Source organism: Streptomyces sp. NPDC028305 (assembly GCF_055569495.1).
Genome location: NZ_JBVHTN010000001.1, coordinates 167,246 through 616,941, shown reverse-complemented (window position 1 = coordinate 616,941; position 449,696 = coordinate 167,246). Strand labels below are relative to the sequence as shown.

At 71.6% G+C, this 449,696-nt stretch carries 399 protein-coding genes, 2 tRNA genes, 5 pseudogenes and 2 riboswitches (2 of these 408 running past the window's edge); of the genes and pseudogenes, 234 read left to right on the top strand and 172 right to left on the bottom strand.

Translation table 11 applies throughout. The annotated features are described in order from the left end of the window. The 6 genes in view from ACZ4WQ_RS02800 to ACZ4WQ_RS02775 are tightly spaced (at most 41 nt apart) and all read left to right on the top strand, a layout consistent with a single transcriptional unit that may run on beyond the window. Window positions 1-1,086: the 3' portion of an AMP-binding protein gene (locus ACZ4WQ_RS02800; RefSeq protein WP_468021951.1), read on the top strand. 642 nt of this gene lie to the left of the window's left edge; only the last 1,086 of its 1,728 coding nucleotides appear in the window; the start codon falls outside the window, past its left edge; its stop codon occupies window positions 1,084-1,086. Beyond that, window positions 1,083-2,150, top strand: coding sequence for a methyltransferase (locus tag ACZ4WQ_RS02795; protein ID WP_468021950.1), 1,068 nt, complete (start codon window positions 1,083-1,085; stop codon window positions 2,148-2,150). Before ACZ4WQ_RS02800 ends, ACZ4WQ_RS02795 begins: the two co-directional genes overlap by 4 nt. A 4-nt stretch (window positions 2,151-2,154) precedes the next feature. Next, window positions 2,155-3,333 (top strand): acyl-CoA dehydrogenase, encoded by a 1,179-nt coding sequence (locus ACZ4WQ_RS02790; RefSeq protein ID WP_468021949.1) that lies wholly within the window; start codon window positions 2,155-2,157, stop codon window positions 3,331-3,333. A gap of 41 nt (window positions 3,334-3,374) precedes the next feature. After that, window positions 3,375-5,735: an MMPL family transporter gene (locus tag ACZ4WQ_RS02785; protein ID WP_398369937.1), complete on the top strand. Its 2,361-nt coding sequence runs from the start codon at window positions 3,375-3,377 to the stop codon at window positions 5,733-5,735. Continuing rightward, window positions 5,668-7,014, top strand: coding sequence for a hypothetical protein (locus tag ACZ4WQ_RS02780; protein WP_311722905.1), 1,347 nt, complete (start codon window positions 5,668-5,670; stop codon window positions 7,012-7,014). Before ACZ4WQ_RS02785 ends, ACZ4WQ_RS02780 begins: the two co-directional genes overlap by 68 nt. Window positions 7,015-7,029: 15 nt before the next feature. Then, window positions 7,030-7,479, top strand: coding sequence for an SRPBCC family protein (locus ACZ4WQ_RS02775; RefSeq protein ID WP_468021948.1), 450 nt, complete (start codon window positions 7,030-7,032; stop codon window positions 7,477-7,479). Window positions 7,480-7,636: 157 nt separating this feature from the next. Here ACZ4WQ_RS02775 and ACZ4WQ_RS02770 read toward each other — a convergent pair whose 3' ends face one another. The 3 genes from ACZ4WQ_RS02770 to ACZ4WQ_RS02760 all read right to left on the bottom strand — a co-directional run bounded on the left by ACZ4WQ_RS02770 (window position 7,637) and on the right by ACZ4WQ_RS02760 (window position 10,214). Beyond that, a complete protein-coding gene (locus tag ACZ4WQ_RS02770) occupies window positions 7,637-8,341 on the bottom strand; it encodes a LuxR C-terminal-related transcriptional regulator (protein ID WP_468021947.1) in 705 nt (234 codons plus the stop codon). 175 nt (window positions 8,342-8,516) lie between these two features. Beyond that, on the bottom strand, window positions 8,517-9,209 hold the full coding sequence (locus ACZ4WQ_RS02765) for a hypothetical protein (RefSeq protein WP_468021946.1): 693 nt from the start codon (window positions 9,207-9,209) through the stop codon (window positions 8,517-8,519). Window positions 9,210-9,419: 210 nt separating this feature from the next. Further along, window positions 9,420-10,214: an SDR family oxidoreductase gene (locus tag ACZ4WQ_RS02760; RefSeq protein WP_468021945.1), complete on the bottom strand. Its 795-nt coding sequence runs from the start codon at window positions 10,212-10,214 to the stop codon at window positions 9,420-9,422. Window positions 10,215-10,473: 259 nt separating this feature from the next. Here ACZ4WQ_RS02760 and ACZ4WQ_RS02755 point away from each other — a divergent pair, with 259 nt between their 5' ends. Then, entirely contained in the window at window positions 10,474-12,096 is a 1,623-nt protein-coding gene (locus ACZ4WQ_RS02755; protein WP_468021944.1) for an alkaline phosphatase D family protein, read from the top strand. Between the two features lie 91 nt (window positions 12,097-12,187). Here ACZ4WQ_RS02755 and ACZ4WQ_RS02750 read toward each other — a convergent pair whose 3' ends face one another. After that, a complete protein-coding gene (locus ACZ4WQ_RS02750) occupies window positions 12,188-13,174 on the bottom strand; it encodes a Gfo/Idh/MocA family protein (RefSeq protein WP_398369948.1) in 987 nt (328 codons plus the stop codon). 99 nt (window positions 13,175-13,273) lie between these two features. On the opposite strand from ACZ4WQ_RS02750, the gene ACZ4WQ_RS02745 reads away from it, so the two are divergent. Then, a complete protein-coding gene (locus tag ACZ4WQ_RS02745) occupies window positions 13,274-14,584 on the top strand; it encodes a multidrug effflux MFS transporter (protein WP_385341589.1) in 1,311 nt (436 codons plus the stop codon). Further along, window positions 14,551-15,666 carry a serine hydrolase domain-containing protein gene (locus ACZ4WQ_RS02740; RefSeq protein ID WP_398369951.1) on the top strand — a complete coding sequence of 372 codons (1,116 nt, stop codon included), beginning with the start codon at window positions 14,551-14,553 and terminating at the stop codon, window positions 15,664-15,666. Before ACZ4WQ_RS02745 ends, ACZ4WQ_RS02740 begins: the two co-directional genes overlap by 34 nt. A gap of 7 nt (window positions 15,667-15,673) precedes the next feature. Here ACZ4WQ_RS02740 and ACZ4WQ_RS02735 read toward each other — a convergent pair whose 3' ends face one another. Both ACZ4WQ_RS02735 and ddaH read right to left on the bottom strand, forming a co-directional pair. Next, window positions 15,674-16,702 carry a small ribosomal subunit Rsm22 family protein gene (locus ACZ4WQ_RS02735; protein WP_385341585.1) on the bottom strand — a complete coding sequence of 343 codons (1,029 nt, stop codon included), beginning with the start codon at window positions 16,700-16,702 and terminating at the stop codon, window positions 15,674-15,676. A gap of 465 nt (window positions 16,703-17,167) precedes the next feature. Next, a complete protein-coding gene (gene ddaH / locus ACZ4WQ_RS02730) occupies window positions 17,168-17,965 on the bottom strand; it encodes a dimethylargininase (RefSeq protein ID WP_352131775.1) in 798 nt (265 codons plus the stop codon). Window positions 17,966-18,142: 177 nt separating this feature from the next. Here ddaH and ACZ4WQ_RS02725 point away from each other — a divergent pair, with 177 nt between their 5' ends. Further along, window positions 18,143-18,745 carry a TetR/AcrR family transcriptional regulator gene (locus tag ACZ4WQ_RS02725; RefSeq protein ID WP_311730086.1) on the top strand — a complete coding sequence of 201 codons (603 nt, stop codon included), beginning with the start codon at window positions 18,143-18,145 and terminating at the stop codon, window positions 18,743-18,745. Window positions 18,746-18,774: 29 nt separating this feature from the next. Here ACZ4WQ_RS02725 and ACZ4WQ_RS02720 read toward each other — a convergent pair whose 3' ends face one another. Continuing rightward, the gene (locus ACZ4WQ_RS02720) at window positions 18,775-19,593 is read right to left on the bottom strand and encodes a glycerophosphodiester phosphodiesterase (RefSeq protein ID WP_361193494.1); all 819 of its coding nucleotides are present in this window, start codon (window positions 19,591-19,593) and stop codon (window positions 18,775-18,777) included. Window positions 19,594-19,760: 167 nt separating this feature from the next. On the opposite strand from ACZ4WQ_RS02720, the gene ACZ4WQ_RS02715 reads away from it, so the two are divergent. Continuing rightward, window positions 19,761-20,498 carry a bifunctional DNA primase/polymerase gene (locus ACZ4WQ_RS02715; RefSeq protein WP_311730083.1) on the top strand — a complete coding sequence of 246 codons (738 nt, stop codon included), beginning with the start codon at window positions 19,761-19,763 and terminating at the stop codon, window positions 20,496-20,498. Window positions 20,499-20,559: 61 nt separating this feature from the next. On the opposite strand, the gene ACZ4WQ_RS02710 is transcribed toward ACZ4WQ_RS02715, so the two are convergent. The 5 genes from ACZ4WQ_RS02710 to map form a co-directional block, all read right to left on the bottom strand. Beyond that, window positions 20,560-21,483 (bottom strand): SCO2278 family lipoprotein, encoded by a 924-nt coding sequence (locus tag ACZ4WQ_RS02710; protein ID WP_311730082.1) that lies wholly within the window; start codon window positions 21,481-21,483, stop codon window positions 20,560-20,562. After that, window positions 21,416-22,402 (bottom strand): iron uptake transporter permease EfeU, encoded by a 987-nt coding sequence (efeU, locus tag ACZ4WQ_RS02705; protein ID WP_311730081.1) that lies wholly within the window; start codon window positions 22,400-22,402, stop codon window positions 21,416-21,418. The genes ACZ4WQ_RS02710 and efeU overlap by 68 nt, the downstream gene beginning before the upstream one ends. Window positions 22,403-22,419: 17 nt before the next feature. Beyond that, window positions 22,420-23,697 (bottom strand): iron uptake transporter deferrochelatase/peroxidase subunit, encoded by a 1,278-nt coding sequence (gene efeB / locus ACZ4WQ_RS02700; protein ID WP_398369955.1) that lies wholly within the window; start codon window positions 23,695-23,697, stop codon window positions 22,420-22,422. Between the two features lie 13 nt (window positions 23,698-23,710). Beyond that, window positions 23,711-24,838, bottom strand: a complete 1,128-nt coding sequence (gene efeO / locus ACZ4WQ_RS02695; protein WP_398369956.1) for an iron uptake system protein EfeO — start codon at window positions 24,836-24,838, stop codon at window positions 23,711-23,713. A gap of 157 nt (window positions 24,839-24,995) precedes the next feature. Then, complete coding sequence (map, locus tag ACZ4WQ_RS02690; RefSeq protein WP_311730078.1) at window positions 24,996-25,853, bottom strand: type I methionyl aminopeptidase; 858 nt, start codon at window positions 25,851-25,853, stop codon at window positions 24,996-24,998. Between the two features lie 70 nt (window positions 25,854-25,923). On the opposite strand from map, the gene ACZ4WQ_RS02685 reads away from it, so the two are divergent. Further along, on the top strand, window positions 25,924-26,193 hold the full coding sequence (locus ACZ4WQ_RS02685; RefSeq protein ID WP_311730077.1) for a hypothetical protein: 270 nt from the start codon (window positions 25,924-25,926) through the stop codon (window positions 26,191-26,193). Window positions 26,194-26,206: 13 nt separating this feature from the next. On the opposite strand, the gene ACZ4WQ_RS02680 is transcribed toward ACZ4WQ_RS02685, so the two are convergent. The 3 genes from ACZ4WQ_RS02680 to ACZ4WQ_RS02670 are packed head-to-tail and all read right to left on the bottom strand — an operon-like array spanning window position 26,207 to window position 28,435. Then, window positions 26,207-27,517, bottom strand: coding sequence for an MFS transporter (locus tag ACZ4WQ_RS02680; RefSeq protein ID WP_398369959.1), 1,311 nt, complete (start codon window positions 27,515-27,517; stop codon window positions 26,207-26,209). 60 nt (window positions 27,518-27,577) lie between these two features. Continuing rightward, a complete protein-coding gene (locus ACZ4WQ_RS02675) occupies window positions 27,578-28,183 on the bottom strand; it encodes a hypothetical protein (RefSeq protein ID WP_385351288.1) in 606 nt (201 codons plus the stop codon). A gap of 54 nt (window positions 28,184-28,237) precedes the next feature. Next, the gene (locus ACZ4WQ_RS02670) at window positions 28,238-28,435 is read right to left on the bottom strand and encodes a DUF5708 family protein (protein WP_311730074.1); all 198 of its coding nucleotides are present in this window, start codon (window positions 28,433-28,435) and stop codon (window positions 28,238-28,240) included. Window positions 28,436-28,774: 339 nt separating this feature from the next. Between ACZ4WQ_RS02670 and ACZ4WQ_RS02665 the strand changes: the two genes are divergently transcribed. From ACZ4WQ_RS02665 to ACZ4WQ_RS02640, 6 genes are all read left to right on the top strand, one after another. Further along, entirely contained in the window at window positions 28,775-29,887 is a 1,113-nt protein-coding gene (locus tag ACZ4WQ_RS02665; protein ID WP_398369962.1) for an exo-alpha-sialidase, read from the top strand. Continuing rightward, complete coding sequence (locus ACZ4WQ_RS02660; protein ID WP_311730072.1) at window positions 29,884-31,239, top strand: ABC transporter substrate-binding protein; 1,356 nt, start codon at window positions 29,884-29,886, stop codon at window positions 31,237-31,239. The genes ACZ4WQ_RS02665 and ACZ4WQ_RS02660 overlap by 4 nt, the downstream gene beginning before the upstream one ends. After that, window positions 31,236-32,174 (top strand): carbohydrate ABC transporter permease, encoded by a 939-nt coding sequence (locus tag ACZ4WQ_RS02655; protein ID WP_398369965.1) that lies wholly within the window; start codon window positions 31,236-31,238, stop codon window positions 32,172-32,174. Before ACZ4WQ_RS02660 ends, ACZ4WQ_RS02655 begins: the two co-directional genes overlap by 4 nt. Then, window positions 32,171-33,112 (top strand): carbohydrate ABC transporter permease, encoded by a 942-nt coding sequence (locus ACZ4WQ_RS02650; RefSeq protein WP_398369967.1) that lies wholly within the window; start codon window positions 32,171-32,173, stop codon window positions 33,110-33,112. Before ACZ4WQ_RS02655 ends, ACZ4WQ_RS02650 begins: the two co-directional genes overlap by 4 nt. 52 nt (window positions 33,113-33,164) lie before the next feature. Further along, window positions 33,165-33,905 (top strand): NADPH-dependent F420 reductase, encoded by a 741-nt coding sequence (npdG, locus tag ACZ4WQ_RS02645; RefSeq protein WP_311730070.1) that lies wholly within the window; start codon window positions 33,165-33,167, stop codon window positions 33,903-33,905. A 102-nt stretch (window positions 33,906-34,007) separates the two neighbouring features. Beyond that, window positions 34,008-34,205, top strand: coding sequence for a hypothetical protein (locus tag ACZ4WQ_RS02640; protein WP_311730069.1), 198 nt, complete (start codon window positions 34,008-34,010; stop codon window positions 34,203-34,205). Here ACZ4WQ_RS02640 and ACZ4WQ_RS02635 read toward each other — a convergent pair. Further along, on the bottom strand, window positions 34,195-34,992 hold the full coding sequence (locus tag ACZ4WQ_RS02635; protein WP_311730068.1) for a site-2 protease family protein: 798 nt from the start codon (window positions 34,990-34,992) through the stop codon (window positions 34,195-34,197). The genes ACZ4WQ_RS02640 and ACZ4WQ_RS02635 overlap by 11 nt on opposite strands. Window positions 34,993-35,146: 154 nt before the next feature. Here ACZ4WQ_RS02635 and ACZ4WQ_RS02630 point away from each other — a divergent pair, with 154 nt between their 5' ends. Further along, entirely contained in the window at window positions 35,147-38,602 is a 3,456-nt protein-coding gene (locus tag ACZ4WQ_RS02630) for an AfsR/SARP family transcriptional regulator (RefSeq protein WP_398369970.1), read from the top strand. 18 nt (window positions 38,603-38,620) lie between these two features. Here ACZ4WQ_RS02630 and ACZ4WQ_RS02625 read toward each other — a convergent pair whose 3' ends face one another. From ACZ4WQ_RS02625 to panB, 3 genes are all read right to left on the bottom strand, one after another. Then, the gene (locus ACZ4WQ_RS02625; RefSeq protein ID WP_311730066.1) at window positions 38,621-39,448 is read right to left on the bottom strand and encodes an ABC transporter permease; all 828 of its coding nucleotides are present in this window, start codon (window positions 39,446-39,448) and stop codon (window positions 38,621-38,623) included. Then, window positions 39,445-40,473 carry an ATP-binding cassette domain-containing protein gene (locus ACZ4WQ_RS02620; RefSeq protein ID WP_398369973.1) on the bottom strand — a complete coding sequence of 343 codons (1,029 nt, stop codon included), beginning with the start codon at window positions 40,471-40,473 and terminating at the stop codon, window positions 39,445-39,447. Before ACZ4WQ_RS02620 ends, ACZ4WQ_RS02625 begins: the two co-directional genes overlap by 4 nt. Window positions 40,474-40,584: 111 nt before the next feature. After that, a complete protein-coding gene (gene panB, locus ACZ4WQ_RS02615) occupies window positions 40,585-41,475 on the bottom strand; it encodes a 3-methyl-2-oxobutanoate hydroxymethyltransferase (protein WP_311730064.1) in 891 nt (296 codons plus the stop codon). A 200-nt stretch (window positions 41,476-41,675) separates the two neighbouring features. On the opposite strand from panB, the gene ACZ4WQ_RS02610 reads away from it, so the two are divergent. The 6 genes from ACZ4WQ_RS02610 (at window position 41,676) to ACZ4WQ_RS02585 (ending at window position 47,992) form a co-directional block, all read left to right on the top strand. Beyond that, window positions 41,676-43,298 carry an MFS transporter gene (locus ACZ4WQ_RS02610; protein WP_468021943.1) on the top strand — a complete coding sequence of 541 codons (1,623 nt, stop codon included), beginning with the start codon at window positions 41,676-41,678 and terminating at the stop codon, window positions 43,296-43,298. After that, a complete protein-coding gene (locus ACZ4WQ_RS02605; RefSeq protein WP_311730062.1) occupies window positions 43,295-43,939 on the top strand; it encodes a TetR/AcrR family transcriptional regulator in 645 nt (214 codons plus the stop codon). Before ACZ4WQ_RS02610 ends, ACZ4WQ_RS02605 begins: the two co-directional genes overlap by 4 nt. 212 nt (window positions 43,940-44,151) lie before the next feature. Continuing rightward, window positions 44,152-45,180, top strand: coding sequence for an endonuclease/exonuclease/phosphatase family protein (locus tag ACZ4WQ_RS02600; RefSeq protein WP_468021942.1), 1,029 nt, complete (start codon window positions 44,152-44,154; stop codon window positions 45,178-45,180). Window positions 45,181-45,324: 144 nt separating this feature from the next. Continuing rightward, window positions 45,325-46,530 carry an MFS transporter gene (locus tag ACZ4WQ_RS02595; RefSeq protein WP_311730060.1) on the top strand — a complete coding sequence of 402 codons (1,206 nt, stop codon included), beginning with the start codon at window positions 45,325-45,327 and terminating at the stop codon, window positions 46,528-46,530. Between the two features lie 183 nt (window positions 46,531-46,713). Beyond that, window positions 46,714-46,914 carry a DUF397 domain-containing protein gene (locus tag ACZ4WQ_RS02590; protein WP_468021941.1) on the top strand — a complete coding sequence of 67 codons (201 nt, stop codon included), beginning with the start codon at window positions 46,714-46,716 and terminating at the stop codon, window positions 46,912-46,914. A gap of 112 nt (window positions 46,915-47,026) precedes the next feature. Further along, the gene (locus tag ACZ4WQ_RS02585; RefSeq protein ID WP_398369979.1) at window positions 47,027-47,992 is read left to right on the top strand and encodes a hypothetical protein; all 966 of its coding nucleotides are present in this window, start codon (window positions 47,027-47,029) and stop codon (window positions 47,990-47,992) included. A gap of 31 nt (window positions 47,993-48,023) precedes the next feature. Here the strand turns inward: ACZ4WQ_RS02585 and ACZ4WQ_RS02580 are convergent, their stop codons facing one another. Further along, on the bottom strand, window positions 48,024-48,374 hold the full coding sequence (locus tag ACZ4WQ_RS02580) for a hypothetical protein (protein WP_398369981.1): 351 nt from the start codon (window positions 48,372-48,374) through the stop codon (window positions 48,024-48,026). On the opposite strand from ACZ4WQ_RS02580, the pseudogene ACZ4WQ_RS02575 reads away from it, so the two are divergent. The 4 genes and pseudogenes from ACZ4WQ_RS02575 to ACZ4WQ_RS02560 all read left to right on the top strand — a co-directional run. After that, window positions 48,299-48,735: pseudogene (locus ACZ4WQ_RS02575) on the top strand (methyltransferase domain-containing protein); the annotation flags it as partial. The gene ACZ4WQ_RS02580 and the pseudogene ACZ4WQ_RS02575 sit on opposite strands and share 76 nt — an antisense overlap. Window positions 48,736-48,762: 27 nt before the next feature. After that, on the top strand, window positions 48,763-48,978 hold the full coding sequence (locus ACZ4WQ_RS02570; RefSeq protein WP_398370560.1) for a hypothetical protein: 216 nt from the start codon (window positions 48,763-48,765) through the stop codon (window positions 48,976-48,978). A gap of 146 nt (window positions 48,979-49,124) precedes the next feature. Continuing rightward, window positions 49,125-50,345: an MFS transporter gene (locus ACZ4WQ_RS02565; RefSeq protein ID WP_468021940.1), complete on the top strand. Its 1,221-nt coding sequence runs from the start codon at window positions 49,125-49,127 to the stop codon at window positions 50,343-50,345. Between the two features lie 65 nt (window positions 50,346-50,410). Beyond that, window positions 50,411-51,196 (top strand): alpha/beta fold hydrolase, encoded by a 786-nt coding sequence (locus tag ACZ4WQ_RS02560; RefSeq protein WP_468021939.1) that lies wholly within the window; start codon window positions 50,411-50,413, stop codon window positions 51,194-51,196. Between the two features lie 280 nt (window positions 51,197-51,476). Here ACZ4WQ_RS02560 and ACZ4WQ_RS02555 read toward each other — a convergent pair whose 3' ends face one another. Both ACZ4WQ_RS02555 and ACZ4WQ_RS02550 read right to left on the bottom strand, forming a co-directional pair. Next, window positions 51,477-53,234 (bottom strand): NAD+ synthase, encoded by a 1,758-nt coding sequence (locus ACZ4WQ_RS02555; protein ID WP_468021938.1) that lies wholly within the window; start codon window positions 53,232-53,234, stop codon window positions 51,477-51,479. 117 nt (window positions 53,235-53,351) lie between these two features. Beyond that, window positions 53,352-54,923, bottom strand: coding sequence for a multicopper oxidase family protein (locus ACZ4WQ_RS02550; RefSeq protein WP_468021937.1), 1,572 nt, complete (start codon window positions 54,921-54,923; stop codon window positions 53,352-53,354). Between the two features lie 481 nt (window positions 54,924-55,404). Between ACZ4WQ_RS02550 and glnA (ACZ4WQ_RS02545) the strand changes: the two genes are divergently transcribed. Both glnA (ACZ4WQ_RS02545) and ACZ4WQ_RS02540 read left to right on the top strand, forming a co-directional pair. Next, complete coding sequence (gene glnA / locus ACZ4WQ_RS02545; protein WP_311730051.1) at window positions 55,405-56,766, top strand: type I glutamate--ammonia ligase; 1,362 nt, start codon at window positions 55,405-55,407, stop codon at window positions 56,764-56,766. Between the two features lie 254 nt (window positions 56,767-57,020). After that, complete coding sequence (locus ACZ4WQ_RS02540; protein ID WP_468021936.1) at window positions 57,021-60,353, top strand: bifunctional [glutamine synthetase] adenylyltransferase/[glutamine synthetase]-adenylyl-L-tyrosine phosphorylase; 3,333 nt, start codon at window positions 57,021-57,023, stop codon at window positions 60,351-60,353. Between the two features lie 12 nt (window positions 60,354-60,365). Here the strand turns inward: ACZ4WQ_RS02540 and ACZ4WQ_RS02535 are convergent, their stop codons facing one another. Beyond that, a complete protein-coding gene (locus ACZ4WQ_RS02535; protein WP_358848316.1) occupies window positions 60,366-60,812 on the bottom strand; it encodes a winged helix-turn-helix transcriptional regulator in 447 nt (148 codons plus the stop codon). A 179-nt stretch (window positions 60,813-60,991) separates the two neighbouring features. Between ACZ4WQ_RS02535 and ACZ4WQ_RS02530 the strand changes: the two genes are divergently transcribed. The 3 genes from ACZ4WQ_RS02530 (at window position 60,992) to ACZ4WQ_RS02520 (ending at window position 63,450) form a co-directional block, all read left to right on the top strand. After that, window positions 60,992-62,374 (top strand): MFS transporter, encoded by a 1,383-nt coding sequence (locus ACZ4WQ_RS02530; RefSeq protein WP_358848340.1) that lies wholly within the window; start codon window positions 60,992-60,994, stop codon window positions 62,372-62,374. Further along, window positions 62,371-62,859, top strand: a complete 489-nt coding sequence (locus tag ACZ4WQ_RS02525; protein WP_468021935.1) for a pyridoxamine 5'-phosphate oxidase family protein — start codon at window positions 62,371-62,373, stop codon at window positions 62,857-62,859. Before ACZ4WQ_RS02530 ends, ACZ4WQ_RS02525 begins: the two co-directional genes overlap by 4 nt. Before the next feature lie 156 nt (window positions 62,860-63,015). Beyond that, the gene (locus ACZ4WQ_RS02520; protein WP_358848318.1) at window positions 63,016-63,450 is read left to right on the top strand and encodes a PaaI family thioesterase; all 435 of its coding nucleotides are present in this window, start codon (window positions 63,016-63,018) and stop codon (window positions 63,448-63,450) included. Here ACZ4WQ_RS02520 and ACZ4WQ_RS02515 read toward each other — a convergent pair. Continuing rightward, window positions 63,447-64,409 (bottom strand): zinc-binding dehydrogenase, encoded by a 963-nt coding sequence (locus ACZ4WQ_RS02515; RefSeq protein ID WP_385347241.1) that lies wholly within the window; start codon window positions 64,407-64,409, stop codon window positions 63,447-63,449. The two genes, ACZ4WQ_RS02520 and ACZ4WQ_RS02515, sit on opposite strands and share 4 nt — an antisense overlap. Window positions 64,410-64,513: 104 nt before the next feature. On the opposite strand from ACZ4WQ_RS02515, the gene ACZ4WQ_RS02510 reads away from it, so the two are divergent. Continuing rightward, window positions 64,514-65,152 carry a TetR/AcrR family transcriptional regulator gene (locus ACZ4WQ_RS02510; protein ID WP_358848320.1) on the top strand — a complete coding sequence of 213 codons (639 nt, stop codon included), beginning with the start codon at window positions 64,514-64,516 and terminating at the stop codon, window positions 65,150-65,152. Here the strand turns inward: ACZ4WQ_RS02510 and ACZ4WQ_RS02505 are convergent. Next, window positions 65,147-65,581: an ATP-binding protein gene (locus tag ACZ4WQ_RS02505; protein ID WP_358848321.1), complete on the bottom strand. Its 435-nt coding sequence runs from the start codon at window positions 65,579-65,581 to the stop codon at window positions 65,147-65,149. The genes ACZ4WQ_RS02510 and ACZ4WQ_RS02505 overlap by 6 nt on opposite strands. 169 nt (window positions 65,582-65,750) lie before the next feature. On the opposite strand from ACZ4WQ_RS02505, the gene ACZ4WQ_RS02500 reads away from it, so the two are divergent. Both ACZ4WQ_RS02500 and ACZ4WQ_RS02495 read left to right on the top strand, forming a co-directional pair. Beyond that, window positions 65,751-66,644 carry a helix-turn-helix domain-containing protein gene (locus ACZ4WQ_RS02500; protein ID WP_468021934.1) on the top strand — a complete coding sequence of 298 codons (894 nt, stop codon included), beginning with the start codon at window positions 65,751-65,753 and terminating at the stop codon, window positions 66,642-66,644. Window positions 66,645-66,654: 10 nt separating this feature from the next. Further along, window positions 66,655-66,858: a DUF397 domain-containing protein gene (locus ACZ4WQ_RS02495; protein ID WP_385347236.1), complete on the top strand. Its 204-nt coding sequence runs from the start codon at window positions 66,655-66,657 to the stop codon at window positions 66,856-66,858. Between the two features lie 3 nt (window positions 66,859-66,861). Here the strand turns inward: ACZ4WQ_RS02495 and ACZ4WQ_RS02490 are convergent, their stop codons facing one another. Beyond that, a complete protein-coding gene (locus tag ACZ4WQ_RS02490) occupies window positions 66,862-67,404 on the bottom strand; it encodes a DUF6368 family protein (protein WP_358848324.1) in 543 nt (180 codons plus the stop codon). A gap of 3 nt (window positions 67,405-67,407) precedes the next feature. After that, a complete protein-coding gene (locus ACZ4WQ_RS02485) occupies window positions 67,408-67,674 on the bottom strand; it encodes a hypothetical protein (RefSeq protein WP_358848325.1) in 267 nt (88 codons plus the stop codon). Between the two features lie 69 nt (window positions 67,675-67,743). Here ACZ4WQ_RS02485 and ACZ4WQ_RS02480 point away from each other — a divergent pair, with 69 nt between their 5' ends. Then, a complete protein-coding gene (locus ACZ4WQ_RS02480) occupies window positions 67,744-68,460 on the top strand; it encodes a carbon-nitrogen hydrolase family protein (RefSeq protein WP_385347230.1) in 717 nt (238 codons plus the stop codon). On the opposite strand, the gene ACZ4WQ_RS02475 is transcribed toward ACZ4WQ_RS02480, so the two are convergent. The 6 genes from ACZ4WQ_RS02475 to ACZ4WQ_RS02450 all read right to left on the bottom strand — a co-directional run bounded on the left by ACZ4WQ_RS02475 (window position 68,439) and on the right by ACZ4WQ_RS02450 (window position 75,117). Next, window positions 68,439-69,071: a helix-turn-helix transcriptional regulator gene (locus ACZ4WQ_RS02475; RefSeq protein ID WP_385347228.1), complete on the bottom strand. Its 633-nt coding sequence runs from the start codon at window positions 69,069-69,071 to the stop codon at window positions 68,439-68,441. The genes ACZ4WQ_RS02480 and ACZ4WQ_RS02475 overlap by 22 nt on opposite strands. Further along, window positions 69,068-70,183, bottom strand: coding sequence for a threonine synthase (locus tag ACZ4WQ_RS02470; protein ID WP_385347274.1), 1,116 nt, complete (start codon window positions 70,181-70,183; stop codon window positions 69,068-69,070). Before ACZ4WQ_RS02470 ends, ACZ4WQ_RS02475 begins: the two co-directional genes overlap by 4 nt. Before the next feature lie 92 nt (window positions 70,184-70,275). Then, window positions 70,276-71,067, bottom strand: coding sequence for an HAD family hydrolase (locus ACZ4WQ_RS02465; protein WP_361192980.1), 792 nt, complete (start codon window positions 71,065-71,067; stop codon window positions 70,276-70,278). 299 nt (window positions 71,068-71,366) lie between these two features. Continuing rightward, on the bottom strand, window positions 71,367-72,272 hold the full coding sequence (locus ACZ4WQ_RS02460) for a phosphatase PAP2 family protein (protein ID WP_468021933.1): 906 nt from the start codon (window positions 72,270-72,272) through the stop codon (window positions 71,367-71,369). Window positions 72,273-72,386: 114 nt separating this feature from the next. Beyond that, window positions 72,387-73,427, bottom strand: coding sequence for a LacI family DNA-binding transcriptional regulator (locus tag ACZ4WQ_RS02455; RefSeq protein ID WP_358848330.1), 1,041 nt, complete (start codon window positions 73,425-73,427; stop codon window positions 72,387-72,389). 25 nt (window positions 73,428-73,452) lie between these two features. Further along, a complete protein-coding gene (locus ACZ4WQ_RS02450) occupies window positions 73,453-75,117 on the bottom strand; it encodes a glycoside hydrolase family 13 protein (RefSeq protein WP_468021932.1) in 1,665 nt (554 codons plus the stop codon). 272 nt (window positions 75,118-75,389) lie between these two features. On the opposite strand from ACZ4WQ_RS02450, the gene ACZ4WQ_RS02445 reads away from it, so the two are divergent. From ACZ4WQ_RS02445 to ACZ4WQ_RS02430, 4 genes and pseudogenes are all read left to right on the top strand, one after another. Then, entirely contained in the window at window positions 75,390-76,676 is a 1,287-nt protein-coding gene (locus tag ACZ4WQ_RS02445; protein WP_311730040.1) for an extracellular solute-binding protein, read from the top strand. A gap of 12 nt (window positions 76,677-76,688) precedes the next feature. Then, on the top strand, window positions 76,689-77,738 hold the full coding sequence (locus ACZ4WQ_RS02440; RefSeq protein WP_311730039.1) for a carbohydrate ABC transporter permease: 1,050 nt from the start codon (window positions 76,689-76,691) through the stop codon (window positions 77,736-77,738). Between the two features lie 2 nt (window positions 77,739-77,740). Beyond that, the gene (locus ACZ4WQ_RS02435; protein WP_311730038.1) at window positions 77,741-78,571 is read left to right on the top strand and encodes a sugar ABC transporter permease; all 831 of its coding nucleotides are present in this window, start codon (window positions 77,741-77,743) and stop codon (window positions 78,569-78,571) included. 80 nt (window positions 78,572-78,651) lie between these two features. Next, a pseudogene (locus tag ACZ4WQ_RS02430) lies at window positions 78,652-80,031 on the top strand (alpha-amylase); the annotation flags it as partial. Window positions 80,032-80,120: 89 nt separating this feature from the next. On the opposite strand, the gene ACZ4WQ_RS02425 reads toward ACZ4WQ_RS02430, so the two are convergent. Further along, window positions 80,121-80,696, bottom strand: coding sequence for a hypothetical protein (locus ACZ4WQ_RS02425; protein ID WP_468021931.1), 576 nt, complete (start codon window positions 80,694-80,696; stop codon window positions 80,121-80,123). A 168-nt stretch (window positions 80,697-80,864) separates the two neighbouring features. Between ACZ4WQ_RS02425 and ACZ4WQ_RS02420 the strand changes: the two genes are divergently transcribed. Then, window positions 80,865-81,392 carry a DinB family protein gene (locus ACZ4WQ_RS02420; protein ID WP_468021930.1) on the top strand — a complete coding sequence of 176 codons (528 nt, stop codon included), beginning with the start codon at window positions 80,865-80,867 and terminating at the stop codon, window positions 81,390-81,392. Window positions 81,393-81,409: 17 nt separating this feature from the next. Here ACZ4WQ_RS02420 and ACZ4WQ_RS02415 read toward each other — a convergent pair whose 3' ends face one another. From ACZ4WQ_RS02415 to ACZ4WQ_RS02405, 3 genes are all read right to left on the bottom strand, one after another. Then, window positions 81,410-83,413 (bottom strand): hypothetical protein, encoded by a 2,004-nt coding sequence (locus ACZ4WQ_RS02415; RefSeq protein ID WP_468021929.1) that lies wholly within the window; start codon window positions 83,411-83,413, stop codon window positions 81,410-81,412. Window positions 83,414-83,529: 116 nt separating this feature from the next. Next, on the bottom strand, window positions 83,530-86,655 hold the full coding sequence (locus tag ACZ4WQ_RS02410) for an alpha-N-acetylglucosaminidase (RefSeq protein WP_468021928.1): 3,126 nt from the start codon (window positions 86,653-86,655) through the stop codon (window positions 83,530-83,532). A 188-nt stretch (window positions 86,656-86,843) separates the two neighbouring features. Continuing rightward, window positions 86,844-90,386: a S8 family peptidase gene (locus ACZ4WQ_RS02405; protein WP_468021927.1), complete on the bottom strand. Its 3,543-nt coding sequence runs from the start codon at window positions 90,384-90,386 to the stop codon at window positions 86,844-86,846. A gap of 281 nt (window positions 90,387-90,667) precedes the next feature. On the opposite strand from ACZ4WQ_RS02405, the gene ACZ4WQ_RS02400 reads away from it, so the two are divergent. Then, window positions 90,668-91,636, top strand: coding sequence for a helix-turn-helix transcriptional regulator (locus tag ACZ4WQ_RS02400; RefSeq protein WP_468021926.1), 969 nt, complete (start codon window positions 90,668-90,670; stop codon window positions 91,634-91,636). A gap of 172 nt (window positions 91,637-91,808) precedes the next feature. Here the strand turns inward: ACZ4WQ_RS02400 and ACZ4WQ_RS02395 are convergent, their stop codons facing one another. Both ACZ4WQ_RS02395 and ACZ4WQ_RS02390 read right to left on the bottom strand, forming a co-directional pair. Then, window positions 91,809-92,468, bottom strand: a complete 660-nt coding sequence (locus ACZ4WQ_RS02395; RefSeq protein WP_311730030.1) for a response regulator transcription factor — start codon at window positions 92,466-92,468, stop codon at window positions 91,809-91,811. An 87-nt stretch (window positions 92,469-92,555) separates the two neighbouring features. Further along, window positions 92,556-92,756 (bottom strand): DUF397 domain-containing protein, encoded by a 201-nt coding sequence (locus ACZ4WQ_RS02390; RefSeq protein WP_385347205.1) that lies wholly within the window; start codon window positions 92,754-92,756, stop codon window positions 92,556-92,558. A gap of 138 nt (window positions 92,757-92,894) precedes the next feature. On the opposite strand from ACZ4WQ_RS02390, the gene ACZ4WQ_RS02385 reads away from it, so the two are divergent. From ACZ4WQ_RS02385 to ACZ4WQ_RS02370, 4 genes are all read left to right on the top strand, one after another. Next, window positions 92,895-93,059 (top strand): ATP-binding protein, encoded by a 165-nt coding sequence (locus ACZ4WQ_RS02385; protein ID WP_385347203.1) that lies wholly within the window; start codon window positions 92,895-92,897, stop codon window positions 93,057-93,059. A gap of 142 nt (window positions 93,060-93,201) precedes the next feature. Then, window positions 93,202-93,627: a DUF4260 family protein gene (locus ACZ4WQ_RS02380; RefSeq protein ID WP_311730026.1), complete on the top strand. Its 426-nt coding sequence runs from the start codon at window positions 93,202-93,204 to the stop codon at window positions 93,625-93,627. Beyond that, the gene (locus ACZ4WQ_RS02375; RefSeq protein ID WP_311730025.1) at window positions 93,620-94,168 is read left to right on the top strand and encodes a TetR/AcrR family transcriptional regulator; all 549 of its coding nucleotides are present in this window, start codon (window positions 93,620-93,622) and stop codon (window positions 94,166-94,168) included. The genes ACZ4WQ_RS02380 and ACZ4WQ_RS02375 overlap by 8 nt, the downstream gene beginning before the upstream one ends. Window positions 94,169-94,291: 123 nt before the next feature. Beyond that, window positions 94,292-95,668 (top strand): PT domain-containing protein, encoded by a 1,377-nt coding sequence (locus tag ACZ4WQ_RS02370; RefSeq protein WP_468021925.1) that lies wholly within the window; start codon window positions 94,292-94,294, stop codon window positions 95,666-95,668. A gap of 76 nt (window positions 95,669-95,744) precedes the next feature. Here ACZ4WQ_RS02370 and ACZ4WQ_RS02365 read toward each other — a convergent pair whose 3' ends face one another. The 3 genes from ACZ4WQ_RS02365 to ACZ4WQ_RS02355 are packed head-to-tail and all read right to left on the bottom strand — an operon-like array spanning window position 95,745 to window position 97,852. Beyond that, on the bottom strand, window positions 95,745-96,074 hold the full coding sequence (locus ACZ4WQ_RS02365; protein ID WP_311730023.1) for a putative quinol monooxygenase: 330 nt from the start codon (window positions 96,072-96,074) through the stop codon (window positions 95,745-95,747). Window positions 96,075-96,125: 51 nt separating this feature from the next. Further along, window positions 96,126-97,214 carry an acyltransferase family protein gene (locus ACZ4WQ_RS02360; RefSeq protein WP_398370027.1) on the bottom strand — a complete coding sequence of 363 codons (1,089 nt, stop codon included), beginning with the start codon at window positions 97,212-97,214 and terminating at the stop codon, window positions 96,126-96,128. Next, window positions 97,211-97,852, bottom strand: coding sequence for a TetR/AcrR family transcriptional regulator (locus ACZ4WQ_RS02355; RefSeq protein ID WP_385347196.1), 642 nt, complete (start codon window positions 97,850-97,852; stop codon window positions 97,211-97,213). The genes ACZ4WQ_RS02360 and ACZ4WQ_RS02355 overlap by 4 nt, the downstream gene beginning before the upstream one ends. A gap of 170 nt (window positions 97,853-98,022) precedes the next feature. On the opposite strand from ACZ4WQ_RS02355, the gene ACZ4WQ_RS02350 reads away from it, so the two are divergent. Together ACZ4WQ_RS02350 and ACZ4WQ_RS02345 are read left to right on the top strand one after the other, a co-directional pair. After that, the gene (locus ACZ4WQ_RS02350; protein ID WP_468021924.1) at window positions 98,023-98,895 is read left to right on the top strand and encodes a hypothetical protein; all 873 of its coding nucleotides are present in this window, start codon (window positions 98,023-98,025) and stop codon (window positions 98,893-98,895) included. Between the two features lie 201 nt (window positions 98,896-99,096). Then, entirely contained in the window at window positions 99,097-101,235 is a 2,139-nt protein-coding gene (locus ACZ4WQ_RS02345) for a DUF6571 family protein (RefSeq protein WP_468021923.1), read from the top strand. Window positions 101,236-101,383: 148 nt separating this feature from the next. Here ACZ4WQ_RS02345 and ACZ4WQ_RS02340 read toward each other — a convergent pair whose 3' ends face one another. From ACZ4WQ_RS02340 to ACZ4WQ_RS02330, 3 genes are all read right to left on the bottom strand, one after another. After that, window positions 101,384-102,541 (bottom strand): ARPP-2 domain-containing protein, encoded by a 1,158-nt coding sequence (locus tag ACZ4WQ_RS02340; RefSeq protein WP_311730092.1) that lies wholly within the window; start codon window positions 102,539-102,541, stop codon window positions 101,384-101,386. Between the two features lie 5 nt (window positions 102,542-102,546). Continuing rightward, the gene (locus ACZ4WQ_RS02335) at window positions 102,547-103,971 is read right to left on the bottom strand and encodes a hypothetical protein (protein WP_468021922.1); all 1,425 of its coding nucleotides are present in this window, start codon (window positions 103,969-103,971) and stop codon (window positions 102,547-102,549) included. Window positions 103,972-104,184: 213 nt separating this feature from the next. Further along, complete coding sequence (locus ACZ4WQ_RS02330; RefSeq protein ID WP_385347186.1) at window positions 104,185-105,468, bottom strand: sensor histidine kinase; 1,284 nt, start codon at window positions 105,466-105,468, stop codon at window positions 104,185-104,187. A 262-nt stretch (window positions 105,469-105,730) separates the two neighbouring features. Between ACZ4WQ_RS02330 and ACZ4WQ_RS02325 the strand changes: the two genes are divergently transcribed. Continuing rightward, window positions 105,731-107,944: an MMPL family transporter gene (locus ACZ4WQ_RS02325; RefSeq protein WP_398370036.1), complete on the top strand. Its 2,214-nt coding sequence runs from the start codon at window positions 105,731-105,733 to the stop codon at window positions 107,942-107,944. 90 nt (window positions 107,945-108,034) lie between these two features. On the opposite strand, the gene ACZ4WQ_RS02320 is transcribed toward ACZ4WQ_RS02325, so the two are convergent. Continuing rightward, window positions 108,035-108,628 (bottom strand): winged helix-turn-helix domain-containing protein, encoded by a 594-nt coding sequence (locus ACZ4WQ_RS02320; RefSeq protein WP_398370038.1) that lies wholly within the window; start codon window positions 108,626-108,628, stop codon window positions 108,035-108,037. A gap of 106 nt (window positions 108,629-108,734) precedes the next feature. Then, window positions 108,735-108,866 carry a hypothetical protein gene (locus ACZ4WQ_RS02315; protein ID WP_311730014.1) on the bottom strand — a complete coding sequence of 44 codons (132 nt, stop codon included), beginning with the start codon at window positions 108,864-108,866 and terminating at the stop codon, window positions 108,735-108,737. 121 nt (window positions 108,867-108,987) lie between these two features. Here ACZ4WQ_RS02315 and ACZ4WQ_RS02310 point away from each other — a divergent pair, with 121 nt between their 5' ends. Then, window positions 108,988-109,359, top strand: coding sequence for a 5-carboxymethyl-2-hydroxymuconate Delta-isomerase (locus tag ACZ4WQ_RS02310; RefSeq protein ID WP_311730013.1), 372 nt, complete (start codon window positions 108,988-108,990; stop codon window positions 109,357-109,359). 114 nt (window positions 109,360-109,473) lie between these two features. Here the strand turns inward: ACZ4WQ_RS02310 and ACZ4WQ_RS02305 are convergent, their stop codons facing one another. Then, window positions 109,474-110,265, bottom strand: coding sequence for a S1 family peptidase (locus tag ACZ4WQ_RS02305; RefSeq protein WP_311730012.1), 792 nt, complete (start codon window positions 110,263-110,265; stop codon window positions 109,474-109,476). 191 nt (window positions 110,266-110,456) lie between these two features. Next, on the bottom strand, window positions 110,457-113,468 hold the full coding sequence (locus ACZ4WQ_RS02300; RefSeq protein ID WP_398370041.1) for a helix-turn-helix transcriptional regulator: 3,012 nt from the start codon (window positions 113,466-113,468) through the stop codon (window positions 110,457-110,459). 122 nt (window positions 113,469-113,590) lie between these two features. Here ACZ4WQ_RS02300 and ACZ4WQ_RS02295 point away from each other — a divergent pair, with 122 nt between their 5' ends. The 3 genes from ACZ4WQ_RS02295 to ACZ4WQ_RS02285 all read left to right on the top strand — a co-directional run bounded on the left by ACZ4WQ_RS02295 (window position 113,591) and on the right by ACZ4WQ_RS02285 (window position 115,645). Further along, window positions 113,591-114,031 carry an SPW repeat protein gene (locus ACZ4WQ_RS02295; RefSeq protein WP_311730010.1) on the top strand — a complete coding sequence of 147 codons (441 nt, stop codon included), beginning with the start codon at window positions 113,591-113,593 and terminating at the stop codon, window positions 114,029-114,031. 221 nt (window positions 114,032-114,252) lie between these two features. Next, a complete protein-coding gene (locus ACZ4WQ_RS02290; protein WP_311730009.1) occupies window positions 114,253-115,068 on the top strand; it encodes a carbon-nitrogen hydrolase family protein in 816 nt (271 codons plus the stop codon). Between the two features lie 82 nt (window positions 115,069-115,150). Next, on the top strand, window positions 115,151-115,645 hold the full coding sequence (locus ACZ4WQ_RS02285; RefSeq protein WP_311730008.1) for an inorganic diphosphatase: 495 nt from the start codon (window positions 115,151-115,153) through the stop codon (window positions 115,643-115,645). A 373-nt stretch (window positions 115,646-116,018) separates the two neighbouring features. Here the strand turns inward: ACZ4WQ_RS02285 and ACZ4WQ_RS02280 are convergent, their stop codons facing one another. The 6 genes from ACZ4WQ_RS02280 to ACZ4WQ_RS02255 all read right to left on the bottom strand — a co-directional run bounded on the left by ACZ4WQ_RS02280 (window position 116,019) and on the right by ACZ4WQ_RS02255 (window position 124,758). Beyond that, window positions 116,019-117,926 carry an ABC transporter ATP-binding protein gene (locus tag ACZ4WQ_RS02280; protein ID WP_385347854.1) on the bottom strand — a complete coding sequence of 636 codons (1,908 nt, stop codon included), beginning with the start codon at window positions 117,924-117,926 and terminating at the stop codon, window positions 116,019-116,021. Window positions 117,927-118,053: 127 nt separating this feature from the next. Beyond that, a complete protein-coding gene (locus ACZ4WQ_RS02275; protein WP_311730006.1) occupies window positions 118,054-119,268 on the bottom strand; it encodes a sugar ABC transporter permease in 1,215 nt (404 codons plus the stop codon). Continuing rightward, the gene (locus ACZ4WQ_RS02270) at window positions 119,265-120,047 is read right to left on the bottom strand and encodes an ATP-binding cassette domain-containing protein (RefSeq protein ID WP_311730005.1); all 783 of its coding nucleotides are present in this window, start codon (window positions 120,045-120,047) and stop codon (window positions 119,265-119,267) included. Before ACZ4WQ_RS02270 ends, ACZ4WQ_RS02275 begins: the two co-directional genes overlap by 4 nt. Before the next feature lie 62 nt (window positions 120,048-120,109). Further along, window positions 120,110-121,210, bottom strand: coding sequence for a sugar ABC transporter substrate-binding protein (locus tag ACZ4WQ_RS02265; RefSeq protein ID WP_398370045.1), 1,101 nt, complete (start codon window positions 121,208-121,210; stop codon window positions 120,110-120,112). Window positions 121,211-121,297: 87 nt separating this feature from the next. Further along, window positions 121,298-123,772 (bottom strand): SpoIIE family protein phosphatase, encoded by a 2,475-nt coding sequence (locus ACZ4WQ_RS02260; protein WP_398370047.1) that lies wholly within the window; start codon window positions 123,770-123,772, stop codon window positions 121,298-121,300. A gap of 122 nt (window positions 123,773-123,894) precedes the next feature. Next, complete coding sequence (locus ACZ4WQ_RS02255; RefSeq protein ID WP_385347864.1) at window positions 123,895-124,758, bottom strand: winged helix-turn-helix transcriptional regulator; 864 nt, start codon at window positions 124,756-124,758, stop codon at window positions 123,895-123,897. 76 nt (window positions 124,759-124,834) lie between these two features. Between ACZ4WQ_RS02255 and eno the strand changes: the two genes are divergently transcribed. Continuing rightward, window positions 124,835-126,118, top strand: a complete 1,284-nt coding sequence (gene eno / locus ACZ4WQ_RS02250; protein WP_398370050.1) for a phosphopyruvate hydratase — start codon at window positions 124,835-124,837, stop codon at window positions 126,116-126,118. Window positions 126,119-126,143: 25 nt separating this feature from the next. Here the strand turns inward: eno and ACZ4WQ_RS02245 are convergent, their stop codons facing one another. Further along, window positions 126,144-126,644, bottom strand: coding sequence for a molybdopterin-binding protein (locus tag ACZ4WQ_RS02245; RefSeq protein WP_398370052.1), 501 nt, complete (start codon window positions 126,642-126,644; stop codon window positions 126,144-126,146). A gap of 247 nt (window positions 126,645-126,891) precedes the next feature. Next, window positions 126,892-128,301 (bottom strand): type I glutamate--ammonia ligase, encoded by a 1,410-nt coding sequence (gene glnA / locus ACZ4WQ_RS02240; protein WP_311729999.1) that lies wholly within the window; start codon window positions 128,299-128,301, stop codon window positions 126,892-126,894. Window positions 128,302-128,568: 267 nt separating this feature from the next. On the opposite strand from glnA (ACZ4WQ_RS02240), the gene ACZ4WQ_RS02235 reads away from it, so the two are divergent. Next, window positions 128,569-129,036, top strand: coding sequence for an RDD family protein (locus tag ACZ4WQ_RS02235; RefSeq protein ID WP_398370054.1), 468 nt, complete (start codon window positions 128,569-128,571; stop codon window positions 129,034-129,036). Between the two features lie 100 nt (window positions 129,037-129,136). Here ACZ4WQ_RS02235 and ACZ4WQ_RS02230 read toward each other — a convergent pair whose 3' ends face one another. The 4 genes from ACZ4WQ_RS02230 to lipB all read right to left on the bottom strand — a co-directional run bounded on the left by ACZ4WQ_RS02230 (window position 129,137) and on the right by lipB (window position 132,085). Beyond that, window positions 129,137-129,817 (bottom strand): DUF4191 domain-containing protein, encoded by a 681-nt coding sequence (locus ACZ4WQ_RS02230; RefSeq protein ID WP_311729997.1) that lies wholly within the window; start codon window positions 129,815-129,817, stop codon window positions 129,137-129,139. A 10-nt stretch (window positions 129,818-129,827) separates the two neighbouring features. Continuing rightward, window positions 129,828-130,028: an SCO2195 family GlnR-regulated protein gene (locus ACZ4WQ_RS02225; RefSeq protein ID WP_311729996.1), complete on the bottom strand. Its 201-nt coding sequence runs from the start codon at window positions 130,026-130,028 to the stop codon at window positions 129,828-129,830. A 222-nt stretch (window positions 130,029-130,250) separates the two neighbouring features. Further along, window positions 130,251-131,201, bottom strand: a complete 951-nt coding sequence (gene lipA, locus ACZ4WQ_RS02220; protein ID WP_311729995.1) for a lipoyl synthase — start codon at window positions 131,199-131,201, stop codon at window positions 130,251-130,253. 101 nt (window positions 131,202-131,302) lie between these two features. Further along, entirely contained in the window at window positions 131,303-132,085 is a 783-nt protein-coding gene (gene lipB / locus ACZ4WQ_RS02215; protein ID WP_311729994.1) for a lipoyl(octanoyl) transferase LipB, read from the bottom strand. 226 nt (window positions 132,086-132,311) lie between these two features. On the opposite strand from lipB, the gene ACZ4WQ_RS02210 reads away from it, so the two are divergent. Then, window positions 132,312-133,793, top strand: coding sequence for a regulator (locus ACZ4WQ_RS02210; RefSeq protein ID WP_311729993.1), 1,482 nt, complete (start codon window positions 132,312-132,314; stop codon window positions 133,791-133,793). 82 nt (window positions 133,794-133,875) lie between these two features. Here ACZ4WQ_RS02210 and ACZ4WQ_RS02205 read toward each other — a convergent pair whose 3' ends face one another. Together ACZ4WQ_RS02205 and ACZ4WQ_RS02200 are read right to left on the bottom strand one after the other, a co-directional pair. Beyond that, complete coding sequence (locus ACZ4WQ_RS02205) at window positions 133,876-135,252, bottom strand: NAD(P)/FAD-dependent oxidoreductase (protein ID WP_361190964.1); 1,377 nt, start codon at window positions 135,250-135,252, stop codon at window positions 133,876-133,878. Window positions 135,253-135,440: 188 nt separating this feature from the next. Next, the gene (locus tag ACZ4WQ_RS02200; protein ID WP_311729991.1) at window positions 135,441-136,349 is read right to left on the bottom strand and encodes a TIGR01777 family oxidoreductase; all 909 of its coding nucleotides are present in this window, start codon (window positions 136,347-136,349) and stop codon (window positions 135,441-135,443) included. An 87-nt stretch (window positions 136,350-136,436) separates the two neighbouring features. On the opposite strand from ACZ4WQ_RS02200, the gene ACZ4WQ_RS02195 reads away from it, so the two are divergent. Further along, complete coding sequence (locus tag ACZ4WQ_RS02195) at window positions 136,437-136,922, top strand: GNAT family N-acetyltransferase (RefSeq protein WP_385347877.1); 486 nt, start codon at window positions 136,437-136,439, stop codon at window positions 136,920-136,922. 18 nt (window positions 136,923-136,940) lie between these two features. On the opposite strand, the gene ACZ4WQ_RS02190 is transcribed toward ACZ4WQ_RS02195, so the two are convergent. Next, window positions 136,941-137,459: a DUF4240 domain-containing protein gene (locus ACZ4WQ_RS02190; protein ID WP_385347939.1), complete on the bottom strand. Its 519-nt coding sequence runs from the start codon at window positions 137,457-137,459 to the stop codon at window positions 136,941-136,943. Between the two features lie 146 nt (window positions 137,460-137,605). Here ACZ4WQ_RS02190 and ACZ4WQ_RS02185 point away from each other — a divergent pair, with 146 nt between their 5' ends. Beyond that, a complete protein-coding gene (locus ACZ4WQ_RS02185; protein ID WP_385347880.1) occupies window positions 137,606-138,526 on the top strand; it encodes an SDR family oxidoreductase in 921 nt (306 codons plus the stop codon). Here the strand turns inward: ACZ4WQ_RS02185 and ACZ4WQ_RS02180 are convergent. The 3 genes from ACZ4WQ_RS02180 to ACZ4WQ_RS02170 all read right to left on the bottom strand — a co-directional run bounded on the left by ACZ4WQ_RS02180 (window position 138,517) and on the right by ACZ4WQ_RS02170 (window position 141,185). Then, window positions 138,517-139,521 carry a helix-turn-helix transcriptional regulator gene (locus ACZ4WQ_RS02180; protein ID WP_385347882.1) on the bottom strand — a complete coding sequence of 335 codons (1,005 nt, stop codon included), beginning with the start codon at window positions 139,519-139,521 and terminating at the stop codon, window positions 138,517-138,519. The two genes, ACZ4WQ_RS02185 and ACZ4WQ_RS02180, sit on opposite strands and share 10 nt — an antisense overlap. A gap of 120 nt (window positions 139,522-139,641) precedes the next feature. After that, on the bottom strand, window positions 139,642-140,139 hold the full coding sequence (locus ACZ4WQ_RS02175) for a hypothetical protein (protein ID WP_398370059.1): 498 nt from the start codon (window positions 140,137-140,139) through the stop codon (window positions 139,642-139,644). 377 nt (window positions 140,140-140,516) lie between these two features. Next, complete coding sequence (locus ACZ4WQ_RS02170; protein ID WP_468022092.1) at window positions 140,517-141,185, bottom strand: alpha/beta fold hydrolase; 669 nt, start codon at window positions 141,183-141,185, stop codon at window positions 140,517-140,519. A 207-nt stretch (window positions 141,186-141,392) separates the two neighbouring features. On the opposite strand from ACZ4WQ_RS02170, the gene ACZ4WQ_RS02165 reads away from it, so the two are divergent. Further along, complete coding sequence (locus ACZ4WQ_RS02165; protein ID WP_398370063.1) at window positions 141,393-142,580, top strand: methyltransferase domain-containing protein; 1,188 nt, start codon at window positions 141,393-141,395, stop codon at window positions 142,578-142,580. 65 nt (window positions 142,581-142,645) lie between these two features. Here the strand turns inward: ACZ4WQ_RS02165 and aceE are convergent, their stop codons facing one another. From aceE to ACZ4WQ_RS02135, 6 genes are all read right to left on the bottom strand, one after another. Next, window positions 142,646-145,321, bottom strand: a complete 2,676-nt coding sequence (gene aceE, locus ACZ4WQ_RS02160; protein WP_394816879.1) for a pyruvate dehydrogenase (acetyl-transferring), homodimeric type — start codon at window positions 145,319-145,321, stop codon at window positions 142,646-142,648. Window positions 145,322-145,494: 173 nt separating this feature from the next. Continuing rightward, a complete protein-coding gene (locus ACZ4WQ_RS02155; protein WP_089506224.1) occupies window positions 145,495-146,118 on the bottom strand; it encodes a GntR family transcriptional regulator in 624 nt (207 codons plus the stop codon). A gap of 124 nt (window positions 146,119-146,242) precedes the next feature. Beyond that, window positions 146,243-148,036, bottom strand: a complete 1,794-nt coding sequence (gene sucB / locus ACZ4WQ_RS02150) for a 2-oxoglutarate dehydrogenase, E2 component, dihydrolipoamide succinyltransferase (RefSeq protein ID WP_398370065.1) — start codon at window positions 148,034-148,036, stop codon at window positions 146,243-146,245. 50 nt (window positions 148,037-148,086) lie between these two features. Next, the gene (gene lpdA, locus ACZ4WQ_RS02145; protein WP_311729981.1) at window positions 148,087-149,475 is read right to left on the bottom strand and encodes a dihydrolipoyl dehydrogenase; all 1,389 of its coding nucleotides are present in this window, start codon (window positions 149,473-149,475) and stop codon (window positions 148,087-148,089) included. A gap of 310 nt (window positions 149,476-149,785) precedes the next feature. Next, window positions 149,786-151,324, bottom strand: a complete 1,539-nt coding sequence (locus ACZ4WQ_RS02140) for a leucyl aminopeptidase (RefSeq protein ID WP_311729980.1) — start codon at window positions 151,322-151,324, stop codon at window positions 149,786-149,788. A 288-nt stretch (window positions 151,325-151,612) separates the two neighbouring features. Beyond that, a complete protein-coding gene (locus ACZ4WQ_RS02135; protein WP_398370068.1) occupies window positions 151,613-152,569 on the bottom strand; it encodes an adenosylcobinamide-GDP ribazoletransferase in 957 nt (318 codons plus the stop codon). Window positions 152,570-152,602: 33 nt separating this feature from the next. Here ACZ4WQ_RS02135 and ACZ4WQ_RS02130 point away from each other — a divergent pair, with 33 nt between their 5' ends. Beyond that, on the top strand, window positions 152,603-153,346 hold the full coding sequence (locus ACZ4WQ_RS02130) for a hypothetical protein (RefSeq protein WP_311724651.1): 744 nt from the start codon (window positions 152,603-152,605) through the stop codon (window positions 153,344-153,346). Window positions 153,347-153,388: 42 nt separating this feature from the next. Here the strand turns inward: ACZ4WQ_RS02130 and ACZ4WQ_RS02125 are convergent, their stop codons facing one another. The 3 genes from ACZ4WQ_RS02125 to ACZ4WQ_RS02115 are packed head-to-tail and all read right to left on the bottom strand — an operon-like array spanning window position 153,389 to window position 157,236. Continuing rightward, complete coding sequence (locus tag ACZ4WQ_RS02125; RefSeq protein ID WP_311724653.1) at window positions 153,389-155,167, bottom strand: phosphatidylglycerol lysyltransferase domain-containing protein; 1,779 nt, start codon at window positions 155,165-155,167, stop codon at window positions 153,389-153,391. Between the two features lie 43 nt (window positions 155,168-155,210). After that, a complete protein-coding gene (cobT, locus tag ACZ4WQ_RS02120; protein WP_385347945.1) occupies window positions 155,211-156,296 on the bottom strand; it encodes a nicotinate-nucleotide--dimethylbenzimidazole phosphoribosyltransferase in 1,086 nt (361 codons plus the stop codon). 49 nt (window positions 156,297-156,345) lie between these two features. Next, on the bottom strand, window positions 156,346-157,236 hold the full coding sequence (locus ACZ4WQ_RS02115) for a LysR family transcriptional regulator (protein WP_311724655.1): 891 nt from the start codon (window positions 157,234-157,236) through the stop codon (window positions 156,346-156,348). 80 nt (window positions 157,237-157,316) lie between these two features. Between ACZ4WQ_RS02115 and ACZ4WQ_RS02110 the strand changes: the two genes are divergently transcribed. Further along, complete coding sequence (locus tag ACZ4WQ_RS02110; protein ID WP_385347905.1) at window positions 157,317-158,225, top strand: EamA family transporter; 909 nt, start codon at window positions 157,317-157,319, stop codon at window positions 158,223-158,225. Further along, window positions 158,222-158,854 carry an NAD(P)-dependent oxidoreductase gene (locus ACZ4WQ_RS02105; protein ID WP_398370071.1) on the top strand — a complete coding sequence of 211 codons (633 nt, stop codon included), beginning with the start codon at window positions 158,222-158,224 and terminating at the stop codon, window positions 158,852-158,854. Before ACZ4WQ_RS02110 ends, ACZ4WQ_RS02105 begins: the two co-directional genes overlap by 4 nt. A 12-nt stretch (window positions 158,855-158,866) precedes the next feature. Here ACZ4WQ_RS02105 and ACZ4WQ_RS02100 read toward each other — a convergent pair whose 3' ends face one another. After that, entirely contained in the window at window positions 158,867-160,066 is a 1,200-nt protein-coding gene (locus tag ACZ4WQ_RS02100) for a bifunctional adenosylcobinamide kinase/adenosylcobinamide-phosphate guanylyltransferase (RefSeq protein ID WP_311724658.1), read from the bottom strand. Between the two features lie 118 nt (window positions 160,067-160,184). Here ACZ4WQ_RS02100 and ACZ4WQ_RS02095 point away from each other — a divergent pair, with 118 nt between their 5' ends. Next, complete coding sequence (locus tag ACZ4WQ_RS02095; protein WP_311724659.1) at window positions 160,185-160,388, top strand: hypothetical protein; 204 nt, start codon at window positions 160,185-160,187, stop codon at window positions 160,386-160,388. 26 nt (window positions 160,389-160,414) lie between these two features. Here ACZ4WQ_RS02095 and ACZ4WQ_RS02090 read toward each other — a convergent pair whose 3' ends face one another. After that, window positions 160,415-161,149 (bottom strand): class I SAM-dependent methyltransferase, encoded by a 735-nt coding sequence (locus ACZ4WQ_RS02090; protein WP_311724660.1) that lies wholly within the window; start codon window positions 161,147-161,149, stop codon window positions 160,415-160,417. A 53-nt stretch (window positions 161,150-161,202) separates the two neighbouring features. Next, window positions 161,203-161,799 carry a DUF3043 domain-containing protein gene (locus ACZ4WQ_RS02085; RefSeq protein ID WP_311724661.1) on the bottom strand — a complete coding sequence of 199 codons (597 nt, stop codon included), beginning with the start codon at window positions 161,797-161,799 and terminating at the stop codon, window positions 161,203-161,205. A 254-nt stretch (window positions 161,800-162,053) separates the two neighbouring features. Between ACZ4WQ_RS02085 and ACZ4WQ_RS02080 the strand changes: the two genes are divergently transcribed. From ACZ4WQ_RS02080 to ACZ4WQ_RS02065, 4 genes are read left to right on the top strand one after another with little or no spacing between them, the layout of a single operon-like run. Beyond that, window positions 162,054-162,821, top strand: coding sequence for a PspA/IM30 family protein (locus ACZ4WQ_RS02080; RefSeq protein ID WP_311724662.1), 768 nt, complete (start codon window positions 162,054-162,056; stop codon window positions 162,819-162,821). A gap of 27 nt (window positions 162,822-162,848) precedes the next feature. After that, window positions 162,849-163,127: a PspA-associated protein PspAA gene (gene pspAA, locus ACZ4WQ_RS02075; protein WP_385347917.1), complete on the top strand. Its 279-nt coding sequence runs from the start codon at window positions 162,849-162,851 to the stop codon at window positions 163,125-163,127. Between the two features lie 29 nt (window positions 163,128-163,156). Beyond that, a complete protein-coding gene (locus tag ACZ4WQ_RS02070; protein WP_398370076.1) occupies window positions 163,157-164,443 on the top strand; it encodes a sensor histidine kinase in 1,287 nt (428 codons plus the stop codon). Continuing rightward, on the top strand, window positions 164,440-165,120 hold the full coding sequence (locus ACZ4WQ_RS02065; RefSeq protein ID WP_352131716.1) for a response regulator transcription factor: 681 nt from the start codon (window positions 164,440-164,442) through the stop codon (window positions 165,118-165,120). Before ACZ4WQ_RS02070 ends, ACZ4WQ_RS02065 begins: the two co-directional genes overlap by 4 nt. Window positions 165,121-165,210: 90 nt before the next feature. On the opposite strand, the gene nadA is transcribed toward ACZ4WQ_RS02065, so the two are convergent. After that, on the bottom strand, window positions 165,211-166,401 hold the full coding sequence (gene nadA, locus ACZ4WQ_RS02060; RefSeq protein ID WP_358848918.1) for a quinolinate synthase NadA: 1,191 nt from the start codon (window positions 166,399-166,401) through the stop codon (window positions 165,211-165,213). Between the two features lie 236 nt (window positions 166,402-166,637). Here nadA and ACZ4WQ_RS02055 point away from each other — a divergent pair, with 236 nt between their 5' ends. Then, window positions 166,638-166,991, top strand: a complete 354-nt coding sequence (locus ACZ4WQ_RS02055; protein ID WP_311724667.1) for a HesB/IscA family protein — start codon at window positions 166,638-166,640, stop codon at window positions 166,989-166,991. A 90-nt stretch (window positions 166,992-167,081) separates the two neighbouring features. Here the strand turns inward: ACZ4WQ_RS02055 and ACZ4WQ_RS02050 are convergent, their stop codons facing one another. After that, complete coding sequence (locus ACZ4WQ_RS02050) at window positions 167,082-168,584, bottom strand: hypothetical protein (RefSeq protein ID WP_398370079.1); 1,503 nt, start codon at window positions 168,582-168,584, stop codon at window positions 167,082-167,084. Between the two features lie 239 nt (window positions 168,585-168,823). Here ACZ4WQ_RS02050 and ACZ4WQ_RS02045 point away from each other — a divergent pair, with 239 nt between their 5' ends. After that, window positions 168,824-169,801 (top strand): carbohydrate kinase family protein, encoded by a 978-nt coding sequence (locus tag ACZ4WQ_RS02045; protein WP_398370081.1) that lies wholly within the window; start codon window positions 168,824-168,826, stop codon window positions 169,799-169,801. 113 nt (window positions 169,802-169,914) lie between these two features. Here ACZ4WQ_RS02045 and ACZ4WQ_RS02040 read toward each other — a convergent pair whose 3' ends face one another. Then, window positions 169,915-171,348 (bottom strand): cysteine desulfurase/sulfurtransferase TusA family protein, encoded by a 1,434-nt coding sequence (locus tag ACZ4WQ_RS02040; RefSeq protein ID WP_398370083.1) that lies wholly within the window; start codon window positions 171,346-171,348, stop codon window positions 169,915-169,917. Between the two features lie 243 nt (window positions 171,349-171,591). Here ACZ4WQ_RS02040 and ctaC point away from each other — a divergent pair, with 243 nt between their 5' ends. From ctaC to ACZ4WQ_RS02020, 4 genes are all read left to right on the top strand, one after another. Beyond that, a complete protein-coding gene (gene ctaC / locus ACZ4WQ_RS02035) occupies window positions 171,592-172,554 on the top strand; it encodes an aa3-type cytochrome oxidase subunit II (RefSeq protein WP_385347928.1) in 963 nt (320 codons plus the stop codon). Then, a complete protein-coding gene (gene ctaD / locus ACZ4WQ_RS02030) occupies window positions 172,551-174,293 on the top strand; it encodes an aa3-type cytochrome oxidase subunit I (RefSeq protein WP_311724674.1) in 1,743 nt (580 codons plus the stop codon). The genes ctaC and ctaD overlap by 4 nt, the downstream gene beginning before the upstream one ends. Further along, window positions 174,290-174,688, top strand: coding sequence for a cytochrome c oxidase subunit 4 (locus tag ACZ4WQ_RS02025; protein ID WP_311724675.1), 399 nt, complete (start codon window positions 174,290-174,292; stop codon window positions 174,686-174,688). Before ctaD ends, ACZ4WQ_RS02025 begins: the two co-directional genes overlap by 4 nt. A 181-nt stretch (window positions 174,689-174,869) precedes the next feature. Continuing rightward, complete coding sequence (locus ACZ4WQ_RS02020) at window positions 174,870-176,123, top strand: L,D-transpeptidase (protein ID WP_398370086.1); 1,254 nt, start codon at window positions 174,870-174,872, stop codon at window positions 176,121-176,123. Window positions 176,124-176,156: 33 nt separating this feature from the next. Here the strand turns inward: ACZ4WQ_RS02020 and ACZ4WQ_RS02015 are convergent, their stop codons facing one another. Then, complete coding sequence (locus ACZ4WQ_RS02015) at window positions 176,157-176,558, bottom strand: hypothetical protein (protein ID WP_311724677.1); 402 nt, start codon at window positions 176,556-176,558, stop codon at window positions 176,157-176,159. 247 nt (window positions 176,559-176,805) lie between these two features. Between ACZ4WQ_RS02015 and ctaE the strand changes: the two genes are divergently transcribed. The 6 genes from ctaE (at window position 176,806) to ACZ4WQ_RS01985 (ending at window position 184,338) form a co-directional block, all read left to right on the top strand. Next, window positions 176,806-177,426, top strand: coding sequence for an aa3-type cytochrome oxidase subunit III (ctaE, locus tag ACZ4WQ_RS02010; RefSeq protein ID WP_311724678.1), 621 nt, complete (start codon window positions 176,806-176,808; stop codon window positions 177,424-177,426). A 68-nt stretch (window positions 177,427-177,494) separates the two neighbouring features. Then, entirely contained in the window at window positions 177,495-178,304 is an 810-nt protein-coding gene (gene qcrC / locus ACZ4WQ_RS02005) for a cytochrome bc1 complex diheme cytochrome c subunit (RefSeq protein WP_311724679.1), read from the top strand. After that, on the top strand, window positions 178,301-179,356 hold the full coding sequence (qcrA, locus tag ACZ4WQ_RS02000; protein ID WP_358849427.1) for a cytochrome bc1 complex Rieske iron-sulfur subunit: 1,056 nt from the start codon (window positions 178,301-178,303) through the stop codon (window positions 179,354-179,356). The genes qcrC and qcrA overlap by 4 nt, the downstream gene beginning before the upstream one ends. Continuing rightward, a complete protein-coding gene (gene qcrB / locus ACZ4WQ_RS01995; RefSeq protein ID WP_311724681.1) occupies window positions 179,353-180,987 on the top strand; it encodes a cytochrome bc1 complex cytochrome b subunit in 1,635 nt (544 codons plus the stop codon). Before qcrA ends, qcrB begins: the two co-directional genes overlap by 4 nt. 197 nt (window positions 180,988-181,184) lie before the next feature. After that, a complete protein-coding gene (gene trpD, locus ACZ4WQ_RS01990) occupies window positions 181,185-182,258 on the top strand; it encodes an anthranilate phosphoribosyltransferase (protein ID WP_311724682.1) in 1,074 nt (357 codons plus the stop codon). A gap of 345 nt (window positions 182,259-182,603) precedes the next feature. Continuing rightward, a riboswitch (SAM riboswitch) is annotated at window positions 182,604-182,721 on the top strand. A 204-nt stretch (window positions 182,722-182,925) separates the two neighbouring features. After that, window positions 182,926-184,338: an aminotransferase class V-fold PLP-dependent enzyme gene (locus tag ACZ4WQ_RS01985; RefSeq protein ID WP_398370091.1), complete on the top strand. Its 1,413-nt coding sequence runs from the start codon at window positions 182,926-182,928 to the stop codon at window positions 184,336-184,338. Window positions 184,339-184,357: 19 nt separating this feature from the next. On the opposite strand, the gene ACZ4WQ_RS01980 is transcribed toward ACZ4WQ_RS01985, so the two are convergent. From ACZ4WQ_RS01980 to ACZ4WQ_RS01970, 3 genes are all read right to left on the bottom strand, one after another. Then, window positions 184,358-184,639, bottom strand: coding sequence for an Lrp/AsnC family transcriptional regulator (locus tag ACZ4WQ_RS01980; protein ID WP_311724684.1), 282 nt, complete (start codon window positions 184,637-184,639; stop codon window positions 184,358-184,360). Window positions 184,640-184,678: 39 nt separating this feature from the next. Continuing rightward, the gene (locus ACZ4WQ_RS01975; protein ID WP_398370093.1) at window positions 184,679-185,572 is read right to left on the bottom strand and encodes a zinc ribbon domain-containing protein; all 894 of its coding nucleotides are present in this window, start codon (window positions 185,570-185,572) and stop codon (window positions 184,679-184,681) included. 98 nt (window positions 185,573-185,670) lie between these two features. Continuing rightward, on the bottom strand, window positions 185,671-186,363 hold the full coding sequence (locus ACZ4WQ_RS01970; RefSeq protein WP_311724686.1) for a rhomboid family intramembrane serine protease: 693 nt from the start codon (window positions 186,361-186,363) through the stop codon (window positions 185,671-185,673). A 165-nt stretch (window positions 186,364-186,528) separates the two neighbouring features. Between ACZ4WQ_RS01970 and ACZ4WQ_RS01965 the strand changes: the two genes are divergently transcribed. The 7 genes from ACZ4WQ_RS01965 to ACZ4WQ_RS01935 all read left to right on the top strand — a co-directional run bounded on the left by ACZ4WQ_RS01965 (window position 186,529) and on the right by ACZ4WQ_RS01935 (window position 194,232). Beyond that, a complete protein-coding gene (locus tag ACZ4WQ_RS01965) occupies window positions 186,529-186,774 on the top strand; it encodes a hypothetical protein (RefSeq protein WP_311724687.1) in 246 nt (81 codons plus the stop codon). Window positions 186,775-186,808: 34 nt separating this feature from the next. Continuing rightward, entirely contained in the window at window positions 186,809-188,170 is a 1,362-nt protein-coding gene (locus tag ACZ4WQ_RS01960; protein ID WP_311724688.1) for an NYN domain-containing protein, read from the top strand. 290 nt (window positions 188,171-188,460) lie between these two features. Next, window positions 188,461-189,486 carry a C40 family peptidase gene (locus ACZ4WQ_RS01955; RefSeq protein ID WP_311724689.1) on the top strand — a complete coding sequence of 342 codons (1,026 nt, stop codon included), beginning with the start codon at window positions 188,461-188,463 and terminating at the stop codon, window positions 189,484-189,486. 411 nt (window positions 189,487-189,897) lie between these two features. Further along, window positions 189,898-190,866 (top strand): C40 family peptidase, encoded by a 969-nt coding sequence (locus ACZ4WQ_RS01950; protein WP_398370096.1) that lies wholly within the window; start codon window positions 189,898-189,900, stop codon window positions 190,864-190,866. Window positions 190,867-190,995: 129 nt separating this feature from the next. Then, entirely contained in the window at window positions 190,996-192,228 is a 1,233-nt protein-coding gene (locus tag ACZ4WQ_RS01945; protein ID WP_398370525.1) for a hypothetical protein, read from the top strand. Then, complete coding sequence (locus ACZ4WQ_RS01940; RefSeq protein ID WP_398370098.1) at window positions 192,209-192,835, top strand: zinc ribbon domain-containing protein; 627 nt, start codon at window positions 192,209-192,211, stop codon at window positions 192,833-192,835. The genes ACZ4WQ_RS01945 and ACZ4WQ_RS01940 overlap by 20 nt, the downstream gene beginning before the upstream one ends. A gap of 254 nt (window positions 192,836-193,089) precedes the next feature. After that, window positions 193,090-194,232: a glycosyltransferase family 4 protein gene (locus ACZ4WQ_RS01935; RefSeq protein WP_311724693.1), complete on the top strand. Its 1,143-nt coding sequence runs from the start codon at window positions 193,090-193,092 to the stop codon at window positions 194,230-194,232. 28 nt (window positions 194,233-194,260) lie between these two features. On the opposite strand, the gene ACZ4WQ_RS01930 is transcribed toward ACZ4WQ_RS01935, so the two are convergent. Beyond that, a complete protein-coding gene (locus ACZ4WQ_RS01930) occupies window positions 194,261-196,060 on the bottom strand; it encodes an AMP-dependent synthetase/ligase (protein WP_398370100.1) in 1,800 nt (599 codons plus the stop codon). 252 nt (window positions 196,061-196,312) lie between these two features. Between ACZ4WQ_RS01930 and ACZ4WQ_RS01925 the strand changes: the two genes are divergently transcribed. The 6 genes from ACZ4WQ_RS01925 to ACZ4WQ_RS01900 all read left to right on the top strand — a co-directional run bounded on the left by ACZ4WQ_RS01925 (window position 196,313) and on the right by ACZ4WQ_RS01900 (window position 201,482). Beyond that, window positions 196,313-197,080, top strand: a complete 768-nt coding sequence (locus tag ACZ4WQ_RS01925) for a metallophosphoesterase family protein (RefSeq protein WP_311724695.1) — start codon at window positions 196,313-196,315, stop codon at window positions 197,078-197,080. Window positions 197,081-197,155: 75 nt separating this feature from the next. After that, a complete protein-coding gene (locus ACZ4WQ_RS01920; RefSeq protein WP_311724696.1) occupies window positions 197,156-197,599 on the top strand; it encodes an SRPBCC family protein in 444 nt (147 codons plus the stop codon). Window positions 197,600-197,711: 112 nt separating this feature from the next. Continuing rightward, window positions 197,712-199,010 (top strand): ArsA family ATPase, encoded by a 1,299-nt coding sequence (locus ACZ4WQ_RS01915; protein ID WP_398370103.1) that lies wholly within the window; start codon window positions 197,712-197,714, stop codon window positions 199,008-199,010. Between the two features lie 135 nt (window positions 199,011-199,145). Then, on the top strand, window positions 199,146-199,646 hold the full coding sequence (locus ACZ4WQ_RS01910; RefSeq protein ID WP_311724698.1) for a DUF5304 domain-containing protein: 501 nt from the start codon (window positions 199,146-199,148) through the stop codon (window positions 199,644-199,646). A 58-nt stretch (window positions 199,647-199,704) separates the two neighbouring features. After that, window positions 199,705-200,646, top strand: coding sequence for an ROK family glucokinase (locus ACZ4WQ_RS01905; protein ID WP_398370105.1), 942 nt, complete (start codon window positions 199,705-199,707; stop codon window positions 200,644-200,646). A gap of 20 nt (window positions 200,647-200,666) precedes the next feature. Beyond that, window positions 200,667-201,482, top strand: a complete 816-nt coding sequence (locus ACZ4WQ_RS01900) for an endonuclease/exonuclease/phosphatase family protein (protein WP_311724701.1) — start codon at window positions 200,667-200,669, stop codon at window positions 201,480-201,482. Between the two features lie 48 nt (window positions 201,483-201,530). Here the strand turns inward: ACZ4WQ_RS01900 and ACZ4WQ_RS01895 are convergent, their stop codons facing one another. Both ACZ4WQ_RS01895 and ACZ4WQ_RS01890 read right to left on the bottom strand, forming a co-directional pair. Then, window positions 201,531-202,211 (bottom strand): hypothetical protein, encoded by a 681-nt coding sequence (locus tag ACZ4WQ_RS01895; protein WP_398370107.1) that lies wholly within the window; start codon window positions 202,209-202,211, stop codon window positions 201,531-201,533. Then, window positions 202,147-202,962, bottom strand: coding sequence for an alpha/beta hydrolase (locus tag ACZ4WQ_RS01890; protein WP_385348851.1), 816 nt, complete (start codon window positions 202,960-202,962; stop codon window positions 202,147-202,149). The genes ACZ4WQ_RS01895 and ACZ4WQ_RS01890 overlap by 65 nt, the downstream gene beginning before the upstream one ends. A 166-nt stretch (window positions 202,963-203,128) precedes the next feature. Here ACZ4WQ_RS01890 and ACZ4WQ_RS01885 point away from each other — a divergent pair, with 166 nt between their 5' ends. From ACZ4WQ_RS01885 to ACZ4WQ_RS01870, 4 genes are all read left to right on the top strand, one after another. Further along, a complete protein-coding gene (locus ACZ4WQ_RS01885; RefSeq protein WP_385348897.1) occupies window positions 203,129-203,908 on the top strand; it encodes a lysophospholipid acyltransferase family protein in 780 nt (259 codons plus the stop codon). 67 nt (window positions 203,909-203,975) lie between these two features. Beyond that, window positions 203,976-205,190, top strand: a complete 1,215-nt coding sequence (macS, locus tag ACZ4WQ_RS01880; RefSeq protein ID WP_311725041.1) for a MacS family sensor histidine kinase — start codon at window positions 203,976-203,978, stop codon at window positions 205,188-205,190. Further along, the gene (locus ACZ4WQ_RS01875) at window positions 205,187-205,924 is read left to right on the top strand and encodes a response regulator transcription factor (protein ID WP_311724706.1); all 738 of its coding nucleotides are present in this window, start codon (window positions 205,187-205,189) and stop codon (window positions 205,922-205,924) included. The genes macS and ACZ4WQ_RS01875 overlap by 4 nt, the downstream gene beginning before the upstream one ends. A 163-nt stretch (window positions 205,925-206,087) precedes the next feature. Next, window positions 206,088-207,116 (top strand): 6-phosphofructokinase, encoded by a 1,029-nt coding sequence (locus ACZ4WQ_RS01870; RefSeq protein WP_385348854.1) that lies wholly within the window; start codon window positions 206,088-206,090, stop codon window positions 207,114-207,116. A 547-nt stretch (window positions 207,117-207,663) separates the two neighbouring features. Here ACZ4WQ_RS01870 and ACZ4WQ_RS01865 read toward each other — a convergent pair. The 3 genes from ACZ4WQ_RS01865 to ACZ4WQ_RS01855 all read right to left on the bottom strand — a co-directional run bounded on the left by ACZ4WQ_RS01865 (window position 207,664) and on the right by ACZ4WQ_RS01855 (window position 212,617). Then, window positions 207,664-209,625, bottom strand: a complete 1,962-nt coding sequence (locus ACZ4WQ_RS01865; protein ID WP_385348857.1) for an anthranilate synthase family protein — start codon at window positions 209,623-209,625, stop codon at window positions 207,664-207,666. A gap of 93 nt (window positions 209,626-209,718) precedes the next feature. Further along, a complete protein-coding gene (locus ACZ4WQ_RS01860; RefSeq protein ID WP_106516695.1) occupies window positions 209,719-209,775 on the bottom strand; it encodes a trp operon leader peptide in 57 nt (18 codons plus the stop codon). 55 nt (window positions 209,776-209,830) lie between these two features. Beyond that, window positions 209,831-212,617 (bottom strand): hypothetical protein, encoded by a 2,787-nt coding sequence (locus tag ACZ4WQ_RS01855; RefSeq protein WP_398370111.1) that lies wholly within the window; start codon window positions 212,615-212,617, stop codon window positions 209,831-209,833. A 169-nt stretch (window positions 212,618-212,786) separates the two neighbouring features. Here ACZ4WQ_RS01855 and ACZ4WQ_RS01850 point away from each other — a divergent pair, with 169 nt between their 5' ends. After that, on the top strand, window positions 212,787-214,136 hold the full coding sequence (locus tag ACZ4WQ_RS01850; RefSeq protein WP_385348862.1) for a class II 3-deoxy-7-phosphoheptulonate synthase: 1,350 nt from the start codon (window positions 212,787-212,789) through the stop codon (window positions 214,134-214,136). Window positions 214,137-214,277: 141 nt separating this feature from the next. Beyond that, window positions 214,278-214,529 (top strand): (2Fe-2S)-binding protein, encoded by a 252-nt coding sequence (locus tag ACZ4WQ_RS01845; protein ID WP_311724710.1) that lies wholly within the window; start codon window positions 214,278-214,280, stop codon window positions 214,527-214,529. Window positions 214,530-214,561: 32 nt separating this feature from the next. Here the strand turns inward: ACZ4WQ_RS01845 and bfr are convergent, their stop codons facing one another. Continuing rightward, window positions 214,562-215,041: a bacterioferritin gene (gene bfr, locus ACZ4WQ_RS01840; RefSeq protein WP_311724711.1), complete on the bottom strand. Its 480-nt coding sequence runs from the start codon at window positions 215,039-215,041 to the stop codon at window positions 214,562-214,564. A 157-nt stretch (window positions 215,042-215,198) separates the two neighbouring features. Between bfr and ACZ4WQ_RS01835 the strand changes: the two genes are divergently transcribed. Then, on the top strand, window positions 215,199-215,822 hold the full coding sequence (locus tag ACZ4WQ_RS01835; RefSeq protein WP_311724712.1) for a sulfite oxidase-like oxidoreductase: 624 nt from the start codon (window positions 215,199-215,201) through the stop codon (window positions 215,820-215,822). A gap of 48 nt (window positions 215,823-215,870) precedes the next feature. On the opposite strand, the gene ACZ4WQ_RS01830 is transcribed toward ACZ4WQ_RS01835, so the two are convergent. The 4 genes from ACZ4WQ_RS01830 to ACZ4WQ_RS01815 all read right to left on the bottom strand — a co-directional run bounded on the left by ACZ4WQ_RS01830 (window position 215,871) and on the right by ACZ4WQ_RS01815 (window position 220,590). After that, window positions 215,871-216,398, bottom strand: coding sequence for a DUF4396 domain-containing protein (locus ACZ4WQ_RS01830; protein WP_398370114.1), 528 nt, complete (start codon window positions 216,396-216,398; stop codon window positions 215,871-215,873). A 94-nt stretch (window positions 216,399-216,492) separates the two neighbouring features. Next, window positions 216,493-217,374, bottom strand: coding sequence for a deoxyribonuclease IV (locus ACZ4WQ_RS01825; RefSeq protein ID WP_398370116.1), 882 nt, complete (start codon window positions 217,372-217,374; stop codon window positions 216,493-216,495). Between the two features lie 70 nt (window positions 217,375-217,444). After that, window positions 217,445-219,394, bottom strand: a complete 1,950-nt coding sequence (gene pknB / locus ACZ4WQ_RS01820; protein WP_385348873.1) for a Stk1 family PASTA domain-containing Ser/Thr kinase — start codon at window positions 219,392-219,394, stop codon at window positions 217,445-217,447. Window positions 219,395-220,089: 695 nt separating this feature from the next. Continuing rightward, window positions 220,090-220,590: a hypothetical protein gene (locus ACZ4WQ_RS01815; RefSeq protein WP_398370119.1), complete on the bottom strand. Its 501-nt coding sequence runs from the start codon at window positions 220,588-220,590 to the stop codon at window positions 220,090-220,092. A 618-nt stretch (window positions 220,591-221,208) separates the two neighbouring features. On the opposite strand from ACZ4WQ_RS01815, the pseudogene ACZ4WQ_RS01810 reads away from it, so the two are divergent. The 4 genes and pseudogenes from ACZ4WQ_RS01810 to ACZ4WQ_RS01795 form a co-directional block, all read left to right on the top strand. Next, window positions 221,209-221,388: pseudogene (locus ACZ4WQ_RS01810) on the top strand (helix-turn-helix domain-containing protein); the annotation flags it as partial. A gap of 229 nt (window positions 221,389-221,617) precedes the next feature. Next, window positions 221,618-222,454 carry a hypothetical protein gene (locus ACZ4WQ_RS01805; protein ID WP_398370562.1) on the top strand — a complete coding sequence of 279 codons (837 nt, stop codon included), beginning with the start codon at window positions 221,618-221,620 and terminating at the stop codon, window positions 222,452-222,454. 703 nt (window positions 222,455-223,157) lie between these two features. Then, window positions 223,158-223,397 (top strand): DUF7848 domain-containing protein, encoded by a 240-nt coding sequence (locus ACZ4WQ_RS01800; RefSeq protein WP_398370121.1) that lies wholly within the window; start codon window positions 223,158-223,160, stop codon window positions 223,395-223,397. Next, the gene (locus tag ACZ4WQ_RS01795) at window positions 223,388-223,852 is read left to right on the top strand and encodes a DUF7848 domain-containing protein (RefSeq protein WP_468021921.1); all 465 of its coding nucleotides are present in this window, start codon (window positions 223,388-223,390) and stop codon (window positions 223,850-223,852) included. Before ACZ4WQ_RS01800 ends, ACZ4WQ_RS01795 begins: the two co-directional genes overlap by 10 nt. Window positions 223,853-224,033: 181 nt before the next feature. Here ACZ4WQ_RS01795 and ACZ4WQ_RS01790 read toward each other — a convergent pair whose 3' ends face one another. Further along, on the bottom strand, window positions 224,034-224,237 hold the full coding sequence (locus ACZ4WQ_RS01790) for a helix-turn-helix transcriptional regulator (RefSeq protein WP_398370123.1): 204 nt from the start codon (window positions 224,235-224,237) through the stop codon (window positions 224,034-224,036). Between the two features lie 168 nt (window positions 224,238-224,405). On the opposite strand from ACZ4WQ_RS01790, the gene ACZ4WQ_RS01785 reads away from it, so the two are divergent. After that, window positions 224,406-226,346: a transposase gene (locus ACZ4WQ_RS01785; protein ID WP_468021920.1), complete on the top strand. Its 1,941-nt coding sequence runs from the start codon at window positions 224,406-224,408 to the stop codon at window positions 226,344-226,346. Here the strand turns inward: ACZ4WQ_RS01785 and ACZ4WQ_RS01780 are convergent. The 4 genes from ACZ4WQ_RS01780 to thiO form a co-directional block, all read right to left on the bottom strand. Next, window positions 226,343-226,795: an SRPBCC domain-containing protein gene (locus tag ACZ4WQ_RS01780; protein ID WP_398370127.1), complete on the bottom strand. Its 453-nt coding sequence runs from the start codon at window positions 226,793-226,795 to the stop codon at window positions 226,343-226,345. The genes ACZ4WQ_RS01785 and ACZ4WQ_RS01780 overlap by 4 nt on opposite strands. A 26-nt stretch (window positions 226,796-226,821) precedes the next feature. After that, a complete protein-coding gene (locus tag ACZ4WQ_RS01775) occupies window positions 226,822-227,649 on the bottom strand; it encodes a thiazole synthase (RefSeq protein ID WP_398370530.1) in 828 nt (275 codons plus the stop codon). Between the two features lie 43 nt (window positions 227,650-227,692). Then, window positions 227,693-227,893 (bottom strand): sulfur carrier protein ThiS, encoded by a 201-nt coding sequence (gene thiS, locus ACZ4WQ_RS01770; protein ID WP_385348906.1) that lies wholly within the window; start codon window positions 227,891-227,893, stop codon window positions 227,693-227,695. An 8-nt stretch (window positions 227,894-227,901) separates the two neighbouring features. Beyond that, window positions 227,902-229,143: a glycine oxidase ThiO gene (gene thiO, locus ACZ4WQ_RS01765; protein WP_398370129.1), complete on the bottom strand. Its 1,242-nt coding sequence runs from the start codon at window positions 229,141-229,143 to the stop codon at window positions 227,902-227,904. After that, a riboswitch (TPP riboswitch) is annotated at window positions 229,141-229,254 on the bottom strand. It overlaps the preceding gene by 3 nt. Before the next feature lie 212 nt (window positions 229,255-229,466). Between thiO and ACZ4WQ_RS01760 the strand changes: the two genes are divergently transcribed. The 5 genes from ACZ4WQ_RS01760 to ACZ4WQ_RS01740 all read left to right on the top strand — a co-directional run bounded on the left by ACZ4WQ_RS01760 (window position 229,467) and on the right by ACZ4WQ_RS01740 (window position 234,019). Then, on the top strand, window positions 229,467-230,645 hold the full coding sequence (locus tag ACZ4WQ_RS01760; protein ID WP_385348908.1) for an NAD(P)/FAD-dependent oxidoreductase: 1,179 nt from the start codon (window positions 229,467-229,469) through the stop codon (window positions 230,643-230,645). 114 nt (window positions 230,646-230,759) lie between these two features. After that, on the top strand, window positions 230,760-231,125 hold the full coding sequence (locus ACZ4WQ_RS01755) for an Rv2175c family DNA-binding protein (protein WP_311724720.1): 366 nt from the start codon (window positions 230,760-230,762) through the stop codon (window positions 231,123-231,125). A 157-nt stretch (window positions 231,126-231,282) separates the two neighbouring features. Beyond that, window positions 231,283-231,945 carry a thiamine phosphate synthase gene (gene thiE, locus ACZ4WQ_RS01750; RefSeq protein ID WP_311724721.1) on the top strand — a complete coding sequence of 221 codons (663 nt, stop codon included), beginning with the start codon at window positions 231,283-231,285 and terminating at the stop codon, window positions 231,943-231,945. A 145-nt stretch (window positions 231,946-232,090) separates the two neighbouring features. Further along, window positions 232,091-233,008, top strand: a complete 918-nt coding sequence (gene metF / locus ACZ4WQ_RS01745; protein WP_311724722.1) for a methylenetetrahydrofolate reductase [NAD(P)H] — start codon at window positions 232,091-232,093, stop codon at window positions 233,006-233,008. Between the two features lie 39 nt (window positions 233,009-233,047). Further along, window positions 233,048-234,019 (top strand): hypothetical protein, encoded by a 972-nt coding sequence (locus ACZ4WQ_RS01740; RefSeq protein ID WP_398370132.1) that lies wholly within the window; start codon window positions 233,048-233,050, stop codon window positions 234,017-234,019. A 78-nt stretch (window positions 234,020-234,097) separates the two neighbouring features. Here the strand turns inward: ACZ4WQ_RS01740 and ACZ4WQ_RS01735 are convergent, their stop codons facing one another. Both ACZ4WQ_RS01735 and ACZ4WQ_RS01730 read right to left on the bottom strand, forming a co-directional pair. Next, window positions 234,098-235,645 carry a phytoene desaturase family protein gene (locus ACZ4WQ_RS01735; RefSeq protein ID WP_398370134.1) on the bottom strand — a complete coding sequence of 516 codons (1,548 nt, stop codon included), beginning with the start codon at window positions 235,643-235,645 and terminating at the stop codon, window positions 234,098-234,100. A 366-nt stretch (window positions 235,646-236,011) separates the two neighbouring features. Further along, on the bottom strand, window positions 236,012-236,710 hold the full coding sequence (locus ACZ4WQ_RS01730; protein WP_398370136.1) for a TetR/AcrR family transcriptional regulator: 699 nt from the start codon (window positions 236,708-236,710) through the stop codon (window positions 236,012-236,014). 273 nt (window positions 236,711-236,983) lie between these two features. Between ACZ4WQ_RS01730 and ACZ4WQ_RS01725 the strand changes: the two genes are divergently transcribed. The 3 genes from ACZ4WQ_RS01725 (at window position 236,984) to ACZ4WQ_RS01715 (ending at window position 239,159) form a co-directional block, all read left to right on the top strand. Next, window positions 236,984-237,520 carry an SAV_6107 family HEPN domain-containing protein gene (locus ACZ4WQ_RS01725; RefSeq protein ID WP_385348887.1) on the top strand — a complete coding sequence of 179 codons (537 nt, stop codon included), beginning with the start codon at window positions 236,984-236,986 and terminating at the stop codon, window positions 237,518-237,520. A 179-nt stretch (window positions 237,521-237,699) separates the two neighbouring features. Next, window positions 237,700-238,482, top strand: a complete 783-nt coding sequence (locus ACZ4WQ_RS01720) for a methyltransferase (protein WP_311724728.1) — start codon at window positions 237,700-237,702, stop codon at window positions 238,480-238,482. Between the two features lie 281 nt (window positions 238,483-238,763). Further along, window positions 238,764-239,159: a DUF3040 domain-containing protein gene (locus tag ACZ4WQ_RS01715; protein WP_311724729.1), complete on the top strand. Its 396-nt coding sequence runs from the start codon at window positions 238,764-238,766 to the stop codon at window positions 239,157-239,159. Window positions 239,160-239,386: 227 nt separating this feature from the next. On the opposite strand, the gene ACZ4WQ_RS01710 is transcribed toward ACZ4WQ_RS01715, so the two are convergent. The 4 genes from ACZ4WQ_RS01710 to ACZ4WQ_RS01695 all read right to left on the bottom strand — a co-directional run bounded on the left by ACZ4WQ_RS01710 (window position 239,387) and on the right by ACZ4WQ_RS01695 (window position 245,130). Then, complete coding sequence (locus ACZ4WQ_RS01710; RefSeq protein WP_311724730.1) at window positions 239,387-241,816, bottom strand: transglutaminase TgpA family protein; 2,430 nt, start codon at window positions 241,814-241,816, stop codon at window positions 239,387-239,389. Then, a complete protein-coding gene (locus ACZ4WQ_RS01705; RefSeq protein ID WP_398370139.1) occupies window positions 241,813-243,240 on the bottom strand; it encodes a DUF58 domain-containing protein in 1,428 nt (475 codons plus the stop codon). The genes ACZ4WQ_RS01710 and ACZ4WQ_RS01705 overlap by 4 nt, the downstream gene beginning before the upstream one ends. Then, window positions 243,240-244,370: an AAA family ATPase gene (locus ACZ4WQ_RS01700; protein ID WP_385351780.1), complete on the bottom strand. Its 1,131-nt coding sequence runs from the start codon at window positions 244,368-244,370 to the stop codon at window positions 243,240-243,242. The genes ACZ4WQ_RS01705 and ACZ4WQ_RS01700 overlap by 1 nt, the downstream gene beginning before the upstream one ends. A gap of 202 nt (window positions 244,371-244,572) precedes the next feature. Next, window positions 244,573-245,130 carry a beta-class carbonic anhydrase gene (locus ACZ4WQ_RS01695; RefSeq protein WP_311724733.1) on the bottom strand — a complete coding sequence of 186 codons (558 nt, stop codon included), beginning with the start codon at window positions 245,128-245,130 and terminating at the stop codon, window positions 244,573-244,575. 406 nt (window positions 245,131-245,536) lie between these two features. Here ACZ4WQ_RS01695 and rsmH point away from each other — a divergent pair, with 406 nt between their 5' ends. The 16 genes from rsmH (at window position 245,537) to ACZ4WQ_RS01615 (ending at window position 263,900) form a co-directional block, all read left to right on the top strand. Next, on the top strand, window positions 245,537-246,499 hold the full coding sequence (rsmH, locus tag ACZ4WQ_RS01690) for a 16S rRNA (cytosine(1402)-N(4))-methyltransferase RsmH (protein ID WP_311724734.1): 963 nt from the start codon (window positions 245,537-245,539) through the stop codon (window positions 246,497-246,499). After that, entirely contained in the window at window positions 246,496-247,008 is a 513-nt protein-coding gene (gene ftsL, locus ACZ4WQ_RS01685) for a cell division protein FtsL (RefSeq protein ID WP_468021919.1), read from the top strand. Before rsmH ends, ftsL begins: the two co-directional genes overlap by 4 nt. Before the next feature lie 51 nt (window positions 247,009-247,059). Continuing rightward, window positions 247,060-249,057 carry a peptidoglycan D,D-transpeptidase FtsI family protein gene (locus ACZ4WQ_RS01680; protein ID WP_398370142.1) on the top strand — a complete coding sequence of 666 codons (1,998 nt, stop codon included), beginning with the start codon at window positions 247,060-247,062 and terminating at the stop codon, window positions 249,055-249,057. Window positions 249,058-249,146: 89 nt separating this feature from the next. Continuing rightward, window positions 249,147-250,772: a UDP-N-acetylmuramoyl-L-alanyl-D-glutamate--2,6-diaminopimelate ligase gene (locus tag ACZ4WQ_RS01675; RefSeq protein WP_398370144.1), complete on the top strand. Its 1,626-nt coding sequence runs from the start codon at window positions 249,147-249,149 to the stop codon at window positions 250,770-250,772. A 62-nt stretch (window positions 250,773-250,834) separates the two neighbouring features. After that, window positions 250,835-252,277, top strand: a complete 1,443-nt coding sequence (locus tag ACZ4WQ_RS01670; RefSeq protein ID WP_358848713.1) for a UDP-N-acetylmuramoyl-tripeptide--D-alanyl-D-alanine ligase — start codon at window positions 250,835-250,837, stop codon at window positions 252,275-252,277. Between the two features lie 8 nt (window positions 252,278-252,285). Further along, a complete protein-coding gene (gene mraY / locus ACZ4WQ_RS01665) occupies window positions 252,286-253,353 on the top strand; it encodes a phospho-N-acetylmuramoyl-pentapeptide-transferase (protein WP_311724739.1) in 1,068 nt (355 codons plus the stop codon). Continuing rightward, window positions 253,338-254,786 carry a UDP-N-acetylmuramoyl-L-alanine--D-glutamate ligase gene (murD, locus tag ACZ4WQ_RS01660; protein ID WP_398370147.1) on the top strand — a complete coding sequence of 483 codons (1,449 nt, stop codon included), beginning with the start codon at window positions 253,338-253,340 and terminating at the stop codon, window positions 254,784-254,786. The genes mraY and murD overlap by 16 nt, the downstream gene beginning before the upstream one ends. Window positions 254,787-255,176: 390 nt before the next feature. Continuing rightward, the gene (gene ftsW / locus ACZ4WQ_RS01655; protein WP_394816766.1) at window positions 255,177-256,505 is read left to right on the top strand and encodes a putative lipid II flippase FtsW; all 1,329 of its coding nucleotides are present in this window, start codon (window positions 255,177-255,179) and stop codon (window positions 256,503-256,505) included. A gap of 6 nt (window positions 256,506-256,511) precedes the next feature. Continuing rightward, entirely contained in the window at window positions 256,512-257,600 is a 1,089-nt protein-coding gene (murG, locus tag ACZ4WQ_RS01650; RefSeq protein ID WP_311724743.1) for an undecaprenyldiphospho-muramoylpentapeptide beta-N-acetylglucosaminyltransferase, read from the top strand. A gap of 90 nt (window positions 257,601-257,690) precedes the next feature. Beyond that, window positions 257,691-258,488, top strand: a complete 798-nt coding sequence (locus ACZ4WQ_RS01645; RefSeq protein WP_468021918.1) for a cell division protein FtsQ/DivIB — start codon at window positions 257,691-257,693, stop codon at window positions 258,486-258,488. 277 nt (window positions 258,489-258,765) lie between these two features. Continuing rightward, window positions 258,766-260,004 (top strand): cell division protein FtsZ, encoded by a 1,239-nt coding sequence (gene ftsZ, locus ACZ4WQ_RS01640; RefSeq protein ID WP_311724745.1) that lies wholly within the window; start codon window positions 258,766-258,768, stop codon window positions 260,002-260,004. A 44-nt stretch (window positions 260,005-260,048) separates the two neighbouring features. After that, complete coding sequence (gene pgeF, locus ACZ4WQ_RS01635; RefSeq protein WP_352131771.1) at window positions 260,049-260,780, top strand: peptidoglycan editing factor PgeF; 732 nt, start codon at window positions 260,049-260,051, stop codon at window positions 260,778-260,780. A gap of 3 nt (window positions 260,781-260,783) precedes the next feature. Further along, window positions 260,784-261,503, top strand: a complete 720-nt coding sequence (locus tag ACZ4WQ_RS01630; RefSeq protein ID WP_468021917.1) for a YggS family pyridoxal phosphate-dependent enzyme — start codon at window positions 260,784-260,786, stop codon at window positions 261,501-261,503. A 123-nt stretch (window positions 261,504-261,626) separates the two neighbouring features. Next, on the top strand, window positions 261,627-262,241 hold the full coding sequence (locus ACZ4WQ_RS01625) for a cell division protein SepF (RefSeq protein ID WP_352131773.1): 615 nt from the start codon (window positions 261,627-261,629) through the stop codon (window positions 262,239-262,241). Between the two features lie 74 nt (window positions 262,242-262,315). After that, window positions 262,316-262,612 carry a YggT family protein gene (locus tag ACZ4WQ_RS01620; protein ID WP_311724749.1) on the top strand — a complete coding sequence of 99 codons (297 nt, stop codon included), beginning with the start codon at window positions 262,316-262,318 and terminating at the stop codon, window positions 262,610-262,612. 49 nt (window positions 262,613-262,661) lie between these two features. Further along, window positions 262,662-263,900, top strand: coding sequence for a DivIVA domain-containing protein (locus tag ACZ4WQ_RS01615; protein WP_361191141.1), 1,239 nt, complete (start codon window positions 262,662-262,664; stop codon window positions 263,898-263,900). A gap of 284 nt (window positions 263,901-264,184) precedes the next feature. On the opposite strand, the gene ileS is transcribed toward ACZ4WQ_RS01615, so the two are convergent. Beyond that, window positions 264,185-267,322, bottom strand: coding sequence for an isoleucine--tRNA ligase (gene ileS / locus ACZ4WQ_RS01610; protein ID WP_398370155.1), 3,138 nt, complete (start codon window positions 267,320-267,322; stop codon window positions 264,185-264,187). Between the two features lie 591 nt (window positions 267,323-267,913). Here ileS and ACZ4WQ_RS01605 point away from each other — a divergent pair. The 4 genes from ACZ4WQ_RS01605 to ACZ4WQ_RS01590 all read left to right on the top strand — a co-directional run bounded on the left by ACZ4WQ_RS01605 (window position 267,914) and on the right by ACZ4WQ_RS01590 (window position 270,875). Further along, complete coding sequence (locus ACZ4WQ_RS01605; protein WP_468021916.1) at window positions 267,914-268,777, top strand: TraR/DksA family transcriptional regulator; 864 nt, start codon at window positions 267,914-267,916, stop codon at window positions 268,775-268,777. A 75-nt stretch (window positions 268,778-268,852) separates the two neighbouring features. After that, a complete protein-coding gene (gene lspA / locus ACZ4WQ_RS01600; protein WP_311724753.1) occupies window positions 268,853-269,428 on the top strand; it encodes a signal peptidase II in 576 nt (191 codons plus the stop codon). Window positions 269,429-269,466: 38 nt separating this feature from the next. Continuing rightward, on the top strand, window positions 269,467-270,408 hold the full coding sequence (locus ACZ4WQ_RS01595) for an RluA family pseudouridine synthase (protein WP_311724755.1): 942 nt from the start codon (window positions 269,467-269,469) through the stop codon (window positions 270,406-270,408). Further along, window positions 270,405-270,875 carry a GNAT family N-acetyltransferase gene (locus ACZ4WQ_RS01590; protein ID WP_311724757.1) on the top strand — a complete coding sequence of 157 codons (471 nt, stop codon included), beginning with the start codon at window positions 270,405-270,407 and terminating at the stop codon, window positions 270,873-270,875. The genes ACZ4WQ_RS01595 and ACZ4WQ_RS01590 overlap by 4 nt, the downstream gene beginning before the upstream one ends. On the opposite strand, the gene ACZ4WQ_RS01585 is transcribed toward ACZ4WQ_RS01590, so the two are convergent. Further along, complete coding sequence (locus ACZ4WQ_RS01585; RefSeq protein WP_468021915.1) at window positions 270,872-271,990, bottom strand: mechanosensitive ion channel family protein; 1,119 nt, start codon at window positions 271,988-271,990, stop codon at window positions 270,872-270,874. The two genes, ACZ4WQ_RS01590 and ACZ4WQ_RS01585, sit on opposite strands and share 4 nt — an antisense overlap. Window positions 271,991-272,034: 44 nt before the next feature. Between ACZ4WQ_RS01585 and ACZ4WQ_RS01580 the strand changes: the two genes are divergently transcribed. Beyond that, window positions 272,035-272,622, top strand: coding sequence for a dienelactone hydrolase family protein (locus tag ACZ4WQ_RS01580; protein ID WP_385350480.1), 588 nt, complete (start codon window positions 272,035-272,037; stop codon window positions 272,620-272,622). 28 nt (window positions 272,623-272,650) lie between these two features. Here ACZ4WQ_RS01580 and ACZ4WQ_RS01575 read toward each other — a convergent pair whose 3' ends face one another. The 3 genes from ACZ4WQ_RS01575 to ACZ4WQ_RS01565 all read right to left on the bottom strand — a co-directional run bounded on the left by ACZ4WQ_RS01575 (window position 272,651) and on the right by ACZ4WQ_RS01565 (window position 275,642). Continuing rightward, window positions 272,651-273,484 carry a thioredoxin domain-containing protein gene (locus ACZ4WQ_RS01575; RefSeq protein WP_311724761.1) on the bottom strand — a complete coding sequence of 278 codons (834 nt, stop codon included), beginning with the start codon at window positions 273,482-273,484 and terminating at the stop codon, window positions 272,651-272,653. Between the two features lie 54 nt (window positions 273,485-273,538). Then, entirely contained in the window at window positions 273,539-274,219 is a 681-nt protein-coding gene (locus ACZ4WQ_RS01570) for a hypothetical protein (RefSeq protein ID WP_385350484.1), read from the bottom strand. Between the two features lie 97 nt (window positions 274,220-274,316). Further along, on the bottom strand, window positions 274,317-275,642 hold the full coding sequence (locus tag ACZ4WQ_RS01565; RefSeq protein ID WP_311724763.1) for a DUF2252 domain-containing protein: 1,326 nt from the start codon (window positions 275,640-275,642) through the stop codon (window positions 274,317-274,319). A 202-nt stretch (window positions 275,643-275,844) separates the two neighbouring features. Between ACZ4WQ_RS01565 and dnaE the strand changes: the two genes are divergently transcribed. Continuing rightward, entirely contained in the window at window positions 275,845-279,390 is a 3,546-nt protein-coding gene (gene dnaE / locus ACZ4WQ_RS01560) for a DNA polymerase III subunit alpha (protein WP_311724764.1), read from the top strand. A gap of 67 nt (window positions 279,391-279,457) precedes the next feature. Here the strand turns inward: dnaE and ACZ4WQ_RS01555 are convergent, their stop codons facing one another. After that, complete coding sequence (locus ACZ4WQ_RS01555) at window positions 279,458-279,658, bottom strand: hypothetical protein (protein WP_358848612.1); 201 nt, start codon at window positions 279,656-279,658, stop codon at window positions 279,458-279,460. A gap of 275 nt (window positions 279,659-279,933) precedes the next feature. Between ACZ4WQ_RS01555 and ACZ4WQ_RS01550 the strand changes: the two genes are divergently transcribed. The 4 genes from ACZ4WQ_RS01550 (at window position 279,934) to ACZ4WQ_RS01535 (ending at window position 284,079) form a co-directional block, all read left to right on the top strand. Beyond that, window positions 279,934-281,298, top strand: coding sequence for an NYN domain-containing protein (locus ACZ4WQ_RS01550; protein WP_468021914.1), 1,365 nt, complete (start codon window positions 279,934-279,936; stop codon window positions 281,296-281,298). 93 nt (window positions 281,299-281,391) lie between these two features. Further along, complete coding sequence (locus tag ACZ4WQ_RS01545; RefSeq protein WP_385351010.1) at window positions 281,392-282,411, top strand: ABC transporter ATP-binding protein; 1,020 nt, start codon at window positions 281,392-281,394, stop codon at window positions 282,409-282,411. A 76-nt stretch (window positions 282,412-282,487) separates the two neighbouring features. Further along, a complete protein-coding gene (locus ACZ4WQ_RS01540; protein WP_468021913.1) occupies window positions 282,488-283,330 on the top strand; it encodes an ABC transporter permease in 843 nt (280 codons plus the stop codon). Window positions 283,331-283,464: 134 nt separating this feature from the next. Further along, window positions 283,465-284,079, top strand: a complete 615-nt coding sequence (locus ACZ4WQ_RS01535; protein WP_385351013.1) for a DUF2567 domain-containing protein — start codon at window positions 283,465-283,467, stop codon at window positions 284,077-284,079. Window positions 284,080-284,133: 54 nt separating this feature from the next. On the opposite strand, the gene ACZ4WQ_RS01530 is transcribed toward ACZ4WQ_RS01535, so the two are convergent. Beyond that, complete coding sequence (locus ACZ4WQ_RS01530) at window positions 284,134-285,156, bottom strand: LacI family DNA-binding transcriptional regulator (protein WP_311724769.1); 1,023 nt, start codon at window positions 285,154-285,156, stop codon at window positions 284,134-284,136. 216 nt (window positions 285,157-285,372) lie between these two features. Here ACZ4WQ_RS01530 and ACZ4WQ_RS01525 point away from each other — a divergent pair, with 216 nt between their 5' ends. The 7 genes from ACZ4WQ_RS01525 to ACZ4WQ_RS01495 all read left to right on the top strand — a co-directional run bounded on the left by ACZ4WQ_RS01525 (window position 285,373) and on the right by ACZ4WQ_RS01495 (window position 292,001). Next, window positions 285,373-286,377: an asparaginase gene (locus ACZ4WQ_RS01525; protein WP_398370168.1), complete on the top strand. Its 1,005-nt coding sequence runs from the start codon at window positions 285,373-285,375 to the stop codon at window positions 286,375-286,377. Further along, window positions 286,370-287,248, top strand: coding sequence for a polysaccharide deacetylase family protein (locus ACZ4WQ_RS01520; RefSeq protein WP_311724771.1), 879 nt, complete (start codon window positions 286,370-286,372; stop codon window positions 287,246-287,248). The genes ACZ4WQ_RS01525 and ACZ4WQ_RS01520 overlap by 8 nt, the downstream gene beginning before the upstream one ends. A gap of 259 nt (window positions 287,249-287,507) precedes the next feature. After that, a complete protein-coding gene (locus tag ACZ4WQ_RS01515) occupies window positions 287,508-288,836 on the top strand; it encodes an MFS transporter (RefSeq protein WP_311724772.1) in 1,329 nt (442 codons plus the stop codon). Between the two features lie 19 nt (window positions 288,837-288,855). Further along, window positions 288,856-289,635 carry an SDR family NAD(P)-dependent oxidoreductase gene (locus ACZ4WQ_RS01510; RefSeq protein ID WP_468021912.1) on the top strand — a complete coding sequence of 260 codons (780 nt, stop codon included), beginning with the start codon at window positions 288,856-288,858 and terminating at the stop codon, window positions 289,633-289,635. Then, window positions 289,632-290,411, top strand: coding sequence for an SDR family NAD(P)-dependent oxidoreductase (locus ACZ4WQ_RS01505; protein WP_468021911.1), 780 nt, complete (start codon window positions 289,632-289,634; stop codon window positions 290,409-290,411). Before ACZ4WQ_RS01510 ends, ACZ4WQ_RS01505 begins: the two co-directional genes overlap by 4 nt. 50 nt (window positions 290,412-290,461) lie before the next feature. After that, entirely contained in the window at window positions 290,462-291,205 is a 744-nt protein-coding gene (locus ACZ4WQ_RS01500) for a hypothetical protein (RefSeq protein WP_385351025.1), read from the top strand. 286 nt (window positions 291,206-291,491) lie between these two features. Continuing rightward, the gene (locus ACZ4WQ_RS01495; protein ID WP_311724776.1) at window positions 291,492-292,001 is read left to right on the top strand and encodes a DUF2690 domain-containing protein; all 510 of its coding nucleotides are present in this window, start codon (window positions 291,492-291,494) and stop codon (window positions 291,999-292,001) included. Window positions 292,002-292,021: 20 nt separating this feature from the next. On the opposite strand, the gene ybaK is transcribed toward ACZ4WQ_RS01495, so the two are convergent. From ybaK to ACZ4WQ_RS01480, 3 genes are read right to left on the bottom strand one after another with little or no spacing between them, the layout of a single operon-like run. Then, window positions 292,022-292,540 (bottom strand): Cys-tRNA(Pro) deacylase, encoded by a 519-nt coding sequence (gene ybaK / locus ACZ4WQ_RS01490; protein WP_468021910.1) that lies wholly within the window; start codon window positions 292,538-292,540, stop codon window positions 292,022-292,024. A 14-nt stretch (window positions 292,541-292,554) separates the two neighbouring features. Beyond that, window positions 292,555-293,295 (bottom strand): LON peptidase substrate-binding domain-containing protein, encoded by a 741-nt coding sequence (locus ACZ4WQ_RS01485; protein ID WP_468021909.1) that lies wholly within the window; start codon window positions 293,293-293,295, stop codon window positions 292,555-292,557. Window positions 293,296-293,328: 33 nt separating this feature from the next. Continuing rightward, the gene (locus ACZ4WQ_RS01480) at window positions 293,329-294,921 is read right to left on the bottom strand and encodes an oxidoreductase (protein WP_311724779.1); all 1,593 of its coding nucleotides are present in this window, start codon (window positions 294,919-294,921) and stop codon (window positions 293,329-293,331) included. A gap of 542 nt (window positions 294,922-295,463) precedes the next feature. Between ACZ4WQ_RS01480 and hisD the strand changes: the two genes are divergently transcribed. The 8 genes from hisD to hisF all read left to right on the top strand — a co-directional run bounded on the left by hisD (window position 295,464) and on the right by hisF (window position 301,280). Next, window positions 295,464-296,789 carry a histidinol dehydrogenase gene (gene hisD / locus ACZ4WQ_RS01475; RefSeq protein WP_311724780.1) on the top strand — a complete coding sequence of 442 codons (1,326 nt, stop codon included), beginning with the start codon at window positions 295,464-295,466 and terminating at the stop codon, window positions 296,787-296,789. Further along, window positions 296,786-297,904: a histidinol-phosphate transaminase gene (locus ACZ4WQ_RS01470; RefSeq protein ID WP_468021908.1), complete on the top strand. Its 1,119-nt coding sequence runs from the start codon at window positions 296,786-296,788 to the stop codon at window positions 297,902-297,904. Before hisD ends, ACZ4WQ_RS01470 begins: the two co-directional genes overlap by 4 nt. Beyond that, on the top strand, window positions 297,901-298,494 hold the full coding sequence (hisB, locus tag ACZ4WQ_RS01465; protein WP_358848625.1) for an imidazoleglycerol-phosphate dehydratase HisB: 594 nt from the start codon (window positions 297,901-297,903) through the stop codon (window positions 298,492-298,494). Before ACZ4WQ_RS01470 ends, hisB begins: the two co-directional genes overlap by 4 nt. Next, on the top strand, window positions 298,491-298,655 hold the full coding sequence (locus tag ACZ4WQ_RS01460) for a hypothetical protein (RefSeq protein WP_311724784.1): 165 nt from the start codon (window positions 298,491-298,493) through the stop codon (window positions 298,653-298,655). The genes hisB and ACZ4WQ_RS01460 overlap by 4 nt, the downstream gene beginning before the upstream one ends. Then, window positions 298,652-299,296: an imidazole glycerol phosphate synthase subunit HisH gene (gene hisH, locus ACZ4WQ_RS01455; RefSeq protein ID WP_311725047.1), complete on the top strand. Its 645-nt coding sequence runs from the start codon at window positions 298,652-298,654 to the stop codon at window positions 299,294-299,296. Before ACZ4WQ_RS01460 ends, hisH begins: the two co-directional genes overlap by 4 nt. Before the next feature lie 66 nt (window positions 299,297-299,362). Beyond that, window positions 299,363-300,094 carry a bifunctional 1-(5-phosphoribosyl)-5-((5-phosphoribosylamino)methylideneamino)imidazole-4-carboxamide isomerase/phosphoribosylanthranilate isomerase PriA gene (gene priA / locus ACZ4WQ_RS01450; RefSeq protein ID WP_311724785.1) on the top strand — a complete coding sequence of 244 codons (732 nt, stop codon included), beginning with the start codon at window positions 299,363-299,365 and terminating at the stop codon, window positions 300,092-300,094. Next, on the top strand, window positions 300,091-300,498 hold the full coding sequence (locus ACZ4WQ_RS01445; RefSeq protein ID WP_352131010.1) for a RidA family protein: 408 nt from the start codon (window positions 300,091-300,093) through the stop codon (window positions 300,496-300,498). Before priA ends, ACZ4WQ_RS01445 begins: the two co-directional genes overlap by 4 nt. Continuing rightward, window positions 300,495-301,280, top strand: a complete 786-nt coding sequence (hisF, locus tag ACZ4WQ_RS01440) for an imidazole glycerol phosphate synthase subunit HisF (protein ID WP_398370180.1) — start codon at window positions 300,495-300,497, stop codon at window positions 301,278-301,280. Before ACZ4WQ_RS01445 ends, hisF begins: the two co-directional genes overlap by 4 nt. Before the next feature lie 6 nt (window positions 301,281-301,286). On the opposite strand, the gene ACZ4WQ_RS01435 is transcribed toward hisF, so the two are convergent. Both ACZ4WQ_RS01435 and ACZ4WQ_RS01430 read right to left on the bottom strand, forming a co-directional pair. Continuing rightward, on the bottom strand, window positions 301,287-302,786 hold the full coding sequence (locus ACZ4WQ_RS01435) for an outer membrane protein assembly factor BamB family protein (protein WP_398370182.1): 1,500 nt from the start codon (window positions 302,784-302,786) through the stop codon (window positions 301,287-301,289). A gap of 112 nt (window positions 302,787-302,898) precedes the next feature. After that, window positions 302,899-303,636, bottom strand: a complete 738-nt coding sequence (locus ACZ4WQ_RS01430; RefSeq protein ID WP_398370184.1) for a TetR/AcrR family transcriptional regulator — start codon at window positions 303,634-303,636, stop codon at window positions 302,899-302,901. A gap of 119 nt (window positions 303,637-303,755) precedes the next feature. On the opposite strand from ACZ4WQ_RS01430, the gene ACZ4WQ_RS01425 reads away from it, so the two are divergent. From ACZ4WQ_RS01425 to ACZ4WQ_RS01405, 5 genes are all read left to right on the top strand, one after another. Beyond that, the gene (locus ACZ4WQ_RS01425; protein ID WP_385339275.1) at window positions 303,756-304,355 is read left to right on the top strand and encodes an NADPH-dependent FMN reductase; all 600 of its coding nucleotides are present in this window, start codon (window positions 303,756-303,758) and stop codon (window positions 304,353-304,355) included. Window positions 304,356-304,372: 17 nt separating this feature from the next. Then, window positions 304,373-305,953, top strand: a complete 1,581-nt coding sequence (locus tag ACZ4WQ_RS01420) for an MDR family MFS transporter (RefSeq protein WP_398370187.1) — start codon at window positions 304,373-304,375, stop codon at window positions 305,951-305,953. 40 nt (window positions 305,954-305,993) lie between these two features. After that, window positions 305,994-307,112 carry an NADH:flavin oxidoreductase gene (locus tag ACZ4WQ_RS01415; protein WP_398370189.1) on the top strand — a complete coding sequence of 373 codons (1,119 nt, stop codon included), beginning with the start codon at window positions 305,994-305,996 and terminating at the stop codon, window positions 307,110-307,112. A 168-nt stretch (window positions 307,113-307,280) separates the two neighbouring features. Further along, window positions 307,281-307,622 (top strand): nuclear transport factor 2 family protein, encoded by a 342-nt coding sequence (locus ACZ4WQ_RS01410; RefSeq protein WP_311724793.1) that lies wholly within the window; start codon window positions 307,281-307,283, stop codon window positions 307,620-307,622. A 120-nt stretch (window positions 307,623-307,742) separates the two neighbouring features. Beyond that, complete coding sequence (locus tag ACZ4WQ_RS01405; RefSeq protein WP_398370191.1) at window positions 307,743-308,549, top strand: nucleotidyltransferase domain-containing protein; 807 nt, start codon at window positions 307,743-307,745, stop codon at window positions 308,547-308,549. A 32-nt stretch (window positions 308,550-308,581) separates the two neighbouring features. Here the strand turns inward: ACZ4WQ_RS01405 and ACZ4WQ_RS01400 are convergent, their stop codons facing one another. The 7 genes from ACZ4WQ_RS01400 to ACZ4WQ_RS01370 form a co-directional block, all read right to left on the bottom strand. After that, window positions 308,582-309,970, bottom strand: a complete 1,389-nt coding sequence (locus ACZ4WQ_RS01400; RefSeq protein WP_398370193.1) for an MFS transporter — start codon at window positions 309,968-309,970, stop codon at window positions 308,582-308,584. A gap of 6 nt (window positions 309,971-309,976) precedes the next feature. Then, window positions 309,977-311,851 (bottom strand): glycoside hydrolase family 15 protein, encoded by a 1,875-nt coding sequence (locus ACZ4WQ_RS01395; RefSeq protein ID WP_398370195.1) that lies wholly within the window; start codon window positions 311,849-311,851, stop codon window positions 309,977-309,979. 338 nt (window positions 311,852-312,189) lie between these two features. Continuing rightward, the gene (locus ACZ4WQ_RS01390; RefSeq protein ID WP_398370197.1) at window positions 312,190-312,561 is read right to left on the bottom strand and encodes a hypothetical protein; all 372 of its coding nucleotides are present in this window, start codon (window positions 312,559-312,561) and stop codon (window positions 312,190-312,192) included. An 82-nt stretch (window positions 312,562-312,643) separates the two neighbouring features. Next, window positions 312,644-313,138: a hypothetical protein gene (locus ACZ4WQ_RS01385; protein ID WP_311724800.1), complete on the bottom strand. Its 495-nt coding sequence runs from the start codon at window positions 313,136-313,138 to the stop codon at window positions 312,644-312,646. Between the two features lie 354 nt (window positions 313,139-313,492). After that, window positions 313,493-314,047, bottom strand: a complete 555-nt coding sequence (locus ACZ4WQ_RS01380) for a hypothetical protein (protein WP_311724801.1) — start codon at window positions 314,045-314,047, stop codon at window positions 313,493-313,495. A gap of 19 nt (window positions 314,048-314,066) precedes the next feature. After that, window positions 314,067-314,396, bottom strand: coding sequence for a hypothetical protein (locus ACZ4WQ_RS01375; RefSeq protein WP_311724802.1), 330 nt, complete (start codon window positions 314,394-314,396; stop codon window positions 314,067-314,069). Window positions 314,397-314,645: 249 nt separating this feature from the next. Continuing rightward, the gene (locus ACZ4WQ_RS01370; RefSeq protein WP_311724803.1) at window positions 314,646-315,359 is read right to left on the bottom strand and encodes a FadR/GntR family transcriptional regulator; all 714 of its coding nucleotides are present in this window, start codon (window positions 315,357-315,359) and stop codon (window positions 314,646-314,648) included. 307 nt (window positions 315,360-315,666) lie between these two features. Between ACZ4WQ_RS01370 and leuA the strand changes: the two genes are divergently transcribed. Beyond that, on the top strand, window positions 315,667-317,406 hold the full coding sequence (gene leuA, locus ACZ4WQ_RS01365; protein WP_398370200.1) for a 2-isopropylmalate synthase: 1,740 nt from the start codon (window positions 315,667-315,669) through the stop codon (window positions 317,404-317,406). 54 nt (window positions 317,407-317,460) lie between these two features. Here the strand turns inward: leuA and ACZ4WQ_RS01360 are convergent, their stop codons facing one another. Continuing rightward, complete coding sequence (locus tag ACZ4WQ_RS01360; RefSeq protein ID WP_398370202.1) at window positions 317,461-318,093, bottom strand: TIGR03085 family metal-binding protein; 633 nt, start codon at window positions 318,091-318,093, stop codon at window positions 317,461-317,463. A 156-nt stretch (window positions 318,094-318,249) separates the two neighbouring features. Beyond that, window positions 318,250-319,239 (bottom strand): hypothetical protein, encoded by a 990-nt coding sequence (locus tag ACZ4WQ_RS01355; protein ID WP_358846031.1) that lies wholly within the window; start codon window positions 319,237-319,239, stop codon window positions 318,250-318,252. A 109-nt stretch (window positions 319,240-319,348) separates the two neighbouring features. On the opposite strand from ACZ4WQ_RS01355, the gene hisI reads away from it, so the two are divergent. The 17 genes from hisI to ACZ4WQ_RS01270 all read left to right on the top strand — a co-directional run bounded on the left by hisI (window position 319,349) and on the right by ACZ4WQ_RS01270 (window position 337,957). Beyond that, window positions 319,349-319,714 (top strand): phosphoribosyl-AMP cyclohydrolase, encoded by a 366-nt coding sequence (gene hisI / locus ACZ4WQ_RS01350; protein WP_311724807.1) that lies wholly within the window; start codon window positions 319,349-319,351, stop codon window positions 319,712-319,714. An 11-nt stretch (window positions 319,715-319,725) separates the two neighbouring features. After that, on the top strand, window positions 319,726-321,240 hold the full coding sequence (locus ACZ4WQ_RS01345) for an anthranilate synthase component I (protein ID WP_358846030.1): 1,515 nt from the start codon (window positions 319,726-319,728) through the stop codon (window positions 321,238-321,240). A gap of 117 nt (window positions 321,241-321,357) precedes the next feature. Continuing rightward, entirely contained in the window at window positions 321,358-322,038 is a 681-nt protein-coding gene (locus ACZ4WQ_RS01340; protein ID WP_311724809.1) for a TIGR02234 family membrane protein, read from the top strand. Window positions 322,039-322,189: 151 nt separating this feature from the next. Further along, window positions 322,190-322,441, top strand: a complete 252-nt coding sequence (locus ACZ4WQ_RS01335; RefSeq protein ID WP_385339329.1) for an HGxxPAAW family protein — start codon at window positions 322,190-322,192, stop codon at window positions 322,439-322,441. A 171-nt stretch (window positions 322,442-322,612) separates the two neighbouring features. Beyond that, on the top strand, window positions 322,613-323,056 hold the full coding sequence (locus tag ACZ4WQ_RS01330; protein ID WP_468021907.1) for a DUF2752 domain-containing protein: 444 nt from the start codon (window positions 322,613-322,615) through the stop codon (window positions 323,054-323,056). Window positions 323,057-323,257: 201 nt separating this feature from the next. Next, the gene (gene trpC / locus ACZ4WQ_RS01325; RefSeq protein WP_358846028.1) at window positions 323,258-324,067 is read left to right on the top strand and encodes an indole-3-glycerol phosphate synthase TrpC; all 810 of its coding nucleotides are present in this window, start codon (window positions 323,258-323,260) and stop codon (window positions 324,065-324,067) included. Between the two features lie 7 nt (window positions 324,068-324,074). Then, window positions 324,075-324,224: a tryptophan biosynthesis modulator TrpM gene (gene trpM / locus ACZ4WQ_RS01320; RefSeq protein ID WP_385339336.1), complete on the top strand. Its 150-nt coding sequence runs from the start codon at window positions 324,075-324,077 to the stop codon at window positions 324,222-324,224. 831 nt (window positions 324,225-325,055) lie between these two features. Then, the gene (gene trpB / locus ACZ4WQ_RS01315) at window positions 325,056-326,288 is read left to right on the top strand and encodes a tryptophan synthase subunit beta (protein WP_358846027.1); all 1,233 of its coding nucleotides are present in this window, start codon (window positions 325,056-325,058) and stop codon (window positions 326,286-326,288) included. Continuing rightward, window positions 326,288-327,097 (top strand): tryptophan synthase subunit alpha, encoded by an 810-nt coding sequence (gene trpA, locus ACZ4WQ_RS01310; RefSeq protein WP_311724814.1) that lies wholly within the window; start codon window positions 326,288-326,290, stop codon window positions 327,095-327,097. Before trpB ends, trpA begins: the two co-directional genes overlap by 1 nt. Window positions 327,098-327,152: 55 nt before the next feature. Continuing rightward, window positions 327,153-327,911 (top strand): DsbA family protein, encoded by a 759-nt coding sequence (locus ACZ4WQ_RS01305; protein WP_311725048.1) that lies wholly within the window; start codon window positions 327,153-327,155, stop codon window positions 327,909-327,911. A gap of 68 nt (window positions 327,912-327,979) precedes the next feature. Continuing rightward, window positions 327,980-328,921: a prolipoprotein diacylglyceryl transferase gene (gene lgt / locus ACZ4WQ_RS01300; RefSeq protein ID WP_468021906.1), complete on the top strand. Its 942-nt coding sequence runs from the start codon at window positions 327,980-327,982 to the stop codon at window positions 328,919-328,921. Window positions 328,922-329,100: 179 nt separating this feature from the next. After that, a complete protein-coding gene (locus ACZ4WQ_RS01295; RefSeq protein WP_311724816.1) occupies window positions 329,101-329,832 on the top strand; it encodes a VIT1/CCC1 transporter family protein in 732 nt (243 codons plus the stop codon). A 296-nt stretch (window positions 329,833-330,128) separates the two neighbouring features. Continuing rightward, window positions 330,129-334,682 (top strand): glutamate synthase large subunit, encoded by a 4,554-nt coding sequence (gene gltB / locus ACZ4WQ_RS01290; protein WP_468021905.1) that lies wholly within the window; start codon window positions 330,129-330,131, stop codon window positions 334,680-334,682. Further along, a complete protein-coding gene (locus tag ACZ4WQ_RS01285) occupies window positions 334,675-336,135 on the top strand; it encodes a glutamate synthase subunit beta (RefSeq protein WP_358846025.1) in 1,461 nt (486 codons plus the stop codon). The genes gltB and ACZ4WQ_RS01285 overlap by 8 nt, the downstream gene beginning before the upstream one ends. A gap of 184 nt (window positions 336,136-336,319) precedes the next feature. Continuing rightward, window positions 336,320-336,751, top strand: a complete 432-nt coding sequence (locus tag ACZ4WQ_RS01280; protein WP_311724818.1) for a GntR family transcriptional regulator — start codon at window positions 336,320-336,322, stop codon at window positions 336,749-336,751. Next, the gene (locus ACZ4WQ_RS01275; protein ID WP_311724819.1) at window positions 336,748-337,674 is read left to right on the top strand and encodes an ABC transporter ATP-binding protein; all 927 of its coding nucleotides are present in this window, start codon (window positions 336,748-336,750) and stop codon (window positions 337,672-337,674) included. The genes ACZ4WQ_RS01280 and ACZ4WQ_RS01275 overlap by 4 nt, the downstream gene beginning before the upstream one ends. Before the next feature lie 109 nt (window positions 337,675-337,783). Next, on the top strand, window positions 337,784-337,957 hold the full coding sequence (locus ACZ4WQ_RS01270; RefSeq protein ID WP_385339346.1) for a hypothetical protein: 174 nt from the start codon (window positions 337,784-337,786) through the stop codon (window positions 337,955-337,957). Between the two features lie 141 nt (window positions 337,958-338,098). On the opposite strand, the gene ACZ4WQ_RS01265 is transcribed toward ACZ4WQ_RS01270, so the two are convergent. Both ACZ4WQ_RS01265 and ACZ4WQ_RS01260 read right to left on the bottom strand, forming a co-directional pair. Beyond that, on the bottom strand, window positions 338,099-338,566 hold the full coding sequence (locus tag ACZ4WQ_RS01265) for a PPOX class F420-dependent oxidoreductase (protein ID WP_385339349.1): 468 nt from the start codon (window positions 338,564-338,566) through the stop codon (window positions 338,099-338,101). 24 nt (window positions 338,567-338,590) lie between these two features. Then, on the bottom strand, window positions 338,591-339,484 hold the full coding sequence (locus tag ACZ4WQ_RS01260; protein ID WP_398370213.1) for a hypothetical protein: 894 nt from the start codon (window positions 339,482-339,484) through the stop codon (window positions 338,591-338,593). 184 nt (window positions 339,485-339,668) lie between these two features. Here ACZ4WQ_RS01260 and ACZ4WQ_RS01255 point away from each other — a divergent pair, with 184 nt between their 5' ends. Further along, window positions 339,669-340,466 carry a S1 family peptidase gene (locus ACZ4WQ_RS01255; RefSeq protein ID WP_311724826.1) on the top strand — a complete coding sequence of 266 codons (798 nt, stop codon included), beginning with the start codon at window positions 339,669-339,671 and terminating at the stop codon, window positions 340,464-340,466. A gap of 35 nt (window positions 340,467-340,501) precedes the next feature. On the opposite strand, the gene ACZ4WQ_RS01250 is transcribed toward ACZ4WQ_RS01255, so the two are convergent. Further along, window positions 340,502-340,870, bottom strand: coding sequence for a VOC family protein (locus ACZ4WQ_RS01250; RefSeq protein WP_311724827.1), 369 nt, complete (start codon window positions 340,868-340,870; stop codon window positions 340,502-340,504). Window positions 340,871-341,072: 202 nt separating this feature from the next. On the opposite strand from ACZ4WQ_RS01250, the gene ACZ4WQ_RS01245 reads away from it, so the two are divergent. From ACZ4WQ_RS01245 to narI, 8 genes and pseudogenes are all read left to right on the top strand, one after another. Beyond that, window positions 341,073-341,381 carry a chorismate mutase gene (locus ACZ4WQ_RS01245; RefSeq protein WP_311724828.1) on the top strand — a complete coding sequence of 103 codons (309 nt, stop codon included), beginning with the start codon at window positions 341,073-341,075 and terminating at the stop codon, window positions 341,379-341,381. Continuing rightward, window positions 341,348-342,199 (top strand): annotated as a pseudogene (locus ACZ4WQ_RS01240) (phosphotransferase); the annotation flags it as partial. The gene ACZ4WQ_RS01245 and the pseudogene ACZ4WQ_RS01240, both read left to right, overlap by 34 nt. Before the next feature lie 299 nt (window positions 342,200-342,498). Beyond that, the gene (pepN, locus tag ACZ4WQ_RS01235; RefSeq protein ID WP_468021904.1) at window positions 342,499-345,075 is read left to right on the top strand and encodes an aminopeptidase N; all 2,577 of its coding nucleotides are present in this window, start codon (window positions 342,499-342,501) and stop codon (window positions 345,073-345,075) included. 337 nt (window positions 345,076-345,412) lie between these two features. After that, window positions 345,413-346,456, top strand: coding sequence for a tellurite resistance/C4-dicarboxylate transporter family protein (locus ACZ4WQ_RS01230; RefSeq protein WP_468022091.1), 1,044 nt, complete (start codon window positions 345,413-345,415; stop codon window positions 346,454-346,456). Window positions 346,457-346,717: 261 nt separating this feature from the next. Then, on the top strand, window positions 346,718-350,479 hold the full coding sequence (locus tag ACZ4WQ_RS01225) for a nitrate reductase subunit alpha (protein ID WP_468021903.1): 3,762 nt from the start codon (window positions 346,718-346,720) through the stop codon (window positions 350,477-350,479). 1 nt (window position 350,480) lies between these two features. Further along, window positions 350,481-352,130, top strand: coding sequence for a nitrate reductase subunit beta (gene narH, locus ACZ4WQ_RS01220; protein WP_468021902.1), 1,650 nt, complete (start codon window positions 350,481-350,483; stop codon window positions 352,128-352,130). A 5-nt stretch (window positions 352,131-352,135) separates the two neighbouring features. Continuing rightward, on the top strand, window positions 352,136-352,792 hold the full coding sequence (narJ, locus tag ACZ4WQ_RS01215; RefSeq protein ID WP_468022090.1) for a nitrate reductase molybdenum cofactor assembly chaperone: 657 nt from the start codon (window positions 352,136-352,138) through the stop codon (window positions 352,790-352,792). Beyond that, a complete protein-coding gene (gene narI / locus ACZ4WQ_RS01210) occupies window positions 352,789-353,550 on the top strand; it encodes a respiratory nitrate reductase subunit gamma (protein WP_311724833.1) in 762 nt (253 codons plus the stop codon). Before narJ ends, narI begins: the two co-directional genes overlap by 4 nt. On the opposite strand, the gene ACZ4WQ_RS01205 is transcribed toward narI, so the two are convergent. Beyond that, window positions 353,492-354,043: a MarR family winged helix-turn-helix transcriptional regulator gene (locus ACZ4WQ_RS01205; RefSeq protein WP_311724834.1), complete on the bottom strand. Its 552-nt coding sequence runs from the start codon at window positions 354,041-354,043 to the stop codon at window positions 353,492-353,494. The two genes, narI and ACZ4WQ_RS01205, sit on opposite strands and share 59 nt — an antisense overlap. Before the next feature lie 309 nt (window positions 354,044-354,352). On the opposite strand from ACZ4WQ_RS01205, the gene ACZ4WQ_RS01200 reads away from it, so the two are divergent. The 5 genes from ACZ4WQ_RS01200 (at window position 354,353) to pyk (ending at window position 360,111) form a co-directional block, all read left to right on the top strand. Beyond that, the gene (locus ACZ4WQ_RS01200) at window positions 354,353-355,762 is read left to right on the top strand and encodes a pyridoxal phosphate-dependent decarboxylase family protein (RefSeq protein ID WP_398370223.1); all 1,410 of its coding nucleotides are present in this window, start codon (window positions 354,353-354,355) and stop codon (window positions 355,760-355,762) included. Further along, window positions 355,759-357,231, top strand: a complete 1,473-nt coding sequence (locus tag ACZ4WQ_RS01195) for a lysine N(6)-hydroxylase/L-ornithine N(5)-oxygenase family protein (protein ID WP_311724836.1) — start codon at window positions 355,759-355,761, stop codon at window positions 357,229-357,231. Before ACZ4WQ_RS01200 ends, ACZ4WQ_RS01195 begins: the two co-directional genes overlap by 4 nt. Before the next feature lie 45 nt (window positions 357,232-357,276). Beyond that, window positions 357,277-357,732, top strand: a complete 456-nt coding sequence (locus tag ACZ4WQ_RS01190; RefSeq protein WP_311724837.1) for an NUDIX hydrolase — start codon at window positions 357,277-357,279, stop codon at window positions 357,730-357,732. Between the two features lie 82 nt (window positions 357,733-357,814). Continuing rightward, window positions 357,815-358,525, top strand: coding sequence for an SIMPL domain-containing protein (locus tag ACZ4WQ_RS01185; protein WP_311724838.1), 711 nt, complete (start codon window positions 357,815-357,817; stop codon window positions 358,523-358,525). Between the two features lie 155 nt (window positions 358,526-358,680). Beyond that, a complete protein-coding gene (gene pyk, locus ACZ4WQ_RS01180) occupies window positions 358,681-360,111 on the top strand; it encodes a pyruvate kinase (protein WP_311724839.1) in 1,431 nt (476 codons plus the stop codon). Window positions 360,112-360,252: 141 nt separating this feature from the next. On the opposite strand, the pseudogene ACZ4WQ_RS01175 reads toward pyk, so the two are convergent. Together ACZ4WQ_RS01175 and ACZ4WQ_RS01170 are read right to left on the bottom strand one after the other, a co-directional pair. Further along, a pseudogene (locus ACZ4WQ_RS01175) lies at window positions 360,253-360,591 on the bottom strand (transcriptional regulator); the annotation flags it as partial. A gap of 109 nt (window positions 360,592-360,700) precedes the next feature. Further along, a tRNA-Leu gene (locus ACZ4WQ_RS01170) sits at window positions 360,701-360,775 on the bottom strand. A 97-nt stretch (window positions 360,776-360,872) separates the two neighbouring features. On the opposite strand from ACZ4WQ_RS01170, the gene ACZ4WQ_RS01165 reads away from it, so the two are divergent. After that, the gene (locus ACZ4WQ_RS01165; RefSeq protein WP_014180542.1) at window positions 360,873-361,505 is read left to right on the top strand and encodes an ANTAR domain-containing response regulator; all 633 of its coding nucleotides are present in this window, start codon (window positions 360,873-360,875) and stop codon (window positions 361,503-361,505) included. 78 nt (window positions 361,506-361,583) lie between these two features. Here the strand turns inward: ACZ4WQ_RS01165 and ACZ4WQ_RS01160 are convergent, their stop codons facing one another. The 8 genes from ACZ4WQ_RS01160 to ACZ4WQ_RS01125 form a co-directional block, all read right to left on the bottom strand. Continuing rightward, window positions 361,584-362,300, bottom strand: coding sequence for an ABC transporter ATP-binding protein (locus ACZ4WQ_RS01160; RefSeq protein WP_361183587.1), 717 nt, complete (start codon window positions 362,298-362,300; stop codon window positions 361,584-361,586). After that, a complete protein-coding gene (locus ACZ4WQ_RS01155) occupies window positions 362,297-363,184 on the bottom strand; it encodes an ABC transporter ATP-binding protein (RefSeq protein WP_311724842.1) in 888 nt (295 codons plus the stop codon). The genes ACZ4WQ_RS01160 and ACZ4WQ_RS01155 overlap by 4 nt, the downstream gene beginning before the upstream one ends. A gap of 5 nt (window positions 363,185-363,189) precedes the next feature. Continuing rightward, window positions 363,190-364,929, bottom strand: a complete 1,740-nt coding sequence (locus ACZ4WQ_RS01150) for a branched-chain amino acid ABC transporter permease (protein WP_311724843.1) — start codon at window positions 364,927-364,929, stop codon at window positions 363,190-363,192. An 11-nt stretch (window positions 364,930-364,940) separates the two neighbouring features. Next, window positions 364,941-365,873: a branched-chain amino acid ABC transporter permease gene (locus ACZ4WQ_RS01145; RefSeq protein WP_311724844.1), complete on the bottom strand. Its 933-nt coding sequence runs from the start codon at window positions 365,871-365,873 to the stop codon at window positions 364,941-364,943. Between the two features lie 101 nt (window positions 365,874-365,974). Next, window positions 365,975-367,213: a branched-chain amino acid ABC transporter substrate-binding protein gene (locus ACZ4WQ_RS01140; protein WP_385339391.1), complete on the bottom strand. Its 1,239-nt coding sequence runs from the start codon at window positions 367,211-367,213 to the stop codon at window positions 365,975-365,977. Window positions 367,214-367,625: 412 nt separating this feature from the next. Beyond that, window positions 367,626-368,084, bottom strand: coding sequence for a hypothetical protein (locus ACZ4WQ_RS01135; protein ID WP_468021901.1), 459 nt, complete (start codon window positions 368,082-368,084; stop codon window positions 367,626-367,628). A gap of 134 nt (window positions 368,085-368,218) precedes the next feature. Then, a complete protein-coding gene (locus ACZ4WQ_RS01130) occupies window positions 368,219-368,728 on the bottom strand; it encodes a hotdog fold thioesterase (RefSeq protein ID WP_311725053.1) in 510 nt (169 codons plus the stop codon). Between the two features lie 78 nt (window positions 368,729-368,806). Further along, window positions 368,807-371,101: an FdhF/YdeP family oxidoreductase gene (locus tag ACZ4WQ_RS01125; protein ID WP_468021900.1), complete on the bottom strand. Its 2,295-nt coding sequence runs from the start codon at window positions 371,099-371,101 to the stop codon at window positions 368,807-368,809. A gap of 256 nt (window positions 371,102-371,357) precedes the next feature. On the opposite strand from ACZ4WQ_RS01125, the gene polA reads away from it, so the two are divergent. The 5 genes from polA (at window position 371,358) to ACZ4WQ_RS01100 (ending at window position 378,195) form a co-directional block, all read left to right on the top strand. Continuing rightward, window positions 371,358-374,096, top strand: coding sequence for a DNA polymerase I (polA, locus tag ACZ4WQ_RS01120; protein ID WP_468021899.1), 2,739 nt, complete (start codon window positions 371,358-371,360; stop codon window positions 374,094-374,096). A gap of 153 nt (window positions 374,097-374,249) precedes the next feature. Next, window positions 374,250-376,073, top strand: a complete 1,824-nt coding sequence (locus tag ACZ4WQ_RS01115; protein ID WP_468021898.1) for a lytic transglycosylase domain-containing protein — start codon at window positions 374,250-374,252, stop codon at window positions 376,071-376,073. A 207-nt stretch (window positions 376,074-376,280) separates the two neighbouring features. Then, window positions 376,281-376,415, top strand: a complete 135-nt coding sequence (locus ACZ4WQ_RS01110) for an SPW_0924 family protein (protein WP_311724850.1) — start codon at window positions 376,281-376,283, stop codon at window positions 376,413-376,415. Between the two features lie 24 nt (window positions 376,416-376,439). Then, entirely contained in the window at window positions 376,440-377,444 is a 1,005-nt protein-coding gene (gene pgfA, locus ACZ4WQ_RS01105; protein ID WP_468021897.1) for a cell envelope lipid trafficking protein PgfA, read from the top strand. A 115-nt stretch (window positions 377,445-377,559) separates the two neighbouring features. Then, window positions 377,560-378,195 carry a hypothetical protein gene (locus ACZ4WQ_RS01100; protein WP_361183596.1) on the top strand — a complete coding sequence of 212 codons (636 nt, stop codon included), beginning with the start codon at window positions 377,560-377,562 and terminating at the stop codon, window positions 378,193-378,195. A 42-nt stretch (window positions 378,196-378,237) separates the two neighbouring features. On the opposite strand, the gene ACZ4WQ_RS01095 is transcribed toward ACZ4WQ_RS01100, so the two are convergent. Together ACZ4WQ_RS01095 and ACZ4WQ_RS01090 are read right to left on the bottom strand one after the other, a co-directional pair. Beyond that, complete coding sequence (locus tag ACZ4WQ_RS01095; protein WP_468021896.1) at window positions 378,238-381,270, bottom strand: ATP-dependent RNA helicase; 3,033 nt, start codon at window positions 381,268-381,270, stop codon at window positions 378,238-378,240. Between the two features lie 43 nt (window positions 381,271-381,313). Then, window positions 381,314-382,234: a class I SAM-dependent methyltransferase gene (locus ACZ4WQ_RS01090; protein ID WP_385339406.1), complete on the bottom strand. Its 921-nt coding sequence runs from the start codon at window positions 382,232-382,234 to the stop codon at window positions 381,314-381,316. Window positions 382,235-382,592: 358 nt separating this feature from the next. On the opposite strand from ACZ4WQ_RS01090, the gene rpsA reads away from it, so the two are divergent. Beyond that, a complete protein-coding gene (rpsA, locus tag ACZ4WQ_RS01085) occupies window positions 382,593-384,092 on the top strand; it encodes a 30S ribosomal protein S1 (RefSeq protein ID WP_311724856.1) in 1,500 nt (499 codons plus the stop codon). A gap of 93 nt (window positions 384,093-384,185) precedes the next feature. Here the strand turns inward: rpsA and ACZ4WQ_RS01080 are convergent, their stop codons facing one another. Continuing rightward, complete coding sequence (locus ACZ4WQ_RS01080; protein WP_385339409.1) at window positions 384,186-384,641, bottom strand: hypothetical protein; 456 nt, start codon at window positions 384,639-384,641, stop codon at window positions 384,186-384,188. Between the two features lie 298 nt (window positions 384,642-384,939). On the opposite strand from ACZ4WQ_RS01080, the gene ACZ4WQ_RS01075 reads away from it, so the two are divergent. The 3 genes from ACZ4WQ_RS01075 to ACZ4WQ_RS01065 all read left to right on the top strand — a co-directional run bounded on the left by ACZ4WQ_RS01075 (window position 384,940) and on the right by ACZ4WQ_RS01065 (window position 387,066). Beyond that, window positions 384,940-385,884, top strand: a complete 945-nt coding sequence (locus ACZ4WQ_RS01075; RefSeq protein WP_358846002.1) for a PAC2 family protein — start codon at window positions 384,940-384,942, stop codon at window positions 385,882-385,884. 9 nt (window positions 385,885-385,893) lie between these two features. After that, window positions 385,894-386,511 carry a dephospho-CoA kinase gene (coaE, locus tag ACZ4WQ_RS01070; RefSeq protein ID WP_468021895.1) on the top strand — a complete coding sequence of 206 codons (618 nt, stop codon included), beginning with the start codon at window positions 385,894-385,896 and terminating at the stop codon, window positions 386,509-386,511. Between the two features lie 186 nt (window positions 386,512-386,697). Next, window positions 386,698-387,066: a tetratricopeptide repeat protein gene (locus tag ACZ4WQ_RS01065; protein ID WP_385339414.1), complete on the top strand. Its 369-nt coding sequence runs from the start codon at window positions 386,698-386,700 to the stop codon at window positions 387,064-387,066. Here the strand turns inward: ACZ4WQ_RS01065 and ACZ4WQ_RS01060 are convergent. After that, entirely contained in the window at window positions 387,035-387,370 is a 336-nt protein-coding gene (locus ACZ4WQ_RS01060; RefSeq protein ID WP_385339417.1) for a DUF6343 family protein, read from the bottom strand. The genes ACZ4WQ_RS01065 and ACZ4WQ_RS01060 overlap by 32 nt on opposite strands. Window positions 387,371-387,484: 114 nt before the next feature. Between ACZ4WQ_RS01060 and ACZ4WQ_RS01055 the strand changes: the two genes are divergently transcribed. The 3 genes from ACZ4WQ_RS01055 (at window position 387,485) to ACZ4WQ_RS01045 (ending at window position 389,587) form a co-directional block, all read left to right on the top strand. Further along, a complete protein-coding gene (locus ACZ4WQ_RS01055; RefSeq protein ID WP_398370250.1) occupies window positions 387,485-388,693 on the top strand; it encodes an ADP-ribosylglycohydrolase family protein in 1,209 nt (402 codons plus the stop codon). 45 nt (window positions 388,694-388,738) lie between these two features. Next, entirely contained in the window at window positions 388,739-389,470 is a 732-nt protein-coding gene (locus tag ACZ4WQ_RS01050; RefSeq protein ID WP_311724862.1) for a DUF7873 family protein, read from the top strand. 30 nt (window positions 389,471-389,500) lie between these two features. After that, window positions 389,501-389,587: transfer RNA gene (locus ACZ4WQ_RS01045), tRNA-OTHER, on the top strand. A 357-nt stretch (window positions 389,588-389,944) separates the two neighbouring features. Here ACZ4WQ_RS01045 and ACZ4WQ_RS01040 read toward each other — a convergent pair. From ACZ4WQ_RS01040 to ACZ4WQ_RS01020, 5 genes are all read right to left on the bottom strand, one after another. Then, window positions 389,945-391,021: an RNA ligase (ATP) gene (locus tag ACZ4WQ_RS01040; protein ID WP_385339424.1), complete on the bottom strand. Its 1,077-nt coding sequence runs from the start codon at window positions 391,019-391,021 to the stop codon at window positions 389,945-389,947. Window positions 391,022-391,160: 139 nt separating this feature from the next. After that, window positions 391,161-391,397, bottom strand: a complete 237-nt coding sequence (locus ACZ4WQ_RS01035) for a DUF397 domain-containing protein (RefSeq protein WP_311724864.1) — start codon at window positions 391,395-391,397, stop codon at window positions 391,161-391,163. A gap of 59 nt (window positions 391,398-391,456) precedes the next feature. Then, complete coding sequence (locus ACZ4WQ_RS01030) at window positions 391,457-392,461, bottom strand: NADP-dependent oxidoreductase (RefSeq protein ID WP_361183605.1); 1,005 nt, start codon at window positions 392,459-392,461, stop codon at window positions 391,457-391,459. 93 nt (window positions 392,462-392,554) lie between these two features. Beyond that, window positions 392,555-393,610, bottom strand: coding sequence for an aldo/keto reductase (locus ACZ4WQ_RS01025; protein WP_385339433.1), 1,056 nt, complete (start codon window positions 393,608-393,610; stop codon window positions 392,555-392,557). A 57-nt stretch (window positions 393,611-393,667) separates the two neighbouring features. Continuing rightward, window positions 393,668-394,354: an SDR family oxidoreductase gene (locus ACZ4WQ_RS01020; protein WP_311724870.1), complete on the bottom strand. Its 687-nt coding sequence runs from the start codon at window positions 394,352-394,354 to the stop codon at window positions 393,668-393,670. A gap of 112 nt (window positions 394,355-394,466) precedes the next feature. Between ACZ4WQ_RS01020 and ACZ4WQ_RS01015 the strand changes: the two genes are divergently transcribed. Next, the gene (locus tag ACZ4WQ_RS01015; protein WP_311724871.1) at window positions 394,467-395,027 is read left to right on the top strand and encodes a TetR/AcrR family transcriptional regulator; all 561 of its coding nucleotides are present in this window, start codon (window positions 394,467-394,469) and stop codon (window positions 395,025-395,027) included. Between the two features lie 104 nt (window positions 395,028-395,131). Here ACZ4WQ_RS01015 and ACZ4WQ_RS01010 read toward each other — a convergent pair whose 3' ends face one another. Both ACZ4WQ_RS01010 and ACZ4WQ_RS01005 read right to left on the bottom strand, forming a co-directional pair. Then, on the bottom strand, window positions 395,132-396,328 hold the full coding sequence (locus ACZ4WQ_RS01010; protein ID WP_385339437.1) for a DUF1266 domain-containing protein: 1,197 nt from the start codon (window positions 396,326-396,328) through the stop codon (window positions 395,132-395,134). 54 nt (window positions 396,329-396,382) lie between these two features. Next, window positions 396,383-397,606: an FUSC family protein gene (locus tag ACZ4WQ_RS01005; RefSeq protein ID WP_361183610.1), complete on the bottom strand. Its 1,224-nt coding sequence runs from the start codon at window positions 397,604-397,606 to the stop codon at window positions 396,383-396,385. Window positions 397,607-397,707: 101 nt separating this feature from the next. Here ACZ4WQ_RS01005 and ACZ4WQ_RS01000 point away from each other — a divergent pair, with 101 nt between their 5' ends. Continuing rightward, entirely contained in the window at window positions 397,708-398,181 is a 474-nt protein-coding gene (locus ACZ4WQ_RS01000; protein ID WP_352131081.1) for a type II toxin-antitoxin system PemK/MazF family toxin, read from the top strand. 29 nt (window positions 398,182-398,210) lie between these two features. Here the strand turns inward: ACZ4WQ_RS01000 and ACZ4WQ_RS00995 are convergent, their stop codons facing one another. After that, on the bottom strand, window positions 398,211-398,753 hold the full coding sequence (locus ACZ4WQ_RS00995; RefSeq protein WP_398370262.1) for a DUF1697 domain-containing protein: 543 nt from the start codon (window positions 398,751-398,753) through the stop codon (window positions 398,211-398,213). A 71-nt stretch (window positions 398,754-398,824) separates the two neighbouring features. Between ACZ4WQ_RS00995 and ACZ4WQ_RS00990 the strand changes: the two genes are divergently transcribed. Continuing rightward, window positions 398,825-399,481, top strand: a complete 657-nt coding sequence (locus tag ACZ4WQ_RS00990; protein ID WP_398370544.1) for a uridine kinase — start codon at window positions 398,825-398,827, stop codon at window positions 399,479-399,481. A gap of 89 nt (window positions 399,482-399,570) precedes the next feature. On the opposite strand, the gene ACZ4WQ_RS00985 is transcribed toward ACZ4WQ_RS00990, so the two are convergent. The 4 genes from ACZ4WQ_RS00985 to ACZ4WQ_RS00970 all read right to left on the bottom strand — a co-directional run bounded on the left by ACZ4WQ_RS00985 (window position 399,571) and on the right by ACZ4WQ_RS00970 (window position 402,988). Continuing rightward, window positions 399,571-400,233, bottom strand: coding sequence for a DUF4360 domain-containing protein (locus ACZ4WQ_RS00985; protein WP_311724878.1), 663 nt, complete (start codon window positions 400,231-400,233; stop codon window positions 399,571-399,573). 82 nt (window positions 400,234-400,315) lie between these two features. After that, window positions 400,316-400,963 (bottom strand): DUF4360 domain-containing protein, encoded by a 648-nt coding sequence (locus ACZ4WQ_RS00980; RefSeq protein ID WP_398370264.1) that lies wholly within the window; start codon window positions 400,961-400,963, stop codon window positions 400,316-400,318. 367 nt (window positions 400,964-401,330) lie between these two features. Further along, window positions 401,331-401,960, bottom strand: coding sequence for a methylated-DNA--[protein]-cysteine S-methyltransferase (locus ACZ4WQ_RS00975; protein WP_398370546.1), 630 nt, complete (start codon window positions 401,958-401,960; stop codon window positions 401,331-401,333). A gap of 107 nt (window positions 401,961-402,067) precedes the next feature. Further along, window positions 402,068-402,988 (bottom strand): glycerophosphodiester phosphodiesterase, encoded by a 921-nt coding sequence (locus ACZ4WQ_RS00970; RefSeq protein WP_385339450.1) that lies wholly within the window; start codon window positions 402,986-402,988, stop codon window positions 402,068-402,070. Window positions 402,989-403,193: 205 nt separating this feature from the next. Here ACZ4WQ_RS00970 and uvrB point away from each other — a divergent pair, with 205 nt between their 5' ends. The 4 genes from uvrB to ACZ4WQ_RS00950 all read left to right on the top strand — a co-directional run bounded on the left by uvrB (window position 403,194) and on the right by ACZ4WQ_RS00950 (window position 409,411). Continuing rightward, the gene (gene uvrB, locus ACZ4WQ_RS00965) at window positions 403,194-405,338 is read left to right on the top strand and encodes an excinuclease ABC subunit UvrB (protein WP_311724881.1); all 2,145 of its coding nucleotides are present in this window, start codon (window positions 403,194-403,196) and stop codon (window positions 405,336-405,338) included. Between the two features lie 166 nt (window positions 405,339-405,504). Beyond that, a complete protein-coding gene (locus tag ACZ4WQ_RS00960; protein WP_311724882.1) occupies window positions 405,505-406,083 on the top strand; it encodes a TerD family protein in 579 nt (192 codons plus the stop codon). 122 nt (window positions 406,084-406,205) lie between these two features. Further along, complete coding sequence (locus ACZ4WQ_RS00955) at window positions 406,206-408,137, top strand: TerD family protein (RefSeq protein ID WP_385339456.1); 1,932 nt, start codon at window positions 406,206-406,208, stop codon at window positions 408,135-408,137. Window positions 408,138-408,400: 263 nt separating this feature from the next. Then, window positions 408,401-409,411: a TerC family protein gene (locus ACZ4WQ_RS00950; RefSeq protein WP_311724884.1), complete on the top strand. Its 1,011-nt coding sequence runs from the start codon at window positions 408,401-408,403 to the stop codon at window positions 409,409-409,411. A 123-nt stretch (window positions 409,412-409,534) separates the two neighbouring features. Here ACZ4WQ_RS00950 and ACZ4WQ_RS00945 read toward each other — a convergent pair whose 3' ends face one another. The 3 genes from ACZ4WQ_RS00945 to ACZ4WQ_RS00935 all read right to left on the bottom strand — a co-directional run bounded on the left by ACZ4WQ_RS00945 (window position 409,535) and on the right by ACZ4WQ_RS00935 (window position 412,356). After that, complete coding sequence (locus ACZ4WQ_RS00945; RefSeq protein WP_398370548.1) at window positions 409,535-410,836, bottom strand: MFS transporter; 1,302 nt, start codon at window positions 410,834-410,836, stop codon at window positions 409,535-409,537. A gap of 124 nt (window positions 410,837-410,960) precedes the next feature. Beyond that, a complete protein-coding gene (locus ACZ4WQ_RS00940; protein ID WP_352131087.1) occupies window positions 410,961-411,617 on the bottom strand; it encodes an MBL fold metallo-hydrolase in 657 nt (218 codons plus the stop codon). Window positions 411,618-411,621: 4 nt separating this feature from the next. Further along, window positions 411,622-412,356, bottom strand: coding sequence for a maleylpyruvate isomerase family mycothiol-dependent enzyme (locus tag ACZ4WQ_RS00935; RefSeq protein ID WP_398370268.1), 735 nt, complete (start codon window positions 412,354-412,356; stop codon window positions 411,622-411,624). 227 nt (window positions 412,357-412,583) lie between these two features. Here ACZ4WQ_RS00935 and uvrA point away from each other — a divergent pair, with 227 nt between their 5' ends. Then, window positions 412,584-415,607 (top strand): excinuclease ABC subunit UvrA, encoded by a 3,024-nt coding sequence (gene uvrA, locus ACZ4WQ_RS00930; RefSeq protein ID WP_311724887.1) that lies wholly within the window; start codon window positions 412,584-412,586, stop codon window positions 415,605-415,607. 84 nt (window positions 415,608-415,691) lie between these two features. Here uvrA and ACZ4WQ_RS00925 read toward each other — a convergent pair whose 3' ends face one another. Next, window positions 415,692-416,636: a carbohydrate kinase family protein gene (locus ACZ4WQ_RS00925; RefSeq protein WP_311724888.1), complete on the bottom strand. Its 945-nt coding sequence runs from the start codon at window positions 416,634-416,636 to the stop codon at window positions 415,692-415,694. A 72-nt stretch (window positions 416,637-416,708) separates the two neighbouring features. Further along, window positions 416,709-417,707 carry a LacI family DNA-binding transcriptional regulator gene (locus tag ACZ4WQ_RS00920; RefSeq protein ID WP_311724889.1) on the bottom strand — a complete coding sequence of 333 codons (999 nt, stop codon included), beginning with the start codon at window positions 417,705-417,707 and terminating at the stop codon, window positions 416,709-416,711. 179 nt (window positions 417,708-417,886) lie between these two features. On the opposite strand from ACZ4WQ_RS00920, the gene uvrC reads away from it, so the two are divergent. The 11 genes from uvrC to pgi all read left to right on the top strand — a co-directional run bounded on the left by uvrC (window position 417,887) and on the right by pgi (window position 430,244). Beyond that, entirely contained in the window at window positions 417,887-419,947 is a 2,061-nt protein-coding gene (gene uvrC / locus ACZ4WQ_RS00915; RefSeq protein ID WP_398370271.1) for an excinuclease ABC subunit UvrC, read from the top strand. Next, entirely contained in the window at window positions 419,944-420,882 is a 939-nt protein-coding gene (rapZ, locus tag ACZ4WQ_RS00910) for an RNase adapter RapZ (protein ID WP_311724891.1), read from the top strand. The genes uvrC and rapZ overlap by 4 nt, the downstream gene beginning before the upstream one ends. Further along, entirely contained in the window at window positions 420,879-421,898 is a 1,020-nt protein-coding gene (locus tag ACZ4WQ_RS00905) for a gluconeogenesis factor YvcK family protein (RefSeq protein ID WP_311724892.1), read from the top strand. Before rapZ ends, ACZ4WQ_RS00905 begins: the two co-directional genes overlap by 4 nt. Next, on the top strand, window positions 421,889-422,878 hold the full coding sequence (whiA, locus tag ACZ4WQ_RS00900) for a DNA-binding protein WhiA (protein ID WP_065958444.1): 990 nt from the start codon (window positions 421,889-421,891) through the stop codon (window positions 422,876-422,878). The genes ACZ4WQ_RS00905 and whiA overlap by 10 nt, the downstream gene beginning before the upstream one ends. Window positions 422,879-423,208: 330 nt before the next feature. After that, window positions 423,209-424,213 carry a type I glyceraldehyde-3-phosphate dehydrogenase gene (gap, locus tag ACZ4WQ_RS00895; RefSeq protein WP_311724893.1) on the top strand — a complete coding sequence of 335 codons (1,005 nt, stop codon included), beginning with the start codon at window positions 423,209-423,211 and terminating at the stop codon, window positions 424,211-424,213. 79 nt (window positions 424,214-424,292) lie between these two features. Next, window positions 424,293-425,495, top strand: a complete 1,203-nt coding sequence (locus ACZ4WQ_RS00890; protein WP_311724894.1) for a phosphoglycerate kinase — start codon at window positions 424,293-424,295, stop codon at window positions 425,493-425,495. A gap of 5 nt (window positions 425,496-425,500) precedes the next feature. Next, window positions 425,501-426,277, top strand: coding sequence for a triose-phosphate isomerase (gene tpiA, locus ACZ4WQ_RS00885; RefSeq protein WP_385339477.1), 777 nt, complete (start codon window positions 425,501-425,503; stop codon window positions 426,275-426,277). Window positions 426,278-426,409: 132 nt separating this feature from the next. Beyond that, a complete protein-coding gene (secG, locus tag ACZ4WQ_RS00880; RefSeq protein ID WP_311724896.1) occupies window positions 426,410-426,637 on the top strand; it encodes a preprotein translocase subunit SecG in 228 nt (75 codons plus the stop codon). A 193-nt stretch (window positions 426,638-426,830) separates the two neighbouring features. Continuing rightward, entirely contained in the window at window positions 426,831-427,166 is a 336-nt protein-coding gene (locus ACZ4WQ_RS00875) for an RNA polymerase-binding protein RbpA (RefSeq protein ID WP_311724897.1), read from the top strand. Window positions 427,167-427,297: 131 nt separating this feature from the next. Next, window positions 427,298-428,542 carry an MFS transporter gene (locus ACZ4WQ_RS00870; RefSeq protein ID WP_311724898.1) on the top strand — a complete coding sequence of 415 codons (1,245 nt, stop codon included), beginning with the start codon at window positions 427,298-427,300 and terminating at the stop codon, window positions 428,540-428,542. Between the two features lie 49 nt (window positions 428,543-428,591). After that, entirely contained in the window at window positions 428,592-430,244 is a 1,653-nt protein-coding gene (gene pgi, locus ACZ4WQ_RS00865; protein WP_358842657.1) for a glucose-6-phosphate isomerase, read from the top strand. Between the two features lie 114 nt (window positions 430,245-430,358). On the opposite strand, the gene pgl is transcribed toward pgi, so the two are convergent. The 5 genes from pgl to tkt are packed head-to-tail and all read right to left on the bottom strand — an operon-like array spanning window position 430,359 to window position 437,087. Beyond that, a complete protein-coding gene (gene pgl, locus ACZ4WQ_RS00860) occupies window positions 430,359-431,141 on the bottom strand; it encodes a 6-phosphogluconolactonase (RefSeq protein WP_311724900.1) in 783 nt (260 codons plus the stop codon). Further along, window positions 431,138-432,268 (bottom strand): glucose-6-phosphate dehydrogenase assembly protein OpcA, encoded by a 1,131-nt coding sequence (gene opcA / locus ACZ4WQ_RS00855; RefSeq protein ID WP_311724901.1) that lies wholly within the window; start codon window positions 432,266-432,268, stop codon window positions 431,138-431,140. Before opcA ends, pgl begins: the two co-directional genes overlap by 4 nt. Then, entirely contained in the window at window positions 432,265-433,800 is a 1,536-nt protein-coding gene (zwf, locus tag ACZ4WQ_RS00850) for a glucose-6-phosphate dehydrogenase (RefSeq protein ID WP_311724902.1), read from the bottom strand. The genes opcA and zwf overlap by 4 nt, the downstream gene beginning before the upstream one ends. A gap of 6 nt (window positions 433,801-433,806) precedes the next feature. Next, the gene (gene tal / locus ACZ4WQ_RS00845; protein ID WP_361183626.1) at window positions 433,807-434,949 is read right to left on the bottom strand and encodes a transaldolase; all 1,143 of its coding nucleotides are present in this window, start codon (window positions 434,947-434,949) and stop codon (window positions 433,807-433,809) included. A 44-nt stretch (window positions 434,950-434,993) separates the two neighbouring features. Continuing rightward, window positions 434,994-437,087 carry a transketolase gene (gene tkt, locus ACZ4WQ_RS00840; RefSeq protein ID WP_398370279.1) on the bottom strand — a complete coding sequence of 698 codons (2,094 nt, stop codon included), beginning with the start codon at window positions 437,085-437,087 and terminating at the stop codon, window positions 434,994-434,996. Window positions 437,088-437,375: 288 nt separating this feature from the next. Here tkt and ACZ4WQ_RS00835 point away from each other — a divergent pair, with 288 nt between their 5' ends. From ACZ4WQ_RS00835 to ACZ4WQ_RS00825, 3 genes are all read left to right on the top strand, one after another. Continuing rightward, a complete protein-coding gene (locus ACZ4WQ_RS00835) occupies window positions 437,376-438,317 on the top strand; it encodes a heme o synthase (protein ID WP_311724906.1) in 942 nt (313 codons plus the stop codon). A 42-nt stretch (window positions 438,318-438,359) separates the two neighbouring features. Further along, window positions 438,360-438,731 (top strand): hypothetical protein, encoded by a 372-nt coding sequence (locus tag ACZ4WQ_RS00830; RefSeq protein ID WP_398370281.1) that lies wholly within the window; start codon window positions 438,360-438,362, stop codon window positions 438,729-438,731. 660 nt (window positions 438,732-439,391) lie between these two features. Further along, window positions 439,392-440,558 (top strand): amidohydrolase, encoded by a 1,167-nt coding sequence (locus ACZ4WQ_RS00825; protein WP_311724908.1) that lies wholly within the window; start codon window positions 439,392-439,394, stop codon window positions 440,556-440,558. Here ACZ4WQ_RS00825 and ACZ4WQ_RS00820 read toward each other — a convergent pair. The 3 genes from ACZ4WQ_RS00820 to ACZ4WQ_RS00810 all read right to left on the bottom strand — a co-directional run bounded on the left by ACZ4WQ_RS00820 (window position 440,522) and on the right by ACZ4WQ_RS00810 (window position 443,372). Next, complete coding sequence (locus ACZ4WQ_RS00820) at window positions 440,522-441,508, bottom strand: COX15/CtaA family protein (protein ID WP_385339491.1); 987 nt, start codon at window positions 441,506-441,508, stop codon at window positions 440,522-440,524. The genes ACZ4WQ_RS00825 and ACZ4WQ_RS00820 overlap by 37 nt on opposite strands. A gap of 167 nt (window positions 441,509-441,675) precedes the next feature. Next, entirely contained in the window at window positions 441,676-442,449 is a 774-nt protein-coding gene (locus ACZ4WQ_RS00815) for an ABC transporter permease (protein WP_398370284.1), read from the bottom strand. Next, window positions 442,446-443,372: an ABC transporter ATP-binding protein gene (locus tag ACZ4WQ_RS00810; RefSeq protein ID WP_311724911.1), complete on the bottom strand. Its 927-nt coding sequence runs from the start codon at window positions 443,370-443,372 to the stop codon at window positions 442,446-442,448. Before ACZ4WQ_RS00810 ends, ACZ4WQ_RS00815 begins: the two co-directional genes overlap by 4 nt. Window positions 443,373-443,532: 160 nt before the next feature. Here ACZ4WQ_RS00810 and ACZ4WQ_RS00805 point away from each other — a divergent pair, with 160 nt between their 5' ends. From ACZ4WQ_RS00805 to sufU, 7 genes are all read left to right on the top strand, one after another. Next, window positions 443,533-444,345, top strand: coding sequence for a helix-turn-helix transcriptional regulator (locus ACZ4WQ_RS00805; RefSeq protein WP_385339499.1), 813 nt, complete (start codon window positions 443,533-443,535; stop codon window positions 444,343-444,345). After that, window positions 444,342-445,763 carry a Fe-S cluster assembly protein SufB gene (sufB, locus tag ACZ4WQ_RS00800; RefSeq protein ID WP_311724913.1) on the top strand — a complete coding sequence of 474 codons (1,422 nt, stop codon included), beginning with the start codon at window positions 444,342-444,344 and terminating at the stop codon, window positions 445,761-445,763. Before ACZ4WQ_RS00805 ends, sufB begins: the two co-directional genes overlap by 4 nt. A gap of 85 nt (window positions 445,764-445,848) precedes the next feature. Beyond that, complete coding sequence (gene sufD / locus ACZ4WQ_RS00795; RefSeq protein ID WP_398370287.1) at window positions 445,849-447,021, top strand: Fe-S cluster assembly protein SufD; 1,173 nt, start codon at window positions 445,849-445,851, stop codon at window positions 447,019-447,021. Beyond that, on the top strand, window positions 447,018-447,341 hold the full coding sequence (locus ACZ4WQ_RS00790) for a bifunctional 3-phenylpropionate/cinnamic acid dioxygenase ferredoxin subunit (protein WP_014180620.1): 324 nt from the start codon (window positions 447,018-447,020) through the stop codon (window positions 447,339-447,341). Before sufD ends, ACZ4WQ_RS00790 begins: the two co-directional genes overlap by 4 nt. A gap of 7 nt (window positions 447,342-447,348) precedes the next feature. After that, the gene (sufC, locus tag ACZ4WQ_RS00785) at window positions 447,349-448,116 is read left to right on the top strand and encodes a Fe-S cluster assembly ATPase SufC (RefSeq protein WP_311724915.1); all 768 of its coding nucleotides are present in this window, start codon (window positions 447,349-447,351) and stop codon (window positions 448,114-448,116) included. Window positions 448,117-448,176: 60 nt separating this feature from the next. Continuing rightward, window positions 448,177-449,433 (top strand): cysteine desulfurase, encoded by a 1,257-nt coding sequence (locus ACZ4WQ_RS00780; protein ID WP_311724916.1) that lies wholly within the window; start codon window positions 448,177-448,179, stop codon window positions 449,431-449,433. An 11-nt stretch (window positions 449,434-449,444) separates the two neighbouring features. Then, window positions 449,445-449,696 carry the 5' portion of a Fe-S cluster assembly sulfur transfer protein SufU gene (gene sufU / locus ACZ4WQ_RS00775; RefSeq protein ID WP_311724917.1) on the top strand. It continues 213 nt past the right edge of the window, so only the first 252 of its 465 coding nucleotides appear in the window; the start codon lies at window positions 449,445-449,447; its stop codon lies off the right edge, out of view.

The window sequence follows — 449,696 nt, the reverse complement described above, 5'->3', positions numbered from 1 at the left end:
CCGATGTACCACGACCTGGGGCTCGTGGGCTGTCTGATGACCATCGTGTCGCAGCAGGGCGACCTCACTCTGATGCGCCCGGAGCAGTTCATCTACGACCCCCGGCGCTGGGTCGACTGCCTCGCCCGCGAGGGGATGGCGTACACCGCGGCGCCGTCGTTCGGCTTCGCGTACGCGGCCCGCCGCCTCAAGCCGGAGGACCTGAAGGGCGCCGACTTCTCCGCCCTGCGCTCGGCCACCCTGGGCGCGGAGCGCCACGACCCGCGCGGGCTGTGGGAGTTCACCGAGCTGTGCGAGCCGTACGGCTTCGACCCGGCGGTGTTCACGCCCTGCTACGGCATGGCCGAGATGACGCTCGGCATCACCGGGCACGCCCCGGGCACCGTGCCGCAGGCCGTCCATCTCGACTGGGAGTCCCTCACCCCGGAGCAGCCGGTCAAGGTCCTCGCGCGCGGCACCCTGCGCGACGCGGGCCCCGCCGAGAGCCCGGCCCAGTGGCTGGTCAGCTCGGGGCTCCCGATCGAGGGCGTCTCGGTGACCGTGGTGGACGCCGACGGACGGCCGCTCCCCGACGGCTATCTCGGCGAGCTGATCCTGTCCGGCAGCAGCACGGCCGCCGGATACGAGCCGCCGGACGCCGAGAGCTCGTCCCGGTTCATCGACGGCGCGGTGCACTCCGGGGACGCCGGGTTCCTGCTGGACGGCCAGACGTATGTGCTGGGGCGGCTGGGCGACGCGCTGAGCGTCCGGGGCCGCAACATCTACGCCGAGGACCTGGACGCCCGGCTCGGGGACACCCCCGGCGTGGACCGGTACCGCTGCGCCACCCTGGTCGACGCCCGCCGGATCGTGGTGCTCGCCGAGCTGGAGCCGGGGGAGTGGGCCGAGCGGCTGGCCGAGGCGCTGTCCCTCTACATCGGCGGCGTCGTCGACGTCACCGTCTTCAGCTGCCGGCGCGGCACCATCCAGCGCACCTCCAGCGGCAAGCCCCGGCGCCGCCTGATGTTGTCCCAGTACCTGGACCGGAAACTGCCCGGCGAAGTGGTCGCCCACCGCCCGCAGCGCCCCGAGGAAGGACGAGTATGACCGAGCACGCCGAATCCTCCGACGACCAGCAGCTCAAACCGGTCGACGTCATAGCGCACTCCGCGCTCCCGGTCGCCGGTCTGATGCAGCTGATCCTGGGCCACTGGGGCACCCAGGTGATCTCCACCCTCGCCACCCTGGGCATCCCCGACTCGCTCGCGGACGGCCCGCGCGGCGCCGAGGACCTCGCCAAGCAGCACGACGTGGACCCGCGGGCGCTGTACCGGGTGCTGCGGGCGGCGGCCACGCTGCGGGTGCTGGACCACGCCGGGGACGAGACCTTCTCGCTGACCGAGGCCGGGCATTTCCTGCGCACCGACTACCCGTTCTCCATGCGCTACAACGCCATGCTGCACGGCTCGCGCTGGCACTGGGACCCGTGGTCGCTGACGCCCGAGGCGGTGCGCAAGGGCGGCGAGGCCTTCTCCGACCACCACGGCCTGCCCTACTACGCGTACATCGACAAGCACCCCGAGGCGGGTGACCTGTTCGACAGCGCCATGACCGCCATGGCAGCCCAGGCCCAGCTGCTGGCCGTCTCGCTCTACGAGTTCGGCAAGCACAAGGCGGTCGTGGACGTCGGCGGGGGCGAGGGCGTGGTGCTGTCCAACCTGCTGGAGACCCACGCCGAGCTGCGCGGGGTGCTGTTCGACCGCGAGCGCGTGGTGGGCAACGCCAAGCGGCTGCTGACCGAGTCCGGGTACGCCGAGCGCGTCGACTTCGTGCCCGGGGACATGTTCGACTCGGTGCCCGAGGGCGGCGACTGCTATCTGCTGTCGATGGTCGTCAACGACTACAACGACGACAAGGCCCGCAAGCTGCTGGAGAACTGCCGGGCCGCCATGGACGACGACGCCACCCTGGTCCTGTTCGACATGGTGATTCCGGCGGGCGGCAACCCCTCCTTCGCCACCCTCGGCGATATCGAGTGCCTGGTCGTCAGCGGCGGTGAGCTGCGCACCGAGCCCGAGCTCAGGACCCTGCTCGGGTCCGCCGGATTCCGTCTCGAGGCCGTCCACCGCGGCTTCTCCCCCGTCTGTGCCGTCGTAGCGAAGCCGGAGTAGCACCATGACCGACACCACCACAACCGCAGCCGGCCGCCTCGGGGCGCGGGAGCGCGCGGCGATGGAGCGACTGCTCCCCGGGCTGGACGAGAAGCTGGCGGCCCATCCGCCGGCGGAGCTGGAGAAGCGCGGCGGCCCGGCCATCCCGGCGTTCCGCGAGGCAGGCGGGGCCGGGCTGCTGGTGCCCACCGAGCACGACGGCCTGGGCGCCGCCCCGCTGGACGCGGTGCGCGTCCAGCGCGCCCTGGCCATGCGCTCGCCGTCGCTCGCGGTCGCCGCGATGATGCACCAGCTCTCGCTGGCCACCTTCACCGAGTATCTGACCGCGCACTGCGCCCCCGACGCCTTCGAGTGGATCCTGCTCAAGTCGATCGCGGGGGAGAAGCAGCTGGTCGCCTCGGCCTCCGCCGAGGCCAAGCGCGGCGGCAGCATGCTCGAGCCGACCATGCGCGCCCGCCGGGACGGCACGAACTTCATCGTCAGCGGCAGCAAGAAGCCGTGCAGCCTCTCGGCGTCGATGGACTGGTTCACCGCCAGCGTGCTGGTGGAGGGCGACGAGAAGTACGACGGCCATGTGGCCATGGCCCTGATCCCCGCCGCCACCGAGGGCCTGGTGCGCCGCCCGTTCTGGGAGAGCGAGGTGCTCGCGGGCGCCGAGAGCGATGAGGTGGTGCTGGAGGACCTGGTCCTGGACGAGTCGCTGATGATCTTCACCGACCAGCGGCCCGGCACCCGGATGGACACCCTCCAGATCCGCGGCTGGACCTGGTTCGAGCTGCTGGCCGCGGCCTCGTACGTGGGGGTGGCGAGCACCCTCGTGACGAAGGCGATGGCCTCCCCGCGGGTCTCGCGCGCCGAGCTGGGCGCCCTGCTGGTGAAGCTGGAGAGCGCCATGGGGGCCGTGGAGAACGTGGCCCGGGACATGGCCGAGTCCCTCGACGACCCGGCCGACCAGCTGGCCCGCTCGCTGCTGGCCCGCTTCCAGGTCCAGGAGTCGGTGATGGAGGTGTCCACGGCCGCGAGCGAGCTGGCGGGCGGCATCTCCTTCATCCGCGACACCGAGGTCGGCTATCTCCTCCAGGCCACCCGCGCCCTGGCCTTCCACCCGCCGGCCCGGGCCAAGGCCCTGCCCGCTCTGGCCGGTTACTTCCTGGGCGAGGACCTGGACACCACGGTCTACTGATCGCCGACAGCGGTACTGGGAAGAGCCGGGGGAGAGACCACGTGACGGAGCGGTTCGTACAGTTCATCGGCCGGGTGCGATGGCCGTTGCTGGCGGTGTGGGGCGTACTGCTGGTGATCAGCGGGCTGCTCGCGATGTCGCTGCCGGACAAGCTGAGCGGCGGCGGCTGGTACGTCCCCGGCTCGCAGTCCACCTGGGTGGCGGAGCAGCAGAAGGAGGGGTTCAGCGGCCGCGGGCAGACGAGCGTGACCGTGGTCGTCCACGACGAGCGCTTCGCCGCCGGAACGGACCGGTTCGAGAGCCGGGTCGACCGGGTGATGGCGGACATCGCGGCCGACAAACGGCTGGGGGTCGCCTCGCACTACGGCTGGTCGGACCTCAGGGGCGCGCCGGAGAACAGCTTCGTCGGCCGGGACGGGCACACCGCGATCGAGATGTTCGGCCTCGACGTGGACGACGGCACCGCCCGGCGGATCCTGCCCGACATCCAGCGGGAGTTCGACGCCCGGTACGAGGAGCGGGGCCTGACCGTCGGCATGGTGGGCACCGCCCCGTTCTTCGGCGAGATCAATGTGCTGAGCGAAGAGGGCCTGGTCAAGGCGGAGATCATCGTGCTGCCGCTGATCACCCTGATTCTGCTGCTGCTGTTCCGCAGCGTGGTCTCCGCGGTGGTCGCCATGATCACCGCGGGCACGGCGGCGGTGGGCACCTTCGCGATCCTCTCCGTGCTCGCCGACTCCTACGACCTGTCGGTGTTCGTCCAGAACACCGCGACCATGCTGGGGCTCGGCGTCGGCATCGACTACTCGATGTTCATGATCCGCCGCTTCCGGGACGAGCTCGAAGGCGGCGAGCCGGTGCCGCGGGCCCTGCGGACCGCGCTCGCCACCTCCGGGGAGACCGTGGTCGCCTCCGGCGTGACCGTCATCGTTTCCATGGCCACCCTCGCCTTCGTCGATCTGCCGGTGATCCAGTCGATCGCGCTCGGCGCCGCGCTGGTGGTCGCGGTGTCGGTGCTCACCAGCGTGCTGCTGCTGCCGGTGCTGCTGTACGTGGTCGGCGACCGGATCGGGCGCTGGGACCTGTTCGCCAGGCTGCGCCCGGCGAGCGCGTCGGCCGACCCGCGCGAGCGCGGCTGGTACCGCTTCGCCCACGCGGTGCTGCGCCGCCCGGTGCTGTCCCTGGTGGGCGGCAGCGCGCTGCTGGCGGTGGGCGCGGTCCCGGCGCTGGCCCTGGACACCTTCACCCCGGACGCCCGGATCACCCCCACCTCCTCCACCGTGCGCCAGTCCTACGACCGGGTGGAGGAGCAGTTCGGGCAGGGCGACGCCTCCCCGATGGTGGTGCTGATCCGCTCCGACACCCCGCTGCGCGGCGCGGGCGAGCGGATCACCGAGCTCCATGACCGGCTGGAGGCCCTGCCGCACGTCCGGCGGGTGGACTCCGCGCTGAACGTCCTCGAACAGGCCGCCCCGGGGCGCCCGTTCGACGCGCTCGAACCCGGCGTACGCGACCGGCTGCCGGCACCCGCCCGCGCCTCGGTGGGGTACTTCGTCTCCAAGGACCGCACCGAGTTCATCGCCCAGGTGATCCCCGAGGAGCACGCCTCCGCGCCGAAGACCCGCGAACTGCTCGCGGAGGTCCGCCGGACGGTGGCGCGGGCCGACGGGAACGGGCTGCGCATCGAGGTCGGCGGCCAGACCGCCGAGGGCGTGGACGCCAACAAGGTGATCGCCGACGGGCTGCCCACGGTGGTCGGGGTGATGCTGCTGGCGATCTTCGTGATCCTGATGCTGTCGTTCCGCTCGGTGCTGCTGCCGCTGAAGGCGATCGCGGTGAACGTGCTGTCGGTGTCCGTGGCGTTCGGCATGCTGACCCTCGCCTTCCAGGAGGGCAGCCCGGTGGCGGAGGCGCTCGGCTTCGACGCGTCCGGCCGGGTCACCAACTTCGTCCCCGTGCTGCTGCTGGCCCTGCTGTTCAGCCTGAGCACCGACTACGAGGTGTTCGTGCTGGGCCGGGTGCGCGAGTACTACAAGGCGGGCGTCGGCAACACCGAGAGCGTGGCGCTCGGCATCTCCGCCACGGGCCCGCTGATCACCGGAGCGGCGGTGCTGATGGTGGCCGTGTTCGGCGGCTTCACCCTCTCCGGGATCCAGCCCATCGGCGAGCTGGGCTTCGGCATGGCGGTGGCGATCGCGGTGGACGCGACGCTGGTGCGGATGTTCGTCGTCCCGGCCGCCATGAAGCTCATGGGCTCCGCCAACTGGTGGTTCCCCGGCCGGGGCCGGGCATCGTCCACAGCCGCTTCCTCAAGGATTAGGAGCAAGCAACAGCATGTCAGCGAGCGACACATGGCAGAGCTTTCCGCTGATCGAGGGCCTGAAGTCCCGCCGCGCCCGTAGATTCGGCATGGGGATGAACGTCCCCGGCGGGCCGCTGGAGTACCGCAGCAAGCACGAGCCGGTGCCGCTGACGGAGGAGGAGCAGGCGATCCTCACGTTCGCCGCCTGCGGCATCACCGGCCCCGCGCTGAACGACTGGAACTGGGAGAAGGGCAAGGGCGGCAATGTGATGGCCGGCGTGGTCGGCCGCACCGTCTCCAGCTCCGACGCGCTCCAGAGCGGGGCGATGGTGGTGATGGACGACGAGGCCACCTATCTGATCCGCCGGCCCGCCGATCTGTCCACGGCGGAGCTGAACGACGTCAAGGAACTGGTCGCGAAGAACGACTTCGTCGGGGCGTACCGCGCCACCCGGATCAAGATCGGGACCGAGCGCCGCCATCCCCCGGTCGAGTCCCCGTACAACCTGACCGGCAACGAGTGGTCGCTGCACACCGCCGGGTCCACCTACTTCCTGCCGATCGAGGACCTCTCCTACCTCTACATCAACATCCTGCTGGAGTTCTTCAACGAGGAGATGGCGGCCTTCTGCCTGGACGAGCGGCGGTTCTATCTGCCCGCCGGTCTTGGGAAGTTCGGCAAGTCCAAGGGCGGCCACCTCGACGACGACCCGCGGAAGCTGAAGGCGCTCCCGATGGAGTTCGCCGAGCGCCTGCTGGTGGAGACCGCGGCCATCGAGATGGGCATGATGCTCCAGAACCTGGGCCTGGTCAGCCAGGCGCTGGGCCTGGGCGGCTTCCCGCACTACACCGGGCACGACGGCGGATGGTTCGAGGCGCTGGACTTCCGGATGGCCGAGATGCCGATCAGCCAGTACTTCCGGGTGCCCACGCTGGCCAAGATGGTCCTCAAGCTCCGCGGGCAGGACGCGGGCTTCGCCTATCCGCTGGGCCTGGAGCGGGACGGCGAGGTGCTGCTCAAGCCGTACTGCCCGCCGTACTACGAGTCGATGGAGGCGGCGGTGCACGCGGTCGTCGAGCGCAAGTTCGGCGACAACGGCATCTACCGCGGCGGCATCGGCCGGGGCGGCTGGCGGGAGCCGGAGAAGGTGGCGTCGGGGATCAGCGGGATCAGCCAGAAGGCGGTCGACGCCACGGTGGCCTTCTGCGAGTACGTCTACAAGAAGTCCGGCCGGTTCCCCTCGTATCTGCCCGCGTACCACACACAGATGGGGTTCCAGTCCGTCCACCTGGACGTCGACTTCTACGACGAGTTCTACGACCCGTCCGTGGTGCCCGAGGTGCACCGGTCCCATATGCGGGACTGGCACGGGCGCTGACCGGGAGGGGAAGCGGTGGACGAGGTCTCGATCTCCATCGCCGCCGGGCCCGGCAGGGTGTGGCGGCTGATCACCGATGTCACCGGCATGGGCCGGTTCAGCCCCGAGTGCACCGGCGGGCGCTGGGTGGCCCCGGCGTCGGGTCCGGCCGTCGGCGCCCGGTTCCGCGGCTCCAACCGGCGCGGGCTCATCTTCTGGACCACCGACTGCACGGTGGTGCGCTGCGAGGAGGAGAAGGTCTTCGCCTTCGACGTCGCCCAGTCGAAGGTGCGGTGGGGCTATCGGATCGAGCCGGACGGCGCGGGTGTGGTGCTGACCGAGTGGCGGGAGCATGTCGGGCGCGCCAATCTGCTGATCAGGGCGGTCGACGCCAGCGGCCTGGTGGGGTTCCGCCGGGAGCGGCTGATGGTGGAGGGGATGCGGGAGACCCTGGCCAGGATCAAGGAGGTGGCGGAGCGGGGGTGACCTCTCTTTCTCCGGCGCTTTCTCCGGGGGACGTCGAGCCGGCCCGGCGGCCGGAGGTGCCGTCATGCGCACCGGCCGCCGGCCGGTCCGCCGGGGCGGCTCGTCTACAGGGCTGAGTGGGGTCGGAGGGGGTGGGGAAGGCCGGTGCCCTCGGTGCTCAGGCGACCCGCTGGGGCTGAGAGGGGACGACCAGGCCGCACTCATAGCCGAGCGCCACGGCCTCGGCCCGGCTGGTGATGCCCAGCTTGGTCATCGCCCGGTTCAGATGGGTCTTCACGGTCGCCTCACTGATCTTGAGCTCCCGCGCGATGGCGGAGTTGCTGCGGCCCTTGGCCACATGCCGCAGCACCTCGGTCTCCCGGGAGGTGAGCATGGCCAGGCTGGACCCCGCGGTGTCGGTGGCCGTCGCCCGGTAGGTGTAGGCGTCGATCAGCCGCTCCATCACGCTGGGGGAGAAGGCCATGTCCCCGGTGGCGACGGCGCTGATCGAGGCGGTCATCTTCTGCGGCGAGGTGTCCTTGAGCAGGATTCCGGCGGCGCCCACGCGGAGCGCGGACTGGATTTCCTCGTCGTTGACCTCCGAGGCGGTGATGATGACGCGGGGCGGTCGGGCGGGCGCGGCCTCCAGGATGCGCTGGGTGGTGGCGATGCCGCCCAGGTGCGGCAGGGCGATGTCCATGAGAATCACGTCGGGGCTGTGCAGGGCGGCCAGGGCGCGGGCACCGTCGCTGTCGGCGGCCTCGCCGACGGCGCGCAGCCCGGGTGCCGAGCTCAGCAGCGTTAACAGCCCCAGTCTGGCCAGGGCGTGTCCATCGGCGACCAGGACATTGGTCGCCGCCGCGGCCTCCCCCGTTTTGATCACCTTGAGCTCCTCTCGTCCACAACGACACCGGCAAGGGTGTCTCGCTGTGCAGAGACTGGCACTCCTGAGGGCCCTGGGGTGGGGGTAGTTGCAGCTTCCTGCCTGTTCGAACAATACCGAGGGGGCGGGTGGTTACCCCTGGTAGGGGATCGTCGCTCACGGTGCGCGCCGGGGTTCAGCCGTCCAGCGCGGAGAGGGCCTTCTTCGCCGCGGTGAGCGCGCCCTGGCGTATCTCGTCGGTGCCCGCGGCCTCCTGTGTCTCGAAGTCGCCCCCGTTGTAGGTGACGGTGACCACCGCGTTGGCCCGGCGCGCGACCACGACCGCCTCGCGTATCCGCTGCTTGTCGTCGGTGGTGACGTTCAGGCTGACCGACCCCTGGTCGCCGAGGCCGGGCACGGCGGTGCTGGGGCCGTCGCCCTGCTCGGAGCGGGCGCGCGTGGCCGCGGCGGCCGACACGTCGTAGGTGATGTCCAGCCAGCGGTAGTCGAAGCCGCTCAGCGCGTGCCAGGAGCAGCCCGAGCGGCGCGTGGCATCGCTCGTCGTGAGCACGGTGCCGGCCGCCGGGGCGCCCGGCACCAGGTCCTTGACCGTGCCGGCCGGGAGGGTGGCGCAGGGCTTGGCCGGGGGCTTGGGGTAGCGCACCGCGGCGGTGTCGTCACCCTGCCCGTCCACCGGCGCGCCGGAGGACCCGTCCACCGGGGCGCCGGAGGAGGGGGCCGAGGGCGCGCTCGTGGACGGGCGCGGCGAGTGGGCGGAGGGCTTGGGGCGCGCCTCGGAGTCGGGGGTGGTCGTCATGGCCACGCCCGCGGCGGCGAGTACGGCGACCGGCAGCAGGCGGGCGCCCAGCGTGAGCGGCAGAGAACGCACGGCGGTCTCTCTTCGGTCGTGAGCGGCATGGTGGGCGGCGCGGGTGGGAGACGACCTTGCCATACGAACGTGTCTGCGAACAGTCCAGGGGGCGCCCCGGGGGGCGATGGCCGGCCGACTCCGTATGACCCTATGGGGTGAAATCGGCACTTGATCGCATTATCTGATCAAGTGGCTGGATAAGTACGCGTGGTGACGAACTTTCGCCCGTCAGCCCCGGCCGATGAACGGCATCGCCGTCGCCATCACGGTCGCGAACTGTACGTTCGCCTCCAGTGGCAGCGATGCCATGTGCCGTACCGTACGAGCCACGTCGGCGGCGTCCATCACCGGCTCGGCCGCGGTCTCCCCGTTCGCCTGCGGGACACCGGCGGTCATCCGCTGCGTCATGTCGGTGGCCGCGTTGCCGATGTCGATCTGACCGCAGGCAATGTTGTACGGGCGCCCGTCCAGCGAGAGGGACTTGGTCAGCCCGGTCACGGCGTGCTTGGTGGCCGTGTAGGCGACGCTCCGCGGCCGTGGCGCGTGCGCCGAGACCGAGCCGTTGTTGATGATCCGGCCGCCCTGGGGGTCCTGTCCGCGCATCAGGCGGAACGCGGCCTGCGCGCACAGGAACGCGCCGGTCAGATTGGTGTCCACCACCGCCTGCCAGTCCTCATGGCTCAGCTCGTCCAGCGGCACATTCCGCGGACCGAACCCGCCCGCGTTGTTGAACAGCAGATCGAGGCGGCCGAAGCGGTCCCGTACCGCCGCGAACAGCGCGTCGACCTGCTCCGGGCGGGACACATCGGTGGGGATCGCGGCCACCGCCCCCTCCCGGCCCGCCAGCCGTGCCGTCTCCGCGAGGGCCTCCCGGCGGCGCCCGGCCAGGGCCACCGACCAGCCCGCGTCGACGAGTTCGAGGGCCACCGCCCGGCCGATGCCGGACCCCGCGCCGGTCACCACCGCGACCTTCGAGGTGACCGACGCCTCCGACGCGCGCACCGCGCCACCGCTCTCGCTCATGGGTCCGCAGCGTACGGCACGGCGTCAACACCCCACGGGGCGGCGGCATATCGCGCCAAACGTCCCATCCCGATGCGGAACTCACCGGTCCGACATCTGAATGACGTGTACAGGCTAGCGCTGGGCCGCCCTCTGCCCGTGCAATGCCTCTGAAGCCACCCCCCAGACGCACCCCCCCATCACCACCAGCCGGGCACGACCAGCCGGAAGCCACGAGAGACACCACCAGCCGGACGCCACGAGCCAGGGGAGAGCCAAGATGGCACACCACCCGCATCAGCAGGCCATACGAGCCGCGGCAGCGCGCCTGGGCCGCCGCCGCTTCCTCACCGTCACCGGGGCCGCCGCGGCCATCGCCTTCACCACCAACCTGCCCAGCGCCCACGCCACCGAGCGGACCCCGCACTCCCTCACCGAGGACCCCTTCACCCTCGGCGTGGCCTCCGGCGACCCGCTGCCGGACTCCGTCGTGCTGTGGACCAGGCTCGCCCCGCGCCCGTACGAGCCCGGCAGCGGGCTGCCCGACGAGGGCTTCGTGCGCGTCGACTGGGAGATCGCCCACGACGACCGCTTCAGACGCGTGGTCCGCCGGGGCACCACCGGTGCGTTCGCCGAGTTCAACTACGCCGTGCACATCGACGCCAGGGGCCTCGACGCCGACCGCGTCTACTGGTATCGCTTCCGCGCCGGCCACTTCACCAGCCCCGCCGGCCGCACCCGCACCGCCCCCGCCACCGGCGCCCACGTCCGCGAGGGCCGCTTCGGCCTGGTCTCCTGCCAGGCGTACCACGACGGCTACTTCACCGCCTTCGGCCACCTGGCCGACGAAGACCTGGACGCCGTCTTCCACGTCGGCGACTACCAGTACGAGTACGCCGTCAACGCGGTCGGCGGCGCGCGCAAGTACACCGACCGCACCCTGCCCGCCCTCTTCAACACCGAGACGGTCACCCTCGACCAGTACCGGCTGCGCTACGCCCTCTACAAGTCCGACGAGGACCTCCAGGCCGCGCACGCCGCCTTCCCGTGGTACGTCACCTGGGACGACCACGAGACCGAGAACAACTACGCGGGCGACACCGACGAGAACGGGACCCCGCCGGAGGAGTTCCTGATCCGCCGGGCCGCCGCCTACCGCGCGTACTGGGAGAACATGCCGCTGCGCATGCCCCAGCGGCCCGACGGCCCCGACATGCGGCTCTACCGCCGCTTCCACTACGGCAGGCTCGCCCAGTTCGACATCCTCGACACCCGCCAGTACCGCTCCAACCAGGCCTACGGGGACGGCTGGCAGTACCCCGGGCCCGAGTCCGAGGACCCGTCGCGCACCCTCACCGGCGCTGCCCAGGAGCGCTGGCTGCTCGACGGCTTCCGGCGCTCCAAGGCCACCTGGAACATCCTCCCGCAGCAGGTCACCTTCTCGCAGCGGAAGAACACCACCGCCGCCACCTCCAAGCTGAGCATGGACTCCTGGGACGGCTACCCCGCCTCCCGCGAGCGGATCCTCGCGGGCGTCGAGGCGGCCGGGATCGAGAACTTCGTCGTCCTCACCGGCGATGTCCACGTCCACTACGCCTTCGACATCAAGAAGGACTTCAACGACACCGCGTCCCGCACCCTGGGCGTGGAGTTCGTCGGCACCTCCATCACCAGCGGCAAGGACGGCGCCGACAAGCCCGCCAACTGGGCCACGTACATGGCGGCCAACCCGCACATGAAGTTCTACAACGGCCGCCGCGGCTATGTGACGGTCACCCTGGACGGCGAAGCGGCCCGGGCCGACTACAAGACGGTCCCCGCGGTCACCACGCCGGGCGCGCCGGTCACCACCGCCGCGTCCTTCGTCAGCGAGGCGGGCAACCCCGGCCTCCAGGAGGTCTGAGGCCCCCGGCCTCCAGGAGGTCTGAGGCCGGACCGGGCCGGATGAGGGTCGAGTCCCGCGGGCGGTGCCGCCGCCCGCGGGACTCACCCGCTCAGCGCTCCCCGGGGTACCGCACGCCGATCCGCTCGCGCGCCGCGTCCAGCGTGCGCATCACCGCGAGGCTGCCGTCCAGCGGCACCAGCGGGGACTCCGTCTCGCCCGCCCGCAGAGCGCGCATCACCTCCGCCGCCTCGTGCTGGAAGCGGCGCGCGCCGCCCTGCGCCGCGAACACCTCCGGATCCCGCCCCGGCCGGTGCAGTACGAACCGCTCCGGGTGGAAGAAGCCGCGCGGGAACTCGATCCGGCCCGCCGACCCGGTCACCGAGGCGGTCTGCGGCGTATCGGCGGTGAGCGAGCAGCCCAGCAGCGCCACCGCGCCGCTGTCCCAGCCCAACAGGATCCCGGTGTTCTCGTCCACGCCCTCCGGCGTCAGCCGCGCCCGCGCCTGGACATCGTCGGGCTCGCCCAGCAGCAGCTGCGCGAAGGACACCGGGTACACCCCCAGATCCAGCAGCGCGCCACCGCCCTGCGCCGGGTCGCGCAGCCGGTGCCCGGGGTCGAACGGCCCGGCCAGCCCGAAGTCCGCCTGCACCGCCCGCACCTCGCCGATCGCGCCGTCGCGGACCAGCTCGACCATCCGCCGGACGACCGGGTCGCAGTACGTCCACATCGCCTCCATCAGGAAGCGGCCACGTTCCCGCGCCAGCCCGACCAGCTCGGTGGCCTCCCGCACATTGAGCGTGAACGGCTTCTCGCACAGCACCGCGCGCCCCGCCTCCAGGCACAGCCCGGCCGCCTCGCGGTGCGCCGAGTGCGGGGTGGCCACGTACACCACGTCCACGTCCTCGTCGGCGGCGAGCTCCGCCCAACTGCCGTGCGCGCGCGGTATCCCGAACCGCTCGGCGAAACGCTTGGCGGACTCCTGGGTGCGGGAGCCGACAGCCACCACCTCGGCGTCCGCCATCTCCAGCAGGTCCGCCGTGAACGCCGCGGCGATCCCGCCCGTCGCCAGAATCCCCCACCGCACACTCTCGGCCATCCCCATGCCCACTCCGCTCTCCCACCGGACAAAAGCCGGTCATGACCACAACGAATTGCTGAGAGCATAGAGAAGACTCAACAACTCACGGAGAGCTGAATGCCGCCGTCAGGCCACCCGACCGTCCCCGACCACAGATCCATATCCCTCCCCGAGTCCACCCCCCGCACCGCCGCCCCTTCCCCCGGCCCCGCGCCGCGCAGCGCCCGCCGCGCCGGTCTGATCGTCACCCTCGTCCTCGGCGGGCTCAACGCCCTCCCGCCGCTGTCCATGGACATGTACCTCCCGGCCCTGCCCGAGGTCACCGGCGCGCTGAGCAGCTCCGCCGCCACCGTCCAGCTCACCCTCACCGCCTGTCTGGCGGGCATGGCGCTCGGCCAGCTGGTCGTGGGCCCCATGAGCGACAAGTGGGGGCGCCGCCGCCCCCTCCTCGTCGGCATGGTGATCTACGTCGTCGCCACCGCCATCTGCGCCTTCGCGCCGGGCGTCGAGCTGCTGATCGCCTTCCGACTGCTCCAGGGGCTCGCCGGGGCCGCGGGCATCGTGATCTCCCGCGCGGTCGTCCGCGACCTGTACGACGGCGCCGAGATGGCCCGCTTCTTCTCCACCCTCATGCTGATCTCCGGTGTCGCGCCCGTCGCCGGCCCCCTCCTCGGCGGCCAGATCCTCCGCATCACCGACTGGCGCGGCGTCTTCGTCGTGCTGACCGTCGTCGGCGTGCTGCTCACCCTCGTCGTCTGGCGCTATCTGCACGAGACCCTGCCACCCGAGCAGCGCCACCGCGGCGGCGTCGGCCAGGCGCTGCACACCATGCGCGGGCTGCTCGCCGACCGCGTCTTCACCGGCTACATGCTCGCGGGCAGCTTCGCCTTCGCCGCCCTGTTCGCCTATGTGTCTGGCTCCGCCTTCGTCGTCCAGGAGATCTACGGCGCCTCCCCGCAGACCTTCAGCCTGCTCTTCGGGATCAACTCGATCGGCCTGGTCGGCATCGGACAGCTCAACGGCAAGGTGCTGGCCGGGCGGGTCAGCCTGGACGCTGCCCTGGCCGTCGGCCTCGCCGCGATCACCCTGTCGGCCGTCGCGCTGTGCCTGATGGCCACCGGCGTCTTCGGCGACGTCGGCCTCGTACCGATCGCCGCCGGGCTGTTCGTGCTGATGTCCGCGATGGGCCTGGTCATGCCCAACACCAACACCCAGGCGCTGATGCGTACCAAGCACGCGGCCGGCTCCGCGTCCGCGCTGCTGGGCACCTCCTCCTTCCTCGTCGGCGCGATCGCCTCCCCGCTGGTGGGCATCGCGGGCGAGCACACGGCCGTGCCGATGACCGTGGTCCAGCTGGTGTGTGCGCTGGTGGCCGTGGTCTGCTTCGTGGCACTGTGCCGTCCGTGGCAGCAGCGCACAACGACCTGAACGAGCTGATCCAAGCTGTGGCGGCGCTTCCCGAAGGGGAGCGCCGCTGGTGCGCCGGCGTGGTCGTGGCCGCCGGGCAGGGCCCGGAGATCCTCGCCGAGGAGGCCTTCGGCTGGGCGGTGCGGTACGCGGCGTACGACGAGGCCACGGACCGCGGCGTGGAGCTGCCACGCGAGCGGTGGGTGCCGATGCGGGCCGGGCGGGGCCAGGAGCCGGACACCGTCTTCGACCTCGCCTCCCTCACCAAGCTGTTCACCACGATCGTCGCCGTGCGGTGCGTCGAGCGCGGCGAGCTCGACCTGGACGGCCGGGTCGCCGCGTACGCCCCCGAGTTCACGGCCGCCGCCGAGCACCGGATCACCGTGCGGCAGCTGCTCACCCACACCTCCGGGCTGCTGCCCGAACTCCCCCTGTACGACTACGACGAGCACGAACAGCGGCTGGCCAGGCTGCGCGCCGAACCCCCGACCACCCCGCCCGGCACCGCCCGCCGCTACTCCGACCTCAACTTCCTGCTGCTCCAGCGGGTCGTCGAGCGGGTGGCCGGCCGCCCGCTCGACCACCTCGTACGCGACGACATCACCGGCCCCCTCGACATGACCGCCACCCGCTTCCGCCCGCCCCGCGCCTGGCTGCCCCGCATCGCCGCCACCGAGGACCAGCGGCGCCCCTGGGCCAAGCTCGACCGCGGCATGCTGCGGGGCGTCGTCCACGACGAGAACGCCTACGCCCTGGGCGGCGTCGCCGGCCACGCGGGCCTCTTCTCCACCGCCGCGGACCTGACCCTGCTGTGCCGCGCCCTGCTCGGCACGGGCCCACCCGTGCTGCGCCCGGAGTCCGTCGACCTGATGCTGGCCCCGCCCGGGCTGGGGTTCGAGCTCGACCGGCCCTGGTTCATGGGCGAGCTGGCCGGCCGGGGCGCGGCGGGCCACACCGGCTTCACCGGCACCAGCCTGGTGCTCGACCGCGCCACGTCCTCGTTCCTGGTCCTCCTGGCCAACACGGTCCACCCCCGCCGCCGCCCGGCCGACAGCGCCCCGCGCGCTGCGGCGGGGACGGCGCTGGCGCGGGCGCTGGAATAGGGGCGGCTCAGGCGCCGTCGTTCGCCGCGGGCCAGGCGTCGCCCCAGTCGGCGTCGCGGGCCGCGCGATAGAGGGGGCCCTGGCGCTTGGTGACGGTCTCGCGGCGCAGGCCCGCGTCCGGGGTGCAGAGGTCGAGCAGCACCTGGCCCTTGCGGAGCTGCGGGCGGCGTACGACGCGGGCGTCCGCGGGGGTGGCGGGGGAGGTGGGGAAGCGGGCCGCCGCGACGTACGCGAACTTCTCGTCCTCGTACGGCAGCGAACCGCCCTTCACCTGCCGGTGCAGCGACGACCGGCTGACCCGGGCCGCGAAGTGGCACCAGTCCGTGCCCGGTTCGATCGGGCACTCCGCGCCGTGCGGGCACGGGGCCAGCACCCGCAGCCCCGCCGCCAGCAGCCGCTCCCGCGCCTCGCGGATGCGCAGATAGCCGTCCGGGGTGCCGGGCTCGATCAGCACGACGGCCGAGGCGGCCCGGGCCGCCTCGTCGACGACGGCGCGGCGGTCGGCGTCGGTGAGCTCGCCCAGCACATAGGAGACGGTGACCAGGTCGGTCGCGTCGGGGAGCGCCAGGCCGTCGCCGATGGCCCGGCGCTGCCAGCGCGCCTCCCGCAGCGCCTTGGCCTCCGCGCCGCGGGCCAGCTCCTGGCCGAGGGCGAGCGCGGGCTCGGCCCAGTCCAGGACGGTGGTGGCGCGGGCGCCGTCCGGCCAGGCCGCGGCGGTCGCCCAGGTGGCCGCGCCGGTGCCGCCACCGATGTCGACATGCGTGGCCGGGGTCCACTCCGGCGCCGCCGCGCGGAAGGCGGCGAGCGCGGAGCGCACGGCCTCGAAGGTCGCGGGCATCCGGTACGCGGCGTAGGCGACGACATCGGACCGGTCGCGCAACACGGGCGCGTCGGTCGGGGTGCGCCCCCGGTAGTTCTCGATCAGCCGCCCCGTGGCCTGGGCGGCCTGCCGGGGCGGCAGCCCGTCGAGCAGACCGGCGAGCGCGGCGCGCAGCGTCTCGCCCGTGCGGGCGGCCTCGGGGGCGGGGGCGTGCATCCGCCAAATTCTACCGGCCGCGGGGCGCCGCCCCGCCCGCCTCTGGCGGCCCGCGTCCGCCCCCGGGCGTGCCCGCCTGCCGGGCCGGCAGGCGGCCGGCCCAGGGCGCGGCACCGCCGCGCGGCCGCCGGGCGCCCAGGCCCCGTCCGCGGATCTTGACGCCTGCGGCGGGCCCTACCCCACCCCGCCCCTTCCCGGCCCCTGCCGATGTGCGGCTCCGCCGCGTGGGGGGGGCTCCGCCCCCAGACCCCCGTACGGCGGAGTCCCCGTGCGGCGGAGCCGCACAGCGGAGACTGCCCCGCCCCTTCCCGGCTCCTGCCGAGCCTCTGTCGAGCCCCTGTCCATATGCGGCTCCGCCGCGCGGGGCTCCGCCGCCGGGTGGGGCTTCGCCCCTGGACCCCGGGGTCTGGGGCGGAGCCCCAGTTGAGGGAAGGGGCGGGTAGGGGAGAGCACCCCAGGCCTGGCCTAGCCGGCCGCCCGGGCGCGTAGCTCCTGCGTGCAGCACTTGACGCTGCCCCCACCCTTGAGCAGCTCGCTCAGGTCCATCGCGATCGGCTCGTACCCCCGCTCGCGCAGCGGGTCGAAGAGCCCGGCCGCCGCCTGCGGGAGCAGGACATGGCGGCCGTCGCTGACCGCGTTGAGGCCGAGGGCCGCGGCGTCCCGCTCCGTGGCGATGATCGCGTCGGGGAAGAGCCGCCCGAGCACGGCCCGGCTGCCCGGGGAGAAGGCGCCGGGGTAGTACATGATCTCCGTGTCCGTCGTGTCGTCGAGCACGCACAGCGCCGTGTCCAGGTGGTAGTAGCGCGGATCGACGAGATCCAGGCCCAGCACCGGGCGGCCGAAGAACTCCTGCGCCTCGGGGTGCGAGAGCGGGCTGCTGCGGAAGCCGCGGCCCGCCAGCAGCCAGGACGCGGTCACGGCGAAGTCGCCCTCGCCCTCGTTGACGTGCTCGGGCTCGCGCACCTCCGCCCAGCCGTGGGCGCGGAACCACTCCAGGTGGGCCGCCGCCTCGCCGGTGCGCTCCGGATGGGCGAAGCGGGCGCCCAGGACGCGGCCGTCGACGACGGTCGCGCCGTTGGCCGCGTACACCATGTCGGGCAGGTCGGGGCGGGGCCGGAGCACCTCGACGGTGTGGCCGAGGGAGCGGTAGCGGTCGCGCAGGTCCTCCCATTGGGCGAGCGCGAGCGGGAGGTCCACGGGCTTGGCCGGGTCCATCCAGGGGTTGATGGAGTAGGTGACCCTGAAGTGGGTCGGCGGGCACATCAGATAGCGGCGCGCGGTGGCGCGGCGCTCGGGGCTACGCAAGGACAAGGATGGCTCCTCACGGGGATGCTGGCCCGTACGGATCGTCGTACGTGGTCCTGGACACATGGTGCGCCCCGGTGCCCGCCCCGGGCAGGGGCCGTTCGGATGGTTTCCCGGGTCGATAGGTTGTCGGCCATGGCCGACAAAGCAGCGCCCGACTCCGCCCGCCGCAGCGAACGCTCCCGCCGGGCGATCCTCGACGCCGCCCTGGAGCTCATCGGCGAACTCGGCTACCCCCGGCTCACCATCGAGGCCATCGCGTCCCGGGCCGGGGTCGGCAAGCAGACGATCTACCGCTGGTGGCCCTCCAAGGCCGCGGTGCTGCTCGACGCCTTCACCGCTGGGGGGCAGGCGCCCGAGGGCGCCGGGGCCGCGCTGCCGGACACCGGGGACCTGGAGGCGGACCTCAAGCTGGTGCTGCGGGCGGCCGTCGACGAGATGAACGCGCCCGCGTACGACCTGCCCGCCCGCGCGCTGACCGCCGAGGGCCTGGTGAACCCCGAGCTGGGCGCGCACTTCGTGGACCGGGTCCTGGAGCCGTCGCTGCGGCTGCTCGCCGAGCGGCTGCGGGCCGCCCAGGACGCCGGGCAGGTGGCGCGGGACGTCGACCCGAGGGTCGCCGTCGAGCTGGTGTGCGGCCCGCTGACCCACCGCTGGCTGCTGCGCACCCTCCCGCTCACCCACGAGTACGCGGACGCGGTGGTCGAGACGGCGCTGCGGGGGATCCTCAAAAGGTGACCCACAAAAGGTGACCCACAAAGGTGAGGTCACGGCGTCGTCAGCAGCGTCGGCGCGTCCGTGATGATGCCGCCGCAGCCCAGCCGCAGCATCCGGTCCCGCGCCTCCGGCGTGTTCACCGTATGGGCCCACACCCGGCGGATGCCGGAGCGTACGGCCCGCCGCAGGTCCTCCGGCCGCGCCCGGTAGTCCACGTCCAGCAGGTCCACGAACCCCCGCCACCCGTCCGGACGGTCCTCGCGCAGCTGCGGGGCCGAGCGCCACAGCTGCGTCAGCAGCCCCAGCCGGTGCACCTGCCGCGCCACCTCGACGCGGTTGCTGTTGACGAAGACGGAGCGGGTCAGCCCGCGCTCGTGGATCATCGCGGCCAGGCGGGGCAGGCTGTCGGGGTCCTTCGCCTCCACCGTCAGCACCCGGCGCCCGCCGAAGCGGTCCAGCGCCTCGCCGACGGTCGGCGGCGCCTCGGGCCGCCAGGCCCCGGGCAGCCGCGGGTCCGGGCGCAGCCGTACGGAGCGCCACTGGGCGGCGGTGAGCGACCTCACGGGGCCGGACGAGTACGTCGTACGGTCCAGCGTCGCGTCGTGGAACACCACGAGCGTGCCGTCCCGCAGCATCCTGGTGTCGAAGTCCAGGACCTGGGCGGCACCGCGCTCGAACGCGGCGGTCAGCCCGGACATGCTGTTCTCGGGCGCTTCCAGGGCCCCGCCGCGGTGTGCCACGAAGGTGATCGTCGGGAGCGTGTCGGCGGTCGGGGACCCGCCGCGCCGCCCGGTCGGGAGGGCGGGGACGGCGGCCGGCACCGAAAGGGCGAGGACCGCTATACCAGTCAGTAGTGACCTCGTGACCATAAAGGGAACGCTAGGGGCGCCTGTTCGGTTATGCCTGATATCCGCACCCAGAGGTGGGGTCCGGGCACCCCGGATATGAACACCGGCCACCTCGGGAGCAGGATGGTGGCAGCATTGGCAGCAATGGCTGGGCATTCGGCGGCACCGGCGGGGAAGCGAGGCGGTAGATGGAACGCAAGGGCAGGTTTTCCCAGTGGCTGCGCCGACCGCGGAGCGGGGCGGGCGGCGACACGGGCACGGGGGCGGGCGCGCCCGGCGCCCGCGAGGATCTGCTCATGGCCGCTGCCGCCGCCGGGTTCCCGCTGGCGCCGGCCGCCCACCCCTCCGGGTACGGCTGTTCCTGCGACCGCATCGGCTGTCCGACCCCGGCCCGGCACCCCGTCTCGTTCGCCTGGCAGACGCAGGCGACCACCGACCCGGAGAAGGTCGCGCGCTGGCTCGCGGGCGACCCCGAGGCGAATTTCATCACCGCCACCGGGATCGTCCATGACGTGCTGGACGTGCCGTTGGCCGCCGGCCGGCTGGCCCTGGAGCGGCTCGGCGAGGCCGGTATCGAGGTCGGGCCCGTCGCCACCACCAGCGCCGATCTGCACCAGGACCGGATGCTCTTCTTCACGGCCACCCGGGGCACCCCGGAGGACGAGGACGAGTGGTGGCCCTGCGAGCTGGACTGCCACCCCGAGACCATGGACGAGCACCCCGGGCTGCGCTGGCACTGCCGGGGCAGCTATGTGCTCCTGCCGCCCGCGCGGCTGCCGGGGGACGGGCGGGTGGCCTGGCTGCTGGGCCCGGAGCGGCCGCTGCCGGACCCGCTGTCGCTGCTGGAGTCGCTGACCGACGCCTGCGCCCGGTTCGCGGACGAGGGGCATGAGCACGAGTCGCACGCCTGGCCGATAGGACGCTGACGCCCGCCGGCCCGGCGACCGGGGCGAGTCCTACTCGCCGGCACGGCGACCGGGGCGAGTCCTACTCGCCCTTCGCGGCGGTCACGCCCTCCAGCCGGTTGAGGAACACCACCTTCGGGTCCGCCGCGTCCTTCGCCGGGACCCGTACCGCCGACTCCGACACCCGGGTCAAGGTCACCGACCTCTTCGCCTCGCCGGTCATCAGCGCCTTGATCTGCGGGGTGGGGTTGGGCCGGTAGCCCTTGGCCATGGTCTGCTTCTGCCGGTGGTGGGAGGTGAAGAAGACCAGCGCCCCGCCGTCCCTCAGCCGCAGCCCCACCGGGGCGTAGCGGGTGCCCTCCGCCGCCGTGTCGATGTACTCGGTCCAGAACTTCGGGGTGCGTACGAACTTCTTCCGCGAGGTCCGCAGCCCCGACGTCGCCTGGCCGTCCGCGAAGATCTCGCCCTCACCGGTCATCAGATAGTCGGTGTACTCGGCGCTGAGCTTGTCCGGCCGTGTCGCCAGCTTCGGCGTGACCCCCTCGGCCGGCACGGACCTCGCCCAGCCGTCCTTGTCGAGCTGGAAGTCCGGTACCTCGTCCTGGCTGAGGATCGACAGATACGCGGCCTTCCACGGCTGGTCCGCGCCGCCCCGGGTGAAGACCAGCAGCCAGCGGTTGTCATCGCGGTTGCTCTCGGTGTCCGCCACGAAGAACTTCGGCCAGCCGACCTGCTTGGGGATGGCGTATCGCGCGTCGGTGAGCCGCAGCGGCGGGTAAGCGGGATTCCCGTCGGGCTTCGCGGCGTGCTGCGCCTTCAGGTCGGCCGCGCTGATGTCCAGCAGCGGGCCGGTCTGCACCTGGTTCGCCAGCGCCGGATCCAGCTCGCGGTAGGACTTGTTGTAGGTGTCCGTGAACCGCTTCAGCGCCTTCGGCGCCTCATCCTTCGCGATGGACGGGATGTTCTCCCGCTCGCCGTGCACCGTCATGCACCCTGTCAGCGTCATCGCCAGCGTCACCACCGCCGCTGCCGCGGCTGTCGGAACTGCGCTCTGCCGACGCTGTGACCTGCGTGACGTGGGTGTCATGAGGCGTGGGCTCCTTCGGGACTGCCTTGGACGGCGCAACCCTACCGGGGACCAGGAAGAAAGCGAGCGTGGGGACCAGATACAGCAGCCACACCGATACCTGAAGAACGGTCGGATCCGGCTGGAAGTTGAAGACGCCCTTGAGCACGGTGCCGTACCAGGAGTCCGGCGGGATGGTCGTGCTGATGTCGAAGGCCAGGTTGTGCAGGCCGGGGACGAACTCCGCCTCCTGGAGGTCGTGGAAGCCGTACGCGAGCACGCCCGCCGCCACGACGACCAGCATGGCGCCGGTCCAGGTGAAGAACTTCGCCAGGTTGATCTTCAGCGCCCCACGGTAGAACAGCCAGCCAAGCAGCACCGCGGTGAGCAGCCCCAGCACCACCCCGACCAGCGGCCGCGGCGTGCCGTCGTTGCTCGCCTGCACCGCCGTCCACACGAACAGCGCAGTCTCCAGGCCCTCCCGGCCCACCGCCATGAAGGCCGTGACCACCAGCGCGCCGGTGCCCATCGCCAGCGCCGCGTCCAGCTTGCCCTGTAGCTCGGACTTCAAGTGCCGGGCGGTGCGCCGCATCCAGAACACCATCCAGGTCACCAGGCCGACCGAGAGAATCGACAGCGAGCCGCCGAGCGCCTCCTGGGCCTTGAAGGTCAGCTCCTGCGAGCCGAACTGAAGCGCCGCGCCGAAGGACAGGCTCAGCGCGACCGCGATGCCGATGCCCAGCCAGACCGGCCGCAGCGCCTTGCGGCGGTCGGTCTTGACCAGATAGGCGACGAGGATGCAGACGACCAGGCTGGCTTCCAGCCCTTCGCGCAGTCCGATCAGGTAGTTGCCGAACACGAGGTTGGCCTTTCTCTTCAGGAGAACAGCGCCCGGCCCCACCAGTCGCCCGCGTCGCGGACGCCCGGCGGGACGGCGAAGAGCGCCGAACCCACGTGCTGGATGTACTCGTTGAGCGCGTCGTTGCGCGCCAGTTGCTGCTGCACCGGTACGAACCCCTGCCGTACGTCCCGCTGGTACGCGAGGAAGAACAGCCCCGCGTCCAGCCGCCCCAGGCCGTCCGTGCCGTCGGTGAAGGAGTAGCCGCGGCGCAGGATCCGTACGCCGCCGTTGGCCTCGGGGTGGGCCAGCCGGACATGCGCGGTGGGCAGCATCGCCTTCAGGTTCGGCTCGTCGTGCTCGCGCTGCCTGCCGATGGGCGCGCCCTCGCCCTTGGTGCGCCCGAAGACCTCCTCCTGCTCCTTGAGGGAGGTGCGGTCCCAGGTCTCGATGTGCATCCGGATGCGGCGGGCCACCAGGTACGAGCCGCCGACCAGCCACTCGGGGCCGGCCTTGGCGCCCACCCACACATGCTTGTCCAGGGCCGCGGAGTCGGTGCCCGCGATGTTCCGGGTGCCGTCCTTGAACCCCATCATGTTGCGCGGGGTCTGCGCGTCCGGCGTCGTCGAGGACGTCTTGCCGAAGCCCAGCTGCGACCAGCGGATCGCGACCTTGCCCATGCCGATACGGGCCAGGTTGCGGATCGCGTGCACCGCCACCTGCGGGTCGTCCGCGCAGGCCTGGACGCACAGGTCGCCGCCGCTGCGCGCCGCGTCCAGGTTGTCCCCGGGGAACGCGGGCAGGTCGATCAGGGCCTCCGGGCGGCGCCCGGCGAGGCCGAAGCGGTCCTTGCCCTTCTTGTCCTTGAAGAGGGTCGGCCCGACGCCGAAGGTGAGGGTCAGCCGGGACGGCTTGAGCCCCAGCGCCTCGCCGGTGTCGTCCGGCGGGGCCTCGGCGAGCCCGCCGACCGCGCCGCCGCCGACCGCGTGACCCTGCGTCATCCGGGCCGCCGCCTTCGTCCACTCCTTCAGGAGGGCGACCAGCTCGTCGCGGTCGTCGGTGGTGACGTCGAAGGCCGCGAAGTGCAGCCGGTCCTGTACGGCGGTGGCGATCCCGGCCTGGTGCGCGCCGTGGAAGGGCACCGCGGCCCCGCCGTCGGCCACCGGCTGGGCGTCGTCTCCGGAGCCGCCGAGCGCGGCGGCGGTGCCGCCGCCCATGGCGGCGCCGAGCGCGAGGCCCGCGCCGCCCCAGCCGAGCAGCGCGCGGCGCGAGGGGGCGGGGGTCTCCGGGGACGAGGACGTGGTCTGTTCGGTCATGCTCGGCGCGCCCTTACTTCGCCACGGCCGCGGCGAGCTGGGACAGCGGCTCGGCCAGGGCGTTGACCGCGTCCGACAGCTCCTTGCGCTTGGGCTCGCCGACGGTGTCGTACGACACGAACCCGTCGCCCTCGCGGTACTTGTCGAGCAGCTTCTTCACCGCCGCGAACTGCTTGTCCAGATCCTTGGTCAGGGCCGGGGCGTTCGTGGCGGCCACCGGCTTGAGCAGCTGGTACGACTTCTCGGCGCCGTCGACATTGCCCTCGAAGTCGACCAGGTCGGTGTGGCTGTAGCGCTCCTCCTCGCCGGTGACCTTGCCGGTCTGCACCTCGTCGAGGAGTTCCTTGGCGCCGTTGGCCATGCCGGTGGGGGTGATGTCCGCGGTGCCGACCCGCTTCTGCCAGTCCTTGAGGTCCTTGATCAGCTGGTCCGCGAGGGCCTTGTCCTCGGCGGTGATCTTCTTGTCCTTCCACAGGGACTTCTCGAGCCGGTGCCAGCCGGTCCACTTCTGGCCCTTCTCCAGGCCGTCCTCGCGGATGTCCACCTTGGGGTCGATGTCCCCGAAGGACTCGGCGACCGGCTCGGTGCGCTCCCAGCCGACGCGCGAGGGCGCGTACGCCTTCTTCGCGGCCTCCAGGTCACCCTTCTTGACCGCGTCCGCGAACGCCTGGGCCTTCGGCAGCGTCTCGTCGGCCTGCGCCTGGACATAGGTGCGGTAGTCGGCCACCGCGCTGTCCAGCTTCGGGTTCCGCTTGGCGACCTTGCCGCCGGTCACGGTCACCTTCTGCCGGATGCCGCGGCCCTTCATGCCGGGCTTGCAGGCGATCTCGTAGGTGCCCGCCTTGACCTCGGCGGTGATGTTGGCCTTGAGCCCGGAGCCGATGTTCTCCCGCTCGGTGACGATCCGGTCGCCGGGCGCGTACAGATACACCTCGGTGACCTTGGAGCCCTTGTTCTCCACCGCGAGCTTGACGTGCCCGGCCGGGAACTCGGTCTTCGACACCTCGCACTTGTCGTCGGACGCCGTGATCCGGATCGCGTCGGAGCCCTTGGCGTCGGACTTCTCGGCGCAGCCGGACACGGCGGCCAGCGAGGCCACCGCCGCGATGGCGGTGACGGCGGAGGAGCGGGCGGCTCTCATAAACGGACTCCAGTCGAGATCGGGCAGCATGCCGACATGGCGACATGTCGAGACAGGGGCCGGATAGGCCGCCCTAACTTAACTGAGGCTTACCTATCCAGCTCCAGCTCAGCCCCAAGGATCCGTAAGCTAAGAGTAAAAATTAGGCAATACGCGCCTATGGGAGGGTCAGAATCTCCGCGCCTGTGTCGGTCACCACAAGCGTGTGTTCGAACTGCGCCGTCCGCTTCCGGTCCTTCGTCACGACCGTCCAGCCGTCGTCCCACATGTCGTACTCGTAGCTGCCCAGCGTCAGCATCGGCTCGATGGTGAAGGTCATCCCCGGCTTGATCTCGGTGGTGTGATGCGGGCTGTCGTAGTGCGGGACGATCAATCCGGAGTGGAACGACGAGTTGATGCCGTGGCCGGTGAAGTCGCGGACCACGCCGTAGTCGAAGCGCTTGGCGTACGACTCGATGACACGGCCGATGATGTTGATCCGGCGGCCCGGCTTGACCGCCTTGATCGCGCGGTTGAGCGACTCCCGGGTGCGCTCCACCAGCAGCCGCGACTCGTCCCCCACCTCGCCGCACAGATAGGTGGCGTTGGTGTCGCCGTGCACCCCGCCGATGAAGGCGGTCACGTCGAGGTTCACGATGTCGCCGTCGCGCAGCACGGTCGAGTCCGGGATGCCGTGGCAGATGACCTCGTTGACCGAGGAGCACAGCGACTTGGGGAAGCCGCGGTAGCCCAGCGTCGAGGGGTAGGCCCCGTGGTCGCACAGATACTCGTGCGCCACACGGTCCAGCTCGTCCGTGGTGACCCCCGGCGCGATCCGGCTCGCGGCCTCCGCCATCGCGCGCGCGGCGATCCCGCCCGCGATCCGCATGCGCTCGATCGTCTCGGCGTCCTGGACCTCGGGCCCCGTGTACGGGGTCGGGCCCTCCTTGCCGACGTACTCGGGGCGCGGGATCGAGGCGGGGACCGGGCGGGTGGGGGAGATCTTTCCCGGGACAAGAAGCGACTGGCCAGACATGTCAGCGAGTGTATCGGCGGCGCATCGGGCAGCATGGCGGAAGACCGGGAGAGAAGGGCGGGAGACGGCGATGGCGCTGTTCAAGAAGCGGGCCGCGGGGAAGCCGGGCGAGTGGTACTACTGCATCAGGCACCAGAAGGTCGAGGAGGGCCCGGAGTGCCGCGCGGCCGACCGGCTGGGCCCGTACCCCAGCCGCACCGAGGCCCAGCACGCGATGGAGCTGGCCGCGGAGCGGAACGTCGAGTGGGAGACCGACCCACGGTGGCGCGATGAGCCCACACGCGATGAGCCCACGGGCGACGGGGGCACCCCCGGCGGGGGCGCGCGGGACGGCGGCTGACCGCGGCGGGCGCTCACACGGGTGCGTCCGCCGCCTCGCGCCACTCGCGGACGCGCCGCGCGTGCTCGTCCGTGCGCGCGTCGTACGTCATCAGCTTCGGCAGTGTGAGCGCCAGCAGTCCGATGGACGCGACGCACGCAAGACCGCCGGTCCAGACCGAGGCCCGCACCCCCACGAGCCCGGCCATCGAGCCGGCCCGGACCTGGCCCAGCTGCGGCCCCGTCGCGTACGACAGCAGCTCGATGCCCGCCAGCCGCCCCCGCAGCTCGTCGGGGATCGTCTGGTTCCACATCGTCGAGCGGAACAGCCCGCTGACCATGTCCGCCCCGCCCGCCACCGCCAGGCACAGCAGCACCAGCCAGACGTTCGGCAGCCATCCGGCCAGCGCCATCGCCGCGCCCCACAGCGCCGCGCTCAGCACCACCATCCGGCCGTGCCGATGCACCCGTGAGGCCCAGCCGCTGGTCACGCTCACCACCATCGAGCCCACCGACCCGGCCGCGTACATCAGGCCGAGCGCCCAGGGCGCGTCCAACTCGTCGGCGAGGAAGGGGAAGATCGCGTTCGGGAAGGCGAAGAACATGGCCGCCATGTCCACCGCGTAGGTGCCCAGCAGCTCCTTGCGCCGCCAGGCATAGCGCGCGCCCTCGCCGATCGCGCGCAGCGAGGGCTTCTCCGCGTCATGGGCGGGCGGCGCGGGGGTGAGGCCGAGCGCCAGCAGGATCGAGGCGGCGAAGGTCAGCAGGTCCAGGCCGTACGCGAAGGGCAGCCCCGCGTACGCGACGACGATGCCCGCGAGCGAGGGGCCCGCGATGGCGGACAGCTGCCAGCGGATCGCGTTCAGTGCGGCGGCCGCGGTGAGCTGGCCGTGCGGGACGATACGGGCCGTGACCGCGTCGATGGCCGGGCGCTGGAGCCCGGTGAGCGCGCTGGTCAGGGCGGCCACCACATACAGCGGCCACAGCATGGGATCGGGCAGCAGGCTGTTGGCCAGCAGCAGCGCGGCCAGCAGGCCAAGACCCGCCTCGGTGAGCAGGATCAGCTTCCGGCGGTCGACGGCGTCCGCGAGCGCCCCGCCGTACAGACCGAAGACGATCAGCGGGACCAGCTCGACCGCGCCGATCGCCCCGACGGCGAGGGCCGAGCCCGTCAACTCCTTGATCTGGAGCGGCAGCGCAACCATGGTCAGAAAGCTGCCGAAGGCGGTCACCAGCCCCGCGGTCCACATCAGGCGGAAGTCGCGGGAGGAGCGCCAGGGCGCGAGATCGGGCAGCAGGGCGCGCCGACGCGCCCCCGGGGCCGGGGGATGTGGATCGTCCGTCACAAGGGGACATGCTCAAGCGCCGTCCGCGCGGCCCACAAACGAATTATTCACGCCATGCGCTCACCAAGGAGCCGGTGGCGGGGCCGTCAGCCGGTCGGCCAGCCGGGCGAGGCGGTCGCGGAAGCGGTGGCGGCCGGGCGGCGCGGGCAGGCCGTTCTCCCCGGCGGCGGCGCTGACCAGGTGCTGGAGGGTGTCCAGATCGAGGCCCGCGTCGGCCGGGGCGGCCAGCGCGTCATGTGCGAGGGCGTGCAGTTCGGCGTGGCCGCCGTCGAGGGCGAGCACGGTGGCCCCGCTCCGGCGCGCGTCGTCCACCCGCTCCAGCAGCCCGGCCCCCGGGTCGTCCGGCGCGACCACGAGCAGCGTCTCGCCGCGCCTGGCGCGCTCCAACCGGCCGAGGTCGACGGCCAGATGAGCGGGGACCGCGCCGTCGGGGACCCGGTGGCGTACGAGGGTGGGGGACAGCTCGGGCAGACCGGACCAGGCGGCCTCGTCGTCGAGGTGCGCGGCCAGGTGCCAGGGCTCGTACTCCTCGCTGCCGACCAGCAGCAGCCCGCCCCCGTGCGGCTCGACCGAAGCCCGCAGGGACCCCGCGAACCGGCGGGTGGCCCGCAGCCATTCGGTCCCGGCGAGCACATCGCGCAGCAGCGCGACCCGTACGGCGTCCATGGGCCCGGGATCCTGCCGGGCCGCGCGGGGCGGCGGGGGCGAATCGGGCCGGTCTCACCCCTTCGAGCGTTGTCCGGCCGCGCCCAGGTACGAGCCGTAGAGCAGCTGTACGCCACCCCAGCACATCATCACCACCCCGATTTTGGGGAGCTCCACCACGGGGAGTTCGATGTCCCCGGCGAACAACCACAGCGCCAGCCCGACGACGAGGGTGACGCTCCCTTCCAGGAGCTGCTTGTAAGCGTTGGTCATAACGCGACGCTATGAGCCGCCGCCTGGCGGAACCTCCGCCCGGCGGACGAAATCGGTGGCGGCTCCCTGCATCCTTCGACGGATCCACCGCCAAGTGTTCATGTGCCGTCCCTTGACGCTCTGTGAGGCGAACCCTAAGGTCGCCGGACACAAGGGACGTCCTACGTCCGGTCATTTTGGCGGCGGCACTCGATTGCAACGGGGCATCGGCGGGCACGAGCGTGTCTCGGGGCGCTGCGCGGGCTGGACTGAGGAGCCGCGCAGCGACGAAGGAGCGAGCAGCGACGAAGGAAGCCCGCGCGTAGGAGCGCCCCGAGACTGAGCGGGAAGGGGGGTCGGATGGCAAGCGATGTGGCAGCGCGCGCGTACGAGGTCTCCGTGCCGTTCCGGGCGGGGGCCGAGGGCTATGCGAGTTACCGCATTCCGGCGGTGGTGGCGACGCCCGCCGGGACGCTGCTGGCCTTCGCCGAGGGGCGGGTGGGGTCCTCCGCCGACCACGGGGACATCGACCTCGTGCTCAAGCGCTCGGCGGACGGCGGGCGGACCTGGGGGCCCTTACAGGTCGTCGCGCGGAACGGCACCGGCACGGCCGGGAATCCGGCGCCCGTGGTCACGGCGGGCGGCCGGGTCGTCCTCGTCCATGTGACCAACGGCGCCACCGCCACCGAGGACCTGATCCGGCGCGGCCAGGTGTCCGCCGAGGACGGGCGGCGGGTGTGGGTGGCGCACAGTGACGACGACGGGGTGGGCTGGAGCGCGCCCCGGGAGATCACCGGCGAGGCGAAGCGGCCGGAGTGGCGCTGGTACGCCACCACGCCCGGCCACGCCCTGCGGTTACGGCACGGCGCCCGGGCCGGCCGGATCGTCGTACCGGGCAACCACTCGACGCCGCCGACCGCCGCCGGGGACACCGGCGCCGAGGGGAAGTACGACGGCGGGCACGACCTGCTCAGCGACGACGACGGCGCCACCTGGCGGATCGGCTACGTCGAGGACAACCCCGACGGATACATCAACGTCAACGAGACCACCGCAGCCGAACTCCCCGACGGCCGGGTGTACTTCAACACCCGCAGCGACGCCAACGCGCCCGGCAACCGGGCCGACGCCCACTCGTCCGACGGCGGCGCGACCCTCGACAAGCCCTTCAGGCCGCAGGCCGGGCTGGTCGCGCCGGTCGTCGAGGGCAGCGTGCTGCACCTGGGCGACCCGGATGTGGTGCTGTTCTCCGGGCCGGCCGACCCCGGCTACCGGGCTCTGATGACGGTGCGGGCCAGCGGCGACGGCGGGGCCACCTGGCGGCCCGCCCACACCGTCGACGGGCTGCCGGCCGCCTACTCCGACCTGGTCAGGATCGATGAAGAGACCGTCGGACTGCTCTACGAGACCGGCGACTTCAGCGCCTACTCGACGATCACCTTCCGGCGCATTCCGGTGAAGGAGCTGGTATGAGCAAGATGCACCGCCACAGTTCTCACGGTCCCCTCCGGACCCCCGGGCGGCGCGCGGTCCTGGGCGGCGCCGCCGCCGCGGCGGCCGGTTTCGCCCTCGCGGGCTGCGGCTCGGACGACGGGGACGACGAGCCCAAGGGCCGGAAGAAGGGCGAGAAGATCAAGCTGACCTTCTGGTCCTGGGTGCCGGGCATCGACAAGCCCGTCGAGCTGTGGAACAGCAAGAACCCCGAGGTGCAGGTCAAGGTCGAGAAGGTGTCGGCCGTGGACGGCGCCCAGTACGCGAAGATGCACGCCGCGATCAAGTCGGGCAACCCGCCGGACCTCGGCCAGATCGAATACCCGGTCGTGCCCAGCTTCCTGATCGACAACGGTCTGCTGGACCTCACGAAGTACGGGGTCGAGTCGTACAAGGACAAGTTCGTCGGCTGGCAGTGGCAGCAGTCGGTCTTCGGCAAGGCCGTCTACGCCGTCCCGCAGGCGTCCGGTCCGATGGGTCTGTTCATCCGCCAGGACCTGTTCGACGAGTGGGGCGTCGAACCGCCTGCCACCTGGGACGACTACGAGGCGGCGGCCAAGGCGATCCGCAAGAAGGGCGCCTGGATCGAGACCTTCTCGGCGACCAACGGCAACCGCTTCGCGGGCCTGGCCTGGCAGGCCGGGGCGAGCTGGTTCGGCGCCGAGGGCGACACCTGGACCGTGAGCATCGACGACGAGCCCACCCGCAAGGTCGCCGACTACTGGGAGGCGCTGGTCAAGCAGAAGCTGATCAAGACCATCCCGGACCGGCAGAACGCCTGGTACAAGGACGTCCAGACCGGGGCGATCGCCTCCTGGCTCGGCGCCAGCTGGGGCGACGCGCTGCTGGTCGGCAACGCCCCCAAGACCAGCGGCAAGTGGCGGGTCGTGCCCATGCCGCAGTGGAAGAAGGGCGACGGGGCCTTCGCCAACTGGGGCGGCTCCACCACCGCGGTCTTCGCCAAGAGCACGTACCCGAAGGACGCGCTGGCGTTCGCGATCTGGCTCAACACCGACCCCGAGTCGATCAAGCTCCTTATCGACAACGGCTATGGCACCCCCGCCGCCAAGCAGGGCTACACCACCTCCCAGCTGGATGTGCACAAGGACTTCATGGGCGGCCAGGAGTACAGCAAGGTGTTCGACGCCGCGAGCAAGGGCGTGGACACCAGCTGGCGGTGGGGCCCCTCCACCGACACCCTCTACCAGCGGCTCGGCGACGCCTTCACCGCGGCCCTCGGCGACGGCGGCTCGTTCAGGTCCGTGCTGAAGAAGGTGCAGGGCGAGACGATCAGCGACCTCAAGGAAAAGGGACTGAAGGTGACGGCCGGGTGAGACGCCTCACCCGCACCGAGGTCCGCGGCGCCCGGTCGGCGGCCGGGTTTCTGCTGCCTTTCCTCGCGCTCTTCCTGCTGTGCTTCATCGCGCCCATCGGATACGCCCTGTACGAAAGCCTGCTGAGGGTCGAGCGCACCGGCGCGCTCGGCCTCGGCGGCGAGACCAAAGAGGTGTGGGCGGGCCTCTCCAACTACACACACGCACTGGAGGACGACCGCTTCACCGCCGGCTTCGGGCGGGTGCTGCTGTTCGGCGCCGTGCAGATCCCGGTGATGATCGTGCTGGCCACCGGGCTCGCGCTGCTGCTGGAGGCGGCGTCCGCCCGCTGGGTCGGCTTCTTCCGGACCGCCTTCTTCCTGCCGTACGGGGTGCCCGGCGTCATCGCCTCGATCCTGTGGGGCTTCCTGTACGTACCGGGCATCAGCCCCCTGGTGGAGCTGGCCCACTCCGCGGGCTGGGACGTGGACTTCCTGTCCCGCGGAACCGTGCTGTGGTCCATCGCCAACATCGTCACCTGGCAGTTCACCGGCTACAACATGCTGGTGCTGATCGCGCAGCTCAAGGCCGTGCCCGGCGAGCTGTACGAGGCGGCGCGCATCGACGGGGCCAGGGCCTGGCAGATCGCCTGGCACATCAAGCTGCCGCTGATCCGGCCCGCGCTCGTGCTCACCACCGTCTTCAGCATCATCGGCACCCTCCAGCTGTTCGCCGAACCCAAGGTGCTCAAGCCGCTCAGCAACTCCATCGACTCCGGCTACACCCCCAACCTGGCCGCCTACAACGAGGCGTTCACCAGCAACAACCAGCACATCGCGGCGGCCGAGGCGGTGCTGCTCGCGCTGGTCGCCTGCGTGCTGTCCTTCGGCTTCCTGAGGCTCGTGGGACAGCGAGGGCCCAAGCAACCCAAGGGGAAGGACGGGAGGAGCCGGTGAGCGCCCAGGCCACCCAGCAGATCCCGGCGGACGGCACCCCGGCGCCGGGCACCGCGGCGGGCGCGCCGCGCCGCCGCGGCCGCCGCCGGGACGGCCGGCAGCCCCCGCTGCGCTACCGCATCATCACCGTCTCGCTGCTCGCCGTCGCGGCCGTCTACTTCCTGGTCCCCGTCTACTGGCTGGTGGTGTCGGCGACCAAGTCCAGCAGCGACCTCTTCGGCACCTTCGGCTTCTGGTTCCACGACCCGCACCCCATCGACTATCTGCGCCGGGTGCTCACCTACGACGACGGCATCTACGTCCGCTGGTTCGCCAACAGCCTGATGTACGCGGGCGTCGGGGCAGTGGCCGCCACCCTGCTGTCGGCCGCCGCCGGCTACGCCCTGGCCAAGTTCCCCTTCCCCGGGCGGGAGGGCGTCTTCAACGTCATCCTCGCCGGGGTGCTCATCCCGGGCACCGCGCTCGCCCTCCCGCTGTACCTCCTCTTCAGCGAGATGGGGCTCGCCAACACCTACGCGGCGGTGCTGCTGCCCAGCGTGGTCAGCCCCTTCGGGGTCTATCTGTGCCGGGTCTACGCGGCCGCCGCGGTGCCCGACTCACTGCTGGAGGCGGCGCGGATCGACGGCGCGGGCGAGGCGCGGATCTTCTCCACGCTGGGGCTGCGGCTGATGACCCCGGCGCTGGTCACCGTCTTCCTGTTCCAGTTCGTGCATATCTGGAACAACTTCTTCCTGCCGCTGGTGATGCTCTCGGACTCCGATCTGTATCCGATCCAGCTGGGCCTCACCTCCTGGCAGGGGTACGCGGACCGGCAGCCGGAGCTCTACCAGTACACGGTCGGCGGCGCCTTCCTCTCCGTGGTCCCGCTGATGGTCCTGATGGGGGTGTTGCAGCGGTACTGGCGCACCGGGCTCACCGAGGGCAGCGTCAAGGCGTGACCCGGGCCACCGGGGGCGTGTCGGCGTCACCGGGCGTGTCAGTATCGCGGTTATGACTTCTACTGCTGCTGATGCTGGTGATGGTGGGGCGGCCCCCGCGAAGAAGGCCCCCGCCAAGGACCCCTGGGACCTGCCCGACGTCTCCGACCTGGTCGTCGGGGTCCTCGGCGGCACCGGCGACCAGGGGCGCGGCCTGGCCTACCGGCTGGCCCGGGCCGGCCAGAAGGTGATCATCGGCTCGCGGGCCGTGGAACGGGCGCGGACCGCGGCCGAGGAACTGGGCGGCGCGGCGCTCGGCATCGAGGGCGAGGACAACGCGGAGTGCGCGCGGCGCAGCGATGTCGTGATCGTCGCGGTGCCGTGGGAGGGGCACGGCAAGACCCTGGAGTCGCTGCGCGAGGAGCTGAGCGGCAAGCTCGTCATCGACTGCGTGAACCCGCTCGGCTTCGACAAGAAGGGCGCGTACGCGCTCAAGCCCGAGGAGGGCAGCGCCGCCGAGCAGGCCGCCGCCCTGCTGCCCGACTCGCGGGTGACCGCCGCCTTCCACCATCTGTCGGCGGTGCTGCTCCAGGACCCCGAGGTCGAGCAGATCGACACGGATGTGATGGTGCTGGGCGAGAGCCGCGCCGACACGGATCTGGTGCAGGCGCTGGCGGCCCGGATCCCCGGGATGCGGGGCGTGTTCGCGGGGCGGCTGCGCAACGCCCACCAGGTCGAGTCGCTGGTCGCCAACCTGATCTCGACGAACCGCCGCTACAAGGCCCACGCGGGCCTGCGGGTCACGGACGTCTGACCGGGGGCGCCCGCCGGGGCGACGCGGGGCGGGGCATGGGAGGCGGCGGGGCATGGGGGACAATGTCCGGGACTGACACATCCCCGGACAGGAGCCCACCCCATGCCCCGACTGGCCCTCTACGCCCTCGCCGTCTGCGCCCTCGCCGTCGCCGCGGCGGTCGTGTCCTTCGCACAGGGCAGCTGGATCGGCGTCGTGTGGATCCTGCTCGCGGGCGTCTCCTCCAACATGGCCTGGTACTACCTGCGCAAGGCCAAGCTGGACCGGGCCGCGGCCAGGGAGGCCGAGCTCATGGGTTGAGCGAGGGCAGGTGGGGCTCGCCCTGCCAGAAGCGGAAGAACTCCTGACCCCAGTACGTCTCCCACTCCGACACGCCCAGGCCCCGCATCACCGCGTCGATGGAGTCGAAGAAGACGTGGTTGACCTCCGGAATCCACAGCACACCGAACACCGCGATCAGCCCGAACGGCGCGTACGGCTCGACCTGCCGCCGCACCCGGTACGACAGCCACGGCTCGATCACGCCGTAGCCGTCCAGCCCCGGGACCGGGAGGGAGTTCAGGATGGCCGCGGTGACCTGGAGCATCGCCAGGAACGCCAGCGCGTAGCGGAACACATCCGGCACCCCGTCCAGCGCGCCGAGCCAGAACGGCGCGGTCAGCGCCACCGCGAACGCGATGTTCGTCAGCGGCCCCGCGGCCGAGATCAGGCTGTGCTTCCAGCGGCCGCGGATGCGGTGCCGCTCGATGAACACCGCCCCGCCGGGGAGCCCGATCCCGCCCATGATCACGAAGATGACGGGCAGCACGATGCTGAGCGCCAGATGGGTGTACTTCAGCGGGTTCAAGGTCAGATAGCCCTTGGCCCCGATCGATATGTCGCCGCCGTGCAGCGCGGTGCGCGCGTGGGCGTACTCATGGAGACACAACGACACGATCCAGCCCGAGACCACGAAGAGGAACACGGCGAAGCCGGGGCTCGCGGAGAAGTCCGTCCACACCGCCCACGCGGATACGACCATGATCGCGACCAGGGCGAGGAACACGGGGCTGATCCGCCGGTCGCGGCGGCTGACTGCGGTGGCCATGCGTGATGTCTCTCCAGGTGGGCACGGAGTGCGGTGATCGGGAACCGTCGGGGATCGGAAAACGTCGGGCGGGGCGCCGGGAGTTCCGGGGGGAACGGCCGGCACGGGCGAACAGCTGAACGGATCAGTCGCCGCCGTGCCCGACAATGGGGCGGTGCGCTACGCGATACTCGGCACCACCCAGGCCCGACGCGACGACGGTACCCCCATCGCGCTCGGTGGTACGCGTCTGCGGGTACTGCTGACCGCGCTGGCGCTCCATCCCGGACGGGTGCACACCACCGGCGCGCTGATCGAGGCGGTGTGGGACGCCGACCCGCCCGCCGACGGCCACGGCGCGCTCCAGGCCCTCGTCGGCCGCCTCCGCAGGGCCCTCGGCAAGGACGCGGTGCGCTCGGTCCCCGGCGGCTACCGGCTGAGCGCCGACCCCGACGACATCGATCTGCACCGCTTCGAGCGCCTGGTGGCGGAGGGGACCAGGGCCCTGGAGGACGGCGACCCGGCCAAGGCCGCCGCCGTCCTCGACGACGCCCTCGCCCTGTGGCGCGGCCCGGCCCTCGCCGACCTCCCCGGCGGCGGCTCGGCGGCGGCCCGCGCCGAGGCCCGCCGCCTGGACGCCGGCCGTGGCCGGATCGCCGCCGATCTCGCCCTCGGCCGCCCCGAGCAGGCCCTGCCCCGGCTCGCCGGGCTCTGCGCCGCCCATCCGCTCGACGAGCCGCTGCACGCCCTGCGGATCCGCGCCCTGCGCGACGCGGGCCGCACGGCCGAGGCGCTGACCGCGTACGAGGCGATCCGTGTCGAGATCGCCGACCGCCTCGGCGCGGACCCCGGGCCCGTGCTGCGCGCGCTCCACGCCGAGCTGCTGGACCCGCCCGCCGCCCCCGCGGGGCCCGCGGCCGCGCCGCGCCCCGCGCCCGACGGGGCGCCGCCCCGGCGGGCCGGGGCGCGGCCGGGTGTCCGGGGCGGCAATCTGCGGGCCCGGCTGACCAGCTTCGTCGGCCGCGAGGCGGACCTCGGGGTGCTGCGGGCGGACCTGGCCGGAGCCCACCGGCTCATCACCCTCCTCGGGCCCGGCGGGGCCGGGAAGACCCGGCTGTCGCAGGAGGCCGCCGAGTCGGTGGCGGACATCTGGGCGGACGGCGTCTGGCTGGCCGAGCTGGCCCCCGTGGACGACCCGGGGACCGTGCCGGAGACGGTGCTCACCGCCCTCGGGGCGCGCCAGACCGTCATCCGCGGCAGCGCCGCGGAAGGGCTGCGGGCCGCGACCGACCCGACCACGTTCGACCCGCTCGCGCGGCTCGTGGAGCACTGCGCGCCGCGCCGGATGCTGATCGTGCTCGACAACTGCGAACACCTCGTCGACGCCGCGGCCCGGCTCGCCGAGACCCTGCTCACCCGCTGCCCCGGCGTCACCGTCCTGGCCACCAGCCGCGAACCGCTGGCCGTCCCGGGCGAGTTGGTGCGCCCCGTGGATCCGCTGCCGGACCCTGTCGCGCTGCGGCTGCTCCAGGACCGGGGCGCGGCGGCCCGGCCCGGCTTCCGCGTGGACGACGACCCGGCCGCCTGCGCCGAGATCTGCCGCAGGCTGGACGGACTGCCGCTGGCCATCGAGCTGGCCGCGGCGCGGCTGCGCTCGCTCACCCCGCGGCAGCTCGCCGACCGGCTCGACGACCGCTTCCGGCTGCTGACCAGCGGCAGCCGGACGGTGCTGCCCCGCCAGCAGACGCTCCGCGCGGTCGTCGACTGGTCCTGGGAGCTGCTGGACGCGCGGGAGCGCACCGTGCTGCGCCGGCTGTCGGTCTTCGCGGGCGGCTGCGACCTGGCCGCCGCGGAGGCCGTGTGCGGAGACCCATACGGCGACGGGGCCGCCGGGGCCGCCGGGGCTGACGGGGCCGCCGGGGCTGACGCGCCTGACGGGTCTGCCGCGGTCGATCCCCTCGACGTCGCCGCCCTGCTCGGCTCGCTCGTCGACAAGTCCCTGGTCGTCGCCGCCCCCGACGCGGCCTCCGGCATGCGCTACCGGCTGCTGGAGACCGTCGCCGAGTACGCCGCCGAGCGCCTCGCACAGGCGGGGGAGCGCGCGGTGGTCGAGGGGCGCCACCTGGTCGCCTACCGGGAGCTGGCCCGCACCGCCGACCCCCTGCTGCGCGGCCCGGAACAGCGGGTGTGGCTCGCCCGGCTGGAGACCGAGCACGACAATCTGCGGACCGCGCTGCGCCGCGCCGTCGCCGCGCGCGACGAACACGAGGCGCTGTGCCTGGTGCTGTCGCTCGGCTGGTTCTGGCAGCTGCGCGGCCACCGCGGCGACGCGCGCCAGTGGTCGGCGGCCGCCGCGGCGCTCGGCCCCAACCCCTTCGCGCCGCCCATCGCCCCGGTGCCCCCGCTGCTCGCCCGCTCCACGGACCGGCCGCCGCCCATGCCGCCCGAGCTGCTCGAGGAGGCGCGGCGCGGGGTGCGGCTGATCGGGCTGTCCAACATCGAGGGCGACATGCGGGAGTTGGGCAGCGAGGAGGCCCGGAGCGAGCTGCGGGGCATCGTCTCCGCCTATCGCCCGGGGCTGCCGCAGAACTGCCGTATCCCGGGCTTCATGTGGTTCTACGCCGTGCTGCTCACCGGCGAGTTCGAGCTGCTGCGGCAGATCGTCGAAGAGGGGGTGCGCACCTGCCGGGAGCTCGGCTACGAGTGGGAGACCGCCATGCTCCTTCAGCTGCGCGCCAAGGTCCTGAGCGGCCGGGGCGACTGGAGCGGCGGGGACGGCGGGGACGGCGGGGACGACCATGAGCGCTCGGCCGACGAGTCGCGGCGGGACGCCGACGAGAGCCTGGAGATCTTCACCCGGCTCGGGGACGCGTGGGGCATGGCGGAGGCCCTGTCCGGCCGCGGCGAGCTGCTGGAGCAGCGCGGCGAGGGCGAGGCGGCCGCCGCCGACTACCGCGCGGCGATCCGCTGCGCCGAGCAGCTGGACGCGCACACACAGGTGTTGCTGCTGCGGGCCCGGCTGGCCGGGGTGCTGATCGAGAGTGGGTCGGCGGCCGAGGCGGCCGCGGGCGAGCGGGTGCTGCGCGAGGTGGTGGAGCGGGGGCAGCACGCGGGCAGCGAGTCCCTGGCGTACGCCCGGCTGCACCTGGCCATGCGCTGCGGTTCCACCGGCGCCACCGCCGAGGCACGGGTCCAGCTGGAGCTGTTGCTGGGGGAGTTCGACCAGCGCGCGCTGGACCTCTTCCAGGGGGTGGTGGTGGGGCTGCTCGGCTGGCTCGACCTGCTCGAAGGACGGCCCGAGGACGCCCTGGTGAGGCTGCGGCAAGCCCTGATGAAGGCGGACGACCCGCTGTCCAGGATCGTCGCCCCGCATATGCAGATCATGCAAATCGCGACCGGCGCCCGGGCGCTGGCCCAACTGGGCGGCGCGGCGAACGCCGAGACCGCGGCGCGGCTGCTCGGCGCGTACGACGCCCTGCGGTCGACCTCCCACCACGTGGCGGCCGTGGAGTCCGGCAACCGGGAGCGGGCGGAGGCCATGGCGCGGGCGCGGCTGGGCGACGCCGCGTACGCGCGGGCGCACGCCGAGGGCGGCGGCCTGTCCCTGGAGGAGGCCACCGCCCTCGTATGACGCGGCGGGTTTCGCGGTTCAGGTCTTGTTGCGGAACTTCGCCACCGCCAGCGGGGCGGTCACCACCGTGATGGCCAGCGCCCAGATCACGACCATGGTCACCGGATGGGCGACCGCGCCATGACCGCTGGTCAGCGCCCGGGCGCCGTCCGCGAGCTGGGACAGCGGGTTGTACTTGGTGAAGGACTGCAACCACCCCGGCATGGTCGCGGTCGGGGCGAAGATGGAGGAGCCGAACTGTAGTGGCATCATCACGAGGAACCCCAGTCCCTGCACCGCCTGAGGGGTCTTCACCGACAGGCCGAGCAGCATGAATATCCAGGTCAGCGAGGAGCCGAACAACAGGGCCAGGGCGATCGCGGCGAGCAGCTCGAGCGGGCCGGTCTTGAGGTCGAACCCCATGATGAAGCCCATGACCAGCAGGACGATGGTCGACACCAGCATCCGGCCGGTCTCGACGATCAGCTTGGCGACCAGCACCGAGGAGCGGGCGATGGGCATGGTGCGGAAGCGGTCCATGACGCCCTTGTTGAAGTCGTCATTGACGCCGGTGCCGACCGACATCGCGATGTTCAGACCGCCCATCGCCATCATGCCGGGGACCAGATAGCTGACGTAGGCGTCCCGGTCGCCCTGCGCGATCGCGCCGCCGAAGACATACACGAACAGCAGCGAGAAGACGATCGGCATCAGCAGGGCGTCGAACATCGACTCCGGGTCCTGCTTGATCTGGAGGGCGTTGCGCCGCACCAGCGCGCCGATATGGCGCGCATTGGCACGCAGCCCGATCCGGCCCTCGCCGGGCAGCGCCTTCCCGGGCGCGGAACTCACCGTCGCGGCGCTCACGCGGCGACCTCCTCAAGCTTCTTGTTGTCCTTGTCCGCCGGGTTTTCCGGCGTGGATGTCTTCTGACCGGTGATGGCCAGGAACACCTCGTCCAGGCTGGGCAGATGGGTGTCGATCCCGGAGATCGCGAAACCGCGCTCGCCGAGCAGACCGATCACGGCGGTCAGCTGCTCATCGCTGATGATCGGCACATTGACCAGGCCCTCGGCCACATCCGCGGTCGCGCCCGCGATGCCGTCGAGCCCCGCCTGGGTGATGGCGCCGACCATGCGGTGCAGCTCGCCGGGGTCCGACGGGCGGATCTGGAGGGTGCGGCCGCCGACCTTGGCCTTGAGCTCGTTGACCCGGCCCTCGGCGATGACCTTGCCGCGGTCGATGACCGCCAGGTCGTCCGCGAGCTGCTCGGCCTCCTCCATGTACTGCGTGGTCAGCAGGACCGTGGAGCCCTCGGAGACCATCCGCTTGACCTCGTCCCACACCTCGTTGCGGGTGCGCGGGTCCAGGCCGGTGGTCGGCTCGTCCAGATAGAGCACGGAGGGCCGGCCGATCATGGAGGCGGCCAGGTCGAGCCGGCGGCGCATACCGCCGGAGTAGGTGCGCGCGGCGCGCTTGGCGGCATCGGTGAGCGAGAACCGCTCCAGCATGGCGTCCGCCCGCGCGCGGGCGTCCTTGCGGGAGAGGTCGAGCAGCCGCCCGATCATGTAGAGGTTCTCCCAGCCGGAGAGCTTCTCGTCGACCGAGGCGTACTGCCCGGTGAGCCCGATGGTGCGGCGCAGCTGCCGCGGCTGGCGCACCACGTCGTAACCGGCCACCACCGCGGTGCCCGCGTCCGGCATCAGCAGGGTGGAGAGGCAGCGGACGAGGGTGGTCTTGCCCGCGCCGTTGGGCCCGAGCACGCCGAGGACGGTGCCCTCCGGCACGTCCAGGTCCACTCCGTCGACGGCTTTGGTGTCGCCGAAGTGTTTGACCAGCCCCCGTACTTCGACGGCGTTGCCGCCGCTGGTCCTGTGTTCGTATCGCGTCATATCACCACGATGACAGGCGCCACCGACAACCCACCGACAAGCGGCAGACAAGCGGCAGACAGCCCGCCGACGGGGGAAGATCGGCGGGCTGTCGGTGTACCGCAGTGGCTCTCAGCGGAAGGAGTGCTCCGCGGCCGGGTAGGCGCCGCCGACCACGTCCTCCGCGTAGGCGCGCGCCGCGTCCCCGAGGGTCTGGCGCAGCTGTGCGTACTGCTTGACGAAGCGCGGCACCCGGCCGGCGGTCAGGCCCGCCATGTCGGTCCACACCAGGACCTGCGCGTCGCAGTCAGGCCCGGCGCCGATGCCCACGGTCGGGATGTGCAGGGAGCGGGTGACCTCGCCGGCCACCTCGGCCGGGACGGTCTCCAGCACGACCGCGAAGGCGCCCGCGTCCTGGACCGCCTTGGCGTCCCGCAGCAGCTGCTGCGCGGCCTCCTCGCCGCGCCCCTGCACCGGGTATCCGCCGTAGGCGTGGACGGACTGCGGGGTGAGGCCGACATGAGCCATGACCGGGATGCCGGACTCGACCAGCAGCTGGATCTGGTCGGCGGAGCGCTCGCCGCCCTCCAGCTTCACCGCGCCCACCCCGGCCTCCTTGACCAGCCGGGTGGCGCTGCGCAGCGCCTGCACGGGGCCTTCCTGGTACGAGCCGAACGGCAGGTCGCCGACGATCAGGGCGCGCTTGGTGCCCCGGACGACGGCGGCGGACAGGATGGTGATCTCGTCCATGGTGACCGGCACGGTGGACTCGTAGCCGAGGTGGCAGTTGCCCATCGAGTCGCCGACCAGCATGACCGGGATGCCGACCTCGTCGAAGACGGAGGCGGTCATCGCGTCGTAGGCGGTGAGCATGGGCCACTTCTCGCCGCGCTCCTTGGCGGAGGCGATGTCGCGGACCGTGATGCGCCGGGACCCCGTCCCTCCGTACAGCGCCTTTCCGGCCGCGGACGGGCCGGTCCCGCTGCTGTCGGGCTGTTTCCCGGCAGGGCTGACGTGCGTCATTGCAACGCTCCTGTTCGTCATCTCGAGGCGCCCTGACGGCGTCCCCGGACCACCCCCATGCTGGCACGCGGTGCCGACGGGCGAAAGTGGGCCTTCACAGTGGGCCGTAAAGCCCGGCGACGGTAAAGGCCGGTAAAGGCTCGCAAAGACTTTCCAATACGATACGGGGCCGTCTCGGAACCCTGCCTAGCCTGGGAAACATGGCTGATTCCCAGACTCAGGACGCCCCCGCCGGGAGCGGCGTCCCCGAGGCGGTCCACCGCAGACGGTGGGCGATCCTGGTCGTGCTGATGCTCAGCGTCCTGGTCGTCGTCCTCGACAACTCCATACTCAACGTGGCGATGAAGACCATCGCCTCGCCCAAGCCGACCGGGCTCGGCGCCGGCCAGAGCGAGCTGGAATGGGCGATCAACTCCTACACGCTCGTCTTCGCCGGGCTGCTGTTCACCGCCGGACTTCTCGGCGACCGGCTGGGCCGTAAGAAGGTGCTGCTCAGCGGCATGGCGGTGTTCGGCATCGGCTCGGTGCTCGCCGCGTTCTCCGGCTCGCCCGGCGAGCTGATCGGCTTCCGCGCGCTGATGGGTCTGGGCGCGGCCCTGGTGATGCCCGCCACCCTCGCCATCCTGGTGAACGTCTTCGAGCGCGACGAGCAGCCCAAGGCCATCGGGATCTGGACCGCCGCGGTCGGCCTCGGCATCGCGATCGGCCCGATCACCGGCGGTGTGCTGCTGGAGCACTTCTGGTGGGGCTCGGTCTTCTTCGTCAATGTGCCCGTCGTCGCCGTCGCGCTGGTCGCGATGGCACTGCTGGTCCCCGACTCCAAGGACCCGGCGCCCGGCCGGCTCGACCCCGGCGGTGTGGTGCTGTCGGTCGTGGGCCTGGTGCTGCTGGTGTACGGCATCATCAAGGGCGGCCAGATCGCCGACTTCACCGACCCGAAGGTGCTGGGCACGATCGGCGGCGGGCTGATCGTCCTCGCGCTGTTCGTGGTGTACGAGAAGCGCAGCGAGCACCCGGCCATCGACATCTCGTACTTCCGCAAGCCCGCCTTCTCGGCCGCCATCGCCGCCATCGCCCTGGTCTTCTTCGCCCTGATGGGCGTGACGTTCTTCATGGTCTTCTACACCCAGAGCGTGCGCGGCTACAGCGCGCTGGAGTCCGGCCTGCTGATCCTGCCGCTCGCCGTCGCCCAGCTGATCTTCGCCCCGCGCACCCGGCTGGTCGTCGAGCGGTTCGGGGCCCGCGCGGTGTGCGCGGCCGGCATGCTGATGGTGGCCGTGACCATGGCGGGGTTCCTGCTGCTCGAGGCGGACACCCCGCTGGTGGTGATGGAGGTGCTGTTCTTCGTCCAGGGCGCGGGGATGGCGCACATCATGCCGCCCGTCACGCTGACCGTCATGCAGTCGCTGCCGCGCCAGAAGGCCGGCTCCGGCTCGGCGCTCAACAACACCTTCCGCCAGGTCGGCGGCGCGCTCGGGGTCGCGGTGCTGGGGTCGGTGCTCTCCACCGTCTACCGCGACGGCATCAAGGACACGCTGGCGGGCGTGGATGGCCTGCCCGACTCCGTACGGCACACGGCGGGGGAGTCCGTCGAGGCCACCCTCGGCCTCGCCGAGCGGCTCGGGCCCAAGGGCCAGGTGCTGATCGGCCCGGCGCACGATGCCTTTATCCATGCCATGCACGTCGCTGCCCTCGGCTCGGCGGCCGTCGCCCTCTTCGGCGCGCTCGTCGTGGTGGCCTTCCTGCCCGGCAAGGACGCCGCCGAAGGCGAGCCCGGCGCCGGGCTGCCGCGGGAGAAGGCGGGAGCCGGGGCGGCCCGATGAGCACGCCCGCGCCACCGCCCACCCCCTCGCATACTCCCGCGCCCGGCTGCTCCGGGGCCCGGCTGCCGGGGCGGCCGCGCAGCGCCGCCGCCGATGCCGCGATCATCGAGGCCGCGCTGCGGCTGATCGAGGAGGGCGCCACGATCGGCGAGCTGTCCATCGAGGGGATCGCGCGCGAGGCGGGCGTCGGCAAGGCCACCCTCTACCGCCGCTGGTCCGGCAAGGACGCGCTGATGATCGATGTGCTGCGCTCCCTGGAGGAGCCGAGCCCGCGGCCGGACGGCGTCTCGGTACGCGACGACCTGGTCACCATCCTGGAGCTCATGCGACGGCGCGGCCTGGCCAAGCGCAACTCCGCCCTGCTGCGCACCGTCCTGACCCAGATGCACGCCAACCAGAAGCTGTGGCGCACCTATGACGAGCATGTGATAGCGGCCCGGCGCGAGGTGCTGCGCGAGGTGCTGCGGCGCGGGGTGGCGAGCGGGGAGATCCGCGACGACCTCGATATCGACCTGCTCGCCGATCTGTTCACCGGCCCGATGCTTGCCCGCGCGATTCTTCAGGAGTGGAAGGCGCTGCCGGAGGGACTGGCCGAGAGCATCGTCGATACGGTGCTGGAGGGGGTGCGGCCCCGGGCCTGACGCCGGACGGTGGACGGCCGGCCGAGGGCCGGTTTGTGCCCGTTGTGTCACAACGGTCCCGACTTCCCCGGGGAACCGGAACCCGTACGCTCCCGGCGAACGTCCCCCACCCGGGGGCGCTTGCCCGGAGCGTCGGGGAAGGGCCTGCTCATCGCCTAGGGTCGTAGCCCAGGGCGCGGCAGTTGGCTGAGGCAGCGAGGGACGGACAGCGAATGGCGCAGGCGTACACGCAGGAGACGGAACAGCACGGGGGAGACGCTCCTGAGCCGACCGGCTCCCGGGCCCGGCGCCTCCTCGGCCGGCTCCGGCGTGACCGCGACATCTGGCGGCGGGGGCTGGTGCTGGCGGCGATCGCGGTGCTGCTCACACTGGTCATGATCTTCCACGCCGAGATCCCGAACCGCGTGGGCAACCTCGGCAGCCTGCTCGAGACCTTTCTGCCCTGGCTGGGCCTGCTGATCCCGATCCTGCTGGTGCTCGGTCTGGTACGCCGGTCGGCGAGCGCCGTGCTCTCGCTGGTGCTGCCGGTCGCCGTATGGCTGAACCTCTTCGGCGGGCTCATGTTCTCCGACAAGTCCGGCAGCGGCGGCGATCTGACCGTCGTCACCCACAACGTGAACGCGGACAACCCCGATCCGGCCGAGACCGCGAAGGACGTGGCCGACTCGGATGCGGACGTGGTGGCTCTGGAGGAGCTCAAGAGCGGCGCGGTGCAGACGTATGTGCGGGCGCTGGAGGGCACTTACCGCTATCACACGGTCCAGGGCACGGTCGGGCTGTGGAGCAAGTACCCGCTCTCCGGTACCAAGCCGGTGGACATCAAACTGGGCTGGACGCGGGCGATGCGCACCGTCGTCGACGCCCCGGGCGGCCGGGTCGCGGTGTACGTCGCGCATCTGCCATCCGTACGGGTGAAGTTCAACGCGGGCTTCACCGCCGGGCAGCGCGACGACAGCGCGGACGCGCTGGGCGCGGCCATCGCCAACGAGCCGCAGGACAAGGTGATCCTGCTGGGCGACCTCAACGGCACCATGAACGACCGCTCGCTGGCCCCCGTCACCTCACAGCTGCGGTCCGCGCAGGGCGCGGCGGGCGACGGGTTCGGCTTCAGCTGGCCCGCGTCGTTCCCGATGGCGCGCATCGACCAGATCATGGTGCGCGGGGTGACACCGGTCTCGGCGTGGACCCTGCCGCGGACCGGGAGCGACCATCTGCCGGTGGCGGCCTCGGTCAAGCTCTGAGCGTGGCGCGGGGCAGCGCCCGAGAGATCTAACGACAAGTTCACCTGGGCGATTCTCGCCGGGAACAAAACGCGTGAGAGACTTTGTTTCGGAAACGAACATACAGTCCCCCTGCCGTTTTCTCCTTCGTTTGAAAGGTCTCTCATGCCCCTGGCCCTGCTCGCACTCGCTGTGAGCGCCTTCGGCATTGGTACTACCGAGTTCGTGATGATGGGCCTGCTGCCCAACGTCGCCGATGACCTGGGCACCTCCGTGCCCACCGCCGGGTACCTCGTCTCCGCCTACGCCATCGGTGTCGTGGTGGGCGCTCCGCTCCTGACCGCCCTCGGCTCCCGTATCCCGCGTAAGCGGATGCTCATCCTTCTCATGGCTCTCTTCACGGTGGGCAACCTCGCCTCCGCCCTGGCCCCCTCCTACGGGCTGCTGGTGGCCGGACGGGTGCTCGCCGGGCTGCCGCACGGCGCGTTCTTCGGCGTCGGCGCGGTGGTCGCGGCCCGGCTGGTGACGGAGGAGCGGCGGGCCCGCGCGGTCGCCACCATGTTCCTCGGCCTCACCGTCGCCAACATCGTCGGCGTGCCCGTGGCCACCCTGCTCGGCCAGCGCCTCGGCTGGCGCGCCACCTTCGTCGTGGTCGCCGCGATCGGCGTCGTCGCGATGGCCGCGCTCGCCCGGCTCGTCCCCCAGATCTCCCTCGACCAGCAGGCCGGCCTCCGCCACGAGCTGGGCGCGCTGCGCGACCGCCAGGTCGTGCTCGGGCTGCTCACCGCGGTCTTCGGCTTCGCCGGCGTCTTCGCCGTCTACAGCTACCTCGCCTCGATGATGACCGAGGTCACCGGCCTGGCCGAGACCTCCGTCACCGTGGTGCTGGCCCTCTTCGGCATCGGCATGACCCTCGGCGCGCTGATCGCCGGCCCGCTCACCGACCGGGCCCTGCGCCCCACGCTCTACGGATCGCTGGCGGCGCTCGCGGCGGTGCTGGTGCTGTTCGACTTCACCGTGCATGTGAAGTGGGCGGCCATGGTCACGGTCGTGGTGCTGGGTGCGGTCGGCTTCATGACCACGACCCCGCTACAGATGCTGGTCATGAACAAGGCCCGCCACGCCCCGACCCTCGCCTCCGCCTCCAACCACTCCGCCTTCAACCTCGCCAACGCGGGCGGCGCCTGGCTCGGCGGCGTCGCGATCGCGGCCGGCTGGGGCTGGACCTCGCCGACCCTGGTCGGCGCGGCGCTGGCCGTCATCGGCCTGGCCGTCGCGGTCACGGCGGGCGCGCTCGACCGGGAGCCGCGCGGGGTGTCCCGCGTGGTGGCGACCAGCGAGTCGATGCCCCGCCTCTCCGAGGTGGGCTGACCTCCCCGCCCGCCCCAACCGTCTGCATGAACGCGCTCCCGCTCCTGGCCTCGGCCGGGGGCGGGAGCGCGACGTTGTGGTGCGCGACATGGGTGGGCGGTCAGCCGACAACTGCGGTGCGTAACCCAGTCGAGGGGGCGGGATGCCGTCGGTTACGCTGGCACGCGCACTCGAACACGCTTCGTGCACGGCGAGTATGTGACAGGGGGGATTGTCCATGTCGGCAACGGGGTGAACAACGAATGCCTGGAACTCGCCGCCACCGACGGCGCGATACACCTCCGCGAGAGCGAAGCCCCCGGCACAGCCATACGTACGGCCCCACGCCCGCTCGCGAGCTTCATCCGGGCGGCCAAGGCAGGGGAGCTCGACCACTTGCGGTGAGTATGAGACAGCGACACGCCGTGCCGTCGGCGTGTCGCTGTCTCATACTCACCGCAAACCGAGTTATCCACAGGGCCAGGCGGCGGTCGGAGGCAGGCGGCACCCTGAGGGGATGACGGGGACGGGGGACGCGGTCTCGCTGACCGGGCTGGCCGGTGCCCAAGGCGGCGTGGTGCTGACGGCTCAGGCGCTGGCGGGCGGATGGGATCGGCGGCAGCTGAACCGGTGCCTGCTGGGCGACGGGTGGACGCGGATCGGCCGGGGGATCTGGGCCGAGCCGGGGCGGGCGGTGGACGGGGTGACGCTGTTGTGGGCGAACCAGCTCGCGCATCCACAGTTGGTGGTGAGCCACACGGCGGCTGCGGTACTGCACGACATCGAGACGAGTGCCCAGTGCGTGGAGTTCATCGGGCCCTGCGGCCGTAGACCCACCATGCACGGCGGGGTGCTGCATCGACTGCCGCTCGGTGCGGAGGAGATCACCACCCTAGCCGGGCTGAGGGTCACGACCGTGGCGCGCACCATGGCGGATCTGCTGCGGGCCGGGCCGCGGGACGAGGCGCTGGTGGCGGTGGAGTCCGCTGTGAGTCGGCGTCCCAGCCGGGACGTGGACACGGTGGGGCGGCGGCGTGAGCCGTGCACCACGCTTGGAGAGATCGCGCGCGCCCTGGAGAGCGGGGCTGCGCCCCAGGGCACGAGGGCAGCACGCGAATGGCTGGCGATGGCGGATCCGAAGGCTGGCTCGCCTGCGGAGACGATCGCCCGGCTGCGGATGAACGACGCGGGGCTCTACGCGGAGTCACAGGTGCCGCTCATCACCCAGGCGGGGCGGCGGCTCTTCCCTGACTTCCTGTTCCGGGAGCAGGGCCTGGTGGTTGAGATCGAGGGTTACCGATGGCACGGCAGCCGGGACCAGCATCAGCGGGACACGGTCCGTTTCAACGACATGATGTCGTGCACGGAAGTGCGCCACATCCTTAGGTTCTCGGCGAGTGATGTGTACCGGCGGCCCGGAAAGATGATCCGGGATATCCGGGGCGCTTTGGCCCACTTGTCCGGCGGTCAGCCAGTTTCGTAGCGAGTATGGACTTGCGATGAGCAGGGGCTCTTCACCGCAGTGCGGAGGCGAGTGCAGGCCGGTTGGTGACCGTGGAGGCGTGTTCGCGTTCCGACCATGCGATGCGGGAGAGGATTTGCTCTGCTGAAGCGACCCGGGAACGCCCCGGACCGTCAAGCTGCTCGCGCCACCAGCGGGCATTGCGCGTTTGGCGGTCGAGCATGGCGTCAATGAGGCCGCCGCGCTCATGCGCGTGAAGTCCGTAGGCGTCGGCCAGGAGTCGTACCTGCGCGGCTTGCTCGTCGGCGGGTGGGGCATCGGGTTTGGATGAGACGCACCAGGTCCAGGCCATGTATCCGAGGTCTTCGAGTGGGTCGCCGGGGGCTGCGGTGTCGAAACGCATGGACTGGCGTGCCCACGTCATCCAGCACTCTGCCCAGCCTCATGGCGCACATGCTCGAAGACCTCAGCGTGGAGGACGGACACAGGGTCCTCGAAATCGGCACAGGCAGCGGCTATAACGCAGCCCTCCTGAGCGCTCGCTTCGGCGACAGCCTTGTGCACTCCATCGATATCGACCCGGACCTCGTCGAAACCGCCCGCGGCCGACTCGCCACTGTCGGATTTCAACCGCACCTCGCCACCGGCGACGGACGAATGGCTACCCGGCGCACTCCGCATTCGAGAGGATTATCGCGACCTGCTCGGTCCGTGGCATCCCTGCCACATGGATCGAGCAGACCCGACCCGGCGGCAGCATCGTCTACCACCTCGACGACGAGACCGGTGACATGGCGATCCAGCTTCAGCGGCGTGACGGGTCGTGGGCCCGCGCCCCGCTCACCGGGGAGCGCGTCGGCACCGTCACCTACGGTGGCGCCGTCGACCTGTGGGAGCGGACGGAGGCCGCCTGGCTCTGGTGGAACGACCACGGTCGGCCCGCTCAAGACCGCTTCGGTTACGTCCGGGAGGCCGACGGGCGTGAGACGCCAGTGACTTTGTGGTGAGTATCGGACGGCGACACGCCGTGGCGTCGGCGTGTCGCCGTCCGATACTCACCACAAGCTCAGTCTGAGCGGCCCCGGGGGCCGTGATCCGCGGCCTCACCGTCGGCTTGACCTTGACACCGATGTGAGACCTTAGCTTCGCGGGCATGAGTTCGACGTCTCCCCGCGTGAACCGGCTCGCGCTCGCCGCGCTTGCCGCATGCCTGTTCGTGGTGGTCACGGCCGAGTATGTGGTCGTGGGCCTGCTGCCGGAGCTGTCCGGTGATCTGCGGGTGTCCGTGCCCACCGCCGGGATGCTGGTGACCGGCTACGCGCTGGCGGTCACCGTCGGCGGTCCTGTGGTGACCGCGCTGACGTTGCGCGCGCCGCGGAAGGGGGCGTTGCTGGGGCTGCTCGGGGTGTTCACGGCGGGCAATCTGGTGGCCGCGAGCGCCGGCGGGTTCGGGCTGCTGATGGCCGCGCGGGTGCTCACCGCGCTGACCCACAGCACCTTCTTCGCGATCACCGTGGTCACCGCCGCGGCGATGGTCCCCGAGGAGCGGCGGGGCCGGGCGGTCGCCTTCGTGTCCACCGGGCTGAACCTCGCCACCGTCCTCGGCGCTCCGCTCGGCACCTGGATCGGGAACGCCCATGGCTGGCGGGCGACGTTCTGGGCCCTCGGCGCGGTCAGCGCGCTGGCGTTCGTGGCCGTCGCACTGCTCGTTCCGGCCGTCCGCCCGGACTCGGCGCCCCGGCTCCGCGACGGGCTCGCGGCACTGCGCGCCCGCCGGGCCGTCGCACTCCTCGCGGTCACCCTGGTCGCGGAGACCGGATTCTTCGTCGTCTACACCTACATCGCGCCGATACTCGGCGGCGTCGCCGGATTCGGCGAGGGGGCCGTCACGGTCCTGCTGGTCGTCTTCGGCGGCGGGGCGCTCGTCGGCAACCTCGTCGGAGGTCGATTGGCCGACCGCCGCCCCCAGAGCGCGCTGCGCGCCCTGATCGGCGCGCTGGCGGCCGCGCTGGCCGGTTTCGCGGTTGCCGGCCACTGGGCCGCGACGGCCGCGGTGGTGGTGTTCGGCCTCGGTGTGGTGGCCTTCGCGCTGGTGCCGGTGTTGCAGACCCAGGCGGTGGCCGCCGCGCCGGACGCCCCCACGCTGGCCGTCTCCGCGTACACCTCCGTCTTCAACCTCGCCATCGCGGCCGGGTCCTGGCTCGGCGGCCGGGTCCTCGACAGCGGCGGCCTCGGCCTGACAGCACTCGCCCCGGTCGGCGCGCTCGTCGTGCTGGCCGGGCTCGGTCTGACGGCCGACGCCGTCTTCACAGGGCGTGCCGGCGTACGGCCGGGCCGAAGCGAAGGCGCCGATTCGGCGCGGCAAGCCCTGTGATCGCCCGGACAGCCCCTCGCGGCGCCGGGAACAGCACATCGACCATCCATGGAAGGAACATCGTCATGACCACCACATTGCCCCTCGGCCGCATTGTGCGCGGCTCGGGCCCCGGGCTGCTGCTCGCCCATGGCGGCACCGGCGGCATCGACGCGAACTACGGCCCGATCCTGGACGGCCTGGCCGCCCGGTACAAGGTGGTCGGCCCCGACTACCCGGGCTCCGGCCGCAGCCCGCGCGCCGAGGGCCCGCTGGACCTCGACCGGCTCGCCGACCAGCTCGTCGCCGCCGCCGTCGAGGAGGGGCTCGAGACCTTCGCGATCGCCGGGTACTCCCTGGGCGGCCCGGTCGCCCTGCGGGCCGCGAGCCGGCACCCGGAGCGGGTGACCGCCCTGGTGCTGACGGCCACCTTCGCGCACCCGAGCGCGCGGATGCGGCTGCTGGTCGAGGACTGGCTGCGCCACCTCCGGTCGGACGACCAGGAGGCGGCGGCCCGCTGGGCCGTTCTCACCGCCGCCGGCGCGCCGTTCCTGGACCGGATGACCGCGGAGCAGCTCGCTGAGGCGGTCGCCGGGACCCGCGCGTCCGTACCGCCCGGGGCGGTCGAGCAGGTCGAGCTGGTGGGGAGCGTGGACGTACGCGAGGACCTGGGCCGGGTCCGGGTGCCGACGCTGGTCATCTCCACCACCCTCGACGCGATGGCGACGCCGTACCACCACCGGCAGGTCGCGGACGGGATACCCGGCGCGCAGTTCGCCGAGATCCAGTCCGGCCACGTGCCGTTCCTGGAGGCGCCGGCGGAGTGGCTGGGGCTGATCAGGAAGTTCCTGGACGCGCACGTGGCCGACTAGGCCCCCTGCGGCGGGTCCACGCGGCGGAGCCCCGCGCGGCGGAGCCGCATATCGACCGCCGCTCGGACACTGCCCCTCCCGCCCCTTCCCACAACTGGGGCTGGGACGAAGCCCCTGCCGTGTGGCGGAGGCGCGGAACTCTCTACGGCACCCTGGCCGAACCGCGCGGCTTGGCCGCGTGGGGCAGGTGCCCCTGCGCGCGCGGGGGGCTGGGGCGGAGCCTCAGGTGAGGGGAAGGGGCGGGGAGGGGAGGGGAGGGGAGAAACCTCCCCGCCCGCCGTCAGCCGTGTTCGCGCCAGCGGTTGGTGATGGGCAGGCGGCGGTCCTTGCCGAAGCCCTTGGCGGAGATCTTGGTGCCCGGCGGGTACTGGCGCCGCTTGTACTCGGCGGTGTCCACCAGCCGCAGAATCCGCGTGACCAGCTCGTCGTCGTAGCCCGCCGCGACGATCTCCGCCCGGCCCTGGTCCCGGTCGACGTACAGCTCCAGGATGCGGTCCAGCACGTCGTAGTCGGGGAGGGAGTCGGTGTCGACCTGCCCCGGGCGCAGCTCCGCGCTCGGCGGCTTGGTGATCGAGTTCTCCGGGATGGGCGGCGTCTGGCCGCGCTCTTCCGCGGCCCGGTTGCGCCACTTCGCCAGCTGGAAGATGGAGGTCTTGTAGACGTCCTTGATGGGGCCGTACGCGCCGACCGAGTCCCCGTACAGCGTGGAGTAGCCGCAGGCCAGCTCGGACTTGTTGCCCGGGGCCAGCACGATGTGGCCCTCCTGGTTGGAGATGGCCATCAGCATCGTGCCGCGCAGCCGGGACTGGAGGTTCTCCTCGGCCAGGTCGGTGAGGTGCAGGGACTCCATGTAGGCGTCGAACATCGGGGCGATGGGGACCGTACGGAAGTTCAGCCCCGTGCGCCGGGCGAGCTCGGCGGCGTCGGCGATCGAGTGCTCGGAGGAGTAGCGGGACGGCATGGCGACGCCGTACACGTTCCGCGCGCCGACCGCGTCGCACGCGATGGCCGCGACGAGCGCGGAGTCGATGCCGCCGGAGAGCCCGATCAGCACGCTGCGGAAGCCGTTCTTCGCCACGTACGCGCGCAGGCCGACGACGAGCGCGGTGTAGATCTCCTCGTCGTCGCCGAGCCGCTCGGCCTGGCCGCCGGCCAGCTCGGGCTCGTAGGCCGGGAGCGGGTCCGCGGAGAGGGTGACGTGGTCGATGCGCAGCCCGTCGTCCACGACGCCCTGCGGTACGGAGCCGGGGTCGGCGGCGGGCAGGTCGAGGTCGAGCAGCACACAGCCCTCGGCGAACTGCGGGGCGCGGGCGATCACTTCGCCGTCGCGGTCGACGACGATCGAGTCGCCGTCGAAGACCAGCTCGTCCTGGCCGCCGATCATGGCGAGGTAGGCGGTGGTGCAGCCCGCCTCCTGGGCGCGCTTGCGGACCAGGTCGAGGCGGGTGTCGTCCTTGTTGCGCTCGTACGGCGAGGCGTTGATCGACAGCAGCAGCCCGGCGCCGGCGGAGCGGGCGGCGGGTACCCGGCCGCCGTCCTGCCAGAGGTCCTCGCAGATGGCGAGGGCGACATCGACGCCGTGTACGCGGATCATGGGCAGCGTCTCGCCGGGGACGAAGTAGCGGAACTCGTCGAAGACGCCGTAGTTCGGCAGGTGGTGCTTGGCGAAGGTGAGGATCACCTCGCCGCGGTGCAGCACGGCGGCGGCGTTCTGCGGGGCCCCGGCCGGCTGGCCGAACCGCGGCTGGGCGCGCTCGCTGCGGTCGAGGTAGCCGACGACGACGGGCAGCTCGCCGAAGCCCTCGGCCGCCAGCCGGGCGGCGAGCGCGCGCAGCGCGGCGCGGGACGCCTCCACGAAGGAGGAGCGCAGGGCCAGGTCCTCGACGGGGTAGCCGGTCAGCACCATCTCGGGGAACGCCACCAGGTGGGCGCCCTGCTCGGCGGAGTGCCGGGTCCAGTGGACTATCGACTCGGCGTTGCCGTCGAGGTCGCCGACGGTCGAGTCGATCTGGTTCAGAGCGAGGCGAAGTTGAGGCACGGCGCCCAGTGTAATCGTCTCTTTGACGCGATGGCCCTGAGTGTCTCGTTCATCACGTCGGCCCGGTCTCCGCCGCCGTGTGCGGCCGAGACCGGGCCACGCCCCCGTCGCGTACGGTTACTTCCGGTAGCCCAGGATCGTCATCAGCCCGGACTCCGAGTGGTACACGTTGTGGCAGTGGATCATCCACAGCCCCGGGTTCTCCGCGTCGAAGTCGACGTTCACCTTGTGGTGCGGCAGCAGGATCGTGGTGTCCTTGCGCGGGCCGCCGTCCGGCAGCTGGAAGGTGTGGCCGTGCAGATGCATGGGGTGCCACATGTCGGTGCCGTTGATGAACGACAGCCGGACCCGCTCGCCCTGGCGCACCGGATAGCGCTGCGCCGGGTCGTACGGCTTGCCGTTGATCGCCCAGTCGTACCGCTTCATGGACCCGGTGATCCGCAGCCGGATCGTCCGGTCGGGGTCGCGGGGCCTCAGCCGCACGTCCTCCGCGGCCTTCAGCTGGTCCGCGGTGATCAGCCGGCCGTCCAGCTCCTTGGGGCGTACGGTCGGCCGCGGCGCGGTGGCGGAGTCGCTCGTGCGCAGCAGGGCCTGCGCGGTGTGTCCCTTGCCCTCGGCGAGCGCGGTGAGCGGGAAGACCCCGTCCTCGGCGGTGACCAGCACGTCGTAGCGCTCGGCCATGCCCAGCAGCAGCGTGTCGGCGTCGGTGTGCTCGACGGGGAAGCCGTCGGTGTGGGTGACCGTCATGGTGTGGCCGCCGAGCGCGACGCGGAAGGCGGTGTCCCCGCCCGCGTTGATGATGCGGATGCGGATGCGGTCGCCGGGCTTGGCGCGGAAGGTCCGGGGATCGTCCGGGGTACGGCCGTTGACCAGGTAGTACGGGTAGTCCACATCGCCCGGGTCGCCCTCCAGCAGCCGGCTCCGGGCGCCCACCAGCCTCCGGGACGGGCCGGAGCGGTCGGGCTCGTGGTGCTCCTCCGGGTCGTCGCCGTGGCCGGCCATGCCGCCGCCGAGCTCCGCCAGCACCGCGTCCGGGGTGCTGCCGTCCACCCCGTCGACCCAGTCGTCGAGCACGACGAGCCACTCCAGGTCGTACTCCAGCGGCTCCTTCGGGTCGTCGACGATCAGCGGCGCGTACAGCCCCCGGTCCAGCTGGACGCCGGAGTGCGGATGGAACCAGTACGTGCCCGGGTCTGGCACCGTGAAGCGGTAGTCGAAGGACGCCCCGGCCTTGATCGGCGGCTGGGTCACCCCCGGGACGCCGTCCATGTCGTTGCGCAGCGCGATGCCGTGCCAGTGCATGGTGGTGGAGTGCGGCAGGTGGTTGGCGAGCCGGACCGCGAGGGTGTCGCCCGCGGTGACCCGGATCGGCCTGCCGGGCAGCTCGTCCCCGTACGCCCAGGTTTTGACCGTACGGCCGCCGAGGTCGAAGGAGGTGGTGGTGGCGGTCAGCCGGATCTCCCGTACGGGCCCCTCCCCGCGCTTCCGCTCGGCGGCGGCGACCTCCTCGCCGTGGGGGGAGACATAGCCCTCGGGGGTGGGGGCGGCCGCCGGGCCGGCGTTGCCGGCGCGCCGCTGGCCCTGTGGGTCGTCGGAGGCGGAGGAGGAGAAGGAACAGGAGGCGAGCGGTACCGCGCCCGCGGCGGCGATTCCCGCGCCGAGCAGGGCGCGGCGAGAGTATGCGTGCATGAGTGAGCACCCCAATGCCGATGTATGCGTGTGAGCTGCGTGAAAGCGGAGCTGCGTGGGAGAGGGGTGGCGCGTGCGCCTCGGCCCGGCGCGGGGGCGCGGGGCGGGGGCGGACGCGCTTTTATATGAGCAGCGGCAGCGCGGCGCGCAGTACGGGTAGGCCGCACGGGACGGCCGTTGCCCTCCGCTGTCCGCGCATCGCGTTCCTCCGGTCGGCCATGGGCTCTACGATCGCTTCGCTGCCGGAGCCTGCCGACCGCGGCCACAGCTTACCCCCAAGGGGTATCGAAACCCCGGTGGCGGGCCCGTGTGCCAGGCGCTCGGGGCCGTCCGGGGCCACATGAAAGTACGATGCACACATCGTGGCGGGGACTAGGGGGAGAGGCGCGAAACCTCTTCGAAACCCTGCCGGGTGATACTGGGGCCCACAGGTGCCCCACGCGTACCCCAAGAGCCGTCTGACCTGCAAGGATAGGGGACCATGGATAAGCAGCAGGAGTTCGTGCTCCGCACCCTCGAAGAGCGCGACATCCGGTTCGTGCGGCTGTGGTTCACCGACGTGCTCGGCTTCCTCAAGTCCGTCGCCGTCGCGCCCGCCGAGCTCGAAGGAGCCTTCGACGAAGGCATCGGCTTCGACGGCTCCGCGATCGAGGGCTTCGCCCGGGTCTACGAGTCCGACATGATCGCCAAGCCGGACCCCGGCACCTTCCAGATCCTGCCCTGGCGCGCCGAGGCCCCCGGCACCGCCCGGATGTTCTGCGACATCCTGATGCCGGACGGCTCGCCGTCGTTCGCCGACCCGCGCTTTGTGCTCAAGCGGATCCTGGCCAGGACCTCCGACCTCGGGTTCACCTTCTACACCCACCCCGAGATCGAGTTCTTCCTGCTCAGCAAGAAGCCCGTGGACGGCAGCCGCCCGGAGCCCGCCGACTCCTCCGGCTACTTCGACCACACCCCGCAGAACATCGGCATGGACTTCCGCCGCCAGGCCATCACCATGCTCGAGTCGATGGGCATCTCGGTCGAGTTCTCCCACCACGAGGGCGCCCCCGGCCAGCAGGAGATCGACCTGCGCTACGCCGACGCGCTGTCCACCGCCGACAACATCATGACGTTCCGGCTGGTCATGAAGCAGGTGGCGCTGGAGCAGGGCGTGCAGGCCACCTTCATGCCCAAGCCGTTCTCCGAATACCCCGGCTCCGGAATGCACACCCACCTCTCCCTCTTCGAGGGCGACCGGAACGCGTTCTACGAGTCCGGCTCCGAGTTCCAGCTCTCCAAGGTCGGCCGCTCCTTCATCGCGGGCCTGCTGCGCCACGCCGGAGAGATCTCCGCCGTCACCAACCAGTGGGTCAACTCCTACAAGCGCATCTGGGGCGGCTCACAGCGCACCGCGGGCGCCGGCGGCGAGGCCCCCTCGTACATCTGCTGGGGCCACAACAACCGCTCCGCGCTGGTCCGCGTGCCCCTCTACAAGCCCGGCAAGACCGGCTCCACCCGCGTCGAGGTCCGCTCCCTCGACACCGGCGCCAACCCCTACCTCGCCTACGCCGTGCTGCTCGCGGCGGGCCTCAAGGGCATCGAGGAGGGCTACGAGCTCCCGGCCGGCGCCGACGACGACGTGTGGGCGCTGTCCGACGCGGAGCGGCGCTCCCTGGGCATCGAGCCGCTGCCGCAGAACCTGGGCGAGGCCATCTCCCTGATGGAGCGCAGCGAGCTGGTCGCCGAGACGCTCGGCGAGCACGTCTTCGACTTCTTCCTGCGCAACAAGAAGCAGGAGTGGGAGGAGTACCGCTCCGAGGTCACCCCCTTCGAGCTGCGCAAGAACCTGCCGGTGCTGTAGGCGCAGCTCAGCGGATATGCCCCGGTGGACCGGTGTTCCCGGCCGGCGTCGAAACGGCGCCGGCCGGGACTTGAGGGTTCACCGATCTTGTCAGGCCGCCGCCCCTGACAGCCACGGCGACCCGATCCGTCCGGCGCTGATCCCACACGTCACGACCCGCCCCGCAGGGCCTAGGCTCGTCATCGGGCCCGCCCTGGTCACCCGGGGCGCGGGACCGTGGGCGGCGGCACTCGAGAGGCACGGGAGGCGGCGGCATGTCCGTACCGCAGGGACGCAGGAGCAGCAACTTCACCCGGCTGCTGCGGCACGGCTTCACCGACCCCTCCGCCGCCCAGCGGGAGCTGGACTCGCCCGAGCTGTCCGGCGTACGGAGCGACCCGGTGCTGCTGGAGGCGCTGGGCGCGACCGCCGACCCCGATTTGGCGCTGCGCGGGCTCGTACGGCTCGTCGAGGCGCTGCCCGCCACCGGGGCTCCCGCCGGGGCTCCCGCCGAGGCGGCGGGCGGGGTGGCCGACGGCTCGCGGCAGGCGCTGCTGGACACCCTGGTCACCGCCAAGCCGCTGCGCGACCGGCTGCTCGGGGTGCTCGGCGCGTCCGAGGCGCTGGGCGATCACCTCGCCCGGCACCCGGGGGACTGGCAGGCCCTGGTGATGTACGAGTCGGCGGATCTGCACCCGACCACGCCCGAGTTCGAGCAGGCCCTGGCCGAGGGCATCTGGGGCCCGTCCGGCGCGGGGCGGCCCCGGCCCGACGCGCTGCGCGTCGCCTATCGCCGCGCGCTGCTGGCCATCGCCGCCCGCGATGTGTGCGGCACCACCGATGTCGCCCAGGCGGCCGCCGAGCTGGCCGACCTGGCCACGGCCACGCTGCGCGCCGCGCTGGAGATCGCCGCCGAGGAGCAGCCCGAGGACGCCGCCGCCTGCCGGCTCGCCGTGATCGGCATGGGCAAGTGCGGCGGCCGCGAGCTCAACTACGTCTCCGATGTGGACGTCATCTTCGTCGCCGAGGCCGTCGAAAGTGCTGAGGGGATCGAGGAGGGCAAGGCCGTGCAGGCCGCGACCCGGCTCGCCTCCCGGCTGATGCGGATCTGCTCCGAGTCCACCGTCGAGGGCACCATCTGGCCGGTCGACGCCAACCTCCGCCCCGAAGGCCGCAACGGGCCGCTGGTGCGCACCCTGTCCAGCCATATGGCGTACTACCAGCGGTGGGCCAAGACCTGGGAGTTCCAGGCGCTGCTGAAGGCCCGTCCGGTCGCGGGCGACGCCGAGCTCGGCCAGGCGTACGTGGACGCCCTCGCGCCCATGGTGTGGCAGGCCGTCGAGCGCGAGAACTTCGTCCCCGATGTGCAGCAGATGCGCCGCCGCGTCGTCGAGAACATCCCCGTCACCGAGATAGACCGCGAGCTCAAGCTGGGCCCCGGCGGTCTGCGCGATGTCGAATTCGCCGTCCAGATGCTCCAGTTGGTGCACGGGCGGTCCGACGAGACGCTGCGCAGCGGCACCACGCTCGACGCGCTCGCGGCGCTGGCCGCGGGTGGCTACGTGGGGCGCTCCGACGCCGCCGCGCTGGACGCCGCGTACCGCTTTCTGCGCTCCATGGAGCACCGCATCCAGCTGTACCGGCTGCGCCGCACCCATCTGGTGCCCGAGGACGAGGCCGATCTGCGGCGCCTGGGCCGCTCGTTGGCCGGGCTCTACGACGGGGACCGCCACACGGAGCCGGTGGCCGCACTCGGCGCGGCCTGGCGGCGCCATGCGCGCGAGGTCAGGCGGCTGCACGAAAAGCTGTTCTACCGGCCGCTGCTGGACGCGGTCGCCCAACTGGAGCCCGGCGAGACCCGGCTCAGCCCTGCGGCCGCGGGCCAGCGTCTGGAGGCCCTCGGCTATGCCGATCCGGCCGCCGCCCTACGTCATTTGGAGGCATTGGCGTCCGGTGTGACCCGGAAAGCCGCGATTCAGCGTACGCTGCTGCCCGTGCTGCTGGGCTGGTTCGCCGATTCCGCCGATCCGGACGCCGGGCTGTTGGGCTTCCGCAAAGTCTCCGATGCGCTGGGCAAGACGCCCTGGTATCTGCGGCTGCTGCGCGACGAGGGCGCCGCCGCCGAGAATCTGGCGCGGGTGCTGTCCGCGGGGCGGCTCGCCCCCGATCTGCTGTTGCGCGCCCCCGAGGCGGTCGCCCTCCTCGGCGACCCGGAGGGGCTGCGGCCGCGCGGCCGCCCCCACCTGGAGCAGGAGACCCTCGCGGCGGTCGGCCGCGCCGAGGGCGCGGAGGCGGCGGTCGCGGCGGCGCGCGGGGTGCGGCGGCGCGAGCTGTTCCGTACGGCGGCGGCCGACATCATCGAGAGCGCGCGCCTGGCCAACGGCGCCGTACAGCCGTCGGTGAGCCTCCCGCCGCCGGGCGGCGCGGGGGCGGGCACCGGGCCCGCGGGCCCAGGGCCGCTCACCGCGCCCGGCGGCGGTGCCCGCCCCGTGCGGCCCGGCGCCCCCGGGATCCCCGGCACCCTCCGGCCCGCCGGGGGGACGAAGCGGGCGACCTCCGCCACGGGAGTGACCGCCGGTACGGGAGCGACCTCCGGTACGGGAGTGGCCACCGAACCGCCGCCCCTCGACCCGGCATCGCTGGTCGACCTGGTCGGGGACGCCGTCTCCGACCTCAACGCCGCGACGGTCGCGGGCGCGCTGCGCGCCGCCGTGCGCGAGACCTGGGGCGACGAACTGCCCACCCGCTTCGCGGTCATCGGCATGGGCCGCTTCGGCGGCCACGAGCTGGGCTACGGCTCGGACGCGGACGTGCTGTTCGTCCACGAGCCGCGCGAGGGGGTGGACGAACAGGAAGCCTCGCGCGCCGCGTTCGCCGTGGCCAACGAGATGCGGCGGCTGCTCCAGCTGCCCACGGTCGACCCGCCGCTGGCCATCGACGCCGACCTGCGGCCGGAGGGCAAGTCCGGCCCGCTGGTGCGCACCCTCGGCTCGTACGCCGCCTACTACCGGCGCTGGTCGCTGGTCTGGGAGAGCCAGGCGCTGCTGCGCGCCGAGCCGGTCGCGGGCGACTCCGACCTGGGCGCCCGCTTCATCGAGCTGATCGACCCGCTGCGCTACCCCGCCGAGGGCCTCGGCGACGACGCGGTCCGCGAGATCCGGCGGCTCAAGGCCCGGATGGAGTCCGAGCGCCTGCCGCGCGGCGCCGACCCCACCACCCACACCAAGCTGGGCCGCGGCGGCCTGTCCGACGTCGAGTGGACGGTGCAGCTGCTCCAGATGCGCCACGGCTGGGCCGAGCCGGGCCTGCGCACCACCCGCACCCGCGAGGCGCTCGCCGCCGCCCACGCCGCCGGGCTGATCGGCGCGGAGGACGCGCAGACCCTGGACGAGGCCTGGGTGCTGGCCACCCGCGCCCGCAACGGCATCATGCTGGTCCGCGGCCGCCCCGGCGACACCTTCCCCGGCGACAGCCGCGAACTGGCGGCGGTGTCCCGCTACTTGGGCTACGGCCCCGGGATGGTCGGCCAGATGCTCGACGACTACCGGCGCACCACGCGGCGGGCGCGGGCCGTGGTGGACCGGCTGTTCTACGACTACGAGGGCTGACGGGCCCGGCTCTCAGGCCCGGGCCGGCGCCAACTGCTCGGTCTCGGCCGCGCGCTGGTCGTACTCGGTCCGGGCGGCGGCGATCTCGTCCTGGTGGTCCTCGGTCCAGGTGACGAGCGCCTGGATGGTGTCGTGCAGCGTCGCGCCCAGCGGAGTGAGCTGGTAGTCCACGCGCGGCGGAACGACCGGGTGCACCGTACGGCGCACCAGCCCGTCGCGCTCCAGCTGGCGCAGCGTCACGGTCAGCATGCGCTGGCTGATCCCGTCGATCTCGCGGCGCAGCTCGGTGAAGCGCATGGTGCGGCGGTCGAGCAGGGCGATGACGAGCAGCGACCACTTGTCGGCCACGCGGTCGAGGATCTGACGGACCTCGCAGCCCTCCCGGGTGTCCCACTGGCGGGCGTGGTCGTCGTCGGTTCCCGTGCAGTGACTCGGTGACTTCAAAGTGCCTTCTTCCATGGTCGTTCAGGGTGCATCAGGATCGAGGCGGTAACAAGAGGGAACTGACAGGCGTCCCGGTAACCGCGCGCGACGCGTCCCCTCTTCTTTCTCCTTTCCTCTTTCTTCCTGCGTCAAGGAGCTGTGCTGTGTCCGCGTCACCACCGCAGAACACCGTCCTGGAGTCCGGCGCCGCCCGCTTGAGCGGGCGCGCGTGGGGAGTGCTCTTTGTGCTGTGCGGAGCGATCTTCCTGGAGGGCATCGATGTGGCCATGCTCAATGTGGCCCTGCCGTCCATCCGCGCCGACCTGGGGATGTCCACCGGTGAACTCCAGTGGGTGATGAGCGCTTACGTCGTGGGCTACGGCGGGTTCATGCTGCTGGGCGGACGGGCGGCGGACCTCTTCGGCCGCCGGCAGATGTTCCTGTTCTGGCTGACCATGTTCCTGCTCTTCTCCGGCCTCGGCGGCTTCGCCGACGACGGGGCGACGCTCATCGTCGCCCGCTTTGTGACGGGGGTCGCGGCCGCGTTCATGACCCCGGCCGGGCTGTCCATCATCACGACCAGCTTCGAGGAGGGGCCGCAGCGCGACAAGGCGCTTCTCGTCTACTCCGGCACGGCGGCCGGTGGCTTCTCCGTCGGTCTGGTCGTCGGCGGGCTGCTGGCCTCGGCCGACTGGCGCTGGGTGTTCTTCGCGCCCGTCGTCCTGTCGTTCCTCATCCTGCTCGTCGCGCTGGCGCTCGTCCCCAAGTCCGGGCGGCCCGACCGCACCGGGCAGCGCGTCGATCTGCTCGGGGCGTTCACCGTGACCGGTGCGATCGTCCTCCTCGTCCTCGCCGTCGAACGCGCCGCCCACACCGGCCTGGGCCAGACGCTCTCCACCCTCGCCGCCGGTTTCGTGCTCCTCACCGTCTTCGTGCTGACCGAACGCCGGGCGGCCGTCCCGCTGGTGCGGCTGGGGATCTTCCGCAGCGGCCCCCTGGTACGCGCCAACCTCGCGGCGCTGCTCTTCGCCGGGGGCTTCTTCGGCTTCCAGTTCATCGCCGTGCTGTATCTGCGGGAACTGCGTGGCTGGTCCACGGTCGAAACCAGCCTCGCGCTCCTGGTGATCGGCATCGACGCCGCGCTCTCACCCACGCTCACCCCCAGGCTCGTCAACCGCTTCGGCAACGCCCGGGTCATCTTCGGCGGCCTGGTGCTGGCCGCGCTCTCGTACGCCCTGTTCCTGCCGGTCGGCGAGGACTGGACGTACGCGGCGATGTTCCCCAGCCTCATCACCCTCGGCCTGGCCTTCTCCCTGGCGTACGGCCCGCTCACCATCGTCGCGACCGAAGGCGTCCGGGAGGAGGAGCAGGGCCTGGCCGGAGGCCTTCTCTACACCTCCTTCCAGTTCGGCGCCGCCGTCGGCCTGTCCGCCGTCACCGCCGTCAACGTCGCCGCCACGGGCGACGGCGGATCCCCTCAGGCCCTGCTCGACGGCTACCGCGCCGCCCTGCTGGTCCCGCTCGCCGCGGCCGCCCTGGCCGCGCTCATCAGCGCGTTCGGCCTCCGTGCCCGTTCCAGTGAAGGGGCGGCAGCATGACGCTGAAGGTAGGCTCCTTCTTCGATATCGAGCGCGAGTTCTTCCAGTACGTCAGCGACATCAGGTACGCGACCATGATCACCGTCGACAGGAAGAACCGCCCCCGGGCCCGCGTGCTCCTCCCTGTCTGGGAGCTTGTCGACGGCCGCCCCGTCGGCTGGCTGGCCGCCTACAGGACACCGGTGAAATCGGCCCACTTGGCGAACAATCCGCACACCACCTACTCCTACTGGAGCCCTCGCCAGAACGCCGTGTTCGTCGACAGCGTCTCCACATGGGTCGAGGAGGAGCCCACCAAGCGCTATGCCTGGGAGCTCTACCGCAAGGGCAGCCCGCCCGGCGTCGGCTACGACCCCCGCGGCTACTGGTGCGGCGGGCCGACGGACCCGGAGTACCACGTGCTGCGCATCGAGCCGTGGCGGGTGCAGGTGCTGCGCGGAGCGGATCTGCGCAGCAAGATCTGGACGGCCGGGGGCGGTGCGTAGAGCCCGCCGGTGCGCCACCGGCCTCGGCCGGTGGCGCTTCTGCCGGGAGATGGACACAGCAGCATCAGCTGCTGTCACACTGACGGCGGCCGGTGCGCCGTACGACCACGGTGGCGGGCCCGAGGACGCGTACCCGAACCCGAAAGGCAGCACCCCATGCCCCCTTCTGAGACGGCAGCCCTGAGCCCCGCCGCCCTCCTGGCGGCCATGCCCTTCGCGGCACAGCTGGGCATCGAGCTCCACGAGGCCGCCGCCGGCCGGGCCGTGGGCAGTCTGCCCTGGTCACCGGAGTCCTGCACCGCGGGCGGAATCCTGCACGGCGGAGCGCTGATGGCGCTGGCCGACTCCGTCGGCGCCGTCTGTGCCTACCTCAACCTGCCGCCGGGTGCCGGGACCTCCACGGTGGAGTCCAAGACCAACTTCCTGCGGGCGGTGGCCTCCGGACGAGTCCACGCCACGGCCCGCCCCCTGCACGTCGGCGGCACCCTCATCGTCGTACAGACCGATCTGCGGGACGACAAGGACCGGCTCGTGGGACAGACCACCCAGACCCAGATCGTGCTCGCCGCGAAGGACGGCGCCACGAGCTAGGGGGTCAGCACGATCCGGCCGAACACCTCACCGGCGTCCATCTTCCGGTGTGCCAGAACGGCTTGCTCCAGCGGCAGCAACTCGTGTACCACCGTGGGCAGTTCGCGGCGGCTCGCGGCGGCGAACTGCCCGGCCCGTACGGCACGCAGAGCGGGTGCGGCCACGGTGGCCGTGCTGAAGACGGCGAACGACAGCGACTTCTGGAACGCCGCCATCATCTTCGCGCCGAAGTCCGCCGGCGGCAGGCCCGCGACCGCGCCGACGGCCACCATGCGGCCGTTCGGGTTGAGCCTGTCGAAGAACGAAGACATGTCCACACCGGCGACGATGTCGATGATGACGTCGTAGCCCTCCGGGGCGTCTCCGTCTCCCCCACCGGAGCGGTCCAGCACATGGGTCGCGCCGAGCTCGCGCAGGCGGTCACCGCGCTCGGCCGACGACGTCGTGACCGCCACCGCACCGGCACCGCCACGAGCCGCGAGCTGGACCGTCATGATCCCGATGCTGCCCGCCGCGCCGCGCACCAGCACCGACTCGCCGGGAGCGAAGCGGGCATGGGCAAGACCGAAGTGCGCGACCGGCCCGGAACTCCCGAGCGTCACCGCATCGACAGCGGACAGATCCTCGGGGAGGGGAAGAACCTCCTCGACCGGTGCTGCCGCCTGCTCGACGTAACCGCCGCCCATGCCGGTGAAGGCCCACACGCGCCGCCCGATCCAGGACGAATCGACCCCGTCACCGACCGCGGTCACCGTGCCCGCCACCTCGCCGCCGGGGACATGGCCCTCCTTGAAGCCGTAATCGGTGAGACCGCCCCTACGAATCAAGGTGTCGGCGCCGCCGACGCCGATCGCCTCCGCGGCGACCAGCACCTGCCCGGCGGCGGGAGTCGGGGCGGGCACGTCGATGACTTCCAGACCTTCGGGGCCTCCGAACCTCTGGATCGCTACTGCCTTCATGCCGTCTCCTCGCTCGGGGGTCGATCGGGACAGGCCCGGGTGTCGAGCCCCGGCCACGGCGGACGCTAACGGACGCCACCGTCCGTTTGGCTAAAGTGAGAGCGATGACGGACCGTTTGCCTCACCCCCTGCGCTCCGACGCCCTGGAGAACCGCGAACGCATCCTCGACGCGGCCCGCGCACTGTTCGCCGCCGAGGGCCTGAACGTGCCGATGCGGGAGGTCGCCCGGCACGCCGGAATCGGCCCCGCCACCCTGTACCGCCGCTTCCCGACCAAGCAGACGCTGGTCACCGAGGCCTTCGCGGCAGAGACGCGCGCCTGCCACGCCATCGTCGACGAGGCGGTCGCCGACCCGGATCCGTGGCAGGGCTTCTGCTTCGTGATCGAGAAGACCTGTGAGCTGCACGCGCGCAACCGAGGCTTCACCGAAGCCTTCCTGGAGGCTTTCCCCGATCCGACGGGCGCCGTCATGGACCGCGCACACGTGCTGCGCTCGATCGCCGAACTGGCCGACCGCGCCAAGGACGCCGGGCGCCTGCGCGCCGACTTCGTCCTCGACGACCTGTTCGTCATGCTGATGGCCAACAGAGGCATTCGCGCCGCATCGACGACCGCTCAGGTCGCGGCGTCCCGGCGCTTCGCCGCATTCATGATCCAGGCATTCCAAGCGTCCCCGGAACGCTCACCTCTACCGCCGGCGGCCCGGTTCGGGCTGCGAGGCGGTCAGCTAGAAGCGTCATGAGCCCGCGCCGCCCACTTGGAACCACACCGCCTTTCCGGGGCCGGGCCCGTGGTGGCAGACGCCCCAGTCGGCGGCGCAGCTGTCGATGAGGAGAAGGCCTCGGCCGTTTTCGCTCTCTGTTTCGGCCCTGGTGGGGATGCGTGGCGAAGGAAGCCCGGGGGCGTCGTCGCTGACGAGCACGCGGAGTGTGCCTCGGGCGCCCCACTCGGCATAGAGGGTGACGGGCGCCGCGCAGCCGCTGCGCAGGCAGGCGGTGACGGCGTTGGTGACGGCCTCGGAGGTGAGGAGGAGGGCGGTGTCGGCGAGGTCGGGTCGGTTGGCGGTGCGCAGGGCGGTGCGTACGGCTTCGCGGGCGGTGCGGACCCAAGTCGGGTCGGGTGGGAAGACGAGGGAGAAGTCGGCACGGGGGTGCTCGGGGCTCGTGGGCATATTGCCTCCTTCGGCCAACGGCCGGATGGCGTGCGCCGGTTGGGCGATTCGTCTTCGACGGTAGAGAGATAGGTTTCCAGTCTGCAACCTTGATGGCCTGATTCCCTCCAACGAGTGGCTCCCGGCTGCCCCAAGCGGGCAGACTGCTGCCGATCGTAAGGAGGACGCCATGGGCCTACGGGCCAATCCGACACAACGGCAGCGACGATTGGGCCTGGAGCTGCGGAGGCTCCGCAACGAGTGCGGCTTGTCCGCGGCGGAAGCGGGGGCTTTCGCCGGGCTGGGCTCGCCGCACCTCGGGCACATCGAGGCGGGTCGAACGGCCATTCCCGAGGTGAAGCTCCGCGCGTTGCTTGCCGCGTACGGTTGCTGTAACGAAACTCTTATTCATGGGCTTGTCGCCATGAGTGAGTCGACGGGGAAGGGATGGTGGTCGGACTACCGCAAATCTCCGCTGGCCGACAGCATCCGCGACCTCGCGGAGCTGGAGTCGACCGCCGTTGCCCATCGCTCGTTCCAGTGGATGTATGTGCCGGGGCTGCTCCAGACCCCGGAGTACGTACGAGCCCTCATCGCTGGTGGCGAGGTCGATGCCGACCTCAGCCTGCGGGAGACCTATGTCGAGTTCCGGCTGAAGCGGCAGCAGGTGCTGACCGGCGAGTCGCCGCCCGCCTTCCATGCGGTCATCCACGAAGCGGCCTTTCATATGCAGTTTGTGGACACCGAGATCATGCGGGGGCAGATCGAGCACTTGGTGGAGATGGCCAGGCTGCCCCATGTCCGCATCCAGTTGCTGCCGTTCAAATCAAGCCTCTCCCCGGCGACACCCGCCGCACCGTTCGTCCTCCTCGAAGCCGAGGCAGCCGAGTTGAACACGGTCTATGTGCAACACCCCGTGTCGTCCACCTTCCTCGAAGATCAGGCGCATCTCGCCCAGTACGGTGCGGACCTCGAACGCCTCAGCGCCGCCGCACTGCCGCCGATTGACCCGGGGCCCGAAAGGCAGTCCTATAAGAGGAGTGATTCGCTTAGGCTCGTGCAGCATCTCTTGTACACCCTGTGAGGAGAACCTGATGTCCGGGCTCATGTGGCGTAAGTCGAGCTTCAGCAGCGGTTTGGGCAGCTCCGACTGCGTCGAAGTCGCGGCGTTGCCCGGAGACCTCATACTCCTTCGCGAGAGCGATGACCCGACCGCCGTCATCACCACGGCGCCGACCCGCTGGGCCACCTTCATACGCGGGGTCAAGCGCGGCGACTTCGACCGACTTCCCCAATAGCGGCTACTTGAGCAGCCGGAAGCCGGGCTGCCTCGCCCATGCCCTCAGGAACTCGGCGGAGCCGTACGCGGCGGGCCATGGATCCGTCATCAGGGCCACGACCCCGGGAAGGCCGGACACGATCGGCACCTGATCCTGGCGTAGCTCAGCGTTGGCGACGCCGCCGAGTACGTCCATGATCCCGGCGGTCAGCAAGGCCAGCGCGACGTGATCGACCGGGCTGTCGCAGAAGGTGAGCACGTCGACCGCGTGGGTCGGGGTGAAGCCGATGAGCGGCCTCTGGTCGGCCTCGTCGGCGTGCTCGGCCTCGAAGATCTCCTCGTCGCCGATGCCGGGGCCCATCAGAGAGACGAGGAGTGGCCGGTGTCCGTCGACACCGCCGGTGTTCGCGATGCCGAGGCTCTCCGCCCGCGCATGGATGTCGTACTCGCCGACTCGCTTCTCCTCAAGCCGTGACGAGGAGCACGCCAAGAAGTCGCGCAGCCGCTGGATGGCGGCGGCGGAGGGGGCCTCCGCCAGCTCGATCACCAATACCGGTCCGGCCACGTGTCACGCCGCCCGGCGACGGCGGAACTCGTCGAGCCAGCGGCGCACTTGCCGGTTGTCGTGCAGATAACCGCCGCCGGGCCCGGCGGGGAGGTCGATGCCGTGCAGGAGGTTCAGCGCCCACCACGCGAGGTCGTCCCAGTCCAGACGGTCGTCGGCGACCCAGCGCCCGGCCCACCGGTCGGCTTCGTCCCGGCTCAGGCGTCCCTCGACGACGGCGACGAAGCGCTTCTCGATCTCATCGAGATCCGGCTGCCCGCTCACCCCCATGCGGGGACGGTACCCGCTCCCGGGCTACCTTGAGCACATCGTTCGCACAACTCGACGAGGGGTGTCAGGGTGAAGCAGCCGTTGACCATCGCGGTGGCGCAGCCGCGCTGCGTGGCTCACGACGTGAGGGCCAACGCCGTGGCCCACGCGGAGGCCGTCCGAGCGGCGGGCGCGCGGGTGGTGGTGTTCCCCGAGATGTCGCTGACGGGGTACGAGCTGGACGCGGTGCCGGTCGCGCCGGACGACGAACGGCTGGCTCCGATCGTCGCCGCGTGCGACGAGGCCGGGACGGTCGCCCTGGTCGGCGCTCCCGTGCCCGGTCCGCGCATCGGCATGCTGGCCGTGGACGGAGAAGGGGCGCGGGTCGTTTACGGAAAGGCCTATCTGCACCACAGCGAGGCCGTCCACTTCGTGCCCGGCGAGCCCGCCGTGATCGAGGTGGACGGCTGGCGGCTGGGGCTCGCCATCTGCCGTGACACCGGCATTCCCGAGCACGCCGCGCGGACCGCCGCACTGGGCATCGACGGCTACGTGGCCGGGGTCGTCCACGCCGATCGCGAGGCCGGACTCCACGGCGAGCGCGCCCGCCGGGTCGCCGCCGACCACGGCGTGTGGGTCGCCACGGCCGCCTTCGCGGGGCCGACCGGCGGCGGCTTCGACCGTACGTCCGGCCGCTCGGGCATCTGGTCCTCCGGCGGGGAGCTGATCGCCGAGGCGGGTGCGGCCCCCGATGATGTGGCGCGGGCCGTGTTCGACGGCCGTTCTCAGTCGGGTGAGCGCAGGTAGTTGTAGACCGTCGCCCGGGAGACCCCCAGCAGCTCCGTCACCGCCTGCACGGAGTGCTTGACCTGGAGGAAGCCGCGCGTCTTGAGGGAGCGTACGAGTTCTTTCTTCGCGGCGGAGCCCAGGCTGCGCGGGGTGTGGCCGCGGGCCGCGGCGAACTCCTCGATGACGGTGCGGAGTTCGTCCGCGGTGCGGGCGCGCAGGGTTTCGGTGAGGGGCTGTTCCTGGTCGTCGGTCCTGACCAGGTTGTTGAGGCTGCGGGCGACGCTGGCGAACAGCGAGACGTCGAGGTTGAGGCAGATGGCGGCGATGTATTCGCCCGCGCTGTTCTTGATGCCGATCGAGGTGCTCTTGGCCGGGCGGCCGTCCGGGAAGCGGTTGGGGTAGTTCTGGACGATGTCGGGGAAGCCGGGGTCCTGGATGCGGGCGATGCCGAGCTCGGTGGCGGGGTCGCCGACGGAGCGGCCGGAGAGGTTGCTCTCTATGGCCCGGATGGCGCGTTCGGGGTCGCGAAGGTCGTGCAGGACGACCTCGCACAGGCCCGGGAACATGCGGCCGATGGCGACGACGATCTTCTCGGCCTCGCGCAGGAGCAGGTCGTCCTCGGTGGTCATGGTGTGTCTCCCTGGTCGGCGAAGAGCCCGCCCATCGTGGTCGCCGCCTTGAGCCCCGAGCCCGTCAGCAGCACGACGGTCGTCTCGCCCGGGCGGATCGCGCCCCGGGCGCGGAAGACGTCGATCGCGGCGGCCGCGGTCGCGCTGGTGGGCTCCGCGTACAGGCCCATGGCGGCCAGGCGGCGGACCGCGGTGGCGATGTCGTCCTCCGGGATGGCGGCCATGTCGCCGTCGGAGCGGCGGACGGCCTGGACGACCTCCGGCAGCCGGATCGGCTCGCGGATGGCCGTGCCCTCGGCGACGGTGGGCGCGAAGGGGGCCGCGGCGCGGCCGTGGAAGGCGGCGTGGATGGGGGCGCAGTTGGCGGGCTGGGCGACCAGCAGCCGGGGGCGGCGCCGGATCTGGCCGGAGGCCAGCAGCTCGGAGAAGCCGATGTCGCAGCCCAGGACGGTGGAGCCGGCGCCGGCCACGGTGATCACGTTGTCCGGGGCGGCGAAGCCCAGGTCCTCCCACAGCTCGTAGGCGAGGGTCTTGGTGCCCTGGAGGAAGAACGGGTGCCAGTTGTGGCTCGCGTAGTACGTACGCTCCGAACGGCGCAGCGCCTCCGCGGCGGTGGCGTCCCGGTCGCCCGGGACGAGCTCCACGCGCGCCCCGTACGCGCGGCTCTGGAGCACCTTGGCGGGGGAGGTGGACTCGGGGGCGAGGATCGTGGCCCGGATGCCGGCCGCCGCGCAGTACGCCGCGACCGAGGCCCCGCCGTTGCCCGAGCTGTCCTCGATGACCTCCGGCACGCCGCGCTGCGCCAGCAGGGAGATCATCACGCTGGTGCCGCGGTCCTTGAAGCTGCCGGTGGGGCTGAACCACTCCAGCTTGAAGCGGACCGGGACCTCGCCCCAGGCCTTCTCGACCAGGGGCGTGCAGCCCTCGCCGAGCGAGACCGGGGCGGCGATGTCCACGGGCAGGGCCGCGCGGTAGCGCCACAGCGAGCGGGTGCCGGTGTCCACGTCCTCGCGGGTGATGCCGGGCAGGGGGGAGACGGTCAGCGGGGCGCCGTCGTCGCCGCACCAGCGCGGGTCGGTGAGCGGGTAGCGGGCGCCGGACCGCTCGTCCAGGTACTGGGGGTGGTCGGGAGAGTGAGGTTCAGGATGCACTTTAGATAGTCTGTTTACTTGTAGAAGATTGGTCAAGGATGGTGGGGTGGGAATCAGGCGCGGCTCGCGTACAGCCGCTCCAGGACCGCCGCCACCCCGTCCTCGTCATGGTCCGGCGCCACCTCGTCCGCCACCGCGATCAGGTCCGGGTGCGCATTGCCCATCGCGACCCCGTACCCGGCCCACTTCAGCATCGGGATGTCGTTCGGCATATCGCCGAAGGCGATCGTGTCCGCGGGCGAGAAGCCCAAGCGCTCCGCCGCCCGCCCCAGCCCCAGGGCCTTGTCCACCCCCGCCGGCAACACCTCGATCATGCCCTTCTCGGAGTGCGTCACCGACACCTCGTCCCCGCCCGCCAGCGCCGCGGCCGCCGCGACCCGGCCGTCGGGCAGCTCGCGGTGGCGCATCAGCACCTTCTCGATCGGCTGGGCCCACAGCTCGTCCCGGCTGCCGACGAGCCCCCAGTCCGGGCGCATCCGGTCGGTGAAGCGCGGCGTGATCACAAAGCGGTTCTCGGGCGCGGCGGTGACCACCGCCAGCTCCAGCGGACGCCCGCCCAGCTCCTCCTCGGTGCGCTTGACCACCGCTCGCGCCAGGTCCAGGTCGAGCGACGCGGAGGCCAGCAGCCGGTCCGCCGAGGCGTCGTACAGCTGCGCGCCCTGACCGCACACCGCGAGCCCCTGGTAGCCGATGGCGACCAGGAACTCCCGGCAGGAGGCGGCGGGCCGCCCGGTGACGACCAGATGGGTCGCCCCGGCGCCGCCCGCGAGGGTGAGGGCCGCGCGGGTGCGGGGCGAGACGGTCAGATCGGTGCGCAGCAGCGTGCCGTCGAGGTCGGTGGCCACCAGCCGGAAGCGCGGGCCGGCGGAGCCCGAGCGGGGGCGGGGGAGGCGGATCCCGGTGGCGGCGGGTGCTGAAGGTCTTGCGGATGCGGATGATGCCGGTGTGGCGTCGGCGGTGTGCACGTGCCGTGTCCCTTTCGTCTCCTCGGGGCCGCGGCGGTATGCGCAGATACGCGCGCGACGACGCGCGCGAACGCGGCCCGTCGTCATCGCGGGACGGCCGAGCCGGTGATCGAGCCCCTGAATGCTGAGCCAGAATGGCGGCTCGGGCGGGTGCGATCAAGCGGCCTTGACAGCCGGGCTCACGCCGTCTTCAGCCCTCCGGCTTCCGGACCCGCCTCCGGCTCGGCCTCCGCCTGTCGTGCCGTCACCTGCCTCGGCAGCCGGTAGGAGAGCCTGCCGTACCAGAGCCTCGACAGGGTGAAGCCGAACGACAGGCAGATGACGCCGCCGACGGCATCGAGCCAGAAGTGGTTGGCCGTCGCCACGATCACCACCAGTGTGGCCGTCGGATACAGCAGCCCCAGCGCCTTCGCCCACACCGGGCGGGCCAGCGTGGCGATGGTGACGCCGCACCACAGCGACCAGCCGATGTGCATGGACGGCATCGCCGCGTACTGGTTGGACATGTTGGCCAGATTCCCGGAGGCCATCGACCCCCAGGTGTGATGCGCCACGACGGTGTCGACGAAGTGGCCACCGGCCATCAGCCGGGGCGGGGCCAGCGGGAAGAGGTAGTAGCCGATCAGGGCGACGCCGGTGGTCGCGAGGAGCACCAGCCGGGTGGCGGCGTAGCGGCCCGGGTGCCAGCGGTAGAGCCACACCAGCACGCCGAGGGTCACGATGAAGTGCAGTGTGGCGTAGTAGTAGTTCATTCCTACGATCAGCCAGCTGACCGAGTCGATCGCGTGGTTGACGCCGTGTTCGAAGGCCAGGCCGAGCCGGTGCTCCCAGTCCCAGACCGAGTCGGCGTTGCGCATCGCCTCGTGCCTCTGCTCCGGGACGGCGTTGCGGATCAGTGAGTACGTCCAGTAGCTGACGGCGACCAGGAGGATCTCGAACCAGAGGCGGGGTCTGCGCGGGGTGCGCAGCCGGTCCATGCGGGTATGGACCGGCCCCGGGCGTACGCCGGTCCCGGCGTTGCTCCCCTCGATGGGCGACGGAGTGGCCGTCCGGCCTGCCAGAGTCCTCACAGTCGCTTCACGCATAGGGCAACAGTCTGCCAGAAGCGACCTAACGGGATATCGCCCCCGGGGCCGGTATTGACGTCTTATGTCCCCCTCCGGGCCGCCCCGCATGTGGCGTAGTCCGGCATACGCCCGTTATGCGCCGCCACCTCGCGCCGCCGACCCGTGGGCCGAGGCCGTGGAGCCGCGGACCACCAGCTCCGGGAGGAACACGAACTCGCTGGGCGGGGCCGGGGTGCCGCCGATCTCCTCCAGCAGGGCCCGCACCGCGGCCTGGCCCATCGACTGCACGGGCTTGCGGATGGTGGTCAGCGGCGGGTCCGTGAAGGCGATCAGCGGCGAGTCGTCGAAACCGACCACCGAGATGTCCCGCGGCACCTCCAGGCCCTGCTGCCTGGCCGCCCGTATGGCGCCCAGCGCCATCATGTCGCTCGCGCACACCACCGCCGTGCAGCCGCGCTCGATCAGCGCGCCTGCCGCCGCCTGGCCGCCCTCCAGCGTGTAGAGCGAGTGCTGGATCAGCTCCTCGGACTCCTCGGGAGCCAGCCCGAGCTGCTCGCGCATCGCGTTCTGGAAGCCCTCGATCTTCCGCAGTACGGGCACGAACCGCTTGGGGCCGAGCGCCAGCCCGATCCGGGTGTGCCCGAGCGAGGCCAGGTGGGTCACCGCCAGCAGCATCGCCGCCCGGTCGTCGGGCGAGATGAACGGCGCCCGCACCTTGGGGGAGTAGCCGTCGACCAGGACGAACGGCACGCCCTGGCCGCGCAGCTGGTCGTAGCGCTGCATATCGGCGCTGGTGTCCGCGTGCAGCCCGGAGACGAAGATGATCCCCGCCACCCCGCGGTCCACCAGCATCTCCGTCAGCTCGTCCTCGGTCGAGCCGCCCGGGGTCTGGGTGGCCAGCACCGGGGTGTAGCCCTGGCGGGTCAGCGCCTGGCCGATCACCTGGGCGAGCGCCGGGAAGATCGGGTTCTCCAGCTCGGGGGTGATCAGGCCCACCAGCCCCGCGCTGCGCTGCCGCAGCCGCACCGGACGCTCGTAGCCGAGCACGTCGAGTGCGGCCAGGACGGATTCGCGGGTGGTCGCCGCCACGCCGGGCTTGCCGTTCAGGACGCGGCTGACGGTGGCTTCGCTGACCCCCGCTTGGGCTGCGATGTCGGCGAGCCGTGCGGTCATGGGGCTGGACTGTACCGGTCGCATGTCAGATTGCCCACCACGCGCAGGAATCGGCGGGAATGCGCACGGTGCCGGCCCCGTACTCCAGCGGTGCCGAGGACAGCAGCGCGCGCCCGGGGACGGGCATTTCCACCTCCTCCGCGAGGGTGTTGAGGGTGCACACGAATCCCGGGCGGGACAGCGCGAGCACCCCGTCGGGCGCGTCCAGCCAGTCCATGGGGGTGTCGCCGAGGCCGGGCAGCTCCCTGCGCACCGCGAGCGCCTCGCGGTACAGCTCCAGCGTAGAGTCCGGGTCCCCGGTCTGCGCCTCCACCGACAGATTCCGCCAGTCGGCGGGCTGCGGCAGCCAGCTGCCGCCGGGGCCGAAGCCGTACGACTCGCCCTCGCGCGCCCAGGGGATGGGCACCCGGCAGCCGTCCCGGAAGCCGTCCTGGCCGCTCTCGCGGAAGGTGCGGAAGAACGCCGGGTCCTGGCGGCAGTCGTCGGGCAGGTCGGTGACCTCCGGCAGCCCCAGCTCCTCGCCCTGGTAGATGTACGTCGAGCCGGGCAGCGCCAGCATCAGCAGGGCCGCGGCCCGGGCCCGGCGCAGGCCCTGGGCGGGGCTGTCCTCGGCGTAGCGGGTGGGGTGCCGGACCACGTCGTGGTTGGAGAGCACCCAGGTGGTGGGGGCGCCCACGGAGGCGGTCGCGGCCAGCGACTCGTCGATCACCTCGCGCATCGCCGCCGCGTCCCACGGGCACCTGAGGAACTGGAAGTTGAACGCCTGGTGCAGTTCGTCGGGGCGCACGTACAGCGCCAGCCGCTCGGAGGTGGGCGCCCACGCCTCGGCGACGCCGATGCGCGCCGGGCCGCCGTCGTGGGCCCGGCTGTAGGAGTCCAGCAGCCGCCGCCAGGAGCGGTGGATCTCGTGCACCCCGTCCTGGTCGAAGAACGGCAGCACCTGCGCGCCGATCAGCTTGGCCTGCTCGGTGCGGCCGATGTCGGGCAGGCCGGGGGCCTTGACCATGCCGTGCGCGACATCGATACGGAAGCCGTCCACGCCCAGGTCCAGCCAGAACTTCAGGACGGACGCGAACTCCTCGGCGACCTCGGGGCAGTCCCAGTTGAGGTCGGGCTGCTCGGGCGCGAAGAGGTGCAGATACCACTCGCCGGGGGCGCCGTCGGGGCCGGTGGTGCGGGTCCAGGCCGGGCCGCCGAAGACCGACTCCCAGTCGTTGGGCGGCAGCTCGCCGTCCGCGCCGCGGCCCGGGCGGAAGTGGTAGCGCTCGCGGGCCGCCCCCCGAGGCCGGTCCGCGAGCGCCTTCTGGAACCACACATGCCGGTCGGAGGTGTGGTTCGGAACGATGTCCACGATCACCTTGAGACCCAGCTCATGGGCTGTACGGACCAGGTCGTCGGCGTCGGAGAGGGTGCCGAACAGCGGGTCGACGGCGCGGTAGTCGGCCACGTCGTAGCCGCCGTCGGCCTGCGGCGAGGCGTAGAAGGGGGTCAGCCAGACCGCGTCCACGCCCAGCCGGGCCAGGTGCGGCAGCCGCTCGCGGGCGCCGCGCAGGTCGCCGACGCCGTCGCCGTCGCTGTCGGCGAAGGACCGTACGTACACCTGGTAGATGACGGCGTCGCGCCACCAGTCCGCACCGCTGGACGGGCGCGTGGTCTCGGTCTGGGGGGAGGTGGTGAGCTCCTGGGTCATGCCGGTGAACGTAACAGCTCTGCAATGCCTTGCGGAAGAGTTTGCAGAGGCTCGGGGCGTCCCGGCGGGGGCTCGGGGTGAGGTCCCGGCGGCTCCGGGGCGCATCGGCGCCCGAGTCAAGCGCCAGAGCGGCTACCAGTGGGACACGCGGAGGTAACGATCCCGGGTCCTTGCTGAAATCTGCTGCAAAGTCTTTCGGCTCATTTGCATCCCTGTTACGTTCCTCGGCAACTCGGCGCCGCGATGGAGCGGCCGGCTTTGGAGGGGTTCAGATGCGACGTGGCATAGCGACCACCGCACTCGTCGCGGCGATGGCGCTCGCGGCGACCGCGTGCGGCGGTGACAACGACAACGGCAGCGGCGGGGGCGGGAAGTCCTCCGGGGAGATCTCCGGCACCGTGACCTACTGGGACACCTCGAACGAAGCCGAGAAGGGCACCTACCAGCAGCTCGCCGAGGACTTCAGCAAGAAGTACCCGAAGGTCAAGGTCAACTACGTCAACGTCCCCTTCGGCGAGACGCTGAACAAATTCAAGAACGCCGCGGGCAGCGGCGGCTCCGGCGCCCCGGACGTGCTGCGCGCCGAGGTCGCCTGGACCCAGGACCTCGCCAACATCGGCTATCTGGCCCCGCTGGACGGCACCCCCGCCCTCGCAGACGAGTCGGACTATCTGCCCAAGGCCGCCGCCGGCACCAAGTTCAAGGACAAGACCTACGCCGTGCCGCAGGTCATCGACACCCTCGGCCTCTTCTACAACAAGAAGCTGCTGAAGGAGGCCGGCGTCGAGCCGCCGACCAGCTGGACCGAGCTCGAGGCGGCCGCGAAGAAGATCAAGGAGAAGACCGGCAAGACCGGTCTCTACCTGCGCGGCGACGACGCCTACTGGTACCTGCCCTTCATCTACGGCGAGGGCGGCGACCTCCTGGACACCAAGGCCCACAAGGTCACCGTCGACGAGGAGCCCGGCGTCCGGGCCTTCGCGACCGCCCGCGACCTGGTCAAGTCCGGCGCGGCGGTCACCGACGCCACCGACGGCTGGGACAACATGCAGAACGCCATCAAGAACGGCGATGTCGCGATGACCGTCAACGGGCCGTGGGCGATCGAGGACACCCTGGCCGGCAAGGCGTTCAAGGACGACAAGGACAACCTCGGCGTGGTGCCCGTCCCGGCCGGCAGCAAGGCCCAGGGCTCCCCGCAGGGCGGCCAGAACCTCACCGTCTACGCCGGGTCCAAGAACCTGGACGCCTCCTACGCCTTCGTCAAGTACATGAGCTCGCCCGAGGTCCAGGCCAAGACCACCGAGAAGCTCAGCCTGCTGCCGACCCGCACCTCGGTCTACGCGAACAAGGCGGTCGCGGCCAACCCCAACGTCAAGTTCTTCAAGTCGGCCGTGGACAAGGCCGTCGAGCGCCCGTGGATCCCCGAGGGGAACAGCCTCTTCCAGGCGATCCTGGTGCAGTTCCCGAACGTGGTGACCGGCAAGACCTCCCCCGAGAAGGCGGCCAAGGCGGTCGGCGACGCGTACCGCAAGCTCCTCAAGGGCGACTGGAAGTAGGGACCCGCGACGATGACTGTCGAGACCGGGCAGTCGGCGGGATCGGCCGCGGGGGCGAACAGCGCCCGCGGCCCGGCCCGCGAGACCGCTGACAAGGGCAGGACGGGCGGGACCGGCAAGGGCGGCGGGCGGCCCCCCGGCCGGATCCGCAACGCGCTGAGCCGCCACTGGTACGCCTGGGCCATGGTCGCCCCCGTCGTGCTGGTGATCGGGCTGATCATCGGCTATCCGCTGGTGCGCGGCCTCTACCTCTCGCTCACCGACGCCAACGAGGCGAACGTCGAGCGCACCATCGGGATGAACCACATTCCCGCGACCTACAAGTCCGTCGGCCTGGACAACTTCACCGCGATCCTGAAGGACCAGGTCTTCTGGGACCGGCTCGGCTGGACCCTGACCTGGACCGTCGCCTGTGTCACCGTCACCTTCGCGCTGGGCCTGGGTCTGGCCGTCCTGCTGAACCGCTCATTCGCCGGCCGCGCCGTCTACCGTTCGCTGCTGATCCTGCCCTGGGCCGTCCCCGCCTTCGTCTCGGTCTTCGCCTGGCGCCTCCTCTACAACGAGAAGAACGGCATCCTCAACAAGATCCTGGACGGCGGCGGCATCGACGCCGTGCCCTGGCTGAACGACCCCACCATGGCCAAGATCGCGGTGATCGCGGTCAACGTCTGGCTCGGCGTGCCGTTCATGCTGGTCGCGCTGCTCGGCGGATTGCAGTCCATCCCCGGTGAGCTGTACGAGGCCGCCGAGATGGACGGGGCCGGGCCGGGGCAGCGGTTCCGCCACATCACCCTGCCCGGGCTGCGGTCGGTCAGCTCCACCGTGGTCCTGCTGTCGACCATCTGGACCTTCAACATGTTCCCGGTGATCTTCCTGCTCACGCGCGGCGGACCGGGCGACAGCACGGAGATCCTGGTGACGTACGCCTACCGGCTGTCGTTCGTCAACAGCCCGCGCGACTTCGCGGGCGCCTCCGCATGGGGCGTACTCATCCTGCTGATCCTCATGCTCTTCGCGCTGGTCTACCGCCGCGCGCTCCGCCGGCAGGGAGAGGTGTGGTGACCATGCGCGACCAACGACGCTCCCCGCTGGCCTCGATCGGCCTGCACGCGACCCTGATCATCGCCTCCGCCGTCGCGGTCTTCCCGCCGCTGTGGCTGCTGGTGACCTCCCTGAAGCCCAAGAGCGAGGCGTTCTCCACGGATGTGGTGAAGAACCCGACGTTCGCCAACTACCGCCATGTCCTCGCCGATACGGAGTTCCTCACCTGGTTCGGCAACTCGCTGTTCATCGTGGTGATCACCACGCTGCTCGGCGTGTTCGTGGCGGCCACCACCGGATACGCCGTCAGCCGCTTCCGCTTCCCCGGGATGCGCCCGCTGATGTGGCTGCTGCTGATCACCCAGATGTTCCCGGTGGCCATCCTCATCGTCCCGCTGTACAACATCATGTCGACGCTGGGCTGGCTCAACCAGCCGGTGGCCCTGATCGTCACCTACCTCACCGTCGCCGTGCCGTTCTGCGCCTGGATGATGAAGGGCTTCTTCGACACCATCCCGGTGGAGATCGACGAGGCGGGCCGGGTCGACGGGCTCAACCCCTTCGGCACCTTCTGGCGGCTGGTGGTGCCGCTGGCCAAGCCGGGCCTCGCGGTGACCGGGTTCTACACCTTCATCACCGCCTGGGCCGAGGTGGCCTACGCCTCCGCCTTCATGACGGGGGAGGAGAACCTCACCCTTTCGGCCGGGCTCCAGACCTTCGTCAACCAGTACAGCTCGGACTGGGGCTCCATGACCGCGGCCGCCGTCATGATCGCCATCCCGGCGACCCTGGTGTTCTCCTGGGCCCAGCGCCACCTGGTCGCCGGGCTCACCTCCGGCGCGACCAAGTCGTAAGTTCCTTGCGCAAGTTCTTGCAGCAGTGTCTCCAGTGTCTCGATCGTCCCTTGCACTCCCCCCACCCAGCAGGAGGAACGATGGCCACAAGAACCCTCGCCGCAGCCCTCGCCCTGGCGGCCGGCGCCGCGCTGACCGCCGCCCTGCCGGGGCAGGCGCAGGCCGCGCCGCCCGGCGCCAAGGACGTCACCGCCGAACTCTTCGAGTGGAAGTACGACTCGGTGGCCAAGGAGTGCACCAGCACGCTGGGGCCGGCCGGCTACGGCTATGTCGAGGTGTCCCCGGCGACCGAGCACATCCAGGGCGGTCAGTGGTGGACCTCGTACCAGCCCGTCAGCTACAAGATCGCCGGTCGGCTCGGCGACCGCGCCGCCTTCAAGAACATGATCGACACCTGCCATGCGGCGGGCGTGAAGGTCGTCGTCGACGCCGTCATCAACCACATGTCGGCGGGGTCCGGCACCGGCACCGGCGGCTCCTCGTACACCAAGTACGACTACCCCGGCATCTACCAGTCCCAGGACATGGACGACTGCACCGCGCAGATCAGCAACTACCAGGACCGCTGGAACGTCCAGCGCTGCGAGCTGGTGGGCCTGGCCGACCTGGACACCGGCGAGCCGTATGTGCGCGACCGGATCGCCCAGTACCTCAACGACCTGCTCTCGCTCGGCGTCGACGGCTTCCGGATCGACGCCGCCAAGCACATGGCCGCCGATGACCTGGCCGCGATCAAGGGCAAGCTGAGCAACCCGAACGTCTACTGGAAGCAGGAGGCGATCTACGGCGCGGGCGAGGCCGTCTCGCCGACCGAGTACCTGGGCAACGGCGATGTCCAGGAATTCCGCTACGGCCGCGATCTCAAGCGCGTCTTCAACGGCGAGAAACTGGCGTACCTCAACAACTTCGGCGAGGGCTGGGGCTATATGGCCTCGGATAAATCCGGTGTCTTCGTCGACAACTGGGACACCGAGCGCAATGGCTCCACCCTGTCCTACAAGGACAACGCCAACTACACCCTCGCCAACGTCTTCATGCTGGCCTGGCCCTACGGCTCCCCGGACGTCCACTCCGGCTATGAGTTCTCCGACAACGACGCCGGGCCGCCCAACGGGGGCACGGTGAACGCCTGCTGGCAGGACGGCTGGAAATGCCAGCACAAATGGCCCGAGATCATCAAAATGGTGGCCTTCCGCAACACGGCGCGCGGCACGGCGGTCACCAACTGGTGGGACAACGGCAACAACGCCATCGCTTTCGGGCGCGGTGACAGGGCGTACGTCGCCATCAACCACGAGAGCGGCTCGCTGACCCGGACCTTCCAGACCTCGTTGCCCGCGGGCGACTACTGCGATGTGCAGAGCGGCAGGGGCGTCACGGTCAACTCCTCCGGCCAGTTCACCGCCACTCTCGGCAGCAACACCGCGGTGGCCCTGCACGCGGGCGCGAGGAGCTGCGGCTGAGCCATGGAGCCGGGCGGAGCCGCACATCGTCGGATGTGCGGCTCCTTCGCCGTTACGCGGGCCTGGCGCGGGCCTGGCGCGGGCCGCTACGGCTTGGTGCGGGCGAACTGGTCGGTGGTGCCGTCGGTCCAGGTGAGGGAGAGAGTCTGGCCGCTGACCCGGGCCGTGCCGTTCAAGGTCTTGCCGGCACAGGTGAAGGAGGCGGCCATGGCGGAGGTGAGGGTCCCGGGGCAGGTCTTGTCGGGGCCGGTCAGGGCCATGGACGTGCCGTTGACCCGCAAGGTGAGCAGGTTGCCGTTCGCGTCCCGCATCCGGAAGTACCACGTGCCCTGGGCGCTCGTCAGCTTGCTGGGGACGGTGGGCGGGGCGACGCTCGTACGGCTCGGGACCGGGGCCTTGGTGGGGGCGCTGGTGGTGCTGCGGCTGGGGAGCGGGGTGGCGGTCTTGCCGGGGGTCTTGCTCGGGGTGGGGCTGGAGGACTTCATGTTGCCCGAGCCCCCGCTGCCGGAGGGCGTGGGCTTGCCCGCGTCCGTGGACTGACTGGCGCCCTTGTCGTCCTTGGTCGGCGCCGCCGACTTTCCGTCGCCGTCGTCGCCGCAGCCGGTCAGGGTGAGTGCCAGCACCGCGACAGCGGTGGCGGCGATCGAAGTCGTTATCCGCACGAGATATCCTGCCGTACCCAATTCAATATTCGGAATTCTGTGGTCGTCGGCGAGCCTTCCACACGCGACAAGCCGAAATCCAGCGCTCACGGGGGTTCTCTGGATCAGTTCCGCTGTACTGCGGATAATCGCTTTCCGGGCAGGGTGATGCCATGTCAGGGTTGCCGGGTGCATACCTCCCCACGTGAACTGGTGCGTTGGCAGTTCGAGCTGACCTGGTCCCTGTTCGAGTACCACCTGGAGCGGCTGGAGCCGGAGGACTTCCTGTGGGAGCCCGCCGCCCTTTGTTGGACCGTACGTCAGCAGCCGGACGGGACCTGGGTGCCCGACTGGGCGGACACCGAACCCGATCCGGTGCCCGTCCCCACGATCGGCTGGCTGAGCTGGCACATCGGCTGGTGGTGGAGCGTGACCCTCGACCACGCACAGGGCCGGACGCCCCGGGACCGCACCGAGGTCACCTGGCCGGGCGAGGGGACGGCGGCCGTCGAGTGGCTGCGCGGGCTGCGCACGGACTGGCTGGCGGTGCTGGACAAGCTCACCGACGCCGACCTGGAGGCCGTCGCGCCCTTCCCCTGGCAGAACGACCCCCAGCACACCGTCGCCCATATGCTCGGCTGGGTGAACGCCGAGCTCATGAAGAACGCCGCCGAGATCGGCCAGCTCCGGATGGTGCGCGCGGCCTCACCACGCTGAACTGAGCCGAGCCGAGATCAGCGCAGCGCCGTCAGCCGCCCGCCGCCCATCAGCCGGCCGCTCAGCCGGGCCTGGTCGCCCGCCTGGGCGGGCACCGCCAGCAGCCGTCCCGCCGCCCTGCCCCGCACATCGCCGCGCGCCGCGACGGAGGTCACCTGGGTGCTGCCCGCGGCCAGCAGATACCACCGCCCGGTGCGCGACTTCCACAGCGCGCCCATCAGCACCCGCGGCTCACGCGGCCCGCAGGCCGGGGAGCCGTCCGCGCTCGCGACGACCGCGGCCGGGGAGCCCGGGTCCTTGGCCGGCGGCTGGAACTGGGCCAGCACCCGGTCGCCCACACCCCGCCAGGTCTCGGCGCGCGTACACATCCAGTCCGCCGCGCCGCCGCCCTCGGGCAGCCGCTGCGCCGCGAACCGCCAGGCGTTCACCGAGCGCACGCCCCGCGAGTGCAGCAGCGGCAGCCGACAGGCGGTGTGCGCCCAGGCCTCCCGGGCCTGCGCGCCCGCCACATCCCGCGGCCCGCCGGCCCGCCCGCCCGGAGCGCCGTACGTCAACCGGGCCGGGACGAGCTCGCCCAGGTCCGTCACCAGGCGCGAGCCGAGCCGCAGCGCCGTCCAGCTCTCGCAGTCCGGCGCCCGCCCCGGACCGCGCACCAGGCCCGCCCCGCCCGCGCGCACCGGGTCGGTCACCCCGTCCGCCGCCAGCCGCAGCGGCCGCGCCGCCTCGCCGGGCCGCACCAGGTCGCGTACGGAGGGGTGACGCACCCAAGGGGCCGTCAGATAACGGACGTTCCCGTCCGTGCGGGTGATGACCAGGGCGGTCGAGGAGGCCGCGTCGGCGGCGTCGGCCCGCGCGAACTCCACCGCCACGTGGCCGCCGTCGCCGCGCCCCTGCTCGGCGTACCGCACCACCCGCAGCCCGTCGTACAGCAGGACCACCGTCACCTGGTCGACCTCGCCCGCGTACAGCAGCTGCGGCGGCCCCGGCGGCGGGCCCGACTGGGTGCCGGGCGTGGCCGACACCAGCACCGAGCGGCCCGGCCGGGCCCAGACGGCCAGCGCGCGGCGCAGCAGCGGCATGTCCTCCGTACGGTCGCCGCGCGCGGGCCAGGACGAGAAGTCGGCGCGGGTCACGGTGCGCCACACCTCGGGCGTGGCGCGGGTCAGCCGGGCCGGGTCCAGCGCCCGCTCCGAGGCCGGGTTGCGCGCGTACGGGGGCGCTGCCGCGCCGCCCGGGCCCCAGCCCTCGCCCGGCAGGCCGAGCAGCGCGCCGCACACCAACAGCGCGGCGCCCGCGGCCAGCGCCGCCCGCCCGTGCTGGCGGCGCCGCAGCAGATCGGTGGGCCGGGCCTGGAGCGAACACGGGTCGAACTCGGGGGACTCCAGCAGCGCCCCGTCCCGGCTGCCCGCCGGGTCCTCCACCGTGTCCGCCTCCGCGAGGGCGTCCCGCGGGTCGGCGACCCCCGCGGCCTTCAGCACCTCGCGCACCTCGCGGTCGCCCAACCGCTCCAGGCCGCGCAGCACATACGCGGCCCGGCCCGGGCCCGACAGCTCCGACAGCGCCTTGTCCAGGGCGAGTTCATCGGCCCCGCCCGGGCGCGGGAACAGCCGCAGCCCCCACACCCGCGGCAGCGCCGGGGCCAGCGGCCCGCGCCGCCGCCGCGCGGCGCGCAGCGCTCCCCGCAGCACTCGCAGCCGTACGAAGGCGTACCCGGCGTCCACCGCCGCGCCCTCCGGCGCGCGCTGCCCGGGCAGCCGGGGCCCGGAGTCGGCGCCGCTGTCGGCCTCCGCGTCCGTGTCCGCGTCCGTGCCCGTGTTCGTCCGGTTGCGGGGCAGCGCGCGCTGCGCGAGCGCGTGCGCCGCCAGCACCCGCCGTGTGCGCCCCATGCCGGGCGGCAGCACCAGGTAGCCGAGCCGCACCAGGCGCGGGTAGTGCTCGACGATGGCGGCCTCGGCCTGCTCGACGTCGATGAGGGAGGGGGAATCGCCGGAGAGGTTGGCTGTCGCCTGTTGCTGCTCCACGGTTTGGAGAACGAGCGCCGCATGCGATGGTCACCACGGCCCGCGCCCGCAGCGGCCCCGCCGGCCCGCGCCTGGGCCGTAGCGCCCAGGCGCGGTGGCGCGAAATCCCCGCACCGTCAGCCGAGGCGCCACCCGCTGAACTCCGCCGTCCCGCGCGCCACATTCCCCCCGTGCGTCGCGGTCATGAAGATCCCGACGTCCTGCGCGGAGCCCGAGGCCCCCGGCGCCGTCACCGTCCCCACCGCCCGCCAGGTCGTCCCGTCGTCGGTCGACAGCTCGCCCTTGTACGAGGTGGCGGACACCCGTGTCAGCCGCAGCAGCACGGGCGCCTTGACGCCGGTGATCCGCTTGTACGCGTCCAGCGTGCCGTCCCCGTTCGAGTCGTACGACAGCACGATGCCGCTGGACGGGGTGGCGGCCAGGTTCACAAAGCCCGGGGAGCCCGCCGTCGCCAGGCTGTCGCGGGCGATGATGCCCGCCCGCGCCCACGCGCCCGTCACGGCCTGGCTGATCACCTTCACCGTGACGGCGGTGCCGACCGCCAGCGCCCCCTCCCGGTACACCGACCCGAACTCGGCCGTCGCCTTCCACAGGTCCCGCCCCGCCCCGTCGATCGCGAAGCGATCCGACAACTGGCCGAAGACCGCGTCGTTGTTGGTGACCGTCTTCAGGCCGGCGTCCAGCGGCCCGGCCACCCACAGCGTGCCGGTGCGCACCAGCCGCACCCGGTCCTCGCCGCGCGGCCCGAACTCCACGCCGAGCTCGTACGGCAGCGGCTTGAGCGGGTTCTCAAGCGGCTCGTCGGGCGCGGTGGCCCGCCAGTGGACCTCGCCGGTCCTGGCCGCCGGGATCGAGCGGAGCCAGGTGTCGCCCTGCGGCTTCGGGTCGAGGCCGGTCACGGTCAGGTCGAAGTCGACGCGGCCGGTGGCGCGCAGCCCGTTCATATTGCGCAGGGCCGCGGCGATGTCCGCGGTGCCCCCGGGCTCCACCCCCGACGGGGTGGTGGAGACGGTGGCCGTGCCCTGGTACGGGGCCTTGGCCAGCGCCTCGTACACCCGGAGCCCGGTGCGGTGGGCGTCCGTCGTGGGCCGGACCGGGTAGCTCTTGCGCTCGCGCGTCCAGGGCTCCTCGACCGCGAACCAGTCGAAGTCGCGCGGCTCGCGCCCCTCGGCGAGCGCGTCCTCCAGCTCGTCCAGATAGCTCTGCCACTGCGGCAGGTGGAAGTCGCCGATCAGGCCGTTCCAGTCGCGGTTCGCGTAGTTGGCGAGCTTCCCGGTGTCCGCGGTGACCCGGTCCGCCCAGGTGGTGATGAGGGTGCGCGCGAGATGTTCGAAGCGCGCGGCCTCCGCCTCGTCGGACGCCAGCCGCTTGGCGTCTTCCAGCCAGGGCCCGAGCAGAAAGCCCCGGTGCGCGCCGGTCATGTCGTCGCTCAGCCGCATCAGTTTCAGCCACAGCCGGGCCAGCGTCCGGAAGGCGTCCAGGTCCTTGCGCTCGTACGCGTCGTGCAGATGCGGAATCAGCGTCCAGGAGCGGTCGGCGAGCGCCTGGCGGGCGATATCGGTCAGATCGTGGCGGTAGGCGTCGGAGTCGCGCAGCGCCGGGCGTACGTCCAGGAGCGCGGCGAATGCGGCGTCGAAGTCCGCCAGGTCGAAGGCCGGGATGCGGGTGGCGTAGTTGGTGCCGGAGCGCGCGGTCACATCGGGGCGGGCGGAGAAGACCGAGTCGTGCGGGCGGCCGTCGGAGCTGGTGATCTGGTAGGCGGTGTCGCGCAGCGCCGCGTACGCGTCCCGGGCCCGCTCGTCCCGCCCGCCCAGCCGTACGTCCGCGTAGGCCCGGAACCACTCCTCGCGATCCACCGCCGTATCCCGCCACGCCAACTCGCTGAACAGCTCGAACGCCGCCGGATCGCGCCCCACCGCCTCAGCCATATAGGCGGTGCCGACCAGTTTGCTGCCCGGCTTGTCGCGCCACTGGGTGAACCGCCGCGCCCAGATGTGGGTCTTGGCGCCGATCGTGGTGCGGCCGCCGAAGTTGGGGATGGTGCCGAAGGCGTACGGCACCGAGCCCCAGTCCTGCTCCCGGTCACCGATCGAGTCCAGGTCCGACAGGCCGTCCACCACCAGCATGTGGTCGTGGTCCACGGCGTCCAGCAGCTCCCGCCGGGGGTTGGCCTGCCAGCCGAGGATCACCCAGGTCGCGCCGGGCCGGGCGGTCTGGAGGGCGGTCTCCACGGCGCGGGCGGCGTCGGCCACGGGGACGTCCCCGGCGGCGCCACCCTCGTGCAGCAGGTCCATCTTGAACAGCTCGCACTCGCCGAACAGCTCCTGCTGGTGGCGGTAGAACGAGGCGGCCACCTGCCCGAACGACTCGGTGCGCGGATCGAGCCAGTCGGGGCGCTTCAGCCCGTTCCAGGTGCCCTGGGGGACCGTACGCGCTCCCGGGTTGCGCTCGACGAACCCGTCCGGGACGGTTCCGAAGTAGCCGGGGTACACCGGCCGCATGCCCAGCTCGCGCAGCCGGTCGGCGATCTTCTGCCCTAAGGCGGTGCGCTTGGCCAGCAGCTCGGGGCTCACCGGCCCGCCGTATCCGCTCATGTTCTGGAGCAGCCACCAGGGCTGGTGGGAGGGCGCGGGCAGCCAGGCGCGCGCCTCTTCGTCGGAGTAGCCGAAGTCCTTGAGGACGAGGTGGTAGACGGCCTCCTGCCCGGCGGTGACCAGCAGCTCGTTGCAGCCGTGCAGGGCCGCGACGTCGATCAGGTGCTCCCAGTGGTCCCAGCCGGCGAACGGCGCGGTGTAGCCGTCGTGGGTGTCGTTGAAGGCGAAGCGGTGCGGGAGCGCGGTCGACTGCTCGACGCGGGCCCGGGGCGCGGGCAGCGTCTTGGGCAGGTCGAGCTGGTCCCCGGCCCAGGTGATCAGGGCATGACAGGTGTACTTGAGATACCAGTGCACCCCGGCGAGCAGCACCGCCGGGCTGGTCCCCGCCACCTCGATCCGCCCCGGCCGCCCCGAGACCTCGAACCGCTCCTCGCCACCCTCGCCCTCCAGCGGCACCAGCCGGAACTGCCCGGCGTGGGCCGGCAGCAGCCGCTTGAGCGCGGCGCGCGCGGGCGCGGTGTCGAACACGGCGTGGTCCCCTGCGCTTTCCGTTCCCTCGGCCGCCGCCGGGGACTGGCTCCCCAGGGCGGCCCCGACGCCGAGTGCTCCGGCGGTTCCGATCAGCGTACGTCTGCTCAGATCGCTCATGATGCCCCCAATGACGCCCGGCCCGGGCCAACGGTGGTATGTGAGCGGCACGTTAACGAGGGTGACGGGGCGGCAGCAATGGTGCGTACGGGGTGTCCACCCGTATGGGTCCGAGCGCCGCCAAGGCCGCGGGACGCCTCCGGATGTCACTCCAAGGCATCCCGCGGCGGTGATGTTGTGGTGAGCGGTTACTCGAGACCGAAGGCCCGCTTGACGGTCTGGTCGATGGTGTTGCCGGACGCTTCGGTGGCCTCGGTGCGCAGCGTCACGTAGCCGGGGGTTGCCGAGGCGCGGGGGAGGCGCAGGGTGCCGGTGTACTTGCCGGTGTCCTGGGACGGGCTCAGCTCGACGGGGGTCCAGGTGGCGCCGTCGTCGTAGGAGGCCCAGGTCCTGACCTGGGTGACCTTGCCGTCGGCGTTCGGCGGCAGCGTGGCGTTGACGGTGATGGGCAGCTTCTTGCCCGCCTTGGCCTGGTTGCGCAGGTTGAGGTCGATGTCGTAGGAGAGCGTGGGCATCGGGATCTGCTTGACGATGCCCGTCTTGGTGACGTTGATGGTCCACTCGGTGGTGGCGGACCTGGAGAACTCCCAGCCGGGCGCATCGCGGTCGATCTTCTGGACCGCCCGGTAGGTGCCCGGTTCGAGATCGACGTAGAAGGTCGTGAAGAAGTAGTCGTCCCTGCGGGCGATCTCCTTCTCCCCGCGGTACAGGACGACGGACATCCTGTCGTTCCAGACCGCGACCGGCAGGTGCGAGGACTCGCCGTCGGGGAACGGAATGGCACCGACGGAGAGGTAGTCACCGACAGCCGACGAATAGCCCTGGTCCATCCAGGTCCCGCCTCGGGTGGGGTTGGCGACCTGCTTGAACCAGTCGACCGCGCGCCGTTCACCAGGGGCGAAGTCGTGCCAGCCGGTGTCGAAGACGGCGACGCCGTCGGAGCCGGCGATGTCGACTCCCGTCCAGTAGTCGACCTCGGGGCGGGCGGTGACGTACTCCTCGCGTGCGGTGCCCAGCCGGATCGGGACCGTGGTGGAGGCGTAGAACAGGCCGCCGACGTGACCGGTCGCCTGAAGCAGGTTTCCTTCCTTCTGGGCGTGGGCGTAGTAGTTGGCGTCGATGCGTGCGGTGTTGGTCTTGTCCACGGCGAACTTCAGCCCGTTCTCGGGGATCGAGCGCGCCGAATTGACGAGGTCGTACTGGAAGGGGCTGTAGGGGGTGCCCTTCAGTTCGACACGGACGGTGCGCTTGGCTGCCTCCGCGGTCAGCCGTTCGCCCTGTTCGCCGTCGAGGGCGAAGGCGGGTACGGCGGTGGAGCCGGCCGGGGCGACGAGTCGGCCGGGAGTGTCGTTCGCGACGGCCACGGCGGCGGCGCCGTGCTCGGCCGCGGTGTTGATCTGCTCGGAGATCGGCACGTCGGTGCTGCGGGTGACCAGGGCGAGCTTGTCGCGGGCGCGGATCCTCCGGTACTCCTCGGCCGTTCCGGTCCCGGCGTCGACGACGGTGAGCGTACGGTGGCCGCTGAACTTCCTGGCGCCGTCGAGCTGGGTGGGGGCGAGAGTGAGGGGCTTGTGGGTCTTCGCCTTCGCGGTCAGTACGGGGGCCGTGAGGGAGGAGAAGAGTTCGAAGCCGGTCTTCTCGTCGCCGGGTGAGGGCAGGGTCGAGATGCTCTTGATGCTCCCGGGCAGCAGGAGCACGAACTCGTTGTACGTGAACGCGCCGCCGCGCCACTCGGTGGTGCGGCCGGTGTCGACCTTGACGTCGGTCGCCTTGCGGGCATCGAGGGTGAAGGTGAGGTCGCGGTCGACGGTCACCGACGAGTCGAAGGCCGCCGTCGCTTCGTCGATCCAGTTGCGGTCGGCGTCAGGCGTGAAGATGTTCGCGTACATCTTGTACGTGCCCGGTGCCACGCGCAGGCGGGCGACCCCCTGGGCGTCGAAGGTCGAGGCCGTGCGGATCGGGATATCCGACTGGAACAGATACGCCTGGCTGGGGCCGCCGGCGGCGACACCGTCGGCACCGATGCCCTTGATGGTGACGTCGTACATCAGCTTCTCCATGAGGAAGGAGAAGGGGAAGACGACAGTGGTGCCGTCCTCGGCCGTGGCCGACAACCGACCGCTGTAATGCGTGTCCCGGGCCAGGAGGTTCGGGTCGGCGGTGACGGTGATGTCGGCGGACTTGCCCGCCGGCACCGTGACCGAGGCGGCGGACACGGTCACGGCGTCGTCCGGCAGGGGCTTGCCGGCGGCATTGACGCCCGTGTCCTTGAGGGTGAACGTACGGTCGGTGCCGGAGGTGTTGTGCAGGGTGATCTCGCGCGAGACCGGCTTGTAGTCGCCGTCCTCGGCGTAGCGGATCGCGCCGAGATTCAGCGCCGCGGGGGTGCCGTAGGCGTTCTGGGACACGGCCCGGGTCAGGTCGACGCGCCCGGCGCCGCCTTCGGCGACCTGGTAGCCGCCCGGCTTGGAAGTGGTGACGAGGGCCGCCTTGAGCTGCTGGGCGGTCCAGGTGGGGTGCTGCTGCTTGAGGATCGCGGCGGCGCCGGCGACGTGCGGGGTGGCCATCGAGGTGCCGCTGGCGGAGGTGTAGAGGTCGCCTGCCGGGGTGCCCATGGAGGTGCCGGCGGCGCGGGCGGCGAGGATGTTCACGCCGGGTGCCGAGATCTCGGGCTTGACCGCGTAGTCACCACTGCGTGGCCCGCGGGTGGAGAACGGGGCGAGCGCGTCGGCCTTGTCCACGGCTCCGACGGTGAGCGCGGCGCTCGAGGAGGCGGGGCTGCCGATGGTGCGGCGGCCGGAGTTGCCCGCGGCGACGACGAACAGCGAGCCGGTTTCCTCGGAGAGTTCGTCGGCGGCCGCACTCATCGGATTGCTGCCGTTGTCCGGGGTGTCGCTGCCCAGGCTCATGCTGATGACGTCGGCCCCGTTCCGGGCGGCCCACTCCATACCGGAGATGATCGAGCTGAACGTGCCGGAGCCGTCGTCGCCGAGGACTTTGCCGACCACCAGGTCGGCGCCGGGCGCGACTCCCTTGGCGCCGTTGCCCGCGCCGCTGCCGCCCACGGTCGCGGCGACATGGGTGCCGTGCCCGAAGTGGTCGACGGCGTCCGTCCCGCCGGTGAAGTCCTTGCTCTGGGAGATCCGTCCCTTCAAGTCCGGGTGGGTGGCGTCGACGCCCGTGTCGAGGACGGCGACCGTGACGTTCTTGCCGTCGAACCCGGCCTTCCACGCGTCCGGTGCGCCGATCTGGGGAACCGAATCCGCGAGGTCGACCTTGACCCTGCCGTCGAGCCAGATCCGCTCCACGCCGCGCTTTTGCAGGTCGCTCGCGCTGTCGTAGCCGCGCCAGAAGCTCTCCGCCCTGTCCTTGGCCACCGTGACCGCGAGCGCGTTGATGCTCTTGAGCGCACGGCCCCCTTCCGCTTGAGAGGGCTTCGTCGGAGCCTTGGCGCTGTCCTGGTTGTCGACGATGACGGGAACCGGCTCGGACGCGCCGTACCCGAAGGTCGTCAAGGTGTCGATGTTGAACAACTCGCGGTCGATACGGCCGCCGTTGACACCGGCCTGGGCCGCGGAGGGGATGGCGTAGGTGTGGCCGTTCTCCTCGTAGAGCGTCACGATGCCCTGAGAGGGACCGGAGCTGTCCGCGCTGATCGTCTTTTTCCCGTTCATGCTGCGCACGGTCAGGACATCGCCGGTGATCAGTGTGGTCCGGACGGGCTTCGCCATCGCCTGCGGGCTTGAACCGGGCTTGGCCGGCCGGCCGGCCGGTGCGGGGTCGGCAGCGGCCGGCCCGGCCACGAGCGTTCCCGCAACTACCGCGGCGGCGGCCATGAGTACGGTCGCCGCGCGGAGTCTTCCGGGGTCTCTCATAGAGAATTCCTCCTTCGGCCCGGGCTGCTGGACGCACCGGCCCGGTTACCGGAGGATGCTGTCGCAAGTGTCCTGTTCATGACTAGGAACTGAAGTCGTCAGCAAGCGGATTCTGTCCGCTAGAGGAAAGGGCCGCGATGCCTCGGGAGTTGTCGGCACTCTCCGGCCTCGGGATGCCGGACGGCACGGAGGCGCTCTACCTCGCCCTCCTCAACCGCGGAACAGCCACCACATCCGACCTCGCCCACGACACCGGGCGCACCATCGAGTCCACAACCACCCTCCTCGACTGGCTGCGCGCCAACGGCCTTGCCCTTCGCGCCAACGTCCTGGCCACGGCCGGTGACTCCGGCGCCGGATGGTCCGCGGCCGACCCTGATCGCGCTCTGCGAGCGCTGGTCCTCAAACACGAAACCGAACTGCTCCAGGTCCGAGGCTCGCTGCCGCACCTTCACGAGGCCTACCGCCGCTCCCGGCGCACCGACCGCGGCGAGCGCGCATTCGATCAGCTGGACGCCTGGGAGGACGTAGGGCACCGCTACCACCAGCTCCTGCGCGACGCCCGCGACGAAATCCTCATGTGGGACACGGCCCCCTACGTCGCCGGTGAGACCGGAAGCATGGAGAAGCAGACCCTGCAACGAGGCGTGACCTTCCGCCAGCTCTGTGACCCCGACGGCCTCACACCGGAGGTGAGCGCCCAGCGCGCCTCGATCGGCGGACTCCGGGCCCGCATCCACCCCGACCTTCCGTTCAGGGGAGCCATCGCGGACCGCACCACCGCTGTCATCACGCTCGACCACGAACCGCAGAACGCCAAAGCCCTCCACCTGCGCTCTTCCCCGCTCCTCGACGGCCTGGTGATGCTCTTCGAGACCAGTTGGAGCCGGGCCGTCCCCATAGGCGGCGACCCCACCGGACTGAACGAAGAAGAACGCGAAGTCATGACCCTGCTCGCCGCCGGGATGAAGGACGAGGCCATCGCCAGACAACTCGGCATCACCACCCGCACCGTGCGCCGACGCGTACAGCACCTCCTCGCCGCGCTCCAGGCCAAAAGCCGCTTCCACGCCGGCGTCGAAGCCACCAGGCGCGGATGGGTTTGAACAGTAGCTCCCCGCGGGGGGCGACCGAAGCCTGAGTTGTGGTGAGTATCGGACAGCGACACGCCGACACCACGGCGTGTCGCTGTCCGATACTCACCACAAAGTCCTGTGGGCGAACGCCAGCAGCTCCGGGACGAGTTCGTGCCGTGCGAGGCGGGGGTACGGACAGGGTTCAGCTTTGGGCATGCCCCCGGTCGAGATAGGCCAGCACGGCCAGCACTCGGCGGTTGTCGTCGTCGGACGGCGGCAGGCCCAGCTTCCCGAAGATGTTCGAGGTGTGCTTGGCGACCGCCCGCTCGGTGATGAACAGCTGCGTGGCGATGGCCGCGTTGGACCGCCCCTGTGCCATCAGCTCCATCACCTCCCGCTCGCGTGGCGTCAGGTTCCCCATCGGCTTGTCCTGCGACCGCCGGTTCAGCAGCTGCGAGATCACCTGCGGATCCATGGCGGTACCGCCCGCCGCCACTCGCCGCACCGCGTCGATGAACTGATCGGCGTCGAAGACCCGGTCCTTGAGCAGATACCCGACCCCGCCGCTCCCGTCGGCCAGCAGCTCCCGCGCGTACAACTGCTCCACATGCTGCGACAGCACCAACACCGGCAACCCCGGCCGCGCCCGCCGCGCCGCCAGCGCGCACTGGAGCCCCTCATCCGTGAACGACGGCGGCAGCCGCACATCCACGACCGCGACGTCCGGCTTCAGCTCGGCCAGCGCGCGAGTCAGATCGGGCCCGGTGTCCACGGCCGCCGCGATCTCGAAGTCGTAGGCCTCCAGCATCCGGACCAGACCGTCCCGCAGGAGGAAGAGGTCTTCGGCGAGGACAACGCGCACGGCGGCTCCAAGACTTCGTCGGGCCCCTGGGGTGGGGGACTTGACCGAATCCGACGAATGTACCGCTGTGAGGTGAGCGGGGGGTTATTAGCGGCCGGGGCGGTCGAGGGCGCCGGTCTTTATCGTTCGGAGGAGTGCGCGGAGGGCGGTGGGGGTGGTGGTTATGACGGTGTGGGGGTCGTCGCTTTCTCGGAGGTGGGGGGTGCCGGTGGGGTCGGTGGCGACCTCCACGCATGCGTCGGTGTGGCCCTCGCTGAAGCTTGACTTCTGCCACCTGAGCTGAGACATGAGTGCCCTTCCTGGAGCAGGGGATAGAGGAGCCGCTGGATCAACCCCAGCGAGTCCTTCCCGCTACGTGCCTCCGGGGAGACCGTCGCGTCAACTGGAGGCAACGCCAGGGACTCGGGCTCGACCCTGCCCCAGCCCGTGCGGGCCGAGGTCGACGACGAGGGCGGTCGGGGGCTGGCGCTCGTCGAGTCGTGTTCGGACGACTGGGGGGTTGTCGACTACACCGACAAGGACGCGGGCGTCACCGGTAAAGCCGTGTGGTTCGCCCTCGCGCCGCCGAAGGCCGAGGAGCGGCGCGGCTGAGCGCCAACGCGGCTGAGCGCCAACGCGGCTGAGCGCCGACGCGGGCATCCATGCGCGGGGCGTCGTCCTTGACGGCTAACGCCGTTAGCCTTAGCTTTGTGGCTAACGGTGTTAGCCCACGCATCTCGAAGGAGGCTCCCCTATGGGCGCCGCGACCCCTGTCACTCCGGCCCCGCGCCGCACGCTCACCGTGGTCCGCCGTGCCGCGTGGTTCGGTGGCGCCTTGTTCTGGTCCGCCTTCGCCGTACTGGAGGCGGTCAAGCACGGCTGGGTCGCCGGTCTGCTCGCCTTCGCCTTCCTGCTCGCCCCCGACCTGACGATGCTGATCGGTGTCCGTGAGGCGGCGTCCGCCGGGCTCGTCCGGGGCAGGCTCCTCCCGCGCGCGGTCCCGTACTACAACGCCGTCCACCATCCGCTGGTCCCGCTGGCCCTGATGGTGGTCTATACGTTCGGTGTGTTCGTCTGGGCGCCTGCCTTCGCGGCACTCTGCGGCTGGATGGCCCACATTTCGTACGATCGGGCTTTCGGCTACGGACCGCGCACCAAGGAGGGCTTCCAGCGTGGCTGACCCATTCACCGACCGGCTCACCCCGCGCGCCCGGGACATCGTGAGCGCTGCCCGGGCGCTGCTCGAGGAGGAGGGTCCGGAAGCACTCACCATGCGTCGGCTCGGCGACCGCCTCGGCATCAAGGCCCCCTCCCTCTACAAGCACTTCCCCGACAAGGCGGCGGTGGAGTCGGAGCTGATCGCTCTGTCGCTGTGGGAGACCGCCGAGGTACTGGAGGCCGCCGAGGCCGCCGATCCGGGGTCCGTACCGGCCCTTGCCGAGGCCTACCGCCGGCATGCCCTGGCCCACCCGCACCTCTACCGGCTCACCACTGAGCGCCCTCTCCCGCGCGCCGCGCTTCCGCCCGGTCTGGAGTACCGCGCCGCCGCGCCTCTTCTCCGCGCCTGCGGCGGCGACGAGGATCTTGCCCGCGCCGCCTGGGCGTTCGCCCACGGCATGGTCGTCCTCCAGCTCAACGGCCGTTTCCCGGACGGTGCCGACCTGACCAAGGCGTGGGAAACGGGCGCGGCCGCGTTCCAGCCGGCGACGGCCGACTGCTGAGGGCCACCGTGTGGGACTCGGGCGTCGCGCGCCGTCGACGCCGCGCCGGGAACCGTTCTGCCGGATTTCGCGTGATGACCTGACGTGCTGTCGGCTGGTGGCGGGCGAACGAAGGGGGAGCCGGTGCGGGGTCGGATGCGGGCGATGGTGGGCGTGGCGGTGTCGCTTTCGGTGGCGCTGGTGGCGTGCGGGCCGGACAAGGAGAAGGAGTACACGGGGGCGGAGCCCTCGAAGGGGACCGCGGCCGAGGCCGCGCGGTACGCGCCTCTGGTGCGGCTCGCCAAGGGGGAGTCGCTGATGCCGATGGACGCGACGCGGTTCATCGGGCGGTCCGCGCTGCGCTTCGACCACGATGGCATGTGCCGTGACGAGGGACCCGCGGCCGAGCCGATCGACCCGCGGCGGTTGGGGAGTAAGGACAACCCCTACCAACACGCGGACGTGGAGCCGGGGAAGTCGTCGTCCAAGCCGGTGTCCTGCCCAGGACACGGGGAGAAGTGGCACACCTCGACCGAGTCCGGCGGCGGTTTCTATCTCGACCCGCCGAAGGAGGTGCGCAAGGGCGAGGGCACTGACGCGCCGGTCTACTGGGAGTACCACAAGCACAAGAGCGACCCGAAGCGCGCGGCGTACGTGTACTGGTTCTTCTACGCCTACAACAACCTGATCGCGGGCAACAGGCACGAGGGCGACTGGGAGCGCGTCGCGGTCCAACTGCGCGACGGCAAGCCAGAGGCCGTGACCTTCGCGAAGCACGGCGGCGATCCGTGCAGCGTGAAGTGGTCGGACCTGGATCCGCAGAACGGGCATCCGACGGTGTACTCGGCGCGTGGTTCACACGGTTCCTATCCGACCAAGGGATACCACCGGGTGAACACCACGTTCGACCGGACCTCGAAGGGCACCGAGTGGCGCACATGGGACAACGTCCGCCCTGCCGACGGCGAGCCCTGGTGGGGGTATGCCGGGTGGTGGGGTTCGCAACAGCATGTGAGCGGCTTCAACGGGCCGATGGGCCCGAACCCGGGGCGTCTGCTGCCGGGCATCTTCACCAACGACAGTTGTGGGCCCGCCGACAAGAAGCCGGCGGATCCGCCCAAGGACCAGCCCACGGACCAACCCTCAGATCAGCCCACGGACCAGGCCGCGCCCAGGACGAAGGAAGGGGCGATCCGGCGGTACGAGGAGTACCTGCACGCCGTGGGGCGGGAGGACATCAAGACGGTCTGCGAGATCGCCGGGCCCGCGGCGAAGCAGGCGGAGGATCAGGGGTTCGGTCCGTGCACGTCCACGTTCCTCGTCACGTTCCAGATGATCTCGCCCACGCAGAAGAAGGCTCTGCAGACCGCGACGGTCGACCCGCAGAAGGTCGTCGTACGAAGCCCCGACAAGTTCGACATCTCAGCCGCGGCGGTCAAGGCATCTGTCACCTTCTCCGAAAACGAGATCGGGACCAGCACCCTGGAGTACATGAAGGACGACTGGTACATCACTGACTGAACGAACGGGCGATGTTCGCCCTATCCGGGCGCGGTGATCTCCGCGGAGCGGCCGCGTACGTCGAAGCCCGCCGTCCTTATGGTTGCGGGTAGTGGCTGATCATGGTGTTGAAGTAGCCCTCGGGGAGTTCTTCGAGGTAGTCGAGCAGATTGGCCAGGAAGTCGGAGAGCGGCGGCTGGGCGTTGTGGCGGTCCAGGTCTTCCTGAGAGCGCCAGAGCTCGTACAGGAAGAGGCGGCCGTCCTCGTGCTCGTGGAGGTGGTACTGGAGGTTCCCCTCTTCCTGGCGGGTGGGCTCCACGAGGGAGGAGAGGAGCTGCCTGACCTCGTCGGCGCGCTCCGGCTTGGGGCGCAGGAAGCCGTAGAGGGAGATGGGCGCTTGCGTGAGCGTCGTCGTGTGCGTGGTCATGAGGCGACCCTAGGGACTGACACCGGTGTAAAGGTCAAGTGATCCGGGAGTTCAACTGATCGGGAGCGTGGCGGCCGGCTGGTGTGCCCGCAGGCCGAACATGGTCCGCAGCCCTGGCGTTCTGCGGATGGCTTCGTAGCTCGCGACGCTGAGGCAGAGCGGCAGCACCATGATGATCGCGAAGGCGATGGCGCTGTGCTCCACGGTCCGCAGAACATAGTACGCGGTGATGATCAGATAGGTCTGGTGCAAGATATAGACCGGAAAAGCCGCCGGGCTGAAATAGTCCATGAAGGCTGATGCGCGGTCCAGATACCGCTTCCCGTACCCGAGCATGGCCAGCAGGGTCGCCCAGTACACCGGATAGTGCCAGGCGGCGGACAGCGGATCCGTCTGGCTGCCTCTGGCGAATCTCTCGACAAGAATCCCGACGGCGCCCGGGACGGAGATGCACAGATAGCCGCGCCGGGCCCTTTCCAGGGTGTCGATGATCGTATCTCTTGTGGCGATGAGAAAACCGAGCAGTACATATCCGGCGTAGGTGAAGATGTTCTCCCCGCCGATCTCCGGCAGGAAGGACAGCATCGCGAGGCCGGCCGCTGGGAGCAGCGCGAGGACCGGGTCGTTCAGCCAGGACGGCGTGTACTGGCGCCGGATCACCGTGAGCATCAGGGGCAGCAGGGTGACCGATATGACGAAGAGAAAGAGGATGAACCACAGATGCGCCGGTGAGATCGAGGTCAGCACTGACCAGTCGGAGAAATCTGTGAAGTAGGACCACAGGAAGTCGGGGTAACTGCCGCGATAGCCGTGGTGGAACTTCATCGCGTAGTACGCCTGCGGCGGCACGATGACAGCGCAGCCGAAGAGGAATGGTACCAGAAGTCGCAGACAGCGTTCCTTCACATAGCCCCGGGCCGCTCGCTTCCGCAGCGCGTAATAACTCGACATGCCGGCCAGGAGAAAAAGCAGCGGCATGAACCAGAAGGAGGAGACGTTGACCAAGGCCGAGGAGAAGACGTTCTCCGGGCCCTTGACGTAAAACTCTGGATTGTCGTTGAAGATTCGCGCGGTGTGGAAGGGGAACAGGAAGACGATCCCTAAGTTCCGCAGCCAGTCGACGTATTCCTTGCGTTTCATGACGATGCCTCCCCGGTCAGCCAGCCGAGCACGGCGCCCAGCGCCCGCTCCGCGGTAGAGGCGTCGATCCCTTCGGGGTCGACGAGATGCTCCATCGACAGGCCGTTGGTCAGGCAGTGCAGGATCACTCCGGCCAACTCGGGGTCGATGGGCGGTCTGATGCCGACGCGTTCGGTGGCCGCCCGGACGGCGTCGGCCGCCGCCGCCCGCTGGGCGCGGCGCATGGGGGTGACCGCCGCCTTGGTCTCCTCGTCGCGGGTGGCATGGGTGGCGAATTCGAGGCCGAGCCGGCCCCTGACGGTGTCCTGGACGATCCGCTGCGCGACCAGACGTGCGGCCTGATCGATGAGCGCGGACACGTTCGCGGCCTCGTCGATGCCGGTCATCACACTGGCCAGTTCGGCTTCGGCGCGTTCGCTGAGTAGCGCGCCGAAGAGTTCCCGCTTACTGCCGAAGTTGGAGTAGACGGCGCCCTTGGTGAAGCCGGCGGCGTGGGCGATGTCCTCCAGCTTGCTGTCGGCGTAGCCGCGCTCGGCGAACACTCGCCCGGCGGCGGTGAGCAGCCGGCGGCGTACCTCCTCGCGGGGGAGGCGGGGGACCGGCTCCGGTGGGTGTCGATGACTGTCTGTATCTGACATGTGCAGACCGTAGCATACCCACGGGTATTCAGTACCCGCGGGTATCAAAGCCGCCGGTGAAGCTGGCATCCTTGCCGGGGTCGCAGCTGGAACCCGCTTGTCGCGTCCAGCTGTGTAATGCCTGTTGACGTGTGTTCAGAAAGCAGCAGCATGGGGAGAGGCCGCAGCACATGAGTCACAACCAGCCGCCACCCGGACCGTACGGCCCGCCTCCAGGTCCGCCGCCCGGCCAGCCGCCGCAGGGCGGACCGAATCCGTACGCGCAGCCGCCTCAGCCCGGCTACGCCTACCCCCAACAACAGCCGCAGCCCGGTTATCCGCAGCCCGGCTATCCGCAGCAGGGCTATCCGCCGCCCGGCATGCCCGGCATGCCGCAGCCCCCGCCGAGCGGCGGCGGCAAGGGAAAGACGACAGGCCTGGTGATCGGCGCGGTGGTCGTGGTCGCGGCGATCGTCGGGGGCGTCCTGCTGCTCGGCGGGGGGAGTGACGAGGACGGCGGCAAGCTCACCGACGACGGCAAGGACTACAAGCTCACCGCACCCAAGACCGTGCTCGGCGAGTACGCGAGCGAGGACTCCGGCGAGGTACCGCTGGTCGGCGAGAAGGCGCAGGCGTTCGGCATGACGAGCGGCATGGGCCTGGACGCGGAATGGCGCACTGCCGGGGGCGCGAAGAAGCTGAAGCTGCTGGGCGCCTACGGGGAGGTGAAGGACCCGGAGAAGTCCGTCGACGCGTTCTTCAGCACCCTGAAGAAGAGGAGCGAGACGGCGGGCACCAGCGACAGTGACGCGCTCGTGGTGGGCACCCCGGAGCGGAAGTCGCCCGAGGGCCTCGAGAACGCCATCATGAAGTGCCAGCTCATCAAGGCGAAGGAGGACCCGGGCGAGGGCGAGCCCAGCCAGCTGCCGCTGTGCGCGTGGGCCGACTTCGACACGGTGGCCGTGGTGGTGCCCAGCGAGGGGACGAAGCCCCTGACGCTGGACGACTCCGCCAGGATCGCGGCCGATCTCCGCAAGGAGGTACGGGTGGAGGACCCGAAGTAGCGAGGTGTGCGCGCCCCTCTCCGGATGTGACCGGACGGGGCGCCCGCCGTTTCTTGTGAAGTATTTCTTTCGACATGATGAACCGGGCCCTGAACAGGCCTTGTTTCCCCAGGCCAGGGGTACTGTCGCGATTCGACCCGACGTACCGCAACCGCCTGAAGCCTTGCCATGGGGGAGACCGTGCTCACGTACCACCAGGTCATGACAGCCGACCTGTCGTACCTGGAGAACGCAGCCGAGCAATGGAAAGAGGCCGCGAAGAAATTCTCGGATGTCCAGAAGGTCTACCAGGAGCGAGTCAAGTCGGTAGGCGAGGACGGCAGCTGGACCGGCGATGCAAACCTCGTCGCCGTTGACAGCATGGACATCACGGACAAGCAGTTCACCGCCGCGCAGACGGAGGCCAAGGCCATTGCCTCGCTGCTGACGGACGCCCACCGGCAGTTCGTGGAGCTGCGCGGAAAGGTGAAATCCGCGGTCGCGGAGGCGGTGAAGGCCGGAATGATGGTCTCGGACGCCGGTATCGCGCGTTACGACTTCTCCAAGGCCGGCGAGTCGGAGGCCAATGCCGCGCGGCACGACCCGGATCTGCACCGGACCGAGCAGTCGTGGACCGAGCACATCGCGGCGGCGGTCAAGGCGGTCGACGACGCCGACCAGGGCGTGAAGCTCGCGCTGAAGGAGGCCGTGCGGGACACGAACCCCTTTGACGGCGCGGTCAACGGGTTCAACGGCGAGGCGGAAGGCGACATCGAGAAGGTCGAGGCCAAGGCGGCCCAGGACCTCGCGACCAGGCTCAACTCCGGCGACCGGCTCAGCGGCAAGGAACTGGCCGAGTTCCAGCGGCTGTTCCGCGACAACGAGCACGACAAGGCGTTCAGCCAGACCTTCCTGGACGGGCTGGGCCCCAAGGGCGTCATTCAGCTCAACAACAAATTCCACAGCCTCGGCAAGGGCGAGGACAAGACGGAATTCACCGCTCTCCAGGAAGGCGTGGCGACCTCGATCGCCACGGCCACCAGGACGCCCTCCGACCCCTTCTACACGAAGTGGCGCGAGGGCCTGCGCAAGGTCGGCGACGAGAACTTCGACAAGGAACTGAACCCGCTCACCGGATATCAGTCGTTCGTCGATCTGATGACGCACGGCAAGAACTATGGGAAGCAGTTCCTGACCGACGTCGGCGACGACATCATCGCCGTGGAGCAGAAGGACGACTTCGGGACCGGCCGGTGGAAGCAGCTGAACGCGGGCCACCGGGACTTCACGGGCGACCCGCTCGACACCCTGCTCGGCATCATGGGCAAGCAGCCCGACGTGGCGACGTCCTTCCTCGACCCCGGGGCGGACGGCCAGAACGGGCGTCTGAAGTATCTGCTCCAGGACCGTGACTGGCCCTCCTGGGAGACCGCCACCGGCTACGGCTCGCTCAGCCAGGACGCCCCGGGGAACCGGCTGGGCCTGGGGGCCGCGCTGGAGGCGGCCGCCACGGGCGCCGTGCCGGGCACCGAGCATCCGCTGGGCGGGCACACCGAGGGCGAGGCCCGGGTCATGCACGACACCATCAAGCTCCTCAACAAGGACTGGCACGGCGACGAGATGCCCGCCAACCTGCGGTCGAGCCTGGGCCACATGCTCATGGACTACACGTCCGACACCCACGAGATCCTGTCCCGCACCAACGAGAACTACAAGGTCAACGCGGACGGCGACGGGGTGTGGAACGACGGCGGCACGGTGCGCATGGCGGTGTCCCCCGAGGAGCTGTCGCGCATCATGCGCGGGGTGTCCGAGGACCCCGCGGCCTACGCCGGGATGTACGCCGCGGAGCGGCAGTACGCGGCGCAGACGCTGGCCGGAACCGACTTCAAGCACCCGAACGACCGCACCGCCGCCATCAACGCGGCCTCCTCCACCTTCGGCTTCTACGACGGGGTCAGCTCCGACATCCTCTTCGACAAGAGGGACAAAGCGGTGCAGTGGGCCTCGGACGTCCGGACGGCCGCCTTCATCATCCCCGGATTCGCGCTCAACTTCGTGCCCTCCACGCCCGCCGCGGTGCCGATCCTCGGCGACGCGGCCCAGTCCATCCTCTACGCGGGCATGTACGAGTGGGGCAAGGACCACGTCGCCCAGGCCAGCGCGTCGGCGGCGCAGGACAACATGAAGGCGTTCGACGTCGGGCAGCGGCAGGTGGACGCCCTCGTGGTGGGCTGGAGTAAGGAACACGGCGAGGCCGCCGACAGCGGCCTCACCAGGACGCTCGTCGGCTCCGGCCAGGAACGCCACGACAGCGCCCGCCGCGAGGCCCTCCAGGCCCTCGGCCGCCCGGGGTTCTGACGGCCGCCGGGTGCTCCTGCCCCGCCCCTTCCCGCGGCATCGATGTGCGGCTCCGCCACGTGGCAGGGGCTGCGCGCTTGCCCCGGGGCCTGGGGCGGAGCCCCAGTTGTGGGAAGGGGCGGGTAGGGGAAGGAAACGCCGGGCGTCCCTAGCGGGCGCGGGCCGCCGCGCGGTAGTGGTCGCGTATGTCCTGGCGCAGCAGCGCGCCGAAGCCCGCGTGCTCGATGCGGGAGGCCAGCTGGTCGAGGGTCACGCCCTGGGCGTCGGCCGTCGCCTCCAGGCGCCAGTCGTGGGCGGCGAGGAGGGTGAGCAGATGGCCGCGGCGGACCTGCGCCTCCGACAGCCGGAAGGTCTTGAGGTAGGCCAGGCGCCCGTCCTCGTGGGTGATGGTCTCGCCGATGTGCTGCTCGGTGTTCCGGCGGAAGGGCGGCAGAAAGCGGGACAGGGCGAACGGCCCCATCGTGCGGACGCGCCGCAGGGTGTACGACTCGTCGAGCAGCCCGCCCGCCATGGTGCCGTCGTGGAACTCGGCCCACTCGCGCCGGTGCCGGGCCGCCTCCGCCCGCAGATCGGCGAGCGAGCCCACCGCGCTGTCGCGGATCCGGGCCCGGAACTCCGGGACCGGCGCGTGCAGCGTGGTGTAGTGGTGGATCAGCTCCCCGAAGAGGTCCAGGACCAGCGAGGGGTGCAGGGCGCGGTAGTCGTCGGGGTGCGGCACCACGAAGGCCGAGGCCAGGGCGTCGGCCGCGTACACCATGACCCCGCACTGGCCGGGGTGGATCTCGAAGACCCGCAGCGCGTCGCGCAACCCCTCCACCTCGGCCCCGACATACGCCTGCTCGACGCGCGGGGACAGTCCTCGGGCGACCGCCCGGTGCGACCACTCCTCCCAGGCCACCTCGGGGCCGCCGAAGTGCAGCGCCAGATAGCCCTCCAGGGCCAGGTGCAGGGGCAGGAAGCGCACCCGGTTCTTGTCGACGCGGCGGGCCATCCGGCGGTGGAAGCGGAGCGGGACGCATGGCGGGCGCGGCCCGCGCGGGTCCCGCCGCAGCTGGGTGCCGTAGGAGGCCGCGGGGGTGCCGTCGTCGGTCCAGTTGGCGACGAAGCCGTGCGGGATGTAGGAGCAGTACGCGGTGCGCCGGTCCAGCTCGACGGCCGCGAAGTCGTCGCCGTAGAGCCGGTCGTCCAGGCGCAGATCGGTGATCGGCTCCTCGCGCACCAGCGGCACCAGCCGGATGGCGCCCCACACCTGGGAGGGCAGCGCGGTCAGGCCCGTGAGCGCCACGCCCGTCGTGTCCTGCTTCACCGGCTTCACCGCTCCACCTCCAGAAACCGCCGCACGCGGGTGTCCACATGCGCCCACAGCTCGGCCGCCCGGCTGCGGCCCTCCGCGAACTGGGCGAGCTCCACCAGGGCCGGGACGTCCTCCGCGTCCCGCACCCCGACGGTCGGCACCTCCCGCGCCAGCCGCCGTACGTCGAAGTCCTCCGCGTCGTACACCGGGTTGAGGTGGACGACGCTGGTGCGGCCCCGGGGGTCCAGGCGGGTGCGCCATATTCGCAGCACCTCGCCGGCCAGGCCGGGCGGGGCGTTGTCCCAGCCGTCGGAGACGATGACCAGCCGGTCCGGGCGGTGCTCCAGCGCGTCCAGGACGCGGGTGCCCAGCGGCGTCGGCCCCATCGGGTACGTCAGCAGCGCGTCGGTGCGGCCGGACAGCCACAGCGGGATCAGTTCGCCCGCCAGCGCCTCCAGCAGGAAGTGGCAGCCCAGCGCCACCGCCAGCGGCCGGCGCCGCTTCTGCGCCGAGCCGAAGGCCGAGAAGCTGTCGTCCAGCACGGCGGCCACCCTGCCCCAGCTGCCCGCGCGCGGGCCCGCGGTGCGCAGCGCGGCCGCCCGCAGCGCGGCGGTCAGCTCCTCGCGGCGGCGGACCCGGTCGTCCAGGGGGAGGGCCAGGACATAGCTCGCCAGCCGGGTCAGGGGCATGGCGGCGAGGTCGGCGGCCACCGCGTCCGCCCGGTGCGCACGGGCCGACTCCTGGAGCCGCAGCCGCTCCAGCCGGGTCAGCCGCGGGGCGATCCGCTCCAGGAAGGCGCCGCGGTCGATGCCGTGCCGCGCCGCGAACCCTTCGGCGACCGTGTACGGCAGCTCGTACAGCGCGCTCTGGGTGTAGTGGGCGCGGCGCCAGGACTCGAACAGGGGGGTGGTGAAGCCGGTGCGCCGGGTGTGGGGCGCGAAGAGGAAGGGGCCCAGCTCGCGGTCGAGCCGCAGATGGGCATGGCGGGCGACCGCCTTGACCCCGGAGCGGTACTTGACCGCGTCGAGCGCCGGATCGGGCCGGGCCGCCAGCCAGTCCCGCATGATGGCCCGGGTGCGGCGGTTGTTGACCCCGGCCCGGCGCACCTCGCGGAAGAGCCGGTACACCCGCTGCGGCGGAAGCACGGCCAGCCGCCCGGCGATCAGCCGCCCCTCGGTGCGCCGCTGCTCGGGTGTCGCCTCGGAGGCGGTCTCCAGCAGCCTGCGCACGATCAGCGCCGCGTTGTGGTGGTTGATGTCCAGCGCGAGCGTCGCCGCGTACAGCTCGCGGTAGTTGCCGAGCACATACGCGTGCAGGAAGGCCAGCGACATCCGCTGCTCGTCCGCCTGGGACCGGAATTCGCGCTGTCCGGTCGAGGTGATCGCCGCGTTCACGAACAGCAGCAGGTCCTCGGCCGCCACGAGGTCGGCCTGGTTCTCCATCGAGGGGCTCCCCTGGCGGCACGGCGGTGATGGCATGAAGGGGTCGGCCGGGGAATGGGGGCACGAGCTGCGAATCATCGCTTAACAGGCGGGTTCCGGAAGTCGCGCCGGAGTCCCGCGGCCGACTGTCGCACGCTAACACCCCAGGACTCGGCCCCGCCTTCGGGTTTTCCTTCGGGTTTCCGGGAGGACCGGCGACCCCGGGCGGTGGTGTCAGGCCGTGGGGCGCGGGGCGGACAGCTCGCACGGTATCTCGATGGTCACCATCGTCGGCCCGCCGACCGGGCTGCTGATCGCCATCACCCCGTCGAAGGCGCCCAGCCGCCGCTGCACCCCGCTCAGCCCGGAGCCCTCCGAGGCGGACGCGCCGCCCTTCCCGTCGTCGGTCACCGCGATGCGCAGGGTGCCGGTGGGGTCGTCGTGGTGGATGTCGACCCACACCCGCTCGGCGCCGGAGTGCTTGGCCGCGTTCGTCAGCAGCTCGCTGACCGAGAAGTACGCCGCCGACTCGACCGGCTCGCCCGGCCGGCCCGGGAGGTCCACCTCCACCTCGACGGCCAGCGGCATCCGCAGCGCCAGGGCCTGCACGGCATCCCCCAGGCCCCGCTCGGCCAGCACCGGCGGGTGGATGCCGCGGACCAGGTCGCGCAGCTCGGCCAGCGCTTCGGCGGAGCTGGCGCGGGCCGCCGAGAGCAACTCCCTGGCCTTCGCCGGGTCCTTCTCCATGAGCGCCTCGACGGTGCCCAGGCTCATGCCCATGGCGACCAGGCGGGCCTGCGCGCCGTCGTGCAGATCGCGCTCGATGCGGCGCAGCTCGGCGGCGGAGGTGTCCACCGCGTCGTGCCGGGTCTCGGTGAGGCGCTGGACCCGCTCGGCGAGCGTCATCCGCGGCGTGGGCGCGAGCAGAGCCCGCCCGAGCAGGAAATGCGCACGCAGCAGGACGGGGGAGGCGAAGACGCCCAGGACCATGACCCCGGAGCCCAGCAGAGCGGCGTAATTCGCGGTGGACTGGGAGGTGACCGGGATGAACCCGTACCAATAGCCACCCGCCCCGTGCACGATCGGCCGCCAGGTGCCCAGCGCCAGGGTCCAGCCCTCCACCCCGAACGGAATCAGGCCGAAGGCCAGCAGCGCCAGGACGGCCCCCGCGGTCAGGTCGACGAACAGCCACAGCAGATCCCGCCAGGTCGCCGGGTCCTTCAGCAGCCTGGTGCAGCGGTCCACCACGCCCACCACCCCGGGGCGCGACACGGGGGGCAGGGCGCGGTACGGCAGGGGGATCTCGACGCCGCACCAGCGGGCGGCCAGGAGCCGTCTCTGATTGGCGTGCGCGCGGACCAGGGCGAGCACGAGCGGGGTGGCGATCACCCCGATACCCAGCGGGATGAAGACCAGGGACACCACCGCCAGCGTGAACAGTGTGATCGACCCGGCCAGCGAGGCGATCGCGAGCCCCAGCCCCCGAGCAGTGGCCACCAGCCCCCTGCGCACCCTCATCGGACACCCCCTTGAACGCTTCGCCTCCACCGCTCAAGTCTGGCGGACCGGGCACGGCCCGTCACTCGGTCCTGCCCCCGTCCCGAGGTAGACCTAGCACCACCCCCGGCACTCTCCTTTTGCCTCCCCCGACTGGGGGCTTGTGCGGCTGGGGCGCGAGCCCGCCCGTTTCTAGTGTCGATGACGTGACCGCAACAGTCCGTTCAGTCCGTTCAGTCCTGTCGGTTCCGTTCAGGACTCACACCTCCCGGGGGGAGACGCCATGAGTGCAACGAGGCGGGGGCTCGCCGTACGACTCGGCGGGTGGAGCACCCGACACCGCAAGACCGCGATCATCGGATGGCTGCTGTTCGTCGTGGTCGTCGCGGTCGTCGGCGGGATGTCCGGCATCAACGAGATGACCAATTCCCAGAACGGCAGCGGTGACTCGGCGCGCGCCGAGAAGATCCTGGAGGACGCCGGGCTCAAGGCCCCCGCCGGCGAGATGGTGATGGTGCGCAGCGCCGAGCCGGACGGCTGGCGGGATGCGGCGGGCGACCTCGTGGCGCGGCTGGAGAAGACCGGCGAGGCCGAGCGGATCCAGCGGCCGGTGCGCTCCGAGAGCGGCCGGGAGGGGCTGATCAGCTTTGAGATGAAGGGCGACGCGGACACCGCGGGGGACCGGGTGAAGCCGGTGCTCGACGCGGTGAAGCAGACCGGGGCGGCCCATGAGGGCGTCACGCTCTACGAGTTCGGTGACGCCAGCTTCGCGCACAGCCTGGACGGCATTCTCTCCGGCGACATGAAGACCGCGGAGCTCACTGCCGTTCCTCTGGCGCTGGGCATCCTGCTGGTGGTCTTCGGCGCCCTGGTCGCCGCGCTGCTGCCGGTCTTCCTCGCGCTGACCGCCTGCGTCGGCACCTTCGGCCTGCTCGCGCTGGCCAGCCACGAGCTGCCGCTGTACTCCAGCACCAACTCCGTGATGTTCCTGGTGGGCCTGGCCGTCGGCGTCGACTACTGCCTGTTCTACCTGCGGCGCGAGCGTGACGAGCGGGCCGCGGGCCGGGACGCCGAGACCGCGCTGCGCATCGCCGCGGCGACCAGCGGACGGGCCGTGCTGGTCTCCGGCATCACGGTCATGATGGCGATGGCGGGCATGTTCCTGTCGGGGCTGCTGCTCTTCAAGGGCTTCGCGGTCGCCACCATCCTGGTCGTCTTCACCTCGATGCTCGGCTCGGTGACGGTGCTGCCCGCGATGCTGTCCTGGCTCGGCGACCGGATCGACGCCGGGCGGGTGCCGCTGCTGAACCGGCGCCGCAGGAAGGGCGTGCACGCCAGCGGTGGCATCTCCGGCCGGCTGATGAAGCCGGTGCTGGCCAAGCCGGGCCTGTTCGCCGTCCTCGCGGGCGCGCTGCTGCTGGCCCTGTGCGCCCCCGCCCTGGGGATGAAGACCGAACAGCTCGGCATGGAGAAGCAGTTCGGCAAGGACTCCAAGCTGACCGTGGCCTTCACGGAGATCACCGAGTCCTTCCCCGGCGGCCCTGCCCCGGCCGAGGTGGTCGTACGGGCCGACGACCTGTCCTCGTCGCGGTTCCAGGGCGCGGTCACCGATCTGAGGAAGAAGCTCGCCGCCTCGGGCGAGTTCGGCAAGAACGTCGAGGTCGAGCTGCACAAGGACGAGGGCGTGGCGCGCATCGAGGTGCCGCTGGCCGGGAACGGCTCCAACGCCACCTCCAAGCACGCCCTGCGCACCCTGAAGGACGACATCGTCCCGCAGGTCCTCGGTCCGGTCTCCGAGAAGGCGTACGTGAGCGGCGAGCTGGCCTCGAGCATCGACTTCAACGACCAGCTGAACAGCGACATCGCACCGGTGTTCCTCTTCATCGCCGCCGTGACCTTCCTGCTGATGCTGGTCTGCTTCCGGTCGCTGCCGATCGCCATCGTGTCGATCCTGCTCAACCTGCTGTCGGTCGGCGCCGCGTACGGCACGATGACCGCCGTCTTCCAGCACGGCTGGGGCGCGGAGACGCTGGGCATGGAGCCGGCCGGGGCGATCGAGGGCTGGATGCCGCTGTTCGTCCTGGTGATCCTCTTCGGTCTTTCGATGGACTACCACGTCTTCGTGGTCTCCCGGATCCGTGAGGCACACGAGCGGGGCCTGCCCACCCGGGAGGCGATCCGCGACGGCATCCGGTCCACGGCGGGCTCGATCACCGGGGCGGCCGCCATCATGGTCGCGGTGTTCGGGGTCTTCGCCCTGCTCCAGATGCAGGACATGCAGCAGATGGGCGTCGGCCTCGCGGTCGCGGTGCTGGTGGACGCCACGCTCGTCCGGATGGTGCTGCTGCCCTCGGTGATGGCGCTGCTCGGAGAGCGCAACTGGTACCTGCCGCGAGCCCTCGCCTGGCTGCCGACCCTCAACCACGGCGGGCACGACCAGGAGCCGCTGTCGCCCGCGGCCCCGAGCCACCAGCCGCCGGTGTCCATCGGCCGCTGATCTCACCGCGAACACCAGCCCGCCGCGCCGGATCAGGCCGTATGTCGCCTGACCCGGCGCGGCGGGCGTCGCGCTGTCGTACGGGGCGACTCAGGTGGTCGGCACGTACTTGTAGCCGACCCGGCGGACCGTCACGATCGTGCCCCGGTGCTCGGCGCCCATCTTCCGCCGCAGCCGGGCGACATGGACGTCCACCGTCCGGCCGTCGCCGACGTGGCCGTAGCCCCACACCGTGGTCACCAGCTGGTCGCGGGTGTGCACCCGGTGCGGATGCGCCACGAGGTGGGCCAGCAGCTCGAACTCCAGATACGTCAGGTCGAGCGGCCGCCCGGCCACCTGCGCGGTGCGCTGCTCGGGGTCGATCCGTACCAGCTCGTCGCCCGTGACCGCCTCGTTCCGCTCGGGCCGGCCCGCCGCCGCCGTCGCGGTGTCGGCGGCCGGGACGAGCACGAGATAGCCGACCATCGGCGGCTGCCCGGGGAGCGCGGGCAGTGTGTGCGGGGGAGCGGGCAGCCAGGTGGCGCCGGAGTGCAGCAGCTCGGCGACCGGCGGCACCTCGTCGGGCGCGACGGCTCGCAGCCGCTGCCGGTGGGGATGGGGGTGGCGGCCGGACGCGGCGGCCGGGGTGGCCGAGCCGGAGGCGGCGGAGGTGGCGGAAGCGGACAGACTACGGACGTTTGTCATGGGAATCGGCTCTTTCGCGCTCAAGGGGCGTCGGTGGACGTCGTGCGCGCGGGCTGTGCCGCCGGGAGATCACCCGGGAGCAGGGCGGCTGAGCGGTCGGGTGGCGTCAGCGGCCGAGCGAGCGGGCCCGCGCATGCGATACGCGGCAACACTCGCGGTCGAAGTGGTGCGCCTGCCGGGACGGCCAGAACGGCTCGAGGTCGAGGGGACCCGTCGCGGCGTCATGGAGGCTGGCCATTCCCCTATTGAAGCAGACGACCGGCCCGCGGCGCGCGCCGCGGTGGCCGGGTGCGACGATGCCCGGGCAACAGGTCCTCGCGAGCGCAGCCCGCCGCCACCCCGTAAGGAGCGCATTCCCCATGCCGCACATCGTCGTCGAGTACTCCGACACCCTGACCGAGGCCTTCGACCGCCGCGCCTTCGGCCTCGCCCTGCACCCGGTCGTCGCCAAGACCATCGACACCCAGGTGGCCGGCTGCAAGACCCGGTTCCGCCGGCTGGAGGACGCCGTCATCGCGGACGGCGCCCCGCACCACGCCATGATCCACATCGAGGTGGCGATCCTGTCCGGCCGGGACGCCGAGACCAAGCGCGAGCTGTCCCAGGCGGTGCTGGAGGTGGCGCGCGCCCATCTGGCGCCCGTCCCGGGGCTGACCGTGGGGACCACCGTCAATGTGACCGACCTCGACCGCGCCTGGTACGTGAAGCACGACGAGGTCTTCCCGGCCTGACCGGGCCCGGCGCCCACGGCGGACGCCCGCAGGGGAGATCAGGGACCTCCCCTACGGGCGTCGGAGCGCTGTCCGGCGGGGCCGCGGGCCCCGGCCGAAACCGGACCTTCGGAGCTACGAGTTGATCTGGGTGGCGACCAGCGAGGAGAAGGTGGTCAGCCGGGTGTAGACGCCCGGGGCGCCCGCCGCCGCGCAGCCGTCGCCCCAGGAGGTGATGCCCGCCAGCTTGCCGCCGATGACCAGCGGGCCGCCGCTGTCGCCCTGGCAGGTGTCCACGCCGCCCTGCGTGTATCCGGCGCAGACCATGTCGGAGGCTATGTAGCGGCTGCCGTACGACCCGCTACAGCTGGAGTCGGAGACGGTGGGCACGGTGGCCGTGCGCAGCTGGTTGGAGGAGGAGCCGCCCGAACTGGTGGTGCCCCAGCCGAGGATGCGGGCGGTGCTGCCGGCCGCGTACAGGCTGGTGTCGGACGAGGACACGTAGGGCAGCGCGGTGTACGGCATGGAGGTCGACAGGGTCAGCACGGCCACGTCGTCGCCCTTGGTGACGCTGGTGTACGTGGGGTGGATCCAGATCTTGCTGACTCTCGCGACGGTGCCGTTGGTGCCGTTGCGGTAGGTGCGGCCGCCGACCACGCGGACGCTGCTGGTGGTCTCGCCGACCATGCAGTGGGCGGCGGTGACCACCTTGGTCGGGGACACCAGGGTGCCGCCGCAGAACTGGTTCTGCGAGGAGTCCGTGATCTGCATGACGTACGGGTACGCGGTCGACGTGGTCGTCGTGCCGCCGACGATGGGCTGCGGGGCGGCCTGGGCGGCGGTGCCGGTCAGCACGGTGGCGAGGGACGCCGCTGCGGCGACGGCGGCGGCGGTGAGGGTGGCGCGGCGGGGGAGCTTGAAGAACATGCTTCTCCTCGTGGCTTCTTGAAAGTGGGGGGAACAGGAAGCGGAGCGCACCAGGCCGGCGACCTCCTGATCGCCGACGGCCGCTTCACGCTAGAAGCCGTTGCGCCACACACCCAATGAGGGTTGGCCCTTGACCTGTGGCATAGGGAAAACCCCATGTTCCCCGCGTTAAACCCGAGTTGAATCCCACTTCACCCCGTCCAGCGCGTCGCGAGTCTGACGATGTCGACGCGCGATCGGATCCCCAATTTCCGGTAGACCCTGGTGAGCGTCGCCTCCACGGTCTTGACGCTGATGAACAGGCGGGCCGCGATCTCCCTGTTGGTCGCGCCCTCCAGGACCAGCGCGGCCACCCGTCGCTCCATCTCGGCCAGCGCGTCCAACAGCCCGCTGGACGGCAGCGCGCTCGGCGGCAGCGCGGCCGGGGGCGGCGCGGCCGGGGGCGGCGCGGCCGGGGGCGGCCCGGCGCCGGGGCCGCTCCCCGGCGCCGCCGTCCGCACGTATGCGCCGTACTCCGGCTCCACCGCGGCCAGTTCCGCCGACACCCGCTCCAGCCAGGTGCGGGCCCGGGCGCGTCGGAAGACATGTGCCGCCGCGTCGAGCGCGGTGCGCGCGGCCGGGATGTCGCCCCGGCGCAGCTCCACCTGGCTCAGCGCCAGCTCTGCCCGCCCCTCCTCGATCCGGTGTCCGAGCGCGCGGAGGCGGGCCGCCGCCGCCCGCAGCGCGGCCGCCGCGGCGTCCAGGTCGCCGCGCGCGGCCGTCAGTTGGGCCTCGGCCCGCTGGAGCACGGCCAGGGCGCCGACCCGGCCCAGCCGGATCGCCGGGGCGCGCGTGGACTCGACGACCTCGCGCGCCTCGTCGAGCCCGCCGATACGCACCAGGGCCTCGGCCAGGTCACCCTGCCGGCGGCCGCGCGCCGGGTCGGCCACGCCCTGCGCGCGCTCCATCTCCCGTGCCCGGCGCAGCGCGAGGACGGCCCCCTCGGGGTCGCCGCCCACCAGCCGGGCGTGGCCGAGCACGGACAGGTTCCGGGCCAGATGGAGCAGGTCCCCGTCCTCCTGGGCGCGGTGCACCGCCTCCCGCGCCAGGGACAGGGCGCGCGCCACGCCGCCGCCCGACGCCTCGGCCAGCGCCGCGAGCCGCAGCGCGGGCCCCTCGCCGACCCCGGCGTCCCGGGCCAGCCGCAGGGAGCGGTGCGCGAGATCCAGGGCGGGCGCGCAGCGGCCCGCCCGCAGCTCGGTCTCGGCGAGCCCGCGCAGAGACAGGATCCGGCTCGGCACCGCGCCGCGCCGCTCCGCGAGCCGGACCAGCGCCGCGCCCGCCGCCCGCGCCTCCTCCAGCCGGTCGTCCGCCAGCAGCATGCGAAAGCGCGTATGGCCAGGCCCGTCCGGGGCGCAGGCCAGCTGCTGGTCCTGGGGGCCTTGGGGCTCGGCGAGCGCCCGGGCCAGGGTGTGTTCGGCGTCCTGGTGGCCCATCAGGGCCTCGGCGCGCGCCTGGCAGGACAGCGCGAGCAGTTCGGTGCGGCGGTCGCCCGCCAGGGCCGCGAGCCGCGCGGCCTCGGCGGCCTCCCGGCGGGCCCGCGGCAGCGAGCCGAGGACCAGCAGGGCGCGCCGCGACAGCCGGAGGCGCAGTGGGGCGAGCAGCCGGGGGTCGGCTCCGGCGTCGGCGAGGGCCTGCGGGAAGGCGTCGTCCAGGTCCGCCATGGCCTGCCCGGCCGAGTCGATGACGGTGAGCCACGCCCGTATTCGGTCGGCCGGGCGCACCGCCTTGGCCAGCACCTCCTGGGCGGTGTCGCGGGCGAGCTCCGGCTCGCCCGCGACCAGGGCGTCCTCGGCCGCGTCCAGCCGCCGGGCGAAGGCGGTGCGCACCGCCTCGGCGGGGGTGCGGTCGGCGGCGAGCAGGCCCAGGCGCGCGGCGGCCGAGGGCGCCCCGCGCTCGCGCGCGAGGGCGGCGGCGCGGGCCAGGGTCGCGGCGATGTGCTCGTCCCGGTCCGCGGTGGCCAGGGCCAGATGGCGGGCCCGTTCGACCGGGTCGGCGGTGGCTTCGGCGAGGGCGGCGTGCGCCGCGCGCCGGTCGCCGGGCGCCGCCTCGGCGTACAGGGCGGCGGGGAGGAGCGGATGCGTGAAGCGGACCGCGGCGTGCGGGTCGTGCTCCCGGTCCACCGAACCCAGCGCGGCCGCCTCGGCGAGCTCCGCCTCGGCCTCGGCGCGGCCCGCCGCGCGCAGCAGCGCCAGAGTGGGGCGTTCGGCGGCGCTCGCGATCAGCAGCGTCCGGCGGCCCGGCGCGGGCAGGGCGCGCAGCCGGTCGAGGACCAGGTCGCGCAGGGCGGCCGGGACCGGCAGCGGCTCGCAGGGGCGCGGCGCGCTGCCCGACTCGGCGAGCGCGCGGGCGAGTTCGAGGGCGAAGCAGGGGTTGCCGCCGCTGGTGCGGTGGATCTCGCGCAGCACGGAACCGGGGAGTTTCGCCGGTCTTCGCGCCCTCAGCACCGTGGCGACCTGCGGATACGACAGCGGGGGCACCGTCAGGACGAGCGCGGGCGGGGGCAACGCGCGTAGAAAGTAGGCCGGGCTGTTCCCTTCCGCTTCACCGCCGGACGGTGCCAGGACCGGGTCCGTCCGCACCGCCGCGACCATCCCCACCGGCAGCCCGCCCACTCGGCGGGCCGCGAACGCCAACAGCTCGCGGCTGGGCGGGTCCATCCACTGGAGGTCGTCCACCACCAGCAGTACGGGCGCCCGCTCGGCCAGCGCCCGCAGCACCGAGAGCACCGCCAGGCGCAGCGTCAGCCCGTCGTGCCCGCCGTGCCCGTCGTGCTGTTCGGCGGGGTCGGCGGGGCCGCGCCGCCCGGTGAGCGCCTCGTCCAGGGCGGACCGCTGCCAGTCGGGCAGCGCGCCCGCGACCTCGTCCGCGACCGGCCCGAGCACATCGATCAGGGCCAGATAGGGCAGCCGGCGCTCCGACTCGGCGGGGGAGCAGCGCAGCACCAGCCGCCCGCCGCCCGACACCTCCGCGGCCAGCGCCCGCAGCACGGTGGACTTGCCGATCCCGGCCGGCCCCGGCAACAGCACGCTCCCGCCGCGCGCCAGCTGCTCGCGCCCCCGGGCCAGCAGTTCGCCGCGCCCGACCACGGGCTCCGGCCGCGGTCCGGAGTGCCGTTCGGAATGCCATTCGGCATGCGGCTCGGAATGCCGCCTCACGGGCATATCCGCTTCCCTCCCGCTCAAACAGACATCTACCTATAAATCAAGGCGAGGCGCACAATGGTGGTGCGGCAGCGCGCCGCACTGCGCGGTCAGACTTGCATGGATCGAAGGAGGCGAGTCGTATGGCCGACGTCTCACGCCACAGGAGTGATATCACGCATCACCCCGACGTAACCGAAATGCGGGAGCGGTACGCACGCATGGTTGGTGCACGGGATGTTGTCTTCGTCGACGGGCCGGTGCTTCTGGCCGGTCTCTACTTCGCGATCTCCCCCTGGGTGGTCCACTTCTCGGGCGCCCGCCCCGACCTCACGGTCAACAACCTCATCCTGGGCATCGGCGTGGCCCTGCTGGGCATCGGCCTGACCACGGCGCCGCGCCGGATGTACAGCCTGTGCTGGGCGATGTCCGCGATCGGTGTATGGATGATCATCTCCCCCTGGGTGGTCACACGGTTCCCCGACGCCGGAATGATCTGGAACAACGTCGTTGTCGGCGCCATCACATGCGTCCTCGGGCTTTTCGCGGCGGGGGTGTTGATGCGCAGGAGCCGGGAGGCGTGAATCCACAAGTGAATTGACACGGAAACGGATACGGAGACGGATACGGGCCGTCGGCCGCATGACCTCACCGGTCGTGCGGCCGACGGCTTTCGTGCGGCGGCTTTCGGGTGACGGACGGTCAGTTATGCGCAGGCCGCACAATGAGCGCACCCCCGGGGCGTCACGTACACACCCGTAGGGACCACTCGAGGCAACGTCCAGGGAATGAGGCAGTTCGCGTCATGCGTATCGCACTGAGCCAGATTGTCAGCGGCCCGCGCCCGGAGCAGAACCTTGCCGTCCTCCGGGAGCAGGCGCATCGCGCCGCCGCGGCCGATGCCCGTTTGATCGTCTTTCCTGAGGCTTCCATGGCGTGCTTCGGCACCCCGCTGGCGCCGCTCGCCGAGCCGCTGGACGGGCCGTGGGCCACCGAGGTCCGGCGGATCGCCAAGGACTGCGGAGTGGTGATCGTGGCGGGCATGTTCACCCCGGCGCCCGACGGGCGGGTGGCCAACACCCTGCTGGCCACCGGGCCCGGAGTCGAGACCTCCTACGACAAGATCCATCTGTATGACGCCTTCGGTTACGCCGAGTCCGACTCCGTCGCGCCCGGTTCCAAGGTGGTGACCTTCGACCTGGAGGGCCTCCGGATCGGCCTGGCCACCTGCTACGACGTGCGCTTCCCCGAGCTGTTCCGGGCCCACGCCGACGCGGGCGCGCGGCTCTCGCTGCTGCCCGCCTCGTGGGGCGCGGGGCCGGGCAAGCGCGAGCAGTGGGAACTGCTGACCCGGGCCCGGGCGCTGGACGCCACGGTATGGCTGGCCGCCGTCGGCCAGGCCGACCCCGCGGCCACCGGCACCCTGGCCGCGGAGGCGGCCGACCCGACGGCCCCCACCGGCATCGGGCACAGCGCCGTCGTCGGCCCCGACGGGACCGTGCGGCAGCGGCTGGGGGCGACGCCGGGGCTGCTGGTGGCGGAGATCCACGCCGACGAGGTCACGGCCGTCCGCCGTAAGGTGTCCGTTCTGGCCAACCGGAGGCTGGGTCGGGGCGTGTGACCTTCGTACGGCGTGCCCCGCGCGCCCGGCGCACACTGGAAGCGCGCGCCGGGCGCGGGGGTGGCCGCGGGAGGAGGTCGCGATGGACTTCGACGTCGTCGTGGAGATCCCGGAGGGGTCTCGCAACAAGTACGAGATGGACCATGAGTCGGGGCGGATCCGGCTGGACCGGATGCTGTTCACCGCCACCAAGTACCCGGCCGACTACGGCTATATCGACCACACCCTGGGGCGCGACGGCGACCCGCTGGACGCGCTGGTCACCGTCGGTGAGCCGACGTTTCCCGGGTGTGTCATCGAGTGCCGGGCCATCGGCATGTTCTGCATGAGCGACGAGAAGGGCCCGGACGAGAAGATCCTGTGCGTCCCGGCCCACGATCCGCGCTATGCGGAGGTGCGGGACATCGGCGACGTCTCGGAGTTCGACCGGATGGAGATCACCCACTTCTTCGAGGTCTACAAGGACCTCGAACCCGGCAAGTCCGTCGAGGGCTCCCACTGGGAGGGCCGCGACCGGGCGTACGACGAGATAGCGGCCTCGCGGCAGCGCGCGGCGGCGGCCGGACTGGCCGGGTGAGCCGTCGCGCGACGCCTGGCGGGGGAGGGTTTTCCCCTACCCGCCCCTTCCCACAACTGGGGCTCCGCCCCAGACCCCGGGTGCCATGGCAAGCCGTGCCGTGCGGCGGTGCCGTGGGTTGTGCGGGGCCGGGGGAGCTGTGCCGGTCTGCGGGGCTCTGTGCCGGCGCCCGGGCGCCGAGGCGCGTTGAGCCGGTTTGCGGCTGCGCCGCGTGGGGGCTCCCGCCCCAGACCCCGGGTGCGGGCCAGGGCGGTGGGGCGCCTGCGGGGCGGAGCCGTCGCGTGGCGCGGGCTCGGCCTGCCGCTCGGGGTCTGGGGCGGGAGCTCCAGTTGTGGGAAGGGGCGGGTAGGGGAGCAGCTCGCCGCAGGCGTGGTCAGGGCGTGGGCTCGGGCGCCGTGCCTCGGTCGTTCTGGAGCGTCCACAGCTCCCGGAACAGCCCGGGCGCGTCGACGAGTTCGCCGAAGGTGCCCTGCTGGATCACCCGGCCGCGGTCCAGCACCACGATCCGGTCGGCGACCGCGACGTTCGCCAGGCGGTGGGTGACCAGGACGACCGCGCGGTCCTCCGCCAGCCGCCGCAGCCCCGCGAAGATACGGTGCTCGGCGCGCGCGTCGAGGGCGCTGGTGGGCTCGTCCATCACCAGCAGCCCGGCGGGCCGGTGGAAGGCGCGGGCCAGGGCGATCCGCTGCCACTGGCCGCCGGACAGCTCCACCCCGCCCCACCACTGCCGGGCCAGCAGCGTGTTCAGGCCGCTGCGCAGCCCGTCCAGGACCTCGTGCGCCCCGGAGTACGCGGCGGCCTCCCGCACCGCCTCGTCCCCGCCGTGCGGCTGGCCGAGCGTGATGTTCTCGCGGGCGGTCAGCGGCCAGTGGGCGTAGTCCTGGGGGACGACCGCGGTCTGCCGCCACAGCGCGTCCGGGTCGAGGTCCCCGGTCTTGACGTCGTCCCAGGTGACCGCGCCGCCCGAGGGCAGATACAGCCCCGTGAGCAGCTTGCTCAGCGTGGTCTTGCCGGAGCCGTTCTCGCCGACCAGGGCGAGGACTTCGCCCCGCCGGACCTCCACGCTCACCTCGTCCAGGGCCGGCGCGTCCGACTCCGGATAGCGGTAGGTGACCGCCTCGGCCCTGACCACCTTCGGCGCGGCCGCGACCCGCGCGCCGCGCCGCATCCGGTGGCCGCCCGCCTCCTCGATGAACTCCGCCCAGTCGTCCAGATACAGCCCGGTACGGAACAGCCGGGTGCCGTAGCCCACCATGCCGCGCAGCGAGGAGCCCACCGTGCGCAGCGCGAAGACCGCGGTCCCCGCCGAGGCGACGGACATCCGCCCCGAGCCCAGCAGCAGCGCCAGCGCCGCCCACACCAGCCCGGAGGCGGCCCCTCCGGCCAGCGCGCCCAGCACCGCGAACCGCGCGCCCCGGTGGGCCGCCCGGTCGGTCGCGGCGTCGACCCGCGCGCCGATGGCGCGGTAGCGGCCCAGGAGGAAGGCCGCCATGGTGCCCGAGCGCAGCTGGTCGGCGATGTCCTTGTCGACCATGTACCAGCGCAGCAGCCCGAGCGTGCGCCGCTCGGCGCTCATCGCGCGCGAGGTCTCGTAGTGCACCCGGGCCGCCTTCATCCCGGCCACGCCCTGCGGCAGCGCGGCGAGCAGCAGCAGCGGCAGCAGCGCCGGGTGCAGTACGGTCACCACGCCCGCCGCCGCCACCAGGGAGGCGAGGCAGGCCGTCAGCTGCTGGGACTCGATGATCAGGTCCTGGGCGACGACGGCGCCCCGGTCGGCCGCGTCCCACTTGTCGTTGAACCCGGGGTTGTCGTACGCCGCCAGTTCGGCGTTGATCGCCGCGTGCAGCATCCGCATCTCGGCCTCCCGGGAGATCCGGGGGGCCAGCCGGGTGGAGATGTTGGAGACGCCGATGCCCAGCAGCGCGCGTAACCCGGCCGCCCCGGCGAGCACCGCGAGCGAGGGCAGCGCCTCCTGGAGCCGGTCGGCCATGTGACCGGACGAGATCAGCGCCGTGATCGTGCCGGTGGTGGCCAGCAGCCCGAACGCCTCGAAGAACCCCGACAGCACCTGGCACAGCACCAGCGCCACCACCGCCCTGCGGTCCACCTGCCAGCCGAGCGCGAGCGCCCGCCGCACCAGCTGCGGCAGCCTGCGCGCCATGGACCGGCTGTTGATCGGGTTCCGCTCGAGCGCCGCGAGCGTGGCCGACCGGTACCGCAGCTCCTCGGTGGGCGGCCCGGTCGGTTGGTCGATCGGCTGGTCGGAGGTCTGGGTCGCCATCGGTCCCCCTTGTGGCGGTTGTGGCGGTGCGACGGCCCCACACGCTGCCGTACGGCCCACCGCGGCGTCCGGCATACGGCGCGGATCCACTCGAACGGGGCATGGCGCGGCGCCCCGGCCGGCGGGGTCAGGCCCGGCCGCGCGTCTTCTGGGAGCTGCGGGAGAGCGAGTCGAGGACGACGGCGGCGAGCAGCACCCCGCCGGTGATCATGAACTGGAGGGCCGACTGGATGCTCAGCAGGGCCATGCCGGAGGCGAGCGACTCGATCACCAGGATGCCCAGCACCGCGCACCACGTCCTGCCGTGGCCGCCGAACAGGCTGGTGCCGCCGATGACGGCCGCCGCCAGGGCGTTCAGCAGCAGGATCGCGGAGCCGGAGGGCTGGCTGACCGAGGTGATCCGCGAGGCCAGGAACAGGCCGCCCAGCGCGGCCATCGTGCCCGAGACCATGAGGACCGAGATCCGCACCCACGCCACCCGGACCCCGGCCCGGCGGGCCGCCTCGACGCCGCCGCCCAGCGCGTAGACCGAGCGGCCGTAGGGCGTACGGCGCAGCAGCACGTCCAGCAGGGCCACCAGCACGACGAAGATCAGCAGGGCGAGCGGCAGGCCCTGGAACCGGTTGAGCACATAGGCGGCCGCGAACGCGACCACCGCGATCGCGCCGGTGCGCACCGCGATCTCGTGGAGCGGCCGGTACGGCATGGCGGCGGCCTTGCGGCGCCATCGGTCGCGGTAGGCGGCGAGGAAGAAGGCGGTGGGGCCGAGGGCCGCGAGGCCGTAGGCGGCGGCGATGTCATGGAAGTAGTAGCTGGTCAGCTTGGCGACGAGCCCCTGGTCGTCGAGGTTGATGGTGCCGCTCTGGCCGAGGAGGTAGAGGGTGAGGCCGTTCCAGGCCAGCAGCCCCGCGAGGGTGACGACGAAGGCCGGTACGCCGAATCTGGCGAAGAAGAACCCGTGCACGACGCCGATCAGGGCGCCCAGGAGCACCGCGATGACCAGGGCGAGCCACTCCGGCAGGCCCTCGTTGACGTTCAGTACGGCGAAGGCGGCCGCCGCCAGCCCGCTGACCGAGCCGACCGACAGATCGATCTCCCCGATGAGCAGCACGAAGACGACGCCGACCGCGATCAGCCCGGTGCCCACGATGTCCACGCTCAGGTTGGACAGATTGCGCGGCGAGAGGAAGTTGCTGTTCAGGATCTCGAAGACGGCCCAGAGCAGGATCAGGCCGAGGACGACCGGCAGCGACCCCAGTTCGCCGCTGCCAAGCCGCCGCCGGAACTCGCCGAACACGCCGTCCTCGGCGCGCCGGGCGGGCACCGGGGCGCGGGCGCTCACGGCCCCGCCTCCCCGGCGCGGGGCGGCCGGCGGGCATGGGAGGTGGCGCCGGTGATGGAGGAGATGATCTGTTCCTGGGAGGTGGTGGTCACATCGAAGAAGCCGTTGTTGCGCCCCAGCCGCAGCACCGCGGCGTGGTCCGCGACGGCCTTGACGTCGCCCATGTTGTGGCTGATCAGCAGCACCCCCAGGCCGTGGTCGCGCAGCCGCTCCACCAGGTCGAGGACGTGCGAGGTCTGCTCGACGCCCAGGGAGGCGGTGGGCTCGTCGAGCAGCAGGAGCCTGGGCTCGCCCAGCAGCGCCCGGGAGATCGCGACGGTCTGCCGCTGGCCGCCGGACAGGGTGGCCACCGGGACGCGTACGTCGGGGACACGGATGGACAGCGCCGCCAGCAGTTCGCGGGTCCGGCGTTCCATCTCCACCTCGTCGAGGATGCCGAATCTGCGCACCTCGCGGCCGAGGAAGACGTTGCCGACGACATCGAGGTTCTCGCACAGCGCCAGGTCCTGGTAGACGGTCGCGATGCCCAGACTCTGCGCGTCGTGGGGGCGCTTGACCTGGACCGCGCGGCCCTCCCACGCGAAGACGCCCCGGTCGGCGGGGCCGACCCCGGCGATCACCTTGACCAGGGTGGACTTGCCGGCGCCGTTGTCCCCCAGCAGGGCGACGACCTCACCGGTGTGGATCTCCAACTCGACGTCGGCGAGCGCCTGGACGGCGCCGAATCGCTTGGAGACATCGCGCAACGCCAGCAGAGGTGGAGTCGGCACGGTAACCATCTCCCCTAAGAGCTGTCCCGTAATGCTGGGACAGTCCGGATTGCGAACATGGCATCCCAGAGTCAGGGCATGAGCCCGGCCCTCACACAGGCCGGCCGGTACTCCGGGGTGCAGATCTGGCGAATCGTGTACATGCCGTCCTTGACCACCGTCTGCCGGATGTTGTGGACGGTCAGCGGGATCGGGCGGAGCAGCACGGCCGGGACGTCGCCGCGGACCCGGTCCCGGGCGATCGGGCCGGGGCCCGCGCCCCGGGCCAGGTTGACGGCGATCCGGGCGGCGGCGTACGCCTCGGGCTTGAAGGGCTTGTAGACGCTCATGTACTGCTTGCCCTCCACGATGCGCTGTACGGCCGCGAGTTCGGCGTCCTGGCCGGTGACCGGGGGGATCGGCCGGATGCTGTTGGCCCTGAGGGCGGCGATCACCCCGGAGGCGAGGCCGTCGTTGGCGGCGTAGACGCCGTCGATGCGGTGCGGGCCGAGCGCGGCGATGGCGCCGGACATGTTGGTGTAGGCGTTCTCCGGCCGCCAGCCCGCCGTGTCGTACGACTTCTCGATCCTGACCCTGCCGTGGAGGACGGACAGCGCTCCCTTCTTGAACGCGACCCCGTTGGGGTCGGCCAGGTCGCCGTTCATCATGACGATCCCGGCGCCGCGCGCCCGCGGGCCCATGGCCCTCAGCAGCGCCTTCGCCTGGAGCCTGCCGACCTCCTGGCCGTCGAAGGAGACATAGGCCGAGATGGGGCCCTCGGCGAGGCGGTCGTACGAGACGACGGGGATGCGCGCGTTCCGTGCCTTCTCGACGGCGGGGCGCATCGCCTTGGCGTTCACGGGGACCAGGAGCAGGGCGTTCACCCCCTTGATGATCATCGAGTCCACCTGCTGCTGCTGGAGGGCCACGTCCCCCTGGGCGCTCACGGCCTGCACCGTGCAGGCGGGGCACAGCCGCACGATCCGCCGCTCGATCAGGGGCCGGTCGAACCGGTCCCAGCGCGGGGTGGTGCTGTCCGGCAGCAGCAGGCCGATCGTCGGGTGACCCGTCGTCGGGGGCGGGACGGGCCGTACGACGGTGCCGGACTCGGTCGCTTTGCCGCAGGCGCCCAGGGCGAGGGCCAGCGAGGCCGCGACCGCGAGGAGGGCGGCATGGCGCCGATGGGCTCTCACGGTGCGAAGCACCTCCTCACCCGGCACCGGGCGGGACGGCTCCGGCTCCGGCTCCGGTTCCGGATTCCGGCCCGGCCCGGGTCCGGCTCACTGCGTTCCGTCCCCGTCGGCCGTCCGGCCCGCGGCCACCACGAGCTCGCCCCACACCTGCTTGCCGCCGCTGACCGGCACCGAGCCCCAGGTCGCCGACATCGCCTCGACCAGGAGCAGGCCCCGGCCGCCGGTCGACTCCCAGTCCACGAGCACCGGCTTGGCGGGCGCCCGCGGCGACGCGTCGCTCACCGCGATCCGCAGCCGGTCCCCGGCCAGCGTGAGGTCCAGCCGCACCGGGCCCTGCGTGTGCACCAGGGCGTTGGTGACCAGCTCCGAGACGACGAGCAGGACCATGTCGGACTCCTCCGCCACGCGCCAGGAGCGCAGCGTGCGCGCGGTGAAGCGGCGCGCGTGCATCACGGCGTCGGGCAGCCGCCACACCGCCCACCCGGCCCGGATCGGCCGGACCTTCATCCCGTCGTAGCGCAGCAACAGCAGGGCCACATCGTCGTCGCGCCGGCTGAGGTCGCCCAGCAGCGAGTCGGCCAGCCGCCCGGCGTCGGACGGGTCCGCCTCCGAGAGTGCCCGTCGCACCCGCAGCAGGCCGTCGTCCAGGGGGAGGGCCGCGGACTCCACCAGCCCGTCCGTCAGCAGCGTGAGCACCGTGCCCGGGGCCAGCCCGACCGCGGTCATCGCGAACTCCGCGTCGGCGAGCACCCCCAGCGGCGGCCCGCCCTCGGCCTCCACCTCCTCGGTGGTGCCGTCCGGGTGGCGCAGCAGCGGCGGCAGATGTCCGGCCCGGACGAACCAGGCGTCGCCCTCCTCCATGTCCAGCTCGACATAGGCGCAGGTGGCGAACAGCTCCGTCTCCATGCCGACCAGCAGCCGGTTGGCGTGGCAGATCACCACGTCCGGCGGGTGGCCCTCCACCGCGTAGGCCCTGATGGCCGTGCGTATCTGGCCCATGATGGTCGCGGCTCCGGCGCTGTGCCCCTGGACGTCGCCGATCACCAGCGCCACATGGCCGTTGGGCAGCGGGATGACGTCGTACCAGTCGCCGCCCACCTCGAGACCGCTCATCGCGGGCAGATAGCGGGCCACGGCCACCCCGCCGGGGAGCGGGGGCAGCCGGCGGGGCAGCAGGCTGCGCTGAAGCATGGTGGCCAGCTCGTGCTCGGCGTCGTACGCGTGGGTGCGCATCAGGGCCTGCCCCACCAGACCCGCCGTCGCGGTCAGCAGTGACCGCTCCTCCGGGCAGAACCGGTGCGGCTCCGCCCAGCCGACCAGGCAGACCCCCACCACCCGGCCCTGGGCCGGGAGCGGCAGGACCGCCAGGCCGCCGGCGCCCATGTCCGCGAGGCCGGGCTCCAGGCCGCCGTCCGGGGGCAGCAGGGTGATCCGGCCCTCGCGCAGCGCGGTCTCCAGCGTGGGCAGCGCGCGGAGCGGCACATCGGGCCACTCCGACCGCCACTCGGACCGCCATATCCCCGGCCAGGCGCTGGGCTCCGGCGGGTCGAGGGCGGTCACCACCAGCCGGTCGCCCTCCAGCTCGGCGAGCGCCACCCGGTCGGCCCCCAGCGGCTCGCGCAGCGCGGCGGTCACCACCAGGCTGACGTCGCGGACGGTCATCGCGTTGGCCAGCGCCGCGGACAGCCGCTGCACCCGGGAGACCTCGTCGGCGGTGGGCCGCAGATACGAGGCGTCCGCCACCAGGCCCAGCAGCCGCTCCGGGGTGCCCACGGCATCGCCCTGGATCCGGCAGCACAGCCGCAGCCAGCGCAGCTCGCCGGTCGGCCGGCGGATACGGAACTCCAGGTCACGGCTGCCGAGCGCCATCTGGCCCGGCTCGACGATGGACATCAGCGCGGGCAGGTCCTCCGGCACGGTGTGCGCCAGCAGGGTCTCCACCCGCCCGTCGAAGGACTCCGGGGCGATGTCGACCAGCTCGAGCAGCTGCGCGTCCGCGTCGATCCGCCCGGTGTCCAGCACCAGGGTGAACGAGCCGACGTGCAGATGGTCCAGCGCGGAGCGCAGCACCGACAGCGGCCCGGTCCGGGCCGGGGCCCCGCCGCTTGCCCGGTCGCCCGCCTTGAGCTGGGCGGCGATCTGATCGGCGTACAGCTCCAGGAAATTGCGCTGCTCGGCGTCGAAGCCGTCCCCCGGATACACCACGACCAGACAGCCCAGCCGTCTGCCGTCCGCCCCCAGCGGCAGCGCGCCCAGCGACATATCGGCCGGGAGGGCCCGCTGGGCGCCCTCCCCGTAGGCGGCGAGCTTCGCGGAGGTCGACCACTGGGGCCGGCCGGTGCGGAAGGCGTCGGCGACGGGGGAGCGCCCGGACAGCGGATAGCTGGTCGGCAGGCCGTACAGGGCGCGCGGGCCGCCGGCCGTCTCGGTGAGCCGCAGCTCGTCGCCGTCCGGGGACAGTACGTACACGGCGGTCAGCGCCGCCGTGGCGAACACCAGGGCCTGCTCCGTCACGGCGCCCTCCACCGTGAGGTCCACTCCGGAGCCGCCTTGGCCGGCCATTGCGCCATTCCACCTCCTGGCGCGCCCGTGTGCCCGCCCGGACAAGCGAGGGCGCTCACACCATCAGGATGGCATAGCCGGCGCGGAACCAGCGGGGTCCGGAGGAGGGTTTGGGCCGGGGCTCAGCCGTGCGCCAGTGCGGTCGCGAGCCGCCGGGCCTCGTCCACGGCGTGGGAGATGTCGCCGACGGGAAAGAGGACATGCCGGATGGTCCGCAGCGGGTCGAGGACGAGGACGGCGCGCTTGAGCCGGAGCCTGCCCGCGCCGTGGAAGGTGGGCAGCCGCAGGGCGGCGGCGAGGCTCAGCCGGTGGTCGGACAGCAGCGGGTAGGGAACGGACTCGGCGCGGGCGAAGGCCGCCTGCTCGTCCGGGAGTTGGGTGCTGACGCCGTGGACGGCCACGCCCGCGTCCCGCAGCGCGGGCCAGGCGTCGCGGAAGAGGCGGTTCTCCAGGGCGCAGCCGGCGGCGCCGGGCAGTGGCTCCTCCCACTGGACGCCGGTGGCCGGATAGCTGAACAGGACGGTCGCGGCGGCGTCCGGCGCGACCACGTCGAGCGGGGCGCCGCCTGTGGCGGGCAGCAGCAGCCCCTCGGGCAGCCGCGTGCCGGCCAGCGCATGGACGCGGGCGTGCTCGGCGCCGTCCTCCGCCGCCGTGGCGGTCAGGCTCCCGTCGCCGAGGGCCCAGCGGTCGCCCCAGTCCTGCATGGCCACCAGCACCGGCAGCAGCGCGCGTCCGGAGTCGGTGAGCAGGTACTCGTAGCGCACCGGGCGGCGCTGGTAGAGACCGCGGCTCAGCACACCGGCGGCGACGAGGCGGCCGAGCCGCTCGGTGAGGACCTTGCGGGACAGGCCCAACTCGGCGGCGAGGGCGTCGAAGCGCACCTGGCCGCGGGCGACCTCCCGCAGGATCAGTACGTTCCACCAGTCGCCCACGATCGTGGCGGCCTGGGCGATGCCGCAGGTCGCGTCGGCGTTGTGCATCCTCATGCCCCCATAGTAAGTTCCTTTTCGGAACTCACTTTGTTTCACGAGGGAACATTCAGCGCATGTGAGGAGCTGCACCATGACCGCCATCGCCCGCGTCGTCGCACGCGAGATCATCGACAGCCGCGGCAACCCCACCGTCGAGGTGGACGTCGAGCTGTCCGACGGCTCGCTCGGCCGCGCCGCCGTGCCGTCCGGGGCCTCGACCGGGGCGCGGGAGGCGGTGGAGCTGCGCGACGAGGATCCGTCCCGCTACCACGGCAAGGGCGTACGCCGGGCCGTCGACGCCGTCAACGAGACCATCGCGGACACCGTGGTCGGCCTGGACGCGGAGGACCAGTCCGCGGTCGACACGGCCCTGATCGAGCTGGACGGCACCCCCAACAAGTCCCGGCTCGGCGCCAACGCCACCCTGGGCGTCTCGCTCGCCGTGGCCAAGGCGGCCGCGGCCGCGCACCGGCTGCCGCTGTACCGGTACGTCGGCGGGGTGGACGCGCGATGGCTGCCGGTGCCGATGATGAACATCGTCAACGGCGGCGCGCACGCCGACAATCCGCTGGACTTCCAGGAGTTCATGATCGCCCCGATCGGCGCGGCCACCTTCGCCGAGGCCGTACGCATGGGCTCGGAGGTCTTCCACACCCTGCGCCGCGACCTCATCACCGCCGGCCACAGCACCGGCGTCGGCGACGAGGGCGGCTTCGCCCCCGCCCTGCGCACGGCCGACGAGGCGCTGGACTTCGTCGTCCGCGCCGTCGAGCGCACCGGCTACAAGCCCGGCGAGGACATCACCGTCGTCATGGACCCCGCCACCTCCGAGTTCTTCCGGGACGGGGTCTACGACTACGTGGGCGAGGGCGTGCGCCGCACCCCCGAGCAGCACGTGGACTACCTCGCCGGGCTGGTCGACCGCTACCCCGTCGCCTCGATCGAGGACCCGATGGCCGAGAACGACCTCGACGGCTGGCGGCTGCTGATGGCCCGGCTCGGCGACCGCTGCCAGCTCACCGGCGACGACGTGTTCTGCACCAACGAGACGCTGCTGCGCGAGGGCATCGTCGACGGGGTGGCCAACTCCATCCTGGTCAAGGTCAACCAGATCGGGACCCTCACCGAGACCCTGGCCACCGTCCGCACCGCCCACCGGGCGGGCTACACGGTGGTCATGTCGCACCGCTCCGGCGAGACCGAGGACACCACGATCGCCGACCTCGCGGTGGCCACCGGCTGCGGCCAGATCAAGACCGGGTCGATGTCCCGCTCCGACCGGACCGCCAAGTACAACCAGCTCATCCGCATCGAGGAGGAACTCGGCGCCCAGGCCCGCTACGCCGGCCGGGACGCCCTCGGGCTGCGCCGATAGACCGGCGGCCGATGGGCCGCGCCGCTCACGCCCGGGCGGTGTAGTGCCCGTCGACGCGGATCGCGGTGATCCCGCTGATGTGCCGGGCCCCGCACCGGTCCTGCGGCAACACCAGTTGCGGCCCGGCCCGGTCCAGCGGGGTGTCGTCGATGCGCGTGGCGAGCAGCACGGGCGCGCGGCCGAAGTCCGGATCGATCTCGCCCCAGGAGAGCACCGCGCGGTGCCCGTCCGCCCCCGTGACATCGATCAGAAAACGCAGCCGGTCCTTGCGGCGGGCCGGGTCGAAGCCGGGCCCCGCGTCGTACAGCACATCGTGCAGCAGCGGGCCCTCGAAGCGGTGGTGCTGCACCCCGCTGGTCGCGCACTCGAAGCTGACCCGGGCCCGGTGCTGAGGCCAGGCACCCAGATCACGCACCCGGAGCCGAGCCGGCCGGGCCAGATCCCCCACCAGCCGGACCACGGCGAACGGCCCGGAAACGGGCTCACCGGAGGGGGCGGGGCTGACGGGTAGGGGTGAATTGCTCATGGGCTTTCCACCTCCGCGGGAATCGCACGCCAATCCTGCCGTTATGCCCGCCCCGCGTCGACGCTAATCCGCATATGCAAGCCCAATGGGTAATTGAAGTCGCATCTGCGGCGCTAATCGCCCCTAACTCCTCGCAGATGCGATCTGCGGCGGCGGAGGGATTCGCGGAAACGGTGAAGGCCGCCACCCGGACCCGGGTGGCGGCCTTCACCGTTCAGCGTCTGACGCTACGTCGGACGAATTCGGCTCACACGTCGAAGTAGAGCTCGAACTCGTGCGGGTGCGGACGCAGCTGGAGCGGAGCGATCTCGTTGGTGCGCTTGTAGTCGATCCAGGTCTCGATCAGGTCCGAGGTGAACACATCGCCCTGGAGCAGGAACTCGTGGTCGGCCTCGAGGGAGTCGAGGACGGCCGGGAGGGAGGTCGGGACCTGCGGGACGCCCGCGTGCTCCTCGGGGGCGAGCTCGTAGAGGTCCTTGTCGATCGGCTCGGCCGGCTCGATCTTGTTCTTGATGCCGTCCAGGCCCGCGAGGAGGAGCGCGGAGAAGGCCAGGTACGGGTTGCCGGAGGAGTCCGGGGCGCGGAACTCGACGCGCTTGGCCTTCGGGTTGGAGCCGGTGATCGGGATACGCATCGCGGCGGAGCGGTTGCGCTGCGAGTACACCAGGTTGACCGGGGCCTCGAAGCCCGGGACCAGACGGTGGTAGGAGTTCACCGTCGGGTTGGTGAAGGCCAGCAGCGACGGGGCGTGCTTGAGGATGCCGCCGATGTAGTAGCGCGCCATGTCCGACAGGCCCGCGTAGCCCTGCTCGTCGTAGAAGAGGGGCTCGCCGCCCAGCCACAGGGACTGGTGGACGTGCATGCCCGAGCCGTTGTCACCGAAGATCGGCTTCGGCATGAAGGTCGCGGTCTTGCCGTTCTTCCACGCCACGTTCTTGACGATGTACTTGAACAGCTGAAGGTCGTCGGCCGCGGCGAGCAGCGTGTTGAACTTGTAGTTGATCTCGGCCTGGCCGGCGGTGCCCACCTCGTGGTGCTGGCGCTCGACCTGGAGGCCGGACCGGCCCAGCTCGAGGCTGATCTCGGCGCGCAGGTCGGCGAAGTGGTCGACCGGCGGGGTCGGGAAGTAGCCGCCCTTGTAGCGGACCTTGTAACCGCGGTTGTCCTCCAGCGCACCGGTGTTCCAGGCGCCCGCCTCGGAGTCGATGTGGTAGAAGGCCTCGTTCGACTTGGTCTCGAAGCGGACGCTGTCGAACACGTAGAACTCGGCCTCGGGGCCGAAGTACGCGGTGTCGGCGATGCCGGTGGAGGCGAGGTAGGCCTCGGCCTTCTTGGCGATGTTGCGCGGGTCGCGGCTGTACTGCTCACCCGTGATCGGGTCATGGATGAAGAAGTTGATGTTGAGCGTCTTGTCCCGCCGGAACGGGTCGACACGGGCCGTCGACAGGTCCGCACGCAGGGCCATGTCCGACTCGTGGATCGCCTGGAAGCCGCGGATCGACGAGCCGTCGAAGGCGAGCTCCTCGTGCGGGTCGAACGCCTCCGCCGGTACGGTGAAGTGCTGCATGACGCCGGGAAGGTCACAGAACCGGACGTCGACGAACTTGACGTCCTCGTCCGAGATGAACTTCCGAGCGTCGTCGGCGTTCTGGAACATCCAACTCCTCCTAGCCCGGCCGCGGGGGACGGGGATTTGTTCGGTCGCGCGGCTCATGTGCGGCTGACGCGCTGGGGCCGACCATAGGCAGACGGGATTTCCCGGGCATGACCCATTTGTTTCACCCAGGTTAACCGGGATGCGTGAGATGCGCCGGGGGTGTGTGAGGCGGGGGCCCGGTCCGCGCGGGGGCGGTCCGGGGGAGAGCCACGCGGGAAGCGGGCCCCGCTCCACGGGGAACGTATGCGGTCGCAGTAACGTGGTCGGGTGGACAATAGGCAAGCAATCGGATCATGGCTCTCCGGGCCGCGCGCGACCGCCGAGGACATGGGCGTCGACCTGGGCTACCGGGGCGAGGGACTGGGGCTGCCGGAGAGCGGGCCGGGCTCCATCGCACCCCTCGGACGCCGCGTGGGGGCGCTGCTCATCGACTGGGGACTGTGCCTGCTCGTCGCCTACGCGCTGCTGTCCGGCGGCAAGGCGCAGGCCGCGGGCAACTGGGCGCTGGCCGTCTTCTTCGCGGTGAGTGTGGTCTTCGTCGGCACGGTCGGCTGCACCCCCGGCAAGCTGCTGCTGAAGCTGCGCGTGATCTCCGAGAAGGGCGGCCGGCTGGGCCTGCCGCGCGTGGTGCTGCGCGCCGTGCTGCTGCTGCTCGTGATCCCCGCCGTGGTCTGGGACCGGGACACCCGCGGTCTGCACGACCGGCTCTCCGGCTCGGTGCAGATCCGGATCTGAGCCCCTGGATTCATCAGAGGATTCAAACGACTGGGCGGCCCGGAACCTCGGTTCCGGGCCGCCCAGTCGTATGCGGTCGTGTGCGGAGTGGAGCGGGGTCTCAGCGGCCCTTCGGCATCCGCATCCCCTTGGGCATCGGGCCCTTCGGGATCGGCATGTTGCTCATCAGGTCGCCCAGCGCCCGCAGCCGGTCGTTGACCGCGGTCACCTGCGCGCCGGGCAGCACCCGCGGCAGCTTCAGCAGCTTGGTGCGCAGCTTCTTGATCGGCACCTGGTCCTCGCCGGTGCCCACGATCACATCGTGCACCGGGACGTCCGCGACGATGCGCGCCATCCGCTTCTTCTCCGCGGCCAGCATGGACTTCAGCCGGTTCGGGTTGCCCTCGGCGACCAGCACGATGCCCGCCTTGCCGACGGCCCGGTGGATGACGTCCTGGTTGCGGTTCATCGCCACCGCGGGCGTCACCGACCAGCCGCGGCCCACGTTCTCGAGCACCGCCGCCGCCGCGCCCGGCTGTCCTTCCATCTGCCCGAAGGCCGCCCGCTCGGCCCGGCGGCCGAAAACGATCGCCATCGCGAGGAAAGCCAGGACGAAGCCCAGGATGCCCAGGAAGATCGGGTGGTTGATCCAGAAGCCGATCGCGAGGAAGACACCGAACGTGACGATTCCCACCGCGGCGACGACAAGACCGACCTTCGAGTCGACCTTCTTGGTCATCTTGTAGGTCAGGGCGATCTGCTTCAGACGCCCGGGGTTCTCGGAGTTTTCCTTCCTCGCCATACAGCGAAGTTTACGTGGCCTGGGAAGCCCCGGTGGACACGGCCTCCAGGACGTGCTGGGCCTCGTGCCGGTCCTTCGCCCGGCGACGGTCCTCCAGCACCGCGGTCCAAGCGTTACGGCGGGCGGTGCGCTGCCCGCCGCCCAGCAGCAGACCCTCCAGAGCGAGCAGCGCGTCGGTGACGGACGGCGGACGTACGGGCGCGGCCGACATGGGTCCCCCTCGGGAGCGGCGAATAACCGTGTGATCGAAGCTCACACACAGAACGTTGTGTGGCTTAATCGTTACCCAAAGGTGTTACCAGTGCGTGACCGGCCGGTCAAACACCGATGAAGCCTTGAAAAGCCGACGATCTTGCTCTGACCTGCGGCGTCCCTCAAGGCGCGGCGCGTGGGTGTGCCCGTACTCACATAGCGTGTTGGTCACATCCGGTGGTCATACCGCCTGCGCGGCCACCACGGCACCGCGCTTTTCGACCGCCTGCTGATAGAGCCTGCCCGCGCGGTACGAGGAGCGGACGAGCGGGCCGGACATGACACCGGCGTAGCCGATCTCCTCCGCCTCCTCCTTCAGCTCCACGAACTCCTGGGGCTTGACCCAGCGGTCCACCGGGTGGTGCCGGACGGACGGCCGCAGATACTGCGTGATCGTGATCAGCTCGCAGCCCGCGTCGTACAGGTCCTGGAGCGCCTGGCTGATTTCCGCCCGCTCCTCGCCCATGCCCAGGATCAGATTGGACTTGGTGACCAGACCCGCCTCGCGCGCCCTGGTGATCACTTCGAGCGAGCGCTCGTAGCGGAAGCCGGGGCGGATGCGCTTGAAGACCCGCGGAACGGTCTCGACATTGTGCGCGAGCACCTCGGGGCGGGACGAGAAGACCTCGGCGAGCTGCTCGGGCACCGCGTTGAAGTCCGGGATCAGCAGCTCGACGCCGGTGTCCGGCATCAGGGCGTGGATCTGGCGGACCGTCTCCGCGTACAGCCAGGCGCCGCCGTCCTCGAGGTCGTCGCGGGCGACCCCGGTGATCGTCGCGTACTTCAGCTCCATGGACTGGACGGACTCCGCCACGCGGCGCGGCTCGTCGCGGTCCAGGGGCTGCGGCTTGCCGGTGTCGATCAGGCAGAAGTCACAGCGCCGGGTGCACTGCTCGCCACCGATCAGGAAGGTCGCCTCGCGGTCCTCCCAGCATTCGTAGATGTTCGGACAGCCCGCTTCCTGGCACACGGTGTGCAGGCCCTCGCGCTTCACCAGGCCCTGGAGCTCGGTGTACTCGGGCCCCATCTTCGCGCGGGTTTTGATCCACTCCGGCTTGCGCTCGATGGGCGTCTGGCTGTTCCGGACCTCAAGGCGCAGCATTTTGCGTCCGTCGGGTGCGACTGCGGACACGTCCGGCACTCCTTAGTGGGTGGAGAGGCATCGAATCTTTGGCGAACCCCAGCGTACGCCCGTCATTCGTACGCCCTTACGCCCAGGGCGACCGAGGGTCCTCAGACGGCGCGGGGCAGCGGCACGGCGGACTCCAGGACGGCCAGCAGATGCTTCTCGATCACCGGAACCACCTCCGCCACGCTGATCTCGCGGCCCAGCTCCTCCGAGAGCGAGGTCACACCCGCGTCGCGGATGCCGCACGGCACGATCCGGTCGAACCAGGTGGTGTCGGGATTGCAGTTGAGCGAGAAGCCGTGCATCGTCACGCCCTTGGCGATCCGCACCCCGATCTGGGCGAGCTTGCGGTCCTCGCGGCGCTGGCCGGCGTTGGACGGGGCGTACTCCGGGCCGTTCAGCCGGGGGTCGAACTCCTCGTCGGCGACGCGCGGATCGAAGTCCAGATTCAGCCCGCCCAGCGCGCGGCGCTCCTCCAGCGGGTCCCCCAGCACCCACACCCCGCTGCGGCCCTCGACCCGGGTGGCCTCCAGGCCGAACTCCGCACAGGTGAGGAGCAGGGCATCCTCCAGACGTCGTACATGCGCGATGACGTCCACCGGACGCGGCAGCTTGAGGATCGGATAGCCGACGAGCTGCCCCGGCCCATGCCAGGTGATCTTGCCGCCGCGGTCCACGTCCACGACCGGGGTGCCGTCCAGGGGGCGCTCGTTGTCGGCCGTGCGCCGGCCCGCGGTGTAGACCGGCGGGTGCTCCAGCAGCAGACAGGTGTCCGGCACCTCGTCGGCGAACCGCGCGGCGTGCACCCGCCGCTGCTCCTGCCACGCCTCCTGGTAGTCGACGGCGTCCGCCCCGAATCCCAGATGGACAAAGCGCAGCTCACTCACGGCGGCAATCCCTTCGGACCTCGTACAGCGCTCCGGCGCCCGTCCGGTGCGCCTCAGCCACTCTACGTCCGGCGGATCCGGCCCCCGCAGCCGGATCGTTGCGCCGGGCGCTCTCACCCGACCCTCACACGATCGGATGAATGCCGGGCGAGCGAGACGATCAGTGGCCCGGCGGCGGCTACTTTCGGGCCGTTTCCACGAAGCGATCAGGGAGACCGGCAGGCTGATGACGGAACGACCCCCGCAGCGCATTCCCAACCGTCAGCTCGCCGCGCTCATCGCGGAGGCGGGCTTCTCGAACGCCGGGCTCGCCCGGCGGGTGGACCAGCTCGGCCTCGAGCACGGTTTGGACCTGCGGTACGACAAGACATCCGTGACCCGCTGGCTGCGCGGACAGCAGCCGCGCGGCACCACTCCGGCGCTGATCGCCGAGGTCTTCACCCGGCGCCTCGGACGCCGGCTCAGCGCCCAGGACCTGGGCCTCGACGCCTGTGCGCCGGTCTATGCCGGGCTGGAGTTCGCCGCCACCCCGCAGGAGGCGGTGGACATCGTCAGCGGGCTGTGGCGCAAGGACTCCGGCAGCCAGGCGGAGCTACGGAAGATCGCCTTCACCCCGGCGGGGCTGGTGGTCCCCAGCCGCGACTGGCTGATCGGGCGACCCGACGACAAGGTGGCGCGCGGCGAGCCGCCCACACCGCCCCCGGGCGCGGTGCCGGTCAGGGTGGTGGGCAGGACCGCCGGGCCGGGCGCCCGGCCGCCGCTGCCCCGGCAGCGGCAGACGGACCGCTGCCAGCGCGGTCCCGGCCACCGGGTCACCGGCGGGGACATCGCCGCGCTGCGGTCGGTGGGCGAGCTGTTCCGCTCCCTGGACCAGACGTACGGCGGCGGGCACGCCCGGCAGGCCCTGGTGCGGTATCTGGAGCACGAGGGCGAGCCGATGCTGCGTGGCACCTACGGGGAGGCGACGGGGCGGCGGCTGTTCGCCGCGATCGCCGATCTGACCCGGCTCGCGGGCTGGACCTCGTACGACATCGCGGCCCACGGCCTGGCCCAGCGGTACTTCGTCCAGGCGCTGCGGCTCGCCCAGGCCGCGGGGGACCGGCCGTACGGCAGCTATGTGCTGGTCACGATGAGCCGCCAGGCCGTCTATCTCGGCCATGGGCGGGAGGCAGTCCAGCTGGCCCGGGTGGCCCAGCAGGGCATGGGCGGCGGCGCCCCGCCCGCCCTCCAGTCGCTGCTGCACGCCGTGGAGGCGCGGGGCCACGCCGTCATGGGCGAGGTGCGTGCCTGCACCGCCTCGCTGGCGCGCGCCGAGCGGGCGCTGGAGACGGCCCGGCCGGGGGACGAGGTGCCCTACTGGGCGCGGTTCTTCGACGAGGCGCAGCTGGCCGACGAGTTCGGACACTGCCACCGCGATCTCCAGCAGTACCGTGCCGCCGCCCAGCACGCCGAGCGCTCGCTCCAGCTGCGCGGCAAGGCGTACGCGCGCAGCAGGCTGTTCTGCCGAGTGGTGCTGGCGACGGCGCGGCTGGGCCTCGGCGAGCTGGAGCAGGCGTGCGCGCTGGGCGCGGAGGCGGCACAGCAGGCGGCCGAGATGCGGTCGGCGCGCGCCACGGACTACGTACGGGACTTCGAGCGGCGGCTCGAGCCGTACCGGGACGCGGCGGCGGTGCGGGGGTACCGGGACCGGGTGGCGGCGCTGGGGTAGCCGGGGCGGGGCGTGACGTAACTGGTTGGGCGCGGGGCGGCGGGCTGGGCCCGCCGCCCCGCAGGTCCTCCGGGCCGGCGGGTCAGGCCGCCGCCGCGCCCGGGGTCGAGGGCTCGGCGCCGGGGAGCGCGCCGAGGTCGTGCAGGATGGCGCGGGCGGCGCGGCGTCCGGAGACGAGGGCGCCCTGCACCGTGCTGGAGTCGCGGTGGTCGCCGCACACATACAGGCCGGACAGCAGCCGGACCGGGCGCCGCAGATCGTGGGGTGCGGGCATGGCGGGGACCGCGCTGGGGTCGTGGTGGGCGGCGAGCAGCTCCCAGCGGGCGGTGGAGGTGCCGTAGACCGCGGCCAGTTGGGCCCGGGCGGCCCGGTCGAGCTCGGCGGCGGGCAGGGCCGCGGCGGCGCCCAGGACCGTTGAGGTGATCAGGACCCGGCCGGGCGGGGTGCGCGAGGGATCGACCTCGCTGGCGACGGCGGTGTGCGCGACCGGGCCGCGGTCCCCGGCGGTGAGCACCAGAGCGGGCTCGCGCAGCGGCGACCGGTCCGCGGTGTGGTGCAACACGGTGACCGGGTGGAAGTCCGGGAGCCGCAGCCCGGGGAGGAGGTCCGCGGCGGCGCGCGCGCCGGTGGCGACCAGCACCGAGCGGCAGGCGAACTCGCCGTGTTCGGCGGTGGCCACGGCGGTGGTGGAGGCCGTCACGGCGCGTACGCCGGTGTGGACCGTGCCCGGCGGCAGGGCCGCGGCCAGCAGCTCCGGGACGGCCGAGGCGCCGCCCGCCGGGAGGCACAGCCGACCCCGTGCGTAGCCGCGCAGCACCAGGTCGGCGCAGCGGCTGGAGGTGGTCAGCCCGGGGTCGCTGAGCAGTGAGACGAGCAGCGGGCGCAGAAAGCCCTCGACGGTACGGGCGGGCAGCCCGCGCCCGGCCAGGGTCTCGGCGACGGGCCGGTCGGGGCGGGTGAGGAGGCGGTCGGCGGGCAGGGCGGCGAGCCTGCCGAGGGCCGAGCCGAGCCGGGCCTGGTCGAGCGCGCCGCCGAGAGGCGCACGGGCGGCGTTCGCGAGGGCGCGCGCCGTGGTCAGTGCGCCCCTCGTGCTCCGGCTGCCCGTGGCCCGGCCGTTTGCGCTCCGGCCGTTGGTGCCCCAGCCGCCGCCGCCGGTGGCGCCGACCCGGTGGGTGCGGCCGTCGGAGCGCACCAGCACGCCCGGGGCGAAGGGGCGCAGCACGAGTTCGCCGAGCCCGGGGGTGCGCCGCAGCTCCGGGAAGGAGGTGTTGATGAGCTGTCCGGTGCGGTCCAGCCGGAAGCCGTCGATCAGATCGGTGGTCATGCGGCCGCCCACGCGGGGCGCGGCTTCCAGCACGCTGACCGTGACCCCCGCACTGGTCAGCTGGTGGGCCGCGGCCAGCCCCGCCAGTCCGGCTCCCACGATGACGACGTCCGTGCGGTGCGCGCTGGTGAGCACGTGCCCTCCCCGAGGTCGGTGCGTACGCTAGGGGGCCTGGTGCCCCCGACCGGCAGCCCGGATGCCTCTGTCCCACAACTCGGGTTCCCTGGGCCCGTCATGACAGTACGGACAAAAACGGTCGATGCCAGACGCGCATCGACCGAGCATGGGCGCACAGCGGTCGCACATCGGCCCCCGGCGGTCGATCAGCGGCGACCCCCGCGCGCGGCCAGCGCCGCCCGCAGCGCCTCCTCGATCCCCGGGTGGGCGAAGGTGAACCCCGAGTCCAACAGCCGCCGGGGCACGGCCCGCACACTGCCGAGGACATCGCTGGAGAGCTCGCCCAGCGCGAGCCGCAGCGCGGGCGCGGGGACGGACAGCAGCGTCGGCCGGCCCAGCACCCGGCCCATGGCGGCGGTCACCTCGCGGTTGGTGACGGGCTCGGGTGCGGTGAGGTTGACCGGGCCCGCCAGCCCCTCGGTGGTCAGGATGTGGCGCAGGGCGGCGATGTGGTCGTCCAGGGCGATGAAGCTCCAGTACTGGCGGCCGCTGCCCATCCGGCCGCCGAGGCCGAGCCGGAACAGCGGGAAGAGCCGCCCCCAGGCCCCGCCCTCCCCGGCCACCACCAGCCCGGTGCGGGCGAACACGGTTCGCACGCCCGCGTCCTGGGCCGCCCCGGCCGCCTCCTCCCACTCCTGGCACAGGCCCGCGAGGAAGCCCTCGCCAGGGGGCGCGCTCTCGTCCACCGCGCGCTCCCCGGTGTCGCCGTAGATGCCGATCGCGCTGCCGCTCACCAGCACCCGCGGCGGGGTGTCGAGGGAGGCCACGGCCTCGGCGATGGCGGCGGTGCCGAGCACCCGGCTGTCCCGCAACTCCTTCTTGTAGGCGTCGGTCCAGCGGCGGTCGCCGATGCCCGCGCCCGCGAGATGCACCACCGCCGCACAGCCCGCGAGCCCCTCGGTGTCCACCCACTGCCGCTTCGGCTCCCACCGGACCTCGTCCGCCGCCCGCGGCGGGCGCCGCACCAGCCGCACCACCTCGTGGCCGTCCGCGCGCAGGGAGCGGACGAGAGCCGTGCCGATGAGTCCGGACGAACCGGTGATCGCGATACGCATGGGGCCATCCTGCCGCCATCGCATACCGGATGCCGGATGCGCCGCTCAACGCCCTGGCGAACGGACCGTCATGGCACAGTGACCCGCATGTCCGATCTGATCATTCGACCCGCCGCCCTCGCCGACGACGCGACACTCGCCGATCTGGACCGGCGCACCTGGTCCCCGCTGCACTCCGTACAGCCGCCGCCGAGCCCGGACGCCCCCTTCTTCACCGACCGGAACCGGCCCGAGCAGCTGCTGATCGCCGAGGCCGAGGGGCGGACGGCGGGCTTCATACGCCTCGTCGCGCCGACCCCGCTCGCCTGCAACGCGCATGTACGCGCGATCCAGGGCCTGGCGGTGGACGACTGGGCGCGCGGCCGGGGCGTGGCGCGGGCGCTGCTCGGCGCGGCGTACGAGGAGGCCAGGCGCCAGGGGGCGGTCCGCATCACGCTGCGGGTGCTCGGGCACAACGCGCCGGCGCGGCGGCTGTACGAGTCCGAGGGCTTCGCGGTGGAGGGCGTGCTGCCGGGGGAGTTCCTGCTGGACGGAGAGTACGTGGACGACGTGCTGATGGGGCGCTCTCTCTGAGCCCCTGGCCTCACTGAGTCAGGCGCGGAAGCGTTCCCACAGCCGGGGGAACCGCTCCGCCAGTGTCCGCTCGTCCTCCAAGTCGACGGCCGAGCCCTCGGGTTCGGCCGTCCGCGAGGGCAGACCCAGGTCCGGCAGCACCGCGCCGGTCAGCTGCTCGTACGCCTCGTCCGCCGCGAAGCCCAGGTCCTCGCAGTCCCCGTCCACCCGCTCGTCGAAGCTCTCCAGCAGCTCGGCGAGGTTGTCCGGCTCGTGCAGCGCGCCCTCGAACACCTCCCGGCCCTGGCCGATCAGCCAGTAGCGGAAGGCGTCGAAGGCGTCGTCGCCGACATTCCCCAGCAGAAGTTGGGCCGCGGCCCACAGGTCCCAGCGGTAGGCGCGGTTGGAGCGGGCCTCGAAGTGACGGGCGAAGTCCAGGACGGCGTCCGGGTCCAGCTGGGACAGCCGGTCGACGAGCAGGTCGGACTGGTCCTCGGGGTCGCCCTCGGCGGCATCCCGAGCGCTGTCGACCAGCTCCCAGAACTCCGTCTCGTCCATCACGGGACCAGCATCGGCCCTTGTGCGCGCTTGTGCACGCCGGAGTGGCCCGGAATGCAAGGCGACAGAAAAAGACGACAGAAGATGGCGGGATTCACTGCGAAGGTCGGAGGTGTCCACACCAGTCCGAGAAGGGGCATACAGACGTGAGCACAAAGGGCGCACTGGCGGGCAGGGTCGCACTCGTCGCAGGGGCGACACGCGGCGCGGGCCGGGCGATGGCCGTGGAGCTGGGGGCGGCGGGGGCCACCGTCTACGCGACGGGGCGCACCACGCGGGAGAAGGCCAGCGAGGTCGGGCGGACGACGGAGACCATCGAGGAGACGGCGGAGCTGGTCACGGCCGCAGGAGGCACGGGGATCGCGGTACCGGTCGACCATCTGGTGCCCGAGCAGGTGCGGGCGCTGGTGGAGCGGATCGAGGACGAGCAGGGGCGGCTGGATGTGCTCGTCAACGATGTGTGGGGAGGCGAGCACCTGGTCACCTTCGACAAGAAGTCCTGGGAGCTGGAGCTGGAGAACGGGCTGCGGATGCTCCGGCTCGGCGTCGAGACCCACCTTGTCACCAGCTACTACGCGCTGCCGCTGCTGACCCGGCGGCCGGGCGGGCTGGTGGTCGAGGTGACCGACGGCACGGCCGAATTCAACAGGACCTACCGCGAGAACCTCTTCTACGACCTTGCCAAGAACGCCCCCATCCGGACGGCCTTCGGGCTCGCCCAGGAGCTGAAGGAGTTCGGCGGCACGGCGGTCTCCATCACCCCGGGCTTTCTGCGCTCCGAGCAGATGCTCGACCACTTCGGGGTGACCGAGGAGAACTGGCACGACGCCGTCGAGCGGGAGCCGCACTTCGCCATCGCCGAGTCGCCGCACCTGGTCGGGCGGGCGGTCGCGGCGCTCGCGGCGGACCCGGAGCGGGCGCGGTGGTCGGGGAAGTCGGTGTCCAGCGGCCAGCTGGCCAAGGAGTACGGCTTCACGGATGTGGACGGCTCGCGGCCGGATGCGTTCGGCTACTTCCGGGATGTCGTCTCCGGCGGGAAGGAGGGGACGGCCGCGGACTACCGGTAGAGCGCGGAGGCGCGGGCGGCCGCCGCGGCGAAGCGCTCGCGTAGCTCCGGCGGCTCCAGCACCTCCGCCTCCGGGCCGAGCGCCAGCAGCTGCTCGTACGCCACGTCCAGCGACTCCACGGGCAGGGTGACGGTGATCCGCCCCTGCCCGTCGGGGTCCCCGGCCGCCCCGGCCGCCGCGACCGCCTCCTGGCCCGCCGTCCGGTCCGTCACCTGCGGCAGCCGGCGCGCGCCCTCCCCGGTCAGCCGCAGCACGACCTTCTCGCGCAGGAGCGAGCGGGCGAACTGCGCGGCGCGCTCCTCCCAGAACGCGGGCAGGTCGAAGTCCGCCAGCCGCTCGAAGCGGTCGTGGCGGTCCTGGCGGTCGGCGGGGCCCGCCGGCCCGACGGCGGTGAAGCGGTCCACCCGGTAGACGCGGAAGTCGCCCTCGCCCTCGACCCGTGCCGCCAGGTACCAGACGCCCGCCTTCAGCACCAGGCCGTACGGCTCCAGCTCCCGCTCCACCTCGATGTCCCGGCGGTGGTAGCGGGCCGTGACCCGGCGGTCGTCCCACACGGCGTCGGCGACCGCGGGCAGCAGCTCGGGCGTCTCGGGCTCGTGCCACCAGCCGGGGGCGTCGAGGTGGAAGCGCTGGGCCGCGGTGTGCGAGGCGTCGCGCAGCTCGGGGAGGAGCGAGGCGGAGACCTTCAGGCGGGCGGCGGAGGCGGCGTCCGCGAGCCCCATGCCGCGCAGCGCGGACGGCACCCCGGACAGGAACAGCGCCTCGGCCTCGGTGCGGCCGAGGCCGGTCAGCCGGGTGCGGTAGCCGCCGACCAGGCGGTAGCCGCCGGTGCGGCCGCGGTCCGCGTAGACCGGGACCCCGGCCTCGGAGAGCGCGGCCACATCGCGCGTGACCGTACGCTCCGAGACCTCCAGCTCCCGCGCCAGGTCGGCCCCCGTCATGGAGGGCCGGGACTGCAACAGCAACAAGAGACGGATCAGCCGAGCGGCGCGCATGCGTCCATCATGCCCTTGCGCGCGGCCCGGGGCCGGGGTTCCTCCCCGCCCTTTCCCGGTGCTCAGGACCGACTCCTCCGGAGTTGTGGCCCTCGTCGTTCCGCGAGCGAGGCGGTGGAGTCAGAGCTCAATCCCCGCCAACTTCGAGAGCTTCAACAACTTCGCGTTGCTCCTCCGGTGCAGGGACGACACCACCCGGAACACTTCCCGACCCATCGGATGGATACGGGCCATCTGTGGTGCCGCGTCCCAGGCGATGCTCAGGTTTTCCAGCGCCCCGTCACGGTTCCCGAGGTCGAGCTGAGCCCTGGCGTAGTTGATGTGCGTCGGGGCTACCCGTGTCGGAGGCAGACCCGCCAGGGCGGCAGGCAGGTCATCGGCCAGCCTCAGCGCCTCCCGGGGCCTGCCAAGATCCACACAGGTGGCGAGTTCGTGCGTGGACGTGTTCTGAGGTCCCACGGTCAGACCATGCACGTCCAGGTCACGGCCAATGCCGATGTTGGCGTTATGGGCGGAATCGATATGGCGCTGAGCTTCCCGCTTCGCTTCCCGCTTCGCTTCCCGCTTCGCTTCCCGCTTCGCTTCCCGCTTATCTGTCAGCCGACCAGCAAGGGTCATCCCTCGGAGGTTCAGGACGGATACCGCGACACGGAGCTGTAGACCTCTGCGAGCGTCATCCACGCTTCTGCGGTGTTGGCCGCGTGCGCGTGAGCCGTAGCGTCCCGCAGGAGACTCGGGAGCAATTTCTTGAGCCCAACCACGTCTACGGCGTCCCGGTACCTTCCAGCGGCCTCCAGAGCCGCACCCATGCGCGGCTCCTCGACAGGCCGTCTGTCCGGCAGGTCGTAGTCCCTGATGGCGGCCCTGAGAGAGGAGAGACGCGCTTGATCCTCCTGAGTGACAGGGACACGGCCAAGTACCTCGTCCATGGTCACGCCGAAGGCGCGAGCCAGGGCAGCGGCGAGGGCAGGCGTCAGCGTCCGGCCCGCCGCTCGTCAGCGCAGATACCCGATCAGTCGGTCGACCAGGTCGACCGGGCGCGACAGCGCGACCAGGTGACCGCCGGGGACGTCGTCGGCGTTGATCCCGAGACGGTCGCGGGCCACTCGGCGCTGGAACTCCGAGGGGAAGAACCGGTCCTCGGCTGCGGCAAGCACGCGAGTGGTCACATCCGGCCACCGTTCGATGCCGCAAGGCTGGCTGAACGCGGCGTCGGCCTCAGGCCGGTCATGCGCCGCGCCGGCGGCGGCGACCTCGGCCGGCACGTCGTGCAGGAAATAGGTGGACAGGTCGAACTCCGGGCTGTACCCGCCTGCTTCGGCTGCTGCGACGCGGGCCGCCGGCGATCCGGTGTTGTCCCACCACTGTCCGGGCGTCTCGCCCGGCAGCGGGATCATCGCGTTGACCAGCACCAACAGATCTACTTGCACGCGAGCGCAGACCATCGGGGCGGTGAAGCCGCCCATCGACTGGGCCACCAACACAACGTCGTCATGGTCGCCGATCGCAGCGACCACCGCGTCGGTGTACTCGGGCAGCCCTGCGGATTCGTCGGCGCCGGGCAGTTCAACAGCGACCGCCTCGTGCCCCCTGGCGTGCGACTCGGGCACCACACGATGCCAGTACCAGGCCGCACCCCCGGCCCCGGGAATCAAGACAAACATGCATATACCTCGCACTCTCCGCTTCGTTCTTGGAACATTGAGACCGTCGGGAACGATGAGAATCATCGGTCATGATTTATTCGCACAAGGCGGCGGGCACGGAAAGGACGACGACGGAGGCGACGGGCACCCCGGACAGCCGTGGACGCCCACCGACGAGCCTCACCCGGACGGTTCGACGCCTCCCGGCGATGGGACGCACAAGAAGTGACAAGCTCGGCTGAGCAGGCGGGGCGGCCCACTCGTCAGGAGCTGGGCCGCCTCCTCCTCAACACGGGTGCCATGTCGGCCGAGTGGGTCCCGGCTTTTGAGGCCGTGCCACGCTCCCGCTTCCTGCCTGCCCTGATATGGCCGCATGACATGGCCACCGGCCGATACTCCACGGTCAACAAAGAGCAGGATCCGAAAGCGTGGCAGCAATACGCCGACTCCGACGACCCCATCGTCACGCAATGGGACGACGGCGCGCACGAGGGTCCCGGGCCGGGTAATTCCTTCAGCTCCTCGTCGTCCATGCCGAGCCTGGTGTTCTCCATGCTGGCCGACCTGGATGTGAAGCCGGGACACCGGGTGCTGGAGATCGGTACGGGCACAGGGTGGAACGCGGCCTTGCTGGCGCATCGTCTGGGCGCTGAGAACGTCGTCACCGTGGAAGTGGACGGTGCTGTTGCCTCGGATGCCAAGAAGTCCTTGGATCGCTTCGGGCTACCGATGCAGGTGGTGCACGGGGACGGGCTCCTCGGGTACCCCGCACGCGCTCCGTACGATCGCGTCATCGCCACATGCGGGTTACGTAAGATCCCGTTCGCGTGGGTGGAGCAGTCCAAACCAGGCGGGGTGCTCCTCGTTCCCTGGGGGACGTACTACGGTCCTGGCGAAGCGACCGCCCGACTCGTGGTCGCCCCGCACGGACAGAACGCGTCGGGGCCGTTCACCCGGCCCGTGGCGTTCATGCGTCTGCGCTCTCAACGGTTCGTGTGGCCCCGGCACGACGAGTACGTCCCGCCGGGGGCACTGGACGCCGCGGAGACGTCCACCACGACGCTCACTGAGGCGCAGTTCTGTGGCACCGGGAGTTTCGACGCGGTCGGTTTCGCCTTGGGCCTGCGTGTGCCTGACGTTGCGCACAACCCCGACCGCAAGCGGGATGGTCGGCGCGCTGTGTGGTTCTACGGGCTCTCGGACAGGTCCTGGGCCGTCGTCGTTTTCCGTGATGACCGCAGAGAGGCCAAGGTCTACCAGTCCGGCCCGCGCCGATTGTGGGGTGAGGTGGAGAGCGCCTACCGCTGGTGGGTCAGCCATGGCGAACCGGATCACTCCCGGTTCGGTCTCACGGTCACGGCCGAAGAGACACACGCTTGGCTGGACGATTCCGCGAACTCCTGGCCCCTGTGAAACGACCGGCCCCGCTCATACGCCAGCATGGCGCATGGGCGGGGCTTCCGCAGTCCGCGGGGCGGTCAGATGCCGTAGCGCTCGGCCGCTTCCTTCGCCGCCGTGGGCTTGACCTCGCCGCGGCGGGCGAGCCGGCTCAGGGCGGTGACCACGATCGCCGGGACGTCCACCCCGAAGTGGCGGCGGGCGGCCTCGCGGGTGTCGGAGAGGCCGAAGCCGTCCGTGCCGAGCGAGTACCAGTCCTGCTCGACCCACTGGCTGATCTGGTCGGGGACGGCGCGCATCCAGTCGCTTACGGCGAGGACCGGGCCCGGTGCGCCTGCCAGGGCACGGGTGACGTACGGGACCCGGTCTTCACCGTTGAGCTGCGCCGCGTCACAGGACAGGGCGTCGCGGCGCAGCTCGCTCCAGGAGGTGGCGGACCACACGTCGGCGGCCACGCCCCAGTCGTCGGCGAGGAGCTTCTGGGCCTCCAGGGCCCAGTGGATGGCGGTGCCGGAGGCGAGGAGCTGGATGCGCGGGGCGCCCTCGTCCGTCAGCTCGGCCGACTTGTAGCGGTAGAGGCCCTTGAGGATGCCCTCCTCGACGCCCTCGCCGGCGGGCATGGGCGGCTGGACCTTGGTCTCGTTGTAGACGGTCAGGTAGTAGAAGACGTCCTCGGCGTCCGGGCCGAACATCCTGCGCAGACCGTCCCGCACGATCGCGCCGACCTCGTACGCGAAGGCCGGGTCGTACGCGACCGCCGCCGGGTTGGTGGAGGCGATCAGGTGGGAGTGGCCGTCGGCGTGCTGGAGGCCCTCGCCGGTCATCGTGGTGCGGCCCGCCGTGGCGCCGACCAGGAAACCGCGGCCGAGCTGGTCGGCCAGCGCCCACATCTGGTCGGCGGTGCGCTGCCAGCCGAACATCGAGTAGAAGATGTAGAAGGGGATCATCGGCTCGCCGTGCGTCGCGTACGATGTCGCGGCGGCGGTGAAGTCGGCCATCGAACCGGCTTCGGTGATGCCCTCGTTGAGGATCTGGCCGTTGGCCGCTTCCTTGTAGTAGAGCAGCTGGTCGCGGTCGACCGGGTCGTAGGTCTGGCCGAGCGGGGAGTAGATCCCGGCGGTCGGGAAGAGCGACTCCATGCCGAAGGTGCGCGCCTCGTCGGGGACGATCGGCACCCAGCGGCGGCCGGTCTCCTTGTCCCGCATCAGGTCCTTGACCAGGCGGACGAACGCCATGGTGGTGGCGATCTCCTGGCTGCCGGAGCCCTTGGCCAGGGTCTCGAAGGGCTTGGCCGACGGCTCGGGCAGGGCGACCGGGTGGACCTTGCGGGCCGGGGCGGGGCCGCCGAGGGCGGCGCGGCGCTCCTGGAGGTAGCGCACCTCGGGGGAGTCGGCGCCGGGGTGGACGTACGGGACCAGCTTGTCGTCCAGCGCGCTGTCCGGGATGGGCAGCTCCAGGAGGTCGCGCATAGCGCGGAACTCCTTGCCGCTCAACTTCTTCATCTGGTGGTTCGCGTTGCGCGACTCGAAGCCGGGGCCGAGCGTGTAGCCCTTGACGGTCTGGGCCAGGACGACGGTCGGGGCGCCCTTGTGCTCCATGGCCGCGCGGTACGCCGCGTACACCTTGCGGGGCTCGTGGCCGGCCCGGGAGGTGTGGAAGCACTCGGCGAGCTTGGTGTCGGTGAGGCCCTGGCCGAGCCGGGCGAGCTCGGGGTCGGCGCCGAAGAAGTGGTCGCGGATGTACGCGGCGTCGCGCGTCGCGTACGTCTGGAACTGGGCGTCGGGGACCTCGCGCAGCCGGCGCAGCAGCGCGCCCGAGGTGTCGAGGGCGAGCAGCTCGTCCCAGGCGGAGCCCCACAGGGCCTTGACGACATTCCAGCCGGCGGCGCGGAACTGCGCCTCCAGCTCCTGCACGATCTTGAAGTTGGCGCGCACCGGGCCGTCGAGCCGCTGGAGGTTGCAGTTGATGACGAAGGTGAGGTTGTCCAGACCCTCGCGGCCGGCCAGGGCGAGCGCCGCGGTCGACTCGGGCTCGTCCATCTCGCCGTCGCCGAGGAAGGCCCATACGTGGGAGCCGGCGGTGTCCTTGATGCCGCGGTTCGCGAGATAGCGGTTGAAGCGCGCCTGGTAGATCGCGGAGATCGGGCCGAGGCCCATGGAGACGGTGGGGAACTCCCACAGCCAGGGCAGCCGCCGCGGGTGCGGGTAGGAGGGCAGGCCCGAGCCGCCCGCCTCGCGGCGGAAGTTGTCCAGGTGAGCCTCGGTCAGCCGGCCGTCGAGGAAGGCACGGGCGTAGATGCCGGGGGAGGCGTGGCCCTGGATGTAGAGCTGGTCGCCGGAGCCGTCCGTCTCCTTGCCGCGGAAGAAGTGCTGGAAGCCAGTCTCGTAGAGCCAGGCGGCGGAGGCGAAGGTGGCGATGTGGCCGCCGAGGCCGTCACGGCTGCCGCGGGTGACCATCGCGGCGGCGTTCCACCGGTTCCAGGCGGTGATCCGCCGCTCCATGTCCTCGTCGCCCGGGAAGGAAGGCTCCGCGGCGGTGGGGATGGTGTTGACGTAGTCCGTCTCGAGCAGCGGGGGCAGCCCAAGACCGGCGGTCTCGGCGCGCTCCAGCGTGCGGCGCATCAGGTACGAGGCGCGGTGTGGGCCCGCGGCCCGGGTGACGGCATCCAGGGACGCGCCCCACTCGGCGGTCTCCTCGGGGTCGCGGTCCGGGAGCTGGTCGAGCTCGCTGGACTGCTTCGGGACGGGCTGCTGGATGGGCTGCTTCCGGGTGGCTGCGGCCATCCCTCCGTTGACGAGGTCGGTCATGTCTCGACTGTAAATTCTGATCGATGATCGATCAAAGTACTTGAGGCCAAAAACTTCTCCGAAAGGCGAAATTGGCATTCCGTGCCGCGAAAGAAGGCACGGCGTGCAGTGCCAGAGGGGTGTCAGGCGCGTGGCGCGCAGCCCAGGACGTGTTCCTTGACCAGCTCCGCCACCCGCGGGTCCCGTCGCCGGAACGCGTCCACGACGGCCTGGTGCTCCTCCGCGTACGACTCCTGGCGGGTGCCGAGCCAGCGGATGGACAGCGTGGTCCAGATCTCGATGCCCAGCGATTCCCAGGTGTGCAGCAGCACACTGTTGCCCGAGGCCCGCACCAGCTCGCGGTGGAAGGCCACGGTGTGCCGCACCTGGGCCTCCCCGTCGGATCTTCGGTCCGCCTCGTACAGCGCCGCCACCTCGGGCTCCAGCGCCGAGGTGTCCTCGGCCAGCCGGGGCGCGGCGAGCTCCGCGGCGATCTGCTCGAGACCGGCCCGCACCGGGTAGATCTCCTCCAGGTCGGCGGCGGTCAGATTGCGGACGCGTACGCCCTTGTTGGGCGCCGACTCGATCAGCCGCAGGGTCTCCAGCTCGCGCAGCGCCTCGCGGACGGGCGTCTGGCTGACCTCCAGTTCGGTGGCGATCCGGCGCTCCACGATCCGCTCGCCCGGCTTCCAGCGCCCGCTGACGATGCCCTCCACGATGTGCTCGCGGATCTGCTCGCGCAGCGAGTGGACGACGGGATGGACCATGACACTCCTCCGGACGGTACTGACATGACAATACGGCGGCCGGGCAGACGACGGCGCCCCCGCCCGGATCTCTCCGGGCGGGGGCGCCGTTGTCAGCCGTACCGGCGGGTGCCGGCTCGAGGGCTCAGAGGCCGAGCTCGACCTCGAACTCGCCGGCCTCCAGGATCTCCTTGACCGCGGTCAGGTAGCGGGCCGCGTCGGCGCCGTCCACCAGGCGGTGGTCGTAGGAGAGCGCCACATAGGTCATGTCGCGCACCGCGATCGTCTCGCCGAGGTCCGGGTGGTTGATGACCACCGGGCGGCGGACGGTCGCGCCGATGCCCAGGATGGCGACCTGGTTCGGCGGCACGATGATCGTGTCGAACAGCGCGCCGCGTGAGCCGGTGTTGCTGATGGTGAAGGTCGCGCCGGACACCTCGTCCGGAGAGATCTTGCTGGCCCGCACCTTGCCCGCCAGCTCCGCCGTCTTCTTGGCGATACCGGCGAGGCTGAGGTCACCCGCGTTCTTGATGACCGGGGTCATCAGGCCCTTCTCGGCGTCCACCGCGATACCGACGTTCTCGACGTCGAAGTAGGTGATGGTGCCCTCGTCCTCGTTGATCCGGGCGTTGATCACCGGGTGGCTCTTCAGCGCCTGGACGGCGGCCTTGACGAAGAACGGCATCGGCGAGAGCTTGACGCCCTCACGCTGCGCGAACGACTCCTTCGCCTGGCCCCGCAGCCGCATGAGCTTGGTGATGTCCACCTCGACCACGCTGGTCAGCTGCGCCTGGCCGTGCAGGGCCTTCATCATGTTGTCGCCGATGACCTTGCGCATCCGCGGCATCTTGACGGTCTGGCCACGCAGCGGCGACGGGGCCGCGGCGGCGGCCTTCGGCGCCGCGGCCGGGACGGCGGCCTGGGCCTGCGCGGCGGCGGCGGCCTTGGCGGCCTCCGCGGCGGCGATGACGTCCTGCTTGCGGATGCGGCCGCCGACGCCGGTGCCCTTGACGGTGGCCAGGTCCACGCCGTTCTCCGCGGCGAGCTTGCGCACCAGCGGGGTCACGTACGCGCCCTCGCCCTCGGCGGCAGCCGGAGCCGGGGTGACCGGAGCCGGGGCGACCGGGGCGGGCGCGACCGGGGCCGGGGCGACCGGAGCGGGCGCCACCGGAGCCGGGGCGGGCGCCGGAGCGGCGGCCACCGGAGCCGGGGCCGGGGCGACCGGAGCCGGGGCAGGCGCCGGAGCCGGAGCCGGAGCGGCGGGGGCCGGGGCGGGAGCCGCCGGGGCGGGCGCGGCCGCCGGAGCGGCGCCGGCGACGCCGATCACGGCCAGCTTGGCGCCGACCTCGGCGGTCTCGTCCTCGGCCACCAGGATCTCGAGCAGGGTGCCCGAGGCCGGTGCCGGAATCTCGGTGTCGACCTTGTCGGTGGAGACCTCGAGCAGCGGCTCATCGGCCTCGACCGAGTCGCCGACCTCCTTCAGCCAGCGGGTGACCGTGCCCTCGGTCACCGACTCGCCCAGGGCGGGCAGCACGACGTCGGTGCCCTCGGCAGCGCCCGCGGGGGCGGCGGCCGGAGCGGGCGCCGGGGCCGGGGCCTCGGCGACGGGGGCCGGGGCGGGCTCGGGCTGCGCCACGGGGGCGGGCTCGGCCACGGGGGCGGGCTCGGCCGCGGGGGCGGGGGCGGCCGCCGGGGCCGCGCCACCGTCGTCGATGACGGCCAGCTCGGCGCCGACCTCGACCGTCTCGTCCTCGGCCACCTTGATGGAGGTGAGCACACCGGCCGCGGGGGCCGGGATCTCGGTGTCGACCTTGTCGGTGGAGACCTCGAGCAGGGGCTCGTCGGCCTCGACCCGCTCACCCTCGGCCTTCAGCCATCGGGTGACGGTGCCCTCGGTCACGCTCTCGCCGAGCGCCGGCAGGGTTACGGAAACCGCCATGGTTTCGGTTGCTCCTAACGATCTGTACGGATTGTTCGCGCTCGGGACTACTAGTCGTGGGCGTGCAGCGGCTTCCCGGCCAGTGCCAGGTGGGCCTCGCCGAGCGCCTCGTTCTGAGTCGGGTGGGCGTGGATGAGCTGCGCGACCTCGGCCGGCAGCGCCTCCCAGTTGTAGATCAGCTGAGCCTCGCCGACCTGCTCGCCCAGGCGGTCACCGACCATGTGGACGCCGACGACGGCACCGTCCCGCACCTGGACGAGCTTGATCTCGCCCGAGGTCTTCAGGATCTTGCTCTTGCCGTTGCCCGCGAGGCTGTACTTGAGGGCCACGACCTTGTCCGCGCCGTACAGCTCCTTGGCCTTGGCCTCGGAGATGCCGACCGAGGCGACCTCGGGGTGGCAGTAGGTGACCCGCGGCACACCGTCGTAGTCGATCGGCACGGTCTTCAGACCGGCCAGCCGCTCGGCCACCAGGATGCCCTCGGCGAAACCGACGTGCGCGAGCTGGAGCGTGGGCACCAGGTCGCCGACGGCCGAGATGGTGGGAACGTTGGTCTGCATGTACTCGTCGACGAGGACATAGCCGCGGTCCATCGCGACCCCGGCCTCCTCGTAGCCCAGGCCCTGCGAGACCGGGCCGCGGCCGACGGCGACGAGCAGCAGCTCCGCCTCGAAGGTCTTGCCGTTCTCCAGCGAGACCTTCACACCGTCGGCGGTGTGCTCGACGCCCGAGAAGCGCGCGCCGAGGGAGAACTTGATGCCGCGCTTGCGGAAGGCGCGCTCCAGCAGCTTGGAGCTGTTCTCGTCCTCGACCGGGACGAGGTGGGGAAGCGCCTCGACGATGGTGACGTCGGTTCCGAAGGACTTCCACGCGGAGGCGAACTCGACGCCGATGACGCCGCCGCCCAGCACGATCGCGGACTTCGGCACCCGGTCCAGGACCAGCGCGTGGTCGGAGGTGATGACGCGCTCGCCGTCCACCTCCAGGCCCGGCAGGGACTTCGGCACGGAGCCCGTGGCCAGCAGGATGTGGCGGCCGGTGTAGCGCTGGCCGTCGACATCGACCGAGGTCGGCGAGGACAGCCGGCCCTCACCGGTCACATAGGTGACCTTGCGGGAGGCGATCAGGCCCTGGAGGCCCTTGTACAGGCCCGAGACCACGCCGTCCTTGTACTGGTGCACGCCTTCGATGTCGATGCCCTCGAAGGTCGTCTTCACGCCGAACTCGGCGCCCTCGCGGGCCTGGTCGGCGATCTCACCGGCGTGCAGCAGGGCCTTGGTGGGGATGCAGCCACGGTGCAGGCAGGTGCCGCCCACCTTGTCCTTCTCGATCAGGGCGACGTCCAGACCCAGCTGCGCCGCGCGCAGGGCAGCGGCGTAACCGCCGCTACCGCCTCCGAGGATCACTAGGTCGAAAACGGTGCTGGCGTCGTTCGCCACGTCACGTCCTCCATGCATGGTGCGCCGGGGCCGGCCGTCGGTGGCCGGGCGGCGGCTGTGGTTCGGCCGCATCTTGCTTTCGGCCCTGGTGTCGGGGGCCCTGTCCTGCCGAGACAACATCTTCGCACTTGTTGACGACAGGCGGGACGCGGGGCCGCTGTGTGACATATCTCCAAACCCCTGTTCAGGGGTTACTCGCGCGTACTACCCGCGTAGGGTGGCCGGATTTCGTTTAAGGCGAAATCCGCGGCGCCCGCGCGGAGCGGCCGGGCCCGCCATGGACCCGGCCGGTCTCGGCACCGGTGGTGGCTCAGCCCAGGTCGCCGTCCGCCGTACGCTCGGCCAGCCGCACCAGGGTGCGGACCGCGGAGCCCGTGCCGCCCTTGGGGGTGTAGCCGAACGGGCCGGACTCGTTGAAGGCCGGACCCGCGATGTCCAGGTGGGCCCAGACCGCGCCGTCCTCGACGAACTCCTTGAGGAAGATCCCGGCCACCAGGCCGCCGCCCATCCGCTCACCCATGTTCGCCAGGTCGGCCACCGGGGAGTCGATGCTCTTGCGCAGGTCGCCGGGGAGCGGCATCGGCCAGGACTGCTCGCCGACCTCCCCCGCGATCTCGTGCAGGGAGGTACGGAACGCCTCGTCGTTCGCCATGATCCCGAACGTGCGGTGGCCCAGCGCGAACACCATCGCGCCGGTGAGCGTCGCCACGTCCACGATCGCGTCCGGCTTCTCCTCGCAGGCGCGGGTCAGCGCGTCGGCCAGCACCAGCCGGCCCTCGGCGTCGGTGTTCAGCACCTCGACGGTCTTGCCGCTGTACATCGTCAGCACATCGCCGGGGCGGGTGGCCGAGCCCGACGGCATGTTCTCGGCCAGCGCCAGCCAGCCGGTCACATTGACCCGCAGGCCCAGCTTCGCGGCCGCGACCACCGTGGCGAACACGGCGGCCGCGCCGCTCATGTCGCACTTCATGGTCTCGTTGTGGCCGGCCGGCTTGAGGGAGATGCCGCCCGAGTCGTAGGTGATGCCCTTGCCGACCAGGGCCAGGGTCTTCTCCGCCTTCGGGTGCGAGTAGGCGACCCGGACCAGGCGCGGCGGGGCCTGCGAGCCCTGGCCGACGCCCATGATGCCGCCGTAGCCGCCCTTCTTCAGCGCCTTCTCGTCCAGCACCTCGGTCTTGAGACCGTGCTCCTTGGCCGCCTCCAGCACGGCGGCGGCGAAGAGGGCGGGGTTGAGCAGGTTCGAGGGGGTGTTGATGAGGTCGCGGGCGCGGTTGACCTCGGCGGCGAGGGCGATGGCGCGCTCGGCCGCCGCCTTGAACTCCTTGTCGCGCGGCTTGGCGCCGAGCAGGGCGACCTCGGCGAGCGGTGCGCCGTTCTTCTTGTTGCCGTTCTTGGCGTTCTTGGCGTCGCCGTTGTTCTGGTTGGCCTTGTACGAGTACGCGCCGAGCAGCGCGCCCTCGGCGACCGCGGCGGCGTCCCCCGCGTCCGCCACCGGCAGCGCGAAGGCGCCCTTCTTCGAACCGGACAGCGCACGGGCGGCCGCGCCGGCCGCGCGGCGCAGCGCCTCGGCGTCGTAACCGTCGCCCTTGGCCGGGGCGTCGCCGAGTCCGACCGCCAGCACGACCGGGGCCTTGAGGCCGGTGGCGGAGGGCAGCTTGGTCACCTCGCCGTCCGCGCCGGTCGCCCCGAGGGTCTCCAGGACGGTGGCCAGCTTCCCGCCGAAGGCCTTGTCCACGGCCTCGGCGCCGGGGGCGACGACGGGGCCCTTGGCCCCCTTCGCCACGCCGACGACGACGGCGTCCGCGCGCAGCGTCGCGGCGGAGGAGGTGCTGAGAGTCAGAGAAGTCACGGTGATGGGGTCCCTCTTCCGGATTAGTTCCTCGGCCGACGTGGGGTGTCCCGCTGAGACGGGGACGGGCCGGCCGAGCCCATCGGCATCGTATGCGCGGGTCACCAGGTGCCCGAGCGGCGGGCTGTCGCGGGCCATCGCGAGGGTAACTCCACCGACGGCACCGGCGCGCGGGCTCGCGGGTACGGGCGGGCACGGGCGCCCTCTCGCGCACCCGTTCGGGGGTGGCCCCCGGCCGGGATTCGGGGCGTCCACTCCGTGGACGTGGGGGCCGAGCCGTACGACGGGTCAGCCCAGGGCCATGGCGATCAGGGCCGCCGTGGCCGCCGTCTCGGCGAGCGCGCCGAAGACGTCGCCGGTGACGCCGCCGAAGCGACGGCGGCAGTGGCGCAGGAGGAGTTCCGCGGCGCCCAGCGCGGCGAGGACGGCGAGCGCGTGGTGCACCGCCCCGTACGCGCCGAAGGACGCGCCGCCCACGGCGCACACCACGACCGTCACCGCCGCCGCGCCCAGCGCGGGCCCGAACGGAACCGCCCCCGCGACCGCCGCGCCCAGCCCCTCCGGCCGCGCCGCGGGCACCCCTTCGCGCGCCGCCGGCGTCAACGCGCACCGCGCCGCCATCCCGGCCGCGGCCGCCGCCACCGCGCCGTGCGCCCAGCCGGCCCCGTACAGCTCGGCCAGCGCGGCCACCTGCGCGAGCAGCGCGAACAGCAGAGTGACGACCCCGAACGGCCCGATGTCCGACCGCTTCATGATGCGCAGCGCGTCCTCCGCCGGCTTGCCGCTGCCGAGGCCGTCGGCGGTGTCGGCCAGCCCGTCCAGATGCAGCCCGCGGGTCAGCACGGCGGGCACCGCGACCGTGCCCACCGCGGCCAACAGCGCGCCGCCGCCCAGGAGCAGCAGCGCCGCACCCAACGACGCCGCGCACAGCCCGACCGTGAGCCCGGCCAGCGGGGCGCACAGCATCCCCGCGCGCGCCGCCTCGCGATCCCAGCGCGTCACACGTACGGGGAGGGCGGTGAGCGTGCCGAAGGCGAAGCGGATGCCGTCTTCCCACGAGGCGCGTGGGGGGTCCGGCGGGTCCGGCGGGTTCGGCGGGGTGGGAGGGGTGGGAGGGGTGGGTGGTGTCGGCGGGGGTGGTGGGGGCGCTGGTTGGTCGTCTGTGGGCGCCGGGGGACGCGGGGGCTGCGCGGGCAGCGGGGGCCCGGGCGGGCGTGCGGGGGACTGTTCCGGCGTGGTGTCCATCGCGCCGCAGGCTATCGCGCACCCTGAGACGCCATGGGGTATTGGTGGTATCGGAACATCGTCGAACCGGGCAAGCTGCCGCTGCTCCTCGCCCTGGCCTCGTTCATCCTCTCGTTCGCGATCACGCGCACCATCACCCGGCTCATCAGGGCCGGCAAGGGGCCGTTCCGCAATATCGCCCCCGGCGGGCTGCACATCCACCACGTCGTCCCCGGCGTCGTGCTCACCGTCCTCGGCGGCTTCGCCGCGATCGCCGGCGCGCAGGCCGGCTTCTGGGAGTACGTCGCGGCGGTGGTGTTCGGGGTGGGCGCGGGGCTGGTGCTCGACGAGTTCGCGCTGATCCTGCATCTGCACGACGTGTACTGGACCGAGCAGGGCCGGCAGAGCGTCGAGGTCGTCGTCATCACCGCGGCGCTGGTCGGCCTGGTGCTGGGCGGCTTTGTGCCGTTCGGGGTGAACGAGGTGTCAGCCGCCGAGCGCCACGACCGCGGCGCGGTGATCGTGAACGTCTGCGTCAACTTCCTGTTCGCCCTGTTCGCGCTGGCCAAGGGCAAGCCGCGGACCGCGGTGATCGGAGTGCTGGTGCCGGTGCTGGCGCTCGTCGGCGCGGTCCGGCTGGCCCGGCCGGGGTCGCCCTGGGCACGGCGCTTCTACCGCCGCAGGCCACGGACGCGGCGGCGGGCGCTGAACCGCGCGGAGCGGCACGACACCCGCTGGAGAGGGGTGCGGCGGCGGTTGCAGGACTGGATCGGGGGGTTCTCCGAGACGGGGTCCTGACGGGCAAGGGTGCGGCGGTCTCCGCGGTTCGGGGTCTCGCGGCTATCGGCGCGCCGCGGTCGTCTCCAGGTGCTTGCGGTTCAGCCACTTGGGCAGCCCCGGCGCCTCCAGGAAACCCTCGGCCCGCGCCGCGGCGATGCCGATCCGCGGCAGGTCCGTGCTCTTCTCGAAGAGCAGATAGCGGGGCTCCCAGATCGGCCGGTACTTGGCGTTGGCGCGGTAGAGCGACTCGATCTGCCACCAGCGGGAGAAGAAGCTGAGCAGCGAGCGCCACAGCCGCAGGACCGGCCCGGCGCCCAGCCTGGACCCGCGCTCGAAGACGGACCGGAACACCGCGAAGTTCAGCGAGATCTGGTCGGCGCCGACCTCCTTCGCCCGCTGGATCAGCTCCAGCACCATGAACTCCATCAGCCCGTTGTCCGAGTCCCGGTCGCGCCGCATCAGGTCCAGGGAGAGCCCGTGCGAGCCCCAGGGCGCGAAGCTCAGCATCGCGCGCGGCCTGCCGTCGCGGTCCGCGCAGTCCAGCAGCACACAGCGGCCGTCGGAGGGGTCGCCGAGCCGGCCGAGCGCCATGGAGAAGCCGCGCTCCGTCTCGCCGTCCCGCCAGTCGTCGGCGAGTCGCAGCAGCTCGGCCATCTCCTCCTCGGGGATGTCCTCGTGGTAGCGGATGCGCACCGTGTAGCCCGCGCGCTTGACCCGGTTGTAGGCCTGGCGCACGGTGCGCATCGCGCGCCCCTCCAGCGTGAACTCCTCGGTGTCGACGATCGCCTCGTCGCCGAGTTCGAGCGCGTCCAGGCCGTGCCGCGCGTACACCGTGCCGCCCTCCTCGCTCGCGCCGATCACGGCCGGGGTCCAGCCGTGCTCGCGGGCCTCGGCCAGCCACCGCTCGATCGCGCCGGGCCAGGCCTCCGGGTCCCCGATGGGGTCGCCGGCGGCCAGCGCCACGCCGCTCACCACCCGGTAGGTCACGGCGGATTTACCGGTCGGCGACCAGATGACGCTCTTGTCGTGGCGCAGCGCGAAGTAGCCGAGCGAGTCGCGGTCGCCGTGCTGCTCCAGCAGCGCGCGCAGCCCGCGTTCGTCCTCCGCGGAGATCGGGTCGACGACGCGGCGGGAGCGGAAGGCGGCGTACAGCACGAGCAGCAGCAGCCCCGTGCTCATGATGTTGATGGCCACATTCGCCCAGCCCGGGGTCTCGATGCCCTCGAAGCGGCCTTCCAGGGCCGCGAGCGAGATCAGGCGCAGCACGCCGTAGTGCCAGCGGTCCAGGAACGAGGAGCGGTAGTCGTCGGGCGCGGTGTTGGTGACGGTCACCAGCGCGGCCGCCAGCAGCGAGCCGATCAGCAGCCCGCCGACGGCGACGGCGGCCGCGAGCTTCGGGTTCGAGCGGTCGCCCTTGGCGTAGAACTCGCGGCGCCCGACGAGCAGCGCGACCACGAAGACGGCGGTGAGGCCCAGCGAGACCCAGTTCTGCGGGTGCTGGGCGACGGGCCGCTGGGTCAGCGCGAGGGCCAGCAGGGGGACGGTCAGCCCGCCGAGCACGAGGTTCAGGATCCAGGCCGCGCGCTTGCGGCGGCGCATGGTGATCGCCAGGAACATCGAGAACGCGCCGGAGAAGAAGCCCGCGGTGAGGAGGTACGGGGTGAAGTACTCGTCGACGTTGTGGCGCCTGATGTCGTTGCCGAAGGACACCCACACCGCGCCGAGGAAGTTCAGCGCGGTGACGGCGCGCAGATACCAGACGGTGAAGGCGGCGGAGCGACGCGGCCAGGGGCGGCCGCGGTGGGCGTCCTCTGTGGACTTCGAACGGACCTCTCCCATGTCGTGAGCATATGGGCAGAGGGGATGAAAGGGGGTGGGCGGGTCAGGTTATGTCGTCGGTGGCCGAGGAGGTCTCCTCGTCGGGTGCCGCGTCGGTCCGCTCGGGCAGCTCCGCCGCGAGCGCCGCGGCCGCCTGGACGAGCGGCAGGGCGAGCAGCGCCCCCGTGCCCTCGCCGAGGGTGACGCCGTGGTCGAGCAGCGGGGTGAGCGCGATCCGGTCGAGCGCCTTCTCCTGCGCCGGCTCACCGCTGTTCTGCCCGGCGAGCCACCAGTCGGGCGCGCGGAACGCCACGCGCTGCGCGACGAGCGCGGCCGCCGCGGAGACGACTCCGTCGAGGATGACCGGGGTGTGGCGGACGGCGCTCTGGAGCAGGAAGCCCGTCATCGCGGCGAGGTCGGCGCCGCCGCAGGTCGCGAGCAGCTGGAGCTGGTCGCCGAGGACCGGGCGGGCGCGGCGCAGACCATCGCGGATGGCCGCGCACTTGCGCATCCAGGCGAGGTCGTCGATGCCCGCGCCGCCGCGGCCGGTGACCACGGAGGCGTCGGTGCCGCAGAGCGCGGCGATCAGGGTGCCGGCGGCGGTGGTGCCGCCGACGCTCACATCGCCGAGGACGACGATGTCGGTGCCCGCGTCGGCCTCTTCGTCGGCGATAGCCATGCCCGCGCGGAAGGCCTGCTCGGCCTCCTCGAGGGTCAGCGCGTCCTCGATGTCCAGGCGGCCGGAGCCGCGGCGGACGCGGTGGCGGGTGATCTCCTTGGGCAGCTCGTCGGGGTCGCAGTCCAGGGACATGTCGACGACGCGCAGGGGTACGCCGTAGCGGCGGGCCAGGATGGCCACGGCGCTCTCGCCGTCGAGTACGGCGCGCACGAGCCGGTCGGCGGTGCCGGCGGGCCGGGCTGACACCTCCAGCTCGGCGACGCCGTGGTCGCCGGCGAAGAGCACGACGCGCGGCCGCTCGATGGGCTTGACCGGCACCCGCTGCTGGGCGGCGGCCAGCCACTCACCCAGCTCGTCCAGGCGCCCCAGCGCCCCGGGGGGCGCCGCCAGCCGCTCCCGGCGCTCCTCGGCATCGCGCCGGACACCGCCGTCGGGACGCTCGATCAGGTCGACGAAGTCATCGAGATTCAGACCGCTCACGGGCGGAACCCTACCCGGCGCGGCGGCCCCGTGGTTCGGTTCATGTGTCCTCTCGATCTTCCGTCGCGATGTCGAGAATGCCGAGGAACGCGGTTGCCGCCGGTGTGCGGCCGGAGTGGCTCCAGATGACGTACTCGACGCGGTCCGGAGCGTCGGTGACCTCGATGGTGGTGACGCCGCTGAGCTGAGGCGCGTACGCGGCGGGGAGCATGGCCACGGCGAGGCCAGGCCCGACGAGCCGGGCGATGTAGTCGGCGGCGGTCACCTCGAAGGCGACGTCACGGACGAGGCCGGCGGCGGAGAAGGCCTGGTCGGTCTGGGCCCGTCCGGCCGTTCCGGCGGGCAGGTCCACGAACACCTCCGAGGAGAGCCGGCGAAGGTCGACGGCCGGTTCGGCGGCGAGCGGATGGTCCGGCGCGACCACCGCGATGAGCCGGCCGCGGGCGAGTTCGTGGGCGGCGACGCCCTGGGGCCGCGCCGTGGTCGGCAGCCCGAGGAACGCCACGTCGATGGACCCTTGCCTGACCTGCTCGACCAGGTCGTCGCTCGCGCCCACCCGCAGGTTGATGCGCACCTGCGGGTACCGGCCGCGGAAGTCGCGCAGCGCCTCCGGGATGTCGGCCGCGGTGACGGTGGGGATCAGGCCCACGGCGAGCCGCCCGCGTACCTCGCCGACTGCCGCGGCGACCTCGGCGGCCGCGCGTTCGGCGGCGCCCAGACACTGGCGGGCGGCGGGCAGGAACGCCTCACCGGCCGGCGTCAGCCGCACCCGGCGGCTGGTGCGTTCGAAGAGTCTCGCGCCGAGTTCCCGTTCCAGGCGGGCGATTTGGTGGCTGAGGGCGGACTGCACGACCAGGCACCGCTCGGCGGCCCGGGTGAAGCTGTTCGTCTCGGCGACGGCGACGACGTAACGCATCTGCTGGAGCTCCATGGATCCATCTTGAATCGAGATCGATGAAGTGACAAACATGTGTTGGACTCATCGATCGTGCCGCGGTGAGACTGCGAAGCATGACAAGCCGAGACCTGCCCCGCACCGCGCTGACGGCGCTCGCTCCCGCGGTGTGGGGCACGACCTACATCGTCACCACCGAACTCCTTCCGCCGGGACACCCCCTGTTCGCGGGGCTCCTGCGCGCGTTGCCCGCCGGTCTGATCGCGCTGGCGTTCACCCGGACGCTGCCGCGCGGAGCCTGGTGGGGGAAGGCCGCGGCGCTCGGCGTGCTGAACATCGGACTGTTCCTCCCGCTGCTGTTCATCGCGGCCGAGCGGCTGCCGGGAGGCGTCGCCGCCACGTTGTCGGCTGCCCAGCCGCTCATCGTCGCCGTCCTGGCGGTGCCCGTGCTCCACGAGCGCCTCTCCGCCCGGCGCCTGTTCTGGGGTGTGACGGGCGTCGTCGGGGTCGGCCTGGTGGTGATCGGGCCGAACGCGGCGCTCGACACCGTCGGGATCGTCGCCGGCCTCGCCGGCGCGGCCACGATGGCCCTCGGCGTGACGCTCACCAAGCGCTGGGGACGCCCCGAAGGGGTCAGCCCCCTCGCCTTCACCGGCTGGCAACTCACCGCCGGAGGGCTGTTCCTGGCGCCCCTCACCTTCCTCGCCGAGGGAGCGCCTCCCGCGATCGACCTGACCGCCGCCCTCGGCTATCTGTGGCTGGGGCTGGTCGGCGGTCTGCTCACCTTCGTCCTGTGGTTCCAGGGCATCGCCACCCTGCCGGTCACCTCGGTCGCGGTCCTCGGCCTGCTCTCGCCGCTGGTCGCCGCCACGCTCGGCGCCGCCCTGCTCGGTCAGACCCTCGGCCCGGTCCAGCTCGTGGGGTTCGGCCTCGCCCTCGCCGCGATCGTCGCGGGGCAGCTTCCCGCGCCCACTCGCTCAACTGACGCTGTTTCAACACCCGTATCGGAAAGGATCTCTCGATGAAGATCGCTGTTGTCGGAGCCGCGGGCATGGTCGGCTCACGCGTGATCGACGAAGCCGCGCGCCGGGGCCATGACCTCGTCGCGGTGTTCCGGAGCGGACGGCCGGCCGCCCTGCCGGCCGGAGTGACCGCCGTCGAGGGCGACGCGCACGACGTCGGCCGGATGAGCGCACTGTTCGACGGCGCCGACGCGGTCGTGGCCGCGACCCGTCCCGCCCCCGGGCACGAACACACCGCCGTCCCGACCACGACGGCGCTGCTCGACGCGGCCGCGAAGGCCGGGAAGCGTATCCTCGTCGTCGGCGGCGCCGCTCCCCTGCGGCTCCCGGGGAGCCCCGACCGGCTCGTCGTCGACAGCCCGGAGTACGTGCCGGAGCCGTACCGCGCCATCGCCGCCGCCAGCCACGCGCAGCTGGACGCCTGCCGAGCGCACCCGGCCGACTGGGTCTATCTCAGCCCGCCGGCCGTCCTCGAACCCGGACACCGCACCGGAACGTACCGACGCGGCACCACCACGCTCATCGCCACAGCCGACGGCACGTCCCGGATCTCGGCCGAAGACCTCGCCGTGGCGGTCCTCGACGAGCTCGAGAACCCGGGGGAGGACCAACACTTCACGGTTGGTTACTAGGCCCGGCGGGGCTCAGCCGCGGAGGGGGAGGGCCTGGCCGGCCACGATCAGGAGGACCTGTTCGCACTCCGCGGCGAACGCCGCGTTCAGACGGCCGAGTTCATCGCGGAAGCGGCGCCCCGACGCGGTGGCCGGGACCACGCCGGAGCCCACCTCGTTGCTGACCGCCACCACCGTGCGGGTGGTGGCCCGGAGGGCGGCGATCAGGGCGTCGACGCGTTCGTGGAGGGCGCGCCTGCCGCCGTGGGCCCAGGTGTCGTCGTCCCAGGCGCCGACGGAGTCCATCGCGTCGGTGAGCCACAGCGCGAGGCAGTCGATCAGCAGCGGCCCGCCGTCCTGGGCGAGCAGCGGTGGCAGGTCGCAGGTCTCGGTGGTGCGCCAGGAGCCGGGTCGGCGCTCGCGGTGGGCGGCGATGCGCGCGGCCCAGTCGGGGTCGCCGTCGCGGGTGCCGCCGGTGGCCACGTAGAGGACATCAGGGCGCGCCGCGAGCCGCCGTTCGGCCTCCAGGGACTTGCCGGAGCGCGCGCCGCCCAGGACGAGCGTACGGCGCGGCAGGTCCGGCACCGCGTGGTACTCCCCGACGACGACCGTCTCCCCGTCCGGCACGGCCCGTGCGCCCGCGGCCGCGAGCCGGCGGTGCAGCTCGGGGCCGGGCGGGACGGTGTGGTCGAGGTGGACGGCGAGGACGTCCGTGGTCGGGCCGACCGCCCCCGTGGCGCGGAGCTGGGCCAGCGCGCCGGGGCGGCCGAGGACGTCGAGCAGCACCATGTCGTAGGGCTCGGCGGGGCCGTTCAGGCCGGCGAGGGCCGCGCCGGGCGGGAGATAGAGGAGGCGGGTGGAGTCGGGGCCGGTGACCTCGTAGCCGGTGCCGGGGGAGTCCAGGGGGAGGGCGCGTACCCGGTGGCCGCTGATGAGGGCCAACTCGCGGCCGTCCGGGACCCGGCCCGGCGCGGGCAGCCCGGCGGGGAACTCGACGGCCGGGCCCTCGTGGGGGTGCGAGAGGAGCACCTGCACGACGCCGGTCAGGGAGTATCCGGCGCGCGCGGCGGCGAAGGCCGCGCCCGGGGTGAGGTCGAGCAGCAGCGCGCCGTCGATCAGCAGTGCGGTCGCGGCCCGCGCCTCGTCGCCCACGGCGGCGGCGCAGGCCGCGCAGGGGCAGCCGTGGCGGGGCAGTCCGTCGGGGGCGCCGGTGCCCAGGAGAGTGAGTTCCACGCCCTGATCGTCTCGCGCCCTGATGCGGCGGGCGCGCTCAGGTCACCCCGTCGGGAGTGATCAGTCCCCTAGTCTGCGGGGCAGACATGATGTGACCGGCGGGATGGAGGAGGCGGACATGGTGTGGACATGGCGGTTCGAGAAGTCCGACGGTACGGAGACGAAGCCCGCGGTGCAGCCCGATGAGTTCACGACACAGGGGGACGCGGAGTCGTGGATCGGGGAGGAGTGGAGAGCCCTGCTGGAGGGAGGGGCGGAGCAGGTGACCCTGTTCGAGGACGAGTCCAAGATCTACGGGCCGATGAGTCTGCGGGCCGAGTAGGGGTGAGGTGAGGGTGCGCGGCTGACTCAGCCGCGCACCCCGCACAGGTGGAGGAGCGCGGCGACCGCGCGGTAGGGGTCGGTACGGCCGGCCCGGTCCTCCGCGGCGAGCAGCCGGTCCCAGTCGTCCGGGGCCGGGGCCGGGGCGTCGTCGGAAGCCAGGTCGGTGAAGACCCGCACGCCGTACCAGGTGTGCAGCGGTGCGCCGATCGCGGTGAGCGTGGTGGTCAGCGTCTCGCGCCGGTCGGCGCGGGCGGACAGGCCGATGCGGTTGGTGTAGACGGGGGAGTCGAACGCGGCGAGCGCGGTGTCCCAGTCCCCGGAGAGCCCCGGCCGCAGCGCCAGCGCGTCGGCGTTGCGCACTACGAGCGAGAGCAGGCCGCCGGGCGCCAGGACCCGGGCCAGGGCGGCGAGCATCGGGTCTGGCTCGGGCACGTACATCAGCACGCCGTGACACAGGACGACATCGAAGGCGCCCGGCAGGAAGTGCGCGCCGGTGTCGCGGCCGTCGCCCTCGATGAGGCGCACTCGCTCCTGGATGCCCGCGGGCTCCTTCGACAGGGCATCGCGGACCGCGTCCAGCATCGCCGGGTCGGACTCGAGCCCGGTGATCTCGTGGCCCGCCCGGGCCAGCCGCAGGGCCTGGGTGCCCTGGCCGAGGCCGACGTCGAGCACGCGCAGCCGGCGGCCCACCGGGAAGTGGGCCGCGAGCCGCTCGTCGAGCTGACGGGCGACCAGCGCCTGCCGGACGGTGTTCCGCAAGCCCCCGAGGCCGCTCAGCCAGCTGTCGGCCCCGCCGGTGAAACCGGACCCGCTCAGGGCCGCTGTCCGCGCTTGACCTGCGGCTTGGGCAGCCGGAGTCGGCGCATCTGGAGCGTGCGCATCAGCGCGTAGGGCACCGCGCCGCGCAGACTCTCATCCGGGAACCGCTTGCGCAGCTGACGCTTCAGCTGGAAGGAGAGGACGATCGAGTTGACGACGATCAGGAGGATGACCAGCATCCAGAGCAGCAGCACATAGGTCTGCATGGCACCGGCCTGGATCATGCTGAGCACCAGGATCACCACGGCCAGCGGCAGGAAGAACTCCGCGACGTGGAAGCGGGAGTCCACGTAGTCGCGGATGAAGCGCCGCACCGGACCCTTGTCACGGGCCGGAAGATAGCGCTCGTCGCCACCGGCCAGCGCCTCGCGCTGGCGCGCCAGGTCGGCTCGGCGGGACTCGCGCTGGCGCCGCGAGGCGTCCTTGCGGCTCATCTGCGAGTTCGCCAGGCTGCGGCGCTGCGACTGGGCCTCGCTGCGCTTGGGAGTCGGGCGGCCCTTGGGAGCCTGCGGGTCACGGGTCTGCTGCGGCTGGTCCGCGATCACCTTGGCGGTGGCGGCCTGCTCGTCCTTTGAACGGCTACGGAACACAAAGCCCAAGGGTACGGGTTTGCGGGTGTGGGCCCCAGCCCCAGGGGGAACGATCCGGCAACGGCGGTCCACTCCTCCCACTCCTCCTTGCGCCGGAGGCGCCGGGGGAGTCGATCGTCCTGGAGGAGGAGCGCGAGCGGGTCGGAACAGTGCGGTAATGGATGCAGGGCCCGTAGGCTGGGTCTGTTGGATGTGCTGGAGCCGGTAGTCCGTAGTCCGTCAGAAGGGGGCGCGCGAGGCCCATGAGCGGTGTCATGAAGCGTATGGGGATGATCTTCCGCGCGAAGGCCAACAAGGCCCTGGACCGGGCCGAGGACCCGCGCGAGACCCTTGACTACTCGTACCAGAAGCAGCTGGAGCTGCTTCAGAAGGTGCGGCGCGGCGTCGCCGACGTGGCCACGTCCCGCAAGCGCCTGGAGCTCCAGCTCAACCAGTTGCAGGGGCAGTCCGCCAAGCTCCAGGACCAGGGGCGCAAGGCGCTCGCGCTGGGCCGCGAGGACCTGGCGCGCGAGGCGCTCTCCCGCCGTGCCGCGCTCCAGCAGCAGGTCACCGACCTGGAGACCCAGCACCAGACGCTCCAGGGCGAGGAGGAGAAGCTGACGCTCGCCGCGCAGCGGCTCCAGGCCAAGGTGGACGCCTTCCGTACGAAGAAGGAGACCATCAAGGCCACCTACACCGCGGCCCAGGCGCAGACCCGGATCGGCGAGGCGTTCTCCGGCATCTCCGAGGAGATGGGCGACGTCGGCATGGCGATCCAGCGTGCCGAGGACAAGACGGCGCAGCTTCAGGCCCGGGCCGGCGCCCTCGACGAGCTGCTGGCATCCGGCGCGCTCGACGACCCCTCCGGCATGGCGAAGGACGACATCGCCGCGGAGCTGGACCGGATCTCCGGCGGCTCGGACGTGGAGCTGGAGCTTCAGCGGATGAAGGCCGAGCTGGCGGGCGGCGCCCCGCAGCAGGCCATCGAGAGCGGGGAGAAGAAGCAGGAGCAGGAGCAGCCCCGCCACAATCTGGACAAGTAAGTCCACCCGGCCCCGAAGGAGGTCGTCATGATCGTACGGATCATGGGGGAGGGGCAGGTGCGGGTGGACGACGGCCACCTGACCGAGCTGAACAAGCTCGACGACGAGCTGCTCGCCGAGGTGCAGAGCGGCGACGAGGACGGCTTCCGGCGTACGCTCGCCGCGCTGCTGGGCTCGGTGCGCTCGCTGGGCGAGCCGCTGCCCGATGACGCGCTGGAGCCGTCGGAGCTGATCCTGCCGGCCTCCGACGCGACGCTCCTGGAGGTCCAGGCCATGCTCAGGGACGACGGCCTCATCCCGGGCTGAGGCCGGCCCGCGGGGTGCAGCGCTTACCGTTGGGTGTCGTGACTCCCCTCGCCGTCGGGCCGGGTCTGGCCCGCCCGTACCGCTGGCTGTGCGCGCACCCGCACGCTCTGGACACGCTGCTGGCCGTGTTCACCTTCGCGCTGATCCTGATCGGCGCGGCGGCCAGCCCGCACACCGGACGCCATCCGATCGGCCCGCTGTTCGTGCTGCTGGCCGCGCTGGCCGGCGCCGCGCTGGTGCTGCGCCGACGGTTCCCGATCGGCGTCCTCGGCTTCACCGGCGCGATCACCATGGTGGAGATCGTCACCTCCCAGGACGGGCCGCCCCGCACCTCGATCGTCTTCGGCGCCGTGGTGGCCCTGTGCACCGTCGCCGCCGGCACCGACCGGCCCACCACGCTGCGGGTCGGCCTCGCCACCGTCGCCCTGCTCACCGGGGCCGCGATGCTCTTCGGGGTGCACCCCTGGTACGCCCAGGAGAACTTCGCCGTCCTCGCCTGGACCGGTCTCGCCGCCGCGGCCGGTGACGCGGTGCGCAGCCGCCGCGCCTATATCGCGGCCATCGAGGAGCGGGCGGTGCGGGCCGAGCGGACCCGCGAGGAGGAGGCCCGCCGCCGGGTCGCCGAGGAGCGGCTGCGCATCGCCCGTGAGCTGCACGATGTGGTCGCCCACCACATCGCGCTGGTCAACGTCCAGGCCGGGGTCGCGTCCCACGTGATGGACAGCCGCCCGGACCAGGCCAAGCAGGCGCTCGCGCATGTACGGGAGGCCAGCCGCTCGGCGCTGGACGAGCTGCGCGCCACCGTCGGGCTGCTGCGGCAGTACGGCGACCCGGCCGCGCCCACCGAGCCGGCCCCCGGGCTGGCGGTGCTGGACCAGCTCGTCGAGGGGTTCGTCCGGGCCGGGCTGCGGGTGGAGGTGGAGGCGGTGTCCCGGGACGGGCTCGGCCCGCTCGCGGCCTCCGCGGACCTCACCGCGTACCGGATCGTCCAGGAGGCCCTGACCAATGTGCACAAGCACGCCGGGCCGGACGCCAAGGCGCAGGTCCGGATCGTGCGCACCTCGGCCGTGCTGCTGATCACCGTCGACGACGACGGTCCCTGCGCCGAGGAGCTGCCCGCGGCGGAGGAGCCCGGCGGCGGACACGGGCTGATCGGGATGCGGGAGCGGGTCGCCGCGCTGGGCGGCAGCTGCGAGGCGGGACCCCGGCCGCAGGGCGGCTTCCGGGTCCGGGCGAGACTGCCCTTGCAGGCGCGGACGGGGGAGTCGCGTCAACGAGGCGGAGTACGGGGAACAGGGGGCGAAGGGGTCTCATGACGATCAAGGTGCTGCTGGCCGACGACCAGGCGCTGCTGCGCAGCGCGTTCCGGGTGCTGGTGGACTCCGAGCCGGATATGGAGGTGGTCGGCGAGGCATCGGACGGCGCGGAGGCCGTGGAGATCGCCCGCGACCGCGGCGCCGATGTGGTGCTGATGGACATCCGGATGCCCGGCACGGACGGGCTGACCGCCACCCGCATGATCAGCGAGGACCCGCGGCTCGAGGACGTCCGGGTGGTGATGCTGACGACCTTCGAGGTGGACGAGTACGTCGTGGAGTCGCTGCGGGCGGGTGCGAGCGGCTTTCTGGGCAAGGGCGCCGAGCCCGATGAGCTGCTGGCCGCGATCCGGATCGCGGCGGCGGGGGAGGCGCTGCTGTCCCCGGCCGCCACCAAGGGGCTGATCGCCAAGTTCCTGGCGCAGAGCGGCTCGCGGGACGGGGAGGCGGGCGCGTATGACGCGGCGCGGCTGGACGCGCTGACCGGGCGGGAGCGGGAGGTGCTGGTGCAGGTCGCGGGCGGGCTGTCCAACGACGAGATCGCGGCACGGCTCGAGGTCAGCCCGCTCACGGTCAAGACGCATGTGAACCGCGCGATGGCCAAGCTCGGCGCCCGCGACCGGGCCCAGCTGGTGGTGATCTCGTACGAGACGGGGCTGGTGCGGCCCCGGGCGTGAGCCTCGACGAGGGACAGCCTCGACGAGGGACAAGGGACAACGGACAAGGGCCCGGGGCTTGTCACCCCGGGCCCTTGTGCCTTGTGCGCACTACGGCAGCGCGAGCATGCGCTCCAGGGCGAGCTTGGCGTAGGCCTCGGTCTCCTTGTCGACCTGGATTCGGTTGACGACCTTGCCGGCCGCCAGCGACTCCAGGGACCAGACCAGGTGCGGCAGGTCGATCCGGTTCATGGTGGAGCAGAAGCACACCGTGCGGTCGAGGAAGACGATCTCCTTGTCCTCACTGGCGAAACGATTCGCCAGTCGTCGGACAAGGTTCAGCTCGGTGCCGATCGCCCACTTCGACCCGGCCGGCGCGGCCTCCAGGGTCTTGATGATGTGCTCGGTCGAGCCCACGTGGTCGGCGGCCGCCACGACCTCGTGCTTGCACTCGGGGTGCACCAGGACATTGACGCCCGGGACGCGCTCGCGGACCTCGTTGACCGAGTCCAGCGAGAAGCGGCCGTGCACCGAGCAGTGGCCGCGCCACAGGATCATCTTGGCGGCGCGCAGCTCGTCGGCGGTCAGGCCGCCGTTCGGCTTGTGCGGGTTGTAGACCACGCAGTCGTCGAGGGACAGGCCCATCTCGCGCACCGCGGTGTTGCGCCCCAGGTGCTGATCGGGCAGGAACAGCACTTTGTTCTGCCGGGGCTCCCCCTGCTCGAAGGCCCAGTCCAGCGCCCGCTTCGCGTTGGAGGAGGTGCAGATGGTGCCGCCGTGCCTGCCGGTGAACGCCTTGATGTCGGCGGAGGAGTTCATATACGAGACGGGCACCGTGGCGCCCGCGACCCCGGCCTCGGTCAGCACGTCCCAGCACTCGGCGACCTGCTCGGCGGTGGCCATGTCGGCCATCGAGCAGCCCGCCGCGAGGTCGGGGAGGATGACCTGCTGGCTGTCGCCGGTGAGGATGTCGGCGGACTCCGCCATGAAGTGGACACCACAGAAGACGATGTACTCGGCGTCCGGCCGGGCGGCCGCGTCGCGGGCCAGCTTGAAGGAGTCCCCGGTGACATCGGCGAACTCGATGACCTCATCGCGCTGGTAGTGGTGGCCCAGCACGAACACCCGGTCGCCGAGCTCGGCCTTGGCCGCGCGGGCGCGCGCCACCAGGTCCGGGTCGGAGGGCGCGGGCAGGTCGCCGGGGCACTCCACACCGCGCTCGCTCCTGGGGTCGGCCTCCCGGCCGAGGAGGAGCAGGGCCAGCGGTGTCGGCTGGACGTCGAGGGGCTGGGCGGTGGTCACGTCACGCACCCTTCTTTCTTCACGGGGACCCTTAATCGTCAAAATGACGCTATCTATCATATCCGCTTCATGTCACTTTGACGATGGCCATCGCGTCGATGTGACGCATTCCGGAGCGCCGCCCGCGTGTGCGAGCATGAACAGCGCGGGAGAAAAGCGCCCACCCCCGGAATGAATCCGGGACGCCGTTGGTTGAGCCGACGGCAAGCAGTCCGTACGACCCGGGAGAGAAGCAGATGACCGTTCAGGACGAGACCACCGCGAGCGAGGGCATCATCCTGTCCGACGCCGCCGCGTCGAAGGTCAAGGGCCTGCTGGAGCAGGAGGGCCGCGATGATCTCGCGCTGCGCGTCGCCGTCCAGCCCGGCGGCTGCTCCGGCCTGCGCTACCAGCTCTTCTTCGACGAGCGCTCCCTCGACGGCGATGTCGTCAAGGACTTCGGCGGGGTCAAGGTCGTGACCGACCGCATGAGCGCCCCGTATCTGAACGGCGCCTCGATCGACTTCGTCGACACCATCGAGAAGCAGGGCTTCACCATCGACAACCCGAACGCCACGGGCTCCTGCGCCTGCGGCGACTCCTTCAGCTGAGCTGCCTTTTCGGGAGCGGCGAACAGACGCCGAAGGGGCGGCCCGGCCGGGCCGCCCCTTCGGCGTTGCGCGTCCGAGCGCGGCGTGAGCCTACGTCCGCTTGGGCACGGCCTGGCCGGTCCTGGCGTCCACGACCTTGCGGTCGCCCAGCGGCTTGTCCAGCTCGACCTTCTTCTCGATCAGCTTGGCGATGAGGATGCAGGGTCGGCCCGGGTGCAGCCGCTTGCCCTTGATCTCCAGCTTCACCTGCGACGCCGACTCCTCGGCCGAGACCGAGTACGACTCGCACACCCCGCCCCAGAAGCGCACCGTCAGGGTCTTGCCGGACACGCTGTACGAGGTGATGTCGTCGACCCGGCTGCTGCCGGTCCCCGTGGACGGGGCGCTGCCGGAGGACTTCCCCTTGATGAACTTCGGGTCGACCGCGGGGTAGCTGACCGTGTTCCCCGACGGCCCGGCCTGGAAGAGCCAGGACGGCACCAGCGCCCGCCGCCCGTCCACCGAGCGCGCCGCGAGGACCAGGGTCGCCTTGTGTACCGGGACCTCGGCGGCCTTGGCGCCCTTCTCGGCCTTCTCGGGTTCCTCGGGCTTCTCGGCCTTCTGCGGCTCCGCGGGCCCGCTGTCGCCGCCCTTGTCGAGGCCCTTGTTGAGCCCCTTGATCGCCTCGGCCGCGCCGATCAGCGGATAGGTGTCGTCCTTCTCGGGCTTCGCCAGCAGACCGGCGCCGCCGACCAGCTGTCCGTCGGCGCCCACCTGCACACTCGTCTGCCAGCCGTGCGTCGGCAGATCGTCCAGCACCGGGTCCGCCTTCACCACCCGCACCGCGCCGTAGAGCTGGGTCGAGTCCAGCTTCGCGCCGTCCAGTCCCAGCGCCTCCAGCACCGGCTGGGCCGCGCGCTCCGCCTTGCGCTCCGAGACGGCCGAGTCGCTCTCGGACCCTTTGGCCCCCTTGGACTCCTTGGAGCCCTCGGGTCCGGAGGCTCCGTCGCGGTACGCGGGGCAGCTCTTGGAGTCCCCCTTCGCGTCGGAGGACTGCGGGTCCGAGCCGGTGTCCGGCACCTCCACACACGAGGTGCCGCCGGGCGACCCGTACGCCGTGTACGACCAGCCGCCCGGCGCCTTCCGGCTCACCCGGAGCACCGGGCCCATCGCGTCCTTGGCGCCCCCGACCTGCCAGACGCCGTGGTCCACGCGCGGGCTACCCGACACGTCCAGGGCCTTGGCCAGCCGCGCCACCTCGGCCTTGGTGACTTCGTCGCCCGCCCGATATACCGCCGCCGAGTCGGGTCCCTCGGGCAGCTTGCCCACGGCCTTGTACCGCTGGCCGTACGGATTCGGCTCGCCGGGCGCGACGCCCGGCCGGCCGGCGGATCCGTATCCGTCCAGCGCGAGCGGCTCGGGCGAGCCGTCCTTCTGCGCGGCGCCCGGGTCCTGCGTACCGCCGCCCGCGGCGGTCGAGGCCCAGTACGCCCCACCGCCACCGGCGACCAGCACCGCCGCCGCCACCGAGGCGACGGCCAGTGGCGAACGGCGCCGCGGCCGGGGATCCTCGCTCTCGGGGGTCTTGGGGGTGTCGGTGTCGTCGGTGCTCACCGTTTCGCTCCTTCGGCTCCGCTCAAGCTGTACCGTCCCACCCCTTACAAGGGGGACGTCGCTGAGACGGAGCCAAGTGGCACGTGGTTCCTCCAGGCGCCGTAACGGCCACCGTATGCATCGTGCAGGCGGTAAGGAAAGGGCTACTATCGGGGGGTTTCATCCGTTCGTACGGGGGTGACGGAGCCGATAGCGTAAGGCGTCCGTTTTCCTCCTTCGTCCGCAGGAGCAGACCAGCCGTGCGTATCGCAGTCACCGGCTCCATCGCCACCGACCATCTGATGACCTTCCCCGGCCGCTTCGCCGACCAGCTGGTCGCCGATCAGCTGCACACGGTCTCCCTCTCCTTCCTGGTGGACGACCTCGACATCCGCCGCGGCGGCGTCGGCCCCAACATCTGCTACGGCATGGGCGTCCTCGGGCTGCGCCCGATCCTGGTCGGGGCGGCGGGCAAGGACTTCACGGACTACCGGGCCTGGCTGGACCGCCACGGCGTGGACACCGAGTCCGTGCATATCTCCGAGGTTCTGCACACCGCGCGCTTCGTGTGCACCACCGACGCCGACCACAACCAGCTCGCGTCCTTCTACACCGGCGCGATGAGCGAGGCCCGCCAGATCGAGCTCCAGCCCGTCGCCGACCGGGTCGGCGGGCTCGACCTCGTCCTCATCAGCGCGGACGACCCGGAGGCGATGGTCCGTCACACCGAGGAGTGCCGCACGCGCTCCATCCCCTTCGCGGCCGACCCCTCGCAGCAGCTCGCGCGGATGGGCGGCGACGACATCCGGCTGCTCGTCGAGGGCGCGGCCTATCTGTTCACCAATGAGTACGAGGCCGCGCTGATCGAGACCAAGACCGGCTGGTCGGCGGACGAGATCCTGGCCAAGGTCGGCACCCGCGTCACCACGCTGGGCGCGCAGGGCGTGCGGATCGACCGCGCCGGCGAGCAGCCGATCGTCGTCGGCTGCCCGGAGGAGGAGGCGAAGGTGGACCCGACGGGCGTCGGCGACGCCTTCCGCGCGGGCTTCCTCGCCGGGCTCGCCTGGGACCTCTCCCTCGAGCGCGCGGCCCAGGTCGGCTGCATGCTCGCCACACTGGTCATCGAGACCCTCGGCCCGCAGGAGTACGAGCTGCGGCGCGGTCACTTCACGGAGCGCTTCGCCAAGGCGTACGGCCAGGAGGCGGCCTCCGAGATCCAGCCCCACATGGGCGGCTGAGGCGGGGCTTTCCCCTACCCGCCCCTTCCCACAGCCGGGGCTCCGCCCCGGACCCCGGTCCTCAAGCGTCGGACGGGCCGGCCAGCCCGTCCGGCGCTTGAGGACTGGGGCGCCTACGCGCGGCGCCGGACGCGGTAGGCCGTGCCGCGCTCGGCCGGGCGTTCCCCCACGTACTCGTGGCCGCGCATCGCGCACCACGCCGGGATGTCCAGCCGGGCGGCCTCGTCGTCCGCGAGCACCGTGACGAGGCCGCCGACCGGGACCTCCCCGATGACCTTGGCCAGCTCGATGACCGGGATCGGGCAGAGCTTGCCGAGCGAGTCGACCACCAGCTCCGCCTCTTCGCCGCCGCCCGCGGGGCCCGCGGGCCCCGCGACACCTGAGCCGGCCGTGGCCGCTTCCTCCCGCCGCGGCGCGCCCAACTGGCCGCGCACCCGGCTCACCAGGTCCGGCAGCAGGGCGAGGAAGCGCTCCACGTCCTCCTCGCGCGTCCCCAGGGGCAGCGAGACGCGGACGTTGCCCTCGGACAGCACGCCCATCGCGCGCAGCACATGGCTCGGCGTCAGGGTGCTCGAGGTGCACGAGGAGCCGGAGGAGACGGAGAAGCCCGCGCGGTCCAGCTCGTGCAGCAGCGTCTCCCCGTCGACATAGAGACACGAGAAGGTGACCAGATGGGGCAGCCGCCGCTCCGGGTCGCCGACCACCTCGACGTCGGGGATCAGCCGAGGCACCCGGGCGCGGATCCGGTCCACCAGCTCCCGCAGCCGCTCCGCCTCCGCGGCGGCCTCCTCCCGTACGGCACGCAGCGAGGCCGCGGCCGCGACGACGGCCGGGATGTTCTCGAAGCCGGGGGCGCGGCCCGACTCGCGTTCGTCGGCCGGGCCGTGGGCCGCGAAGCGCACGCCCTTGCGGACGGCCAGCAGCCCGACGCCCGGCGGGCCGCCCCACTTGTGGGCGCTCGCGGTCAGCAGCGACCAGTCGCCCGCGACCGCGCCCCAGGCCAGCGACTGCGCGGCGTCGACCAGCAGCGGCACGTCCGCCGCCCGGCACTCCTGCGCGGCCTCGGCCACCGGCTGCCGCGTCCCCACCTCGTGATTGGCGGACTGGAGACAGGCCAGGGCGGTCGGGCCGGGGGCGTCGCGCAGGGCGGCGGCGTACGCGCCGGGCGCGACCCGGCCGGCGCCGTCCACCGGCACCTCGGCGACCGTGCCGCCGCCCGCCTGGTGCGCGGCCGCGGCGTGCAGCACCGCGGAGTGCTCGACGGCGGAGACGACCAGATGGCGGCCGGCCCGGCGGCGGCCCGCGAGCGCTCCGGCGATCCCGTCGTGCAGCGCGCGGGTACCCGAAGGGGTGAAAGTGAGTTCGTCGGGGCGGCAGCCGACGGCCTCGGCCGCCGCCTCCCGCGCGGCGTCCAACAGCAGCCGGGCGCGCCGCCCCTCGCGGTAGAGGCGGGCCGGGTCGGCCCAGCCCTCGTCGAGCGCGGCGAGCAGCGCCTGGCGGGCGACGGGGTGCAGCGGGGCGGACGAAGCGGCGTCGAAATATGGCACATACAGAACGCTAGTCCCCGTCTGCGGAAGTATCTGCTCCGCCTCTTGAAAGCCGCTTCGAACGGGTTCCTCCACCTCTTCGGGGAGCCCCCCGGCGCGTTGGGCACCCTCCCCGCGCGGCCCTAAATGGCGTCCAGTAGGGTTTGGTCCGCATAAACATCCAAACCCCTGCCCGCACCGGGGCGGCGACCGACCTGAGAGACGGCCGCGGCCGTGCGGGCGAGACTCTCGGGAAGGCGCTACGTGAGTCCCAACGGCTCCGACCGCTCGTCGCGGCGCCCGGTGCGGCGGAAGCTGCTGCAGGCGCTGGCCGCGGGCTTGGTCCTGGCGACCGCCACCGGTTGCACATCCAAGGACTTCCCCCGCCTCGGAATGCCCAAGCCGGTCACGGAAGAGGCGCCACGGATCCTCTCCCTGTGGCAGGGCTCGTGGGCGGCTGCGCTCGCCACGGGCGTGCTGGTCTGGGGGCTGATCCTGTGGGCGGTCATCTTCCACCGCCGCAGCAGGACCAAGATCGAGGTTCCCGCGCAGACCCGGTACAACATGCCCATCGAGGCGCTGTACACCGTGGTCCCGATCATCATCGTCTCGGTGTTGTTCTACTTCACCGCGCGCGATGAGAACGCGCTCCTGAAGACCTCCAAGAAGCCCGACCACGTGATCAACGTGGTGGGCTACCAGTGGAGCTGGGGCTTCAACTACATGGAGAACGTGGACGGCAACCTGTCCACGCCCGCGAAGACCCCCAAGGAAGTCGCCTCGATCCCGGACCGCATGCTCGCGGCCGTGCCCAAGGGCGCGGAGGGCGTGTACGAGGCGGGCACCCCGGGCGAGTGGACAAAGGACAACCCCAGCCCCGGCCCCACCCTGTGGCTGCCGAAGGGTGAGAAGGTCCAGTTCATCCTGACCTCCCGTGACGTCATCCACTCGTTCTGGGTGGTCCCCTTCCTGATGAAGATGGACGTCATCCCGGGGCACACCAACCGCTTCGAGGTGACTCCGAACAAGGAGGGCATCTTCATGGGCAAGTGCGCCGAGCTGTGCGGCCAGGACCACTCGCGGATGCTCTTCAACGTCAAGGTCGTCTCTCCCAAGGAGTACCGAGACCACCTGACGGACCTGGCAGAGAAGGGCCAGACCGGCTACATCCCGGCGGGCATTGAGCAGACGGACGCTGCCAGGAACGCGGAGACCAAGAACCGATGAGCATCCTCAACGAACCTCAGGGTGCCGCCGCAGCCGCCGCGGAAGCGGACGAGCTGCCGGTGCGCCGTAAGCAACCAGGGAACGTCGTCGTCAAGTGGTTGACCACCACTGACCACAAGACGATCGGAACGCTCTACCTCGTCACGTCGTTCGCGTTCTTCTGCATCGGCGGACTTCTGGCGCTGTTCATGCGCGCCGAGCTGGCCCGCCCCGGCACGCAGCTGATGTCGAACGAGCAGTTCAACCAGGCGTTCACCATGCATGGCACGATCATGCTGCTGATGTTCGCCACGCCGCTGTTCGCGGGCTTCGCGAACTGGATCATGCCGCTTCAGATCGGCGCGCCCGACGTGGCGTTCCCGCGGCTGAACATGTTCGCCTACTGGCTGTACCTGTTCGGCTCGCTGATCGCGGTCGCCGGGTTCCTCACCCCGCAGGGCGCCGCCGACTTCGGCTGGTTCGCGTACTCGCCGCTGTCGGACGCGGTCCGCTCGCCGGGTGTGGGCGCCGACATGTGGATCATGGGTCTGGCCTTCTCCGGCTTCGGCACGATCCTCGGCTCGGTCAACTTCATCACCACCATCATCTGCATGCGCGCTCCGGGCATGACGATGTTCCGTATGCCGATCTTCACCTGGAACGTGCTGCTCACCGGTGTGCTGGTGCTGCTGGCCTTCCCGGTGCTGGCCGCCGCGCTGTTCGCCCTGGAGGCGGACCGTAAATTCGGGGCGCATATCTTCGACGCGGCCAATGGCGGCGCATTGCTCTGGCAGCACCTCTTCTGGTTCTTCGGCCATCCAGAGGTGTACATCATCGCGCTGCCGTTCTTCGGAATTGTGTCCGAGATCATTCCGGTCTTCTCGCGCAAGCCGATGTTCGGTTACATCTCCCTGATCGGCGCGACCATCTCGATCGCGGGCCTTTCGGTGACGGTGTGGGCGCACCATATGTACGTCACGGGCGGCGTGCTGTTGCCGTTCTTCTCGTTCATGACATTCCTGATCGCGGTGCCGACCGGTATCAAGTTCTTCAACTGGCTCGGCACCATGTGGAAGGGGTCGCTGAGCTTCGAGACCCCGATGCTGTGGACGATCGGCTTCCTGATCACCTTCACCTTCGGTGGTCTGACCGGTGTCATCCTGGCCTCGCCGCCGATGGACTTCCACGTCTCGGACTCGTACTTCGTGGTGGCCCACTTCCACTACGTGGTCTTCGGTACGGTCGTCTTCGCGATGTTCGCCGGGTTCCACTTCTGGTGGCCCAAGTTCACCGGCAAGATGCTGGACGAGCGCCTGGGCAAGATCACCTTCTGGACGCTGTTCATCGGCTTCCACGGCACGTTCCTGGTCCAGCACTGGCTCGGTGCCGAGGGCATGCCGCGCCGGTACGCCGACTACCTGGCGGCCGACGGCTTCACCACGCTGAACACCATCTCGACCATCAGCTCGTTCCTGCTCGGTCTGTCGATCCTGCCGTTCTTCTACAACGTCTGGAAGACCGCCAAGTACGGCAAGAAGGTCGAGGTCGACGACCCGTGGGGCTACGGCCGCTCGCTGGAGTGGGCGACCTCCTGCCCGCCGCCGCGGCACAACTTCATCACCCTGCCCCGCATCCGCTCCGAATCCCCGGCGTTCGACCTGCACCACCCGGAGATCGCGGCGCTCGACCAGCTCGAGAACTACGGGGCCGTCTCGTCCGATGACAAGGCCCTCGCAGGTGGCAAGGAGGCCGGCAAGTGAAGGTCCAAGGCCGGATGTTCATCTGGCTCTCCGTCTTCATCCTCATCATGGCGATCGTCTATGGGGTGTGGTCGAAGGAGCCCGCCGGCACCACCGCGCTCTTCCTGGCCTTCGGGCTGAGCGTGATGATCGGCTACTACCTCGCCTTCACCGCCCGCCGGGTGGACATCGGGGCGCAGGACAACAAGGACGCCGATGTCGCCGACGACGCCGGTGAGATGGGCTTCTTCTCCCCGCACAGCTGGCAGCCGCTCTCCCTGGCCGTCGGTGGCGCCCTGGCCTTCATGGGCGTGATCTTCGGCTGGTGGCTGCTGTACTTCTCGACCCCGATCATCCTGATCGGCCTCTTCGGCTGGGTGTTCGAGTACTACCGCGGCGAGAACCAGAACCAGTGACCGACAGGCCACCGGGGTCCCGCTGAGCCGGGGCCCGAGCGGGGCCCGGACACCTTCTCCAGGTGTCCGGGCCCCGCTGCGTCGTTTCCCCGTGCCGTGTTCCCCCGTTCCGTCAGGACCCGGTTCACCCGACTGCCTCATTCCACGAGCCGTCCGGAACCGGGCTTTCTAGCTTGTGACCATGAGCCACACACCTCGATCACCTCGATCCCGGACGGTGCTCGGCTGCGCTCTGCTGCTGGCACCCCTGATAGCGACAGGGCTCACCGGATGCGGCGGCCCTTCCTCGGACCCGCTGGCGGCCAAACCGTACGACGCGGCCGACCAGGTCGCCTTCAGCGGCGTCAGCGAGTCCCGCAAGACGGACCCCGACAAGCCACTCGAGGTCACGGCCAAGGGCGACGACAGCCGCCTCACCGACGTCACGGCCACCGACTCCGCGGGCCGCTATGTACGCGGCGAGCTGACGCCCGACGGCAAGCGCTGGCGCAGCACCGTGCCGCTGGCCGCGGGCACCCACTACACGCTGCGGGTGAGCACCGAGGACTCCGGCGGGGCACCAGGGCGCCGCACCATCGGCTTCGACACCTCGAAGGCAAAGAGCAGGCTGAAGGTCACCTTCGGCCCCGAGGCAGGCACCTACGGCGTCGGACAGCCCATCACGGCGAAGCTCAGCGCGCCCGTCAAGGACGCCTCGGCGCGGGCCGTCGTGGAGCGCGCACTGAAGGTGGACTCACAGCCCGCGGTGGACGGCGTCTGGCACTGGGTGGACGACCGGAACCTGCACTACCGCCCGCGTGACTACTGGCCCGCGCACGCCACGATCGACGTGCACGCCAACCTCAAGGGCATCAGGGTCGCAAGCGGCATCTACGGCGCGGAATCCAAGCCGCTGCGGCTGACCACCGGCGACCGCGTCGAGGCCATCACCGACTCCGGCACCCACCAGATGACGGTGCTGAGGAACGGCCAGGCGATCCGCACCATCCCCATCACCACCGGCATGCCCGGCTTCGACACCCGCAACGGCATCAAGGTGATCCTCGCCAAGGAGTCCTCCGTGCGGATGACCGGCGCCAGCATCGGCCTCGGCAACTCCTACGACCTGCTGGTCCACTGGGCTGCCCGGGTGACCTGGAGCGGCGAGTACGTCCACGCCGCGCCCTGGTCCACCGGCTCGCAGGGCGCGGCCAACGTCAGCCACGGCTGCACCGGTATGAGCAACGAGAACGCGCGCTGGTTCTTCGACACCGTGCGCCTCGGCGACATCGTCAAGGTCGTCAACAGCCGCGGAGCGATGATGACGGCGTTCGACAACGGCTTCGGCGACTGGAACATGGGCTGGGACAAGTGGCGCGCGGGCAGTGCCGTGGTCACCGCACCGCCCGACGGCAGCGCCCCGGCCGAGTCGGCCAGGCTCCGTCCCCAGGTGTGACGGGTGGCAGCCGACCCGGTGGCAGCCGACCCGTCAGGCGTCCACGGCGAGCCGCTTGCGCAACAGGCCCGCCAGCGCGTCGGCGAGGGCCACCGGGTCGATCGGGTGGGTGACCGCGGCCTCCGCCCGGCTCCAGGTGGCCAGCCAGGCGTCCTGCGGGCGGCCGATCAGCAGCAGCACCGGAGGGCAGCGGAAGATCTCGTCCTTGATCTGCCGGCAGACGCCCATGCCGCCCGCGGGAACCGCCTCCCCGTCCAGCACGCACACGTCGATGCCGCCGTCCTCCAGCGCCGAGAGGACGGCGGGGAGGGTCGCGCACTCCACGAACTCCACGGGCGGGACGTCGGGGGCGGGCCGGCGTCCGGCCGCGAGCCGCACCTGCTGACGGGTGCCCGAGTCATCGCTGTAGACCAGCACCGTGGCGGTCGGCTGCATCGTTCCTCCGCGTTACATGGGTGGACTCCTGGCGCGGATGCTACTCCCGTACAGCCCTGGGGAGGAGGGGGCGTGCAAGCCCCTCCCTCCTTCGAGGGACCGGCCGCGGACCGGCCGCGGGTCCGTCCGGCCACCGCGGGGACAGCCGGCGTACCACCGCCCACAACCGGCCGTACGAGCAGCATCGATGCCCTTGACACTCCGAACGGTACCCCCGGGAGTGAGGGCTGGATAAGCGACCGACATAATGTCGGTCGTGGCGACAGCAACAGCAGTAGATACCGGGCACGCGCACCCGACGGTCAACCGGCCGAACCTCACCAGCGTCGGAACCATCATCTGGCTGAGTTCCGAGCTGATGTTCTTCGCGGCCCTCTTCGCGATGTACTTCACCCTGCGGTCGGTGACCGGCGCAGAGCACTGGAAGGAAATGGCGTCCGCGCTGAACTTCCCGTTCTCCGCGACGAACACCACGATCCTGGTGCTCTCCTCCCTCACCTGCCAGCTCGGTGTCTTCGCTGCCGAGCGCGGCGACGTGAAGAAGCTGCGCACCTGGTTCGTGATCACCTTCATCATGGGCGCGATCTTCGTCGGCGGTCAGATCTTCGAATACACCGAACTGGTCAAGCACGAGGGTCTGTCGCTCTCGTCCGACCCGTACGGCTCGGTGTTCTACCTGACCACGGGCTTCCACGGACTGCATGTGACGGGCGGACTCATCGCCTTCCTGCTGGTCCTGGGCAGGACGTACGCGGCCAAGAGGTTCACCCACCAGCAGGCGACGGCGGCCATCGTGGTGTCTTACTACTGGCACTTCGTCGATGTCGTCTGGATCGGCCTCTTCGCCACGATCTACTTGATCAAGTAATCCGGTCGCCGCACCGGCACCACGTCCTCATCGCATCGACGCAGAAGATCCTGACACCGGGGTAATCCGTGAAAAAGCTCTCCGCACGACGGCGCCATCCGCTGGCTGCGCTCGTCGTCCTACTCTTCGCGCTGGCGGTCACTGGGGGGCTGTACGCCGCGTTCTCGCCGAGCGAGGCCAAGGCCGATGACAGCTCCGCCCAGTCCCTCGCCATCGAGGAGGGCAAGAAGCTCTACGCCGTCGGCTGCGCCAGCTGCCACGGCACCGGCGGTCAGGGTACGACCGACGGTCCGAGCCTGGTCGGCGTCGGCTCCGCCGCCGTGGACTTCCAGGTCAGCACCGGTCGTATGCCCGCGCAGCAGCCCGGCGCCCAGGTGCCGAAGAAGAAGAACATCTACTCGAACGCCGAGATCCAGCAGCTGTCCGCGTACATCGCCTCGCTCGGCCCCGGCCCGGTGACTCCGACCAAGGAGCAGTACAACCCGGCCGGCGCGGACATCGCCGAGGGCGGTGAGCTCTTCCGTACCAACTGCGCGCAGTGCCACAACTTCGTCGGCAAGGGCGGCGCCCTGACCAACGGCAAGTACGCGCCGTCCCTGGAGGGCGTGTCCGCCAAGCACCTCTACGAGGCCATGCAGACCGGCCCGCAGAACATGCCCTCCTTCCCGGACACCACGCTGCCGGAGGAGAAGAAGAAGGCCATCATCGCGTACCTGGACACGGTCAACAGCGACAAGACCGCGACCCCCGGCGGTATGGAGATCGGCGGCCTGGGCCCGGTGAGTGAGGGTCTGTTCGGCTGGGTCTTCGGCATGGGGGCCATGATCGCCCTGACCATCTGGGTCGCCGCCCGGACCGCAAAGGCCAAGAAGTCATGAGTAGCCACGACATTTCACAAACAGAAGACAACCTGCCACACGGGCAGGGCGAGGGCGGCGCGGTAGAGACGGCGGACAACCCGTTCGCCGACCCGGGTCTGCCCCCGCACGAGCACCGTCAGCAGGACATCGACGAGCGGGTCGCCAGGCGCTCCGAGCGCACGGTCGCGCTGTTCTTCACGGTCTCGATGCTGGCGACGATCGCCTTCATCGCCTCGTATGTGGCCTTCCCGGTAGACAAGATCATCTATGTCTTCCCGCTCGGCCACATCAGCGCGCTGAACTTCTCGCTCGGCCTGACCCTCGGCATCGCCCTCTTCGCCATCGGCGCGGGCGCGGTCCACTGGGCCCGCACGCTGATGTCGGACGTGGAGATCGCCGACGAGCGTCACCCGATCGAGGCCGAGCCCGAGGTCAAGGCCAAGGTCCTGGAGGACTTCCGGGCGGGCGCGGAAGAGTCCGGCTTCGGCCGGCGGAAGCTGGCCCGCAACACCCTCTTCGGCGCGCTGGCCCTGGTGCCGCTCTCCGGCCTGGTGCTGCTGCGCGACCTCGGCCCGCTGCCGGGCGACAAGCTCCGGCACACCAAGTGGGCCAAGGGCAAGCGCCTGATGAACTACAACACGGGTGGGGCGCTGCGCCCCGAGGACATCTCGGTCGGTTCGCTCACCTTCGCCATGCCCGAGGGCATGAGCGAGGCGGACCACGACTTCCAGACGCAGATCGCCAAGGCGGCCCTGATGCTGGTCCGGCTCCAGCCGGAGAACATCAAGGACAAGCGCGAGCTGGACTGGTCGCACGACGGCATCGTGGCGTTCTCGAAGATCTGCACCCACGTCGGCTGCCCGATCAACCTGTACGAGCAGCAGACGCACCACGTCCTGTGCCCCTGTCACCAGTCGACGTTCGACCTCTCCGACGGCGGCCGCGTGATCTTCGGCCCGGCCGGGCACGCCCTGCCGCAGCTGCGGATCGGCGTCAACAAGGACGGTTACCTCGAAGCCAAGGGCGACTTCGCGGAGCCCGTCGGTCCTGCTTACTGGGAGCGCGGATGAGTACTGCAACTGAGACGCAGGCGCGGGGCCGCAAGGCCCCCGCGGGCGAGCGCGTCGCCGACTGGGCGGACGGCCGGCTGGGCATCTACAGCCTGGCCAAGGCCAACATGCGCAAGATCTTCCCGGACCACTGGTCCTTCATGCTGGGTGAGGTCGCGCTCTACAGCTTCATCATCATCATCCTCACGGGTGTGTATCTGACGCTGTTCTTCCACCCCAGCATGGAAGAGGTCGTCTACCACGGTCCGTACGTCCCGATGCAGGGCGTGCGGATGTCCGAGGCGTTCGCCTCGACGCTCGACATCAGCTTCGAGGTGCGCGGCGGTCTGCTCATCCGGCAGATCCACCACTGGGCCGCGCTGATCTTCCTCGCCGCGATGTTCGTGCACATGATGCGCGTCTTCTTCACCGGCGCGTTCCGCAAGCCGCGTGAGATCAACTGGCTGTTCGGCTTCCTGCTGTTCTTCCTCGGCATGCTGACCGGCTTCACCGGCTACTCGCTCCCCGACGACCTGCTCTCCGGCACCGGTCTGCGGTTCATCGAGGGCGTGTTCCTGTCGATCCCGGTCGTCGGCACCTACATCTCGATGTTCGTGTTCGGCGGCGAGTTCCCCGGGATGGACCTGATCCCCAGGCTCTACCCGGTCCACGTCCTGCTGCTGCCGGGCATCATGCTCGGCCTGCTGGTGGCGCACCTGATCCTGGTCTTCTACCACAAGCACACGCAGTACCCCGGGCCCGGCAAGACCGAGAAGAACGTCGTCGGCATGCCTCTGCTGCCGGTCTACATGGCCAAGGCGGGCGGGTTCTTCTTCCTGGTCTTCGGTGTGATCGCGATCCTCTCCGCGGTCGCCACCATCAACCCGATCTGGGCCATCGGCCCGTACCGCCCGGACCATGTGTCCACCGGCGCCCAGCCCGACTGGTACATGGGCTTCGCCGAGGGTCTGGTCCGTGTGATGCCCGGCTGGGAGATCACCCTGTGGGGCCACACGCTGGTCCTGGGCGTGTTCATCCCGATCGTGCTGTTCCCGCTGGTCCTGTTCGCGATCGGGGTCTACCCCTTCATCGAGTCCTGGATCACCGGCGACAAGCGCGAGCACCACATCCTGGACCGCCCGCGCAACGCCCCGACCCGTACCGCCTTCGGCGTCGCCTGGCTGACCGCGTACTTCGTGATGCTGATCGGTGGTGGTAACGACCTGTGGGCCACCCACTTCCATCTGTCGATCAACGCCATCACGTGGTTCGTCCGGATCGGCTTCTTCGTCGGCCCGGTGCTGGCCTTCATCATCACCAAGCGGATCTGCCTGGGTCTCCAGCGGCGCGACAAGGACAAGGTGCTGCACGGGCGCGAGACCGGCATCATCAAGCGGCTGCCGCACGGCGAGTTCATCGAGGTGCACGCGCCGCTCTCGCAGGAGGACCTGCACATGCTCACCCAGCATGAGCAGCCCAAGGCGCTCGAGGTCGGCCCCGAGGTCGACGAGAACGGTGTGCGCCGGAAGATAAAGCGGTCGGAGAAGCTCCGGGCCAAGCTGTCCAAGGGCTACTACGGCGGGGACAACGTCATCCCCAAGCCGACCGCCGAGGAGTACAAGGAGATCACCAGCGGCCACGGCCACCACTGATCCCCTTCAGCGAACACCTCAGCTGTACGCCACACACCCCAGGGCCCCGGCCCGGACCACACGGTCCGGCCCGGGGCCCCGGGCCGTTTTCGTACCGCTCCGGTCCGCGCCGATGGGGCCGATAGGCTTGCCGGGGGCCGTCGCACAGCCGAGCTATGAGGCCCCAGCCCTGACCAGCCGAGTTCCAGGAGCGGACCATGGACGTTGTGACCCCAGCCGGAGGCGACAACCGCGCGACGGCCCGCACCTGGCCGGACGTACTCGACTCGCTGCTGCTCGGCCAGGACCTCACCGCCGACGACACCGCCTGGGTCATGGACCGGATCATGCGCGGCGAGGCCAGCGACGCGCAGATCGCCGGCTTCGCGGTCGCGCTGCGCGCCAAGGGCGCGACGGTGGCGGAGGTGTCCGGGCTGGTCCGGATCATGTACGAGCACGCGAACGTGATCGAGGTGCCCGGGCCGACCGTCGACATCGTGGGCACGGGCGGCGACCGCGCCAAGACCGTCAACATCTCCACGATGTCGGCGCTCGTGGTGGCGGGCACCGGGGCCAAGGTGGTCAAGCACGGCAGCCGCGCCTGGTCCTCCGCCAGCGGCTCCTCCGACGTCCTCGGCAAGCTCGGCGTCAATCTGGACCTGTCCCCGGCGCGCGTGGCCGAGGTCGCCGAGGAGGCCGGCATCACCTTCTGCTTCGCGGCGCACTTCCACCCCGCGCTGCGCCATGTCGGGACCGCGCGCAGCGACCTCGGCATCGCCACCATCTTCAACTTCCTCGGCCCGCTGACCAACCCCGCCCGGGTGCGCGCCCAGGCCACCGGGGTCGCCGACATCCGCATGGCGCCCATCCTGGCCGGGGTGCTCGCCGAGCGCGGCTCCTCCGCGCTGGTCGTCCGCGGCGACGACGGCCTGGACGAACTGACCATCACCTCCACCTCCCAGGTGTGGGTGGTCGAGGGCGGCACCGTCCGTCAGGAGACCTTCGACCCGCGCGACGTCGGCATCGAACTGGCCCCGGTGGAGTCCCTGCGCGGCGCCGACGCGTCGTACAACGCGGATGTCGCGCGGCGGCTGCTGGCGGGGGAGCGCGGCCCCGTACGGGACGCGGTGCTGCTCAACTCGGCCGCGGGGCTGGTCGCGCTGGAGGGCGGGACGGGCGGCAAGCCGCTGCCCGAGCGGATCGCGGCGGGCATGGAGAAGGCGGCGGAGTCCATCGACTCGGGCGCGGCGCGGGCGGCGCTGGAGCGGTGGGTTCTGGCCACGAACGCGTAGCGCCCTGCGGCGGGCGGTCTGGGTGCAGCCTCCGCCCGGGTCCGGCGGGGCCGCCCCCCGGCCCCGCGCCTGCGACGGGCGCTTCCCCTACCCGCCCCTTCCCGCAGCATCGAGATGCGGCTCCGCCGCGTGAGGGGGCAAGCCTCCGGACCCCCGGACGCCCTTCGGGCGTGTCCTCAATCGCCGGACGGGCTGACAGCCCGTCCGGCGATTGAGGACCGGGGTCCGGGGCGGAGCCCCGGTTCGGGAAGGGGCGGGGCGGGGACAAGGCACGCCGCAGGCGGAGTTGTCCGTATCGCGGACAGGGGGTTCGGGCTTCGGGCGGGCGTGGCATACTCCTGCGCAGGTCACGAGCGACAGCGACTTCGGCCCCGGCCCGCTGTCCGGCAACCCTCCGTCCGTGGCGGGGTGCCCCGGGTGATGACCAGGCCGCAGGCAGCGAGGTCTGCGGCAAGCGCGGACCCCTCGCGAAAACCAGGGGTCCTGGTCGTCGAGGGAGTTCTTCCGTGATGCAGCGAATGCGCTAGGGCCGACGGCCCCTTCTTCCCCTCAACCGGCGCGGTGCCGACTTCGCCCGCGCGTTGAGCTTCTTTCCGCGTGCCCGACGGCGGGCTGCCGCACGCACGCGTGACGCATTCAACTCTTCGCCCTCCCGGGAGACTTCGCCATGTCCGCGACCGCTGCTGCTGCCGCCACCGCCACCCACACCCCGCTGCCCGTCCTCGGCCGGGACGTCCTGGTCCCGCTCGTCACGGGCGGCGAGGTCGACTACGCCGCACTCGACTACGCCGCCAGCGCCCCCGCCCTCCAGCGGGTCTGGGACGACATCGCGGCCTACGCCCCGTACTACGGCAGCGTGCACCGCGGCGCCGGCTATCTCTCGCAGCTGTCCACCGATCTGTTCGAGAACAGCCGCAAGGAGGTGGCCGCCTTCCTCGGCTGCCGCCCCGACGACCAGGTGGTCTTCACCCGCGCCACCACCGACTCGCTCAACCTGCTCGCCGCCGCGCTGCCGCAGGGCACCCGGGTGTTCGTGTTCGAGACCGAGCACCACGCCTCGCTGCTGCCGTGGCAGCAGCGGGAGGGCATCGAGGTCGGCTATCTGAGCGCGCCGCGCTCCCCGCGGCAGGCCGTGGAGACGCTGGAGCGGGCGCTGGCCGCGTGGCGAGCGGACGACCAGGAGGCTGACACGGGCGCGGGCGCGGGCGCGGCGCTGGTGTGTGTGACCGGTGCGTCGAATGTGACTGGTGAGCTGTGGCCGGTGCGGGAGCTGGCGGAGGTGGCCCATGCGCATGGCGCCCGTATCGTGCTGGACGCGGCCCAGCTGGCCCCGCACCACCCCGTGGACATCGCCGCCCTGGACGTCGACTGGGTCGCGTTCTCCGGGCACAAGCTGTACGCGCCGTTCGGGGCGGGCGTGCTGGCGGGGCGCGCGGACTGGCTGCGCGCGGCCCGGCCGTATCTCGCGGGCGGCGGGGCCAGCCGCAAGGTGGCCCTCAGCGTCCGAGAGGGAGTCGGCGAGGTGGAGGTGGAGTGGCACACCACCGAGGCCCGGCACGAGGCCGGCTCGCCGAACGTCATCGGGGCGTACGCGATCGCGTCGGCCTGCAAGGCGCTGACCGAGGCCGGGTTCGAGTCCCTGGTGGCCCGGGAGCGGCGGCTGATCGCCAAGGTCCGTGAGGGGCTGGCCGAGGTGGACGAGGTGAGGGTGCTGTCGCTGTTCGGCGACGACGCCCCCCGGGTGGGGGTCATCTCCTTCGTGGTGGAGGGCTGGAACAGCTCGCACTTCGCGGCCGCCCTCTCCGCGGAGTACGGCATCGGCGTGCGCGACGGCCTGTTCTGCGCGCATCCGCTGGTGCGCACCCTGCTGGGCGGCGAGCCCGGGGAGGCGGGCGAGTGCGGGGCCCCGGAGACCGCGCCGGGGGAGCGGTCGCTGAACGCGATCCGGGTCAGCTTCGGCGCGGGCACCCCCGACGAGCACGTCGAGCGGTTCGTGGGCGCGGTGAAGGAGCTGGTCCGGGACGGCGCGAAGTGGAGCTACCGCACCGAGGACGGGCGCTGCGTCCCGGACCGCGGCTGAACCGCGAAGGGGCGCGAACTCAGCCGTCGAGGCCGATCGCGAAGGCCGCCTCGAGGTCGTGCTGGGAGTAGGTGCGGAAGGCGATGTGGGTCTCGGTGGAGGCCACGCCGGGCACCTTGCTGATCCGGCCCGGGATGACGTCCGCGAGGTCGTCGTGCCGGGCCACCCGCACCATCGCGATCAGGTTGTGCGCCCCGGTGACCGAGTAGACCTCGCTCACGCCGTCGATCGCGGCGATCCTCTCGGCGATCTCGGGGATCTGGTCCACGTCGGTCTTGATGAGCACGATCGAAGTGATCACGGCTGGCTTTCTCCCTCGCTGGTGACTGCCCCGCTCACTCTAAGACTTGATCCGTAACTCACCAAAGGGTGAGCTGTGGACTGCGGCCGGGGCGGGGACCAGGCTTTCCGGCGTGGTCACGCGGGCGTGACTCATCCGGGGTCGCTCGGTTCCGCCGTCCGGCGGTTCGGGGAGCAGAGGTTTCACGGTGTTGCCGTGGGACTGCCACGCGACCCGACCGCCGGGGCGGTTTCGGGCTCGGTGTGGTTGACTCCCGCAGCGCTTCTTCCAGCGCTTGTGAACATGTGATCTGTGCGTGCCGGGACGCGGCGGTGTCCAGGTACGCGGTCTTGGGGTCGTCCACATCTGCGAAGCGGACGAACGGGGCCAGGCGGCGGATACGAGGTCACGCTTGCCGACCAGGCCGCACGCGCCGCACTTGTGTGCGCGGTCGCGGAGGGTCTTGTTGACGCGCTCGCCGCACAGGCAATGCTGGGACAGGGCTGTTGACCAGGTGGAGGCCCGGACGAGCCTGCCCCCGGCCGCGTCGCACTCCACCGCGAGGGCGGAGATCAGCATGCCCGGCGTGGTCTGCGACAGGCGCTTGCCCCACAGCCGGTACCACATGTGGATGTCGCAGTCCTCGACCACGAGCACAGGGCCATGGGCGGCGATGATCTCCCGCGCCACGGTGCGGGCGCGATCGCGCCGGTGCTCGGCCAGCGAGGCGGCATACTCGGCCTGGCGGGCGCGCTGCTCCCGGTAGTGGGCGGACAGCCGGTCACGCCGGAACGCCTGCTGGGGAAGCCCATCGGCGCGGGCGGTGCGGTCACCACCGGGCACGGTCACCATCTTGGGCTTCAGCCCGTTCTCGGCTCGGCGGGCGGCGCGGGCCGCCTGCTTCTTCGACAGCCCGTACTGCGCGGCGTTCGTTGCCCTGCGTGAGCGCTCCAACGCCCTGCCACGGCCCCGCTGCTTCTTCGCTTGCTTCTCCGACAGGGGCCGTGCGAAGCCATGGGGGAGCCGCCCATCGGCGCGCGACGCTGCGGGTCCTATTGCCGGGCGGTCTTGGTCGCCCGTCCGAAGCGGACCCACGCGTAGAGGAACCCGAGGCTGAACCCCACGAGGTGGGCGAGGTAGGCGACCCCGGGGCGGTCGTCGGCCCCGCGGGCGGCCAGCCACTGGAGCGCGACCCAGAAGATCAGCACTACCCAGGCGGGGAAGCGCAGCGGCAGGAAGAACAGAAACGGGAAGAGGCTGGTCACCCGGGCCCGGGGGAAGAGCCACAGAAAGGCGCCGAGGACTCCGGAGATCGCCCCGGAGGCGCCGACCAGGGTCTGGGTGGAGCCCGCGTGCGCCGCGGCGTAGCCGAGCAGCGCCAGATAGCCGGTGGCGAGGTAGAAGAGCACGAACTGGATCCGTCCCATGCGTTCCTCGGCCATCGCCCCGAAGACGTACAGAAACAGCATGTTGCCCAGCAGATGCAGCCAGTTGCCGTGGACGAACAGCGCCGTCAGCGGGGTCAGTGGCTCGGCGGGCGCGCCGCTCCACAGGGCGCTGGGCACCACCCCCCAGCGCTCGAAATGGCCGGTCTGGGCCCGCAGCAGCTCGCTCCCGGTGCCATAGCCGGGGTTGAGTCCGGAGGCCGGGCCCACGGCGAAGATCAGGCAGCAGGCGGCGATGAGGGCGTACGTCATCAGGGGGCGGCCTGCCCCGCCGCCGGACCCCTCCGACGTCTCGATCATGGGCAGATCATCGCGTATCGGGCGCAACCTGCCCAGAGTGCCTCGCCGCCGTCCGGGCCGGACCGGGAGCGCACCTGGCCTCGGCGCGGGGCAGGGCTCAGGCCGTAGGGTTACTCCACGCCGAAGTGCGAGAGTGGAATCAAGACGAGGACGGACGAGGACCCCATGGCCGTGCCCCTGCCGACAGCCGAGACCCGCTGGCGCTGCACCCTGTGCGGCAATCTGACGCGGTTCGATGTGACGCGTTCGACCAAGGTCGTCGAGTACGTCCATCTCGACCTGGGCGGGGAGCCCAAGGTCGAGGAGCGCGAGGTGGTCAATGAGACCATTGAGTCGGTGCGCTGCCGCTGGTGCAACGCGGTCGATCAGATCGAGCTGGTCGATCGTCCGGGCGCGAGCGCGGGCGCCTGAGAAGCGCGGGCGCCTGAGAACGGAGCGGTGACAGGTGGTGGAGCGGACAGGCGACCCCGGTTCGGCCGGTGACGCCGAGGGCGTCGCCGAGGCGCTCGACCGCCCCCTGCCGGAGGGGGTCAGGCGCCGGGTCGTGGCCCTGGTCGCGGACGCGTTCGGCGGTCTGACGGTCACCGAGCTCCCGGCCCAGCTGCGGCAGTACGCCCGCTTCACCCCGACCCGCCGGGCGAAGTTCGCGGGCAACGCCATGGCCGCCACCGTGGAGTCCGACCCGGTCTTCCGGCAGCGGATCGCGGGGCGGCTGCGGGAGACCCAGGCGGAGCTGGCCGAGGCCATCGAGGGCGGCTCGCCGCCCGCCGCCGCCGATCCGGTGGACGTCGCGGCGATCGCCTATGTGCTGCGGCCGGTCGGCTGGGTCAAGCTGGTCGAGGCCGCGGGCGAGGAGGCGCAGCGGGTCTCCGCCGAGCGGGCCGCCGAGGAGGCGGAGCGCGAACTGCGGCGGCTGCGCGAGGAGCTCGTCGAGGCCCGGGCCGCGGCGCGCACCGAGACCGAGCGGACCCGCACCGAGCTGGAGGCGGTCCGCAAGGAATCGGACACCTTGCACCGTAAGCTGCGCAGCGCGCTCAGCGACGTCAAGCGCGGCGAGGCGGCGCTGCGCAAGGCCGTGGCGGAGCTGGACTCCGTGCGCTCGGCGGCCGCGGTGCGGCAGGCCACGGCGGAGGGTGAGGCGCGGCGGCTGCGGGCCCGGCTCGCGGAGACGGAGTCGGCGCTGGAGGCCAGCCGGCGGGCGGCCCGCGAGGGGCGCAGCGTCGAGGACATGCGGGTGCGGCTGCTGCTGGACACGGTGCTGGACGCGGCGCAGGGACTGCGGCGCGAACTGGCGCTGCCGCCCGCGTCGATGCGCCCGGCGGACGCGGTGGACGCGGTGGAGCCGGGCAAGATGACGCCGAAGGACATAGCGACCAGGGCGCTCTCGGAGATGGACCCCGCGCTGCTGGACCAGCTGCTCGCGCTGCCCCAGGCCCACTTGGTGGTGGACGGCTACAACGTCACCAAGACCGGCTATCCGACGATGCCGCTGGACAAGCAGCGGCTGCGGCTGCTGGGCGGGCTCGCGGGGCTGGCGGCCCAGACGGGCGCGGAGATGACCTGTGTCTTCGACGGGGCGGAGCTTGCGGCGCCGGTGCTGCTGGCGCCGCCGCGCGGGGTGCGGGTGCTGTTCAGCAAGCCGGGGGTGACCGCGGACGAGCTGATCAGGCAGCTGGTGCGGGCCGAGCCGCCGGGCCGGCCGGTGGTCGTGGTCTCCACGGACCGCGAGGTGGCCGACGGGGTGGCGAAGGCCGGGGCTCGACCGGTCTCCTCGGCGCTGTTGCTCAAGCGGCTCGCGCGTACCTGAGTGGCGCCGGGGGTGCCCCGTTGGGGCGGTTGACGCCTGCGGAGCGTCAACTGACCGTTACTGTCGGTGTGATGTTTGTAAAAGATGCGCCTCCGGACCGACTTTTTTGTCGGTGGGATTTGAACGGATCACGACCAGGTCACTATGGTCAGCTCGAACCTCCGCACGGTTGATCACTCATCCGGGGTGTCGGCGGGGGTACCGCCGAGTCCGCGCGCTTGTTTCGTGGAGCCGGGGTCTTGACCCCTCATCACCCGGTAGGCGGCTGGAGGAAGAAGGAGCTCGCCTTCGTGGCGTCCCACCGTCGACCCAAGCAGCCGAGCCGTACTCGGGTGACCGTCTTCACCGCGACCGCCGCCGCGGCCGTCGCCCTCTCCTCCCAGGCCGCTCAGGCCGCGCCCAAGGCGGACAAGAAGGACGTCAAGGAGCAGGTCGACACGCTCTACGAGCAGGCCGAGCAGGCGACCGAGAAGTACAACGGCGCCAAGGAGAAGAAGGAAAAGCTGGAGAAGCAGGTCGGCGAGCTCCAGGACAAGGTGGCCCGCGGCCAGGAGGACCTCAACAAGCTCCGCAACAGCCTGGGTTCGATGGCCACCGCGCAGTACCGCTCCGGGGGCATCGACCCCTCCGTGCAGCTGCTGCTCTCCTCCGACCCGGACAGCTACCTCGACAAGGCCTCCACCCTCAACCAGCTGAGCGGCAAGCAGGCCGAGTCGCTGCGCAAGATCGCCGACAAGCAGCGCACGCTCAAGCAGCAGCGCGAAGAGGCGTCCACGAAGCTCCAGGACCTCGAGGACACCCGCAAGGCGCTGGGTGAGAAGAAGAAGGAGATCCAGGGCAAGCTCTCCAAGGCCCAGCAGCTCCTGAACACCCTCACCGAGAAGGAGCGGGCCGCGCTCGCCGCCAAGGAGCAGGAGCGCTCCAACCGCTCCAACGAGCGCGCGAACCTGGGCAACGACGTGCCCGACTCGCAGCGCGCCGCCGCGGCCCTGGCCGCCGCCAAGACGAAGATAGGCTCGCCCTATGTGTGGGGCGCGACCGGCCCGTCCTCCTTCGACTGCTCCGGCCTCACCGGCTGGGCGTACGGGCAGGCCGGCGTCTCCCTGCCGCGTATCTCGCAGGACCAGGCGAACGCCGGCACCCGCATCGGCCGTGGCGACCTCAAGCCGGGCGACCTGGTGCTCTTCTACAACGACCTGCACCACATAGGCCTGTACGCGGGCAACGGCCAGGTGCTGCACGCCCCCAAGCCCGGGGCCAATGTGCGCTACGAGTCGATGGACAACATGCCGTTCATGTTCGGCGTCCGGGTCTGACCGGCCCTCCCCCGAACCGTCCGTTCGGGGGAAATCCGAGAGCGGCCGACAACCTCCGCTGAGCTTCCGCCCCGCCGGTGACCTGCGTCTCCGGCGGGGTGTCACATTGTGTGCCCGCTGCGCTTCTTGGACCGTGCGCGATCGTACGGCTACTGTCTGCGCGCAGTTCTTCCCACACAGTGGAAGGGAGTGCGGCTTCCCATGGCGTCCTGTCGGCGTTCCTCTCAGCCCGGTTCTTCCTCGCCCGGTTCTTCCTCACCCGGCGCTTCTTCGCCCGGTTCCGCGTCGCCCGGTTCTTCCTCACCCGGCTCGCCGGCGCCCGGTCCGGCGCGGTCCGGTGCCGCTCGGCCGGGTTCCGGCCGGGTCACCACCCTGGGCCGGGCCACCGCCCTGACCGCCGTCTCGGCCGCCGTGGCCTCGGCGGCCGCGCTGTCGGCGGTGCCGGCCGGCGCCGAGCCGCACGACCCCTCGCCGGACGCCACGGCGCCCGGCGCCACCCCCGGCGCGGTCGAGCGGCTCTACGCGCTGGCGGAGCGGGCGACCGAGCGGTACAACGCGGCCGAGGCGCACGCCCAGGGGCTGCGCCGCCAGGTCGACCGGATCCAGGACCGCGTCGCCCGCGGCCAGGAGCGGGTCAACCGGATGCGGGTGGCGCTCGGCGCCCTCGCGGGCGGGCAGTACCGCTCCGGCGGGGTCGACCCCAGCCTCGCCCTGATCCTCTCCGAGGACCCCGCCCACTACCTCGCCAAGGCCGCCACCCTGGAGCGCATCGGCAAGCGGCAGGCCGGGCAGCTGAAGGTCTTCGAGGGCGCCCAGCGAACGCTGCGCCAGCAGCGCGCGGAGGCGGCGGCCAGGCTCGCCCGGCTGGAGGGCAGCCGCGAGGCCGTGGTCCGCGACAAGCGGGCCGTACGGCACAAGCTGGCCACGGCGCGCCGGCTGTTCAACGCCCTGCCCCCCGCCGCGCGAGCGGCCTATCTCCAGGGCCCGCACGGCGCGGGCGGGCGGGCCGGAGTGCCGGACCTGCCGCCGTCCTCGCCGCGCGCGGCCGCCGCGCTGGAGGCCGCCCAGGGGGCGGTGGGCCAGCCGTACGCCTGGGGGCAGGCCGGGCCCACCGCCTTCGACTGCTCGGGGCTGACCCAATGGGCGTACGGGCGGGCCGGGGTGGCGATCCCGCGCACCTCCCAGCAGCAGGCGTCCGCCGGACACCAGGTGTCGCTCGGCCGCATCCGCCCCGGCGACCTGGTGGTCTACCGCTCCGACGCGGGCCATGTCGGGATGTACGCGGGCAACGGACAGGTGATCCACGCGCCCTACCCGGGGGCGCGGGTGCGCTACGACCCGGTCGGGATGATGCCGATTTCGGCCATCACACGTGTCTGATACGCGCGTCTGATTCCGGTCCGCGAGCCTCGTACGATCTACGGCGTGGCGGGTAGGTGGCGGCCGGGCGGACGGCGGGCGGGCAGCGGACGGGCCGAATCGTGGGCCGGACGGCGGGCCGGGCGGTGGGTGGCGCTGTGCGCGCTCAGTGCTCTGTCGGCCGCCGCGCTCACCGGCTGCGGCGGCGTCCCGCCCCCCGACGATGCCACCGGGCGGGACGGGCAGGCCGTCCAGCGGCTGCTCGACCGGCGGGCCGCGGCGATCCGCGAGCGGGACGCGGACGCCTTCCTGGCCACCATCGACGGGAGCTCCGCCCGCTATCGGGCCGAGCAGCGGCGGATGTTCACCAACCTGGCCGCCGTGCCGCTGCGCTCCTGGACCTACCACCTGGTGGACACCGGCGGCTTCACCCCCTCGCTGGGCGAGGGCCGGCGGATCGCCGCCCGGGTCGAACTGCGCTACCGGCTCTCCGGGTACGACACCGCGCCGGTCGTGGCCGAGGAGTATCTGACCCTCGCCCGGCGCGACGGGCGCTGGTACGTGGCCTCCGACGACGGTGAGGAGCGCGGCCGGCGCACCTCCGTGCAGCTGTGGGACCAGGGCGCGGTGACCGCGGTGCGCGGCGAGCGCAGCCTGGTCCTCGGCGTGGGCCAGGACCGGCGGCGACTGCGCGAGGTGGCGGCCGGCGCGGACCGGGCGGTGACCGCGCTGCGGAAGGTGTGGCCGCACGCCTGGGCCGGGCGGGTGGTGGTGCAGGTGCCCGCCTCCCTGGATCGGATGGCCGCCCTGCTGGGCGCGTCCGCCGGCGGCTACCGCGGCATCGCGGCCGTCACCACCGGCGAGGTCGGCGGGGGCCACGGCGCTGCCGCCGACCGCGTCATCGTCAACCCCGAGGCCTACCAGATCCTCGGCGACTTCGGCCGGCGCGTCGTGCTCACCCACGAGACGGCCCATGTGGCCACCCGCGCCACCACCACCGCCGCCACCCCGCTGTGGCTCTCCGAGGGCTTCGCCGACTGGGTGGGCTACCTCGGCACCGGCCGAACCCCCCGCGAGGTGGCCCCCGAGCTCGCCCGCTCCGTCGAGGCCGGCCGCCTGCCGAACGCCCTCCCGGGCGACGGCGCCTTCAACTTCGGCGGCAAGGCGGAGAGCCTGTCCCAGGCGTACGAGGAGGGCTGGCTGGCCTGCCGCCTGATCGCGCAGAAGTGGGGCGGGGAGAAGCTGGTCGAGTTCTACCGCGCGGTGGGGGAGAGTTCGCGGCGCCAGGGGGCGGTGGAGTCCGCGCTGCGCGAGGTGCTGGGCACGAGTCTGAACGAGTTCACCGCCCTGTGGCGCAAGTACGTTGCCTCGGAGCTCGGCTAGCGGGCACCGACCCCCGCTCCGGCTCCCGGAGGCCCAGGGGCCAGGGGGTGCCCGGCGGATCTTTCCCCACCCCGCCCCTTCCCGGCCCCGTTCGAGCCCCTGTCGATATGCGGCTCCGCCGCGTGGCAGGGGCTTCGCCCCTGGACTCCGGGGTCTGGGGCGGAGTCAGCGTCATGCCACCCATGTGAACCACCGCATCAGCAAGGAGATCGTGTCCGTCGCGCAACGCACCGGTCGCGGTATCGCCGTCGAGGCACTCGGCGGGATCCGCGAGCGGGTACGGCTACGCCGCGACCAGCGGGGCACTCTCTCCTCCTGGCCGTTCCACCAGCTCGGAGAGCACCTCGCCTACAAGGCTCGCAGGGCCGGGGTGCCGTTCCTCGAGGTTGATGCGGCCTATACCTCGCAGCGCTGTCCGCGCTGTGGGCATACCGAGCGGGCCAACCGGTCCGACCGGGACCATTTCCGCTGTCGTCGGTGCGGGCTCTCCCCCAGCTACCGCTGGGAGGTGCCCCCTGGCCCGGCCGATGTCGTCGCCGGGGTCAACGTGCGCGATCGCGCACGCCCGGCGTGGGTGCTTGTCACCGCGCCCGCACCCTCCCCCTGACATCAGCCTGGGGGTGGGTGGATGCGACCCGTGACCGTCCTGTCGTAGGGGACAGTCGGGAGCGCGACGAGGTGCGAACGACCGAGCGCACAAGCTCGGCCGTTCACGGCCGAGAAGGTGACCCCGCCACCGGTGCCCGCCCGCCGGGCCGCGGAGCGGGCCGGGGCGCCCTGACGGGCGGGGGCGTTCCGACAGGCCGGGGCGGCCCGGCTGCGGCCCGCCTCCGGGACCCGTACCCGGTACTGTCGGCGGCGATGGACAAGACCCTGATCGTCACCAACGACTTCCCGCCCCGGCCCGGCGGCATCCAGGCGTTTCTGCACAACATGGCGCTGCGCCTGGACCCTGGGCGGGTCGTCGTCTACGCCTCCACCTGGAAGCGCGGGCGGGAGGGCGCCGAGGCCACCGCCCGGTTCGACGCCGAGCAGCCGTTCCCCGTCGTACGGGACCGCACGACCATGCTGCTGCCCACCCCGCGGGTGACCCGGCGCGCCACCGAGCTGCTGCGCGCGCACGGCTGCACCGCGGTGTGGTTCGGGGCCGCCGCCCCGCTCGGGCTGATGGCCCCGGCGCTGCGCTCGGCGGGCGCCCGGCGGCTGGTGGCGACCACCCATGGGCACGAGGCGGCCTGGGCCCAGCTCCCCGCCTCCCGCGGGCTGCTGCGCCGGATCGGCGAGGGCACCGACACCCTCACCTACCTCGGCGAGTACACCCGCACGCGGATCGCGGCGGCGGTTGGCCCCGAGGCCGCGGCGCGCATGGTCCGACTGACGCCCGGCGTGGACGAGAAGACCTTCCACCCCGACTCGGGCGGCGCCGAGGTCCGGGCCCGGCTCGGGCTGGCCGACCGCCCGGTGGTGGTGTGCGTCTCGCGGCTGGTGCCGCGCAAGGGGCAGGACACCCTCATCCAGGCCATGCCGCGGATCCTGGACCGGGTCCCGGACGCCGTCCTGCTGATCGTCGGCGGCGGCCCGTACGCCAAGGAGCTGCACCGGCTGGCCGAGACCACCGGCGTCGCCGGTTCCGTACGGTTCACCGGCGCGGTCCCCTGGGAGGAGCTGCCCGCCCACTACGGCGCGGGCGACGTGTTCGCCATGCCCTGCCGCACCCGCCGCGGCGGCCTGGACGTCGAGGGCCTGGGCATCGTCTACCTCGAGGCCTCCGCGACCGGCCTGCCCGTCGTCGCCGGGGACTCCGGCGGCGCGCCGGACGCCGTCCTCGACGGCGAGACGGGCTGGGTGGTGCGGGGCGGCTCCGCCGAGCAGGCGGCCGAGCGGATCGTGGCGCTGCTGGAGGACGCCGAGCTGCGGCGGCGGATGGGGGAGCGGGGGCGCGCGTGGGTGGAGGAGCGCTGGCGCTGGGACCTGCTCGCCGAGCGGCTGGAGGGCCTGCTCTGAGGCTGAGGCCGCGCTCCCGCGCAGGCCCTCAGCCCTGGTACAGCGCCTCGATCTCCGGCGCGAAGTCCTTGGCCACCACGCTCCGCTTGAGCTTCAGCGACGGCGTGACATGCCCGGAGTCCTCGGTGAACTGCGTGGTCACGATGCGGAACTTGCGCACCGACTCCGCCCTCGAGACCGCCGCGTTCCCGTCGTCCACCGCCCGCTGGATCTCGGCCAGCAGCGCGGGGTCCTCCCGCAGCTCGGCCACCGTGGAGCCGGCCGGCCTGCCGTGCTCGGCCAGCCAGCGCGGCAGGAACTCCTCGTCGACGGTGATCAGCGCGCCGACGAAGGGGCGTCCGTCGCCGACGACCATGCACTCGGCGACCAGGGCATGCGCCCTGATCCGGTCCTCGATCACCGCCGGGGCCACGTTCTTGCCGCCCGCGGTGATGATGATCTCCTTCTTGCGGCCGGTGATGGTGAGATAGCCGTCCGCGTCGAGGGAGCCCAGGTCGCCGGTGTGGAACCAGCCGTCCGACAGCGCCTCGGCCGTGGCCGCCTCGTTGTTCCAGTAGCCGCTGAACAGGTGCTCGCCGTGCAGCAGCACCTCCCCGTCGTCCGCGATCCGGACCACCGTGCCCGGCATCGGCTGGCCGACCGTGCCCAGCTTCTGCCGGTCCCACGGGTTGAAGGTGGTCGCCGCACAGGACTCGGTCAGGCCGTACCCCTCCAGCACCGTGAAGCCGATGCCCCGGTAGAAGTGGCCGAGCCGGGCGCCCAGCGGGGCGCCGCCGGAGATCGCGTGGGTGGCCCGGCCGCCCAGGACGGCCCGCAGCTTGCTGTAGACCAGGCGGTCGAAGATCTTGTGCTTGACCTTGAGGCCGAAGGACGGCCCGGCGGAGGTGTCCAGCGCCTTGCTGTAGGCGATGGCGGTCGCGGCCGCCTTGTCGAAGATCTTGCCCTTGCCGTCGGCCTGCGCCTTGGCCCGCGCCCCGTTGTAGACCTTCTCGAAGACGCGCGGCACGCCCAGCACCAACGTCGGCCGGAAGGAGGCGAGTTCATTGGTGAGGGTCTTGACGTCCGGGACGTGTCCGAGCTTGATGGGCGCCAGCACCGCCGCGATCTCCACCAGACGCCCGAGCACATGCGCCTCGGGGAGGAAGAGCAGCACCGACGACTCGCCGGTCACGAAGATCGGCTTGAGGCGGGCCACGACATTGCCGCACTCGACGAAGAAGCTGCGGTGGGAGAGCACACACCCCTTGGGGCGGCCGGTGGTGCCCGAGGTGTAGACGATCGTGGCCGGGGAGTCGGCGTTCGCGATGGCGCTGCGCTCGTCGACCACCGCGTCCGCGATGTCCGCGCCCAGCTTCCGCAGGGTCTCGATCGCCCCGCCGCCCTCGATCCGCCACAGGCCCTTCAGCGCGGGCAGGGTGTCCCGCACGGACTCCACGGCCGCCTCGTGCGCGGCGGACTCGACCACACAGGCCACCGCGCCCGAGTCGCCGAGGATCCACTGGGTCTGCTCGGCCGAACTCGTCTCGTAGACCGGCACCGTGACCGCGCCCGCGCTCCAGATGGCGAAGTCCAGCAGCGTCCACTCGTAGCGGGTGCGGGACATCAGGCCGACCCGGTCGCCCGGCTCCACCCCGGCGGCGATCAGGCCCTTGGCGACGGCCCGCACCTCCACGAGGAACTCGGCCGCGGTGACGTCCTGCCACACGCCGTCGACCTTCCGGCCGACCACCACGACCTCGGGGTGATGCGCGGCGTTGCGCCGGATGAGGTCCGTCAGATTCCCGTCGGCCGGAACCTCGTACAGGGCCGGAAGGCTGAACTCGCGCAAGACTGCTGCTCCTCGTCGGGCGCCGGCGCCGCTACACGGGCAATGGGGGGTGATGGACTGCCCGGACGTTACCGATGGGTATGGCATCTGGGATAGGGGGTCCTCCCAGATGTTTGATGCGTCACACCCCGCTCTCGTACTGGCCGCAGACTAGTCGACCCGGCCCGGGACCCGGAAGTAACGGCAGGTGGCCGCGGAGCGGTGCGGGCGGGCGTCTGACGGCGGGGCGCGGCAGGACTTAGGCTGGCCCGCATGCGAGTTCACGTGGTCAGCGACGTGCACGGCAACAGTCGCGACCTCAAGAAGGCGGGCGACGGCGCCGACGCCCTGATCTGCCTCGGCGACCTGGTGCTGTTCCTCGACTACGCCGATCACTCCCGGGGGATCTTCCCCGACCTGTTCGGCGTCGAGAACGCCGACCGCATCGTGGAACTGCGCACCGCCCGCCGGTTCGCCGAGGCCCGTGACTTCGGCAACCGGCTGTGGGGCGGTCTTGAGGTGGACCGCCGGACCGCCATCGAGTCCGCGGTGCGCCGGCAGTACGCCGACCTCTTCGCGGCCTTCCCCACCCCTACCTACGCCACCTACGGCAATGTCGATATACCGAGGCTGTGGCCCGAGTACGCCCAGCCCGGTACCACCGTCCTGGACGGCCAGCGGATCGAGATCGGCGGCCGGGTCTTCGGCTTCGTCGGCGGCGGGCTGCGCACCCCGATGCGCACCCCGTACGAGATCGACGACGAGGAGTACGCCGCGAAGATCGCGGCGCTCGGCGAGGTCGACGTGTTGTGCACCCACATCCCGCCCGACGTCCCCGAGCTCTGCTACGACACCGTCGCCCGCCGCTTCGAGCGGGGCAGCGCCGCCCTCCTCGACGCGATCCGCGCCGTGCGTCCCCGCTACGCCTTCTTCGGCCATGTCCACCAGCCGCTCGCCCGCCGGATGCGGATCGGCGCCACCGAGTGCGTCAACGTCGGCCACTTCGCCTCGACCGGCACCCCCTGGACCCTGGAGTGGTGACCTGCGCGCGGTAGCCTTCAGCGGCAGGCACCCAGGCGGCGGATCAAGCGGACCGATACCGAAGGAACGACGGCGATGGCGGAACACACCAGCTCGAGCATCACGATCGAGGCGGCACCGGCCGACGTGATGGAGGTGATCGCCGACTTCGACCGTTACCCGGAGTGGTCCGGAGAGGTGAAGGAGGCCGACGTCCTCACCAAGGACGACCACGGGCGCGCCGAGAAGGTGCGGATGCTGCTCGACGCCGGGGCGATCAAGGACGACTACACCCTGGCGTACACCTGGACCGGTGACAACCAGGTCAGCTGGTCCCTGGTCAAGTCCCAGATGCTGCGTTCCCTGGACGGCTCGTACAAGCTGGCCCCCCTCGACAGCGGCAAGCGCACCGAGGTCACCTACCAGCTCACCGTCGACGTCAAGATCCCGATGCTCGGCATGATCAAGCGCAAGGCCGAGAAGGTCATCATCGACCGCGCGCTGGCGGGCCTGAAGAAGCGGGTGGAAAGCGCCGCCTGAGCGCCCCCTCGCCCGGACCCCGCCGGCCCCGACCGAACCCCGGCCCCGACCGAACCCCGGCCCGGCCCCCGTCGGGAAGACACCGCACCACCCTGCCCGGAGGCTCCTTTCCATGCGTACGGTCCTCGTCACCGGTACCGGCGGCGCGGGCCGCACCACCGTCGCCGCCGCGACCGCGCTCGCCGCCGCCCAGGAGGGCCGGCGCACCCTGCTGCTCACGGCCGACCGCGACTCCACCCCCGAGGCGCTGCTCGGCCTCCCCACGCCCCGGCCCGCCACCGCCCCGGCCGACCGGCGGCCCCCGTGGAACCCACCGGTCGAGGTCGCCCCCGGGCTGTGGGCCGCGCGCATCGCCGCCGACGACTGGTTCCGCGGCGAACTAACCACCCTCCAGGAACGGGGGCGCGGCGCGCTGGACATGCTCGGCGCCACCCCGCTGGACCCCGAGGAGCTGACCGGGCTGCCCGGCATGGAGGCCTTCGCGGTGCTGCGCGCGCTGCGCGCCGCCCATGACGCGGGCCCGGACACCGCCGGAGCCGCCGCCGGATGGGACGTCCTGGTCGTCGACATGCCGCCCGCCCCCGACACCATCGCGGTGCTCGCCCTGCCCGAGCAGCTGCGCCGCTATCTGCGGCGGCTGCTGCCCGCCGAGCGGCAGGCGGCGCGCGCCCTGCGGCCGATGCTGGCGCAGCTCGCCGGGGTGCCGATGCCCGCCCAGAAGCTGTACGAGACGGCCGAGCGCTGGGAGCGCGAGCTGGCCGGCGTGCAGGACCTGATCGAGTCCGAAGCCACCACCGTACGGCTGGTGGTGGACCCGGGGCCGCTCGCCGACCGGGCGCTGCGCACCGCCCGCGCCGGGCTCGCGCTGTACGGCTGCCGCGTGGAGGCCGTGGTCGCCAACCGGCTGCTGCCCACCGGCACCGCCGACCCCTGGCTCGCGGCGCTGTCCGGCCGGCAACAGGCCGCGCTCAAGGAGCTGCACGGGCAGTGGGCGCCCGACGTCCCCGTCCGTGAACTGCCGCACCTGGGCGGCGACCCGGGGGAGGCCGACGGCCCGGCCGGAGCGCCCCGGCCGGGCGGCCCCGCCGCCGGGCTCGCCGCCCTCGCCGGACCGGCCGGGGCCCCCGAGCCGCGCCCCGACCGCCCGGCCGCCGAGCCGTGGACCGTCGAGGACCGCCTCGCCGACGAAGGGGTGCTGGTGTGGCGGCTGCCGCTGCCCGGCGCCGACCGCGACTCCCTCGGCCTGGTGCGCCGCGGCGATGAACTGATCGTCACCGTCGGCCCGTTCCACCGCGTGCTGCCGCTGCCCTCCGCCCTGCGCCGCTGCACCGTGTCCGGCGCCGGGCTGCGCGACGGTCACTTGCACGTCCGCTTCACCCCGGACCCCGAACTCTGGCCGAAGAGCGTGTGACGGCTGTGACGGAGGCGCCCCTTGCCCCCCTTATCCCCCTTGCCCCCTTACCTTGTTTCCTCATTCCGGTAACGTCGGGAGCAAGCCCGGATGAACACCCCCGGGCCGTCAGTCCCTCCGCCGCAGGAGCCCGCCATGAGCGACGCCACCGAGCGCCCCGCCGAAACTCCCCTCACCGGCGATGCCCCGGACACCGATGTCCCGGTCACCGACATCGACCCCGACGCCTGGGAGCGGGCCTGTGCCGAAGACCTCGCCGCGGAGCGGGCCCGCCGCAGGGCCCGTGAGGGCGGCCACGAGCCGGGCAGCGCCGCCGAGGAGCTGCGCAAACTGGCCGAGGCCATCGCCGACAAGCTCGCCGGGGCCCAGGCCCCGCTGGCCGGAACGGCCGTGCAGGGTGCCGTACAACACTTGATCGCACAGGCGAAGGCCGCCGTCGAACCGGTCGTCGAACGCAACCCTGAGGTCTTCGATCACCTCGCCACCGCCGGCACCGAGCTTCTCGCCGCTTACCGGGCCGCGGTCCAGGGTCAGGAGGAGCGCTGGACGAGGGGCGGAGACGACCGCGACGGCAAGGCCGATGGCGCCGACAAGGGCGATGAGTCTTCGAGTAGTGAACACATCGACCTCGACTGAGCCCCCACCTCCGGTACCGTTGTGCCCGGCGGGGTTCGACCTAATAACTGAGGGACACATGGGACTCACCATCGGCGTCGACATCGGCGGCACGAAGATCGCAGCTGGCGTGGTCGACGAAGAGGGCTCGATTCTCGAGACGAGCAAGGTATCGACCCCGCCGACCCCGGAAGGGGTCGTCGACGCCATCGCGGACGCGGTGCGCACGGTCAGCGCCGGCCACGACATCGAGGCCGTCGGCATCGGCGCGGCCGGTTACGTGGACGACAAGCGCGCCACGGTGATCTTCGCGCCCAACATCAACTGGCGCCACGAGGCGCTCAAGGACAAGGTCGAGCAGCGCGTGGGCCTGCCCGTCGTCGTCGAGAACGACGCGAACGCGGCCGCGTGGGGCGAGTACCGCTTCGGCGCCGGCCAGGGCCATGACGACGTCGTGTGCATCACGCTCGGCACCGGCCTCGGCGGCGGCATCATCATCGGCGGCAAGCTGCACCGCGGCCGCTTCGGCGTCGCGGCCGAGTTCGGCCACGTCCGCGTGGTCCCGGACGGGCTGCTGTGCGGCTGCGGCAGCCAGGGCTGCTGGGAGCAGTACGCCTCCGGCCGCGCCCTGGTCCGCTACGCCAAGCAGCGCGCCAACGCCACCCCGGAGAACGCGGCGGTGCTGCTCCGCCTCGGCGACGGCACCCCCGAGGGCATCCAGGGCAAGCACATCAGCGACGCGGCCCGCCAGGGCGACCCGGTCGCCATCGACTCCTTCCGCGAGCTGGCCCGCTGGGCCGGCGCCGGCCTCGCCGACCTCGCCTCGCTCTTCGACCCCTCGGCGTTCATCGTCGGCGGCGGCGTGTCCGACGAGGGCGACCTGGTCCTGGAGCCGATCCGCAAGTCCTTCCGCCGCTGGCTGGTGGGCAACCAGTGGCGCCCGCACGCCCAGGTGCTCGCCGCCCAGCTCGGCGGCAAGGCCGGGCTCGTCGGCGCCGCCGACCTGGCCCGCCAGGGCTGACCGGAACGGGGGGACGGGACGTGGTACTCGCGGACCTGCCGGCCTCGGCCGGCGACCGGGACGCCGCCGTGGTGCGGGTGCTGAGCTACAACATCCGCTCGCTGCGCGACGACCGTGAGGCGCTGGTCCGGGTGGTCCGGGCCTGCGCCCCCGACGTCCTGTGCGTCCAGGAGGCGCCGCGTCACTTCCGCTGGCGCAAGGCCGCCTCCTGGCTGGCCCGCGAGACCGGCCTCGTCCACACCACCGGCGGCGCCACCACCGCCGGCCCGATGCTGCTGACCTCGCTGCGCGCCCACGTGGAGCGCAGCGAGGACATCCTGCTGCCCCGCATCCCCGGTCTGCACCAGCGCGGCCTGGCCACCGCCGTGCTGCGGTTCGGGGGCGGGCACCGGGGCGCGGACGCCATCAGGCTCGGCGTGGTCAGCTGCCATCTGAGCCTGGCCGAGGCCGAGCGCCACGACCAGGCGGGGATGGTGCTCGACCACCTCGCCGCGCTGGGCGTCCCGTACACGGTGCTGGCCGGTGACATCAACGACCGGCCCGAGGGCCGCGCCTTCCGCCGGCTGGCCGGATCGCTGCGCGACGCCTGGGCGGCCGAGCCCTGGGGGAGCGAGCTCACCTACCCGCAGGACCGGCCCCGGCGCCGGATCGACGCGCTGTTCACGACCGAGGGCGTGGAGGTCCTCGGCTGCGGGGTGCCGGCCGGGCTGCCCGGGGTCACGGAGGCGGACCTGAGGGCGGCGTCGGACCATCTCCCGGTCCTGGCCGCGCTCCGGCTCCCGCGCGTTTCCGCCGCCGCGCCCGCCGGCCGGGCGGGCACGGGTCGCTCCGCCTGAGGCCGCTGCCGCTCGGCCTCAGGCGGCCTCAGTCTGTTTCAACCGGCTTCAGACGACCGCGCCGCGGCCCGGGTCGTCGTCCTCTTCGTCGTCGTCCCCCATCCGCAGCACCAGCGTGGTGAAGCCGCCCAGGAAGCCGCCCACCGCGAGCGTGGTGATCCACCAGGTGAGCTCCACCTGGAACAGCACCACGCCGAGCAGCAGCAGCGGGCCGCCCAGCACGCCCAGCCACGCGAAGCGCGAGGTGGTGTCGGTCTCGGGGAGCGGGGGCGGCTCGGGCGGGACGAAGTGGCCCTCGTCGGTCTCGTCGAAGTCGTCGTCGGACGGCTCGGCGGGCTCCCAGTCGCGGGGGCCGACGCCCGGCGCGTACACGATGAAGCTGCCGAGGGGCTTGTCGGGCTTGGCCACATCGACCGGGCCCGCCCCCGCGACCGGCGCCGACGGGTCGCGCCGGCCCTCCGGGTCGTCGTCCTCATCGTCCTCGTCGTCCCGGGCGTCGCGGTCGCTCCGGCCGCCTCGGTCCCGGGGATCGCCGTCGGGCAGGTCCTCGGCCTCGGGCCAGGGCGCCGGGGCCTCCGGGTCCCGGGACTCCTTGCCGTACGCCGCGACGATCTCGGCGAACGCGGCGTCGTCGTCGCGAGCGCCTGCCTCGTTCTCGTTCGGGTCACGCTCCGCCACTGGCCGCCGCCCCCTCCTTCCCGAGTCGCGTATCCGTCCCACTGTTCTCATCGATACCCCGCGTCAGCCTGCTGATGAACGCATGGGTCTCGGCGAAGACGAGCTCCGCGTCGTGGTCCAGCGTCGCCACGTGGTAGCTGCGCTCCAGCACCAGCTCGGTGACGTCCCGGGAGGAGACCCGGCTCAGGATGCGCGCCGAGTCGACCGGGGGCACCACATGGTCCGCCGCGCTGTGCATCAGCAGCAGCGGCTGGGTCACCCGCGGCAGTTCGGCGTCGACCTCCCGCAGCAGCCGGCGCAGCTGGTCCGCGCCGTTCAGCGGCACCCGCTGGTAGCCCGACTCCGGCGTGCCCGGCTTGGCGATGTCGCTCACGATGCCCTTGACGGACGGGATCAGATGGCGCAGCACCGGCAGCGCGGGGGCGGCCCGGTCGTGCATGCGGTGGGCCGGGTTGACCAGGGCCAGCCCGCTGACCCGCGCCCCGTGGCGGGCGGCGAGCCGCAGGGCGAGCGCGCCGCCCATGGACAGCCCGCACACGAACACCTGCCGGCATCGCTCGGCGAGCCCGCGCAGCTCCCGGTCCACCTCGGCGTACCAGTCGTCCCGGCTGGTGACCGCGAGCTCCTGCCAGCGGGTGCCGTGGCCGGGCAGCAGCGGGAGCGAGACCGTCAGCCCCTGCCGCGCGAGGTGCTCGGCCCACGGACGGACCGACTGGGGCGTGCCGGTGAAGCCATGACAGACGAGGACGCCGATCTCTCCGCCGTCATGGCGGAACGGCTGGGCCCCGGGAAGGAGCGGCACCGAGGATCTCCGTTCGGTGAATATGGCGGTCGTTCGGTGTATAGGGCACTGGTGGAACGGGGCCGGGCGGCCCGGGACCTCAGCGTACGCGGCGCGCCGCAGAGGGGGTAGGCACGTTAAGGTCTCCTCGTCGGATACAGGAGGTCCTCGGTTGTTCTACGGCGCCATGAAGCTGTCGGTCGGCGGAGCGTTGAAGCTGGCCTTCCGGCCCTGGGTGGAGGGGCTGGAGAACGTCCCCGCGGAGGGGCCGGCCATCCTCGCCAGCAACCACCTGTCGTTCTCCGACTCCTTCTTCCTTCCCGCGATGCTCGACCGCAAGGTCACCTTCATCGCCAAGCAGGAGTACTTCACCACCCCGGGCGTGAAGGGCAAGCTGACCGCCGCCTTCTTCAAGGGCGTCGGGCAGCTGCCGGTGGACCGCTCGGGCGGGCGCGGCGCGAGCGAGGCCGCGATCAAGAGCGGCATCGAGGTGCTGGAGCGCGGCGAGTTGTTCGGCATCTACCCGGAGGGCACCCGCTCACCGGACGGGCGGCTGTACCGCGGCAAGCCGGGCGGGCTGGCGCGGGTGGCGCTGGCCACGGGCGCCCCGGTGATCCCGGTCGCCATGATCGACACCGAGAAGATCCAGCCGCCGGGCAAGGTGATGCCCAAGCTGATGCGGCCGGGCATCCGGATCGGCAAGCCGCTGGACTTCAGCCGCTACCACGGCATGGACAACGACCGCTTCATCCTGCGCTCGGTGACCGACGAGGTCATGTACGAGATCATGAAGCTCTCCGGCCAGGAGTACGTCGACATCTACGCGACCGTCGCCAAGCGGCAGATCGCGGATGCCGAGGCGGCGCGCAAGCGCGAGGAGAAGGCCGCGGACACGGGCGGGGACGCGGGCGGGGACGACGGCGGGGACAAGGCCGGGGACGACAGCGGGGACAAGGCCGGGGCGTGACCGCGTCCGGCACGGGGGTGGGGAAGTGGCGCTGCGGCCGGGCCGTACGGGCAAGACTGTCGTGCGCATGTCGGTGGAGCAGCCCCTGTGGCGGGCGCTGACCGCCTACCGGGTGCTCACCCTGCTGTACGCGCTCACCCTCTACGCCTACGGCTACGACGACTACGACCACCCGCTGGGCGCGGGCGCCTACATGGCCGTGCTGACCGCGTGGACCGCGCTCACCGTCCGCATGGTCTCCTCGGCCGAGCGGTGCACCCTGCGCTTTCTGGTCGGTGATCTGACCGTCGCGGTGGTGGGCATCCTGCTCACCCCGCTCGTCGACACCCATGACCGCATCGCCGAGGGCACCCCCACCCTGCCGTCGATATGGACCGCGGGGGCGGTGCTCGGCTTCGCGATCAAGGGCGGCTGGCGGTGGGCCGCCTGGGCCTCCACGGTCGTCTGCGCGGCCAACATCATCGAGCGGGGCGGATTCGCCCAGGACACCGTCCACATGCTGATGCTGGTGTGGGTGGCGAGCGTGGCCATCGGCTATGTCGTCGAGGTGGCCCGCGCCAGCGAGCGCACCCTGGCCCGCGCGCTGCGGATCGAGGCCGCCACGCGCGAACGGGAGCGGCTGGCCCGGGACATCCACGACAGCGTGCTCCAGGTCCTCGCCATGGTGCAGCGCAGGGGCGCGGCCATCGGCGGGGAGGCGACCGAACTGGGGCGGATGGCGGGGGAGCAGGAGATTGCGCTGCGCACGCTGATCTCCACCGGCCCGCGGGACGCGGCGCACGAGGCGGACCGGGCGGACCGGGCGGAGCCGGTGGCCCCGGCCGGGGTCGCGCTCCTCACGGCCGAGGCCGAGGCGCCCGCCGCCGACGGCGCACCCGAACGGCGTGATCTGCTGGCCCTGTTGGCACCGCACGCCGGATCCCGCGTCACCCTCTCCGGCCCGGGCACCCCCGTACCGCTCCCCGACGAGGCCGCCACCGAACTCGCGTCCGCTGTCGGTGCCGCCCTGGACAATGTGCGGGTACACGCCGGGGACGGCGCGAACGCCTGGATCCTGGTCGAGGACGAGCCGGACGAGGTGACGGTGACCGTACGCGACGACGGACCCGGCATCCCCGAGGGGCGGCTGGCCGACGCCGAGCGCGAGGGGCGCCTCGGCGTGGCGCTGTCCATCCGGGGGCGCCTGCGCGACCTGGGCGGCAGCGCCGAGTGGATCTCGGCCCCCGGCCAGGGCACCGAGGTGGAGTTGAAGGTTCCGCGACAGGGGAAGACCGGACGATGACCGAGCGGCAGGACAGCGGTGTGCGGGGCGACGGCGGGCGGGGCGACGGCGGGCGGGAGGGGCGGCCGGTCACGGTGATGGTGGTCGACGACCACCCGATGTGGCGCGACGCCGTCGCCCGCGACCTGTCCGAGGCCGGGTTCGACGTGGTGGCCACAGCGGGGGACGGCCCGCAGGCGGTGCGCCGCGCCAAGGCCGCGAACCCCGACGTCCTGGTCCTCGACCTCAACCTCCCCGGGCTGCCCGGGGTCGAGGTCTGCAAGCAGCTCGTGGGCGCCGAACCCGGCCCGCCCGGCCCGCGCGTGCTGGTGCTCTCCGCGAGCGGGGAGCACGCGGATGTGCTGGAGGCGGTGAAGTCCGGCGCGACCGGCTATCTGCTGAAGTCGGCCAGCACCCAGGAGCTTCAGGACGCGGTGCGCCGGACGGCCGCCGGGGAGCCGGTGTTCACCCCGGGCCTCGCGGGCCTGGTGCTCGGCGAGTACCGCCGGCTGGCGAGCGACCCCGCCCCCGCCGCGCCCGACCGCCCCGTCGCCCCCCGGCTCACCGAGCGGGAGACGGAGGTGCTGCGGCTGGTGGCCAAGGGGCTGTCGTACAAGCAGATCGCCGAGCGGCTGGTCATCTCGCACCGCACCGTGCAGAACCATGTCCAGAACACCCTCGGCAAGCTTCAGTTGCACAACCGCGTCGAGCTGGTGCGGTACGCGATCGAGCGCGGCCTGGACACCGGCGTCTGAAACCGGTCATCGACCGCCGCCGCACGATCGGGTGAACCCTGAACCCAACTGCCCCTGTAGTCAGGGGATTCACTTCCCGCCCTATCCCGTGTGACCTGGATCACCGTTAGCGTGGATTCTCGTATCGGGCATTCACGGGAAATTATCGGAGAAGGGAAAAACGATGCGGGTCGGAGTGCTGACCGGTGGCGGTGACTGCCCCGGGCTCAACGCGGTCATCCGCGCCGTCGTCCGCAAGGGCGTACAGGAATACGGCTACGACTTCGTCGGCTTCCGGGACGGCTGGCGGGGTCCCCTCGAAGGCGACACCGTGCCCCTCGACATCCACGCGGTGCGCGGCATCCTGCCGCGCGGCGGCACCATCCTCGGGTCGTCCCGCACCAACCCCCTCAAGAGCCAGGACGGCATCCGCCGGGTCAAGGACAACCTCGCCAAGCAGGAGGTCGACGCGCTCGTCGCGATCGGCGGCGAGGACACGCTCGGGGTGGCCGCGCGGCTCTCCAGTGAGTACGGGATCCGCTGCGTCGGCGTCCCCAAGACCATCGACAACGACCTGTCCGCCACCGACTACACCTTCGGCTTCGACACCGCCGTCAACATCGCCACCGAGGCCATCGACCGCCTCCACACCACGGCCGAATCGCATATGCGCGTCCTCGTCGTCGAGGTGATGGGCCGTCACGCGGGCTGGATCGCCCTCCACTCGGGTCTGGCCGGCGGCGCCAACGTCATCCTCATCCCCGAACAGCGCTTCGACGTCGACCAGATCTGCGCCTGGGTCGAGTCCCGCTTCAAGATCCGCTACGCCCCGATCGTCGTCGTCGCGGAGGGCGCGATGCCCAAGGGCGGTGACGCGGTCCTCAAGGACGGGTCGCTCGACTCCTTCGGCCATGTCCGGCTCTCCGGGATCGGGGAGTGGCTGGCCAAGGAGATCGAGAAGCGCACCGGCAAGGAGGCTCGCACGACGGTGCTCGGCCATGTCCAGCGCGGCGGCACCCCCAGCGCGTTCGACCGCTGGCTCGCCACCCGCTTCGGGCTGCACGCCATCGACGCCGTCCGGGACGAGGACTACGGCAAGATGGTCGCCCTGCGCGGCACCGACATCGTCCGCGTCCCGCTCACGGAGGCCACCGCGCGGCTCAAGACGGTGGACCTCTCGCTGTACGCCGAAGCCGAGGTGTTCTTCGGCTGACCCACCCGGCCCGTCCGGGGAGGGCCGGCAGCCTGCGGCGCCGCCCCTCCCCACCCCTCCCCGCTCCATGGGGCTCCGCCCCCTGACCCCCGCCTGGCCCGGGAGGGCTGCGGTGGGGGCCGCGCCCCTGGCCTCGACGGGGTGTGGTCGGGGCTGCGCCCCTGGCCCCGGCGTGCTGCGGCCGGGACTACTCCTGGCCCCGCCGGACTTCGGCCGGGGGCCGCGCCCTGGCCTCCGGCGGGGCTCCGCCCTCCCCATGCGGCGGAGCCGCATATCGACGGAGGCTGTGCCCTTGCCTCCGGCGGACTTCGGTCGGGGCCGCGCCCCAGCCCCGGCACCGGGCCTCGGTGGGGCCCGGCCCGGGCTGCGCCCCCTGGGCCCTGGCGGGCTGCGGCCCCGGCTGCGCCGCCTGGCCTCCGGCGGGGCTCCGCCTCTCCCCATGCGGCGGAGCCGCATATCTACGGGGGCTGGGGGCTTGCCCCCAGTTGTGGGAAGGGGCGGGTAGGGGACACGCGCCGCAGGCAGCCGGGGCCGACCGGGGCCGGCGTCACACCAGGACGGCCGCCAGGAGCTCGGCGACAATCGTCGCGCCGTTGAGCGTCAGCACGGACTCGGGATGGAACTGCACACCCGCGAAGTTCGGCCCGCGCAGCGCGTGTACGTCGCCGCTCACCGGGTCGCGGCTGACCTCCACCCGGTGCATCGCCAGCTCACCCGTCGCCGCCCCGTCGCACCGGGCGGTGAAGGTGTTGTAGAAGCCGACGGTCTCCTCGCGCCCGAAGAGCTGGATCCGCTCCTGCGCACCCTGGAACGGCACGTCCTTCCGTACGATCTCCAGCCCCAGCTCGGCCGCCAGCAGCTCGTGCCCCAGGCACACCCCCAGCAGCCCGTGCCGGTGCCCGCGCACCAGGTCCGCCGTCAGCCCGCGCAGGAACCGCATCTTCGGGTCGGCCGTGTCGGACGGGTCGCCCGGGCCCGGGCCGAGGATCACGGGGCCCTCGTGCGCCAGCGCGGCCTCCCGCACGCCCGGTTCGTCGAACCGCCGCACGGTCACCGTGAGCCCGGTGGTCCGCAGGAGGTGCGCCAGCATCGCGGTGAAGGTGTCCTCGCCGTCGACCACCAGGGCGTGCCCGGCCGGCTGCGCACCCGCCCGCGGGGCATCCTCGGGCGTGTGCATGCGCAGCCAGAACGGGGCGAGGTCGGCCCGGCGGGCATCCAGGGCCGCCCGCACCCGCGGGTCGTCGGCGAGCCGGGGGAGTGCGGGCCCGTCGGCCCGCCCCGCGAGGGAAGGGCGCACCCCGAGGGCGGTGAGGACTCCGGCCGCCTTGGCGTGGGTCTCGGCGACCTCGCCGTGCGGGTCGGAGTGGCGTACGAGCGTGGCCCCGACCGGCACCCGCAGGGAGCCGTCGGAGTCAATATCCGCGGTGCGGATGAGGATCGGCGAGTCCAGGGTCTGCGCGCCGCCGGCGTCCCGCCCGATGAGCGCGAGCGCCCCCGCGTAGTAGCCGCGCCCCGCGCCGTCCGGCCCGGCGGGCTCGTACCGCTCGATCACCCGGCAGGCGTTCTGCACCGGCGAGCCGGTCACCGTCGCCGCGAACATCGTCTCCCGCAGCACGTCCCGCACATCGAGCGAGGAGCGGCCGCGCAGTTCGTACTCGGTGTGCGCGAGGTGCGCCATCTCCTTGAGCCGGGGGCCGACCACCACGCCGCCCATGTCGCCGACGGTGCACATCATCTTCAGCTCCTCGTCCACGACCATGGACAACTCCTCCACCTCCTTGCGGTCGTGCAGAAACTCCAGCAGCCCGTCGAGCCGGGCCCCGTCGCTGGGATAGCGGTAGGTCCCGCTGATGGGGTTCATCACGACCGTCCCGCCGGACATCCGCACATGCACCTCGGGGCTGGCGCCCACCAGCGTCCGGCCGTCGGCCAGGCGGACGACATACGTCCAGTACGCGCCGCGCTCCCCGGCCAGCAGCCGCCGGAACAGCGCGAGGGCGTCGGCGCGGCCGAAGCCGGGGATCTCGCCCCGGAAGGTCCTGCGGATCACGAAGTTCGCGCCCTCGCCGGTGCCGATCTCGTCCTCGACGACCCGCCGTACGATCTCCGCGTACGCGTCGTCGGCCACGTCGAAGGCCCCGCCCTCGACCCGTACCTCGTGCGCGGGCAGCGCGTCCAGCACCTCGCCCAGCGGCAGTTCGTACGTCTCCTCGGGGCGCAGCACGGCCAGCGGCGTCCCGTCGTCGCGCACGTCGAACCCGCGCTCGCGGATCTGCCGGAACGGCACCAGGGCCAGTGCGTCGTGCGCACCCGCGCCGGTGCCCGGTGCCCCGGTCGGCAGCGGGATGTCGGTCAGCCGCTCCACCTCGGTGACGGGGCCCAGCAGCACCTCGACGGTGTCGGGTGCGTGGCCGGGCGTACGGCGGTGCAGCAGGGCGAAGGGCGGGCAGTCGGCGGAGAGCAGCCGCCGGATGATCGCACGGGGGTCGTGGTGCGGATCACTGTGCATTGCGGTGGTTCCTTCCGGGAGGGAGGAACGGCCCGCGGAAACGCCGAAGGCCGCCCCTCGGGCGGCCTTCGCGGTGTCGGTGCGTACGCGCGATCAGTGGGCCGCCGGATGAGCGGTCCACCACCAGGTCATGGTCAGTCGCGCGAACATGGGCCGGACCCTACCCCATGTTTCCGCCCGTGTGTTCCCGCGCGGCCCGCCGATGTCAGTCCCAGTGGCCACCGTGGCCGTGGTCGTCGTGGTCGTGCCCACCGCCGCCACTGCTGTGGTGGCTGCCTCCTCCTCCACCGCCCCCGCCGCCACCGTGGTGGTCGCCGCCCCCACCGCCACCGTGGTGGTCGCCGCCCCCACCGCCCTCGCCCCCACCGCCCTCGCCCCCACTGCCCCCGCCTCCACCGCCGCCGCCCGAGGGGTCGGGCGCCGCGTCGTCGTCGTTCACGTAGTCCACTCCGAAATCGGGGACCGGATCCCCGAAATCCTCGATCACGTCCGCGACGAGCCCGGCGATGCCGGAGTCGGCGGGGAGGCCCAGGTCGGACAGGAAGTCCGTCGGGTGGTGCTCGACGGCGGAGCGGTCCGGCGCGTCCGGGAGCAACTCCCCGCCCACCACCACGGCCGTCAGGGCGACGCCGAACGTGTGGCCGGCGCTCCGGACGAGCCCGGCGATCCGTGTCCGCCGGCCCTGGCCGGGCCGGAGGCGGTCGAGGCCGATCCGGATCCGGTGTGCCTCCGCCCCCAGGCCATGGCTCTCCAGCAGTCGGACGGCTCTGCGCCAGTGGCGCCTGGCCCGTCTCACCGGGCGCAGGCCGCCCGGGCCGCCCCGGCGCGCGGACCGGGCCTTGAGGGCCACCAGGCCCAGGTTGTACGCGGTCCACGCCTCGCCGTGGGCGTCGTCGGCCTCCTGGAAGAGGCCGAGCGCCCGCTCATAGCTGCGCGTGGCCGCCGCCAGGTCGTCCTGGCTGTTCCGCTGGTAGTGGACATGTCCCAGATTGGCCAGGGACTGGGCCTGGCCGCGAAGGTCCCCGCCGCGCTCGCGCAGTGCGAGGGCCCGCTGGTGGCAGCGGAGCGCGGCGGTGAAGTCGGCCACCGCGTCGTCGGCGTAGAGGTTGCCGAGGTTGCTCAGTACGGCGGCGCGGGCGGCGCCCTCGAAGCCCCCCGCCTCATCCGCCCCGTCCGCGAAGCTTTCGACCGTCCTTTCGTACGCCTCGACGGCTGCCCGGTCGACGGGGCGGGCCTGGGAAGCCAGGTCGTCCTCGCACTGCTGGAGGACGCGCAGCGCCTCGCCCCACACCTCGGCGACTCGCCGTTCGTCGCCGACCTCCGTCCACAGCCGCCGCGCCTGCGTGTAAGCCTCCAGCGCCGGTGCGCGACGGGCCTGCTGGCGGTGCGCGGTGCCGATCCGCAACAGTGCTTCCGCCTCGGCCGCCGGATCTCCCGAGCGGTGCGCGGCCTCCGCCGCCAGCTGATGGGTGTCCAGCCAGTCGTCCCAGAACTTGTACAGGTCGAAGAAGGCGGTCAGGCGCAGCGCCAGAGCGGTGACCGCGGCGTCGTGCCCGCTCGCGTGGGCCAGCCGCACGGCCGCGATCAGGCACAGGCGCTCGGTGACCAGCCAGGACAGGGCCGCCGGACGGCTGGTGAGCAGGGACCGCTCGGCACCGCTGCGCAGCCGCTGTCCGCGCTCCGAGGACGGGCGCAGCCAGGCGTCGGCCTCGCCCGCCCGGTCGGCGTAGTGAGCGACCAGCCGCCCGATCGCGTCGTGCCGGGCCGCCGCCGGCTCCCGCGCGGCGGCGCGCTCGGCCGCGTACAGCCGCACCAGGCTGTGGAGGCGGTAGGTGCGGGCGCGCCCTTCCGTGATCATGTGCGCGCGGCGCAGCTCCTCGAGCCGGGGTTCGACCTCGGCGACGGGCTCGCCGGTCAAGGCCGCGGCGGTGTCGGCGGAGAGGTGCGGGCCCGGGTGGAGTGAGAGCAGCCGGAACAGCCGGGCCTCGGCGGCGGGCAGCCGCTCGTACGAGAGCGCGAACGCCGAGCGCACCGCTGACGAGGGGGCGGGTGCGGCGTCGGGGGCGCGCAGGGCGTCGAGGCGGCGGGTTTCGTCGCGCAGCCGGTCGGCGAGCTCGCCCACCGGCAGCCCCGGTGTGGTGACGAGCCTCGCCGCGACCACGTCCAGGGCGAGCGGCAGCCGGTCGCACAGCTCGGCGAGGCGCAGCGCGTCCCGCCGGTGCCCGCTCACCCGCAGGTCCGCCGGGTCGGCGGCCCCCAGCGAGGCGGCGAGGAACGCGACCGCCTCGTCCTGGGTCAGGACGTCCAATTGATGCTGGCGCACGCCGCTCAGCACGCCCCCGGCCAGGATGTGCCGTCCGACGACCACGCAGCAGTTCCTGGGGTGCGGCGGCAGCAACAGGGCCACCTGCTCTATGGAGGCGGCGTTGTCGAGCACGACGAGCACCGGGCGCCCCCGCTCGGCCAGGGCTCTCATCTCGCTGCGGTACAGGCGATGGCGCTCCCCCACGCTCCGGCCGTCGATGTCGCGCTGGGCCACGCGCAGCGCCCGCAGGAACGAGCCGAGCGCGTCGTACGCCGAGACCCGGTCGTCGGGCCGGCGCTCGTAACCCCGCAGGTCCAGGTACAGCTCGGCGCCGTACCAGCGGCGGGCCCTGGCGGTGTGCCCGGCGTGCAGCACGAGCGCGGTCTTGCCGACGCCCGCCGGCCCGGAGAGGGCGATGGCGTTCTTCTGGCCGGCCCAGGCCCGGACTGTGGATCTCGCGGGTCCGCGGCCCCTCCGGCCACGCGGCCCGCTCTTCGGCTTCAGTCCGGCGAGCAGCTCCTGGAGCGGTTCCCGCCGCCCGGTGAACGCGCCGGGGGCGGGCGGCAGCCCGGCGAGTGCCTCCGGCGGCGGGGCGGGCGGCCCGGCCATCGTGAGCCGTTCGATCGAGCCCGCCTGAACGACCGTGTGAGCCGTCCCCGAGAACTCGTTTCTGATGTCATCCCCCATGAGTTCTTTGTAGCGCCGAGGAGCCCCGCGGGACAGTATCGATATGCGGCTCCGCCGCGTGGTCGCTCGCCGGACGGGAGCCGTGCGGCCCGCGGCCGGGGCGGCGGAAGGTGTCTCAACCCGTGGGCAGGGGGCTGGACGCGCGTGGGGACCCCGTAACCTTGCTGGCGTGACCGTGAACGCTGAAACCCACACCGGTGGCCACACCTGGAAGTCTCTCCCCGCGGCGCAGCAGCCCGACTGGCCGGACCAAGCGGCTCTGCGCGAGGTGATCGCCGAGCTCGAGTCCTATCCGCCGCTCGTTTTCGCGGGCGAGTGCGACCAGCTGCGGGAGCGTCTGGGAGCCGTGGCCCGGGGTGAGGCGTTTCTGCTCCAGGGCGGCGACTGCGCCGAGGCGTTCGACGCCGTGGGCGCGGACCAGATCCGCAACAAGCTGAAGACGCTGTTGCAGATGGGCGCCGTGCTGACCTACGCCGGGCAGATCCCGGTGGTGAAGGTCGGGCGGATCGCCGGCCAGTACAGCAAGCCGCGCTCCAAGCCGACCGAGACCCGCGACGGGGTGACGCTGCCGACCTACCGCGGCGACTCGGTCAACGGCTTCGAGTTCACCGAGAAGGCCCGGATCCCGGACCCGCAGCGGCTCAAGCGGATGTACCAGGCCTCCGCCTCGACGCTGAACCTCGTGCGCGCCTTCACCACGGGCGGCTACGCGGACCTGCGCCAGGTGCACGCCTGGAACCAGGACTTCGTGAAGTCGTCCCCCGCGGGGCAGCGCTACGAGGCGCTGGCGCGCGAGATCGACCGGGCGATGAACTTCATGAACGCCTGCGGGGTGGACCCGGAGGAGTTCAGGACCGTCGAGTTCTTCGCCTCGCACGAGGCGCTGATCCTGGACTACGAGTCGGCGCTGACCCGCACGGACTCCCGTACGGGCGAGCTGTACGACGTGTCCGGCCACATGGTGTGGATCGGCGAGCGCACCCGCCAGCTGGACGGGGCGCATGTCGAGTTCGCCGCGCGGATCCGCAACCCCGTCGGGGTGAAGCTCGGCCCGACGACGACGCCGGAAGAGGCGCTGTCGCTGATCGAGCGGATCGACCCGAACCGCGAGCCCGGCCGGCTCACCTTCATCACCCGGATGGGCGCGGACAAGGTCCGCGACAAGCTGCCCGATCTGGTGGAGAAGGTCACGGCCTCCGGTGCCCAGGTGGTCTGGGTCTGCGACCCGATGCACGGCAATACCTTCGAGGCGGCGTCCGGGCACAAGACGCGGCGCTTCGACGACGTGCTGGACGAGGTCAAGGGCTTCTTCGAGGTCCACAAGGGTCTCGGCACCCACCCGGGCGGCATCCACATGGAGCTGACCGGCGACGATGTGACCGAGTGCGTGGGCGGCGGCGACGAGATCTTCGTCGACGATCTGCACCAGCGCTACGAGACGGCCTGCGACCCGCGGCTCAACCGCAGCCAGTCGCTGGACCTGGCGTTCCTGGTCGCGGAGATGTACCGCGACCAGTGACATGCCGAGGCCGGTGACATACCGGGACTGAACGGTGCGATGGGGCGCGGATCACAACGATCCGTGCCCCATCGGCGTTGTCCGCCCTCCCGGGGGGACGGTAAGGTAAGGGTTACCTCACTGATCGATCTGGAGAGCCGCGTGTACGTCTGCTCATGCTTCGGCATCACCGAGAAGCAGGTGCGCGAGCACGCCGAGTCCGGCGCCTGCACCCCGCGCCAGATCGCCGGCGCCTGCAAGGCCGGCACGGACTGCGGCTCCTGTGTGCGGCGCATCCAGGCGCTGCTGGGCCGCGGGGCGTGCCCCCGGCGCGAGTCGCCGGCCACGCTCGGCCCGGCCGGTATGCCCGCCGTCGCGTCGGCGTCCGGGCCCCAGGTCGCGGAAGCCGCGTAACGCCCTGACCGGGTCTCCGGTCAGGTCTCCGCTCAGGTGTCCGGCTGTTCGATCTGCTGGGCGATGTACAGCCCCTCGCCGAGCTTCTCGATCAGCGCGAGCTGGGTTTCGAGATAGTCGATGTGCTGCTCCTCGTCGGCGAGGATGTCCTCGAAGATATTGGCCGAGGTGATGTCGCCCTTGGTTCGCATGACCTCGATGCCGCGCTTGAGGCGGTCGATGGCCTCGATTTCCACCTGGCGGTCCGCCTGGAACATCTCGGTGACCGACTGGCCCACGCGCACATGGAACAGCCGCTGGTAATTGGGCAGCCCGTCCAGGAGAAGGATCCGGTCGGTGATCACCTCGGCGTGCTTCATCTCGTCGAACGATTCCGCCCGGGTATACGTCGCGAGCTTCGTCCAGCCGAAGTTCTCCTGCATCTTCGAATGCAGGAAGTACTGATTGATCGCGGTCAGCTCGCCGGTCAGCTGCTCGTTGAGAAACTCGAGGACCTCGGGGTCGCCCTGCATCGAAGGGGCTCCTTCCAATCCGAACGGGGACGGCCGGTTGTGCGCATCGTCGCACCGCCCATCCGGGGCGTCCAGTAAGTGCACGCTTAGTACGAGTTGCCCGGATAGCTGCCGCCCTGGTCACGACCACCCCCGAAGGTCTGACACCATGGAGCCCATGGGTCAGTCGGAAAGCCGCGAGGGGGAGCTCGGATCGCTGCCTCCGGGGCAGCGGCTGCAACGCGGTTGGCCGGTTACGCACTATGGGCCGGTGCCCAAGTTCAAGCCGGACCGCTGGGAGTTCCGGGTCTTCGGCGCCACGGCCGACGGGGAAAAGCACGCCTGGACGCATGACGAGTTCTCGGCGCTTCCGTACTCCACCGTCGTGGCCGATCTGCACTGCGTGACGAAATTCAGCATGCTGGGCGCGGAATGGGGCGGCGTGACGGCGCGCCGGATCGTGGAACTCGCGCCGCCCGCTCCCGGGGTCACGCATGTGATGGTGTGGGCGGAGTACGGCTTCAGCTCGAATCTGCGGCTCTCGGATTTCACCGCGGAGAAGACCATCTTCGCCACGCACAAGGACGGCGAACTGCTCACCGCCGAGCACGGTTTTCCGGTCCGGCTGGTCGTCCCCCATCTCTACGCCTGGAAGGGGCCCAAATGGGTCCGGGGTGTGGAGTACATGACCGCCGACCGCCGCGGCTTCTGGGAGGAGCGCGGCTACCACAACATCGGCGACCCGTGGAGCGAGCAGCGCTACTCCTACCAGGAGCAGCCGGGAGACGGCCCGGAGCTCTAGGCGTCAGCCCGGAGCTCCAGGTGTCGGCGGTCGGCGGTGCCGGCGGCGTCAGTGGTACTGGTGCACCACGGCGTGGCCCTTGCCACGGCCGATCATCCACCGGTTGACGGGGGTGGTCACGGCGAAGGCGACCACGAAGGACAGCGCCAGGCTGAGCCAGAACAGCGCGTCGGCCAGCGTCGCGTCCATCGCCCCCGGGAAGACCAGGATGGTCGCGTTGTCGGCGAGCTCCATCACGGCGATCGAGACGGTGTCCGCGGCGAGCGCGACCCGAAGGGCGGCCCGCAGGTCCAGCCCGGCGCGCAGGACGCCGCGGATGGTGAGCGAGTAGCCGAAGACGAAGGCGAGCGCGATCGCCAGGATCATGGTCGGGACGTTGTGCCAGCCGAGCGCGGTGCCGACGGCCATGCCCAGGACCTCGCCGATGGCGCAGCCGGTGAGGCAGTGCAGCGTGGCCTGCATGGCCATGGCCCAGCTCGCCGGGGCGTGACCGCTGTGGCCGCCATGATCCGCATGGCCGGTGTGTTCGCTGTGGTCGGCGTGGCCGTCGTGGGTGGCGTGGCCGTGGTGCTCCATCGGATCCCCCCGGAGGGTAGTGGCGTGTCCGTCGCCTGGCGGAAACACCATACCCCCCTGGGGTATTCCCGACGCTTGTCATTCCCGACGCCTGTCAGTCGTCGCGGAGCTTCTTGAGCCGCGCCACGTCCGCCGCGTGCCCCTCCTTGCCGCCCGGGGTCTCGATCACCAGCGGCACCCCCTTGGTCGCCGGATGCCGGAACAGCTCCCGGAACGGATCGGCGCCGATATATCCCGCGCCGATGTTCTCGTGCCGGTCCTTGTGGGCCCCGGCGACGTCCTTGGAGTCATTGGCATGGATCAGTTTCAGCCGCCCCTTGCCCGTGACCGAGACCAGCTCGTCCAGCGTCTTCTTCATCCCGCCCGGGGCTGCCAGGTCGTGACCGGCGGCGAAGACATGGCAGGTGTCCAGGCAGACCCCCAGCTTCGGATGGCGGTCCAGCGCGTCGAAGTACGGTCCGAGATCCTCGACCAGCGAACACAGCGAGGAGCCCTGTCCGGCGGTCGGCTCGAGCAGCAGCCAGGGGTCGTCGTCGTGGGTGAGCTCGTCGAGCAGCGGCAGCATCCGTTCCCGTACCTGGGCGAGCGCCTTGGGCCGCGCCCGGCCGCCGGTGGCCGAGCCCGTGTGGACCACGACGCCCGGCGCGCCGATGGCGCGGCCCCGCCGCAGCGAGTGGCGCAGCGAGTCGACCGACCGCTCGGCCGTCTCGGCCGTGTGCGAGCCGAAGTTGATCAGGTAGGGGGCGTGCACATACGCCTGGATGGACTGGTCGGCACACGCCGCGCGGAACTTCTCGTCCTGCGCCGCCACCCCGCGCGGGGTCGCCCAGCCGCGCGGATTGGCGACGAAGACCTGGACGACCTCGGCGCCGATGTCTCGGGTGTACGGCAGACCGATGGCGGCCAGGCCGCCGGCCACACGGATATGGCCGCCGACCGGATTGCGGTCGCGGGCGCGCTTCTTGGACGTACTCACGAGCCCAGAGTGCCAGCCCCGGCCCGGCCCCCGTGCGCCGGGCTCGGGCCCGGCGCACGGGGGCCGGCGCCTAGAGGACTCCCTTGACCTTGATCGTGATCGTGCTGCCCTTGGGCGCCTCGTCCCCGCCGTCCACCGACTGGTCGGTGACCGTGTCGCCGGGGAACAGCAGCGGCTTGTCCACGTCGACCTCGAAGCCCGCCGCCTCCAGGGCCGCCGTGGCGTCGTCCACGGACTCGCCCGTGACGTCCGGCACCTCGATCATCTCCTGGCCCTTGGACAGGGTCAGGGTGATGGTGTCGCCCTTGGCGCCCTTGGTGTCCCCGTCCGAGGAGGACTGCTCCGCGACCGAGCCCTCGTCCTCGTCCGAGAACACCCGCTCCTCCGCGATCTTCACCTTGAACCCCGCGTCCTCGAGGTCGGACCTGGCGTCGTCCACGGACTCGCCGACCACATCGGGGATCTCGATCTCGGGGCCCCGGCTGACCACGATCCCCACGGTGGTGTTCGGCCGGCGAGTGGTGCCGGCCTTCGGGTCGGTGCTGAGCACCGAGCCCTGCGGCGTCTCGGAGCTGAAGGTCCGGGTCACCTCGCCGATGGACAGATTCGCGTCCGAGATCTGCTGCTTCGCCTCCGTGAGCGGCATGCCCACGACATTGGGGACCTGCGTGCGGGGCGGCCCGTCGGAGATGTGGATCGTCACCGTGCCGGTGTTGCGAATCTGCTTGCCGCCGCCCGGGTCGGTCTTGATGACCTTGCCCTTGTCCACGACATCGCTGAACTCCCGGGCGACCTTCACCTCGAGCCCGGCGTCCTTCAGCTTCTTCCGGGCGTCCGCCTCGGACTTGCCCAGCACATAGGGCACCTTGGTGAACTGGCCTGAATTGATGTACCAGACGCCCACCCCGATGCCGAGCGCGAGCAGCACGCCGACGACGATCGTCACGATCCCGCGGCGCGGCAGCCGGCCGCGGCCGGCGGACTGCCGGGGACGACCGGTCTGCGGTGGCTCCGGCGGGAGCTCCAGCCTGCTGGTGAGATTGAGCTGCTGCTCATCGGCGGGCACCGGCCCCCCGATGCCGCCGACCGGGCGCGGGATCACGCTCGTACGGTCCTCGGAGCCGTCGTGCGCGTCCGCCCTGGCCTGCGGGGGCACGGCGTCGAGCTGCTCCTCGGTCAGCGCGGCCCGCGCGGCCCGCGCGAGGCCGAGCAGCTCGACCGCGTCGGCGGGGCGCTGAGCGACCTCGCGCGCGGTGGCCCTGGCGACCAGGCCGTCCAGCTCGGGCGCGACCCCGGGCGCGGTCGCCGACGGCGCAGGCACGTCCTCGTTGAGGTGCTGGAAGAGGACCTGCGCCGGGGTGGTGCCGGTGTGCGGCTTGGCGCCGGTCAGCATCTCGTAGAGCACCACGCCGCAGGCGTAGACATCGCTGCGGGTGTCGGCCGTGCCGTGCTCGATCTGCTCGGGCGCGAGATAGGACACGGTGCCCAGCACGGTGCCGGTGGAGGCGCTGGTGTTGGAATCCACGGCCCGGACCAGCCCGAAGTCGGCGACCTTCACCCGGCCGTCGTCGCCGATCAGCACGTTCTCCGGCTTCATGTCGCGGTGGACGAACCCCGCGCGGTGCGCCGCCCCGAGCGCGGCCAGCACCGGCTCCAGGATGTCCAGCGCGGCCCGCGGCTGAAGCGCCCCGCGCTCGCGCAGCACATCGCGCAGCGTGCACCCGGCGACGTACTCCATCGCGAGATAGACGTGGGAGCCGTCGGTGCCCTGGTCGAAGACGCCGACCACATTGGGGTGGGCGAGCCTGGCCACGGACTTCGCCTCGCGGATGAAGCGCTCGACGAAGGCGTCGTCCACGGCGAGCGACTGATGCATCACCTTCAGGGCCAGCACCCGGTCGAGCCGGGTGTCGACGGCCCGGTAGACCGTCGCCATGCCGCCCACCGCGATGCGCGCGTCGACGCGGTAGCGGCCGTCGAGCAGCTGTCCGACCAGGGGGTCATGCAGGGTCGTATCCACGAGAGAGGAGTCTACGAGCCCGATCCGGCACGCCCGGACACCAGCGCGGCCCGGCCGCGGGACTGGTGCCGAACGGTGACACCGGGCGTCGCGGGGGTGCGGCTTTCGCCGCGTTCGGCCTTGCCGCGAGGGCGTGTTCCGGTGGATCTTGCCCCTGCCCCGCCCCTTCCCGATGCTCCACGCTCCAGACAGGTAGTTGTGGAGTGATCGACAGCGGCGGTATCGCAGCAGGTCGAGACTGTCTCGCACCCTTTGCGCTCCCCAATGGGTATGGAGACCAGGACTTCGGTAATGGGCGGGGCTGCTGAGACCCTGCTGGCCGTGGCCCGCGACGCGGCGGCCGAGGTGTGCGAGGACGTGCCACGGTCCCGGGAAACGACGGGCGAAGCCTCCACGCGATGGCCTCGCCCGTCCCCGCTCGGTGGTTACTCCCGACGGTTGATCTCTCGCTGACGGCGGTCACGCTTTCGCCAGTTGATCTCTCGCCGACGCCGGGCACGCTCCCGCTGCCGGTCTAGCAACAACTCTTTCCGGTGCTCGGAGTCTTGGGGCCATAGCTCGCGCGCAAGCGCCCTCAGTCCGAGGAGCAGCAGCCCGAGGACGGCGACAACCAGTACGGAACCCCAAGGAGCCCCGTCCGGAAGCTGGAACATAGTGGAGAGCCTTCCGACCTAGTATCGGTCGGCGGGTCGCGATCAGGCAGCTAGTACGGCGCTCCCCAGCGCGCTGCGACGGAACCCGCCCCGGTGCGTGTACACGAGGAAGGCAAGGTTGGGCCCCCGAGGCGTGATCTGCGGTGATGCGTCGATCGGCTCGGGCGTCCAGAGCGGTATTTCATCTGCTGCCGCCCGACCCAGTAGCCGGGACAACAGCAAGATCAGCAACCGTCCGAGGAAACGCAGGAGACAAGCGATCAACTCGGCCAGTGCTGCGAGGAACCGCTGCACCGCACAGCGCCGTTCCTGCGCTGTGGACGCCAAGCGCAAGTCTTCAACGGCAGACTTAACGCGAGCATGCGCATGGTCTCCCTCGTCGAGGATTTCGAGCTCGCTGAGGGCTACGAGGGCATTGACGAAGGCGTGTGACTTTCCTCCGCCCATAGGGGCACGAAGTAGATCTTCTTCGGAGGAGGAAACCAGTGTGTCCAAGAACCCCAGTTCCCATCTACTTGGGAGTTCGGACTCGTTCCGTTCCATTACACCTCCTTGGCATCTGATCCGCTCACAGAAGTCTAGCGGCACGTCTGGCGGCGTCGCGCGCATTCGGAGTTACCACGCTTCGCGCGCGCCTCGCCCCATGCATTCTGTCCTCAATCATCCTTAAATGACCAGTTATTGGAGGTGGTGCCATGCCGGGCCCTGTCCCGAAGCGATTCAACCAGCGCCGCCAGCGCAGCAAGAGCGACGGTCTGGAGCGGTGAAGGCCCGGGGCAGCGCTATCCCGAAGATTCCTCCGATTGACGAGGGGCTGGCACCCTCGTTGCGGCGCCGGTATTCGCCGCTCGCGGATTCTGGGCAATCGCAGATCCGAGACCATGCCGACCGAGATGGCCGTGCCGTGGGCTGACCTACCATGCCCCGTACTGGCTGTGCCTGATGGCTGATACGGGGCCACATCCGGCGTGGCATAAGCCTTCGTTGACGACCTCGGCGCGCAGCCGGAAGGGTCTTTCCTCGCATTTCATGACAAAATATATATCTCTCGCGTTGCGGCGGTCATGCGAGGGTGCAACCAGTCATCGACCTTTGGCGCTTGGGACTACAGCGGCGTACCGTGTAGTTGAGCCAATGCCGTTCGAGTTAGGCGGGTAAGAGATGTTACCGGAAATTGGCGAGAACCTTCGGCGCCACAGGATGGCGGCCGGAATCACTCAGGAAACCCTTGCGTATACCGCGGGGCTCGCACCCTCCACTGTCGCGAAACTGGAGCAAGGCGGAAGCGTCCGCATCGAGACGCTGAACAAAATCGCCCGCGCCCTTCACGTCAAGACCTCTCAGCTCATGGCGCCGGACACTCCCGATCCCGTCAACGAAGACAGTTCCCGGCTTGGGCTCGTCGAGTTGCGAAACACTCTCACTCCTCCAATCAGCCTGACAGACCCAACGCGTCAAACAAGCGAAGAGCCCGACTTGCCCGCGCTCTTGGAGGTGATCAGGAGCGGGGCAGCAGCGTACGACACCTTGGGCTTTAGGGCACTCGCGAAGAGGCTTCCGCAGGTTATCCGTGACGCTGACTCCGCCGTGTTCCATTTCGATAGCGGAGAAGAGCGAAACCGAGCACTGGCTACACGGGCTGAGGCGTACCTTCTCGGGGGGGCGCTATCTGACGCAAGTCCGGCAATACGATCTTGCGTACCGTGCCCTGTCCGGCGCGATCCGTGACGCTCGCGAGATTGGCGACACCAATACGGCAGCATTCGCCGTTGCGGCCATGTCTTATCTTCTGTTGCGGCAGGGTCGTCTGGATGAGGCTGAGCGCGTGGCGGTAGAGGCGGCAGACCGCGTAGAGCCGCGCATCTCAACGGCGGAACCGGAACGGCTGGTCGTGTGGGGTTGGCTGGCCCTTGCGAGTGCTGCCTCCGCCGTCCGGAACAACCGGGATGACGCTGCGGGAGAAGCGGGTCGGATTGCCGCGTCTGCTGCCTCCGCGCTAGGTGTGAAGCCCGTCGGCGTTCAGCGCTTCGCGGGGTTCGACTCAACTGTAGTAGGTATGAAGACCCTCGAAGAGGAACTGATCAAGTCGGACGGTGACCCTTACCGCGTCATCGAAGAATCGACCGACAAAGCCCAACTGTCTGACCGCGCCCTACTGAAAACCCCTGGTCTCTCCGGGACAGACAAGAACCGCCACAGGCTCACCGTGGCGTCCGCCTACATCGAAGTTCGAGAGTTCGACAAGGCTTTCGAACGGTTGACGGCCATCGAGAATCAGCAGGGCGCCGAGTGGCTGCGTCATCAGAAGGACGCGCGAGACGTGATGGAGAAGATTGCCCGCAAGCGCAAGCGGAGGCTTACGGGAGAGCAGCGCCACATCATGGCGATACTTGGCGTCGCTGCCTGACTACACGCTATGCAGTAGTTCGTGGCACTACTGCGTAGCCGCTACTGCAGAACGCGAGTAGCGGTGATGGCAGGTTCCTAATCTGCTTCAACTCGCTAATGACCGGCACCCCTGCCTCTTTCTAGGGTCTGACGTCTAGTCAGCAAGTACCCCCGCAACCGATGTGCGTCGGGCCCGGGGGCGCGGACCACCTGATGTGAGAGGCAGGCAGCCGTGAGCAAGATTAGCCACAGTCACCCGAACGTGGTGTCGCTCGTACGAGATATGGCCGAAGATCGTGTCGGTATCTGCATGAGCTGGGGTGGACCATACGTCATGCTCGGGCTCCAGTTCGGAGGCAAGGAATGGCAGGCACGCCCGGAAGATCTTCGCTCGGCGGGGGGTTGCCTTGCCTGAGCGCGAAGTCTCCGAACACCCCCGCACCGCCGACATTCAGCAACTTCAAGCGGCGTATCTCATGCACCGGGCCGAATGCGAGACGTGCACGCCCGACCAGTCGTGTGACATAGCGCGACGGCTGGAAGAGGCGCGGCGTGCGGCGGGAGTGTCATGAGCGCGAACTGTGTGGAGTGCGCCCGCCTGGAGCGCGAGAAGGAAGCGGCGCGTCGAACGGGGGACCTGAGCAAGGTCACCGACTGTGCGGTGTTACTGAGACGACACCCCGATCACAGCAAGAGGAGGGCTCCCGCCGGAAGGGGGGGAGATGACTCGGGCCATCTGCCGCTTCTGTGAGTTCCAGCTCATCCCCGATACCGAGCCTGATGCCGAACCGCTCACGTTCACCATGCAGTGCGCGGTGTGCGAGCAGGCTGGGGAGGCCAGCGATGACCAGGCCGCCGCGCACACGTGGGCGACCGGTCACCTGAAGGCGAACCCGGAGCACTTCACCTATCGGGAGATCATCACCCGTCCCTGCCGGTTCGCGTCGGGGGCGTGGCAGTGACGCGAACCATCCTGAGAAGCTTGGACCTGGTGCTCAGTGCCGAACGCGCGCAGGGTGCGCTGGACGGGATCTATCGCGCCGAGTGCATGACGTGCCCGGCCACGTCGGGGCGGGTGGACAGCGATCCCGGTCTCGTTGCGCGCTGGGCCATCCTCCGCACCCAGCAACAAGAACCGAATCATGGTCAGTTCCTTGTGACCGTTGAGCGTCACTGGCGCGCGGCCTCCGTGCACACCCCGAACGGACACGGCACGGCCACGCTGCCCCCGGCCCGCAGCGCCAGCACCGTCAGCCAGGCGCCCGCCACGCACCGCGCCCCCGGACGCTGGGGCGCCTGCTGGCGTCGCGCCGTGGCGTGTCAGGGGCGACTCGCCGGGCCGCTGGTCCTGGCCACCTTCATGGTGGTTGCCGGACTCGGCGGCTACCTCATCGGGACCGGTCACGACACCGGCTGACCTGCTAATGACGCCCGCATGGTCGGAGATGCTCCCCCGTAGCCTCCGGCCGTGCGGGATCAGTGGCGCTCCCTACCGGACAAGCCCCGAGTTCGATGGGCAGACGTGCCCACGCCGAGCGGACGCGCTTGAGGCTCCGGCCCCGGTCCGCCCCTGCACTGGACTGCCGCGTACCGCGCGCTTAGCTCATCTGCTTTCCACGCAGCGGGTGCCGCTTCCGCCATGCATCGATTCGGTCCTCCGGCCACAGCGGGGTGCGCCCCACGTAAAGGGCGCTGGGAAAGTCGTTGTTGGAGCTGTTCAGGTTGTAGACGTGCTGCACGGTGATCTTCAGACGTTCTGCCGTCTGCCGTGCGTCGAGATAACCAGGAATCTCAGCGCTCATTCACCCACTCTACCTTGATTGTCATAGCTGAATTCATCGTGTAGTGTTCTTAGGTCAACTAATTCTTGGGGGGGGGTGACGGTCACGGGGGCTGCGCAGACGCGGAAGTTCCGGGGGAAGAACAAGGCCTCGAAGTGGACAAAGCCCGACGACGGGATCGTGTCCGTGATGGTGCTGCGTCTGGCCGTGACCGACCCCACCGACCTGGCCCGGCTGGAGAAGCTGTTCGGCGCGATGTGGTCGAGCAAGCGGGCCGTTCAGCGCGACGCCCGCGCCAAGGTCGATGCCTACTGGGCGGCGAAGCACGAGCGCGACCGAGATGGCGCGAAGGCTGTACGCCAGCGCCTCGGCCTGTCCCGTGAGGCCCTGGAACGCTGCGCCTACCGGCATCTGGAGAACGCTGGACACCTCAAGCACCACGCCAGCAAGGCCCTCGCCATGCACATCGCTGACGAGGTGTGGAACGGCGTGTCCCGCCACCTGTTCGCCGACAACACAGGCAAGCGCTTTGGCCGCCCCAAAGTCGGGCGGTGGTACGACCTCACCCGCATTCCGGGCCGCGCTCGCTCCCACACCACCGAGAACAAGTGGGAGACCTTTCGCCTGGTCGGGACCCTCCACGGGCACGCCATGGCCTACACCGACGGCGGCCGGCACGACCTGATGCAGCCGCGCCGGATGCCGAAGCCGACTGTGCCGGGTGGCAAGGTCCCCACCGGCAAGCTCGCCGCCGCCGGGAAGCCGGGCATGCGGAAGGCGAACTGGTGGGACCACACCGGCCCGCTGGCCGTGGTGTTCGCCGGAGGGCCAGTCGGCAGGCGCGGTGACTTCGTGCTGCCCGTCCGTATCCCGCAGGGGCCGGGCCAGTGGGCCAGGGTGGAGCACTTCCTCGCCGATCCGCGCTGCTGGCACAAGGTGGATCTCGTACGCCGTCGCAAGGCATCCGCGCCTGGCGGCTGGGTGTACGAGGCGCGCCTGATGGTCCTCCGCCCCGGTCACGCCTCCCCGGCTGTCCGGCAGATGCGGCAGCGCGCCGCCGAGCTGGGCCGGATCGGCGGGGTGGACGGCAACGTCTCCAACTTGTCTGTCGTTTCCTTCCCCGCATCCCTGGACCTCGACGAAGGCACCCCGGCCTCCTCGGAGATCACGCTGACCGAACAGGAGCGGGTGCGGCTGGAGAAGGAGGCCAAGAAGAAGCGGGCCCGCGCGCGGGCGCTGGAGCGCTCCCGCCGGGCCACCAACGCCACCCAGTACGGACTGTCCAAGAGACAGGCCCGAAGGGCGGAGCGCCGGGCGGCGAAGGGTCTGGGGCCCAAGGCCGTGACGGTGCCGGGCGGTGCACGTGCCGCACGGTTGGATGGGGTGCCGAAGCAGGCGTTCCGCCGCGACTGGCTGTCCCGCAACTACTGGGAGATGCGCGCCCGCCAGGCCGAAGCCGCCGCGTCCGCTGCCGAGTACCGGCGCCACCGCGCCCGCCAGATCGCACGGGAGATCATCGCCGTCCACGGCCCCCGTCTCACGGTGGAGGACTGCGACATCCGCACCTGGTACCGGCTGTGGGGCAAGCGCCTCTCCCAGACCACGCCCGGCACGCTCATCTCCGCCCTGGACATCGAATGTAAGGCCGCCGGTGGCCGCCTCGTACGCGCCTCCACTTGGTCAACGGCCTTGTCCCAGCACTGCCTGTGCGGCGAGCGCGTCACCAAGTCCCTGCGCGACCGGGAACACAAGTGCATTGCCTGCGCACTCGTCGGCAAACGCGACCTGGTATCCGCAGCGCTGGCCGCCTTCGTGGACCTGGCCGACCCCGACGACCCCAAGACGGCCCGACTGGATTCCGCCAGGTCGCGGCACGCACAGATCATCTTCAACGAAGGGCTGGAAGAGGCCCTGAGTGAGTCAACCACACCGTGCCAGAACACCCCTCGGGGTGCTGGTCGCGTGGCAGTCCCACGTCAGCCTGGGACCTCTGCTCACCGAACGCCGGACGGCGGGACCGAGCGACCCCGGATGAGACACGCCCCGTGCGTGACCACGTCGGAAAGCCCGGACCCCGCCCCGCGTGCAGTCCACAGCTCACCCCCTGGTGAACTGCGGATCAAGTCTTAGTTGTGGGACGCGGCGGCCAGCGCGGCCAGTTCCTCCAGCGCGGTGGTCCAGGTCGCCGCCGCGTACTCCGCGTGCTTGGCCTTCGCGGCGTCCGGGACCGCGAGTGCCCGGATGCCGCTCTCGGCCAGGCGGAGCCGGGTGCCGGGGCCCTCGGGGGAGAGGGCGAACTCCACCAGGGTCGAGTCGCCCGGCGCCGCGCCCAGGGGCTGGTCCGGCTCGCTGGCCAGACGGAAGCGGAACAGTGCGTCCGGCACCGCCCGCTCCACCCGGCCGTGGAACTCGCCCTGCTCGTCCCAGCGGAAGCGGAGCGTCCCGCCGGGGCGCGGGTCGATCTCGCAGCCCCCGAACGCGTACCAGGCGCGGATGTGCTCCGGGGTCGTCAGCACCCGCCATACGCGGTCGACGGGCGCCGGGATGTACACCTCGCGCTCGATCCGGTCGGCCACCATGCCACCCACGCTAGCCGCTCACCGGCCTACCCGAAGTCCGGGCGCTCCGGGTCGAACGCGGCGAGCCCCTCGGCGGGTGAGGACGCGTGGGCGAAGTGGCGGCGCGGGATGCGGCCGGCTCGGTGGGCCAGCCGTCCGGCCCGGACCGCGTGCCGCATGGCCTCGGCCATCAGGACGGGTTCCTGCGCCCGGGTGACGGCGGACGCCAGCATCACCGCCGCGCAGCCCAGCTCCATGGCGAGCGCCGCGTCCGAGGCGGTGCCCGCGCCCGCGTCCAGGATCACCGGGACCGTGGCGCGCTCGACGATCAGCTGGAAATTGTGCGGATTGCGGATGCCGAGACCGGAGCCGATGGGGGAGCCCAGCGGCATGATCGCGGCACAGCCCACCTCCTCCAGCCTGCGGGCCAGCACCGGGTCGTCGTTGGTGTACGGCAGGACGGTGAAGCCGTCGTCCACCAGCGTCTCGGCGGCGTCCAGCAGCTCGACCGGGTCGGGGAGCAGGGTGCGCTCATCGGCCACCACCTCCAGCTTCACCCAGTCGGTGCCGAGCGCCTCCCGCGCGAGCCGGGCGGTCAGCACCGCCTCCCCGGCCGTGAAGCACCCGGCGGTGTTGGGCAGCACGCGGATGCCGTGCCGGTCGAGCACCGACAGGACCGAGCCCTGCACGGTGGGGTCCAGGCGGCGCATCGCGACGGTGGTGAGCTGCGTGCCGGAGGCCAGCAGCGAGCGCTCCAGGATCTCCAGGCTGGGCGCCCCGCCGGTGCCCATGATCAGACGGGAGGAGAAGGCGGTCCCCGCGATGGTGAGCGGGTCCGGATCGAGGTCCGGGTCCGGGTCCGGGGCAGGGCGCATCGTGGTGTACGTCGTGTTGTGCATCGTTTCGGCCATCCGGGGTTCAGCCTCCTTGGACCGCGGTGAGGACCTCGACCCGGTCCCCGTCGCCGAGCGGGGTGGCGGGCCACTGGCCGCGCGGGACGACCTGTTCGTTGACTGCCGCGGCGACCCCCGAGCGCGCCCGGGTCAGCTCCGCGACCAGCAGGTCGAGGGTCGTGCCGCCGGGGAGCTCGCGGGGCTCGCCGTTCACGGAGACGGTCATGGAGGCGCTCATGCGGGCTGCTCCTGCGGTACGGGTGGGGTGGGGTGGGCGGCGGGGAAGCGCCGCGGTGAGAACGGCCGGGCCTCGTCCGGGAGCTCACCGCGCGTCAGCACCTCGGCCATGACATCGCCCGTGACGGGGGTGAGGAGAACGCCGTTGCGGTAGTGGCCGGTGGCCACGGACAGCCCGGGCAGCGCGCTCGGGCCCAGCAGCGGCGCGTTGTCGGGGGAGCCGGGGCGCAGCCCGGCGCAGGTCTCGACGAGCGGCAGCTCGGTGATGCCGGGCACCAGCTCATGGGCGTCGCGCAGCAGTTCGTAGACGCCGCCCGCGGTGACCGTGGTGTCCCAGCCGAGCTCTTCCGAGGTGGCGCCGACGACCAGCTCGCCGTTCTCGCGCGGCACCAGATAGACATGCCCGCCGCGCACCTCGGCCCGTACGGTCCTGGACAGGAACGGTGCGTACGCGGGCGGCACGCGCAGCCGCAGCACCTGGCCCTTGACCGGGCGCACGGGGGGCAGCGCGTCCTCGGGGACGCCCGCGAGCCGTCCGCTGAGGCTGCCCGCGGCCAGCACGGTACGCTCGGCCGCCAGCCGTGTGCCGTCGGCGAGTTCGGCGCCGGTCGCGCGGTCCGCCGAGAGCGTCAGCCGCTCCGCGCGGGACCGGTGGAAGACCACCCCGGCTCGCTCGCACGCCGTCAGCAGCGCCGCCGCCAGCCGCCGCGGGTCGACCTGGTGGTCCCCGTCCACCCGCAGGCCCCCGCGCACGCCCGGCGCGAGCATCGGCTCCAGGCGGCGGCATTCGCGCCCCGTCAGCCACTGCGACTCCAGCCCGAGCCGCCGCTGGAAGTCATGGAGTTCGCGGAGCTGGGCGCGGTCGTCGGGGTCGAAGGCCACGGCGAGCGTGCCGCAGGCGCGATAGCCGACGTCCTGGCCGCTCGCCTCCTCCAACTCGGCCACGAAGTCCGGATAGCGGCGCGCGGAGGCCAGGTTGAGCGCGAGCAGCGTCTGCTCGCCGTAGTGGAGCTCGGTGACGGCCGCGAGCATCCCCGCCGCGACCTGGGCCGCGCCGCCGCCGGGCGCCGGGTCGGCGACGGCGGTGCGCAGGCCCCGCAGGGCCGCCCGCCACGCCGTGACCAGGCCGATGACGCCGCCTCCGATGACCAGCGCGTCGTACGACCCGTCCGGCCGCGTACCCGAGGATGGCCGCGTACCCGAGGATGTGCGTGACGGCGTACGTGATGATGCGTGCATGGGCGTGACGCCCCTCCCTTCGCCGGCATGACCCGGATCAGGTTCGTACGGTCGGAGGCCGCTTCAGCCTCCCTCTCAGCCCGGTGCGTCCGGGCTCCCGCGAGAGCTTCGTCCCGCCACCCTAGTACGAGGCCGGAACCGCCCGGAAGGGCGAGCCCCCGGCCACGGGGTGTGCCAGTGCCCGCTGTGCCGGAGATCTCGTCCGTCGGTTCTCCGGTCGGCACCGCACACCGTCCTAGAGTGATCGTGTGAGCGATGAGACGACGACGAAGTCGGCATCCCCGGAGAGCAACGGCCGGCAGGTGGTGATCGTCGGCGCGGGAATGGCCGGAGTCCAGACCGCCGTCGCGCTGCGCGACCAGGGCTGGACCGGCTCCATCCTGCTGCTCGGCGCCGAGGCGCACCAGCCGTACGACCGGCCGCCGCTGTCCAAGGCCGTGCTGCTCGGCAAGGCCGAGGGCTCCGCCTTCGACGTGGACTTCGAGGCGCTCGGCGTCGAGTTGCGGCTCGGCGTGTCCGTCACGGGCCTGGACACCGGCGCGCGGCGGCTGGAGACCGAGTCGGGGCCGGTGCCGTACGACGTCCTGGTGATCGCCACCGGCGCCGAGCCGATCACCCTGCCCGGCTCCGAGGGCGTGCCGGGGGTGCATCTGCTGCGCACGCTCGACGACGCGGAGCGGCTGCGCCCGGTGCTCGCCGGGCAGCGCGAGATCGTGGTGGTCGGGGCGGGCTGGATCGGCGCGGAGTTCGCCACGGCGGCGCGCGAGGCGGGCTGCGCCGTGACCGTCGTGGAGGCCGCCGACCGCCCGCTGGCGAGCGCCCTCCCCGCCGAGGTCGCCGCCCCCATGGCCGACTGGTACGCCGACTACGGCGTCGAGCTGATCACCGGCGCGGCGGTGGCCGCCGTGGACGAGCAGGGGCTGCTGCTCGGCGACGGCACCCGGCTGCCGGCCGACGCGGTGGTCGTCGGCATCGGGGCGCGGCCCGCTACGGGCTGGCTGGCCGGCTCGGGCGTCGAGCTGGCCGCGGACCGGTCCGTCGTCGCCGACGAACAGCTGCGCACCACCGTGCCGGACGTCTACGCCGTCGGGGACTGCGCGTCGTTCCCCTCCGCCCGCTACGGCGAGCGGCTGCTGGTGCACCACTGGGACAACGCCCTCCAGGGGCCGCGCACCGTCGCCACCAATGTGGTCGGCAGCCGGACCGCGCACTTCACCGGTTCGGTCTACGACCCGGTGCCGTACTTCTGGTCCGAGCAGTTCGGCCGCTTCGTGCAGTACGCGGGCCACCACGCGGCCGCCGACGAACTCGTCTGGCGCGGCGACCCGTCTGGCGCGGCCTGGTCGGTGTGCTGGCTGCGCGAGGGGGCGCTGGTCGCCCTGCTGGCGGTCGGCCGTCCGCGCGATCTGGCCCAGGGCCGCAAGCTGATCGAACAGGGCTCCCGGCTGGACCGCGCCCGCGCCGTGGACCCGTCGGTGCCGCTGAAGTCGGCGGTCCTGTGATCCTCGCCGCGCCCCGGCGGCGCCCCCGGCCGCGGGCCGGCGGACGGCGGCTGGGCCGAGGCTGTGCCGGGTGCCCGACTACCCACTGTCAGTCCTAGATGGCAGGCTTGTCCCGTGACCGAGATTGACGCAAAGATCGATGCTCTCGTCCCCGCCTGGCTCACCCTCCCCGACGTCGCCGAACGGCTCGGCGTCGAGGTGACGCGCGTGCGGCAGCTGGTCAAGGAGGGTCAGCTGATCGCGGTGCGCCGTGGCGAGAACCGGGTGCTTCAAGTGCCCGCCGAGTTCATCGGTGACGAAAAGGTCGTCAAGGGCCTGGTGGGCACCCTGACACTGCTGAAGGACGACGGCTTCAGCGACGAGGAGATGCTGGAGTGGCTCTTCACCCCGGACCCGAGCCTCCCCGGCACCCCGGCCCAGGCCCTGCGCGAGAACCGTGGCACCGAGGTGAAGCGCCGCGCCCAGGCGCTCGCCGTATGAGCCGAAGCCACGGCCGACCCGCCGCACCCATCCGCACCGTTCGCACCATCCGTACCGTCCCTACCGTCTGAATCACCAACCGCCGAATCACCACCCGCGGCGTACGGGCCGGCCGCTCCGGCCCGTACGCCGCCGATCCAGGGGGAAAGCCGTCCCGATGGCCACCGCCGCCACCACCGCCCGCCGGCAGCTCGCCGACGCCCGGCTCTATCTGTGCACCGACGCGCGCCGGCGCCAGGGCGATCTGCCGGAGTTCCTGGACGCCGTGCTGGGATCGGGGGTGGACATCGTCCAACTGCGCGACAAGGGCATGGAGGCCCGCGAGGAGCTGGACCACCTCGCGGTGTTCGCCGACGCCTGCCGCCGCCACGGCAGGCTGCTGGCGGTCAACGACCGGGCGGACGTCGCCCATGCCATCGGCTCCGATGTGCTGCATCTGGGCCAGGGCGATCTGCCGGTCCCGGCGGCGCGCGCGATCCTCGGCGAGGATGCGCTGATCGGGCGGTCCACTCACGCGCCGGCCGAGGCGGAGGCCGCGGCCGCCGAGCCCGGCGTCGACTACTTCTGCACCGGGCCCTGCTGGCCCACCCCCACCAAGCCGGGGCGGTCCGCCCCCGGGCTGTCGCTGGTGCGCCACACCGCCGCCCTGAAGCCCGCGCGGCCCTGGTTCGCCATCGGCGGCATCGACGCCTCGAATCTGGACGAGGTGCTGGAGGCGGGGGCCCGGCGGGTCGTCGTGGTGCGGGCGATCACCGAGGCCGACGACCCCGGCGCGGCCGCCGCCGAGCTGGCCAAGCGGGTGCGCGCTCTCGACCTGTGAGCGCCGCCGGTGCGGGCCGCCGGTGCGGGGCGCCCTGGCCGCCCGTCGGCGGCAGGGTGTCCGCAGTGCGGACCAGGACCCGGCGAAAAGGGCATAACGCCTCGGTCCACTGGGCGTGCGCCCCAGTGCTGGCTAACCTTCCCGTATGGCCCTTGGCACAGCTTCCACCAGGACGGATCGCGCGCGGACGGTGCGTGATCTGCTCGCGTCAGGCGAGCAGTCGTACTCCTTCGAGTTCTTCGCCCCGAAGACGGAGAAGGGCGAGCAGACACTGTGGAACGCCATCCGTCGGCTCGAAGCCGTCTCACCGACCTTCGTCTCCGTGACCTACGGCGCGGGCGGCTCCTCCCGTGAGGGGACCGTGCGCGTCACCGAGCGCATCGCGACCGACACCACGCTCACCCCGGTCGCCCACCTCACCGCCGTCAACCACTCCCGCGCCGAGCTCCGCAACGTCATCGGACAGTACGCGGACGCCGGGATCCGCAACATGCTGGCGCTGCGCGGCGATCCGCCCGGCGACCCGATGGGCGAGTGGGTCCGCAACGCCGACGGTGTCACCTACGCCGCCGAACTGGTCCAGCTGATCAAGGAATCGGGGGACTTCTGCGTCGGCGTCGCGGCCTTCCCCGAGATGCACCCCCGCTCCACGGACTGGGACACCGACATCCGCCACTTCGTGGACAAGTGCCGCGCGGGCGCCGACTTCGCGATCACCCAGATGTTCTTCTACGCGGAGGACTATCTGCGGCTGCGCGACCGGGTCGCCGCAGCGGGCTGTACGACGCCGATCATCCCTGAGATCATGCCCGTCACGAACGTTCGGCAGATCGAACGGTTCGCGCAGCTGAGCAACGCAGCCTTCCCGCCGGACCTCGCGGAGCGGATCCTGGCGGTGAAGGACGACGCGGCGGCTGTACGCTCGATCGGAATCGACTACGCCACGGAGTTGTGCGCGCAGTTGATGGCCGAGGAGATTCCCGGACTTCACTTCATTACGCTGAACCACTCCCCGGCGACACTGGAGATCTACGAGAATCTGGGACTGCATCAGCGGTCCTGAGGACGGCAGCCGACGGGCGGCCGCACGAGAGGGGCGGGCATGGGCTGGACGGTCCTCTACATCGCGTTTGGCGTCGTCGCGCTGTGGCTGCTGGGAGAGGTGCTGCTGCAATACAAGGCGCGGCTGCGCTGGCGGCTCCTCGCCTTCACCGGCTTCCTCGGGGTGGTGGTCGGCGTGCTCATCCCGTCCGTGCCGGTGATCGGCGCGGGCGCGATCACCTTCGCGATCGGCCAGACGTACGTCACGCTGTCCTTCCGGCGCGGCTTCGCCGCCGGGTGGGCGCTGCGCGGGGTGCCGGGGCTGAGCCGCGGCGATGACCACGACAGGGATGCCCCGCCCGCGATGGACGCCGAGCCGACGCTCCAGGTCTCCGACCTGGAGGCGGTCCCGGTGGCCGAGCAGGAGCCGCCCGCGTACCGGCCGGAGCCGCTGCCCGACGACACGGGCGAGTACGGCGTCTACGGCGGCTCTGCCGCGCAGGCCGCCGCGCAGGCGGCGCCGGGCGCCGCCGGGCCCGGCGGCGGCTACGGCGGTTATGAGAGCTACGGCGGCTACGGCACCCAGGACGGCCAGGACTACGCCGCGGCCCAGGGCCACAGCAACGGCCAGGACGTCTACGCGGAAGCCGGGCAGTACGGGTACGACGCCGGGGCGTACGCGGGCTACACCGACCCGTACGGCGGCTCCCAGCAGCAGGGGTACGAGCAGCAGCAGGGCGGTCAGCAGCAGGGCGGTCAGCAGTACGCCGATCAGCACCAGCAGTACGCCGGGCAGTACGCCGCCTACGGGCAGGACCAGTACGGCGGCGGGGGCCACGGCGACCACTACGCCGCGGAGCCCTCGTACGGCGGGCAGCAGCAGTACGCCCCCGACGCGGGGATGCAGCCCGGCGGGGGGTGGGTCCCCCAGCAGCGCGATGGCGACACGGGGCTCCCGCAGGACCAGCCGCCGTACCCGTACCAGCAGCAGGACTACAACAACGGCGGCTACGACGAGCGGTATCGCTACTGACGGCTGACGGCTCTTGACGGGGCGGTGCGGGGCTTCCCGCGCCGCCCCGTCGCGTCACTGCCCCGTCGCGTCAACGCGTCACTGCGAGCCGCGCCACTCCGCGCCGTCGACGATCAGCCCGGCCACCATCGCGCCGGACATCCCGGCATGGGCCAGCCCGCCGCCCGGATGTGCCCAGCCGCCCGCCAGATACAGGCCCGGCAGCCGGGTCAGGTTAGCGGGCCGCAGAAAGCGGCCCTCCGCGCCGGCCAGGGCGGGCCCGGGCACCGCGCCGCCCGTGGCGCCGGTGTCCGCGGCGGTGTCGGCGGGGGTGCGCACCTCGCGCCACAGCAGCCGGTCGCGCAGCCCCGGTATGGCCGCCTCCGCGGCCGCCACGAGCCGCTCCGCGTCCTCCTCGGCGGCCGTGCCGTCTATCCAGTCCACCGGGCCGTGCGGGGCGACGGTGGCGGTGAGCGTGACGGCCTCGTGGTCCTCGTCGGGGCGGGTCGTGGGGTCGTCCGGGCGCAGCACGGTCACCGTGGGGTGGGGGCAGGGCTCGCGCAGCCCGTCGTGGCCGTCACCCGCCGCGCCGAAGACGGCGGCCAGCTCCGCGGCGCGATCCGGGGCGTGGACCACGGTGCGGTGTGCCGTGCCCTGGGGGCGGGCGCCGCGCAGCGCGAGGAGGACGGTGAGCCGCCCAGCCACCCCGCCGCCGGGCCGCACATCGCCCTCGCGCCACGGCTCGGCCCCGCCCAGCAGCGCGGGCAGCAGCGCCGGGTCGACGGCGGCCACCACCGCGTCAGCCTCCGCCACCGAGCCGTCCGCCAGATCCACGCCCGCCGCGCGGCCGTCCTTCTCGAGGACGCCGACGACCTCGGCATCGAAGCTGAACCGCACCCTCCGCGCCCGGCAGCGCTCGTACAGCGCGTCGGCCAGCGCCCGCATCCCGCCGCGCACATACCAGCTGCCGAAGGTCTGCTCCAGATAGGGCAGCACCGCGGCGGCGGCCGGAGCGGTGCGCGGATCCAGGCTGTGCGCGACGGCGTGGCTCTCCAGCAGGGCGACGGCCCTGGGGTCCTTCAGCTCGCGGCGCGCCACGTCGGCGAGGGTGGCCGGCTGCCCGCCGTCCCGCCGCAGCCACCCGGAGATCCCGCGGCGGACCGGCGCCGGATACGGATCGCGGCCCAGGGTCCGCCAGTCCGCGCGCAGCGGCTCCTCCAGCAGTGGCCTGCGGGTGGCGTCCCACGCCTCGCGCGCCCGGTTGACCATGTCGCTCCAGCGCTCGCCCGCGCCCGCGCCGAAGGCGTCGTCCAGCGCCCGGACGACCCCCGCCCGCGAGGCGTTGGGCAGCGTGACCTTGGTGCCGTCGGCGAAGACATGTCTGCTCGCGGGGTCGACCTGGGTCAGCTCGACAGACTGCTCCAGGGTCTCCTTGCCGGTCTTCACGAACAGATCGCGATAGACCGCGGGCAGATGGAGCAGGCCGGGGCCGGTGTCGAAGGCGAAGCCGTCCCGCTCGAAGCGCCCGACCCCGCCGCCGTAGGTCCGCCCGCGCTCGTACACCGCCACCTGGTGGCCCGCGACGGCCAGCCGGGCGGCGGCCGCCATGGCGCCCATCCCAGCGCCGATCACCGCAATCCGTGCCATGACCGCGACTTTATCCGCCGCCACCGACAACCGGGCACCGCGGCCTGGGGACGAGTGCCCAGGGCTTGAGTACGTGTACCTAGGCGGTCAGATGAGTAGCCGCGCGGATGGGGTATGACCTGCACGGACGGGAGAGTGGTGAGCGCGGAAGGGGCGCGGCGCCGGACCGCCGACACGGGGCGGCGGAACGGCGCGGCGACCCGGCCGGGGTCCCCCACGGGAACCGTGGGGGATTACGGGGGGGCGAGGCTCCCCCGGCTCTGCCGGGAGCGCCCCTCTTCCGGCGCGGTTCGATCGGGGTTCGAACCGCGCCAGAACAGGGGGCCCGGTGGTGGCCGGGGCCCTGTCCGGCCGGTCGGGCCGGGCTCACCCCGAGGTCCGGGCGCCCTCGGCCGGGGCTCCGACGCCCTTGGCTAGGGCTCCGACGCCCTTGGCCAGGGCTCCGACCCCCTTGGCCGGGGCTCCGACCACACGTCCCTGGAGCAGCCGCGACAGCGCGGCGTGCACATCGTCCAGCGGCCGCTCCGGCTGGTACGACTGCCAGTCCAGCGCCGCCACCAGCACCATCCCGAACAGCGCCGAGGCCGTCAGCGGGATGTCGACGTCCTCGCTCAGCTCCCGCGCGGCCACGCCCTCCCGCAGCACCGACTCGATCACCGCCGTGGCCTGCCGCCGCACCACCATCAGCGTCGACTGCCAGGCGCGGTTGGTGCGCCACAGCTCGGCCACGTACAGCTGGGTCAGCGCCGGGTGGCGCGCGATGAAGTGCAGGCCCGCGCGGACCATCGCGTCCAGCGCGTCGGCATGGCTGCCGCCGCGCTCGGCCGTCTCGTCGGCGGCGCTCTGAAGCGAGGCGGTCAACAGCCCGATGCCGTGCCGCAGCAGCTCCTCGAAGAGCACGGTCTTGCTCGCGAAGTTGTAGTAGACCGTGCCCTTGGCCACTCCGGCCCGCTCGGCGATCTCGTCCACCGTGGTGGAGGAGAACCCCTGCTCCGCGATGAGGGTGACCGCTGCCTCGAAAAGCTTCTGCCGGGTGGCCTGGCGTCGCGTGCTGCTGCTGTCCATGGCGCTGATTGTGCACGCTGCCGAAGTGGCCCCGCTCACAGGTCCGTTACCCAAGACGATCACATGTCCGGATCCGGACGGGCCCTTTTACCGACCCGGCGCGCCCCCGGTCCGCCCCCGCCGCGCGGACCGGGCGGCGTGCGAGGGCCGCCGCGGTGCTGCGAGACGTTCGCGCAGGTCAGAGGGGATTGTCAGTGGTGTGCCCCACGATGGGTCCATACGGCGGTCGCTATACCACACAGCCGGCCGCCACGCGACGACAGGAGGTTCGTCATGGCCAGTACCGCCGCAGCGCGCCGGCACCGTGCCGCCGCCGCCCCTGCCCCTTCGTTGACCGGTCCCGCGAGCGATGTCCACCCCGTGCTGCGCCGCGCGTCCGCGCCGCCCGCCGCGCTCGACCTGCTCTCCCAGGCACACCAGGGCCTGGAGGAGGCCGGAGGCCTGGAGACCGCCAACGAGCGCTTCGCCACCGCCCATCTGGCCGCCCTGCGCACGGCGGCCGCCGTGCTCGCCGTGCGCGGCCGCCCCGAGCCCACCGCGCGCCGCCGCGCGCGGATCCGCAGTGCCTGGGAAGTGCTGCCCGAAGTCGCCCCCGAACTGACCGAGTGGAGCGCCCTGTTCGCCGCGGGCGCCGATCGAAGGGCCCGCGCCGAGGCGGGCATACCGGGCGCGGCGACCTGCCGGGAGGCAGACGATCTGCTGCGCGCCGTCGCGATGTTCCTGCGCCTGGTCGAGCGGATGCTGTCCCTCCAGCCCGTCCTGCCCCAGCAGCCACAGTCGGCCGTGCCCGGCGGGAAGGAAGGCGCGTAGGCCCCGCTCCCGGCGCCCGGGAGGCAGGTTCCGGGGGCGCGGGAGCCGGTCCGGGGGCGCGGCCCCCGGACCGGCGCGCGGCGCGGGGCGGCGGAGGCAATAGGCTGGGAGCGTCGACGTCAGTAACTCGTCGTCACCGCCGGAGGCGGTGGCGGCATCGCGCCGAGGAGCCACCCGCCGTGTCAGATCCGCTGCGCCCCCGTGCGTCCCTCCGTACCGCCGTGGTGTGGGAGGTCCTCAAAGACGCCCTGGACCGCCGGGTCAAGGCCGCGGGCCAGCGCCCCGACGCCGGCGAGCGCGTGCCCGGTGTGCTGGAGGTGCTCGACACCGGAGGCGGCAGCGGCAACTTCGCGGTGCCGGTCGCCCGCCTCGGCCACCGTGTCACGGTGGTCGACCCGAGCCCCAACGCGCTGTTCGCGCTGGAGCGGCGGGTCGCCGAGGCCGGGGTCGCCGACCGGGTGCGCGGGGTCCAGGGCGACGCCTCCGACCTGTTCGACGTGGCCGAGCGCGGCGGCTATGACGTGGTGCTGTGCCATGGCGTGCTGGAGTACGTGGACGACCCGGCCGAGGGCCTGCGGAACGCGGTGGCGGCCCTGCGTCCGGCAGGCACCCTCAGCGTGCTCGCCGCGGGCCTCGGCGGCGCGGTGCTCGCCCGGGCGCTGGCCGGCCACTTCACCGAGGCCCGGCAAGCGCTTGCCGACCCGGCGGGCCGCTGGGGCGCCGGTGACCCGATGCCCCGCCGCTTCACCCCCGAGCAGCTGACCGAGCTGGTCACGGAGGCGGGCCTGGAGGTCGGCGCGGTGCACGGCGTGCGGGTCTTCGCCGATCTGGTGCCCGGCGTGCTGGTCGACACCGAGCCCGACGCCCTGGAGGCCCTGCTTCAGCTGGAGGCCGCGGCCGCCGAGCTGCCCGCCTTCCACGCCGTGGCCACCCAGCTGCACGTTCTCGCCGAGCGCGACTGACCGCTACCGGCCGTCCGGCCTCGGTGACCGTCTGAGCGGTCCGCGCAGGTGGAGTAGGCCACAGGCCCCCCGATCGGCCGCCTGGCCCCGTATGATCGAGGTACACCGTCCGGCATGGCGGATCGGCGGGAGGGGAATGCACGTCTCAGCGTCAACAAGCGCCGCGCGCGTACTGGTGGCGAATTGGCGCAGAGGGGCGGGTTTCACGGGGGCGATTCCCTGCCTATCCTGAAAGGGTCGCACCCCGGTCGCCCCCCGCGACCGACGAGTAGGAGGACTCCGTGCCGCTCTCGGAGCACGAGCAGCGCATGCTCGAGCAAATGGAGCGAGCGCTGTACGCCGAAGACCCCAAGTTCGCGACAGCGCTTGAGGGCAGCGGCCTGCGCACGTACACCCGGCGACGGGTCTATCAGGCGATCGCGGGCTTTCTGGTAGGCGTTGCGCTCCTGATGGTCGGCGTGATCATCCCGCAGCAGATCTGGATCAGCGTGGTGGGCTTCCTCGTCATGCTGGGGTGCGCCGGGCTGGCGGTGACCGGCTGGCGCAAGGCGCCCAAGCCCGGCGAGCGGCCCCAGGCGGGCGGGCCCGCGGCCCGTGGCCAGAGCCGTTCGCGCCGGTCCATGATGAGCCGGATCGAGGAGCGGTGGCAGCGCCGCCGCGACGAGCAGGGCCACTGAGCCAACGTCGGCGAGCACGCGCGGCGGTTTGTGCCCGCCGCGCGTGCAAACGCGCACATCGATGCGTCACGCGTCGCTGTCACAGGCGCCTGTGACAGCAGGCGCCTGTGACACCAAGGCATTCACGGCACAAGAGACGACAGCGCGCCATACGTGAGACGTGAGGGGCGGCCGCCGGATGGCGACCGCCCCTCACGCTTCCCTGTGCCGGTTGTTCCCGGCTGCCGTCAGCCCCGCTGGCGGCTCGGGCGCCGCAGCCCGGACACCCACCGGGCCCACCGGGGCGCGCCCCACCGCTCGACCAGAGCGGACCAGCGCGCCGACGCGGCCCACACCACCCGGACCCCCGACCGCGGGGCCAGCAGCGCCCGCAGCCGGGCCCAGCGCCCGGCCTTGGCCCGGAATCCGGCCAGCACCAGCCGCACCTCGTCACCGAGGCCCGCAACCGGACGCGGCTGCGGTGCGTACAGCACCTGCTCGACCGCTGCCGCCACCCGGCGCGCCGCCTCGGCCGCCTCCGGATCGAGCTCACCCATCCGCACGATGCGGGCCACCGCGTTGCGCGAGGTCTGGGAGTCGTCGGGCACGATGCCGAAGTCCCAGGCGGTGTCCAGCAGTTCCCGCCAGGCCGCCAGCACCCGGTCGGCCGCGTCCTGCTCGGTGCGTCCGCCGGAGCCGCTCAGTCTGCGGGACCGGACGCGCTGCCGCCAGAGCATCGGCAGGAGGGGGATCACGATCAGCAGCGCGGCGAACGAACTCCAGCCGACCTGTGTGCTCATCGACCAGCCGCCGCCCGAGGAGGTGTTGTCGGGCTGCTCGCCCACGGCCCCTCCGCACTCGCCGGCCTTCCTCCTGTCCTGCGCGCAGCTGTCCGACGCCGAGGGCGCCGCCGACGGCTCGTCGGACGCGGTGGGCGCCGACGTCGGTTCATCGGTGGAGTCGCCGGACGGCGTCTGCTCCATCGTGTAGTCGGGCTGGCTGCCGCGGCTGGGGGTGGGCTCGAAGCGGGTCCAGCCGACGCCCTCGAAGTACAGCTCGGGCCAGGCGTGGGCGTCCTTGAGCCCGACCGACACCGAGCCGTCCGCATTCGCCGAGCCGGGGGTGAACCCGACGGCCACCCGGGCCGGGATGCCCAGCGTCCGGGCCATGGCCGCCATGGAGAAGGAGAAGTGGACGCAGAAGCCCTCCTTCTGCCGCAGGAACCTGACGATGGCGGCCGAGCCGCTGCCCGACTGCACCCGCGTGTCGTAGCGGAATCCGCCGTTCACCGCGAACCAGTCCTGGAGCTTCACCGCCTGCTCATACGCGTTCGAGGCGCCCGCGGTCACCTGGCGCGCCGTGCGGGCGACCACGGCCGGCAGTGACTCCGGCACCTCGGTGTACTCCCGCAGCAGCTGCGCCGGAGCCGGCGGCGCGGCGGCAAGCTGCGCCGCCGTCGGCTCCACGACCAGGCTGTTGACCTTGTACCGCGCGCCACGGGTGGTCTGCCCGCGGTCGCCGACCAGGGTCCGGCCCTCCGGCTCGTAGCGCCAGCGGCCGTCGATGTCGACCTGCATCGCGGGGTAGGGGAGGGGCAGCCAGTTCTGCGCGTACCAGTCGGCGGCCGTGATCGTGGTGTCGACCGAGGAGACGCGGACGGAGGGGCCCAGACCCGTCGGGGTCGGCAGATTGTCCGGCACGTCCTGGACATGCCTCTCCGAGGACTTCCACGTCGTCCCGTCGAACTTGTCCAGCGCGACGATCCGCAGATACATGTCCTGGGTGGACTGGGAGCTGGTGCGATACCGCAGCACCTCCCGGTTCTCCGGCTGGTTCAGGCTGTCCTGGAGCGACACCAGCGGATTCACCGCCGAGATCGTGCCGCTTCCGCCGCCCCCGCCACTGCCGCCGTTCCGCTGGTCCAGCAGCCCGCCGTCCAGGGACGGCAGCACCGCCGGCACCGCCACGGCGATGCCCAGCGCGAGCGCGCCGATCCTGCGGCCGGTGCGGACCGGGGCCAGCGGCTGGCCGCCGCCCGCCCCGGCAAGGCCGGAGGGAGCCATCCCGTACGGGCGCGGGGCGCCGCCGCTGAACACCCGGCCCCACTGGGACAGCCGGTCCCGCCCCTCGGCCAGCAGCAACAGCAGATAGCCGGCCGCCGCCAGCAGGAACCACAGCCAGTCGTCGCTGCCGTCGGACAGGCCCGCCGCGACCGAGTACAGCGCGAGCAGCGGCAGCCCGGCGGGCGCTGCGCTGCGGAAGGTCACCGCGAGCGCGTCCACCACCAGCCCTATCACCAGCACCCCGCCCACCAGCAGCAGCCGGATGCCGTCGGTGACCGGTGCCGGGATCGCGTACTGGCCCACGTCGACGGTGCCCTGCCGCAGCAGATCGCCGAGCTCCTGGAAGGCCTGCGGGCTCGGGAGCACCCCGGCGAACGCCTCATGGCGCGCGAAGGTGAACGTGAGCAGCAGCAGGCCCGCCAGGGCCTGCGCCGCCACCGTCAGCGGGCGGGCCAGCGGCACCCGGCGGGTCAGCGCGCCCACCGCGCTCTGGATCACCAGCAGCAGCCCGGCCTGCACGAGCCAGCCGGGCTTGTCGACCAGCGGCAGCAGCGCGCAGCCCGCCGCCACCGTCGCCAGCGCGGCGCATATCGCCAGTCGCACGCTTCCGCTCATGCCCACCCCCCTGTCATGCCGCCGCCCGCCATGGGCGAGCCGGCGTCGGCCCCGATGCCGCCCTGGGCGTCGGCCTGCCGCCACAGCTGCGCCAGCGTGGCGCCCGGGGCGACCGGCAGCGCCGTCCACCCCGACTCGCGCAGCATCCGCAGCTGGTCCTCCAGCTCCCGCGGGTCCGCGGCCCATGCGCCCCGGGACCAGGCGGCGCCGTCCAGGACGAACGCCACCGCCGTCCCCGTGCGGTGCCGCATCCGCCCGACCATCGTCGCCTGCTCCTCGTCCAGATCGCCGAGGAACGCCACCAGCAGTCCCTCGTTGCCACCGCGCAGCGCCTCATAGGCACGGGCGAGCCCCTCCTCCTCGGAGTGGTCCACCACCGCGAGGGTGTCCAGCATCAGCCCGGCCGTGTCCGCCGAGTCATGGCCGGTGCCGGTGAAGCCGCCCCCGCTGTCCGGGCCCGGCACCGAGGTGCCGGTGTCGGTCAGCAGCCGGACCCCGTAGCCCCGCTCCAGCAGGTGCAGCGCGGCCGAGGCGGCGCCGGAGACCGCCCACTCGAAGGCCGAGTCGGGACCCGATCCCTGGTGGGCCACCAGCCGGGTGTCCAGCAGCACCGTGCAGCTGGCGCGCTGTGGCTGCTCCTCCCGGCGGACCATCAGCTCGCCGTAGCGGGCGGTGGACCGCCAGTGGATCCGGCGCAGGTCGTCGCCGTGGCGGTAGCCGCGCGGAATCACGTCGTCCTCGCCGGCGAGCGCGAGCGAGCGATGCCGCCCGTCGCCGTACCCCGCGGCCTCACCCGCGAAGCGCACCAGGGGCAGCGGCTCGACCCGTGGCACGACCGTCAGCGTGTCGTACGCGCTGAAGGAGCGGGTGAGCTCGCACATCCCGAACGGGTCGTTCAGCCGCAGCTGTAGCGGACCGAGCGGATAGCGGCCGCGCAGATCGGAGCGGACCCGGTAGGACACCTCGCGCCGGCCGCCCGGCTCCACCCGGTCCAGCACGAAGCGGGGGCGGGGCCCGAGCACATACGGCACGCGGTCCTGGAGCATCAGCAGACCGGTGGGCAGCCGCGAGACATTGTCGATCCGCAGATGCACCCGGGCCTCGGAGCCCGCCGGGACCCGCGCGGGCGCGAGCCGTCTGCTGCCCGCCACCCGGTAGCGGGTGCGGTAGACCACGGCCACGCACACCAGCGGCAGCGCCGCGAGCAGCAGCCCGACCCGCAGCAGATCGGCCTGCCCCAGGACATAGCTGCACACCGCGGCCGCCACACCGGCGGCCAGGAAGGAGCGGCCGCGGGTGGTCAGGCCGGCCAGCGCCGAACGCACCCCCCGCTTGTCCTCTTTGCCCTCACGATCACCCTCGCGATCGCCCTCGCGGTACCCGTCGTCGTAGCCGGGGGCCATGGGTGCCCCCCCTGCCGTCATCACAGCCTCCGCGCGCCCGGCGGCTGCTGGCCGTACTCAACCGGGGGCGCGGGCGGCACGGGCGGCATCGGACCGGCGCCGGGTGGCATCGGGGCCCCATGGGGCGGCATCGGGGCCGCGCCGGGCGGCACCGGGCCGGGCGGCACCGGGCCCGCGCCGCGGGGCGCGGCGCTGGGCACCGGGGTGCGCTGGAGGATCTCCGAGATCACCTGCTCCGAGGTGCGCCGGTTCAGCTGGGCCTGCGCGGTGGGCAGCAGCCGGTGGGCCAGCACCGCGACGGCCAGCGACTGCACATCGTCGGGCAGGCAGAAGTCCCGGCCGGCCAGCGCCGCGGACGCCTTGGCCGCCCGCAGCAGATGCAGCGTCGCCCGGGGGGACGCGCCCAGCCGCAGATCGGGGTGGTTGCGGGTGGCGGCGACCAGGTCGACCGTGTACCGCCGGACCGCCTCGGCTACATGGACCTCGCGGACCGTCTCGACGAGCTTGGCGATCTCATGGGCATGGGCCACCGGCTGGAGATCGTCCAGCGGGGAGACACCGCCGTGGACATCCAGCATCTGGAGCTCGGCCTGCGGGCTCGGATAGCCGATCGAGACGCGCGCCATGAAGCGGTCGCGCTGCGCCTCGGGCAGCGGGTAGGTGCCCTCCATCTCGATCGGGTTCTGCGTGGCCACCACCATGAACGGGGTCGGCAGCTCGTACGTCTGCCCGTCGATGGTGACCTGCCGCTCCTCCATCGACTCCAGCAGCGCCGACTGGGTCTTGGGCGAGGCCCGGTTGATCTCGTCACCGATCACGATCTGGGAAAAGATCGCGCCCGGCTTGAACTCGAAGTCCTTCTGCTGCTGGTCGTAGACGCTCACACCGGTGATGTCCGACGGCAGCAGGTCGGGAGTGAACTGGATCCGGCGCACGGAGCAGTCGATGGACTTCGCCAGCGCCTTGGCGAGCATGGTCTTCCCCACGCCCGGGACATCCTCCAGCAGCAGATGTCCTTCAGCGAGCAGCACGGTCAGCGAAAGCCGCACGACCTCGGGCTTGCCCTCGATCACACCCTCCACCGACCTGCGGACACGCTCCGCTGTGGTGGTCAGATCGCTGAGGCTCGCTCGCTCGTCATAGGTCGTCACCCGGCCCTCCTCGGCCCGATCTCGGGCCGCTGCCCTCGGAACGGACCGGCCCACCGCAACACGCTGACATCGGCCCCCCGCAAGCCGCGGGAGGCGATGTCACATACGCATTCTTGCGGTCCCTGCCTCATCTCGTCACTCGGCTGTGGATAACCCGGAGTGATTTGTCGGGAGTGGAGGGCTTTGGGGACTTAAAACGGGCTCACCCGCGGGGCATGACCTCGCGGAGCAGACCGGTCGTCACGTCGAAGACGAAGCCACGCACATCATCCGTGTGGAGCAGGAACGGAGAGGTGCGCACCCGCTGCATCGACTGGCGTACGTCGTTGTCGAGGTCCTTGAACGCCTCGACCGCCCACGACGGCCGCTGGCCGACCTCGTCCTCCAGCTCGTGCCGGAAGTCCTCGGTCAGGTTCAGCAGGCCGCAGCCGGTGTGGTGGATGAGCGCGACGCTGCGGGTGCCCAGCGCGCGCTGGCTGATCGTCAGGGAGCGGATGACGTCGTCGGTGACCACACCGCCCGCGTTCCGGATGGTGTGGCAGTCGCCGAGCTCGAGGCCGAGCGCCTTGTGCAGGTCCAGACGCGCGTCCATGCAGGCGACCACGGCGACGCGCAGCACGGGACGGGCGTCCATGCCGGGGTCCTGGAACTCGGCGGCGTAACTCCGGTTGGCCTCCACGAGGCGATCGGTGACCGTACCTCCCGTGCGGGCGGCGCTGTCGGCGGACGGGGGCAGCGGCTGCGGCGCGGATATCGACATGGCTAGGACACTACCTTCCACCAGCGGATTTTGTCTTTTCTTTAGATAGGGCATAGAGGGGCATCGACAGGCGCGCGACACTCGGTGTGAGGGAGTCCACACGGGTGACGCTTCCTCTACCTTGCGCCCGTTCGGGGTGTTCGACACCCGCGCCGGGCACGTTGGCCGGTTGATTGACCGAAGGGACGAGTGGACTAAAGTGACGCGAAGTGGGAGGCCCGACGCTCCCCTAGGATCCCGGATTTTCGCGTGAGCGCGGTGCGTACGTACCACTCGGCCTCCTCCCGCTCCGGCCGCCTGACGTCACTTCCCCGGCGCCAGTAGGCCACTTCCCCTTCAGAGCGGGCGGGGACCCGGCGGTGCGTGCCCTCCTCGCCCTACCCTCAGAAGGGCGCACGAGCAGCGCATGAGCAGCAACGCCCTCCACGTCCCCGTCATGCTCCAGCGCTGCCTGGACATGCTCGCCCCCGCCCTCGCGCGGCCCGGAGCGGTCGTGGTGGACTGCACCCTCGGCCTCGGCGGGCACAGCGAGGCATTGCTGCGCACCTTCCCCGAGGCCAGGCTGATCGCGCTGGACCGCGACCCGGCGGCGCTCAAGCTCTCCGGCGAACGGCTGGCCCCTTACGGCGATCGGGCGACGCTCGTGCACGCGGTCTACGACGAGCTCCCCGAGGTCCTCGCCCGGCTCGGCGTCCCCCGCGTCCAGGGGATCCTCTTCGACCTCGGCGTGTCCTCCATGCAGCTGGACGAGGCCGAGCGCGGCTTCGCTTACGCGCAGGACGCGCCGCTGGACATGCGGATGGACCAGACCACCGGGATCAGCGCGGCCGAGGTGCTCAACACCTATCCGCCGGGCGACCTGGTGCGGATCCTGCGGACGTACGGCGAGGAGAAGTTCGCCCGGAAGATCGTGGACGCGGTGGTGCGCGAGCGTGCGAAGGAGCCGTTCCGCAACAGCGCCCGGCTGGTGGAGCTGATCCGCGAGGCCCTGCCGCAGGCGGCCAAGCGCACCGGCGGCAACCCCGCCAAGCGCACCTTCCAGGCGCTGCGGATCGAGGTCAACGGCGAGCTCGCGGTCCTGGAGCGCGCGATCCCGGCGGCCGTGGCGGCCCTCGCGGTCGGCGGCCGGATCGCCGTCCTCTCCTACCACTCGCTTGAGGACCGCCTGGTCAAGCACGTGCTCGCGGCCGGCGCCGAGACCACCGCGCCGCCCGGCCTGCCGGTCGTCCCCGAGCGCTACCAGCCCCGCCTCAAGCTTCTGACCCGCGGCGCCGAACTCCCCACGGAAGAGGAGATCGCCGAGAACCGCCGTGCCGCCCCCGCGCGGCTGCGGGGCGCGGAACGCATCCGCGAGGAGGTCGCCCCATGATGGCCGCCGGGCCGCGGGCGGCACGGCGGACGCCGTTCGTGCTGCTGGTCGTCGTGCTGCTGGGCTCCGGCCTGATCGCGCTGCTGCTGCTCAACTCCTCCCTCAACCAGGGCTCGTTCGAGCTCAGCAGGCTCGAGAAGCAGACCACCGAGCTCTCCGACGAGCGCCAGGCGCTCCAGCAGGAGGTCGACCGGCTCTCGGCCCCTGACGCGCTGGAGCGGCAGGCCCGGAGGCTGGGCATGGTGCCCGGCGGCAGCCCGGCGTTCCTGAACCCGGACGGCAGCGTCAGCGGCGTGCCCGGCTCCGAGTCCGGCGCGCCCTCGGTGGCCCGGGCCCCCGCGCCGCCCCTGCGGTCGCTGCCCGCCGCGACCCCCGCCCCCACGGCCGCGCCGCCGTCGTCGGCCGCGCCCGGCCCGAGGGCCGCCGCCTCGGCGGCGCCGTCCGCCGCCGCTCCCTCCGCTTCCGCGAACTCCACTTCCGCGAACTCCACCCCGCCCCCCGGTAGGTGACACGGTGACGCGACCCTCTGCCCGCACCCAGCCCGGACCGGGAACGGCCGCGTGACCGCCCCGCGCGACCGCGACCCCCGCCGGCTGCCCGGCCCCGCGGGCCCGCGGGGCGACGGCCGCCCGCGCCAGGGCGCCCCGCGCCGCACGGGCGACGCGCGCCCCGCCCCGCGCCGGTCCGCGGCCGCCCGCCCGGGGCAGCCCCGCCGCCCGGGCAACGCCGCCCAGCCGCTGCGGCTGGGCAGCCCGCGCCCCCGGCTTCGGCTGATCAGCCTCGGCCTCACCCTGGTCATGCTGATCTTCGTCGTACGGCTGCTCCAGGTGCAGGCCGTCGACGCCGACGCCTACGCGGCCAAGGCCAATGTGAACCGCTACATCCCGGTCACCCTGGCCGCCGAGCGCGGCTCGATCACCGACCGCGACGGCGTCGACCTGGCCACCACCGTGGACGCGTACGACATCACCGCCGCCCCCGACCTCCTCACCCCCAAGACGGCCAAGGTCGACGACGCCCCGCGCCAGGCCGCCGCGCTGCTCGCGCCGATCCTCGGCGAGGACCAGGCGGCCCTGGAGCGCAAGCTCACGGCCAACCCGAAGTCGCAGTACGTGGTCCTGGCCCGCCAGCAGAGCCCGCAGGTGTGGAATCAGATCAAGGACCTCAAGAGCGCCCTGAGCGACGCGGCGGCCAAGGGCAAGGGTGTCAACGTCCTGGCCGGGGTCAACCGCGAGGCGCACAGCAAGCGCGTCTACCCGAACGGGGACCTCGCCGCCGGGGTGCTCGGCTTCGTGGACGCCGAGGGCCACGGCGCCGCCGGAATCGAGCGGGAGCTGAACAAGCAGCTCGCGGGCAAGGACGGAAAGCGGGTCTACGCCCAGTCCGGCGGCCGCCAGGTGCCCACCGGCGACGTCAAGGAACAGCCGGCGGTGCCCGGCAGCGACGTCGAGCTGACCATCGACCGCGACATCCAGTGGGCCGCCCAGAGCGCCATCAGCGAGCAGGTGAAGAAGTCCAGGGCGGACCGCGGCTATGTGATCGTCCAGGACACCCGCACCGGGCAGATCCTGGCCCTGGCCAACGCCCCGGGGTTCGACCCGAACGACATCTCGGACGCCAACGCGGACGTCCTGGGCAACGCCGCGCTCTCGGACGCGTACGAGCCGGGCAGCGTCAGCAAGCTGATGTCGATGGCCGCCGTCCTGGAGGAGGGCGCCGCGACCTGGGACACCCATGTGGTGGTCCCCAACCGGCTGCCGCGCGCCGACCGCGCCTTCGCGGACGACATCGACCACCCCACCTGGTACCTCACCCTCAACGGGGTGCTCGCCAAGTCCAGCAACATCGGCACCATCCTCGCCACCGAGCAGCTGGGGAAGAACCAGAAGGAAGCCGACCGGATTCTTTACTCCTATCTGCGGAAGTTCGGGCTCGGCAGCTACACCGGGCTCGGCTTCCCCGGCGAGACCCGGGGCATCCTCGCCCGGCCGGAGAAGTGGAGCGCCTCGCAGCAGTACACGATCCCCTTCGGCCAGGGGCTGTCGCTCAACGCCGTCCAGGCGGCCTCCGTGTACTCCACCATCGCCAACGGCGGCGAGCGCGTCCAGCCCTCCCTGGTGCGCGGCACCAAGGACTCCGGAGGGCGCTTCACGGCCACGCCGGACCCCAAGCGGACCCGGGTGGTCAGCGAGAAGACCGCGAAGACGCTGGCCGCCATGCTCGAATCCGTCGTCGACAACCAGCAGGGCACCGGGACGAGGGCGAAGATCCCCGGCTACCGCGTCGCGGGCAAGACCGGCACGTCCAACCGGGTGGACCCCAAGACCGGCCGCTACCGCGGCTACACCGCCTCCTTCGCGGGCTTCGCACCCGCCGATCAGCCGCGCGTGACCGTGTACTGCGCCGTTCAGAATCCGACCAAGGGCAGCTATTTCGGCGGCCAGGTCTGCGGGCCGGTCTTCAAGCAGGTCATGGAGTTCTCGCTGAAGACGCTCCAGGTGGCCCCGTCCGGGAAGCGGGCGGCGCGGCTGCCGGTCAGCTACGACCCCAGCCCGTGATCGTCAAGCCATGACACCGATCACTCCGCTTCCGCGCACGGACCCCCCTCATTTAGCGGGGGAGCGGGTGCGGCGGGTACGCTCACGCCGTGCCCCACGCTGATCAGTCTCAAACCTCTCAGCCCTCTCAGCTCTCTCAGAAGGGTGCTCCTTCGACCTACCCGGGAGCGCCCCGGCCTCTGAAGGTCGATCCCACCCCGCTCGGGGAGCTGGTCGGTCAGCTGGGCATCGACGCCCCGAAGGTCCCGGAGGAGGCCGTCGTCACGGGCATCACTCATGACTCGCGGGCCGTGCGCCCCGGCGATGTCTACGCGGCCCTGCCCGGCGCCCGTCTCCACGGCGCCGACTTCGCCGCTCAGGCCGCCGACCTCGGCGCGGTCGCTGTGCTCACCGACCCGGCCGGCGCCGACCGCGCCGCGGCCACCGGGCTGCCCGTCCTGGCCGTCGAGAACCCGCGCGGCCGGATGGGCGCGCTGGCCGCCACGATCTACGGCGAGCCGGGCCGGGACCTGCTCCAGATCGGCATCACCGGCACCTCGGGCAAGACCACGACCGCGTATCTCATCGAGGGCGGGCTGAAGGCGGCCGCGGCCAAGGGCGACGGCTCGCTCACCGGCCTCATCGGCACCGTCGAGACGCGGATCGGCGACGAGCGGATCAAGTCCGAGCGCACCACCCCCGAGGCCACCGATCTCCAGGCCCTCTTCGCGGTGATGCGCGAACGCGGGGTCCGCTCGCTGGCCATGGAGGTCTCCAGCCACGCCCTGGTGCTCGGCCGGGTCGACGGCTGCGTCTTCGACGTCGCCGTCTTCAACAACCTCAGCCCGGAGCACATGGAGTTCCACTCCGACATGGAGGACTACTTCCAGGCCAAGGCCCAGCTGTTCACCAAGGCGCGCAGCCGCGCCGCGGTGATCAACTACGACGACGAGTACGGCAAACGCCTGGCGGACCTGTCCGAGGTCCCGGTCACCACCTTCTCCGCCGAGGGCCACCCCGACGCCCACTGGCGCGCGGCCGACGTGACCGTGGGCCCGCTCGGCTCCGAGTTCACCGTCCTCGGCCCGAATGGCGAGTCCGTGGCCGCCGCCGCGCCGCTCCCGGGCCCCTTCAACGTCGCCAACGCGCTCGCCGCCGTCGTGACGCTCGCCGTCGCCGGGATCGACCCGCAGACCGCCGCCGACGGCGTCGCGGCCGTCCCCGGGGTGCCCGGCCGGCTCGAGCGCGTGGACGCCGGGCAGCCCTATCTCGCGGTCGTCGACTACGCCCACAAGACCGACGCCGTCGAGTCGGTGCTGCGCGCCCTGCGCAAGGTCACCGAGGGCAGGCTGCACGCCGTTCTCGGCTGCGGCGGCGACCGCGACCAGCAAAAGCGCGGCCCTATGGGCGCCGCCGTCGCCCGCTACTCCGACACCGCCGTACTGACCTCCGACAACCCCCGCTCCGAGGACCCGCTGGCGATCCTGGCCACCATGCTCGCGGGCGCCGCCGAGGTGCCCGCCCACGAACGCGGCGAAGTGCTGGTCGACGCCGACCGGGCGCGCGCCATCGCCGCCGCCGTGGCCCGCGCCGAGCCCGGCGACACCGTTCTGGTCGCGGGCAAGGGCCATGAGCTGGGCCAGGACATCGCCGGGGTGGTCCGCCCCTTCGACGACCGCCAGGTACTGCGCGAAGCCATCGAGCTCGCCATCAAACGCCAAGACAACCAGGGATGACAGATCGCCATGCGCGCACCAGCCCCCTCCCGGCAGCTTCCCCGCACGGCCGGAGGTGATCAGTGATCGCTCTGTCCCTCGCCGAGATCATCGGCATCGTCGGCGGACAGCCGCACGACATACCGGACACGGACCGGAAGGTCACCGGCCCCGTCGTGATCGACTCCCGCGAGGTGCGCCCCGGCGGCCTCTTCGTGGCGCTCCCCGGTGAGCGCGTGGACGGGCACGACTTCGCGCGCGGCGCGGTCGAGGCGGGCGCGGTGGCGGTGCTGGCCGCCCGCCCCATCTCACCTGCCGACGCGGACGCGCCCGTACCGGCGATCGTCGTGCCCGACGTCCAGGCCGCCCTGGGGGCGCTGGCCCGTGCCGTGGTGCAGCGGCTGGACGCCACCGTGGTCGCGCTCACCGGCTCGGCGGGCAAGACCAGCACCAAGGACCTGATCGCGCAGCTGCTGCGGCGGCACGGCCCCACCGTGTGGACGCCGGGCTCGCTCAACAACGAGCTCGGCCTGCCGCTGACCGCGATGACCGCCGACGAGACGACCCGCCATCTGGTGCTGGAGATGGGCGCCCGCGGCAAGGGCCACATCCGGTACCTGACCGACCTCACCCCACCCCGGGTCGGCCTGGTCCTCAACGTCGGCACGGCCCACATCGGCGAGTTCGGCGGCCGCGAGGCGATCGCCGAGGCCAAGGGTGAGCTGGTCGAGGCGCTGCCCGCCGCCGCGGAGGGCGGGGTCGCGGTGCTCAACGCCGACGACCCCCTGGTCCGCGCCATGGCGACGCGCACCAAGGCCCGTACGGTGCTGTTCGGGGAGGCCGCCGACGCCGACGTCCGTGCCGAGAATGTCCGGCTCGCGGACGGCGGTCGGCCCGCCTTCACCCTTCACACCCCCACCGGGTGCAGCGAAGTGACCATGCGCCTGTACGGTGAGCACCACGTGCCGAACGCGCTTGCCGCGGCCGCCGTCGCCCATGAGTTGGGCATGTCCGTCGACGAGATCGCCACAGCGCTCTCCGAGGCGGGGCAGCTCTCCCGCTGGCGGATGGAGGTCACCGAGCGCCCGGACGGCGTGACGGTCGTCAACGACGCCTACAACGCGAACCCCGAGTCCATGCGAGCCGCGCTGCGCGCGCTGGTCGCGATGGGCAAGGCCGGGGAGGCGGAAGGGGGGCGCACGTGGGCGGTGCTGGGTCCGATGGCCGAGCTCGGCGAGGAGTCACTGGCCGAGCATGACGCGGTCGGGCGGCTGGCCGTCAGGCTCAACGTCAGCAAGCTCGTGGCGGTCGGTGGCCAGGAGGCCGCCTGGCTCGACATGGGCGCCAAGAACGAGGGTTCGTGGGGTGAGGAGTCGGTGCACGTGTCCGACGTGCGGGCGGCGGTCGATCTGTTGCGCAGCGAGCTGCGACCGGGGGACGTCGTGTTGGTGAAGGCATCCAGGTCGGTGGGGCTGGAGCGGGTCGCGCAGGCTCTGCTCGAGGGCGAGGGTGAGGGCGTCCGCTGATGGGTGGCATGAGGCAGATCCTCTTCTCGGGAGCCATCGGGCTCTTTCTGACCCTGATCGGCACCCCGCTGCTGATCAAGCTGTTGGCGCGCAAGGGCTACGGCCAGTTCATCCGGGACGACGGCCCGCGCAGCCACGGCAGCAAGAAGGGCACGCCCACCATGGGCGGTATCTCCTTCATCCTGGCCACGCTGATCGCCTACGCCCTGACGAAGGTGATCACCGGCAGCGAGCCCACCTTCTCCGGCGTGCTGGTGCTGTTCCTGTTCGCGGGCATGGGCCTGGTCGGCTTCCTGGACGACTACATCAAGATCGTCAAGCAGCGGAGCCTGGGGCTGCGCGCCAAGGCCAAGATGCTCGGTCAGCTGATCGTCGGTGTCGCCTTCGCGATCCTCTCGCTGAACTTCGCCGACTCCCGGCAGCAGACCCCGGCCTCCGACCGGCTCTCCTTCGTCCAGGACTTCGGCTGGTCCTTCGGCCCGGTGATCTTCGCGATCTGGGCGCTGTTCATGATCCTGGCGATGTCGAACGGCGTGAACCTCACCGACGGCCTCGACGGTCTGGCCACCGGCGCCTCCGTGATGGTCTTCGGCGCCTACACCTTCATCGGCGTCTGGCAGTACCAGGAGTCCTGCGCCAACGCGCAGACGCTCACCAACCCCGCGTCCTGTTTCGAGGTCCGCGACCCGCTCGACCTCGCGGTCGTCGCCTCCGCGCTGATGGGCGCCTGCTTCGGCTTCCTGTGGTGGAACACCTCGCCCGCGAAGATCTTCATGGGTGACACCGGCTCCCTCGCACTCGGCGGCGCGCTCGCGGGTCTGGCCATCTGCTCCCGCACCGAGCTGCTGATCGCCATCCTCGGCGGTCTGTTCGTCCTGATCACCATGTCCGTGGTCATCCAGGTCGGCTCGTTCCGGCTCACCGGCCGGCGCGTCTTCAGGATGGCTCCACTACAGCACCACTTCGAACTCAAGGGGTGGAGCGAGGTCCTTGTGGTGGTCCGGTTCTGGATCATCCAGGGCATGTGCGTGATCGTCGGACTCGGCCTCTTCTACGGGGGATGGCGAGCCCAGTGACACTGGACGTCTCCGACCTCGCCGGGCGGCATGTCACCGTCGCCGGACTCGGCGTCTCCGGGGTCCCCGCGGCGCGTGCGCTGCGGGGCCTCGGGGCCGCGGTGACCGTGGTCAACGGCGTCGACGGCGAGCGGCAGCGCGCCGAGGCGGCCGAGCTGGAGGCGCTGGGGGTCACGGTCCGGCTCGGCGACGGGGACACGTTGCCCCAGGGCACGGACCTGATCGTCACCACGCCCGGCTGGAAGCCGAGCAGCCCGCTGTTCCAGGCGGCCGCCGAGGCCGGGGTGCCGGTGTGGGGCGATGTGGAGCTGGCCTGGCGGCTGAGGGCTCCTGACGCGCCGCCCTGGCTCGCGGTCACCGGCACCAACGGCAAGACCACCACCGTGCGCATGCTGGCCGCCATCCTGGAGGCGGCCGGGCTGCGCACCGCCGCGGTCGGCAACATCGGCGTCTCACTGCTGGACGTGGTCCTCGGCGAGGAGCCGTACGACGTGCTGGCCGTCGAGCTCTCCAGCTACCAGCTGCACTGGGCGCCGTCGCTGCGCGCCCACTCCGGCGCGGTGCTCAACCTCGCGCCGGACCACCTGGACTGGCACGGCTCGATGGCGGCGTACGCGGCCGACAAGGGCCGGATCTACGAGGGCAACAAGGTCGCCTGCGTCTACAACGTGGCCGACCCGGCCACCGAGGACCTGGTGCGCGCGGCCGACGTCGAGGAGGGCTGCCGCGCGATCGGCTTCACCCTCGGCACGCCCGGCCCGTCACAGCTCGGCGTCGTCGAGAACATCCTGGTCGACCGGGCCTTCGTGGAGAACCGGCAGAAGCAGGCCCAGGAGCTCGCCGAGGTCTCCGATGTGAACCCGCCGGCCCCGCACAACATCGCCAACGCCCTCGCGGCGGCGGCCCTGGCCCGCGCCTACGGCGTGCCGCCCGCGGCCGTACGGGACGGGCTGCGCGCGTTCCGGCCCGACCCGCACCGCGTCGAGCATGTGGCGGAGGTGGCGGGCGTGGCCTATGTGGACGACTCCAAGGCCACCAACACCCACGCGGCGCAGGCGTCGTTGGACAGCTTCGAGCACATCGTGTGGATCGCCGGCGGCCTGGCCAAGGGCGCCACCTTCGACGAGCTGGTGGTGGCCTCGGCGAAGCGGCTGCGCGGGGTCGTGCTGATCGGCGCGGACCGTGCCCTGATCCGGCAAGCGCTCGCGCGACACGCGGCAGATGTCCCGGTTGTGGACCTCGACCGGACCGACACTGGGGCGATGGCGGCGGCTGTCCGGGAAGCGGCCCGGCTCGCCCGGCCGGGCGATACGGTCCTGTTGGCCCCGGCCTGCGCCTCGATGGACATGTTCGTCAACTACAACAAGCGGGGCGACGCCTTCGCCACGGCGGTTCGCGACCTGGCCTCCGGCCAGGGTCCGGACGATCAGTAACCCGCCGGTCCCCCGCGCGGACCGCTCGCGCGGGGACCTTGGAGGGGATACGACATGACGGCTGACCAGCCGGCCGCGCCGCGACCCTGGAGGCCCGGCCGCCCGGGCACCGGCCGTGGCGCGCCACGCGCCCAGGCGGCCCCGCGGGCCCAGGCCGATCCGCGGGAGCGCGCGGGCACGCGGGCGCGGGCGGGAGCGCGCCAGGGCGACTCGGCGCGCAAGAGCACGGCCGTGAGTAAAAGCACGGCCGCGCGTAAGGGCGCGACCGCCAGTAAGAACTCCGCCGCCAGTAAGAGCACCGCCGCGCGTCAGGGCGTGGCAGCGCGCGAGGGGACGGCGGCGAGCAAGGGGGCGGCCCCCCGGGCCCGGTCGGCCACCCGCGAGCGGGCCATGCGCCTCACCCGCCCCCGGCGCGGGCCGGGCGCCCCCCGCCCGTCCCGCCGCCCCACCCGCGCAAGCGTGCTGGAGGCGGTGCGCGGGGCGCAGACGCGGGTCAGAAGGGCCTGGGACCGGCCGCTGACGGCCTACTACCTGATCATGGGCGGCAGCCTGCTGATCCTCGTGCTGGGCCTGGTGATGGTCTACTCCGCCTCCCAGATCAAGGCGCTCCAGTCGGGTCTTGCCCCCTCCTACTTCTTCCGCAAGCAGCTGTTCGCCGCCGCGCTGGGCGGCGTGCTGCTGTTGCTCGCCGTGCGCATGCCCATCAAGCTGCACCGCGCCTTCGCCTACCCCCTCCTCGCGGTGTCGGTCTTCCTGATGTGCCTGGTCCAGGTGCCGGGGATAGGGGTGGCGGTGGGCGGCAACCAGAACTGGATCTCCTTCGGCGGCCCGTTCATGCTCCAGCCCAGCGAGTTCGGCAAGCTCGCGCTCGTGCTGTGGGGGGCCGATCTGCTGGCCCGCAAGCAGGACAAGCGGCTGCTGGGCCAGTGGAAGCATCTGCTGGTCCCGCTGGTGCCCGCGGCGGCCATTCTGCTCGGCCTGATCATGCTGGGCGGGGACATGGGCACCGCGATCATCCTCACCGCGATCCTCTTCGGCCTGCTGTGGCTGGCCGGCGCCCCCACCCGGCTGTTCGGCGGGGTGCTCGCCTTCGCCGTGGCGATCGGCGTGCTGCTGATCAAGACCAGCGCCAACCGGATGTCCCGGCTCGCCTGCATCGGGGCCACCGAGCCCGGTCATAATGATCAGTGCTGGCAGGCGGTGCACGGGATCTACGCCCTGGCCAATGGCGGCTGGTTCGGCTCCGGACTCGGAGCAAGTATGGAAAAATGGGGCGAACTACCCGAACCGCACACCGACTTCATCTTCGCCATTACCGGGGAGGAACTCGGTCTTGCGGGGACGCTGTCGGTCCTCGTCCTCTTCGCGGCTCTAGGCTATGCGGGTATCCGCGTGGCCGGACGCACGGAGGACCACTTCGTGAGGTATGCCGCGGGAGGCGTGACCACCTGGATCACGGCCCAGGCCGTGGTCAACATCGGTGCGGTGCTCGGTCTGCTGCCGATCGCCGGGGTCCCGCTCCCGCTGTTCTCCTACGGAGGGTCCGCCCTGCTGCCGACCATGTTCGCGATCGGCCTGCTGATCGCCTTCGCGCGAGCGGAGCCGAGCGCGCGGGCGGCACTGGCCATGCGGCAGCCTGCTTTGTGGAAGAAGCTGGCTCGGGTGAGACGGAAGACGATGAGACGGCGCGTCAAGAAGCGGCCGTCCGGAGAGCGGTGAATTTCGGTGCATGTCGTACTCGCCGGTGGGGGGACCGCCGGCCACATCGAGCCCGCGCTCGCCCTCGCGGACGCCCTGCGCAGGCAGGATCCGACCGTGGGGATCACAGCGCTCGGCACGGAGCGGGGGCTCGAGACCCGGCTTGTGCCCGAGCGGGGTTACGAACTGGGGCTGATCCCCGCCGTACCGCTGCCGCGCAAGCCGACCCCCGAGCTGATCACCGTCCCCGGGCGGCTGCGCGGCACGATCAAGGCCGCCGAGCAGATCCTGGAGCGCACCAAGGCCGACTGCGTGGTCGGCTTCGGCGGCTATGTGGCGCTGCCCGGCTATCTGGCCGCGAAGCGGCTCGGCGTGCCCATCATCGTCCACGAGGCCAACGCCCGGCCGGGCCTCGCCAACAAGATCGGCTCCCGCTACGCCAAGTTCGTCGCGGTCTCCACCCCGGACAGCAAGCTGCGCGGCGCCCGCTACGTCGGCATCCCGCTGCGCCGCACCATCGCCACCCTCGACCGGGCGGCGGTCCGCCCCGAGGCGCGCGCCGCCTTCGGGCTCGACCAGAACCTGCCGACGCTGCTGGTCTCCGGCGGCTCGCAGGGCGCCCGCCGGCTCAACGAGGTGGTCCAGTCGGTCGCCCCGTTCCTCCAGCGGGCCGGAATCCAGATCCTGCACGCGGTCGGACCGAAAAACGAACTGCCGCGCGTGGACAACATGCCCGGTATGCCGCCCTATGTCCCGGTACCGTACGTGGACCGGATGGACCTCGCGTACGCCGCGGCGGACATGATGCTCTGCCGCGCGGGCGCGATGACCGTCGCCGAGCTGTCCGCCGTCGGGCTGCCGGCCGCCTATGTCCCGCTGCCCATCGGCAACGGCGAACAGCGGCTCAACGCCCAGCCACTGGTCAAGGCCGGCGGCGGGCTGCTGGTCGACGACGCGGAGCTGACCCCCGAGTGGGTGCAGGGCAATGTGCTCCCGGTGCTCGGCGACCCGCACCGGCTGTACGAGATGTCCCGGCGCGCCGCCGAGTTCGGCCGCAGGGACGCCGACGAGCTGCTGGTCGGCATGGTGTACGAGGCGATCGCGGCACGCCGCTAGGGCGTACGCGGGGCCGCCCCGGAGGGTGACCTCCGGGGCCCTCGGCCGGAGAGGTGGGGCCGGGGGCAACCGGAGAGAAAGGCGCGAAGCGTGGCCGGAGCGACGACCGCCAGGAGCGGTGCCCGACGGACGCCGCCGCCCGGCCCGCCCCCGCCCGTCATCAAGGCGCGCCGCCGTCTCCGGCTGCCCCGCCGCCGCACCCTGCTGGTGACGGCGGTGGCGGTCGCGCTCCTCGGCTCCGGGGTCACCTGGCTGCTGTACGGGTCGAGCTGGCTGCGGGTCGAGCAGGTGAACGTCAGCGGCACGGCCGCGCTGACCCCGGAAGAGGTGCGCCGGGCCGCCTCCGTCCCGCTGGGCGAGCCCCTGGCCGCGGTGGACACCGACGCCACCGAGCGCAGGCTGCGCGAGCGGCTGCCGCGGATAGCGGAGGTGGACGTATCGCGCTCCTGGCCGCACACCATCGCCGTACGGGTGACCGAGCGCCGGCCCGAGGCGCTGGTCGAGAAAAGCGGCAAGTACGTCGAAGTGGACGAGGAGGGCGTGCTGTTCGCGACCGTCCCACAGGCCGTGAAGGGCGTTCCGCTGCTGGAAGTGGAGGCGGACCGGTCGCCGAGTTCGCGCCATTTCGGGGCGACCAGGCTGCGCCGCGAGGCGGTCGGCGTGCTCGCTCAACTGCCCGAGACGGTCCGGGCGGACACGCTCACCGTGCGCGTCACGTCCTATGACTCGATCACGCTGGGGCTGACCCGGGGCCGCACGGTCGCCTGGGGGAGCTCCGAGCGCGGGGCTGCGAAGGCCAAGACGCTGACCGCGCTCATGAAGGCGGTGCCGGACGCGGAGCGCTACGACGTCCAGGCGCCGACGGCTCCCGCCGTGTCGCATAGTTGACGTACATAGCGGCAGGCCAGGACCCTGGTTCGCTTGCCCGCTGGGTGATCACATAGGGTGAAAAGAAAAACGGGAGGTTCGGCGTGTTCGTTGAACGCGCGCCACTTGTCGACTTAGTGTCCTGTTCCGAAGACTCCAGGAAACAGAGGCACTGGTAACCCTAAACTTCAGCGTTAGGGTTGGGGTCGGCGATCAGAACCGTCCCATTCGGCATCAGTCGGCGCACCGCGGCAACAGCGGGGTGACGACACGTAACTCGAGGCGAGAGGCCTTCGACGTGGCAGCACCGCAGAACTACCTCGCAGTCATCAAGGTCGTCGGCATCGGCGGCGGTGGCGTGAATGCCATCAACCGGATGATCGAGGTCGGGCTCAAGGGCGTCGAGTTCATCGCGATCAACACCGATGCGCAGGCCCTGCTGATGAGTGACGCGGACGTCAAACTCGACGTCGGCCGTGAGCTCACCCGCGGCCTCGGCGCCGGCGCCAATCCCGACGTCGGCCGCAAGGCCGCCGAGGACCACCGCGAGGAGATCGAGGAGGTCCTCAAGGGGGCCGACATGGTCTTCGTCACCGCGGGCGAGGGCGGCGGCACCGGCACCGGCGGCGCCCCCGTCGTCGCCAACATCGCCCGCTCGCTGGGCGCACTGACGATCGGCGTGGTCACCCGTCCGTTCACCTTCGAGGGCCGTCGCCGCGCCAATCAGGCCGAGGACGGCATCGCCGGGCTGCGCGACGAGGTCGACACCCTCATCGTGATTCCGAACGACCGGCTGCTGTCCATTTCGGACCGTCAGGTGAGCGTGCTCGACGCGTTCAAGTCCGCGGACCAGGTGCTGCTGTCGGGCGTCCAGGGCATCACCGACCTGATCACCACCCCGGGCCTGATCAACCTCGACTTCGCGGACGTCAAGTCGGTGATGTCCGAGGCCGGCTCGGCGCTCATGGGCATCGGCTCGGCCCGCGGCGACGACCGCGCGGTGGCCGCCGCCGAGATGGCGATCTCCTCGCCGCTGCTCGAGGCCTCCATCGACGGCGCGCGCGGCGTGCTGCTCTCCATCTCCGGCGGCTCCGACCTCGGCCTGTTCGAGATCAACGAGGCCGCCCAGCTGGTGAGCGAGGCCGCGCACCCCGAGGCCAACATCATCTTCGGCGCGGTGATCGACGACGCGCTCGGCGACGAGGTCCGGGTCACCGTCATCGCGGCGGGCTTCGACGGCGGTCAGCCGCCGGCCAAGAACCGCGACAAGGTGCTCGGTTCCTACGGCGGCGGCAGCCGTGACGAGGGCCTCGGCTCGGTCGGCTCCAGCGTCGGCCGCTCGTCCTCCGACACCGGCAGCCGGCCGTCCTTCGGCGGGCTCGGCAGCGTCACCCCGCGCGAGGAGGAGTCCGCGCCCGAGCCGGCCCCCGTCGCCGAGGTCCCGCCGGCCCCGATGCCCACCCACCAGGTCCCGCCGGCCCGTCCGTACTCGGACAGCCAGGCCGAGGAGCTGGACGTGCCGGACTTCCTCAAGTGAGCCGTGCCGACATGGCTCCACGGCGATCCTGAAGCGATCCAGAAGTGATAGCGCAACAGCACGACGCGAGCGGCGCGCACTTCGCCTTCACCGACCGGTGGGGCGGGGTGAGCGCCGCTCCGTATGACGAGCTCAACCTCGGCGGCGCGGTCGGCGACGACCCCGCGGCCGTCCGGACCAACCGCGAGCTGGCGGCGAAGGCACTGGGCCTGGACCCGGCCGAGGTCGTGTGGATGAACCAGGTGCACGGCCGGGATGTGGCCGTGGTCGACGGGCCGTGGGGTGACCGCGAGGTTCCGGCGGTCGACGCGGTGGTGACGGCGCGTCGGGGGCTCGCACTCGCCGTCCTCACCGCCGACTGCACCCCGGTGCTGCTGGCCGATCCGGTGGCCGGGGTCGCCGGGGCGGCGCACGCCGGGCGGCCGGGCCTGGTCGCCGGGGTCGTGCCCGCCGTGGTCCGTGCGATGACCGAACTGGGCGCGGACCCCGCCCGCATTCTCGCCCGCACCGGCCCCTCGGTCTGCGGCCGCTGCTACGAGGTCCCGGCGGAGATGCGCGCCGAGGTCGCCGAGACGGTGCCCGGGGCGTGGGCCGAGACCAGTTGGGGCACTCCGGCGGTGGATGTGCCCGCCGGAGCGCGCTCCCAACTCGTGCGCGCGGGCGTGCCGGTGGGGGATCACCCCCATATCTGCACGCTGGAATCCGCGGACCACTTCTCGTACCGGCGCGAGCGCACCACGGGGCGGCTCGCGAGTTATGTCTGGTTGGACGGCTGAGCTGTGACGGACCGCAGAACGGAACTGGCCGAAAATCTCGCACGCGTGGAGGAACGTATCTCCGCGGCTTGTGCGGCTGCCAACCGCAAACGTGAAGAAGTCACGTTGATTGTGGTGACCAAGACCTACCCGGCGAGCGATGTCCGGCTGCTCGCGGAACTCGGCGTTCATCATGTGGCGGAGAACCGCGACCAGGACGCCGCCCCGAAAGCGGCCGAATGCGCCGACCTTCCGCTGATTTGGCACTTTGTCGGGCAATTGCAGACCAACAAGGTGCGATCGGTGGCCAGTTATGCCGATATGGTGCAATCTGTCGACCGCAAGCGGCTAGTCGGCGCGCTGTCACGCGCGGCGGCGGGGGCCGGCCGTGAACTCGGCTGTCTGATTCAGGTGGCCCTCGACGCCGAGTCGGGGCAACAGGGAGAGCGGGGAGGTGTCGCGCCGGACGGAGTGGAGGCGCTCGCCGAGGCGGTGGCGGAGGCTCAGGGGCTGCGGCTGGACGGGCTGATGACGGTGGCCCCGCTGGCCGGACCGTACGCGGGGTGGCCTCGGGCCGCCTTCGATCGGCTGATGGAAATCTCATCCAGCCTGCGCGTGGCCCATCCTGCTGCGAACATGGTCTCGGCGGGGATGAGCTCGGATCTCGAGGACGCGGTTGCGGCCGGAGCGACACATGTGCGCGTCGGCACGGCGGTGCTCGGAGTCCGACCCAGGCTCCGGTAACGTCGCGAAGAAGTCGGACCACAGCAGAAAATATGGTCATTCCCGCCAAAAGGCGGGCAGGCCGCGTGGATCCAAGGCATCCGGTGGCGGAGCCGATCCACCACAGAGCGGAGGACGCAGAGAATGGCCGGCGCGATGCGCAAGATGGCGGTCTACCTCGGCCTCGTGGAGGACGATGGGTACGACGGCCGGGGATTCGACCCCGACGACGAGTTCGAGCCCGAACCGGAGCCCGATCGGGATCGTCGCAGGCATCAGGTGGCGGAAACCGAGCCGAGGCCGGAGAGGAGCGAATCTGTACGAGTCGTCCATCCTCCGGCGCAGCGTGAACCCGCCCCGCTCACAGCGGAAACCGGACGACCCGCGCGAATCGCCCCCGTGGCATCCATCACACCTGAACGCCAGAACTTGGAGAAGAACGCGCCGGTGATCATGCCCAAGGTCGTGTCCGAGCGAGAGCCGTACCGCATCACCACGCTGCACCCCAGGACCTACAACGAGGCCCGTACTATCGGGGAACACTTCCGTGAGGGCACTCCGGTGATCATGAATCTGACGGAGATGGACGATACGGACGCGAAGCGACTTGTCGACTTTGCGGCCGGACTCGTCTTCGGCCTCCATGGGAGCATTGAGCGGGTGACTCAGAAGGTGTTCCTGTTGTCTCCTGCTAACGTCGATGTCACGGCGGAGGACAAGGCCCGTATCGCAGAGGGCGGGTTCTTCAACCAAAGCTGAGACGCAACACGGCAACACCGAGTCATCCACAGGCCGTACGGCCGGGCACGAACAAGGGGAGAGGGACCGGCGGGATGGACATCGCACTGCAGGTGATCTACATCGCGCTGTATTGCTTCCTGATCGTGCTGATCTTCCGGCTGGTGATGGACTACGTCTTCCAGTTCGCCCGCTCATGGCAACCCGGCAAGGCGATGGTGGTCATCCTGGAGGCCACCTACACTGTCACCGATCCGCCACTGAAGCTCTTGCGGCGGTTCATCAAGCCGCTGAAGCTCGGGGGTGTGGCGCTCGACCTGTCCTTCTTCGTTCTGATGATCATCGTCTGGATCCTGATCAACGTCGTGCGCAATTTTGCGAGCAGCGTGTGAACGATACGGTCTTGCCGATTGCCGACGACTACGTTGAGGTGAGTTAGAGATGCCGTTGACCCCCGAGGACGTGCGGAACAAGCAGTTCACGACCGTCCGCCTCCGAGAAGGCTATGACGAGGACGAGGTCGATGCCTTCCTCGACGAGGTCGAAGCCGAACTGACCCGTCTGCTGCGCGAAAACGAGGATCTGCGGGCCAAACTGGCCGCCGCGACCCGGGCCGCCGCGCAGAGTCAGCAACAGAACATGCGTAAACCGCCGGAACAGCAGGAGCGACCCGGCGCCCCCGTCCCCGCCGCCATATCCGGACCGCAGCCCGTGCCGCCCGGCCAGCAGCAGATGGGTGGCCCGCCCCAACTTCCGGGCGGTGCCCCGCAGCTGCCGGCGGGCCCCATGGGCCAGGGCGGACCGGGTCCGATGGGTCCGGGTGGTCCCGGCCCGATGGGCCAGGGCGGCCCGATGGGTCAGGGCGGTCCCATGGTCCAGGGTGGGCCTATGGGCCAGGGTGGTCCGATGGGTCAGGGTGGGCCGATGGGCCAGGGCGGCCCGATGGGTCAGGGCGGCCCCGGTCCGATGGGCCAGGGCGGTCCGATGGGCCCCGGTGGCCCCATGGGCGGTCCGATGGGCGGCCCCGGCGGCCCGCAGCTGCCGCAGCCGGGCCAGGGCCCGGGCGGCGACAGCGCCGCGCGCGTGCTCTCGCTCGCACAGCAGACCGCCGACCAGGCGATCGCGGAGGCCCGTTCCGAGGCCAACAAGATCGTCGGTGAGGCCCGCAGCCGCGCCGAGGGCCTGGAGCGCGACGCCCGCGCCAAGGCCGACGCGCTGGAGCGGGACGCGCAGGAGAAGCACCGCGTCGCGATGGGCTCGCTGGAGTCCGCGCGCGCCACGCTGGAGCGCAAGGTCGAGGACCTGCGCGGCTTCGAGCGCGAGTACCGCACCCGGCTGAAGTCGTACCTGGAGAGCCAGCTGCGCCAGTTGGAGAACCAGGCCGACGACTCGCTGGCCCCGCCGCGCACCCCGGCGACCGCCTCCCTGCCGCCGTCCCCGTCCATGACGGGCTCCATGGCCTCGGCCGGCGCGAGTGCGATGGGCGGCCACACCATGGGCGGCAACCAGCCCATGGGCGGCCACACCCAGGGCGGCGGCGCGCCGTCCTACGGCGGCCAGCAGCAGATGTCCCCCGCGATGACCCAGCCGATGGCACCGGTGCGGCCGCAGAGCCCGCAGCCGATGCAGCAGGCGCCGAGCCCCATGCGCGGGTTCCTCATCGACGAGGACGACAACTGACGCGGCGGCGCGCGGCGTAGCGCGCAGCGCGTAAGGGTCGGTAATCAGACGGGTCGGGCCCGGGAGCGATGCTCCCGGGCCCGACCCGTGTCGTGCGCCTGAACCGGCGCCGCTCTCGCGGACTGGGGTGCGTAACCGTATGCACGCGGCTCCGCCGCATGGTGGGGGCCGAAGCCCCGGCCCCACCACGATGTCCGCGCCGAAGACGCAACCATCAATTGCGCAACCCATACGGCGAGCAACCAGGTCCGCGAGAGCGGCGCCGGTTTAGGCGCAAAAAGGGGCTACGCCTTGCGGAGGCGGAACGTGAGGCCCAGCGCCGCGTCGGCGAACTCCTCGCCGTAGCCGGAGTCGCCGTCACCGGAAGCGAAGTCCGTCGCGAGGACCTCGTCCGCGATCAGCGCCGCGTGGTCGGTCAGCGCCGTACGAACCTCTTCGTCGGCCGTGCTCCAGCGCAGCGCGATCCGGTCGGCCACGTCGAGGCCGCTGTTCTTGCGGGCCTCCTGGATCAGCCGGATCGCGTCACGGGCGAGCCCCGCGCGCCGCAGCTCCGGGGTGATCTCCAGGTCGAGGGCCACCGTGGCGCCCGAGTCGGAGGCGACCGACCAACCCTCGCGCGGCGTCTCGGTGATGATCACCTCGTCCGGGGACAGCGCGACCGTCTCGCCGTCCACGACCACCGACGCCGTCCCCTCGCGCAGCGCCACCGACAGCGCGGCCGCGTCCGCCTCGGCGATCGCCTTGGCGACCGGCTGGGTGCCCTTGCCGAAGCGCTTGCCGAGGGCACGGAAGTTGGCCTTCGCCGTGGTGTCGACAAGCGAGCCGCCGACCTCGCTCAGCGAGGCCAGCGAGGAGACGTTCAGCTCCTCCTCGATCTGCGTGCGCAGCTCCGCGGAGAGCGACTCGAAACCGGACGCCGCGACCAGCGCGCGCGACAGCGGCTGGCGGGTCTTGACCCCGGACTCGGCGCGGGTCGCGCGGCCCAGCTCGACCAGCCGGCGCACCAGCGTCATGTGCGTCGAGAGGGCGGGGTCGACCTGGCCCTCGGCGACCTCCGGCCACGAGGCGAGGTGCACGGACTCCGGGGCGTCCGGGACGACCGGGACGATCAGGTCCTGCCAGACCCGCTCGGTGATGAAGGGGACGAGCGGGGCCATGAGCCGGGTGACCGTCTCGATCACGTCGTGCAGCGTGCGCAGCGCGGCCGCGTCGCCCTGCCAGAAGCGGCGACGGGAGCGGCGGACGTACCAGTTGGACAGGTCGTCGACGAAGCCCGACAGCAGCTTGCCGGCGCGCTGGGTGTCGAACGCCTCCAGAGCCTGCGTCACCTGGTCGGTCAGCACGCCCAGCTCGCTCAGCAGCCAGCGGTCGAGCAGCGGCCGGTCGGCCGGGGCCGGGTCGGCCGCGCTCGGGGCCCAGCCCGAGGTGCGGGCGTACAGGGCCTGGAAGGCGACCGTGTTCCAGTAGGTGAGCAGCGTCTTGCGGACGACCTCCTGGATGGTGCCATGGCCCACCCGGCGCGCGGCCCAGGGCGAGCCGCCGGCGGCCATGAACCAGCGGACGGCGTCCGCGCCGTGCTGGTCCATGAGCGGGATCGGCTCCAGGATGTTGCCCAGGTGCTTGGACATCTTCCGGCCGTCCTCGGCCAGGATGTGTCCGAGGCAGACCACGTTCTCGTAGCTCGACTTGTCGAAGACGAGCGTGCCGACCGCCATCAGGGTGTAGAACCAGCCACGGGTCTGGTCGATGGCCTCGGAGATGAACTGCGCCGGGTAGCGCTTCTCGAAGATCTCCTTGTTGCGGTACGGGTAGCCCCACTGGGCGAAGGGCATCGAGCCCGAGTCGTACCAGGCGTCGATGACCTCGGGGACCCGCGTGGCCTCCAGCTCGCAGCCCTCGGCGGTGCAGGTGAAGGTGATCTCGTCGATGAACGGCCGGTGCGGGTCCAGTCCGCTCTGGTCGGCGCCGGTGAGCTCGGAGAGCTCGGCGCGGGAGCCGACGACGGTGAGGTGGTTCTCCTGGCAGCGCCAGATGGGCAGCGGTGTGCCCCAGTAGCGGTTGCGGGACAGGGCCCAGTCGATGTTGTTGTTCAGCCAGTCGCCGTAGCGGCCGTGCTTGACCGAGTCGGGGAACCAGTTCGTCCGCTCGTTCTCGCGCAGCAGCGCGTCCTTGATCGCGGTGGTGCGGATGTACCAGGACGGCTGGGCGTAGTAGAGCAGCGCGGTGTGGCAGCGCCAGCAGTGCGGGTAGCTGTGCTCGTACGGCACATGCCGGAACAGCAGGCCGCGGGCGTCCAGATCGGCCGTCAGCGCCTCGTCGGCCTTCTTGAAGAACTGGCCGCCGACAAGCTCCAGGCCTTCCTCGAAGGTGCCGTCCGGGCGGACCGGGTTGACCACCGGCAGGCCGTACGCGCGGCAGGTCAGCAGGTCGTCCTCGCCGAACGCGGGGGCCTGGTGGACCAGGCCGGTGCCGTCCTCGGTGGTCACGTAGTGGGCGTTGACCACGAAGTGCGCGTCGCTCTCGAAGTTCACGAGAGAGAAGGGGCGCTGATACGTCCAGCGCTCCATCTCGGCGCCGGTGAAGGCCTGACCGGTCGCGGTCCAGCCCTCCCCGAGCGCCTTCTCCAGCAGCGGCTCGGCGACGACCAGCTTCTCCTCGCCGTTCGTGGCGACCACGTACCGGACCTCGGGGTGCGCGGCCACGGCGGTGTTGGACACCAGCGTCCAGGGCGTGGTCGTCCACACCAGCAGCGCGGCCTCGCCCGCCAGCGGTCCGGAGGTCAGCGGGAAGCGCACGAAGACCGAGGGGTCGACGACCGTCTCATAGCCCTGCGCCAGCTCGTGGTCGGACAGGCCGGTACCGCAGCGCGGACACCAGGGGGCGACCCGGTGGTCCTGGACCAGCAGCCCCTTGTTGAAGATCTCCTTCAGCGACCACCACACCGACTCGATGTACTCGGGGTTCATGGTCCAGTACGCGCCGTCGAGGTCGGTCCAGAACCCCATGCGCTTGGTGAGCTCGGCGAAGGCGTCGATGTGCCGGCCGACCGACTCGCGGCACTTGTCGTTGAACTCGGCGATGCCGTACGCCTCGATGTCCTGCTTGCCGCTGAAGCCGAGCTCCTTCTCGACGGCCAGCTCGACCGGCAGGCCGTGGCAGTCCCAGCCCGCCTTGCGCTCGACGTGATAGCCGCGCATGGTGCGGAAGCGCGGGAAGACGTCCTTGAAGACGCGGGCCTCGATGTGGTGGGCGCCCGGCATGCCGTTGGCGGTCGGGGGGCCCTCGTAGTAGATCCACTCCGGCCGCCCCGCCGACTGCTCGAGGCTCCGGGCGAAGATCTTGTTCTCCCGCCAGAAGTCGAGCACGGCGTGTTCGAGAGCGGGCAGGTCGACCTGGGCGGGCACCTGGCGGTACTGCGTCATCGGATTCTTCCTCCGGCGGACACGTGCTGGTTGCGTTCCGTCGGAGGGACGAGAGCTCGCGCTCCCGCGGTACCACCCTCCTTGGCCGGGAGCGCCTTGAAGCTCCTGGCCCCCTCATTGGGGTCGCGACGCCGGTTCTACTGGCCCTGGGCGGGCGTTCTTCCGGCGGCTCCGGGGTGATCCTTCACATCGCGCTCGCCCCCGGGCTCGCACCGTCCCCGGGTCGCTCATGGCTGCGTACGACGCTACTCGTCCCCTTCCACGCCTTTCGCTTCGCCCAGTGTACGGGTCCGGGCGGTGTCGGGCCGACCGGTTTCCGGGCTGCGCCGACTGAGGTACGGGCCGCCCGGGCGGTGACCCGAATGGCGATACGCCGGGCGCCGGAGTCCGCCCGGCCGGGGCGTCACCGCGCGGTACCGGTTCATGGCCGGATTACCGGGCGGGCGGTGGGGCACAACCGATGAGACCGGCTTGTCCCGCGGGCAAGCCGGGCGAATCGGGCGGCGTGCCCCGTTGCCCCGTGACTGGAGTCGATTTATCGTTCCGGAACGATTCGCGTGCAAGATCACAATATGTGAAGGGGCCGCGGCCATGGTGGCTAGGAAGACCGCCGTGAAGAAGAGCACGGCGAAGGCGACGAAGGCCGCGACCGCCGCCACGGCGGCCGAGAAGGCCGCGAAGAGTCCGGTGGGGAAGAAGGCCGACGCCAAGAAGGCCGACGCCAAGAAGGCCGACGCCAAGAAGGCCGACGCGAAGAAGGACGTCAAGAAGGCCGACGCCAGCAAAGCGGACACCAAGAAGGGCGCGACCAAGAAGACCGCCGCCAAGAAGACCGCCGCCGGGACCGAGGCCCGCGGGGCCGCGGCGAAGAAGAGCACAGCCAGGACCACGGCCAAAGCCACAGCCAAGAAGGCCGCACCGGCCGAACAGGCGGTGCCCGCGAAGAAGACGGGAGCCAGGAAAGTGGTTGCTAAGAAGACTCCGAGCGGTGCGCCGGCCGCGAAGCAGGCCCCCGAGGCGCCCGGCGCCGTCCCCAAGGCCCGCGCCGGCGCCGTGGCCGCCACCGACCTCGCCGTACGCCCGGGCGAGGAGCCCTGGTCGCCGGAGGAGGTGGCCGAGGCGCGCGCCGAGCTGCTGACCGAGGCCGGACGGCTGCGCACCGAGATCCTCGCCTCCGAGGAGGCGATCAGCGGGCTGATGCGGGACTCCGGGGACGGCGCCGGCGACGACCAGGCCGACACCGGCACCAAGAACATCACCCGCGAGCACGAGCTGGCCCTGGCCGGCAACGCCCGCGAGATGCTGCACCAGACCGAGCGCGCCGTGGAGCGGCTGGACGCCGGGACGTACGGGCTGTGCGAGAACTGCGGCAACCCCATCGGCAAGGCCCGGATGCAGGCGTTTCCCAGGGCCACTCTCTGCGTGGAGTGCAAGCAGCGGCAGGAGCGGCGCTGACCGCTTGCCGGAAGTGCCGTACCCTCGTCCTCAGCCAGGGGGAGACTGGCCCCGGACGATGTTTGAGGGACTCACGTGACAGAGGCGGAGCAGGCCATCGGTACGCCAGAAGCGGGGAAGGCCGAGGAAGGCGCTGTCGCGGGCGCTGACGGCGCGGGGGCCGGGCGCACGCGGCGCGTCGGGGTGCTGCTCGCGGTCGCCGCGCTGGCCTACCTGCTCGACCTGGGCAGCAAGCTGCTGGTGGTCGCCAAGCTGGAGCACCGCGAACCGATCGAGGTGATCGGCACCTGGCTCCAGTTCGAGGTGGTCCGCAACAAGGGCGCGGCCTTCGGCTTCGGCGAGGCCTACACCATCGCCTTCACGGTGATCGCGACCGGCGTCATCGTGGTGATCGCCCGGCTGGCCCGCAAGCTCTACAGCCTGCCCTGGGCAACGGCGCTCGGGCTGCTGCTGGGCGGCGCCTTCGGCAACCTCACCGACCGCATCTTCCGCGCCCCCGGCGGGCTCCAGGGCGCGGTGGTGGACTTCATCGCGCCCCGCCACTACGCGGTCTTCAACCTCGCCGACTCGGCCATCGTCTGCGGCGGCATCCTGATCGTCATCCTGTCCTTCCGCGGCCTGGACCCGGACGGGACCGTCCACAAGGACTGACGTACGAACCGGGGTGCGCGGTCCGGCATACTCGACGGGTGAGTACGATTCCCGAGATCCGCACCCTCCCCGTACCCGACGGCCTCGAAGGCGAGCGTGTCGACGCCGCGATCGCGCGCATGTTCGGCTTCTCTCGGACCAAGGCGGCGGAGCTGGCCGCCGCGGGAAAGGTACAGGTCGACGGCAGCGTCGCGGGCAAGTCCGACCGGGTCTCCGGCGGCGCCTGGCTCGAGGTGGAGATGCCGCAGGCCGCGCCGCCCGTACGGATCGTCGCGGAGCCCGTCGAGGGCATGGAGATCGTGCACGACGACGAGCACGTCGTGGTGATCGACAAGCCGGTCGGGGTCGCCGCGCACCCCAGCCCCGGCTGGACCGGCCCGACCGTGATCGGCGGCCTGGCCGCCGCGGGCTTCCGGATCTCGACCTCCGGGGCGGCCGAGCGGCAGGGCATCGTGCACCGGCTGGACGTCGGCACCTCCGGCCTCATGGTCGTCGCCAAGTCCGAGCGCGCCTACACCCTGCTCAAGCAGCAGTTCCGTGAGCGCACGGTCGACAAGCGCTACCAGGCCCTCGTCCAGGGCCACCCCGACCCGCTGAGCGGCACCATCGACGCGCCGATCGGCCGCCATCCGCAGCACGACTACAAGTGGGCCGTGACCGCCGAGGGCAAGCCCAGCGTCACCCACTACGACCTCATCGAGGCGTTCCGCGCCGCCAGCCTCCTCGACATCAAGCTGGAGACGGGGCGCACCCACCAGATCCGCGTCCACATGGCGGCCCACCGCCACCCGTGCGTCGGCGACCTGACGTACGGCGCCGACCCCACGCTCGCCAAGCGGCTGAAGCTGACCCGGCAGTGGCTGCACGCCGTGCGCCTGGGCTTCGAGCACCCCGGGGGCGTCGGCTGGGTGGAATTCGAGAGCCGCTACCCGGACGACCTCCAGAACGCGCTGGACACCGTGCGCGCGGACAGCGCGTGACCTACCGGATCGAGGTCGTGGCCGCGGACGCCCTCGCGGCCTGCCATGACGTCCGCCGCGAGGTCTTCGTCGTCGAGCAGCGGATTCCGGAGCCGGAGGAGATGGACGAGTACGACGCGCACGCCGTCCACCTCCTGGCCACCGGCCCAGGGGGCCCGGTGGGCACCGTCCGCTTTCTGCACGGGGCGGCCGCGGACAAGAAGTACGGCGGCGCGGGCGTGGACGGCGCCACGACCGCGGTCCTCGGCCGGCTCGCGGTCCTGCGGACCGCGCGCGGCACCGGGCTCGGCGCGGAGCTCGTCCGCGCGGTCGAGGCGGAGGCGCGGCGGCGCGGGCTGGCCGAGGTCTACCTGGAGGCCCAGACGCACGCCCTCGGCTTCTACGAGCGGCTCGGCTACGCCGCGTACGGTCCGGAGTTCGACGAGGGCAGCGGCATCCCGCACCGAGCCATGCGCAGGGCCCTCTAGCCCTGGCGCGTGCCGTCCTTGCTCAGGTCGTCGTCGAGGCGGGTGAGGCGGCGGTCCTCGGACTCGGGCGAGGTCCGGGGCGGCTGGACCGTGGCCGTGGTGATGCGCGGCAGCGCGTACGGATGGTGCTCCCGCAGCCACGTGATCATCTGCTCCCGCACCTCACAGCGCACGGTCCACGCGTCGTCCGCGTCCCGCGCCGTGACCAGCGCCCGCACCACCATCGTGGACGGCGTGGTGTCCGTGACCGCCAGGTTCCAGTCCCGGCCGTCCCACGCCGGGGACATCCGCACGATCTCGCCCAGCTTCACCCGCATCGCCGCGACCGGCGCCGAGTGGTCGAGGTGGAACAGGACCGAGCCGGTCTTCTGCGCCCCGCCGCGCGACCAGTTCTCGAACGGCTTGGCCGTGAAGTACGACACCGGCATGGTGATCCGGCGCTCGTCCCAGGTCCGCACCGACAGGAAGGTCAGCGTGATCTCCTCGACCGTGCCCCACTCGCCGTCCACCACCACCGTGTCGCCGATCCGCACCATGTCGCCGAAGGCGATCTGCAGCCCGGCGAAGAGATTGCCCAGCGTCGACTGCGCGGCGACACCGGCGACGATGCCCAGGATCCCGGCGGAGGCCAGCACGGAGGCGCCCACCGTGCGCATCGCGGGAAACGTCAGCAGCATCGCCGAGGCCGCGACCACCCCGACGACCGCGGTCACCACCCGCTGGATCAGCGTCACCTGGGTGCGCACCCGGCGCACCCGCGCCGGGTCGTGCGCGCTGGCGGCATAGCGGTAGTACGAGGACTCCACCACCGCCGCCGAGACCCGCACCGCGAGCCACGCCGTGGCCGCGATCAGCACCAGCGCCAGGAACTGGGCGATACCCGAGGCGTGCTCCCGGACCACCCGGGCGTGCGTCTGGTCGTACGAGCCGCGCAGCAGCGCCGTGCACACCGTCACCTGGAGCGGAAACCGGCAGCGGCGCAGCAGACCCCACAGCGGCGTCTCCGCGTGGCGGGCGTCGGTGCGCCGCAGCAGGCGGTCGACCGCCCAGCCGACGCTCAGAGTGATGGCGAGCGAGCCGCCGATGACGGCGAGCGGACGCAGTACGTCCTCCATGGACACTTATCCTGATCCTCCCCGTGCGACAAGGAAGTGACGAAGTGACCCGTTCCCCGATCCTGCTTCTCCATTCGATGTACGGGCTGCGGCCCGCCGTGCACGCGGCCGCCGACCGGCTGCGCGCCGCCGGGCACGAGGTGCATGTGCCCGATCTGTTCGAGGGGCGGACGGCCGACAGCGCCGAGGAGGGCATGGCGCTCAAGGAGGAGATCGGCGGGGACGAACTGCTGCGGCGGGCCGTGATCGCCGCCGCTCCGCTGTCGGACCGCGGCGTGGTGTACGCGGGGTTCTCGCTCGGCGGGTCGATCGCCCAGAACCTCGCGCTGGGCGACGAGAAGGCGCGCGGGCTGCTGCTTCTGCACGGGACCTCGGACCTTCCCGACGACGCGGCGACGGACGGCCTGCCGGTGCAGCTGCACGTCGCGGATCCGGACCCCTTCGAGCCGCACGACTGGCTGAACGCGTGGTACCTGCGGATGGGCCGGGCCGGGGCCGATGTGGAGATCTACCGCTATCCGGGCGCCGGGCACGTGTTCACCGACCCGGAGCTGCCGGACTACGACGAGGAGGCCGCCGAGGCCACCTGGAAGGTGGCGCTCGGCTTCCTCTCGGAGGTGGCGGAGGGGTAAGCCCCTGAGCCACGCGCGCCCCTCGGCCCTACTTCTTGAGGTTCTGCTGGACCAGCGGGGTGAACTGGTCCGGGGTGAGCGGGACGCCCCCCTGGTCCGTCGTCAGGATCTTGCCGTTCAGCTTGAAGGTCGGGGTGCCGGTCACGTCCTTGGTGTCGTCGAACGTCTTCGACATGGCCAGCGCCCACCGGTCGTAGGTGCCGTTGGTCACGGCCTTCTCGAAGGTCGTGTTGCCCTTGAGCTCCTTGACCTGCTGGGCGATGGCGATCAGCTTCTGGTCGCTCGCGAAGGCGTCGTCGCTCTCCGTGGGGTGGTTCTTGGCCGAGTAGAGGGCCGACTTGTACTCCAGGAAGGCGTCGGGGCTGACGTTGAGGGCCGCGCCCAGGGCGCTCAGGGCGTTCTTCGAGCCGGACCCGTTGATTTCCTTCTTGTCGTCCAGGAAGGTGCCCATCGTGTACTGCGCCTTGAAGGTGCCGTTCTTGATGTCCTTCGCCAGGGTCGTGCCCGTGTACTGCTCGAACTGGGCGCAGATCGGGCAGCGCATGTCCTCGTAGACATGCAGGGTGTTCTTGGCGCTCTTGTTGCCGATGATCACGGTCGTGCCCTGGGGGCCGGTGGTGTGGGCGGGCTTGACCAGGGCCTTCTTCTCCGCGGCCGTCTTCCACTCCTGGCTGGCGTTTCCGCCGCCGTTCATCTGGGTGACGGCGTAGCCTATGCCGCCCGCTATCGCCAGGATGCCGACGACCGCGCCGCCGACGATCAGCTGGCGGCGCGCCCGGTCCTTCTTGGCCTGGCGCTCGCGCTCGGCGCGCATCCGCTCGCGTGCGGCCTGCTTGTTCTGGTGGTTGTTGCGGTTGCTCATGATGGATCGGTCTCCGTCGTGTGAAGGTCTGCGAAAGGGTGGGAATCGCTGTGCTCAGGCGGTGGCTGAGCACGGCGGACCACGCCGCACGACGGAGTGCACGAGGAGGGGGAGCGCCGGGACCGCACTCGCGGAGCGCTCCGGCCGCGGGGCCGGGTGCCGGGGCGCGAAGGCCGCGGTGACGACCGCGACGGCCAGCAGCAGCGGGCGGAAGGCGAAGGCGGCGAGCGAGGTCAGCAGCCGGGCCACGGCGGCCTCGCCGCGCCGCAGCCAGGCCGCGGCGAGCAGCCCGACCGCGACATGGGCGGCGAGCAGCAGCCAGGGGGTGGCGGAGCCCACGACGGACGTGAGCGCTCCGCTCCCGTCCGGCCCGGTGATCCGGGCCAGCGGGGAGCCGATGCCGCCACTGCCGCACAGGAGGTCCACGCCCAGGGAGCGCAGGGAGCCCGCCACGGGGCCGCCGGAGGGCCCGTAACAGGCGCTCTGGCCGGTGGTGAACACCGTGTCGGCGGCGAGCTCCAGGGGGACCAGGAGGGCGGCGATGCTCCAGTAGCCGCGCTCCCGGCCCGCCAGGGCGTACGCGATCACGAAGACGACGGCGGACAGCACCGCCACGGTCGACAGCGGCAGCGGTGTGCGCGACAGCAGAACGTGGGCGCCCGAGGACAGCGTGACGCACAGCGCTGTGAACAGCGCGGCGCGCAGTGCCCTCAGCAGTGGTCCCGTACCGTCCATAAGCATCGATTGTCACACGGTCGGCTGTAGGGGCGGCGTCAAGATCGTGGGCGGGGATCACTCCCCGCCCGGACCACCTATTGCTTTGAGCAGGGTCCTACAGGCCGGGAATGCGGCCGTTCCGGAAGAGGTCCACGAAGATCTGGTGGTCGGCCCGCGCCCGCGCCCCGTAGGAGTGCGCGAAGTCCACCAGCAACTCCGCGAAGCCGCCCTCGTCCGCCGCGATCACCGCGTCGATGGCCCGCTCGGTGGAGAAGGGCACCAGGGAGTGGCCGCTCTGGTCGTCGGCGGCCGCGTGCATGGTGGCCGTCGCCCGCCCCAGGTCGGCGACGACCGCCGCGATCTCGGCCGGGTCGTCGATGTCGGACCAGTCGAGATCCACCGCGTACGGGGAGACCTCGGCGACCAGCTGCCCCGTGCCGTCCAGCTCGGTCCAGCCCAGCCACGGGTCGGCGTGCGCCTGGAGGGCGCGCTGCGAGATGACCGTGCGGTGGCCCTCGTGGTGGAAGTACGAGCGCACCCGCTCGTCCAGGATGTGCCGGGAGACCGCCGGGGTCTGCGCCTGCTTCATGTAGATCACCACATCGTTCTCGAGGGCGTCGCTGTTGCCCTCCAGGAGGATGTTGTACGAGGGCAGCCCGGCGCTGCCGATGCCGATGCCGCGGCGGCCGACGACGTCCTTGACGCGGTAGGAGTCCGGCCGGGACAGGCTGGACTCGGGCAGCGTCTCCAGATAGCCGTCGAACGAGGCCAGGACCTTGTAGCGGGTCGCCGCGTCCAGCTCGACCGAGCCGCCGCCGGCCGAGAAGCGCCGCTCGAAGTCGCGGATCGAGGTCATCGAGTCCAGCAGCCCGAAACGGGTCAGCGAGCGGGCGTCACGCAGCGCGTCCAGCAGCGGGCCCTCGGCGGTCTCCAGGGTGAACGGCGGCACCTCGTCGTCCTTGGCGCCGACGGCCAGCGCGTGGATACGCTCGCGGTAGGCGGCGGCGTAGATGCGCACCAGCTCGCTGATCTTCTCGTCGCTGAGCGCCTTGGTGTACCCGATCAGCGCGACAGAGGCCGCGAAGCGCTTCAGGTCCCAGGTGAAGGGGCCGACATACGCCTCGTCGAAGTCGTTCACATTGAAGATCAGACGGCCGTTGGCGTCCATATAGGTGCCGAAGTTCTCGGCGTGGAGGTCACCGTGGATCCATACCCGGCCCGTGCGCTCGTCCAGGTAGGGGCCGCCGTCGCGCTCCTGCTCCACATCGGCGTAGAACAGCGAGGCCGTGCCGCGGTAGAACGCGAAGGCCGAGGCGGCCATCTTGCGGAACTTCACACGGAAGGCGGCCGGGTCGGCGGCGAGCAGCTCGCCGAAGGCGGTGTCGAAAACGGCGAGGATGTGCTCGCCGCGCTGTCCCGCCAGGGTCTGCTGGGTCGGCATCGCGGGGCGCCTCCTGGTGTCGTGGAGAAAGTATGTGAGTACGCGAAGAAGAGCATGACGAAGATCGCGAACGGGACGGCCCGTCCGTCCGTCCCAACGCCTGAGGCTACTCGTGGGTGCCCGTCCGCTGTCAGTCCGGAGGGGTAACCTTCGGAGCTGTTCCGCACACCCTTCATCGACCGTTCGCCGGAGGTCTGCCACCGTGACCAAGCCGCCCTTCACGCACCTGCATGTCCACACCCAGTACTCGCTGCTGGACGGTGCGGCGCGGCTCAAGGACATGTTCAACGCCTGCCAGGAAATGGGCATGACGCACATCGCCATGACCGACCATGGCAACCTCCACGGCGCGTACGACTTCTACCAGCAGGCGACCGGCGCGGGCATCACGCCGATCATCGGGATCGAGGCGTATGTCGCCCCCGAGTCGCGGCGCTACAAACGACGGGTCCAGTGGGGTCAGCCGCACCAGAAGCGGGACGACGTCTCCGGCTCCGGCGGTTACACCCACAAGACGATGTGGGCCTCCAACAAGGCCGGTCTGCACAACCTCTTCCGGCTCTCCTCGGACGCCTATATGGAGGGCTATTTCGTCAAGTGGCCCCGGATGGACAAGGAGACCATCGCCCAGTGGTCGGAGGGCCTGATCGCCTCCACGGGCTGCCCGTCCGGCGAGTTGCAGACCCGGCTGCGGCTCGGCCAGTTCGACGAGGCCCTCAAGGCCGCCTCGGAGTACCAGGACATCTTCGGCAAGGACCGGTACTTCCTGGAGCTGATGGACCACGGCATCGAGATCGAGCACCGGGTCCGGGACGGCCTGCTGGAGATCGGCAAGAAGCTCGGCATCCCCCCGCTGGTCACCAACGACTCGCACTACACCTATTCCCGTGAGTCCGTGGCCCATGACGCGCTGCTGTGCGTCCAGACCGGCAAGAACCTCTCCGACCCCGACCGCTTCCGCTTCGACGGCACCGGCTACTACCTGAAGTCGACGGACGAGATGTACGCCATCGACTCCTCCGACGCCTGGCAGGAGGGGTGCCGCAACACCCTGCTGGTCGCCGAGCAGATCGACGCCACCGGGTGGTTCGACAAGCGCGACCTGATGCCGCGCTTCGACGTGCCCGAGGGCTACACGGAGGTCTCCTGGTTCCAGGAGGAGGTCAAGCGCGGCATGGAGCGCCGGTACCCGGCCGGAGTCCCGGATGACCGCCAGAAGCAGGCCGAGTACGAGATGGACGTCATCATCCAGATGGGGTTCCCGGGCTACTTCCTCGTGGTCGCCGACTTCATCATGTGGGCGAAGAACAACGGCATCGCGGTGGGGCCCGGCCGTGGCTCCGCGGCCGGCTCGATCGTCGCGTACGCGATGGGCATCACCGACCTCGACCCGATCGACCACGGCCTGATCTTCGAGCGGTTCCTGAACCCCGAGCGCGTGTCCATGCCCGATGTCGACATCGACTTCGACGAGCGCAGGCGCGGCGAGGTGATCAGGTACGTCACCGAGAAATACGGCGCCGACAAGGTCGCCCAGATCGGCACGTACGGCACCATCAAGGCCAAGAACGCGATCAAGGACTCGGCCCGGGTGCTCGGCTACCCGTACGCGATGGGCGACCGGATCACCAAGGCCATGCCCGCCGATGTGCTCGGCAAGGGCATCCCGCTGTCCGGCATCACCGACGAGAAGCACCCCCGCTACAGCGAGGCGGCCGAGGTGCGCGGGATGTACGAGAACGAGGCGGACGTCAAGAAGGTCATCGACACCGCTCGCGGCATCGAGGGCCTGGTGCGGCAGATGGGTGTGCACGCCGCGGGCGTGATCATGTCCAGCGAGACCGTGACCGAGCATGTGCCGGTCTTCTCGCCGAAGAACGACGGCCAGGTCGTGACCCAGTGGGACTACCCCACCTGTGAGTCGCTCGGCCTGCTGAAGATGGACTTCCTCGGCCTGCGCAACCTGACCATCATGGATGACGCGGTCAAGATGGTGCGCCAGAACAAGGGCGTCGATCTCAAGCTGCTCGAGCTGCCGCTGGACGACCCCAAGACCTATGAGCTGCTGTGCCGGGGTGACACGCTCGGCGTCTTCCAGTTCGACGGCGGCCCCATGCGCTCCCTGCTGCGCATGATGAAGCCCGACAACTTCGAGGACATCTCCGCCGTGTCGGCCCTCTACCGGCCGGGCCCGATGGGCATGAACTCGCACATCAACTACGCGCTGCGGAAGAACGCCCAGCAGGAGATCACCCCGATCCACCCGGAGCTGGAGGAGCCGCTCAAGGAGGTCCTCGGCATCACCTACGGCCTGGTCGTCTACCAGGAGCAGGTGCAGAAGGCCGCCCAGGTGCTCGCGGGCTACTCGCTCGGCCAGGCCGACCTGCTGCGGCGCGCGATGGGCAAGAAGAAGAAGGAGGTCCTCGACAAGGAGTTCGTGCCCTTCCAGAAGGGCTGCCGTGAGCGCGGCTACTCCGACGCGGCCATCCAGGCGGTGTGGGACGTGCTGGTCCCGTTCGCCGGCTACGCCTTCAACAAGGCACACTCCTCCGCGTACGGCCTGGTCACGTACTGGACCGCGTATCTGAAGGCCAACTACCCCGCCGAGTACATGGCCGCGCTGCTCACCTCGGTGCGCGACGACAAGGACAAGTCGGCGATCTACCTCAACGAGTGCCGCCGCATGGGCATCAAGGTGCTCACGCCGAACGTCAACGAGTCCGAGGCGAACTTCGCCGCCCAGGGTGACGATGTGATCCTCTTCGGTCTCACCGCGGTCCGGAACGTGGGCGCCAACGTCGTCGAGGCGATCATCCGGGGCCGTAAGTCGAAGGGGAAGTACGCCTCCTTCCCGGACTACCTGGACAAGGTCGAGGCGGTCGTGTGCAACAAGCGCACCACCGAATCGCTGATCAAGGCCGGGGCCTTCGACGAGATGGGCCATACCCGCAAGGGGCTGACGGCCCACTACGAGACCATGATCGACAACGTGGTCGCGGTGAAGCGCAAGGAGGCCGAGGGGCAGTTCGACCTCTTCGGCGGGATGGGCGGCGACGACGGCGGGGGCGACGGGCCGGGCTTCGGGCTCGACGTCGAGTTCTCCGACATCGAGTGGGACAAGGCGTATCTGCTGGCCCAGGAGCGCGAGATGCTCGGCCTGTACGTCTCCGACCACCCGCTCTTCGGCATCGAGCACGTCCTCAACGACAAGGCCGACGCCGCCATCGCCCAGCTCACCGGCGGCGAGCATGCGGACGGCGCGGTGGTCACCATCGGCGGCATCATCTCGGGTCTCCAGCGCAAGATGACCAAGCAGGGCAACGCCTGGGCCATCGCCACCGTCGAGGATCTGGCGGGCTCCATCGACTGCATGTTCTTCCCCGCCACCTACCAGCTGGTCTCCACCCAGCTCGTCGAGGACACCGTCGTGTTCGTCAAGGGACGCCTCGACAAGCGCGAGGACGTGCCCCGGCTGGTCGCCATGGAGCTCATGGTCCCCGACCTCTCCGAGGCCGGGGCCAACGCGCCCGTCACGATCACCATCCCCACGGTGAAGGTCACCCCGCCGCTGGTCGAGAAGCTCGGCGAGGTGCTCACCCACCACCGGGGCTCCACCGAGGTGCGGATCAAGCTCCAGGGGGCGCGGAAGACGACGGTCCTCCGGCTCGACCGGCACCGGGTCACCGCCGACCCCGCGCTGTTCGGCGACCTGAAGGTGCTGCTGGGCCCGTCCTGCCTGGCGGGCTGACGGACCATCATTCGCGAGAGGGGCGCGCCCGCACCGGGCGCGCCCCTCAACCGCTTTCCGGCGGCTGTCAATTGTGGCCGAAGCTCTTCTGCCGGTCCTTACGGGCAGTGGCCGAAGGGGCCGCCTGGCCGCCCTCCGACCGCATGGCCTGCGACTGCTCGTCCATCGACGAGTCCTGGGACTGCTCGCCCTGGCGTTCGGCCATCCCGCGGCCCTGCCGCTGCTGCTGTTGCTGCTGCTTGCGGTCGCGGTTCTTGTTCTTAGCCATGGTGCTGTGCCTCCAGTTGGGATCGCCCCCCCAGAGGAAGAGCCCTCCGTGAAGAACACTGGCACGTCCGAGCGAAGGCTGCATTTCGGGCAATTACGGTGAGTGAGAAGGAGGGTCTTCGAGGGTAGGCCGTATCCGCCACGCCAGTGATCCAGTTCGGACTGATAACCCCCGCATCGTCGGGCACACTCCAGATAAGGCCGAACACGCGAATCTGAGGCACGGCTGCGCACGGGGGGCGACAGAGGACTGGACTTCAGGAAAGAGGGTGGAACGTGGACCGCTGCGTCGTCCTGGTGGACGCCGGCTATCTGCTGGGCGCCGCCGCGAGCCTGCTCGCCGGGGAGCCAGCCCGGTCCCGCATCTCAGTCGACCACGCGACCCTCATCCAGGGACTGCGCGAGCGCGCCGAAGCCGAGACCGAGCGACCACTGCTGCGCATCTACTGGTTCGACGGAGCCCCCGACCGCGTCCCCCAGCCCGAGCACCGGCGGCTGCGCGTCATGCCCCGCGTCACCGTCCGGCTGGGCGCCCTGACCCGCAGCGACGGCCGCTGGGCGCAGAAGGGCGTGGACGCCGCCATGCACGCCGAGCTCACCGAGCTGGCCCGCAACCGCGCCTGCTCCGACATCGTGCTCGTCACCGGCGACGGCGACCTGCTGCCCGGCCTGATGTCCGCGAAGGAACACGGCGTGGCCGTCCACCTGTGGGCCGTGCAGGCCGCCGACGGCGACTACAACCAGTCCGAGGACCTCGTCGCCGAGGCCGACGAGCGGCGGGTCCTGGACCGCGCGTGGATCACCCGGGCCGTCCGCGCCAAGGACCTCACCGGGGTCTGCGCGCCCGTCTCCGAGCCCCGGCCGGAGATCGCGGCCATCCTCTCCGCCCCGCTGCCCGAAACCGCCGCGGCGGCCGCCACCGGGGCGGTCGCCGGGGTTCCGGGCGTCCCCGGCGAGCCGGCCCCCGGCCGCAACGGCACCGCGCGGCCCGGCGGCGGGCCCGCCCGCGCCGCGGACGCCCCCGGGCGGCCCGCCGCCGACGCGTCCCCGGCGGGCGGCTCCGACGCCGCCGGCCCCGCCACGGCCACCGACCCGGCGGACGCCACGGATACGGGCTCCGCCCCCGGCGGCAGAGGGGTGCCCACGCCCAAGGACCTCGCGGACCTCGGCCGCGGCCCCGCCGGGAGCCACCCGGGCCCCCACCCGGCCCCCAGCGCCACGCTGCGCTGGTCCTCCGACAAGGGCTGGATCGAGCGCGGCCCGGGCACCGGGCTCGGCGAGCCGCCGGAGACCGCAGGGCTGCCCATGCTGGCCCAGCTCACCAGCCCGGAGCAGCGCTGGGCCGACCGGGAGGAGGACATCACCACCGTCAGCGGCGACCCCTTCGAGGTGGGCCAGGTCTTCGCCCGCCGCTGGATCGAGCGGCTCTCCGCCCCGGGCCACCTCCAGCAGCTCTCCACCGAATACCCCCGCATCCCCCACCGCATCGACGGGGAACTGCTCCGCTACGCCGCGCGCTTCGGGCTGCTCGCCCATAAGGACGACCAGATCGACGAGCACGACCGCTATGCGATCCGGGCGGGGTTCTGGCGCGAGATCGACACCCGCACGGCCGCCGAGCACGCCCCGGCGCCGGACTGAGGCCGGCATCCGGCTGGGGGCGCCCCACCCGGAGGCCGACTGCGGGCGACCCGAAGGCGGGCTCGGGTGATTGGGCGCGTACTCTCATAGCTCGTGAGGACGGGCGCGAAACAGGCTGTGGGCGGCGATGTGGTGTGCACCGTGCGCGGTCTGGTCAAGACCTATCCCGCCGCGCGCGGCCGCCGAGGGGTGCCCGCCGCGCCCGCCGTCCGGGCGAGCGACCGCATCGACCTCGACGTGCGCCGCGGCGAGGTGTTCGGGCTGCTCGGCCCGAACGGCGCCGGGAAGTCCACCCTGGTGCGCCAGCTCACCGGGCTGCTCCGCCCCGACGAGGGCAGCGTCCGGGTGCTCGGCCACGATCTCGTACGCCACCCCGAGCGCGCGGCGCGCCTCCTCGGCTATCTGGGGCAGGACTCGACCGCGCTGGACGAGCTGACCGTCGCGCTCGCCGCCGAGACGACGGGGCGGCTGCGCGGTCTTGACGTGCGCGCGGCCCGCGCGGAGCGGGACGCGGTGATCGAGGAGCTGGACCTCGGCGAGCTGGCCGGGCGCCCGCTCAAGAAGCTCTCCGGCGGGCAGCGGCGGCTGGCCTGCTTCGCCGCCGCGCTGGTGGGGGAGCGGCCGCTGCTGGTGCTGGACGAGCCGACCACCGGGATGGACCCCATCGCCCGGCGCGCGGTGTGGGCCGCGGTCGACCGGCGGCGCGCGGAGCGCGGGGCGACGGTGCTGCTGGTCACCCACAATGTGATCGAGGCGGAGACCGTGCTGGACCGGGTGGCGGTGCTGGACCGGGGCCGGGTCATCGCCTGCGACACCCCGGCCGGGCTGAAGACGCTGGTCGCCGACGAGGTCCGGGTGGAGCTCGTCTGGCGCGACGAGCCTCCGCTGGACGTGCCCGGGGTCGCGGCGCTCCGGGAGGCCGCGGAGGCCTCCGGGCGGCGCTGGACGCTGCGGATGGCCCCGGACGAGGCGCGGGCGGCCATCGCCACGGTGACCGGCGGCCCCGCCTTCGCCGCGCTCGACGACTTCACGCTGACGACCCCTAGCCTGGAGGACGTCTATCTCGCGCTCGGCGGCCGCTCTGAGGGGGCGCAGGGGCTGGTGAAGGCGTGACGACCACAGGCGTGAGGACCACAGACGTGGTGACCACAGGCGCCGCGGCCATCGCGGGGAACAGGAGCAGCGCAAGGTGAGTGTCGTGCCCGCGGAGGCCGTGTCCGGCGAAGACGCCCTGGCCGGGGCCGGCGAGGCGCCGTGGCTCGGCGGCGACGCCGCGCCCGCCCCGCTCGCGGCGCCGGCGCGGCTGCTGCCCGCGCTGGCCGCCGTCTACCGGGCGCAGCTGTCCCGGGCCCGGGTGGCCCGGATCCCGCTGCTGTTCGTGGCGACGTTCCAGTCCGTCGGGATCATGGTCCTGATGCGTGGGGTCGTGGACGGCGGGGTGGAGGCGCGGTCCGTGGTCGCCGGGTCCAGCGTGCTGGTCGTGGCGTTCGTCGCGCTGAACCTGCTGGCGCAGTACTTCGGGCAGCTGCGGGCGAGCGGAGGGCTCGACCACTACGCGACCCTGCCGGTGCCGCCCGCCGCCGTCGTGCTCGGCGCGGCTGCCGCGTACGCCTCCTTCACCGCACCCGGGACGGTGGTCACCGCGGTGGTGGGGAGCGTGCTGTTCCAGCTGCCGATGGCGCATCTGTGGGTGCTGGTCGCGGTGATCCCGCTGTCCGGCGCGGCGCTCGCGGGTCTGGGCGCGGCGCTCGGGCTGCTCGCGCCCCGTCAGGAACTGGCCACGCTGTGCGGGCAGTTGGGCATGTCGGCCGCGCTGCTGCTGGGCGTGCTGCCCGCCGAGCGGATGCCTGCCCCGGTGTCGTACCTGCGCGATCTGCTGCCGTCGACGTACGGTGTGGAGGCACTGGCGCGGTCCTTCGACGGACGGCCCGACTGGCTCGTGGTCTGTGTGGACCTCGGGGTGTGCGCGGGCGTGGCGGTGATCTCGCTGACCGCCGCGACCTGGGCGTATCGGCGGGCAGCCGTGCGGTGACGCGCCACGGCGGGCCTCCCGCCGACCGCAGTACGCCCATCGCCTGGCACCATGACGGGGTGACCGCACCGTTGACTCCGCACGATCAGCCCCAACAGCCGCATCAGCCGCATCAGGCTCCGTATGGAGGTGCTGTGCCGTACCCCTCAGCCCCGGACCACTCCGGGCCGGGCCCCTCGGCTCCGGACCAGTCCGAGCCCGGCCCCGAGCTGCGCGCCGAGCTGGTGCAGGCGGCGCTGGTGGCGATCGGGGTGGCGGTGTCCGGGGTGCTGCTCGGGCTGGTGTGGCTGTGGCTCGCGCCGCGGGTGCCGCTGGTCTGGATCGGCGACGGGATCTACTACCCGAAGGACGCGGAGGGCGAGCAGGCGATGGGGGCGGACGCGGTGTTCGCCCTGTGGGCGCTGGCCTTCGGCGCGGTGTCCGCGGCCGTCGTCTTCTGGTTCTTCCGGCGGGGCGGGATCGCGCTGGTCGTGGGGCTCGCCATCGGCGGGGTGCTGGCCTCCGTGATCGCCTGGCGGCTCGGCGTGTGGCTCGGGCCCGAGTCGAGCATCGAGGCCCACGCCAGGGCGGTGGGCCGGGGCGTGTCGTTCGACGCGCCGCTGAAGCTGGGGGCCAAGGGCGCGCTGCTGGCCTGGTCGCTGGCGGCCATGGCGGTACATCTGGGGCTCACCGCGCTGTTCGGGCCGCGGGACGAGGAGCCGGCGGAACTCGGTCCGCAGGGGCCGTTGGGTCCGCAGGGGCCGAAGTAATCCGGGCGCGGGTGCCCGGCCCGGTGTACGCCGGGCCGGTGTGTTCCGCTTCGTTCAGGACGGGACGCTGGAGGCCCGGACGATCAGCTCCGGGGCGAGGCGCTCGGACTCCACCGGCTCCCCCTCCAACAGCCTGACCAGAAGCCTCAGCCCCCGGCGGCCCATGTCCAGCATGGGCGATCTGACCGTGGTGAGCGGGAGCGGCAACTCCGCCGCCAGAGGCGTGTCGTTGAAGCCCACGACGGCCACATCCGCTCCGGCCCGTAGCCCCCGGTTGCGCAGCGCGCCGATCGCGCCGATGGCCGCGAAGTCGTTGACCGCGAAGACCGCCGTGGGCGGGTCCGGGGTGTCCAGCAGCCGCGCGGTCGCTTCGTGGCCGCCGGAGACGTCGAAGCGGGAGTGCGTGATGCGGTCCGCCGGAACGGGGAACCCCGCCTCGCGGTAGCGGTCCACGAGCCCGGCCGTGCGGTCGATGCCCGTGCTGGCGTACGGCTCGCCCGCGACCACGGCCACATCACGGTGGCCGAGCGACAGCAGATGCTCGGCGACCAGACGGCCGCCGAGGTAGTCGTCGCAGGTCACCGAGGGGTGGGCGGCCGCGGTGCGGCTGACGAGGACGAACGGTACGTCCCGGCCGGCCACCTCGTCGAGGAAGCGCCCGTCCACATACGCGTCGCCGAAGATCATGCCGTCGACGCGCCGCCCGATGACCATGTTGGTGCGGGTGCGCTGGGTCTCGGGGTTGTCACCCGTGTTGGCGACGAAGGTCGACAGGCCGTGTTCGGCGGCGGCCTCCTCGACGCCCTCGTAGATCGTCGCGAGCACGATGTCGGACAGCCGGGGGACCAGCACGCCGACCAGATTGCTGCGCCGCGTGCGCAGGCTGGTCGCATGGGGGTTGGGCTGGTAGCCGAGTTCGTCGGCGAGCCGGCGGATGCGCTCGACCGTGGTGCTGGAGGCGGCGCGCAGACTTTCATCCGGTTTGGCGTGCAACACCCGCGAGACCGTGGAGACATGCAGACCGAGCTGGTCGGCGATGGTCCGCAGGGTGACCGGTCGTGCTCGCTGCGTGCCCACTTCGGCTCGGCCTCCGGTTGTCCACTGCCGTACACGGACCTCGGTACAGCCAGTTAGCGCGATGGTAACAGCGGACCCCTTGACACCCGCCGTCGGTGACGCACATCCTACCCAAACGATTGCCCCAAACGTTTGGGCAATGAATCGAGCCACAGTGGCGCGTTTTTGCGCCACGGCTTTCCGTGGCCGCAGTTATCCGTGGATGAGGAGGCAGGGGTGCGCAGAATCGTCGTGCTGTCGACGGGCGGAACCATTGCCACGCGCCATGACGCCCAGGGCACCAGGCTCGCCGCCGATCCGGCGGACGCTCTGCTGGAGCGGCTCCCCTGGCCCGTGGGGGTGGCGGTCGAAGCGAAGGACGTGTTCTGCCTGGGCAGCTATCTGCTGACCCCGGCCGATATGCACGGCGTCGCCGTGGCCGCCCGCGAGGCGCTGGCGGACGAGGCGGTGAGCGGGGTCGTCGTCACCCACGGCACCGACACCCTCGAGGAGACCGCGTATCTGACGGACCTTTTCCACAACGATCCGCGGCCCGTGGTGTTCACCGGAGCCATGCGCCCGGCGGACGCCGCGGACAGCGACGGCCCGCGCAACCTCGCGGACGCCATCGCCGTGGCGGCCGCCGCCGAAGCGCGCGACCTGGGCGCGCTGGTCTCCTTCGACGGCCAGATCTACCCGGCGCGGGGCACCCGCAAGGCGCACACCACCGCCCCCGCCGCCTTCGCCGCCCCCGACGGCGGCCCGCTGGGGCGGGTGGGCGACGGCGAGGTGGCGATCTCGGCGGTGCCGGTCCGCCCCAAGCCGCTCGACCTCGCGGCCTTCCGCCCCGACCCCGACCGGGTGCGCACCGACATCGTCGCCTGCTACCCCGGCTGCGACACCCGGGCGCTGCGCGCGGTGGCCGACGCCGGCGCCCGGGCGGTGGTGCTCGAAGCCACCGGCGCGGGCAACGCCAACCCGGCGGTGGCCGAGGAGGTGGCCCGGCTCACCGCCTCCGGCGTCGTGGTCGCCCTGTCCACCCGGGTGCAGGCGGGGCCCGTCGCCGCGGTGTACGGCAACGGCGGCGGCGCCGATCTGCTGCGGGCCGGGGCCGTACCCACCGGCACACTGCGCCCGTCCCAGGCGCGGATCCTGCTCATCGCCCTGCTCGGCTGCTACGGCGACCCGGCGCGGGTGCGGGCCGAACTCAACAACTCACTGGAGAGGAACCACCATGGCTAAAGAGATCTTTGTGGCGTTCGGCGTGGATGTCGACGCGGTGGCGGGCTGGTTGGGCAGCTACGGCGGCGAGGACTCGCCCTGTGACATCTCCCGCGGCCTCTTCGCCGGAGAGGTCGGGGTGCCCCGGCTGCTCCGCCTGTTCCAGCGGAAGGAACTGCGCACCACCTGGTTCATCCCCGGCCACTCCGTGGAGACCTTCCCCGACCAGACCCGCCAGGTGGTCGACGCGGGCCATGAGATCGGCGCCCATGGCTACTCGCACGAGAACCCCATCGCCATGACCCGGGCCCAGGAGAGCGCCGTACTCGACCGCAGCATCGACCTCATCGAGAAGGTCGCGGGCCGCCGCCCCACCGGCTATGTCGCCCCCTGGTGGGAGTTCTCGCCGGTCACCAACGAGCTGCTGATCGAGCGCGGCATCACCTACGACCACTCGCTGATGCACAACGACTTCACGCCGTACCACGTCCGGGTGGGGGACAGCTGGACGAAGATCGACTACTCGCGGCCGGCCGAGGAGTGGATGAAGCCGCTGGTGCGCGGGGAGGAGACCGGGCTCATCGAGATCCCGGCCAACTGGTACCTCGACGACCTGCCGCCCATGATGTTCATCAAGGCGAGCGCGAACAGCCACGGCTTCGTCAGCCCGCGTGACCTGGAGCAGACCTGGCGCGACCAGTTCGACTGGGTGTACCGCGAGATGGACTACGCCGCGTTCACCATGACGATCCATCCCGATGTCTCCGGCCGGCCCCAGATGCTCCTCATGCTGGAGCGGCTCATCGAGTACATCAGCGGTCACGAGGGCGTGCGCTGGTCCACGTTCGACGAGATCGCCACCGACTTCAAGACCCGCACCCCCCTTTCGTAGGGCCCGCTTCCCTTCCCGGAGCCCTTAGGCCCGCTTCCCCAGGGCCCGCTTCCCCCGGGCCCGACACCCGCTCGACCCAGCCCCCGGGCGCGGCCACCCCGCGTCCGGGCCCGGTACCCCTCCCCGGTACCCCTCCCCGGACGACAGGCGATACGCCGCCGGGCTCCCGGCCCCACCCCCGGCCGAAGCAACCCCCTCACCCTCCCGCTCTCGCCGCGACGGCGCGGCGAACCCCCGCTTCCGACAAGGGGCACCTGTCATGACCACCGTCTCCTCCGAACCCACCACCCCCACCCGCAGACTGCCGCGCATCGGGGTCCGCACCACCAGACGAGCGACGGCCATCGCCTTCTGCGCCTGGGTCTTCGCCGTCTACGACTACATCCTGTTCGGCACCCTCCTGCCGGAGATCTCCGACCGCTTCGGGTGGAGCGAGGAACACGCCGCCCTCGTCTCCACCCTGATCTCGGTCGGAACGGCCGTCGTCGTCCTCGGCGTCGGCCCGCTCGTCGACCGGCTCGGCCGCCGCAAGGGCATGATCCTCACGGTGTCCGGCACCGCCCTGGCCTCCGCCGCCTCGGCCGGCACCATGAACGCCTCCTACCTGGTCGGCATCCGCTCCCTCGGCGGCCTCGGACTGTCCGAACAGGCCGTCAACACCACCTACCTGAACGAGATCTACGCCGTCACCGAAGACGAGGCGATCAAGAAGCGCCGCGGCTTCGTCTACAGCCTGGTGCAGTCCGGCTGGCCGGTCGGCACCCTGGTCGCCGCCGCCTTCGTGGCCATATTCCTCCCGCTCGTCGGCTGGCGCGGCTGCTTCCTGCTGGCCACCTTCCCCGCCATCGCCATCGCCCTGCTGCGCCGCGGCCTGCCCGAGACCCCGCAGTTCGAGCTCCAGCGGCGACTGCGCAAGCTGCGCCAGGAGGGCAAGGCCGACGAGGCCCGGCAGCTCGCCGCCGAGTACGGCGTGGACGAGACCCCCGCCGCCCCGCTGGTGGAGATCTTCCGCGGCCGCGCCCGCCGCAACACCCTGGTGCTGAGCTTCGCCTGGCTGGTCAACTGGTTCGGCATCCAGATCTTCAGCGTCCTGGGCACCACGGTCCTCACCAAGGCCAAGGGCATCAGCTTCGCCAACTCCCTGGTGCTGTTCATCGTCATCAACGCCGTCGGCTTCGCCGGATACCTCTTCCACGGCTGGGCCGGCGACCGCTACGGACGCCGCAATGTGATCGCCTTCGGCTGGATCCTCTCGGGGATCCTCTTCGCCCTCATGCTGACCGTCGCCCACGGCACCGTTTCCGTGGTGATCCTGTACTCGCTCGGGATGTTCTTCCTGATCGGCCCGTACGCGGCGATGCTCTTCTACATGGGTGAGTGCTACGACACCCAGTGCCGGGCCACCGGCACCTCGTTCATCAACGCCTTCAGCCAGCCCGGGGCCATCGCCGCCGGCGCGATCGCCACCGCGATGCTCGCCTCCGGCGCGCACTGGAACCAGACGGCACTGCTCGTCGGCGCGGTCGGCACCTTCCTGTCCGGCTTCGTGATGTTCGCCGCCCGCAGCGTCGACACCGTCGACGACTGAACCCACCCGGAGACCAACAGTGGTACGAACAGACCAGTCCGACCAGCCGGTCGCCGTCATCACGGGCGCGGCCAGCGGCATCGGCCGCGCGCTCGCGGTGGAGTACGCCCGCCGCGGGGTGCGCACCGTCATCGGCAGCTACCCCGGCGACCCCCACGACCCCGGGGAGACCGAGCGCCTGGTGCGCGCGGCGGGCGGGGAGTGCGTCCGCCACGAGGTGGACGTCCGCGACCCCGCGCAGGTCGAGGCGTTCGCGGAACACGCCCTGACCGTCTTCGGCCGCCTGGACATCGCCGTCGCCAACGCCGGGGTGCTGCGCCGGGCGCCGCTCGACCAACTCACCGACGAGGCCTGGGACGACATGCTCTCTGTCGACCTCACCGGAGTGCTGCGGACCCTGCGCTCCGCCGCCCGGCGGATGGCCGGATCCGGCGCGATGGTGGCGGTGTCCTCCATCGCGGGCGGGGTCTACGGCTGGGACTACCATGCCCACTACGCCGCCGCCAAGGCCGGGGTGCTGGGGCTGTGCCGCAGCCTCGCGGTCGAACTCGCCCCGCGGGGGATACGGGTCAACTCCCTCATCCCCGGGCTCATCGAATCCCCGCAGTCCACCGACCCCGTCAACTCGCTGGGCCCCGCCGGGCTCTCCCGCGCCGCGGCGGGCATCCCGGTGGGGCGGGTCGGGCGGCCCGAGGAGATCGCGTCCGCGATCGCCTATCTGACCTCGGACGACGCCTCGTACATCACGGGGCAGAGCCTGGTCGTGGACGGCGGGCTCACCGTGAGGATGCCGGCATGAGGGAGGACACGGGGCGCGACATGAGGCGGGACATGGGGAGAGGTGTGCTGGCAGGACGGACCGCGCTCGTCACCGGCGGGGCCAGCGGCATCGGCCGGGCCGTCGTCGAGGCGTACGCGGCCGAAGGGGCCCGGGTCGTGGTCGCCGACCGCGACGCGGAGCGCGCGAAGGCCGTGGCCGCCGAGAGCGGCGCGGCCGGGTACACGGCCCTGGACGTGAGCGACGCGGCCGTCGTCGAGGCGGCGATGTCGGCGGCGGTGAGCGAGTACGGCGGCATCGACATCCTGGTCAACGCCGCGGGCATCCTCACCGAGGCGCCCCTGCTGGAGATGGACCCGCGGCAGTGGTCCGAGACCATCGCGGTCGACCTCACCGGGGTCTTCCTCTGCTGCCGCTACGCCGTCCCGCAGATGGCGGAGCGCGGCTGGGGGCGGGTCATCAACATCGCCTCGCAGCTGGGCATCAAGGGCGGCCGCTCGCTGGCCCACTACGCCGCGGCCAAGGCCGGGGTCATCGGGCTGACCAAGTCGCTGGCGCTGGAGGTCGCGGAGCGGGGCGTCCTGGTGAACGCCATCGCGCCGGGGCCGATCGAGACGCCGATGGTCGCCGCGATCACCCCGGAGTGGAAGGCCGCCAAACAGGCGGAGCTGCCGCTGGGCCGGTTCGGCCGGCCCGAGGAGGTCGCGCCGACCGCCGTCCTGCTCGCCAGCGACCCCGGTGGCAATCTGTACGTCGGCCAGACCCTCGGCCCCAACAGCGGCGACGTCATGCCGTAGGCCGTGTTCGGCCGGTGCGGTCGGCGCGGTCGGGAGGAAGGAGACGCGGGATGTGCGGGGCGTGCGGAGAGCGCGGCGCGTTCGACTGGGCGCGGCCGTGGACCAGCGGGCTCGCGGCCCGTCGGGCCGTGGCCGCCGCGGCGCTGCGCGCGGGCGCCCGGCCCGGGGTGCGGGTGACGGCGGGGAGCGGGGGCTGGCTGGTGACCGGCCCGACCGGCGCCGTCACCTCCTGCGAAGACCTCACGGCGCTCGTCGCCGCGGTACGCCGCCTGGCGGCGGGGGCGGACCCGGCCCCGCCGGACGCCGGCCGGCCCTCCGGCCGGCTCGCGACCCCGGCGGACGACCGGCGGGCGGGGGTCGTGCTGAAGGTCGGCCCGACCGGCGCCGGGCCCCGGGCCGTGCCGGAGACGCTGCTGGAGACGGCGCTGGCGGAAGGCCGGGCCGAGGTGGTGCTGGAGACCCCGGCGGCGGCCCGGTCGGCCCTGGCCCACCTCGCCTCGCCCGCCTGGTCGAGGCGCGCCTATCTCAGCCGGATCGAGGGGGTGAGCGAGCCCTGGGGGCGCCCGGCGCCCGTGTGGCGCCCACCGCAGCCGAGCGGCCCCGACCCCGGCGCACTGGCCGCCGATGTGCTGGTCGGGCTGGAGTGGACGCGGCAGAGCGGGCGGCTGACCGGGGCGGCGCTCGCCGTACGGACCCCGCTCGGGGTCGGCGCCGAGCTGGATGTGGAGATCCGTGACGGGCATGTGGTGCGGGCACTGACCGTGGCCGACGAACCACCGCTGAGACCTGGCTGACGGGGACGGTGGCGCACAGGCGCTCTGTTCACTGTCGGTCATCGCTGGGATACTTCGGGTGATTCAGTCTGGCGTAGTGGAACCCCTCTGGGAGGTGGCCATGGGATCGGACAACGGTGGAGCGTCCACCTCTCCGTCCCCGGGACGTGACGAGTCACCGGCGGCCCCGGGACCGGATCCGGCCCCGGACCCCGCCCCGGACCCGGCGCCCGGCGGCAGCGGAGGCGCGCGGAGCCGTTTACGGCGGATCGGATCCTGGATCAGCAGCCATGGACCGCAGACACTCGTGGGTGCCACGGTCGTCGCGGTGGTCGCCGCGATGGCCGCGGCTGTGGTGTCCGGGCTGTTCGAGAGCGACAGCGGGGGCGACGATCAGGCGCGACCGTCCTCGGCGGCCGGCCCGACCGGCGGTAAGGCCGAGGAGTGCAGGGGCGAGCGGTGCCGGATGCTGAAGCCCGCCGAGGCCGGTTGCGACGACGACGCCCAGGTGCTGCGCCAAAAGGATCAGCCAGTGGTCCTCCAGCTCAAGTACAGCCCGGACTGTGCGGCGGCCTGGGCCAAGATCACCAGCGGCGAGGTGGGCGACCAGGTCGTCATCACGCCCGAGGGCGGCAAACCGGCCCGGGACGTCATCGCCACCGGGAACGACAACCACACCTCGATGGTCCCGGCCGAAGGGAACTTCAGGCTCCAGGCCTGCGCCGAGCCCGACGACTCCGACGGCAGCCCGAAGTGGCAGAAGTTCTGCGTCGAGGCCACCGCCGCGGACGTGAAGCGCACGGCGCCCGCGTCCTGACGCGAGTGCCGTCCGGCGTCTCAGACCACGGGCGGCGCGTGCCGGGCGTCGAAGCGCGCGATCGGCGCCAGCACCGCGTCCGTGAGCGCGGCGAGATCCTCCGGCGACAGCTCGACCTCCAGCCCGCGGCGGCCCGCGGAGACGCAGATCGTCTCGTACGTGGCCGCCGACGCGTCCACTGCCGTGGGCAGGCGCTTGCGCTGGCCGAGCGGGGAGATCCCGCCCAGCACATAGCCCGTGGTGCGCTCGGCCGCCGCCGGGTCGGCCATCGCCGCGCGCTTGCCGCCCACCGCCGCCGCCAGGGCCTTGAGGTCGAGCGTGGCGGAGACGGGCACCACCGCGACGGTGAGTCCGCCGTCGACGTTCGCGATCAGGGTCTTGAAGACCCGGGCGGGATCCACGCCCAGGGCCTGCGCGGCCTCCTCGCCGTACGAGGGGGCCGCCGGGTCGTGCTCGTAGGCGTGCACCGTGAAGTCGGTGCCCGCCGCGGTCAGGGCGGTGGTGGCCGGGGTACCGGCGGAGGACTTCTTCTTGGCCATATCCGGTGGTGTGCTCAGTTGGGGCTGGTGGGGTGGCGGGTCAGATCGACCGCCGGCAGCGACGGGAGCTTACCGATGACCGCGCTCTCCGCGCGCAGCATTTTCAGCTCCTCGGCCAGCCGGGTGGCGGTGTCGGGAGCCTGGAGCAGCCGCTGCTTGGCGGGCGTGTCGAGCACGGCGGCGGCCGCGACCAGGTACGAGAGCACGGACGGCTCGCCCGGCAGCTCCTGCTGGGCGGCCAGGGTGCGCTCGCGGGCCCCCGCGAGCCGCTTCTGGTAGGTGCGGAAGGCGCGTACGACCCCCGAGGCCAGCGCCCCGGCGCCGTCCCCCGGCTTCTCGTCGAGCTCGTCGACCTCGGCCGTCAGATACGGGCCGGAGGAGTCGACCGAGCGCAGCTCGAAGCGGGTGGTGCCGGTGGCGAGCACCTCGAAGGTGCCGTCCTTCTGCTTCCGGATGGTGGCCGCGTCCGCGATACAGCCGACGGCGTGGAAGGACTTCATGGGGTCGGGCCCGAACCCGGCCGCCGCGCCGCGCTCGGGCTCGGCGGTGGGGTCCGGGAGGCCGATCGCGGTGGCCGCGACCTCGCGGCCGTCCCGGATGGCGATGACGCCGAAGCGGCGCGGCGCGTCCTCGGGGAGCGCCAACAGATCGCGCATCATGGCGCGATACCGCTGCTCGAAGACGTTCAGGGGCATGACGAGCCCCGGGAACAGCACCGTGTTCAGCGGGAAGAGCGGAAGGCGCGCGGAGGTCACGGGCGTTAAGCCTAATGGCCCCGCGCGCTCCGATCACTGGCGGCGCAGCAGCCGGGACGCGCCGGCGGCGACCGTGGTGGCCAGTATCCAGCCGAGCATGACCATCACGATGGCCGCCCACTGCACCGCGCCGTCGGGTTTCCAGTAGCCGTCCTGGCCCAGGTCGATCACCGGAAGCAGCAGGTCGAGGGTGTACAGCGAGGCGTTCCAGTTCGGCGACTCGCCCGGCTTGATGGGATCCGGCCGGTTGTGGGCGAAGAACACCGAGCCGATCGCCCACAGCACCGCCATCCACACCGCCGCCCGGCCGGGGCGGTAGCCGTAGGCCACGGTCCAGTCCTGGAGATATCCCCAGAGTTTTCCGGCCGGCGGCAGCGTCTCGCGCCGCCGCCGCTCCTTGGCGAGCAGCACCTCGCGCGCCTCCGCGTCCTCGCCGCTGGTACGCATGGCCGTGGCGAGCGTCTCGTACGGCCCCCGGGAGAACTCCGGGGTCGCGGCCGCCACCCACTCCAGCCGCCGGGAGAGCGGGAAGTGGCCGACCGGGATCAGACACTCGTAGGAGAAGCCAGCCATGGCCAGCCCGCCGGGGCCCGGCCAGCTGACCGACTTGTCGACCAGGTTGACCACCCGCGCGCCGGAGAGGATCACCCGCCCGCGCTGCGGCCGCTCCCCGACGAACCGCAGCTCCGGCGTCTGGATGCGGCGCAGCGACAGCTCCTGGTCGTTCTCCATGATGAAGCGGGCCTGGTCGAAGTCGACCGCGTCGTTGAACCGCCCGTCGTCCAGGCGCATGCCGCCCTCGCACTCGAAGCGCTGGATGCGCGTCCCGCGCGTCGGCGTGTTGCTGGTGCCGTACGGCGGGGTGGAGCTGCCGTAGCTGCTCACCCCGGCGGCGGTCAGGTAGAGGCTGCGCTCGACGGTCAGCTGCGGGGCGTTCAGCGCCCGGCGGCCGTACGGATTGCGCAGCTGGGCGCCGCGCAGGCTGAGCGACACGCCGATCTGCGCGCCGCGCATGCTCAGCTCGCCGTGTGACTCGATCATCTCGGCCTGGAGATCCTGGCCTACGGTCAGCCCGTCCGCGGTGATCGACTGGCCCCGGCGGTCCCGGCGCACCACTAACTGGTTGAGCAGCAGATCCGTGCCTATATGGGCGTCGGTGAGCCGGATGCCGTGCTCCACGATGCACCGCGGCAGATGCAGATCGCCCTCGGTGCGCAGCCGGGCCGCCTCCAGCCGCGGCAGGGCGCAGCCGACCAGGCGGAGGGTGGTGAAGTGGGATTCGGGGAGCAGCACCTCCTGCTCGAAGCGGCAGTTCTTCATCTCCACATACGGCTCGATGGAGCCGCCGGCCAGGTCCAGCTGGCCCGTGATGTGCACCCCGTTGAGCTTGAGCGCGGCCACCCGGCCCGGCTGCGGGGGAGGGCCGTCGAGCAGCAGGAGGGCGACGACCCGGGCGCGCACACTGCGCTCGGGTCCCCAGGCGTAGGGGCCGGAGGGGTCGTTGCGCTGGGGGTGGGCGGTGCGCAGATCGTGGGTGCTGCCGTTGCGGAACGCCTGCCACATGCCCCACTCCGCGGTGGTCAGGTCGAGCCCCGGGGGTGGATCGCCGTCGCGTGGCTCGGTCACAGCCGTGTCCCCTCCTGTTCTCCGTACCCCCGTACGGATCCCCATTCCCGCTGAGTAACCGCTTGAACGCTTGCGGTCAGAGCCAAACTGTAGGGGGCGGCACATGTTCACTCGGGTGGGGGAGTATGGAATCGGCTTAGCTCGATCGTGTGATGTGCTGCTTGTGGGCTTGTGCTCTTCGGGGCAGGCAGGGGTAGCTTGGCTGTGCGATCTGGGACGCCGGGTGCGGTGCCAGCGTGCGGGGCCCCTGCTCCACCAGAGAGATGGTTCAGGGCCTCCCCGTCGCCTCTGGCTGTATCCACATGGCCAGGTCGTCAGGGACTCCGCCCTTCCGGGATCGGACCACGGACAGGATCCGTGTCGCCGCCCGGTTGCGAAAGCGGACGACCAGGGGGCACCTCCCAGCGGTAGCTGGGGGAGCGCCCAGCACCGTTCGGGGCGTGCCAGTGTGGGGGGCACTCCGCTCACTGTCGAGGAACGGTACGTATCACTCACTGATACGGGGGGCGGGCCGCCGGTGCGGGTCTGAGACAATTGATCGCGTGATCTCCCGTATCGATCTGCGCGGTGCCGCCTTCCCGGAGGGCGGGATCGACCGCGACCTGTTGCCCCGTGCCGAGCTCGACGTCGAGGCCGCCCTGGAGAAGGTGCGGCCGATCTGCGACGACGTGCGCCATCGCGGCACCGCGGCGCTGATCGACTACGCGCGGCGGTTCGACGGTGTGACGATCGAGCGGGTGCGGGTCCCCCAGGAGGCGCTGACCAGCGCCCTTGAGGAGCTGGACCCCGCCGTGCGGGCGGCCCTGGAGGAGTCCATCCGCCGGGCCCGGCTGGTCCACCGCGAGCAGCGGCGCGCCGACCACACCACGCAGGTCGTGCCGGGCGGCACGGTCACCGAGCGCTGGGTGCCGGTCGAGCGGGTGGGGCTCTATGTGCCGGGCGGGCGGTCCGTCTACCCGTCCTCCGTAGTGATGAACGTGGTGCCCGCGCAGGAGGCCGGGGTCGGCTCGATGGCCGTCTCCTCGCCGCCCCAGCGTGACTTCGGCGGGCTGCCGCACCCCACCATCCTGGCGGCCTGCGCGCTGCTCGGCGTGGACGAGGTGTACGCGGCGGGCGGCGCCCAGGCGGTCGCCATGTTCGCGTACGGCACCGAGGAGTGCCGCCCGGTCTCCATGGTCACCGGGCCGGGGAACATCTTTGTGGCCGCCGCCAAGCGGCTGCTCAAGGGGCGCATCGGCATCGACGCCGAGGCCGGCCCCACCGAGATCGCGATCCTCGCCGACGCCACCGCCGACCCGGTCCATGTCGCCGCCGACCTGATCAGCCAGGCCGAGCACGACCCGCTGGCCGCCTCGGTGCTGGTCACCGACTCCGAGGAGCTGGCCTCGGCGGTCGAGAAGCAGCTGGACGCGCAGGTCGCCGCCACCAAACACGTCGAGGACCGGATCCGCCCGGCGCTGTCCGGGCGCCAGTCCGGCATCGTGCTGGTCGACGGCGTCGACGAGGGGCTCGCGGTCGTGGACGCCTACGCCGCCGAGCACCTGGAGATCCAGACGAGGGACGCGGCGGCGGTCGCGGCCCGGGTGCGGAACGCCGGAGCGATCTTCGTCGGCCCGTACGCGCCGGTCAGCCTCGGCGACTACGCGGCGGGGTCCAACCATGTGCTGCCCACCGGCGGCTGCGCCTGTCACTCCTCGGGGCTCTCGGTGCAGTCCTTCCTGCGCGGCATCCATGTCGTGGACTACACGCGGGAGGCGCTGGCGGAAGTGGCCGGCCATGTGGTGACGCTCGCCGAGGCGGAGGATCTGCCCGCCCACGGCGCCGCGGTGAAGGCAAGGTTCGACTGGAAGGTGCCAGGGGACAAGTGACCGGGATCGACGATCTCCCCATCAGGGACGAGCTGCGCGGCAAGTCCCCGTACGGCGCTCCCCAGCTGGATGTGCCGGTGCGCCTGAACACCAACGAGAATCCGTACCCGCTGCCCGAGGCGCTGGTGGCCCGGATCGCCGAGCGGGTCACCGAGGCGGCCCGCCACCTCAACCGCTACCCGGACCGGGACGCGATCGAGCTGCGCACCGAGCTGGCGAAGTATCTGACCCGCACCGCCGGGCACGAGGTCGGCGTGGCCAACCTGTGGGCCGCCAACGGCTCCAACGAGGTGCTTCAGCAGCTGCTCCAGACCTTCGGCGGGCCCGGGCGTTCGGCCATCGGCTTCGAGCCCTCGTACTCGATGCACGCGCTGATCTCACGCGGCACCGGCACCCGCTGGATCTCCGGCCCGCGGAACGCCGACTTCACCATCGACGTCGACGCGGCCCGCGCGGCCATCGCCGAGCACCGCCCCGACGTCGTCTTCATCACCTCGCCGAACAACCCGACCGGCACCGCCGTCGAGGCCGAGACCGTCCTGGCCCTCCACGACGCGGCCCAGGCGGCGCGGGCGAACGCGGCCGGGGCGTTGGTGGTGATCGACGAGGCGTACGGCGAGTTCAGCCACCGCCCCTCGCTGCTTCCGCTGATCGAGGGACGGCCCCGGCTGGTCCTCTCCCGAACGATGTCCAAGGCCTTCGGCGCTGCCGGGCTGCGCCTCGGCTATCTCGCCGCCACCCCGGCGGTGGTGGACGCCGTCCAGCTGGTCCGCCTGCCCTACCACCTGTCCTCCGTCACCCAGGCCACCGCGCTGGCCGCCCTCGAGCACACCGATACCCTGCTCGGGTACGTCGAGGCGCTCAAGGCCGAGCGGGACCGGCTGGTGAGCGAGTTGCGCGCACTCGGCTGCGAGGTGACCGATTCGGACGCCAACTTTGTGCAGTTCGGCCGCTTCGAGGACGCCCACACGGCGTGGCAGGCCCTGCTGGACCGGGGGGTTCTGGTCCGTGACAACGGAGTGCCGGGCAGGCTGCGGGTCACCGCGGGTACCCCGGCCGAGAACGACGCGTTCCTCGACGCGGTCCGTGAGCTGATGAAGGAGAGAAGCGCATGACCCGCGTGGGCCGTGTGGAGCGCACCACCAAGGAAACCTCGGTCGTCGTCGAGATCGACCTCGACGGCTCCGGCAAGGTCGATGTATCGACGGGTGTCGGTTTCTACGACCACATGCTCGACCAGCTCGGCCGCCACGGTCTCTTCGACCTCACCGTCAAGACCGAGGGCGACCTGCACATCGACTCCCACCACACCATCGAGGACACCGCCCTCGCGCTCGGCGCCGCCTTCAAGCAGGCGCTCGGCGACAAGGTGGGGATCTACCGCTTCGGCAACTGCACGGTGCCGCTGGACGAGTCGCTGGCCCAGGTGACCGTCGACCTCTCGGGCCGCCCGTACCTGGTGCACACCGAGCCGGAGAACATGGCGCCGATGATCGGCAGCTATGACACGACGATGACCCGGCACATCCTGGAGTCCTTCGTCGCGCAGGCGCAGATCGCCCTCCACGTCCACGTCCCGTACGGGCGGAACGCCCACCACATCGTCGAATGCCAGTTCAAGGCGCTGGCGCGGGCGCTGCGCTACGCGAGCGAGCGCGACCCCCGGGCCGCCGGAATTCTCCCCTCCACGAAGGGCGCCCTGTGAGCGGTCTTTCCACTGTCTTCATCGTTCTCGGTCTGTTTCTGCTCGGCGGGGTCTACTCCTTCGTCAAGCAGGGCCTGCCCAAGAGCGTCATCGTGCTGCTCGGCATCGGCGCGGCGATGTCGCTCACGGCCGGAATCCTTCGGCTGGAGGTGTGGAGTTGACGGCCGGCGCCAAGAAGGTCGTCGTCTTCGACTACGGCTTCGGCAACGTACGGTCCGCCGAGCGGGCCCTCGCCCATGTCGGCGCGGATGTCGAGATCACCCGTGACTACGACCGCGCCACCGCCGCCGACGGCCTCCTGGTGCCCGGCGTCGGCGCCTTCGCCGCCTGTATGAAGGGGCTGCGCGAGGCCCGCGGCGACTGGATCGTGGGGCGCCGGCTGTCCGGCGGGCGCCCGGTCATGGGCATCTGCGTGGGCATGCAGATCCTCTTCGGGCGCGGCATCGAGCACGGCGTCGAGGCCGAGGGCCTGGACGAGTGGCCCGGCACCGTCGAGCAGCTGAAGGCCCCCGTCGTCCCCCACATGGGGTGGAACACGGTCGAGGCGCCCGAGGACTCCCAGCTCTTCGCGGGCCTGGACGACGACGCCCGCTTCTACTTCGTGCACTCCTACGCGGTCCGCACCTGGGAGCTCGAAGTGACCAACCCGAACATCCGCGCCCCCAAGGTCACCTGGGCCACTCACGGCGAGCCGTTCGTCGCCGCGGTCGAGAACGGACCACTGTGGGCCACCCAGTTCCACCCCGAGAAGTCAGGTGACGCCGGAGCGCAGCTGCTGCGCAACTGGCTCGACACGCTCTGACCGGCGGCACGCCCCGCCCTGGCCAGGCCTTCCCGTACCCGCCCGCACCTCACCGTAAGGTCTCCCATGAGCACCCACCGCCTCGAACTCCTCCCCGCCGTCGATGTCCGCGACGGCCAGGCCGTACGCCTGGTCCACGGCGAGTCCGGCTCCGAGACGTCCTACGGCGACCCGCTGGAGGCCGCCCTCGCCTGGCAGCGGGCCGGCGCCGAGTGGCTGCACCTGGTGGACCTGGACGCGGCCTTCGGCACCGGCGACAACCGCGAGCGGATCGCCGAGGTCGTGCGCACCATGGACATCAAGGTCGAGCTCTCCGGCGGCATCCGCGACGACGCCTCGCTCGCCGCGGCCCTCGCCACCGGCTGCACCCGCGTCAACCTCGGCACCGCCGCGCTGGAGTCCCCGGAGTGGGTCGCCAAGATCATCGCCGAGTTCGGGGACCGCATCGCCGTCGGCCTCGACGTCCGCGGCACCACCCTGCGCGGCCGCGGCTGGACCCGCGACGGCGGCGACCTGTACGAGACCCTGGCCCGCCTGGACGCCGAGGGCTGCGCCCGCTACGTCGTCACCGACATCGCCAAGGACGGCACCCTCCAGGGCCCCAACGTGGAGCTGCTGAAGAACGTCTGCGCCGCGACCGACAAGCCGGTCGTCGCCTCCGGCGGCGTTTCCTCCCTTGACGATCTGCGTGCCCTTGCGACCCTGGTACCGGAGGGTGTGGAGGGCGCCATCGTCGGCAAGGCCCTCTACGCCAAGGCGTTCACCTTGGAAGAGGCGTTGGAGGCGGTATCCGTATGACCTCAGCCGAGAGTGTGCGGCGCGTCCAGGCGGACAGCCCCTGGGAAGAGACCATCGGCTTCGCCCGGGCCGTCGCGGCCGGTGACCGGGTCCTGGTCGCCGGGACGATGCCGCTGGTGGGCGGGGTCCTCCAGGGCGAGGGCGATCCGTACGAACAGACGCTGGCGGCCTTCCGCAACGCGCTGGACGCGCTGCGGAAGTTCGACCTCGGCGTCGAATCGGTCATCCGTACCCGTATGTATCTCACCCACGCGCGCGATGTGGACGAGGTGGGCCGCGCCCACAAGGAGCTCTTCGACGCCGTACGCCCCGCCGCGACCCTGGTCGTGGTGTCCGGCTTCGTCGACTCGCGTGTCCTGGTGGAAGTCGAAGTAGAAGCATTCCGAGGAGCCCGAGCGTCATGACCCTGGCGGTCCGAGTCATCCCCTGCCTGGACGTGGACAACGGCCGGGTCGTCAAGGGAGTCAACTTCCAGAACCTGCGGGACGCGGGCGACCCCGTCGAGATGGCCAAGATCTACGGCGAGGAGGGCGCCGACGAGCTGACCTTCCTCGACATCACGGCCTCCTCGGGCAACCGCGAGACCACCTACGACGTGGTGCGCCGCACCGCCGAGCAGGTCTTCATCCCGCTCACCGTGGGCGGCGGGGTCCGCACCGTGGACGACGTCGACAAGCTGCTGCGGGCCGGCGCGGACAAGGTCGGCGTCAACACGGCCGCCATCGCCCGCCCCGAGCTGATCCGGGAGATCGCCGAGCGCTTCGGCAGCCAGGTCCTGGTCCTGTCCGTCGACGCCCGCCGCTGCGCGCCTACTCCCGACGGGGGACCGGTCACCCCGTCCGGCTACGAGGTCACCACCCACGGCGGCCGCCGCGGCACCGGCATCGACGCCGTCGAGTGGGCCCACCGCGCCGCCGAGCTGGGCGCGGGGGAGATCCTGCTGAACTCGATGGACGCCGACGGCACCAAGGACGGCTATGACACCGCCATGATCGAGGGGGTGCGCAAGCACGTCACCGTCCCCGTCATCGCCAGCGGCGGCGCCGGCCGGCTCGCCGACTTCTCCCCGGCGATCGACGCCGGCGCGGACGCGGTCCTCGCCGCCTCGGTCTTCCACTTCGGTGACCTGCGCATCGGCCAGGTCAAGGAGGCGCTGCGGGAGGCGGGGCACCCGGTGCGCCTGTAGGGGGTGTCACCCGCTGATGTCGAAGGCGCGCAGCACTCGCCCGCCCTTCGGGTCGTCGATCTCCTGGTTGACCACGTAGAGCGTGCCTCCCCACACGCCGGCGGTCAGGCTCTGTACGCGGCTCAGCGAGTGCCGGGGGGTGAGGAGCAGGCCCCGGGGCTCCTCCTTGCCGTCCCGCAGCCCGATGGAGACGACGTTCGGATCCTGCCCCGGCTGCTCGGGGGCCTTCACGGCGAGCACCTTGCCGGACTCCAGGCCGACCTGGATCGTGTCCGCCTTGGACCACAGCACCGTGCCGGTCCTGAGGTCGGTGGCCCCCAGGCCCGAGGTGTTGTCGTAGGAGGACAGCAGTACCGAGTCGTCCCCGACGGCGGTGGCCGTGGGGTCGAACTGGAGGTTCTTGCGCTTGCCCGTCATCGGGAAGGTCTTGTCGGGCTTTCCGTCCTTCGTATAGGTCTGGAGATAGCGCTTGGTGTCGTTGCTGTCTTCTTCCTCGGCGAGCATGAGCGTCAGCGGGTCGTTCCCCACCACCAGCTCCACGTCCCGCTTCTCGTTCGGGAACTTCCAGGAGTCGGCATCTCCGTCCCGTAGATCCAGGATGCTCAGCTGGTTTTCCGGCGTGACGTCGCTGCAACTGCTGGAGGCGGCCAGATAGCCGGCGGACCACGCGATGTCGGTCCCGCAGTCGCGGCCGCGTGACGTCAGCGTCCACTTCTTCTCGCCCCCGGAGATGGCATAGGCCGACACCGGGCCGATCCCCGCGACCACCACGTCCTCGCCGACCTCGACATGCGGCGTGAGGGATTTGCTGTCGCGCGCCAGGTTCTTGGACCACAGGGTCCGTCCGGTGTCCGTGTCGAAGACGACGAGGTACGCGCAGTCATCGCCGCCGGCGTCATAGACGGCGGCGCCGACACCGTCGGAGTTCGGGCGCGGGGCTATGGCACAGACCTCGCTCGCCCCCTTCGGCGTTCGCACCGTCCACAGCGTCCTGCCGGTTTCGGGGTCGAAGGCGCGTACGCCGTTGTCGTCGGCGTAGACGGGGCCGCGCGAGGTGGTCCAGAGGGCGGGCAGTCCGCTGAGGGTGCCGCGGACGTGCGCGTCGGGCAGCCGAGTCTCCCACTTCTGCCGCAGGGCGTGGGCCGGACGCGATGACTTCTTCGCCGCCGGGTCGCCGGAGCGGTCGTGCTCGAACAGCGCGACCGCGATGCCGCCTGCCAGCAGCAGCACGACGATGGCGAGGATGGCCGTGACCCTGCCCCCGCCGCGCCGCGGGGGCGGCGGGGGAGTCGGCCACGGCGGGCCCGGGGCGGCCCCGGGGGCACCCCCGGGCCCGCCGGGCTGCTGCTGCGGATAGGCGGGCAGCGTGGGCTGTGGCCCGGCGGCGGGCGGGGTCGGGGGTCTCGGCGGTACGGGTGGCCGCTGGTTCGCCGGCTGTCCGTCCTCGTTGCCGCCCTCGTATGTCACCGTTCCGACCCCCGTCCAGTCATGACCGGGCCACGTCATGTGCCCGTTTGAAGAGACGACGACAGGCGCCGAAGCGTTGCACGTGGTACCAGTTGTACGTTGCGCCAAGGGCGGGGCGGCCGGCCGGACTCCGCCTCCGCGCGCTCATGGCTCAGATCCCCAAGCGGGCCGCGATCCCGTCGAGGACGGCGTCGAGCCCGATCTCGAACTGCCACTGCGCGTCGTCCTTGCGGGTCGCCTCGTTGATGTAGCGGGCGTATGTCGGGTACCGGCCGGTGTTCATCAGCCAGCTCATGCGCGGGGCGAGGGCGATGCGCGTCTCGTCGGCGCTGGACCACCCCTGCTCCTGCATCAGCTCCGCGAGGCCGATCTCCCGGTCCACGGCGCCTTTCACATAGGAGTCCACGGCGCGGCAGACCGCCATCATCGTGTCGACGTCCAGATCGAGCTCGGCGAGCGAGGCGAGGGCGCTTTCGACCACGGCCACTTGGTTCGGGGTCAGCGTGAACACCGCCGCGCGGGCCACCCAGGGGTGCTGGAGGAGCACCGCCCTGGTGCGCTGGGCGAGCGCCCGCGCGGCCTGCCGCCAGTCCTTGGCGCCCTCGGGCGGCGTCATCTCGCCGTAGACATGGTCGACCATCAGCTCGAGGAGCTCGTCCTTGCCCGACACATAGCGGTACGCGGCCATCGGGGCGACCCCCAGATCGGTCGCGAGGCGGCGCATGGTGACGGCGTCGAGGCCTTCCGCGTCGGCGATCGCCACCGCGGCCTGGGCGATACGCCGGGGGGTGAGCGTGGAGCGCGGGGCGGGGGCCGGGCGGTCCAGCCGCTCCCACAGGAAGGCGGGCTCCGGCCGCTCGGACCGCTCCGGCTTTTTCCGAGGGGGCATGGGGTGAGCTCCTTTCAGGACCGCCCAGTGTACAGAGTATTCATGAGTGGACAACGTACACAGTCATGCGTACGTTGTATCTCGACGGATACGTTGTACACATCGAACGGAGCCTCTCCATGAACGACCTCAACGACGGCCCCCTGCGGGTGGCGGTCCTCGTCGGCAGCACCCGGGACGGCCGCTTCGGGCCCGTGGTGGCCGAGTGGACGGCCGGCCACATCGCCCAGCGCGAGGACATGGAGGCCGACCTTGTCGACCTGGTCGAGACCCCGGTGCCGACCGTCATGCCGGCGTTCGGGCAGCAGCCGTCGGAGGAGGATGTGGCGCTGCTCGGCGCCGTCGCTCCGCGCCTGGCGGCGGCCGACGCGTTCGTCATCGTCACCCCGGAGTACAACCACAGCTACCCGGCGGCCCTGAAGAACGCGATCGACTGGCACAACCCGCAGTGGCACGCCAAGCCGGTCGCTTTCGTCTCCTACGGCGGCATCTCCGGCGGCCTGCGCGCCGTCGAACACCTGCGGGGCGTCCTCGCCGAACTGCACGCGGTGACCATCCGCAACACCGTCAGCTTCCACAACTACGGCGACAAGTTCGACGCGGACGGCAAGCCCCTGGACCCGGAGTGCGACGCCGCGGCCAAGTCCCTGCTCGACCAGCTGGCCTGGTGGGGGCTGGCGCTGCGGGACGCCCGCGCCGCCCGCCCGTATACCGGCTGAGGCGGGGGAGCGCGGCCATGACCGGCGACGCCACGACCGGCGACCCGGGGGACACGCCCCCTCCCGCCCGGCGGAACCCTCCCTACCTGGGCATCTTCGGCCTGATGCTCGGCATCTTCCTCGCCACACTCGACGGGCAGATCGTCGGCGTCGCACTGCCGACCATCGTCGGCGACCTGGGCGGCCTCGACCACTTCTCCTGGGCCGTCACGTCCTACCTGCTCACCCTGGCCGCGACCACCCCGATCTGGGGCAAACTCGGCGACCTCTACGGCCGCAAAGGCGCCTACCTCTGGTCCGTGGTGCTCTTCCTGATCGGCACCGTCCTGTGCGGGCTCGCGCAGAACATGGGACAACTCATCGCCTTCCGCGCCGCCCAGGGCCTCGGGGCCGGCGGTCTCATGGTCGGTGCGATGTCCGTCATCGGCGTACTGATCCCCGCTCAGGAACGCGGCCGCGTCCAGTCGATGATCGGCGTGATGCTGCCCGTCGCCTTCGTCGGCGGGCCGCTGCTCGGCGGATTCATCACCGACGTCCTGGACTGGCGCTGGGTCTTCTACGTCAACGTGCCCTTCGGTATCGCCGCGCTGCTCGCCGTCGGCAAGGGCGTACGGCTGCCACAAGCGCGCGCCGGCGGACGGATCGACTACCCCGGTACGGCCCTGCTGACCGCCGCCATCCTGTCCCTCACCCTGCTGGCCGGCTGGGGCGGCACCCGCTACGGCTGGGCCTCACCGCAGATCGTGCTGCTCGGCGCGGTGGCCGCCGCGGCCCTCGCGGCGTTCCTCCGGGTGGAACGGCGCGCGACGGAGCCCGTCATCCCGCTGCGGCTGTTCCGCAGCCGTGACTTCGCCCTCGCCCAGGTCCTCAGCTTCCTGGTCGGCGCCGCGCTGATCACGGTGGCGAACTACCTGCCCCAGTACATGCAGTTCGTGCAGGGCTCCTCCTCCACCGTCAGCGGCATGCAGGGCCTGCCCCTGATGATGGGCATGCTGGCGGCGCAGCTCATCACCGGCCGGCTGATGGACCGGGGCGGTCTGGAACGCGTGGTGCCGATCACCGGCGCCGCCCTCACCGTCACCGGCGTGTTCCTGCTGCTCCTGCTCGACACCGGCACCCCGGTGTTCGCCGCCTCGGCCCTCCCCCTGGTGTTCGGCGCCGGCGTCGGCATGCTGATGCAGAGCACGCTGCTCACCACGATGAACACCGCCCCGCCGCGCGACATGGGCGCCGCCACCGGCACCGTCACCCTGCTGCGTACGATCGGCGGCTCACTCGGCGTCGCCGCCCTCGGCGCCGTACACATCGGCCGGATGACGGCCGAACTGGCCGACCGGCTCGGCCACCGCACCGCCGAAAGGCTCACCTCCACGGGCGAGGTGACCCCGGCCTCGGTCGACAGGATGCCCGCCCAGGTGCGCCACGCCGTCCAGGAGGCGTTCATCGGCGGACTGCACGGCGTCCTCATCGGCACGGCCGTCCTCGCCGCGGCCGCTTTCGCCCTCGCCTGGTTCGTCGGGGGAAACGTGGCCGCCAAGCCGTCCGATCCGGCGGAAGAGACGGACCGCGCCCGGATCCCGACGACGGCGACGGACTGAGACCTTGTCACACCGCCCCGACAGAGAAAGCAGACCAGCCATGTCCAGCACCTCCGCGGCACGCGCCAAGGATGTCCTGCTGCGTCCCTTCACCGTGGGCGACCTCACCCTCCCCAACCGGATCGTGATGGCGCCGATGACCCGTGAGTTCTCGCCCGGCGGCATACCGGGCGGGGATGTGGCGGCGTACTACGCCCGGCGGGCCGCGGGCGGGGTGGGCCTGATCATCACCGAGGGGACGTACATCGGCCATGAATCGGCGGGCAGCAGCGACCGCGTCCCCCGTATCCACGGAGAACAGGCCCTGGCGGGCTGGGCCGGGGTGACGGACGCGGTGCACAGCGCCGGCGGGAAAATCATGTCCCAGCTGTGGCATGTGGGTATGGACCGCAAACCCGGCACCCCGCCCGTGCCCGCCGCCCCGCCCATGGGCCCCTCCGGCATCGCCGTCGACGGTACGGAGTCCGGCCGGGCGATGACCCGGACGGACATCGACGATGTTGTCGCGGCCTATGCCACGGCTGCCGAAGCCGCCGAGCGGATCGGGTTCGACGGCGTGGAGATACACGCGGGCCATGGCTATCTCATCGACCAGTTCCTCTGGGAGCGGACCAACCGGCGTACCGATGCCTACGGCGGGAACCTCGTCGCCCGCTCCCGTTTCGCCGCCGAAGTCATCGCCGCGGTCCGCCGGGCGGTCTCGTCGGGTTTCCCGATCACCCTCCGTTTCTCACAGTGGAAGATGGGCGCCTACGACGCCAGGCTCGCCCGCTCGCCGCAGGAACTCGAAGCCCTGCTCGCCCCGCTGGCGGACGCCGGAGCCGACGCCTTCCACTGCTCCACCCGCCGCTTCCACCAGCCCGAGTTCGAAGGGTCCGACCTCAACCTCGCAGGCTGGACGAAGAAGCTCACGGGCAAGCCTTCGATCTCCGTCGGCGCGATCGGCCTCGACAACGAGTTCACCGATGTGATCCAGGGCCGACAGGGCGAGGTCACGGGCATCGGAGAACTGCTCGACCGGATGGAGCGCGACGAGTTCGACCTCGCCGCGGTCGGCCGCGCCCTGCTCGGCGACCCCGACTGGCTCACCAAGGTCCTGACCGACCGCACAGCGGACCTCAGCCCCTTCCACGTGGGCCTGCTCGCCGCCCTGAACTGAGCTGCTCCGACTCCGGGTCGGCGCGCCCGTCCCGTGGGGCGATCGGGTCATCGCATCCCACCCGCGTGATTCACGCGCCGACGGCCATCACCGATGAGTTCCGGCGACGGGATCGGTCTGCCCATATGGAGGCCAGGAGACAGACCCGGCCCGGAAGGAGGACCAGCTATGGCGAACGTCGATGTCGTCCGCGCATGTATGGAGAGCTATCTCGCACAGGACCGTGAAACCGCGGACCGGCTGATCGCCGAGGACTTCGTCTTCACGAGCCCGCAGGACGACCACATCGACAAGGCCGCGTTCTTCGAACGCTGCTTCCCCACGGTCGATCGCCTCCGGTACCAGAAGGTCCTGGAAGCGGTCCCAGCCGGGGGCGACGACGTCTTCCTCCTCTACGAGTACGAACTGAAGACCGGCGGACGCTATCGCAATGTCGAGCTGATCACCGTGCGGGACGGAAGGCTCACCGAGACCCAGGTCTTCTTCGGCGGCCTGGTCCGGGAGACATGAGCGCCGAACCCCCCCGGTCACGCGTCGAAGTCGTACTCCAGGATGGAGGAAGCGGCATCGAGCACCATCTCATTGACCTCCACGCCCACATTCGCCCGTCGGCTTGGAACGATGGCAGCCATGGATGCCCAGTCACAGCCTGACCCCACAACCTTCCCGGAGACGACCGGTTCCGGCGCGGTCGCTGAGTACGCCCGAGAAGCCCGGAGACTGGTCTTGGCCCGCTACCCGGACGCGCTCGGTGCCGCGCTCGGCGGGTCCAGCGCCTCCGGTCGGGCCACCCCTGGCAGCGACCTCGACATCGCTGTCCTTCTCCCTGACGACGGCATCAGCCGCCGAGAAGTGCTCCGTCACGAAGGCCGCCTCGCCGAGGTGTTCCTGCACACCCGTGCCGACTTGGGGGAGGTGTTCGCGGCAGCCAGGGCCAGCCGCCGGGCGACCGCGCTCTTCATCTACGCCGAGTCCGTCTTGCTGCACGACCCGGATGGCCATGTCGAAACCTGGCGTGCCGAGGCCCAGGCCCTGCTCGCTGCCGGGCCCGAACCCCTTACCCCGAACGAGAGCGAGCTCGGCCGCTTCCTGCTCACCGACCTTCTGGACGACTTGGCCGAGACCGGTCTCGGCAGTGACCGCCATGAGCAACTGGCCATCGCCGACCGGACGCTGAACGAAGCCGCACATCTCCTGATCGCTCATCGCCGCGCCTGGAACGGGGCCGGCAAGTGGCTGCCCCGGCGCCTGACCGCGGCCGATCCGGTCCTCGGCCGGGAGTTGCTCCGTGGGCACCTCGCCGTTGCCGAGCGCGCCGACCCGGCACCGCTGACCACCGCGGCCCGCGGCGTGCTGGAGCTGCTGGGCGGTCCCCTCCGGGAGGGATACGTCGGGCACTGGCGCCCATCTGCCGGGCACGGAGCCGCCGAGTCATAGCCGAGGTTTCTCCGGCGGCCGCGTTGCCCAGTTCAGGCACTCGGCTGCCGGGGAAGGCGGGTCGCGGCGGTGAGGCCGAGGACGCCGATGACCGCGAGTGTGCTCATCGCGGCCGCGTAGGCGTGGGTGGTGAGGTTGGCGACGAGGATCGTGCCGGCGATGGCCGTGCCGAGCGAGGATCCGAGGTTGGACACGCTGCGTGAGAGGCCCGAGATCTCGCCCTGCTGCTCCTCGGGGAAGCTCGACTGGACGATGTTGACCGAGGGGGTCAGCATCAGCCCGAGGCCCAGTCCGATCACGAGGAGCCCGGGCGCGAGGGCCCAGGGGCTCGGGGAGCCGCCGACCAGGGCGAGGAGGATGACGATGCCGGCGATCGTGGCGCCGAAGCCCGTCACGATCAGGGTCCGCTGGGCGCGTCGCTTCGCCAGGCGTTCGGCGGCCAGCGACGACGCGAGCAGGCCGAGGGTGGCCGCGGTGAAGATGACGCCGGTCTGGATCGCGTCGTAGCCGCGTACGACCTGGAGGTACGCCGCCACCACGAAGGACGTCCCCATGAGCATCAGCCACTGGACGTTCTGGGTGACGAGGCCGAGGTTGGAGGTGCGGTCGCGGAACAGGCTCATGGACAGCAGAGGCTCTTCGCCGGCCCGTTCCTTGGCGCGCACCCACCGGAAGAACCACACCAGCACGAGCGCGCCGAGCACGAGCAGGCCGAGCATCAGCCAGAGGTTGTTGTCGGCGGCCAGGATGCCCATGACGAGGAGCACCAGGCCGACCGCCGAGAGCACTGCCCCGCGCGTGTCGAAGGGGCTCGTGGGATCCGGTGGCAGCGGATCCCGGACGCGGCGGCTGAGCAGCACGATGAGCGCGATCACCAGGGCCTGGAACACAAACGCGGCCCGCCAGCCGAGCGTCGAGGTGATGAGCCCGCCGATCAGCGGCCCGGCGGCGGCGCCGATGCCGCCCAGCGCCATGATGACGCCGAACGCACGGGCGCGTGAGGTCACCTCGGTGAAGTAGAGCGTGGTGAGGATGTAGACGGGCGGGATGAGCAGGGCCGTGCCGACGCCTTCCAGGATCGAGTTGCCCAGGATGAGCACGCCCAGGGCGGGGGAGGCCGCGCTCAGCAGCGCGCCGACGCCGTACACGATCAGCCCGGCCAGGAAGCACCGCTTGCGGCCGTAGCGGTCGGTCAGCTTTCCGCCGGGGATCATCAGGGCGGCCATGACCAGCAGGAAGACCGTGATGGCGACCTGTACGCCCTGCACGCTGGTGTTCAGGTCCCTGCTGATGTCGTTGATCATGACGTTCATGTTGGAGCCGGCGAAGCTACAGATGAACTGGGCGAGGGCGAGCGGCACCAGTACCCCTCGCAGTGCGCTGTGCGGGCGTTCCGGGGCCGGGGCTGCTGCTTCGGTCATCGCGTATCACATGGGTGCGGTGGTCATCGGCGGCCGGGATTCGGCCTGGTCGAGCTGTTTGTCGAGCGCCATGGCCGCGGCGACCAGGGCGAGATGCGTGAAGGCCTGGGGGAAGTTGCCCAGCTGCTCACCCGAGGGGCCGATCTCCTCGGCGAACAGACCGACGTGGTTGGCGTAGGTGAGCATCTTGTCGAAGGCGTAGCGGGCCTGGGTCAGCCGGCCGGTCCGGGCGAGCGCCTCGACGTAGAGGAAGCTGCACAGGTTGAAGGTGCCCTCGGAGCCGCGCAGCCCGTCGGGGGAGGCCTCGGGGTTGTAGCGGTAGACGAGGCTGTCGCTGACCAGTTCCTGGTCCATGGCGTCGAGAGTGGTCAGCCATGCGGGGTCGCGCGGGGAGAGGAAGCCGACTCGGGGCATCAGCAGCAGCGATGCGTCCAGTACGTCGGTGTTGTAGTGCTGGACGAACGCCTCCCGCTTCGCACTCCAGCCGCGTTCGACGATCTGGTGGAAGACCGCGTCGCGGGCGCGTGTCCAGCGGGCGGTGTCGGCGGGGCGGGAGTACTCGGCGGCCAGCCGGATGCCGCGGTCGAAGGCGACCCAGGCCATCAGCCGGCTGTACGTGAAGTCCTGGCGGCCGCCCCGGGTCTCCCAGATCCCTTCATCGGGCCGGTCCCAGGCGTCGGCGAGCCAGTCCAGCATGGACGAGAACGCCCGCCAGCCTCGCAGGCCCCCGATGTCGCCGGCCCGGGCCAGGGTGTCGGCCGCCTCGCCGTAGATGTCGAGCTGGATCTGGTCCGCGGCCGCGTTGCCGATCCGGACCGGGGCCGATCCCCGGTAGCCCTCGAGGTGCCCGAGGGTCTCCTCGGTGAGGCGGGGGTCGCCGTCGACCCGGTACATGATCTGAAGCGGCTCGCCCGAGGCGGTGCCCGCGGTCCCGATGCGCTCGCGCAGCCAGCCGCGGAAGACCTGAGCCTCCCGGACGAAGCCCAGGTCGACCAGGATCCGCGCCGACAGGGAGGCGTCGCGGATCCAGGTGTACCGGTAGTCCCAGTTGCGCTCACCGCCGATCTGCTCGGGCAGCCCCGCGGTGGCCGCGGCGATCGATGCCCCGGTCGGGTCGTAGGTGAGCAGCTTCAGGGTGATCGCCGAGCGGTTGACGATGTCCCGCCAGCGTCCCCGGTAGGTGCAGGAGCGCAGCCACCCGAGCCAGAAGGCGCGGCAGGCCTCCAGCTCGTCACGGATGGCGCTCGACGACAGCGGGGTCGGGGCGGGCCCGCCGCTGGAGACGCTGGTGAGGACGACGGCGGCGATCTCGCCCGCCCGGAGGGTGAAGCGGGCCGTGATGTCGCCGCCGCTCTCGTCACCGCGGTCGTTCTGCAAAGCGATCTGTTCGGAGGCCTGGAGATGCAGATCCGTGCCGGGGCCCCGGAAGACCGCCGAGCGGTCGCCGGTTCGGGCGAGCGTGTGCGGCGCACGCCCGTAGTCGAACCGCGGGCGGCAGACGAGCGTGAACGGCAGCGCGCCCCGCACCACCCGCGCGAGCCTGATCAGCCGGTGCCGGTCGGTCGGCGCCGCGCCCTGGAGCGGTGTCATGAAGTCGGCGACCTCGCCGACGCCGCCGGGAGCCATGAACCGGGTGACCAGGACCGCGGTGTCGGACAGATACAGCTGACGGACCGTGCCCGCGCCGTCGTCCCCGCCGGGGAGATCCGCGGCGAGCCGGCAGTAGCCGCCCCGCTCGCTGTCCAGGAGGGACGCGAACACGCTGGGCGAGTCGAAGCGCGGCGTACACCACCAGTCGACCGATCCCTCGGAGGACACCAACGCGGCGGTCTGAAGATCGCCGACCATGCCGTGATCGGCGATCGGCGGGTAGCGGTTCACCGGGACTCCTCCTTCGCCCGGGCTGCCCGGGCTGCCGGGGGGAGAGAGACAAGCCCACCGTACGGCCGGTCGTTGTTCTCCCGCCCGTCCCCAGCTTGCTCCGGTTTGCGAGGGTTTGCACCCCAGCGCCCGTACGGCTTCCGCGCGCCCGTACGGCTTCCGCGCGACGCGGCGCACCGGCCCACTGCGCGAGGACCTGACGGGGCTGCTGTACGAGCGGACCCGGGATGGCGCGGAGTACGTCTTCGGCGACGGCGTCGCGGCCCTCCAGCATCCCTCGGGATTGCAGGTGGCGATCTTCCGTGCGGAACGCGATCTCGTGTCGTGCGCCCCGACCATCACCCGGACCGGCTACCCGGGACCCCACGTTGTCCTCGTGGAAGTGCTCCAGGAGGCCGCCCGCCGACGAAACGCACGGTGCCGTCGGAGTTGTCGGAGACCTTGAACCCGTGGACCTCCGCGTCTCTGACGATCCCCTTGACTTTGTCCTGACTCGCAGTCAGCTGGTCATACGCGTCGTCCAGGACGGCATAGCTGCTGCCGGCCTCCTTGTGCAGGTCCTCGAACTCTTTCGCGGTCTTGCGGACGAATTCATGCGTGACGGTCGCGTTGAGCCCAGCCCACCGCACACCTTCCGACTTCTTCAGCAGTCCCGAACGCGCATCGCTCACCAGCTTCTTCAAACCATCGACAACGGTCTTCCAGTCCATGGCCGCGATCATGAGATTTCCCAGATCGACCTCGACGAGATCCGTTTAAGTGAGAGTCCCCATCGTCATTCCCCCGTTTCCGCTACTTCACCATCTTGGATATCTCGGAAACGCTGACGGCCGAGCCGTCCCGGTGTCGAAGCGAGGCCGCGATCAGTTCGTCGTCGTTCGCGTGACTCTTCTTCGAGTAGTCCAGGTGATTGGAGATATGGGCGCACATCTGCAACATGGTATTCACCTGGGAAGTCCAGACGGACACCGTCGTGCTCAACTCGTCGCCCATGGTGAAGTTATGGTCGCTCAGCGCCTTGGCCGACTGCATGGACGACCCCACGCCGTCCTTGTCCGCCCCGGCCCCGGCGATGTCGGCCGTCTTCTGGAGCTCCCCGTGCAGGACGAAGGCCTCGTGCCCCACGGCGCCCAAGTCGTCCTGGTGAACGATGAGATCGGAGGCCTTGCCGCCGTCCTCGCCCCCGCCGCCCCCGCCGGCCGCGGCAAGCTGGTTGAGTCGCGTATGGGCGCTCTGCTGCCCGGCTGCTTCGGCCTTGAGCTGAGACCACTCGCTATCGAAGGACATTTCCCCGTTACCTCCCGTAAAGAACATCAGCGCGTCCGGTGTTGCGGCCGTCGCTCCCCTGGCTCGCCGCGCCACATCGCGAATAAAAACGCATGCCAGCTGAATCGGATGACATCATTCCGGCTGCGGCCGGGCCCCAGGAGCAGCGGATCGACCACCGCGACATCGAGGGGCGGAAGCGGGCGCTCGCCGGCCGGATGGCCGCCGTCCGCTGGGGAGGGGCGGGGGAGGGCGCAGGGCGGCGTCGGCGGGGACGTGGGCCGGCGCCGACCCGGCACCGGCCCCTCCGGTCGTGCGCGCGCAGACACCTTGGGCTTCCCATGGCCACCGGGCTCCACCGTCGCGACTCCCCCGTTATACGTCCAGCAGAGTGTGGTACTGGGTGTGGCCCGCGTCGGACGGGTCTCCGCCGTGGATCTTGGCCAGTGCGCGCTTGACCAGAAGGTCGGTCGTGACGGCCCGGCGCATTTCATGATTGACGGCTTCGGTGTACGACTGCGTGGAGTCCAGTGACCACCGCGACCCGCCCTCCCCGGACTCATGGAAACTCACGGTGCCGTCGGAGTCGTCGGAGACCGTGAACCCGTCTTCCTGCGCCCTTGCGACGAGCCACTTGACTTTGGACTGAATCTTGGTCAGCTCGGAATGCCCGTCGTCCAGGATGACCCAGATGCTGTTGGCCTCCTTGTACAGGTCCTCGAACTCTTTCACGGTCTTCTTGACGAATTCATGCGTGACGGTCGCGTTGAGCCCAGCCCACCGCGCACCCTCCGACTTCTTCAGCAGTCCCGAACGCGCATCGCTCACCAGCTTCTTCAAACCATCGACAACGGACTTCCAGTCCGTGACCGCGGTACTGAGCTTTCCCAGATCGACCCCGACGAGATCCGTGTAAGTGAGAGTCCCCATCGTCATTCCCCCGTTTCCGCTACTTCACCATCTTGGATATCTCGGAAACGCTGACGGCCGAGCCGTCCCGGTTTCGGAGCGAGGCCGCGATCAGTTCGTCGTCGTTCGCGTGACTCTTCTTCGAGTGGTCCAGGTGATTGGAGATATGGGCGCACATCTGGAGCTCCCCGTGCAGAACGAAGGCCTCGTGCCCCACGGCGCCCAAGTCGTCCTGGTGAACGATGAGATCGGAGGCCTTGCCGCCGTCCTCGCCCCCGCCGGCCGCGGCAAGCTGGTTGAGTCGCGTATGGGCGCTCTGCTGCCCGGCCGCGTCCGCCTTGAGCTGAGACCACTCGCTGTCGAACGACATTTCCCCGTTACCTCCCGAAGAGGACATCAGCGCGCCCGGCGCTGCGGCCGTCCCTCCCCTGGCCCGCCGCACCACATCGCGAATAAAAACGCATGCTAGCCGAATCGGATGACATCACTCCGGCTGCGGCCGGGCAAAATCGGCCTCGATTCGTCAGCGGGGTTCGATCGCTGATACGACACCGAGGGGCAGAAGCGCGCGCTCACCGACCGGATGGCCGCCGTCCCCTGGCCGTCAGCGCGGTGTCGCTCAGCCGAGGCGGCCGTCGCCGTCGCGCAGCCGGGTCAGGGTCTGCTCCAGCTCGGCCTGGAGCACGCGGCCCGCCGTCTCCGCGTCTCCCCGCTCGATGGCCCGGACCAGCGCGGTGTGGGCCTCGTCGCCCGGGTTCGGCGTCCCGGCCGCTCCGGTCCGCAGGGCGAGCAGGTCCACCAGGTCGATCAGGCCCTGCCGCAGCCGGGGGGCGAACTCGGCGAACAGGTCCGTGAGCACGGGGTTGTGCGCGGCGCCGACCACCGCCGCGTGCAGCGCGATGTCGGCGTCGACGAACGAGGCGTCGTCGCCCGCGGCGGCGGCGCTCCGGGCGTCCAGGGCCGCGCCGAGGGCGGTGAGGTCGGCGTCGGTGCGGCGCAGCGCGGCCAGCCGGGCGGCCTGCACCTCGACCAGCATGCGCACCTCGAACACGTCCGTGACGGCCGCGCGGCGGAGCCGGGCCGGCCAGTCCTCGGCGGGCTCGGTGGCGATGACGAAGACCCCGGAGCCCTGTCGGGCCTGGACCAGCCCCGCTCCGGCCAGGGCGCGCACCGCCTCGCGCACGGTGGAGCGGCCCACGCCCAGCGTCTTGGCCAGGGTGGTCTCGCCGGGGAGCCTGGTGCCGACCGGCCAATGGCCCCCGGTGATCTCCTCGCGCAGCCGCGCGGCCGCCTGGTCGACCAGGGGAGTGGGACGGAGGGCGCCCAGCGGCATCCGGTTCACCTTTCAGGGAGCGACTTTCAGGGAGGGTCGTCTTATCGCTTTCGCGGAGGGTCATAGCTTCCCAGGAGCGCTCATGGCTTCCCAGGGGCGGCCGCTCCGCGGCACGTCCCCTCTCTCCAGTATTCCTCAGGTCCTCAGCTTGTCTGAGGACCTGAGGTGTGGCTAGCCTGTTCCGCATGACGCTGCGTGGTCTCCTTCTCGGCTGCCGCGGCGGGGCCTGATCCGACCGGCACCCCGCCGCGGAGTGCCGTGCTGCTCGCCGGTCGCCCTCCGATCGAGAGAAGGAAACCCCGGCCCCATGGCTGTTCATGACGACCACGTCCCCTCCTGGAACCCGCAGCGGCCCAGCGCCATGCCGTACCACCGCTACCGGTCCGTGTACGAGCGGGTCGCGGTGCCCCTGACCGACCGCGCCTGGCCGGCCCGCCGGATCGAGCGGGCACCGCTGTGGGTGCCGGTGGATCTGCGCGACGGCAACCAGGCCCTGGCCGAGCCGATGGACACCCCGCGCAAGCGCCGGATGTTCGACCTCCTGGTCGCGATGGGCTTCAAGGAGATCGAGATCGGCTATCCCTCCGCGAGCCGGACCGACTTCGACTTCGTACGCCACCTCGCGGAGAGCGACGCGGTCCCCGCCGATGTGACCGTGGTGGTCTTCACCCCGGCCCGGCGCGATCTGATCGAGCGGACCTTCGCCGCGATCGAGGGCCTGCCCCGCTCGGTGGTGCACCTCTACACCGCCACCGCCCCGGTCTGGCGCGAGGTGGTGCTCGGCCGCGGGCGCGCCGAGGTGCACGAGATGATCCGGGACGCCGCCGGGCATCTGGCCCGGCTCGCGGCGGCGCGGCCCGAGGACATCCGGTTCCAGTTCTCTCCGGAGGTCTTCAACCTCACCGAGCCCGACTTCGTGCTGGAGGTCTGCAACGGCCTCACCGCGCTGTGGGACGCCTGCCCCGAGCGGCCGGTGATCCACAACCTGCCCGCCACCGTCGAGTGCGCCACCCCCAACGTGTACGCCGACCAGATCGAGTACATGCACCGCCACCTGGAGCGGCGCTCGGACGTCGTCCTCTCCGTGCACCCGCACAACGACCGCGGCACCGGGGTCGCCTGCGCCGAACTGGCGGTCCTGGCGGGCGCCCAGCGCGTCGAGGGCTGTCTGTTCGGCAACGGCGAGCGCACGGGCAATGTCGACCTGGTCACGCTCGCCCTGAACCTGTACGCCCAGGGCGTGGACCCGATGATCGACTTCTCCGACATCGACGCCGTCCGCGACACCGTGGAGCACTGCAACCGGCTGCCCGTCCACCCCCGCCACCCCTACGGCGGCGAACTGGTCTACACGGCCTTCTCCGGCACCCACCAGGACGCCATCAGCAAGGGGCTGGCCAGGCACGCCCGGCAGGCCGTCGAGTCCGGGGTGCCGGAGGGGCAGGCGCCATGGGCGGTGCCGTATCTGCCCATCGACCCGGCCGACGTGGGGCGCACCTACGAGGCGGTCATCCGCGTCAACAGCCAGTCCGGCAAGGGCGGCATCGCCCATCTGCTGCGGGCGCACTACGGCCTCGACCTGCCGAAGCGGCTGCGCGCCGACTTCTCCCACGTCGTGCAGGCCGCCACCGACGACAGCGGCCGGGAGGCCACGGCGAAGGAGCTGTGGGAGCTGTTCCGGGGCGCGTATCTGGCGCCCGGTCACGACGGGCCGGTCACCCTCGCGTCATGGAGCACCGAGGAGACCGCCCCCGGCGAGCACCGGTTCGTCTGCGACCTGCGACACGCGGGCGACGGCGAACGCCGGTACGAGGGGACGGGCAACGGGCCGCTGTCCGCCTTCGCCGACGCCCTGGCGGGCGCCGGGCTCGCCGTGGACATCCTCGACTACGCCGAGCACGCGACCGCCGCGGGGCCCGGCAGCCCCGCCATGGCCTACGTCGAATGCCGCGTCGGCGACACCGTCCGCTGGGGGGCCGGTCAGGACACCTCCGTGCTCACCGCCTCGGTGCACGCCGTCCTGGCCGCGGTGAACCGGGCGCTGTGACCGTGGTGAGGTGAGGCGAGGGGGTGGTGCGCCGACGCTCCGACCGACGCGGGGCTAGAGGCCCAGCTTCGCGGTCTGGAGCGTGGCCACCGCCTCCTTGTCGCCCTCCAGCTCGACCCGGGCGACGTCCTGGCGGCCGAACAGAAAGACCGCCAGCTCTGCCGGTTCCGCGGTGACCGTGACCACCGGGGTGCCCCGGTGCGCCACCACCGTACGGCCGTCCGGGCGGCGCAGCACCAGGCCGACCGGGGACTTGCGGCCCACCACCTTGGCGATCCGCTCGACCCGGGACCACAGCGCGTCGGCGAAGACCGGGTCGATCTCGCGCGGCTGCCAGTTCGGCTGGGCCCGGCGGACGTCCTCGGCGTGCACATAGAACTCGACGGTGTTGGCCGCCTCGTCCACCTGCTTGACGGCGAACGGCGAGCTCCGCGGCGGGCCCTCGCGGAACAGCCGGACCAGCTCCGCGTACGGCTTCGCCGCGAACTCGGCCTGCACCCGGTCCAGCCGCTTGGCGAGCGGCTTGAGCAGCAGACCGGCGGCCGCGTCGGCGCGGCGCTCGCGCACGACCAGATGGGCGGCGAGGTCCTGGGTGGTCCAGCCCTCGCACAGCGTCGGGGCCTCGGGGCCTGCGGTCTCCAACAGGTCGGCCAGGAGCAGCCGTTCGCGCCTCGCGTGAGTGGACATACCGCCCACCCTACGACCGCCCCTCGGCCCCCGCCACTGGCACGCCGTGCCATCGCGCGCCCGGGGTGCCTCCGGGACGCCCCCGGAGCCACCCCGGATGAGGCCACGTCAGCCGTCAGCCGTCAGCCCGTCAGCCCGTCAGCAGCCGTCAGTCCGTCAGCCCGGAAGCGGCTTGCTCAGCTTCTTGCCGCCCGGGCCCGAGCTGAGCGTCAGAGCGCAGGAGACCTGGTCCTCGCCCTGGATCCGATAGGTGCCCAGCGCCGGGTACAGCGCGTAGTAGTAATACATCCGGCCGTCGTTCGGTATGGACTTCAGTCGTTTCTTGGCGTCCGTCTCGCACAGCGTGAGCGCCTTGTCCTGGATCTCCTTCTCGGTGGAGAAGTCCCCGGTCAGGGTCTCGTTGGCGACCACCTCGCCGTCATGCGGGCTGCTGCACCCCCGCTTCTCGATCTTCGTCACGCTGCTGTCCAGCGCGGGGTGGTCGAAGCACTCACCGGGCTTGAGCACCGCATACGGCACCAGGTCGCCGGGGTCCGCGGAGTCGGAGGACGAGGCCGAGGGGGACGTGCCGTCGTCGGGGACGTCGCTGCCGCCGCCCAGCGGCGCGCCCTGCCCGGGGTCGGCCGAGCCGGACCCTTCGTCGGAGGGGGAGGCGGACGCCGACGGGGAGGACGAGGCCGAGGCGGACGGAGAGCCCGAAGGGGAGCCCGACGACTTCGTGTCGTTGGACGCCTCGTTCTTGTCGCCGCTGTCCCGTGTGGCGAGGACGATTCCCCCGATGACCAGCGCGCCCGCCACCACCGCGGCGATGGCGATCGCCGCCGTCCTGGAGTTGCGGCCCGGCGGGGGCGGGGGCGGAGGCGGCAGTGAACCTGGAGGATAGGCACCGGGGGGAAGCGCGCCGGGGGGCTGGAACGCGCCGGGCGGGAGCGCACCGGAAGGCGGTGCGCCGGGCGGCAGCGCGGGGGAGGGCGGCCCGAAGCCGCCCGACGGCGGCAGCTGGCCCTGCGGCGCGGGCGGGCCGGGCTGTGTGGGCGGCCCGAAGCCCTGCTCGGGAGGTGGTCCGAAGCCCTGCTCCGGCGGTGGCCCGAACCCCCCGCCGTTTCCAGGCCGGTTGGGATCGTTCGGCGACGGCGGAAACGTCATGCCCGAAGCATGCCCCATCCCACCGACATCCGAGCCATCGGGATCCCACGCGCGCCCGGCGCCCCGGCGCGCGGCCCGGCCCCGGGCTCCGGGAGTGCAGAATGGTCGCATGACCGGCTCAGACCGCCCCTCCGCCCTCGACCCGGCCCTCGCCGCCCGCCTCAAGCGCAACGCCGACGGTCTCGTCCCCGCCATCGCCCAGCAGTACGACACCGGCGAGGTGCTGATGCTCGGCTGGATGGACGACGAGGCGCTGCACCGCACCCTCACCACCGGCCGCTGCACCTACTGGAGCCGCAGCCGCCAGGAGTACTGGGTCAAGGGCGACACCTCGGGCCACATCCAGTTGGTCAAGTCCGTCGCCCTCGACTGCGATGCCGACACCGTTCTGGTCAAGGTCGACCAGGTCGGCGCGGCCTGCCACACCGGCGACCGCACCTGCTTCGATTCCGACGTCCTGCCGCTCGGCCAGTAGGCTCGCCAGCCATGACTCAGGCTGCGCACACGATGGACCTCGAGACCTTTCGCAAGCTGGCGGCCGACCGCCGTGTCATCCCCGTCAGCCGGAAGCTGCTGGCGGACGGCGACACCCCGGTCGGGCTGTACCGCAAGCTCGCCGCCGAGCGCCCCGGCACGTTCCTCCTGGAGTCCGCCGAGAACGGCCGGTCCTGGTCCCGCTACTCCTTCATCGGTGTACGCAGCGCCGCCACCCTCACCGAGCGCGACGGCCGCACGCACTGGCTGGGCACCCCGCCCGTCGGCGTCCCCACCGAGGGCGACCCGCTCGAGGCGCTGCGCGCCACCATCGAGACCCTGCACACCCCGCGCGACCTCGGCGGGCTGGTCCATCTGCCGCCGTTCACCGGCGGCATGGTCGGCTACCTCGGCTACGACATCGTGCGCCGCCTGGAGAAGATCGGCGAGAGCGGCCGGGACGATCTGCGGCTGCCCGAGCTGACCATGCTGCTCACCTCGGACCTCGCCGTACTCGACCACTGGGACGGCACCGTCCTGCTGATCGCCAACGCGATCAACCACAACGACCTCGACACGGGAGTCGACGCGGCCTACGCGGACGCGGTGGCGCGCCTCGACGCGATGGCCGCCGACCTCGCCCGCCCCGTCCCCACGGGCCCCACCGCCCTGCCGGCCTCCGAGCTCCCCGAGTACACCGCGCTGTGGGGCGGGCCGGACTTCATGGCGGCCGTCGAGGACATCAAGGAGCGCATCCGCGCGGGCGAGGCGTTCCAGGTCGTGCCCTCCCAGCGGTTCGAGACGCCCTGCGAGGCGAGCGCCCTGGACGTCTACCGCGTGCTGCGGGCCACCAACCCGAGCCCGTATATGTACCTCTTGCGCTTCGAGGGGTTCGACGTCGTGGGCTCCAGCCCCGAAGCGCTGGTCAAGGTCGAGGACGGGCAGGCGATGGTGCACCCGATCGCGGGCACGCGCCCGCGCGGGGCCACCCCGCAGGAGGACGCCGCCCTCGCCGACGAGCTCCTCGCCGACCCCAAGGAGCGCGCCGAGCACCTCATGCTCGTCGACCTCGGGCGCAACGACCTCGGCCGGGTCTGCGAGCCCGGCAGCGTCGAGGTCGTCGACTTCATGTCGGTCGAGCGCTACAGCCATGTCATGCACATCGTCTCCACCGTGACCGGCACGCTCGCCGAGGGCCGCACGGCCTTCGACGTGCTCACCGCCTGCTTCCCCGCGGGCACCCTCTCCGGCGCCCCCAAGCCGCGCGCCATGCAGATCATCGAGGAGCTGGAGCCGAGCCGCCGCGGCCTGTACGGGGGATGCGTCGGCTATCTCGACTTCGCGGGCGACTCCGACACCGCGATCGCGATCCGTACGGCGCTGCTGCGGGACGGGACGGCATACGTCCAGGCCGGCGCGGGGATCGTCGCCGACTCCGACCCGGTGGCGGAGGACGCGGAGTGCCGGAACAAGGCGGCGGCGGTGCTGCGGGCCGTGCACACGGCGGGACGGCTGGAGCGGGGCTGACGTTTAGGGTCGGCTGATGTTCTGGAGCGGGGCTGACGTTCCGGGTGTCCGGCGTCGAATCAGGCATACCGTATCCCCGCGACGGGGCTGTCCGACCCGTGGGGGATAGTGGTACGCGTGAGCGCAGCAGCCGTACCCCAGCCCCGGGCCCATCACGAGCCCACCGCCTCAGCCGCGCGCGGCCGTAGACGCAGCCTCGGCATAGCGCTGCTGTCCGGCGCGCTCGGCGCCGCACTCGTCCTGCTGGCCACCAGCCGTACCTGGGCCAAGGGCACGGCCGCGGTCGCCCAAGGCACCCTGCCGCAGCGTGCGAACGGCGACGACATCACGGGGCTGCCCGGAGCGCTGGCCATCGTCGGCCTCGCCGCGCTCGTCGCGGTGTTCGCCGTCAGCCGCCTCGGCCGCTACGCCGTCTCCGGGCTGCTGGCCCTCAGCGGGGCGGGGATCGTGGTCAGCGCGATGCTGGGCGCGTCCGACAAGGCGGCGCTCGAGGAGAAGGCGTCCAAGGCGACCGGCCTGGCCGACAGCGCCATCCACGACGTGGCGTACACCCCGTGGCCCTGGGTCGCCATGGTGGGCGGGCTGCTGCTGCTGCTCGCCGGGGTGCTCGCGCTGGGCTACGGCCGCCACTGGCCCGCCATGTCCGGCCGCTACGAGCGCGCGGGCGGTGGGGAGAGCCACGGCGCGGCGGCGCGGGCGCGGCGCGGAGGGTCCGCGGCGGATCCGGAGCGGCCCGAGGAGCTGTGGAAGGCCCTCGACCGCGGCGAGGACCCGACGGAGCGGGCGGATTCGGCCTGAGCGGTTTGGCCGGCCCCGGCCCGGCCCCGGCCCGGCCCCGGTCTGAGCGGTACCCCCGCTCAAGGCGGTTTCGCGCGTCGGGGACAATGACGTGGGAGCGTTCGCCCCGCGCGCCCGGGACCCGGGGGCAGTAGAGCAACGAGGAGTATTCATGGCGGGTAACAACCACGGACACACCCCGGCCGCCTGGACCGGCGTCACCATCGCCTTCATCGGCTTCTGTGTCGCAGGCGCGTTCGTCGTGCTGGCCAACCCGATCGGCTTCTGGGCGGGCATGGTCGTGGTGGCCCTCGGCGGCGTCGTCGGCGTGGCGATGCGCGCGGCAGGCCTCGGGCAGGCGCCGAAGCGGCAGCCGCAGGGCCAGCCGCAGGGCCAGCCGCAGCCGCAGGCGCAGACCCAGTAGTAGGCCGGGGCTGGGCTGGACGGGGCGGGGTGCGGGGCTGAGGCGACCCGCCTGATCCGTCTTGAGATGTGGCGCGGGGTCCGGTGTGCGTCCTCCGGAGTACGTCCGTACGGAGGCGGGTACGCGGGCCCTGAGCTGCGCCTTCGTGTATCCGCGGGGAGACTCGGCGATGTGACCGAGGAAACACCCGCGCCGTCGGATGGCCCTGGGGCCGGGCTTGTGGGTCGGCTGGGCGCTCCCGTGGGGGTGCTCGCGGCGGTCCTGGCCGCCTTCGCCTTCGTCGGGCTCGTCGACCCCAACGAGCCGGGCCACTACCCCGCCTGCCCGCTGCTGAGGCTCACCGGCGTGTACTGCCCCGGCTGCGGCGGGCTGCGCAGCGCGTACGCGGTCGCCCATGGGGAGCCGCTCACCGCGCTCGGGGCCAACGCGCTCGCCGTCCTCGGCTACCTCGGGTTCGCCGTGGTGTGGCTGCGGTGGTTCGCGGACTGCGCACGGGGGCGGACGGCGGGGCCGGTCGTGCCGCTGAGGGTCGTGCACGGGTGGCTGCTGTCCGGGGCGGTTCTGGGTTTCACCGTTATCCGGAACTTCCCCTTCGGAAGTTTCCTAACTCCGTGACCGTAGACAATGGAAGTAGGCGGATGTTCCGCATCGGCTTTGGGAAGGTCGAATGCGCAGGTCCGCGTCAACCGGATGCGAGACCTCGGTCCGTCGGCAGCTACCATCGCAGTGCCTGGTGAAGTGCTCGCCTCCGAATGGACGCCTGCTGCGCCAGTAGTGATCAGAAGCTTCATCCCCGTCTGGAAGGGGGCCGCTCGCGTGAGTGTGCTCGACGAGATCATCGACGGAGTCCGTGCCGACCTCGCGGAGCGGCAGGCGCGCGTCACCCTCGACGAGCTCAAGGAGCGGGCCGCCAAGGCACCCCAGGCCAAGGACGGGGTCGCCGCGCTCAAGGGCGACAGCGTCAAGGTGATCTGCGAGGTCAAGCGCTCCAGCCCGTCCAAGGGCGCGCTCGCCGCGATCGCCGACCCGGCCGGGCTCGCCGCGGACTACGAGGCGGGCGGCGCGGCGGTCATCAGCGTGCTGACCGAGCAGCGGCGCTTCGGCGGATCGCTGGCCGACCTTGAGGCGGTGCGGGCGAAGGTCGACATTCCGGTGCTCCGGAAGGACTTCATCGTCACCTCGTACCAGTTGTGGGAGGCGCGGGCGTACGGCGCGGATGTCGCGCTGCTCATCGTGGCCGCGCTGGACCAGGAGGCGCTGGTCTCGCTCATCGAGCGTGCCGAGTCGATCGGGTTGACGCCGCTGGTCGAGGTGCACGACGAGGAAGAGGTCGCGCGGGCGGTGGACGCGGGGGCGCGGGTGATCGGCGTCAACGCGCGGAACCTGAAGACGCTCCAGGTGGACCGCGGGACGTTCGCGCGCGTCGCGCCGGAGATCCCGGACCACATGGTGAAGGTCGCGGAGTCGGGCGTGCGCGGGCCGCACGACCTGATCGCCTACGCGAACGACGGGGCGGACGCCGTGCTGGTCGGCGAGTCGCTGGTCACCGGCCGGGACCCGAAGGGCGCGGTCGCGGACCTGGTCGCGGCGGGTGCGCATCCGGCGCTGCGGCACGGGCGGGACTGAGGCCCTCATGGACACGTACGCGCGCTTGGCCCGGGGGTGCCGCCCCCGAGGCTGCCGCGCGCCCGCGAGGCGGGTGCGGGGGCGGCGCGTGCGATACCACATCGGCTGCGAGCCTGGCCAGGTCAATGGGCGCCGATGGCGCGGCGGGGTGCGCTGAGGGTTCGTGGATCGGTGCCGGGGGCGGGGCCTTAAGGGGCTGTCACCCTGGACCGCATATTTACGGCGCCGGTGCCCGGAAGCGTTGCCTTACCCGGAACTTGGCGCCACACATATGCGTAAGCGTCCAGGGCACCACCCCTGCACCCCCACCCCCTCCCGCCGGTGACCCCGGCCAAGGCCTGAGCAGCGCCGGGACGGGTGGGTCGCCTCAGCGGCGAGCATGGCCGGTTGACTGGCCCCCTCGTCGTCTGAGGCGTACCCAGGGGGCCTCCCTCCGTTCGTGCCGTCCACGGCGGCCCTGCCTCCGACGGCGCCCCGCCACCTGCCCGTAGCCACCAGCCACCGCTGGCGTCTGGGGCGGAGCCCCGGGGAGCGTCCGGTCCGCAGCCCTTGGCTGTAAGCCGGCTCTGCGGCCTTGCCCGGCTACCGCTGGGGTCTGGGGCGGAGCCCTCGGCTTCTCCGGTGGGCGGCGGCCCTGCCGTCGGTGGGGTCCGGGGGCGTAGCCCTTGGCCGTGCGCCGGTTCTGCGGTCCCGCTGCCGGCGGGGTCTGGGGCGGAGCCCCCCGCGCGGCGGAGCCGCACATCGGCAGGGGCCGGGAAGGGGCGGGTCAGGGGAAAGCCCACCGCGCCCCCGAGCGCCCGCAGCCCTCGCGCCGTCCACCGGTCCTGCCGCCTCTCCCGGCTACCGCCGGGGGCTGGGGGCGCGACCCCAGTTGCGGGAAGGGGCGGGTAGGGAAAAACCCCCGGACCCCCGACCGCGCGCAGCGATCATCGTGTCGTTTGTCCGTTATGACTTGTGGGGCATCCGCCCCGACTGAGGAGTACGTCAGATGCCGTCTGGCTTCTTTGTCCCGGACCCGGAGGGTCAGGTCCCCACCGCCGAGGGGTATTTCGGCGCCTTCGGTGGCAAGTTCATCCCCGAGGCGCTGGTCGCCGCGGTCGATGAGGTTGCCGCCGAGTACGACAAGGTGAAGGGCGATCCGACCTTCGCCGCCGAGTTCGAGGATCTGCTGGTCAACTACACGGGGCGGCCCAGCGCCCTGACCGAGGTGCCGCGGTTCGCCGAGCACGCGGGCGGCGCGCGGGTCTTTCTGAAGCGGGAGGACCTCAACCACACCGGATCGCACAAGATCAACAACGTGCTGGGCCAGGCGCTGCTCGCCAGGCGCATGGGCAAGACCCGGGTGGTGGCCGAGACCGGGGCCGGGCAGCACGGCGTGGCCACGGCCACCGCGTGTGCGCTGTTCGGGCTCGAGTGTGTGATCTACATGGGTGAGATCGACACCGAGCGCCAGGCGCTGAACGTCGCGCGGATGCGGATCCTGGGCGCCGAGGTGATCGCCGTGAAGACCGGCAGCCGGACGCTGAAGGACGCGATCAACGAGGCGTTCCGCGACTGGGTGGCCAATGTGGACCGCACGCACTATCTGTTCGGGACCGCGGCCGGACCGCACCCGTTCCCGGCGCTGGTGCGTGACTTCCACCGGGTGATCGGCGTGGAGGCGCGGCGGCAGATCCTGGAGCGGGTCGGCCGGCTGCCGGACGCGGTCGCGGCGTGTGTGGGGGGCGGCTCCAATGCCATTGGGCTTTTCCACGCCTTTCTGCCGGACGACTCCGTGCGGCTGTTCGGCTTCGAGCCGGCCGGGCACGGCGTGGAGACAGGGGAGCACGCGGCCACGCTGACCAAGGGGGAGCCGGGGATTCTGCACGGGTCCCGGTCGTATGTGCTCCAGGACGAGGACGGGCAGATCCTGGAGCCGTACTCGATCTCGGCCGGTCTGGACTACCCGGGGGTCGGCCCGGAGCACGCGTATCTGAAGGATTCGGGGCGGGCCGAGTACCGGGCGGTCACCGACGACGCCGCGATGCAGGCGATGCGGCTGCTGTCCCGCACCGAGGGGATCATTCCGGCGATCGAGAGCGCACACGCGCTGGCGGGGGCGCTCGAGGTGGGGCGTGAGCTGGGGAGCGACGGGCTGGTGCTGGTCAATCTGTCGGGCCGTGGCGACAAGGACATGGACACGGCGGCGCGGTATTTCGGGCTCTACGAGGGAGAGAAGTGATGAGCGCAGAGCTGCTGGGGTCCGTGCTGGCGAAGGCCAAGGCGGAGGGGCGCGCGGCGCTCATCGGCTATATGCCCGCCGGCTATCCGACCGTCGACGACGCGGTGCGGGCGATGACGGCGATGGTCGAGGGCGGCTGCGATGTCATCGAGGTCGGCCTGCCGTACAGCGACCCGGTGCTGGACGGCCCGGTCATCCAGACCGCCGACGACATCGCGCTGCGGGGCGGACTTCGCATCCGCGATGTGATCCGTACGGTCGGCGAGGTGCATGCGGCTACGGGGGCGCCCGTTCTGTGCATGACGTACTGGAACCCGGTGGACCGGTACGGCGTCGAGCGGTTCGCCGCCGATCTGGCCGCGGTGGGCGGATCGGGCTGCATCCTGCCGGATCTGCCGGTCCAGGAGTCGGAGGCGTGGCGGAAGGCCGCCGAGCAGCACGGCCTGGCCACGGTCTTCGTGGTGGCGCCGAGCAGCGCTGACGAGCGGCTGGCGAAGATCACCGCGGCGGGCAGCGGCTTTGTGTACGCGGCCTCGATCATGGGGGTGACCGGCACCCGGGAATCGGTGGGGCAGGGGGCGCGGGTGCTGGTGGAGCGCACTCGCGCGACGACCTCGCTGCCGGTGTGCGTGGGGCTGGGGGTGTCCAACGCCCGGCAGGCCGCCGAGGTGGCCGAGTACGCGGACGGCGTCATCGTGGGCACGGCGTTTGTGCGGCGGCTGATGGACGCCGAGGACCTGGAGGCGGGTCTGACGGCCGTCCGGGCGCTGGCGGGTGAGCTGGCGGACGGCGTTCGCGTCCCCCGATAGAGGGAATACGGGGCGGAGGAGCTCAGTGGGGCTCCTCCGCCTCGTTGTCGAGGGCGTGAGCGAGAAAAACCGTGTGGGTAAGAGCAGCGCCCGGGAGCGGCTGCGGGAACAGCGAGAGAAGGACCGGATCCGCGCCAAGCGGCGCCGCGGCATGGGGGTGGCCGGGGCGGTCGTGGCCGTGCTCGGGGTGGCCGCCGGGGTGGGCATGGTCGCCACCAGGACCGGCGGGGACGCGAAGTCCGGGGGCGCGGCGGTCGCCCCCCGGGGCGCGAGCGGCACCGTGATCCCGACGGGGAAGGCGAGCGCGGAGAAGACGCTGACCGTGTACGAGGACTTCCGCTGTCCCGGGTGCAAGCAGTTCGAGGACGTGTTCCGTACGACCGTGCACCAGCTTCAGGACAAGGGGCGGCTGAAGGTGCGCTACCACCTGGTGACGATCATCGACGGGAACCTGGGCGGCACCGGCTCGCTGACCGCGGCGAACGCGGCGGCCTGTGCGCAGGACGCCGGGAAGTATGTGGCGTACCACGATGTGCTCTACAAGAACCAGCCGTCGGAGACCAAGGACACATACGCGGACAAGTCGAAGCTGATCAAGCTGGCGGGCAAGGTCCCGGGGCTGGACACCAAGACCTTCCGCGGCTGTGTGGAGGAGGGCCGGCACGACGCGTGGGTGCGGAAGTCCAATGACGGCTTCGCCCGCTCGGGCTACAGCTCGACGCCGACCGTTCTCCTGGAGGGGAAGTCGATCTACGGCGATCCGAACAAGCCGCTGAGCCCGCGGAAGCTCAAGCGGATGGTCGTCAAGGGCTAGAGTTATCCAGCCGTTGCGCCGGGTGGGTTGCCGCATCCGCCGCTCGGCAAGGTAGCGTCGACTCTGACATGGACCTCGCATACATTCCCAGCCCGTCGTCCGGCGTGATCTACCTTGGCCCGATCCCGCTGCGCGGCTATGCCTTCTGCATCATCATCGGTGTCTTCGTGGCGGTCTGGCTCGGCGGCCGACGCTGGGTCGCCCGAGGTGGCCGGGTCGGCACGGTCGCCGACATCGCCGTGTGGGCGGTGCCCTTCGGCCTCGTCGGCGGCCGGCTGTATCACGTCATCACCGACTACGAGCTGTATTTCACCGACGGCCGCGACTGGGTGGACGCCTTCAAGATCTGGGAGGGCGGCCTCGGGATCTGGGGCGCGATCGCGATGGGCGCGCTCGGCGCCTGGATCGGCTGCCGGCGCCGGGGGATCCCGCTCCCGGCGTGGGCCGACGCGGTCGCGCCGGGGATCGCCTTCGCCCAGGCGATCGGCCGCTGGGGCAACTGGTTCAACCAGGAGCTGTACGGCGAGAAGACCGATCTGCCCTGGGGCCTGAAGATCGACGCGGACCCGGGGATAGGGCGGGTGGCCGGTACATACCAGCCGACGTTCCTGTACGAGTCGCTGTGGTGCGTCGGTGTGGCGCTGCTGGTGATCTGGGCGGACCGGAAGTTCAAGCTCGGACACGGCCGGGCGTTCGCGCTGTATGTCGCCGCGTATACGGTGGGCCGCTTCTGGGTGGAGTACATGCGGGTGGACACCGCCCATCATGTGCTGGGCATGCGGCTGAACAACTGGACGGCGATCTTCGTCTTCCTGGCGGCGGTGGCCTACATGGTGATCTCCGCGAAGAAGTCTCCCGGCCGGGAGGAGATCGTGGAGCCCGCCGCGGTGGCCGAGGGCGAGCAGGCCGCTGAGGACGGTGGCGCCGAGAAGCAGGCCGAGGCGGAGGACGGTGGCGCCGAGAAGACCGCCGCGGCCGAGCCGGCCGAACCGGCCGAACCTGCCAAGTAGTGTTCCCGGAAAGGCCGCCGGACCCGCCCGGGTTCGGCGGCCTTTCGTATTTCCGCAGGTCAGCGAGGTAAGTTCGGCCTTCCTTGCTGGCGGGGACAAGGAATTCGTGCGTACCTTCGAGCTGTTGGGATGAGGGCGGCCACGCCCGCACCCCCCTCGAAGGGAGCGCAGTATCCATCATGTCTGTCATCGCGAGCACCGAACCGCCGCACATCGCACACCGTGACAACCACACCCACCGCGATGTGAACGGCGGCTGGCTGCGGCCGGCCGTGTTCGGCGCCATGGACGGTCTGGTCTCCAATCTCGCGCTGATGACCGGTGTGGCGGGCGGCGCCGTGGACCGGCAGACGATCGTGATCACCGGGCTGGCGGGGCTCGCCGCCGGCGCGTTCTCGATGGCGGCCGGGGAGTACACCTCCGTGGCCTCCCAGCGCGAGCTGGTGGAGGCCGAGCTGGAGGTCGAGCGGGTCGAGCTGCGCAAGCACCCCGTGGACGAGCTGGAGGAGCTGGCGGCGCTGTACGAGTCGCGGGGCGTGGAGCCCGGGCTGGCGCGCCAGGTGGCCGAGCAGCTGTCCAGGGACCCGGAGCAGGCGCTGGAGATACACGCCCGCGAGGAGCTGGGCATCGACCCGGACGATCTGCCGTCGCCGCTGGTGGCGGCGGTGTCCTCGTTCGGCTCCTTCGCTCTGGGCGCGCTGCTGCCGCTGCTGCCCTATCTGCTGGGGGCGTCGGCGCTGTGGCCGGCCGTGGTGCTGGCGATGATCGGGCTGTTCGCGTGCGGTGCGGTGGTGGCGCGGGTGACGGCCCGTAGCTGGTGGTTCAGCGGACTGCGACAGCTGGCGCTGGGTGGCGCGGCCGCCGGTGTGACATATGCCTTGGGCATACTCTTTGGCACGGCCGTGGGTTGATTTACCATACGGCGAGCCGCAAGATTGCGCCGTAACTCGACGGTTTCAATCCGTTTACCAACGGGCATAACGCCGGAGCGCCGCGGGCAACGTCGCCCGCTTCGCGCTCCCGGCGGGGTGATCTTTTGATCCCCCTTGCCTCACTTCATCCCTCGTGCCCGGTGTCCGCATGATGGAACGTGCTATCCGCTTCCCGAGAAGCGACCCATCATGTAACCTGCACGAAAATTTCTTGGCGGAGGGCCAGCGTCGTCCCTCGGCACACCCAAATGCCGTAGACGACGACGGGAGAGCCGATGCGCTCCGCATCCCACCCCGCCCGACAGGGGATGTACGACCCGCGCGATGAGCACGACGCCTGTGGCGTCGGCTTCGTGGCGACCCTCACCGGCGAGGCCAGCCATGAGCTCGTGGAGCAGGCTCTGACCGTGCTGCGCAACCTTGAGCACCGCGGAGCCACCGGTGCCGACCCCCGGTCCGGTGACGGCGCGGGCATCCTCGTCCAGGTCCCGGACGCGTTCCTCCGGACGAGTGTCAGCGGGTTCGAGCTGCCCGAGGCCGGCTCGTACGCCGTGGGCATCGCGTTCCTCCCGGACGGCGAGGCCGACGCCGCCGCCGACCACATCGAGCGGATGGCCGCCGAGGAGGGCCTGACCGTCCTCGGCTGGCGCGAGGTCCCGGTCGCCCCCGACCTGCTCGGCGAGGCCGCCCGCTCCGTCATGCCCGCCTTCGCCCAGCTCTTCGTCGCCGACGGGGCCAGCAGCGGGCTGGCCCTGGACCGCAAGGCGTTCGTGCTGCGCAAGCGCGCCGAGCGGGAGGCCGGGGTCTACTTCCCCTCGCTGTCCTCGCGCACCCTGGTCTACAAGGGCATGCTGACCACCGGTCAGCTGGAGCCGTTCTTCCCCGACCTGTCCGACCGCCGCTTCGCCACGGCCGTCGCGCTGGTCCACTCGCGGTTCTCCACCAACACCTTCCCGAGCTGGCCGCTGGCCCACCCGTACCGCTTCGTCGCGCACAACGGCGAGATCAACACGGTCAAGGGCAACCGCAACTGGATGCGCGCCCGGGAGTCGCAGCTGGTCAGCGACCTGTTCGGGGACAAGAGCCTGGAGCGGATCTTCCCGATCTGCACCCCCGACGCCTCCGACTCCGCGACCTTCGACGAGGTCCTGGAGCTGCTCCACCTCGGTGGCCGCTCGCTGCCGCACAGCGTGCTGATGATGGTTCCCGAGGCCTGGGAGAACCACCCCTCCATGGACCCGGCGCGGCGCGCCTTCTACCAGTACCACTCCACGATGATGGAGCCCTGGGACGGCCCGGCCTGTGTCACCTTCACCGACGGCACCCAGGTCGGCGCGGTCCTCGACCGCAACGGTCTGCGGCCCGGGCGCTACTGGGTCACCGACGACGGCCTGGTCGTGCTCTCCTCCGAGGTCGGCGTGCTGGACCTCGACCCGGCCAGGGTGGTGCGCAAGGGCCGGCTCCAGCCGGGCCGGATGTTCCTGGTGGACACCGCCGAGCACCGCATCATCGAGGACGACGAGATCAAGGCCGAGCTGGCCGCCGAGCAGCCGTACGGCGACTGGCTGGAGGCCGGTCTGGTCGACCTGACCGACCTGCCCGAGCGCGAGCACATCGTGCACACCCACGCCTCGGTCACCCGCCGCCAGCAGACCTTCGGCTACACCGAGGAGGAGCTGCGCGTCATCCTGGCCCCGATGGCCAAGACTGGCGCCGAGCCGATCGGCTCGATGGGCACCGACTCCCCGATCGCCGCCCTCTCCGAGCGGCCGCGGCTGCTGTTCGACTACTTCACCCAGCTGTTCGCGCAGGTCACCAACCCGCCGCTGGACGCCATCCGCGAGGAGCTGGTCACCTCGCTGATCTCCTCGCTGGGCCCCCAGGGCAATCTGCTGGAGCCCACCCCGGCCGCCTGCCGCAGCGTCACCCTGCCCTTCCCGGTGATCGACAACGATGAGCTGGCCAAGCTCATCCACATCAACGCCGACGGCGACATGCCCGGCCTGAAGGCCGCGACCCTGTCGGGCCTGTACCGGGTCGGCGGGGGCGGCGAGGCGCTCGCCGCGCGCATCGCGGAGATCTGCGCCGAGGCCGACGCCGCCATCGAGGACGGCGCCCGGCTGATCGTGCTCTCCGACCGCCACTCGGACGCCGAGCACGCCCCGATCCCCTCCCTGTTGCTCACCTCAGCCGTCCACCACCACCTCATCGGCACCAAGCAGCGCACCCAGGTGGGCCTGCTGGTCGAGGCGGGCGACGTCCGCGAGGTGCACCATGTCGCGCTGCTCATCGGCTTCGGCGCCGCGGCCGTCAACCCGTACCTGGCGATGGAGTCGGTCGAGGACCTGGTCCGCGCCGGCACCTTCCTGCCGGGTGTCGAGGCCGAGACCGCGATCCGCAACCTGATCAAGGCGCTCGGCAAGGGTGTGCTGAAGGTGATGTCCAAGATGGGCATCTCCACCGTGGCCTCCTACCGCGGCGCGCAGGTCTTCGAGGCCGTCGGCCTGGACGAGTCCTTCGTGGACTCCTACTTCCACGGCACCGCCACCAAGATCGGCGGCGCCGACCTGGACGTCATCGCCCAGGAGGTCGCCGCCCGCCACGTCAAGGCGTACCCCGTCTCCGGCATCCCCTCCGCCCACCGGGCGCTGGAGATCGGCGGCGAGTACCAGTGGCGCCGCGAGGGCGAGCCGCACCTCTTCGACCCCGAGACGGTCTTCCGGCTCCAGCACTCCACCCGCTCCCGCCGCTACGACATCTTCAAGATGTACACCGAGCGGGTGAACGAGCAGTCCGAGCGGCTGATGACGCTGCGCGGCCTGTTCGCATTCAAGAACGACAAGAACGACCGGCCCTCGATCCCGATCGAGGAGGTCGAGTCCGTCAGCGAGATCGTCAAGCGCTTCTCCACCGGCGCCATGTCGTACGGCTCCATCTCCAAGGAGGCGCACGAGAACCTGGCGATCGCCATGAACCAGCTGGGCGCCAAGTCCAACACCGGCGAGGGCGGCGAGGACCCGGAGCGGCTGTACGACCCGGCGCGCCGCTCGGCGATCAAGCAGGTGGCCTCCGGCCGCTTCGGCGTCACCAGCGAGTACCTGGTCAACTCCGACGACATCCAGATCAAGATGGCGCAGGGCGCCAAGCCCGGTGAGGGCGGTCAGCTGCCCGGCCACAAGGTCTACCCGTGGGTCGCCAAGACCCGGCACTCCACCCCGGGCGTCGGCCTGATCTCCCCGCCGCCGCACCACGACATCTACTCCATCGAGGACCTCGCCCAGCTGATCCACGACCTGAAGAACGCCAACCCGAAGGCGCGCATTCACGTCAAGCTGGTCTCCGAGGTCGGCGTCGGCACCGTGGCCGCGGGCGTCAGCAAGGCGCACGCCGATGTGGTGCTGATCTCCGGCCACGACGGCGGCACCGGCGCCTCCCCGCTCACCTCGCTCAAGCACGCGGGCGGCCCCTGGGAGCTGGGCCTGGCCGAGACCCAGCAGACGCTGCTGCTCAACGGCCTGCGCGACCGCATCGTGGTGCAGACCGACGGCCAGCTGAAGACCGGCCGCGACGTGGTGATCGCCGCGCTGCTCGGCGCCGAGGAGTTCGGCTTCGCGACCGCCCCGCTGGTCGTCTCCGGCTGCGTGATGATGCGCGTGTGCCACCTGGACACCTGCCCGGTCGGCATCGCCACCCAGAACCCGGTGCTGCGCGAGCGGTTCGGCGGCAAGCCGGAGTTCGTGGTGAACTTCTTCGAGTTCATCGCCGAGGAGGTCCGCGAGCTCCTGGCCGAGCTGGGCTTCCGCACCCTGGACGAGGCCGTCGGCCACGCCGAACTGCTGGACACCAGCCGCGCGGTGCAGCACTGGAAGGCGCAGGGCCTGGACCTCGCCCCGCTGCTGTACGTCCCGGAGCTGCCCGAGGGCGCGGCGCGCCACCAGGTGGTGGGCCAGGACCACGGGCTGGAGAAGGCGCTGGACAACGAGCTGATCAAGCTCGCGGCCGACGCGCTGAACGCGGAGAGCGCCGAGGCGGCCCAGCCGGTCCGCGCCCAGGTCGCCATCCGCAACATCAACCGCACCGTGGGCACCATGCTCGGCCACGAGGTGACGAAGAAGTTCGGCGGCGCGGGCCTGCCCGAGGACGCCATCGACATCACCTTCACCGGCTCGGCCGGCCAGTCCTTCGGCGCGTTCCTGCCGCACGGTGTCACCCTGCGGCTGGAGGGCGACGCCAATGACTACGTCGGCAAGGGCCTGTCCGGCGGCCGGGTCATCGTCCGGCCGGACCGGGGCGCCGACCACCTCACCGAGTACTCCACCATCGCGGGCAACACCCTCGCGTACGGCGCCACCGGCGGCGAGATGTTCCTGCGCGGCAGCGTCGGCGAGCGGTTCTGCGTCCGCAACTCGGGCGCGACCGTGGTCTCCGAGGGCGCGGGCGACCACGGCTGCGAGTACATGACCGGCGGCCGGGCCGTGGTGCTCGGCCCGACGGGCCGCAACTTCGCGGCGGGCATGTCCGGCGGCATCGCCTATGTCGTCGACCTGGACCGGGACAACGTCAACGTCGGCAACGTCGAGGCGATCGAGGCGCTCGACGACACCGACCGGCCGTGGCTGCACGATGTGGTGCGCCGCCACCACGAGGAGACCGGCTCCACCGTCGCGGGTGCGCTGCTCGCCGACTGGGACGCCGCGCTCGCCCGCTTCAGCAAGATCATCCCCAGCACGTACAAGGCAGTGCTCGCCGCCAAGGACGCCGCCGAGCGAGCCGGGCTCTCCGAGTCCGAGACCACCGAGAAGATGATGGAGGCGGCGACCAATGGCTGATCCCAAGGGCTTTCTGAGCACGGACCGCGAGGTCGCCACGACCCGTCCGGTGGGCGAGCGCGTCCAGGACTGGAACGAGGTCTACGTCCCCGGCTCGCTGCTGCCGATCATCAGCAAGCAGGCCGGCCGCTGCATGGACTGCGGCATCCCGTTCTGCCACAACGGCTGTCCGCTCGGAAACCTGATCCCCGAGTGGAACGACTACGCCTACCGCGAGGACTGGCGGGAGGCCAGCGAGCGGCTGCACGCGACCAACAACTTCCCGGAGTTCACCGGGCGGCTGTGCCCCGCCCCGTGCGAGGCCGCGTGTGTGCTGGGCATCAACCAGCCCGCGGTGACCATCAAGAACGTCGAGGTCACCATCATCGACAAGGCCTGGGAGACGGGCGACGTCACCCCGCAGCCGCCCGAGCGGCTGTCCGGCAAGACCGTCGCCGTCATCGGCTCCGGGCCGGCCGGCCTGGCCGCCGCCCAGCAGCTGACCCGGGCCGGCCACACGGTCGCCGTGTACGAGCGCGCCGACCGCATCGGCGGGCTGCTGCGCTACGGCATCCCCGAGTTCAAGATGGAAAAGCGCCACATCAACCGCCGGATCGAGCAGATGCGCGCGGAGGGCACCAAGTTCCGCACCGGGGTGGAGATCGGCCGCGACATCGACGCCGCCAAGCTGCGCAAGCGCTATGACGCCGTGGTCATCGCGGCGGGCGCCACCACCGCCCGCGATCTGCCGGTGCCCGGGCGCCGGCTCAAGGGCGTGTACCAGGCCATGGAGTATCTGCCGCTGGCCAACAAGGTGCAGGAGGGCGACTATGTCACCGCCCCGATCAGCGCCGAGGGCAAGCACGTCGTGGTGATCGGCGGCGGCGACACCGGCGCGGACTGCGTCGGCACCGCCCACCGCCAGGGCGCCGCCTCGGTCACCCAGCTGGAGATCATGCCGCGCCCGGGCGAGGAGCGCTCCGCGGGCCAGCCCTGGCCGACCTTCCCGATGCTCTACAAGGTCACCTCGGCGCACGAGGAGGGCGGTGAGCGGGTGTACTCCGTCTCCACCACCCACTTCGAGGGCGACGAGGACGGCAATGTGCAGTGGCTCCACCTGACCGAGGTGGAGTTCAAGGACGGCAAGCTGGAGCAGCAGCCGGGCACCGAGCGGAAGATCCCGGCCCAGCTGGTCACCCTGGCCATGGGCTTCACCGGCACCGACCAGGAGAACGGCCTGGTCAAGCAGTTCGGCCTGGAGCTGGACGCGCGCGGCAACGTCGCCCGCGACGCGGAGTTCGCCACCAACGTCGACGGCGTCTTCGTGGCCGGCGACGCGGGCCGCGGCCAGTCGCTGATCGTCTGGGCCATCGCCGAGGGCCGCTCGGCCGCCCGCGGCGTGGACCGCTACCTGGCCGGAACCAGCGCGCTGCCCGCCCCGATCCGCCCGACCGACCGCTCGCTGACCGTCTGATCAGGTAACTCCTCAGGACTCCGCCCGTACAACGGCGTACGGACCGGCCGCACGGCGCCCGCCCCCACCCGACCGGGGGCGGGCGCCGCGTGGTTTCCGCCCCCGCCACCGGCCCGCCTTGACAACCCCTCGGAGATCGCCACATCATCATTCCACTAACTGATTAGTGAAAGGGTGGTGGAGGGTGGTGGAATACCGCATCGACCGCCGCAGCGGCATCGCCACCTATCTCCAGATCGTCCAGCAGACCAAGCAGGCGCTCCGCCTGGGCCTGCTGGAGCCGGGGGACCGGCTGCCCACGGCCAAGGAGGTCGTCGCGGCCACCGCGATCAACCCCAACACCGTCCTCAAGGCCTACCGCGAACTGGAGCGGGAGGGCCTGGTCGAACCGCGGCCCGGCCTCGGCACCTTCGTACGGCGCTCGCTGGCCCGGCCCGGCGCCGCCGCCGACTCGCCGCTGCGCGCCGAGCTGGCGGCCTGGGCGGACCGGGCGCGCGCCGCCGGTCTTGACCGCGAGGACGTCGCCGCGCTGATCGCCGCGGTCCTCGACGAGCGCTTCCCCGACGGCCCCACCACCACCGGCGAGAGCACCGTCCTGAACAGGGAGCACGGGTGACCGACCGACACGATCCCTCCACCGCCCTGGAGACCACCGGACTGGGCAAGAAGTACCGGCGCGGCTGGGCCCTGCGGGACGTCACGTTCCGGCTGCCCGCGGGGCGCATCTGCGCCCTGGTCGGCCCCAACGGCTCGGGCAAGAGCACCCTGCTGTCCCTGGCCGCGGACCTCATCGCGCCGACCACCGGCGCCGTACGGGTCTTCGGCGCCGACCCGCGGTCCGCCGAGGCGCGGCGGCGCATCGCCTTCGTCGCCCAGGACAAGCCGCTCTACCCGCGCTTCACCGTCGACGAGACCCTGCGCCTGGGCCGCGAACTCAACCCCGGCTGGGACCAGGCCGCCGCCGAGCGCGTCATCGCCGAGGCCGAGGTGGAGCCGGCCGCCCGCGTCGGCTCCCTCTCCGGCGGCCAGCGCACCTGTGTGGCCCTGGCCCTCGCCCTCGGCAAACGCGCCGACCTGCTGCTGCTCGACGAGCCGATGTCCGATCAGGACCCGCTGCGGCGGCACCGGATGATGGGCGCCCTGATGGCGGAGGCAGCCGAACACGGCACCAGCGTGGTCATCTCCACCCATGTGCTCGCCGAACTCGACGGCGTCTGCGACTTCCTGCTGTTGATGGGCGGCGGCCGGGTCCGGCTGGCGGGCGACACCGAAGCCGTCCAGGCCGCCCACCGCCTGATCACCGGCCCGCGCGCCGACCACGGAACGGCCGAGATCGCCCGCCACACCGTGGTCGAGAGGCGTGTGACGGGCCGTCAACTCACGGCGCTGATCCGCCCGTCGGCCCCGCCGGCCGAGGACGGCTGGATCGTCAGAGAGCCGTCCCTGGAGGAGGTCCTGCTCGGCTATCTGCGCGCGCCCGACGCCCCGCCGCTGATCACCTCCGGCGCCCGCGGCCCCGATGCGGAGGTGCCGGCATGAGCGTGTCTTGGCGCGCTGTGCGGGCTGGACTGAGGAGCCGCGCAGCGACGGAGGAGCGAGCAGTGACGAGGGAAGCCCGTGCGTTGGCGCGCCCCGCATCCGCGCCCGCATGATGACCGCCGAGCGGATCGCCGTGGTGACGGACCCGCCCGGCCGGCGGCCGGACGACACCCCGCAGGAGCGGACGAAGCGCGAGGTGCTCGCCCAGCACTTCCGCCGGTGCGCCGAGCGGGAGGTGCAGGGGATGGTGGTGCTCCTCTACGCCCGCCCCGGCGCGTGCTGACCCGGGTGCGTCAGCCCTGAGCGACCCCGAGGAAGTAGAGGCGGGCCCCCACGCCGCCTGGCACGGCGCCCCCAGCTACCGCTGGGAGGTGCCCCCTGCACCAGACGACGCGGGAACCCACCCCTACTTCCCCGGGGCCGCTCAGTCCTCGACCAGCCGGGCGGGGAAGCCGCCGGTGGCGATCGGGCCCCAGCGCTCCGGCGTGATCCGGATCAGCGACTTGCCCTGCTTGACCATGGCCGCGCGGTACTCGTCCCAGTCCGGGTGCTCGCCCGCGATATTGCGGTAGTACTCGACCAGCGGCTCCACCGACTCGGGGATGTCGATCACCTCGGCGGTGCCGTCGATCTGGACCCACGGCCCGTTCCATTCGTCCGAGAGCACCATGAGGCTGACGGCCGGGTCGCGCCGCGCGTTGCGGACCTTGGCGCGCTCGGGGTACGTCGACACGACGACGCGCCCCGCGTCGTCGACGCCGCACGTCAGCGGCGAGGCCTGCGGCGAGCCGTCGGCGCGGCGGGTCATCAGGATGGCGCGGTGGCGCGGCCGTACGAACTCCAGCAGTTCGTCGCGGCCGACACGGGTGTTGGTGGCGATGGAGGGGCTCATACGGCCGACCTTACGACGCCTGGATCATGTGTCGCACTCCAGCACCGCACGACACAGCCCGCACCGGGCCCGAATCCTGCCGCCCACGGGGACTCGGATGCGCTGCCGGCAGGTCGGGCAGGGGAAGGTGACACGCAGCGGGGAGCCGCTCTCGAAGGCGTACCCGCCCCCGCCGGTCACCGGCGCCAGCGGATCGACCTGCGCGAACCGGCGGTCCCGCGCATACCGGCGGCGGCCCGCCCAGCCGGACGCGGCCAGCGGCGGCTGCCGCTCGTCGCGCCGCGCCACGTCCAGGCCCTTGACGTACGCCTCGTACGCCTGCGGGCTGGTGAACCAGATCGCCGGGTCCTCGCCGAACGTCAGCGCCCGCTTGGCCAGGACATAGCCGAACTCCTCCGGGGTCAGATAGCCGAGCTTCTGGCTGGAGACGGAGCTCTCGCGGTACGCGTCGAGCAGCAGCCAGCCCGCGCCGAGATAGGCGGCCGTGGTGTCGGTGAGGATCTCGTTGTCGCGGGTGCCGGGGAACGCCAGGTCGAGCCGGTGCAGATACACATGGGTGACCTCGTGGGCGAGGGCCGCGCCGATGTCCCGGCGGTGGGTCTTGAAGCGGGAGTTGAGCTCGACGAAGTACTCCGGGCCCGCGGCCAGCTCGACGTTTCCCGCGTGCCGCATCTCGCGGAAGCTCACGATCATGCGGGCGTCGGGGAGGCGCAGATGCCGCACCATGACCCGGGCCACCCGCTGGGCGCCGAGGTAGAGATCGTCCTGGTCGGAGAAGGCCACATCGCCCGGGGCCACGCTGAGCCCGAAGGTCCGCACCCCGTCGTACGACAGGCGCTTGTAGAGCGCGGTGAGCGCGGCCCGGACGGTGTCCAGGTGCGGGAATCCGTGCTCGATGTCGCTGCCCGGTGCCGCCACGCCGTCACCCCGTAGCCGTCGTCCGCCGTGCCCCCTGTCTCCACGATACGGGCGCCGGGCCCGGTCGCGCCGCAGGCCTGGCCGGAAAGCGACCCTTGTCAGGCCGATCGGGCCGTTCGGATAATCGCAACGCTGCTTGGCATGAGCCTGGCAAGTAGCTCAACCCCCCACGAAGGGAACTCCGTTGCGGAATCACCGGAAGCCCGTCAAGAGAGCGGCCGCCGTCGGAGCCGTCGCCCTCGCCGCGTTCAGCCTGCTGCCCGGCACTTCCCTGGCCCAGGCCAAGAGCCCCGAGCCCGGCCCCTCCGTCGTCGGCGGCACCCGCGCCGCCCAGGGTGAATTCCCGTTCATGGTGCGGCTGTCCATGGGCTGTGGCGGCGCCCTCTACACCCAGGACATCGTGCTCACAGCCGCCCACTGTGTGTCCGGCAGCGGCGCGAACACCTCCATCACCGCCACCGCCGGCGTGGTCGACCTCCAGAGCTCCAGCGCCGTCAAGGTCAAGTCCACCCGGGTCCTCCAGGCCCCGGGCTACAACGGCACCGGCAAGGACTGGGCACTGATCAAGCTCGCCCAGCCCATCAACCAGCCCACCCTCAAGATCGCCGAGACCACCGCCTACAACAACGGCGACTTCACCGTCGCGGGCTGGGGCGCCGCGGTCGAGGGCGGCGGCCAGCAGCGCTACCTGCTCAAGGCCACCGTGCCCTTCGTCGACGACACCACCTGCAAGAGGGCGTACAGCGACCTTGTCGCCGGCGAGGAGATCTGCGCCGGATTCATGGACACCGGCGGCGTCGACACCTGCCAGGGCGACTCCGGCGGCCCGATGTTCCGCAAGGACGAGGCAGGGGCGTGGATCCAGGTCGGCATCGTCAGCTGGGGCGACGGCTGCGCCCGCCCCGGCAAGCCCGGCGTCTACACCGAGGTGAGCACCTTCGCCAAGGACATCAAGGCAGGCGCCACCCAGCTCGGCGGCTGACACGTGTGCGCCCCTGGCCCATCAGCCAGGGGCGCTCAGCCCTGCCCGTAACACAGACAAAACGGATGCCCCGCGGGATCACTGAACACCCGGAACCCCGCCCGCTCGCCCCCGCTGTCGTACAGGAACGTCGCGCCCAGGGCGATCACCTCCCGCTGCGCGTCCTCGATCATCTCGACGTCGAAGTCCAGATGGAACTGTTGCGGATGGTCCGGGTCCGGCCAGCGCGGCGGCTTGTGGTCGGGCGCCGCCTGGAAGGCGTACCTCACCCCCTCCGGCGAGGTGAGCGTCACCCATTCCGGCCTGCTGTCGTCCACCCGCCCGCCCAGGATCCCGGCGTAGAAACCGGCCAGCGCCCCGGGGTCGGGGCAGTCCACGACGATGCACTGAAGCTTCGCGATCATCTCCCGACGATATCTCCGCACCCGGAATTCCCACCCCGAATGGAACCCGCAGATCCATAACCCACTCCTCCAGGGTGGAGGCGCTCGACCGGGGAGAGCACTCCGACCCGACCGCCTCCGGCCCCTCACCCACCCCCCACAGGGGCCGGGGGCGGTCACCCGCCGGTAACCGGAGCGTGCCGGGCCGCATAGGCTCACCGCCATGAGCACCAACGACGAGATCGACGAGTCCGTCCGCGCGGAACTCGCCCGGCTGCGCGACTCCATCGACAACATCGACGCGGCCGTGGTCCATATGCTGGCCGAGCGCTTCAAGTGCACCCAGCAGGTCGGCTACCTCAAGGCCGCCCACAAGCTCCCCCCGGCCGACCCGGCCCGCGAGGCCCGCCAGATCACGCGGCTCCGCGACCTCGCGGAGAGCGCCAAGCTCGACCCCGCCTTCGCCGAGAAACTCCTCAACTTCATCATCGCCGAGGTCATCCGGCACCACGAGACCATCGCGCGCTCCTGATGGACGAGGAGCCGCTGCCCGGCGGCTTCGTCACCGAGGTCGTCCGGGTCGGCAACACCGTCCGGCGCCGCCCCGCCGAACGGGCCGCCTACGTACGCCTCACCCACTTCGCCCGGCACGGCTGGCCCGGCGCGCCCCGCCACCTCGGCACCGACGAGCAGGGCCGCGAGGTGCTCTCGTACCTCGACGGTCACGTCGCATGGCAGCCGGACCAGCCGCCCACCGTCGGCGACGACGAGAGCCTGGCCGCGATGGCCCGCCTGATCCGCGAGTTCCACGACCTGACCGCCGGGACGCCGCTCGCCGAGGGCGACGAGGTGGTGTGCCACAACGACCTGTCCCCGAAGAACACCGTCTACCGCCCCCGCCCCGTCGCCTTCATCGACTGGGACACCGCCGCGCCGGGCCGACGCGTCCACGACGTGGCACACGCCTGCCGACAGTTCTGCGGCCCGGGCCCCGAAGGCCCCGGGCCGGACGGGACCGGCCGCCGCATGGCCGTCGTCTGCGAACGTGACCGCGCGCCCGCGCGGCTGAGGGGGGCCTTTCCCCACCCCGCCCCTTCCCGTTTCCATGGGGCTCCGCCCCCTGACCCCCGATGCGCTCGGGCGGCCCGGCGGGCGGGCCCGGCCTGCGGCGCTGCTGACGCTTCCCGGCCGGTCCGGAGCCCCCGGCGGCAAGGCACCGGGGGCGGGACGCAGGGGGAGCCGCCGACGGCGGGAGGGGGTGGGGGTGCAGGGGTGGTGCCCTGGACGCTTACGCATATTTGTGGCGCGAAGTTCCGGGTAACACCGCGCTTCCGGGCACCGGCGCCGTAAATATGCGGTCCAGGGTGACAGCCCCGGAGGCCCCACCCCCGCACCACGCACCCACAGCAGGCGCACCCCCACCGGACCGGCGCGGTCCAGGTGTGACAGCCCCGGAGGCCCCGCCCCCGGCACCACCCACGCACCCCACGCGCACCCCACACCGGACCGGCGCGGTCCAGGCGTGACAGCCTCGGAGCCCCCGCCCCCGGCACCACCACGAACAGCAGGCGCACCCCCACCGGACCCGCGCGCCCCGCAACCTCTTCCCACGCGTGTGACCCCCACAGGCAGTAGGGCAGCATGTCTTCATGTCCGTACTGACGCGCGACGAAGCGCAGACCCGAGCCAGCCTCATCGAGGTCCATCGCTACACCATCGACCTCGACCTCACCCGTGGCGATGAGATCTTCGGCTCCACCACCACCATCCGCTTCACCGCGCGCGAAACGGACGTAGACACCTTCGCCGAGCTCAAACCGGCCGCCCTGCACCGCGCCGTGCTCGACGGCCAGGAGCTCCCCCTCGACAACGCCGCCGACGTGATCGCCGAGGGCCGCCTGCCGCTCACCGGGCTCGCCGAGGGCGAGCACGAGCTGCGCGTCGAGACGGACATGCGCTACTCCCGCACCGGCGAGGGCATGCACCGCTTCACCGACCCCGCCGACGGCGAGACATACCTCTACACCATGTGTTGTATGTCCGACGCCAACGACGTCTTCGTCGGCTTCGACCAGCCCGACCTCAAGGCCGTCTTCGAGCTGCACGTCACCGCCCCGCCCGAGTGGACCGTCCTCGGCAACGGCATCGCCACCCGCGTCGGCGAACCGCACGAGGGCCGCTGGCGGCTCGCGCCCACCCCGCCCATCAGCACCTATCTGTTCGCGGTCGCCGCCGGCCCGTACCACTCGGTGCGCACCGAGCACGCCGGTCTGCCGTTCGGCCTGCACGTACGCCGCTCCCTCGCGCCGTACCTGGAGGCCGACGCCGACGAGCTCTTCGACATCACCCGCCGCTGCTTCGACCGCTACCACGAGATCTTCGACGAGCCGTACCCCTTCGACTCCTACGACCAGGCGTTCGTCCCGGAGTTCAACGCCGGCGCCATGGAGAACCCCGGTCTCGTCACCTTCCGCGACGAATTCGTCTACCGCTCCGCCGTCACCGACGCCGAGCGCCAGACCCGCGCCATGGTCATCGCCCACGAGATGGCCCACATGTGGTTCGGCGACCTGGTCACCATGAAGTGGTGGGACGACATCTGGCTCAACGAGTCCTTCGCCGAGTACATGGGCTACCAGACCCTCACCGAGACCACCCGCTACACCGACACCTGGGCCGACTTCGGCGTCCGCCGCAAGAACTGGGGCTACGACGCCGATCAGCGCCCCTCCACCCACCCCGTGGCCCCGGAGCCCGAGCAGGTCCCCGACACCGCCGCCGCCCGGCTCAATTTCGACGGGATCTCCTACGCCAAGGGCGCCTCCGCGCTGCGCCAGCTCGTCGCCTGGCTCGGCGAGCGGAACTTCCTCGACGGCATCAACGCCCACTTCGCCCGGCACCGCTTCGGCAACGCCACCCTCGCCGACTTCATCGACTCGCTCGCCGAGGCGTCCGGCCGGGACGTCCACGCCTGGGCGGATCGCTGGCTGCGCACCACCGGAGTGGACACCCTCACGCCCGTGATCACCACCAACGGCGGCCGGTGGACCGCGGAGATCCACCACCAGGGCACCGACGAGAGCAGCCCCCGCCCCCACCGCATCGCCATCGGCCTGTACGACCACGAGCCCGCCGCCCCCCACAAGCTCGTGCTGCGCGACCGCGTCGAGGCCGAGCTGAACGAGGGCGACGGCGCACTGACCCTCCCCTTCACCGGGCCCCGCCCCGATCTGCTGCTCCTCAACGACGGGGACCTCACCTACGCCAAGATCCGCCTGGACCCCGGCTCCTGGAAGACCGTCCTGCGCTCCCTGTCCGGCCTCCCCGAAGCCCTCAGCCGCGCCGTCGTGTGGAACGCCGCGCGCGACATGGTGCGCGACGGGGAGCTGGCGCCCGGCGCCTATCTCGACGCCGCCCGCGCCCACCTCCCGCACGAGACGGACATAGCCATCGTCCAGGGTGTGCTCGCCTTCGCCCGCAACCAGATCGCCGACCGCTATCTGCCCGCCCACCGCCGCGCCGCCGCCCTCGCCACCATCACCGCCACCTGCCGCGACCTGCTGCGCCGTACCGAGGACGGCTCGGGCCCCGGGCTGCGGCTCGCCGCCGTGCGCACGTTCATCCACAGCGCCACCTCGGCCGCCGAGCTGAGCGACTGGCTCGACGGCGACACCGTCCCCGGCGGCCCGGCCCTCGACCCCGAGCTGCGCTGGCAGATCCTCGGACGGCTCGCCGTCCTCGGCGCCGCCACCCCCGGCGACATCGACGCCGAGCTCGTCCGGGACTCCAGCGCCACCGGCCAGGAGGGCGCCGCGCGCTGCCGCGCCGCGCTCCCGGACGCCGAGGCCAAACGCGCCGCCTGGGCCGCGCTGTTCGAGCCCGACGACGGCCCCGAGCTGTCGAACTACCTGGTCACCGCCACGGCCGGGGGCTTCTGGCAGCCCGAACAGCATGCCCTCCTCGACGAGTACGTCACCGCCTACTTCCCGGCCGCCGTCGCCCTGGCCGACCGCCGTGGCCCCGCCATCGCGGACTCGGTCGCCCGCTGGGGCTTCCCGTCGACGGTGGACGAGCGGACGCTGCGGCTGGGGGAGGAGTGCCTGAACAGCGACGACCCGTCGGCCTCCGCCTCCACCTCCCCGGAGCTGCGCCGCCGCCTGGGCGACGAGATCGACGATCTGCGCCGGGCGCTGCACGTCCGGCAGGCCCAGGAGAACGAGGCGTAGGCCCGGCAGGAGGCCCCAGAAGCACGCACGACACAACCGCACCAGAAGGGCATCACGAACCCCCACAAACCAGCATCTTTCGATCGCCCCGCGCCCCCTCCCCAGGGGGCGTTCACCTGTTCGCGGCCCTGTTCGCGACAGCCATTCGAGCCGTCCCGCGTACCCGGGGCGGCCCGGCGCCCCGCCGGGTATCGCGTATCTCTGCATAGCGCCAAGCAATCACCAAGACGGCGTGGCCAGATCATGGGGTGCCGTTGGCCGAACGCACCCCCGCCGAGGGCCCGCCCCGCCGAACCGCGGCGTCGGCGCGCCGGGCCGGTGGCAGCCTCCTGGCGTGATGTGGATGAGATGGGCGCGGCCGGACCGGGAGTTGCCGCCGGGCGGCTTCGCTCCGGTGATGGCGACGGGGATCGTCTCGCAGGCCGTCGGATCGGCGGGTGCGCGATGGCTGTCGGACGGGCTGCTGGCGGTGGCCGTGGCGATGTACGGGCTGCTGCTGGCGGCCTGGGCGCGGCGCGTGACGAGGCACCGGCATGACGTGGCGGCGGAGCTGAGGGACCCGGCGACGGTGTTCGGCTTCTTCACCTTCGTCGCGGGCTCCGATGTGCTCGCCACCCGGCTGGCGGCCGGGCCGTGGTGGCCGGCCGCGGCGACTCTGCTGGCCGTGGCCCTGCCCGTATGGCCGGCGCTGATGTGGTGCGCGGGGCGCGTGGTGCGCGGGCTCGGCCCGGCCGGAGCCCTGCGGCGCGTCGAGGGCGGCTGGTTTCTGTGCGTGGTGGGGCTCCAGTCCGTGGTGCTGGCGGCCGGCGCGCTGGAACCCCACCGGGCCCTGGCGGCGAAGACGGCCGGCTGGGCGCTGGGGGTGGTGCTGTACGTCGTGGTGGCCACCGGGGTGGCGGGCCGGCTGCTGCGCTTCGGCGTCCGGCCGCGGGAGCTGACACCGCCGTACTGGGTCACGATGGGCGCCTGCGCGATCAGCCTGCTGGCCGGCGCCCGGCTCGTCGCACAGGGGCTTGGCACCTCGCCCCTGCGGGCCCCGGTCGAGGGGTTTCTCCTGGTCATGTGGGGTTGGGCCACCTGTCTGCTGCCGGTGCTGGTGGCCGCCGGGGTCTGGCGGCACGGGGTGCACCGGGTGCCGCTGAGCTATGAGCCGACGTGGTGGACGATCGTCTTCCCGCTGGGCATGTACTCCGTGTCCACGGCCGCCGTCGGCGCCGCCGAGGGGCCGTACGGCCTCGTCGCCGTCGGGCATGTGATGGCGTGGGCTGCCTCTGTGGCATGGGCGCTGGTCTCGTTCGGCGCGTGGGCCGGTCGAAGATCCGGCCAGAAAAAGTGGTCAAGAAACGGCAAGGTCCCCCGTCCGGCGCCGTCCGGGCGCTGAAGAGGCCCGCACCCCACCCGCCCGCCAGGCAGCTTTGACGCGCAGTCAACTCCCGTTCACTTTTGCCATGTGGGCAAGTCATAGGCCTGAGGCAAGCATTGCAAAGTGCAAGAAAAAACAGTTTCAGGTGATGCTAAATGGCTGAAAGCAGTCAGACTGTGCGGCTGATGTGCGAGCGATGCTGTGGCGCGAACCGAATCAGGTCACGTCCGCTGCCGGGGGAAACGGCACGGGGCCCCACCCCAGAGGAGTTGTTGGTCCGTGGCGCGTCGCACAACACGATCGGAGGCCGAGGCAGCCGCAGCAGCGGTGACCGAGCGTCTCCTGCGGGCCGGGGCGTCCCTGAGGCGCACCCCGACCACCCGAGACCTGCGGGCCGTGTACCGGACCGACCAGGTCGTGGAGGACTCCCCGTACCGGGAGCGCTGGGCGCATGACAAGGTGGTGCGCTCCACGCATGGCGTGAACTGCACCGGCTCCTGCTCCTGGAAGGTGTACGTCAAGGACGGGCTGATCACCTGGGAGACCCAGCAGACCGACTACCCCTCGGTCGGCCCCGACCGCCCGGAGTACGAGCCCCGCGGCTGCCCGCGGGGCGCCTCCTTCTCCTGGTACACCTACTCGCCCACCCGGGTGCGCTACCCACACGCCCGCGGCGTGCTGGTCGAGCTCTACCGGGAGGCCAAGGCGCGGCTCGGCGACCCGGTGGCGGCCTGGGCGGAGATCACCGGCGACCCGGACAAGCGCCATCGCTACCAGTCGGCCCGCGGCAAGGGCGGGCTGGTGCGCATCGGCTGGGAGGAGGCGCTGGAGATCGCGGCGGCCGCCCATGTGCACACCCTGCGGACCTATGGCCCGGACCGGATCGCCGGGTTCTCCCCGATCCCCGCCATGTCGATGGCCTCGCACGCCGTCGGCGCCCGCTTCATGTCGCTGATCGGCGCGCCGATGATCTCCTTCTACGACTGGTACGCGGATCTGCCCATCGCCTCCCCCCAGGTGTTCGGCGACCAGACCGACGTACCCGAGTCGGGCGACTGGTGGGACGCCGCCTATCTGATGCTGTGGGGGTCGAACGTCCCGGTCACCCGCACCCCCGACGCCCACTGGATGGCCGAGGCCCGCTACCGGGGGCAGAAGGTGGTGGTGGTCTCCCCGGACTACGCGGACGCCACCAAGTTCGCCGACGAGTGGCTGCACCCGCACCCCGGCACCGACGGCGCGGTCGCCATGGCGCTGGGGCACGTGATCCTCAAGGAGTGCTTCGCCGAGCGCGAGGTCCCCTACTTCACCGACTACGTCAGCCGCTTCACCGACCTGCCGTTCCTGGTGGAGTTGGTGGAACCGACGGAGCGGGAGCCGTCCGGACACCACACCCCCGGCAAGTTCCTCACCGCCGCCGACCTGGAGGCGACCCACCCGGGCCTGGCCGCCCACGCCGACGAGGCGGCCCGGCGCTGGATGCCGGTGCTCCACGACGCGGAGACCGACCGCCCGGTCGTCCCCAACGGCACTATGGGCGACCGCTGGAGCAAGGGCGGCGAGGGCCGCTGGAACCTGGACCTGGCGGGCATCACGCCCCGGCTCACCTTCCACCGAACCACAGGCGTCGAGACCGTCGAGGTCGAACTGCCCCGCTTCGATGTGCCAGGCGCCACCGTCCGGCGCGCCGTCCCCGCGCGGCGGCTCGGCGGCCGGCTGGTCACCACGGTCTTCGACCTGCTCATGGCCCAGTACGCGGTGGGCCGCCCGGGCCTGACCGGACAGTGGCCCACCGGCTACGACGACGCCTCGGTGCCCGGCACCCCCGCCTGGCAGGAGGCCATCACCTCCGTCCCGGCCGCTGCCGTGATCCGCGCGGCGCGCGAGTTCGCGGCCACCGCCGAGAAGAGCCGCGGGCGCTGCATGATCGTGATGGGGGCGGGCACCAACCACTGGTTCCACTCCGACACCATCTACCGCTCCTTCCTCACCCTGCTGTTGCTCACCGGCTGCCAGGGCGTCAACGGCGGAGGCTGGGCGCACTACGTGGGCCAGGAGAAGGTGCGGCCCTTCACCGGCTGGCAGCAGATGGCCACCGCGGCCGACTGGGTGCGGCCGTCCCGGCAGATGGCCGGCACCCCGTACTGGTATCTGCACACCGACCAGTGGCGCTACGAGCGGTACGGCGCCGACGCGCTGGCGTCCCCCACCGGCCGCGGCCTGTTCGCCGGCCGGCACACCGCGGACCTGGTCGCCCAGTCCATGCGGCTCGGCTGGATGCCCTCGTACCCCACCTTCTCCACCAACCCCCTCGACCTGGGCCGCCGGGTGCAGGAGAGCGGACGGCCGGCGGGGGAGTGGGTCGCGGAACAACTGGCCACCGGGGGACTGGACTTCGCCTGCGAGGACCCGGACGCGCCGGAGAACTGGCCCCGCGTGCTGACCGTCTGGCGAGCCAACCTCATCGGCTCCTCGGCCAAGGGAAACGAGTACTTCCTGCGCCATCTGCTCGGCGCCCGCGACAACGCCACCGCAGAGGAGGCCCCGCCCGGCAACCGCCCGGCGGATGTGACCTGGCGCGATACGGCGCCGCACGGGAAGCTCGACCTGCTGCTGGCGCTGGACTTCCGGATGACCTCCACCACGCTCTTCGCCGACCTCGTCCTGCCCGCCGCCACCTGGTACGAGAAGCACGACCTGTCCAGCACCGACATGCACCCGTACGTCCATGCCTTCACCCCGGCGATCATCCCGCCCTGGCAGGCCCGCACCGACTTTGAGATCTTCCACGGCCTCGCCCGCAAGCTGAGCGAACTCGCCGCCGGACGGCTGGAGGTCGCCCACGACCTGGTGGCCTGCGCCCTGATGCACGACACCCCCGGCGAGACCGCCCAGCCCGGCGGCACCGTCCCGGACTGGCGCGACGCCGCGACCGGCGCCGTGACGGGCGCCGAGCCCGGCCGGAACCTGCCGGACTTCGCCCTCGTCGAGCGCGACTACACCGCCGTCGCCGACCGGCTCGCCGCCTTCGGCCCCCTCGCCGAACGGCAGGGGATGCGGGTCAAGGGCGTGGGCGTCGACCCCACGCCGGAGGCGGCCTGGCTGGCCGACCGCTGTGGCACCGCCACGCGGGGCGCCGCCAAGGGACGGCCGCTGCTGGACACCGACACCAAGATGTGCGAGGCGATCCTCGCCCTCTCCGGCACCACCAACGGGCGCATCGCCGCCGAGGGATTCCGGCAGCTCGCCGACCGCTGCGGACCGGACTCGGGCCTCACCGAACTGGGCGCCTCGGTGGCCGAGCGCCGCGTGGTGTTCTCCGACACCCAGACCCGCCCGGTGCAGGTCGGCGCCAGCTTCGAGTGGTCCGGCAAGGAGGCCCCTGACCGCCGCTACGCGCCGTTCACCATCAACACCGAGCACCGCAAGCCCTGGCACACCCTCACCGGCCGCCAGCACTTCTACCTGGACCACGACTGGATGGCCGAGCTCGGCGAGCAACTGCCCGTCTACCGGCCCCCGCTGGACATGGCCGCCTTGGGCGAGGCCCCGCCACCCGGCACCGGCCCCGATGACGCCGGCCGCTCCGTGACCGTCCGCTATGTCACCCCGCACTCCAAGTGGTCCATCCACTCCGAGTACCAGGAAAACCTGATCATGCAGACGCTGGCCCGCGGCGGCCCCGTCATCTGGCTCAGCGTGCCCGACGCCCAGGCCATCGGCGTGGCCGACAACGAGTGGATCGAGGCCGTCAACGCCAACGGCGTCGTCGTCGCCCGGGCCGTGGTCTCCCACCGCATGCCCGAAGGCACGGTGTTCATGTACCACGTGCAGGAACGCATGGTGAACGTGCCCAAGTCCGAAGCCACCGGCGGCCGCGGCGGCACCCACAACGCCCTCACCAAGCTGCTCATCAAGCCCACCCACCTCATCGGCGGCTACGCCCAGCTCTCCTTCGCCCCCAACTACTACGGACCGACCGGCAACCAGCGCGACGCGATCACCGTCATCCGGCGCCGGTCCCAGAACGTGGAGTACTGACATGCCCCGCCGCCAGCCGTCCCGCCCCAGGGTGATGGCCCAGGTCGCCATGGTCATGAACCTCGACAAGTGCATCGGCTGCCACACCTGCTCGGTCACCTGCAAACAGACCTGGACCAACCGGTCCGGCACCGAATACGTCTGGTTCAACAACGTCGAGACCCGCCCCGGCCAGGGCTATCCACGCGGCTACGAGGACCAGGACAAGTGGAAGGGCGGCTGGCACCTGAAGAACGGCCGGCTCGTACCGCGCACCGGCGGCCGCGCCCGCCGCCTGGCCCGGCTGTTCGCCAACCCCGAACTCCCCTCCCTCGACGACTACTACCAGCCCTGGACGTACGACTACGACAACCTCACCACCGCCCCCCTCGGCGAGGACCTGCCCACCGCCCCGCCCCGCTCCCTCATCGACGGCCGCCCCACCGCCGTCACCTGGGGCCCCAACTGGGACGACGACCTCGGCGGCGGCCCCGAACACCTCGCCGGCGACCCCGTACTCGCCAAGATGACCGAGAAGGTCCGCCTGGAGTACGAGCAGGCGTTCATGTTCTACCTGCCGCGCATCTGCGAACACTGCCTCAACCCCTCCTGCGTCGCCGTCTGCCCCTCCGGCGCGATGTACAAGCGGGTCGAGGACGGCATCGTCCTCGTCGACCAGGACCGCTGCCGCGGCTGGCGGATGTGCGTCAGCGGCTGCCCGTACAAGAAGGTCTACTTCAACCACCGCAGCGGCAAGGCAGAGAAGTGCACCTTCTGCTACCCGCGGATCGAGGCCGGCGAGCCCACCGTCTGCTCCGAGACCTGCGTGGGCCGGCTGCGCTACCTCGGCGTGCTGCTCTACGACCCGGACAAGGTCGGTGAGGCCGCCGCCGTCCCCGACGAGAAGGACCTGTACGAGGCCCAGCTCGGCTGCTTCCTCGACCCCGACGACCCGGAAGTGGCCCGCGCCGCCGAGGAGTCCGGCATCCCGCACGACTGGATCGAGGCCGCCCGCCGCTCCCCGGTCCACGCGCTGATCACCCGGTACAAGGTGGCGCTGCCGCTGCACCCCGAATACCGCACCATGCCCATGGTCTGGTACATCCCGCCGCTCTCCCCGGTCGTCGACGCGCTCACCGCCACCGGCCACGACGGCGAGGAGCCCGCCAACCTCTTCGGCGCCATCGACGCCCTGCGCATCCCCGTCTCGTACCTCGCCGAGCTGTTCACCGCGGGCGACCCGGAGCCGGTCGAGGCGGCTCTGTGCCGGCTCGCCGCCATGCGCAGCCACATGCGGCGGATCAACCTGGGCGAGGAGCGGGACCCCGCGATCGCCCGCGCGGTCGGCATGGACCAGGAGGCCATCGAGGGCATGTACCGACTGCTGGCCCTGGCCAAGTACGAGGAGCGGTACGTCATCCCCACCGGCTACGCCGCGGGCTCGGGCAGCACAGGCAGCGCCGGTCCCACCGACACGTGCAGCCTCGACGCCGACGGACTGCCCGGCATGATGCCGGACGGCTTCCCCGGCGCCGACGACTTCCACGCCCCACCGGTGCCCGCCCCCTCCGGAGCGGGTGCCGGGCTCGCCGGCCGGTTCAACCTGCTCAACTGGAACGGCCGCGGACGCCCCGGCGGACTGTTCCCGCGCCACGCCGAGGAACAGCGGTGAGCCCCATGAGCCCGGGGCACGCAACGAACCCGGCGACCCCTGCTGTGCACCAGGCCGCCGCCCTCCTCCTCGGCTACCCCGACCGGCACTGGCCCGCGCGCCTGACCCTGGTACGGGACGCCCTCGGCGAGCTGACCGGCCCCGGCACCGCGCCGCTGCTGCGATTCTGCGCCGCCGTACGGGACATCCCCGTACTCGACCTGGCCGCCCGCTACGTCGTCACCTTCGACCGCAGCCGACGGCGCACCCTGCACCTCACCTACTACACCGACGGCGACACCCGGCGCCGCGGCGGCTCGCTCGCCGACTGGAAGGCCCGCTACCGCGCGCACGGCTGGGAGCCCCCCGAGGACGAGCTGCCCGACCACCTGCCCCTGGCCCTGGAGTTCGCCGCCCGCTGCCCCGCCCCGGGGGTGCGGCTGCTGAGCGAACACCGCCCCGCGATCGAGCTGCTGAGGATGGCCCTGGCCGACCACGACAGCCCCTACGCCGACGTCCTGCTCGGCGTCTGCGACACCCTGCCGGGCCCGTCCCCCGCCGACCGCGCCACCGCCCTGGCCCTCGCCCGCAGCGGACCGCCCGCCGAGGCGGTCGGCCTGACCCCCTTCGCCGCGACCGCCCCCGAGCGCGCCGGCCACCTTCCGGGAGGAACCGGCCGATGAAACACCTGAACATCGCCCTGTGGGGCGTACTGCCCTACCTCGTCCTCGTGCTCTTCGCCGCCGGCACCGCCTGGCGCTACCACTACGACCGCTTCGGCTTCACCACCCGCTCCAGCCAGCTGCACGAACACCGCCTGCTGAGCATCGGCGGCCCGCTCTTCCACTTCGGGCTGCTGTTCGTCGCCGCGGGCCATGTCGTCGGCCTCGTCGTCCCCGAGTCGCTCACCGAGCGGCTGCGCGTCAGCGAAGGGCTGTACCACGCCAACGCGCTGCTGGTCGGCGGCACCGCGGGCCTCGCCACCGCCGCGGGCCTGGGGCTGCTGCTGTACCGGCGGCTGCGGGTGCCCGCCGTACGGGCGGCGACCAGCCGCAGCGACCGGGCCGTCTACCCGGTGCTCGCCGCCGTCCTGCTGGCCGGGCTCACCGCGACCGCCACGGGCGCGAGCAAGGACGCCTACGACTACCGGCAGGGCGTGTCCGTCTGGTTCCGCAGCCTGTTCACCCTCGACCCCGACGTCCCGGCCATGGCCCACGCGCCCCTCGTCTACCGGCTGCACGCCCTGCTGGGCCTGGCGCTGTTCGCGCTGTGGCCCTTCAGCCGGCTCGTCCACGCCTTCGCCGCCCCCCTCGGCTACCTGGCCAGGCCGTACGTGGTCTACCGCTCCCGCACCCCGGCCCGGCCGTACCGCCACCCCGCGCTCACCGGACCGGACGACGCGGACGGACCTCCCCGGAAGCGGCGGCGAGCACATCGCTGACCCGGGCGGGCCCGGCCCCCGGCGGCCCGGCCGCGCGGAGGTCCGGCTCGTCCGCGACCGCGCCCAACGCCCGCAGCCCGCGCACCAGCCCGGACCGCACATCCGCGGGCAACCGCTCCACCAGGACGGCGATCTCCGCGCGCCGGTACTCCAGCACCCGGTCCACCACCTCCGCGCCCCGGTCCGTCAGCCGCAGCACCACTTCCCGGCGGCTGTCCGGATTGACCCGCCGGTCCACCAGCCCCAGGGACTCCAGACGGTCCACCGTCCGCATGGCGGTGGACGGGTTGACCCCCAGCCCGGACGCCAGCGCCGCCAGCTTCGCGGGGCCACAGCTGTCCAGCACCACCAGGGCGCGCAGCTGCGTCGCCGTCAGCGTCTCGTCGATCGAGGCGAGCGCCCGCGCGGAGATCGCCACCAGCAGCCGCGTCGCGGCCAGCACCGAGGCGATGAGCTCCTCGGTCAGATCGCTGTCGTCCGGCTGCCGGTCCATCGCGCCCCCCTGGCCTCCTGCCGTTCCGTGCCCGGCATCGTACGGAAACCGCCGCGTGCCGCTCCGCGATCAATTCCCGCACCGGCACTACCACGTACGAGTGGACCTGCCGCCGCCACGCCCCGAACCGCTTGCCTGCGAAGTACTTTAGGCCGTGTTCCGGAAGCTTCGCCGAAGTTCCGCCCGTTCCGCGAGGTCTGGTCCGTCCACTGACGCCGCGAGACCCGCCTCCCGGGCGATCGGCGCCGCCTCCGAGACATCGCCAGGACCGCTCCCACCCCGCCCGAACTCGAGACGAGGGGCACACCCATGCCTGTGCCCGCTTCCGGGACCGCCCGCCTCCTGGCCGGCGGTATCGAAGGCCCGCGCGCGCTCCGCCCGATGCTCGACACCGTCCTCCACGCCCTCGCCACCGGCGCCGCCGACCGCGGCGGCCCCCTCCCGCCCGGCGGCCCCCGCGCCGTCGCCCGCCGCGTACGGGCCGCCGCCGAGCCCGTGCTGCCCACCGTCGGCACCGGCGCCCGCGCAGCCCTGCACACCCTCGTCCGGGCCCTCGCCGCGGGCGCCGCCGACCCCGCCGAGCCGCACTGCACCGCCCATCTGCACTGCCCGCCGCTCGCCGTCGCGGCCGCCGCCGACTTCGCCGCCAGCGCCCTCAACCCCTCCCTCGACTCCTGGGACCAGGCCCCCGCCGCCGGCGAGCTCGAGACGCTGACCTGCCGCGCCCTGGCCCGGCTCGTCCACCCCCGCCGCCCGGCCCCCGACGCCCTCGCCACCACCGGCTCCACCGAGGCCAACCAACTCGCCCTGCTGCTCGCCCGCGAGGCCGCCCGTACGGCGGGCGCCACGGACCCCCTCCAGGTCGTCTGCGGGGCCAACGCCCACCACAGCGTCCACCGCGCGGCCTGGCTCCTCGGCCTCCCCGAGCCGCTCACGATCCCCACCCCCACCGGCGTCCTGGACCCGGCCCGCCTCCACGACGCCCTCACCGGGCTCCCCGGCCGCCCCCTGCTCGTCGTCGCCACCGCGGGCACCACCGACACCGGCGCCATCGACCCCCTGCCGCCCATTGCCGACCTCTGCGACCGCCATGCGGCCACCCTCCACATCGACGCCGCCTACGGCGGCCCGCTCCTGTTCAGCAACACCCTGCGGACCAGGCTCGACGGGCTCGACCGAGCCCGGACCGCCGCCCTCGACCTGCACAAACTCGGCTGGCAGCCCGCCGCGGCCGGCCTCCTCGCCGTCCCCGACAGCGCCGCCCTCGCCCCGCTCGCCCACCGCGCCGAGTACCTCAACGCCGCCGACGACGCCGCCGCCGGCCTCCCCGACCTCCTCGGCCGCTCCCTGCGCACCACCCGCCGCCCCGACATTCTCAAGATCGCCGTCACCCTGCGCGCCCTCGGCCGCCGCGGCCTCGGCGACCTCGTCGAGCGCGCCTGCGCCGCCGCCCAGGACCTCGCCGACCTCATCGACTCCCGCCCCGGACTCGACCTCTACGCACGCCCCGCCATCAGCACCGTCCTCTTCCGGCCCACCGGAGCAGGCCCGGCCGCCGTCGCCGCCGTACGACGCCGCCTCCTGCGCGAGGGCCGGGCCGTCCTCGGCCGAGCCGCCACATCCGATGGGCTGTGGCTCAAGGCCACCGTCCTCAACCCGCACATCCAGCCCAGCGACCTGCGGGCGCTGGTCGAACTCGTGGAAGGCAACTCCCCATGAGCACCGCGCAACCCCCCACCCACAACACCACCCCCGCTCCCGCTCCCACCCCCGCGCCCGCCGCAGCCTGCCCCGAACATCCCCTGGACCTCGCCGGCATCGGCATCGGCCCCTTCAACCTCTCCCTGGCCGCCCTCGCCCACGGCGTCCCCAGCCTGCGCACCGCCTTCTACGAACAGCGCCCCGCCTTCCAGTGGCACTCGGGCCTCCTCGTCGACGGCGCCAGGGTCCAGGTCCCGTTCCTCGGCGACCTCGTCACCCTCGCCGACCCGGCCAGCCCCTGGACCTTCCTGAACTACCTCAAGGCCCACGAACGGCTCTTCCCCTTCTACCTCTCCGAGCGCTTCCACATCGAACGCGCCGAGTACGAGGACTACTGCCGCTGGGTCAGCCACCACCTCCCCAGCCTCCACTTCGGCCACCAGATCGACGCCGTCCGCTGGAACCACGACCACCTGCTCTTCGAGATCGACTTCACCGAACTCGACGCCAGGGGCCAGGCCCTGCACATGGGCCGCAGCTACACCCGCTCCCTGGTGCTCGGCGTCGGCACCGAACCCCACGTCCCCGCGCCCCTGTGCCCCCTCGTCGACGCCCCCGGCGTCCCCGTCATCCACTCCGCCGACTACCTCCAGCACCGCGAACAGCTGCTGGCCACCGGCCATGTCACCGTCGTCGGCTCCGGCCAGTCCGGCGCCGAGGTCTTCCTCGACCTGCTCCGCAACCGGCCGCCCGGCGCCGAAGGCCTCCACTGGCTCACCCGCACCCCCGCCTTCGCGCCCATGGAGTACAGCAAGCTCGGCCTCGAACACTTCACCCCCGACTACACCCGCTACTTCCACGCCCTGCCGGAGTGCGTGCGCGACCAACTGCTGCGCCGCCAGTGGCAGCTCTACAAGGGCATCGCGCACGACACCATGACGGAGATCCACGACGAGCTCTACCGCCGCGCCCGACAGGGCGGCTGGCCCGACGCCGTGCTCACCCCCGACGTCACCGTCCGCACCGCCGGCCGCATCGCCGACGCCCGCCTGGAACTCCACCTCGAACACCGCCAACAGGGCACCCGCAGCCGCCACACCACCGAAGCCGTGGTCCTCGCCACCGGCTACCGCGAACGGCGCATCGAGACCCTCATCGCCGCCCTCGACCCCTACATCCGCCGCGACTCCCGGGAACGCCCCCGCATCGACGAACACCACCGCATCGTCCTCGACCCCATCGTCAAGGGCTCCATCTACGTACAGAACGCCGAGCGCCACTCCCACGGCGTGGGCGCACCCGACCTCGGCCTCGCCGCCTGGCGCTCCGCCGTCATCCTCAACTCACTGACCACCGAACCGGTCTACGCCCTCCCGCGGCGCACCGCCTTCACCACCTTCGGCCTCCCGCCCACCGGCCCCGGCGCCCCCGTCATCGGCGGACACCTCCCCGAGCAGCGCGACCGCCTCGCCCACACCAGTACCTGACCACCCCGGCTTTCGATCAACCGACACCCAGGCCATCCTTGGGTGATGGCCAACAGACAGCTCAGAGTCGCCGCGTACGCCGTCTGCATCCAGGACGGCAAGATCCTCCTCGCCCGATGGGTCGGCCCCGACGCCAAACAGTGGACGATGCCCGGTGGCGGCATCCGGCACGGCGAAGACCCGTACGACGCCGCCATCCGCGAGGTCGAGGAGGAGACCGGCTACACCGTCGAGATCGACGACCTGCTCGGCATCGACTCCGTCCACCACCGCTATGCCCGCCGCCGCGGCCGCGACGCCGACTTCCACGGCCTCCGCGTCGTCTACACCGCGCATGTCGTCGGCGGGCAACTGCGCCACGAGACCAACGGCTCCACGGACCAGGCCGCCTGGGTCGACCTCGACCGCGTCGCCGAGCTGCCCCGCGTCCCGCTCGTGGACATCGCCCTGTCGCTGCACCGAGACCGCCCCGGGCAGGGCCGCGTTCAGACGCCCGTCTGACAAGGCGTCCGCACCCACCGCCCCACCCTTTTCTCCCCCTTCCTCTGCTTTTCTCCTCACCCGCGCGCAAGGAGCCCACCCCATGGATCACGCCTCCCCGCAGCCTTTGACCGCCGTGCCCTACGGCACCCCCGAAACCCCGCGCGTCGCGGTCCGCGGTGAGGCCCGCCTCGAAGTAGACCCCGAGATCGCCCGCCTCGGCGTCACCGTCAGCGCCCGCGGCAGCGACCGCCGCACCGCCCTCGAAGACCTCACCCGCCGCAACGCCCACGTCCTCGACCTCGTGAAGTCCTACGGCCAGGCGGTCGAGAAGCTGGAGACCGGCGCCTTCGCCATCACCCCGCAGCTCACCGCCAAGGGCCGTCACGAGCGCATACACGCCTACCACGGCCGAGTGCATCTCTCGGCCACCGTCTCCGACTTCACCGCGCTGGGCGAGCTCACCACCCGCCTCGCCGACCTGGACCTCACCCAGGTCAACGGCCCCTTCTGGGCCCTGCGCCCCGACTCGCCCGCCCATGCCGAAGCGCGCCGCCAGGCCGTACGGGAAGCGGTCCAGCGCGCCCGTGAGTACGCGGGCGCCCTCGACGCCCGGCTCGTCGCCCTCGTCGAGCTCGCCGACCTCAACGCGGAGCACGCCGAGCAGCCCTACCCCGTCGCCTACGGGGCGGCGCGCTCCGCCGGCTACGGCGGCGCGCCCCAGGCCGCCCCCGCCCTGGACCTCGAACCCCAGCGCCAGACCGTGTACGCGCAGGTCAACGCCCGCTTTACGATGTCGCCTCCGCAGCTTTGAGCGACCCGCACACTGACGTGCGCGGGTCAGATTAACCGCTCATCAGAGCGGACCCGCGCACGTTTCATTAGTTGTCGACGACCGGCTACCCAAAGGCCATGGGGGAGTGGCTGGATCCCGGTTCTTTACCGACTGGTAAGTCGTAGGCTCGCGGCATGCGCCGAGCAAAAATCGTCTGTACTTTGGGACCCGCAACCGACTCGTACGAGCAGATCAAGGCGCTCGTCGAAGCCGGAATGGACGTGGCCCGCTTCAACCTCAGCCACGGCACCTACGCCGAGCACGAGGAGCGTTACCGGCGAGTCCGAAAGGCCGCGCTGGAAACCGGTCGCAGCGTCGGCATCCTCGCCGACCTTCAAGGTCCGAAGATTCGTCTCGGCCGTTTCCATGAAGGCCCTGTACTCCTTGAACGCGGGGATGAGTTCACCATCACCGTCGAGCCGATCGAGGGCGACCGGCTGCGCTGCGGTACCACCTACAAAGGCCTGGCCACCGACGTCAGCCGGGGCGAGCGCATCCTCGTCGACGACGGCCGGGTCACCCTTGAAGTCGTGGACGTAGAAGGTCCGCGCGTGCACACCATGGTCATCGAAGGCGGCATGGTCTCCGACCACAAGGGCCTCAACCTCCCCGGAGTCGCCGTCTCCGTCCCCGCCCTCTCCGACAAGGACATCGAGGACCTCCGCTGGGCGCTGCGCACCGGCGCCGACATCATCGCCCTGTCCTTTGTCCGCAACGGCAACGACGTGGTGGATGTGCGGCGGGTCATGCAGGAGGAGGGCGTCCGGCTCCCGGTCATCGCGAAGATCGAGAAGCCGCAGGCGGTCGAGAACCTGGAAAAGATCGTCGATGCCTTCGACGGCATCATGGTCGCGCGCGGCGACCTGGGCGTGGAGATGCCGCTGGAGCAGGTGCCGCTCGTCCAGAAGCGCGCGATCAAGCTCGCCAAGCGGAACGCGAAGCCGGTCATCGTCGCGACCCAGATGCTCGACTCCATGATCGAGAACTCCCGCCCCACCCGGGCCGAGGCCTCGGACGTCGCCAACGCGGTCATCGACGGCACGGACGCGGTGATGCTCTCCGGCGAGACCAGCGTCGGCAAGTACCCCATCGAGACGGTCAAGACCATGGGCCGTATCGTCGCGGCGGCCGAAGAGGACATCCTCGCCAAGGGCCTCCCCCCGCTCACCGAACGCAACAAGCCCCGCACCCAGGGCGGCGCGGTCGCCCGCGCGGCGGCGGAGATGGGCGACTTCCTCGGCGCGAAGTTCCTGGTCGCCTTCACCCAGAGCGGCGACACCGTCCGCCGCCTCTCCCGCTACCGCTCACCCATCCCCCTCCTCGCCTTCACCCCCGAGCCGTCGACCCACTCCCAGCTGAACCTCACCTGGGGTGTGGAGACCTTCCTCGGTCCGATGGTCGAGTCCACGGACGAGATGGTGGCCCAGGTCGACGAGGAACTGCTGCGGATCGGCCGCTGCCAGAAGGGCGACCTCGTCATCATCACCGCCGGCTCCCCGCCCGGCGTCTCCGGCTCGACCAACCTCGTCCGCGTGCACCACATCGGCGAGGGCGACCTGCGGTAGGGGTCCGACGCGGGCCGGAGTGCGGGGCGCTGGGCGCGCGCCTAGTACTTCGGCCCGATGTGGGCGTCCATGAGGGCGACGGAGGCGCGCTTGGCGACGGAGATGTTCCAGGCGTTCGGCTGCTTCCAGTCGATGCCTAACTGGTCGAGCGTTTTGGTGTAAAGCCCCCGGGGCGTCAATGAGGCCCGGCCAGACATCCGCGCATGCGATGCGAAGGAAGTACGCGCCCTTCTTGAGGCGGCTGACGCAACCGTCGCCGAGGTACAGGCCGAGCAGGTAGGCGTAGGCGGCGGGGTCCTCCGGCGGCCGCGGCTCCGGTGCGCATCTGGGACACGCGTCGCCCTGGGACAGAGGTTCGATCCGGATCTGCCAGGCACGAATCGCGGCACGGGATATCCCGGTCTGCTTGCTCACGGAGTTGAGGCTTCGGCCCTGGCCGACGAGAGCGAGGGCTCGCTTGCGCGTTTCGAGGTCGTACACGCCATCGAGCGTGGCTGGTGCTGGCGTGCGCGTTGCCCGCTCGAAGGGATGTTCACTTCATCGAGTGAAGGGCAGCGATTCTGCTGTGACCTTGGAATCGAAGGAAAAGTGCCCCGGGTCGGACTCGAACCGACACTGTATGGGTTTTGAATCCATTGCCTCATGCCAATTGGGCTACCGGGGCTTGCGGTTTCGAAGGTCACCAACGACCCGCTGCGCGTCCACCTTACCGCAGCTAGGTAGGCTCGTGGTGCCCCACCTGTTAAGGAGCGAGGAGCACATTGAGCACCACTGACGCCCCCGACGCGCAGTCGCACGTCCCCCCGCACACCACCCGCGTGGTCATCGCCGAGGACGAGGCCCTCATCCGCCTCGACCTCAAGGAGATGCTCGAGGAGGAGGGGTACTCCGTCGTCGGCGAGGCGGGCGATGGTGAGACGGCCGTCGCGCTCGCTCAGGAGCACCGCCCCGACCTGGTGATTCTCGATGTGAAGATGCCGGTCCTCGACGGGATCTCCGCCGCCGAGCGGATCGCCGCCGACCGTATCGCCCCGGTCCTCATGCTCACCGCCTTCTCGCAGCGCGAGCTCGTCGAGCGGGCGCGGGACGCCGGCGCCATGGCGTACCTCGTGAAGCCGTTCAGCAAGAGCGACGTGGTCCCGGCCATCGAGATGGCCGTCTCCCGCTTCACCGAGCTGAAGACGCTGGAGAAGGAGGTCGCCGACCTCGCCCAGCGCCTGGAGACCCGCAAGCTCGTCGACCGCGCGAAGAGCATCCTCCAGACCCAGTACGGGCTGACCGAGCCCGCCGCCTTCCGCTGGATCCAGAAGACCTCGATGGACCGCCGGTTGTCCATGCAGCAGGTGGCCGAGGCCGTCATCGAGGACGCGGCGGAGAAGAAGCAGCAGCAGTAGCGACAGCACAAGACGAGGGCCTGTCCGTACCGCGGTGGTACGGACAGGCCCTCGCAGGTTGTCGGGGCGGCGCGGGGGTCAGTCCTCGCCCAGGTAGGCCTTGCGCACCGACTCGTCGTGCAGCAGCTCCGGGCCGGTCCCTGACAGCACGATCTTGCCGATCTCCATCACATGGCCGTGGTCGGCCAGCGACAGGGCGGCCTGGGCGTTCTGCTCGACGAGAAGGATCGTGGTGCCCTGGGCCTTGAGCTCGGCGATCGTCTGCATGATCTTCTGCATCATGATCGGGGAGAGGCCCATGGAGGGCTCGTCGAGCATGAGCAGCTTGGGGCGGGACATCAGGGCGCGGCCCATGGCGAGCATCTGCTGCTCGCCGCCGGAGAGGGTGCCCGCGGCCTGGGTGCGGCGTTCGCCGAGGATGGGGAAGAGGTCGTACGCCTTCTGCACGTCCGCGGCGATGCCGTCGCTGTCCTTGCGCAGGAACGCGCCGAGTTGGAGGTTCTCGGCGATGGTCAGGCGCGGGAAGATGTGCCGGCCCTCGGGGGAGTGGGCCAGCCCCAGGGCGACGATCTTGTGGGCGGGGACGCCGTTCAGCGGCTTGCCGTCGAAGCGGATGGAGCCGCCGAGCGGCTGGAGGAGCCCCGACAGGGTGCGCAGGGTGGTGGTCTTGCCCGCGCCGTTGGTGCCGATGAGGGTGACGACCTGGCCGGCCTCGACACTGAACGAGATGCCCTTGACGGCCTCGATCTTGCCGTAGGCGACGCGCAGGTCCTCGACCTCGAGCAGTGCGGTCACTGTCCGTCCTCCGTACGTGCTGTGGTGCTCTGCGGGGTCGCGCCCGTCCCGGTGCTCTGCTGCGCCTCGGCGGCCTCGACCTCGGCGGCCTCCTCCGCGCCCGGCTCGCCCTCGAAGGGGGTGCCGATGTAGGCGGCGATCACGCGTTCGTCGCTCTGGACGACGTCGGGGGTGCCCTCGATGAGCTTCTGGCCCTGGACGAGCACGGCGACGCGGTCGCAGAGGTTGAAGATGAACCGCATGTCGTGCTCGATGACGAGGACGGCGGTGCCCTGGTCCCGGATGGCGAAGACGAGTTCCTCGGTGGCCCGGGTCTCCTGGGGGTTCATGCCGGCGGTGGGCTCGTCGAGGAGGAGCAGGCCGGGGTCGCTGGCGAGGGCGCGGGCGATCTCCAGCTTGCGCTGTTCGCCGTAGGGGAGGTTGCGCGAGAGGTGGTCGGCCTTGTGGGCGAGCCCGGTGAACTCGAGGAGTTCCATGGCGCGTGCCTTGGAGGCGGCTTCGGCGCGTTTGAAGCCGGGGCCGCGCAGAAGGGCCGACCACAGGCCCTCCTTGGTGCGGGTGTGGCGGCCGACGAGCACGTTCTCCAGGACGGTCATGTTGGCGAAGAGCCGGATGTTCTGGAAGGTGCGGGCGACGCCGGCCTGGGTGACCAGGTGGGGTTTGGGCGGCAGGACGCTGCCCTGGTAGGTGACGCTGCCCTCGGTGGGGACGTACAGCCCGGTCAGGCAGTTGAAGAAGGTGGTCTTGCCGGCGCCGTTGGGGCCGATGAGGCCGACGATCTCGCCGGAGTTGACGGTGAGGTCGACGGAGCGTACGGCGGTCAGTCCGCCGAAGCGCATGGTCACGCCGCTGGCGCTGAGTACGGGAGAGGTGGTGGTCGTCATCTCTGTTACGCCTCCGCCTTGGTCACGCCGACGGCGTTGCCGGAGAGCTGGGGCTGGTCGGGGGCGTCGAGCTGGTCCTTCTCGTGGTATTCGAGCTGCTGACGCCGGTTGGGGATGATCCCTTCGGGGCGGAAGCGCATCAGGAGGATGAGCGCGATACCGAAACCGAGTAGCTGGTAGTCCTGGAAGAATTCCAGCTTCTTGGGGATCAGGAACAGGAGCGTGGCGCCGAGGAGCGGGCCGCCGATGGTGCCCATGCCGCCGAGGATGACGGCGGCGAGCAGGAAGGTGGAGTTGGGGGGCACGGGCCCGGCGAAGACGTACTGTTCGGGCACCACGGTGGTCTGGACGTGGGCCCAGACGGTGCCGGCCACACCGGCGAGGGTGGCGCCGAGGGCGAAGGCGATGAGCTTGACGCGGAAGCCGTTGATGCCCATGGCGGTGGCGGCGGTCTCGTCCTCGCGGATGGCGACCCAGGCGCGTCCGATACGGGAGTTGCCGGCGCGGCTGAAGACGAGCACGACGACGATCGTCACCAGCAGCATCAGGAAGAAATAGTTGGCGTTCGAGTCGAGCGTGTGGCCGAGAACGGTGTGATCTTCGTCGAAGTTGAAGCCGAAGATCTCCAGCGCGGGGATGTTGGGGATGCCGTTGGGGCCGTTGGTGACGGAGGGTCCGGAGGTGCCGTCGAGGTTCAGCATGACGATGCGGAAGATCTCTCCGAACCCGAGGGTCACGATGGCGAGGTAGTCGCCGCGCAGCCGCAGGGTGGGTGCGCCGATGAGGACGCCGAAGATCAGGGAGACGACGGCGCCCGCGACGATGGCGGCCCAGAAGGGGAGGTGGAGGTCGATGGTGGAGGAGCCGGCTCCGGAGACCAGGGCGGCGGTGTACGCGCCGACGCCGAGGAAGGCGACATAGCCGAGGTCGAGGAGGCCGGCCAGGCCGACCACGATGTTCAGGCCGAGGGCGACGGTCGCGAAGATGAGGATGTTGACGCCGAGCTCGGTGTAGCTGGCTTTGTTCTGGGTGAACGGGAAGACCACCGCGGTCACCAGGGCCGCGATGAGAGTGATGGAACGATACTCCCCGGTGAGCGCGCTCAGCCGGGCGATCACCCCGGCCTTGAAGAGAGCGGCGGCGGCGAAGCCGACGGCGATCAGATAGCCGAGGAACGGCTCGGGGTTGTCCGCGTCGGTCTGGATGCCGTAGTTGACGATGTAGAGCCCGACCGCGAAGACCGCGGCGATGATGAGGATCTCGGCCCAGGAGGGAAGCTCCGCCGGGCGCTTGAGCGGCCGGGTGTCGTTCGGGAGCAGGAGGGCCGCGAGGGGGATCACGCTGGCGACGGCGGCAACCCAGGCGCCGGGCTCCCAGTTGGCCACGCCGCCGAGGTCGACGGCGATGGCGATGATGGTGAACCAGGTGGTGGCGAAGGTGCCGAGGGCTATGAGCCGCAGGGCCTGGGTGGAGCCGGCGGGGGTGAGCCAGCGCAGGCCGCGCAGGTCCATGGCGGACAGTGCGAAGAGGATGGTGGCCAGGCCCAGCACCAGGGTGAGGAGCTGGAGGCCGCCGGGGTAGCCGTTGAAGGTGAGGTCGCCGGGGAACTCGTCGGTCCAGGTCCAGGCGAGGAAGGTGGAGACGACGGAGGCGAGGCCGCCGGCGGCGGTGATCGCCCGCAGCGTGGCGGGGCTTCCCCCGCGCTGGGTGTTCTCGCCCGTGGTCTTGTTCGTGTCGGTGGTCATGTGTTCCCTCCTCACGCCCGGTCCGCCACGCGTTCGCCGAGCAGGCCCTGTGGCCTGACCAGCAGAACGACGATGAGCAGGGTGAAGGCCCAGACGTCCTTCCAGGCACCGCCGCCGAGCTGTTCCATGCCCGGGATGTCCTGGATGTACTTGATGGCCAGGGCTTCGGCGATGCCGAGGACGACTCCGCCGAGCATGGCGCCGTAGATGTTGCCGATGCCGCCGAGCACGGCGGCGGTGAAGGCCTTGAGGCCGGCGATGAAGCCCATCTCGAAGTTGATCTGACCGTACTTCAGCCCGTGGGCCAGCGCGGCGACGGCGGCGAACGCGCCGCCGATGGCGAAGGCCATCACGATGATGCGGTCGGTGTTGATGCCCATCAGTTTGGCGGTGTCGGGGTCCTGCGCGGTGGCCTGCATGGCGCGTCCGGCACGGCTCTTGGAGACGAACAGGCCCAGGGCGAGCATGCACAGCGGGGCGGCTATGAGGAGGAAGACGTCGCCGCGCTGGATGTGCAGATTGCTGAAGATCTCCAGGGACTTGCCCTCGAACTGGGGAAACTGCCGCGGCTTCTTGGCGTCCGGGTAGAAGGCCCACACGGCCTGCTGGAGCGCGATGGACAGGCCGATCGCGGTGATCAGGGGCGCGAGCCTGGGGCCTCCGCGCAGTGGCCGGTACGCGAAGCGTTCGGCGGCGGTGGCGATGGCCACCGAGGCGACGACGCCGCCGATCAGCATGAGGGGCAGGGCCAGGGAGAGCGCGGTGCCGCTGGGGAGCCAGATGTAGATGGTGAGGGCTCCGAAGCCACCGATCATGAAGATCTCGCCGTGGGCGAAGTTGATGAGCTGGACGATGCCGTAGACCATGGTGTACCCGATGGCGATCAAGCCGTAGAGGGCGCCAAGGGTCAGGCCGTTGACCAGCGTTTGCGGCAGTTCGTGCACCGCAGGGCCTCCGATGAGCGTGTCGGATATGACGCCGCGCGGGGGCGCTGTTGCGCCTCCGCGCGGCTGGGGGGTGATGTGCGGGGCAGATCCCTGAAGGGTCAGTCCTTGAAGGTGTCGCTCTTCACGGACTTCCAGGCGCCCTTCTGGACCTCGTAGACGGTCAGCTGCTTGTTGGTGGTGTCGCCGTACTGGTCGAAGGAGACCTTGCCGGTCACGCCATCGAAGGAGACCTTGTTCAGCGCCTCGGTGATCTTGGCGCGGGCGTCGTCGGGCAGCTTGCCGTCGTTCTCCTGGACCACGGTCTTGACGGCCTGGATGATCGCCCAGGCGGCGTCGTACGAGTAGCCGCCGTAGGCCGCGTACGGGTCGTCATATCCCTGCGCCGCGTACTCCTTGACGAAGTTCTTGGCGGAGGCGAGGTCCTCGACGGGGTAGCCGACCGAGGTGGCCAGGTCGCCGTCGTTGTTGGTGCCCGAGGCCTTGATGAAGGCGGGGTCGTAGATGCCGTCGCCGCCCATGATCGGGACGTCGGCCCCGGCCTGCTTGACCTGGTCGGACAGGAGGCCGCCCTCGGGGTACTGGCCACCGAAGTAGACGGAGTCCGCGCCGGTGGACTTGACCTTGCCGGCGATGCCGGAGAAGTCGGTCTCCTTGACGGTCAGGTGGTCGGTGCCGACGACCTTGCCGCCGAGGCGCTTGAACTCCTCGGAGAAGATCTTGGCGAGGCCGGCGCCGTAGGTCTGCTTGTCGTCGACGACGAAGACCTTCCGCTTCTTGGCGTCCTTGTAGTAGTACTGCGCGGCGAAGCGGCCCTGGATGACGTCGGTCGTCGCGGTGCGGAAGTACGTCTTGAAGGGGCGGGTCTTCTTGTTCGCGGCCCAGTCGGGACCCTGGCTCAGCTCGGGGTTGGTGTTCGCGGGGGAGACCTGCGCCAGGTCGGCCTTGGCGAACACGCCCTGCATGGACTGGGAGACGCCGGAGTTCAGCGGGCCGACCGCGCCCAGGATCTCGTTGTCGTCGACCATCGAGGTGGCGTTCTGCTTGCCGGACGAGGGCACGGCCTGGTCGTCGAATTCCTTGATCTTGAAGGTGACGCCGGGCACTTCGTTGTTCTTGTTGGCCACTCTGGTCGCGAGGTCGACCGAGTTCTTGATGCCCTGGCCGAGGGCGGACAGGGAGCCGGTCAGCGGGGCGTCGACACCGATGACAACGGTGGTCTTCTTGTTGTTGTTGTCGCCGCTGCTGCTGTCACTCTTGTCGCGCGACCCACAGGCGCTGAGGGTGAGTGCTCCCGCAGTGACCGCGGTCGTGATGATGAGCAAGGAACGGTGTCGCACGAGGAATCCTTTCCCTGGCCGGCCCCGCTTCCGCGTGCCGTCGCCGGAGATTCTGGAACGTTCGGCGGATGTTGAGTGAACACCCGACGGCGTGGTGACTGGCTGTGACTCTAGGCGCGTAGGGCAGCGGGGGGCAGTGGGCCAGACCATGATGTGACTGTCTTGTTATGACACAGGTCGCCAGGCCGTGTCCGTGTAGCGGAACCTAAGGGATGAATGGGGCATATGCGCTGAACCTGTGAAGTCCGGATACTGAGAAGCCGCAGTTCCGCTAAGCAGTGCGGGGGAGCGACGGGGGGTGTGTGGACTGAAGTGGGATCATGTACGTCAAAAGATCAACGGTACAGGCGCGGGTCTAAGTCAAGACCTAGTCTTGCATTGCGTGAATGTTACGGAGTGTTACGACTGACGGTCATGACGGCGGGCGCCAGTTCTCCGAGCTGTGGGTCGCGCCCCCCTCCGCCGTGCAGCGCCGCAGGGTCTCCTGGCTGATCAGTTTCCTGGCGGCCGCGGCGCCACGCCGCCGCTGCTCCGCCCGCGCGGCGTGCACGATGTCGTCGTAGATCTCGAACTGCTGGTTGGACATCCCCTTCTGCTCCCAGTCGAGCCCGGCCCAGGTGCTGCCCCGCAGATCCTGCCCGGCCCAGTGCGAGATGAGGTCGAAGCACAGCCGGACGGGTGAAGTCGCCCGAGGGGAGGCGCTGTTGGCCGAGGTGCTTCGCGGGGCGGGGGCGGGGCGTGACTCCGGGCCGCTACACGCGGTCGCCGCGGCGGCGAGCGCCAGCGCGGCGGCGAGTGTCGGCGCGAGGGCGCGGACGGCGCCTGTGCGGGTCCGTGCGCGGGTCGGCGGGTGACGGGTCGATGCCCCCATGGGAAGACCGTAGAGCCGCCTCTGCGGGCGGGCAACGGCCGTGCGGACGGGGGCCGTTCGGGGTGGTGCTCGGGCGCGGCGCTGTGGGGGCCTGGGAGGGCCCGGCGGGTGGCCGGGCCCAACTCCGCCCGCCGTCAGCGCGCCGGGCCGTCCTTGGCCTCGCCGGCGGCCTCGGTCAGCGCCTGCTCCGTGCCGACCTCGCGCAGCAGACAGGTCAGCCGGGCCGAGCACACGCGCCGGTCCTGCTCGTCGGTGATGACGATCTCGTACGTGGCGGTGGAGCGGCCACGGTGGACGGGTGTGGCGACGCCGGTGACCAGGCCGGAGCGGACGCCGCGGTGGTGGGTGCAGTTGAGGTCGACCCCGACGGCGATCCTGGCGCTGCCGCCGTGGAGCATCGAGCCGATGGAGCCGAGCGTTTCGGCGAGCACCGCCGAGGCGCCGCCGTGGAGCAGCCCGTACGGCTGGGTGTTGCCCTCGACCGGCATCGTGCCCACCACGCGCTCGGCGGAGGCCTCGAGGATCTGCACGCCCATGCGGGTGCCGAGGTGCCCGGCGGAGAACAGCGCGGGGAGGTCGACGCCGAGCGCCGCGTACTCGTCGATGACCTCTTGCGGGAACGTCACACCGGTCTGCTCGCCCATCGGGTCCTGCTCCAATCGCTCGGGTGTCCTGCCGTCGTTCTGTCCTGGCCGCATCCTGTCAGTCGACTGAGCAAACGCTTAGGCGGGGGTGGATTGTTCCAGGCGGACCACCACGGACTTGCTGGCCGGGGTGTTGCTGGTGTCGGCGGTGGCGTCCAGCGGGACCAGGACGTTGGTCTCCGGGTAGTAGGAGGCCGCGCAGCCGCGCGCGGTCGGGTAGTGGACGACCCGGAAGCCGGACGCGCGCCGCTCGCTGCCGTCCGTCCACTCGCTGACCAGGTCGGCGTACGTGCCGTCGGCGAAGCCGAGCGCGCGGGCGTCGTCGGGGTGCACCAGCACCACGCGGCGGCCGTTCTTGATGCCGCGGTAGCGGTCGTCCAGGCCGTAGATGGTGGTGTTGTACTGGTCGTGGGAGCGGAGGGTCTGAAGCAGCAGCCGGCCCTCGGGCGCCCGCGGGTACTCGACGGGCGCGGCGGTGAAGTTGGCCTTGCCGGTGGCGGTGGGGAAGCTCCGGGAGTCGCGCGGGGCGTGCGGCAGCGCGAACCCGCCCGGCCGGCGCACCCGGGCGTTGAAGTCCTCGAAGCCGGGGATCACGGCCGCGATGCGGTCACGGACCGTGTCGTAGTCCTTCTCGAACTCCTCCCAGGGGGTGCGGCTTTCGTCGCCCAGCACGCGCCGGGCCAGCCGGGAGACGATGGCGGGCTCCGAGAGCAGCCCGGGGCTCGCGGGTTCCAGGCGCCCGCGCGAGGCGTGCACCATGCCCATGGAGTCCTCGACGGTGACGAACTGCTCCCCGCCGCCCTGGAGATCGCGCTCCGTACGGCCGAGCGTGGGCAGGATCAGCGCCCGGGCGCCGGTGACCACATGGGACCGGTTCAGCTTGGTGGACACATGGACGGTGAGCCGGGCGCGGCGCATCGCGGCCTCGGTCACCTCGGTGTCGGGGGAGGCGGAGACGAAGTTGCCGCCCATGGCGAAGAAGACCTTGGCCTGCCCGTCGCGCAGAGCCCGGATGGCCCGTACGACGTCCAGGCCGTGCTCGCGCGGCGGGGCGAAGCCGAACTCCCGCTCCAGGGCGTCCAGGAAGGCCGGGGCGGGGCGCTCGAAGATGCCCATGGTGCGGTCGCCCTGCACATTGCTGTGTCCGCGCACCGGGCACACCCCGGCGCCGGGGCGGCCCACATTGCCGCGCAGCAGCAGGAAGTTGACGACCTCCCGGATGGTGGGCACGGAGTGCTTGTGCTGGGTCAGGCCCATGGCCCAGCACACGATGGTGCGCTCGGAGGCGAGGACCATCCGCAGGGCCTGGTCGATCTCGGCCCGCTCCAGGCCGGTGGCGCGCAGCGTCTCGTCCCAGTCGGCGGCGCGGGCCGCGGCGGCGAACTCCTCGAACCCGTGGGTGTGCTCGCGGACGAATTCCTCGTCGACCGCGCCCGCGCCGGTGTCGGCGGCCTCCAGGATCAGCCGGTTCAGGGCGCGGAAGAGGGCCTGGTCGCCGCCCAGCCTTATCTGGAGGAAGAGGTCGGTGAGCGCGGTGCCGCCGCCGACCAGGCCGCGCGGGGTCTGCGGGTTCTTGAACCGCTCCAGGCCGGCCTCGGGCAGCGGGTTGATGCTGATGATCTTCGCGCCGCCGGCCTTGGCCCGCTCCAGGGCGGAGAGCATCCGCGGGTGGTTGGTGCCCGGGTTCTGCCCGGCCACGATGATCAGATCGGCCTGGTGGAGGTCGTCCAGCAGCACGCTGCCCTTGCCCACGCCGAGGGTCTCGGTCAGCGCCGAGCCGGAGGACTCATGGCACATGTTCGAGCAGTCGGGCAGGTTGTTGGTGCCGAATTCGCGGGCGAAGAGCTGGTAGAGGAAGGCGGCCTCGTTGCTGGTGCGCCCCGAGGTGTAGAAGACGGCCTCGTCGGGGGAGGAGAGGGCGCGCAGCTCCTCGGCGATGAGGTCGAAGGCGCGCTCCCAGGTGACCGGCTCGTACGACTCGGCGCCCTCGGGCAGATACATCGGCTGGGTGAGGCGGCCCTGCTGGCCGAGCCAGTAGCCGCTGCGGGTGGCCAGGTCGGCGACAGGGTGGGCGGCGAAGAAGTCGGGGGTGACGCGGCGCAGCGTCGCCTCCTCGGCGACGGCCTTGGCGCCGTTCTCGCAGAACTCGGCCTTGTGGCGCTTGTCGCCCTCGGGCCATGCGCAGCCCGGGCAGTCGAAGCCGTTCTTCTGGTTGACCCTGAGGAGGGTGAGCGCGGTGCGGCGCACGCCCATCTGCTGCTGGGCGATGCGCAGTGTGTGGCCGATGGCGGGCAGCCCGGCGGCGGCGTGCTGCGGGGCGGCCACCTCGGGTGCGTCCTGCACCGGGTCTCCTGCGGGCGGCTTGGCTGCCATGTGACTCACCTTCCCTGGCGCTGCGGTGCGTAGCGCCGCCGTATCATTCTGTTGTCTCTTCGGGGATCGGTTCGGGCTGGACCGCAACCCTTTCGGGTTGGAAGCCCGCCGCTTCGGCGGTGAGCGGAGTCACGTCGCTGTCTCCCTTGCTGAGTGGCGAGTGTCCGCCCCCGATCCTGCCATGGCGGCCGACTGCTGCGCTCACGGTGTTGTGCGAGCGGCGGTGTTGTCGGTGGGGCGTGGCAGGATCGGGGGCGTGGCAGAGAAAGCATCGAAGAAGACCGCAGCGCCCGCGACCGCCGACCGTGCGGGAGACCGCCCCCGGCTGCTCCTGCTGGATGGGCATTCCCTGGCATATCGGGCATTCTTCGCGCTGCCGGCGGAGAACTTCAACACCGCTACCGGCCAGACCACCAACGCGATCTACGGCTTCACCTCGATGCTGGCGAACACGCTCCGTGATGAGCGGCCCACGCATCTGGCCGTGGCGTTCGACGTCTCGCGCAAGACCTGGCGCTCCGAGCAGTTCACGGAGTACAAGGCGAACCGCTCCAAGTCGCCGGACGAGTTCAAGGGGCAGGTCGAGCTGATCGGCGAGATGCTCGACGCGATGAACATCCCCCGCTTCGCGGTGGAGGGCTTCGAGGCCGACGACATCATCGCCACCCTCGCCACCCAGGCCGAGGCCAAGGGGTTCGAGGTGCTGATCGTCACCGGCGACCGGGACTCGTTCCAGCTGGTCAGCGACCACGTCACCGTCCTCTACCCGACGAAGGGCGTCTCCGAGCTGACGCGCTTCACCCCCGCCAAGGTCGAGGAGAAGTACGGCCTCACCCCGCGGCAGTACCCGGACTTCGCCGCGCTGCGCGGCGACCCGTCGGACAACCTCCCCGGCATCCCGGGCGTCGGCGAGAAGACCGCCGCGAAGTGGATCAACCAGTTCGGCTCCTTCGCGGAGCTGGTGGAGCGGGTCGGCGAGGTCAAGGGCAAGGTCGGCGACAAGCTCCGCGAGCACCTGGAGGCCGTCAAGCTCAACCGGCAGCTGACCGAGCTGGTGCGGGACGTCGAGCTGTCCGCCGGCCCCGACGGGCTCGCGCGCGCTCCGTACGACCGCCAGGCGCTCTCGGTGATCATGGACGCGCTGGAGTTCCGCCACCAGAACTTCCGGGACCGCGTCCTGGCCGTCGACCCAGGCGCCGCCGAGGAGGAGCCCGCGGCCGCGGCCCCCGGCGTCGCGGTGGACGGCGCGGTGATCGGCTCGGGCGACCTCGCCCCCTGGCTGGAGCTGCACGGCGCCGAGCCGCTGGGCCTGGCCACCCTCGACACCTGGGCGCTGGGCAGCGGCAGCGTCAGTCAGATCGCCCTGGCCACCGCCTCCGGCCCCGCCGTCTGCTTCGACCCGTCGGAGGTGGACGAGTCGGACGAGCAGGCCTTCGCCGGCTGGATCGCGGACCCGGGCCGGCCCAAGGTGATGCATGACGCCAAGCGCGTGATGCGGGTCTTCGACGAGCACGGCTGGACCGTGGCCGGGGTCACCATGGACACCGCGCTCGCCGCCTATCTGGTCAAGCCCGGCCGCCGCTCCTTCGCGCTGGACGCCCTGTCGGTCGAGTATCTGGGCCGTGAGCTGTCCCCGGCCGAGGCCGCCGACAGCGGGCAGCTGGCCTTCGGCGCCGACGAGCAGGCCGAGCAGGACGCCCTGATGATCCAGGCCCGGACGATCCTCGACCTGGGCACGGCGTTCGGCGAGCGGCTCGCCGAGGTCGGCGCGGTGGAGCTGCTGCGCGATGTCGAGCTGCCCGTCTCCGCGCTGCTGGCCCGCATGGAGCAGGCGGGCATCGCGGCGGACCGCGCGTGGCTGGACCGCATGGAGCAGCAGTTCGCCGCGGCCGTGCAGCAGGCCGTCAAGGAGGCTCATGACGCGGTGGGCCACGAGTTCAACCTGGGCTCCCCCAAGCAGCTCCAGGAGGTGTTCTTCGGCGAGCTGGGCCTGCCCAAGACCAAGAAGACCAAGACCGGATACACCACGGACGCGGACGCGCTGGCCTGGCTGGCCACACAGACCGGCCACGAACTCCCGGTGATCATGCTGCGCCACCGTTTGCAGGCCCGGCTCCGCTCCACCGTCGAGGGCCTGATCAAGACCGTCGCCCCCGGCGGCCGCATCCACACCACCTTCAACCAGACCGTGGCGGCCACCGGCCGGCTCTCCTCCACCGACCCCAACCTCCAGAACATCCCGGTGCGCACCGACGAGGGCCGGGCCATCCGGCGCGGCTTCGTGGTCGGCGAGGGCTTCGAGTCGCTGCTGACCGCCGACTACAGCCAGATCGAGCTGCGCGTCATGGCCCATCTGTCCGAGGACGAGGGCCTGATCGAGGCGTTCACCTCCGGCGAGGACCTGCACACCACGGTCGCCTCCCAGGTGTTCGGCGTCCCCAAGGACGCGGTCGACCCGGAGATGCGCCGCAAGATCAAGGCGATGTCGTACGGGCTGGCGTACGGACTCTCGGCGTTCGGCCTGTCCCAGCAGCTGGCCATCACGCCGGACGAGGCGCGCAAGCTGATGGACACCTTCTTCGAGCGGTTCGGCGGGGTGCGCGACTATCTCCAGCGGGTCGTCGACGAGGCCCGGGCCACCGGCTACACCGAGACCATGCTCGGCCGCCGCCGCTATCTCCCCGACCTCAACAGCGACAACCGCCAGCGCCGCGAGATGGCCGAGCGGATGGCCCTCAACGCCCCGATCCAGGGCACCGCCGCGGATATCGTGAAGATCGCGATGCTGCGGGTGGACGAGGCATTGACGCGAGAGGAATTGTCGTCGCGGATGCTGCTCCAGGTGCACGACGAAATCGTGCTGGAGGTCGCCCCCGGGGAGCGCGAGCGGGTGGAGGCGCTGGTGCGCCGGGAGATGGCCGGGGCGTTCCAACTCCGGGCCCCGCTCGATGTCTCCGTCGGCTCCGGCTCCGACTGGGAATCGGCGGCGCACTAGGGGGCGGCCGGGGCGTCAGGGCCGCCCCCCAGGGGGCGACACGCGCGGTGCCTGGCGGTAGCTGCCCGGTAGCTGCGGGGCGGCAAGTTGTCGTAGTGTCACGAGGGTTGGCGCGGGGGAGCGCGCACACTGCTCGACGGGAGGGGAATACGCATGGCACCGCAGATCGGCCGACGACTGCGTAAGGGAGCGGCCACGACGGCGGTGGCGGCGGTCGCGATGGCCGCCCTCACCGCCTCGCAGGCCCCCGGCTTCGCAGGCACGGCCCGGGAAGACCGGCACCACGACAGCGCCGGCGAGACGCCGGCACCGTCCGACACCCCCATCGACGGCGGCTCGTCCTACCACACCGATCTGCCGCCCCTTCAGAAGCCCGGCAAGCCCGGCACCTCGATCGACCTGCCGGGGCTGCCGGACAAGAAGGCCACCGCCGAGGCGGGCATACCCGCGACCGTGCTCGACGCGTACAAGAAGGCCGAGGCGGCCCTCAAGGAGTCCAAGCCCGGCTGCAACCTCCCCTGGCAGCTGCTCGCCGCGATCGGCAAGGTCGAGTCCGGCCAGGCGCGCGGCGGCCGGGTCGACGCCGAGGGCACCACCTTCACGCCCATCCTGGGCCCGGTGCTCAACGGCAACGGCTTCGCCAGGATCACCGACACCGACGGCGGCGCGTACGACGGGGACACCACCCACGACCGCGCCGTCGGCCCCATGCAGTTCATCCCGTCCACCTGGGCCACCTGGGGCCGGGACGGCAACGGCGACGGCGAGAAGAACCCGAACAACATCTATGACGCCGCGCTCGCGGCCGGCGCGTATCTGTGCGCCAACGGCCGCGATCTGTCGGTCAAGGACCATCTCGACCGGGCGATCCTCGGCTACAACCACTCGCAGGAGTATCTGGCCACCGTCCTGTCCTGGTTCGAGTACTACAAGAAGGGCACCCACGAGGTGCCCGACGGCACCGGCGTGCTGCCCGACCCGGACAAGACCGGCGGCGGCTCGGACGGCGGCCGCGACGGTGGCGGTGGCTCGGAGAGCCCCAGGCCGCTGCCCGACCCGACCGAGCCCGGCGGCGACCACAGCCCCACCCCCGAACCCCCCGCGACCGACGACGGCGGGATCGAGACCCCCGCCCCGGAGACGCCTTCCCCCGAGACGCCTTCCCCCGAGACGCCCTCCCCGGAGACGCCTTCTCCGGAGACGCCCGCCCCGGCCACCGTCGCCCGGCTCAAGGCCGTCGGCACCGCGAAGCTGACCGCCACGGCGGGCGAGCAGTTCGCCGACAAGCCCCGGGTCCGCGCCGAGACCGCGGCGGGCAAGCCGGTCGCGGGCGTGTGGGTGCAGTACGAGATCCGAGGCGAGACCGACGCCCGCTTCCCCTGGAACGCGACCCGCGTCAGCCGCATGACCGGCAGCGACGGCACCGCCACCGCCCCGGTGCTGCGCGCGGGCGAGACCACCGGGTCCTTCACGGTCCGGGTCACGGTCGTCGGCCGCACCGCGACCGCTACCGACATCGCCGCCACCGTCAAGGCCCGCCCCGTACCGCAGGCCGACGCGCTGGCCCGCGCCGACGACAAGGACCTCAAGGCCGAGACCGGCGGCTCCTTCGCCGACGCGGTCGGCGTCAAGGCCAGCTACAAGGGCAAGGCCGCGGCCGGTGTGCCGGTGACCGCCACCATGATCGTCGATGATGCGGCGAAGGCGACGGACAAGCCCACCGAGAACGACAAGGGCCCCTACTTCAAGGACGACAAGGGTCAGCCGATCCACACCCTGACCACCCTGAAGACGGACGCCGACGGCAAGCTCGTCCTCCCCAAGATCTACACCGACGACCACGCGGGCACCTTCCTGCTCCGCCTCACCACCGCCGACGGCGCGGTCCTGACCATCGAGCTGACCGTCACCGAGCCCGCGGCTGCGCCCACGGAGCCGCCCACGGCCGAGCCCAGCTCCGAGCCCACGGCCCAGTAACCGGCCGAGACCGCCGGGCACCACGCCGACACCCCACCGCCCCTGCGCCCCCACCGGGCCCAGGGGCGGTGTGGCGTTCATCCCGAAGCGTTCCCGCCTTCGCGTTCCCGCCTTCGTGTTCTCATCTCCGCCCCCCGTTGCTACGGTGCCCCAGCCCTGACGCACCGTCAGGGCGCCCCGTGCGCCGCAGCAACCGGAGGCTGAGACATGCGCGCCCTCGCCGCCGCCGCGATCGGACTGGCCGCCGCCCTCGCCCTCGTCCTCACGATGACGGCCATCGGCGTCCCCAGCGGCAAGACCTCCCCCAAACCGCTGCTCACCACCGTGCCCGAGCACCCCTGAGCCCCGAGGGAGGGACATCCCGCCATGCGCCGCAAAGCCAGCCTGGTGCTGCTCGCCTTCGCCGTCTTCTTCACCGCCCTCGCGCCGCTGCTGCGCTGGTACGCCTTCCCCCGGCTGGCCAAGATCCCGCCCAGCGAGTACCAGACCGCCGTCCTCGAGGCCAAGCCCGCCGTGCTTCTCGACTACGCCACCATGCAGCCCCGCAAGGTGCCCAAGGTCAGCATCGTGCAGACGCTCCGCGGAAACGTGGCCGCGGCGAGGAAGGCCGGAAAGGCGGCCGGGCGCGATGTCGTCGTCTGGGACGCCCTGTCGTACATCGCCGGGCCCGACGGCAAGATGGTCTCCAAGATCCCCGAACGCTATGTCTTCGACGCCCACTCGCAGGACCCGGTCCACCAGGGCGGCGAACACGTCGACGGGGACCCGGTCCGCCGCGAGGGCATCGAGTACAAGTGGCCCTTCCTCACCGAGAAGCGCGACTACAACTACTTCGACGCCCAGACCAGGACCTCCGCGCCCATCCACTACAAGGGCACCCGGAACTTCCGCGGCCTGGAGGTCTACTACTTCGAGCAGACCATCCCCTGGACGAAGGTGGCGCTGCCGAAGACCATGCCGGTCGAGGGCATCACCCCCGAGACCGTCCGCAAGGCGGGCACCACCCGCTGGTACACCACCAAGCGCATGTTCTGGGTCGAGCCCACCACCGGCGCGCCCGTCAACGGCGAGGAGATCCACCGGGAGGAGCTGCGCGGCGGCACGCTGCTCGGCGACCGGGACAGGGTGACCGTCTTCTCCGGCCATGTGAAGATGCGCGAGGACTACATCGACCACACCGTGAAACTGGTCAAGTCCCAGCGGCAGCTCGTCCTTCTGCTGACCGCCTATCTGCCCTGGGGTTTCCTCGTCCTCGGCGCCGGGCTGCTGGCGCTGTCCCTGGTGCTGGAGGCCCGCGGCCGCCGCCCAGGGGGCGGCACCGAGGCCCACGACGAGTCCCCGTCCCCACGGCCCGTACCCGCCCCGGTGTGACGGGGGCGACGGGGCTGTGGGTGCCGGCGGTGCCGGCGGTGCCGGCAGCGCTGTCAGCGCTGTCAGCGCTGTCGGCGGTGTCGGCGCTGTCGGTGGGTGCCCGTACCGTACGCCCATGCCTACCACCACCTGCCTGCCCAGCCCCGAACTCGCCGATCAGCTCGCCGAGCTGGCGCGCCTGGAATGGACGCCCGGCGCCACCTCCGCGGCCGCCCGGCGCTTCGGCTGGACGCCCGTGGACGACGGAGCCCGGAGGGCCGCCTTCGCCACCAACACCGGCCATTACGTCGTCCCCGAGTGGTTCGCCGTGCCGCCGGAGGAGCGGGCGGAGGACGAGGAGTGCCACATACCGTTCTGCTACTACTACGAGGCCGACGACTTCGACGAGGAGCTGGCCGCGGGCGGGCTCAGCGGCAATATCGACTGGCTGGAGAAACACCACGCCGACGACCCCGAATGGCGCTTCGAGCGCGACACGGGCCGCGCGCACTTCGACGCGCAATGGCGCGCCGCCGTCGTCCTGTTCACCGAGCGGCTCGGGGAGCCGGAGGTCGCCGTGCGCGACGCGGAGGGCGAATCTCCCTGGAACTACGCGGCGTGGCGCTGCGGGGGAAACGCGCTGGTGGTCGGCCAGTGCACGGACAACGGCTCGTACATGACCTTCGAGCAGGCGCTGGTGTGGATCGCCCCCTACCCGGTGGAGCGGCCGTTCCCGGGGGCGGGCGAGTTCGACGGCCTCATCGAGTGCTGACGGCCGCCGGGGCGGGCGCGCGGGGCCCGGCGGCTCAGCTGCTCAGCGGCGGGCGTTGGTACGCCGCGTCGGCTCGGCCGCCGCCGGGTCCTCCGGCCAGGGGTGCCTGGGGTACCGGCCGCGCAGCTCCGCGCGCACGGACCGGTAGCCCTCCCGCCAGAAGGACGCCAGATCGGCCGTGACCGCGGCGGGGCGCCCGGCCGGTGACAGCAGGTGTACGAGCAGCGGCACCCGCCCGCCCGCGATCCGGGGCGTCTCCTGCCACCCGAACAGCTCCTGGAGCTTGACGGCCAGCACGGGCTGCTCCTGGCCGTAGTCCACCCGCACCCGCGAGCCACTGGGGACCCGTACGCGCTCCGGGGCCAGCTCGTCGAAGCGGGCCGCGTCCCCGGTCGCCCAGGGCAGCAGCCGGGCGAGCGCCTGGCCCGCGTCCACGCGCTCCAGGTCGGCCCGCCGCCGCGCCCTGCCGAGCTCCGGGCCCAGCCAGGCGTCGAGGTCCGCCAGCAGCGCCGGATCGGACACATCGGGCCACGCGCCGCCCAACTCCCGGTGGAGGAACGCCAGCCGCTGCCGGAAGGCGACGGCCTCCGCGGACCAGCGCAGCAGCCCCAGCCCCTCGCCGCGCAGCCCGTCCCGCAGCGCGGCGCGCACCAGCTGCGGATCGGGCGCGGCCAGCGGCCGTACCGCCAGCTCCACCGCCCCCAGCCGCTCCACCCGCCGCGCCACGACGTCCCCGCCGGACCAGCCGACCTCCTCCCGCCGCTCGCACAGGGCCGCCGCCGCGGTACGGGCCGTCTCCTCGTCCACGACGGCCGCGAGCCGCACCCGCGCCGACGCCGCCGACACCGGCCGGTCCGCGACCGCCACTGCCAGCCACGGCGCGTTCCGCAGCCGGGACCCCTCGCCGAGCTCCGCCCCGGTGCCCGACGCCATCAGATACGCCCTCTCCCCGCGTCGTCGCGCCACCCGCTCGGGGAAGGCCAACGCGGCGACCAGCCCCACGACGGCGTCATCACCCACCGCGCCCGCGCCGCGGGCGCTTGGGGTGGTGGTGTGGTCCGCGGCGTCGGCCCGTGCCTGCCGGTGTCCGCCTGCTGCCGGTGCGGCGGCGGGGTGATCGCCGGGACCCGGCGCGGTGCCGCGTGGCGCTCCCGTACCGGCCGCGCCCCGGGTCGCGCTCGGTGCCGCGGCGCCCGGCGCAGCGGGGGCGGAAGCCGCCCTTCGGGCTGAGCTGTCGCCGACCGATCCCGGCGCCGCAGCGTCAGGGCTGCCGCCGCTCCGCACGCCGCTCGGGGGAGTGGCGTGCGGAGCGGCGTATGCCCGATCGCGCTCGGCTGTCCGCGTGGTGGAGCGCGGGGCCTGAGCGTGCTGACGGCTGTTCGCGCCCCGCGCGTCGGCGTCCGGCACGGCGCGGCGTGGCGCAACCGTGCTCGCGGTGTCGGCCCGCGCCGGTGCTTCACCCCCAGCCGCCCCGGCCCCGGCCTCGGCCCCCGCCTGGGCCGCCTCGGCCGTCGGATGGCCGGAAGACCGCAGCGCGCCCTCGAGACGGCGAGCCTCCTGGCGCCAGCGGGCGGCGTACGTGTCCGTGCCGCGGTGGGCGGTGCGCAAGGCGGCTGCCAGGTCGTCGCCGTAGTCCCGGGGCGGCTCCTCGCTGAGCAGGGCCACGGCCTCTGCCGCCCGGCGTGCGCCGACATCTCGCGCGCCGTCCAGCAGCGCCCGCGCGAGCCGGGGGTGCAGGCCCAGCCGGGCCATGCGCGCGCCCCGGTCCGTGGCCCGCCCGGCGCCGTCCACGGCGCCGATCGCGGTCAGCACCTCGCGCGCCGCGGTCATCGCGCCGCCGGGCGGCGGGTCGAGCAGCGCGAGGCCGGAGGCGTCGGGGTCTCCCCAGCACGCCGCCTGGAGCGCGAACGCCGTCAGGTCCGCGACGCCGATCTCCGGGGACGGGAAGCGCGGCAGCCGGGCGTCCTCGGCCTCCGGCCAGCAGCGGTAGACGGTGCCCGGCGCCTCGCGCCCGGCCCGGCCCGCGCGCTGCCGGGCCGCGGCCCGCGAGACGCGTACGGTCGTCAGCGCGCTCAGGCCCCGCGCGTGATCCACCCGCGGCTCGCGCGCGAGCCCGCAGTCCACGACGGTGCGTACGCCCGGGACGGTCAGGCTCGACTCGGCGACCGAGGTCGCCAGGACCACCCGCCGCCGTCCGCCGCCCCCGCCCCCGCCCGCGAGCGCCGCGTCCTGCACGGCGGCGGGCGCGCGACCGTGCACCTGAAGCACCTCCGCGCCGGCGCCGCCGAGCAGCCCCGCGACACGCGCGATCTCCCCGACGCCCGGCAGGAAGCACAGCACGTCCCCCTCCCGCTCGCGCAGCGCCCGCCGCATCACCGCCGCGACGTGGTCGAGGAGAGCGGGGTCCACCCGCATTCCGTGCGGCGGGCGGACGGGGCGCGCGGGCGGCGCCCACACCACCTCGACCGGATACGACACCCCCTCGGCCGATACGACCGGCGCGGGCCCGCCGTCCGGGCCCAGCAGCCGGGCCCAGCCCTCCGCGTCCGTGGTCGCGGACGCCGCGATCAGCCACAGGTCGGGCCGCAGGGTGGCCCGTACGTCCAGCAGGAAGGCGGCCGCCGTATCGGCGTCCAGGTGCCGTTCGTGGCACTCGTCGAGCACCACCGCGTCGACCCCGGCGAGCTCGGGGTCGCGCTGGAGCCGCTGAAGCAGCACACCGGTGGTGACCACCTCCACGGCCGTCTCGCGGCTCACCCGCCGCTCGCCGCGCACCGTGAACCCCACCCGGCCGCCGACCGACTCCTCGCCCAGCAGCCACGCCATCCGCCGCGCGGCGGCCCGCGCCGCGATCCGCCGCGGCTCGGCGACCAGCACGCGCCGGGCGGGCCCGCCGCCCGCCGCCCCGGCGAGCGCCAGGGGCACCAGCGTCGTCTTGCCGGTCCCGGGCGGGGCGCACAGCACCGCCGCGCCCCGGTCGTCGAGCGCGCGCAGCAGGGCGGGCACGGCGGCCCGTACGGGAAGCGCGTCGAGCACATCGGTACGGGGCGTGCTGGGCGTACGGCGGGCGGTCATCGGACCATCCTGTCAGCCCCTGCTCCGCACCTTCAGGTCCCGTTCAGTGCCGCTCGCACACGAAGATCGCCGTCCCCGGGATCAGATTCCCGCGCAGCGGGGACCAGCCGCCCCACTCCTGGTCGTTCCAGGCGGGCCATTCCGGCTCGACCAGGTCGAGCAGCCTGAAGCCCCCGGCGACCACGTCCCGGACCCGGTCGCCCAGCGTCCGGTGGTGCTCCACATAGACGGCACGGCCCGTCTCGTCCTGCTCGACGTACGGCGTGCGGTCGAAGTAGGAGGCGGCGACGCTGAGCCCCTCGGGGCCGGGCTCGTCCGGGAACGCCCACCGCACGGGGTGTGTCACCGAGAACACCCAGCGCGCTCCCGGCCGCAGCACCCGGTGGACCTCGCGCATCACGCGCACCGGATCGGCGACGAAGGGGATCGCCCCGTACGCCGAGCAGGCGAGGTCGAAGGAGGCGTCCCGGAAGGGGAGCGCGGTGGCGTCGGCCTGGACGAGCGCGACCGGCCCCGCGCCCGCTTCGCCCGCCGAGACCGCCGCGCCTGCTTCGGTATCGATCCGCATCGCGTGCCGCAGCTGGCGGTGGGAGATGTCGAGCGCCACCGGCCGCGCCCCCTGGGCCGCCAGCCAGCGTGAGCACTGTGCCGCGCCCGCCCCGACCTCCAGGGCGGTGAGCCCCTTGAGGCCGTCCGCCGGGCCGAGCAGCCCGGCCTCGGCCTCGTCGAGCCCTTCGGGGCCCCAGACGAAGCGGTCGTCGCCGAGGAAGCCGCCGTGCTCCTCCTGGTACTCGTCCGCGTTGCGGTCCCACCAGCCGCGGCTGGCCCGGCTGCTCTCCGTGTCGCCGGCGATCCGCCGGGTGGCTGTGGGCTCGGCCGGCTCGTCGGGCGGCGCTATGAGATCTTCGGTGGCGCCGGGCGTTCCGGGCTCGTCGGTTGCACGGGGCATGTGTTCTTGGACCATCGGGCGCGTCGTCGTACTCTCTGTGTCGACCTGTGGCTGTGGGGAACGGCTGGACTCCGCGTCGCAGCAGGGACCGCGCGACTTGCCGGGTTTGGGGCGAAAAGTCCCGGGTGGGCTCTTCGTGCATTGACCATGCCCGGCTGCCCCCGTATGCTACAAGTTGCGCTGCGGGCCTGCGCGCCTCAGACGGAGCAGGCCGCGCTCGCATCTGTTGTATGTCCCTCGGTCACCGAGGCGCTTTTCGATCCCTCGGGAAGAGATCAACGCCTCCGAGGCTGTCCGGCTTCTGCAGTGCGATAACGGGTCCCGGCGTAGCAGTACCTACGACTTCATGTCCGTAACCGGAGCCCTTTCCCACATGACGAGCAGCACCGAGGCAACCCGCACCACCCCGCAGGTGGCGGTAAACGACATCGGTTCCGAGGAAGCCTTCCTCGCCGCGATCGACGAGACGATCAAGTACTTCAACGACGGCGACATCGTCGACGGCGTCATCGTGAAGGTCGACCGGGACGAGGTCCTGCTCGACATCGGTTACAAGACCGAAGGCGTCATCCCTTCTCGCGAGCTTTCGATCAAGCACGACGTCGACCCCAACGAGGTCGTGGCCGTCGGCGACGAGATCGAGGCCCTTGTCCTTCAGAAGGAGGACAAGGAAGGCCGCCTGATCCTCTCGAAGAAGCGCGCCCAGTACGAGCGTGCCTGGGGCACCATCGAGAAGATCAAGGAAGAAGACGGCATCGTCACCGGTACCGTCATCGAGGTCGTCAAGGGTGGTCTCATCCTCGACATCGGCCTCCGTGGCTTCCTCCCCGCCTCCCTGGTGGAGATGCGCCGCGTCCGCGACCTTCAGCCCTACGTGGGCAAGGAGCTCGAGGCCAAGATCATCGAGCTGGACAAGAACCGCAACAACGTGGTCCTGTCCCGCCGTGCCTGGCTGGAGCAGACCCAGAGCGAGGTCCGCCAGACCTTCCTCACCACCCTCCAGAAGGGTCAGGTGCGCTCCGGCGTCGTCTCCTCCATCGTCAACTTCGGTGCCTTCGTGGACCTGGGTGGCGTCGACGGTCTGGTCCACGTCTCCGAGCTGTCCTGGAAGCACATCGACCACCCGTCCGAGGTCGTCGAGGTCGGCCAGGAGGTCACGGTCGAGGTCCTGGACGTCGACATGGACCGCGAGCGCGTGTCCCTGTCGCTCAAGGCGACCCAGGAAGACCCGTGGCAGCAGTTCGCCCGGACCCACCAGATCGGCCAGGTCGTCCCCGGCAAGGTCACCAAGCTGGTTCCGTTCGGTGCGTTCGTCCGCGTGGACGAGGGCATCGAGGGCCTGGTCCACATCTCCGAGCTGGCCGAGCGCCACGTGGAGATCCCGGAGCAGGTCGTCCAGGTCAACGACGAGATCTTCGTCAAGGTCATCGACATCGACCTCGAGCGCCGGCGCATCAGCCTCTCGCTGAAGCAGGCCAACGAGGCTTTCGGTGCCGACCCGTCCGTGGTCGAGTTCGACCCGACCCTGTACGGCATGGCCGCGTCCTACGACGACCAGGGCAACTACATCTACCCCGAGGGCTTCGACCCCGAGACCAACGACTGGCTCGAGGGCTTCGAGACCCAGCGCGAGGCCTGGGAGACCCAGTACGCCGAGGCGCAGCAGCGCTTCGAGCAGCACCAGGCGCAGGTCATCAAGTCGCGCGAGGCCGACGAGCAGGCCGCTGCCGAGGCGAGCGGCGGCGCCCCGGCGCAGGGTGGCCAGGCGTCCGGCGGCTCGTACTCCTCGGAGTCGGCCGACAACTCCGGCGCCCTGGCGTCGGACGAGGCGCTGGCCGCGCTCCGCGAGAAGCTGGCCGGCGGCCAGAGCTGATCACCGGCCGCCCGGCTTCGGCTGGCGGCCTGAACGGCTGACGTAAGGCCCGCTCTCCCCGGAGAGCGGGCCTTACGCATGCCCGGACGCCACCTAGGCGCGACCCTGCACCGTGACCGAGTCGACCGTGACGCTCTCCGCTCGGTCGATCATGATCCCCTGGCGGCCGCCGGTGACCGTGATGCCGCGCACCGTCCAGTACGAGGCGCCGTCCAGGTGCAGTCCGAACCCATAGCCGTCACTCGCCGTGAGCACCGCTCGCGGGGACCCCGTGAGGGTGATCCGGGAGCCCGAGGTCCCGGAGGCGGTGATCACGAAGCCCCCGCGGTACGTGCCGTCAGCGAGCTCGATGGTGTCGCCGGGCCTGGCGGCCGCGAGGGCCTCCTTGAGCTGAGCCGCGTCGGAGACGGGGATCGGGCGGGCGGAGTGCGGGCGTCCGTCCTTCACGGCCGTTCCCGCCGCGACCAGGCCACCCATGGCGAGGATCCCGGCGGCGGGTGCGGCGACGAGGGCACGGGTCCGGGAGCGGGTGGGGGTGTGGGAGTGCATGGGGCGTTCCGCCTTCCTGCCGTGGTCAGGGGTGGCACCTTCGTGACGCGTGAATGTTCTTGTGGCTGAACGTGAGACGACAGCGTGAACCTCTGACGCGTCGCGAAGTTAGGGGCGCCGCTTGGGCGCGGTCAACCCCTTCATGACGCTCCGTCACCATCTCCCGGGGAACGGGGCGCCATCGCGTACTGTCCTGATCTCACTCTGCGCAGACGTCACCCGGACAAGGACGGAGGACCGGGAATGCCGTGCCCCCGCCCGACGTTCCCCGAACGGAACACAAGGAGGAGCGGTCACAGTGCTAGATCCGCAGGATTTGTACGAGTGGGAGCCGAGCGGGCTCGCGGAAGTCAACGCGATAACCTCCCGGGACTCGGCCGGGCTGGTGCTGCTCTACCACTTCGACGGCTACATCGACGCCGGTGAGACCGGCGACCAGATCGTGGAGCGGCTGCTCGACGGTCTGCCGCACCAGGTCGTCGCCCGCTTCGACCACGACCGGCTCGTCGACTACCGGGCGCGCCGCCCCCTGCTCACCTTCAAGCGCGACCGCTGGACCGACTACGAGACCCCCGCGATCGAGCTGCGCCTGATGCGCGACGCGACCGCGGCCCCCTTCCTGCTGCTCTCCGGGCCCGAGCCGGATGTGGAGTGGGAGCGCTTCGCGGCGGCCGTGCGGCAGTTGATCGAGCGGCTCGGCGTGCGGTTGTCGGTGAACTTCCACGGCATCCCCATGGGCGTTCCGCACACCCGCCCCGTCGGCATCACCCCACACGGCAACCGCTCCGACCTGATGCCCGGTCACCGTGGCTACTTCGACGAGGCCCAGGTGCCGGGCAGCGCCGAGTCCCTCGTCGAGTACCGGCTCGCCGAGTCCGGCCATGACGTGCTCGGCGTCGCCGCCCACGTCCCGCACTACCTGGCCCGCTCCGCCTACCCCGACGCGGCGCTCACCGCGCTGGAGGCGATCACCGCGGCCACCGGCCTGGTGCTCCCCGGGGCGGCCCACGCGCTGCGCAACGAGGCGCTCAAGACCCAGGAGGAGATCGAGCGGCAGATCTCGGAGGGCGACGAGGACCTGGTCGCGCTGGTTCGCGGCCTGGAGCACCAGTACGACGCGGTGGCCGGGGCGGAGAGCCGCGGCAGCCTGGTCGCCGAGCCGGTCGAGCTGCCCTCCGCGGACGAGCTGGGCGCCGAGTTCGAGCGCTTCCTGGCAGAGCGCGAAGGCGACGGAAGCGCATAGGCTTGCCCCATGCTGAGGCTGGGTCTCACGGGCGGAATCGGTGCGGGCAAGAGCGAAGTGTCACGCATGCTGTCCTCATACGGAGCGGTGCTGATCGACTCCGACCGGATCGCCCGTGAGGTGGTCGAGCCCGGAACCCCCGGACTCGCGGCCGTGGCCGCCGAGTTCGGGCCCGGCGTCCTCACACCCGACGGAGCCCTGGACCGCCCGAAGCTGGGCGGCATCGTCTTCGGCGCCCCCGAGCGGCTGCGCGCCCTGAACGCGATCGTGCACCCCCTGGTCCGCGCCCGCTCCGCCGAGCTGGAGGCGGCCGCCGGGCCGGACGCCATCGTCGTCCACGACGTCCCCCTCCTCGCCGAGAACAGCCTGGCCCCTCTCTACGACCTGGTGCTGGTGGTCGACGCCGCGCCCGGGACCCAGCTCGACCGGCTGGTGAGGCTGCGCGGCATGACGGAGGACGAGGCGCGGGCCCGGATGGCGGCCCAGGCGACGCGCGAGCAGCGGCTGGCCGTGGCCGATGTCGTGATCGACAACGACGGCCCGCTGGAGGAGCTGGAGCCGCAGGTCAGAAAGGTCTGGGCGGAGCTGGCCGAGCGGGCGGCGGGCGGCGCGCGGGCCGACGGCTGAGGCACGGGGGGCCGACGGCTGGGGTGCGGGGGCGGCGGGGCTCTGGCGGGAATGCCCGGTGTGGAGTCATTGTTGTCCAGCCAGTACCAACCAACGATCACCACCCGCACCGACGCGATCACCTCGCCCGACGATCGACTTCGCGGCCGACGGTGGTCGTCGGCGCGCTCCGGGAAGGAAACGGTTGTGTCCGAGCCCACGCCCGAGACCCATGTCATCGACTACCGCGCGGCTGAGCAGCTGCTGGCCGCCCGCGACCCGCGCGGCGCGGTGAAGCTGCTCGACTCGGTCATCACCGCCCACCCGGAGAACACCGCCGCCCGGCTGCTGCGCGCCCGCGCCTTCTTCGGCGCGGCGCAGCTCCGGGCGGCCGAGCTGGAGTTCCAGCTCGTCCTGGAGCGGGAACCGGACAACGCGTTCGCCCACTTCGCCCTCGGCCGCACCTTGCAGCGCGCCAACCGCCCGGCCGAGGCGACGCGCCACTTCCGCCTGGCGGCGGCGCTCGACCCGCGCCCGGACTTCGTCAAGGCCGCGCGCTTCGGTGAAAACGGCTGACGAACCTCGGCCCCCGCCGGCCCGCCGGATACGGGCCGCGCACCGGCGCGTACGGCGGCACATCCCGGCCGGGCTGGTAGTGCGGCCCCTGCCGGATGTGCCGGACGACCAGCACCAGATCGGTCAGGGTGACGACGGCGAGCACCCCGCAGGCGGCCGCCCAGCCGGGCCGGTGGACCATCCAGAAGACCACCGTGCCCGCTACGGCCCAGGCCAGGCCCCAGATGGCCAGCGCACAGCGCATACGCAGCGGGCTGCGCGCGTGCAGCGGCTCGTCGCCCGTACGGATCAGTCGGCTCGGCATGGCGCACCATCTCCCACTACGAATCTAACGCCGCGCACCCGGCGCGATCCGTGATCCGCGGTCTGGAATCATGGCCCGAGCATCTGAGCACCCGAGCACATCAGGAGCCGCGCGATGATCCGCGAGTCATGGGACGAAACGGCCGCCAGGCGGGCTCGTATCCGCGGCTGTCTGCTCGGAGGCGCGATCGGCGACGCCCTGGGCAACCCGATCGAGTTCCTCTCCCTGCACCGGATCCACGAGGTCCACGGGGAGAAGGGGATCACCGCTCTCGTCCCGGACTCGAGCGGCGTCGTCGGCCGCATCACCGACGACACCCAGATGACCCTGTTCACCGCGGAGGGGCTGATACGGGCGGGCGCCAGGTACTCCGCCAAGGGCATCGGCGGCGCCGAGGTCGCCATCGTGCGCAACTCCTATCTGCGCTGGCTCGACACCCAGAACCACTCCACGCCGCCGCCCGCGCGGGACGACCAGGACCTGGTGCGCTCCGGCTGGCTGCGCGAGCAGAAGTGGCTGTACGCGCGCCGGGCCCCCGGCAACGCCTGCCTGTCCGGCCTCGCGTCGGAGCACATCCCCTCGTACTCCGACGCCCTCGACGGCACCCCCGGCCCGGTGAACAGCGGCTCCAAGGGCTGCGGCACGGTGATGCGCTCCGCCCCCTTCGGCCTCACCGGCTCGGGCGCCCGCGAGTCGTTCGAACTCGCCGCGCACTGCGCCCAGATCACCCATGGCCACCCCACCGGCTACTACGCGGCGGGCGCCCTGGCCGCGATGATCGCCCTCATCCTCGACGGCGACTCCCTGGAGGGCGCCGCCCTGCGCACCCTGGAGCTGCTCACCCGCTACCCGGGACACGAGGAGACCAGCACCGCACTGCGCAAGGCCGTCGCCCTGGCCGCCGAGGGCGAGCCCACCCCGGAGAAGGCCGAGTCGCTCGGCGGCGGGTGGATCGCCGAGGAGGCCCTGGCCATCGCGGTCTACAGCGCCCTGGCCCATACGGCCCCGAAGCGCAACCTCCTCAGCAAGGGCGGCGGGCTCGGCTACGACCCGAAGTGGCGGCGCACCCCCCTCCAGCGGGCCCTGCTGCTGTCCGTGAACCACTCGGGCGACAGCGACTCGACGGGCTCCATCTGCGGCAATCTGCTGGGCGCCTACTACGGCGACTTCCGCCTGCCTCCGATGTGGCTGGCGCAGATCGAGGGCCGGGGCACCATCGCCGAACTCGCCGACGACTTCGCCTATGTGTTCCACCAGTCGGTCGAGACATACGAGCCCTACGAGGACGTGGTCCTTCCGCGCTCCCGCTACCCCCTCTACTGAACAATTCGTTCGAGCGCTGTCACACCCGCCTGTTAACGTGCGGGTGTGGCGAAACTAAATCAGATCATCGCCGTGGAGAAGGGCGTCAAGTCCAAGTCGCAGCAGGACCTGACGGCCGCCCACCACGGTCTTCAGAAGCCGGCCCTGCTGGCCGGTATATCCCGCACGTACCAGCCCAAGGACGAGGAGGGCGAGCAGCTTCCGCCCGAGTCCACCCGGGTGCAGGTCAAGGGGGAGGACGTGCTGCGCGACACCGCGGCCATCCTGACCCGCCTCTTCGACGTCACCGCCACCAAGGACTGGTCGAACTGCTCGGCGAAGGCGGATGTGACGGTCGAGGGCCGCACGCTGCTGCGCGACGTCCCGGTCTCCTACCTCCTCTTCCTCGAGAAGCAGCTGACCGACCTCAACGCCCTCGTCCGCAAGCTCCCGGTCCTCGACGCCGCGGAGTTCTGGTCCCTGGACCCGTCCACGGACTCCTGGAAGACCGAGCCGGTCCGCACCCTCCGCACCAAGAAGGTCCCGCGCAACCACGTCAAGGCGGAGGCCACGGACAAGCACCCGGCCCAGGTCGAGGTCTACTACGAGGACATCCCGGTCGGCTACTGGACCACCGTCAAGTTCTCCGGCGCCCTCCCGGCCCGCCGTGTCAACGAGCTTCTCGACCGTGTCGAAAAGCTCCAGCAGGCGGTCAAGTTCGCCCGCGAGGAGGCGAACGGCGCGGAGGCCACCGACCAGCGCGTCGGCGACGTGGTCTTCGGCTACCTGTTCGGGTAGCGTGATGAACTCCCCGTCCGCCCGAGCGCGGGCGGGGTGCGCGAGGAGCGCAAGCTGAAGCTGAAGCTTGTCGTGACGGCGCGGTCGTCAGTGGAGGTTCAAATCCTCCTCCCGGCGCTCACCAGGCCGGGATAGCCCAATCAGGCAGAGGCAGACCGCGATCAATCTCAGACTCTCGCTCCAGACTCAGCATTCGCCGCCGATCGCCGGATCGACCGGGCCCGGGCCCGAGTCGTCGGATGCCGGTTCAACTCCGGCCCGTGCAGCTTCGATGCGCGGTAGTTCAAAGGCAGAACACGACGGCATCAGACTGACCCGTGTCCACAACCGACCGGCGTGCGTATTTGGGCGGCATCACAGGGCTCGGGGGCAGGCTACGCCCCCGGGCCCGCTCCGCATGCGCGGGCGCCATGCCGCCGATCGCCAGGGCGGTGGCCGAGGACTCCGGTGCCCCGGCCATCCTCGGCCCCACCCCTACTCGTACTCGGTGCCGCCCTTGCGCGTCAGATACGCACCGCTGACCACCTTGGCGATGGCCCGCCCGCCGAGCACCGGGCTGTACCGGTCGCTCGCCGCCCGGACCACCACCCCCTCCCTGATATGCAGCCCGCTCCCGGAAACGGTCTCGCGCCCCTCGGCCAGCTCCAGCACCCGCCCGGCGTCGTACGGCCCGGCGTACAGGATCGGAACCACCGGGAGCCCGCCGCCCAGCACCTTCGCCATCTCCTCCGGATCCAGCCAGCGCGTCCGCCCGCCGACGTCCACCGCGATGTCGAACACGGCATAGCCGGGCACACCGCGCCGGCTGTCGGTCCCATACCCGAGGTCCTGCACCCCGTCCCCGTACACCTCGCCGAAGATCCCGACCCGTGCCGCACCCAGCTCGGCGGCCACCCGCGCCGCCACGGCGGGCGCGCCGTGCCCGCGCACGGCCCGCCAGTACAGGTTCTTCTCGTCCTCCACCAGCGCCAGCCGCTGCGCCCCCAGCCCCTTCGAGGTCACCTGCACCTCCCCGCTGTCCGCGAGGTAGGTCAGACAGCACGCCGTCCCATGCAGCTTCTCGGTGACCGCGACGGCCTCCCCGTCCTCGAACACGTCCGGGTAGCGCTTGAGGTTCTCGATGTCGATCCACGCCACCAGATCCGGCGCGGACGCCACGTCTCCGCTCATCGCGATCGGCACCGGAGGCACCCACTTGACGATCCCGAGCCGTTCCGCGAAGTCCACCCCCTCCCGCGCCGCCCGCTCCAGGTCGACCCCCGCCAGCGCCCGCGGCCGGCACACCAGCCCCTGTGACAGCTCCCCGCGCAGCCGGATCGCCTTCACCCGGTTGTGCTGGGCCCCTGCCAGCCTCCCCGTCAGCCCCAGCTCGCTGATCAGCTCCTCGGGCAGTACCGCCTGCTCCGGCACATACACGGCGAACTCCCCGGACCGGAAAGCCCCCTTGGCCACCACGGCCCGGTACAGCCCCACCTGCGCCAGCTCCAGCGCGTCGGCGTTGGGGTGTTCATGAATCGTCAGCCGCTCAGCGGTGACACGCAGTGTCGACATACGTGGATCCCCCGTTGCTCGTTCAGTGGTGTGCCACCACTGTGGGGCGCGGACGAGCGCACCGGCCACCGAATTTGCGGCGGCGGAAGCCCAGAACGCCCCCGTTGGCATCGCCAACGGGGGCGTTCTGGGCTTGCGGTCAGTCGCTGAGCAGGTGGTCGAACTCGCCGGCCTTTACGCCTTGGACGAAAGCGGCGAACTCGCTGGGGGTGTAGCGCAGCTCCGGACGGTCCGGGCGCTTGGAGTCGCCTATGGCGACACCGCCTGATATCCCCATCAGCTGGACACAGTTCTCACCGGAACCGTTGCTGAAAGAAGCCTTTTGCCACTCACCGTTGAGTGGAGTGGTGTAGAGAGCGTCCTTTTCCTGGTTCATCGGAGTTCTTTCTCGATTTCTTCGATCCGTCGGATGGATTCTTCCTGGTTCAGCCCCTCTCACGTCATCGCGACGACGACCTTGCCGGCCTTCGCGTGGCCCTTCTCGACGTACTCCATGGCCTCCCGGGTCTCCGCGAACGGAAAGACGCGGTCGACGACGGGACGGATCTTCCCGGCCTCGATGAGCGGCGTGAGTTCGCGCAGTTGGTCGCCGCTGGCCTTCATGAACAGGAACGAGTACGTCACGTTGCGGCGCTTGGCGCGGCGCCGGATCTTGAAGCTCAGCGCACTCATCGCCAGTCGGAGGATCGCGTTCGCGCCCAGCTCGCGGGCGAAGGCCGGGTCGGGAGGGCCTGCGATGCCGATGACCTTCCCGCCGGGCTTGAGTACCTGCAGGGACTTCTCGAGCGTCTCGCCACCGAGGGTGTCGAGGACGACGTCGTAGCCGTGCAGGACCGTCTCGAAAGCCTGGTGCTTGTAGTCGACCACGACGTCTGCGCCGAGCTCCTTCACCAGGTCGATCTTGGCCGTGCTCGCGGTGGTGGCCACGTGCGCGCCCAACTGCTTCGCCAACTGGATGGCGATGGTGCCGACGCCGCCTGAGCCCGCGTGGATCAGGACCTTCTGACCTGGCTGCACCTGTGCCCGATCGACCAGCGCCTGCCACGAGGTCAGGGCGACCAGGGGAAGGGACGCTGCCTCCTCCATGGTGAGCGTGGCGGGTTTGATCGCCACATCGTCCTGGTGGACGGCGATGAGTTCGGCGAACGTGCCGATGCGGTCCTTGTCGGGCCGTGCGTAGACCTCATCGCCCACCTCGAACCGCGTCACGGACGATCCCGCCTGGACCACCACCCCGGCGAGGTCGTTGCCCAGGATGAGCGGGAGACGGTACGGCAGGAACGCCTTGAAGTCCCCGTCGCGGAGCTTGAGGTCGAGCGGGTTGACGCTCGCCGCGTGGATCCGGACCAGGACGTCGTCGTCGCCCACCTGCGGGTCGGGCAGCTCACCGGCGCGCACCCCGGCCTTGTCGCCGTACCGCTCGACCATGAAAGTCTTCATCATCGTCTCCGTTTCTCGTCCGCGAGGGGGACGGGATCTCTCTGTTCATCCCGGGCTTCACCCAGTACGAGGTAGTCGCAGTGCCTTCGGGCGTCAGGCCACCGGCGCGGCCGGGGCGATGATGCGGTGGGAGTCGCCTCCCTGGATGCCGGCCAGGGATCCGGCGATCGCCTCGTGAGGAGCTCCGAGCGGCACCGCGCTGACCTCCGACAGGCGGGCGAACTGCTCGGGGGACAGCTGGACGTCAAGAGCGCCCAGGTAGCTGTCGAGCTGGGTGAGGTTGCGCGGCCCGATGATCGGGACGAGCGAGGTCGCGGACTGAACGGCACGCTCCCGCACCCAGGCCACCGACACCTGGGCAGGCGTCACGCCGATCTCCTCGGCGATGGCCAGGACGGTGTCGACGACGGCGATCTTCTGGCCCGTGTTCTCCGTGTGGATGACCGCCCCCAGGTCGCTGAGGCGCCCCTCGGTGCTGCGCCGGTACTTTCCGGTGAGCAGTCCGCCGCCGAGCGGGGACCACAGAGCGGCGCCGAGTCCGAGGCTCTCGGCCATCGGCAGCAACTCGCGGTCGGCGGTCCGCTCGACGAGGCTGAACTCGTTCTGGATGCCCACGATGGGCGCCCAGTTCTTGAGGTCCGCGAGCGTCACGGCGCGCGAGACCCGCCACGCGGGGAAGTTGGACAGAGCGGCGTGGTGGATCTTGCCGGACCTCACCAGGTCGTCGAGCCCGCGCAGGATCTCTTCCATGGGGGTGAGCCCGTCGGGAAAGTGCACCCAGAGCAGATCGATGTGGTCGGTGCCCAGGCGCTTCAGGCTGGCCTCCACCGAGGCGACCATGTTCTTGCGGCTGTTGCCCGTCGTGGAGACGCCCGGCTGCGGCGCGGCCCCGAGGGTGAACTTGGTGGCCAGGACGAAGTGGTCCCGGTCGGCGGAGACGAACTTCCCCGTCAGCTCTTCCGACTCGCCGAACTGGTAGGTGTCCGCGGTGTCGAGGAAGGTGCCACCGGCTTCGGCGAATCGGTCGAAGATGAGGCGCGCCTCGTCCGGCTCAGCGCCGGCACCCCAGCCGGTTCCGAAGTTCGCCGTGCCGAGCGCGTACTCGGACACGCGCAGTCCCGTCCGGTGCCCAAAGGTCGTGTAACGCATCAGGTATGTCCTTACTCAAGGATTGGCAGGGGGAGGCGAGGGTGCGGCGGGCGCGCCTCACGCCGCGTTCGGCGAAGCGGCCAGGCTCTGCTTGACGTACCGGGTGGTCTCGTCGGCGAGGATCTCGGGCAGGCCCGTCTCGACGCCGTGCAGGGCCTGTGCGGCCACATCGGCGGGGTCGGCCTTCTGATCGGCGGGAACGCCCGCGGCCATGTCGGTGTCCATGTATCCGACGTGCAGCGCCGAGACGGTGATGCCGCGCGGCGCCAGTTCCTCCCGGGCCGCGTCGGTCAGCGCCCATGCCGCGGCCTTGGCCGCGGCGTAGGACCCGAGGCCGGCCGGGTGCAGCCAGGACAGGACGGAGAGGACGTTGAGCACGGCGCCGCCGCCGTTGCCCTCGATGACAGGAGTGAAAGCCCGGGTCACGGCGAGCGGACCGAAGAAGTTCGTCTCCATCTCCAGGCGCACCGTGTCCAGGCCACCCGCGATCAGCGGCGTGGCGGTGGAGATGCCCGCGTTGTTCACCAGCAGCGTCGCGTCGGATGCGGCACGGGCCGCGGCCCTGATCGACTCCTCGTCGGTCACGTCCAGCCGCAGCGGGATGACGCCCGGCAGGTCCACCGTCTCGGGGCGGCGAGCCGCCGCGTACACCTTCGCCCCGCGCTCCACGAGTTGGGCGGCCAGATGCCGCCCGAGCCCCCGGTTGGCGCCGGTGACCACCGAGACCGCGTCCTTCAGTTCCATGTCTGCTCCCAGCGTTGCGGGCGACTAGAGGCCCGCACGATTTAGATTACGATAACAATCTAAAGCCGAGCCTAGAATAGATGGCGATCGAAATCCAACCGGGAGGTGGCTGATGGGCCGCGTATCGCAGGCGCAAGCGGAGGAGAACCGCAGGCGGGTCGTTGAAACCGCCTCGCGGATGTTCCGGGAGCAGGGCACCCACGTCAGCGTCGCCGACCTCATGAAGGCGGCCGGCCTGACCCACGGCGGCTTCTACAAGCAGTTCGCCTCCAAAGAGGCGCTTATCGACGAAGCCACCGCCCACGCGTTCGACGGACTCACCCGGCTCCGCAATGACGGACTCGAGCAGCACGCCGGGCAGCGCGACGCCGCCCAGCAGACGCTGATCGACACCTACCTCTCCGTCGAGCACCGCGACAGCGCGGCAGACGGTTGCCCCGTCGCCGCACTCGCCACCGACATCGCGCGCGAACCCGGAGATCGTGAGGCCCGCCGCATCTACACCGAGGGAGTGGGCGACTTCGCCGAGTGGCTCGCCACCGAGGACCAGGACGGCATCACCCGGCTGTGCACCATGCTCGGCGCACTCGTCCTGGCCCGAGCCACCCAAGGCTCCCCCCTCTCCGAGGAGATCCTCACCGCCGCGCGCGCAGCATTGACGGCAACCAGCTGATCGGGGACACGCGCGCCCTCCCCGGCACAGCGCAGTGCGCTGGAGGAAGGGGCCCGGCCCGGGGCCGCCGCTACGTCGCTACTGCCGCGGGGCCCGGCCCCGGATCAGTCCGAGGTGAGCTGGAAGGGGATGTTGCGCCAGGGGCTGGCGGGGTCCTGGGTGAGGATGCGGTGCGGGGAGAGCGCGGAGCTGTACATATGGCCGAAGGACTCCTCGTCGAAGCGCAGCGCCCGCCCCAGGATGTAGCCGGCCGAGAAGTCCGCCCAGGAGGTGTACTGCTCCCGGCACAGCTCGCCCACCAGGGTCACCATCTCTTCGACCTCGGACTTCTCCGCGAAGCGGGCGCCCAGGCCCCAGCGGGCGACGTTGACCGCGCGGCCGTAGTCGTAGCCGAGCGCCGAGGTCACACAGCCGTCGGGCGGAAGGATGCTGTCCGCGCGGAAGCGGCCCTCGTAGCGGACGATCTGCTCGAGGATGTCCAGGACGTGCGCGATCTCGGCGTCGTCCGCGCCGCGCTCGCGGAGCGAGTCGACGGCCGCCCGCCGCCATAGCTCCGGGTCGGTGTGCGCGGCGCAGCGGTCGCGGGATATCGCCTGGCGGAGGCGGAGGAGGAACTCCGGCTGGGGCGGGCTGTTCCGGCCTTCGAGCAGATACGTCATCTGCTCCTGCCAGCCGTGCCGGTCGGTGATGTCCCAGGAGTCGGCGAGGGCCGCGACGTCGGTGCGGTAGTCCGTGCAGACGTCGCCGATGTCGTTCCACAGATCCTGCCGGTGCACGGCCAGGTGGGCGCCGCAGGCGAGGCCGTGGGCGAGGGGGCCGTGCAGGTGGCCGGTGTACTTGGTCAGCAGCGCGTCGTCGTCGTGGCCGCGGCGCGGTACGTCCTTCCTCAGGGCCTTCCAGCGGCGGCGCTCGCGGCGGGCCTCGGGGAAGAACGCCTCGGAGGGGGTGCCGGGGTTGACCAACAGACCGCGCAGTTCCTCGCCCCACCACTCCTCGGGCGGCAGCGGGAGCGAGACCGGGCAGGCCACGACGTCGGGGCGGCGCGGCAGCAGCTCGCCGCGGGTGTAGACCGCGAAGTACTCGCCGCCGTCCGGGCCCCGGTACGGCAGCCATGGGGTGGCGAACTTCTTGCGGTCGACCTTCTCCTGAGGCGCGTACGCCAGGGTGTCGGCGCCCAGCAGCACCCGCAGATAACCGTCCCAGTCCCCGCGGGACTTGGCGGCGACCAGAGCCTGCTCGACGTCGGTCGGCGGCACCCAGGCGGGCCCCGGACCGGGCGTACCCATGATCGGCGTCCCCATGGCCACGACCCTATCCGCAGCTCCGGGACGGCTTTCAGGGGGTTCGGGGCGCGGTCAGGCCGGGCCGCCGCCCTCCGCGCGGCGCTCGCGGAGCCGGCGCTGGAGCTTGTGCAGGAGGGGGTAGCGCTCGCGCTGTTCGCGGGCGCTGCGGTCGAGCTCCTCCATCAGGCGGATGGAGCGCTGCTCCATGTCCAGCTCGTCGAGGATCCGGTCGATCTCGGCGAGCAGGGCGCCATGGAGCTGCCACTGGCGCGGATGCTGCTGGACGCGCTGGAGGAGGGTGTGGGCGGCCTCGTCGCGGCTCGCGTGGGCCTTGGTGAGTTCGCTGGCCAGCCGGGACTCGGCCTCCTCGGCGTTGGCGCTGACCTGGGTGGTGACCAGGACGGCGAAGCTTTCGACGGCCGAGGCGAGGTGGACGAAGAGGTCCTCCAGGGCGGTCGCCACATCGGGCGGGAACAGGGGCTCGTCGGTCCGTTTCTTGGCGAGGTCGGTGAGGGTGCGCGCCATGACCCGTAGGACGACCATGCAGATCTCCAGGGTGTCCAGGCCGGTGCGCAGCACGACGCGGTAGAGCAGGCCCTCCTTGACGCGGGGGTTGAGCCGCAGGCTGTCCTCCGCCTGCCGGAGGGCGCCGTCCACCTGGGCGATGTCCTGGTCGAGGCGGCGGGCCTCGTGGAGCCGGGCGGCGGCGCGTTCGACGGGGGTGTGGCCGCCGAGCTCCTCGCCGATGTGGAGCAGCAGCCGGCGCATGCGGCGGGCGAGGTCCTCGATGGACTCGCCGGCGGTCTCGACCCACACCGGCGGGGCGAACAGAAGGTTGAAGGCCAGTCCCACCCCGGCGCCGATCAGCGTCTCCAGCACGCGGTCCCAGGCCGTGGCGCCGACCCGGGTTACGCCGAGGACCAGCATGGCGCTGATCGCCACCTCGACGACGAACTCGCTGACCCGTACGAAATTGCCGACGGTCAGCGCGACCAGGATGATCAGCCCCAGGCTCCACCAGGTCAGCCCCACCAGCGCACTGAACCCGATCGCGATGATGACGCCGACGACCACCGCGTTCACCCTGCGGATGCCGGTGGTGATGGTGGCGTACAGGGTGACCTGCACCACCAGCAGGGCGGTGAGCGGCGCGGTGAGCGGGGCCGGTTCGCTGCTCAGCTGGAGCGCGACGGCGTACGCGATGGTCGCGGCGGCCGTGGCACGCAGCGTCTGGACGACGACGGGGTCTTTGCGCCGCTTGACGAGGCCCGCCACCGGGTCGAGAATATCTGGCACCTTCTGCCCCTTCCCACATCAGAAGTCACAAAGGCATCACTACGGCCCCTTGCCACCTGAGCGGACCCTCACACGCCACCCGGAACCACGGACGGGCTAACGTGTGGGCCGTGATCACGCCATTCAACGAGCACGACGGCGCCGAGCCCCCGCTTCCCGGCAGCACCGGCCCCACCGCCACCGCGGAGGCGCATCCGCGCCAGGTCGGCCGGGTGCGGACGGAGTACGCGCCGGACCCGGACGGCGACCCGGACCCCGGGGAGATCGTCTGGACCTGGGTGCCGTACGAGGAGCTGGACGGCCGCGGCAAGGACCGGCCGGTGCTCGTCGTCGCCCGCGAGCGCGCCGGGACCCTGCTGGCCGTACAGCTGTCGAGCAAGCGGCACGACGGCGACCGCGAGTGGGTGGCCATCGGGTCCGGGCCGTGGGACCGGGCGGGGCGCGACTCGTGGGTGGACCTGGACCGGGTGCTGCGGGTGCACCCGGAGGGCATGCGCCGGGAGGCCTGCGCCCTGGACCGGCCGCGCTTCGACCTGGTCGTGGCCCGGCTGAGGCAGCGGTACGGCTGGAGTTGAGAAAGTCTGAATGAGCGGGGCGGGCCGGGTCAGGCGTCGGCCAGCGCCAGCAGCTTGGTGACCGTGTTCCAGTTGCGGGCCGTCATCGTGACGCCGAGCGGCGCCCGCGTGACCTTGTCCGCCAGCTTGGAGCGGCCGGAGCCGTTCGGGGTGCGCAGATAGATCTCCCGGCCGGACAGCCGGAACTCGTCCGGCGTGTACGAGGCCAGGTCCAGGGCCTCCAGCGGGGCCGGGTCGGCCGGGGCGGCCGACAGGAACACCACATGCAGCGTCTTCGGCTCGGCCGTGGCCTCGGGATAGGGGTTGGCCTCGATGGCGGCGGCGAGCTCGTCGCGGGTACGGACCATCACCGGCACGGTCAGGCCGAGGTCGGCGGTGATGCGGTCGGCGATCGTACGGGCCGTCCGCTCGGGCGGGGTGCCGGGGTCGGCGAAGACGATGTTGCCGGTCTGCAGATGGACGGTGACGCCGTCGAACCCCAGGTCCAGCATCAGCTCGCGCTGCCGGGCCACCGGGAACTTGTTGTGGCCGCTGACATTGATGCCGCGCAACAGCGCGATCTGCGACGACATGGCGGGGACTCCTCCGGACGGGATGAGGGGATCGTACGCCCGCGTTCAGTTGCGCGACTCCTCCCTGCATGATGGGGGCTGTGCGGCTCGAAGCGATCTCCTGGGAACGGCTGACCGGCGCGCTCGCCGACCGCGTCGCGGATCTGACGGCGGCGGACGGCGGCCCCTGGCTGCGGGTGGCGGTCGACGGGGCCCCGGCGGCGCGCCCCGGGGAACTGGCGCACGGCCTGGCGGAGGCGCTGCGGGTGCGCGGGCGCCCGGCGCTGGTGGTCGCGGCGGGCGGCTTTCTGCGCGCGGCGTCGCTGCGCTACGAGTACGGGCGGCGGGACGCCGACGCGTACTACGACATGTGGCTGGACACCGGAGCGCTGTGGCGCGAGGTCTTCGGCCCGCTGGAGCCCGCGCCGGGCGGCACGGGGCGGGTGCTCCCCGATCTGTGGGACCCGGTGACCGACCGGGCGACCCGCTCCCCGTATGTCGAACTGCCGCTGGGCGGGGTGCTGCTGCTCCACGGCGCGCTGCTGCTGGGGCGCTGGTTCCCGTTCGACCTGTCCGTGCATCTGCGGCTGTCCCCGGCCGCCCTCGCCCGCCGTACGGACGAGGACGAGCAGTGGACGCTGCCCGCCTTCGCGCGCTACGAGGAGGAGGTGCGGCCCGCGGAGGCCGCGGATGTGGTGGTCCGCGCGGACGACCCGCGCCATCCGGCCTGGGGCGGACCGGGCGCCTGAGCCCCGCACGCGCCGCGTCACGACGCAGCCGTGCGCCCCGCTCTCCTCGGGAGCGGGGCGCACGGGGCCCGGAGTCCGGCGGGGGGTGGCTACGCCGGCGGGCACTCCTTCCACGCGAAGTGGTAGGTGGTGCTGACACTGCCGTCCGTCGAGTCCATGGTCATGAAACTCGTCGTGTTGGTGGTGTCCGAGGTGCCGGCGTTGACCCGCAACTCGGTGTTGATGTTGAAGTTCCGGAGCGCGCCGCAGGGGGCCCACTCCACGGTGGCGATGTCGGAGACATCGGTCGCCTGCCAGTTGTCGTCGAAGACGCCGGTGAACTCATGGGATTTCGCCGCCGTATTCGACGATCCCTGGAAGTAGTACGACGCCTTCTCGACGCTGGTCGCGCCCTTCTCCAGGTGTGCGTAGCCGCGGTAGTCCACGCTGGCGATCGCGTACGTGAAGCCCTGCGGCACATGCACCACAAGGTTGAGCTGGCAGTTCTTTCTGAAGTCGGTCGGTTTGGCGCCCTTGCCCACCTGGGCGAGATAGTCGCTGTAGGTGACGGTGAAGGCCGTGTTGTCGGGCGATACGGCCACCGCCGCGGTCCCTGCCGGACAGCCCGAACCGTTGACCGTCGCGACCGTGATCACGATTTTGTCGGGCGGCGGGTCGTCGAACGGCGATTTTGCGGACGCGGGCTGAGAGGAAGCGAGTGCCGTGGCGAACAAAGCCGCGGCCACGCTGCCTGCGAACATTGCACCTGGCATGATTCTCCATTCGATCGTCTGTGGACGACGACGGAAAGCCGGGCAGGCTCCGACGCCGCCCTGGCTGGTGGAGTTTCGCGCCTTACCGGACGGAAGGACATTCCTTCCAGGCGATGTGGTAAATCGTGTTGTTGCTGCCGTCGGTCGAGTCCATGGCCATGAAGCTGGTGCTGCCCGCCGGCGAGGTACCCGCGTTCACCCGCAGCTCGGTGTTGATGTTGAAGTTGCGTTCCACGCCGCAGGGCGCCCAGACCAGGGCGCTGTAATCGGTGGAGTCGCGGGTCTGCCAGTTGTCGCTGTACGGACCGCTGAAGTCATGGGTCCGTGATGTCGTGTCCGCCGAACCCTGGAAGTAATAACTCGCCTTCTCGGTGCCTTTCGCTCCCTTCTCCAGGTAGGCGTAGCCGCGGTAGTCGACGCTGGCGATGGCGTACGTGAAGCCCTGCGGTACGTGGACGCCCAGGTTGAGCTGGCAGTTCTTACGGATGTCGGTCGGGTCGGCACCCGCGCCGACCTGGGCGAGATAGTCGCTGTAGGTCACCGTGAAGGCCGTGTTGTCGCCGGAGACGGCGACGGCGGCGGTCCCTTTGGGGCAGCCCGATCCGTTCACGGTGTTGATGGTGACCTGGATCTTCTCGGTCGGCACATCGGTGACCGACGCACCTTGCGGGGAAATACCCGATGCGAATAACGCCGCGACCGCGCCGCCGGCGAGCAGGCCAAAAGACATGGTTCTCCCATCGAACGTGGATGAAGCGTGACTGAACCGTGGGGGGTGGAAAGCCCGCGGTGTGGAGCGTGCCGACGTGCGCGTCCCGGCGCGATTTCGTCGGATGTTTGGATGTCCGGATGTCCGGCAGTGGCCGCGGGCATATGTGGTCGTCCGCGGTTCTTCACGGCATATCCGGGGAGGCCTTATCCGCTGTGGGGGGAAGTGCTGTGTGGGGGAATGCGGTCCAGCCTTCAAGAAAGAGCTCGCGGTGCCGTGCTCTCGGGAGCGCTCCAAAGATAGGAGCGAAACGTGTCCACGACAAGACGGGAGGGAGTTTTCCGGAACAAGATATTTCCGGGGCGACGGCCCGGTTCAGTAGACCGGTTCAGAAGAGCGGCTGCGGAAGGATCCCTTCCAGGGCCAGTAGCGTGCGCTTGGTCTCCAGCCCGCCGCCGAAGCCGCCTATGCCGCCGCCGCTCTCGACGACGCGGTGGCAGGCCACCACGACCGGCAGCGGATTGCTGCCCATGGCCACGCCCACGGCCCGGGCGGCGCCCGGATCGCCCACGCGGTCGGCGAGCTCTCCGTAGCCGACGACCGTGCCGAACGGCACGTGGTCGGCGAGCTCGCGCAGGACGCGGCGGTTGAAACCGGCGGTGAGCGACCAGTCCAGGGGGACGGTGAACTCGCGCAGCGAGCCCGCGAAATAGCTCTCCAACTGGCGCACGGCCGTGCCGAGATGGACGAGGCGGTCCGGCGTGCCCCCGACGTCGCCCCCGGTGTCGTCCCCGGCGTCGGAACCACGGGCCGGCGAGGGCGTCGGGGCCGCGCCGAGCCGGGCGGTGAGCCGCGAGACGGCCTCGGCCGCCGTCGCCTCGTCGGCGTGGAACACGACCTGGGCCAGGCCCTGATCCGTCGCCGCGAGCAGCAGCGGGCCGATGGGGGAGTCCAGCACGCTCCAGCACCACCCGCGTGCCTCGCGCCGCTCCGCCGGCTCTTCCCGCTCTCCTGAGATCGTCACGGTTTCAGGGTAGGCGCCGGGTCCGACAGCGCTTCCCCGGACGGGGGGCGGGGCCGTGGTGCCCCGCCCCCCGAGCCGCGCGACAGCGGCCGCGAGAGCCGCTACGAGACCTCCGCCGGGGCGGCCGGCACCTCGTAGCCCGCGTCCTCCAGCGCGTCCCGCACCACGTCCGGCTTGTTGGTGATGATGCCGTTCACGCCCATGCCCGCGATGTCCACCGCCGTCGGCCCGTCGTTCACCGTCCAGGCGTAGACCTCGAACGGCCGGCCGTGCGCGCCTTCCACGTCCTGGACCGCGGCCACATAATCGGCGTCGATGGTCTTGTAGCTCGGGTTGATCTGGTCGGCGAATTCCGCGTAGGTCGCCAGGTCGCCGAGCGCGGGCGTGCCGAGGAAGCCGGTCTTGATGTCCGGCCGCAGGTCGTGGACCCGCTTCACGGCCTCCCCGCTGAAGCTCTGGACGATCAGCTTGTGCTTGACGTGGCGGCGGTCCAGCCAGCCCTCTCTGCGCAGCTCGCGCAGCGTCTGGCGTTCGATGTCCGGATAGAGCTCGGGGGCCTTGAGCTCCAGGAGGAGCTTTTGGTGGTTGTGTTCCACCCGATCGAGGTACTCCTCGAGGGTCGGTACGCCCTCGCCCGCGAACTCGGTGCTGAACCAGCTGCCCGCGTCCAGCTGCCGGATCTCGTCGATGGTGAAGTCGGAGACCTTCCAGGGGGCGCGGTCCGGAAAGACCTCCTCGGCGTCCGTGGTGCGGTTCAGCGTGGTGTCGTGCATGACGATCAGCTCGCCGTCCTTGGTGCGCTGGACGTCGTTCTCCACCCAGGTGATGCCGAGGTCGTCGGCCGCGTCGACGGCTGCGAGCGTGTTCTCCGGGGCATAGGCGGAGGCGCCCCGGTGGGCGATGGTGACGGTCTGCTGCGCCTGGTCGTCGGGCTGGTCGGCCTGGGCGACCGCCGGTGAGAGGAAGAGCGTGGACATGCCGATGAGCGCGCCGGTGAGGGCGGCTGTGGGGCGGATGCGCATACGGACTCCTCGCGTCGTCTGGCTCGCGTGACTCGCGGACGGGCAGAGGGTCCCAGTCGTGCCGTCCCGGAGGAAAGGTCGCGGTTGGACAGAGTGAAGCACGGGCCGCCCGGGCGGGCGCCGGGGGCGCGAGCGGGGGTCACCCCTCCTGGCCCCGGGTTCGGCCGGTCGGCCGTTGTCAGTGGCGGGTCGTACGGTGGGTGTCATGCGGCCCGTATCCCAGATCGAACGCAAGGTGGCGCCTTTCGAGGTCGTCAGCCCGTACCAGCCCAGCGGTGACCAGCCGACCGCGATCGCCGACCTGGAGCGGCGCATCCGCGGTGGCGAGCAGGATGTCGTCCTGCTCGGCGCGACCGGCACCGGAAAATCGGCGACCACCGCGTGGATGATCGAGAAGCTCCAGCGGCCGACGCTCGTCATGGCGCCCAACAAGACCCTCGCCGCCCAGCTCGCCAACGAGTTCCGCGAGCTGCTGCCGAACAACGCGGTTGAGTACTTCGTGTCGTACTACGACTACTATCAGCCAGAGGCGTACGTCCCGCAGTCGGACACCTACATCGAGAAGGACTCCTCGATCAACGAGGAGGTCGAGCGGCTGCGCCACTCCGCGACGAACTCCCTGCTCACCCGGCGTGATGTGATCGTGGTGGCCTCGGTGTCGTGCATCTACGGCCTCGGCACACCGCAGGAGTACGTGGACCGCATGGTGCCGCTGAAGGTCGGCCAGGAGATCGACCGCGACCAGCTGCTGCGCCGCTTTGTCGACATTCAGTACGCGCGCAACGACATGGCGTTCACCCGGGGCACCTTCCGGGTCCGCGGCGACACCATCGAGATCTTCCCGGTCTACGAGGAGCTCGCCGTCCGGATCGAGATGTTCGGCGACGAGATCGAGGCGCTGTCCACGCTCCACCCGCTCACCGGCGAGGTCATCAGCGACGACCAGGAGCTGTATGTGTTCCCGGCATCCCACTATGTGGCGGGGCCCGAGCGCATGGAGAAGGCCATCGCCGGGATCGAGGCCGAGCTGGAGCAGACCCTGGCCCGGCTGGAGAAGCAGGGCAAGCTGCTGGAGGCCCAGCGGCTGCGGATGCGGACGACCTACGACATCGAGATGATGCGCCAGATCGGCACCTGCTCCGGCATCGAGAACTACTCCCTGCACATCGACGGCCGCGAGACCGGATCCCCGCCGCACACCCTGCTGGACTACTTCCCGGAGGACTTCCTCCTGGTCATCGACGAGTCCCATGTCACCGTCCCGCAGATCGGCGCGATGTACGAGGGCGACGCCTCCCGCAAGCGGACGCTGATCGAGCACGGCTTCCGGCTGCCCTCCGCGCTCGACAACCGCCCGCTGAAGTGGGAGGAGTTCCTGGAGCGCACCGGCCAGACGGTGTATCTCTCCGCGACCCCCGGCCCGTACGAGCTCTCGCGCGGCGACGGCTTCGTGGAGCAGATCATCCGCCCGACCGGCCTCGTCGACCCCGAGGTCGTCGTCAAGCCCACCGAGGGGCAGATCGACGACCTGATCCACGAGATCCGTACGCGCACGGAGAAGGACGAGCGCGTCCTGGTCACCACCCTCACCAAGAAGATGGCCGAGGACCTCACCGACTACATGCTCGAGGTGGGCATCCAGGTCCGTTATCTTCACAGCGATGTGGACACCCTGCGCCGCGTGGAGCTGCTGCGCGAGCTGCGCGCGGGCGAGTTCGACGTCCTGGTCGGCATCAACCTGCTGCGCGAGGGCCTGGACCTGCCCGAGGTCTCGCTGGTCGCGATCCTCGATGCCGACAAGGAAGGGTTCCTGCGCTCCGGCACCTCGCTGATCCAGACCATCGGCCGCGCCGCCCGTAACGTCTCCGGCCAGGTGCATATGTACGCCGACAAGGTCACCGCGGCGATGGAGAAGGCCATCGAGGAGACCAACCGGCGCCGGGAGAAGCAGGTCGCCTACAACAAGGCCAACGGGATCGACCCGCAGCCGCTGCGCAAGAAGATCGGCGACATCGTGGCGACCATCGCCCGCGAGGAGATCGACACCAAGGAGCTGCTGGGCTCCGGCTACCGCAAGACCGACGGCGGCAAGGGCGCCAAGGGGCAGGCCAAGGCCCCGGTGCCGGCCCTCGCCGGGCAGAAGGCGGGCAAGGGCGGCGGCAAGGCGGGCAAGGACGGGGCGCTGACGGATCGTCCGGCCGCCGAACTGGCCGAGCTCATCGAGGAGATGACCGACCGGATGCGGGCCGCGGCCGCCGAGCTCCAGTTCGAGGTCGCGGCGCGGCTGCGCGACGAGGTGGGGGAGTTGAAGAAAGAGCTGCGCCAGATGAAGGAGGCCGGGCTCTCCTGACGGCTGCGGCGCCCCGCCACCGGCCGTACCGTCCCGCTGTGTTGCAAGACCGACACAAAAGCCGGTCAGGGCGGATGGCGGCCTTGTTCCAGTGCATAGGGTTCTGAACAGGCCGTGCGACCGAACCGGCCGCGGGGATTTCGAGAAACGAGAGTAGGGACAGCACGTGACGGTCAATATGTCCAAGGGTCAGTCCATCAGCCTTCAGAAGGCGGACGGAGGCACCCTGACCGCGGTGCGGATGGGACTTGGCTGGCAGGCGGCCCCTCGCCGCGGGCTGTTCGGCTCCCGTACGCGCGAGATCGACCTGGACGCGTCTGCGGTCCTGTTCGCCGACAAGCAGCCGACGGACGTCGTGTTCTTCCGCCACCTGGTCAGCGACGACGGCTCGGTGCGTCACACCGGCGACAACCTGGTGGGCGGTGCCGGCCAGGGCGGGGACGACGAGGCCATCCTGGTCGACCTTCAGCGGGTGCCGGTGCACATCGACCAGATCATCTTCACGGTGAACTCCTTCACCGGCCAGACCTTCGCCGAGGTGCAGAACGCGTTCTGCCGCCTGGTGGACGAGACCAACGGCCAGGAGCTGGCCCGCTACACCCTCACCGGCGGCGGGCAGTACACCGCGCAGATCATGGCCAAGGTGGAGCGCGCCGGCTCGGGCTGGGCGATGAAGGCCGTGGGCGAGCCGGCCAACGGCCGCACCTTCCAGGACCTGATGCCGCACATCGTGCCGCATCTGTGAGCAGTTGAGCCCGTCGGCCCGGTAGGCGCACGCCCGCCGGGCCGATGTGCTCTCCTCGGCACACACCCGACAAGCACCACACACACTTCGCTACAACGAAACACAATGAGGGGGACGCAGCCATGACGGCCGAGCTGGTCCGGGGGCAGAACCACGCACTGCCCCAGACCCGATTGGAGATCCGGGTCTCGGCGGGCCATCCGGTCGTGGCCGGGGCGACGCTCGGCGACGAGCAGGGCACGGTGCGGGGGACCGAGTGGGTCGCGCACCCCGCCGCGCCCCAGCTCCCGGGCATCGACGTGTCCAGGCAGGCCGCGGCGGACCACCGGCTCGCCGTGGACCTCGGCGCGGTGTCCGAGGATGTCCACCGGGTCAATGTGCTGCTGGCCCTGCCGACGGGGGTGGGAGGCCCCACCCGCTTCGGCGCCATGCCCGCGCCGTTCCTCGCCGTCACCGGCCTGGACGGCGCCGAGATCGCCAGTTACACCATCACCGACCTGGACTCGGAGTCCGCGGTGGTCGCCCTGGAGCTGTACCGCAGACAGGGCGCCTGGAAGGTGCGCGCCGTCGGCCAGGGGTACGCGGGCGGGCTGGCCTCGATGCTTCAGGACCAGGGGCTGCCTGAGGCCGTCGAGCTGGCCGCGCGGATCAATGACGCGGTCGCCCGGGGCATGGCCCGCTCGATCGCCCCGCCGCCGCCCCGCCCGGAGGGCGAGGGCCGGGTGCGTACGGCCACGGCCGGCGGCAGCGGCCCGGTGGCCGAGCCCGCCGCCGCGCCGCAGCAGACGCCCGCGGGCGGTTCGGCCGCCGCGGGTGGGCCGGGCTCGGGCGGGCCGGTCAACTACCAGCACCCCGGCCGCCGTACGTCCGCGCCGCCGACGCCCCCACCGGTCGCCCCGCCCGCTCAGCCGGGCCGGCCCGCCCAGCCCGTCGCGGGCGACGCCTCGGGCTGGACCATGGACGAGCGGCTGTACAACCAGGTCTGGGGCATGTTCGAGGACCTGGCCCGTACGGCCGCGGCCTACCGCAGCGCCGTCGACTTCGCCGACTCCCGCATGGAGAAGGAGCTGGACGGGGTGCTCTCCGACCCGCGCACCCGCGTCGGCCCGGTCGCCGACTCGGCCCGCGCGGCGGCCCGCGCCAAGCACACCACCCTGGTCGAGCAGGCCCGCGCGGTCCTGGACCGGGACCTGGCCCAGCTCGCCGCGGAGGCCGAGGTGGTCGAGCCCGCGCTGCCTCCGGCGTTCGCCCGCTGGGACAGCCCGGTCTGGCAGGCCTACCAGGTGCCCATGGAGATCCCGATGGCGCTGCGCCTGGGCGAGGTGCACCTCCCGGAGCGCCGGGATCTGCGCATCCCGATGCTGGTGCGGCTGCCGCTGGAGCGGGGGCTGTGGATCGACAGCGGGCGGGACGGGCTGTCCGACGCGGCGCTGGTGGACTCCGGCGAGCTGCGCCGGCTGGCCGCGGAGACGGCGGTCGCGCACGCCGCGCGGCTGCTGGCGGTCTACCCGGCGGGTGAGTTTTCGGTGCATGTGATCGACCCGGCCGGTTCGGCCGCGGCGTCCCTCGCCCCGCTGCTCAGCTCCGGTGTGCTGAGCGGGCCGCCCGCGGCCGGCGCCCAGGGGGTCAGCGCGACGCTCGCCGCGCTGACGCGCCGGGTCGACCTGGTGCAGATGGCGGTCCGCAGCGGTGCCGCGGACGCGCTGCCGCCCGATCTGGACGTCGCCGAACAGCTGCTGATCGTCAATGACTTCCCGCACGGCTTCGACGACCGGGCCGTCACCCAGCTGCGCTATCTCGCCGACGAGGGGCCCTCGGTGGGCGTGCATCTGATGATGGTCGCCGACCGGCAGGAGGCGCAGGCCTACGGCCCGGTGCTGGACCCGCTGTGGCGCTCGCTGCTGCGTGTCACCCCGGTCCCCGACGACCACCTGGCAGACCCCTGGGTGGGGCACGCCTGGACGTACGAGCCGTCGCTGGTGCCGGCCGGCAGCCGGGTGGTGGAGCAGGTGCTGGCCCAGGTGGCGCGGGCCCGACAGTCCTACGGACGCTGACTCCTGATACTTCGTTACTTTGCGAGAGAGGGCCGCTGAGCAGGGGATTTACCCGTCTCTTTACTCTTCCTTGGTGATTCCTGTACTCTTCTTTACGCGGAGGGGAGTACTCCTATCGCGGCGTTCCCGTCAGTACGGATCGCGTCCGGCGCCCTGGCCGGGCCGGACGTGATCCCGGGGCGTCGGCCCGCGGCGCGAGCCCGGGCGGAAGAGACCTCCGGCAGCGACGACGCTGAAATTGCCGTACGAATGCCGGAGGAACAGTGGACGTTTCCTGGACCCTATGGGTGCTGACCATCGTGGGTCTGTGCGCCCTCATCGCCGTCGACTTCTTCATAGGCGGCCGCAAACCACACGAGGTCTCGATCAAAGAGGCGGGGATCTGGACCGCCGTCTGGATCGCCCTCGCCGGGCTGTTCGGCCTCGGCCTGCTGATCTTCGCGGGCGGCCAGCCGTCAGGTGAGTTCTTCGCCGGGTTCATCACCGAGAAGTCGCTGAGCGTCGACAACCTCTTCGTCTTCGTGCTGATCATGGCGAAGTTCGCGGTGCCGACGATCTACCAGCAGCGGGTGCTGATGGTGGGCGTGCTCATCGCGCTCGTGCTGCGGGCGATCTTCATCGGCGCCGGCGCCGCGATCATCTCGAACTTCGCCTGGGTCTTCTACCTCTTCGGAGCCTTCCTCATCTGGACCGCCTGGAAGCTGATCCAGGAGGCCCGCGCCGACGAGGAGGAAGAGGAGTTCGAGGAGAACCGCCTCCTGAAGGCGGTCGAGAAGCGCTTCCCGTCCACCGACAAGTACCACGGCACCAAGCTGTTCATCGTCGAGAACGGCAAGCGCCTGATGACCCCGATGCTCATCGTCATGCTGGCGATCGGCACCACGGACGTCCTGTTCGCGCTCGACTCGATCCCCGCGATCTTCGGCCTCACCCAGGACCCGTACATCGTCTTCACGGCCAACGCCTTCGCGCTGATGGGCCTGCGCCAGCTGTACTTCCTGATCGGCGGGCTGCTGAAGAAGCTGGTCCACCTGTCCTACGGGCTGTCGGTGATCCTCGGCTTCATCGGCGTGAAGCTGGTGCTGCACGCGCTCCACGAGTCCGGGGTCAACGTCCCCGAGATCAGCATCCCGGTCTCCCTCGGGGTCATCTGCTCGGTGCTCGCCATCACCACGGTCACCAGCCTCTACGCCTCCAAGAAGCAGGCCGAGCGGGAGCGGGCGGCCGGCGAGTCGGACCCGGAGGCCACGGACCGGGACAGCGTGGACGCCTGATCCACCCCACAGGGAGCCGGCGGCCGCACCCGCCGGCTCCCGCCCCGAACTCGCCCCGGGCCGCCCTGACGGCCCCGGAGCGGGCCGAACTCGCCCCGGGCCGCCCTGACCCCGGAGCGGGCCCTAGACCGTCGCCTCCCCGGCCTCCATCGGCCGCGAGAGGCGGCGGTCCGCGCCGTCCGCCGGGCGGGTCTCCGGCAGCAGCGCGAAGCAGCCCAGGCTGAGCAGCGCGATGCCCGTCAGATACGCGGCGACGCCCCACGGCGGACCGTCGCCGCGCGACAGGGCCGTCGCCACCAGCGGGGTGAGCCCGCCGCCGAGCACGCCCCCGAGGTTGTAGCCGAGCGCCGCGCCCGTGCAGCGCACCCGCGGCTCGTACAGCTCGGGCAGATAGGCCGCCGTGACGGCGAGCATCGCGATGAAGGCCAGCAGCGCACCCAGGAAGCCGAGGAACATCAGCGGCACCCGCCCGGTGTGCAACAGCGCCACCATCGGGAACATCCACAACACCGTGGCGGTGCAGCCCGCCAGGCACATGGTCCGCCGCCCGAGGCGGTCGCCGAGATGCGCCGCCAGGGGCGTCAGCGCGCCCAGGACCGCCACGGCCGCCATGACACAGCCGAGCATGACCGTGCGGTCCACCCCCAGCCGCTCCGTGCCGTACACGAGCGACCAGGTCGTCACGGTGTAGAACACGGCGTAGCCCACCGCGAGCCCGCCCGCCGTGAGCAGCACCAGCCGCCAGTGGTGGCGCAGCACCTCGGCGAGCGGCGCCGCGGCGCGCTCATCGCGTTCGGCCAGCTCCTGGAACCGCGGCGACTCCGCGAGCTGGGCGCGCAGCAGCAGCCCGGCCGCCACCAGCAGGCCGGCCGCCCAGAACGGCACCCGCCAGCCCCAGGACCGGAAGCTGTCCTCGGTCAGCGTCGCCGACAGGGTCAGCATCACGCCGTTGGCCAGCAGGAAGCCGACGGACGGGCCGATCTGCGGGAAGCCCGCCCACAGCCCGCGCCGCCGCTCGGGCGCGTGCTCGACGGTCAGCAGCACCGCGCCGCCCCACTCGCCGCCGAGCCCGAGGCCCTGGAGAAAGCGCAGCACGAGCAGCAGCACGGGGGCCGCGACGCCGATCGAGTCGTAGCTGGGCACAAAGCCGACCGCGACCGTCGCGACGCCGGTGAGCAGCAGCGACAGGATGAGAACCGGCCGTCTGCCGTACCGGTCGCCGAGCGGGCCGAAGAGCGCCGACCCCAGGGGCCGGGAGAGAAAGCCGACGGCGAAGGTGCCGAAGGCGGCGAGGGTCCCGGCGAGCGGGGAGACATTGGGGAAGAAGAGCGGGCCGAGGACGAGGGCGGCCGCGGTGCCGTAGACGAAGAAGTCGTAGAACTCGATGGCGGTGCCGACCAGGGACGCGGCGGCGAGCCGGACCATCGACGGGGGGCGGTCGTCGTGCATGAAGCGCCAACCGCCGCCGCGCGCCCCCGGTTACGGGGCGTGCGGCGCGGGGAAGAGCGCGCGGCGTGCGGGCGCGGCGCGCGCTCCCCTCACACGTCGCTCACCAGCCCCGTTCGCGCCACTCGCCCAGGTGCGGGCGCTCGGCGCCGAGGGTGGTGTCGTCGCCGTGGCCGGGGTACACCCAGGTCTCGTCCGGCAGCCGGTCGAAGAGCTTGGTCTCCACGTCGTCGATGAGGCTCTCGAACGCCTTCGCGTCCTTCCAGGTGTTGCCGACCCCGCCCGGGAAGAGGCAGTCGCCGGTGAACACGTGCGGGTGGCCGTGCGGGTCGTCGTAGACCAGGGCGATGGAGCCCGGGGTGTGGCCGACCAGATGGCGGGCGGTGAGCTCGACCCGGCCGACGCGCACCGTGTCGCCGTCCTCGACGGGCACATCGGTGGGGACCGGGATGCCCTCGGCGTCGTAACGGCCCGCGTAGGTGCGGGCACCGGTGACCTCCACCACCTCGCGCAGCGCGCCCCAGTGGTCCTGGTGGCGGTGGGTGGTGACGACGGAGGCGATACCGCTGCTCCCGATGAGCGTCAGCAGCGTGTGCGGCTCGGCCGCGGCGTCGATCAGCAGCTGCTCGTCGGTGGCCCGGCAGCGCAGCAGATAGGCGTTGTTGTTCATCGGGCCGACCGCGACCTTCGAGATCATGAGATCGGTCAGTTCGTGCACGTCCGCCGGTCCGCCGACCTTCACCGCTCCGCTGTAAGTCATGGCCTCAGCCTAGTGGCGGCAGGACCGGCAGGGGCCCGTCGGGGCAGGACAGCCCGGCCCCGTCCGTGCGCCCGGTGAGCCAGCCCAACAGGGCGGCGGAGGGGCCTTCGACGGTGACCGCCGTGAGGTCCTCGCGGCCCGCGCCCGCGCGGCCGGTGTGCCGGACCCGGCCGCCCTCGCCGGACACCAGCCGCAGCGGGGGGACGCCGGGCTGTCCGGCGAATCTCACCTCGGTGAGGAAGTCCAGCGCCTGCTCGACGAACGCGGCGGGCAGGTCCGCCAGGGTGTAGCCGACCCCGAGGTCCACATGGTGCAGCTCGACCTCGAGCAGCCTGCGGAAGGGCAGTCGGCCGGCCGGCTCGACGACGCCGCGCCGCATGGTGACCTCGTACGACCGGCGGCCGGCGGGGAGCGCCGCGGCCGCCGCGTAGAGGCGGAAGGCGCTGGTGCGCAGGTCGTCGAGGTGGACCGGCAGCGGGCGGCCCGCCGCGTCCTCGATGGCGCTGTCGCGCGCGTCCTCGCTCTCGTACATGGGGGTCGGCTCTCCGGTGCGCGCCCATGTGAGGAGGTTCACCAGGGCGTCCGCATTGCGCGCCAGATGCGCCAGCACGTGGCCGCGGGTCCAGCCGGGGAGCAGCGAGGGCTCGTCGACGGCGCTCTCCTCCAGCCGGGACACCGAGCTCATGAGGCGGTCGGTCGCGCCCCGCACCGCGGCGGCGTCACGTGCGTAGTCGGTCATGTTCCGACGGTAGTGCTCACCACACGTTCGGGTGAAGCTGTTGGACTCCGGCCGCAATTCGAATGTGCGTGCTATAGGCTCATGTGCTGCATCCTTAAAGACATCGCCGCAGCGCCCCCTACCCTGGGTCGGGGGGCTTCGCCTCGCTCCGGCTCTGCGTCCCGGCAGAGCTCCATGGCAGCGGGGCCCGCGGACCCCCACCTCTCTCAAGAAAGGTGCCGACCGGCGTGGCCGACCGTCTCATCGTCCGTGGCGCTCGCGAGCACAACCTCAAGAACGTCTCGCTCGACCTCCCTCGCGACTCCCTCATCGTCTTCACCGGGCTCTCCGGGTCGGGCAAGTCGTCCCTCGCGTTCGACACGATCTTCGCGGAGGGGCAGCGCCGCTACGTCGAGTCGCTCTCCTCGTACGCCCGCCAGTTCCTGGGGCAGATGGACAAGCCCGACGTGGACTTCATCGAGGGCCTGTCCCCGGCGGTGTCCATCGACCAGAAGTCCACCTCGCGGAACCCCCGCTCCACGGTCGGCACCATCACGGAGGTCTATGACTACCTCCGGCTGCTGTTCGCCAGGATCGGCAAGCCGCACTGCCCCGAGTGCGGCCGCCCGATCTCCCGGCAGTCGCCGCAGGCGATCGTCGACAAGGTGCTGGAGCTGCCCGAGGGCAGCCGCTTCCAGGTGCTGTCCCCGCTGGTGCGCGAGCGCAAGGGGGAGTTCGTCGACCTCTTCGCCGACCTCCAGACCAAGGGCTACAGCCGGGCGCGGGTGGACGGCGCGACCATCCAGCTGACCGACCCGCCGAAGCTGAAGAAGCAGGAGAAGCACACCATCGAGGTGGTCATCGACCGCCTGACCGTCAAGGAAAGCGCCAAGCGGCGGCTGACCGACTCCGTGGAGACCGCGCTCGGCCTCTCCGGCGGCATGGTGATCCTCGACTTCGTCGACCTCGACGAGGACGACCCGCAGCGCGAGCGGATGTTCTCCGAGCACCTCTACTGCCCGTACGACGACCTGTCCTTCGAGGAGCTGGAGCCGCGCTCCTTCTCGTTCAACTCGCCCTTCGGCGCCTGCCCGGAGTGCACCGGCATCGGCACCCGCATGGAGGTCGACCCCGAGCTGATCATCCCGGACGAGGAGAAGTCGCTCGACGAGGGCGCCATCCACCCCTGGTCCCACGGCCACACCAAGGACTACTTCGCCCGGCTCTACGGCGGCCTGGCCGACGCGCTCGGCTTCCGTACGGACATCCCCTGGGCCGGGCTCCCGCAGCGCGCCAAGAAGGCGCTGCTCTACGGGCACAAGACGCAGATCGAGGTCCGCTACCGCAACCGCTACGGGCGGGAGCGCGCCTATGTCACGGCCTTCGAGGGGGCGGTGCCGTTCGTCAGGCGTCGGTACACGGAGGCGGAGAGCGACTCCAGCCGTGAGCGCTTCGAGGGCTATATGCGCGAGGTGCCCTGCCCCACCTGTGAGGGCACCCGGCTCAAGCCGCTCATCCTGGCGGTCACCGTGGAGGGCCGCTCCATCGCGGAGGTCTCCGCGATGTCGATCAGCGAGTGCGCCGAGTTCCTGCGCGACATGAAGCTGAGCGCCCGCGACAAGACCATCGCCCAGCGGGTGCTCAAGGAGGTCAACGAGCGGCTGCGGTTCCTGGTCGACGTCGGCCTGGACTATCTCTCGCTCAACCGCGCGGCGGGCACGCTCTCCGGCGGCGAGGCGCAGCGCATCCGGCTGGCCACCCAGATCGGCTCCGGCCTGGTGGGCGTGTTGTATGTGCTGGACGAGCCGTCGATCGGGCTGCACCAGCGCGACAACCACCGGCTGATCGAGACGCTGGTGCGGCTGCGCGACCTGGGCAACACCCTGATCGTCGTCGAGCACGACGAGGACACCATCAAGACCTCGGACTGGGTGGTGGACATCGGCCCGGGCGCGGGTGAGCACGGCGGCAAGGTGGTCCACAGCGGGCCGCTCAAGGAGCTGCTGGCCAACGAGGACTCGATGACCGGGCAGTACCTGGCCGGGAAGAGGGCCATCGAGCTGCCGGGGATGCGCCGGCCCATGGACCCCGGGCGGCAGCTGACGGTCCACGGCGCGCGGGAGAACAACCTCCAGGACATCGATGTGTCCTTCCCGCTCGGTGTGCTCACCGCCGTCACCGGCGTCTCCGGATCGGGCAAGTCGACCCTGGTCAACGACATCCTGTACACCCACCTGGCGCGCGAGCTGAACGGGGCGCGGGCCGTCCCGGGCCGGCACACCCGGGTCGCCGGCGACGACCTCGTCGACAAGGTGGTCCATGTCGACCAGTCGCCCATCGGCCGCACCCCGCGCTCCAACCCGGCGACGTACACGGGCGTCTTCGACCATGTGCGCAAGCTGTTCGCGGAGACGATGGAGGCCAAGGTCCGCGGATACCAGCCCGGGCGGTTCTCCTTCAACGTCAAGGGCGGCCGCTGCGAGAACTGCTCCGGCGACGGCACCATCAAGATCGAGATGAACTTCCTGCCGGATGTGTATGTGCCGTGCGAGGTCTGCCACGGCGCGCGCTACAACCGGGAGACCCTGGAGGTGCACTACAAGGGCAAGTCCATCGCCGAGGTGCTGGACATGCCCATCGAGGAGGCGCTCGACTTCTTCGAGGCGGTGCCGACGATCTCCCGCCATCTGCGCACGCTCAACGAGGTCGGGCTCGGCTACGTCCGGCTCGGGCAGCCCGCGCCGACCCTCTCCGGCGGTGAGGCGCAGCGCGTCAAGCTCGCCAGCGAGCTCCAGAAGCGGTCGACGGGGCGCACGGTCTATGTCCTGGACGAGCCCACGACCGGGCTGCACTTCGAGGACATCAGCAAGCTGATCAAGGTGCTGTCCGGGCTGGTCGACAAGGGAAACACCGTGATCGTCATCGAGCACAACCTCGATGTGATCAAGACGGCGGACTGGGTCGTGGACATGGGCCCGGAGGGCGGCAGCGGCGGCGGTCTGGTCGTCGCCGAGGGCACCCCCGAGCAGGTGGCCTCGGTCCCGGCCAGCCACACCGGCAAGTTCCTCAGGGAGATGCTGGGGGATCTGGTGAGCGACGCGGTGGCGCCGCCGGTCGGGCGGAAGACCGCGAAGAAGGCCCCCGCGAAGGCTCCGGCCAAGAAGGCGGCGGCCAAGAAGACCGCCGCAGCCAAGACCGTCGCCGCGAAGACCGCCGTCAAGAAGGCCGCGGCGAAGGCGACGGTCTCCGGGCGGCGCGCGGCCGCGAAGTAGCGCCCGGAGTGTGCCGCGCCCCCGCCGGGCGCGGCACACTCCGGACCCCGCCGCGCCGGCGGCGGGCCTCGGAGGTCCCTCGGCTCAGAGCTCGGCCGCGTAGGGCGGCTGCGCGCCCGCCCGGGAGCAGGTGACGGCGGCCGCCCGCGCGGCGAAGCCGAGCACATCCCGCCAGGCGGCCTCGTCCAGCTTCGCCACCGCCTCCGCCGTCAGCGCCTGGTGCGCCGCCAGACGGTGCAGCAGCGCGGCGTTCACCGTGTCGCCCGCCCCGATGGTGTCCACGACATCGACCCGTACGCCGGGGACCGAGCAGTCGGCCCCGCCCCGGGTGATGACGCTGATGCCGTTCCCGCCGTGGGTGAGGACCACGGCCGCCGGGCCCGCCGCCAGCCACTCCCGGACGGCCGCCGCCGGGTCCCCGGGGCCGGCCAGCCAGGCGGCGTCCTCCAGGGACAGCTTGAGCAGGCCGATGTGTGGCAGCCAGCCGAGGAACCGGGCGCGGTAGGCGTCGGCGTCCGGGATCAGGCCGGTGCGGATGTTCGGGTCGAGCGCGGTGAAGACGCCCCGCGCCGCCTCCCGCCGCAGCAGCGCCTCGTACGCGCTCGCGCCCGGCTCCAGCACCAGCGAGCAGGTGCCGAAGGACACGGCCGTGACCGAGTCGGGAAGGGCCTCGGGCAGCTCGAAGAGACGGTCCGCGGTGCCCTCGACGTAGAAGCCGTAGCCCGCCGAGCCGTCGGGGGCTATCGACGCGACCGCCAGTGTGGTCGGCTCCGCGCCGCGCTGCACCAGCGCGGTGTCCACGCCGTCGTCGCGCAGCCCCGCCATCAGCGACTCGCCGAAGCCGTCCGTCGAGATCCGGGAGCAGAAAGCGGTCGGCGAGCCCAGCCGGCCCAGCGCCACCGCCGTGTTGTACGGGCCGCCGCCGCGCTGCGGCAGCAGCGCCGGCAGGGCCGGGTCCACCGCGGGTCCGGCCGCTGCCGGGCGGTCGGGCACCAGATCGATCAGGGCTTCTCCGGCGACGACGATCATGAGGCGATTCCTCACGTTGTGGGTGGGTTGGGGTTCCGGGGCCGTTGGGGTCTCAGGTCCTGTCCGGGCGCTTCATGCCCTACATCCGCACGACGTGCGGTGGACGAAGGTGCAGGGCAGCCGGACGGTCCGCGGCGGCCGGGCGGGGTCCGCCAGCCGGTCGAGCAGCAGGGTGACCGCGGTGGCGCCGATCTGCCGGCTGGGCTGCGAGATCGCGGTGAGCCGCGGCGAGAACACATCGGCCCAGGAGAAGTCGTCGAAGCAGACCAGCGCGATGTCGTCGGGCACGCCGAGGCCCGCCTCGTGCAGGGCGCGCAGCGCGCCGATGGTCATCGCGTTGTTGGCGGTGACGATCGCGGTGGGCCGCGGGGACGCCGCCAGCAGCCGTTGGGTGGCGTCCCGGGCGCCGTCCGCCTCGGAGTCGCCGCCGACCAGCAGCTCGGGGGCGAATGGCAGCCCCCGCCGGAGCAGCCCGGCGCGGTAGCCGGCGATCCGCTCGTCGGTGGTGCTCAGCCCGTGGGCGCCCGCGACCAGGCCGATGCGGGTGTGGCCGAGGTCGGCGAGGTGGAGGACGAGCTGCTCGACGTGGAAGGCGTTCTCCGCGCCCACCTGGTCGTGGCCGTCGCCGACCAGCCGGTCGAGGAAGACGGCGGGGACCCGGTGGCGGGTCAGATAGTCGATCATCGCGCCGGGCTCGGCGGAGGCGGCGACGATCACTCCGTCCACCCGTCGCTCGTGGAGGAGGCGCACGGCCTCGCGCTCGTGCCCGGGGTCGTCGTGCGGGTCGGCGATGAGCAGCCCGTAGCCGTGCTCCAGGGCGCCGGCCTCGACGCCCTGGAGGATCTCGGTGAAGTACGGATTGCTGATCGCCGAGACCGCCAGGCCGATCGAGCGGGTGCGCGCGGTGACCAGGGAGCGCGCGAGGGTGTTGTGGGTGTAGCCCAGGGCGTCGATGGCGTCGAGCACCGCCTGGCGGGTGCCCGGGAGCACCGGGCGGGTCTCATTGAGCACATGAGAGACGGTGGCCACGGACACGCCCGCGCGCCGGGCCACATCAGCCATGGTCGCCATGGAGCAGGAACGTACCGCATCGAACGCCGCGCGTAAACGCTTACGCAAGCGTTTACGCGCTACCCGTCGCGGACCGTGAACCCCGCCGGGGCCTCGGGCGGGGCCGAGGGCGGAAAGCCGCCGCCGGGCGGCGGCCCGATCGCTCCGGACTGTCACTCCCCGCCAGTAGGGTGGTGACCATGGCCGACCCGAGCAGCTACCGCCCCAAGCCGGGACAGATCCCCGAGTCGCCGGGGGTCTACAAGTTCCGAGACGAGCACGGCCGGGTGATCTACGTAGGAAAGGCGAAGAGCCTGCGCCCGCGGCTCTCCTCCTACTTCCAGGACCTGGCGAACCTCCACCCGCGCACCCGCACCATGGTCACCACCGCCGCCTCCGTCGAGTGGACCATGGTGAGCACGGAGGTCGAGGCGTTGCAGCTCGAGTACTCCTGGATCAAGGAGTTCGACCCCCGGTTCAACGTCAAATACCGCGACGACAAGAGCTATCCGTCCCTCGCCGTCACGCTCAACGAGGAATTCCCCCGGGTCCAGGTCATGCGCGGCCCCAAGAAGAAGGGCGTGCGCTACTTCGGCCCGTACGGCCACGCCTGGGCCATCCGCGAGACGGTCGACCTGATGCTGCGGGTGTTCCCGGTGCGCACCTGCTCGGCCGGGGTGTTCAAGCGCTCCGCCCAGATCGGCCGCCCCTGTCTGCTCGGCTATATCGGCAAGTGCTCCGCCCCCTGTGTGGGCCGGGTGACCGCCGAGGAACACCGGCGGCTGGCCGAGGAGTTCTGTGACTTCATGGCCGGGCGCACCGGCACCTATCTGCGCCGCCTCGAGGAGCGGATGCAGGAGGCCGCCGAGGAGATGGAGTACGAGAAGGCGGCCCGGCTCCGTGACGACATCGGGGCGCTCAAGCGCGCCATGGAGAAGAACGCCGTCGTCCTCGCCGACGCCACCGACGCCGACCTGATCGCGATCGCCGAGGACGAGCTGGAGGCCGCCGTCCAGATCTTCCATGTGCGCGGCGGCCGGGTCCGCGGCCAGCGTGGCTGGGTCACCGACAAGGTGGAGGCCGTCGACACCGCCGGGCTGGTCGAGCACGCGCTCCAGCAGCTCTACGGGGAGGAGAAGGGCGACGCGGTCCCCAAGGAGGTCCTGGTCCCCGCCCTGCCCGAGCCCGCCGAGCCGGTCGCCCAGTGGCTGAGCGACCGCCGCGGCTCCCGGGTCGATCTGCGCATCCCGCAGCGCGGCGACAAGAAGGACCTGATGGCGACCGTCGCGCGCAACGCCCAGCAGGCGCTCGCGCTGCACAAGACCAAGCGCGCCTCCGACCTGACCACGCGCTCGCGCGCACTGGAGGAGATCGCCGAGGCCCTGGAGCTGGACTCCGCCCCGCTGCGCATCGAGTGCTTCGACATCTCCCACCTCCAGGGCGAGGACGTGGTGGCGTCCATGGTGGTCTTCGAGGACGGCCTGGCGCGCAAGAGCGAGTACCGCCGCTTCCAGATCAAGAGCTTCGCGGGGCAGGACGACGTCCGCGCCATGCACGAGGTGGTCGGCCGCCGGTTCCGCCGCTATCTCCGGGAGAAGACGGACACCGGCGAGTGGGGCCCGGCGCCCGACGGCGACGCGGCGCCGGGCGGACACCCCAAGCAGTCCGAGGAGGAGTTCGCCGCCCCCGCCGGGCCCATCGACGAGAGCGGCAGGCCGAAGCGGTTCGCCTACCCGCCGCAGCTCGTCGTCGTGGACGGCGGCCGGCCGCAGGTCGCCGCCGCCCAGCGGGCGCTGGACGAGCTGGGGATCGACGACGTGGCCGTCTGCGGCCTCGCCAAGCGGCTGGAGGAGGTCTGGCTGCCCGGCGAGGAGGACCCGGTGGTGCTGCCCCGCAGCAGCGAGGGGCTCTACCTGCTCCAGCGGGTGCGCGACGAGGCCCACCGCTTCGCCATCACCTACCAGCGCGGCAAGCGGGCCAAGTCCATGAAGGCCGGGCCGCTGGACACCGTGCCCGGGCTCGGCGACAGCCGTCGGCAGGCGCTCCTGAAGCACTTCGGCTCGCTCAAGCGGCTGCGCGCCGCGACCGTCGAGCAGATATGCGAGGTGCCGGGGGTGGGCCGCAAGACGGCCGAGACGGTCGCCGCCGCCCTCGCCATGGCGGCCCCGGCCGCCCCGGCGGTGAACACCGCCACAGGAGAGATCATTGAGGACGAGGCCGCGAGCGCGGTGTCGTCAGCGACGCGGGGGACGGACAGATGAACGAACATGAGAATCATGGAGACGGAGCGCAGGTGAATACGGGCACCCCGGGAGACACCGCCGCCGAGGCGGCGGCCATCCCCGAGCTGGTGATCATCTCCGGCATGTCGGGCGCGGGCCGCAGCACCGCCGCCAAGTGTCTGGAGGACCTCGGCTGGTTCGTCGTGGACAACCTGCCGCCCGCGCTGATCCCCACCATGGTGGACCTCGGCGCCCGTTCCCAGGGCAATGTGGCCCGTATCGCGGTGGTCGTCGACGTCCGCGGCCGCCGCTTCTTCGACAATCTGCGCGAGTCCCTGGCGGACCTGGCCGCCAAGAACGTCAAGCGCCGCGTCCTGTTCCTGGAGGCCTCCGACGACGCCCTGGTGCGCCGCTTCGAGTCGGTGCGCCGCCCGCACCCGCTCCAGGGCGACGGCCGGATCGTGGACGGCATCGCGGCCGAGCGGGACCTGCTGCGCGAGCTGCGCGGCGATGCCGACCTGGTGATCGACACCTCCAGCCTCAATGTGCACGAGCTGCGCGCCAAGATGGACGCCCAGTTCGCCGGCGAGGAGGAGCCGGAGCTGCGCGCCACCGTCATGTCCTTCGGCTACAAGTACGGCCTGCCGGTCGACGCCGACCTGGTGGTGGACTGCCGCTTCCTGCCGAACCCGCACTGGGTCCCGGAGCTGCGCCCCTTCACCGGCCTCAACGAGGAGGTCGCCGGCTATGTCTTCAACCAGCCCGGCGCCAAGGAGTTCCTCGACCGCTACGCCGAGCTGCTCCAGCTCATCGCGACGGGCTACCGCCGCGAGGGCAAGCGCTATGTGACCATCGCCGTCGGCTGCACCGGGGGCAAGCACCGCAGCGTCGCGATGTCCGAGCGGCTCGCCGCCCGACTCGCCGCCGAGGGAGTCGAAACCGTCATCGTCCACCGTGACATGGGGCGCGAGTGACGATCAGGACCAGACGGCTGCGGCGGCTGGTCGGATCCCGTACCAGCAGAGGAGCGCAGCCCAAGGTGGTCGCGCTCGGCGGCGGGATGGGGCTGTCCGCCTCGCTCGCCGCCCTGCGCCGGATCACCGGCGATCTGACCGCCGTCGTCACCGTCGCCGACGACGGGGGCTCCAGCGGGCGGCTGCGCGACGAGCTGGACGTGCTGCCGCCCGGCGATCTGCGCAAGGCGCTGGCCGCGCTGTGCGGCGACGACGACTGGGGCCAGACCTGGGCCAGGGTCATCCAGCACCGCTTCATCAGCGAGGGCGAGCTGCACGGCCACGCGGTCGGCAATCTGCTGATCGTCGCCCTCTGGGAGCAGCTGGGCGACCACGTCAAGGCGCTGGACCTGGTCGGCAAGCTGCTGGGCGCGCACGGCCGGGTGCTGCCCATGTCGGCGGTCCCGCTGGAGCTCCAGGCGTTCGTCCGCGGCCATGACCCGGGCCGGCCGGACGAGGTGACCACGGTCCGCGGGCAGGCCACCGTCGCGCTCACCCCCGGCGAGGTGCAGTCGGTCCATCTGGTGCCGCATGACCCGCCGGCCGTCCCCGAGGCCGTCGAGGCGGTCCTTGACGCCGACTGGGTGGTCCTGGGCCCCGGCTCCTGGTTCTCCTCCGTGATCCCGCATCTGCTGGTCCCCGAGCTGCTGGAGGCGCTCACCGAGACCAAGGCCCGAAGGGTCCTGTCGCTGAACCTGGCCCCCCAGCCCGGCGAAACCGACGGCTTCTCCCCGCAGCGTCATTTGGAGGTTTTGGCCCGACACGCCCCTAAACTCGCCTTCGACGTGGTGCTGGCCGACCAGGCCGCCGTCCCCGACCAGGGCAGTCTGTGCGACGCCGCGAAGCGGCTGGGCGGCACGGTCGAGCTGGCGCCGGTGGCCAGGCCCGACGGCTCCCCGAAGCACGACCCGGAGCTTCTGGCGGCCGCGTACGACCGTATTTTTCGGATGCATGGAAGGATCGGCCCATGGCGATGACGGCAGCGGTGAAGGACGAAATCTCCCGGCTCCCCGTCACCCGCACCTGCTGCCGGAAAGCGGAGGTCTCGGCGATCCTGCGGTTCGCGGGCGGTCTGCACCTGGTCAGCGGGCGCATCGTGATCGAAGCTGAGCTGGACACGGGCATCGCGGCCCGAAGAGTGCGCAAGGACATCCTGGAGATCTTCGGGCACTCCTCCGACCTGGTGGTGATGGCCCCCGGCGGGCTGCGCCGCGGCAGCCGCTACGTGGTGCGGGTGGTGGCGGGCGGTGATCAGCTGGCCCGGCAGACCGGGCTGGTCGACGGCCGCGGCCGGCCGATCCGCGGGCTGCCGCCGCAGGTCGTCTCGGGCGCCACCTGTGACGCCGAGGCAGCCTGGCGCGGGGCCTTCCTCGCCCACGGCTCGCTCACCGAACCCGGCCGCTCCTCCTCGCTGGAGGTCACCTGCCCCGGCCCCGAGGCCGCGCTCGCGCTGGTCGGCGCCGCGCGCCGGCTCCAGATCGCCGCCAAGGCGCGGGAGGTGCGCGGTGTTGACCGCGTTGTCGTCCGTGACGGTGACGCCATCGGCGCGCTGTTGACGCGGCTCGGCGCCCATGAGTCGGTGCTCGCGTGGGAGGAGCGGCGGATGCGCCGCGAGGTCCGCGCCACCGCCAACCGGCTCGCCAACTTCGACGACGCCAACCTGCGCCGCTCGGCCCGCGCCGCCGTCGCCGCCGGGGCCCGGGTGCAGCGCGCGCTGGAGATCCTGGGCGAAGAGGTGCCCGAGCACCTGGCCGCGGCCGGCCGGCTGCGCATGGAGCACAAGCAGGCCTCCCTGGAGGAGCTGGGCGCGCTCGCCGACCCGCCGCTGACCAAGGACGCGGTAGCGGGCCGCATCCGCCGCCTGCTGGCCATGGCGGACAAGCGCGCCCAGGACCTGGGGATCCCCGGCACCGAGTCCAGCCTGACCGAGGAGATGGCCGAGGGCATGGTCGGCTGACCACCCCGGCCGGGCGGACCGACCGCCCGTACGACAGACCTCTCAAGCCCCCGGCTTCCACCGCGAAGCCGGGGGCGTCCCGTGGCCCTTTCAAGCCATATGTGGCTTGTGGCGCAATTGCGCTGCGTGCGCTGCGGCGTTGACCAGCTGTGACGGAAAGTGCCTCATAGGTGAATCGAAGCCGGCGGTCCGTACCACTTTTCAGTGGACGTGGGCCGCCGGTGCCAATGTCACGTACGTCCCGTGATAGCGGTAGGGTCGGACGCGGTCGGGGACATCCAATAAGGCTCGCCGGCGTCCATACCGGCACACCAACGAGGAGATCGGTTCGTGACGATCCGCGTAGGCATCAACGGCTTCGGCCGCATCGGACGCAACTACTTCCGCGCGCTCCTGGACCAGGGCGCGGACATCGAGATCGTCGGTGTCAACGACCTGACCGACAACGCCACTCTCGTCCACCTGCTGAAGTACGACACCATCCTGGGTCGGCTGAAGCAGGCGGTCAGCCACACCGACAACACCATCACCGTCGGCAACCAGACGTTCAAGACGTTCGCCGAGCGGGACCCGGCCAAGCTGCCCTGGGCGGAGCTCGGCGCCGACATCGTCATCGAGTCGACGGGCATCTTCACCAAGCGCGAGGACGCGGCGAAGCACCTGGCCGCCGGTGCCAAGAAGGTCCTGATCTCCGCGCCCGCCAAGGGCGAGGACATCACCATCGTGATGGGCGTCAACCAGGAGAAGTACGACGCCGCCAACCACCACGTCATCTCCAACGCGTCCTGCACCACCAACTGTGTCGCCCCGATGGCCAAGGTCCTCGACGAGGCCTTCGGCATCACCAAGGGCCTGATGACCACGGTGCACGCGTACACCAACGACCAGCGCATCCTGGACTTCCCGCACAAGGACCTGCGCCGTGCGCGGGCCGCCGCGGAGAACATCATCCCGACCTCGACCGGTGCGGCGAAGGCGACCGCCCTGGTGCTCCCGCAGCTCAAGGGCAAGCTGGACGGCATCGCCATGCGCGTCCCGGTGCCCACCGGCTCGGTCACCGACCTGGTGGTCGAGCTGGACCGCGAGGTCACCAGGGACGAGGTCAACACCGCTTTCCAGAAGGCCGCCGAGGGTCAGCTCAAGGGCATCCTCGAGTACACCGAGGACGAGATCGTCTCCTCGGACATCGTCAACTGGCCGGCCTCCTGCACCTTCGACTCCTCGCTGACCATGGCCCAGGGCAAGCAGGTCAAGATCATCGGTTGGTACGACAACGAGTGGGGCTACTCGAACCGCCTCGTCGACCTGACCGTCTTCGTCGGCAACCAGCTCTGACCGCTGCCGCGATGAGCCAGGACAGGGCCCGGTACGACGCTGTCGTACGGGCCCTGTTCCCATGAACTAGGAGTCCTCAGTGAAGACGATTGACGATCTTCAGGTCGGCGGGAAGCGGGTCTTCGTCCGTGCCGATCTGAACGTCCCGCTCGACGGCGAGACGATCACCGACGACGGCCGCATCCGCGCTGCCGTGCCGACCATCGCCGGGCTCGTGAAGTCGGGCGCCAAGGTGATCGTCGCCTCCCACCTGGGCCGGCCCAAGGGCGCGCCGGACCCCCGCTTCTCGCTCGCCCCGGTCGCCCGGCGGCTCGGTGAACTCCTCGGCAAGGAGGTCGTCTTCGCGACCGACACGGTCGGGGACGGCGCCCGGCAGGCCGTGGCCGGGCTCGGCGACGGCGATGTGGCACTGCTGGAGAATCTGCGCTTCAACGCCGGTGAGACCAGCAAGGACGACGCCGAGCGCGGCGCCTTCGCCGATCAGCTCGCCGCTCTCGCGGACGTCTATGTGGGCGACGGCTTCGGCGCGGTGCACCGCAAGCACGCCTCGGTGTACGACCTTCCGGCGCGGCTGCCGCACGCCGCGGGCCATCTGATCGCCTCCGAACTGAACGTTCTCAAGCAGCTCACCGACGACGTGAAGCGCCCGTACGCGGTGGTCCTCGGCGGCGCCAAGGTGTCCGACAAGCTCGGCGTCATCGACCACCTCCTGGAGCGGGCCGACCGCATCCTCATCGGCGGCGGCATGGCCTACACCTTCCTCAAGGCCCAGGGCCATGAGATCGGCAACTCGCTGCTTCAGGAGGACCAGATCCCGGCCGTCCAGGAGTACCTGGCGCGCGCCAAGGAGCGCGGCGTGGAGTTCGTGCTCCCCGTCGACGTCCTGGTGGCCGCCGAGTTCCCGGATCTGAAGACGAAGGCCCCGGCGCACCCCCAGGCCGTGTCCGCCGCGGAGATGCCGGCCGGCCAGATGGGTCTGGACATCGGCCCGGCGACCTGCGAGCTGTACGCCTCGAAGCTGGCCGACGCGGCCACCGTCTTCTGGAACGGCCCGATGGGCGTCTTCGAGCACCCCGATTTCGCCGCGGGCACCAAGGCCGTCGCCCAGGCGCTGGTCGAGAGCCCGGCCTTCACCGTGGTGGGCGGCGGCGACTCCGCGGCCGCCGTGCGGATCCTGGGCTTCGACGAGAATGCTTTCGGCCACATCTCGACCGGCGGCGGAGCGAGCCTCGAATACCTCGAGGGCAAGACGCTCCCCGGCCTGGCAGCACTGGAGGACTGAACACCGTGAGTGACCGCACCCCGCTGATCGCGGGCAACTGGAAGATGAACCTCAACCACCTCGAGGCCATCGCCCACGTCCAGAAGATCACCTTCTCGCTCACCGACAAGGACTACGAGGACGTCGAGGCCGCGGTCCTGGCGCCGTTCACGGACCTCCGGACCCTTCAGACCCTGGTCGAGCACGACAAGCTGAAGCTCAAGTACGGCGCCCAGGACATCTCGGCGCACGACTCCGGCGCGTACACCGGGGAGATCTCCGGCGCGATGCTGGCCAAGCTGCGCTGCTCCTATGTGGCCGTCGGCCACTCCGAGCGGCGCCAGTACCACAACGAGACCGACGAGCTGTGCAACGCCAAGGTCAAGGCCGCCTTCAAGAACGACGTCACCCCCATCCTGTGCGTCGGTGAGGGCCTGGAGGTGCGCAAGGCGGGCAACCAGGTCGCGCACACGCTCGCGCAGGTCGACGGGGGTCTCAAGGACGTCCCGGCCGAGCAGGCCGAGCGGATCGTGATCGCGTACGAGCCGGTCTGGGCCATCGGCACCGGCGAGGTGGCCACCCCCGAGGACGCCCAGGAGGTCTGCGGGGCGATCCGGGGCCGCCTGGCCGAGCTGTACAGCCAGGAGCTGGCCGACAAGGTCAGGATCCAGTACGGCGGCTCGGTGAAGTCCGGGAACGTCGCCGCGATCATGGCGCAGCCGGACGTGGACGGCGCGCTGGTCGGCGGCGCCTGCCTGGACGCGGACGAGTTCGTCAAGATCGTCCGGTTCCGCGACCAGTGAGCAGGACGGTGAGTAGGCCGTAGCAGGTCACTCGGCGTACCCTGGCGGGGGTCGAGGTGGTGCGCGTCACCACCCGGCCCCCGTTCCCTACCGTCCCGTCCAAGCCCGAGAGAGTTGGTTCCAGCCGTGGTCATGGGGTTCTCGATCGCCCTCATCATCTTCAGCCTCCTGCTGATGATGCTGGTGCTCATGCACAAGGGGAAGGGCGGAGGTCTGTCCGACATGTTCGGTGGTGGCATGCAGTCGTCCGTGGGCGGCTCCTCGGTCGCCGAGCGCAACCTGGACCGGATCACCATCGTCGTCGGCCTGCTCTGGTTCGTCTGCATCGTGGTGCTCGGCCTGCTGATGAAGCTCGATTGAGCCGATAGCTGACGTACCGTCGTGAGCGCGGCCTATCATGGGTCTGCGTCCTCGGGGGCACCTCCCGGCCGAAGGCCGGAGGCGGTGTAACTCCTCCTACTGGACGCGCGTTGGGCCTTACGTAGACTGGGGCGCCCGGCAGCGGAGCTGCCTACCAATGCTTCGCGGCACCATCACGCAGGGAGTTACGACCGTGGCAAGTGGCAACGCGATCCGTGGAAGTCGGGTCGGAGCGGGGCCGATGGGAGAAGCGGAGCGAGGCGAATCGGCGCCTCGGCTGCGCATTTCCTTCTGGTGCTCGAATGGGCACGAGACTGTGCCGAGCTTCGCCAGCGACGCGCAGATCCCGGACACTTGGGACTGCCCCCGCTGCGGCTTCCCGGCCGGCAAGGACCGGGACAGCCCGCCGGACCCGCCGCGCACCGAGCCGTACAAGACGCATCTGGCGTATGTGCGGGAGCGGCGGAGCGACGCCGACGGCGAGGCGATCCTCGCCGAGGCTCTCGCCAAGCTTCGCGGCGAGATCTGAGCGACAGGCGGGACGACGCACGTACGACGGCCCGGCCGGGCACCTCTGACGGGGGTGCGCGGCCGGGCCGTTGTCAGTGGTGGGGGCTACGGTCGTGACGTGAGGTGCCGTGCGGGTCGGGAGGGGGCGTCATGGCCACGGTGGAGGCGGACGAGCAGGCTGCCGGGCGGTCCGTGCCGCTTGCCTGGCGGGGCGGCTTCGGGCGGTTGTGGGGGGCCGCGGTGGTGTCCCGGTTCGGGGACGCGCTGCGCGGGGCGGCGCTTCCGCTGCTGGCCGTCTCGCTGACCGACTCCGCGGTGCTGGTCGCGCTGGTGACCGCGTGCGGATTTCTGCCGTGGCTGCTGTTCGGGCTGCTCGGCGGGGCCATCGCCGACCGGGTGGACCAGCGGCGGGCGATGTGGGCGGTGGACGCGGCGCGCGGGGTGCTGATGGCCGCGTTCGCCGTCGCAGTATGGCTGGGACATGCCTCGATCGGCCTGCTGCTCGCCCTGGCCTTCGCGCTGACCACCCTGCAAACCCTCTTCGACAACGCCGCCACGGCCCTGCTGCCGTCCGTGGTGCCCGGGGAGGCCCTGAGCCGGGCCAACGCCAGGCTGATGACCGGGCAGGAGGTCATGGGCCGGTTCGTGGGCGCGCCGCTGGTGCCGGTGGCCCTGGGCCTCGGCATCGCGATGCCGTACATAGCCGACGCGGTCACGTATTTCGCCGCCGCCGCGCTGGTCGCCTCGCTGGGCGGGGGTGCGCGGGCGCCGCGGCGGGAGCCCCGGGCGCCGGGGCGCACGATCCGCCGGGACATGGGCGAGGGCATCAAGGTGCTGTGGCGGGACCGGCTGCTGCGGGCGCTGTGCGTGTCGACCACGCTGTGCAATATCGGCATCGGCGCCCTCATCGCCACGCTGGTGCTGCACATCACCGGATGGCTGGGCGCAGGGGACGGCGGTTACGCGGCCGTCATCACGGCGTACGGGATCGGCAGCGTCACGGGCGGGCTGGTGGCCGCGCGGGTGGCGGAGCGGCTGGGCCGCGCCCCCACGATCATGGTGTGCGGCCTCGTCCAGATCGCCGCCCTGCTCGCCCTGGGCACGATCCGCACGCTGCCGGCCGCCGTGGCCGCCCTCGGGGTCTTCGGCTTCGCCGGGATCATCTGGAACGTCACGGAGGTGACGATGATGCAGCAGCGCAGCCCGGCCGAGATGCTGGGCCGGGTCAGCGCCGCCTTCCGCACCCTGTCGATCGCCGGCAGCCCGCTCGGCGCCCTGCTCGGCGGGGTCATCGCCGCGGCGTGGGGGCTGAACACCCCGGCGCTGGCGGCCGCCGTGCTCTTCGCCGGCGGCCTGGTGGCCCTCGTCCCGGGGATACGGGCCCCGATCAACTAGGTTGGGGGCACGGGGGCCAGGCACCGACAAGAAGTGGGCTGATTCCGAGATGAACGCAGACGGCCGCAGCAGACTCGACCAGCTGCCCGAGTGGAACGCACTGGCCGCACACCGCCAGGAGCTGGGCGACACACATCTGCGCGAGCTGTTCGCCCAGGACCCCGGCCGCGCGGAGCGGTTCACCGTGTCGGTCGGCGACCTCCATCTGGACTACTCCAAGCACCTGGTGACCGACGAGACCCTGCGGCTGCTGCGGGAGCTGGCCACGGCGACCGGCGTGACCCAGCTGCGGGACGCCATGTTCCGGGGCGAGAAGATCAACACCACCGAGGACCGGTCGGTGCTGCATGTCGCGCTGCGCGCGCCCCACTCCGCCGTCATCGAGTCCGACGGCAAGGACGTCGTCGCGGAAATCCACGCGGTGCTCACCAAGATGGGCACATTCGTCGACCGGATCCACTCGGGGGAGTGGCGAGGGCACACCGGCGAGCGCATCAAGAACATCGTCAACATCGGCATCGGCGGCTCCGACCTGGGCCCGGCGATGGCGTTCGAGGCGCTGCGCGCCTACACCCACCGCGAGTTGGAGTTCCGCTTCGTCTCCAATGTCGACGGGGCGGATCTGCATGAGGCGCTGCGCGGCCTGGACCCGGCCGAGACGCTGTTCATCGTCGCCTCGAAGACCTTCACCACCATCGAGACCATTACCAACGCCACCTCCGCCCGCCGCTGGCTGCTGAGCGGTCTCGGCGCGGGCCAGGAAGCGGTCGCCAAGCACTTCGTGGCGCTGTCGACCAATGCGGAGAAGGTCGCCGAGTTCGGCATCAACACCGACAACATGTTTGAGTTCTGGGACTGGGTCGGCGGGCGCTACTCCTTCGACTCGGCCATCGGCCTGTCCTTGATGGTCGCCATCGGCCAGGACCGCTTCCGCGAGATGCTGGCCGGCTTCCACCTCGTCGACGAGCACTTCCGCTGCGCCCCGCCGGAGGAGAACGCCCCGATGCTGCTCGGGCTGCTGGGCATCTGGTACGGGCAGTTCTTCGACGCGCAGTCGCACGCCGTGCTGCCGTACTCGCACTACCTGTCCAAGTTCCCCGCCTATCTCCAGCAGCTCGACATGGAGTCCAACGGCAAGTCGGTGGACCGCGAGGGCCGGCCGGTGAGCTGGCAGACCGGCCCGGTGGTCTGGGGGACGCCCGGCACCAACGGCCAGCACGCCTACTATCAGCTGCTCCACCAGGGCACCAAGACGATCCCGGCCGATCTGATCGGCTTCGCCAACCCGGTGGCCGACCTGAGCCCCAAGCTCGCCGCCCAGCACGACCTGCTGATGGCCAATCTCTTCGCCCAGGGCCAGGCGCTGGCCTTCGGCAAGACGTCGGAGGAGGTGGCCGCCGAGGGGGTGGCTCCGGAGCTGGTGCCGCACAAGACCTTCCGCGGCAACCGCCCCACGACCACGATCCTGGCCGCCGAGCTGAGCCCCTCGGTGCTCGGTCAGCTGATCGCGCTGTACGAGCACAAGGTGTTCGTACAGGGAGCCGTCTGGAACATCGACTCCTTCGACCAGTGGGGGGTGGAGCTCGGCAAGGTCCTCGCCAAGCGCGTCGAGCCCGCGCTCACCGAGGGGGCCGAGGTGCCGGGTCTCGACCCGTCCACCGCCGGGCTGGTCGCCACATACCGCTCGCTGCGCGGCCGCTGAGGCCGCCGAGCACACACAAAGAGCCGCACACGCCGGACGGGCCGGCCGGGCTCGCCCCGCTCACACGGGGTGGGCCCGGTCCGGCCCGTCGGTTTTGCAAGGGCTCGCCTCCGGTCAGGGCGACGCCGGGGGGTACAGCTCGCGCGGCAGGCCCGCCGCGGCGGCCCGGTCCAGCAGCCACAGCGTGCGACGGCGGCCGTACGCGCCCGCGGCCGGGGCCTGGATCTCCCCGGCGCCCGACAGCGCGATCGTCACCGCCTTGGCCTTGTCCTCGCCCGCCGCCAGCAGCCAGACCTCCTGCGCCGCGCGGATCGCGGGCAGGGTCAGGCTGATCCGGGTGGGCGGGGGCTTGGGCGCGCCGCGCACCGCCACCACCGTCCGCTCCGTCTCCCGCACGGCGGGCAGCTCCGGGAACAGCGAGGCCACATGCGTGTCCGGGCCCACGCCCAGCAGCAGCACGTCGAAGGACGGCGCCGCACCGTGGTTCTCCGGGCGCGCGGCCCGGGCCAGCTCCTCGGCGTACGCCTCCGCGGCCGCCTCCACATCGCTGCCCCACGGGCCGTCGGAGGCGGGCATCGCGTGCACCCGGGCCGGGTCCAGACCCACCGAGTCCAGCAGCGCCTCCCGCGCCTGGGTGACATTGCGGTCCGGGTGGCCGTCCGGCAGGAACCGCTCGTCGCCCCACCACAGGTCGAGCCGCGACCAGTCCACCGCGTCCCGGGCGGGCGCCTCGGCGAGCGCGGCCAGCAGGCCGTTGCCGTTGCGCCCGCCGGTCAGCACGACCGACGCGGAGCCGCGGGCGGACTGGGCGTCCACCACCTTGGTGATCAGCCGGGCCGCCGCGGCCTGCGCCATCAGCTCCTTGTCGCGGTGGACGACCACCTGCGGAGCGGTCACGACGCCGCCCTGCCGGTGGCCTTGCCGCCACCACTGGAGCCGGAACCGGAGCCGCCCGGCTTCGCCGGGGCCTTGGGCACCGGGCGCGGGGCCTCCGGACGGGCCTCGGCGCCGGCCTTGCCGCCACCACCGGAGCCCGAGCCGGATCCGGCAGCGGAACCGGTTCGCGCCACCGACGGGTCGGGGGTCGAGCCCATCACGCCCTTGCCGAGCCGGCTCGCCCCGAACTTCACCGCCGAGGCGTACATCTCGTCCGGGTCGAGACGGCGCAGCTCCTCCGCTATCAGCTCCGACTTGTCCCGCCGCTGGAGCGCGACATGCCGGTCCGGCTGCCCCGGCATCGCCAGCTCGGCCAGCGACCCGTTCGCCCGGTCCAGGCAGATCGTGCCGTCGGCCGTCTCCAGCCGCACCGCGGTCAGCCCGGGGCCGTCCGAGACCTGCCGGTGCACCGGGACCCGCAGCCGCTCGGCGAGCCACAGTGCCAGCAGCTCGCCGCTCGGGTTGTACGCCTCGCCCTCGACCACCGCGGAGGTGATCGTCGAGTGCTTCTGGTCCAGCGCCGCGGCCAGCACGCTGCGCCACGGAGTGATGCGCGTCCAGGCCAGGTCGGTGTCGCCCGGGGTGTATGTCCTGGCCCGCAGCCCGAGCGTGCTCACCGGGTCCTCGGTGGCCTGGGCGTCGGTGATCCGGCGGGCCGCCAGCCGGCCCAGCAGGTCCTCGCTGGGGTGCTCCGGAGCGTCGTCCGGCCACCACACCACCACCGGGGCGTCCGGCAGCAGCAGCGGCAGCACCACCGACTGGGCGTGGGCCGCCAGCTCGCCGTAGAGCCGCAGCAGCACCGTCTCGCCGGTGCCGCTCTCGCCGGCGATCCGCACCTCCGCGTCCAGCCGGGCCACCTTGCGGTCGCGCGGCGAGCGCCCCGGCCGCTTGATGACGACCAGGATGCGCGAGGGATGTTCCTTGGACGCGTCGCTCGCGGCCTTCAGCGCGTCGTAGTGATTGCCCTCGTCGGTGACGATGACAAGGGTGAGCACCATGCCCACGGCCGGTATCCCCGCCGCCCTCCGCGCCTGGACCAGAGCAGCGTTGATCTGGCTGGACGTGGTGTCGGTGAGATCGATGTTCATGGCCGGCGCCAGCTCCGTCCGTCTCGTGCGAGCATCTCGTCCGCCGCCTTCGGCCCCCAGGTGCCCGCCGTGTACTGCTCGGGCTTGCCGTGCTGGTCCCAGTAGGCCTCGACGGGATCGAGGATCCGCCAGGACTCCTCCACCTCCTGGTGGCGGGGGAACAGGTTGGCATCGCCGAGCAGGACATCGAGCAGCAGCCGCTCGTAGGCCTCGGGGCTGGACTCGGTGAAGGACTCGCCGTAGGCGAAGTCCATCGTCACGTCCCGGATCTCCATGGAGGTGCCGGGCACCTTGGAGCCGAACCGGATGGTGACGCCCTCGTCCGGCTGCACCCGGATGACCAGGGCGTTCTCCCCGAGCTCCTGGGTGTCGGTGGTGTCGAAGGGGGAGTGCGGGGCGCGCTGGAAGACCACCGCGATCTCGGTGACCCGCCGCCCGAGCCGCTTGCCCGCGCGCAGGTAGAAGGGCACGCCCGCCCAGCGGCGGTTGTCGATCTCCAGCTTGATCGCGGCATAGGTGTCGGTATTGGAGTTGGAGTCGATGCCCTCCTCCTCCAGGTAGCCCAGCACCTCCTGGCCGCCCTGCCAGCCGTGGGAGTACTGGCCGCGCACGGTGTGCTTGCCCAGCTCCTTCGGCAGCTTGACGGCCTTGAGCGCCTTCAGCTTCTCGGTGACCAGCGCGGTGGCGTCGAAGGAGGAGGGCTCCTCCATGGCGGTCAGCGCGAGCAGCTGCAGCAGATGGTTCTGGATGACGTCGCGCGCCGCGCCGATGCCGTCGTAGTAGCCGGCCCGGCCGCCGATGCCGATGTCCTCGGCCATGGTGATCTGTACGTGATCGACGTACGAGCGGTTCCACAGCGGCTCGAACATGGTGTTGGCGAAGCGCAGCGCCAGGATGTTCTGGACCGTCTCCTTGCCCAGGTAGTGATCGATCCGGAAGACGTCGCCCGGCCGGAAGACGTCGTGGACGACCTGGTTGAGCTCCTGGGCGCTGGTCAGGTCATGGCCGAAGGGCTTCTCGATGACGGCGCGCCGCCAGGAGTCGCCGGGCCCGGAGGACAGTCCGTGTTTCTTGAGCTGCTGGACGACGGAGGGGAAGAATTTCGGCGGGACCGACAGATAGAAGGCGAAGTTGCCGCCCGTGCCGCGCGCCTTGTCCAGCTCCTCGATCGTCCCCCGCAGCTTTTCGAACGCCTCGTCGTCGGAGAACTCGCCGGGCACGAAGCGGAAGCCCTCGGCGAGCTGCTGCCAGACCTCCTCGCGGAAGGGGGTCCTGGCGTGTTCCTTGACCGCGTCGTGGACGACCTGGGCGAAGTCCTCGTTCTCCCAGTCGCGGCGGGCGAAGCCGACGAGCGAGAAGCCCGGCGGCAGCAGGCCACGGTTGGCCAGGTCGTAGACGGCCGGCATCAGCTTCTTGCGGGACAAGTCGCCCGTGACGCCGAAGATGACCAGGCCCGACGGCCCCGCGATGCGCGGAAGCCGCCGGTCCCGGGGGTCACGCAGCGGATTGGCTCCGCTCGTGGAAAGTGACAAGATCTCTCACGCCTCCGAAGGAGCGAGGCGGCCCAGCTCCGCCTCAATGGACTTCAGCAGGTCGTTCCAGGACGCCTCGAACTTCTCGACGCCCTCGTCCTCGAGGAGCTGTACAACGTCATCGTACGAGATTCCGACGCCTGCGAGCGCGTCGAGATCGGCCTTGGCCTGCTCGTATGTACCACGCACCGTGTCACCGGTGATCCCGCCGTGGTCGGCGACGGCCTCCAGCGTGGCCTCCGGCATGGTGTTCACCGTGCCCGGGGCGACCAGGTCGTCCACGTAGAGCGTGTCCTTGTAGGCCGGGTCCTTGACGCCGGTGGAGGCCCACAGCGGGCGCTGCTTGTTGGCGTTGGCCCGGTCCAGGGCGGCCCAGCGCTCGGACGGCGCGGTCGACTTGTCGTGCGAGCCGAACACCTCCTCGTACGCCTGGTACGCGAGGCGGGCGTTGGCCAGGGCGGCCTTGCCGCGCAGCGCCTTGGCCTCGTCGGTGCCCAGCTTGTCGAGGCGCTTGTCGATCTCGGTGTCCACGCGGGACACGAAGAAGGACGCCACCGAGTGGATCTTCTGGAGGTCGAGCCCCGCGGCCTTGGCCTTCTCCAGGCCGGCCAGGAAGGCGTCCATGACCTCGCGGTAGCGCTCCAGCGAGAAGATCAGCGTGACGTTGACGCTGATGCCGAGCCCGATCACCTCGGTGATCGCGGGGAGGCCCGCCCGGGTGGCCGGGATCTTGATGAAGGTGTTGGGCCGGTCCACCAGCCAGGCCAGCTGCTTGGCCTCGGCGATGGTGGCGGCCGTGTTGTGCGCCAGGCGCGGGTCCACCTCGATGGAGACCCGGCCGTCCTGGCCGCCGGTCGCGTCGTACACCGGGCGCAGGATGTCGGCGGCGTCCCGGACGTCCGCCGTGGTGATCATGCGGACGGCCTCGTCGACGGTGACCTTGCGGGTCGCGAGGTCGGCCACCTGCTGCTGGTAGCCGTCGCCGCCGGCGATCGCCTTCTGGAAGATCGACGGATTGGTGGTCACGCCCACCACATGGCTCTGGTCGATCAGCTCGGCCAGATTGCCGGATGTGATGCGCTTGCGCGAAAGGTCGTCGAGCCAGACCGCGACGCCTTCGTCGGCCAGCCGCTTGAGTGCGTCTGTCATCGGGTTTGCATCTCCTACTCGTCGCTACAGGTTCGTATACGGCGTCAGCGCCCGGCGGTCTCAAGCGACTCGCGGGCGGCGGTGACAACGGCCTCCGCGGTCAGGCCGAACTCCCGGTAGAGCACCTTGTAGTCGGCGGAGGCGCCGAAGTGCTCCAGCGAGACGATGCGGCCGGCGTCGCCCACGAAGCGGTACCACGTCAGGCCGATCCCCGCCTCGACGGCCACACGGGCCTTCACGGACGGCGGCAGAACGCTGTCCCGGTACGCCTGGTCCTGCTCCTCGAACCACTCGACCGAGGGCATCGAGACCACGCGGGTCGGGACGCCGGCGGCCTGAAGCTGCTCGCGCGCCTCGACGGCGAGCTGCACCTCGGACCCGGTGCCGATGAGGATCACCTGCGGGGCAGTGCTCTGCCCTTCGGGCCCTTCGGCCTCGGCCAGGACATACCCACCCTTGGCGGCGTCCTCGTTGACGTCGTACGTCGGCACGTTCTGCCGGGTCAGCGCGAGGCCGTGCGGGGCCGGCTGCTCCGTGTGGCGGCGGGTGATCTCGCGCCAGGCGATGGCGGTCTCGTTGGCGTCGGCCGGGCGCACGATGTTCAGGCCCGGGATGGCGCGCAGCGCGCTCAGGTGCTCGACCGGCTGGTGGGTCGGGCCGTCCTCGCCCAGGCCGATGGAGTCGTGCGTCCACACATAGGTGACGGGGAGCTTCATCAGGGCGGCGAGCCGGACGGCGGGGCGCATGTAGTCGGAGAAGACCAGGAAGGTGCCACCGTAGATACGGGTGTTGCCGTGCAGCGCCACACCGTTCATGGTCGAGCCCATGGCGTGCTCGCGGATGCCGAAGTGCACGGTGCGGCCGTACGGGTCGGCCTCGGGAAGCGGGTTGTCCTTCGGGAGGAAGGACGAGGACGCGTCGATGGTGGTGAGGTTCGAGCCCGCGAGGTCGGCCGAGCCGCCCCACAGCTCGGGGAGCAGCCCGCCGAGCGCCTTGAGCACCTGGCCGGAGGCCTTGCGGGTGGCCACGTCCTTGCCGGGCTCGAAGACCGGGATCGCCTTGTCCCAGCCCGCGGGCAGCTCACCGGCGCTGATCCGGTCGAACTCGGCGGCGCGCTCGGGGTTGTTGTCCCGCCACTCCTGGAACTTCTTGTCCCAGGCGGCGTGGGCCTCGCGGCCCCGGTCGAGCAGACCGCGGGTGTGGGCGATGACTCGCTCCTCCACCTCGAAGTTCTGCTCGGGGTCGAAGCCGAGGACGCGCTTGGTGGCGGCGACCTCGTCGGCGCCGAGCGCCGAGCCGTGGGCGGCCTCGGTGTTCTGCGCGTTCGGGGCGGGCCAGGCGATGATCGTGCGGGTGGCGATGATCGAGGGGCGCTCGGTCTCGGCCTTCGCCGCCTTCAGCGCCGCGTACAGCGCCTGGACGTCGAAGTCGCCGTTGGGCGCCTGCTCGACGCGCTGCACATGCCAGCCGTACGCCTCGTACCGCTTCAGCACATCCTCGGAGAAGGCGGTCGCGGTGTCGCCCTCGATCGAGATGTGGTTGTCGTCGTACACCGCGATCAGATTGCCGAGCTTCTGGTGGCCGGCCAGCGAGGAGGCCTCCGCCGAGATGCCCTCCTCCAGGTCGCCGTCGGAGACGATCGCCCAGATGGTGTGGTCGAAGGGGGAGGCGCCCGCGGGCGCCTCCGGGTCGAACAGACCGCGCTCGTAGCGGGCGGCCATCGCCATGCCCACCGCGTTGGCTACGCCCTGGCCCAGCGGGCCGGTGGTGGTCTCGACCCCGGTGGTGTGGCCGTGCTCCGGGTGGCCCGGGGTCAACGAGCCCCAGGTGCGGAACGACTCCAGGTCCTCCAGCTCCAGGCCGAACCCACCCAGGTACAACTGGATGTAGAGGGTCAGCGAGGTGTGACCGGGGGAGAGGACGAACCGGTCACGGCCCACCCATCCGGCGTCGGAGGGGTCGTGCCGCATCAGCTTCTGGAAGAAGAGGTACGCGGCGGGGGCCAGGCTCATGGCGGTGCCGGGGTGGCCGTTGCCGACCTTCTGCACTGCATCCGCGGCCAGGACGCGGGCCGTGTCCACGGCGCGCTGGTCCACATCGGTCCACTCGAGATCTGTGGTAGTCGGCTTCGTGCTCACCCTGAGTCAGGGCTCCTCTCCACAATGTCGATATCCGGCGACATGCGCACCGGCTTTGTCGAGCCTACCCCTGGAACAACGGTCATCTTTTCGAGCGAGTACCCGGCATACGGGGAACGAATGCCGGAGATGCGGCATTCCCCCGGAGGCCACGAGCTCCGCGAACACGAGCCGACCCCGGCGGCGGGCGGCGTATCCGCAACGTCTAGAGTGGCGTGGTACGCGCAAGTCTTTACCGGCTCTTCATGTCCGGTGCTTGCTTGTTCTTGCCTTCTACCAGGGGTGTGCGTGACGGCCGTCGATTCCCGTCCTGCGGGGGTGCTCGATTCGAGCCGGAGCCGCCGGCCGCTCGGTGCCCGAGTCAAGGCGTTCGTGGCACTGACCAAGCCGCGTGTCATCGAGTTGCTGCTGATGACAACGGTGCCGGTGATGTTCCTGGCCGCCCAGGGCGTCCCGGATCTGTGGCTGGTGCTCGCCACCTGCGTCGGCGGCTATCTGTCGGCCGGTGGCGCGGGCGCGTTCAATATGTATTACGACCGCGACATCGACGCGCTCATGGACCGCACCTCGCAACGCCCGCTGGTGACCGGCATGGTCTCGCCGGCCGAGTGCCTGGTCTTCGCCTTCGCGCTCGCGATCGGGTCGACGGCCTGGTTCTGGTTCCTGGTCAACCCGCTGTCCGCGATTTTGTCGCTCGGCGCGCTGGTTTTCTACGTCGTCGTCTACACGATGTTGCTCAAGCGGCGTACCGCGCAGAACATCGTGTGGGGCGGCATCGCGGGCTGTATGCCGGTGTTCATCGGCTGGTCCGCCGTCACCAATTCGCTCTCCTGGGCCGCGGTGATTCTCTTCCTCGTCATCTTCTTCTGGACGCCGCCGCACTACTGGCCGCTGTCCATGAAGGTGAAGGAGGACTACGCGCGCGTGGGCGTGCCGATGATGCCCGTGGTCGCGGGCAACAAGGCGGTCGCCCGGCAGATCGTCCTCTACAGCTGGGTGATGGTCGTCGTCTCGCTGCTGCTCTGGCCGCTCGGCTACACCGGCTGGTTCTACCCCACCGTGGCCGCGGTGCTGGGCGCGTTCTGGCTCAAGGAGGCGCATGCGCTTCAGGCGCGCGCCAAGGCCGGGATCACGGGGGCGCAGCTCAAGGAGATGCGGCTGTTCCACTGGTCCATCACCTATGCGTCGTTGCTGTTCGCCGCCGTCGCCGTGGACCCCTTCCTGCGCTGATCACCCTTCCCGCGCCGATTACTGACCGGTAGCATCGGTCTCATGGCAGACAGCACGCAGACGGAGCCCGAGCCCGAGGGCCGCGCGGGCAAGGCCGCGTCGGCCAAGGCCGAGAAGCAGGTCAAGCGGCTCGCCCACCAGATGACCGCCTTCGCGCGGGACCACGGCGGCAGCGCCGAGGGCCAGCTCGCCCACATCGGCCGAGGCACCGTCCGCGTCGCCCTCGTCGGGGCCAACGGCGACTGGGGCACCCTGGTCGCCCCGTCCCACGACACGGCCCGCCGCGCCGCGGAGTCCGCGGGGATCACCCTGCACGACGACTTCGCCGGCGAGCTCGCGGCGAAGGTACGCACCGGGCCGTACGAGTGGACCCGCATGGCCGGGATCCAACTCGGCGGCCCGCCCAACGCGTAGCCCCCGCCGCGGCGGCTCTTTCTCCCCTGCCCCGCCCCTTCCCGCAGCATCTCCATGGGCCCCGCCGCGCGGTTGGCGTCCACGCCGGCCCTGGCCAGGGCTGGGCTGGGCTCGCGTACGGGGTCGGCCCCGCCTTGTCGGGCCAAGCCCGGGCCCGGCGGGCAACGAGGGGCGCGGCCCCAGCCGACCCCGGGCTGTCTTCGGGGCGAGGGAGGGAGGCCCACCGCGCGCCGGGCCCGGCGCCGGGGTCCGGGCCGGGCTCTGCTCCAGGCCTCGCGTCGGTGCCCCTGCCGGGCCTGGGCCCTGGCCGGCGGATCTTGAGGCCTGCGGCGGCCACGCTGCGGAGCAGCAAATCGACGCAGCCCCCACCCCGCCCCTTCCCGCAGTGTCTCTTTGCGGCTCCGCCGCGTGGCAGGGGCTTTGCCCCTGGACCCCGGGGTCTGGGGCGGAGCCCCCCACACGGCGGAGCCGCATATCGGCAGGGGCCCTGAACCCGCGAGGGCGCGGGGGCTGGGGGCTTGCCCCGGGATCGGGAAGGGGCGGGGAGGGGGGAAACCCTCCCGTCCCCGAGGGGCGCTCTTGCCGGGTGGGCCGGGGCGGGTCACGCTCGGGGGCGGGCCTGGCGACACCTCACCACCGTTTCGCCCGTTAAGCCCTTCGATGCCCGACGGCGAGGAGGCGGCGGTGACGGACGAGGCGACGGGCACTTCGGCCGACCCGGCCTCCTCGGCCGCCCCGGAGGACGCCTGGGACCCCTCCCCGCATGCAGAGGTCGGCGTCCTGCCGCCGCTGATCGACCAGCACAGCCACGGCACCCTCCACACCGAGCTCGGCCTCGGCTCGTTCGAGGCCCATCTCGCCGCCGCCGCGGGCTCCGGCGCCGCCGCCCCCGCGGGCACCACCTTCTTCGACAGCTGGACCGGCCTGGCCGTACGCCGCTGGTGCCCCCCATTGCTCGGCCTGGAGGCCCACTGCGCCCCCGTCCGCTATCTCGCCCGGCGGCGCGAGCTGGGCGCGTACCACGCGGGGCGGCTGCTGCTGCGCGGCGCGGGCATCGGCACCTTCCTGCTGGAGTCGGGGTCGCCGGGCGAGCTCACCTCGGCCGCCGAACTGGCCGCGGCCGCGGACGGCCCGGTCCACGAGGTCATCCGGCTGGAGCCGCTGGCCGAGGAGGTCGCGGACACCTCGGGCTCGGTCGACTCGTTCATCGGCAACACCGCCGAGGCCCTGTACTCCGCGGCCCAGCACGCCACCGCCTTCGCCCTGGGCATCACCTTCTGCGACGAGACCCCGCCGGACCCCCGGGAGGTGCGGCGCGCCGCGGACCGCTGGCTCGGCGGACGCACTCCGCGCGCCCGTCCCGCCGACCCCGCGCTGCTTCAGCATCTGCTGTGGAGCGCCGTCGCGACCGGCCTGCCCGTACAGCTGCACTGCGCCGACCCGCAGCCGCTCGCGGGCTTTCTGCACGCCACCGCGGGCGCCGGCACCGACCTGGTGCTGCTGCCCGGCCGCCCGCACCACCGCCGCGCCGCCCAACTGGCCGCGACCTTTTCGCACGTCTACGCGGACGCCGGGCCGCGGCCGGGGGAGACCCTCGGCGAGGCGCCGTTCGGCAAGCTGCTGTTCTCGACCGGGGCGCGGGCGCTGCCCGAGCTGTATGTGACCGGCGCCCGGCTGTTCGTACGGGCCATGGCGCGGCTGGCGGCCGAGTGGGTCGCCGACGGCGTCTGCACCCGGCCCGAGGCGCGGCGCATCGCCGCACTCGTCGCGGCCGGGACCGCGCGCCGGGTCTACCGGCTGGACCCGGCGGCCTCGGCGACGGGCTGAGCCGGGGCGGGGGCCGCGACCGGGGCGGGCAGCTCCGCGCGCTCGCGCTGGGAGAGCAGGACCCGCTGCACCGCGATCAGCACCAGGCAGGAGCCGAACATGTGGACGCCGACGACGACTTCGGGCAGGTGCGTGAAGTACTGAACGTAGCCGATCACGCCCTGGAGGAGCAGGACGACGAGGAACTCGACGACGGGGCGGCGCAGCGCGGCCGGGGCCTTCACGGCGCGCAGCGTGAACCACAGGGCGGCGCTCAGGCCCAGCACGATGTACACGAAGTCCACGTGCAGCTGGGTGATCTCCTGCCAGTCCAGCGGGATGCGGTGCACCTTCCGGGCGTCGCCCGCGTGCGGCCCGGCCCCGCTGACCACGGTCCCGATGAGGATCAGCACACCGGTCGCCCCGACCAGCAGCCAGGTCAGCTGACGGATGGGACGGGCGACGAGGTCGCGCGGCTCGGCGTCGCCCTCGCGGGCGCGCTGCCAGGTCACGACGGTGACCACGAGCAGCGCGGTGGCCAGGAGGAAGTGCGAGCTGACGATGTACGGGTTCAGGCCGGTGAGCACCGTGATGCCGCCGACGACGGCATTGCCCATCACGATCCAGAACTGTGCCCAGCCGAGCCGGGTGAGCGAGCGGCGCATCGGCGTACGGGCGCGGGCCGCGATGATCAACACGCCGACGACCGCGCACAGCACATACGTCAGCATGCGGTTGCCGAACTCGATGGCTCCGTTGATGCCCATCTCGCGGGTGGGCGTCAGGCTGTCCTCCGTGCAGGTCGGCCAGGTTGGGCAGCCGAGCCCGGACTGCGTCAGCCGGACCGCGCCGCCCGTCACCACGATGACCACGGTCATCACCACGGCGACCAGCGCCGCGCGTTCGACGAAGCGCGCGGAGGGCTGCCAGCGGCGGGCGATCTGCTCAAGGGGGTTCAGCGAAGAGGGCACGTCGCCCATCGTAGGCGGGCGCTTGTGCAGCTTTTCACGAGGGGGGTGTGGGGGGAGTCGCTCCCCCGTGGAGACGCAGCACGAGGGGGGTGTGGGGGGAGTCGCTCCCCCGTGGAGACGCAGCACGAGGGGGGTCGGGGGGAGTCCCCCGCCTACAGAAGCCCGCCCTACTCCCAGCGGAACCAGCGCGCCGCCGCCCCCAGCCCCAGCACCGCCCACACCGCCAGGATCCCCAGATCGCCCCACGGCACCCCCGCCCCGTCCCGCAGCACATCCCGCAGGCCGCCCGACAGGGCCGAGATCGGCAGCAGCTCCAGCACGCCGCGGACCGCGTCCGGGAACTTGTCCAGCGACACCATCACCCCGCCGCCGACGAGCAGCAGCAGGAAGACGAGGTTGGCGGCCGCGAGGGTCGCCTCGGCCTTCAGGGTGCCCGCCATCAGCAGGCCGAGGCCGGAGAACGCGGCGGTGCCGAGGAGGAGGAGCAGGGCGACGGTGAGCGGGTTGCCGTGCGGGGACCAGCCCAGGGCGAGCGCGATCACGGTCAGCAGCGCGACCTGGAGCACCTCGGTGACCAGCACCGAGCAGGTCTTCGCGGTCATCAGGGCCCAGCGCGGCAGGGGCGAGGCGCCGAGCCGCTTGAGGACGCCGTAGCGACGCTCGAAGCCGGTCGCGATGGCCTGGCCGGTGAAGGCGGTGGACAGCACGGCGAGCGCGAGGACGCCGGGGGCGAGGAAGTCCACGGCCTTGCCGTCCGCGCCCGTGTCGACGATGTCGACGGTGCTGAACAGCACCAGCAGCAGGGACGGGATGATCACGGTCAGCAGCAGCTGCTCGCCGTTGCGCAGCAGCATCCTGGTCTCCAGAGCCGCCTGTGTGCGGATCATGCGGTGCAGCGGCGCCGCGCCCGGCTGGGGGGTGAAGGTTCCCGTGGCGGTCACGCGCGCAGCTCCTTGCCGGTCAGCTCGAGGAAGACGTCCTCCAGGGTGTGGCGCTCGACCGAGATCCGGTCCGGCATGACGCCGTTCTGGGCGCACCAGGAGGCGACGGTGGCCAGCAGCTGCGGGTCGATCTTGCCGGTGACGCGGTACGAGCCGGGGGTCAGCTCGTCGGCCGCGGAGTCGGCGGGCAGCGCCTTGAGCAGGGAGGGCAGGTCGAGCGCGGGGCGGCCGGTGAAGCGCAGGGTGTTCTCCGCGCCGCCGCGGCACAGCTCTTCGGGGCTGCCCTGGGCGATGACCTTGCCGCCGTCGACGATCGCGACGTGGTCGGCGAGCTCCTCGGCCTCGTCCATGTAGTGCGTGGTGAGGACGACGGTCACGCCGTCCCGGCGCAGATCGCGGACGAGTTCCCAGGTGGCGCGCCGGGCCTGGGGGTCGAGTCCGGCGGTGGGCTCGTCGAGGAAGATCAGCTCGGGGCGGCCGACGACGGCCATGGCGAGCGCGAGGCGCTGTTGCTGGCCGCCGGAGAGCCGCCGGTAGGGCGTGCGGCCGCAGGAGCCGAGGCCGAGCCGCTCGATGAGGAGGTCGACGTCTATGGGGTGGGCGTGCAGGCCCGCGGTGTGGCGCAGCATCTCTTCTGCGCGCGCTCCGGAGTAAACCCCTCCGGACTGGAGCATCACGCCGATTCGGGGGCGCAGCGCGGCCGCCTGGGTCACGGGGTCGAGACCGAGGACGCGGACCGTGCCGGCGTCGGGCCGGCGGTATCCCTCGCAGGTCTCGACGGTGGTGGTCTTGCCCGCTCCGTTGGGGCCGAGCACGGCGGTCACGGCGGCACGCGCCACGGACAGGTCGAGCCCGTCCACGGCGGTCTTCGAGCCGTACCGCTTGACGAGGCCGACGATGTCGACGGCGGGCTCTTCTCGCATGCCGGGCAGTCTACGAATCGCCCGGCCGGCGCCGGCGGGCAGGGCGGTCACCGACCCCGTTTCCGCAGGCCAAGTTAGGTGTGCCTTAGTGACGCACTCCACCGGGGGGTCGGGGGGACCGCGCTTGTACCTTTGCCGGGAATTACGCAACAATGGCGTTGTGAAATACGCGAGCGAAGCTCCGGCGGAACGCGCGGTCGAGTCGGCCGCGCGGTCCGTCGTGCCCGTGCCCGCGCCCGATGAGCAGCACGGCACCCGTAACAAGGTCGCCCGCTCCATCCTCGACCACGGCCCGTCCACCGCTGCCGAGCTCGCCCTGCGGCTCGAGCTGACCCAGGCGGCCGTGCGCCGCCACCTCGACACCCTCGTCGCCGACGGCGTCGTCGAGCCCCGCGAGAAGAGGGTGTACGGGGCGCGCGGCCGCGGCCGCCCGGCCAAGGTCTTCGCGCTCACCGACTGCGGGCGTGACGCGTTCGACCAGGCGTACGACGAGCTGGCCGTGGCCGCCCTGCGCTGGATCGAGCAGAGCGCCGGCGGAGGCGAGGAGGGCCGCGAGGCGGTCGCCGCCTTCGCGCGTGCCAGGCTCGCCGCCCAGGCCGTGGCGTACCGCGAGGCCGTCGAGGCCGCGGAGCCCGAGGCCCGCGCCCGAGCTCTCGCCCGCGCACTGTCCGCGGACGGGTACGCTGCTACGGCGCGCAGCGCACCGGTCGGCGAACAGCTCTGCCAGCACCACTGCCCGGTCGCCCACGCGGCCGAGCGGTATCCGCAGCTGTGCGAGGCGGAGACCGAGGTCTTCTCCCAGTTGCTCGGGACTCATGTGCAGCGTCTGGCCACCATCGCCCATGGCGACGGGGTGTGCACGACCTACATCCCCGGGACCGGCAAGGCCGAGAAGGCGTCCCCCAGCAAGATCCTCAGCAAGACCAAGACCACCAAAGCATCTGCCAGCACGGCCGGGAGGAACCCCGAATGACTCTCCCCACGGAGACTGCTCACCCCGAGCTCGATGGGCTGGGCAACTACGAGTACGGCTGGGCCGACTCCGATGTGGCCGGTGCCGCGGCCAAGCGCGGCCTCTCCGAAGCGGTCGTCCGCGACATCTCGGCGAAGAAGTCCGAGCCGGAGTGGATGCTGAAGCTCCGGTTGAAGGGCCTCAAGCTCTTCGAGAAGAAGCCCATGCCCACCTGGGGCTCGGACCTCTCCGGTATCGACTTCGACAACATCAAGTACTTCGTGCGCTCCACGGAGCAGCAGGCCGCCTCCTGGGAAGAGCTGCCCGAGGACATCAAGAACACCTACGACAGGCTGGGCATCCCGGAGGCCGAGAAGCAGCGCCTGGTCGCGGGTGTCGCCGCGCAGTACGAGTCCGAGGTCGTCTATCACAAGATCCGTGAGGACCTCGAGGAGCAGGGTGTCATCTTCCTGGACACCGACACCGGTCTGAAGGAGCACCCGGAGCTCTTCCAGGAGTACTTCGGCTCGGTGATCCCGGTCGGCGACAACAAGTTCGCCTCGCTGAACTCGGCGGTGTGGTCCGGCGGCTCGTTCATCTACGTGCCGAAGGGCGTGCACGTGGAGATCCCGCTCCAGGCCTACTTCCGGATCAACACGGAGAACATGGGCCAGTTCGAGCGGACGCTGATCATCGTCGACGAGGACGCGTACGTCCACTACGTCGAGGGCTGCACCGCGCCGATCTACAAGTCGGACTCCCTGCACTCCGCGGTGGTCGAGATCATCGTGAAGAAGGGCGCCCGCTGCCGCTACACGACCATCCAGAACTGGTCGAACAACGTGTACAACCTGGTCACCAAGCGCGCCGTGGCCTACGAGGGCGCGACCATGGAGTGGGTCGACGGCAACATCGGCTCCAAGGTGACCATGAAGTACCCGGCCGTCTACCTGATGGGCGAGCACGCCAAGGGCGAGACCCTGTCCATCGCCTTCGCGGGCGAGGGCCAGCACCAGGACGCCGGCGCCAAGATGGTCCACATGGCGCCCCGCACCTCGTCGAACATCATCTCCAAGTCGGTGGCGCGCGGCGGCGGCCGCACCTCCTACCGCGGTCTGATCGAGATCGGCGAGGGCGCCGAGGGCTCCAAGTCCAATGTGCTGTGCGACGCGCTGCTGGTCGACACCATCTCCCGCTCGGACACCTACCCCTATGTGGACGTCCGCGAGGACGATGTGTCGATGGGCCACGAGGCGACCGTCTCCAAGGTCAGCGACGACCAGCTCTTCTATCTGATGAGCCGCGGCCTGTCCGAGGACGAGGCCATGGCGATGATCGTGCGAGGCTTCGTCGAGCCGATCGCGCGCGAGCTTCCCATGGAGTACGCGCTGGAGCTCAACCGGCTGATCGAGCTGCAGATGGAAGGCGCGGTCGGCTGACGCCGGACCCTTCCCCCGATACCCGCGGCGGCCGTCCTGAGGGAGGGCCGAGGTACGTCACCAGAAAGCGAGCTGTACAGCTGCCATGGCTGCTGAAACCATTCCGGCCGGATCCACCACGGACGGTGCCATCCAGGTGGGCCAGCCCACCGATGCGAGGGTCGGCGCCATCGCGTCGTACGACGTGGCCGACTTCCCGGTGCCGCATGGCCGCGAGGAGGACTGGCGGTTCACTCCGCTGGAGCGGCTGCGCGGTCTGCACGACGGCACCGCCGAGGCCACCGGCGGTGTGCGGGTCGAGGTGAGCGCCCCCGAGGGTGTCACCGCCGAGACCGTGGACCGTACGGACCCGCGCCTGGGCAAGGCCGGCAAGCCGGTCGACCGGGTCGCGGCGCAGGCGTACAGCTCCTTCGAGAAGGCCTCGGTGGTCTCGGTCGCCAAGGAGACCGTGCTCACCGAGCCCGTGCGGATCTCCGTGCACGGCGAGGGCGGCACCGCCTACGGCCACCAGGTCGTGGAGGTCGGCGCCTTCGCCGAGGCCGTCGTGGTCATCGACCACACCGGCGACGCCACCCTCGCGGCCAATGTGGAGTATCTGATCGGCGACGGCGCAAAGCTCACCGTCGTCTCCATCCAGGACTGGGACGACACCGCCGTCCACGCCGCGCAGCACACCGCGCTCGTCGGCCGTGACGCCACGTTCAAGTCCGTGGTCGTCACCTTCGGCGGCGACCTGGTGCGCCTCCACCCGCGCGTCATCTACGGCGCCCCGGGCGGTGAGGCCGAGCTCTACGGCCTGTACTTCACCGACAACGGCCAGCACCAGGAGCACCGGCTCTTCATCGACCACGACACCCCGCACTGCCGGAGCAACGTGGCCTACAAGGGCGCGCTCCAGGGCAAGGACGCCCACGCGGTCTGGATCGGCGATGTGCTGATCCGCGCCGCCGCGGAGGGCACCGACACCTACGAGCTCAACCGCAACCTCGTCCTGACCGACGGCGCGCGCGTCGACTCGGTGCCGAACCTGGAGATCGAGACCGGCGAGATCGTCGGCGCCGGCCACGCGAGCGCGACCGGCCGCTTCGAGGACGAGCAGCTGTTCTACCTGATGGCGCGCGGCATCCCGGCCGACGAGGCCCGCCGTCTGGTCGTCCGCGGCTTCTTCGCCGAGCTCGTCCAGCAGATCGGCATCCCCGAGCTGGAGGAGCGCCTGATCGCCAAGATCGAGGCCGAGCTGGAGGCGTCCGTCGCATGAGCCAGACCTTTGTACGCGCTTGCGCGCTGAGCGAGCTGGAAGACGACACCCCCAAGCGGGTGGAGCTTGACGGCGTGCCCGTGTCGCTCGTGCGCACCGAGGGCGAGGTCTTCGCGATCAACGACATCTGTTCGCATGCGAACGTGTCGCTGTCCGAGGGCGAGGTGGAGGACTGCCAGATCGAGTGCTGGCTGCACGGCTCCAGCTTCGACCTGCGTACCGGTAAGCCGTCCGGCCTCCCCGCGACGCGCCCCGTCCCCGTATACCCCGTAAAGATCGAAGGGGACGACGTGCTCGTCTCCGTCACCCAGGAGTCCTGAGGCACCCATGGCAACGCTTGAGATCCACGACCTGCACGTCTCCGTCGAGGCCGAAGGCGGCCCCCGCGAGATCCTGCGCGGCGTCGACCTGACCGTGAAGCAGGGCGAGACGCACGCCATCATGGGCCCCAACGGCTCGGGCAAGTCCACGCTCGCGTACTCGCTCGCGGGCCACCCGAAGTACCAGGTCACCGGCGGCACGGTGACCCTGGACGGCGAGGACGTGCTGGCCATGTCCGTCGACGAGCGGGCCCGCGCCGGCGTCTTCCTCGCCATGCAGTACCCGGTGGAGGTCCCCGGGGTGTCCGTCTCCAACTTCCTGCGCACCTCGGCCACCGCCATCCGCGGCGAGGCGCCGAAGCTGCGCACCTGGGTGAAGGAGGTCAAGGAGGCCATGGAGCGCCTTTCGATCGACCCCTCCTTCGCCGAGCGGAACGTCAACGAGGGCTTCTCCGGCGGTGAGAAGAAGCGCCACGAGATCCTCCAGCTCGAGCTGCTGAAGCCCCGTATCGCGATCCTCGACGAGACGGACTCCGGTCTGGACGTCGACGCGCTGCGCGTGGTCTCCGAGGGCGTCAACCGCGTCCGCGAGACCGGTGAGGTCGGCACCCTGCTGATCACCCACTACACGCGCATCCTGCGCTACATCAAGCCCGACTACGTCCATGTCTTCGCGGCGGGCCGGATCGCCGAGTCCGGCGGCGCCGAGCTCGCGGACAAGCTGGAGGAAGAGGGCTACGAGGCCTATGTGAAGGGCGGCGCGACGAGTGAGTGACGACGACAGGGGCCGCTTCGGCGGCGAGGGATTCGGCGCGGGATACGGAGGCGCAGGGACATGACACAGCTGCCGGGCCTCCTCGACACCGAGGCGATCCGTAAGGACTTCCCGATCCTGGACCGGCTGGTCCACGACGGCAAGAAGCTCGTGTACCTGGACAACGCGGCGACCTCGCAGACGCCGCGCCAGGTGCTCGACGTACTCAGCGAGTACTACGAGGTGCACAACGCGAATGTGCACCGCGGAGTGCATGTGCTCGCCGAGGAGGCCACGGCGCTGTACGAGGGCGCCCGGGACAAGGTGGCCGCCTTCATCAACGCGCCGAGCCGGGACGAGGTGATCTTCACCAAGAACGCCTCGGAGTCGCTCAACCTCGTCGCCAACATGCTCGGTTGGGCCGATGAGCCCTACCGCGTGGACAGCGACACCGAGATCGTCATCACGGAGATGGAGCACCACTCCAACATCGTCCCCTGGCAGCTGCTCTCGCAGCGCACGGGCGCGAAGCTGAAGTGGTTCGGCCTCACCGACGACGGCCGTCTTGACCTGTCGAACATAGACGAGATCATCACCGAGAAGACCAAGGTCGTCTCGTTCGTCCTGGTGTCCAACATCCTGGGCACGGTCAACCCGGTCGAGGCGATCGTCCGCCGCGCGCAGCAGGTCGGCGCCCTCGTCGTGATCGACGCCTCGCAGGCCGCCCCGCACATGACGATGGACGTGCAGGCGCTTCAGGCCGACTTCGTGGCCTTCACCGGCCACAAGATGTGCGGCCCGACGGGCATCGGCGTGCTGTGGGGCCGCCAGGAGCTGCTGGAGGACCTGCCGCCCTTCCTCGGCGGCGGCGAGATGATCGAGACCGTCTCGATGCACTCCTCCACCTACGCCCCCGCGCCGCACAAGTTCGAGGCCGGTACGCCCCCGATCGCCCAGGCCGTCGGCCTCGGCGCGGCCGTGGACTATCTGACCTCGATCGGTATGGACAACATCGCCCGCCATGAGCACGCGGTCACCGAGTACGCGGTGCGCAGGCTGCTGGAGGTCCCCGATCTGCGGATCATCGGCCCGACCACGGCCGAGGACCGCGGCGCCGCGATCTCCTTCACGCTCGGCGACATCCACCCCCACGATGTGGGCCAGGTGCTCGACGAGGAGGGCATCGCGGTCCGGGTCGGCCACCACTGCGCCCGCCCCGTCTGCCTGCGGTACGGAATTCCCGCGACCACGCGAGCGTCGTTCTATCTGTACTCCACCCCGGCCGAGGTCGACGCCTTGGTCGAGGGCCTGGAGCACGTTCGGAACTTCTTCGGGTAGGGGCGTGCCGCGTGAAGCTTGATTCGATGTATCAGGACGTGATCCTCGACCACTACAAGCACCCGCACGGGCGGGGGCTCAGGGACGGGGACGCCGAGGTACACCACACCAATCCGACGTGCGGGGACGAGATCACCCTCCGGGTGCGGCTCGACGGCGAGACCATCGAGGATGTGAGCTACGAGGGCCAGGGCTGTTCCATCAGCCAGGCCAGCGCGTCCGTGCTCAATGACCTGCTGGTCGGCAAGGAGCTCGACGAGGCG

What these genes read in the sequence shown, in the direction of transcription:
- ACZ4WQ_RS01735 (WP_398370134.1), bottom strand. Translation starts at nt 235,645, where the DNA reads ATGGCACGGATTGCGGTGATCGGCGCTGGGATGGGCGCCATGGCGGCC.
- ACZ4WQ_RS02565 (WP_468021940.1), top strand. Translation starts at nt 49,125, where the DNA reads ATGAGTTCGACGTCTCCCCGCGTGAACCGGCTCGCGCTCGCCGCGCTT.
- ybaK (WP_468021910.1), bottom strand. Translation starts at nt 292,540, where the DNA reads ATGGCCAAGAAGAAGTCCTCCGCCGGTACCCCGGCCACCACCGCCCTG.
- ACZ4WQ_RS02595 (WP_311730060.1), top strand. Translation starts at nt 45,325, where the DNA reads ATGCCCCTGGCCCTGCTCGCACTCGCTGTGAGCGCCTTCGGCATTGGT.
- ACZ4WQ_RS02355 (WP_385347196.1), bottom strand. Translation starts at nt 97,852, where the DNA reads ATGTCAGATACAGACAGTCATCGACACCCACCGGAGCCGGTCCCCCGC.
- ACZ4WQ_RS02735 (WP_385341585.1), bottom strand. Translation starts at nt 16,702, where the DNA reads ATGCACGCCCCCGCCCCCGAGGCCGCCCGCACGGGCGAGACGCTGCGC.
- pgi (WP_358842657.1), top strand. Translation starts at nt 428,592, where the DNA reads ATGAACGCAGACGGCCGCAGCAGACTCGACCAGCTGCCCGAGTGGAAC.
- uvrB (WP_311724881.1), top strand. Translation starts at nt 403,194, where the DNA reads ATGCGGCCCGTATCCCAGATCGAACGCAAGGTGGCGCCTTTCGAGGTC.
- trpB (WP_358846027.1), top strand. Translation starts at nt 325,056, where the DNA reads ATGCCGTCTGGCTTCTTTGTCCCGGACCCGGAGGGTCAGGTCCCCACC.
- ACZ4WQ_RS01390 (WP_398370197.1), bottom strand. Translation starts at nt 312,561, where the DNA reads ATGGACTGGAAGACCGTTGTCGATGGTTTGAAGAAGCTGGTGAGCGAT.
- ACZ4WQ_RS01965 (WP_311724687.1), top strand. Translation starts at nt 186,529, where the DNA reads ATGGCCGTGCCCCTGCCGACAGCCGAGACCCGCTGGCGCTGCACCCTG.
- ACZ4WQ_RS02200 (WP_311729991.1), bottom strand. Translation starts at nt 136,349, where the DNA reads ATGCGTATCGCGATCACCGGTTCGTCCGGACTCATCGGCACGGCTCTC.
- ACZ4WQ_RS01010 (WP_385339437.1), bottom strand. Translation starts at nt 396,328, where the DNA reads ATGGGGACGCCGATCATGGGTACGCCCGGTCCGGGGCCCGCCTGGGTG.
- ACZ4WQ_RS02300 (WP_398370041.1), bottom strand. Translation starts at nt 113,468, where the DNA reads ATGCCCGTGAGGCGGCATTCCGAGCCGCATGCCGAATGGCATTCCGAA.
- efeB (WP_398369955.1), bottom strand. Translation starts at nt 23,697, where the DNA reads ATGACCGAACAGACCACGTCCTCGTCCCCGGAGACCCCCGCCCCCTCG.
- ACZ4WQ_RS01740 (WP_398370132.1), top strand. Translation starts at nt 233,048, where the DNA reads ATGGGCTGGACGGTCCTCTACATCGCGTTTGGCGTCGTCGCGCTGTGG.
- ACZ4WQ_RS01135 (WP_468021901.1), bottom strand. Translation starts at nt 368,084, where the DNA reads ATGGGGGCATCGACCCGTCACCCGCCGACCCGCGCACGGACCCGCACA.
- ACZ4WQ_RS00920 (WP_311724889.1), bottom strand. Translation starts at nt 417,707, where the DNA reads ATGGCGACCATGGCTGATGTGGCCCGGCGCGCGGGCGTGTCCGTGGCC.
- ACZ4WQ_RS02520 (WP_358848318.1), top strand. Translation starts at nt 63,016, where the DNA reads ATGCCCCCTTCTGAGACGGCAGCCCTGAGCCCCGCCGCCCTCCTGGCG.
- ACZ4WQ_RS01575 (WP_311724761.1), bottom strand. Translation starts at nt 273,484, where the DNA reads ATGAGCAACCGCAACAACCACCAGAACAAGCAGGCCGCACGCGAGCGG.
- mraY (WP_311724739.1), top strand. Translation starts at nt 252,286, where the DNA reads ATGAGGCAGATCCTCTTCTCGGGAGCCATCGGGCTCTTTCTGACCCTG.
- ACZ4WQ_RS02125 (WP_311724653.1), bottom strand. Translation starts at nt 155,167, where the DNA reads ATGGGAGAGGTCCGTTCGAAGTCCACAGAGGACGCCCACCGCGGCCGC.
- ACZ4WQ_RS01080 (WP_385339409.1), bottom strand. Translation starts at nt 384,641, where the DNA reads ATGCACTCCCACACCCCCACCCGCTCCCGGACCCGTGCCCTCGTCGCC.
- ACZ4WQ_RS01040 (WP_385339424.1), bottom strand. Translation starts at nt 391,021, where the DNA reads ATGTCGACACTGCGTGTCACCGCTGAGCGGCTGACGATTCATGAACAC.
- ACZ4WQ_RS01710 (WP_311724730.1), bottom strand. Translation starts at nt 241,816, where the DNA reads ATGAGCGGAAGCGTGCGACTGGCGATATGCGCCGCGCTGGCGACGGTG.
- ACZ4WQ_RS01030 (WP_361183605.1), bottom strand. Translation starts at nt 392,461, where the DNA reads ATGAAGACTTTCATGGTCGAGCGGTACGGCGACAAGGCCGGGGTGCGC.
- ACZ4WQ_RS01570 (WP_385350484.1), bottom strand. Translation starts at nt 274,219, where the DNA reads ATGGACGGTACGGGACCACTGCTGAGGGCACTGCGCGCCGCGCTGTTC.
- ACZ4WQ_RS01520 (WP_311724771.1), top strand. Translation starts at nt 286,370, where the DNA reads ATGGCTAAAGAGATCTTTGTGGCGTTCGGCGTGGATGTCGACGCGGTG.
- ACZ4WQ_RS02675 (WP_385351288.1), bottom strand. Translation starts at nt 28,183, where the DNA reads ATGGACGCCGTACGGGTCGCGCTGCTGCGCGATGTGCTCGCCGGGACC.
- ACZ4WQ_RS02445 (WP_311730040.1), top strand. Translation starts at nt 75,390, where the DNA reads ATGCGACGTGGCATAGCGACCACCGCACTCGTCGCGGCGATGGCGCTC.
- ACZ4WQ_RS01415 (WP_398370189.1), top strand. Translation starts at nt 305,994, where the DNA reads ATGTCCAGCACCTCCGCGGCACGCGCCAAGGATGTCCTGCTGCGTCCC.
- ACZ4WQ_RS01915 (WP_398370103.1), top strand. Translation starts at nt 197,712, where the DNA reads ATGCGTACGGTCCTCGTCACCGGTACCGGCGGCGCGGGCCGCACCACC.
- uvrC (WP_398370271.1), top strand. Translation starts at nt 417,887, where the DNA reads ATGGCCGACCCGAGCAGCTACCGCCCCAAGCCGGGACAGATCCCCGAG.
- ACZ4WQ_RS02110 (WP_385347905.1), top strand. Translation starts at nt 157,317, where the DNA reads ATGACAAGCCGAGACCTGCCCCGCACCGCGCTGACGGCGCTCGCTCCC.
- ACZ4WQ_RS02405 (WP_468021927.1), bottom strand. Translation starts at nt 90,386, where the DNA reads ATGGCGAAGCCCGTCCGGACCACACTGATCACCGGCGATGTCCTGACC.
- hisB (WP_358848625.1), top strand. Translation starts at nt 297,901, where the DNA reads ATGACCCGCGTGGGCCGTGTGGAGCGCACCACCAAGGAAACCTCGGTC.
- ACZ4WQ_RS02710 (WP_311730082.1), bottom strand. Translation starts at nt 21,483, where the DNA reads ATGACGCTGACAGGGTGCATGACGGTGCACGGCGAGCGGGAGAACATC.
- ACZ4WQ_RS01870 (WP_385348854.1), top strand. Translation starts at nt 206,088, where the DNA reads ATGCGGGTCGGAGTGCTGACCGGTGGCGGTGACTGCCCCGGGCTCAAC.
- ACZ4WQ_RS01730 (WP_398370136.1), bottom strand. Translation starts at nt 236,710, where the DNA reads ATGGACAGCAGCAGCACGCGACGCCAGGCCACCCGGCAGAAGCTTTTC.
- ACZ4WQ_RS02745 (WP_385341589.1), top strand. Translation starts at nt 13,274, where the DNA reads ATGCCGCCGTCAGGCCACCCGACCGTCCCCGACCACAGATCCATATCC.
- ACZ4WQ_RS01110 (WP_311724850.1), top strand. Translation starts at nt 376,281, where the DNA reads ATGCGCGCCCTCGCCGCCGCCGCGATCGGACTGGCCGCCGCCCTCGCC.
- ACZ4WQ_RS02320 (WP_398370038.1), bottom strand. Translation starts at nt 108,628, where the DNA reads ATGACAAACGTCCGTAGTCTGTCCGCTTCCGCCACCTCCGCCGCCTCC.
- secG (WP_311724896.1), top strand. Translation starts at nt 426,410, where the DNA reads ATGGGGTTCTCGATCGCCCTCATCATCTTCAGCCTCCTGCTGATGATG.
- ACZ4WQ_RS00810 (WP_311724911.1), bottom strand. Translation starts at nt 443,372, where the DNA reads ATGCGAGAAGAGCCCGCCGTCGACATCGTCGGCCTCGTCAAGCGGTAC.
- ACZ4WQ_RS02620 (WP_398369973.1), bottom strand. Translation starts at nt 40,473, where the DNA reads ATGACGCGATACGAACACAGGACCAGCGGCGGCAACGCCGTCGAAGTA.
- ACZ4WQ_RS02105 (WP_398370071.1), top strand. Translation starts at nt 158,222, where the DNA reads ATGAAGATCGCTGTTGTCGGAGCCGCGGGCATGGTCGGCTCACGCGTG.
- ACZ4WQ_RS01375 (WP_311724802.1), bottom strand. Translation starts at nt 314,396, where the DNA reads ATGTCGTTCGACAGCGAGTGGTCTCAGCTCAAGGCGGACGCGGCCGGG.
- ACZ4WQ_RS02065 (WP_352131716.1), top strand. Translation starts at nt 164,440, where the DNA reads ATGACGATCAAGGTGCTGCTGGCCGACGACCAGGCGCTGCTGCGCAGC.
- narH (WP_468021902.1), top strand. Translation starts at nt 350,481, where the DNA reads ATGCCCCGCCGCCAGCCGTCCCGCCCCAGGGTGATGGCCCAGGTCGCC.
- ACZ4WQ_RS02725 (WP_311730086.1), top strand. Translation starts at nt 18,143, where the DNA reads ATGGCCGACAAAGCAGCGCCCGACTCCGCCCGCCGCAGCGAACGCTCC.
- ileS (WP_398370155.1), bottom strand. Translation starts at nt 267,322, where the DNA reads ATGACGCAGTACCGCCAGGTGCCCGCCCAGGTCGACCTGCCCGCTCTC.
- ACZ4WQ_RS01380 (WP_311724801.1), bottom strand. Translation starts at nt 314,047, where the DNA reads ATGGGGACTCTCACTTACACGGATCTCGTCGGGGTCGATCTGGGAAAG.
- ACZ4WQ_RS00830 (WP_398370281.1), top strand. Translation starts at nt 438,360, where the DNA reads ATGGCAGACAGCACGCAGACGGAGCCCGAGCCCGAGGGCCGCGCGGGC.
- ACZ4WQ_RS02410 (WP_468021928.1), bottom strand. Translation starts at nt 86,655, where the DNA reads ATGAGCGATCTGAGCAGACGTACGCTGATCGGAACCGCCGGAGCACTC.
- ACZ4WQ_RS02560 (WP_468021939.1), top strand. Translation starts at nt 50,411, where the DNA reads ATGACCACCACATTGCCCCTCGGCCGCATTGTGCGCGGCTCGGGCCCC.
- eno (WP_398370050.1), top strand. Translation starts at nt 124,835, where the DNA reads ATGACCGCCATCGCCCGCGTCGTCGCACGCGAGATCATCGACAGCCGC.
- ACZ4WQ_RS02270 (WP_311730005.1), bottom strand. Translation starts at nt 120,047, where the DNA reads ATGGTTACCGTGCCGACTCCACCTCTGCTGGCGTTGCGCGATGTCTCC.
- ACZ4WQ_RS01205 (WP_311724834.1), bottom strand. Translation starts at nt 354,043, where the DNA reads ATGGACCGGCAGCCGGACGACAGCGATCTGACCGAGGAGCTCATCGCC.
- glnA (WP_311729999.1), bottom strand. Translation starts at nt 128,301, where the DNA reads ATGTTCCAGAACGCCGACGACGCTCGGAAGTTCATCTCGGACGAGGAC.
- ACZ4WQ_RS02780 (WP_311722905.1), top strand. Translation starts at nt 5,668, where the DNA reads ATGTCAGCGAGCGACACATGGCAGAGCTTTCCGCTGATCGAGGGCCTG.
- ACZ4WQ_RS01355 (WP_358846031.1), bottom strand. Translation starts at nt 319,239, where the DNA reads ATGACGTTTCCGCCGTCGCCGAACGATCCCAACCGGCCTGGAAACGGC.
- priA (WP_311724785.1), top strand. Translation starts at nt 299,363, where the DNA reads ATGAGCACCCACCGCCTCGAACTCCTCCCCGCCGTCGATGTCCGCGAC.
- ACZ4WQ_RS02245 (WP_398370052.1), bottom strand. Translation starts at nt 126,644, where the DNA reads ATGAGCAATTCACCCCTACCCGTCAGCCCCGCCCCCTCCGGTGAGCCC.
- ACZ4WQ_RS01865 (WP_385348857.1), bottom strand. Translation starts at nt 209,625, where the DNA reads ATGCACAGTGATCCGCACCACGACCCCCGTGCGATCATCCGGCGGCTG.
- ACZ4WQ_RS01195 (WP_311724836.1), top strand. Translation starts at nt 355,759, where the DNA reads ATGAGCACCGCGCAACCCCCCACCCACAACACCACCCCCGCTCCCGCT.
- ACZ4WQ_RS01430 (WP_398370184.1), bottom strand. Translation starts at nt 303,636, where the DNA reads ATGCCCCCTCGGAAAAAGCCGGAGCGGTCCGAGCGGCCGGAGCCCGCC.
- coaE (WP_468021895.1), top strand. Translation starts at nt 385,894, where the DNA reads ATGCTGAGGCTGGGTCTCACGGGCGGAATCGGTGCGGGCAAGAGCGAA.
- ACZ4WQ_RS01115 (WP_468021898.1), top strand. Translation starts at nt 374,250, where the DNA reads ATGGCACCGCAGATCGGCCGACGACTGCGTAAGGGAGCGGCCACGACG.
- trpM (WP_385339336.1), top strand. Translation starts at nt 324,075, where the DNA reads ATGGACACGTACGCGCGCTTGGCCCGGGGGTGCCGCCCCCGAGGCTGC.
- ACZ4WQ_RS00945 (WP_398370548.1), bottom strand. Translation starts at nt 410,836, where the DNA reads ATGGTCCGGCTCGCCGCCGCGTCCCTGGTCGGCACCGCCATCGAGTTC.
- ACZ4WQ_RS02605 (WP_311730062.1), top strand. Translation starts at nt 43,295, where the DNA reads ATGAGCACGCCCGCGCCACCGCCCACCCCCTCGCATACTCCCGCGCCC.
- metF (WP_311724722.1), top strand. Translation starts at nt 232,091, where the DNA reads ATGGCCCTTGGCACAGCTTCCACCAGGACGGATCGCGCGCGGACGGTG.
- qcrA (WP_358849427.1), top strand. Translation starts at nt 178,301, where the DNA reads ATGAGTAGCCACGACATTTCACAAACAGAAGACAACCTGCCACACGGG.
- ctaE (WP_311724678.1), top strand. Translation starts at nt 176,806, where the DNA reads ATGTCGGTCGTGGCGACAGCAACAGCAGTAGATACCGGGCACGCGCAC.
- ACZ4WQ_RS02365 (WP_311730023.1), bottom strand. Translation starts at nt 96,074, where the DNA reads ATGACCACGCACACGACGACGCTCACGCAAGCGCCCATCTCCCTCTAC.
- ACZ4WQ_RS01625 (WP_352131773.1), top strand. Translation starts at nt 261,627, where the DNA reads ATGGCCGGCGCGATGCGCAAGATGGCGGTCTACCTCGGCCTCGTGGAG.
- ACZ4WQ_RS01555 (WP_358848612.1), bottom strand. Translation starts at nt 279,658, where the DNA reads ATGGCTAAGAACAAGAACCGCGACCGCAAGCAGCAGCAACAGCAGCAG.
- rpsA (WP_311724856.1), top strand. Translation starts at nt 382,593, where the DNA reads ATGACGAGCAGCACCGAGGCAACCCGCACCACCCCGCAGGTGGCGGTA.
- ACZ4WQ_RS01295 (WP_311724816.1), top strand. Translation starts at nt 329,101, where the DNA reads ATGTCTGTCATCGCGAGCACCGAACCGCCGCACATCGCACACCGTGAC.
- ACZ4WQ_RS01835 (WP_311724712.1), top strand. Translation starts at nt 215,199, where the DNA reads ATGGGTCAGTCGGAAAGCCGCGAGGGGGAGCTCGGATCGCTGCCTCCG.
- ACZ4WQ_RS00790 (WP_014180620.1), top strand. Translation starts at nt 447,018, where the DNA reads ATGAGCCAGACCTTTGTACGCGCTTGCGCGCTGAGCGAGCTGGAAGAC.
- ACZ4WQ_RS00980 (WP_398370264.1), bottom strand. Translation starts at nt 400,963, where the DNA reads ATGTCTTTTGGCCTGCTCGCCGGCGGCGCGGTCGCGGCGTTATTCGCA.
- ACZ4WQ_RS00995 (WP_398370262.1), bottom strand. Translation starts at nt 398,753, where the DNA reads ATGTCGTCGCAGATCGCGCTGTTGCGCGGCATCAATGTCAGCGGCCAC.
- ACZ4WQ_RS02260 (WP_398370047.1), bottom strand. Translation starts at nt 123,772, where the DNA reads ATGGCCGGCCAAGGCGGCTCCGGAGTGGACCTCACGGTGGAGGGCGCC.
- ACZ4WQ_RS01245 (WP_311724828.1), top strand. Translation starts at nt 341,073, where the DNA reads ATGAGCACCAACGACGAGATCGACGAGTCCGTCCGCGCGGAACTCGCC.
- ACZ4WQ_RS00940 (WP_352131087.1), bottom strand. Translation starts at nt 411,617, where the DNA reads ATGACTTACAGCGGAGCGGTGAAGGTCGGCGGACCGGCGGACGTGCAC.
- ACZ4WQ_RS01905 (WP_398370105.1), top strand. Translation starts at nt 199,705, where the DNA reads ATGGGACTCACCATCGGCGTCGACATCGGCGGCACGAAGATCGCAGCT.
- ACZ4WQ_RS02345 (WP_468021923.1), top strand. Translation starts at nt 99,097, where the DNA reads ATGACAGCCGACCTGTCGTACCTGGAGAACGCAGCCGAGCAATGGAAA.
- ACZ4WQ_RS02315 (WP_311730014.1), bottom strand. Translation starts at nt 108,866, where the DNA reads ATGGCCAGCCTCCATGACGCCGCGACGGGTCCCCTCGACCTCGAGCCG.
- ACZ4WQ_RS02335 (WP_468021922.1), bottom strand. Translation starts at nt 103,971, where the DNA reads ATGGAGAACCAGGCCGACCTCGTGGCGGCCGAGGACCTGCTGCTGTTC.
- ACZ4WQ_RS01035 (WP_311724864.1), bottom strand. Translation starts at nt 391,397, where the DNA reads ATGAACCAGGAAAAGGACGCTCTCTACACCACTCCACTCAACGGTGAG.
- ACZ4WQ_RS02190 (WP_385347939.1), bottom strand. Translation starts at nt 137,459, where the DNA reads ATGGACGAGACGGAGTTCTGGGAGCTGGTCGACAGCGCTCGGGATGCC.
- ACZ4WQ_RS01970 (WP_311724686.1), bottom strand. Translation starts at nt 186,363, where the DNA reads ATGATCGAGACGTCGGAGGGGTCCGGCGGCGGGGCAGGCCGCCCCCTG.
- ACZ4WQ_RS00985 (WP_311724878.1), bottom strand. Translation starts at nt 400,233, where the DNA reads ATGCCAGGTGCAATGTTCGCAGGCAGCGTGGCCGCGGCTTTGTTCGCC.
- ACZ4WQ_RS01420 (WP_398370187.1), top strand. Translation starts at nt 304,373, where the DNA reads ATGACCGGCGACGCCACGACCGGCGACCCGGGGGACACGCCCCCTCCC.
- ACZ4WQ_RS02325 (WP_398370036.1), top strand. Translation starts at nt 105,731, where the DNA reads ATGAGTGCAACGAGGCGGGGGCTCGCCGTACGACTCGGCGGGTGGAGC.
- ACZ4WQ_RS02685 (WP_311730077.1), top strand. Translation starts at nt 25,924, where the DNA reads ATGGCGCTGTTCAAGAAGCGGGCCGCGGGGAAGCCGGGCGAGTGGTAC.
- ACZ4WQ_RS02535 (WP_358848316.1), bottom strand. Translation starts at nt 60,812, where the DNA reads ATGGAAGAAGGCACTTTGAAGTCACCGAGTCACTGCACGGGAACCGAC.
- ACZ4WQ_RS01335 (WP_385339329.1), top strand. Translation starts at nt 322,190, where the DNA reads ATGGCGGGTAACAACCACGGACACACCCCGGCCGCCTGGACCGGCGTC.
- ACZ4WQ_RS00955 (WP_385339456.1), top strand. Translation starts at nt 406,206, where the DNA reads ATGACGGCCGAGCTGGTCCGGGGGCAGAACCACGCACTGCCCCAGACC.
- ACZ4WQ_RS01100 (WP_361183596.1), top strand. Translation starts at nt 377,560, where the DNA reads ATGCCTACCACCACCTGCCTGCCCAGCCCCGAACTCGCCGATCAGCTC.
- ACZ4WQ_RS02170 (WP_468022092.1), bottom strand. Translation starts at nt 141,185, where the DNA reads ATGTTTGTCTTGATTCCCGGGGCCGGGGGTGCGGCCTGGTACTGGCAT.
- trpD (WP_311724682.1), top strand. Translation starts at nt 181,185, where the DNA reads ATGGACGTTGTGACCCCAGCCGGAGGCGACAACCGCGCGACGGCCCGC.
- ACZ4WQ_RS02130 (WP_311724651.1), top strand. Translation starts at nt 152,603, where the DNA reads ATGGGGTATTGGTGGTATCGGAACATCGTCGAACCGGGCAAGCTGCCG.
- leuA (WP_398370200.1), top strand. Translation starts at nt 315,667, where the DNA reads ATGGCTGTTCATGACGACCACGTCCCCTCCTGGAACCCGCAGCGGCCC.
- efeO (WP_398369956.1), bottom strand. Translation starts at nt 24,838, where the DNA reads ATGAGAGCCGCCCGCTCCTCCGCCGTCACCGCCATCGCGGCGGTGGCC.
- ACZ4WQ_RS02280 (WP_385347854.1), bottom strand. Translation starts at nt 117,926, where the DNA reads ATGGCGACCCAGACCTCCGACCAGCCGATCGACCAACCGACCGGGCCG.
- ACZ4WQ_RS01775 (WP_398370530.1), bottom strand. Translation starts at nt 227,649, where the DNA reads ATGCGCCCTGCCCCGGACCCGGACCCGGACCTCGATCCGGACCCGCTC.
- ACZ4WQ_RS01285 (WP_358846025.1), top strand. Translation starts at nt 334,675, where the DNA reads ATGGCTGATCCCAAGGGCTTTCTGAGCACGGACCGCGAGGTCGCCACG.
- rapZ (WP_311724891.1), top strand. Translation starts at nt 419,944, where the DNA reads ATGAACGAACATGAGAATCATGGAGACGGAGCGCAGGTGAATACGGGC.
- ACZ4WQ_RS01565 (WP_311724763.1), bottom strand. Translation starts at nt 275,642, where the DNA reads ATGCCGACCCAGCAGACCCTGGCGGGACAGCGCGGCGAGCACATCCTC.
- ACZ4WQ_RS02360 (WP_398370027.1), bottom strand. Translation starts at nt 97,214, where the DNA reads ATGAAACGCAAGGAATACGTCGACTGGCTGCGGAACTTAGGGATCGTC.
- ACZ4WQ_RS02285 (WP_311730008.1), top strand. Translation starts at nt 115,151, where the DNA reads ATGGACTTCGACGTCGTCGTGGAGATCCCGGAGGGGTCTCGCAACAAG.
- ACZ4WQ_RS01060 (WP_385339417.1), bottom strand. Translation starts at nt 387,370, where the DNA reads ATGCCGAGCCGACTGATCCGTACGGGCGACGAGCCGCTGCACGCGCGC.
- ACZ4WQ_RS02790 (WP_468021949.1), top strand. Translation starts at nt 2,155, where the DNA reads ATGACCGACACCACCACAACCGCAGCCGGCCGCCTCGGGGCGCGGGAG.
- ACZ4WQ_RS01155 (WP_311724842.1), bottom strand. Translation starts at nt 363,184, where the DNA reads ATGACGACCACCACCTCTCCCGTACTCAGCGCCAGCGGCGTGACCATG.
- ACZ4WQ_RS01515 (WP_311724772.1), top strand. Translation starts at nt 287,508, where the DNA reads ATGACCACCGTCTCCTCCGAACCCACCACCCCCACCCGCAGACTGCCG.
- ACZ4WQ_RS01405 (WP_398370191.1), top strand. Translation starts at nt 307,743, where the DNA reads ATGGATGCCCAGTCACAGCCTGACCCCACAACCTTCCCGGAGACGACC.
- ACZ4WQ_RS01400 (WP_398370193.1), bottom strand. Translation starts at nt 309,970, where the DNA reads ATGACCGAAGCAGCAGCCCCGGCCCCGGAACGCCCGCACAGCGCACTG.
- ACZ4WQ_RS02400 (WP_468021926.1), top strand. Translation starts at nt 90,668, where the DNA reads ATGCCTCGGGAGTTGTCGGCACTCTCCGGCCTCGGGATGCCGGACGGC.
- ACZ4WQ_RS01800 (WP_398370121.1), top strand. Translation starts at nt 223,158, where the DNA reads ATGACTCGGGCCATCTGCCGCTTCTGTGAGTTCCAGCTCATCCCCGAT.
- ACZ4WQ_RS02505 (WP_358848321.1), bottom strand. Translation starts at nt 65,581, where the DNA reads ATGCCCACGAGCCCCGAGCACCCCCGTGCCGACTTCTCCCTCGTCTTC.
- ACZ4WQ_RS02600 (WP_468021942.1), top strand. Translation starts at nt 44,152, where the DNA reads ATGGCGCAGGCGTACACGCAGGAGACGGAACAGCACGGGGGAGACGCT.
- thiO (WP_398370129.1), bottom strand. Translation starts at nt 229,143, where the DNA reads ATGCACGCATCATCACGTACGCCGTCACGCACATCCTCGGGTACGCGG.
- murD (WP_398370147.1), top strand. Translation starts at nt 253,338, where the DNA reads ATGGCGAGCCCAGTGACACTGGACGTCTCCGACCTCGCCGGGCGGCAT.
- pepN (WP_468021904.1), top strand. Translation starts at nt 342,499, where the DNA reads ATGTCCGTACTGACGCGCGACGAAGCGCAGACCCGAGCCAGCCTCATC.
- map (WP_311730078.1), bottom strand. Translation starts at nt 25,853, where the DNA reads ATGTCTGGCCAGTCGCTTCTTGTCCCGGGAAAGATCTCCCCCACCCGC.
- ACZ4WQ_RS01705 (WP_398370139.1), bottom strand. Translation starts at nt 243,240, where the DNA reads ATGACGGCAGGGGGGGCACCCATGGCCCCCGGCTACGACGACGGGTAC.
- ACZ4WQ_RS01925 (WP_311724695.1), top strand. Translation starts at nt 196,313, where the DNA reads ATGCGAGTTCACGTGGTCAGCGACGTGCACGGCAACAGTCGCGACCTC.
- ACZ4WQ_RS01265 (WP_385339349.1), bottom strand. Translation starts at nt 338,566, where the DNA reads ATGAGCCCCTCCATCGCCACCAACACCCGTGTCGGCCGCGACGAACTG.
- ACZ4WQ_RS02610 (WP_468021943.1), top strand. Translation starts at nt 41,676, where the DNA reads ATGGCTGATTCCCAGACTCAGGACGCCCCCGCCGGGAGCGGCGTCCCC.
- ddaH (WP_352131775.1), bottom strand. Translation starts at nt 17,965, where the DNA reads ATGTGCCCGCCGACCCACTTCAGGGTCACCTACTCCATCAACCCCTGG.
- narJ (WP_468022090.1), top strand. Translation starts at nt 352,136, where the DNA reads ATGAGCCCGGGGCACGCAACGAACCCGGCGACCCCTGCTGTGCACCAG.
- ACZ4WQ_RS01435 (WP_398370182.1), bottom strand. Translation starts at nt 302,786, where the DNA reads ATGACGTGGCCCGGTCATGACTGGACGGGGGTCGGAACGGTGACATAC.
- ACZ4WQ_RS01270 (WP_385339346.1), top strand. Translation starts at nt 337,784, where the DNA reads ATGATGACCGCCGAGCGGATCGCCGTGGTGACGGACCCGCCCGGCCGG.
- ACZ4WQ_RS01095 (WP_468021896.1), bottom strand. Translation starts at nt 381,270, where the DNA reads ATGACCGCCCGCCGTACGCCCAGCACGCCCCGTACCGATGTGCTCGAC.
- bfr (WP_311724711.1), bottom strand. Translation starts at nt 215,041, where the DNA reads ATGCAGGGCGACCCCGAGGTCCTCGAGTTTCTCAACGAGCAGCTGACC.
- ACZ4WQ_RS02515 (WP_385347241.1), bottom strand. Translation starts at nt 64,409, where the DNA reads ATGAAGGCAGTAGCGATCCAGAGGTTCGGAGGCCCCGAAGGTCTGGAA.
- opcA (WP_311724901.1), bottom strand. Translation starts at nt 432,268, where the DNA reads ATGAACATCGATCTCACCGACACCACGTCCAGCCAGATCAACGCTGCT.
- ACZ4WQ_RS01605 (WP_468021916.1), top strand. Translation starts at nt 267,914, where the DNA reads ATGGTGGCTAGGAAGACCGCCGTGAAGAAGAGCACGGCGAAGGCGACG.
- ACZ4WQ_RS02580 (WP_398369981.1), bottom strand. Translation starts at nt 48,374, where the DNA reads ATGCGTTTCGACACCGCAGCCCCCGGCGACCCACTCGAAGACCTCGGA.
- ACZ4WQ_RS01345 (WP_358846030.1), top strand. Translation starts at nt 319,726, where the DNA reads ATGACTCAGGCTGCGCACACGATGGACCTCGAGACCTTTCGCAAGCTG.
- thiE (WP_311724721.1), top strand. Translation starts at nt 231,283, where the DNA reads ATGGCCACCGCCGCCACCACCGCCCGCCGGCAGCTCGCCGACGCCCGG.
- ACZ4WQ_RS02390 (WP_385347205.1), bottom strand. Translation starts at nt 92,756, where the DNA reads ATGTCTCAGCTCAGGTGGCAGAAGTCAAGCTTCAGCGAGGGCCACACC.
- ACZ4WQ_RS02760 (WP_468021945.1), bottom strand. Translation starts at nt 10,214, where the DNA reads ATGAGCGAGAGCGGTGGCGCGGTGCGCGCGTCGGAGGCGTCGGTCACC.
- narI (WP_311724833.1), top strand. Translation starts at nt 352,789, where the DNA reads ATGAAACACCTGAACATCGCCCTGTGGGGCGTACTGCCCTACCTCGTC.
- ACZ4WQ_RS02020 (WP_398370086.1), top strand. Translation starts at nt 174,870, where the DNA reads ATGAGCCACACACCTCGATCACCTCGATCCCGGACGGTGCTCGGCTGC.
- ACZ4WQ_RS02550 (WP_468021937.1), bottom strand. Translation starts at nt 54,923, where the DNA reads ATGCACGCATACTCTCGCCGCGCCCTGCTCGGCGCGGGAATCGCCGCC.
- ACZ4WQ_RS02585 (WP_398369979.1), top strand. Translation starts at nt 47,027, where the DNA reads ATGACGGGGACGGGGGACGCGGTCTCGCTGACCGGGCTGGCCGGTGCC.
- ACZ4WQ_RS02080 (WP_311724662.1), top strand. Translation starts at nt 162,054, where the DNA reads ATGAAGCGTATGGGGATGATCTTCCGCGCGAAGGCCAACAAGGCCCTG.
- lgt (WP_468021906.1), top strand. Translation starts at nt 327,980, where the DNA reads ATGGACCTCGCATACATTCCCAGCCCGTCGTCCGGCGTGATCTACCTT.
- ACZ4WQ_RS01875 (WP_311724706.1), top strand. Translation starts at nt 205,187, where the DNA reads ATGACCGAGCGGCAGGACAGCGGTGTGCGGGGCGACGGCGGGCGGGGC.
- qcrB (WP_311724681.1), top strand. Translation starts at nt 179,353, where the DNA reads ATGAGTACTGCAACTGAGACGCAGGCGCGGGGCCGCAAGGCCCCCGCG.
- ACZ4WQ_RS00925 (WP_311724888.1), bottom strand. Translation starts at nt 416,636, where the DNA reads ATGATCGTCGTCGCCGGAGAAGCCCTGATCGATCTGGTGCCCGACCGC.
- sufC (WP_311724915.1), top strand. Translation starts at nt 447,349, where the DNA reads ATGGCAACGCTTGAGATCCACGACCTGCACGTCTCCGTCGAGGCCGAA.
- ACZ4WQ_RS02225 (WP_311729996.1), bottom strand. Translation starts at nt 130,028, where the DNA reads ATGTCGGCCGCGCCCGTACGTCCGCCGTCCGTCACCGACGCGCTGCTC.
- ACZ4WQ_RS02255 (WP_385347864.1), bottom strand. Translation starts at nt 124,758, where the DNA reads ATGAGGATGCACAACGCCGACGCGACCTGCGGCATCGCCCAGGCCGCC.
- ACZ4WQ_RS00935 (WP_398370268.1), bottom strand. Translation starts at nt 412,356, where the DNA reads ATGACCGACTACGCACGTGACGCCGCCGCGGTGCGGGGCGCGACCGAC.
- ACZ4WQ_RS02510 (WP_358848320.1), top strand. Translation starts at nt 64,514, where the DNA reads ATGACGGACCGTTTGCCTCACCCCCTGCGCTCCGACGCCCTGGAGAAC.
- ACZ4WQ_RS01935 (WP_311724693.1), top strand. Translation starts at nt 193,090, where the DNA reads ATGGACAAGACCCTGATCGTCACCAACGACTTCCCGCCCCGGCCCGGC.
- ACZ4WQ_RS00780 (WP_311724916.1), top strand. Translation starts at nt 448,177, where the DNA reads ATGACACAGCTGCCGGGCCTCCTCGACACCGAGGCGATCCGTAAGGAC.
- ACZ4WQ_RS01785 (WP_468021920.1), top strand. Translation starts at nt 224,406, where the DNA reads ATGGTGCTGCGTCTGGCCGTGACCGACCCCACCGACCTGGCCCGGCTG.
- ACZ4WQ_RS02295 (WP_311730010.1), top strand. Translation starts at nt 113,591, where the DNA reads ATGGCCGACGTCTCACGCCACAGGAGTGATATCACGCATCACCCCGAC.
- rsmH (WP_311724734.1), top strand. Translation starts at nt 245,537, where the DNA reads ATGAGCAGCAACGCCCTCCACGTCCCCGTCATGCTCCAGCGCTGCCTG.
- ACZ4WQ_RS01620 (WP_311724749.1), top strand. Translation starts at nt 262,316, where the DNA reads ATGGACATCGCACTGCAGGTGATCTACATCGCGCTGTATTGCTTCCTG.
- sufD (WP_398370287.1), top strand. Translation starts at nt 445,849, where the DNA reads ATGGCTGCTGAAACCATTCCGGCCGGATCCACCACGGACGGTGCCATC.
- ACZ4WQ_RS02640 (WP_311730069.1), top strand. Translation starts at nt 34,008, where the DNA reads ATGCCCCGACTGGCCCTCTACGCCCTCGCCGTCTGCGCCCTCGCCGTC.
- ACZ4WQ_RS01985 (WP_398370091.1), top strand. Translation starts at nt 182,926, where the DNA reads ATGTCCGCGACCGCTGCTGCTGCCGCCACCGCCACCCACACCCCGCTG.
- ACZ4WQ_RS02330 (WP_385347186.1), bottom strand. Translation starts at nt 105,468, where the DNA reads ATGAGGGTGCGCAGGGGGCTGGTGGCCACTGCTCGGGGGCTGGGGCTC.
- ACZ4WQ_RS01585 (WP_468021915.1), bottom strand. Translation starts at nt 271,990, where the DNA reads ATGGAGGACGTACTGCGTCCGCTCGCCGTCATCGGCGGCTCGCTCGCC.
- ACZ4WQ_RS02540 (WP_468021936.1), top strand. Translation starts at nt 57,021, where the DNA reads ATGTCCGTACCGCAGGGACGCAGGAGCAGCAACTTCACCCGGCTGCTG.
- ACZ4WQ_RS01130 (WP_311725053.1), bottom strand. Translation starts at nt 368,728, where the DNA reads ATGGGCGAGCAGACCGGTGTGACGTTCCCGCAAGAGGTCATCGACGAG.
- ACZ4WQ_RS02500 (WP_468021934.1), top strand. Translation starts at nt 65,751, where the DNA reads ATGGGCCTACGGGCCAATCCGACACAACGGCAGCGACGATTGGGCCTG.
- ACZ4WQ_RS01125 (WP_468021900.1), bottom strand. Translation starts at nt 371,101, where the DNA reads ATGGCAGCCAAGCCGCCCGCAGGAGACCCGGTGCAGGACGCACCCGAG.
- thiS (WP_385348906.1), bottom strand. Translation starts at nt 227,893, where the DNA reads ATGACCGTCTCCGTGAACGGCGAGCCCCGCGAGCTCCCCGGCGGCACG.
- ACZ4WQ_RS01505 (WP_468021911.1), top strand. Translation starts at nt 289,632, where the DNA reads ATGAGGGAGGACACGGGGCGCGACATGAGGCGGGACATGGGGAGAGGT.
- ACZ4WQ_RS02290 (WP_311730009.1), top strand. Translation starts at nt 114,253, where the DNA reads ATGCGTATCGCACTGAGCCAGATTGTCAGCGGCCCGCGCCCGGAGCAG.
- ACZ4WQ_RS01250 (WP_311724827.1), bottom strand. Translation starts at nt 340,870, where the DNA reads ATGATCGCGAAGCTTCAGTGCATCGTCGTGGACTGCCCCGACCCCGGG.
- ACZ4WQ_RS01190 (WP_311724837.1), top strand. Translation starts at nt 357,277, where the DNA reads ATGGCCAACAGACAGCTCAGAGTCGCCGCGTACGCCGTCTGCATCCAG.
- sufB (WP_311724913.1), top strand. Translation starts at nt 444,342, where the DNA reads ATGACTCTCCCCACGGAGACTGCTCACCCCGAGCTCGATGGGCTGGGC.
- ACZ4WQ_RS01615 (WP_361191141.1), top strand. Translation starts at nt 262,662, where the DNA reads ATGCCGTTGACCCCCGAGGACGTGCGGAACAAGCAGTTCACGACCGTC.
- ACZ4WQ_RS01410 (WP_311724793.1), top strand. Translation starts at nt 307,281, where the DNA reads ATGGCGAACGTCGATGTCGTCCGCGCATGTATGGAGAGCTATCTCGCA.
- ACZ4WQ_RS02570 (WP_398370560.1), top strand. Translation starts at nt 48,763, where the DNA reads ATGGCGATCCAGCTTCAGCGGCGTGACGGGTCGTGGGCCCGCGCCCCG.
- ACZ4WQ_RS02155 (WP_089506224.1), bottom strand. Translation starts at nt 146,118, where the DNA reads ATGGTCCATCCCGTCGTCCACTCGCTGCGCGAGCAGATCCGCGAGCAC.
- ACZ4WQ_RS01425 (WP_385339275.1), top strand. Translation starts at nt 303,756, where the DNA reads ATGAACGACCTCAACGACGGCCCCCTGCGGGTGGCGGTCCTCGTCGGC.
- ACZ4WQ_RS02350 (WP_468021924.1), top strand. Translation starts at nt 98,023, where the DNA reads ATGAGTCACAACCAGCCGCCACCCGGACCGTACGGCCCGCCTCCAGGT.
- ACZ4WQ_RS02755 (WP_468021944.1), top strand. Translation starts at nt 10,474, where the DNA reads ATGGCACACCACCCGCATCAGCAGGCCATACGAGCCGCGGCAGCGCGC.
- ACZ4WQ_RS02660 (WP_311730072.1), top strand. Translation starts at nt 29,884, where the DNA reads ATGAGCAAGATGCACCGCCACAGTTCTCACGGTCCCCTCCGGACCCCC.
- ACZ4WQ_RS02795 (WP_468021950.1), top strand. Translation starts at nt 1,083, where the DNA reads ATGACCGAGCACGCCGAATCCTCCGACGACCAGCAGCTCAAACCGGTC.
- ACZ4WQ_RS02310 (WP_311730013.1), top strand. Translation starts at nt 108,988, where the DNA reads ATGCCGCACATCGTCGTCGAGTACTCCGACACCCTGACCGAGGCCTTC.
- ACZ4WQ_RS01790 (WP_398370123.1), bottom strand. Translation starts at nt 224,237, where the DNA reads ATGAGCGCTGAGATTCCTGGTTATCTCGACGCACGGCAGACGGCAGAA.
- npdG (WP_311730070.1), top strand. Translation starts at nt 33,165, where the DNA reads ATGACTTCTACTGCTGCTGATGCTGGTGATGGTGGGGCGGCCCCCGCG.
- ACZ4WQ_RS01855 (WP_398370111.1), bottom strand. Translation starts at nt 212,617, where the DNA reads ATGGGGGATGACATCAGAAACGAGTTCTCGGGGACGGCTCACACGGTC.
- ACZ4WQ_RS01090 (WP_385339406.1), bottom strand. Translation starts at nt 382,234, where the DNA reads ATGGTCCAAGAACACATGCCCCGTGCAACCGACGAGCCCGGAACGCCC.
- ACZ4WQ_RS01025 (WP_385339433.1), bottom strand. Translation starts at nt 393,610, where the DNA reads ATGCGTTACACGACCTTTGGGCACCGGACGGGACTGCGCGTGTCCGAG.
- pyk (WP_311724839.1), top strand. Translation starts at nt 358,681, where the DNA reads ATGCGCCGAGCAAAAATCGTCTGTACTTTGGGACCCGCAACCGACTCG.
- ACZ4WQ_RS01895 (WP_398370107.1), bottom strand. Translation starts at nt 202,211, where the DNA reads ATGAGAACAGTGGGACGGATACGCGACTCGGGAAGGAGGGGGCGGCGG.
- ACZ4WQ_RS02055 (WP_311724667.1), top strand. Translation starts at nt 166,638, where the DNA reads ATGACCGTTCAGGACGAGACCACCGCGAGCGAGGGCATCATCCTGTCC.
- ACZ4WQ_RS02450 (WP_468021932.1), bottom strand. Translation starts at nt 75,117, where the DNA reads ATGACCCAGGAGCTCACCACCTCCCCCCAGACCGAGACCACGCGCCCG.
- ACZ4WQ_RS01015 (WP_311724871.1), top strand. Translation starts at nt 394,467, where the DNA reads ATGGGCCGCGTATCGCAGGCGCAAGCGGAGGAGAACCGCAGGCGGGTC.
- ACZ4WQ_RS01200 (WP_398370223.1), top strand. Translation starts at nt 354,353, where the DNA reads ATGCCTGTGCCCGCTTCCGGGACCGCCCGCCTCCTGGCCGGCGGTATC.
- ACZ4WQ_RS02720 (WP_361193494.1), bottom strand. Translation starts at nt 19,593, where the DNA reads ATGGTCACGAGGTCACTACTGACTGGTATAGCGGTCCTCGCCCTTTCG.
- ACZ4WQ_RS01370 (WP_311724803.1), bottom strand. Translation starts at nt 315,359, where the DNA reads ATGCCGCTGGGCGCCCTCCGTCCCACTCCCCTGGTCGACCAGGCGGCC.
- ACZ4WQ_RS02115 (WP_311724655.1), bottom strand. Translation starts at nt 157,236, where the DNA reads ATGGAGCTCCAGCAGATGCGTTACGTCGTCGCCGTCGCCGAGACGAAC.
- ACZ4WQ_RS01920 (WP_311724696.1), top strand. Translation starts at nt 197,156, where the DNA reads ATGGCGGAACACACCAGCTCGAGCATCACGATCGAGGCGGCACCGGCC.
- ACZ4WQ_RS00870 (WP_311724898.1), top strand. Translation starts at nt 427,298, where the DNA reads ATGGCCACGGTGGAGGCGGACGAGCAGGCTGCCGGGCGGTCCGTGCCG.
- ACZ4WQ_RS01185 (WP_311724838.1), top strand. Translation starts at nt 357,815, where the DNA reads ATGGATCACGCCTCCCCGCAGCCTTTGACCGCCGTGCCCTACGGCACC.
- hisI (WP_311724807.1), top strand. Translation starts at nt 319,349, where the DNA reads ATGACCGGCTCAGACCGCCCCTCCGCCCTCGACCCGGCCCTCGCCGCC.
- ACZ4WQ_RS02665 (WP_398369962.1), top strand. Translation starts at nt 28,775, where the DNA reads ATGGCAAGCGATGTGGCAGCGCGCGCGTACGAGGTCTCCGTGCCGTTC.
- ACZ4WQ_RS01885 (WP_385348897.1), top strand. Translation starts at nt 203,129, where the DNA reads ATGAAGCTGTCGGTCGGCGGAGCGTTGAAGCTGGCCTTCCGGCCCTGG.
- ACZ4WQ_RS02305 (WP_311730012.1), bottom strand. Translation starts at nt 110,265, where the DNA reads ATGTTCTTCAAGCTCCCCCGCCGCGCCACCCTCACCGCCGCCGCCGTC.
- ACZ4WQ_RS02475 (WP_385347228.1), bottom strand. Translation starts at nt 69,071, where the DNA reads ATGACCACCGAGGACGACCTGCTCCTGCGCGAGGCCGAGAAGATCGTC.
- ACZ4WQ_RS01150 (WP_311724843.1), bottom strand. Translation starts at nt 364,929, where the DNA reads ATGACCACCGACACGAACAAGACCACGGGCGAGAACACCCAGCGCGGG.
- ACZ4WQ_RS01385 (WP_311724800.1), bottom strand. Translation starts at nt 313,138, where the DNA reads ATGTCCTTCGATAGCGAGTGGTCTCAGCTCAAGGCCGAAGCAGCCGGG.
- panB (WP_311730064.1), bottom strand. Translation starts at nt 41,475, where the DNA reads ATGACGCACGTCAGCCCTGCCGGGAAACAGCCCGACAGCAGCGGGACC.
- ACZ4WQ_RS01360 (WP_398370202.1), bottom strand. Translation starts at nt 318,093, where the DNA reads ATGTCCACTCACGCGAGGCGCGAACGGCTGCTCCTGGCCGACCTGTTG.
- ACZ4WQ_RS02195 (WP_385347877.1), top strand. Translation starts at nt 136,437, where the DNA reads ATGTCCGATCTGATCATTCGACCCGCCGCCCTCGCCGACGACGCGACA.
- ACZ4WQ_RS01500 (WP_385351025.1), top strand. Translation starts at nt 290,462, where the DNA reads ATGTGCGGGGCGTGCGGAGAGCGCGGCGCGTTCGACTGGGCGCGGCCG.
- ACZ4WQ_RS02635 (WP_311730068.1), bottom strand. Translation starts at nt 34,992, where the DNA reads ATGGCCACCGCAGTCAGCCGCCGCGACCGGCGGATCAGCCCCGTGTTC.
- ACZ4WQ_RS02210 (WP_311729993.1), top strand. Translation starts at nt 132,312, where the DNA reads ATGACGGAACGACCCCCGCAGCGCATTCCCAACCGTCAGCTCGCCGCG.
- ACZ4WQ_RS02095 (WP_311724659.1), top strand. Translation starts at nt 160,185, where the DNA reads ATGGTGTGGACATGGCGGTTCGAGAAGTCCGACGGTACGGAGACGAAG.
- ACZ4WQ_RS01055 (WP_398370250.1), top strand. Translation starts at nt 387,485, where the DNA reads ATGATCCGCGAGTCATGGGACGAAACGGCCGCCAGGCGGGCTCGTATC.
- ACZ4WQ_RS01230 (WP_468022091.1), top strand. Translation starts at nt 345,413, where the DNA reads ATGTGGATGAGATGGGCGCGGCCGGACCGGGAGTTGCCGCCGGGCGGC.
- ACZ4WQ_RS02495 (WP_385347236.1), top strand. Translation starts at nt 66,655, where the DNA reads ATGTCCGGGCTCATGTGGCGTAAGTCGAGCTTCAGCAGCGGTTTGGGC.
- pgfA (WP_468021897.1), top strand. Translation starts at nt 376,440, where the DNA reads ATGCGCCGCAAAGCCAGCCTGGTGCTGCTCGCCTTCGCCGTCTTCTTC.
- ACZ4WQ_RS02485 (WP_358848325.1), bottom strand. Translation starts at nt 67,674, where the DNA reads ATGGGGGTGAGCGGGCAGCCGGATCTCGATGAGATCGAGAAGCGCTTC.
- ACZ4WQ_RS02525 (WP_468021935.1), top strand. Translation starts at nt 62,371, where the DNA reads ATGACGCTGAAGGTAGGCTCCTTCTTCGATATCGAGCGCGAGTTCTTC.
- hisF (WP_398370180.1), top strand. Translation starts at nt 300,495, where the DNA reads ATGACCCTGGCGGTCCGAGTCATCCCCTGCCTGGACGTGGACAACGGC.
- ACZ4WQ_RS02460 (WP_468021933.1), bottom strand. Translation starts at nt 72,272, where the DNA reads ATGCGTGAAGCGACTGTGAGGACTCTGGCAGGCCGGACGGCCACTCCG.
- ACZ4WQ_RS02230 (WP_311729997.1), bottom strand. Translation starts at nt 129,817, where the DNA reads ATGGCGAGGAAGGAAAACTCCGAGAACCCCGGGCGTCTGAAGCAGATC.
- ACZ4WQ_RS02175 (WP_398370059.1), bottom strand. Translation starts at nt 140,139, where the DNA reads ATGACCCTTGCTGGTCGGCTGACAGATAAGCGGGAAGCGAAGCGGGAA.
- ACZ4WQ_RS01910 (WP_311724698.1), top strand. Translation starts at nt 199,146, where the DNA reads ATGAGCGACGCCACCGAGCGCCCCGCCGAAACTCCCCTCACCGGCGAT.
- sucB (WP_398370065.1), bottom strand. Translation starts at nt 148,036, where the DNA reads ATGGCGGTTTCCGTAACCCTGCCGGCGCTCGGCGAGAGCGTGACCGAG.
- ACZ4WQ_RS01725 (WP_385348887.1), top strand. Translation starts at nt 236,984, where the DNA reads ATGGCCAGTACCGCCGCAGCGCGCCGGCACCGTGCCGCCGCCGCCCCT.
- ACZ4WQ_RS01780 (WP_398370127.1), bottom strand. Translation starts at nt 226,795, where the DNA reads ATGGTGGCCGACCGGATCGAGCGCGAGGTGTACATCCCGGCGCCCGTC.
- ACZ4WQ_RS01830 (WP_398370114.1), bottom strand. Translation starts at nt 216,398, where the DNA reads ATGGAGCACCACGGCCACGCCACCCACGACGGCCACGCCGACCACAGC.
- ACZ4WQ_RS02440 (WP_311730039.1), top strand. Translation starts at nt 76,689, where the DNA reads ATGACTGTCGAGACCGGGCAGTCGGCGGGATCGGCCGCGGGGGCGAAC.
- ftsW (WP_394816766.1), top strand. Translation starts at nt 255,177, where the DNA reads ATGCGCCTCACCCGCCCCCGGCGCGGGCCGGGCGCCCCCCGCCCGTCC.
- ACZ4WQ_RS02135 (WP_398370068.1), bottom strand. Translation starts at nt 152,569, where the DNA reads ATGGACACCACGCCGGAACAGTCCCCCGCACGCCCGCCCGGGCCCCCG.
- ACZ4WQ_RS02435 (WP_311730038.1), top strand. Translation starts at nt 77,741, where the DNA reads ATGCGCGACCAACGACGCTCCCCGCTGGCCTCGATCGGCCTGCACGCG.
- ACZ4WQ_RS00990 (WP_398370544.1), top strand. Translation starts at nt 398,825, where the DNA reads ATGGGGGCTGTGCGGCTCGAAGCGATCTCCTGGGAACGGCTGACCGGC.
- ACZ4WQ_RS02715 (WP_311730083.1), top strand. Translation starts at nt 19,761, where the DNA reads ATGGAACGCAAGGGCAGGTTTTCCCAGTGGCTGCGCCGACCGCGGAGC.
- ctaD (WP_311724674.1), top strand. Translation starts at nt 172,551, where the DNA reads ATGAGCATCCTCAACGAACCTCAGGGTGCCGCCGCAGCCGCCGCGGAA.
- whiA (WP_065958444.1), top strand. Translation starts at nt 421,889, where the DNA reads ATGGCGATGACGGCAGCGGTGAAGGACGAAATCTCCCGGCTCCCCGTC.
- ACZ4WQ_RS02750 (WP_398369948.1), bottom strand. Translation starts at nt 13,174, where the DNA reads ATGGCCGAGAGTGTGCGGTGGGGGATTCTGGCGACGGGCGGGATCGCC.
- ftsL (WP_468021919.1), top strand. Translation starts at nt 246,496, where the DNA reads ATGATGGCCGCCGGGCCGCGGGCGGCACGGCGGACGCCGTTCGTGCTG.
- ACZ4WQ_RS01815 (WP_398370119.1), bottom strand. Translation starts at nt 220,590, where the DNA reads ATGGAACGGAACGAGTCCGAACTCCCAAGTAGATGGGAACTGGGGTTC.
- tal (WP_361183626.1), bottom strand. Translation starts at nt 434,949, where the DNA reads ATGACAGACGCACTCAAGCGGCTGGCCGACGAAGGCGTCGCGGTCTGG.
- ACZ4WQ_RS02455 (WP_358848330.1), bottom strand. Translation starts at nt 73,427, where the DNA reads ATGACCGCACGGCTCGCCGACATCGCAGCCCAAGCGGGGGTCAGCGAA.
- glnA (WP_311730051.1), top strand. Translation starts at nt 55,405, where the DNA reads ATGGATAAGCAGCAGGAGTTCGTGCTCCGCACCCTCGAAGAGCGCGAC.
- ACZ4WQ_RS02180 (WP_385347882.1), bottom strand. Translation starts at nt 139,521, where the DNA reads ATGCGCGCCGCTCGGCTGATCCGTCTCTTGTTGCTGTTGCAGTCCCGG.
- ACZ4WQ_RS02670 (WP_311730074.1), bottom strand. Translation starts at nt 28,435, where the DNA reads ATGACCAACGCTTACAAGCAGCTCCTGGAAGGGAGCGTCACCCTCGTC.
- gltB (WP_468021905.1), top strand. Translation starts at nt 330,129, where the DNA reads ATGCGCTCCGCATCCCACCCCGCCCGACAGGGGATGTACGACCCGCGC.
- ACZ4WQ_RS01020 (WP_311724870.1), bottom strand. Translation starts at nt 394,354, where the DNA reads ATGGAACTGAAGGACGCGGTCTCGGTGGTCACCGGCGCCAACCGGGGG.
- ACZ4WQ_RS01695 (WP_311724733.1), bottom strand. Translation starts at nt 245,130, where the DNA reads ATGTCGATATCCGCGCCGCAGCCGCTGCCCCCGTCCGCCGACAGCGCC.
- ACZ4WQ_RS00825 (WP_311724908.1), top strand. Translation starts at nt 439,392, where the DNA reads ATGCCCGACGGCGAGGAGGCGGCGGTGACGGACGAGGCGACGGGCACT.
- pspAA (WP_385347917.1), top strand. Translation starts at nt 162,849, where the DNA reads ATGATCGTACGGATCATGGGGGAGGGGCAGGTGCGGGTGGACGACGGC.
- ACZ4WQ_RS01445 (WP_352131010.1), top strand. Translation starts at nt 300,091, where the DNA reads ATGACCTCAGCCGAGAGTGTGCGGCGCGTCCAGGCGGACAGCCCCTGG.
- ACZ4WQ_RS00970 (WP_385339450.1), bottom strand. Translation starts at nt 402,988, where the DNA reads ATGCGCATCCGCCCCACAGCCGCCCTCACCGGCGCGCTCATCGGCATG.
- macS (WP_311725041.1), top strand. Translation starts at nt 203,976, where the DNA reads ATGTCGGTGGAGCAGCCCCTGTGGCGGGCGCTGACCGCCTACCGGGTG.
- ACZ4WQ_RS02015 (WP_311724677.1), bottom strand. Translation starts at nt 176,558, where the DNA reads ATGCAGCCGACCGCCACGGTGCTGGTCTACAGCGATGACTCGGGCACC.
- trpA (WP_311724814.1), top strand. Translation starts at nt 326,288, where the DNA reads ATGAGCGCAGAGCTGCTGGGGTCCGTGCTGGCGAAGGCCAAGGCGGAG.
- ACZ4WQ_RS01760 (WP_385348908.1), top strand. Translation starts at nt 229,467, where the DNA reads ATGGCCGGAGTCCAGACCGCCGTCGCGCTGCGCGACCAGGGCTGGACC.
- ACZ4WQ_RS02380 (WP_311730026.1), top strand. Translation starts at nt 93,202, where the DNA reads ATGGGCGCCGCGACCCCTGTCACTCCGGCCCCGCGCCGCACGCTCACC.